Genomic DNA, 457,819 nt, shown 5'->3' with positions numbered 1-457,819 from the left:
TCAAGCGCACTCTGGCGGCGCTCGAGCCCGGCAGCACTCTCCGCGCGACCAGCATCGGTGGCGACTTCGTGCTGCCGACCGACCCCTCCGTCCCCCTGCTGCTCGTAGCGGGCGGCATCGGGATCACCCCGTTCGCCAGCCAGCTGCGCTCCCTCGCCGAGGGGCCACGGCGCGACGTGGTCGTCGTGGTCGCCGCTCCGAGCCTCGAGGACGTCGCCTACCGCGACCTGCTCGAGGAGTCCGGCGCGCGCGTCGTTCTTCGCTCGCGGGAGACGCCCTCCTCACTGCCGGATGGATGGTCGCACGTGACCGGCCGGCTGACCGCCGAGGTGCTGGCGGACGCGGTCCCGGACGCGGGCCGTCGGGTCGGCTACGTCTCCGGCTCACCGTCATTCGTCGACGCCGTCCGCGGCGCTCTGCGCGGAGCGGGTGCCAAGCGCATCCGCACCGACGCCTTCCCGGGGTACTGACACTCTCAGCAAGGCACAGCCCCTGCCAGGGTCCGGTTCAGCCATCCGATTACACTGACGCGGTGCCGTCCTCCCCTCCCCGCGCGTCCGCCCGCCCCCTCGACCGGCTGCGCGAGAACCGCGACTCGGCCGCCGTGCTCTGGGGCAGCTTCGCCCTCGTGCACGTCCTGCTCTCGCTGCTGGCGCTCTTCGCGCCGGGGCTGCCGATGGGCGATGTCAGCATCGTCTACAAGGAGTGGATGAGGACGGCCGTCGAGGGCGGCGGGATCGCCGGCATCGACACCGGCTGGGTGTACCCGATCCTGGCCTGGGCGCCGATGTCCGCTTCGTGGCTCTTCGGCGCGGGCGGCTACGACCTGATGTGGCTCGTCCTGGTGACCCTCGCCGACGCAGCAGCCTTCGCTCTGCTCCTGCGGGGGCGCTCGCGGCCGAGTCTGGCCGCTGCGCGCTGGTGGCTGCTCTTCCTTGTCCTCCTCGGCCCGATCGCGGTCGGCCGCATCGACGCCTTCACCGCACCGCCCGCCATCGCAGGCATGCTGTGGGCCGCGACCCGGCCCGGTGCCGCCGCGTTCCTGCTCACGATCGGAACGTGGATCAAGGTCTGGCCGGCCGCGATCCTCGCCGCCGCGCTGCTCGTGCTCCGCGGCCGGGTGCGGACGGTGATCGTTCCCGCGGTCACGTCCGCCGTGATCGTCGTCGCGGTGGTCCTCGTCGGAGGCGGCGACCAGGTCTTCAGCTTCGTCACCGACCAGACCGACCGCGGCCTCCAGATCGAGGCCGTCGTCAGCACGCCGTGGATGTGGCTGTCGGTCGTCCCCGGAACCGGCAGCTACGTCTACTACGCCGCCGACATCAACACCTTCGAGATGCACGGGCCGGGTACCGAGTTCGCGGCGAGCCTGATGACTCCGCTGCTCGCGCTGGCGATGCTGGGCGTGGCCCTGCTCGGCCTTCGGGCGCTCGCCCGACGGGCGGAGCCGACCAGGCTGTTCCCGCTCCTCGCGCTGACCTTCGTCGTCGTGTTCATCGATGCCAACAAGGTGCTCTCCCCGCAGTACATCGTCTGGCTCGCACCGCCCGTGATCGCGGGTCTCATCGCCTGCCTCGACGGCTCCTTCGACCGCCCGGCGAAGCTCACGCTGCTCACGGCGGCGCTGACGCAGGTCGTCTATCCCTACCTCTACCTGTTCCTGCTCTGGTCGCACTGGTGGATGGTTCTCTTACTCACCGCGCGCAACGTCGTGCTCGTCGTCCTCCTGGGCTGGCTCGTGCGCGAGCTGTGGCGGGTGGGCTCGCCCCGTGCACTCGACACGGCCGGCCTTCCTGCCGCGACCGGCAGCGGGGCGATCCGCGTGGCGGCCCAGGGGTCGTAGGCGGGCGGCCCAGGGGTCGTAGGTGACCGGTCGCGGTCCTCGTAGGCTCGGACTGCGCGGCCGAGACGCGGCGGCGCAGTCAGGGAGGCTCCCATGCTCGTCGCTTTCTCGGTCGCTCCTTCCGGGGGCGAAGCTCCCGACGCCTCGGTGCACGTCGCCGTCGCCGCCGCCGTCCGCATCGTCCGCGAGAGTGGACTGCCCCACCGCACGACCTCGATGTTCACCGAGATCGAGGGTGACTGGGACGAGGTGTTCGACGTGGTCAAGCGGGCGACCGAGGCGGTCGGCGCCTTCGGAACGCGGGTCTCACTCGTGCTGAAGGCCGATATCCGCCCCGGCTTCTCGGGCGAGCTCGACGGCAAGCTCGAGCGCCTCGATCGCGCCCTGGGGGAGTAGCGGCTCCCCGTCGTCGGGTCGATCGGAGGCGACCGCCCCCTCTCCGTGGACGCCCTCTCGAATCGATTCGACATCGATCGGATCCCGAGTAGCCTTGACCGGTGACACTCTCGCCGGCCCGCACCCGTCTCGCCCTGCTCGCCCTCGCCATGGGAGGATTCGGCATCGGCTCCACCGAGTTCGTCGCGATGGGGCTCCTGCCCCAGCTGGCGGCGGACCTCCTGCCCGGGGTCTCAGCGGAGGACCCGGAGCTGGCCGTCTCGCAGGCCGGAATGCTGATCTCGGCCTACGCCCTCGGCGTGGTCGTCGGCGCCCCGACCATTGCGGCTGCGGCGGCCCGCTGGCCGCGCAAGCGCCTCCTCCTCACGCTGCTGGTCGCCTTCACGATCGGCACGATCGGGTCGGCGCTCCTGCCGAGCTTCCCGCTCGTGCTCATCGCCCGCTTCGTCGCCGCGCTGCCGCACGGGGCTTACTTCGGTATCGCCTCCCTCGTGGCGGCCGACCTGATGGGGCCGGGCAAGCGCGGCAAGGGGGTCGCCTTCGTGCTCTCGGGACTGACGATCGCCAACGTGGTTGGCGTCCCCGCGATCACCTGGGTGGGCCAGGTGGCGGGCTGGCGCGTCGCCTACCTGGTGGTGGCCGCGCTCTTCGCGCTCACCGTGATCGCTGTCCAGGTGCTCGTGCCGCACCAGCCGGGCAACCCCGCTGCCACGATGCGCTCCGAGCTGCGGGCCTTCGGACGGCTGCAGGTCTGGATGACGCTGCTCGTCGGCGCGGTCGGCTTCGGCGGCCTGTTCGCGATGTACAGCTACATCTCACCGCTCTCGACCGAGGTGACGGGGCTGCCGCTGGGCGCGGTGCCGTGGATCCTGGTGGTGATCGGCCTGGGGATGACGGTCGGCAACCTCGTCGGAGGCTGGGCAGCGGACCGTGACGTGCGGCGTGCCCTGGTCGTGCTCTTCGTCGGAGTGGGCGTCTCGCTGGTCGGTCTGGCGCTGTCCGCGACGACGGTGGTCGGCCTGATCGTGTTCACGTTCCTCGCGGCGGGGTTCTCGGCGGCGGCCTCGCCCGCGATCCAGACCAGGCTGATGGATGTGGCGCGCGACAGTCAGACGATCGCCGCAGCACTCAACCATTCCGCGCTCAACATCGGCAATTCGCTGGGTGCGGCGCTGGGCGGTCTGGTCATTGCGGCGGGCCTGGGCTACCTCTCGCCCCTGTGGGTCGGAGTCGGTCTGACCGCCGCGGGGATCGCCCTGGCGCTGACCAGCATCGCCATCGACCGTGTGCGCGGAACCGTCTACCCGGTCCACCGCGAGCCGGCGGCTCCCGGCACCAAGGGCATCCCTGTCAACGCCCTGTAGGCGTCCGCTCCGGAGAATCGACGCCGAGTTCTGGAAGGATCGCGTCATGCGCGCAGTCAGCTACCGGTCCTTCGGCGCCGTCCCCGAGATCGTCGAGGTCCCCGATCCCGTCTGCCCCGCCGACGGGGTCGTGGTCCGTGTCGCCGCGACAGGGGTGTGCCGGAGCGATTGGCACGCATGGAAGGGGCACGACGACTCGGTCGTCCCTCCCCAGATCCCCGGGCACGAGTTCGCCGGGACAGTCGCGGAGGTCGGCGCAGAGGTGGGGCACTTCGCCGTCGGCGACCGGGTGACGGCCCCGTTCGTGTTCGCCTGCGGGGTCTGCGAACAGTGCCTCGCGGGTGCGACGCAGGTGTGCCTCCGGCAGCAACAGCCGGGGTTCACGCTCGATGGTTCGCACGCTGAGGCGCTGGTGGTGCCTCGCGCGGATCTGAACCTGGTTCCGCTCCCCGACGCTGTCGGCTTCATCGAGGCGGCAGGACTCGGCTGCCGCTTCGGGACCGCTTACCACGCGCTGCACGTGCGTGGCCGGGTCGCCGCGGGCGAGTGGGTGGCCGTGTTCGGCTGTGGCGGAGTGGGCCTGTCGGCGGTGATCGTCGCCCTGGCGGCGGGTGCTCGGGTGATCGCCGTCGATGTCTCTGTCGCGGCCCTCGAGGCCGCCGCTGCGCTCGGCGCACTCACCGTCGTCGCCGGTGAGGGTGTCGTAGCCGCGGTCCGAGAGGCGACCGGCGGTGGAGCGCACGTCGGCATCGACGCCGTCGGGAGCAGGGCAACCTCGGAGACCTCGATCGCGGTGCTGAGGCCGCGCGGGCGCCACGTGCAGGTCGGCCTGCTCCTGGGTGCGGAGGCGGCCCCGGCGGTCCCCCTCGGCCGCGTCATCGCGCAGGAGCTCGAGCTGCTCGGCAGTCACGGCATCGCCCGCGGCGGCTACACCGCGATGCTCGACGACATCGTCGCGGGCCGCCTCCGGCCCGCCGACTCGGTCGGCCAGCTCATCACTTTCGATGCCCTGCCGTCCGCACTCACCGCCATGGATCGCTCCTCCGTCACTCCCGGAATGACGGTCGCCGTCCTGGCCCCTTGACGTCCTGGCCCCCTGACGTCTCCCGCCGCCGTCCCGCCCGGGTGATGGCCAGGGGAGGGGGGCTCAGTCCGTCTCGATCAGGATCCCATCCTGGATGGCGCGCTTGCGCAGGGCGACCTTGGTTCCCACGTCGATGCCGACCACGCGGTACTTCTCGCGGATGCGCTTGAGGTACGACTTGGCGGTCTCCTCCGAGATGCCGAGCTCGAACGCGACGGACTTGACCGGCTCGCCACCGCCGTAGAGCGCCATCACTCGACGCTCCTGAGCGCTCAGCTTGGGCGCCCCGTCGGAGTCGCCCGTCGAGAGGGCCATGTCGAGCTCGTGAGAGATGTAGGAGTGGCCGTCCTTGGCCGCCCGGATCGCCTCGACGATCATGTCGGCGTCCTCCGTCTTGACCAGGTAGCCGAGCGCTCCGGAGGCCAGCGCCTCGCGCACCACGGCGGGTTCGGAGTACGTGCTCATCAGCACGGTCTTCACCCCGGTGGTCTTCAGAGTCGAGAGCTTCACCGAGATCGGGATGTTGTCCTTGAGATCGAGGTCGAGCAGGACGACATCGACGGGGAACTCGGGGTGCGTGAGCAGCTCGGGCCAGGAGGCGACGGCGGCGACGAGCTGGATGTCGGACGCGGCCCCGCGGATCCACTCCGTGAGTGCGCCGAGGAGCATCTTGTGGTCGTCGACGACCGCGAGGGTGATCTTCGAATCGGCGGTGGGGGTCATCGGTGTCCTTCTACTCGGCTGTCGTCGGGGCGTCTCTGCGGCTGCTCACCGGTCGACCGGGTTCTCGACCAGGCAGTCGATCTCGATGCGCAGCTCTCCGTCGCGGGAGTTGTCGCGGAAGACGCCGACCCGAGCGATAGCCTCCCACGTCGCCGGATCGACCCCGCGCAGGGGCGCGCCCGATGAGCGGAGGGTGATCGGCACGAGCAGACGCCGCCCCGCCGACTCGGACCCGCGGTCGCGCGCGATCCCGGTCTCGATGTGCAGGACCAGCGCGAGCCCCGTCGCGCTGTCGGCGATCAGCCAGACCGCCGAGAGCAGTCCGTCGCGCTGATGCTGGGCCAGCAGCCCTGCGGCGCCGTCGGGGTCGTCCAGATCGATGAGGGGAGCCAGCAGCTCCGACTCGACGACGGCGTGGTGCAGCCAGGTCTCGCGCCGGCCCTCGATCAGGTGGAGGCGGAGCTGCGTGGCCAGCGAGGTGGCGTGGGCGGCGCGCTGCGCGTCGAGCGGCAACGGCACGGAGCCGTCCCCGACCTGGGTGAGGAGGCGTTCGGCGGCGAGGTCGAGGCGTGCCAGCTCTTCGGAGGCGAGCATCCCCACCGCGTAGCGCGGCCCGAGCGTTGCGCTCTCGACGAGGGCGCGGTCGATCTCGATGCGCACCATCCGGCGGAAACCGCGCATCATCACGACGACGACCACAGCGGGTGCGAGAGTGACGACGAGCGCGCTGATCCGCACCGCGAGTGCCGCTGGGCCCCCGGACTCCATCGCGCAGAAGGCGATGACTTCGGCGATCGCGATGAGGCCTCCGACAGCGAGGATCTCGACTCCCCGCCGGTGCACGATCAGAGCGGAGTGCGCGACAGCTGCGGCCACCGCGGCGGTCGGCGCAGTGCGGGCGGACCCGGAGTCGGTCACCGCGATCAGGTCGAGCGCGACCGCCGTGCCGGCGCCGACCAGGAAGCAGAGGTACACCGGAGTGTGCAGACGTCGCCCGCCGATCTGGACGGCGAGCAGCGTCGAGCAGAAGGCGGCGACGACCACCACCCAGGAGATCGCCGTGAGCCGGGGCTCGGCGTAACGGCCGGCGGTGGTCAGGAAGATCAGCAGCTCGTAGGCCATGATTGCGGCGGCGATGCCGTTCAGGCCGCTGCCGAGGTAGTTCGTGCCGAGTCCCTCCTGCTGGCGTCGCGCCGACCGTGCGGCGCGAGTGGAGCGGCCCCTGCCCGTGCCGGGTCCGCCCTCTCCGAGCAGCGGTGCAGGCAGATCGGGGAGCGCGCTCACTTCGGCACCTCGAGGACCACGGTCGTGCCCGAACCGGGGGCGCTGAACAGGCGGGTGCGGCCGCCGACGTCGCTGAGGCGGGCCACGACCGACTCCGTGAAACCCAGCTTCGAGTGCGGGACCGACTCGATGTCGAAACCCGCGCCCGCATCGGTGACCATCGCTCGCACGGTGTCCTCGTCCTCGGTGATCGTGACATCGGCGGAGCTGACGCCGGAGTGCCGCCGCACGTTCTCGAGGCACTCGGCCAGCGCGAGCACGAAGGAGTCGAGCGCGACGCCCGTCAGCGCCACCGTGCCCGAGCCGTGCCAGATCACCTCGAGGCCCATCCGGCCGAATCGGTGGCGGACGGCCTCGAGGGTGTGGGCAGCGGGAGCCGTCGTGACGCTGGTCAGCTGGTAGGAGCCCGAGGCGCTGGGAGTCGGGGTCCCGCCGAGCCGCAGCTGGCGGAGGAGGCGGGCGTCCTGTGCCGCCTGCTGCCGGAGCGCCTCGACCGAGACTCCGCGACCCGAGTGCGCGAGGAGGGTGAGCGTGGCGAGCACCGTGTCGTGCAGGAGCCGCGCGCCCTGGCGACGCTGCGCCTCCATCTCGCTCGCTTGGCGCTCGACCCGGTGGGCAGTGCCGATGCTGTCGATGCGACGGATGACGAGCGGTACGGCGCTGCTGATCCAGAGGGCGAAGCAGCCCAGCGTGCCCCACGGCAGCAGGCTCTGCACCACGACCGTCGGCATCGCCGTGTCGCTGGACACGAGGGCCGAGGGGATCACGCTCACCAGGAGCACGGGCAGGAGCAGGGCGAGGCGGCGCACGCTGGTGGTCACGACCACGGCGACGCTGGCGGTGATGGCGTTCGCGGTGTTGACCAGGACGAACCCCGCGAAGTCGCTCCCCGGCGCGAGCCCGAGCGCGAGGCCGACGCCGAGGAGCAGGCCTCCGACCGCCACGGCGAGGAGGCTGCCCCGCCGACCGGAGCGCGCGAGCTCGATGTGCGCGGTGGCGAGCCCGAGGATCAGGGCGACCGCGAAGGGGACGGCCGCCGCTTCGAGGATGCCGGGGATGAGCACCATCGTCAGGGCTGCGGCCTCGGTCACCAGGCCGATCCCGCACGCGGAGTGTCGCAGCAGCCGGTCTCGCTCGCGAGCGCTGCGGATCATCGGCACGCTCTGGCCCCCTCCGGTCGTCGGCGCTGGGCTGCCCCGTGTTCACGATAGCCAGTGCCGCTGCGGCGCGGCGCGGAGCGCGCGGCGCGGGGCGTGGGGTGGTGCCCGCCGCGGTCAGCCGTTTCGGCCGTCGTCGGGATGCGCCAGCAGCCGGGCGAGGTGGGCGCCGACGGCGTCGTCCTCGATCAGGAAGCCGTCGTGACCGAAGGTCGAGGTGATCACCGCGACCTCACCCCCGTCGAGGGCGCCCGGGGCGTGCGCGGCGATGATCCGCTGTCCCTCGACGGGGAACAAGCGGTCGCTGTCGATGCCGAGCACCAGGGTGGGGCTGACGATCCGCGAGAGAGCGGCCGCCTCTCCGCCCCGGCCGCGGCCGACGTCGTGGGAGTTCATCGCCTCCACGAGCGTGATGTAGCTGTTCGCGTCGAAGCGGCGCGTGAACTTGTTGCCGTGGAAGTCGAGGTACGACTCCACCGCGAACCGCCCGCCGCCTCCGAGTGGGCTCAACCCCGACTGCCAGCTGCGCTCGAAGCGGTCGTTGAGCTCGGAGGGGCTGCGGTAGTTCAGCAGCGCCATCCTCCGGGCCAGAGCGAGACCGTGGTAGGGACCCTGTCCGTCGCCCGCGTCGTAATAGGCCCCGCCGGCGTACGCCGCGTCGTTGCGGATCGCCTCCAGCTGGACGAAGTTGAGCGCGATCTGGTCGGCGGTCGCCCGTGGCGGAGCGGCGAGGACCGCGAGCCGCGCGACGCGCTCCGAGTGCTCGATGCCCCACTCCAGCGCCTGCATCCCTCCCATCGAGCCGCCGATGACGGAGTGCCAGCGCTGGATGCCGAGGAGGTCGCTGAAACGCACCTGCGCCTGCACCTGGTCGCGGATGCTCGTGTAGGGGAACCGGGCACCCCACTCGTGCCCGTCCGGGGCGAGGGAGGCGGGGCCGGTGGAGCCCTGGCAGCCTCCGAGCATGTTCGGCGCGACGACGAACCAGCGCTCGGTATCGATGACGAGGCCGGGCCCGACCAGGCCCGACCACCAGCCGTCGGTCGCGTGACCGGGCTCGCCGCGGCCGAGCAGGTGAGAGTCGCCGGTCAGCGCGTGCAGCACTAGGACGGCGTTGTCCCGCTCGGGCGAGAGCTCGCCCCAGGTCTCGTAGGCGATCCGCGCGTGGGGGAGGTGCCCGCCTGCCTCGAAGGCGAATGGGCCGAGGTCGACGAAGCGGCGACCGCCCGGATGGTCTCCTTCGCGCCAGGCGCCGGTGGCGGGTGGCTTGCCGATCACCGAGCGGAGCTGACGCTCGGTGATGAACGCGGACGGAACGGTGTCCTCGAGTGTCTGCTGCCAGTCCATAAGCAGTGCCCATCGTGTCAGAGAGCGGAGGCGTGCCCGCGAGTATGACGTGCGGCCCCCACTCCGCTCCGGCCGTGCCGCCGCCCGCGACCTCCTCGGACGGCGGCACCGGGTCAGGCGTTGGCGCGCGACGCCTCCACGACCGCGCGTGCGGCATGGAGGGCGTGGTCGAGATCGGCGCGCAGGTCGTCGATGTTCTCGAGGCCGACCGAGAGGCGCACCAGCCCCGGGGTGACGCCTGCGGTGAGCTGCTGCTCGGGCGAGAGCTGCGAGTGCGTGGTCGAGGCGGGGTGGATGACCAGCGAGCGGACGTCGCCGATATTCGCCAGGTGCGAGAAGAGGGTGAGGGAGTCGACGAAGGCGCGTCCGGCGTCTACCCCGCCCTTGAGCTCGAAGGACAGCACGGCGCCGACGCCCCGGGGTGCGTAGTGGTTCGCCGCCGCGTACCACGGCGACGTCGGCAGGCCCGAGTAGTTCACGGTAGCGATGTCGGAGTGGTTCTCGAGGTACTCCGCGATCTCCTGCGCGTTCTGCACGTGGCGCTCGACGCGCAGCGAGAGGGTCTCGATGCCCTGGATCAGCTGCCAGGCGCTCGCCGGTGCGATGGAGGCGCCGAGGTCGCGCAGCAGCTGCACGCGGGCCTTGACGATGTACGCGAGGGAGTCACCGACCGCCGCGGTGTAGACGGCCCCGTGGTAGGACTCGTCCGGTGTGGTGAGACCCGGGAACTTCGCAGCGTTTGCGCTCCACGCGAAGGTCCCGCCGTCGACGATCGCGCCGCCGATGACGGTGCCGTGTCCACCGAGGAACTTGGTCGCCGAGTGCACGATGATGTCGGCACCGTGCTCGAACGGGCGGATCAGGTAGGGCGTCGCGATCGTGTTGTCGACGATCAGCGGCACGCCCGCCTCGTGCGCCACGTCGGCGACGGCACGGATGTCGAGGATGTTGATCTTCGGGTTCCCGACGGTCTCGGCGAAGAACAGCTTCGTGTTCGGTCGGATCGCGCGGCGCCACTCCTCCTGGTCGTCCTGGTTCTCGACGAAGGTCGTCTCGATGCCCAGCTTCGCGAGGGTGTACTTGAAGAGGTTGTAGGTCCCGCCGTAGATCGACGACGACGACACAAGGTGGTCGCCGGCCTGCGCGATGTTCAGCACCGCCGCCGTCTCCGCGGCCTGGCCGGAGGCGAGGAGCAGCGCGCCTGAACCTCCCTCGAGCGCGGCGAGGCGCTCCTCGACGACAGCCTGGGTCGGGTTCTGGATGCGCGTGTAGATGTTGCCGGGCTCTGCGAGCGCGAAGAGGTTTTGCGCGTGCGCCGCGTTGTCGAACACGTAGGAGGTGGTCTGGTAGATCGGCGTCGCGCGGGCCTTGGTCACCGGGTCCGGAGCGGCTCCCGAGTGGATCTGCTTGGTCTCGAACTGCCACTGCTCGGGCTCGGTCATGATGCATCCCATCGGGTCGTCTGAGTCGGGGGGACGGAGGCCTTTCTCCGCCGCGACGAGCGTACGCGCGGCCCGATCGGGCGGCGAGGACGCCCGACACACGGGGTAACCCCGATCAGGGCCGCTCGGGCGGTCGATCGCGTTTCGAGCCGGTCGGATCCGCGCGGCCGGCTCGCTGCGGTCGGTCGTCGGTCGTCGGAGCGAACAGCCACGCCGCCCGCGGCTCTACCAGCCGATGGAACAGCGTGCGAGTCCAGCCGAGCGAGAGCAGCACCGAGACGACGGTGCAGAACACCACCATCACCACGAGCGCGAGCGTGCTCTCTGTGCTCGAGAGCAGCCCCGACTCGCGCAGCGGGTAGAGGACGAAACTGTGCAGGAGATAGACGTACATCGTCGACTGCCCCCACGCGGTCAGCGGGGTGCGGCGGCGCGGTACCAGAACGACGAGCGCGAGGGAGAGCACGACGGCCGCCGTCATCAGCGCGAGCCGGACGAGGCCCGCCCACCACTGGGTCTCGCCGAGCGCGTCGTAGGGGCGGTCGTAGAAGAACCAGTAGCGCAGGTCCGCCGCGCGGAACGCGTCGATGTTGACCGTCATGACGACGGCGGTGACGGCGAAGAGGGCGATGGCGACGATCCGCGCGAGCAGCACCCGCGAGGGCGGAGACGCCAGCCACCGGTCGACGAGGCCGCTCGACCCCTTCGTCCAGCCGCGCAGCCGCCAGCCGAACACGAAGAAGGGCAGGATCCCGATCGCGCGGGCCAGCGAGAAGGTGGAGTCGACGTTGTCGTAGTAGCTGACGCCGACGGCCAGCACGATGCTGATCACCAGTGGGCGGCGCAGCAGAGCGAGATAGGGGAGGACCAGCCGGAAGATGCCCAGCGCGAGCAGGAACCACAGCGTCCAGCTCGGCTTCGTCGGGTTGAACTCCTGCTTGCCCTCGACGAGGAACTGCACGAGGGTCCAGACCGTCTCCATGATCAGGTACGGCAGCAGGATGTCGGTGAGCACTCTGCGCATCGCCCGCGCGTTCGGGGCGGCGCCCTTCGAGAAGTAGCCCGAGATGATCGCGAACGCCGGCATGTGGAACGCGTAGATGGTCAGGTAGACGATCAGCGAGGTGTCGGAGTGCGCTGTCAGCCGCTGGATCCCGTGCCCGATCACCACCAGGGTCACGCAGACGAACCGCGCGTTGTCCCAGAGGGGGACTCGGCGTCGGGGAGGGACGGCTGTCCCGGAGGTCGCGGGAGCCGGGTCGGCGTGCGGCACGCGGCCAGACTAGCGTTGGCTGCGACGACGGAGTCGGTGGTGTCCGAGGCTTGACGGAAAGGGGACGGGCGTGGATCGACGTGTCGTCGTGACAGGAGCGAGTTCAGGGATCGGCGCGGCGACGGTCCGCCTGTTCCGCGAGCGCGGCTGGGAGGTCGTCGCGGTCGCGCGCCGACGCGACCGGCTTGAGGCGCTCGCCGCCGAGACGGGCGCCGAGTACGTCGTCACCGACCTGACCGATGCGCGGCAGGTCGATGCGCTCCGCGACAGCCTCGCCGCCTCCGGCCCGGTGCACGCGCTCGTGAACAACGCGGGCGGGGCGCTCGGCCTGGACTCGGTCGAGGCCTCCGACCCCGAGGACTGGCGCCGGATGTTCGAGATCAACGTGCTCTCGGTCAAGCTCGTCACCAGCGCGCTGCTCCCGCTGCTGCGCGCAGGCGTCCGCGATTCCGGCTCCTCCGCCGACATCGTGACGGTCACCTCGATCGCAGGGCACGTCGCCTACGAGGGCGGAGGCGGCTACAACGCCGCCAAGTTCGCCGCCCACGCGCTGGTGGCCGTCCTGCGGCTCGAGCTCGCGGGCGAGCCGATCCGCGTGGTCGAGATCGCCCCCGGGATGGTGCACACCGAGGAGTTCTCGCTCGTGCGTTTCGGCGGCGATCGAGCCCGCGCCGACGCCGTCTACGCCGAGGTGCCCGAGCCGCTGGTCGCCGAGGACATCGCGGCCGCGATCGTCTCCTCCGTCGAGCTGCCCCCGCACGTGAACCTCGACCTCGTCACGATCAAACCGGTCGCCCAGGCCGCCCCGCACAAGGTGGCGAAAGGACCGTTGGCGCCCCGCGCCTGAACGATGTGACGCGGAGGGCCGCGACGCCCTAGCCTGTCCCTCATGGTTTCCGACGCCGACGACTCCGCCGCCCTCCTCGCCGCCACGGAGAAAGAGGTGCTCGGCTGGCTCGAGTTCGGTGACGCCGCGCGGCACCTGGCCGATGACGTGGTGGCCTCGGGCTACCGTCCGGAGCTGGTCGTCGCCATCGCGCGCGGCGGCCTCCTGCTCGCGGGAGCGGTCGCGTACGCGCTCGGGATCAAGAGCTGCGGGGCGCTGAACGTCGAGTTCTACACCGGCGTCGAGGCGCGTCTGGCCGAGCCCGTCGTGCTGCCGCCCCTGCTCGACGAGGCCTCGGTCCGCGGCAAGCGGATCCTCCTCGTCGACGACGTGTCCGACTCCGGCCACACTCTCGCGCTCTCGGTGGACCTCCTGCGCGCGATGGGCGCCGAGGTGCGTACGGTCACCCTGTACACCAAGCCGCGCACGGTCCTCGAGCCCGACTTCTTCTGGCGCCGGACCCCGCGCTGGATCGTCTTCCCCTGGTCGGCTCTGCCCCCGGTGGACGGAGCCCTCGCCGAGGACGACGAGTGAGCGTCCACCTGATCGGAGGCGGCGCCGAGCACGAGCAGCAGCTCTACTCCGCGTTCCTGGCGGAGGCACGCGACCACGCTGTCGACGCGGGCCGTATCGAGGGCCCGCGCATCGCGATCGTCGTCGTGCACGACGGCCTCGGTCCTGAGGCTTACTCCGGTTACGCGGCTCTGCTCGCCTCCGTCGGCCCGCTCGACCCGTTCGCGGTGCTGAAGCCGGAGGGCGGTCGGATCGACCCCTCGGTCTTCGACGACGTCGACGGGATCTTCGTGGGCGGCGGCCTCACCCCGGCCTACCGCGACGCCCTCGAGTCCTGCTTCCCGCGCCTGCGCGACCTCGTCTCCTCCGGCGTGCCCTATGCGGGCTTCTCGGCGGGGGCGGCCGTCGCGGCCGACCGCGCTATCGTCGGCGGGCACCGCATCGGCGGCGTCCAGGTCGCTCCGGAGGCCGCCGCCGAAGAGCTCGATGAGGTGACCGTGCTCGAGGGCATCGGACTCGTCGATGTGTCGGTCGACGTCCACGCCGCGCAGTGGGGCACTCTCGGGCGCCTCGTCGCCGCGGTCGAGGCCGGTCTGGTCGACGGCGGAGTCGCGCTGGACGAGTCGACCGTGCTCATCGTCGGCACCGGGGCGCTCCGCGTCGGCGGAGCCGGATCGGTCTGGCGGGTGAGCGGAGGCGACTCCGGAGTCGTCGTCGCCACTCTCGCGGCGAGTTGACCCCGTGGATCTGAGCGAGCTGGCGGCGGCCGGTCTGATCGACGTGGGCTGGGCCCGCGCACTCGCGCCCGTCGGCCCGGACATCGCGGCGATGGGGGAGTTCCTGCGTGCCGAGGTCGCGGCGGGCCGCCCCTACCTGCCCGCCGGACGTGACGTCCTGCGCGCGTTCGCCGCTCCGCTCGAGGACGTGCGCGTCCTGATCGTCGGCCAGGACCCGTACCCCACCCCCGGGCATCCGATCGGGCTCTCGTTCGCGGTCGAGCGCCATGTCCGCCCGCTGCCACGGAGCCTCCAGAACATCTACCGGGAGCTGCACGACGACCTCGGCGTGACCGCCCCGCAGCACGGCGACCTGAGCGGCTGGACGACGAGCGGAGTCATGTTGCTCAACCGGGTCCTGACGGTCGCTCCCGGAGCCCCCGCCTCGCACCGCGGCGCCGGCTGGGAGGTCGTCACCGAGCACGCCATCCGCACGCTCGCCGAGCGCGACCGCCCGCTGGTCGCGATCCTCTGGGGCCGCGACGCGGCATCCCTCCGGCCGATGCTGGGCGATGCCGGCGTCATCGAGAGTGCGCACCCGAGCCCCCTCTCGGCCTCGCGCGGATTCTTCGGCTCGCGGCCGTTCAGCCGGGCGAACCGGCTGCTCGTCGAGCGCGGGGCGGAGCCGGTCGACTGGAGCGCGCTCCCGTGAACGGGGCGACGGCGCTCGGGCGGCTACGCTGGCCCGGATCGCTCAGCGGGAGAGACGAAGGGGAGCCGGATGCTTGAGGAAGAGTACGAGCGGCGGCGGGTACTGCCGCCCCACCTGCGCAAGGCGCCACCGCCCGAGCCGGACTTCTCGTTCGAGATCCGTGAGGTCCGCGAGGAGGATCTCCCCGATGTCCGCGAGATCTACAACCACTACGTCCGCAACACGGTCGTCACCTTCGACGAGGACGACTCGACGCTCAAGGAGTGGCGCTCGAAGTTCGCGCGCAACCAGAAGCTCGGTCTGCCGTTCATCGTCGCGGTCTCGCCCTCCGGCCAGATCCTCGGCTACGCGATGGTCTCGCCCTGGTCGTCCAAGCGCGCCTACCGCTTCACGGTCGAGAACTCGATCTACCTCCGGGCGGCCTCCACGGGGAAGGGGCTCGGCAAGGCGCTGATGGCCGAACTCCTCGAGCGCGCGAAGGCCGTGGGCATCCGTCAGATCATGGCGGTCGTCGCCGACAAGGGCGCGGAGGCGTCGCTCACCATGCACGCGCGGTTCGGCTTCGTCGAGGTGGGCCGGATGGGGCGGGTCGGCTTCAAGTTCGAGCGCTGGCTCAGCACCGTCCTGCTGCAGAAGACGCTCAAGTAGCGGCGCGCTCTTCCTCGCTGCTGCCCGCTCTCCGGGCGAGGCGCGGGTCGTGCTGCTGCGAATGCGCCTCATCGACATCCGACGGACAGAGACCTCTCTCTACACTGGACCGCATGGAATGGCTCGTCCCGCTCATCGTCGTCGTGGTGCTCGTCGTCATCCTCGGCATCTACCTCTGGGCGACGTACAACTCGCTCGTGACCCTCAATGTCCGCGTCGACGAGGCGTGGAGCGACATCACCGTGCAGCTCAAACGCCGTGCCGATCTGATCCCGAACGTCATCGACTCGGTGAAGGGTTACGCCGCCCACGAGCGTCAGGTCTTCGAGTCCGTGACCCGGGCCCGGGCCGAGACGCTGCAGGCCAGGGGGCCGGCGGAGGCGTCGGCGGCCGAGGACCACATGCAGAAGGCGCTCACGTCGATCTTCGCGGTCGCCGAGGGCTACCCGCAGCTCCAGGCGAGTCAGAACTTCCTCCAGCTCCAGGGCGAACTGGTCGACACGGAGGACAAGATCCAGTCCGCCCGCCGGTTCTACAACGGCGGCGTGCGAGAGATGAACACGAAGGTCACGGTGTTCCCGAACACCCTGTTCTCGCGTCGGCTCGGGTTCTCGGAGCGCGAATTCTTCGAGGTGGGCGATCTCGCCGCGATCTCGGAGCCGCCCCGCGTCCAGTTCTGAGGCGGTCGGATGTACAGCGCGATCGCGCGGAACAAGCGCAACACGGTGGTGATCCTGGTGCTGTTCCTGGTGATCATCGGCGGGCTCGGCGCCCTGGCCGCTGCGGTCTACCGCAGCACGACCGTCGTCGTCGTGGTGCTGGTCGCTGCGGCGGCCTACGCCCTCTTCCAGTATTTCTTCGCCGCGAGCCAGGCGGTCGCGCTGAGCGGAGGCGTCCCGATCGGGCGAGCGGACGAGCCGCGGCTGCACCGCATCGTCGAGAACCTCTCGATCGCCACGGGTACGCCGATGCCGACGGTGTACATCATCGATGATCCGGCTCCGAACGCCTTCGCGACCGGGCGCGACCCCGAGCACGCCGTCGTCGCCGCGACGACGGGTCTGCTCGAGATCATGGACGACGCCGAGCTCGAGGGCGTGATGGCTCACGAACTCGGTCACGTCCGCAACTACGACATCCGCGTCTCGATGATCGTCTTCGGGCTCGTTGTCGCCGTCGGCTTTCTCTCGGACGCGTTCCTCAGGCTGGCGTTCGTCGGCGGTGGCCGGGGCAGCAGCAACAGTGGTGGCGGCAACCCCGCCCTCCTGGTGGTCGGCCTGGTGGCGATGGCGATCGCCCCGATCGCCGCGAGCGTCGTCCAGCTGTCCATCTCGCGACAGCGCGAGTACCTCGCGGATGCGACGAGCGCGCTCACCACTCGCCATCCGGATGCGCTCGCCCGCGCCCTGCTCAAGCTCGAGTCGGCCGGCCGCCCGATGCGCCGGCAGAACAGCTCGATGGCGCACCTCTGGATCGCGGATCCCTCGAAGCCCGGGGTCGTCGCCCGCATGTTCGCGACCCACCCGCCGATCGCCGACCGGGTCGCGCGTCTCGCCGAGATGGGCTCGCGCTTCTAGGTCCCGTTGTCAGACGTCCGGTGCGCGGCGGGAATCACCGCACCGGGTCGTCGTTCTCCGCGGGGCGGAGCCGCTGTCGAGGAGGTCCTCGTGGCCCGCACGGGAGCCGTCGTCGTCGGTCAGCTCGTCAGATCGGTCAGGGCCCGGCCTGCATCGACACCGGTCTGGGCGCCGGAGCGACGACCGCCGAGGGGCTCCGCTCCCGGGTCGATCGGATGCTCGGAGAACGGCCGTCGGTGCAGGCGCGTGCCGGCGTCGCCTCCGCCCTCCTCCCGGATCGCGACGTCGCCGGTCTGCGGGGAGGAGACCGTCGCCGCGTGGGGGTGGGACGCCCCGTCCTCCCCGCGCGGGAGTTCGGCCGATCCGGGAGTCACGACCGCGTCGACCGGGATGTTCTCCTCGAGGAGCGCGAGGGCCGTGGTCGTGCTGCCGGAGGAGTGCGCGAGGAGCGCGGGAACGACCGGGTTCTCGTGCCGGACCGCCGCGAGCCCGCGGAGGGCTCGTGCCAGAGCGCGGCCGCCGCGCTCGGCACGGTGCCCCGAGAGCACCGACCTGTCGAGGTCGGACCCGTCGGGAGGCGGAGGAGTGTCGTCCCCGATCCAGGCGACGACCGCGCTCTCGGCCGGCAGCAGATCGGCGACGCGGCGGGCCGCCGTCGTCCACGACTCCATGTCGTCCGTCGTGGTGCCTGCTCCCGCGACCGTGTAGACCACGGTCGTCGCGGTGTCCAGGTCGCCGATGCTCACCGACGCCGAGGGCGGCGAGTCGGCGGTGAGCGAGCAGAGGAGCCGAGCGGACGATCCGGGTACCGGCGTCAGGCTCCCCTGGATGCTCAGTAGCGGTCGCAGACGCTCGTTCGCCGCCGTGATCGCGAACGCGGCGGCCGCGATCTCGAGCGTGGTGGCCTCAGGTCGGTCCTCGAGCTCCTCCTCGCGGAAGAGAGCTGCATCGCGCTCAGCCGTGAGGGCGTCGATCCAGCCCGACAGCGAAACCCGGTTCGCACGGTCTCGCGCGCCGTAGGGGATCCCCTCCAGGGTCCCGAAGAACGAGGGACACGCGTCGAGGAGCACCGACTGCCGCCGGGAGAGAGCGCCGGGCTCGGCGTCGAGGCCGTGCCACCAGCGGTTCACGCCCGCGGAATCGAGGGCGAGGAGCTGCTCCTGCAACTCCGGACGCGCCGCCCAGACTGTTCCCACCTCCTGCGGGTCGAGCGTGGCGAGAGCCGTGAGCAGGACGGGATCAGAGAGCTTCAGCACGGGAGCGGACGCCAGTTCCACCGCCATCGAGGAGAGGGCCTCGCCGCCCGCGGCGTCGAAAGCCGTGGCGACGCGCTCCATCCAGTCGGCGTCCGCCCCGTTCTCGTCGAGCAACTCGCGGACGCCGTCGAAGACGGTGACCCGGCCGGTCGGAGCCCAGGAGCAGTCGACGCCGAAGCGCCGCCAGATCGCCGCCACCTCATCGAGCAGGGCGCGCACCCGCCCGTCGCTCGTCCGGGCCCGTTCCACGAAGCTCCGCAGCCGAGTGGGGTCCGCGGAGCCGCGCACGGCCGCCGGAGCGCTCGTGCGGCGACGACTCCGCGCCGAGAACGACGCCGAGAGCGGGCTCGGCGGCTCGGCCGGATGCTCCTCCTGGGCAGCGAGCCCCGCCTGCCGCTGCCGTTCGCGCTCGGCTGCGGCGCGCGTCCTGTCGACCTGCTGCGCGAGAGCCCCGAGTCGATGGGCCAGCATCGTGCGGTCGACCGCCTCCGTCTCTACCGCCTCCTCGAACAGGGAGCGGTGCATGCAGGCGAAGCCGTGCAGCGCCTCCTCGGCAGCCTCCGCCCGGGTGCTCGACTGATCCCTCAGCAGGTCGCCCAAGTCGCGGGCTCCTGCCGCGAGCCGTGCGGCCACGTCGTCGTCGAACACGATCATCCCCGAGTCCTTCCCGCCCCACCGCGACTCCTCGCGATAACGCGAGGAGTTCTCACTCTACTCGCTCGAGCAGAGTGAGGCGAGCGTGACGCGCGGAGTCAGCCGAGGGGGCGGCGAGTGGTCCGCCGTCGAGCGTCGCCAGGTACTCAGCGAACACCGGCGCCGGATCGACGCCCGTGGAGGCCGCGTCGACGAGCGCTCGGCGCACGAGCGCGAGCACCACCGTGGCCAGCACCGCCGCTCGCGGGAGGGAGGCGCGGCCCAGGTCCATACGCTCGGCGAGGAACGGCGTGAGCGCCTCCTCGCCGTCGTGCAGCGACTGTGCCCAGACGGCGCGCATCGCCGGCGTCTCGGTGAGCAGCGGGATCAATCGGAGGGTGCGATCGAGGTGACGGCCCGATGCGGAGGCGGCGAAGGCCTCCGCCAGCGCGGCGTTGAGCGGTTCGGCGAGGGGACGCTCGACGAGTGCGCGCCCCATCGCGCTGACGGCGGCGGCGAGCACAGGGCGCACGCAGTCCTCCTTGCTGCCGAGATAGCGGTGGAAGGTCCGCAGCGAGATCCCGGCGGCGTGAGCGAGCTCGCCGGTGCCGACGCCCGAGACGGTCCCTCGCTCGAGCAGCAGGGCCACGCACTTCTCGGAGAGGGCAAGCGCGAGGATCCCCCCGCCGGGCGCGGCCTCGCTCATGCGTTCACGCGACGCTCGGTGAGAGCGGCGAGCAGGGCGGGCGCGAGAGTGCCCCTGCCAACCACCTCGACGGCGTCCAGACCCTGCCAGGCCGCTGCCTCGACGAGCAGCGCCGCCACGCGCTCCGCGGTGTCGGCGGGTGCACCCGGCTCACGCCAAGCCGCCTGCACGAGGAGGACCCGGCGGCGGCGATCGCTCTTGAGGTCGACCCGCGCGGCGATGACGTCGTCGAGGAGGACCGGGAGGACGTAGTAGCCGTGCACCCGCTGCGCCGCGGGCGTGTAGATCTCGATCCGGTAGTGGAATCCGAAGAGCCGCTCGGCGCGCGGCCGGTGCCAGACGACCGGATCGAAGGGGGAGAGCAGCGCATCGATGCGGAGGGCGCGGGGGCGCCGTGCCTCGACGTGTCGCCACAGGGGGAGGGGCCGTCCGCCGCGTTCCCACCCGCGCACCTCGACCGGCTCGAGCTCACCCGCATCGACGAGCTCGTCCACGGCGAGCCGGGTCGGCGCCTGGAGGAGCCGGTGGTAGTCGGCCAGATCGTCCAGCGTGCCGATCCCGTGCGCGCGGGCCGCCCTGCGCACCAGCTCGCGCACCGCATCCGCCACCGGCACCTCGCTCTCGAGCACGTCGCGCGGCAGCAGCTGCTCGGCCAGCCCGTACGAGCGCTCGAATCGCGTGCGCCCGGCAGTCACGACCTCACCCCAGCGGAAGAGCATCTCGAGCCCGCGCTTGACGTCCGACCAGCCCCACCAGGGACCGGTGCGGACGTTGGCCTCGTGCTCGATCTCGGAGGCGCGCAGGGGGCCGTCGGCGAGCGCGGCGCGCAGCCAGTCGAGCGTCGAACGGTTCTCGGCGGCCCAGCCCTCGTGCTCGGGGAGCCGGATGCGGCGGTAGTGCTGCATCCGCCACCGGTAGAGGGGGACGTCCTCGCGCCGGACGAGCGCCGCCTCGTGCGCCCAGTACTCGAGGTACGGTCCGTCCGCCGTGAAGGCAGCCGCGTCGAGCAGCGAGCGCTCGTAGGGCCCGAGACGCGCCAGCACCGGGAGGTAGTGGCTGCGTTCGAAGACGGAGACGGAGTCGAGCTGCAGGGGACGGATGCGATCGACGACGGCGCGCACGTGGCGCGCCGTCACCCGAGCGGGCCGGGGCGCGCCGAGGCCCTGCGCCGCCAGGGCGATCCGGCGCGCGAGTGCTGGCGAGAGCTGCTCGGTCATAGTGCGACCACGGTAGCGAACAGGTCCGACATCGCCGCTTTCTCGGGCGTCACCTCCGCGCCGCGTCGCTGATGCCTGCTGCGGAATGCACCGGGGCCTAGTCTGGGCAGATGAGACTCGGCAGGTCCCGCCGCACCTCCGGCACGCGCGCTGTCGAGCGCGCAGCGCAGGCCATCGACCCCCGGCCCACGCCGGTCCCCGACTCCGCCTTCGTGAGCGACGGGATGCGGATCGCGGGCGCCTGGGCGTGGCGGGTGCTCGTGGTGGTCGCGGCGCTCGCCGTGGTCGCCCTGCTCGTCATCGAGCTGAGACTCATCGTCATCCCCCTGCTGCTGGCGATCGTCATCGCGGCGCTGCTCGTCCCCTTCTCGAGCTTCCTCCAGCGTCACCGCTGGCCCAAATGGCTGGCTGTGGTCGTCTCGGAACTCGGGATCGTCCTCGTCATCGGCGGGCTGCTCTTCCTCGTCGTCACCCAGGTGTACGCCGGGTTCGACGACCTCAGCCGCCAGACGGTCCAGTCCTACGCCGACCTCAAGGCGTGGCTCCTGGAGTCGCCGCTGCACCTCACCGAGAACGACATCAACCAGTACGCGCAGCAGGCGCTGACGGCGCTCCAGCAGGACTCGGGGGTGCTCGTCAGCGGGGCGCTGAGCGTCGGATCCACCGTCGGGCACGTGCTCACCGGCGTGCTGCTCACGCTCTTCTCGACCCTGTTCATCCTGATCGACGGCCCGAACATCTGGCGCTGGGTGGTTCGTTTGTTCCCGCGTCGCGCACGCGCATCGGTCGACGGCGCCGGGCGCGCGGGCTGGGTCACCCTCACCAACTTCGTGAAGGTGCAGATCCTCGTCGCGTTCGTCGACGCAGTGGGCATCGGCCTGGGCTCCTTCTTCCTCGGAGTGCCGCTCGCGATCCCGATCGGGGTGCTGGTCTTCCTCGGATCGTTCGTCCCCGTGATCGGAGCGGTCGTCACCGGAGCTCTCGCCGTCTTCATCGCGCTCGTCTACAACGGGCCGCTGATCGCCCTGATCCTGCTGATCGTCGTGCTCGGGGTGCAGCAGCTCGAAGGCCACATCCTGCAACCGCTGATCATGGGCTCGGCGGTCAAGGTGCACCCGCTCGCGGTCGTCCTGGCGGTCGCCGGCGGATCGATCCTCGCGGGCATCGCGGGGGCCTTCTTCGCGGTGCCGTTCGTCGCGACCCTCAACGTGATGGTCAAGTACGTCGCGAGCGGATCCTGGCGCTCGTCTGCCCGAACCCCCGAGAAAGGTGCCGCAGAGTATGCAGACTAGCCGGGTCGTCGGACCCTCGCTCCGCGAGTTCGAGGCGGCCCGCGCCGTCATCGCGCCGGTCATCGCCTCGACGCCGATGGAGACGAGCAACTTCCTCGCGCAGGTCCTCGGTGCGCCGGTGTTCCTCAAGTGCGAGAACCTGCAGCGCACCGGCTCCTACAAGATCCGCGGGGCGGTGTACCTGCTCTCGCGGCTCACTCCGGAGGAGCGGGCGCGCGGAGTCGTCGCCGCCTCCGCCGGCAACCACGCCCAGGGTGTGGCGTTCGCGGCCAGGGAGCTCGGCATCGAGGCCACGATCTTCATGCCGATCGGTGTCGCGCTGCCCAAGCTCTCGGCGACCCGCGAGTACGGCGCCGACGTCGTGCTGAGCGGCCACATCTTCAACGAGGCGCTCGCGGCGGCGGCGGAGTTCGCGGAGCGTACCGGCGCCGTGTTCGTGCCTCCGTACGACCACCCCGACGTCATCACCGGCCAGGGCACGATCGGGCTCGAGATCCTCGAGGAGGCGCCGGGCGTCGAGACGATCGTCGTGCCGATCGGGGGCGGCGGCCTCATCGCCGGTGTGGCCTCGGCGGCGAAGCAGAAGGCCGCCCAGGAGGGGCGCACGCTCCGGGTGGTCGGCGTGCAGGCGGCGAACGCGGCACCGTATCCGCTGTCGCTCGCGAGCGGAGAGCCGACGGCGATCACGATCAGCCCGACGATCGCCGACGGCATCGCGGTCGCCAAGCCGGGTCAGCTCAACTTCGCGATGATCCGCGACATCGTCGACGAGGTCGTCACGGTCGAGGACGACGACATCGCCCGGGCGCTGCTGGTGCTCCTCGAGCGGGCGAAGCTCGTGGTCGAACCCGCCGGCGCCGTCGGCATCGCGGCGATCCTCACGGGGAAGATCCGCGATACGGGACCGACGGCCGTCATCCTCTCGGGTGGCAACATCGATCCGTTGATGATGGAGCGGGTGATCAGCAGGGGGCTCGCCGCGTCCGAGCGCTACCTCAAGATGAGCATCGGCCTGCCCGACCGGCCGGGTCAGCTCGCTCGCATCGCCGAGCTCATCTCGGAGGCGAACGCCAACGTGGTCGAGGTCCTGCACACCCGCCACGGCCGCGGGTTGCAGATCAGCGAGGTCGAGATCGAGATCAGCGTCGAGACCCGCGGTCCGGAGCACGCCGACCGCGTCCTCGAGGTACTGACAGACGCCGGCTACCACCCGCGCGTGTCGACCGCTTGATCGTGCGGTTCTCGGTGTCGCGCCCGTCGACGACGCCGTGATGGTCGTGGGTGATCGGTTCTCCGCAAGGCGGAGGAGGAAGCGATACCGGTGGTATCGCGCCCGACGACAACGCCGCGGCGATGGTCGTGGGTGATCGGTTCTCCGCAAGGCGGAGGAGGAAGCGATACCGGTGGTGTCGCGCCCGACGACAACGCCGCGGCGATGGTCGTGGGTGATCGGTTCTCCGCAAGGCGGAGGAGGAAGCGATACCGGTGGTGTCGCGCCCGACGACAACGCCGCGGAGGGCCGATCACCGTATGATCAGTGGCCGTTCCAGGTCTCGACGTTCGCGACGCGGACCTCGATCTCGCGGCCGTTCGGAGCGGTGAAGCGGGTGCTGTCGCCCACCTTCAGGCCCATGATCGCCGAGCCGAGCGGGCTCTGCGGGCTGTAGACGTCGAGGTCGCTCTCGCCCGCCATCTCGCGGTTGCCGAGGAGGAAGCGGGACTCGTCGCCCGCGATCTCGGCGGTGATGATCGTGCCGGCCTCGACGACTCCGTGGCTCTCGGGCGGCGTGCCGATCTCGGCCTCGCGCAGCAGCGCGGTCAGCTGGCGGATGCGCGCCTCGATCTTGCCCTGCTCGTCCTTCGCGGCGTGGTAGCCGCCGTTCTCCTTCAGATCGCCCTCCTCGCGAGCGACCTCGATGCGCTTGGCGATCTCTTCGCGTCCGGCGGTGGACAGCTCGGTGAGCTCCGCCTGGAGGCGGTCGTACGACTCCTGGGTCATCCAGGTGACCTGTGACTGGTCGGCCATGGTGGGCTCCTCCTCTGAGGGCCGCGCTCGCGGCGTGCGACAGAGCCGAGCGGAGGGATCCGCGTCCGGCGATCGCGACGGCCGGCGTCCGGCGGCGGTGGAAACGACGAGGCCCCGACGAGTCCGTCAGGGCCTCGGGCAACCCTACGGGAGCCAGCAGGAGGAGATCAAACCTGTGTTCGCGAGCTCGGTGGTCCGCACGGTCTCGGTGAAGGAGCGGAAGCGCTCGGTCGACGCGGGGTACTCGACCACCAGCCAGCCGACGACGGCGGACTGCTCGTTGAGGGCCTGCACGGCGCAGGCCACGTCCCTCCCGACCGGCGCGGTGAGGTCGAACGAAACCTGGACTGTGCGGTCGTCGACGACCTGGTGCGCAGTGTCCTGCGCATCGACGCCCCCGCGGGCGCCGTCGAGCCCGGCCCAGACGACCCAGGCGGTGAACACGGCGAGGAAGGCGAGCGCGACACCGCCGAAGAGCCAGCGGTTGCCGCGGCGGGAGCGGCGCGTGCGCCCGTAGCGAGTCGCGAGCGGACCGACCGAGCGGACCTCGTCCGGCTCGAGCTCGGCGTCTGCGCTGCTGTCGACGCTCTCGGACGTGCGGGCGGCCACGGAACTCCCTGGGTGATACGTCTACTCTTGGTCGGGTGGCGTCCGTCTCTTCCGGAGCAGCGCGCCGACCCCATTAAACCCCGAGGAATCGAGCGATCGTGTCCCAGACCGTCGAGGTCTCCGTCGATTCGGAGGCGCGGGAGACGCCGCGCCTCCTCGCCGTGCACGCCCATCCCGACGACGAGTCGAGCAAGGGCGCAGCGACCCTCGCCGCCTACGCCGAGCGCGGCGCCGAGGTCATGGTCGTCTCCTGCACCGGAGGCGAGGCCGGATCGGTGCTGAACGAGGGCCTCGAGGCCCGCGCGCACGCCGAGCGCGACATCGGGGGCCTGCGCCGTCACGAGATGGCGGCCGCGCGCGAGGCCCTCGGCGTGGAGCACACCTGGCTGGGCTTCGTCGACTCCGGGATGCCCGAGGACCGCGCGGTCGACGCCTCCTCCTTCGCAGGCCTGCCGCTCACCACCGCTGCCGCGCCGCTGGTGCGGCTGGTGCGCCGGTTCCGACCGCACGTGATCATCGGCTATGACGAGAACGGCGGCTACCCGCACCCCGACCACATCCGCGCGCACCAGGTGGCCGTGGAGGCCTTCCGCGCCGCAGGGCTCGCAGGGGAGTACAGCGGTCTCGGCGCGCCGTGGAGCGTGTCGAAGCTCTACTACGACCGCGTGTTCAGCGGTCAGAAGCTCCGGGCGATCGCCGAGCACCTCCGCATGCGTGATCCGGAGGACCCCCGGCTCGCGGTCTTCGAGGAGATGAAGCGCTGGAACGAGGACGCCCCCTTCCTCGCGACGACACGCATCGTCATCTCGGGCTTTCACGACCGCCGCGATGCGGCGCTGCTCGCGCACGCCAGCCAGGTCGCCCCCGACAACGCGTTCTTCTTCCTCCCGCACGAGGCGATCGACGCCGCCTGGCCGACCGACGACTTCCAGCTCATCGAGAGCCGGGTGGAGGCGCCGACTCCCGAGACCGACCTCTTCGCAGGCCTCGACCTCGCGGAGCTGGCTCCCGGGCCGACGGCGGTCGTGCCGCCGATCGCCCCCGACCTGGAGCCGACCGGCCGGACCCCGGTCGCGGCGGAACCCGAGGGATCCGGAGTCGTCGTCACCGACCCGGACGACGCTCCGGCCGCCCACGAGAGCGGGGTCCGAGCGTGATCGCCACCGCCCTCGGGAGCGCCCAGAACCTGCTCGTCCTCGCCGCCTCCACTCCGATGCCGACGCCCGGGCCCGACTTTAACGAGGACACGGTCACCCCCGGGCTCTTCGGCTTCATCACGATGCTCGTGATCGCCGTCGCGGCCGTGCTGCTCGCGGTCGACATGGTCCGGCGGGTGCGGCGTACGACCTACACCGCGCAGGTGACCGAGCGGCTCGACGCCGAGGAGGCCGAGCGCGCCGAGCGCTCCACCGACCGCTGACCTCAGCCCGCGTTGTAGACGGGGTCGAGGCAGACGATCAGCGCCGCCGTCCAGTGGCAGAGGAACGCCACAGCGGTCAGCGCGTGGAAGATCTCGTGGAAGCCGAAGACTCCCGGCACCGGGTTTGGCTTCTTGACGCCGTAGATGATCGCGCCCGCGGTGTAGCAGAGCCCGCCGACGAGTACGAGCACCATCATCGCCGCGCTCGCCTCGAACAGCGGGCCGAGGTACATGACAGCGGCCCAGCCGAGCAGCAGATACAGCGGCACGTACAGCCAGCGCGGCGCCGAGATCCAGAACACGCGGAAGCCGATCCCGAGCAGCGCCCCCGACCAGACCAGGACGAGCAGCAGTGAGCCCTGCGCGGGCGGCAGCGCCAGGACGGCGAGCGGCGTGTAGGTGCCCGCGATCAGCAGGAAGATGTTGGCGTGGTCGATCCGCTTGAGGATCACCTTCGTCCGCGGTGCCCAGTCGAAGCGGTGGTAGAGCGCGGAGGTGCCGAAGAGCAGCAGGGACGTGGTCGTGAAGACCGCGGCCGCCCACGTCGCCGGAGCGCCCTCGGCGACGATGACGAGCACCACCCCGACGATGACCGCGAGGGGGAACAGGCCCGCGTGGATCCAGCCGCGCCACGTCGGCCGGGTCTCTGTGGCCGGGTCGTTCTCGATCGCGTCCTCGACCAGGGGGAGGCCGGGCAGGTCGGGGCCGGTCGCATCGTCCCGTGCTACCGCGACGTCCGCGGCACGTGACTGGCGCGCGGAGGGCTCGGGAGGGGGAGGCGTCGGCCGCTGACTCATGCGAGACAGACTACGACGCGGTGCCGGGGGCGACACTGGACCCCGATGCGCTGGGTCGACCGCTCCGCGTCGACTACCGTGTCACTGTGCCGAAGCCGAGACTGCCCGCAGGGAGAGACCTCCTCTACGGCGTCTACAAGAAGCGTCTGCGCTCGAGCCTTCCCCCCGACTCCCTGCCGAACCACGTCGCGATGATCATCGACGGCAATCGGCGCTGGGCTCGGCAGCGCGCTCTCGAGACCGCTGCGCACGGACACCGGGCCGGCGCCGCGAAGGTGCACGAGTTCCTCCAGTGGTGCGACGAACTCGGAGTGCGGCACGTCACCCTCTACCTGCTCTCGCAGGACAACCTCGTCGGGCGGGACAGCAGCGAGCTGACCGAGCTGATCGCGATCATCGCCGACCTGGCGGAGGAGGTGTCGCAGCAGCCCGATTGGCGGGTGCAGCACGTCGGCTCCGACGAGGGGCTGCCCGCAGCGCTGGTCGCCGCTCTGGACAGTGCGGAGGAGCGCACCGCCTCCCACACCGGCCTGCACGTGAACCTCGCCGTCGGCTACGGCGGTCGTCACGAGATCGCCCAGGCCGTGCGCAGCATCCTCGACGAGCACGGCAAACGCGGCTCCTCGATCGAGGACGTCGCTGGTCTGCTCACTCCCGAGCTCATCGGCGAGCACCTCTACACGAGCGGCCAGCCGGACCCGGATCTCGTGATCCGCACCTCGGGCGAGCAGCGGCTCTCGGACTTCATGCTCTGGCAGAGCGCGCACAGCGAGTTCTACTTCATGGAGGCCCTGGGGCCCGACATCCGCGAGGTCGACTTCCTCCGCGCCCTGCGCGATTACGCCGGCCGCCACCGCCGCTTCGGCAGCTGATCTCGCGTCCCGCGCCGCGCCCGACAGGGAGGCCGACATGAGCCCGTCCGAGGTGACTCCTCCCGCCGACTCCGGATCCGCGACGGACGCGTTCCTCGCGACCTTCCGCGAGGAGACCGGCTACCTCGACTTCGGACGTGTGGGCCCGGTCTCGAGCACCGTCGAGGCCGAGCAGGCCGCCGTCACCGGGATGCTCGCGCGCGCCAGGAGCGGCAGCCTCGACGAGCTGTTCCGTCAGGACGAGCGGATGCGGGAGGCCGTGGCCGCGCTGGTGCGCGTCCCCGCCGATCACGTGGTGTTCCAACCGAACACGTCGACGGGACTCCTGCACACGCTCTTCGGAGCGTCCGGGGACGTTCTGCTCTCAGCCGCCGAATTCCCGAGCCTCCCGTTCGCCGCCGTCCGCGCCGGCCAGGCGCTGGGTGCGGTCCAGCCGCGCTGGCTCCGCACCCAGCAGGGCCGGGTGACGCCGGAGGCCGTCCGGGAGCAGCTGAGCGACGAGGTGACGGCCGTCGCGGTCAGCCTGGTCGACTCCCGTACCGGCTACCTCGCCGACGTCGAGGCGATCCGCGACGTGATCGGCGACCGCCTCCTGATCCTTGACGCGATCCAGGGGTTCGGCGTCGTGGATGCTCCCTACGAGTTCGCCGACGTGGTCGTCTCCGGCGGCCAGAAGTGGCTGCGCGCCGGATGGGGCACGGGGTTCCTCGCGCTGAGCGAGCGCGCCCTGGCGCGGTTGTCGCCCGTGCTCTCGGGCTGGACCGGCTCGCAGGAGGCGGAGCCCTGGGACGCCGTCGCGCCTCCGCGTCACGACGCCCGTGCCTTCAGCGTCAGCAACCCGGACCCGATCGCTCAGGCTCGTCTCGCAGCGGCGCTCGAGGACGTCGCCTCGGTGGGTGTGCCGACGATCGCGGCCCTCGTCGCCGAGCGGGTCAGCGCGATCGTCGATCTCGCCGACGAGTTCGGCCTCGCAGTCGCCGGCTCCCGCGACGATCACGAGCGCGCCGGCATCGTGGTCCTCGAGCCCGAACCGGAGGAGCTGGCCCCGCTGGTCGCGTCCCTCACCGCGCACGGCGTGACCGCGAGGCTGCGGCCGAGCACGGTGCGCTTCAGCGCGCACGCGGGCACGACCGACGAGACGCTCGCCCTGCTCCGCGCCGCCCTGATCTCGGCGGCCACCAGCATCGAGTACTAGCCGAAATCCGCGCGTTCACGCGTTGGTTACACATTCGTAGCGACGAGAAGCACACGGATGTCATTCGCCGGGTTAGGTTCGAGTCATCAGGTACAGCGCCTGGTCGAGACGGCCCCCGACGTACGGCTCGATATCGCGCAGACACCGAAGGGACACTGCGCGGTGCACAGGATGCACCGAAGAGGCCGGCTCGAGGACATGAGCCGGGGGCCTCGGCCCCCGGAGTGTGGAGAGTCGTCGTGACAGTTCCCCAGGGCATGGATCCGCAGACCGGCACGCAGAGCGGTGTCCACCGCCGCGTGCAGCACGGGTCGGCCGACTCCACCGATCAGCTGCACCGGACCTACGTCCTCGACACTTCGGTGCTGCTGTCGGACCCCTCCTCGATGTTCCGCTTCGCCGAGCACGCGGTCGTGCTGCCGATCGTGGTGATCAGCGAGCTCGAGGGCAAGCGCAACGATCCCGAGATCGGGTATTTCGCGCGGCAGGCCCTGCGCCACCTCGACGAGCTGCGTGTGCAGCACGAGCGACTCGATCTCCCGATCTCGGTCGGTCGGGGAGGCACGCTCCGGGTCGAGCTGAATCACTCGAACATGTCGGTCCTGCCCAGCGGGCTCCAGTTGGGCGACAACGACGCCCGCATCCTCGCCGTCGCGCTCAACCTGCAGAGCGAAGGCTCGGCGGTCACGATCGTGTCGAAGGACATGCCGATGCGCGTGAAGGCCGCGTCGATCGGGCTGGCCGCCGAGGAGTACCTCGCCGAGCTCGCCCCGGAGTCGGGCTGGACCGGCATGGACGATGTCACGCTCCCGGGCGACGCGATGAGCGAGCTCTACGACCGCGAGCGGCTCTTCACCGACGTCGTCGCCGACATCCCCGTGAACACGGGGCTGGTCGTCCACTCCGACCGCGGATCCGCACTCGCTCGGGTCACCGGTAAGCGGCAGATCACGCTGGTGCGCGGTGACCGGGACGTCTTCGGGCTGCACGGGCGTTCGGCGGAGCAGCGTCTCGCGATCGACCTGTTGCTCGACCAGGAGGTGGGCATCGTCTCGCTCGGCGGGCGCGCCGGCACTGGCAAGTCGGCGCTCGCACTCTGCGCGGGGCTGGAGGCGGTGCTCGAGAAGCGTCAGCACAAGAAGATCATGGTGTTCCGCCCGCTCTACGCGGTCGGTGGGCAGGACCTCGGTTTCCTGCCCGGCGACGCCGCCGAGAAGATGAACCCGTGGGCCCAGGCGGTCTTCGACACGCTCGGCGCCCTGGTCTCGCAGAACGTGCTCGACGAGGTGATCGAGCGCGGGATGCTCGAGGTGCTGCCGCTCACTCACATCCGCGGTCGGTCGCTGCACGACGCCTTCGTGATCGTCGACGAGGCCCAGTCGCTCGAGCGCAACGTGCTGCTGACGGTGCTCTCGCGTGTCGGCCAGAACTCTCGGGTGGTGCTGACCCACGACGTGGCTCAGCGCGACAACCTGCGGGTCGGCCGGCACGACGGAGTCGCCTCCGTGATCGAGACGCTCAAGGGGCACCCGCTGTTCGCGCACGTCACACTGACGCGCTCGGAGCGCTCGGCGATCGCGGCGCTCGTCACCGAGATGCTGGAGTCGAACGAGCTGGCCTAATTCCGGCCGACTCCGGCTCGTCAGAACGCGTCCGGCTCCCGGGATCCGCCGATCTCGGCGAGCCGGGCGCGTTTCCTTGGGCCGGAGACGGTCCAGTGATCCGGACTCCCGGGGCAGGCGTAGCGTGGGCGGGGTGAGCATCCTCGATGACGCGCTCCTCGAGCGCTTCCGCACCCGCGCCGCCGACTACGACGAGCACAACGCCTTCTGCAGCGAGGACCTCGAGGAGCTGCGAGCGATCGGCTACCTCGCCCTCTTCGTCCCCGCGCACCTCGGCGGCGCCGGCCTCGGTCTGGAGGCGGTCGCGGCGGAGCAGACGCGGCTCGCGACCGCCGCCCCCGCGACCGCGCTCGCCGTCACCATGCACCTCGTCTGGACGGGGATCGCGCGCGCCCTCCTCGAGCGGGGCGACGACTCCCTCCGGCACGTCCTGACCGACGCGGTGGCGGGTCACGTCTTCGCGTTCGGCAACAGCGAGGCCGGTAACGACCTCGTGCTCTCGGACTCGCTGACGAGGGCCGAACCGCTGCCCGACGGCGGCTACCGCTTCACCGGCACGAAGGTGTTCACCTCCCTCGCCCCGGCCTGGACCCGTCTGGGTGTGTTCGGCCGCGATGACAGTTCCGCTCAGCCCCAGCTCGTGCACGGCTTCATCGACCGCGAGAGCCCGGAGTCACCGGTGCCCGGGCTCGAGGTCCGTGACGACTGGGACACGCTCGGCATGCGGGCGACGCAGAGCCGGTCGACGGTGCTCGACGGCGTCGTGGTCCCCGCCGAGCGGATGGTCCGCTCGCTGCCGGTGGGTCCCAGCGCGGACCCCTTCGTCTTCGCGGTCTTCGCGAACTTCGAGCTGCTCATCTCCGCCGTCTACCTCGGGATCGCGCAGCGGGCGCTGGAGCTCGCTGCGGCCGCCGCCCGCCACCGCACGTCGCTCCGCGCAGGCGGGCGCTCGATCGCCGAGGATCCGGAGGTCCGGCGTCGCCTCGCGGAGGCGGCGATCCTGCTCGACGGCCTCGATGCTCCGCTGCTTTCGGCGGCGGCCGACGTCGATGCGCTGGCCGACCGCGGCCAGCGGTGGTTCCCCTCCCTCGCGGGCGTGAAGATCCGCACGACGGAGGCGGCGCTGCGCATCGTCGAGAGCGCCGTGCGGGTCGCAGGCGGCTCGGCCTACGCCCGCCGCTCCGAACTCGCCCGGCTCTACCGCGACGTGCTCGCCGGCCTGTTCCACCCCTCCGACGATGCCTCGGCGCACGCCGCTTTCGCTGCCCTCCTGCTCGGACCGGTTCCGCCGCGCGACTGATCGACGTGCGTGAGCGGGCGCCAGACGCGTTCCGGCAGAGGCTCGTACCCGGTTCGGGACCGGCCCGGACCGTTCGCGGCCCGCCCGGACCGTTCGCGGCCGGCCCGGACCGTTCACAGCAGGCGCTGTGGAGAACCGTGACGGGGACGCGCTCGCGCGCTCTAATGTCGGCGGATGTCGAATCCCTCTGTTGCGGATCGGGCAGCGCTGGTGCTGGGTGCCGCGGCCCTGCTGGTGGTCGCGGCTCATCGCGGAGTGCCGGGGCTGCTGCCCGTGGCGCTCCTGACGGTGCCGCTGGTGCTGGTGGATGTCCGCGAGCGACGCCTCCCGAACGTGCTCACGCTGCCGCTGCTCGTTCTCACCGCTGTGCCGGTCCTGAGCGCGGGCGCGTTGGCGGCCGTGCTCGGGACCGGCGTCGCGCTCTGGATGCTGCACGGGTCGGGCGGGCTCGGTCTCGGTGATGTGAAGCTGGGAGCGGCGCTCGCGCCTCCGCTCGCGCAGCTCGGGGCCGATCGGGTCGTCCTCGCGCCCGCGCTCGCCTTCGTCCTGGCCGGCGTCTGGGTGCTCGTCCTGCGCCTGCGCGCTGAGCGGATGCCGTTCGGCCCCTTCCAGCTCGCCGCGTTCTGGTTGGTGGTCGCCGGATGAAGGACGGCCCGCTCCCGGCGGACGACCCGGTGAGCGGGGTGTCTCGCGGAGGAACGGGCCGTCCGATGCGGTGCGGCTCAGCCGGGGTGCGTCATCGACATGACGTCGAGAGCGGTGTCGAGCTGATCTTCGGTGACCTCGCCGCGCTCGACGAAGCCGAGGTCGACGACCGATTCGCGCACCGTGATGCCCTTGGCGACCGAGTTCTTCGCGACCCTGGCGGCAGCCTCGTAGCCGATCACCTTGTTCAGCGGGGTCACGATCGACGGCGAGGACTCGGCCAGTGCTCGCGCGTGCTCGACGTCGGCCTCGAGCCCGTCGATCGCCTTGTCGGCCAGCAGAACGGCCGAGTTCGCGAGCAGTCGGATCGACTCGAGCAGCGCCGTCCCCATCACCGGGATCGCGACGTTGAGCTCGAAGGCGCCGGAAGCGCCGGCCCAGGCGATGGTGGCGTCGTTGCCGATCACGCGGGCGCAGACCATCAGGACCGCCTCCGGGATCACCGGGTTGACCTTGCCGGGCATGATCGACGAGCCCGGCTGCAGGTCGGGGATGCGAAGCTCGCCGAGGCCCGTATTGGGTCCGGAGCCCATCCAGCGCAGGTCGTTGTTGATCTTGGTGAGGCTCACGGCGATGACGCGGAGCGCTCCGGATGCCTCGACCAGCGAGTCGCGGGCGCCCTGTGCCTCGAAGTGGTTCCGCGCCTCGGTGACGGGAAGGCCCGTCTCCTCCGCGAGGCGCGCGATGACCTTCTGCGGGAAGCCGGCGGGGGTGTTGATTCCGGTGCCGACCGCGGTGCCGCCCAGGGGGACCTCGGCGACGCGGGGGAGCGCCGACTGCACGCGCTCGATGCCCAGACGGATCTGCGCCGCGTAGCCGCCGAACTCCTGACCGAGGGTGACGGGTGTGGCGTCCATCAGGTGGGTGCGCCCGGCCTTGACCACCTCGGCCCACTGCTCCGCTTTGACCTCGAGCGACTCGGCGAGCTGCTCGAGGGAGGGGATCAGCGCCTCGATCAGTGCACCCGTCACGGCCACGTGGACGGAGGTGGGGAAGACGTCGTTCGAGGACTGTGAGGCGTTGACGTGGTCGTTCGGGTGCACGGTGCGACCGAGCGCCGTCGTGGCGAGCGAGCCGAGCACCTCGTTCATGTTCATGTTCGAGGACGTCCCGGACCCGGTCTGGTACACGTCGATCGGGAAATGGGCCTCGTAGCCCCCGCCGACCACGAGATCGGCCGCATCGGCGATCGCGCCGGCGATCTCCTGGTCGAGGACGCCCAGCTCCGCGTTCGCAAGGGCTGCGGCCTTCTTGATCCGGGCGAGGGCGGCGATCTGCGCCGGCTCGAGCCCGGCTCCCGAGATCGGGAAGTTCTCGACGGCCCGCTGCGTCTGCGCCGCGTACAGCGCGTCGCGCGGCACGCGCACCTCGCCCATCGTGTCGTGCTCGATCCGGAAGTCGCCGGAGTCGTCGGTCGGGGAGTGATCCACCACGCTGTGTTCGTCCTTGTCTGATCGGTTGCTGCTGTGCTGTCCGGAGCCGCTCATGCGGCATCCGACCCCGAGACCGCAGGGGTCGCGGGGAGGACCGAGCCGGAGCCGCGCTCCAGCTCGGAGACGTAGGGGCTGAGCTCCGGCGGGTCGATCCCGAGCACGAGGTCCGACACCACGGTCCCGTCCGAGAGTCGGTAGTTGGCGCCGACGAGGGCGAGCGAGCCGGACGCGACGGCGTCGGCGATCAGGGGGGAGCGCTGTAGCAGCTCGGCGACCGTGTCGCGCAGGTGCTCACGGCCGACCGCCAGAGCATCGGTGGCCGAGGGGTCGACGAGCACCCGCCCGTCCGGCTGCGGGCCGACGTGGCGCCGGACGGCCGGGATGATCGGCTCGATCAGGTGCTCGATGTGCGGGGGGAGGCGCTCGGCACCGGGCGCCTGCGACTGGATCGCCGCGCGGACCGCTCCGCACTCGTCGTGGCCGAGGACCAGCAGGACCTTCACGCCGAGCACCGCGACGCCGTACTCGAGCGATCCGATGATCGAATCGGCGATCACCTGGCCGGCGTTGCGCACGACGAAGAGGTCGCCCAGACCGAGGTCGAAGATGATCTCGGCCGCGAGCCGGGAGTCGCTGCAGCCGAAGAGCGCGGCGAGTGGTGCCTGAGCTGCGGCGAGCTCGGCGCGCCGTTCGACGTCCTGGCGCGGATGACGCGGCTCCCCGGCCACGAAGCGCTGGTTGCCACGCAGCATCTCCTTCCACACCCAGGCGGGCGGGCGGGACTCGCGCGGGACGTCGGTGCTCGAATCGAGGCTCATCGGGACTCCTCCAGGCCGATCTGCGGGGTGATGGCGGCCACGACCTGGCGGATCTCGTCCGTCGGGGCCGTGCCGTAGACGAGGTAGGTGCTGGACCCCTCCGTCGTCTCGAGTGCGTAGGGGGTGTTGCCGGTGTCCGCGCCGGAGTCGCGGTGGTCGAAGACGGTCCACGCGCGGCCGTCGATCCGCTCGACGCCCGTCGCCGCCCGACGGTCGAGCTGCGAGGCCACCCAGTCCTCGTCGGCGTCGAGTCCCTGACTCAGACCGATGTAGCCGGCCTTCGGGGTCAGCAGGCCGACGTACCAGTAGTCGATTCCGCCCTCGCGGCGCAACTCGGCGGCGTTCGCCTTCCAGCCCTCGGGCAGGGTCGGCACGGCCAGGGTCTGCGTCTGGCCGAGCTGGACCTGGGCGGCGACGCGCGGCACGTCGACCGACGCCAGATCGACCGTGTCGCCCCGAGGCACCAGCAGCACGATGAGGGCGACGGCGCCGACTGTGGCCAGGAGCGAGAACACGAGGTTGTTGACCGTCTTGCGCTGGCGGTAGAGGCGGGAGTTCTCGGCCTTCCGGGCAGCCGTCTCCTCGGCCGTCTCGGGTCGGCCGAGCTCGGCGACGACCCGCGGGGGTGTGCCGCGGCTCATCCGGCGCTCGCCCCGGGGGAGCGGGCCGCGTCGAGCCGGGCGCGGGCGCCGATCAGCCACTCCTCGCAGCGCGCAGCGAGCGCCTCGCCGCGCTCCCACAGGGCGAGCGAGCGCTCGAGGGTCGAGCTGCCCTGCTCGAGCTCGGCTACCACGCGCATGAGCTCGTCGCGGGCCTGCTCGTACGAGAATCCCGAGACGTCGGAGTCGCTCACCGGAGCGTCGGGGGAGTCGGTGCGGGCGTCGGCCATGAGGGTGATCCTATCGAGCGGGGCTGAGGGCGGAGTGGGTCGCGGCGTGCTCAGGAGCGGCCGGCCGGGTCGGCTGCGCGGCCCTCGGAGCGGGCACCGACGGCTCCCGCCGCCAGGGTGAGGACGAGCGCATCGCCGGAGGGCGCGTCTCCTGGAGCGCGGACGACGTGCCCGGCCGAGTTCTGCACGATCGCGTACCCGCGGTCGAGCGTGTGCTGGGGGGAGAGCGCGCGCAACTGACCGTGCAGGCGTTCGACCTCGAGATGGGCGCGCTCGATACGCCGCTCGACGAGCTCCGCCCCGCGGGCGACCCAGCGGGTCAGCTCCTCGGAGTGGCGATCGACCAGCACGCGCGGCTGCGCCAGCACCGGACGCGAGCGCAGCTGCGAGAGCCGGTCGATCTCGTGCGAGACGAGTCCGCTCACGCGGGAGGTCATCCGCAGCCGCGCCTGCTGCACGCGCAGAAGTTCGTCGGACACGTCGGGGACCACGCGCTTCGCCGCGTCGGTGGGCGTGGACGCGCGCAGATCGGCGACCTCGTCGAGCAGCGGACGGTCGGCCTCATGACCGATGGCACTGACGACGGGCGTCGAGCAGGCCGCGACGGCGCGCACGAGGGACTCATCGCTGAAGCCGAGCAGGTTCTGGAAGTCGCCGCCTCCGCGCGCGATCACGATGACGTCGATGCTCGCGTCGGCGTCGAGCGCCCGCAGAGCCGAGAGGACCTCCGGCACCGTGCGCTCGCCCTGGACCGCGGCGTGCACGATGCGGAAGCGCACGGCGGGCCAGCGCAGCTGAGCGTTGCGCAGGACGTCCTTCTCGGCGTCCGAGTCCTTGCCTGTGATGAGGCCCACACCGTGCGGGAGGAACGGCAGCGGCTTCTTGCGGGACGGCTCGAACAGCCCCTCCGAGGCGAGCTGCCGGCGCAGCCGCTCGAGCTTCTCGAGCAGATCGCCCAGTCCCACGTGGCGCATCTCGAACACCTGCATCGAGAGCGTGCCGCCCTTGAGCCAGTAGTTGGGCTTCACCAGGGCGATCACGCGGTCGCCCTGCGCCAGATCGGCCGGAAGCCGGCTGCGCACCGACGACCAGACGGTGAAGCCGACGGTCGCGTCGCCCGAGAGGTCCTTCAGCTTGCCGTAGACGTTGCCGCCCGATACCCCCCACTGGGTGATCTCGCCCTCGACCCAGGCGGTGCCGAGCCGCTCGATCCATCCCTTGATCTTGCTCGCGAGCAGGCCGACCGGCCACGGAGAGTCGGCGGTGGGTGGGGCGTCGGTCATCGCTGCCTCTGCTCGAAGGGACGGGGAGCGGGAGGGCCTTCCCGCGCCGACCACGGTACGGGATGCCTCCGACACGGGAACGGCTCCGGCACAGGATGCAGCACGTAGGATCGGGGGGTGAGTCACGTGTCGATCAGCCTGCCCATGCCGCGCATGCCCCGCGCCTCGGGGCGTCTGCGCGACGTCCCCGTCGACGGCACCAAACGCGTCCTCCTCGCCGCCCCGCGCGGATACTGCGCCGGAGTCGACCGCGCGGTCGTCGCCGTCGAGAAGGCGATCGAGCACTACGGTGCCCCCGTCTACGTCCGCAAGCAGATCGTCCACAACGTGCACGTCGTCTCGACGCTCGAGAGCCAGGGTGCGATCTTCGTCGACGAAGTCGACGAGGTGCCGGAGGGCTCGCACGTCGTCTTCAGCGCCCACGGTGTCTCGCCGGCGGTCGTTCAGGGCGCGGCCGCTCGCAACCTCCAGGCGATCGATGCGACCTGCCCGCTCGTGACCAAGGTGCACCGCGAGGCCGTGCGCTTCGCGCGCGACGACTTCGAGATCCTCCTCATCGGCCACGAGGGCCACGAGGAGGTCGAGGGCACCGCGGGTGAGGCGCCCGATCACGTCACCCTCGTCAACAGCCCCGACGACGTGCCGAACATCGTGGTCAAGGACCCGGACAAGGTCGTCTGGCTCTCGCAGACCACGCTCTCGGTCGACGAGACAATGGAGACGGTTCGCCGCCTCCGCGAGCGCTTCCCCAACCTGCAGGACCCGCCGAGCGACGACATCTGCTACGCCACGCAGAACCGCCAGGTCGCGATCAAGAAGGTCGCCGCCGGTGCCGAGCTGGTCATCGTGGTGGGCTCCGCGAACTCGTCCAACTCGGTGCGCCTCGTCGAGGTCGCACTGGAGTACGGCGCGAAGGCGGCCTACCGGGTGGACTACGCGAGCGAGATCAAGCAGGAGTGGCTCGACGGGATCCGTACTGTCGGCGTCACCAGTGGTGCCTCGGTTCCCGAGGTGCTCGTGCAGGAGGTTCTGGACGACCTCGCCGCCGCCGGCTACGGCGACGTGGAGGAGGTCAAGACCGCCGAGGAGGACCTGATGTTCTCGCTCCCCAAGGAGCTGCGCAAGGACGTCGCTGGCAAGCGCGATGCGCGCGGGGTCGGCGGGCGGATCAGCGCCGGCGCCTAGAGCGTCAGCCCCGGTTTACGCACGAGGCCGCCCTCCCTCGGGAGTGGCGGCCTCTTCCGTCAGCGGGGATTTAGACGTCCGTGGCCGCGCCACTCTGCGACGACGACAGGCGCGTGACGTAGTCCGCGAAGGTCGGATCGCCCAGGATGGCGATCGCCGCGACGATCAGCGAGAGCAGCACCGTCGCCACGATGCCGAAGATCGGCACGAGCACCGCGCGCTTGCCCGCGCGCAGGCGCCGGATCGAGATCCACACCGCGAAGGCGACGATCAGCGACTGCGCGAGCGCCACGACGATGCCGAGGATCCGCGCGAGCTCGGGTGACGCGTAGGTCCCGATGCCCTGGGTGCGATAGAGCTCCTGCAGCGTCGTCGCGAAGCTCGACGGATCGAGCAGCGTCGGCACGGCGAAGAAGACGCCGAGCGCGAGCAGCACGATCGTGAGCAAGCGGTCGACCGGATGCGCGACCACCGGCTCGGCAGGCGCGGTCGCGGGACGCGGATCGCTCTCGGAGCCGCGCGGATCGGGGACGACCACCGCGTCCTCCGGCGGCCGCCACGACCAGCCGGGCGGGGCGTACTCGCCGTACTGCGGCTCCGGACGCCCGGCGCCCGGCTGATCGTGTGCGTTCGTCACGGAGCGGTGCCCTACTTCCCGGAGTTCCCGGCCGAGCCGAGCTGGCGGGTCGCCTCGGCGACGCGCGCGGCCATCGCGGTCTCGGCGATCTTGCCCCAGGCGCGCGGGTCGTAAATCTTCTTGTTGCCGACCTCGCCGTCGACCTTGAGGAAGCCGTCGTAGTTCTTGAGCACGGTGTCGGCGATGGAACGGCTGAAGGCGTACTGCGTGTCGGTGTCGATGTTCATCTTCACCACTCCGTTGCGCACCGCCTCGGCGATCTCCTCGTCCGTCGAACCGGAGCCGCCGTGGAAGACAAGGTCGAGCGGAAGCGCATCGGTGCCGTACTTCTTCTGCAGGCCGTCCTGGATCTCGCGGAGCAACTCGGGACGCAGGCGCACGTTGCCCGGCTTGTAGACCCCGTGCACGTTGCCGAAGGTGAGGGCCGCCATGTAGCGCCCCTGCTCGCCGAAGCCGAGGGCCTCGACGGTCGCGATCGCGTCGTCGAGCGTGGTGTAGAGGTGCTCGTTGATGTCGTGCGAGACACCGTCCTCCTCGCCGCCCACGACGCCGATCTCGACCTCGAGGATGGCGTTGATGTTCTTCACGCGGGGGAGGATCTCCTTCGCGATGGCGAGGTTCTCGTCGAGCGGCACCGCGGAGCCGTCCCACATGTGCGACTGGAACAGCGGCTCGCGGCCGGCCTTGACCTCCTCCTCGGAGGCGGTGATCAGCGGGTACACGAAGCCCTCGAGCGCATTCTGCGGGCAGTGGTCGGTGTGCAGCGCGACGGTGACCGGGTAGTTCTTGGCGACCTCGGTGGCGAACTTCGCGAAGGCGATCGCGCCGGCCGCGCGGTTCTTCACGGTGTGACCGGCGAAGTAGTCGGCGCCTCCGGTCGTGACCTGGATGATGCCGTCCGAGCCCGCCTCCGTGAGGCCCTGCAGAACGGCGTTGACGGTCTGCGACGACGAGACGTTGAACGCCGGGTAGGCGAATCCGCCCGCCTTCGCCTTATCGAGCATCTCTGCGTACTGGTCCGGGGTAGCGACGGGCATGGCATCTCCTTTGACGGATGAACGGGAGGGGTCGGGCGGGGCCCGCGTCGCCGTCGAGTCTAGCGAGGCGGGCTGCGCCCTCTCCCCGGGCCCTCGGGCGCGCTGGGCTAGGCTTCGAAGGGGATGGGGATCCGCTCCGCGGGTCCTGCGACGACGTGCACGAACTCGACGACGAAGGACTCCGCTCAGTGACCGACAATGCTCCAGTGATCGACAACGACTCGCTCTACCTCCACCCCGACCGCAACCTTGGCATGGAGCTCGTCCGCGCCACCGAGGCCGCTGCGATCCGCGCCGTGCCGTTCATCGGCAAGGGCGACAAGAACGCCGCCGACGGAGCAGCCGTCGACGCGATGCGCACCTTCCTCGGCACCGTGAACTTCGACGGGGTCGTCGTGATCGGCGAGGGCGAGAAGGACAACGCGCCCATGCTCTTCAACGGCGAGCACGTCGGCAACGGCTCCGGCCCGGCCGCGGACATCGCGGTCGACCCCATCGACGGCACCTCGCTCACCGCCGCCGGACGGCAGAACGCGCTCTCGATGATCGCCGTCGCCGACCGCGGCGCGATGTTCGACCCCTCCGCCGTGTTCTACATGGAGAAGATCGTCACGGGCCCCGAGGGCGTCGGCATCATCGACATCGAGCGCCCGATCGGCGAGAACATCCGCGCCCTGGCCCGCGCCAAGCGCAAGCCCGTCGAGGAGATGCGGATCGCGGTCCTCGACCGGCCGCGCCACGCTCAGCTGATCGAGGACATCCGCGCGGCCGGCGCCGGCACCCGGCTCCTGCTCGACGGCGACGTCGCGGGCGGGATCAACGCCGCCCGGCACGACTCGCGCCTGGACATGTGCGTCGGCACCGGAGGGACGCCGGAGGGGATCATCACGGCGTGCGCCATCCGCGCGCTCGGCGGAGTGATCCAGGGGATCCTCCGCCCGAAGGACGACGACGAGCGCCAGCGCGCGATCGACGCCGGCCACGACCTCGACCGCGTCCTGCACGCCAACGACCTCGTCCGCAGCGACAACACCTACTTCGTCGCCACCGGAGTCACGAACGGCGGCCTCGTCAAGGGTGTGCGCAAGGAGGGGCACGTCATCACGACGGAGTCGATCGTCCTCCGCTCGCGCTCGGGCACCATCCGCCGCGTCACCGCTCAGCACCTCGCCGAGAAGTGGGTCTGAGTCCCGCCAGGACTCCGCCCGACGACCAGCAGGACATCGGCGACCGGACGCCGCCGCGCCCTGGCCGGTCGGGCCTCCGGCTCAGGCCGAGCGCTCGCCCTCATCGGTGTCGGCGGTGAGCAGCTCGACGGCCGTGAGGCGGCGCGGCGACGAGGAGACGCCTCCGACGGGTGCGATGACCCGGGACTCGTCGATCGAGTCGAACTGGCGCGCCGTGACGAGCACGCGGCTCTCGAGCGAGCCGGCGAACGCGTTGTAGGAGTCGACCGTCTTCTCGAGTGAGCGGCGCAGCCCCTCGGCGTGATCGGCCAGTGTGCCCAGACGTGCGTAGAGGGTCCTGCCGAGGTCGAGCAGTCGCTTCGCATCGTCCGTCAGGACGTCCTGCTGCCAGGTGTAGGCGACGGTCTTGAGCACTGACCACAGGGTCACGGGGGAGGCGAGGGCCACGCGCTTGCGGAACGCGTACTCGAGCAGGCTCGGATCGGCGTCGAGGGCGCTCGCGAGGAGCGGCTCGCTCGGGATGAACGCGATGACGAACTCGGGGCTGGCGGGCAGCCCCGTCCAGTAGGAGCGGGCGGCGAGCGCGTCGACGTGTCCGCGGAGCGCGCGGACGTGTGCGCGCAGGAGGCCTGCGCGACGCGCCTCCTCGTCACCGCTCGCGCCGGCGGGGATCGCGCTCGCCTCGAGGTAGGCGTCGAAGGGGACCTTCGCGTCGACCGCGATCGCCTTGCCGCCCGGGAGGCGGACGACCATGTCTGCGCGCCCCCGGCCGGCCTCGCCCTCGAGGCCGAACTGCACATCGAAGTCGACCCGCTGGGTCAGCCCCGCCGCTTCGACGACGTTGCGCAGCTGCGTCTCTCCCCAGGCGCCGCGGCTCGTGTTCGAGCGCAGTGCCGAGGCGAGGGTCTCGGTGGTGGAGCGCAGCTGCTCGCCGGCGGCCCGCTGGCCCTCGAGCTGTTCGGTGATGGCGCCGAACTGCGCGGCGCGCTCGCGTTCGAGCCGGCCCACCGCCTCCTGCATGCCGCGCAGGCTCTCGGCGACCGGGGACAGGGTCTGCAGGATGCGCGCGTCGTGCCGCTCGCGCTCGGCCACGACGCGCAGCTGCTCCTGCAACTCGCGGATCTGGTCGCGCGCGGAGCCGAGGTGCTCGCGGTGCTGTTCGACGACCGCCTCGTGGCGCGCCTCGAGCCCGTCGGCGCGGGCCTGCGCCGTCGCGAGCTCGAGGGCGAGAGCGGCATCGGGGGTGCGCGAGCGGGCGAGGAGCGCGGCGACGGCTCCGGCCAGGAGCGCGCCGATCACGAGGCCGAGGATGAAGCTGAGTTCCATGCCGCCGATGAGACCATGCACCTCCGACATCGTCTGACCGACGCGCCACGGCCACCGAACGAGGGACACGGGCGGTCCCCCGGGGCTAATAGGCTTCGCGACCATGGGGAATCACCGCCGACCATCGCGCCTGCTCACCGCCGCGCTCGCCCTCGCCGTCGGACTCGGCACTGCCGTCGTCCCGTTCACCGCCGCCTCCGCCGCCGAGGACGCCGTGCCGCCGTCGACCACCTCGGTCGAGACGGGCGCCGTCGACGCCTCCCTCGACCGGGCCGATCTCGGCACTCCCGATCTCTCCGTCCAGGCGTACGACGCCGACGAGACGAAGAGCTTCCGCGCCGGCTTCATCATTAGCGACGCGAACTTCTTCGACGCGGACGCGCTCAGCGCGAGCGATGTGCAGAAGCTGCTCGACGATAAGGGCAGGAGCTGCACGGGCTCGAACGCCGGCGTCCCCTGTCTCCGCGCTTTCAGCCAGGCGACACCGAGCCGACCCGCCGACGCGATGTGCGCGGCGTACTCCGGCAGAGCACTCGAGTCGGCGGCCTCGATCTTCGCCGGAGTTGGTGAGGCCTGCGGTATCAACCCGCTGGTGCTCGTCGTCCTCGTGCAGAAGGAGCGGAGCCTCGTCACCGACACCACGCCCACCGCCGCCGACTACGCGAAGGCGACCGGCTACAACTGCCCGGACACCGCCGCATGCGATCCCGGCTCCGCCGGCTTCTTCACGCAGGTCTACAGCGCCGCCCGACAGTTCAAGCGCTACGCCAACCCGCCCGGCTCCGGCGCGAACTTCACGGCCTACGCGCCAGGGACGACGCCGAACATCCAGTACCACCCGAACACGGCTTGCGGATCCTCAGCCGTGACGATCCGCAACCAGGCCACCGCCGATCTCTACTACTACACGCCCTACCAGCCCAACGACTACGCCCTCACCGGGCGCGGCGACGCGAACTGCGCGACCTACGGCAACATCAACTTCTGGTACCTCTTCAGCGATTGGAACCCCGCCGGCACCCTCGCGAACGCGGGGATCGCCCCCGTCGGCCGTGTCGACACCCCGCGGATCTCGGGCGGCACGCTGACCGCGTCCGGCTGGAGTGTCGATCCGACGACGCAGCGGGCCGCGCTGAGCACGACGGTCACCGTCACTGCTCCCGACGGCACGAAGACGGTCCGCACCCCGACCGCGAACGGCGACCGCGGCGACATCCCGCGCGACTACCCGGCCGCCGGCCGGGCGCACGGCTTCGCGGCGACCGTCCCGGTCTCGGCGGCCGGCACCTACCAGGTCTGCGTCAGCGCGGCCTCCGTCGAGTGGAACCGCTGGACCGGCACCGGCGACTCGCGCGGACCCGGCTCGAAGGACCTCGGCTGCTCGAGCGTGAGCACCACCGCCGGGATCGACGTGGCCCGACTCGCCGGGACCGACCGGCAGGGCACCGCCGTCGAGATCTCGAAGGCGGTCTTCGGCCCCCGTGTGCCGGTCGTCTACATCGCCACCGGTGGGAACTTCCCCGACGCGCTCAGCGCCGCGCCCGCCGCAGCCAAGCAGGGCGGCCCGCTCCTGCTCGTCGACCGCGACTCCATGTCGCAGCCGGTCCGCGATGAGCTCACCCGGCTCGCGCCCGCGAAGATCGTGGTCGTCGGCTCCTCGCTCAGCGTCGGCGACGGCCTGCTGAACCAGCTGAAGTCCTACTCTCTGCAGGTGCAGCGCATCGGCGGGAAGGACCGCTACGACACGTCGAAGCAGATCATCCAGTACGCCTTCTCGGGAGGCTCGTCCCGCGCCTGGCTCGCGACCGGCGAGAAGTTCCCCGACGCTCTCGGTGCGAGCGCGGCAGCGGGTGCCGTCGACGCTCCCGTGATCCTGGTGAACGGCGGCCTCGCCAGCGCCGACTCGACCACACGAGCGATCGTCTCGGGCCTCAAGGTCCAGAACCTCACCATCGCGGGCAGCGCGTTGTCGGTGAGCGACGGGATCAAGGACTCGCTTCCGGCGCCGAGCGTCACGCGGATCGGGGGCGTCGACCGCTACGACACGTCGGAGCAGCTCAACCGCGCGGCGTTCGCGAGCGCGAAGACCGTGTTCCTGGCCACGGGCGAGAACTTCCCCGACGCGCTGGCCGGAGCCACGGCCGCGGGCTACTCGAGCAGCCCGCTCTTCGCGGTGCCGCCGACCTGCGTGCCTCGGGCAGTGCTCGCCGACATCGCCACGTCCGGGGCGACGAGGGTCGTCCTGCTGGGCGGGCCGACGACCCTCTCGGACGACGTCGCACGCCTCACGCCCTGCGGCTGATCGACGACCACCGCGCCACTAGCGTGAGGGGATGACCCCGACCGCACCGCCCCCGAGCGTCCGTCGCCGCCGGGGCGGTGCGGTCGTCGTCGCGGCCCTGGTGGCGCTCCTCATCGGCGGAGGAGCCGACGGAACGCAGCGCGCACCGATGGGGGAGCTCTCGAGCGTGCGCCTGTGGACGTTCCTCGCGCCCGGTCCTGTCGCCGCCGACTTCGACCCGGGGGACATCGTCTCGGACGAGGTCTTCTTCGACGGGGACGCGTTCGGCCCGCTGACCATTCAGGCGTTCCTGAACGCCCGTGTGCCGCTCTGCGAGGGCGACGGGGTGCCCTGCCTCCGCGACTACGCCGAGGATGTCGCGCCCCTTGAGGCGGACGAGGAGTGCGCTGCGGCTCCCGGCGGCCGGCGGCTCCCGGCGGCCGAGATCATCGCGACGATCGCCTCCGCCTGCGGGGTGAACCCTGCCGTTCTGCTCACGCTGCTGCAGAAGGAGCAGTCGCTCGTCACCGATCCCGCGCCGAGCGAGCGCCAGTTCCGCAGCGCCACCGGGTACGGCTGCCCCGACACCGCCGACTGCGACAGCGGCTCCTACGGTTTCGCGGCGCAGGTGTACGGCGCCGCCTGGCAGTTCCAGCGCTATCGCGACCCGGACAGCAGCTTCGACTGGTACCCGGTCGGAGCGACGAGCCAGATCCGCTATGCACCGGACGAGACGTGCGGCACGGCTCCCGTGCGCATCGAGAACGCCGCCACGGCGGGGCTCTACTACTACACGCCGTACCAGCCGAACGCGGCTGCGCTCGAGAACCTCTACGGCGAGGGCGACACCTGCTCGGCCTACGGGAACCGCAACTTCTGGCGCATCTTCAGCACCTGGTTCGGCGACCCTCGGGCCGGTGCCGCAGGGTCCTAGACCGCGACCGGGGCCTTCGGGCGCAGACGCTTCATTGTGACACCGGCCAGCTCGCCCAGCTCGGCCAGGCCGGTCGCGCCGTGCCGCTGCGCGGCGTGCACGACGATCGCGGCGCACGCTTCGGCGTCGGCCGACGCGTCGTGGTGGCGGAAGTCCTCGAAGCCGGCGGCCATCGCCACGGCGGGCAGGCGATAGGAGTCGAGCTCGTAGGTCTTGCGGGCGAGCTGGAGCGAGCAGAAGTAGTCGTACTCGGGGTGCTCGAGCGCGGTCGCGGCGCAGGCGGCACGGATGACGCCCATGTCGAAGCCGGCGTTGTGCGCGACGAAGACGTCGTCGCCGGCGAAGGCGGCGAGGTCGGTGAACTGCTCGGCCCAGCCCGGTGCCGCATGCACGTCGGTCTTGCGGATGCCGTGGATCCGCGTGTTCCACTCGAGGAAGTCGTCGAAGCCGAGCGGCGGGCGGATGAGCCAGCCGGCGCGGTCGACGACCCGCCCGTCGCGGACCTTCACGAGCCCGACCGAGCAGGCGGAGGCTCCGTGCGAGTTGGCGGTCTCGAAGTCGATGGCGGTGAAGTCGATGGGCACGCTCCACCCTCTCACGCACCTCCGACGCCGCCCGCAGCGGCACGCGGCGGCCGCCCGGCCCGCCCGCGCCACGCCGTAGGATGGATGCCCGTGGCTCTCACTCTCGCAATCGTCGGTCTCCCCAACGTCGGCAAGTCGACGCTCTTCAACGCGCTGACCAAGAACACGGTCCTCGCGGCGAACTACCCGTTCGCGACGATCGAGCCGAACGTCGGAGTCGTGAACCTGCCCGACTCGCGCCTCGAGGTGCTCGCCGGGATCTTCGGCTCCGAGCGCATCCTCCCGGCCCCCGTCTCCTTCGTCGACATCGCCGGCATCGTGCGCGGCGCCTCCGAGGGCGAAGGCCTGGGCAACAAGTTCCTGGCGAACATCCGTGAGGCCGATGCGATCGCGCAGGTCATCCGCGGCTTCGAGGACTCGGATGTCGTGCACGTCGACGGCAAGGTCGACGCCGCGAGCGACATGGAGACGATCAACACCGAGCTGGTCCTCGCCGATCTGCAGACCCTCGAGAAGGCCGAGGCCCGCTACGAGAAGGAGCTGAAGGGGAAGAAGATCGAGCCGATCGTGGTCGAGACCGCGAAGAAGGCGCGCGAGTTCCTCGACTCCGGCAAGCCGCTCTCGGCGTCGCCGCTCGACCTCGAGCCGATCCGCGAGCTGGGCCTGCTGACGGCCAAGCCCTTCATCTACGTCTTCAACGTCGACGAGGCGGTCTTGACCGACGAGTCGCGCAAGGCCGAGCTGGCGGCGCTTGTCGCACCGGCACAGGCGATCTTCCTCGACGCGAAGATCGAGTCGGAGCTGATCGACCTCGACGAGGCGGACGCCGCCGAGATGCTCGAGTCGACGGGCCAGACGGAGTCGGGCCTGAACCAGCTCGCCCGCATCGGCTTCGACACGCTGGGCCTGCAGACGTACCTCACGGCGGGCCCGAAGGAGACGCGCGCCTGGACCATCGGGAAGGGCTGGACCGCTCCGCAGGCCGCGGGCGTCATCCACACCGACTTCCAGAAGGGCTTCATCAAGGCCGAGATCATCTCGTTCGACGACCTCGTCGAGACCGGCTCCATCGCGGAGGCGCGCGCGAAGGGCAAGGCCCGGATCGAGGGCAAGGACTACGTGATGCAGGACGGGGACGTGGTGGAGTTCCGCTTCAACGTGTGAGACGGCTCCGACTCGTCGGAATTCGGCTCGCGGGGATCGGCCGATCCGGCGAGCCGGAGCGAGAGGCCGTCCCGTCCGGCACCGACATGCGCGCGATCGTCGAGTCGGCCTTCTCGGGGGTACGGCGCGCATCGGCTCGACGCGGAGAACGAGAGCATCCGAGATGGGCCCGTCAGTAAACAAGGCCGCGGCGCTCCAGGTGGTGAGCGACGGAGCGGCTCGAGAGAGGGTCGCACCTTTCCTTCGGCACGATCGTCCTGAGTGGAGGTCCGTCGCAAGGACGAGACGGTGACGACGAGAGAACCGAAGAGTCTGAGGGCCGGCAGCCGATCAGGCGACGACCTGGATATCGCGAAGTACCGAAGAATCCTGTCAGCTAGACTCTGGTCCCTCTCACGGGTCATTCCTCGTGCATTCTTCATGCACGGCCATCCTCTCTGTGCGTTTCGGTGGTGGTGGTGGGCCTGGAGAACCCCGGGGCGTCGATGGCTCTGCGGATCCGAGCGGCAGAGCAGTTGTCACCGTGCAGAGAGTGATCTCTGCAGCTCACGCCAGCGTGACGGTCCTCCGCGCTCGCGACGCCTCAAGTACCGCTCGGCTCAGCGCAGAGAACATGTCAAAGCGCACAGCCAGTTCTGCCGTATCCGCACCTGTCCGAGAGTGTTCGCCGGGCTGACGTATCAATCCACTCAGGAACCGCGCTTTCTTGAGTTGATGGCGAGACAACTCTCAGCCGAAGCGCGGTTGCGTCGACCTCGGCCGGAATACAGTGGCGCTGGAAGACCCCGAAATTCACCATCACGAAAGAAGATGACATGAACAATGCGGGCATTTTTGCGATCGACCTCGACCGCATCGAGGTGGTCGAGGTGGTCAACGGCTTGGACGACCGTGCCCTCGGAGTTTCGGCCTCCGACACGTGGCTTTGAACGCCCTCGTTCTCGTCCACGTGCAGCTCCACCTGCTAAGAGAACACATCGACTGACTGATTCGCGGCCTGCGATCGAGTCGATGGTCGCAGGCCCCTCCCGCTCTTTTAGCGTCGGGCCGCGCATCCGCTTCGGGGCGCTGCGACGCGAAGATGATCGAGAGCTCGGTGACGACCAGCTTCACGAAGTATGCGCCGTCCTCCTGGAAGGAGATTGCAATATCGACAGATCGGGAATACCGGGATGTCACGTCGGGCGTTGCGCGACTGGCGAAGGGGATGGCGAAGTGGAGTGTCCGCCGCTGGCGCCTCTGGGAGTGCATACGCGTCCGTTTAAGAGCGAAGAGACCCAGTATGGGGGAGTGCAATGCTATCGCGCAGCCATGAGGGAGTTCAGCGGCTCTTCCGCCAGAGTGACCCTCACGCTGGACGCCCATAGGGCCATGGACGCGCGCACGAAACATCTCCTCGGCGCGTCGGCAAGAGCCAACTTCTATGGACGAGTTGCGGAGATGGCGAATCCCTGTGGAACCGCGAATGATGACAAAGAAAGACGACTGTCCACTCCTGCACTGCACAGCGCCCCGTCCGTCCGTGCCGGTCGTGACCATGATGAATCGCATCGTCGCGAACCCTGGTCCAGATGCTTTCGAGCACTGGACCCGCGTCTCCTAGGCGCAACGGTCAAGGACGTGCTGGCGACCGAGCATGTGACGATACGCGCAGCGTACCTCGGCTCGATCATTCACCCCACAGGCAACAGGCCGGGGCTCGCCCGAGAGGCGGAGAGGTCAGTGCGCCGGGCGGTCCTTGATCTCGTGGAGGGACGACGTCGAGCTTCACGCCGAGATCAGGCCGAGTGATCCGGCCGCGATCCCGCGGATCAAGGACATGGAAAGGACGAGTCAGGAACCGTATATGTACGACAGGTCGCGCTTCAGCACTCCCAAGGCGAAGATCGTGATGGGTGCCGTCAACGTCGCGGTCCCAGTCGCGCTCTACTATTTGGCCCGCGCTCTCGGCGCGAATGAGGTCGTGGGGCTGATGACGGGAGTCGCCTGGTCTCTCGTCTCCGCGGCGTACGTGTTCGCGATCACCCGGCGGATCAGTGCAAGTTCCGGGGCCGTCGGTTTCCTCCTCCTGCTCAGTGTCATCACCGCGTTGGTCACGCGGGATGCCTCGTCGGTCCTCGTCGCCTCCGGCATCGTTCCCGCTGGCATCGGTCTGCTCATGATCGTGTCTGCCTTCGTCGGACGACCTGTGATCCAGAGCCTGATCGCTCCGGCCATGGATGCTGCTGCGAGGAATGAACGAGTCACTGCCACGTGGATGTGGAACAACGAACCGACTTACCGGCGCACCATGATCGTGTCCACGGCTCTGTGGGGATTCCTGGTCCTCGCCGAGGCGATCGCCGGTATAGTCTTGGCCATGAGCCTGCCGGTCGATGAAGTGGTGGCCATCCGACCAGTGGTCGCCACTCTGATCGTCGGCGTAGCTGGTCTCTGCCAGTACCTGTACATACGCCACCTGAAGAAGTCTGTGCCCGAAGAACGACGTGAGGGGTAGGAGCGCTCAGTGAACCATCCGCGGCATGGAATGACGTGCAAGGCAAGGTGCTGAAGTTCGGAGTCTCGTTCCTGCCGGATCTCGATCCTGGTCTACGGTCACCGCTGCACTACTACCGTGACCTCAGAGCGTTATTCATAAGGTCTGATATGCGCGTGTCGTTGTAAAGACATCAACTTCTCGCGCGAGAGAATGGAGGTGCCTACACGCGCCATTTCTGAAGCGAGCAGTCGTTGCTCTATGGCTTTACCACAGGTGTCAGCTCTGGGCAGGTGACGGAGTTGGTGGGTCGGATATTCCAGATCCTGGCTCGACGTTCTTCGTTGCCGGGACGCCCGGCCCTTGTGAACCCGCGGGAGCAGATGATAACGGGAAAATCATCGCCACCGGCTACCGCGGACACCTCACCGAACTCCCCGCCATCATCCGCACCATCACGAACCTCGAGCCCTACCGACTCGGCCCGAAAACAGCCTTATGAATGCCACTCAAAGGCTACATCGAACTGGAAATGATTACCCCATCCGAAAGAATCCCGACAGCTACGTGCTTGAATGGGAACACGAATTCAACAATGACGTGAACTTGATCCGGTGCCAGATCGAACAAGCGATTGCCCACCTCAAGAACTGGCGCTTACTCCACACGGTCCGCCGGCGACCGTTCTCCACCTTCACCCGAACACTCTCCGCGGTCGTAGCACTTCATTTCTTCACACAAGCCGCGTGAATCAGCCCCCTACGGCCGACACCCGTTGAGTCGACTGGAGTTCCGTTCCACCGTGTGACGCTCGGCCCTTCGCACCGAGCTCGGCCACGCCGCGATCCACTGATCCGGGCTCGTTCCCGCAGGCCGGAGCAGGCAGGCGTCGACCGAGCCGAGGCGCCGCGAACTCGCCGGAGTGGACCGGCGGCGGCGGCGGCCGTCCCGTCACGACGGTGACCCGAGTGCCTTCGGTGAGAGAAGGCCGCTGCGTCCCCGGGAACGGGACCGGGAGGATGAGAGACTGGGCGCATGGAGCACACGGTGCCGCTGATCCTCACCACCCGTCGCCTCGACATCACACGCTTCGACAGCGGCGATCTCGACGATCGTCTCGCGTACCAATCGCGGGAGGACGTCGCCCGTTACCTCTACCGCGAGCCGCTCAGCAGGGAGGCCTGCGCGGCGGGCATCGAGCGGGCCGTCGCGACCACGACGCTCGAGGCCGAGGGAGACACCCTGATTTTCGCGATCCGGGTGCGCGGGGAGCGTCGGGTCGTCGGGGAGGTCGTCCTCACCCTGTCGGATCGTCGGGCCTCGCAGCTCGAGATCGGCTGGGTCTTCAACCCGGAGGACGCGGGCAGAGGCTACGCCACCGAAGCCGCGCGGGCGATCGCCGAGCTCGCCTTCTCGGAGTACGGCGCGCATCGGCTGTTCGCCCGGCTCGACACCGAGAACGAGCGCTCGGTGCTGCTGTGCCGACGTCTGGGATTCCGGCGCGAGGCGCACCTGGTCGAGAACGATCGACGCCTGTCGGGGGCGTGGGGGAGCGAGTTCGTCTACGCGGCGCTCGAGGAGGACCTCATCCGCGACGACGCACCGTGGCGATAACCTACGAGGCCTCCGCGACCGATGTCGCCCGAGTCCGGCTCACGCCGTCGCCGATCGGGGAGGCCGTCTTCAGCCTGCGGGCACTGACGCGGCCGGGGGCCGCGTCGCAGTTCGGCCCGTTCCTGGAGCACGCGCGTGGGCGCCTGAAGGGCGTCGACCTGCGAGTGCTCCGCTCCCTCGTGCCCAGCACCGGGTACGTGCCGGACGTCCTCACACCCAGCCCGCGGTTCGCGCCCTCGTTCCGGACACAGCTGGAGGAGGTGCGGGCCACGCCCGCGGAAGAGTTCGCAGCCCAAGTCGACTGGATGGAGCGGGATCCGGGGACCACGAGGGAGTGGAAAGCGCGGACAGCGACGGCCCGGACTTTCGCGGTGCAGCACCCCGAACAGGCGCTGCCGGTGGTCGCCGACCAGCTCGAGTCGTACTGGCGCGCCGTGCTCGAACCGATCTGGGGGCGCCTCGACCACTCCCTCAGCCACGACATCCGCGACCGGACCCTGCTCGCGGAGCGCGGCGGAACAGCAGCGATGCTCTCCTCGGTCAACGAGCGGGTGAGCTGGGACGGCACGACGCTGAGCGTGCGCAGCACCTACGACTTCTCCACCACCATGGGCGGCGCCGGGATCGCCTTCGTGCCCAGCGTCTTCTCGCAGTCGGAGGTGCTCACCATGCTGCCCCCGCTGGAGCCGATGCTGGTGTATCCGCGGACGCTCGCGAGGGACTTCTGGAGCGAGGAGCCCGAGGATCCCGACCCGCTGAGCAACCTGCTGGGGCGGGTCAGGGCGACGATCCTGCACTCTGTCCGCAGCCCTGTGACCACGGGAGCCCTCGCGTCGATCGCGGGAGTCACTCCGGGGGCCGTCAGCCAACACATCGCCGTGCTGCGCGACTGCGGCCTGGTGACGACCGACCGCCGCGGCCGCAACTCCGTGCATTCGCTGACGCGCGCAGGAGAGGACCTCCTCGGCGCCTCCGCCGCTCCCGTCTTCTCGCGGCGCATCCTTTAGCCTCCGCTCAACGGTTCGTCGATTCGCGGCCGCCGTCCCTAACCTCATCGAGGTCCCGCCCGACGGCGGCGATCGACCACGACGAGGGAGGATCTGGTGACGACACCGGCGGGCGACACGATCGTGATCGGCAACGGCGCTCTGGGCAGCGCGATCAGTCTCGAGTTGGCACGGCGCGGTCACCGCGTCACCCGGCTCGGCCGCGCGGCCCGGCCCCTGGCCGCGAGCACGGCGGCCGGCGCGATGCTGGGATGCTTCGGCGAGGTGACGACGAGTGTCCTCGCCTCCGAGCACGGCCGCGCGAAGCTCGCCATGGACATCGAGGCACGACGCTTCTGGCCGGAGTGGGACGAGCTGCTCGCGGACGCCTCCGGTGACGAGGAGTCGCTCTTCACCTCGGACGGGACGACGGTCATCCTGAACTCCGCCGGTTCCCGCGCCGTCGACAGCGGGAACTACGCGGCGATCATCTCCTCGCTCGACGAGGCGCAGGAGCCCTACGAGGACGTCGACGCCGACGCCATCGACTGGCTGGATCCGAACGACCTCGTGCGCCCTCTCCGTGCGCTGCACATCCCGGGGGAGCGCTCGGTCGACTCCCACCGGCTCCTGGTCAAGTCCGATGCTGCTCTCGCGCGCTACGGCGGAGTCGTCGACGAGCGCGAAGCGCGCCGGGTTGTCGTCACGGCGGGCCGTCTCACCGGCGTCGAACTCGTCGACGGGACGGTCCTCACGGCCGGCTCCGTGGTCATCGCCGCCGGTGCCCGCTCGCTCTCCCTCCTCGACGACGTGCCGGACATCCGCGCGAAGATCCCTCCGATGGTGAGCGGCTACGGGGTGTCCGTCCTGCTCGAGCCGGAGGAGAGGCCTCTTCCGCGCACCGTGATCCGGACTCCCAACCGGGCCTTCGCCTGCGGGCTCCACGCTGTCCCCCGGGACGACTCCACGCTGTACGTCGGCGCGACGAACATCGTCTCGCCGGAGCCCCGCGAGACCGCCGCACTCGGTGACCTGCAGTTCCTCATCGGCTGCGCGATCGACCAGCTGCACACGAACCTCGCCGAGGCCGCGCTCCTGCGCGTGCAGGTCGGCAATCGGCCGATCCCCGCCGACGGCTTCCCGTTGATCGGTCCGACCGGCATCGACGGCCTGTTCCTCGCGACCGGCACCTACCGCGACGGCCTGCACCAGTCGCCGCTGATCGCCGGCCACGTCGCAGGACTGGTCGAGGGCAGCGAGGGGCACTGGTCGTTCCTGCGCGACTTCGAGCCGGTGCGTGCGCCGCTGGCCACGGGAGACCGTGCGTCGGTCGTCGAGACGACCGTGGAGCACATGATGGCGACGGGGTGGGAGTACCGCTGGAACGTCATCTCCGAATGGCCGCCGCGCATCGAGCGCCATCTGCACCGTCACTACGCCGAGCTGGTCGACGGCCTGCACGAGACGTTCACTCCGCCGGCCGAGCTGGTCGCCGCGATGAGCGCGCCGATCCGGGCTCGACTCGAGCGCTACTACGGAGAGTGGTCGTGACGGTCGCACGCGCGACTCTCCAGCGCGAGGTGACGCGACGGCTCACTCGAGCCGGTGTCTGGGACCCGGAGGGCGACGCCCGCGCGCTCCTGGACCGCTTCCTCGGACCGGACGATGCGGCCTCGGCCCAGGCAGAGCTGGAGCGTGCCGTCGCCGAGCGCGAGGAGCGGATCCCGCTGGAGCACATCGTCGGAATGGCACTCGTGGACGGAGCGACGTACACAGTCGGCACGGGAGCGTTCATCCCGCGCGCGGAGAGCACGCGGATCATCGAGCTCGCGGCGGCGCCGGAGATCCTGAGGCGGGGCGGCGCCGTCCTCGACCTGTGCGCGGGCGTCGGGACTCTCGGGATCGGCATCGCTCTGCGCCGGCCCGATGCGCGCGTCACCCTGATCGAGCGCGACGAGGTGCCGATGCGCTACCTGCGCCGCAACATCGCCCGTCTGCTCGGTTCGGAGCGGTCCTCGGTCACCGCCGTGCAGGCCGACCTCTACGAGACGGACGCGCGGGGACTGGCTCCGGCGGACGTCGTGGTCGCGAACGCGCCGTATGTTCCGCAGGACCTGCGGCTCCTGCCGGAGTGGGCGGAGCATCAGCCGCGAGAGGCCCTCTACGGAGGCGGCGACGGCCTCGATCTGATCCGGCGCGCGGTCGAGGTCGCCCGCACGGTCCTGCCGGCGCAGGGCACGCTTCTGCTCGAGCACGATCGCGCTCAACCCGAGGCCGTGCGTGCGCTGCTGGAGGCGCAGGGTTTCGCCGAGGTCCAGACCGTCCTCGACTCCGCCGGTGAGACCCGCATCACCCGGGCGGCACGGCGATGAGGGCTGCGGAGGCATCGACGAGTTGGATGCACCGACGGCTCGAGAGCGCGTCGGACGCCCTGGATCGGGCCTTCGAGGAGGGACTGACCGGGCACGTCGTCGTCGGCCGGGACGGGAAGCGGGTCACGCTCGAGGACGGCAGCGAGACGATCGAGTTCGTCTCCTGCTCCTACCTCGGACTCGAGACGCATCCGAGGCTCGTCGAGGCGGCTCACCGCGCCCTCGACGAGTTCGGACTGCACCTCTCGTCGTCGCGCAACCGGATGCGGCCGCGGTACCTCGGCGAGCTCGAGGCGCTCCTCCGCGAGGTCTACGCGGGCGCGCCGGTCTGCGTCTTCACCTCGACCAGTAGCGTGCATCTGGGAGTGCTGCCCGTGCTCGGCGCGAACGGCCTGCCCGGCTACCCGGTCGAGGGGCGGGTCGAGTTCCTCGTGGACCGCACGGCGCACGCGTCGATGCAGGTGCTGCGCGGCATCCTCGACCAGCTGGGGCCGACCACGAGGGTCGACGTCGCCGAGACGCTCGCGGTCGAGGAGCGCCTCGCCGCTGTCCGTCGCGCGGGCGGCACGCCGATCCTCCTCGTCGACGGAGTCGGCTCGATGAGCGGGCTCGTGCCGGTCGTGGAGCTGGCGGACCGGCTCGCGGCGGCCGGGGGATACCTGTACGTCGACGACGCGCACGGCATCTCCATCGACGGACCGGCCGGAGCCGGCTGGGCGTTCACCGCGTTCGGCGGCCGGCTCCCCGACAATGTCGTCCTCGCCGGCTCCCTGTCGAAGGCGTTCGGAGGCTCCGGCGGATTCGCCGTGGTCGCGGGCGATGACGACGTCCGGGCTCTGCGCACATCGGCCAATCCGCTGGTGTTCGGCCACTCGATCATGCTCCCGATGCTGGCGGCCGACGTGGCGGCCGCCGAGATGCACCTCTCGGGCGAGGTCGTACCCCTGCAGGAGCGGCTGTGGTCGAACATCGCGCGATTCGACGACGCTCTCAGCGGGCGGGTCCTCAACGAGGGACTGCGCTCTCCTGTCCGCGGCGTCCGCTTCGCGCGCGAGGCGGAGGGGCTTGCGGCCGCGCGACGCCTCCGCGCCGAGGGGATCATCATGCTCCCCGCCTTCTACCCGACGGTGGAACAGGGCTCTGCGCTGCTGCGCTTCGCGATCTCGGCGCTGCACACTCCCGAGCAGATCGACCGCGCCGCCGCGGCGGTCGCGAGCGACGGAACGACGGCCTCATCGGGGTCGGGGGAGCGTGCGCGATGACCGCGACGGATACTCGGGTGGCGACCCTCCGCGACCGCCGGCTGGTGGTCTTCTCGGCCTCGTACTTCGTCACCTACCTCGGTGACGGCATCTTCTACGTCTGCGCCGCGCTCTTCTTCACCCAGATCCTCGACGTCTCCCCGGTGGTCTACGGCGCCGTCCTGACCGCGTCGTGGCTCGTCGCGATGGCGCTCAGTGTGCCCGCGGGTCATCTCGCGGACCGCTCCGACCCTCGGATCGTGGCGGCGGTGATGCTGCTCGCCTGCGGAGCCTCGGTCGCGGCGTTCGTCGTCGTTCCGAGCATCGTGGTCTTCGCCGTCGCCTCGGTCGTGCTCGCGGTCTGCACTCAGGGCACTCAGTCGGCACGAGCGGCGGTCATCGGACGGACCTTCCGTCCGGAGATCGTGACCCGCGTACGTGCCGTTCTGACCGCTACGAGCAACTCGGGTCTCGCGCTCGGGGCGGTCGTCGGCGGCATCGCCCTGGAGAGTGCGGACGAGGCGGTCTTCCGGGCGGTCTTCCTCATCGACGCCGTGACCTTTGTGGTGTCGGCCGGGCTGGTGCTCGCAACGAGGACGGGACCGGCGCCGGAGCGCGAGGAGGGCGGGCGCGGCGGGTCGCTGCGGAGCATGCTCGGAGTCTTCCGGGACGGCCCGTACGTGGGTCTCGGCATCGCGAACGGTGTGCTCTCGCTGCACATCACGCTGATCGACGTCGCTCTCCCCCTCTGGATCGTGCGCGACACCCAGGCGCCCACATGGTCGGTGGCGCTCGTCTTCGTGATCAACACCGCACTCGTCGTGCTGCTGCAGTACCGGGTCGCGCGCGAGGTGACCGGCGTCCTCGTCGGAGTCCGGCGGCTGCGATGGGCGGGACTGCTGCTGCTCGCCGCGATGGCGCTGTTCGGCGCAGCGAGCCTGCCGACGAGCCCGGAGCCGGCGATCGCGGTGCTCGTCGGCGCGGCCGTGGTCCTGACCTTCGGCGAGATGATCCAGACCTCGAGCATGACGGAGATCAGCTTCCGGCTGGTCCCCGATCAGCGGTACGGCCAGTACCAGGGCTTCTTCGGTATGGGCGGCACGCTCGCGGAGGCGCTCGGCCCGCTGGTGGTGACCTGGATCGTGCTGGGGCACGGGGTCCTGGGCTGGACGCTGCTGGGCCTCGCCCTGCTCCTCGCTGCGGCATCGGTCGGCCCCATCGTCACGCGCGCCCTCCGCTCGCCGATCGCCAGGGAGAACCTCACGTGAGCGCGCCAGCGGAGAGCGTGCTCGTGATCAGCGCCAGCGCGCGCACGCTCTGGAAGGTGCGCGACGCCGGCCTCGCCGTCGTGCACATCGAGGATCCGACCATGGCTGCTCCGGCGAGCGCTGCGCTCTGTGTGCGCTCCCTGCGCCACACGCTCACCGACGTCCCCGCCCTGGTGCGGCTCGCCGAGCAGCTCCATGCCGAGCACCGTTTCTCGGGGGTCGTGACGAACCACGAGCCCGCGATAGCAGCGGCCCAAGCGATCGCCGACACGCTGGGCCTGCCGAGCAGCGGTGTCGGAGCGCTGCTGCGCGACAAGGCCGCGCTGCGTCGCGCGCTCGCCGGCTCGCGCCTCGCGCTCCCGTGGGCGGTGCTGTCCTCGCGTGCCGACCTGACCTCCTTCGTGCGCGAGCACGGGCTGCCGTTGATCGTGAAGCCGACGAGCGGCTCGGCGAGTCTCGGAGTGTTCCCTGTCCGGGAGGCTCGCGAACTCGACGCCGTGTGGGCGCAGGTCCGGTCCCTGCTCGAGGAGGGGCACCGGTACAGCGCCGTCCTCCCGGTGTTCGGGTTCATGATCGAGCGGTACGTGGACGGTCCCGAGTTCAGTGTGGAGAGCGTCAGCACGGACGGGCGGCACGAGTTCCTGGCGATCGTCGAGAAGACGACCAACGAGCACCGGGTGGAAGTCGCGCACACCGTCCCCGCCCGACTCTCCGGTGAGGGGGCCCGCCGGGTCATGGACGCGGTCCGAGAGCTCCTCGATCGGATCGGCTTCCGCGCGGGCCCGGCGCACACCGAGGTGATCCTGGGTGCGGACGGAGTCGTCGTCGTCGAATCGCACGCCCGCACCGGCGGAGACGGCATCCCGGCCCTGGTCGCCGCGGTGACCGGACGCGACGCAGAGAGGGAGCTCATCGCCCTCGCGACCGGCCGGCCGGTCCCACCGTCGGAGCCGCCCACGGCCGTCGCGATCAGCAAGCGCTTCCTGGAAGCGCGGACGGGCACGGTGGTCTCCATCTCGGGAGTGGAGGCGGCCCGCGCGCTCGCCGGGGTCCGTGAGGTCATGGTCGCGGTCGAGCCGGGCGATCAGGTTCAGGACGCCGACGCCAGCTGGTGGCGGGTCGGAGAGGTCGTCGCCGCGGCAGCATCCGCCCAGGCCGCCGAGGACCTCGCTGCGCGGGCCGCCGCGATGATCCGGATCGAGGTGCGCTGAATGCGTCTCGAACCGCTGCCCACCGAGCAGTCTGCTCTGGACGCCGCGCAGGACCGGTCCTTCGCCGCCATGCGCGACGCGATCGCGGCGTCGGAGACCTGCACCGCGTACACCCGGGTGGTCGACGCCCTCCGTCCCGATCGGATCGACGAGATCGAGGTCCTCGACCGGGCCCGGCTCGCTGCCTGGGGTGCAGACGCGGTCGCGCCCAACAGCATCACGACAGGAGACGTCCGCATCGTTCTGCGCTCGAGCGGATCCTCCGGGTCGATCCGCACGGTCCGCCACTCCGCCGGCTTCAACGACCAGGTGGGCTTCCTCGGCGCCCGAGGCATCGGGATGGGCGGCCTTCCCCGCAATCCCCTGGTCGTCAACGCGCTCGCTCCCGGCGACCTCTTCGGCGGATTCGGCTTCGCCGAGGACGCCCTGGCCCGCCGAGGCGCGGCGGTGCTGCCGGCGGGAAGCGCGATGGATCCCGATGCGCTCGCCGACGTGATGGCGGGCGAGCGAGTGGACGCGATCGTGGCCGTTCCCGGCCAGATCGGACTGCTCCACGCCCGACGTCCCGAGGCTTTCGACTCGATCCGAGTCGCCTACTACCTGGGAGATCGCCCGCGGCGGGACCTTCGGAGCGCGCTGGCCGCGAGCGGCGTGGAGCTGCGCTCCTTCGCGCTGAGCACGACCGAGACCGGGCCGATCGGATTCCAGTGCGAGCACCTCAGCGGCCCGGACCACCACCTCCACGAAGACCTCGTGCACGTGCAGATCCTCGGCCCGGACGGGCGGCCGGTGCCTGAGGGAGTGCTGGGGACGGTGGCCGTGACGCCTCTGGTCGACAGCGGACTCGCGCTTGTCAGGTACCTGGTCGGGGACGAGGGCACGCAGCTCGGCCGCCGGTGCCGGTGCGGCTCGCCGTCGATGGTGCTCCGGCTCGGCTCTCGCGAAGGGACCTCGACGAACATCCGCGGCACTCTCGTGACCGAGGCCATGGTCCGCGGCGCACTCCCGGTGGCGTCCTCCGACGTGCAGCTCGTCGTGGAGGACGACGGGCAGCGGTTCGGCCTCGTGCTCTGCGGACCCGGCGCCGCCGGAGTCGAGGACTCGACGCTCGCCCCGTCCTTCCTGGCCGAGCCGACGCTCGCCAAGGTCCTCCGGACGCGGGGATTCGCCGGGATCCGGATCGACCGCGACCGCTCGCCCGCGCACGATCGGCGCGGCAAACAGCCCTTTTTCTTCCGAGGAGGAACAGACCGATGACCCAGAGTGCCAGCCAGATCCTCGCACCCGACCGCGCCCGCCTCGACGAGCTCGATCGGCAGCTCCTCGACCTCCTCGTCGAGAGGATGGGCGTGTGCCTGACCATCGCCGACCTGAAAGCGCAGCACCGGATCCCCATGATGCAGCCGGGGAGGGTCTCCCTCGTCATCGAGCGCGCCAGGGCGCGGGCGGTCGGTGAGGGGCTCGATCCGGAGTATCTCGGCGGGGTCTTCCGCCTGGTGATCGACGCGACGTGTGCGGCGGAGGACGCTCGAATGGCGTCGGGGGAGCGGGGTGAGGCATGAGCCGGGTGCTGGTGATCGACAACTTCGACTCGTTCACGAACAACATCGTCCAATACCTGCACGAGATCACGGGCGAACGTCCGATCGTCGTGGACAACCGGACGCGCTACGAGGATCTCCCCCTGGGCGAGGTCGACTCCGTCGTGATCTCGCCCGGCCCGGGCCATCCGTCCGTGCCGGAGGACTTCGGTGTCTGCCGGGAGGTGATCGAGCGTCATCCGCTTCCGATCCTGGGTGTCTGCCTCGGGCACCAGGGGATCGCCGTGGCGTTCGGCGGCAGCGTCGTCCACGCCCCCGAGCCCGTGCACGGGATGATCGAGGAGATCTCCCACAACGGAACGGGGCTCTTCACCGGGCTCCCCGCGCCGCTCCGCGTCGTCCGCTACCACTCGCTGGTCGCCACAGACCTGCCGCCGGAGATCGAGGTGACCGCTCGCTCCGCGGACGGTCTGGTGATGGCCCTCCGCCATCGCACGCTCCCGATCTGGGGCGTGCAGTTCCATCCGGAGTCGATCGACACCGACGGCGGCCGGGCCCTGCTGAGCAATTTCCTCGATCTCGCCGGGGGTCGGGCGGGCGCCGACTCTGTGACGGCTGCCTTCGAGCGGGTCGGCGGTGTCCTGCGCGGTGTCGTCCACGTCACGGAGGTCGACTGGCCCCGCGATCTCTCCGCTCATTTCCGGCAGGCCAGGGCCGCAGGCGCACGGTTCTGGCTCGACGCCGAGAACAGCGAGCACCCCGATGCCGGCTACTCACTCATGGGGATCGGCGGGCGCGACGTCACGCTCGCCTACGAGGTCTCGACGCGGCGGCTCTCGCTCCACGGACCGCTGGGCTCCGACTCCGTGACGGGCGATCTCTTCCTGCTCCTGGACCAGCTCCTCGCCGCGTCCGCGGTGCGCGAGGCCGACGGGCCGACGCCGTTCACGTCGGGCTTCGTCGGCTACCTCGGCTACGAGCTGAAGGAGCTGGTCGGCGCAGGTCCGAGCCGACGCTCCGAGGTGCCCGACGCGGGCTTCGCCTGGGCGCCGTCCTTCCTCGTCTTCGACCACCGGAGCCGCCGCGCCTGGCGTCACGACGTCGCCACGGGCGGAGCCGTCCCGCACCCGCCCGCTCCGATCGCCGCGGTGGAGGAGCCGGACGCGCAGTACACGCCCGGCCCGGTGCCGGAAGCCGCAGTGAACCTCCGCGACGGCCACCGCGCGTACGTGAGCAAGATCGAGGAGGCGAAGCGGCTCATCCGCGACGGCGAGTCCTACGAGGTCTGCCTGACCAACTCGGCGACGGCGCCGGCTCCCGCCGACCCCCTCGAGGCCTATGAGCGGATGCGCTCGGTGAGCCCGGTGCCCTACGGTGCCTTCCTCGAGCTCCCCGGCCTGGCGATCCTCAGCTCGTCTCCCGAGACCTTCCTGCGCATCGGCGCCGACGCAACGGTGGTGACGCGGCCGATCAAGGGCACCCGCCCTCGCGGCCCGGACCCGGTCGCCGACCAGCGGCTGCGCGAGGAACTCGCGTCGAGCAGGAAGGACCGGGCCGAGAACCTGATGATCGTCGATCTCGTCCGGCACGATCTGAACGCCGTCTGCGAGCCCGGATCCGTGACTGTTCCCTCGCCGTTCGAGATCCAGTCCTTCCCCTCGGTCCACCAGCTGGTGTCGACCGTCGTCGGCGTGCGGGCGGAGGGTGTGAGTTCCGTCGACGTCGTCCGCTCCTGCTTCCCGCCCGGCTCGATGACCGGCGCTCCCAAGCGGCGGACGATGGAGATCATCGACAGGCTTGAGGGCGCCGCGCGCGGGCCGTACTCCGGCGCGCTCGGGTGGTTCGACCACTCGGGGGCGATCACCCTGAGCGTAGTGATCCGCACGGTCGTGGTGACCGGCGACCGGGCGACGTTCGGCGTCGGCGGCGCGATCACCGCGCTCTCCGACCCCGAGGACGAGTTCGAGGAGACCCTCGTCAAGGCGAGCGTCCCCGCCCACGGTGTGTGCCGCTCCCCGGTGCTCCAGCGGCAGCCGGCGAGCGTCGGAGTAGGAGAATGAGCGCGGCGGTCGTGATCGGTGGCGCCGGGATCGTGGGCACGTGGCTCCGGGAGGTGCTGCAGCACGCTGGCTGGTCGGTGGTCGCGGTCGACACCGCCGGTGCTGAGCTCGACGCCGACGCTCGCGGCTCGGATCCGCGACTGCGCCGGCTCGTGGCCGAGGCCGATCTGGTGGCGCTCGCTCTGCCGGAGGACGTCGTCCTCGAGGTGGCCGACTCGATCGAGCCCCTGCTGCGCTCCGACGCTCTGCTCGTCTCCACCGCCTCCGTGCAGTCTCCGCTCTTCGACACGGCCGCCGGCCGTCGTCGTCGACGCCGACTCGTCGGCTGCAACCCGATGTTCCGGCCGACGCTCAGCACGGCGGGGCGGCGGGTCCTTCTGGTGACCACGGCGGATGCCGACGAAACGGCCGCCCTGCCCCTCCGCGACGCGCTGCAGAGCAGCGGCGCTCTCGTCGAGCTCCTCGACCCGGCCGATCACGACGCCCTGATGGCGGTCACCCAGGTGCTGCCGCACGCGGCGCTCCTCGCGGTCGCGTCGGTGCTCGCCTCCTCCTCGATCGACCCCGCCCTGGTCTGGCGTCTTGCGCCCCCACCGGCGCGGACGGTGCTGGCCTGCGCCGCCCGCATCCTGGAGGCGAACCCGCACGTGTACGCCGACATCCAACGCGCCGACGGTGCTGCCGAGATCCGTGCGCGGCTGGCCGACGGCGTGCTGGCGCTCGGCACGGACACGACGGGCGAGCTGGCCGAGAGGCTCACCGCCCTGCGCGGGTCGCTCTCGGAGATCGTCGCGCCTGCGGCCGCGCTGGCCGCCGAGCTCTTCGAGCACGACGGCCCGACGGCCCCGGCGAGCAGAGCGGAATCGGACTCGTGACCCACTTCGTCGTCTTCGGCGAGCCCTTCGACTTCGCCGAGCGCGCCCACCGGCGCTTCGCGCACAGCACCGTGACCCTGGTGGTGGAGGCGAGCCGGGTCGGGCGCACGACCGGAGTCGACACCGTCGACGCGGTGATCGAGGTCGCGGATGCCGCCCACGACCCGGACGCGCTCAGCGAGGCGGTCGCGCGACGGGGCCCGACGCCGACCCACGTCGTCGCCCTGGTCGACCACCTGGCGCTCCTCGCCGCCCGCTTCGCGGAGCGCACCGGACTCGTCTTCCACTCGGTGGCGACCATCACCGCCATCGGCGACAAAGGCGCGATGCGGCGGCGCCTCGCGGGTGACCCCGACCTCGCAGTCCGGTCCGCGATGGCCCACGACGAGGCGTCACTGCGCACGGCCGCCGCGGCGATCGGGTTCCCGCTCGTGGTGAAGCCGTCCGATTCGACGGGGTCGCAGGGGGTCAGCGTCCTCCGTTCCGAGGACGGGCTGTCGGCGGCGGGAGAGCGCGCGCTGGCGGTGTCGGCCGCCGTGCTCGTCGAGGAGTTCCTCGACGGCCCGCAGTACAGCGTGGAGGCGTTCTCGGAGGACGGGACGCACGTCGTCCTCGCCGTCACACGGAAGTACTCCGATCCGCGCACACTCGTCGAGATGGGGCACGTGCTGCCGGCGGATCTCCCCGACGCCGTGCGGACGGAGTTCGCCGAGCGCACCCGCCGGCTCCTCCGCACACTCGGGCTGCGCTACGGCCCCTCGCACACCGAGTTCGTCCTGACCGAGCGCGGCCCCGTGCCGCTGGAGACGCATGCTCGGGTCGGCGGCGACGACATCTACCTGATGGTCGCGGACGGTCGTGGCGTCGATATGGACGCGCTCCAGGTCGAGCAGATCTTCGGCGACCGAGTGCTCGACAGGCTCGTGCCGGTGCAGCGGTCGGCGCAGGCGATCTGGTTCGGCGCGGCGGAGGAGGCCTCCTCCTTCCGAATGCCCGACGATTCCGCCGAGCCCACCACGACCGCAGTCGTGTGGCTGCGCCGCGACTCTGCTCCCGCACTGCGCTCCTCGGGCGACCGTGTACTCCAGGTCAGAGCGGAGGCGTCCACCGCGGCCTCCGCGCTCGAGGCCGCGCGGTCCCACGCCGAGCAGCTCGCTCGCGCCGCAGGCCTCTCCCCGCGCCTGACCCGGCTCGACGAGCTCGTCTGACCCGCCCCGCGACGGGAGCCGACGCTCCGATCGCACCCCTCGCTTCCCCGCCCCGCCTTCACAAGACAGCATGTCCGACACCCCGACGACACTCCGCCTCTTCACCTCCGAATCGGTGACGGAGGGGCACCCCGACACGATCTGCGACCAGATCTCGGATCGGATCCTCGACGCCGTCCTCGCCCTCGATCCGCACGCGTGCGTCGCCGTGGAGACGATGATGACGACCGGTCTCGTCCACGTCGCCGGGGAGGTGACGACCTCCGGCTACGTGGAGATCCCGACCGTCGTCCGCGACGTGATCACCGGCATCGGCTACACCTCGTCGGACGTCTCGTTCGACGGACGCACCTGCGGCGTCGACGTCTCCCTCGGCGCGCAGTCTCCGGAGATCGCGCTCGGTTACCGTGAAACGGCCTCTACCGCGAAAGGGCCTGTACCGTGAAACGCGGGGGAATTGAGGAACAGACAGCACAGGGGAGCGGGATGAGCAGTATCGACGATGTGGACTACACGAACTGGGACTGGCTTCCCCGCGCGGCGGAGGAGGTCGAGAGCTATGTCCGCCGCTTGCTCGCGGAGTCGAGCATCCAGCCGCACGCCGTGTCGGCGCGAGCGAAATCGATAGCGTCCTTCCAGCGGAAGCAGCGGCTGAAGAAGTACACGGATCCCATGGCGAAGATCACGGACATCGTCGCGATCCGCATCATCACGTACTCGAATACGGACAGAGACCGCGTGGGGGAGCTGATCCGCTCCCGATTCGCCGTCCTGACCGGTGAGGATCGGAATCCCGGGGATGAGAAGCCGCCGCGCCTGCGCGGATACGACTGCCTGCACATCGTCGTCTCCGGAGAAGTCGACGGCCACGACTCCGACTGGGTCGTCTCCGGCGGAGAGCTCGAGCGCTACTTCACGACGTTCGGAGGCCTCGAGATCCAGATCCGCACAGTGGCAGGACATGCGTGGGCGGAATTCGAGCACGCGAGACGCTACAAGGGCGCGCAGTACGAGGCGGTCGGCAAGCAGGACAAGGAGACGATCGACCAGCTCTTCGGCGCGGCGTCCGACGCGCGACGCGCACTCGATGAGACGTTCGTGGCCATCGATCGGATTCTCGCGCGACCGACGATCGACAGTGAGAGGCCGCACATCCAGGTCCGAGTCGAGCCGGAGGCCGTGCACGGGGAGACCCTGTCGACTCCGCTGGACAAGGATGCACTCTCCGACTTCCTGCAGTCGCGGTTCCCCGACGACACCGACGGCAGCCAAATAGGGATCGAATTCGGAATCGAACTCGCGCGCTGCTGCGGGATCGACACGGTCGAGCTGCTCGAATCGGCGTTGGAGGACGTCGACAGCGAGCAGGTGCGAGCGCTGATGGAATCGGGTGGTCCGGTCACTCGAGTCCGGCGTCTCGACGACGAGATGCTCGCCCACTTCGGGCAGGACTACATCGAGAAGACCAAGAATGCGGGAAATGTCCAGCATCGAGGGCGTCAGCTCGAGTGGCGCTACGACCGTTTGCGGGGAAAGACGCGGTACAGGACCTATCTTCTGCTCAGCCGCACACGGCAGGCGGAGTTCGACGCGGGGCCGTACACAGCGGTCGGCGCGCTGCGGGAAGTCGCGAGGATCCTCGCGAGTGAACTCGGGAGGGAGGCCGTCGCTCTTCCGGGATTCGTCTCATCGGAGCCTGATCTGCCCGCGAGGACGAGGGCGAAGAGGGTCTCGATCGACGGCGACTCGGATATCTGGGTGATCTCGAACCTCGGCCGCGAGGCAGTGGAGGGAGTCATGGCGGAACTGCTCTCGCGGGTCCGTCCCTTCGACCTCCGTGTCGCCAGGGGCGACGTCGTGGTCGCCGACGGTCGGAGCGAACGCCTCCGTCGCGAGGCTGACGAGACCGCGTCGGACCTGCGTCGGTGACTCGATCCCGACCGATGGTGCTGACGGCTGCGCCGGGATCGGGGCGGGGAGACCCGCGCGTCTCCGCTCACCGTCCGCACCAGCACCCGCGAGTCGGGGCTCGACGGTGGCGGCCCTCGCGGCCGGATCTGTCTAGGCTCGCCCCATGACTCGACTCGACGGTGCCGTCGTCCTCGTCCTCGGAGCGTCAGGCGGCCTCGGCCGTCTCCTCGCGGACTCGCTGGAGGCGCAGGGCGCGACCGCTGTGCGCGCGGGCCGCGACGCCTCCGTTCTCGGCCCGGCGCCTCTCGTCGCCGATCTGCGCGGGGAGGACGCTCCGCGCCGCCTCGTCGCCGAGGTGCTGGAGCGGCACGGGCGGCTGGACGGCGTGGTGGTCGCCGCCGGCGTGGTCGCGTTCGGACCGTCGGCCGAGCTGGATCCGGCCGTGCTCGAGGAGCTGGTCGAGGTCAACGCGCTCGCGCCGATCCGGCTGGTGACCGCAGCCCTGCCGGCGCTCGCGGCCTCGGCGAGCGCGGGCCGGCAGCCGTTCGCGCTGACGATCAGCGGAGTCGTGGCCGAGGCGCCGACCGCGGGGCTCGCCGCGTACTCCGCGTCGAAGGCCGCGCTGCACGCCTTCGTGAAGGCCTCGGCGAAGGAGTATCGGCGCGCGGGCGTCCTGCTGCTCGACGCGCGGCCCGGCCACACCGAGACCGAGCTCTCGCGGCACCCGCTCGCCGGCGAAGCGCCGCGCTTCGGCGCGGGACTCGTGCCTCAGGCGGTCGTCGACCGGCTGCTGACGGCGATCGTGGACGCAGAGCCCGACCTGCCTCCCGCCGCCTTCATCGGCTGAGGTCTGCACAACGAAGGCTGTGCCGCTCGAGGAGCCGCCACACGGTCTCTCGGCCGCTCTCAGCCTTCGTTGTGTAGGCATGTGCACGCTGCGGCGTCACCGCTCGTTCACCGACGCGTCGCACGGGCGCACTAGCGTCCCTCTGTGCCCGACACCGCCCACGACGCCCTCCGCCCCATGCCCGAGCTGCTCCGCACGCTCACGCCCGATGACGCGCGGGAGCTCGTCGTGCTCGACGAGGACGACGACGATCCCGTGCTGCTGCGTCGCGACGGCACGCAGATCGACACCTGGCGCGAGGGCTACCCCTACGACCAGCGGATGTCGCGCGAGGAGTACGAGGCGGGCAAGCGCCTCCTGCAGATCGAGCTGCTGAAGCTGCAGAACTGGATCAAGAAGCACGGCCGCCGCTTGGTCGTCGTCTTCGAGGGTCGCGACGCGGCAGGCAAGGGCGGCACGATCAAGCGCTTCACCGAGCACCTCAATCCGCGCGGCGCCCGCGTGGTCGCGCTCGAGAAGCCCACCGAGCGCGAGTCGGGGCAGTGGTACTTCCAGCGCTACGTCTCGCACCTGCCGGCCGCCGGCGAGATCGTCCTCTTCGACCGCTCCTGGTACAACCGGGCGGGAGTGGAGCGGGTGATGGGCTTCTGCACGCCCGCTCAGTACGACGAGTTCATCCGGCAGACCCCGCTGTTCGAACGGATGCTGGTCGGCGACGGCATCGACCTGGTCAAGCTGTGGTTCTCGGTGTCGGCGGAGGAGCAGCGCACGCGCTTCACCATCCGCATGATCGACCCGGTGCGGCAGTGGAAGCTCTCACCGATGGATCTGGCGTCGCTGGACAAGTGGGACGACTACACCGCGGCGAAGGAGGCGATGATGGCGGCGACGGACACTTCGGCCGCTCCGTGGACCATCGTGAAGAGCAACGACAAGAAGCGGGCCCGACTCGAGGCCATGCGCTACGTGCTCAGCCTCTACGACTACGAGGGGCGCGACGAGGAGGTCGTCGGACCTTCGGGTCCGGATCCGCGGATCGTCGGTTCGGCCGCGGACGTGTACGAGCGCGGCGAGCACGCCGCCGCGAGCTGAGCGGAGGAGCGACGCCGTGCAGGAGCAGACGATCGGCGCCGACCTGCCGGGCGTGCACCTGCGCTGGCTGGCCCTCGATGAGCAGAGCCTGGACGCCGAGCGGCTGCTGCCGCTGCTGACGCTCGAGGAGCGTGAGCGCTACCGGAGCACGGTCGCGGCATCGGCGGCCGAGCGCTTCGTCTTCGGGCGGGTGCTGCTGCGGATGCTCGCCGCTGAGCTGACCGGCGCCCGACCCGGCGGTGTGCGGGTCGTCGCCCGGTGCGCGCGCTGCGGCGGCGCCCACGGGCGGCCCCGGCTGGAGGGCCGGGAGGCGGCGCTGGCGCTGCTGTCGGTCAGCATCGCGCACTGCGCTGGTGCTGTCGTGGTCGCCGCAAGCAGCGCGGGAGTCGTCGGAGTCGACGTCGAACCGGTCGACGGGCCGGCCGAGCGCGGCGAGCGGATCACGCGGGTGGCCGGAGCGCCGTTCGCCACCGGCGGGGCGCGTCCCGCCGATCCGGTCCTGCACTGGACCCGGGTCGAGGCCGCGCTGAAGGCCGACGGCCGCGGTCTGGAGCTGGATCCGCGGCACGTGCACGTGCACGAGTCCCGGCTCGCGGCCGAGGCGCGGATCGACGGCGTGCGGTTCCGGCTGGCCGAGCCGCACCTCGACCCGTCCCTGCGCGTGAGCGTCGCGCTCGGACCGATGGCGGGTTCCGGTGGCGGGCCCATCATCGGCTGGCGTCGCGAGCACGGCGAGGCGCTGGCCGACTCGCTGGTCTCAGCGGGCGGGCGGTAGCGGCGGCAGCTCCTCGTCGAGGAGCCAGGCGTCGAGGAGGTCGTCGACACCGTCGCCGAGCAGCTCGGCGCAGAGTTCGCGGAACTCCTCGTCGGTCACGGCGGCGGAGGCGTGCCGCGACGTCCACGCGCGCACCAGCGCGAAGAACGCCTCGTCGCCGACCGTGAGGCGCAGGGCGTGCAGGGTCAGGGCGCCGCGCTTGTACACGCGGTCGTCGAAGAGAGCGACCGGGCCGGGGTCGCCGAGCACCAGATCCTGCGGGGCCGCACGCAGCACGGCGTGGTGACGGCGGGCGCAGGCGTCCGCGGAGGCGCGGCCCGCCTCCTCCGACCACAGCCACTCGGCGTAGCAGGCGAAGCCCTCGTTGAGCCAGATGTGCCGCCAGCGCGCGATGCCGACGCTGTTGCCGAACCACTGGTGGGCGAGTTCGTGCGCGATCAGGCGCTCGGATCCTCCGCGGCCGTCGGCGTGGTTGGCGCCGAAGACGGCCATGCCCTGCGCTTCGAGCGGGATCTCGAGCTCGTCGGCGGTGACGACGACGCAGTAGCGGGCGAAGGGGTAGGGGCCGAAGAGACGCACGAACAGCGTCAGCATCGCGCCGAGCGGCGCGAAGTCGCGGTCGACCCGCTGGGCGAGCGCCGACGGGCGGGCGAGCGCCACGGCGACTCCCGCGAGCAGACGCTCCTGGATCGCGTAGCGGCCGATCTGCACCGAGGCGAGGTAGGCGGCGGTCGGCTCGCGCTGCTCGTAGAGCCAGGTGCGCCGGCCGGAGCGAGCGCTCGAGTCGAGCAGCACGCCGTTCGCGAGGACGGTGTAGCCCTCCTCCGCGCTCACCCGAAGGCGGTAGGGGGCCTTCTCGGCGACGTCGTCGTTGCACGGGAACCAGGTCGAGGATCCCGAGGGCTGCGAGGCGACCAGCGCGCCGTCCTCCAGCTCCTCCCAGCCCAGCTCGCCCCAGTGGCTCGCGCGGGGAGCGGGATGCCCGCTGTACTCGATCTCCACGCTCACCGTGGCGCCGGCCGCGAGCGGCGCGGTCGGTGTCACCCGCAGCTTGTGGGTGGTCTGCTCGTGCCGGGCGCGCTGGCCGTCGACCCGCACCCGTCCCACGCGCAGGCGCGAGAGGTCGAGCGAGAAGCGGCGCAGGGGGTGCAGCGCGACGATCCGCAGGACGGCCCGGCCGATCAGCCGATTGGATGCGACACGGTAGTCGAGGTCGAGGTCGTACGACTCGACGCGGTACCCCGTGTTGCCGATCCCCGGGACGTACGGATCGCCGGCCGTCTCGAGCCCGGTCTGCGCGGGGCTCACGCGACGGGCGCGTGGTAGTCGGCGACGCGGACCTCGCGCCAGGGACCGATCGGATTGCCGCTCCAGCGGCTGCCGGCCGGCACGAGCTCACCGCGCATGACGAGGGAGGCGGGACCGACCGTGCCGTGCGCGGCGATCCGCGCGGCCGGCAGGATCACGCTGTGCGGCCCGAGGGTCGCACCGGGGTCGAGGCTCACGAGATCCATGCTCATGATTCGATCATGGAACAGGTGGGTCTGCACGACGCAGCCCCGGTTCACCGTCGCGCCGTCGCCGAGCGCGATCAGGTCAGCCTCGGGGAGCCAGTAGCTCTCGCACCAGACACCTCTCCCGATCCGGGCGCCCAGGCTGCGCAACCACCACACCAGCGCCGGGGTTCCGGCGGCGGCGTGCGCGAACCACGGAGCCGCGACCATCTCGGTGAAGGTGTCGGCCAGTTCGCTCCTCCAGACGAAGGAGGACCACAGCGGCTGCTCGCTCGGGCGCACCCGCTGGAGGAGCAGCCACTTGGCGGCGGTCGACACGGCCGCGGCGACGGCACCGGCGGCGAGCAGCACGACACCGCCGAGCAGCGCGGCCGCGACCGCGCCTACGGCCTGGATCAGCGTGAGCAGACCGACGACGACGCCCAGCCCGATCGCCGTCGAGACGACCACGGGGACAAAGCGGGCGAGCTCCCACGCGAGGCGGGCGACGCGGAGTCGACGAGCGGGACGGAAGGTGCGCGTCGACTCCGCTTCGACCACCGTGCGCCGCAGCCGCACGGGCGGCGAGCCCAGCCACGACGATCCGGCCTTCGACTTCTTCGGAGCCGAGGAGAGCACCGCCACGAGGCCGCCGGCGGGAACCGTGTGCCCGGGAGCCGCCATCCCCGAGTTGCCGAGGAACGCGCGCTCGCCGATCTCGGCGCGCGCGAGCCGCATCCAGCCGCCGCCGAGCGCGTAGGAGGCGACGAGAGTGTCGTCGGCGAGGAAGGCGCCGTCGCGGATCGTCGTCATCGCGGGCAGCAGCAGCACGGTCGACGCCTCGACGTCCCGGCCGACCCTCGCGCCGAGCAGGCGCAGCCAGACCGGGGTGAAGAGACCGGAGTAGAGCGGGAAGAGCAGGGTCCTGGCCGCATCGAGTAGGCGCTCCGTCGACCAGACCTTCCAGCCGATCCGCCCGCGCACCGGGTGGACGCCCGGTTCGACGCCGCGGCCGAGGAGGCGCACCAGCACGATCATGAGCAGTGCGAGCACGAAGCCCGCGACGGCCACGGCGGGCACCAGCGCGGCGAGGGCCGGGCCGATCGCGGCGCCGAGGTCGGCGGAGCCGCGTGCGGCCCCGGCGATGACCGCGAGTCCGGCGGCGGCGGCGAGGACGGGCACGCCGGCGAGGCCGACGGCCGAGACCGCGTAGACCCAGACCCAGCCCGGTCGCCGCGGCGGTCGCTCCGCAGGGAAGCCCGCGTTCGCTCGGCCGAGCCGCTGGGCGGGGGAGCCTCCCCAGCGCTGCCCGGCGGGGACCCTCCCGAAGACGGCGGAGCCCGGCTCGATCTGGGCGTGCTTGCCAATCCGCGTGCCGGGCAGCAGCGTGCTGCGCGCCCCGACGGTGCTGCCTGCGCCGACTCTGACGGCCCCGACACGGAGCACGTCGCCGTCGATCCAGTAGCCCGAGAGGTCGACTTCGGGCTCGATCGCCGCTCCGCGCCCGAGCGTGAGCATTCCGGTCAGCGGCGGGAGCGAGTGCAGATCCACGTCGTCCGCGATCCTCGCGCCGAGCGCGCGGGCGTACGCGGCGACCCACGGCGCCCCCGCGAGGCTCACCGCCCGGAGTTGGAGGGCGATCTGCTCGGCCAGCCAGAGGCGTAGGTGCACGCTCCCTCCGCGGGGGTGGTCGCCGGCCCGGACGCCGCGCAGCAGCGAGCGGGCGGCGAGCACGGTCAGCCCCATCCGCCCGAACGGTGTCAGGAAGAGCGCGAAGGCCGGGATCAGGGCGACCAGGGGAACGGTCGGCAGCCAGCCGAAGCCGGGCGTGAGGTCGAGCAGTGCCGTGACGGTGAGGATCGCGGTCACCCAGCGGGCGCCGCCGAGTGCCAGGAGCGGGGCGCCCAGGAGGGTCTGCAGCACCCGCATCCGCCGCGGCACAGGGAGGATCCGATGCCCCGAGTCCTCGGCGTCGCCCGTCGCCCTGCCCGCTGTCTCGGCGGCCATCGCCGCCAGGCGCGGGTGCGCGTAGACGTCGGCGACCGTGAACTCCGGGTGGCGCTCGCGGATCCGCGCGACGAGCTGGGCCGCCGCGAGGGAGCCGCCGCCGAGGTCGAAGAAGTTCGCCCGCTCGTCCACGGGCACCCCGAGCACCTCGCGCCAGAGCCCGGCCAGCCACGCCGTCCCGGGATCGAGGTCGACCTCCTCCGCGGTGCTCTCGGCGAGCGGCCACGGCAGAGCGGCACGGTCCACCTTGCCCGAGACGCGCGTCGGGAGCTCGTCGACGACGGCCAGCAGCGGCACGAGAGCGGCGGGCAGCTCCTCGCGGAGGCGGGCGAGCGCGGCGTCGCGGTCGAGCTCGCGCCCGCCGGCCAACGCGAGGTAGCCGACCAGGACCTGGTTGCCCGCGCTCGTGCTGCGGACGGCGGCCGCCGCTCCCGAGACGCCGGGGAGCGCCTGCAGCGCCGCCTCCACTTCGCCGAGCTCGATCCGCCGGCCGCCCAGCTTCACCTGGTCGTCCGCGCGCCCCTGGAACACCAGGCCTGCGCTCTCGAAGCGCACCAGATCGCCCGAGCGGTAGGCGCGCTCCCAGCCCAGCAGCGGCGCGGCCGCGTACTTCTCGGCGTCCTTCGCCGGATCGAGGTAGCGGGCGAGGCCCACGCCGCCGATGACCAGCTCGCCGACCTCGCCCTCGCCGACGCGGTGGCCCTCCCGGTCGACGACGGCCAGCCGCCAGCCGTCCAGCGGCAGGCCGATGCGCACCGGCGCAGGGCCGCCGAGGGGAGCCGCACACGCGACGACGGTCGCCTCGGTCGGACCGTAGGTGTTCCACACCTCGCGCCCCTCGACGGCCAGTCGCTCGCCGAGCTCGGGTGGACACGCCTCGCCGCCGAAGATCAGCAGTCGGACACTCTCGAGCGACTCCGCCGGCCAGAGCGCGGCGAGGGTGGGCACCGTCGAGACCACGGTGATGCCGTGCGTGGTCAGCCATGGACCGAGGTCCATCCCGCTGCGTACGAGCGAGCGCGGCGCGGGCACGAGGCAGGCGCCGTGCCGCCAGGCGAGCCACATCTCCTCGCAGGAGGCGTCGAACGCCACGGAGAGGCCCGCCAGCACTCGGTCGCCCGGCCCGAGCGGCTCGTGCTGGAGGAACAGCCGCGCCTCCGCGTCGACGAGAGCGGCGGCCGAGCGGTGGCTGACGGCCACGCCCTTCGGAGTGCCGGTCGACCCGGACGTGAAGATGATCCAGGCGTCGTCCTCGAGCGAGGGCGGCTGGGCGAGCGGGATCGAAGCGGTGCTCGGGTGCGGAGCGGCTCCCGTGGACAGGCGCGAGGCGGGCGCCGGGGCATCGCTGCGCTCGAAGCGACCGGAGCCGGTGATCACGCCGCGGACGCAGGCCTCGCCGAACACGAGCCGCGCCCGCTCCTCGGGGTCGTCGGCGTCGACCGGGACGTAGGCCGCTCCTGCGGCGAGGACGGCGAGGATCGCGAGGTACAGCTCCCGCGAACCGCTCGGCATCCGCACACCGACCCGGTCACCGCGACGGACGCCCGCCGCGGTCAGCTCGGCCGAGAGCTGAACGATGCGGGCCAGCAGCTCCCGATAGCTCAGCGCGCCCGCAGGATCCTCGAGCGCGGAGGCCTCCGGATGCCGCTCCGCGGTCTCGCGGAGGACGTCGACGAGGGTGCGGGCAGGAGGGCTGGACGCCGCCGCGTCGAGCACGTCCTGCGGCCCGGCCGTCTCGGTCACGTGTCGTCTCCGTCCCGGCCGCGAGATCGGGGGAGCGGCGGCCGGGGCGACACGGTAGGGATCCGTGGTGACGTGGAGGTGAACAGCGGGTGCGGTCAGTGCGCCATCGGTGCCACGGCGTCGGAGTCGGCGGGCTTGCGCACCAGGAAGGCGGCGACGATCGCGATCGTGGCGATCGACGCGCCCCAGAGAAACGCGGAGTGGATGCCACCGGCCGCGGCGACGACCTGGTCGGCACCGTCGCGGGCGAGCGCCGCCGACTGGATCGACAGGACCGTGACGAACAGGGCCGTGCCCGCCGCGCCTCCGAGCTGCTGCACCGTGCCGATGATCGCGCTGCCGTGCGAGTAGAGCGCCGGCCTGACCGAGCCCAGACCGGCCGTGAACAGCGGAGTGAAGACGAACGCCAGACCGAGGCTGAGGATGACGTGCAGCGAGAGCACGAACCACGGCGACGAGCTCTCGTCGAGCAGGGTGTAGCCCCAGAGCGCACCGGCGACGACCACCGAGCCGGGGACGAGCAGCACCCTCGGGCCGAAGCGGTCGTAGCCGCGCCCGACGAACGGCGCGAGGAGGCCCATCAGCAGTCCGCCGGGCAGCAGCAGCAACCCGGTCTCGAGCGGCGTGAGCCCGAGCACGTTCTGGGTGTAGAGCGGCAGCAGGATGAGCGTGCCGAACAGCGCCGACATGCTGACCGCCATCATGACGATGACGATCGTGAAGTTGGCCGAGGTGAAGGTGCGCAGGTCGAGCAGCGCGCGATCGGTGCGCTGCAGCAGCAGCTGGCGGCCGATGAAGCCCGCGAGGCCCAGGCCGGCGACGACGAAGGGGACCCACGGGGCCACCACCGCTTCGCCGCCCTCGCCGAGGCTGCTCAGCCCGTAGACCAGGCCGCCGAAGCCGAAGACCGAGAGCACGACCGAGAGCGCGTCGATGGGGATGGACCGGGGCTCGGTCACGTTCTCGACCTTGCGCAGTCCGAGCAGTAGGGCGCCGACGGCGATCGGCAGCACGATCCAGAACATCCAGCGCCAGCTGAGGAAGTTGAGGATGACACCCGAGATGGTCGGCCCGACGGCGGGGGCGACCGAGATGACGATCGAGATGTTGCCCATCATCCGGCCGCGGATCGCCGGCGGGACCAGCGTCATCACGGTCGTCATCAGCAGCGGCATCATGATCGCCGTTCCACCGGCCTGCACCACGCGTGCGGCCAGGAGCACGGCGAAGGTGGGCGCGAGCGCCGCCGAGAGCGTGCCGATGCTGAACAGCGTCATCGCGGCGGCGAAGAGGGTGCGGGTGTGCAGCCGCTGGATCAGGTAGCCCGTGATCGGGATGACGACCGCCATGGTCAGCATGAACGCGGTCGAGAGCCACTGGCCCACGTGGGCCTCGACCCCGAAGTCGCGCATGAGGTCGGGCAGCGCGACGCTCATGATCGTTTCGTTGAGGATCACGACGAACGCCGAGACCAGCAGGAGGCTGATCACCAGGCGGCTGCGCGGCTCGAGGGTCGCTGCGGCGGCGGGCGCGGCGGGGCGCGTCGGGGAAAGGGTGCCGGGCTCGGTCACAGGTGGGTCTCCGGTCATGAGGGGGAACAGCGTCGTGAGGGCGGAACAGCGTCGTGAGGGCGGAACAGCGTCCTGGTGCGGATCAGCGGGGTCGCGGATCAGCGCTGGGTGCGGATCAGCGCTGGGTGCGGATCAGCGCTGGGTGCGGCGTCGACCCGGGTCGCGGGGCCGATACGGGTACGGACGGGAGAACAGTGCCAGGCACCCCCGACATTCCCGATCGTCGTGAATCCGATCGAGACGGATCGCAGGCGCGGCGGCTCACGGCCCGTCGAGGACGGTCGCGAACGTGCTCGCCGCGTGCTCCGCCTCCGCCGGCGTCGCACCCTCGCCGAAGCTGAAGCGCACCGCTGTCTGCGCCACCTCCGGGGCGAGGCCGAGGGCCAGCAGCGTCGGCGAGGGGTCGTCGCGCCCGGCGGCGCACGCCGAGCCGCTCGAGACGACCACACCGCGCTCCTCCAGGGCCAGCAGGGTCGACTCGCCGCTGCGGCCGGGCACCGCGAAGGCGGCGATCGAGGGGAGGCGGTGCTCCGCTGCTCCGAGCGGCACGGCCCGCGGCACGAGAGCGGCGACCCGCGCGGCGAAGGCGTCCCGCACGGCACCGACACGGCCGGCCCGGTCCGGATCGAGGTGCCGGACCGCCGCTCCGAGCGCCACGGCGAACGCGACGTTCTCGGTGCCGGAGCGCCGTCCCCGCTCCTGGCCCCCGCCGTGCACGAGCGGCTCGAACGCCAGTCGGTTGCGCAGCAGAAGCGCCCCGACCCCCTTGGGGGCACCGAGCTTGTGCCCCGAGATCGAGACCGCGTCGGCCCCCCAGCTCGCCACATCCAGCCAGCCCGCGGCCTGCACCGCGTCCACGTGCAGCGGCACGCCCTGCGAGCGGCAGACGGAGGCGATCGCGGGGACGTCCTGCACCGTGCCGATCTCGTTGCTCGCGGCGAGCACCGAGACCAGCGTCGTGTCGGGTCGCACGAGCGCCGAGAGGGCGTCGAGGTCGAGCCGCCCCTCGCCGTCGACCGGCACCACCGAGATCTCGAAGCCGTGCAGCCGTCGCAGGTGCTCGGCCGACTCCACCGTCGCCTCGTGCTCCAGCGCCGAGAGCACCAGGTGTCGGCCGCGCGCGGCGCCCAGGGCGATCCCCTTCACCGCGGCGTTGATCGACTCCGTGCCGCCCGACGTGAAGAGCGTCTCGGAGCCGCGCCCTCCGAGGAACCGGGCGACGCGGCTGCGCGCCTCCTCGAGTGCCCGCGCCGCAGTGCCGCCGAGCGCGTGCGAGCTCGAGGGATTGCCGTACTCGCTGGTTAGGAAGGGCCACATCGCCTCCAGCACCTCGCGGCGCACCGGCGAGGTCGCCGCGTGGTCGAGGTAGATCACGCGACCGCGATGTCGAGGCCGAGATCGAGCGAGCGGACACTGTGCGTCAGCGCGCCGACCGAGATCACATCCACTCCGGCCTCGGCGATCGCACGCACCGTCGAGAGGTCGACTCCGCCGCTCGCCTCCACGACCGCCCGCCCGCCGATGAGCGCGACGCCCTGGCGCAGCAGCTCCGGCGTGAAGTTGTCGAGCATGATCGTGTCCGCGCCCCCGGCGAGGGCCGGCTCGATCTGGTCCAGGCGGTCGACCTCGACCTCGATGTGCGCGGTGTGCGGCACGGAGGCGCGCGCCGCCCGCAGCGCGGACGCCAGGTCGATCCCGCGCTCAGCGAGTACCGCGAGATGGTTGTCCTTGGCGAGGATCGCGTCCGAGAGCGAGAAGCGGTGGTTGCGGCCGCCTCCGCAGCGCACGGCGTACCGCTCGAGTGCGCGCAGGCCCGGAGTGGTCTTGCGGGTGTCGACGATGCGGGCGCGGGTGCCCTCGACGGCGGCGACGTAGCGCGCGGTGAGCGTCGCGATGCCGCTCATCCGCTGCACCAGGTTGAGCGCCACGCGCTCACCGCGCAGCACACCTCCGGCCGGGCCCTCGATCCTCGCCAGCGTCGCCCCGGCCTCGAAGGCCGCGCCGTCCTTGAGCAGCACCGTGCAGCGGATGCGCGGGTCGGCGTGCCGCATGGTGCCCTCGAGCACCGCGCCCGCGCTGAAGACGCCCGGCTCCCGGGCGACGAGGGCGGCGCTCGCCGTCGCGTCGGCGGGGATCAGAGTGTCTGTGGTGAGGTCGCCCCAGGGTGCGTCCTCCTCGAGGGCGAGGGCGACGACGCGGTCGATGCTCTGGCTGGTCAGCACGGGAGGGCCGCCTCTCTCCTGGTGTCGGGTCTCCGGGCGGAGTGGGGATCGGTTCTGCCGCGCTCGGCGGCGGGCGCCGCAACGTGGTCGGGCGAATCGGTGCGGTGGTGCGCGCCGACAGATCCGGTGCGCGCGAGCGCCGCGTCGATCAGCGCGAGCGCGCAGGTCAGCAGGTTCGCGTCCTCCAGAGTCCGCACATCGAGCGGTGCCGGCACGGCGGAGCCGGCGAGCGCCGTGCGCGCGTCCGTCAGCCCGGCCGCATCGCGCGAGAGCCCGGCTCCGGACCACATCGCCTCCTGCAGCGTTTCGCGCTCGAGCCTCATCGGCACGAGCCGGTCGGCGGGTCCCGCCTCCGACTCGGGGCGGGGCGGGAGGGAGTCGAGGGCGGCCGCGACACGGCGGGCGAAGACCACGCCCTCGAGCAGGCTGTTCGAGGCGAGCCGGTTCGCACCGTGCACGCCGGTCCGGGCGACCTCGCCGACCGCGAAGAGCCCGGGGAGGCTCGTCCTGCCGTCGAGATCCGTCGCGATCCCGCCCATCCAGTAGTGGGCGGCGGGAGTGACGGGTAGCAGATCGCCGCTCAGCGAGAGCCCGTTCGCCCGGCAGACCGCCGAGATCGTGGGGAACCGCCGCGCCAGGACCGCCGGGTCGATCGCGCGGGCGTCGAGGTGCACGGGGAGCCCGCCCTGCCCGCGCATCCGCTCGGCGATGGCGCGGGCCACCACGTCGCGAGGGGCGAGCTCGGCATCGGGGTGGACGTCGAGCAGGAAGCGCGTGCCCGCGGCGTCGCGGAGGACCGCGCCCTCGCCGCGCACCGCCTCCGAGACCAGGAACCCGCCGGGCAGGGCCAGCGTGGTGGGGTGGAACTGGTAGAACTCCAGGTCGGCCGCGGCCGCTCCCGCGCGCAGCGCCGCGGCGAGCCCGTCCCCGGTCGCCACCGAGGGGTTGGTGGTGTGCCGGTAGAGCTGGCCCGCCCCGCCGGTCGCGAGCACCACGGCGTCGGCGTGCAGCCGCTCGATCGCGCCGCCCCCCAGCACCTCGACACCCGTCACCGCCGCTCCCTCCCGCAGCAGGTCGATCAGCGCCGTGTCCTCCTGCAGCTCGACGGAGGCGCCGCGCACCGCGTGCACGAGCGCCGCCTCGAGAGCGGCGCCGGTCGCATCGCCGCCGGCGTGCAGGATCCGCGGACGGGAGTGGGCACCCTCGAGCCCGCGCGCGAGCTCGCTGCCGGAGCGATCGAAGCACACCCCCCACTCCTGCAGAGCGGTGATCGCCGCGGGACCGCCGGCGCAGAGCACCTCGACCGCGTCGCGCACGGCCAGCCCTGCTCCGGCGGTCAGCGTGTCCTCGACGTGCAGCGCCACGGAGTCGGCCGAAGCGGTGACCGCGGCGATCCCGCCCTGTGCGGCCCGGGTGGACGACTCGGCGAGCGCGCCCTTGGTGACCACCAGCACCTCGTGCCGACGGGAGGCGACCAGCGCGGTGACCAGGCCGGCGATCCCGCTGCCGACCACGACGACCCGCACGTCAGGCCGCCGGACCCGCGGGCGGCACCGCGGCCAGCATCCGCTCGAGTGCGACGCGCGCCTGGACCTGCACCGACTCCTCCACCGAGATGCGGTTGAGGACGGTGCCCGAGACCAGGCCCTCGAGCACCCAGGCGAGGTAGCCGGGGTGGATGCGGTACATCGTCGAGCACGGGCAGACCACATCGTCGAGGCAGAAGATCGTGTGCTGCGGGTACTGGGAGGCCAGGCGCTGCACCAGGTTGATCTCGGTGCCGATCGCGAAGGTCGAGCCCGCCGGCGCCGCCTGGATCGCCTTCACGATGTAGTCGGTCGAGCCGTACTCGTCGGCCGCGTCGACCACGGCCATCGGACACTCCGGATGCACGATCACGCGCACGCCCGGGTGCTCGGCGCGCGCCTTCGCGATCTGCGCGACGGTGAAGCGCTTGTGCACCGAGCAGAAGCCGTGCCAGAGGATCACCTGCGCGTCGAGGAGCGTCGCGGTGTCGGACCCGCCCTGCGGCTTCCGCGGATTCCACATCGGCATGCGCTCCAGCGGCACCCCCATCGCCTTCGCGGTGTTGCGGCCGAGGTGCTGGTCGGGGAAGAAGAGCACGCGCTGTCCACGCGCGAACGCGTCCTTGAGCACCGTCGCCGCGTTCGAGGAGGTGCAGACCACGCCGCCGTTGCGCCCGCAGAACGCCTTCAGCGCGGCGGAGGAGTTCATGTACGTCACCGGGATCAATGGGACGCGCCCGTCGGCGTCCGGGTCGGTGCCGTAGAGCTCGGTGAGCTCGGCCCACGCGTCCTCGACCGAGTCGATGTCGGCCATGTCGGCCATCGAGCAGCCCGCAGCGAGGTTCGGCAGGATCACCGCCTGCTCCGGCCCCGAGAGGATGTCGGCCGTCTCGGCCATGAAGTGCACGCCGCAGAACACGATCGCCTCGGCGTCGGGGTTGCCGGTCGCCGCTTTCGCGAGCTGGAACGAGTCCCCCACGTAGTCGGCGTACTGCACCACCTCGTCGCGCTGGTAGAAGTGGCCCAGCACGAGGACGCGCCCGCCCAGCGTCTGCTTCGCGTTCAGGATGCGGTGGTGCAGCTCCTCGGCGCTCGCCGCCGTGTACTCCTCGGGCAGCCTGCCCTGCACAGGCGCGTCGAGGGGGATCGGGTCCGCCTGGGAGGCACCGGGGCCGTACGCGGGCAGGCCCAGGTCGAACGACCAGGGCGCCTCGGCCAGCTCGGGCGCGCAGGTCGCGCCGGGGGCAGACCCGCTCTCGATGAGCCGGATGGTGCTGTCGACGGATGTCACGGTGTCTCCTCGGGAGGCGGCGGAGTGTCGGGCGGTGGCGGAGGCGGGCGGAAGCGGATGGAGGGTCGGCGGGCTCAGATGGGGAGCGGGCCGTTGTCGACGAGGGCCGCCGACGCGTCGTAGCGGTACAGGCGGGGCGGCCGGTGGCGGGTGCCGGTCAGGCGCTGTCCCGTCGGCACCACGGCCCGTGAGGCCTCGATCGTCCGGCGGAAGTTCGCCGGGTCGAGCGGTCTCTGCAGGACGGCCTCGTGCACCTCCCGCAGCTGGGCGAGGGTGAAGGTGTCGCCGAGGAACGCCTGGGCGATGCGCGAGTACTCCATCTTGTTGCGCAGCCGCCACAGGGCGTACTCCACGATCACTCCGTGGTCGAAGGCCAGATCGAGGGGGAGATCGGTGCACAGCCACGTGACGTTCTCGCCGACGGTCGCCTCGTCGGCCTCGGAGGTGCGCACGAGCGCCCAGTAGACGATCGAGACCACGCGGCGCTCGCCGGGGGAGCGGTCGGTGCCGCCGACGGCGTAGAGCTGCTCGAGGTAGCGCGGGGCGAGCGCGGTGGTCTCGCGGAGGGTGCGGCGCGCGGACTCCGCCAGGTCCTCCTCCGGGTGCAGCGGCCCGCCGGGCAGTGCCCAGAGCCCCTCGAAGGGTTCGCGGATACGGCGGACGACGGGGATCCAGACGGTGCTGGCTCCGGTCTCGGGGTGGGGGCGCAGGGCGAAGATGACGGTCGAGACCGCGAGCTGAATCGCCTCCACGCCGGCTCCCGCCTGTGAGTCGCACTGACTTTAAGTGTGGGAGCAACCTTAGTGTCGTCGCGACCCGAACGCCAGCCCGAGGATGTGGCGAGAGGGACCCGACGCCGGTCCGTGCCGCCCGCTAGGCTGACCGGACAATCGAATACCGGGCCGCATACGCGACGCGGGAGAGCCGGCTCCGGTCGGCACCGAAGGAGCAAGCCTCCCCGCCAATCTCTCAGGTCTTGTACCGCGTCGAACTGGCCACTCTGGAAAGCGATCCGCTCGGATCCGCCGATGGTGAAAGCGCCGCACTCCGCGACGGCGCGAATCTCTCAGGCTCCACGACAGAGGGGGAGTTCCCACGGCACTGCTGTGCTCTGCCGCATCGGCGGCGCGAGTCCAGCACTGCGATGAATTGGAGAACTCATGTCCGAGACCCCCTCGACCGAGGTCCGCTACTCGCCCCTGCACGAGGTGCATGTCGCTGCGGGCGCGTCCTTCACCGACTTCGCCGGCTGGCAGATGCCGGTGCGCTACTCCGGCGATCTCGCCGAGCACCACGCCGTGCGCACCGCCGCCGGCCTGTTCGACCTCTCGCACATGGCCGAGATCCTCCTCGTGGGGCCCGAGGCGGTCGACGCCCTCGACTACGCCCTCGCGAGCGACCTCTCGGCGGTGGCCGTCGGCCGCGCGAAGTACACCCTGCTGCTCGAGCGCACCGGCGGCGTGATCGACGATCTGGTCGTCTATCGCACAGGCGAGGACCGCTTCATGGTGGTCGCGAACGCCGCCAACCGACGCATCGTCGTCGAGACCCTGCGCGACCGCACCGCGATGTTCGAGTGCGAGCTGTTCGACGAGAGCGACGACATCGCGCTCATCGCGATCCAGGGCCCCCGCTCGCTCGAGATCCTGCAGAACCTGCCGGGTCTCGCGGTCGAGCACGGCGAGGAGGCGGTGCTCGACACCGCCGCCGCCGCCCGCCTCCTCGCCGAGCTGCGCTACTACCGCGCGGTCCCCGCGACCTTCGAGGCGCACCCGGTCCTGATCGCGCGCACGGGCTACACGGGGGAGGACGGCTTCGAGATCTACCTGGCCCCCGAGACCGCTCCCACCCTCTGGCAGGCCCTCGCCGAGACCGGCGGGGGAGCGGGCCTCGTCCCCGCCGGTCTTGCCGCTCGCGACACTCTCCGGCTCGAGGCGGGCATGCCGCTCTACGGCCACGAGCTCTCGCGCGAGATCTTTCCGGCCCAGGCGGGCCTGGGGCGCATCGTCGCGCTGGGCAAGCCGATCGACTTCGTCGGTCGCGCCGCGACCGAGGAGGGGCCCGCAGGCGACGCGCCCGTCCTGGTGGGCCTGGTCGGCGATGGTCGACGCGCCGCCCGTGCCGACTACACCGTCCTCTCCGGCGACGACGAGGTCGGAGTCGTCACCAGCGGCGTCCTCTCGCCGACCCTCGGACTGCCGATCGCGATGGCCTACGTCGCGCCCTCCGCCGCGCAGCCGGGGACGGTGCTCGCCGTCGACATCCGCGGCACACGCCTCCCGATGACCGTCACCGAGCTCCCCTTCTACTCGAGAAAGAAGAACTGACATGGCCGTGCCCTCCCCGCTGCAGTACACCTCCGACCATGAGTGGATCCGCGTCGACGGCGATGTCGCGACCGTCGGCATCACGTCCTACGCCGCCGACAAGCTGGGCGACGTCGTCTTCGTCGAGCTGCCGGAGGCGGGCTCCCGCGTCGAGGGCGGCAGCGTCGTCGGCGAGATCGAGTCGACCAAGTCGGTCGGCGAGCTCTTCGCGCCGGTCGACGGCGAGGTCCTCGAAACCAATGCGGCCGTCGTCGACAGCCCCGAGCTGGTCAACTCCGACCCGTTCGGCGAAGGGTGGCTGATCCGGGTGCGCGTCGACGCGCTCCCCGAAGGGCTGCTCGACGCCGCCGCCTACACCGAGCTGGTGGGCGAGTAGATGGCGGCCACCAGGGCCCCCGGCGCGTTCGAGTCCCGCCACATCGGGACCGACGCCGACGCCCAGCGCACGATGCTCGCGGCCCTCGGCTACGACTGCGTCGAGGAGCTCGTCACCGCGGCCGTGCCCGAGTCCATCCGCGTGCGCGAGCTCGCTCCTGTGCTGCCCGCGCCGGCCACCGAGACGGAGGCGCTCGCCGAGCTGCGCGCGCTCGCCGCCCGCAACATGGTGCGCCGCCCGCTGATCGGCCTCGGCTACCACGGCACGCACACCCCCGCGGTGATCAAGCGGAACGTGCTCGAGAACCCCAGCTGGTACACGGCTTACACGCCCTACCAGCCCGAGATCTCTCAGGGTCGCCTGGAGGCCCTGATCACCTTCCAGACGATGGTGTCCGAGCTCACCGGCCTCGACACGGCCGGCGCCTCGATGCTCGACGAGGGCACCGCGGTCGTCGAGGCGATGCTGCTGGCGCGCCGCGCCTCGAAGGCGCGCACCGATGTCTTCGTCGCCGACTCCGATGCCCTGCCCCAGACGCTCGCGCTGCTGCGCGGCCGGGCGGAGGCGGTCGGTATCCGCATCGTCGAGCTCCCGCTCTCGCGCACCCCGGCCAAGGAGGTGCCCGAGGCGTTCGGCGCCCTCGTGCAGTACCCGGGCGCGTCCGGCCAGCTCTGGGACCCGTCGGACGTCCTCGCCGCCGTCAAGGCCCGTGGCGGTCTCGGTGTCGTCGCCGCCGACCTCCTCGCGCTCACCCTCGTCCGCTCGCCGGGCGAGCTCGGCGCGGACATCGCGGTCGGCACCTCGCAGCGCTTCGGCGTGCCGATGGGCTTCGGCGGACCGCACGCCGGCTACCTCGCGGTGCGCACGGGACTCGAGCGCCAGCTCCCCGGCCGCCTGGTCGGCGTGAGCCAGGACGCGGCGGGCCACCCGGCCTACCGCCTGTCGCTGCAGGCCCGCGAGCAGCACATCCGCCGCGAGAAGGCGACCTCCAACATCTGCACCGCGCAGGTGCTGTTGGCCGTGATGGCGGCGATGTACGCGGTCTACCACGGCCCCGACGGACTCGCCGCGATCGCCGAGCGCGTGCACGGACGTGCCGCGCTTCTGGCGCGCCTCCTGCTCGACCGCGGCCACGCCCTGCGTCACGCCGACTTCTTCGACACCGTGTCCCTCGTCGTCCCCGGTGGTGCGGAGGCGGCGGTCGCCCGCGCGCGCGACGCAGGGTTCGACGTGCGGCTCGTCGACGCCGACACGGTGGCCGTCTCGATCGACGAGACCGTCACCGACCTCGAGGTGATCGCCGTCGCGACGGCCATCGGCGACCTCGACTCGTCGTTCGGCTTCGTCGGCGGCGCGGCCCGCAGCATCCCCGTCGCGCTCGAGCGGCGCACTCCCTTCCTCGTGCACCCCGTCTTCAGCAGCCACCACAGCGAGACGTCGATGATGCGCTTCCTCAAGCGCCTCGCCGATGCCGACTACGCGCTGGACCGCGGCATGATCCCGCTCGGCTCCTGCACGATGAAGCTCAACGCCGCCGCTGAGATGGAGGCGGTCAGCTGGCCCGAGTTCGCGGACCTGCACCCGTTCGCGCCCGAGGCCGACGTGCAGGGCTCGCTCGCGCTGATCGACCAGCTGGAGGGGTGGCTGGCCCACCTCACCGGCTACGACTCGGTCTCGCTCCAGCCCAACGCCGGCTCGCAGGGGGAGCTCGCCGGGCTCCTGGCGATCCGCGGCTGGCACCGGTCCCGCGGCGACGCCGACCGCACCGTCTGCCTGATCCCCTCCAGCGCGCACGGCACCAATGCGGCGAGCGCTGTCCTCGCGGGGATGCGCGTCGTGGTCGTCGCCTGCGACGAGCTGGGCAACGTCGACCTCGACGACCTGCGCGCCAGGATCGGCGAGCACGCCGAGGCGCTCGCCGCGCTGATGATCACCTACCCGTCCACGCACGGCGTCTACGAACACGAGGTCGCCGAGATCTGCCGCCTCGTCCACGAGGCCGGCGGCCAGGTTTACGTCGACGGCGCGAACCTCAACGCCCTGCTCGGCTTCGCCCGCTTCGGCGACTTCGGTGGCGACGTCTCGCACCTCAACCTGCACAAGACGTTCTGCATCCCCCACGGCGGAGGCGGCCCCGGCGTCGGCCCGGTCGCCGCGAAGGCGCACCTCGCGCCGTTCCTGCCCGGGCATCCGCTCGCGCAGCGGCTCGAGCACGGCGTCGGGCAGCTGGGCGAGCGGATCGTGCACGGCGGTGCCCCGGTGTCGGCGGCGCCCTACGGCAGCCCTAGCATCCTGCCGATCTCGTGGGCCTACGCCCGGATGATGGGCGAGGAGGGGCTGCGTGCCGCGACCGGCGCCGCCGTCCTCTCGGCGAACTACGTGGCCGCGCGCCTCCGCGAACACTTCCCCGTGCTGTACACCGGCGAGAACGGCCTGGTCGCGCACGAGTGCATCCTCGACATCCGCCCGCTCACGGCCGCGACCGGAGTGACGGTGGACGACGTGGCCAAGCGCCTCATCGACTACGGCTTCCACGCACCGACCATGAGCTTCCCCGTCGCGGGGACCCTGATGGTCGAGCCGACCGAGAGTGAGGACCTCGCCGAGATCGACCGCTTCATCGAGGCGATGATCGGGATCAGGGCCGAGGCCGACCGGGTCGGCGCGGGGGAGTGGCCGCTGGACGACAACCCGCTGCGAGGCGCTCCGCACACGGCCGAGTGCCTGGTGGCCGAGGAGTGGACCCACCCCTACAGTCGCCAGGAGGCGGTCTACCCGGTCCGCTCGCTCGTGCGCGGCAAGTACTGGCCACCGGTCCGCCGCGTCGACCAGGCCTACGGCGATCGCAACCTGGTGTGCGCCTGCCCGCCGATCGAGGCCTTCGCCTGATCCGCCTGCAGAACGAAGGCTGAGAGCTCAGATCCGCCCTCGGGAGGCGGCTCACGAGGTCTCAGCCTTTGTTATGAGGGGGCGGCGTCGAGTCCTCCGTCGAGGAGCGGTCGCCGAGCGTTTCTCCACAGACGGCGGACGAGGCCCGCTCTCCACAGACCGCGGTCGGTTGGTGCCGACGCGGCTGCCCGCCGGTCATCGTTGCCGGATGGACCGACTACTCGCCGTGCTCGCCGAGCTGGGCGGCTTCGCCTCTGCGGCTCAGCTCGCCGCAGCCGGCTGCACGCGCCATCATCTGCTGAGCGCCGTTCGAACCGGTGCGGTGCACCGGGTCCGCCACGGGTGGTTCGCGCTGCCCGGCGCGCCGGAGGCCGAGATCGCCGCCGTGGCAGCGGGCGGTGTGCTCACCTGCGCTTCGGCACTCGTGGCGGCAGGCCTGTGGGTGCTCGCGGAGGGGCCGCTCCACGTCGCCGTGCCGCCGAACGCGACAGCGCGCCCGCGACCAGGGGTGCTGCTCCACTGGCGGCGCTGGCCGGGGTGTGGCACGGGGACGGCGTCGGTCGACGGCATCCGCTCGTCCGTCCTTCACGTTCTGACCTGCCTCCCCGCTGAGGAGGCGGTCATGGCCCTCGACTCCGCGGTGAACTCCGGCGCGATCGCCTACTCCGATCTCCTCGATCTGCGCGGCATCGCTCCGGTCGGCAAGCGCGCCCTGTTCGATCTGGTCGAACCTCTGTGCCAGTCCGGGCTGGAGACCAGGATCCGCCTCGCCGCCGTCCGGATCGGAGCCCCTGTCCGTGCGCAGGTCCACGTCCCCGGAGTCGGGCGGCTGGACAACCTGATCGGGGACCGGCTGTGCGTGGAGACCGACGGGCGCCGGTTCCACGCCGGCTCGGTGCAGCTCGAGGAGGACTACCGGCGAGGCCTCGCGCTCCACGCCAGGGGGTTCGTCGTCGTGCGGCTGTCTGCGCGCCAGGTGCTCCACGAGTGGCCCGCGACCGAGGCGGTCCTCGCGTCGATGGTCCGGCAGGGAGTGCACCGCTGGGGCACGAGGACTTGCCCACTCCGACACAACGAAGGCCAGGAGTGCTGATGAGCCCGAGAACGCCGCTCTCCGCCTTCTCAGCCTTCGTTCTGCCGGGTCGGCGGCGCGAACAGGCCCGGCCAGAGCGCGACGGCCAGCGGGTACCCGACGAACGACACGATGTCGATGATCGAGTGGGCGATCACCAGCGGCAGTGTCCGCCCGAAGCGCTGGTAGAACAGCCCGAAGACCACCCCCATGACCACGTTCCCGATGAAGGGCCCGATGCCCTGGTACAGGTGGTAGCTGCCCCGCAGGAGCGCGCTCGTCAGCAGGATCCGCCAGCGCCCCCAGCCCAGATCGCCGAGGCGGGCGAAGAGGTAGCCGATGACGATGACCTCCTCCTGCACCCCCGCCCTGATCGCCGAGAGCACCAGGACCGGCACCGTCCACCAGAGCCAGTCGTCGGGCGCGGCGCTCACGGCGACCGTGATCCCGAGCGCACGCCCCACGGCGTAGAGCGCGATGCCCGGCGCGCCGATGGCGACGGCGATGGCCGTCCCCGTGCCGAGATCACCGAGCGGGCGCCGCAAGTCCAGGCCGAGGCGCCCGAGTGGCCGGCCCGAGCTCTGCCAGAGCAGGAACGCGCAGAGCGCCACGGGGACGAGATCGAAGAACAGGGCGAGCAGCTGATAGACCAGGTCGAACACCGGCCGGTCGCTGAGCGCGCCGTTGATCGTCGCCGTCTGATCGCCGAGCGACGTGGGCCGCGTCAGCCGGTTCGTGATCGACACGATCGAGTAGACCGCGGAGGCGCCCAGCGAGAGCCCGAGGACGAGCAGGACCTCGATGCCGATCCGCCGTGAGGGCCGTCCGGACGCTGTCAGGTCGGTGGACACTCCGTGGGTCTCCTCTGGATCGATGTGTTGCGCCATGGGGCCGCGCGACGCACGTTTCATGCGGATCGACGCAAGGATTCCATCCCCTGGTTACCGCTGTGTAACGGTTTCCACCTGCTTTTGTGCAGATAGCGAGCGAATACATAGTCTCGTTCACGGCATCCGCACGACGGCCACCAGTCTCGTGCGCCGACGCCGTAGCCACGCGCACGGCACCCCACGCGTCAGGGAAACCACTTCTCGCGCGCCCCCACACCACTGGAGGAATAGTGAACATCAGACGTTACGGACTCGGGGCTCTGGCGCTCGTCGCCGCGAGCACGCTGGTCCTGGCCGGCTGCAGCAGCTCGGGCGACTCGGGCGGGGGTGCATCGGGAGGCGACGCCGCCGCGATCATCTCCACCAACGGCTCCGAGCCCCAGAACCCGCTGATCCCGACCAACACCAACGAGGTGGGCGGCGGCAAGATCCTCGACGAGATCTTCGCGGGCCTGGTCTACTACGACGCTAAGGGCGCCCCCGAGAACGATGTCGCCGAGTCGATCGAGTCGGACGACGCCCAGAACTACACCATCACGATCAAGTCGGGCCTGACCTTCACCAACGGCGACCCGGTCACGTCGAGCTCGTTCGTGGACGCCTGGAACTATGGCGCCAAGCTCTCGAACAACCAGATCAGCTCCTCGTTCTTCTCGAACATCGAGGGCTTCAGCGACACCGAGGACAGCGAGCTGACCGGTCTGAAGGTCGTCGACGACACCTCCTTCACCGTCGCACTCAAGGCGCCGCAGTCGGACTTCCCGATCAGCCTCGGCTACTCGGCGTTCTACCCGCTCCCCGCCGTGGCGTTCGACGACATGGACGCGTTCGGCCAGAACCCCATCGGCAACGGACCGTACAAGCTGGACGGCGACGACGCCTGGCAGCACGACGTCCAGATCGAGCTGGCCAAGAACGAGGACTACACCGGTCCCCGCGAGGCGAAGAACGGCGGCCTGAAGATCGTCTTCTACGCGACGCAGGACGCCTCCTACGCGGACCTGCTCGCCGGCAACGTCGACGTGGTCGACCAGATCCCGGACTCCGCGTTCAGCACCTTCCAGAGCGACCTCGGCGACCGCGCCGTGAACCAGCCCTCGGCCGTGTTCCAGTCGTTCACCATCCCGGAGCGCCTCGCGCACTTCGGCGGTGAGGAGGGCAAGCTGCGCCGTCAGGCCATCTCGATGGCCTTCGACCGCAAGGAGATCACCGACGTCATCTTCGACGGCACCCGCACCCCGGCCTCCGACTTCACCTCGCCGGTGATCGACGGCTACAGCGAGTCGCTCTCGGGCGCCGAGGTCCTCGAGTACAACGCCGACGAGGCCAAGAAGCTGTGGGCTCAGGCCGACGCGATCAGCCCCTGGGACGGGACCTTCAAGATCGCCTACAACGCTGACGGAGGCCACCAGGGCTGGGTCGACGCGGTCACCAACTCGATCAAGAACACTCTCGGGATCGACGCCGAGGGCGAGGCCTACCCGACCTTCGCCGAGGCGCGCACCAAGATCGTCGACCGTTCGATCGAGACCGCGTTCCGCACCGGATGGCAGGCCGACTACCCGAGCCTGAACAACTTCCTCGGCCCGCTGTACGTGACCGGCGGCTCCTCGAACGACGGCGACTACTCGAACCCCGAGTTCGACGCCCTCGTCCAGCAGGGCCTCTCCGACTCCGACACCGACGCTGCGAACAAGACGTTCCAGCAGGCGCAGGAGATCCTCCTCCAGGACCTCCCCTCGCTGCCCCTGTGGTACGCGAACGTGACCGGCGGCTACAGCGAGAACGTGTCCAACGTCGAGTTCGGCTGGAACTCGGTGCCGCTCTACTACGAGATCACCAAGAACTAAGCTCGAACCACTGGGGCGCTTCGCCCGTGCCGTCGACCACCCGGTCGGGGCACGGGCGGAGCGCCCTGTTTCGGTCACAATCGAATGAGGTCTCCATCCATGCGACACCGGAACCGGCAGGGCTGACATGCTCGCCTACATCGTCCGACGCATCCTGCAAGCCGTCCCCGTGCTCATCGGCACCACGTTCCTCATCTACTTCATGGTCTTCTCCATGCCGGGGAACCCGCTCCTGTCGCTCTTCGGCGACAAGACGCCGAGCCCCGCGCTCCTCGCCCGCCTCGAGGAGCAGTACCACCTGAACGAGCCCTTCTTCGTCCAGTACCTGTACTACCTGGGAGGCGTCGTCCGCGGCGACTTCGGCATCTCCTTCTCGGGCCAGTCGGTCAACGAGATCCTCGCCCGCACCTTCCCGGTCACCCTGACGCTGGCCATGATGGCGATCATCATCGAGATCGTCGTCGCCCTGACCATCGGCCTCATCAGCGGCCTGCGCAAGGGCAGCTTCTTCGATGCGAGCGCGCTCGTCGTGAGCCTCCTGCTCGTCTCGGTGCCGATCTTCGTGCTCTGCTTCATCGCGCAGTCCTTCTTCGCGATCCAGCTGGGCTGGTTCAGCCCGACGGTCGGCGCAGACGTGTCGTTCCAGCGCCTGCTGCTGCCGGCGATCGTGCTCGCTCTCTTCGTGGTCGCCTCGGCGATCCGCCTCACCCGCGGCTCGATCATCGAGACCGCCGGCTCGGACTTCGTGCGCACCGCCTACAGCAAGGGTCTTCCGCGCCGCCGCGTGATCCCCGTGCACATCCTGCGCAACTCGCTCATCCCGGTCACGACGCAGTTCGGAGCCGACTTCGGCCTCCTGATCGTCGGCGCGACCGTGACCGAGGGCATCTTCAACGTTCCCGGAGTCGGGAACACCCTGTATCAGGCGATCATCAGAGGGGAGCGGCCCACGGTCGTCTCCTTCGTCACGGTCATGGTGCTGTTCTACCTCGTGGTGAACATCCTCGTCGACCTGCTCTACGCCGTACTCGACCCGAGGATCCGCTATGCCAAATGAGTTCCCCGGCGGCGCGCAGAAGCCCCGCCGCATCGACCACTTCGTGGCCCCGCTCGAGGAGACGCCGATCGCCTCGATCGACGCCGTCAGCCTCGACGAGAAGCCCAGCAACCTCTGGAGCGACGCGTGGCGCGACCTGCGCAAGCGCCCGATGTTCTGGATCTCGGGCGTCCTGATCCTCGTGGTCATCGCGGTCGCCCTGTTCCCTGGCCTGTTCACCTCGGTGGATCCGCGGCAGTGCGCGCTCTCGTTCAGCAATCAGGGCCCGGGCGGCGACAGCCTCCTCGGATACACGAAGCAGGGCTGCGATGTCTACTCGCGGATCATCCACGGCACGTCCACGTCGCTGACCGTCGGCCTGATCGTGATCGTCATCACGACCGTCTCCGGAGTCATCGGCGGCGCGCTGGCCGGCTTCTTCGGCGGCTGGGTCGACACCGTGATCATGCGTCTGGGCGACATCTTCTTCTCGATCCCCTACATCCTGGCCGCGGTCGTCATCATGTCGGTGTTCTCGGAGCACCGGAACGTCTTCGTGATCGCTCTGGCGATCGGCGCCTTCGCCTGGCCGACCACGGCCCGGGTGCTGCGCTCCGAGGTCCTCCGCGTGAAGCAGTCCGACTTCGTCGGCGCCGCCACTGCGACGGGCCTGTCCCGCCTGGCGATCCTGTTCCGGCACGTGCTGCCGAACTCGATCGCTCCCGTCATCGTCGTCACGACCATCTCGCTCGGCGCCGCCATCACCGCGGAGGCGACGCTGTCGTTCCTCGGTGTCGGGCTGCCGGGTTCGGTGATGTCGTGGGGCAACGACATCAGCCAGGCGCAGCGCGACCTCCGCACCAATCCGCAGACGCTGATCTATCCGTCGATCGCCCTGACGGTGACGGTGCTGAGCTTCATCCTCCTGGGCGAGTCGCTCCGCGACGCGCTCGACCCGAAGGCGAGGGCCCTCCGATGACGTCCACGACACCGAATGCGCCGAAGGGGCCCCTGCTCGAGGTCACCGACCTCGAGGTGGGCTTCCAGACCGGCAGCGGCCTCGTTCCCGCCCTCCGCGGTGTGAGCCTCACGATCGAGCACGGCCAGACCGTGGCGATCGTGGGGGAGTCGGGCTCGGGCAAGTCGACGACTGCCGCGGCGATCATCGGCCTGCTGCCCGGCACCGGCACCGTCACGGGTGGCTCAGTGCTGTTCGACGGCAAGGACCTCGCCACGGCGACGAGGACCGAGCTGGAGGACATCCGCGGGCGCCGCATCGGCTACGTCCCGCAGGACCCGATGTCGAACCTCAACCCGGTGTGGTCGGTCGGTTTCCAGGTCGAGGAGACCATCAAGGCCAACGGCCTCGCGACCGGTCGCAAGGAGGTGCGCGCGAAGGCGATCGAGGTCCTCCAGAACGCGGGCCTCGCGGACGCCGAGAAGCGGCTCAAGCAGTTCCCACACCAGTTCTCGGGAGGCATGCGCCAGCGCGTGCTGATCGGCATCGGCCTGGCCGCCGCTCCGCAGCTCCTGATCGCCGACGAGCCCACCTCGGCGCTCGACGTCACGGTCCAGCGCCGCATCCTCGACCACCTCGAGACTCTGACGAAGACCGACGGCACCGCGCTGCTGTTCATCACCCACGACCTGGGCCTCGCCGCGGAGCGCGCCGAGAAGCTCATCGTGATGTACAAGGGGCGGATCGTCGAGTCCGGCGCCTCGGTGGAGGTGCTGCAGAACCCGCAGCACCCCTACACGCAGCGCCTGATCGCGGCGGCGCCGAGCCTCGCTTCGCGCCGCATCCAGTCCACGGCGGGTGCAGCGACGGAGGCGGTTCCCGGCGAGTCCGCCGCCGTCCGCGAGGTCGACCTCGTCGGCGCCCACCAGGCGGGTGCGGTCGTCGCCGGCGCCCCGATGATCGAGGTCGACGGCCTGACGAAGGTCTTCAAGATCCGCCGCGGCGGCTTGAAGGCCGAGGACTTCACCGCCGTCGACAGCGTGTCGTTCTCGATCCCGAAGGGCACCACCACGGCGCTCGTCGGCGAGTCCGGCTCGGGCAAGTCGACGATCGCGCGTCTCGTGCTCGGCCTCGAGACGGCCACCTCCGGAGCGATCTCGATCGCCGGGCGCCGCACCGAGAAGCTCAAGGGCAAGCAGATGCTGGCGCTGCGCCGTTCGATGCAGCCGGTGTTCCAGGACCCGTATGGCTCGCTCGACCCGCTGCACAACATCGGCAACACCATCTCGGAGCCGCTGCGCGTGCACAAGGTCGGCGACCGCGCGTCGCAGCGCGAGCGAGTCCTCGAGCTGCTCGACCAGGTGTCCCTGCCGCGCGTGATCGCGAGCCGGTACCCCAACGAGCTCTCGGGTGGCCAGCGCCAGCGCGTGGCGATCGCCCGCGCGCTCGCGCTCAAGCCCGAGATCGTGGTGCTCGACGAGGCGGTGTCGGCGCTGGACGTGCTCGTCCAGGCGCAGATCCTCCGCCTCCTCGCCGATCTGCAGGCCGAGCTCGGGCTGACCTACCTGTTCATCACCCACGACCTGGCGGTGGTCCGCGTGATCGCCGACGACGTCTGTGTGATGCAGAAGGGGCGGATCGTCGAGCACGCCCCGACCGACACGGTGTTCGACTCGCCGCAGCAGGAGTACACCCGTGAGCTGCTCGCCGCCATTCCCGGCGCCGGCATCGAGTTCGCGGTCTGACCGACGGATCCACGGGCCCCGGCCCCGCGCGGAGCGTTCCCTCGGGGGCGACCCGTGCGGGGATCCGGGGCTCTTCGCCGTCGTGCCGCTTCGCTGCGCTACGATGGATGGTCCCCCTTTTGCACGAGAACACGAGACGAGTCCGTTCACATGGCAAGTGCCACCCGCTCCGACCTGCGCAACGTCGCGATCGTCGCCCACGTCGACCATGGCAAGACCACGCTGGTCGACGCCATGCTCAAGCAGACGAACTCCTTCGACGCGCACGCCCACGTGGACGAGCGCGCGATGGACTCGAACGAGCTCGAGCGCGAGAAGGGCATCACTATCCTCGCGAAGAACACCGCTGTCTCGTACAGCGGCAAGCACGCGACCGACGGTCCCATCACCATCAACGTGATCGACACCCCCGGCCACGCCGACTTCGGCGGTGAGGTCGAGCGCGGCCTCTCGATGGTCGACGGCGTGTGCCTCCTGGTCGACGCGTCGGAGGGCCCCCTCCCGCAGACCCGCTTCGTTCTGCGCAAGGCGCTGGAGGCGAAGCTCCCCGTGATCCTGCTGGTCAACAAGACCGACCGGCCTGATGCGCGCATTGACGAGGTCGTCGCCGAGAGCCAGGACCTCCTGCTCGGCCTCGCCTCCGACCTCGCCGACGATGTGCCGGACCTCGACCTCGACGCGATCCTCGACGTGCCCGTCGTCTACGCCTCCGGCAAGGCTGGCCGAGCTTCCGCGAACAAGCCCGAGGACGGCTCGCTGCCCGACGCCGAGGACCTCGAGCCGCTGTTCGAGGCGATCCTCACGCACATCCCGGCCCCCACCTACGACGACGGAGCGCCCCTTCAGGCCCACGTCACCAACCTCGACGCCTCGCCGTTCCTCGGCCGTCTCGCCCTCCTGCGCGTCTTCAACGGCACGATCAAGAAGGGGCAGACCGTCGCGTGGGTCCACCACGACGGCACGCACACGAACGCCCGCATCACCGAGCTGCTGATCACGAAGGCTCTCGACCGCTACCCGGCGGAGTCGGCCGGCCCCGGCGACATCGTCGCGATCGCGGGCTTCCCCGAGATCACCATCGGTGAGACCATCGCCGACCCCGAGGACATCCGTCCGCTGCCGGCCATCACGGTCGACGACCCTGCGATCTCGATGACGATCGGCACCAACACCTCGCCGCTCGTCGGCAAGGTCAAGGGCCACAAGCTCACCGCGCGCATGGTCAAGGACCGTCTCGACCGCGAGCTCATCGGCAACGTGTCGCTCAAGATCGTCGACATCGGACGACCCGACTCGTGGGAGGTCCAGGGCCGTGGCGAGCTCGCGCTGGCCATCCTCGTCGAGCAGATGCGCCGCGAGGGCTACGAGCTCACCGTCGGAAAGCCCCAGGTGGTCACCCGCCAGGTCGACGGGAAGACGCACGAGCCCTTCGAGCACCTCACCATCGACGCTCCGGAGGAGTACCTCGGCGCGATCACGCAGCTCCTCGCCGCTCGCAAGGGCCGCATGGAGGGCATGTCGAACCACGGCACCGGCTGGGTGCGGATGGAGTTCATCGTCCCCTCGCGCGGCCTGATCGGCTTCCGGACCGAGTTCCTCACCACCACGCGCGGCACGGGCATCGCGAACGCGATCCTGCACGGCTACGAGCCGTGGGCCGGCGCCATCGTCACCCGCAACAACGGCTCCATCGTGGCCGACCGCTCGGGCGTCGTGACGCCGTTCGCCATCATCGCGCTGCAGGAGCGGATGACCTTCTTCGTGAACCCCACAGAGGAGGTCTACGAGGGCATGGTCATCGGCGAGAACTCGCGCAACGACGACATGGACGTCAACATCACCAAGGAGAAGAAGCTGACCAACATGCGTCAGTCGACCTCCGACACCTTCGAGTCGATGACGCCGTCCCGCCAGCTGACCCTCGAGGAGTGCCTCGAGTTCGCCCGTGAGGACGAGTGCGTCGAGGTGACCCCCGAGGTCGTCCGCATCCGCAAGGTCGAGCTCGATGCCAACGCCCGCGCGCGCATGACCAGCCGTCTCAAGAAGCAGGGCTGACCCCCGCCGGGCGCCGCGAGGGCCCGGGCACGTCGTCCGCGCCTGCCGAGCGGGAGGCGCGGCTGGTCAGCCGGTCGGCGTCGGTTCGGGCGACGGCGTCGCCGACTCCGCCTCGAGGGTGCTCGTGGTGAACGACACGAAGGCCGACGCGTCGTCGGGCTTCCCGGTGTACTGCTGGCCGTTCACGAGCACTGTCGGAGTCGATTCCAGCTTCGCGAGCGACGAGTTCGCGAGCGGTTCGGTCGTCGCACGCTTCGTCGCCGCTGCGACCCACGGCCGGAATTCCCCGCTGGTGATGCAGGCCAGCACGTCGTCGTCGGTCACTCCCGCACCCGTCACGAGGGAGCGCAGCGCGTCGTCGTCGAGGCCCGTGGTCCCCTCCGCCGGCTGCTGGGCGAAGAGCGCGGCAGTGACGGCCAGGAAGCGGTCCGGGTCCTCGTCGGCCACGCAGGCCGCGGCGTTCGCGGCGCGACTCGAGTACTGCGATCCGGCGGAGGAGGAGTCGAGGATGGCGATCGGGTGGATCTCGAGGGTGATGGCGCCCTGCGTCAGCCAGCTCTGGAGCTGTTCGGCGTTGGTCGTCTCGAACTGGCCGCAGTAGGGGCAGAGGTAGTCGACGTAGAGGTCGACGGCCACGATTCCCCGGCCGCGGGTGGCGCTCTCGTCGGTGGCGACCGGGAGCGCCTCGGGAGCGAGAGCGGGTGTGGTCTGCACGGTCACGGCAGAACCGTCTCCGGCCAGCACGATCCCGTCGCTGATCATGTTCGCGGGGCCGGCGCTCGCGATCTTCTGCTGCGACCACATGTTCCAGCACACCAGCGCGACCACCGTGAGCAGCCCGATCACCGCCCCGCCCTGGCCGAGGAGCCTGTTCCGGCGACGCCGGCGGCGCTCCGCCTCCCACCGCTCCCGCGCCTCGGCGCGGGCGCGTTCTTGGCGTTCGCGTTTCGTCGGACCGTTCCTCGTGCTGTTCCCGGACATCGCCCCGAGGGTAGGAGCGGCGGCTCGGCGCGTTCCCGGAGGACGCTCGCCGGAGCCTGGGACGGCATGCGGATCTCCTCAGGCGCCGATCTCCTCAGGTGCCGATCTCCTCGGGCGCGGATCTCCTCGGGTGCCGATCTCCTCGGGTCCCCGGCCGATCCGGGCCCCGGTTCAGGCGAAGAGCGCGGAGCCGAGGTAGTCGTTCTCGTCGCGGGCGCCGGGGGGCACGGCGAACACCGCCGATCCGACGTGCTTCACGTACTCGTTCAGCGCATCGGTCGCGAGGCTCTTCTGCACGGTGATGAACTGCTGCGGCGACCGCTGGAAGGAGAGGAAGAACAGGCCCGCGTTCAGGCGCCCCAGCTCGTCGTTGCCGTCGACGAAGTTGTAGCCGCGGCGCAGCAGCCGCACCCCGTCGTTCACGCTCGGATGCGCGAGGCGCACGTGCGAGTCCTTGTCGATCAGCGGCGCACCGGTGGCCCCTGTCGCGGTGAAGTCCGGCTCGGCGAACTCGGCTCCGCCTGAGAGCGGGGCGCCCGAGCCCTTGCTGCGGCCGATCACGCGCTCCTGCTCGCCGAGCTGGCTGCGGTCCCAGGTCTCGATGATCATGCGGATCTTGCGGGCGACCAGGTAGCTGCCGCCGACGAGCCAGTCTGGGCCGTCCGCCGCCGACACCCAGACGTGCTCGTGAACGGCGTCGGGCTCCTCGGACTTCACATTGGCCGTGCCGTCCTTGAAGCCGAAGAGGTTGCGCGGGGTCGCCTGAGCCGTCGAGGTGGAGGAGGTGCGCCCGAAGCCGAGCTGCGACCAGCGCAGCGAGGCGCGCCCGAACGCGATCCTGCTGAGGTTCCGGATCGCGTGCACGGCGACCTGCGGGTCGTCCGCGCAGGCCTGCACGCAGAGATCGCCGCCTCCCGCCGCGGGTACCAGGGCGTCACCGCGGAACCGGGGCAGCGTCTGGAGCTCCGGGGGGCGACGCGCCGCAAGGCCGAACCGGTCCGAACCGTTCTCATCGGTGAACAGGCTCGGGCCGAAGCCGACGGTGATCGTCAGCGAGGCGGCGTCCAGCCCCAGCGCTTCACCGGTGTCCTCGGGAGGTGCCGTGTCCGCTCCGCCGACCGCGCCCTCCTCGGTCACCTCGAGGCCCTGCGTGAGCCGGGAGGCGGCGAGGGTCCAGTCTTTCAGCAGCTCGATCAGGTCCTCGCGGCTGGTTCCGGCGGCGAGATCGAAGGCGGCGAAGTGCAGGCGGTCCTGTGCGGCGGTGGTGATCCCGGCCTGGTTCGCCCCGAAGAAGGGGACGGTGCGCGCCGAGGAGGAAGCGGTCGCGCTCGTGGCGGAGGTGACGGCCACGGTGCCACCGATTCCCGCGGCGAGCCCGGCGGTGCCGGCCGAGACGAGGCCCAGCAGCCCCCGCCGCGAGAGTCGGCGGGGGTGAACGACCTCGTCGGTGGACTCCGGCTGCTCCGGCTCCGTGCGCTCCTCGGCGTCCACTACGCTGCCGGCTCCTCGACACCGAGCACCGTGTGGGTGAGCTGCGAGAGGGGCTCCGAGAGGGCGTTGACCTGGTCCGACAGCTCCTTCTTCTGTTCAGCGGTCAGCGTCGAATAGGCGACGAAGCCCGAGTCGATCGAGCCGTACTGCGCGAGCAGTGCATCCAGCTCCGAGAAGCGCTGCGTGATCTGGGTGGTGAGATCTGCCCCGTCGTCACCGGTCGCGGTCGCGATGGGTTCGACGTTGCCGAAGGCCACCTCCGCACCCTGCACGTTCGCGGCGAAGTCGGTGAGGTCGGTGCTCGACCACCAGTCCTCCTCGCCGGTGATCTTGCCCGCCGCTACCTCGTCGAGCAGGCCGATGGCCCCGTTCGAGATGTCGCCCACCGAGACGGTGAAGTCGGAGGTGTTCACGAGGTCGGAGAGGCTCTGCACATCGGCGACGAGGCCCTGACCGAACTGTGCGCGCTGCTCGGTGGTCGACGGTGCCCAGTCGAGGAAAGCGCTGGTGCCGTCGGAGTTGAGCGCCCCCTCGGCCGGAACCCACAGATCCTTCTCGATGCGGTGGAAGCCGGTCCAGTCCAGGCCCTCGGCGACCGCGTCGACCTCGCGGTAGTCGATCCTTGGGTCGAGGTCGCCGAACGCCTCGGCCGTGGGCTCGATGCGCTCGTAGAAGACGCGCGTCGAGGCGAAGAGGCTGCGCGCCTTCTCGTCGTCGCCCGACTCGTAGGCCTGGGCGAACTCCGTCACGGCCGGCAGCAGCTCGCCGACCTGCGACTTCACGTAGGAGACGTAGTTGGTGACCGCTGCCTCCGTCGCCGCCTTCTGATCGGCCGACTGCGCGGTCGCCTCGCCCGTGACCGTGAATTCGCTCAGCCCCACGGGAGCGCCGACCTGCTGGAACTTACAGGCGGTGTAGTAGGTGCCCGGCTCGAGCTGAGCCACATAGGACACGCTCTGACCCGGAGTGACGTTCTCCTTCTCTCCCACGATGCGCAGCTTGTCGTCGGCGAGGATCTCGAACTCGTTGACGTCGGAGCCGCCGTTGGTGAGCGAGAACGTGACGGGTCCGGCCTCGGCCGTGGTTGCCGAGACATCGCACGCGTCGTCGCTGATCGCCACGTCGAGTGCGGCGCTCGAGGACGACGCCGGAGTATTGGGCACGCACCCCGTGAGCAGCAGGGCGAGCGCGCCGGTGCCGGCGAGGCCGAGAGCGACGCGGGGGAGCGGACGGCGGGTGGGACGAGCGCGCGAGGACATGGTTCTCCTGGGATCGAGGGGGAGTGCTCCGGGATGGCGGCGCAGGGTCAGACGGATGTGGGGGCGGGGGAGGCGACCGGGGCCGCGCTGCCCCGACGCGGGCCGCGCAGGCGGACCTGGCGGACGAAGAGCAGCCCGACGACGACGAGGTAGAGCAGCCAGACCACGAACTGCAGCGCGGTTGGCTCCGGCGTGTAGTTGAAGAGACCGCCGAGCACCGCCGTGACGGGCGGCGGGAGGATCGGGCCGAGGGAGAACAGCGGCGCACCCCAGCCGGGCAGCACCGACGCCTCCTGGAGGTCGCCCACGCCGTACGAGAGCACGCCGGCGGCGACCAGGATGAGGAAGCCGCCCGTCCAGGTGAAGAAGCGGCCGAGGTCGATGCGCACGAAGCCGCGGAAGATCAGGTACGAGACCAGCACAGCGCTGATGATCCCGAGCAGCGCGCTGATCGTTCCCGTCCAGGCGTCCGTCCCGGAGCCGGCGCTGCTCGAGGACACGCTCGCCCAGACGAAGAGGGCGGTCTCGATCCCCTCGCGGCCGACGCTGATGAAGCCGAGCACCACGATTCCCAGGCCGGAGCCGGAGATCGCGCCGTCGAGCTTGGACTCGAGCTCACCCTTCAGACTGCGGGCGTTCGCCCCCATCCAGAAGATCATCCAGGTCACCAGGCCGACCGCCAGGATCGAGAGGCCCCCGCCGATGATCTCCTGCGCCTGGAACGAGAGCGTGGACGGTCCCCAGGTGAGGATCGCGCCGGTCGTCAGAGAGATGACGATGGCTGCGGCGATGCCGGTCCACAGCCGCGGCAGGACGTCGCGTCGGCCCAGCTTGGTCAGGTACGCGACGAGGATGCCGACCACGAGGCCGGCTTCGAGGCCTTCACGGAGGCCGATGAGGTAGTTTGCGGGCACGCGTGTTCTCTTGGTCGATGGTGGACGAGGAGGGGGCTGCTCCCACCCCGAGCCGGCTTGTTCGGTAAGCCTTGCCTTATCCCGGGGTCGACTGTAGTGCGCCTCCCGACCCCTGTCCAGGAGCGTCGCGCGCCGGGCATCGGGCAGGACGAGAGGCGGAGAGTGGACGCGGGCCGAGACGCAGCAGCCGAACGGGTGGTCGCCGTGCACGCCCACCCCGACGACGAGACGATCACCATGGGCGGCACGCTGGCGCGACTCGTGGCGCAGGGGGCCGCGGTCACGGTGGTCACGGCCACCCGCGGCGAGTGCGGCGAGGTGATCCCCGACGACCTCGCTCCGCTCAAGGGCTCGGACGAACTCGCCGCGCACCGCACCGCCGAGCTGGTCGTCGCGCTCACGGCGCTCGGAGTGGGCGACCACCGCTTCCTCGGCGACACCGGGGCCCGTGCTCCCGGCCTCGCTCCCCGCGTCTACCGCGATTCGGGCATGCAGTGGGGCCCTGGCCGCGTTCCCGTCCCGCTCGAGCCGGTCCAACCCGACTCCCTCATCGCCGCGACCGAGGAGGAGGAGATCGCCGACCTCGTCGCTGTCCTCCGGCAGGTCGACGCCGGAGTGGTCCTCTCCTACGACGCGGGCGGAGGCTACGGTCACCCCGACCACGTGCGCACCGCGCGGATCGCCGAGCGCGCCGCCGAGCTCCTGGGGCTGCGCCTGCTCGCCGTCCTCCCCGAGGCCGCGCCTCCGGAGCCCGGCGACGTCGTGATCGAGCTCTCTCCCGAGGACTACGCCCGCAAGCGCGCCGCGTTCCAGGCGCACGCGACCCAGCTCGTGGTCGAGGGGGACGAGGCGCGGCTCTCGAGCGGCCCGGCGTTCGCGATCGGCCGCGTCGAGCGCTTCCGCCCCTCGACGCACGCCTCCGCCACCGAGATCGCCACCGTCGAGCGGCCGACACTCGGCTCGCGGCTTCTCTCGGGCGTGGTCGGAGTGCTGGTCGGTGCGGTCGCCGGAGCGATCACGACCGTCGCTCACCAGAGCACCGTTTCGATCGGCTCGGTCGTGCTGCCGCTCGGACTCCTCGCCTCGCTCGCCGGGGTGCTCCTGCTCCTGCTCGGGCTCCGGCTGGTCCTGGTCGACCGCTTCGTCGCCTTCTGCACGGCGATGGGCCTGCTCACCATGGTGGGGCTGCTCGCCCTGCGCAGCGCCGGCGGATCCGTCCTGGTGCCGGCCAACGGCCTCGGCGTCGCCTGGACCTTCCTCCCGGCGCTGATCGCACTGGTCGTGATCGCCTGGCCGCGGCTGCGCACGCCGGCGCCCGTCGAGCCGCTCACCGGCATCGACGCCCCGTCGGCCCCCGTACGATAGAGACACTGTTCGAAGGGACCTGGACGACCGTGACCTACGTGATCGCACTTCCGTGCGTCGATGTCAAAGACCGCGCCTGCATCGACGAGTGCCCGGTCGACTGCATCTACGAAGGCGAGCGCTCGCTCTACATCCATCCCGACGAATGCGTCGACTGCGGCGCCTGCGAGCCGGTCTGCCCCGTCGAGGCGATCTACTACGAGGACGACCTGCCCGAGGAGTGGTCCGACTACTACAAGGCCAACGTCGAGTTCTTCGACGAGATCGGCTCGCCCGGCGGAGCCGCCAAGGTCGGCGTGATCGCGAAGGACCACCCGGTCATCGCCGTCCTCCCTCCGCAGAAGCACTGAGCGGGAGCGGTCATGGCGCTTCGCGAACTCCCCGACTACCCCTGGGACCAGATGGCCCCCTTCGCCCGGCTGGCCGCCGCGCATCCCGGCGGTGCTGTCGACCTCTCAATCGGCTCTCCCGTCGATCCCACCCCCGCGCCGATCCGCGAGGCGCTCGCCCGCGCGACGGATGCCCACTCCTATCCGACCACGATCGGCACGCCGGCCCTGCGCGCGGCCGTGACGGCCTGGTATGCGCGTCGCCGCGGCGTGCCCGGGCTGGGAACCGACGAGGTGCTCCCGACCATCGGTTCGAAGGAGTTGGTCGCGTGGCTGCCCTTCCTGCTCGGCCTCGGCGAGGGTGACGTCGTGGTGCATCCGCGCGCCGCGTACCCCACCTATGCGATGGGTGCGGCCATCGCCGGCGCCGAGGCGCTCGCCTCCGACGACCCGGACGAGTGGCCGGAGCGCACCGGGCTGGTCTGGCTGAACTCGCCCGGCAATCCGGACGGAGCTGTGCTCGACGTGCCCGTCCTCCGGCGCGCCGTGGCGCGCGCCCGCGAGCTGGGCGCCGTGATCGCGGGCGACGAGTGCTACGCCGAGCTGGGCTGGGACGGCCGCTGGGCCGACGAGCCGATCCCGAGCATCCTCGACCCGCGGGTCGTGGGGGAGGACCGCCGCGGCGTCCTCGGTGTCTACTCGCTGAGCAAGCAGTCGAACCTCGCCGGCTACCGCGCGGCCTTCGTCGCCGGGGACGCGGCGCTGATCCGCCGCCTCCTCACCGTGCGCAAGCACGCCGGCATGATCGTTCCCGCGCCGCTTCAGGAGGCGATGGTGGTCGCCCTCTCCGACGACGAGCACGTCACGGAGCAGAAGGAGCGCTACCGCTCGCGCCGCGATCGCCTGCGCCCCGCCCTCGAGTCCGCGGGCTTCCGCATCGACCGCAGTGAGGCCGGCCTCTACCTGTGGGCGACCGAGGGCCGCCCGGCCTGGGAGTCGATCGAGCGGCTCGCGCAGAGGGGGATCCTCGCGGGCCCCGGCGTCTTCTACGGTGATGGGTCGCCCGAGCACGTCCGGCTGTCGCTGACCGCCTCCGACGAGCGGATCGACGCCGCCGTCGCGCGCCTGACCGGCGCTTCCTGAGTCGGTCACCAGGCTTCCTGGCCCCCTCCGACAAAGACCTGGACCCAGCGCTGGGCGATGTCACAGTGCCCGGGCTTTGCCCATAGGCTGTATGCGGTTCGGTCGACGGCGCCTCACGAGGGCCCGGCTGCACCACGATCCAGACCCGGCGCCGCCCGCTCCGTGCGAGCGCTTCCGGGGTGCGACCGCGACGACCTGGGAGGCGTTGTGACCGAATCCGGCACGCAGAGCGAAGGAACCGCGACGGTGGGTTCCCCCGAGCCCGCCACCGAGAGCGCAGAGCCGCAGCCCTCGTCGCCGGTGGAGCAGGAGTTCCCCGAGAAGGTCACGCTCACCTTCGGCGATCGGACCGCGGACTTCCCGGTCCTGCGCAGCGTGGACGGCTCGTCGAGCATCGACTTCTCGACCCTGTCGAAGCAGACCGGGTTCATGTCGCTCGACTACGGCTTCGTGAACACCGCGGCGACGAAGTCGCAGATCACGTACATCGACGGTGATCAGGGGATCCTCCGCTACCGCGGCTACCCGATCGAGGAGGTCGCCACCAGCGCGACGTACCTCGAGGTGGCGTGGCTGTTGATCTACGGCGAGCTGCCGACCGCCGACGAGCTCGCCGGCTTCGACGAGAGCATCCGCCGGCACACTCTCCTGCACGAGGACCTCAAGCGCTTCTTCGACGCTCTTCCGCACAGCGCGCACCCGATGTCGGTCCTCTCGGCCGGGGTCTCGGCTCTCTCGACCTACTACGAGGACAGCTCCAACCCGAAGGATCCGGAGGCGGTCGAGCTGACCACCATCCGTCTCCTCGCGAAGCTGCCGGTGATGGCCGCGTACGCGCACAAGAAGAGCATCGGCCAGGCGTTCCTCTACCCGGACAACTCGCTGAGCTTCGTCGACAACTTCCTGCGGCTGAACTTCGGCACCCTGGCCGAGAAGTACGAGGTCGATCCGGTCCTCTCGAAAGCGCTCGACCGCCTGCTGATCCTGCACGAGGACCACGAGCAGAACGCGTCGACCTCGACCGTCCGCCTCGTCGGCTCCACCGAGGCGAACCTCTACGCCTCCGTGTCTGCCGGCATCAACGCTCTCTTCGGCCCGCTGCACGGCGGGGCCAACGAGGCCGTGCTCACGATGCTCGGCCGCATCCGCGAGTCGGGCGAGAGCGTGTCGACCTTCGTCGAGCGGGTGAAGAACAAGGAGGAGGGCGTGCGTCTGATGGGCTTCGGCCACCGGGTCTACAAGAACTACGACCCGCGCGCCAAGCTGGTCAAGGAGAGCGCCTCCGAGGTGCTGCAGGCGCTCGGCGTCAAGGATCCGCTTCTCGACATCGCGATGGAGCTCGAGGCCCTGGCGCTCGAGGACGACTACTTCAAGGAGCGTCGCCTCTATCCCAACGTCGACTTCTACACCGGAGTGATCTACAAGGCGATGGGCTTCCCGCCCCGGATGTTCACCGTGCTCTTCGCGATCGGCCGCCTCCCGGGTTGGATCGCCCACTGGCGCGAGATGAACACCGACAAGCAGACCAAGATCGGCCGACCCCAGCAGCTCTACATCGGCTCGCCCGAGCGCCACTGGCCTTCCGGCCGCTGACCGTATCGCTCGAGGGAATCCCGACCTGCGAGGGAGCGAGCAGCCGCCGGTTCCCTCGCCGGTCCGCGGCCCTTCGAGCGCGAGGGCCGGCCGGTCAGGCGTGCAGCGCCGCGTTGAGTTCGGCGCCCGCGCCCGTGCGGGGGAGCACCTCGACGGCGCCGGTGAGGGAGTTGCGGCGGAACAGCATGTTCGGCACGCCCGAGAGCTGTGCGGCCTTCGCGGTCCGCGGTCGGCCGTCGGGCAGCGGTGCCGAGCCGATCAGCACGACCTTGGTGCCCGCGGTGATGTAGAGGCCGGCCTCGACGACCGTGTCGTCCCCGATCGAGATGCCGATGCCGGAGTTGGCGCCGAGCAGCGCCCGAGCGCCGACCGAGATTCGCTGGACGCCTCCGCCGGAGAGGGTGCCCATGATCGAGGCCCCGCCCCCGACGTCCGACCCGTCGCCGACGACGACGCCCTGTGAGATCCGCCCCTCGACCATCGAGCTGCCGAGCGTGCCCGCGTTGAAGTTGACGAAGCCCTCGTGCATGACCGTGGTGCCAGGGGCGAGGTGCGCGCCGAGCCGCACGCGCGACGTGTCGGCGATGCGCACCTTCTCGGGGGTCACGTAGTCGGTGAGTCGGGGGAACTTGTCGATGCCGGTCGCCTGGATCCCGTGGCGACGGAGCGAAGGACGTAGGCGGGTGAACGACTCGGGCGAGACGGGGCCCGCATTGGTCCAGACCACGGTGGGCAGGTGCGCGAAGACGCCGTCAAGGTTCACGTCGTTCGGTCGCACGAGCAGGTGCGAGAGCAGGTGCAGGCGCAGGTAGGCGTCGGAGGTGGAGGCGGGCGGCGCCTGGATGTCGATCTGGAGCGTCACGACATCGATGCGGACCTCGCGCCGGGGGTCCTCGCCGGCCTGCTCCTCGAACTCGGCGGGCACGATCCACGGGTCGCGTCCGGCTGGGATCGCACCGAGCCGCGGCTCCGGGAACCAGGTGTCGAGGACGGTGTCGTCGGCGGCGATCGTGGCGAGCCCGTAGCCCCAGGCGGAGGCGGGCGAGGCGGAGTCTGCGGAGTGCTCGGGCGTCATGCGACCCAGGGTAGCGCGGAGGGTGCTGCCGCTACCCTGGTGCCCATGGCCGACCAGACCACCGCCCCTCCGCTCGATCTGCGCACCGATCCGGTCGCCCTCACCCGGGTGCTCTGCGACATCCCGTCCGTCTCGGGGGACGAGCTCGAGATCGCCGACGCCGTACAGCGGGCGCTTGAGCAGTACGGCCACCTCGAGGTCATCCGCGATGGGCACACCGTCGTCGCGAGGACGAACGTCGGGCGAGCACAGCGGGTCGTGATCGCCGGCCACCTCGACACGGTGCCGATCAACGACAACCTCCCTGTCGTCGCCCGGGCGATTGACGGTGTCGACCACCTCGTCGGCCGCGGCACCGTCGACATGAAGGCCGGAGTCGCCGTGCAGCTCGTGCTCGCGGCGGAGCTCGTCGAGCCCGCCGTCGACATCACCTGGATGTGGTATGACAACGAGGAGGTCGCCTCCGATCTGAACGGCCTCGGCCGTCTCTCGCGTCGCCGGCCGGACCTCTTCACCGCCGACTTCGCTCTGCTCGGCGAGCCGACCGGCGGCACCGTGGAGGGCGGCTGCAACGGGACCCTGCGGGTCGAGGTGTTCACCCGGGGCGTGCGCGCCCACTCCGCCCGCAGCTGGGTCGGCGAGAACGCCGTCCACGCGGCAGCGCCGGTGCTCGCGCGGCTCGCCGCCTACGAACCGCGCTCGGTCGAGGTCGAGGGCCTGGTCTACCGAGAGGGGGTGAACGCCGTGAGCATCGTCGGCGGAGTCGCGGGCAACGTCATCCCCGATCTCTGCACCGTGCAGGTGAACTACCGCTTCGCGCCCGACCGCACCGGAGAGGAGGCGATCGCCCACCTCCGCGAGCTCTTCGAGGGCTTCGAGGTCGAGGTCGCCGATCTCGCCGAGGGCGCTCGGCCCGGTCTCGACGCCCCGCTCGCGCAGGCGTTCCTGGCCGCCGTCGAGGCGGAGGCACGACCCAAGTACGGCTGGACGGACGTCGCGCGCTTCTCGGCGATGGGCATCCCCGCCGTCAACTACGGACCGGGAGACCCCCTCCGCGCCCACGCTGACGACGAACGGGTGGCGGTGCGCGAGATCACGGCCTGCGCAGAAGGCCTGCGCCGATGGCTGACGGCGGCCCCGTGAGCACGATGATCACGCCCGCGCCGGTCCGGTCCCGCCTGCGCTCGGTGCCGTGGTGGGCCGGGGTGCTCGCCGTGTACCTCGCGACCCGGGTCGTCACGACCGTCATCCTCCTCCGTTTCGCGTCGATGCAGGAGGCGAACCCGTGGACCGGCCCGTCGCCCTCCTACTCCGCCTTCGCGTCGATGTGGGACGCGCGCTGGTACGAGATCATCGCGGCGAGCGGCTATCCCTCCGTACTCCCGATCACCGAGACGGGCCACGTCGGAGAGAACGCCTGGGCGTTCATGCCGCTCTACCCGGCCGTCGTGAAGGCCGTCATGGCTCTCACCGGCCTCGCCTGGGCGCCGGCCGCTGTCACCGTCTCGGTGATCTGCGGAGCGGTCGCCTGCCTCGTGCTCTACCGCCTCCTCCGGCACTCGCTCAGCGAGTCGCAGTCGCTCGCCGCCGTACTGCTCTTCTGCGTGGCGCCGACCTCTCCTCTGCTCCAGCTCGCGTACGCCGAGTCGATGGCGATGATGCTGACCACGATCATGCTGCTGCTCCTGGTGCGTCGCCGCTGGGTCGCGGTGGTGCCGGTCGTGCTTCTGCTGGGGCTGACGCGGCCGAGCGGACTCGCCGTCGCCGCCGCCTCCGGTCTGTACGTCGTCTACCGGATCGTGCGCCGTGCGAAGGAGCCGTTCCCCCGGGCGCAGTGGCTGCCCGCGGTCGGCCTCACGCTGTGGGGCCTGGTCGTCGGGTTCCTCTGGCCCGCGATCGCCTGGGTCGTGACGGGATCGGTGACCGCGTACACCGACACGGAGCTGGCCTGGCGCTCGGTCTACATCGGCTACCAGGAGCTCCTGCCGTTGACTCCGTGGTTCCAGGGCGGATCGTGGTGGGGCTCCTGGTGGTTCCAGGCGCCTGCGGTCGGCATCCTGCTGGTGGTCCTGCTGGTCGTGGTCTTCGTGGCCGCGCTCGCGGCGCCGTGGACGCGGAGGCTCGACGTCTTCAGCCGTGCCTGGATCGCCGGCTACGGGCTGTACCTGTTCGCGTTCTTCTTCCCGCAGTCGAGCACGTTCCGACTGCTCGGGCCGATGTTCCCGCTCGTCGGGGCACTCGCGGTCCCGCGGTCGCCCGTGTTCCGCGTGCTGCTGGTGCTGCTCGGCATCGGCGGTCAGATCGCCTGGATCTCGCTCTGCTGGTCCGTGACCAGCGGCGACTGGACTCCGCCGTGATCCCGGCCCGGCTCTCGATGGGCGCGACGGTTCGGAACACCCGCGCGGATGCACGATAATAGAGGGATTCGTCACGAAAGGGGAACTCTATGGCGGCCATGAAGCCGAGGACCGGAGACGGACCGATGGAGGCTGTTAAGGAGGGCCGACTCATCGTCGTGCGCGTTCCGCTCGAAGGAGGCGGACGCCTCGTCGTCTCGGTCAACGATGCAGAGGCGAAAGAGCTGCACGACGCGCTCGCGTCGGTGGTGTCTCCCGCCTGATCCGCACCGTCGAGAACGCCCGTCGCACACCGTGCGGCGGGCGTTCCCTCGTCGACGGGTGCAGCGAGCCGGTCTCCGGTCGCTCAGGCGCGGCGCTTGTTGGCCTGGAGCAGACCGTCGCCGATTGGCGACAGCACGCTGACCACGGCGGGGGATCCGCAGATCTCGGCCACGAGCGTGCGGAAGGCGGTCGCGATCTCGTCGCGCTGCGCCGGGTTGGCCACGCGCCCACGCCACAGCGCGTGCGGGACGAGCACGGTGCCGCCCGGCCGGACGAGGCGCAGGGCGTGCTCGACGTTCTCGATCACTTGCAGCGGGTCGCCGTCGACGAACACGATGTCGTACGAGTTCTCGTTCATCCGAGGCAGCACCTCGAGGGCGCGCCCCGGGATGAGGCGGAGGCGGTTGGGGGAGACGCCGGCCTCGTGGAACTGGGTGCGCGCGTGCTGCTGATGCACCGCCTCCGAATCGATGGAGGTGAGCATCGCCTCGGGAGCGCCGTCCAGAAGCCAGAGGCCGCTGACGCCGGTGCCGGTGCCGATCTCGATGATGGAGGTGGCGCGCGCGGCCGCCGCGACCAGTGCGGACTGCGCGCCGATCGAGGGGGAGACCGCGTCGATGCCCAGCTCGACCGAGAGCCGGCGGGCCGAGGCGATGCCCTCGGACTCGACGATCGCGTCCTCGGCGTACTTCCAGTTGGCATCCTTGTCGGACACGGGTGGGCTCCTCTGATCGGTGCGCCGGACGGGTCGCGCCCGGGCACCGTCAGGCTACGGTGGCGCGCGCGCTCCGCGGGGGAGGCGCGGCGGGTTAGTGTTGTCCTCGTGTTCGGTTTGACGTTCGACAAGCTCCTCATCATCGGAGTGATCGCGGTCTTCGTGCTGGGTCCGGATCGTCTTCCGTACTACGCCTCGCAGCTCGGCCAGCTGGTGCGCAAGATGCGCGGGTTCGCCACCCAGGCGCGCGAGCGCGTCAAGGACGAAATGGGCGAGGAGTTCAACGAGGTCGACTGGCGCAAGCTCGACCCGCGGCAGTACGACCCTCGTCGGATCATCCGCGACGCCCTCCTCGACGACGACGATCCGACTCCGACCGTGAAGCCGCCGACCGCCGTCGCTGCACCGGTGGTCGCGGGAGGCACCGGCTCCGCCCAGGACAGCTACTACACGACGATGCAGCGCTCCGTCGGCACGGGGACCCTCTCGAGTGTCGCGCCGCCGCCGATCGACTCCGAGGCCACCTGAGCGGCAGCACGTCCCCGCGCGTGGACGCGCGTCTCAGTCGACCGCGATCGGCAGCCGTCGGCCGGTGAGGCCCCGGGGGCGTGCCGCCAGCGTGTGCGCCAGCGCGTCGATCGCCTTGGCGGCGGGATCCTCCGGGTCGCCGACGACGACCGGAACGCCCGCGTCGCCTCCCTCCCTCAGCGCGACGCTGATCGGCAGAGATCCCAGGAGAGGGACCGCGTCGCCGGAGGCGCTCAGACGACGGGCGACCTCTGCGCCACCACCGCTGCCGAAGAGCTCGAGCACCGAGCCGTCCGGCTGCGGAAGGCCGGACATGTTCTCGACGACTCCGATGATGCGCTGACCCGACTGCCGGGCGAGGGCGCCGCTGCGCTCGGCCACGTCGGCGGCGGCCGGCTGCGGAGTGGTCACGATCAGCACCTCCGCATGGGGGAGGAGCTGACCGATCGAGATCGCCACGTCTCCCGTTCCCGGTGGCAGATCGAGCAGGAGCACATCGAGGTCGCCGAAGTAGACGTCGGTGAGGAACTGCGAGATGGTGCGGTGCAGCATCGGTCCGCGCCAGGACACGGCGGCTCCGCGGGTGTCGCCCTCCAGGAACATCCCGATCGAGATCACCTTCACGCCGTGGGCGACCGGGGGGAGCATCAGCTCGCCGACCCGGGTCGGTCCGGCCACGTGTCCCTCGTGCATCAGGCCGAGCAGCCCGGGTATGGAGAAGCCGTGCACGTCGGCGTCGACCAGGCCGACCGCGAGGCCGCGGCGCGCGAGGGCCACCGCAAGGTTGGCCGTCACCGTCGACTTCCCCACGCCGCCCTTGCCGCTGGTCACAGCGTAGACACGGGTGAGCGAGTCCGGACCGAACGGTATGCTGCGCCGGGCGCCTCTGAGGCGCTCCGTCAGAGCCGTACGCTGCGCAGGTGTCATGACGCCGACCGCGACATCGACGGCCGTGACTCCGGCCACCGCAGCGCTCGCCTCGCGGACGTCGCGCTCGATGGCGGAGGCCGCGGGGCAGCCCGTGATCGTGAGTCGGATCGCGACCCGCACCGCGCCGTCCGCGGTCGCCGCCACCGACTCGACCATGTCGAGTTCGGTGATCGGCCGGCGGATCTCGGGGTCGGCGACGCCTCCGAGGGCCGTCAGGACCGCGTGCTCGAGAGCAGTCGGCTCAGGCATCGCTGCGCTCGGACGTCGCGGTCCGGTCCTTCTCGAGCTCTTCGAGCAGGCCGCGCAGCTCCGAGCGGATGAAGTCCTTGCTGGCCATGTCGCGGATCGCGAGGCGGAGCGCCACGACCTCGCGTGCCAGATACTCGGTATCGGCCAGGTTGCGCTCGGCGCGCTGGCGGTCCTGCTCGATCTGCACGCGGTCGCGGTCGTCCTGGCGGTTCTGCGCGAGCAGGAGCAGCGGAGCCGCGTAGGACGCCTGCAGCGACAGGATCAGGGTCAGCACCGTGAAGCCGAGGGCCTGCGAATCGAAGCGCGCGTCCTCGGGGCCGTAGGTGTTGAACATCAGCCAGAAGACGCAGAAGATCGTCATTCCGACCAGGAACCACGGGGTGCCCATGCCGCGCGCGAACGACTCCGTCAGACGGCCGAAGCGATCGCTGCTCGGCCGGCCGCGCCGCGAGAGCACCCGGGTGCGCAACCCCTTCGGGGCGTCGAGCCGCCGATCCTGCTTGCTGTCCCTAGCCACGTGCACCCCTCCGTCCTCGTCGTGTCCTGCTCGTCGCCGGCGCGGGCGGCACGAGCGGGATTCCCTGCGTCGCCGTGGTGACCGGCTTCCGCGGTTCGTCGTCGTCGCCGTGGCTGCGCCAGTCGTCGGGGAGGAGATAGTCGAGCACGTCGTCGATCGTGACGACCCCCACGAGGCGGTGGGAGGCGTCCACCACGGGCACCGAGACGAGGTTGTAGCTCGCCAGGATCCGGGCGACTTCGGCCGCGGACGTCTCCGGAGTGATCGGGTCCATGCTCTGATCCAGCAGCGTGCCGAGCCGCTCGTGCGGGGGATAGCGGAGCATCCGCTGGAAGTGGACCATGCCGAGGAAGCGTCCGGTCGGCGGCTCGTAGGGCGGTAGCGTGACGCAGACCGCCGCGCCCAGGGCGGGGGCGAGCTCGTGGCGCCGGATGAGGGCGAGGCCCTCGGCGACCGTCGCCTCGGAGGAGACGATGATCGGCTCGGTCGTCATCAGGCCGCCCGCGGACTCAGGGGCGTAGCTGAGGAGCATGCGGACGTCGTCCGCCTCCTCCGGCTCCATCAGTTCGAGAAGCGCCTCGCCGCGCTCCTCGGAGAGCTGCGCGATGAGGTCGGCGGCGTCGTCGGGCTGCATCTGGTCGAGGACGTCGGCCGCACGGTCGTCGTCCAGCTGTCCGAGAATCTCGACCTGTTCGCTCTCGGGCATCTCCTCGAGGACGTCCGCGAGGCGGTCGTCGGAGAGTTCGCCGGCCACCTCGAGCATCCGCTGCTGCGGGAGATCGAGGAGCGTGCTGGCGAGGTCGGCGGGCTTGAGCTCGGAGAGGCTCGCGACGTACTGCTCCGCCGACTGCGCCTCAGTCGAGACGCTCTCGCGCACCTCGCGCCAACCGGCGAACGCGGTGGCGCCCTTGGCGAAGGGGGAGGGACTCGTCTTGGGTCGGCGGACGAAGAGCTGCGCGAGCTCCCATTCACCGGGTGCCGCCTCCTCGATCGCGACGTCCTCGACAGTGGCGTCGCCCGAGCCGTCGACGAAGCTGACCCGGCGGCCGAGCAGCTCCGCGATCACCCGGACTTCGCCACCGCGCTGTTCGAAGCGGCGCACGTTGATCAGCCCGGTGGTGATGATCTGGCCGCTGCCGATGCTGGTGACGCGGCCGATCGACACGAACACCCGCCTCCGCCCGGGGATCTCGACGACGAGTCCTACGACGCGGGGCGCGTCGTTCTGCCGGTAGACCAGGAGCACGTCGCGGACCTTGCCGACACGATCGCCGGCGGGGTCGAAGACACTGCATCCGGCCAAGCGCGCGACGAAGACTCTGGCGGAACTCACGGCTACAAACCTAGACCCGCACGACCGGGTGGACGCCGAGCCTTCTCGGTTCGTCCTCGGCCTGCTCCCCAGATCCGTCCAGAATCCTTCAAGTCTGCTGTGCCACCCTGAACGGGTGACTCAGCAGACGCCGTTCAACGGCCGAGGTCCGGCCTTCCCGACCATCCCCCGCGGGGAGATCCTCGCGACGTTCGAGACCTACCAGGAGGCCCAGGCCGCCGTCGACGTCCTCGCCCGCGCGGACTTCCCGGTGAGGCAGTTGGCGATCATCGGGAACGAGCTCAAAAGCGTCGAGCGCGTGACCGGCAAGCTCACCTGGGGCCGTGTTGCGCTCGCGGGAGCTGCCTCCGGTGCGTGGCTCGGAGTGTTCCTCGGCCTGCTGCTCATCATCTTCTCCCCGACGACCGAGTTCTCGTTCCTTGTCGCTGCCGTGCTCCTCGGAGCGGGCTTCGGGATGCTCTTCGGTCTCGCCTCCTATGCCGTGAACCGCCGCCGTCGCGACTTCACCTCGACCATGCAGGTGATCGCGACGAGCTACTCCGTGCTCGTCGACCCCGAGGTCGTGAACCGGGCCCGCACGCTGCTCGACGGCCGCGGAGCAGCGGCGGAGGCTCCTCAGGCGCTGTGGTCGCCGCCGCCGGCGACGGGCGAGCCGCAGCCCGTCCGCCCCGAGGACGACCAGCGCTGACGCCGTCACCCAGGCCCCCGGTCCGCCGGGGGCCTTCGTCGTTCCCCGACCTGGCCCGCGCCTCAGGCCGAGCCGACCGGCGGAAGGACGATGTCCACCGCCAGACCGCGGGGAGAGCGGTTCGCGAGGGTGACGGTGCCGCCCGCCGAGACGACCGTGGTGTGCACCAGGGCCAGACCCAGCCCGCTGCCGCCGGAGGCGAGGGCCCGGGAGTCGTCCGGGCGCGAGAAGCGGTCGAAGGCGACCGGGATGAACGCGGCGGGCATGCCCGGTCCGTCGTCCGAGACGCTCAGCAGGAGTCGCCCGTCCTGCTGGCTCAGCGCGGCCACGATCATCCCTCCACCCCGCAGGGCCTGGATCGCGTTGCGGACGAGGTTGTCGATGACACGGCCGAAGTCCTGAGCGGCCACCGCGTACAGGCGCGCCGGCTCCCGCTCGTCGATCTCGTAGTCGATCTCGACCCCCGATTCGGAGGCGAGCAGGCGGGTGCGGTCGACGGCGCCGACCAGCTCGTCCACCAGCTCCGAGAAAGGGGCGGTCGGCCGCACTGTGCGGCTCTCGATGCGCGAGATGTCCAGTAGCGCGGAGGCGAGCCGGACGAGCCGGTCGACGCTCTTCTGCGCGTCCAGGATCACGCGGTCCACCGCGGCGGAGTCGTCGACCCGGTGGTGCGCGATCTCGAGTTGCGCCGAGAGTGCGGCGAGCGGCGTCCGCAGCTCGTGGCTGGCGTCCGACACCATCTGCTTCTCGCGAGCGAGCGACGCGGTCTGCTTGGTCAGGAACGCGTTGAGCGTCACCGCCAGCTCGTCGATCTCGTCACGGGTCCCGACGACGGGGAGCTGATCACCCTGCCCGGGATCGGCGGCAATCTGGTCCGCGCGGGCGCGCATCCGCCGCACGGGGGCGAGGGCCGCGCCGGTCAGGATCCACGAGGCCAGGCCGAAGGTGACGACGAGGAAGATCGCGGCGTAGACCAGGACATGCGCGAAGTCGTCAAGCACGAGCTGCGACGCGGCCTGATCGCGCGCGGAGGCGACCTGCCAGACCCCCTGGGCGCTCTCGACCGCACTGATCCGCACGAGGTAGCGGGTGTCCGGTGTCGTCACCTCGATGAATCGCACGGACGCACCCGCCGGCTCCTCCGTCAGGGCAGTGCGCACCCTGTCGGCCAGCCGCGAGGGCATGGTCGATGTGCTGACTGCGCCGTCAGGCGCCAGCGCGAGGAACAGCTGGCCGGTCGAGGGCCCCCGGTTCTGCGGCACGTTGCCCACCGAGATGTCGCGGCGGACCTCGTCCTCAATCGACATCAGGATGGTGCGCTCGCTGCGGTCGACGATCCCGGAGACGACCTGGTGGAAGAGGACCGCGGAGAGCGCGAAGAGCACGGTGGCCACCGCGACGGTTCCGACGGTGATCCTCGCGCGGATCGACAGCGCGCCGGAGCGACGGCGTGCGGTACTCGCCTCCGTCACGGGCTACTCGACCGGGCGGAGGAAGTAGCCCTTGCCGCGCACGGTCACGATGCTGACGCCGGTGTCCTCCGTCGGCAGCTTCTTGCGGAGGTAGCTGACGTACTGGTCGACGATGTTGTTGTCGACGATCTCGCCTCCGCCCCAGATCTCGGCGAGGATCCGCTGGCGCGTGACGACGGAACCGACGGGGGAGATCAGCAGCTTGAGGAGCTCGAGCTCTTTGGGGCTGACGTGGATGCGCGAGCCGTCGGCGGTGCGGCGGATGCTCGAGCCGTCGACGGTGATCCTCCCGACATCGATCGATGTCGACATCAGGGAGGGGCTGCGGCGCAGTAGGGCGCGGAGGCGGGCGTTGAGCTCGGTGAACGCGAACGGCTTGGTGAGGTAGTCGTCGGCACCGGCGTCGAGTCCGAACACGCGGTCCTCGATCGCGTCGCGCGCGGTGAGCAGCATGATCGGCGTGGGTCGCCCCAGTTCACGGATCCGTCGGCAGATCTCGAAGCCGGACATGGCGGGGAGCATCACGTCGACGATGGCCGCCGAGAACTCGGCGTTGGTGAACGCGACGAGCGCGTCGATGCCGTTCGTGGTCAGCACGGCCTCGTAGCCGGCGTCTTCGAGTCCGTCGACGAGGGCCTCGCCCATGGCTGGATCGTCTTCGACGACAAGGATTTTCACGCGCTCACCCTACGGCTCGGTTCTCAGGATCACAGACGTGGACGCCGCGTGTCCGGTGCGATGGTTCACAGGAGACCGGCGCCGGCGGTAGGCGCGGAGCGGATCCGCGGGCCCGACCCCTCCGATCGTGGGTCGGCGCCGAAGAGAAGAGGAAGTGGCCGAGCGGTGGCGGGACCTGCGCTAACCGTGGCGCTCTTCTTCTCTCCTTCTCCTCGGAAGCCCGACGACACTGTTCGCGCTGTTCACTTCACCGTCACCCGGGGGCGGCACACCACATGTTCTCGTTCCTCTCGATCTGGGTGCGTCTCGCCCTCTCGGTCGTCCTGTGGATCGTCCTGCTCCCCGTCATGCTTCTGCTGCTCCCGTTCCGCACCGACCGGTGTCGTCCGCGCTCGGTGCCGCGGAGCGAGCGGATGAGACCCGGCGTGGCCGCGATCGATCCTCTGCCGCACCCCAGCGCGTCCTGACCCAGCTCGATCCCGTCGGGTGCGCTCGTGCGGAGCGCCACCTGTGGCGCCGTCGCTCACCGGGCCGGCCGCGCACACGGTTCGCCCATGCCGAATCCTCGGCATCCGTGAGCGCTCGCGCGTCAACCCCGTCGTGATCTCTCAGGCTGCTGGCCTAGCGTTCCTCCGTATGGTTACCCGACCGGAAGAACAGCGGATACAGCCCTCCACAATCGTCGCCGACCCGATCCACCTCGACGCAAGCAGCGGAGCGGCGGCGACCATCCGCGTCACGCCAACCGTCGTCGTGTCCTCTGTGGTCGCACCGCCTCCACGGGGGGTCCTCTCGCGGATCCTGGGTCGTGGTCGCTGCGAGGCCTGCGGGACAGCGACCGCCCGACGGCGCGACACCTTCTGCTCGGCGGCCTGCGCGAGCACCTTCCACCTGTACGAGTGAGAGCGGGCCGGCGCCGACCAGCGCGACGGCATCGCTGAGCGACGACGGCCCGGGAACCCTGATCCCGGGCCGTCGTCGTGTCCGCGCCGACCGACGGGAGCATGGGCACCGCTGCACCGTGCGTCACGGCGCAGGATGCCTCACTCTGAGGAGGGCCTCCGGCTCGGGCGACCGGCCGCGAGGAGTGGTGCCCCCAGTAGGATTCGAACCTACGCCCCTGCCTCCGGAGGGCAGTGCTCTATCCCCTGAGCTATGGGGGCCAGGAGTGCCTGACCACATTAGCACCCGGTCGGGCGGGCCCCGACCCCGAGGAGCGCGCCCCGCGCGTGCCACGATGGAGGCATGCTGCGCACTGTCTCCGCCTCGCTGGACCTGCGTCTGGACGGTCCGACGGACCTCGTCCTGCTGATCGCGGCGACGCCGACCGGCGACTCCTTCGACGACTCCCTCGCGGTGCGCCTCAACGGCGAGCCGCTGCCCGTGCGCGAGTTCCCCGGGCGGCACGGAGCCCGGATCCACCGCGCGGCAGGCGCCCAGGGAGCGCTACGGGTCGAGTACACGGCGCGCGTCGCCGGACACGGAGCTCCCGACGAGCCGAGCGAGCTGGAGCTGGTCGAGTACCTGCGTCCCAGCCGGTACGCGGAGGCGGACCTGCTCGGCGGGATCGCTCGCCGCGAGTTCGGGCGGGCGAAGGGCTTCGAGGCGCTGACCGCGGTCGAGGAGTGGGTGCACGGCCGCCTCTCCTATGTCTACGGCTCGACGGTGGGCACCGGCGGGGCGGTGCAGGTGATCGAGAGCGGCGAGGGAGTCTGCCGCGACTTCGCGCACACCGCCACCGCGCTCCTGCGCGCGCTCGACATCCCCGCGCGGGTGAGCGCTGTCTACGCGCCCGCGCTCCGGCCGCGCGACTTCCACGCGGTGACGGAGGCGTGGGTGGGCGGGGCCTGGCACGTCATCGACGCGACGCGGCTCGCTCCGCGCGGGTCGATGCTCCGCATCGCGTCGGGGCGGGACACCGCCGACACGGCGTTCCTCAGCAGCTACCTCACCGACCTGTCGCTCACCGCGATGCGCGTCGAGGCCGAGTGCGACGAAGCGCTCGAGGACGACCACGTCTCACCGGTGCGCCTGGGCTGACGCCGGAGCTCAGCCGCCGAGAGCGGCGAGTGCCGCTCGCACCAGAGGCTCGGGGTCGCCGGGCTCGACGAAGGAGGCACTGGACGCCTCGACCCAGTACTCGCCGACGAACGCATCGGCGACTCCCCGACCGTCGGCCACCTGGTAATAGCCCTCGATCTGCGGCGGTCTGCCGTAGGTGGGCACGGCCTTGCTGGTGGTGAAGAACTCGTTCTTGAGGGCCTCGATGACGTCCGGATCCAGGTGCGCGACGGCGAGCTGGAGCTCGGCTCCCGATCCGTCGGACCAGCCGCAGAGCAGGCCGTCGTACTGGGCGATCTCGCGCGAGACATCGGTCGGCTCGACGTCGTCGGCGGGGGAGAAGCCGTTCCACAGGCCTTCGAGTGCGGAGGCGGGCACCAGCTGCTCGCACGAGAGCGGGATCGGCGTGCCGGTCACGGCACCGCTCGCGCTCGGCTCCGGCGCGGCGGACGGGGCGCAGCCGGCGAGGAGCACCGCCGTGAGGCTGACGACGAGGAGGACGGCGGGACGGCGCATGCGAGGCACCCTAGCGGCTCCCTCCGGACCGGCCGCGCAGCGCCACGGGCAGGGGAGCGCGCAGCGCCACGACAGGGGAGAGGGGCGGACAGCGGCCGGTACAATCACTCCCCGTGACTCCTGAGCAACTCGCCGCCTCCCTGCACGCCCTCGTCCTCGACGCCGTGCAGCGACGAGGCGGTGACGCGGGGGTCGACCTCTCGGACGTCGTGCTGGAGCGGCCGAAGAACCGCGACCACGGCGACTGGGCCTCGAACATCGCGATGAAGCTCGCGAAGAAGGTCGGCGCGAACCCGCGCGAGCTCGCGGCCGAACTGGCCGAAGGGCTGGGCGCGGTCGAGGGGGTCGCCACGGTCGAGGTGGCCGGGCCGGGGTTCCTCAACGTCCGGCTCGAGGCCGCGGCGGCGGGCGCCCTCGCCGGCGTCATCGTCTCGGCGGGCGAGTCCTACGGGACGGGCAGCGCGTACTCCGGCGTGCGGATGAACCTCGAGTTCGTCTCGGCGAACCCCACCGGACCGATCCACATCGGCGGCACCCGCTGGGCGGCGGTCGGCGACAGCCTCGCGCGGATGCTCATCTCGCAGGGCGCCGAGGTGACCCGCGAGTACTACTTCAACGACCACGGCGCGCAGATCGACCGCTACACGCGGAGCCTGCTCGCGGCGTACCGGGGCCAGCCCACGCCCGAGGACGGCTACGGCGGCGCCTACATCGCCGAGATCGCCGAGCGGGTGGTCGCCGCCTACCCGGGTGACCTCTCCGTGCTCCCCGATGCGGAGCTCGCCGAGACCTTCCGCTCGATCGGCGTCGAGCTGATGTTCGGCGAGATCAAGCAGAGCCTGCACGAGTTCGGCGTGGACTTCGACGTGTACTTCCACGAGAACTCGCTGCACGAGTCTCGTGCGGTGGAGCGTGCGATCGAGCGCCTGCGCGAGCTCGGTCACCTCTTCGAGGCGGACGGCGCGACGTGGTTGCGCACCACCTCCTTCGGCGACGACCGCGACCGGGTGGTCATCAAGAGCGACGGCGAGGCGGCGTACATCGCCGGCGACCTCGCCTACTACCTCGACAAGCGCGAGCGCGGCTTCGACCGGGCGATCATCATGCTGGGAGCCGACCACCACGGCTACATCGGCCGGATGATGGCGATGTGCGCCGCGTTCGGCGACACCCCGGGGGTGAACCTCGAGATCCTGATCGGTCAGCTGGTGAACCTCATCCGCGACGGCGAAGCGGTCCGGATGTCCAAGCGCGCCGGCACCGTGGTGACCATGGAGGACCTGGTCGAGGCCGTCGGAGTCGACGCGGCCCGCTACTCGCTGGTGCGCTCCTCCGCCGATTCCACCCTCGACATCGACCTCGACCTGCTGACCAAGCGCAGCAACGACAATCCCGTCTACTACGTGCAGTACGCCCACGCCCGCACCCGTCAGGTCGCGGCCAAAGCGGCGGCTTCGGGAGTACCGGCCGAGCCGTTCGCGCCCGAGACGCTCGTGCACCCGACGGAGTCGGCGCTGCTGGGCGGGCTCCAGGAGTTCCCGCGGATCGTGGCGCACGCCGCCGAGCTCCGCGAGCCGCATCGCGTCGCGCGCTACCTCGAGGAGATCGCGGGCCTCTACCACCGCTGGTACGACACCTGCCGCGTGGTGCCGCAGGGCGAGGACCCGGTCGAGGCCGTGCACTCGACCCGCCTCCGCCTCAACGAGGCGACCGGTCAGGTGCTGCGCAACGGTCTCTCGCTGCTCGGCGTCACCGCCCCGGACCGGATGTGAGCGAGGCCGTCGGGCCGCGGCGGCGGCGCAGGGGTGCCCGCGCCGCGCTCGTCGTCGCGATCGTCCTGGTGCTGGTGGTGATCGCCGCGGTCGTCGGCGACTCGGTCGCGCGCCGCGCGGTCGCCGATCGGGCCGCCGCGAGCCTCAGGGAGGCGCTCGCGCTGCCCGCCGATCACGCGGTCGACGTCGACGTGGCGGGCTGGGCGGTGCTGCCGCAGCTGCTGAGAGGCCGGCTGGACCGCCTCGACCTGCGCAGCTCCGACGTCTCGTTCGGCGAACTCGACGGCGATGTGGCGGCGACCCTCGTCGGAGTGCCCGTGAGCGGCGACGGAACCGTCGACTCCGGCACCGCGACGGTCGACATCGACGCCGCCTCCGTCTCGACGCTGGTGACGGAGCGCAGCACGGTGCCGGTGGATGACGTGACCCTCGACCCTCCGCTCGTGCGCGTGACGGCGTCGGTCGATGTGCTCGGCCTCAGCCTCGGGGCGGGAATCGGCCTCGGACTCGCGGCCGTCGACGGGGCGATCGAGCTGACGCCGCAGGAGGTCTCGGCGGCGGGGGCCACCTTCTCGGCGACGCAGTTCCGCGAGCGCTTCGGCGCTGTCTCGGGCGATCTGCTCGCACCGTCGACGGTCTGCATCGCCGACTCGGTGCCCCGCGGGCTGACGCTGACCGGCGTCGAGGTCGCCCGTGACTCCATGGACGCGACCTTCGCCCTCTCGCCGAGCTTCCTCAGCGATCCGGCCGAGCAGGAGACCGGCTCCTGCTCCTGATCGGGCGCGGCGGCCGCCGCGTCGCCCGGTAGGATCGGAGCCCTGTGCCCGCGTCGTCCGCGGGTCGAACACTGACATCGCTGGCTTCAGGGGTCAATCCGGACCCGCTCGCCCCGCAGTGACGCTCCCACTCTCTCCTGTGAGGTCTCACCCGTGGTCATCGACGCCGCCCGCGCTCCCCAGCATCCGCTCGCGCCCGACTGGCTGCGCACCCCCGACGATGCGAACGAGCTCGTCGAGGGGATCTGGTCGGACGGCGCCCGTCGTGACGCGGACGGTGTGCTCTGGGTCGCCGGAGTCGCCGCCACGGAGCTCGTGCGCCGGTACGGCACTCCTCTCTATGTGGTCGACGAGGCGGATGCCCGGCGCCGGGCCGTCGAGCTCCGCGACGTGTTCGCCCGCGAGCTCGCCCGCATCGGCACGGGCGTCACCGTCTACTACGCAGGAAAGGCGTTCCTGTCGACCGAGGTCGCCCGCTGGATGCGCGGCGAGGGCCTCAACCTCGACCTCTCCAGCGGCGGGGAGATGGCCGTCGCGCTCGCTGCGGGAATCGAGCCCGAACGCTTCGGCCTGCACGGCAACAACAAGTCGCTCGCCGAGATCGATCGTGCCGTCGAGGTCGGCGCGGGCACGATCGTGCTCGACAGTCTCCTCGAGATCGAGCGCGTCGCGGCCGCAGCCGAGCGGCACGGGCGGGTGCAGGCCGTCCGCCTCCGCGTGAACAGCGGCGTGCACGCGCACACCCACGAGTTCCTCGCCACCGCGCACGAGGACCAGAAGTTCGGCCTCGCGCTCGCCGACTGCCCGGCCGCCGTGGCGCGCATCCGCTCGTTCCCGTCGCTGCGCTTCCTCGGCCTGCACTGCCACATCGGCTCCCAGATCTTCGGGGCGGGCGGATTCGCGGAGTCCGCGTCGCGCCTGCTCGACGTGCACGCAGCCCTGCTCGCGGACGGCCCGGTGCCCGAGCTCAACCTCGGCGGCGGCTTCGGCATCGCGTACACGAGCGCCGACGATCCCACGCCGATCGCTGAGATCGCGGCGGCCGTCGCGGACGCGGTCGCTGAGCAGTGCGCGGTGCGCGGGATTCCGGTGCCGCACATCGCGATCGAGCCGGGGCGCTCGCTGATCGGGCCCGCCGGCCTGACCCTCTACGAGGTCGGCACCGTCAAGGATGTGGTGGTTGGCCCGGAGGGAGCGACGGCCGTGCGCCGCTACGTCAGCGTCGACGGCGGGATGAGCGACAACGCCCGCCCTGCGCTCTACGGAGCCGACTACACGGCGCTCCTCGCGAACCGCTCCTCCTCGGCCGAACCCGCGCTGGTGCGGGTCGCCGGCAAGCACTGCGAATCGGGCGACATCGTCGTGCACGACGACTTCCTGCCCGCCGACGTCGGGCCGGGCGATCTGCTCGCCGTCGCGGCGACCGGCGCCTACTGCTGGTCTCTCGCCAGCAACTACAACTACCTCGGCCGTCCCCCGGTCGTCGCCGTGCGCGACGGGCGCTCCCGCGTCCTCGTGCACGGCGAGACCGAGGAGGACCTCCTCCGCCGCGACGCCGGCATCGAACGAAAGGCGACCTCCCGATGATCGAGTACCGCAGCCTCCGCGTCGCCCTCCTGGGTGCCGGGTCCGTCGGTGCCCAGGTGGCCCGCCTCCTGCTCGACCACGGCGACGAGCTCGCGCAGCGCGTGGGGGCGCCGCTGGAGCTCGTCGGCGTGGCCGTGCGGAATCCGGACGCCCCGCGCACCGCCGACATCCCGAGGCACCTGCTGACCACCGACGCGGAGTCGCTGATCCTCGGCGCCGACATCGTGGTCGAGCTGATGGGCGGTCTGGAGCCGGCCCGGAGCCACATCCTCGCGGCGATCTCGTCGGGCGCCGACGTGATCACCGCGAACAAGGCGCTCCTGGCCGCGCACGGGAACGAGCTCTTCGAGGCGGCGGACCAGGTCGGCGCGCAGCTCAACTACGAAGCGGCCGTCGCGGGCGCCATCCCGATCATCCGTCCGCTGCGCGACAGCCTCGCGGGCGATCGCGTCCACCGGATCCTCGGCATCGTGAACGGCACGACCAACTACATCCTCGACCGGATGGACACCGAGCACTCGAGCCTCGAGGAGGCGCTCGCCCGCGCCACCGAGCTCGGCTACGCCGAGGCGGACCCGACGGCGGACATCGAGGGCTACGACGCCGCGCAGAAGGCCGCGATCCTGGCGCGCCTGGCGTTCCACACCGACGTGCCGGTCACCCTCGTGCACCGCGAGGGGATCACCGGCATCACCACGGCTCAGGTCGACCAGGCCCGCGACTCCGGCTACGTGATCAAGCTGCTGGCGATCTGCGAGCGGCTGACCGACGCCAAGACGGGGGAGGAGGGCGTCTCGGCACGGGTCTACCCGGCGCTCGTGCACCGCTCGCACCCGCTCGCCGCCGTCCACGGCGCCAACAACGCGGTCTTCGTCGAGGCCGAGGCGGCCGGCGATCTGATGTTCTACGGAGCCGGTGCCGGCGGCGTCGAGACCGCCTCGGCGGTGCTGGGCGACGTGGTATCGGCCGCCAGGCGCCACGTCGTCGGTGGTCCCGGCCTGGTCACCAGCGCGAACTCCGGCCTGTCGGTCCTGCCGATCGGGCATGTCACGACCCGATACCAGGTCACCCTCGAGGTGCTCGATCGGCCGGGCGTGCTCGCGCAGATCGCGGGGGTGTTCGCCGACCACGGGGTCTCGGTCGAGACCCTGGTGCAGACTCCGCCGGACGCCGACCCGCTGGAGGAGACGACCGGTGCGGCGCGGCGCGAGCCGACCGCTACCCTGGTCCTCGGCACGCACGCCGCGGCGGAATCCGATCTGGCGGCCACCGTCACCGCCCTCCACTCCCATGGTTTCGTGGGCGCCGTGACGTCTGTTCTACGAGTTGAAGGAGCCTGAGATGGCCAAGCAGTGGCGCGGAGTCCTGCACGAGTACGCGGACCGCCTCGATGTGACGGAGGCGACCCCGGTCATCACGCTGGGCGAGGGCGGCACCCCGCTCATCCCCGCCGCGGCCCTCTCTGCGCGGACGGGCGCGAAGGTGTGGGTCAAGTACGAGGGCATGAACCCGACGGGATCCTTCAAGGACCGTGGCATGACCATGGCGATCTCGAAGGCCGTCGAGCACGGTGCGAAGGCTGTCATCTGCGCCTCGACCGGCAACACCTCGGCCTCGGCCGCCGCGTACGCGACCCACGCCGGCATCACCGCCGCCGTGTTGGTGCCCGAGGGCAAAATCGCTCTGGGCAAGCTCAGCCAGGCCATCGCGCACAACGCGCAGCTCCTGCAGGTGCAGGGCAATTTCGACGACTGCCTCGACATCGCCCGCGACCTCGCGAACAACTACCCGGTGCACCTGGTCAACTCGGTGAACCCCGACCGCATCGCCGGCCAGAAGACGGCGGCCTTCGAGGTCGTCGAGGTCCTGGGCGACGCGCCGGACCTCCACATCGTCCCGGTGGGCAACGCGGGGAACTACACCGCCTACTTCCGCGGCTACTCGGAGGAGCTGGAGCGCGGCGCCACGACGCGCCTCCCGCGCATGTTCGGCTTCCAGGCCGAGGGCTCCGCTCCGATCGTCCACGGCGCCCCGGTCCGCCACCCCGAGACGATCGCCAGCGCGATCCGGATCGGCAACCCCGCCTCATGGGAGCTCGCTCTGAACGCACGCAGCGCCAGCGACGGCTACTTCGGCGCGATCAGCGACGAGAAGATCCTCGAGGCCTACCGCATCCTCGCCGGCGAGGTCGGCGTCTTCGTCGAGCCGGCGTCGGCGATCAGCGTCGCCGGGCTGCTCGAGCGTGCCGAGGCCGGGGCGATCCCGAAGGACGCCACAGTCGTGCTCACGGTCACCGGTCACGGCCTCAAGGACCCGCAGTGGGCGCTCCGTACCGCCGACGGCGCCGACATCACGCCGACCGTCGTGCCTGTCGACACGGCAGCGGTCGCGGACGTGCTGGGGCTGGCCGGCGCATGACCTCAGCGGTTCCCGTCGGCCGCACCGTCCACGTCAAGGTCCCCGCCACCTCGGCGAACCTGGGCCCCGGCTTCGACACGCTGGGCCTGGCGCTCTCGTTCTACGACGAGCTCGACGTGACCGCCGTCGCGGCGACGGGTGCCCGTGTGACGGTGCACGGCGTGGGCGAGGGCGAGGTGGCGACCGACGAGACGAACCTCGTCGTGCAGGCCGTCGCGTACACCTTCGCGGATCAGAGCCAGGAGATGCCCGGGATCGAGGTGATCGCGCGCAACATCATCCCGCACGGCCGCGGGATGGGCTCCTCCGGGGCGGCGATCGTCTCGGGGATCATGGCGGCGAAGGGGCTGCTCGAGGGGATCGTGGAACTCGACGCCGACGACCTGCTCCGCATCGCGACCGAGATGGAGGGGCACCCCGACAACGTGGCGCCCGCGCTCTTCGGCGGGCTGACCATCGCGTGGGTGGAGCCCCACGCCGATGCGGCCGCCGGCTCCCCGCTGCGCCCCCGCTCCAAGAAGCTGATGGTGCACCGCGGAGTCTCGCCGGTCGTCTTCGTCCCCGAGCACACCATGTCGACGCGCCTGGCGCGCTCGTTGCAGCCGCAGAGCGTGCCGCACGAGGACGCGGTCTTCAACGTCTCGCGCTCGTCGCTGCTGATCGCGGCGCTGATCCAGAGCCCGGAGCTGCTCTTCGCGGCGACAGAGGACAAGCTGCACCAGAACTACCGCGCGGCCGCGATGCCGCAGACCTCCGAACTCATCGCCCTCCTGCGCTCGCACGGCTACGCGGCCGTCGTCTCGGGCGCCGGGCCGAGCGTCCTGGTGCTGTGCAGCGACCCCGCGCAGCGGCTCGCGGCGGCCGACCTCGTCGCGACCGAGGCGCCCACGCCGTGGCGCGCGCACATGCTGGCCGTCGACTTCAAGGGTGCTACAGTGGGGACCGCATCCCTAGGAACCGCGTAACGAGCGGACTCTGTCCGACGGATCGTCCCGACAACCACGGCCATCCCATCGTGTGAAGGGCGCCCCTGCTTCTCCTGCAGACCGGCGCCTGGTCTCCGGGCCCTCGCTGCGCTCTCTGGCAGGAGGCGCCGGTGACCGAGAGCATCGCGTGGATCAGAACACGCGATGGCACCGCGCGGTCGATGAGCTCTCCCGGTGAGCAGTCGTTCCCGGGGGGAAGGAACCCTCTCCAGTGACAGATGTCAACACCCACGGCTCGACCGTGGATCTCACCGCCGATCTCTCGGCGCTCCGCGTCGCGGAGCTCCAGGCGCTCGCGACGCGCCTCGGCCTCGGCGGAGCCTCCAAGCTCCGCAAGGGCGAGCTCGTCCAGGCGATCTCGGACCTCCGCGCCGGCGCTGCGGCCGACGCCGAGTCGATCGCTCCGGCGACCGCCGAGGACGTCGCCCCCGTCGTCGACGCCACCGTCGTCGAAGCGGAGCCGGCGGACGTGGCCGAGCAGGCGGCGCCCGCCCCCGAGGCGGCGGCCGAGCTGCCGACCGCCCTCGAGAGCACGGAGGCCGACACGGCCGACGTCCTCGAGCAGGCCGCACCGACCGCTCCCGAGGCGGCGGCCTCCGTCGCCGAGTCGGCACCGGTCGAGCTCGAGCTCCCCGCGGCCGCCGAGCCGGCCGCCGAGCCGGCCGAGCGCACCCCGCGTCGCCGCAACTCCCGCCGCGCCTCCAGCGGCACGGTCGCTGCAGGCGAGCACCTCAACGTCCCCGGCGGGTCCGGAGTCGACTCGCTGATCCCCGACCTCCCGGTGCTCGAGCAGGATCGCGACGCCGAGCCGGCCACGAAACCCGTGATCGACATCGAGCTGCCGAACGGCCCCGAGTCCGACGACTCCTCCCGCGAGAACGGCCAGCGTGAGCGCCGCGGCCGCCGCCGCAGTCGCGGAGGCAGCGCCGAGCAGAACGAGCAGGCCGAGTCCGCGCCCGCCGACAACGACGCGTCCTCCGACTCCGGCGACCAGCAGGAGCAGCAGAACGGCGACCAGCAGCAGAACGGCGACCAGCAGGGCACCGGCCGCGGACGCAATCGGCGCAACCGCAACCGCAACCGGGGGGACGACCGCCAGAACGACGCTCCTCAGAACGGTGCCGCGCAGAGCCAGCCGCAGAACGGTCAGGGCTCGCGCGCCGCGCAGAGCGAGGGCCAGCAGGTCCCGCAGCAGCAGGGCGGCACCGGCCCGCAGCAGAACGGCCAGCAGGCCGAGGGCGAGGACGGGCGCCGCAGCCGCTACCGCGACCGCAAGCGCCGCGGCGGAGCAGTGGGCGACGACATCGAGCCCGAGATCGGCGAGGACGACGTCCTCATCCCGGTCGCCGGCATCCTCGACGTCCTCGACAACTACGCGTTCGTGCGGACCACGGGCTACCTGCCCGGCGTGAGCGACGTGTACGTCTCGCTCGGCCAGGTCAAGAAGTACAACCTGCGCAAGGGCGACGCCGTCGTCGGCGCCATCCGCCAGCCCCGCGAGGGCGAGGGTGGCGGACGCCAGAAGTACAACGCGATCGTCCGGGTCGACTCGATCAACGGCCAGACCGTCGAGGAGGCCGCCGCACGCGTCGAGTTCCAGAAGCTCACGCCGCTCTACCCGACCGAGCGCCTGCGCCTCGAGACCGAGCCCGGCAAGCTGACCCAGAGGATCATCGACCTCGTCGCCCCGATCGGCAAGGGCCAGCGCGGCCTCATCGTCGCGCCGCCCAAGGCGGGCAAGACGATCGTCCTGCAGCAGATCGCCAATGCGATCGTGCAGAACAACCCCGAGGTCCACCTCATGGTCGTCCTCGTCGACGAGCGTCCGGAGGAGGTCACCGACATGCAGCGCACCGTGCGTGGCGAGGTCGTCGCCTCCACCTTCGACCGCCCGGCCGAGGACCACACCACGGTGGCCGAACTCGCGATCGAGCGCGCGAAGCGCCTGGTCGAACTGGGACACGACGTCGTCGTGCTGCTCGACTCGATCACCCGCCTCGGCCGCGCCTACAACGTGACGGCGCCCGCCTCGGGTCGCGTGCTCTCGGGCGGGGTCGACGCGTCGGCCCTCTACCCGCCGAAGAAGTTCTTCGGAGCGGCGCGCAACATCGAGAACGGCGGTTCGCTCACCATCCTCGCGACGGCACTCATCGAGACCGGCTCGAAGATGGACGAGGTGATCTTCGAGGAGTTCAAGGGCACCGGCAACATGGAGCTCCGCCTCTCCCGCCACCTTGCCGACAAGCGGATCTTCCCCGCGGTCGATGTGAACGCCTCCGGTACCCGCCGCGAGGAGATGCTGCTCAGCACCGACGAGGTCAAGATCACCTGGAAGCTTCGCCGCGCCCTCGCCGGGCTCGACCAGCAGCAGGCGCTCGAGATCATCCTGTCGCGCCTAAAGGAGACCTCCTCGAACGTCGAGTTCCTGATGCAGGTCTCGAAGTCGGCGGTCGGCCCGGCCGCCGCCGGCCACGGCAACGGCCACCACTAGCGCCCCGACGTCCGCGGTCGCCCCTCGAGCAGGGGCGGCCGCGGACGTTTTCGCGTCCCCGGGTGCCGCCGCTGCGTCCCCACCCCACTACTCCGGAAGCCAGGCCCCTCATGTTCGAATCCGTCAGCGTCCTCCTCGCCGAGCACGAGGACCTGCAGACGCAGCTCTCCGACCCGGCTCTGCACGCCGATGCCGCCCGGGCGAAAAAGGTCAACCGGCGCTATGCGGAGCTGAGCCAGATCAGGGCGGCGCACTCCGCGTGGCTCCAGGCCGGCGAGGACCTCGAGGCGGCACGCGAGCTCGCCCGGGAGGACGAGGCGTTCGCTGAGGAGGTCCCCGAGCTGGAGGAGTCGCTGCGCGTGGCGCAGGAGAGGCTGCGACGCCTCCTCATCCCGCGCGACCCGGACGACGGGCGCGACGTGATCATGGAGATCAAGGGCGGCGAGGGGGGAGCCGAGAGCGCGCTCTTCGCCGCCGACCTGCTCCGGATGTACCTGCACTACGCGGAGGCGAAGGGCTGGAAGACCGAGATCCTCGACCGCGACGAGTCCGACCTCGGCGGCTACAAGAACGTGCAGGTCGCGATCAAGAGCAACGCCTCCGATCCGTCGCAGGGCGTCTGGGCTCACCTGAAGTACGAGGGAGGCGTGCACCGCGTGCAGCGCGTCCCCGTCACGGAGTCGCAGGGCCGCATCCACACATCGACGACCGGCGTGCTGGTGTTCCCCGAGGTCGACGCGCCCGAGGAGGTCGCGATCAACCAGAACGACCTCAAGATCGACGTCTACCGCTCCTCGGGGCCCGGCGGTCAGTCGGTGAACACCACCGACTCCGCGGTGCGCATCACCCACCTTCCCACCGGCATCGTCGTCTCGATGCAGAACGAGAAGAGCCAGCTGCAGAACCGCGAGGCGGGCATGCGTGTGCTGCGCGCCCGCATCCTGGCGCGCCAGCAGGAGGAGATCGCCGCGGCGGCCTCGGACGCGCGCAAGACGCAGATCCGGACGATGGACCGCTCGGAGCGCATCCGCACCTACAACTTCCCCGAGAACCGGATCGCCGACCACCGCACGGGCTACAAGGCGTACAACCTCGACGGGGTGATGAACGGAGCGCTCGACCCGGTGGTCGAGAGCGCGATCCAGGCCGACGAAGAGGCGCGTCTGGCCGACATCGGCTCCGAGGGGGCATGAGCCTCGTGACCGCCGGCGTCGACGCCCGGGCTCTGCTCGCGGAGGCGGTCGGTCGTCTCGCCGCCGCGCACGTGCCGACCCCCGATGTGGACGCGGAGCTGCTGCTCGGCCACGTGCTCGGACTCGGCCGCGGGCAGCTCCAGGCACGCCTGATCACAGGGCTGGCCCTCGACGAGCGCGCGCAGGCGGCGCTCGAGAGCGCGATCGAGCGCCGGGCCGCCAGGGAGCCGCTCCAGCACATCACCGGCGTCGCACCGTTCCGCTCCCTTGAGCTGGCGGTGGGCCCCGGAGTGTTCGTGCCCCGCCCCGAGACCGAGGGCGTCGCGCAGATCGCGATCGACGCCCTGCGTGCCGTCGTCGATCCATCGCCCCTCGCCGTCGATCTGGGCACGGGGAGCGGAGCGCTCGCGCTGGCCCTGGCGCACGAGGTTCCGCACGCCCGGGTGATCGGCGTCGAGAACGCCCCGGAGGCGTTCATCTGGGCGCGCGGCAACCGCGAGCGTCTCGGGCTCGAGAACGCGCGCATTATCTTCGACGATCTGGCCCGGGCGCTGCCCGAGCTCGACGGCACCGTGTCGGTCGTCGTCTCCAACCCGCCGTACATCCCGGCGGCCGCGATCCCGCGCGATCCGGAGGTGCGCCTGTTCGACCCGCCGTCGGCGCTCTACGGCGGCGAGGATGGGCTCGACGTGGTCCGCTCGCTCTCGGTCACCGCGCTGCGCCTGCTCCGGCCAGGGGGAGTGCTCGTGATCGAGCACGGCGAGCTGCAGGGTGCCGCGATCCGCGCGCTGCTGACGGCTGACGGCTGGCGCGGCTCGACCACGCAGCGCGACCTCACCGGACGTGATCGGGCGACGGTAGCGGTGCGCTGAGGCGGCGGGTCCACGCGCGCTGCTCGCGTCGGCCGTGGTCCGGCAGCCGCGCTGGGCGGGGATGCTCGGAAGGCGAGCAGCGCCTCCGCAGGCGTGCTCGTCGGCTCCCTGCGGAGGTGCCCGAATCCACTGACGCGCACGGCCCGCGGAGTGACTCCGGGAGCCGCTCCGCGCTGACGAGCGCGAAGCCTGTCGCTCAGTCCTCAGCCGCGTACTTCGCCTCCGTGGACGCCTTCGCCGGTCGCCACCACGCCTCGTTCGCCCGGTACCAGTCGATCGTGGCCGCGAGACCTGCCTCGAAGTCGGTGTAGACCGGGCGCCAGCCGAGCTCGGTCCGCAGCCGCGAGGAGTCGATGGCGTAGCGGAGGTCGTGCCCCGGCCGGTCGGTGACGTGGTCGAAGTCGTCCTCGGCGCGGCCGAACGCGACGAGGATCCGCTGCACAACCTCGAGGTTGCTCCTCTCACCGTCGGCGCCGATCAGGTAGGTCTCGCCGATCTCGCCGCGGTCGATGATCGCCCAGACGCCGCTGTTGTGGTCGTCGACGTGGATCCAGTCGCGCACGTTCGCGCCCGCTCCGTAGAGCTGGGGCCGGATCCCGTCGATGGCCTGGGTGATCTGGCGCGGGATGAACTTCTCGACGTGCTGGTAGGGCCCGTAATTGTTCGAGCAGTTCGAGATCGTCGCGCGGATCCCGAACGAGCGCACCCAGGCGCGCACGAGCAGATCGCTGGCCGCCTTCGTCGACGAGTAGGGGCTCGACGGGTTGTAGGGGGTGCGCTCCGTGAACCGCGCCGGGTCCTCGAGCGCGAGGTCGCCATACACCTCGTCTGTCGAGATGTGGTGGTAGCGGACGTCGTGCGTGCGCACCGCCTGCAGCAGCGCGAAGGTGCCGACGATGTTCGTCTCGAGGAACGGCGTCGGGTCGTGCAGCGAGTTGTCGTTGTGCGACTCCGCCGCGAAGTGCACGACGAGGTCGGAGTCGGCCACGAGCCGGTCGACCAGCTCGGCATCGGCGACATCGCCCTCGACGAGCCGCACCCGGTCGGCCACGGGGGCGAGGGACTCGCGGTTGCCCGCGTAGGTGAGCTTGTCGAGAACAGTGATCCGCACGTCGGGACGCTCACGGAGGGTCAGGTGGACGAAGTTGCTGCCGATGAAGCCGGCACCGCCGGTGACGAGGATTCGCACGAGGGCTCCTGCGGGGGTCGGGGAGAAAGGGGTTCAGCGGCCGGCGGTCGCGCCCTCGAGGCGCAGCAGCCGCTGGAGGTAGGCGCCGTAGCCGCTCTTGACCAGCGGAGCTGCGAGCTCAGCCAGACGGGCGTCGTCGATCCAGGAGTTGCGCCAGGCGATCTCCTCGATGCAGCCGATCTTGAAGCCCTGGCGCTGCTCGATGACGCGTACGAACTCGGTCGCCTCGATCATCGAGTCGAACGTGCCCGTGTCGAGCCAGGCGGTGCCGCGGTCGAGGACCTGGACCTTGAGACGCCCGGCATCGAGGTAGCGTTCGTTGATCGTCGAGATCTCGAGCTCGCCGCGGGCCGAGGGGCGGATCGTCTTCGCGATGCCCACGACGTCGTTGTCGTAGAAGTAGAGTCCGGGCACGGCGTAGGTGCTCTTGGGGTGCTCCGGCTTCTCCTCGATCGAGACCGCCCGGAACCGCTCGTCGAACTCGACGACACCGTAGGCGCGGGGATCCGCGACCTGGTAGGCGAAGATTACGGCGCCCTCGATCGAGGTGTTCGTCGCGAGCGCCGTCCCGAGTGCCGTCCCGTGGAAGATGTTGTCGCCGAGCACCAGCGCGACGGACTCGTCGCCGATGAACTCCTCGCCGATGAGGAAGGCCTGGGCGAGGCCGTCGGGGGAGGGCTGGACGGCGTAGTCGATCCGCATTCCGAGGCTCGAGCCGTCGCCGAGCAGCGCGCGGAACTGATCGTTGTACTCCGGGGTGGTGATCACGAGGACCTCGTCGATCCCGGCCATCATCAGCGTGGACAGCGGGTAGTAGACCATCGGCTTGTCGTAGATCGGCATCAGCTGCTTCGAGATGCCCTTGGTGATGGGCCACAGTCGCGAACCGGAGCCGCCGGCGAGGACGATGCCCCTCATCGCGCGGCTCCCGACCGGACGGGGGCCGGGATCGTCTCCCGGCGAGCCGCGGAGCAGGAGGTCGGAGACTGCGCGGAGGGGATCACGGTCACGACTCTATCGGCCGGTCGCGGGCGGCTCCGCCGGGCCGGAAGCGCCCGCGGGGATGTGGCGGGGACTGACGCGTCGGCTCACTCCGGCATCGGCTCGGGCACTCGGGACGCCGAGTCGACGCCGCTCGCGGTCCCCGCCGAGGGCCCCTCGCGAGCGTTCGACGGCGCATCCACCATCGGGTGGTCGGCACGCGCCCAGTACGCCGTGGCCGACTCTGTTTCGCGCCTCCCACTCGGGGGTGGCGAACGGCCGGGATAGCTTCTCGGACGTCTGCGGCTCCGCCTGTCGCAACGGAGAGAGGTACCGTCCTGTGCACGACGTCATCGACCGCCGGCATCCGGCGTTCCGTCCGCACTGCGGCATGGGGGCCGCGGTTCGCGCCGAACGTCCGCGCGCGCGGCGTCCCGTCGCAGGGGCGTCGTCGTCGGCGTGCCCGCTGACCGGGGGAGGACTCCCGTGCTGACCATCGCGATCGTCGCGCTCGAGGCGTGGCACGCAGCACCCCTCGAGCGGGCTTGGCGCGAGCAGGGCCACCGCGTCGTCGTGGTCACGTCCGATCCGGACGGCTTCCCCGGAGCTGACGTGCGCCGCACCCTCCTCGGGCGAGTCGTCGCGCCCGCGGGCCGTCTCGGTGCCGCGTCCGTCGCACTCCCCGCCTTCACCCGCCGTGCGCGCCGGCTCCTCGAGCCCGAGCGCCCCGACATCGTCGTCACGTTCCCCGGCACGGCGCTCGAGCTGATCGGGCTCGCCCCGACGACGCTCCTCCTCGCCGACGGGGGGCGCAGCGAGGCGGTCGCCGAGCACCCCGACGCTCAGGCACGCCGTCGCGCCCCCTTCGCGTCGCGTTGCGACCAGGAGCTCCGCGGCACGGTCGTCGTGGTGCCGACCGCCCACCTCGCCTCGCCCTCCGCGTGGCACCTCACCGCGCCAGCGGTCATCGTCCCCGGCCTCCCCGAGCCCACCGCCGTCGCACCGACCGCGCCCGACGGCCCGCTGCGGCTGATGACGGTCGGTGCACCCGGATGGGACCAGGGCACCGACCGCCTCGACGTCGTCGCCCGCCTCGCGGGCACCGAGTACATCACGGTGGTGGACACGGGAGGAGAGGTCGACGACGACCTGGCGCCCGGTCTCCGCTTCGTCGGGGAGCAGGACCGGGACGGTCGGGCGGAAGTGCTGCGGCACTCCCACGCCTACGTCCACCTCGCGCGCACGACGAGCGGAGCCGCGGCGGGCCTCGAAGCGCTGGCCGGCGGCGTCCCCGTCCTCGCGACGGAGTCCAGCGTCCTCGCCGACTTCTGCGCCGCGGGCGCCGGCGCCGTCGTCCCGGACTTCGCTTCCCGGGAGGACTACGAGGACGCTCTCGGTCGTATCCGCCGCGAGTGGAACTCGATGTCGGCCCGTGCCCGCGAGCTCGCCCGTGAGCGGCCCTGGTCGGTCGTGGCGGACGAGGTCCTCGCCCTGGCGAAGGGCGGCGCGCGTGTCGCCTGAGCCCCGATCCACCGAGGACGCTCTGCCGGAGGATTCCGCGCCGGCGGGATCCCCGACCATCGCCCTGCCCAGCGCCGTCGCACTGCGTCTCGCCGCAGTGCTGGTGCAGTACACCCTGCGCGACCGCGGCATCCGCAGTCTCGTGATCAAGGGCGAGGGCCTGCACCGCCAGGGCATCCGCCCCCCGATGACCTCCGCCGATGTCGACCTCTGGGTCGACCCCGGCCACTTCGACGAGGCTCTCGTCGTGCTCGGATCGATGGGCTGGCGCCGCCGCGCCGAAGCCCTGAGCTGGACGCTGTTCGTCGACCACTCGATCACCCTGGTGCACCCCTCCTGGCCGTGCGATGTCGACGTGCACCGTTCGTTCCCCGGCGCCTTCGAGGAGGAGCGGCTGGTGTTCGAGCACCTCTGGGCGGCGCGGGTCGATCTGCCGCTCAGCGACGAGACCCTCGAGATCCCCGGTCCGGCCCACCACCTCGTCCTCCACGCTCTGCACCAGCTGCGCAGCGCTCGTTCGGCGTCCTCGGCGGGCATCCTCGCGGCACTGCGCGAGCACGGTGCGAGCCTGTCGCTCGAGGAGCGGGCGGCGATCCGCGACGCGGCCGTCGAGCTCGGCGCGCAGACACCGATGAACGAGCTGCTCGAGTCGTGGGGCGTCGCCGCCCCCGCCGAGGAGCGATACCGGCACGCCCAGGTCCTCTGGGATGTCCGGCGCCGCTCCGACCGACACACCTTCAACTGGCTGCACGCCGTCGCCTCCGCTCCGTGGCGGCTCAAGGGCGTCCTGCTGCTGCGGGCGGCGTTCCCCACCCGCGCCGATCTGGAGGCGAGCCATCCCGGCGCGAAGACGCGCGGCCGACGCCTCCGTCTCCGCCTCGAGAGGACGGTGCGCGCCGTGCGCGGGCTGCCCTCGGCGCTCTCGGGATTCCTCCGTGTCGCCCGGGTGGGCGGGCACGACGAGCCTGCTCCGGCGTCGTCGATCGACGTGGTCGTCGAGGCCACCGCTCCGCTGCGGCCGTCCGACGAGCCGACGGTCGTCCCCGAGCACGCCGAGTCGGTCGAGGAGCCGACGGTCGAGCAGGAGACGCCCCGTCCGGCCGTGCGCTTCGCCGTGGAGCGCACCGACGAGCAGGCGTACGTCCTCGACCTCTCGCGGCCCTGGTCGACTCCCGTCGCCCTCTCCCTCAGCGCCGACGCCGTGTTCCAGGCGGCGATCCTCGAGGGCCGTCCGCGCGACGAGGTCGTGACGCTCCTCGCGACGCGCTTCGAGGCCGATCCGGATCTGCTGCGCCACGACGTCGACCTCGTCCTCGACTCCCTCGAGCAGTACTTCACCGACGCCGAGCCGCTCGGGAGCGACGCGTGAACGCCGGGCACGCGAGCGGCGTGCGCGTTCTGCACGTCCTCGACACCTTCGAGGACGGCGGTGCCCAGCGCGTCGCCCTCTCGCTCGGAGCGTGGAGCCGTGAGCACGGCTGCACCGTCGCCTACTGGGGCCGGCCCGGTCCGCTCAGCGCGAGCGTCCCCGCGGGCTCGACGACCTTCGTCGTCCGCCGCCCCGAACAGGGTTTCGCCGCCGATCTGTTCAACCTCGCCCGAGCGGTCCGGCGCTTCCGCCCCGACGTCCTGCACGCGCACCAGCGTCGGGAGGCGCTGCTCGCGCTTCTGGTGGGAGCGGCTCTCGGCGTCCCGGTGGTCGAGCACGCGCACACGGAGCTCCCCTCGATCGACCGCCGAGCCCTGTCCTTCCGTTCCCGCCGCATCTTCGCCGTCTCGGCGTCGGTGGGGCGCATGGTCGTCGACGATTACGGGCGCTCGCCCGAGCGCGTCGTGGTGACGGGAAACGCCCCCGCCAACGTCTCCGGCACTCCCGCGAGCGAGTCCGCGCTCACCGAAGCGCCGGTCCGCATCCTCGGGATCGGCCGGCTCGCCGAGCAGAAGGACCCCGAGCGCTTCCTCGCCGCGGTCGAGTCGCTCGCCCGCTCGCGCGAGGTCACCGCGACCTGGCTCGGCGACGGTCCGATGCTGCCCGCGCTCCGGCAGCGGGCGCTCGAGGCTGGGGTCGCGGAGTTCAGCGGCCCGTCCGCCGACGTGACCTCCGCTCTCGATGCGGCGCACCTGCTCCTCTCCACATCCCGCTGGGAGGGAACGCCGCTGGTGATGCTTGAGGCGATGGCCCGTCGGCGTCCGGTCGTCGCGACCGATGTCGGCGGCGTCGGTGAATTGCTCGGCGGAGGCAAGGGCCTCCTCGTGCCCGCCGGCGCCACCGGCGACGAGATCGCGGCTGCCCTCGAGGCGGCCCTGGCCGAGCCGGACCGTCTGCTGGAGCACGCGGAGCGGGCGAAGACCTGGGTCGACGCGGTCGCCTCGCCCGACGCCGTCTTCGGCGCGGTCCTGCTCGCCTACCGCGAGCTCGGGGTACGGCGGTGACCGCGGACAGGCTCTCGGTGACCGTCATCGCACCGTGCTACAACGCGCTCGCGCAGCTCGACGCCTTCCTGGCCCGACTCGAGAGGACCCTCGTCCCCGGGGTCGACGTCGTCCTCATCGACGATGCCTCCGCCGACGGCACGGCCGATGTCCTCGAACGCTGGGCCGCCTCGCGCGACGATGCCCGCCTCCTGCGGGTGAGGGAGAACGGGGGAGTCGCGGCCGCCCGCAACCGCGCGCTGGCCGAGATCGACTCCGAGTTCGTCTGGTTCGTGGACGTCGACGACGAGTGGGACCCGCGGATCGTCTCCACACTCGCGACCGAGGCCGAGCGGTCAGCGGCCGACATCGTCGTCTGCCGGGCGCTCTACCGGACGCGCCAGGCCACCTCCGGGCGTGTGATCGACGGTCTCGACCGCCGCGAGCTCGTCTCGTCCGAGCGGGCGCTCGAGCGGATGGCCGCGGGGGAGCTGCACGGCTTCCTCTGGAACAAGCTCTTCCGTCGCCGGATCCTGCAGAACGAGCTGTTCCCGCGGCTCACCTCGCAGTCCGACTTCGTCGGGGTGCTGCGCGCGGTGCAGGAGGCGGAGCGGGTCCTGTTCATCCCGGACATCCTCTACTCCTACGTCTACACCGCCTCCTCCATCACCCGGCGGCGCGATCCGAATCTGGGCAACCTCCTGGTGTGCGCCGAGGCGATGCGCGCGGCGCTCGAGCGGACGTTCGACGAGGTACCGGTCGCTCTCTCCGACTGGTTCACCACCTGGTTCTACGCCGTGCCGGTCGCCCTCACGCCGATCCGGCAGAACGCCGATCCCGCCCTGGTCCGCACCGGTATCGGCTTGGGCTCGGCCGCGCTGAAGGACGTGCACGTGCTGCGCTCGGCGCGGCGCCCGCGCATGCTGGTACTCGCGCTCGTGCTCAAGCACGTCCCGGCCGCGTTCGCGCTGATCAGCCGCGTCCTCTACTCCGTGCACGACACCCACCGCCGCCTCTCCGACCGAAGGAGCACCCCCCGATGAACGGCGTGACCGTCTGCATCACCGCCCGGAACGCGGAGGGCACGATCGCCGGCTCCGTCCGGAGCGCACTCCGCGCTCTCCCGCCGTCGGGACGCGTGCTCGTCCGCGACGACGGGAGCACCGACGGAACAGCGGCCGCGGTGGCGCGCATCGGCGACCGCCGGCTGCGGATCCTCGACGACGCGTCACCGCAGGGCATCCCCGCGTCGCGCAACGCCCTGCTGGAGCAGGTCGAGACGCCGTTCGTGGCGATCCTCGACGGTGACGACCGGGCGTTCCCGTGGCGCTTCAGCCGCCAGGCGAGGCTTCTCGCAGGAGGCGCCGATCTGGCCTTCTCGACGGTCATCGTGCGCAAGCCCCCGATCCCGCTCCTCAAGCCGCAGCTGCTCCCGTTCCTCTCGAGCGAGGGCATCGCGCTCGCGCTCCTGCTCGAGAATCCGCTGATGCACCCGACTCTGACGGGCCGCACGAGCGTGATGAGGGCTCTCGACGGCTACCGCTCGGTGGCGGCGGAGGACTTCGACCTCTACCTCCGCGCGAGCCTCGAGGGACACCGGCTGGTGCGCGACACCGTGCCGACCGTCCTCTACCTGCGCCATGCGCACCAGACGACGATCGATCCCGACTGGATCCGCTCCAAGACCGCCAGCACGCTCGTCGAGGAGGCGTTTGACGACCTCGGCCGTCGGCTCCTCGGCTTCGCGCCCGGCTGGTTCTCGTGGCGTCGCGCCGGCTTCCCCCGCGGCGGTGCTCCGGAGGGCCTCGAGACCGAGCTGCGAGCTCTGCTCGACGCGGCCGCCGGACTCCGCCCGAGCGAGCAGCGGCACCTCGCCGGCCTCGTCTCGTTCTTCCGGGGGAAGGCGGCGGCATGACCTCCTACATCACCGGCCGCATCGAGCGGATGCCCGCCAGCATCACCTCGCTCGAGGAGGCCACGCAGGCCGTCCTCGATCTCGCCACGAGCGGGCGGGACGAGCTCGTGGTCACCCCCAACACCGATCACTTCGTGCGCTGGAAGCAGTCCGGCGAGTTCCGCCGCTACTACGGACGCGCCTCCCTCGTCGTGCTCGACGGCACCCCCCTGGTCTGGATCGCGCGCTGGTACGGCCACCGCACGGCGAGCCGCGTGACGGGAATCGACCTGTTCACCGAGGTCTGCCGACGCGCCGCCCTCGAGGATCTTCCCGTGGCGATCGTCGGCGGTCGGCCCGGTGTCGCCGATCGCGCCGCCGCCGAGTTGATGCGCCGCTTCCCCGGACTCCGGGTGCCGATCTCGGTCGCACCCGAACCCGCGGACCTCGCCGACGACCAGTACCTCGCCTCGCTCTCGTCGACGCTGCGCGAGGCCGATGTCCGGATCGTCGCGCTCTGCCTGGGATCGCCCAAGCAGGAAGAGGTGCGCGAGCGCCTCCTCACGGTCGGCGGCACAGGCGCCGTCTGCCTGGGCGTCGGCGCCGCCGTCGACTTCCTCGCCGGCGAGGTGTCGCGAGCGCCCCTGTTCCTCCAGCGCCTCGGACTCGAGTGGGTCCACCGCCTCACCCGCGAGCCCGGGCGCCTCTGGCGCCGCTACCTCGTGGATGCCGTCCATGTCCTGCCGAGTGTCGTCGCGGCACTGCGGCACCGGGTGCGCCATGCCTCCCGCTGAGTCGCCCGGGGCTTCCGAGCGCCCGCTCGTGCTCGTGTGGAAGCGTGCCTGGCTCCAAGACTCCGAGACCTTCGTCCGTAACCAGATGCGCGGACTGCACCGCTGGCGCGCTCTCGGGGCGGGCCTCGAGCACACCGGCTCCGGGGTCCTGCGCGAGGAGAGCGACCGAGTGCTCTACGACCCGATCTCGTCCTGGCAGCGCCGGGCCCTGCTGCTGCGCTGGTTCGGAGTCTCGCGCGGCCTCGACGCCCTGATCGCCGAGCAGCGGCCCGAGCTGATCCACGCGCACTTCCTCACCGATGCCGCCTACATCGCCCGCTACGCGCGGCGGCGGCGCATCCCGCTGGTGGTCACCGGCCACGGCTACGACGTGACCAGCTGGCCGCGTGCGACCGGTGCTCCGCGGTCGCTGCGCCCCCTCGCGCGCCTGCAGCGTGCGCTCACGGCGCGCGCCGTCTTCCGTCACGCTTATGCGGTCGTCGGAGTCTCGCGCTTCATCGCCGACGGTCTCGTCCGGCTCGGCGCCGACCCCAATCGCACCGAGGTCCGCTACATCGGCATCCCGACAGTGGCGGACGCGCCCTCCCAAGACGCTTCCCGCGAAGGCGTCGTCTTCGTCGGGCGGCTCTCGGACAAGAAGGGGGTCGCCGATCTGCTCGACGCGATGGCCGCGCTACCGCTGCCGCTGCGCGACGTCCCGCTGACGATCGTCGGCGACGGCCATCTCCGTGCGGCTCTCGGCGAGCAGGCGGCGCGGCTGGGCCTTACCCGAGCGACGTTCGTCGGCTCCCGCCCGCCCGCCGAGGTGGCCGAGATCCTCCGGACCGCCGCGGTGTTCTGCGCCCCGTCGCTGACCGCGTCGAACGGGGACGCAGAGGGCTTCGGGATGGTGTTCCTCGAGGCGGCACTCGCCGGTGCTCCGGTAGTCTCCTATGCTCACGGCGGCGTCCCGGAGGCGGTCGAGGACGGAGTCACCGGAATGCTCGTTCCCGAGGCCGACGTCACCGCCCTCTCGACGGCTCTCGCCGCACTGCTGGGCGACCCGGCCCGTGCGGAGACCATGGGACGGGCGGGCCGGGAGCGGGTCCTCGCCTCCTTCGACCTCTCCGATCGCATCCGCGATCTGGAGGACCTCTACGACCGCGCAGCCGGTCGCGCACGATCGACGACGACGAACGGAGAGCGACGATGAACGGCGCGAGGCACACGATGGAGCACCGTCAGCGTCCCGGTGCGGGGCGCACGACGACCACGGCTCAGCGCGGCCGCCCGGTGTCGTCCGGACAGGCGCTCGGCGGGCGTCTCGGGCGCCTGGCGACCGGCCCGGACGCGGTCTCGGCCGCCGTGCTCGAGAAGCGCGACGACAAGCGGCGCCGGATCCACTTCGCGATCGTTCTGCTGGTCACCTTCATCATGACCTCGGGGGGCAAGATCGTCGACCTCTTCCTGGCAGGTCGCGCCGCCTCCGACGGCTACTCCACCGGCGCCGTGAACCCGAGCAACCTCGGCGCGACGGTCGACGCGGTGGCTCCGGCTCTGTTCCTCGTGGGCGTCGCCGTCATCTTCTTCCTCAACCTCGGCCGCAAGCGCGCAAACCTGATCGGGCTCGCGGGTGCAGCCGTCTACCTCGTCACCGCCCAGGTGACCAACACGCTGGCCGTGGGCGGCGTGAATCCGACGCCGAAGTACTGGGTGATCATCGCCCTCGTCCTCGCGCTGTGGTCGATCGCCCCGCGCTGGGACGACCTGCGGGTCATCGGCATCGCGATCGTCCTGATCGGTCTTGCGAGCCTCCTGACCGGTCTGACGGACCAGGGCTGGATGCGTGAGGACGCTCTCCTCGCGGGGGAGACGAAGGCCCTCATCGGGACGCGCCTGCTCGCCGGGATCTTCCCGCAGATGAATGTCCTCGGGATGACGATGGCCCTGGGCCTGCCGTTCGTCCTGCTCCTGCGCCGACGGGCCGCCCGGTACGCCGGTCTGGCGATCGTCCTGGCCAACCTTGTGCTGAGCGCCTCGCGCACCTCGCTGATCGCGGCCGGCATCACGATCCTCGTCGCGGTGGTCCTGCGCCTCATCCGTCACGAGCGCACTCGCCGTGCGGTGGCGATCAGCGCGGTGACGCTCACGGCGACGGCGATGGTGCTCCTGCCCATCCTCGTGAACGACCGCTCGGCCCTCACCAGCCGCGGCGCGATCTGGATGTCCTCGATGAGCGTGATCCCCGATCACTTCCTCGTCGGCCTCTCGACCAACGCCTTCACCAAGGAGGGCATCATGCCCCGGCTGATCGGGCACACGCCCTGGCACGGGCACAACCTCTTCGTCTCGACGATGGTGTGGGGCGGGATCATCCTCATCGCCGCTCTGCTGGTGTTCCTCGTCAGTGTCCTCGTCCGCTCGCTGACCTACTTCGACCGCTCCATGGTCAGCTATCTGTTCGTGCTGACGCTGCTGGCCTGCTCGCTCGCCGAGATGCCGCTGCGCATCGACGACTTCGACGGAGTGTCGTGGCTGACCTGGGTCGCCGTGCTCGCGGTGATGATGGTGCCCGGCCCGCCCGCACCCGCGGAGCAGGTCTGGCGCCGCCGCCCCGTGCTCACCGAGGATGCCTCCTCCACGAGCGGACCGCGCGCGTTCAGCGCTCGGGGAGCCCGGTGAGCCTGCGCCGGACCACCGTTGATGCGACGACCTGGACGGCGATCTCCTTCGCCGTCGCGCTCGCGGTGCAGCTCGGGCAGTTCGCGCTGCTCGCGCGGCTGCTCGATGCGTCGCAGATGGGCCTCATCGCGATCGTCGGCCTGCTCAACGCGTTCGTCGACATCTTCCTCGGCATGGGAGTCGCGCAGGCGATCATCCAGCGGCGTCGGGCGACCAGCTTCGAGCTCTCGTCGGTCTTCTGGCTGAACCTGAGCGTCGGCGTCCTCGTCACGGCGGTCGTCTTCCTCGCGGCGGGACCGATCGCCGTGCTGCTCGGTTCCGCTGCCGCCGCTCCCGTCCTCGCCGTGGCCTCGCTGGTCTTCGTGGGCAGCGCCGCCGGCCAGGTGCCGCGGGCCGTGCTCGAGAAGGGCATCCGCTTCCGCGCGGTCGCCATCTCCGAGACCGTCTCGATCGCCGGCGGCTTCGCCGTGACCGTCGCTCTCGCCTTCGCGGGAGCGGGAGCCGTCTCGTACGCCTGGGGCCTCGTCGCGACCGCGCTGCTGCGCTCCGCGCTCGCCTTCGTGCAGGCACGTCGGTGGTTCCGTCTCCGCTGGCGCTTCCGGCCGCGTGAGACAGGGCGCTTCCTCTCGTTCGGCGTCTTCCAGACCCTCGATGGAGTCGTGAACTATCTGGGTTCCAACGCGAGCTCCCTCGCCATCGGCCGTCTGCTCGGCCCGGCCCAGCTCGGCGGCTACACGCTCGCCTACAATCTGGCCGTCAACCTCCCCGCCCGCGTCAACCCGATCGTGACCCGGGTGATGTTCCCGGTCTTCTCGTCCATCCAGCACGACCGGGACCGGGTCGCCAAGAACTACCTCAGCGTCACGGCGGTGCTCGGTATGGCGAGCATCCCGCCCCTCGTCTTCGTCGCCCTGCGCTCCGAGGAGGTCGTCCGCGTGTTCTACGGGCCGGACTGGGGCTGGATCGCCGGGATGACCACGGCGCTGACCTTCGTCGGCGCGGTGCGCGCCATCGGCAATCCCGTCGGCTTCGTGCTGATGGCGATGAACCGTGTCCGCTTCGGCCTGGTCGTGAACGTCCTCAAGACGGCCGTCACCATCCCGATGATCGTCGGCGGCGGCGTGCTCTTCGGGCTCGACGGCCTCATCGGCGGTCTGCTGCTCTCCAGCGTCCTGGGATTCGTGGTCACCTACGTCGTCCTCCGGGTCATCCTCGGCATCCGCATCTCGGCCTTCCTGCGCGCCTGCAGCGGTGGACCACTCCTCGCGCTGCCCATGGCGGTCCTCCTGATGGCGCTGTCGGCCTTGCCCGAGGGCTCCTTCCTCCGGCTGTTCCCGGTCGAGATCGTGCTCGCCGGTCTCGTGCTGGGGGCGACCGCGCTCCTGGCTCCGGGCCGCGATCTCGCTGAGGCCCGCTCGCTCGTGCTGTCGCGGCTCCCGCAGCGCTTCCGTCCGGGCCGGGCGACGCCGCCCGAGGTGGCTGTCGTCCTCGCCGCGGAGGAGCGCTTCGACGGCACCGGGGGAGCAGTCGCGACATGGGTGCGCGAGACCGTCTCGCGCTCGCAGCTGCGGATCACTGTGCACGCCCCCTGGTCGGCTCCGGCCGAGGGCGTTGACGTCCGCCACCACCGCGTGTACGGCGCGGTCTACTCCGTCCAGCGCAGGGTCGCCCTCGTGCTCGCCCGGCGCCGCGATGGCGACCCGGCGGCCGAGCTGCGCCGCCTTTCGCTCGGTGGACGGCCGTGGCTGCTCTGTCTGGCGCCGTCGCTGCGTCGGGTGCCGACCGTCTGGATCCACAACCGGCCGCGCTACGCCGCCAGGTTGCGCCAGCTGGGCTATCGGGGTCGCATCGTCGCCCACATGCACAACGACCTGCTCGACCATCTCCCTCATGCTCTCGAGGAGGCGCGTCCCTACCTCGACGCCGTCGACGAGTGGTTCTTCTGCAGCGAGTTCCTGCGTCGTCGGGCGGTCGATCTGTACCGCCTCGAGGCGACGGCGGTCCTGTACAACGGAGTCGTCCCGGCCCCGCAGAGCGAGCGGTCCCCGCTCGCCGTTCCTGTCGAGGCCGTCTTCGCCGGCCGCCTCGTGCCCGAGAAGGGCGCTCGCGAGGCGGTGGAGATCGTCCAGCGAGTGCAGGCCGAGCAGGGCGTCGATCTCCGACTGGTGATCGCGGGAGCGGCCGGCCTCGGTGCCGACGCGACGCCGACCCCCTACGTCCGCGCCCTCGACGAGGCGATCGCAGCGCAGCCGGCGGCGGCCCGGCGCCTGCCGTTCCTCCCGCACGAGAGACTGCTGGACCTGTTCGCGTCCTCCGCCTTCCTCCTGTACCCGTGCCGGTGGGACGAGCCGTTCGGAATGGTCGTGGTGGAGGCGCTCTCGCGCGGGCTGCCCGTCGTCACCGTCGAGCGGGGCGGGCTCCCCGAGATCCTGCGCACCGGCGACGGTGTCGTGGACGGCTCGATCCTCGTGCGGGCCGGGTCCGAGGAGGAGGTCGCGGCGGCGATGGTCGCCGCTGTGCCGGCCCTCCTGGAGTCCCTCCGCGATCCGGAGCGCCGGGCGCAGATCGCCGAGGCCTCCCGTCGGCGGTCGGCGGAGTTCGGCTGGCCGGGCATCGCCCGTCGCGCCGACCAGCTGCTCGGCGGCGCGCAGCCTCAGCACTGACCAGGAGCGTCAGCCCGCACGCGCCTGACCAGGAGCGTCAGCCCGCACGCGCCGCTCGCCGCACGGACGCGTGTCGTGACGAGTACTCGATGGCTCCCAGTCGGAACTGACGGGGTGCTCAGCGGCGCTCGGCATGCCCTGAGGGGCTCCGCCGGGCCGCTCGGCTGCGTCCTCCGTATCGCGCCACCACGCCGTCTCTCGGCGACTCCACCGCAGTTGTCGAGTTATGCTCGCGCCTCGTGTCACTTACCCGACTTTTCTTCATTGACTACGCCCCCCGTCCGAGCGCCCTGACGCTTCGGACCTCGCTCGATCGGATCCGGTCCGGCGACCCCTCGCTTCCCGCCCGTGCGCGCGCGCACGCACGGCAGGCGCCGCTCGCCGGACACCCGGACACGGCGGCCGGAAATGCCTCTGCGACGAGCGTCGCCGCATATCTGCCCTCCCCGGCAGTGGTGGGTGCACCGTCCAGATCCTCGCGACGTTTCGCGACACTCTCTCGACTCCCTGTCCCCGGGTCGCGGGGCGCCACCCGCCTCTCCGAGGGGGTGCGGTGATGGGTCGGCACGCTGAGGCACTCACCACCCCTGTCCGCACCGCGAGTCCCGCTCCGGCTCGGACAACCCCGACGACCCGCTCGGGAGGACAAGCCTCCTCCCGGCCGATCGCCACAGCCCCCCGGCAGCGCCCTGGCGGCCGGCCCGGACGCGGGAGGGCCGGCCGGCCCGGTCGCACCGAGGTCGTCGACGAGGCGCAGAAGCGGCACGAGCGGACCCTGCTGCTGTTCCTCACGGTGCTGCTGGCGCTGAGTGTCGTGCAGTTCTACACGGTCGGTCCGGTCACGGCGCCCGTCGGCTGGAGCCTCCTGTTCCTCCCGTACCTCGTGACGCGGATGCGCGGCACCCACGTCGACCGCTTCGTCGTCCTGGCCCTGCTCATCTTCGGCGCCACCCTCTTCGCCGTCTCCTACTCCCGCACGCCCTCGGTGGGACTGCGCGAGCTCGTCTCGACCATCTCGTTCCTCTCGCCCTATCTGGCCGTCCGGCAGCTCGGTCCGAGCGCCTGGAGGGTCGTCGGCAGGGCGCTTGTCTGGTCCGCTCCGGTCTTCCTCCTCCAGGTCGTCCTGACGATCGTCTTCCAGGTGGACCCCGTGCAGGAGGCGGCCTATCTCCGCTGGCCGAACGCCGTCCTGTTCTCGGACATCTACGTGCGCGACATCTTCACCACGTCGTTCAACAACGTGCTCCAGGAGAAGTCGGGCGGATTCTTCCTCAACGGCAACATCGCGTCGATGTACATGGCGACCACGGCGGCGCTCTACTTCGCCGCCTGGCGGAAGCAGCGCGGCAAGGTGCTCTTCCTCACGGCCGTCGCCGGACTCGCCGGATCCCTCTTCACCCTGTCCAAGACAGCGATCGTCCTGGCGATCGTGCTGCCCGTCGTGGTCGCGGCCATCCGGGGCCTCAAGGGCAGAAGCCTGGGTCCTGTGGCCTGGATGATCGCCATCCCCTCGAGCATCGCGGCCATCTACAGCGTGGCGGTCTTCTTCCCCCAGCTCGCGAACGCGGGTCTGCTGACCCTCGGCGCGCGTGGCGACTTCATGCGCCTCGCGGCCAGCGCCTTCCCGGAGCACTGGCTCCTCGGTCTCGGCTACGGCGGCTGGGAGGACCTGTGGCTGGCGCGGGCGTCCGAGTTCACACAGCACAGCGAGCCCCGACCACCCCACAACCTGCTGATCAGTGCGTGGTCGAACGGTGGTCTCCTGATCGCTCTGCCCGTCCTGGCGTTCCTCCTCGCCGCGACCGTCGGAGTCCTGCGCCTGCTGCTGCGGGTCGCCAAGACCGAGGCCGTCCTGGTCGGGGCGCTGGCGGTGGGGATCCTCTGGACCTTCCTACACGGCATGGCGGACAACACCAACTGGTTCGGCGACCAGCACTCCCTCGCCGCGCTCGCGATCACCGTCGCTCTCGTGTCGGGGATGCTGGCGGAGCAGAGGGACGTGCCGGTGGCACGGGTCGTCACGCCGCCGCGCGACCTCCGCGGGGCGTCGCGCCCGGGCGGTCGCGGGAGGCCTGCGACACCGCGCGCACGGCGCTGAGACGCCGGGGCGCGCCGTCGGCGGTCCGACACCGACGGCGCGCCGGTATCATCGGCTTGTTATGGCACGCATCTACGACTGCTCCGTCGACACGGACCTCCTGACCGGCACCCGTCTCGCGCGGACGGCCATCGGCCGCGGCGAGCTCGTCGTGATCCCCACCGACACCGTCTACGGCGTCGCGGCCAACGCGTTCGACGCCTCCGCGGTGCAGCGCCTGCTCGACGCGAAGGGACGGACGCGGCAGTCGCCGCCGCCCGTTCTCATCGGCGACGTGGCGGCGCTCGACGCTCTGGCCGAGAACGTGCCCGACGCCGTGCGGGATCTTGCACGCGCGTTCTGGCCGGGCGGGCTGACCATCGTCCTGCACGCACAGCCCTCGCTCGTCTGGGACCTGGGCGAGACCCGCGGCACCGTCGCCCTGCGGATGCCCGACAATCCGGTGACCATCGAGCTCCTCGCCGAGACCGGTCCGCTCGCCGTCTCCTCGGCCAACCGCACGGGGCAGCCCTCGGCCGCCACCGCGCAGGAGGCTTTCGAGCAGCTCGGCGAATCCGTCGACGTGTATCTCGACGGCGGGTCCGCCGGTTCGCGCTACAGCGAGCGGCCGGCGGGTGCGAGCGAGTCCTCGACGATCGTCGATGCGACCGCGCTCAGCTTCGAGGGCGGCGTCCTGCGCATCCTGCGCCAGGGTGTCGTCTCGCCCCAGCAGATCCGCGAGGTCGTCGGAGACCTGCTCCCCGACGCGGACGCCGTCCCGTCCGCGCCGGTGGAGGACGCGGTCCCGTCCGGGTCCGACGAGGAGGCGCCGACTCCCGAGCAGCCCGTCGGCGCCCGCCCCGACTGGGCGTCCGGCGCCCGTCTGGAGGACGACGAGTCGCCCGACGGCACCACGCGCACCGACCCTGCTCCGGGTGAGTAGCGCGTGATCACCTTCGCCCTCGTCTCGCTCGCCGTCGCGATCGTGACCGGCGCGCTCTCGTGGGTCATCTGGAAGCTGAGCCTGAAGTATCGGCTCTACCCCCAAATCCGGGTGCGCGACATGCACACCCGGCCGACGCCCCGCCTCGGCGGGATCGCGATGTTCCTCGGGATCCTGGTCGGGTTCGGCATCGCCTCGCAGCTGCCCTACTTCCGCCTGGTCTTCGCGAATCCGGAGCCGATCCTCGCGATCCTCGGGGCGAGCCTCCTGATCGTGCTCATCGGGGTGGCCGACGACATCTGGGACCTCGACTGGACGACGAAGCTCGCCGGCCAGATGATCGCTGCCGGTCTGATCGCCTGGAAGGGCGTCCAGATCGTCTCGCTCCCCATCAGCGGGCTCACCGTCGGCTCGCCCTGGATGTCGTTGATCATCACCGTCCTGGCGATCGTCCTCGTCACCAACGCGCTGAACTTCATCGACGGGTTGGACGGACTCGTGGCCGGCGTCGCACTGATCGCCAACGGCGTCTTCTTCCTCTACAGCTACCTGCTCGTGCAGCAGACTTCGCCCACCGACTACTTCAACCTCGCCTCGCTGATCGCCGTCGTGCTGGTCGGAGCCTGCGCGGGCTTCCTTCCGATCAACTGGCGCCCGGCCAAGATGTTCATGGGCGACGGGGGAGCGCTCCTCGTCGGCATGCTGATGGCGACCTCGGCGATCGCGGTCACCGGCCAGATCGACCCGGCTCAGCTTGCGGCCAAGGAGCTGCTACCCGCGTTCATCCCGATCATCCTCCCCTTCGCGATCCTCGTCGTGCCCCTGATGGACTTCGGACTCGCGGTGATCCGCCGTCTGCGGGCAGGCAAGTCGCCCTTCAGCGCCGACCGCAAGCACCTGCACCACCGCCTACTCGACATGGGCCACTCGCACCTGCACGCGGTGCTGATCTTCTACGCCTGGACCGCGGTCGTCGCGTTCAGCTGCCTCCTGATGTTCGTCGTCGACGTGCTGTGGGTGCCGCTCGTCTTCCTCGGCGTCGGACTCCTGGTCTGCACCGTCGTCACGCTCGCGCCCCTCAGCCGCCGGAAGCGGCTCGAGGCGGCCGCGCAGTCGGCCGAGGCCTCGCCCGTACTCGACCCCCTCGACCGCGCGTCCTCGACGGAGCCGCTCCGTCCGCCGGCCGGACTCCCGGCCGATCGGGACACGACAGCGTCACCCGTGGCGCGGAAGGAAGCATCATGACCGAAGCCTCCCCGGCCTCCCCTCGCCCGCAGCCCGCCTCGGTCCCCGTGCTGCGCCGGACGATCGCCGTGGGTGGGTTCTTCGTGCTCGCCCTCGCGATCCTCGGCACGGTGGTCGGCGGCATCACCGCCGGGGGAGAGGGCGCGATCGGCGCTCTGCTCGGCGCGATCGTCGGCGGGGTGATGGTGCTGCTCACCGCGGCCAGCATCCTCGTCGCGAACCGGCTCGACATCGGCGGCTTCTTCGCCGTCGTGCTCGGCACCTGGCTCGCGAAGTTCGTCCTGTTCGTCATCGCGGCGCTGGTGCTGCGCGACCAGCCGTGGCTGAACAGCACGGCGATGTTCGTCACGATCATCGTCGCCGTGCTCGGCTCGCTGGTGATCGACGTCCTCGTCGTCTCGCGCTCGCGCGTGGCGAACGTGAGCGACATCGCCCGGTGAGGATGCGCCGAACGGTTCCTGAGAGGACCACGATTCGGCTCCCAGGCCGTTCTGTTGCTACAGTAGGAGCGAATCCCGCAGGCGAACGTGTCCTCAGATCGTCTCACCGTTGATGTCGATCGTCGAGCACGAGCGCCGTTCGAGCGGAAATAACCCCACCTTTCGTCGTCGCGAGAGCGTTGTGTCCGAATGATTCGATTCGGTCGGCTGCAACGTGCCACGCCCCGAATTCCAGGAGCTAGCGCTGTTTGCTAACGCTGTGAACCTGTTGGTCTCGACCTCGACCGGTGAGAGTGACTTCCACACCCCGTCGATCTCCGAGTTCTTCCCGCCCGGTTTCCTCTTCGAGGGAACCCCTTTCGAGATCAACCGCGTCATGCTGGTCCGCTTCATCGCGGTCATCGCACTGATGCTGTTCTTCTGGCTCGGGACGCGCAAGCTGCGCCTCGTGCCCGGACGCTTCCAGAGCGTCGTCGAGATGGCCTTCGACTTCGTGCGCGTCACGATCGCCAAGGACATCCTCGGCGAGAAGGACGCCCGCCGGTTCCTGCCGATCCTCGTGACGATCTTCTTCGCGATCATCTCGATGAACCTGACCGGCATCGTCCCGTTCCTGAACATCGCGGGCACCTCGGTCGTCGGCATGCCGCTCTTCCTCGGTCTCGTCGCCTACGTGACGTTCATCTACGCCGGCATCAAGGACCGCGGGATGGGCTTCTTCAAGAACGCGCTGTTCCCGCCCGGGGCACCGTTCCTCATCTACTTCATCCTCACGCCGATCGAGCTCCTGCAGACGTTCATCATCCGTCCGCTCTCGCTCGCCCTGCGGCTCGTGATGAACATGATCGTCGGGCACCTCCTCCTGGTGCTCTGCTTCTCGGCCACGCAGTTCTTCCTCTTCAGCTCCCAGGTCGACCCGGGCTTCAAGCTCTTCGGCGTCGTGACCTTCGCCTTCGGAGGCGCGTTCACGCTCTTCGAGCTCCTCGTCGCCGTCCTCCAGGCGTACATCTTCACCCTCCTCGCTGCGGTCTACATCCAGTTGGCCGTCGCCGAGGAGCACTGACCCCACTACTCACGGGCTCCCGCCCGTTCTCACGATCACCCCACTGAAAGGACCCACTCGTGGACTCAGTCACCGTTCTCGCCGAACTCACCGGCAACATCGCGACGGTCGGTTACGGCCTCGCAGCGATCGGCCCCGGCATCGGTGTCGGCATCGTCGCGGGCAAGACCGTCGAGGCCATGGCGCGCCAGCCCGAGATGGCAGGCCGCCTCCAGACCACGATGTTCCTCGGCATCGCGTTCACCGAGGTGCTCGCGCTCATCGGTCTCGCCACCTACTTCATCTTCGCGGCGTAGTCGTGTTCAGCACCGCTGTGAACATCGCTGCGGGAGAAGGTGACGTCCCCGAGGTCATTCTGATCCCGGAGTTCTACGACTTCTTCTGGTCGGGGGTGATCTTCCTCGTCCTGCTCTTCTTCTTCTGGAAGCTGGTCCTGCCTCGCCTGCAGAAGCTGCTCGATGCGCGGGCGGCGGCGATCGAAGGGAACATCGCCAAGGCCGACGAGGCCCAGCGTCAGGCTGAAGCCGCTCTCGAGAAGTACACCGCTCAGCTTGCCGAGGCCCGCGCCGAGGCGGGAGTGATCCGCGAGAAGGCGAACGCCGACGGTAACGCGATCGTGGCGGCGAAGAAGGAGCAGGCGCAGGCCGAGGCCGAGCGCATCCTGCACAACGCGCATGCCCAGATCGAGGCGGACCGTCAGGCCGCTGTGGTCTCGCTCCGCTCCGAAGTCGGAACCCTCGCCATCGACCTCGCCTCCGGCGTGATCGGCGAGAGCCTCAACGACGACGCGAAGGCGGCCGCGATCGTGGACCGCTTCCTCGCCGACCTCGAGGCCTCGGAGAAGGCGAGCAGCTGATGGGCAGCGCGTCCAGGCAGGCACTCGTATCGGCGAAGGCGGAACTCTCCGCCCTCGGTGGTCAGGGGTCCCTCGACACCGCCCAGCAGCTCTTCGAAGCGGCTCGGGTCATCGACGGCCAGGCGCAGCTGCGCTCCGCCCTCGCCGATCCGAGCGCCGATTCGAGCAGCAAGCAGGCTCTCGTCGCGCGCGTGTTCGGTCCTTTCGGCGAGCCGGCCAAGCGCCTGCTCACCGTGATCGTCGGCCACCGCTGGTCGAGCTCGAGCGACCTGGTCGCCGGCGTCGAGGAGGTCGGGGTCCGCGCGATCGCGGCATCCGCTCCTGCGGGTGCGTCGATCGAGACCGAGCTCCACGCGTTCGGCGCGGTCGTCGCCTCCGACGCCCAACTCGAGCTCGCGCTCGGCAGCAAGCTCGCCGCGGCCGAGTCGAAGGTCGCGCTCGTGCAGCGCCTCCTCGAGGGCAAGGCCTCGGCTGAGACGCTGGCGATCCTCCGGCAGCTGATCGCGCACCCGCGCGGTCGCCGCATCCCGGAACTCGTCCGCTTCGCCGCCGGAGTGGTCGCCGACCAGGGCGGATTCACCCTCGCCACGGTCTCGGTCGCCGCGCCGATCGCCCCCGAACAGCTCGATCGGCTCCGCTCGGCGCTCACGCGCCAGCACGGCCGCCCGGTCTCCGTCAACGTCGTGGTCGACCCCGCCCTCCTGGGCGGAATGCGCCTGCACGTCGGCGACGAGGTCATCGACGGCACCGTCTCCGCACGGCTGTCCGACCTGAAGCTCCAGCTCGCGTCCTGACGGGCGCACGTATCCTCAGAGGGCACCGCTCTCGACCCCCGCACCATCCAGGTCAGGCCCCGACGACCTCTTCGGCTCGCACGGACCCAACGAATAGGAATTCCCATGGCAGATATCACCATCAGCCCGGATGAGATCCGCGACGCGCTGAAGGACTTCGTCTCGTCGTACGAGCCGGGCAAGGCCTCCACCACCGAGGTCGGCTACGTCATCGACGCCGCCGACGGCATCGCCCACGTCGAGGGACTCCCCGGCGTCATGGCCAACGAGCTCATCCGCTTCTCGAACGGCGTCCTGGGCCTCGCCCAGAACCTCGACGAGAACGAGATCGGCGTCGTGGTGCTCGGCGAGTTCTCCGGCATCGAGGAGGGCATGGAGGTGACCCGCACGGGCGAGGTCCTCTCCGTCCCCGTCGGCGACGGCTACCTCGGTCGTGTCGTCGACCCGCTCGGCAACCCGATCGACGGTCTGGGCGACATCGCCTCCGAGGGCCGTCGTGCTCTCGAGCTCCAGGCGCCCGGCGTCATGTCGCGCAAGTCGGTCCACGAGCCGCTGCAGACCGGCATCAAGGCCATCGACGCGATGATCCCGGTCGGCCGCGGCCAGCGCCAGCTCATCATCGGCGACCGCCAGACCGGCAAAACCGCCATCGCGATCGACACGATCATCAACCAGAAGGCCAACTGGGAGTCGGGCGACACGAACAAGCAGGTCCGCTGCATCTACGTCGCCATCGGCCAGAAGGGCTCGACCATCGCCTCGGTGAAGGGCGCGCTCGAGGACGCCGGAGCGATGGAGTACACGACGATCGTCGCGTCCCCCGCCTCCGACCCCGCCGGCTTCAAGTACCTCGCGCCCTACACCGGCTCGGCCATCGGCCAGCACTGGATGTACGGCGGCAAGCACGTCCTCATCATCTTCGACGACCTGTCGAAGCAGGCCGAGGCCTATCGTGCGGTCTCGCTCCTCCTGCGTCGTCCGCCGGGGCGCGAGGCCTACCCGGGCGACGTCTTCTACCTGCACTCCCGTCTGCTGGAGCGTTGCGCCAAGCTGTCCGACGAGCTGGGCGCCGGATCGATGACGGGTCTCCCGATCATCGAGACCAAGGCGAACGACGTCTCGGCCTACATCCCGACCAACGTGATTTCGATCACCGACGGCCAGATCTTCCTCCAGTCGGATCTCTTCAACGCCAACCAGCGTCCTGCGGTCGACGTGGGCATCTCGGTCTCCCGAGTCGGCGGTGACGCGCAGGTCAAGTCGATCAAGAAGGTCTCCGGCACGCTCAAGCTCGAGCTGGCGCAGTACCGCTCGCTCGAGGCGTTCGCGATGTTCGCCTCCGACCTCGACGCCGCCTCGCGTCGTCAGCTGGCCCGTGGCGCGCGCCTCACCGAGCTGCTCAAGCAGCCGCAGTACTCGCCGTACCCCGTCGAGGAGCAGGTCGTCTCGATCTGGGCCGGCACGAACGGCAAGCTCGACGAGGTCCCCGTGCCCGACGTGCTGCGCTTCGAGCGTGAGCTCCTCGACTACCTGGGCCGTAACACCCAGGTCCTCAGCACGCTCCGCGAGACCAACGTCCTCTCCGACGACACCGTCGCTGAGCTCACCCGCGCCGTCGACGGCTTCAAGCTCGAGTTCCAGACGGGCGAGGGCAAGCCGCTCGCCTCCGCCGGGCGCGAGGAGCACCAGGCGATCGCGGCTGACGAGGTCGGCCAGGAGAAGATCGTGAAGGGCCGTCGCTGACCAGCGGCACCCGACGATTCGCCACTTTTAGGACAACAGGAGACACATGGGAGCGCAACTCCGGGTCTACCGGTCGAAGATCCGTTCGGCCCAGACGACCAAGAAGATCACTCGGGCCATGGAGCTGATCTCGGCCTCGCGCATCCAGAAGGCGCAGAACCGCGTCGCAGCCGCGGCGCCGTACTCGAACGCGATCACGCGGGCCGTGTCCGCCGTCGCGACCTACTCGAACGTCGAGCACCCGCTCACGACCGAGCGCGAGAAGCTGGACACAGTCGCGATCGTCATCTTCACCTCCGACCGCGGCCTCGCCGGCGCGTTCTCGTCGAGCGTGCTCAAAGAGGCCGAGGAGCTGGCTGCGCTGCTGCGCAGCGAGGGCAAGGAGGTCCTCTTCTACCTGGTCGGCCGCAAGGCCAACGCCTACTTCTCCTTCCGCAAGCGTCCGAGTGTGCGCGTCTGGACGGGCGGTACCGATCAGCCCGTCTTCGAGACCGCGAAGGAGATCGCCGATGCGGTCGTCGAGTCCTACAACCTCGATGACGAGGAGGGCGGCGTGGACGAGATCCACCTCGTCTACAACCGTTTCGTCAGCATGGTGACTCAGCAGCCGACCGTGGTGCGCCTCCTGCCGCTCGAGGTCGTCGAGGGCGCCGATGAGCAGAACAGCGAGCTCTACCCGCTGTACGAGTTCGAGCCCGATCCCGAGACGGTCCTCGACCGCCTCCTGCCCGTGTACGTCGAGAGCCGCATCTTCAACGCGATGCTGCAGTCGGCGGCCTCGGAGCATGCGGCGCGCCAGAAGGCGATGAAGTCGGCGAGCGACAACGCGGACACGCTGATCAAGACCTACACGCGTCTGGCCAACAACGCGCGCCAGACCGAGATCACGCAGCAGATCGCCGAGATCGTCGGCGGCGCCGACGCCCTGTCGTCCTCCAAGTAGAGGGCCCAGCTCCCCACACAGTTTCGACTCCGCCCTCCCGGTGCGGTGAGACCACAGAAGGAAGAAGCAATGACACTGACCGCACCTGAGGCGGCGACCGGAACGTCGGGCGGGGCCATCGGCCGCATCGCTCGCGTCACCGGCCCCGTCGTTGACATCGAGTTCCCCCACGACGCGATCCCCGAGGTCTACAACGCGCTCTACACGCACGTCGAGGTCGAGGGCGTCTCGAGCAAGCTGACCTTCGAGGTCGCGCAGCACCTGGGCGACGACCTCGTCCGCGCCATCTCGCTGAACCCCACCGATGGTCTCGTCCGCGGCCAGGAGGTCCACGACACGGGCCTGCCCATCTCGGTGCCCGTCGGCGATGTGACCAAGGGCAAGGTCTTCAACGTGATCGGCGAGGTGCTCAACGCCGACGCCGACGGGAAGATCAACGGCGAGTCGTTCGAGATCACCGAGCGCTGGCCCATCCACCGCAAGCCGCCGCAGTTCGACCAGCTCGAGTCCAAGACCGAGCTGTTCGAGACCGGCATCAAGGTCATCGACCTCCTCACGCCGTACGTGCAGGGCGGCAAGATCGGCCTGTTCGGCGGCGCGGGCGTCGGCAAGACCGTCCTGATCCAGGAGATGATCCAGCGAGTCGCGCAGGACCACGGTGGAGTGTCGGTGTTCGCCGGAGTCGGCGAGCGTACCCGTGAGGGCAACGACCTCATCGCCGAGATGGAGGAGGCGGGCGTCTTCGACAAGACCGCCCTCGTCTTCGGCCAGATGGACGAGCCGCCGGGAACGCGTCTCCGCGTTGCCCTGTCGGCACTGACCATGGCGGAGTACTTCCGCGATGTGCAGAAGCAGGACGTGCTGCTCTTCATCGACAACATCTTCCGCTTCACCCAGGCCGGTTCGGAGGTGTCGACCCTTCTGGGCCGCATGCCCTCTGCGGTCGGCTACCAGCCGAACCTCGCCGACGAGATGGGCGTGCTCCAGGAGCGCATCACCTCGACGCGAGGACACTCGATCACCTCGCTGCAGGCGATCTACGTCCCCGCCGACGACTACACCGACCCGGCTCCGGCGACCACCTTCGCGCACCTCGACGCGACGACCGAGCTCTCGCGCGAGATCGCGTCGAAGGGCCTCTACCCGGCCGTCGACCCGCTGACGTCGACGTCGCGCATCCTCGACCCCCGCTACCTGGGCGCCGACCACTACCGCGTGGCGACGAACGTGAAGCAGATCCTGCAGAAGAACAAGGAGCTGCAGGAGATCATCGCGATCCTCGGTGTCGACGAGCTCTCCGAGGAGGACAAGATCACGGTGTCGCGTGCGCGCCGGATCCAGCAGTTCCTCTCGCAGAACACCTACATGGCCAAGAAGTTCACCGGCGTCGAGGGCTCCACGGTTCCGCTCAAGGAGACGATCGAGTCGTTCGATGCGATCACCAAGGGTGAGTTCGATCACGTGGCCGAGCAGGCGTTCTTCAACGTCGGCGCGATCACCGACGTCGAGGAGAAGTGGGCCCAGATCCAGAAGGAGAACGGCTGATCATGGCCGGGACCCTGAAGGTCAGCGTCGTCTCCGCCAACGCCGAGGTATGGTCGGGAGAGGCGAAGCAGCTCACGGCCCGCACCGTCGAGGGCGAGATCGGCATCCTGGCCGGCCACGAGCCGATGCTCGCGATCCTCGCCACGGGCGAGGTACGGGTCACGGCCCTCGACGGCACGCGGCTCACCGCTCAGGCCGATGACGGTTTCCTCTCGGTCGAGAACGACGTCGTGACGGTCGTCGCCCGCGAGGCGGCGCTCATCTGACGCACCGCCGCTGAGAGCGGCACCGGGAGGGGCCGGGTGATCATCGCGATCGCCCGGCCCCTCCGTCGTGCCCTGCCCGAACCGTCGATCAGCTCGAAGGAGACCCGTGCACATCCTGCTTCCACCGTCGGAGACCAAGCGCGAGGGCGGCAACCTGCCGTTCGTTCTCGAGGCGCTCGCGTTCCCGGAGCTCCTCGAGAAGCGCCGTGCGCTGAGGGATGCCCTGATCGAGCTGTCCGCCGACCGTGAGTCGTCAGCACGGGCGCTGAAGCTGGGCCCGCGACAGCTCGACGAAATCGACCGGAACGCTGCTCTCGCGTCGGCACCGGCTCTGCCGGCCGTGGACCGCTTCGACGGTGTCCTCTTCGACGCGCTCGACGCGGCGAGCCTGCCGCCGGCCGCTCGAGAGGTGCTGGGCCGGAGCGTGATCGTCCAGTCCGCCCTGTGGGGGCCGGTCGGCGCGCTCGATGCCATCCCCGCCTATCGGCTCTCGCACGACTCCCGCGTGCCCGGGATGCCGCTGAAGCGGTGGTGGGCTGCGGAGGCAGGCCGGTCGTTGGCCTCGCTCGAGGGACTCGTTCTCGATCTGCGCAGCGAGGCCTACGCTGCTCTCGCCCCTCTGGGCGACGCGAACGAACGCTACTTCGTCCGTGTGCGCTCCAGGCACGCCGATGGCGGGCTGCGGTCCCTCAATCACCATAACAAGCAGGGCAAGGGGCGCTTCGTCCGAGCGCTGGCCGAGGACGGTGTCTCGACGGATTCGCTCGACGAGCTCGCGGCCTGGGCGGAGCAGCGGGGGTTCTCCCTGGCTCGGAACTCCGAGACGGGCGAACTCGATCTGGTCACTCCGGAGGGCTGAGTGTTCAGCTGCGGCGAGCGCACCCCGTGAGATGGTCGTCGACCAGTCCGGCGGACTGCATCAGCGCGTAGGCGGTCGTCGGGCCCACGAAGCGGAAACCCTCCTTCTTGAGCGCCCTGGCGAGCGAGGCGGAGGCCGGGGTGCTGGAGGGGATGTCGCCGGGGCGGACGAGGCGCTCCGGCTCCGTCGCCTCGTGGAACGACCAGACGAGACGGTCGAGCGCTCCGACGCCCTCCCGCTCGACGAGAGCCACGGTCGCTCGGGCGTTGTCACGCGCGGCGATGATCTTCGCGCGGTTGCGGATGATGCCGGTGTCCTCCATCAGACGATCGACGTCCTCTTCGCCCGACGCGGCGAGGCGCACGGGATCGAAACCCGCGAAGACGTCCCGGAAGCGCGGGCGCTTGCGCAGGATCGTCAGCCACGACAGACCCGACTGGAAGCCCTCGAGGCAGATCTTCTCGAGGAGCGGGCGATCGCCGTGCAGGGGAACGCCCCACTCCTCGTCGTGGTACCGGCGGTACTCGGGGTCGTCGCCGCTCCATGCGCAGCGGAGGACACCGTCCTCGCCCAGGAGGAGGCCGTCGTCGGTGGTCATCGGTGCGCGATACCCTCGTGCTCGAGCAGCCACGCCTTGGTCTCGATACCTTCACCGGCGCTGAAGCCGGTGATGCGGCCGTCGCTCGCCAGAACCCGGTGGCAGCCGACGATGATCGGCACCGGATTCGCCCCGACCGCGCCTCCGATGGGCCGGCCGGAGCGCAGCCTCCCCGTGGCGGTGCCGAGCGCCCCGTAGGACGTGATCTCGCCGAAACCGATCCCTTGGAGCTGCTGCCAGATCTCGAGCTGGAAGGGAGTGCCGCGCAGCGCCACCGGGAGGTCGAACGAGCGGCGGTCCCCGGCGAAGTACTCGCGCAGCTGCTCGACGGCGCGGTGCAGCACCGAGAGATCGGAGTCGGGGAGGTGCTCGTGCGGGAGCCGACCGCCCCGTTCGATGGCGAGCGAGACGATGGACTCGCCATCGCTGCCCACCTCGATGCGGCCGAGAGGGCTGGTCGTGCGTCGCACGTGCAGGGGAGTCGTTCTCATGCCTCGAGGGTATCGGCGCTGATGTGCCCGGACCGGCGGGAATCGGACACCGGTGCACAGGCTGCAGAGAGGACCGCCTGTGGAGGGAGCTGCGGCGGACCACGGCGACGGCGGTGCCGAGCGCAGTCGTGGAGAGGACCCCGTGCACGGTCGTCGCCGCGGCGTGCCCGGGGTGCCGGACGAACGCGGGCGGAGCCAGGATCATCGGGAAGCTGAGGGTGAGGGAGATTCCGACGGACCGCCCGATCACAGGGGCGTCGCCGACGTGCGCGCCCCGTGCGCATCGGCCGTGCTCAGAGCTCCCTCCACAGGAGGAAGTCTGCGCGATCCCTCCGACGAACGCGCGGTCCGCGGCCCACACCGGAGGTGAGCATCGGCAGGATCGGCGCATGACCTCACCACTTCCCGCTCACCCGTCCACCCTCGGTCCGCGCCGGCTCCCCGCCGCGCTCTCCGCCGTCGAGCTGCAGAGGCTCCTCTCCGCGGTTCCCTGTCCCGTCGAGCGCAGCCCGCGGGGGAGTCTCGTGCTCGTCCCGTTTCGGGCCGGTGAGCCCTCCGGCTCGCTCCGCTTCGCCGTCCCCGAGGCGGATCCGGGCCTCGTCGCCCGAGCCTGCCTCGGTGCGCTCGGGAGGTTCGGCCGCGTCGAGCAGGCCGTCGCGGTGGTGAGCCCCGGCGAAGCGGCACCGGATGCATGCGCGCGGCTGGTCGCCGCTCTCGAGGCGCGCGGTCGAGCTCTCCCGGGGCTGAGCCTGCAGGTCGCGGTGCTCGACGAGCGCGAGGCGGATCCCGCCGGGCAGGCCGTTGCGCTCCTGCCCGTGATCGACAGGGCCGAGTGCCTCGAGGTCGCCACCGTCGTCGATCGGCTCCTCGACCGGCATCCCGGCGCAGAGCTCCCGCGAGCGCTCCGCGCCAGCGTCGACGAGCTCGTGCGCCGATCAGCGGACGGCCCGCCCGGTGCCATCCGCCCCGCCTCCCTCGCTGCCCTCATCGTTTCGGTGCAGCGGGCGGAGGGCGCGGACCGCGTGCTTCTCCTCGGTCGCGCCGCCTGCACCCGGGCGCCTCTGACCGCGTTGCTCGCCAGGGCGTGCGCCTCCGCCCCCGGTACCGAGCGAGCAGCAGTGCTCGTGGTGCTCGCGCGTCTCCTGGCCGGCGAAGGGCGAGCCGAAGAGGCGAGGGAGCTCGCCGGCGAGGCGGTGCGTCTCGATCCGCACCACGTCGGCGCGCGACGCCTGTCTGCCGCGCTCCTCGAGGAGCGGCCGGGATGCGCCGCGTGACGGAGCGACCCGCTCTACAGCCTCGACCAGGCTTCGGTCAGCACTCCGCGGAGGATCTGCTCAATCTCGTCGAACTCCGAGGGGCCGATGGTCAGCGGAGGCGCGAGCTGCACCACCGGGTCCCCGCGGTCGTCAGCGCGACAGTAGAGCCCGGCATCGAAGAGCGCCTTGGAGAGGAAGCCGCGCAGGAGCCGCTCCGACTCGTCCTCGTCGAACGTCTCCTTCGTCGCCTTGTCCTTGACCAGCTCGATCCCGAAGAAGTAGCCGGCTCCCCGAACGTCGCCGACGATGGGCAGATCGAGCAGTTTCTCGAGCGTCGATCGGAAGAGGGGCGAGTTCTCGCGGACCCGTTCGTTCAGGCCCTCTTCCTCGAAGATGTCGAGGTTCTCGAGGGCGACCGCCGCCGAGACGGGGTGCCCGCCGAAGGTGTACCCGTGAGGGAACACCACCTGGCCGTGGCGGAAGGGCTCGTAGATCCGGTCGCTGACGATGGTCGCCCCGATGGGGGAGTAGCCGCTGGTCATGCCCTTCGCGCAGGTGATCATGTCCGGCACGTAGCCGTACTCGTCGCAGGCGAACATGTGGCCGATACGGCCGAAGGCGCAGATCACCTCGTCCGAGACGAGCAGGACGTCGTGCCTGTCGCAGATCTCGCGCACTCTTCGGAAGTACCCGGGCGGGGGCGGGAAGCAGCCCCCGGAGTTCTGCACCGGCTCCAGGAACACCGCGGCGACGGTGTCGGGGCCCTCGAACTCGATCATCTCCTCGATGCGATCGGCCGCCCAGAGCCCGAACGCCTCCAGATCGTCACCGTGCTGGGGCGCACGGTAGAAGTTGGTGTTCGGCACGCGGAAGCCGCCGGGCACCAGCGGCTCGAACATCGACTTCATGCCGGGGATTCCGGTGATCGCGAGCGCGCCGTGCGGGGTGCCGTGATAGGCGACGGACCGCGAGATCACCTTGTGCTTGCCTGGTTTCCCCTGCAGCTTCCAGTAGTGCTTCGCGAGCTTGAAGGCCGTCTCGACGGCTTCGCCGCCGCCGGTCGAGAAGAACACGCGGTTCAGGTCGCCAGGAGCGTGATCGGCGAGACGGTCGGCCAGCTCGATGGCCGAGGGAGTGGCGTACGACCACAGTGGGAAGAAGGAGAGCTCGGAGGCCTGCTTGGCGGCGGCTTCCGCAAGCCGACGGCGACCGTGGCCGGCATTCACGACGAAGAGGCCGGAGAGGCCGTCGAAGTACTTCCGTCCCGTGCTGTCCCAAATGTGGTGGCCCTCGCCGCGGGTGATGATCGGGACTCCCGCGCCCGAGTCCATCGTGGACTGGCGGGTGAAGTGCATCCACAGATGGTCCTTCGCCTTCTTCTGCAGGGCACTGTCGTCGATCCCTCCCGGTGCGTCGGCTCCGCGCACGGAGTCGCCCGACTCGAGGCCGGACGTCGAGAATGCTGTCTGAGTGGTCATCGGTTACCGCGTTCCCCAGTTGTAGAACTGCTTGTGGAGCTTGAGATAGACGAAGGTCTCGGTCGAGAGCACGCCCGCGAGCGAGCGGATCTCCTCGTTGAGCAGGGCGATCAGGTCGTCGTCGTTCTCGCAGACGACCTCGGCGAGGATGTCGAAGGAGCCGGCCGTCAACACGACGTAGTCGACCGCGGGGATCGAGGCGAGCCGGTCAGCGACCTCGCGGGTGTCTCCCGTGACGCGCACGCCGATCATCGCTTGGCGGTAGAAGCCGAGCTGCATCGGATCGGTGACTGCGACGATCTGCATGACGCCGGACTCCGTCAGCTTCTGCACCCGCTGCCGCACCGCGGCCTCACTCAGGCCGACCGCTTTACCTATCTCGGCGTACGAGCGCCGGCCATCGGCCTGCAGCTGCTCGATGATCGCCTTCGAGACCTCGTCGAGCTGGATCGGGCGCTGGGACGGAGGTCGGGGAGGGCTCATGCGGTGATTGTGGCAGTCAGCGAGTAGCCGGGCAAGTGAATCCGCAGGCCAGCCCCCACCGGACGGCGGAATCGGTGGTCTGGCCGTCTCGAGGCGCGGGCGGTGGCGCCCCGCTCCGTCGGTGCCCAGGCGACTCGCCGGCAGCGGATAGCATCGTGACAGCAGCGTTCGAGGCGGGCGCAGAAGCACCGAGGAGACGCGATGACGCAGATCGGCCGCAGCCGTGCCTCCGTCACCGTTCCGGTCTCGGCCTGGACCTCGGACACCCCTTCGGCGGAGGTGACCATCGGGTGGGCCGCTCGCACCGAGACCGGGCTCGTCCGTAGCACGAACGAGGACAGCTACCTCGCGAAGAGCCCTCTCTTCGCTGTCGCGGACGGGATGGGCGGTCATGCCGCCGGCGAGGTCGCGAGCGACGCGGTCGTCGCGCGTCTGTCGACGGCGGCCCTGGGGGCGACGGTCGGCGCGGAGGAGATCGACCGGGCTCTGCGGGAGGCGGTCGAGGACATCGCTCGCCAGCCGCACACGGCCGACGGTGGCACGGGCACTACGGTCACGGGAGTGGCGTTGACCGCGGTCGGCGGCGAGCCCTACTGGTCCGTCTTCAACATCGGCGACTCCCGCGTCTACCTCAGCTTCTCGGGAACTCTCGTGCAGCTCACGATCGACCACTCCATCGTCCAGGAGCTTGTCGACGCCGGAATGATCACGCGCGATGAGGCGGACGTGCACCCGCACAGCAACGTGATCACCCGCGCAGTCGGGTTCCACGAGGCGCCCATCCCCGACTACCGCCTCGTCCCCGTCCTCGCGGGGACGAGGCTCCTCGTCTGCTCCGACGGACTCACGAGGGAGCTCACCGACACGGGGCTCGGTCACCTCCTCGCTGAGAGCCGGTCGGCTCAGGAGACCGTGGACGCGCTCGTGGAGGCAGCCCTGGACAACGGCGCGCACGACAACGTGACCGTGATCGTGGTCGATGTGCTCGCCGTCACCGGTGACGACGGTCGCGGGTTCCCCGTCTGACCTGCTGCACCACTCGCGCCCGCCCCGCCTGGCCGCAGCGACGCGAGAGCAGCAGCCGCCTGCCTCCGACTGCCGGTTCGCGTCGGGATCCGCTCGCTAGAGGACCGAGCACCCGGCGCTGGGTACGATGGAGAGAGAAAGGGCGTTCTCGGTGATCTGCAGCACGTGTGGCTCCACGCTCGCTCCCGGGGCGATCCTGTGCGGCGAGTGTGGTTCATCGGTGACTGCGCACGCTGCATCGGGTGCGAGCCGTCCCGCCTCGTCCGGTGACACCACCGTGCTCGACCCCTCGCGTCGCGCCTGGCTGCCGGGTCTCGCTCCCGGCAGACACCGGCGCCCGGCGGCCGGAGCTCCGATGGCGCCGCCCGCGCAGGGCCTCGTGCGTCTCACCTTCGCAACCGGCCAGCACGCCGTGGTCACGGGCAACGGCCTGATCGGCCGCCAGCCGCTGCCCGACCCCAACGAGACCTTCCGCCACATCCTGGCGATCCCCGATCCGTCGCGCTCGCTCTCGAAGACGCACCTCGAGTTCGGCTTCGACGACGGTGGTCTCTGGGTGCGCGACCGCTGGTCGGCGAACGGCTCCGTCCTGGTCGCTCCGACGCAGGCTCCACTTCCGCTGGAAGCCGGGCGGCGGTACCGGGCGAAGCTCGGCAGCCGTCTGCTGCTCTCCTCCGTCGAGATGGCGGTCGAGCGAGTAGAGGGTTCGGCAGGGGCGACGGCGCGCCCGCCCGCCGGCCGCTGACGACCGAGCCTGCCAGGCGACTCCGACGAACCGAATCGGCGGTCGGATCGGATTCTCGACACTGATTTCGTGACGATCATGTTTCCAGATCGCCGTTCTCCTCCGTCTGCCGTGACAGGCGCACGAGCGCTGTGCCAGTATTTCCCCACGTTCACCCCGGTGGGCTCGAGCATCGACGCAGTCAGGAGTCTCCGCCATGACCCGTCCCCTCCCGAGGGATCCCGTCCTCCGCGACGCCATCGCCGTCGCCCGCTCGCACGAGCGCGAGCGTCGGGCGGTCCTCTCGCGCCGGGCGGTCCTCAGCGGCCTCGGACTGGGGGCAGGCGCCCTCGCTCTGGCGGCCTGCGCACCGCAGACACGCGCGGCTCCGACCGCCGCAGCCGACCGCTCGGCGAGCGACCCCCGGCTGGTCTGGGACAACTGGCCCGCCTACATGGACGAGGACGACGACGGGAACTACCCCTCACTGACCGGCTTCGAGGACAGCACCGGGATCGCCGTCACCTACAACGTCGCGGTCGACGACAACAACTCGTACTACGGCAAGGTCAAGGACCAGCTCGCCCTCGGCCAGTACATCGGAGCCGATACGGTCTGCCTCACGGAGTGGATGGTGTCGCGGCTGGTCCGCCGCGGCTACGTGCAGGAGCTCGACCACGCCAACATCCCCAACATCGTGAATCTCACGCCCTCGCTCGCGAACCCCGACTTCGATCCGGGCCGCAAGCACTCCCTCCCGTACCAGGCCGGGTTCTCGGGCATCTGCTGGAACAGGGAGAAGCTCCCCAACGGTCTCTCCAGCATCGAGGAGCTCTGGGACCCGTCGCTGCGCGGCCGGGTGGGCGTGCTGAGCGAGATGCGCGACACGATCGGTCTGATCATGCTGGCCCAGGGGACGGACATCGCCGGGCCGTGGGGCGATGACGAGTACATGAACGCGATCGACGTCTTCCGGAAGCAGGTCGACGTCGGCCAGATCCGGAACATCAAGGGGAACGCCTACCTCAACGACTTGCAGAACGAGGACACCCTCGCTGCCATCTGCTGGTCGGGCGACATCACCCTGATCAACACCGAAGCGGGCGACAAGTGGGAGTTCGCCTTCCCCGACTCCGGTGGTGCGCTCTGGAACGACACCTTCGTCGTACCGATGGGCTCGCAGCGGAAGGCCAACGCCGAGACCCTGATGAACTACTACTACGAACCCGAGGTCGCCGCTGAAGTGGCCGCCTGGGTGAACTACATCACCCCCGTCGACGGAGCGAAGGACGTCATGGAGAGCATCGACCCGGAGCTGGCCGAGAACCAGTTGATCTTCCCCGACGAGGACACGCTCGCGCAGGCGCATGTGTTCCGCACCTTGACGGCCTCGGAGGAGAAGGAGTACCAGGCCGAGTTCCAGAAGGTGCTCTTGGGCATCTGATGGCGACCGGGACCTTCGCCGAGAGCGGCGCCGACCTCCAGCTGGTCGGGATCAGCAAGCAGTACCCCGGCTTCACCGCCATCGACTCGCTCGACCTCACCATCCCCGCCGGGTCGTTCTTCGCCCTGCTGGGCCCGTCCGGCTGCGGAAAGACGACCACGCTCCGCCTCGTCGCGGGTCTGGAGGATCCCTCGGCCGGGCGGATCCTGATCGGCGGGAGGGACGTCACGGCGACCAAGACCTATCAGCGTCCTGTCAACACGGTGTTCCAGTCGTACGCGCTGTTCCCGCACATGTCGATCCTCGAGAACGTCGCCTTCGGGCTCAAACGCCGCAGGATCGCCGATCCGGTGGGCAAGGCGCACGAGGCGCTGCGGCTGGTCGAGCTCGACCACCTCGCCCAGCGCCGCCCGGCGCAGCTCTCGGGCGGGCAGCAGCAGCGCGTGGCCCTCGCCCGCGCGCTGGTCAACCGACCGGCTCTGCTCCTGCTCGATGAGCCGCTCGGTGCGCTCGACCTCAAGCTGCGCCGTCAGATGCAGCTCGAGCTCACGTCGATCCAGAGGGAGGTGGGGCTCACCTTCCTCCACGTCACTCACGATCAGGAGGAAGCCATGACGATGGCCGACACGGTCGCCGTGATGAACAGAGGCCGGATCGAGCAGATGGGCGCCCCGGAGGAGCTCTACGAGCTGCCACGCACCGCCTTCGTCGCGAACTTCCTCGGCCAGTCGAACCTGTTCACGGGAGAGGTGGTCGGCTCGACCGACCGCGCTCTGACCGTCGACGCGGGCGGGCACCGCATCGTGGTGCCCACCGCGCGCTGCGCTCGGACGAGCGGCGAGATCACCATCGGGGTCCGCCCCGAGAAGCTGCTGCTGCTGACCGAGGAGCCGCCGCAGGCTCCGGGCCGCAACATCCTCGGCCCCGGCAGGGTGAGCGACGTCTCGTTCAGCGGGGTCAGCACGCAGTACACGATCCAGATGCCGGGAGTCGGGCCGGTCATCGTCTTCGCGCAGAACATGGTCTTCGGCCCGGTGGTCGGCGAGGGTGCGGAGGTGTGGGTGGGCTTCAGCGCAGAGCACGGCTTCGGTCTCGCCGACGAGCCCGGCTCCGTCCCGCGCTTCGACGCAGACGACTCCACCCACGCGATCGCCGTCCAGCGTCGGGGTCTGCTCTCCGGCCGAGCGGGAGGCGCGTAGGCATGGCCTTCGCCGCTTTCGCCTCGGGTCCGGCCACCTCGGCGCCGCCGCCGGTCCGCGCGCGCTCGACCGTCGCGCTGGTCCTGATGCTTCCGGGCATCGCCTACATGCTGCTGTTCTTCCTCGCGCCGCTGATCTCCCTCGTGCTCACGTCCTTCCAGGCTGAGGTGCCGGATGGCGACATCGGCGAGTACGCGCCGGGCTTCGCCTGGCAGAACTACCTGGTCGTGATGAGCGACTACTGGCCGCATGCCGTACGCTCCTTCGGCTACGCGCTGATCGCGACGGTGCTCGCGCTCGTGATCAGCTACCCGCTCGCGTACGTCATCGGCGTGAAGGCGCGCTCGTGGCCGCTCCTCCAGAACCTGCTGCTCACGCTGGTCATCGCCCCGTTCTTCATCAGCTTCCTGCTGCGGACGCTCGCGTGGAAGCAGATCCTCGCAGACGAGAGCCCGCTCGTGCAGGCGCTGAAGGCGATGGCCGTCCTCCCCGGGGACGGCCATCTGACCGGTACGCCGTTCGCCGTGATCTTCGGCATCACCTACAACTTCATCCCGTTCATGACCCTCCCGCTCTACACGACGCTCGAGCGGCTCGACGTGCGCTTCCTCGAGGCGGGATCGGACCTCTACGCGCATCCAGCCTCGGTGTTCTGGCGGGTGACTGTCCCGCTGTCGATGCCGGGCATCGTCTCGGGCACGCTGCTCACCTTCATCCCGGCAGCAGGCGACTACATCAACGCCAGCCGCGACTTCCTCGGTTCGTCGCAGACATCGATGGTCGGCAACGCGATCGAGGCCAACTTCCTCACGCTCGAGAACTACCCGGCTGCCGCCGCGCTCTCGATCGTGCTGATGGCCGTGATCCTGTTCATCGTCGGCTTCTATGTGAAGCGCAGTGGAACGGAGGAGCTCCTGTGACCGCCACCGCCGACCGTCCGATCGCCAGCGGCCAGGAGGCTCTCGGCGCGCCCGCTCCGGCTCCGGCGGCGCGCCCGCGGCGCTTCCGGGGCCTCGGCCTCGGTGTCTACACGGCGCTTGCGCTGATCTTCTTGCTGATCCCCATCGGCTACACCTTCGTTTTCTCGTTCAACGACTCCGGCAAGAGCAACCTCGCCTGGCGCGGCTTCACCCTCGACAAGTGGGTATCGGCGTGGAGCAGCGACGAGGTGATGACGGCCTTCGGCAACAGTCTGCTCGTCGGAGTCGTCGCGACAGCGCTGGCGACGGCGCTGGGCACCATGATCGCAATCGCGCTGGTGCGTTTCCGGTTTCGGTTCCGCTCGGCGATCAGCCTCCTGCTGTTCCTCCCTATGGCGACCCCGGAGGTCGTGCTCGGAGCGGGACTGGCGGCGCAGTTCCTCAGCGTCGGTGCCGAGAAGGGGCTGGTGACGATCGTCCTCGCGCACACGATGTTCTGCATCAGCTTCGTCGTGGTGACGGTGAAGGCGCGGGTCGCGAGTCTGGATCCGGCGTTGGAGGAGGCGGGCCGCGACCTCTACGCCTCACCGAACCAGGTGTTCTGGAGGATCACCTTCCCGCTGCTGCTCCCGGGGATCCTCGCGGCGGCCCTGCTGTCGTTCGCGCTGAGCTTCGACGACTTCATCATCACGAACTTCACGTCGGGATCCGTGACCACGTTCCCGAAGTACATCTACATCGCGGCGGCGCGGGGAATCCCTGCCGAGGCGAACGTGATCGCCTCGGCGGTGTTCGTGCTGGCGATCGTGGTGGTCGTGATCACGCAGGTGTCGTCGGCGGCGCGGGCGAAGCGCCTCGCCCGCACGCCGTAGCGCGGAGTCGGACGGAGGGGGCGGAGCGACGGGGTCAGACGTAGGAGGCTCGGATCGCGCCGACCGTGCGCCCGCCGCCCGAGACGACCGGGTTCAGCCGCACGAGCACCTCGTTCGCCGCTCCCCGGTCGACGACGCCGGCCTCGACCAGGAGCTTCAGCGCGACGACCGTGGCCGCCCGCAGGCTGCCGTCGAGCATCTTCAGCGCGACCGTCGTGCCGTCCGGCGACGCCATCACGAGCACCCCCTCGGCGCCGAGCTTCGCGACGAGCCCGAGGCGTTCGATCACGACGGTGTTGTCTCGGCCGGGGCCGTCGATGGCCCATGCGTTCTCGAGGATCGCGGCGGTCAGCACGCCCGCCTGGCGGTAGAGACCGAAGGGGGAGGCGGGGGAGGAGGAGACGATCCGCGAGATCCCCTTGGCGAGGGCCGTTAAAGCAAGAGCGTGCACCGGGGTGCCGCAGCCGTCGATGCCGGAGGCGACGACGCGCTCGCCGGTCAGCCGCTCGATGGTGTCGACGATGTGCTGCTGGAGCGGGTGCGAGCGCTCGAGGTAGTCCTCGGTGCTCCAGCCGTTCTGCACGCAGGCCAGGAGCATCGCCGCGTGCTTGCCCGAGCAGTTCATGAAGAGGGAATCCGCGACGCCGCCGGCCCGCAGCAGCTGAGCGCGGGCTGCGGAGTCGCCGGGCCAGTCGGCGGGGCACTGCAGAGCGTTGTGATCGAGGCCGGCTCGGAAGAGCAGGTTCTGCACCAGGGCGACGTGCTGCGGGATGCCGGCGTGGCTCGCGGTGGCGATCACCGCCTCCGGCCCGCTCAGCTCGACTCCCGCGGTCATCACCGCGAGGGCCTGGAAGGGCTTGAGGCACGATCGAGGGAAGACGGGTGCTGTCGGCGCGCCGAGGCTGCGCACGACGCGGCCGTCGGGGTCGAGCAGCACGGCCGAGCCGGCGTGACGGGACTCGATGAATCCCGAGCGCTCGACGACCGCCAGCTCGACGGACTCGGCGACGGTGAAGGTTCCTGCTGGCATCCCCCCATCTTGCCCGACCGCACCGCGCCCCCGAGCGTTCCGCCTTCCTCCCCGCGGGAGGACGCCGATGACGCGGCGCGACGGTGTGGCGCCGGGGTCGGTGGCAGCCCGCAGGCGTCTGCGACTAGAGGGAGGCGAGGGCGTCGGCGATCACCGAGACGGCGTCGTCGAGCAGCTCGTCGGTCAGGGCGAGGCTCGGCAGGAAGCGGACCACGTTCCCGTAGGTACCGGCGCTCAGCACGAGTACGCCGTGCTGAGCGGCGTAGTCGATGACCGATTGGACAGCGGCGGGGTTCGGCTCCTTCGTTGTTCCTGCGGTGCCGGGCATCACGAGCTCGATCGCCATCATCGCGCCGATACCGCGGACGTCGCCGATGATCTCGTGCTGCTCCTGCAGCACGCGGAGCGCAGCGCCGAGGCGGGTGCCGATCCGGTCCGCCTCGGCCAGGAGGCCCTCACGCTCGATGCGCTCGAAGACGGCGACTGCTGCGGCGGCGGCAACCGGGTTGCCGCCGAAGGTGCCACCGAGCCCGCCGGCTTGAGCGGAGTCCATGATCTCGGCGCGACCGGTGACGCCTGCGAGCGGCAGCCCGCCCGCGATCCCCTTGGCGGAGAGGACCAGGTCCGGCACCAGGCCGAGATGCTCGCTGGCGAACCAGGCGCCGGTGCGGGCCATGCCCGACTGGATCTCGTCGGCGACGAAGACGATGCCGTTGGTGGTGCACCACTCCTGCAACGCCGGGAGGAAGCCCTGCGCGGGGACCATGAAGCCGCCCTCGCCCTGGATGGGCTCGACCACCAGGCAGGCCAGAGCGGAGGCGCCGACCGTCTTCTCGAGGTACGAGATGGTCCGCTCGGCGGCCTCGGCCCCCGAGAGTCCGTCGTGGTACGGGTAGGAGCTCGGCGCGCGGTGCACGTCGCTCGCGAACGGCCCGAAGCCCAGACCGTACGGAAGCGCCTTGAAGTTCATCGCCATCGTGAGGTTGGTGCGGCCGTGGTAGGCGTGGTCGAGCACCGCCACACCTGCCCGACCGGTGTGCTTGCGGGCGATCTTGACGGCGTTCTCGACCGCCTCGGCGCCGGAGTTGACCAGCACGGTCTTCTTGGCGAAGTCCCCGGGGGTGTGCTCGGCGAGCAGCTCCGCGACCCGGATGTAGGGCTCGTAGGGCGTGACCGTGAAGAGCGTGTGCGTGAGACGGCCGAGCTGAGCAGTGGCCGCCGCGACGACGGAGTCGTCGGTGTGACCGATGGTCGTCACGCCGATGCCGGCGCCGAGATCGATGAAGGCGTTGCCGTCGACGTCGACCAGGATCGCTCCGTGCGCGCGGTCGATGTAGACGGGGAGCGCGGTGCCGACTCCGGTGGGGACGACGGCGAGACGACGCTCGTGCAGGGCCCGGGATCGGGGGCCGGGGATCTCGGTCTCGACGCGCCGCTGCTGAGGGATCGCGGACGTGGGAAGCTGGGGCGCGAGCGTGTCTGTCATGGTCCTGCGAGTCTAGCCGCGGGGGTTCCGCCTCCAGAGGTCCAGACCAGCGGGACCGGCCTGATCCACCACGCGGAGGAGGAGAACCGATGACGTCGGAGCACGAGTACGCACTGTCCGTCGTCTGGGAGGGGAACCGGGGCACCGGCACGAGCGGCTACCGCGAGTACGGGCGCCAGCTGGTCGTCTCGGCCCAGGGACCGGAGCCGATCCTCGGTTCCGCCGACACGCCCTTCCGCGGGGACGCCGACCGCTGGAACCCCGAGCAGCTGCTTCTCGCCGCGCTCGCGCAGTGCCACCTGCTCTCGTACCTGCACGTGGCCGTCAAGAACGGAGTCGTCGTGACCGAGTACACCGACGACGCGATCGGCCGGATGCAGCAGGAGGGAGAGGGCGGCCAGTTCACCTCGGTCACCCTGCGGCCGCGCGTGACAGTGGCCGAGGCCTCCACGGTCGACCTCGCGCAGTCGCTGCACGCCGAGGCGTCGCGGCTCTGCTTCATCGCCCGCTCGGTCAACTTCCCTGTGGCGCACGAGCCGGTGACGCTGGCGCGTTGAGTCAGCGGCGCTCGTGCGGCAGCGCCCTGCGGATCCGTTCCACCGCCGTGGTCGGCGGCGACTCGTTGTACACGCCCGCCGATTCCTGCCCGGACAGAGCGTGGATCGCGGCCATCACCTCGTCGGTGGCGTGCCGCCTCGCTCGTCCGGAGTCTGCCGAGCCGTGTCGGGAGAGATCGAGCGGCGCTCCGAAGCGGACGGTGATCCGGTGCAGATGGGGGACGCTCGTGCCGACCGGCTGCAGCTCCTGCGTCCCGATCAGCCCGACCGGCACGACGGGAGCGCTCGTCGTCAGCGCGAGCCAGGCGACTCCGGTGCGCCCGCGGTAGAGGCGCCCGTCGCGCGAGCGCGTGCCCTCGGGATACACGGCGAAGGCCTCGTCCCGTTCGAGGATCGCCCGGCCGAGATCGAGCGCCTCCTGCGCCGCCTGCCCCGCTCCGCGCTCGACCGGCACCGCACCGACGGAGGTGAAGAAGGAGCGTGAGACTGCACCGCGTACCCCGGTGCCGGTGAAGTAGTCGGACTTCGCCAGGAACTGCACGGGCCGGGGAGCGAGCAGAGTCAGCACGGGGGAGTCGATGAACGACAGATGATTGCTGGCGAGGATCACCCGCCCGGTGGTCGGGACGTTCTCGCGCCCCTCGACGATCGGCCGGTAGACGAGGCGGCCGACGCCGCTCATGGTCAGTCGCGCCAGACGCGCGGAGAGGCCGATCCCCGGTGGGGTCGGCCTCTCGAGATCGCCATCGGTCCGCATCCGGTCGAAGATACCGGCGTGTCCATGCCGCTCCGATCATGCGCTTCCCGGATCAGCCCAGCTGCGCGAGCGCCTCCTCGATCACCGTCGCGGCGTCGTCGATCAGCTCCTCGCTGATGACCACGCTCGGCATGATGCGCAGGACACTGTCCCAGCTGCCGGCATCGAGGACGATGACGCCGTTCGTGGTGGCGTGCTTCAGGATTGCGGTGAGCGCCTCCGGGTTCTGCCGCTTCGTGCCGGGGTGCACGAGCTCGACGCCCCACATCGCACCCTTTCCGCGCACCTCGCCGACCACCGCGAAGCGCTCGGCCCAGTCGCCGATGCGCGCCTGGAGCGCGCGCTCGACGCGCTGCGCCTCCTCGAGCAGCCCCTCCGACTCGATTGCCTCGAAGGTGGCCAGGGCCGCGGCGGTCGAGACGGGGTTGCCGCCGAACGTGCCCCCGATGCCCCCGGGCTGCACGGCGTCCATGATCTCGGCGCGACCGGTGACAGCGGCCAGCGGGAAGCCGCCGGCGATGCCCTTGGCGGTGGTGATCAGGTCGGGGACGACCCCGTGGTGCTCGATCGAGTACCACCTGCCGGTGCGGGCGATGCCGGCCTGGATCTCGTCGGCGACGAAGACGATGCCGTTCTCGGTGCAGAACTCGGAGAGTCGGCGGAAGTAGCCCGGTGCAGGGATGATGATGCCGCCATCGCCCTGGATCGGCTCGACGAAGAGGGCGGCCAGCTCCTGGGCGCCGATGTGGGTCGTGATGTAGTCGATCGTGCGCTCCGCCGCCGCCTCGCCCGTCATGCCCTCGGGATCGCGGAAGGGGTAGCTGATCGGGAGGCTGTAGATCTCCCCGGGGAAGGGGCCCATGCCGGCGCGCTCCGGCCAGGGGCGGTACGTCATCGCCATAGTCAGGTTCGTGCGGCCGTGGAAGGCGTGGTCGAGCGTCGCGATCGCGCGCCGGCCGGTGAATTTCCGGGCGATCTTGACCGCGTTCTCGACGGCCTCGGCGCCGGAGTTGACCAGGATCGAGTGCTTCTCGAAGTCCCCGGGGGTGATCTCGGCGAGCTTCTCGGCGACCTTCACGTAGTTCTCGTAGGGAGTGACGGTGAAGAGGGTGTGCGTCAGCTTCTCGGCCTGCGCGGCTGCCGCGGCGGCGACCGCCGGGTGGGCGTGGCCGATGGTGGTCACGCCGATGCCGCAGCCCAGGTCGATCAGGCGGTTGCCGTCGACGTCGACCAGGACCGCGCCCGAGGCATGGTCCATGTAGATGTTGGCGAGCGTCCCGGCGCCGCGGGAGACGCTGGCGACGCGGCGCTCCTGCAGGGCGACGGAGCGCGGGCCGGGGAGCTCGGTGACGAGCTCTCGGGACTGGGGGACCGAGAATTCACGCATATCCCCGATGCTAGGCGAGCCTTCACCGTACTGACTGGAGCCGACGCGCCCGGCTCGGCGTCCAGGACCTCCCGAGGCGTGTCCCCCAGGATGGACGGCGACCCCCGAACGTCCCCGGTAGCAGCCGGTCAGGAAAGGTGCCTCCGTGCGCAGAACCCTCGCGATCCTCGCCGTCCTCGGCGCCTCCCTGAGCCTGGCGGCGTGCACTCCGGGAGCGCCCGACGCGGCGCCGTCCGCCTCCGCGACTCCGCTGGGCTGCGCGAGCGAGGGGGAGGCGACCGCCGCGGTGCAGACGAGCGGCGATTTCGCGACCAAGCCCGTCACCGTCTTTCCGAGCCCGATGACCGTCGACACCACCGAGCGCTCGGTCGCCGTCGAGGGCACCGGCGCCGAGGTCGCCGAGGGCGACATCGTGCTTGTGGACTACACCCTCTACAACGGCACGAGCGGCGCGGAGTTCTCGGCCAGCAGCTACGCTCCTGGCGGTCGCGCCGCGTTCACGGTCGACGCCGACCAGTACCTCGCCGGACTGGTGAAGGCGGTGAACTGCGCGACCGTCGGCTCGCGCGTGGTCGCGGTCGTGCCCCCGGCCGATGCATTCGGCGATGCCGGGCAGAGTGATTTCGGCATCACCGCAGCCGATTCGATCGTGATGGTCATCGACGTCGAGCAGATCGTGCCGACCGCGGCCGACGGCGAGCCGCAGGCCCCAGTGGACGGGTTGCCGACCGTGGCGCTCGCCGACGACGGCGCGCCGACGGTCTCCATCCCCTCGACCGACCCGCCCGCCGACCTCCAGCTCGCTGTGCTGAAGAAGGGCTCCGGAGCGACCGTCGCCGACGGCGACCAGCTGATCGTGCAGTACCAGGGCGTCATCTGGGGCAGCGGAGAGGTCTTCGACCAGAGCTGGGGGAAGCCCGCCCCGGCGTCCCTCGGCACCGGCGCGGTGATCGAGGGCTTCAAGGAGGCGCTGGTCGGCCAGACCGTCGGCTCGCAGGTGATCGTGACCATCCCGCCCGCCAAGGGCTACGGCGACGCCGGCAACCAGCAGGCCGGGATCAGTGGGACAGACACCCTCGTGTTCGTGATCGACATCCTCGCCATCACCTGACCGGATCCCGCTCACCCGGTTCCGCTCCGCCCGTCGTGCCAGGATGGGCGGATGCGCAGGGTCATCATCCTCGGCTCCACCGGCTCCATCGGCACGCAGGCCCTCGACGTGATCGGTGCGAACCTCGACCGGTTCGAGGTCGTGGGGCTCGCGGCCGGGTCGAACCGGCCGGTCGTCGCCGAGCAAGCCGCTGCGTTCGGCGTCGAGCACACGGCTTTCGGGGCCGACGAGGCGGAGCAGCTGATCCGCTCGGTCGAGGCGGACGTGGTGCTCAACGGCATCACGGGCTCGGTCGGCCTCGGCCCGACGCTCGCGGCGCTCGAGGAGGGGCGCACGCTCGCCCTGGCCAACAAGGAGTCGCTGATCGTCGGCGGCGAGCTGGTCACCTCGCTGGCGGCGCCGGGACAGATCGTGCCCGTCGACTCCGAGCACTCGGCGATCGCGCAGGCCCTGCTCGCCGGAGCCCACCGCGAGGTGCGGCGCCTGGTGCTGACAGCCTCGGGGGGACCGTTCCGCGGACGCGACCGCGGGTCCCTCCGCGACGTCACTCCGGCCGAGGCTCTCGCGCACCCCACCTGGGACATGGGCCTGGTCGTCACCACCAACTCCTCGACCCTGGTCAACAAGGGCCTCGAAGTGATCGAGGCGCACCTGCTCTTCGACGTGCCCTATCACCGGATCGACGTCACCGTGCATCCGCAGTCGGTGATCCACTCGATGGTCGAGTACGTGGACGGCTCGACGATCGCGCAGGCGTCGCCGCCGGACATGCGCCTCCCGATCTCGCTCGGCCTCGACTGGCCGCACCGCGTGGCCGGTGTCGGTGCACCACTCGACTGGACCCGCTCGCACAGCTGGACGTTCGAGCCACTCGACGAGGAGGCGTTCCCCGCGGTCCGCCTCGCCAAGCGCGTCGGCGAGGCCGGCGCCTCCTACCCGGCCGTCTTCAATGCGGCGAACGAGCAGGCCGTGCAGGCCTTCCACGCCGGCCGGATCGGCTACCTCGACATCCTCGCGACGGTGGAGGCCGTGGTCGACGCGCACGCCGTCGACGGCGCGCTGACCCGCCAGTCGTTGGCCGCTGCCGAAGAATGGGCACGGCGCGCGGCGGACGCGCGGATCGCTGGAACCTGACCGGCGGGCTCATCGGGTTCGTGCAGGCGCGCCCCAGCGGGCGCGGGCGGCTCCGGCCTACAGTGTGTCGGTGGAATCCGTGCTGCTCTTCGTCCTCGGCGTCGTCATCATCGCCATCGGTGTCGCCCTCTCGATCGCGCTGCATGAGGTCGGGCATCTCGTGCCCGCGAAGCTGTTCGGCGTCAAGGTCACCCAGTACATGATCGGATTCGGGCCCACGATCTTCTCGCGCCGCCGTGGCGAGACGGAGTACGGCGTGAAAGCGCTTCCGTTGGGGGGCTACATCGCCATGATCGGCATGTACCCGCCGAAGCATGCGGGCGATCCGATCACGGAGTCGCCGGTTGGGCTGTTCCAGGGCGTCGGCTACCAGTCGTCCGAGAAGCGCACCGCAGGCCGTCCGACGCTGATCGACGAAGCCCGCGCCGCGAGCGCGGAGACGATCGGTGAGGGGGAGGAGCACCGCGCCTTCTACCTGCTCCCCGTCTGGAAGCGCGTCATCGTCATGGCGGGGGGTCCCTTCATGAACCTCCTGATCGCGACGGTCCTCTTCACGGTCCTGCTCTGCGGCATCGGAGTTGCGCAGAGCACCAGCACGCTCGCGTCGGTCTCGCAGTGCGTGGTCCCCGAGTCGCAGCGCGCCACCGCGACCTGCACTGCCGACGACCCGCTCGCCCCCGGCGCCGCGGCAGGGCTCCTGCCCGGGGACACGATCACGGCGATCGACGGCACGCCGGTCGGCACCTGGAACGACCTCACCCCGATCATCCAGCGCTCGGCGGGCGTGCCGCTGAGCGTCGCCGTCGAGCGAGACGGTGCGTCGCTGACCCTCTCGATCACCCCGGCCGAGAACGAGGTCGCGGTGACCGACTCCGCCGGAAACCCCGTCACCGACGCTTCCGGAGCCGTCGAGACGCAGACTGTCGGCTTCATCGGGATCTCACCCACCTCGGAGCTCGCCCGGCAGCCCATCACCGCGGTGCCCGGAACGGTGTGGCAGAACATCACCAGCGTCGCCCACGTGATCCTCAACCTTCCGCAGCGCCTGATCGACGTCGCTCAGGCCGCCTTCGGCACGGAGGCGCGCGATGCCAACGGTCCGATCAGCGTCGTCGGAGTCGGCCGGATCGCGGGCGAGATCGCCGCCTCCGACCAGCTGCCGATCGTCTCGAAGGTGCAGACGATGGTCGGTGTCCTCGCCTCGCTCAACGTCGCGCTGCTGGTGTTCAACCTGGTGCCTCTGCTGCCGATGGACGGCGGCCATATCGCCGGCGCCCTCTGGGAGGGGCTCCGCCGTCGCATCGCTAAACTCTTCGGCCGCCGCGACCCCGGGCCTGTCGACATCGCACGCCTGCTCCCGCTGACCTACATCGTCGTGCTCGTGCTCGGCGGCATGAGCGCCCTCCTCATCTACGCCGACATCGTCAAGCCGATCACGCTGTTCTAGTCCGCACGACAATCCCTGCACGACGTCCGGCGGTCGGCATCCGGAGGCGCTGTGTCCTGTCGAGCGGGTCGCGTTCGACTCGGCGGATCGCGAGACGTGATTCGACCGTTCGCCGCGGCCGGGGTGTCCCGGGCTCGTCGGCTGGAGTGAGGCCCACCCGCCCGCTGTGGTGCGGACCGGCTCCCGCCGGGGCCAGGGGTTCCCTCGGCACGGGCCGCGGCTGGGAAGACCCGGCGAGCGGTCGGAGGGTCGCTCCGCGCGCGTACGATGGGGCGCGTGCCAGCAGTGAATCTGGGTCTTCCCAAGGTCCCCATGACCCTCGCCCCCCGCCGCAAGTCCCGCCAGATCAAGGTGGGCAAGGTGCTCGTGGGCGGTGACGCGCAGGTCAGCGTCCAGTCGATGTGCACCACGCCGACGACGAACATCAACGCGACCCTCCAGCAGATCGCCGAGCTGACCGCGTCCGGCTGCGACATCGTCCGCGTGGCGGTGCCGAGCCGCGACGACGCGGAGGCGCTGCCGATCATCGCGAAGAAGAGCCAGATCCCGGTCATCGCCGACATCCACTTCCAGCCGAACTACGTCTACGCCGCGATCGACGCCGGCTGTGCCGCGGTCCGGGTCAATCCCGGCAACATCCGCAAGTTCGACGACCAGGTCGGCAAGATCGCCGCGGCCGCGAAAGCCGCAGGCGTCTCGATCCGCATCGGCGTCAACGCCGGCTCGCTCGAGCCGAGCATCCTGCAGAAGTACGGTAAGCCCACCCCCGAGGCCCTCGTCGAGAGCGCCGTGTGGGAGGCGAGCCTGTTCGAGGAGCACGACTTCCACGATTTCAAGATCTCGGTCAAGCACAACGACCCGGTCGTCATGGTGAAGGCCTACCGCCAGCTCGCCGAGCGCGGCGACTGGCCGCTGCACCTCGGCGTCACGGAGGCCGGCCCCGAGTTCCAGGGCACCATCAAGTCGGCCACCGCGTTCGGCATCCTGCTCGGCGAGGGCATCGGCGACACCATCCGCGTGTCCCTCTCGGCCCCGCCTGCCCAGGAGGTGAAGGTCGGCCTGCAGATCCTGCAGTCGCTCAACCTCCGCGAGCGCAAGCTCGAGATCGTCTCGTGCCCGAGCTGCGGCCGCGCGCAGGTCGATGTGTACACGCTCGCCAACGACGTCACCGCCGGCCTCGAGGGCATGAGCGTTCCGCTGCGCGTCGCCGTCATGGGCTGCGTCGTCAACGGCCCGGGCGAGGCCCGCGAGGCCGATCTGGGCGTCGCCTCCGGCAACGGCAAGGGCCAGATCTTCGTCAAGGGAGAGGTCATCAAGACCGTGCCGGAGGCCGAGATCGTGCAGACCCTCATCGAGGAGGCGAACCGTCTCGCGGCCGAGATGCCCGCCGATGACACGTCGACCGGCGCCCCGGTCGTCACCGTCGGCGCCAACTGAGTCGGTGCGGGGCGGATCGGCGTGGTCAGGCCCGCTCTGCTCCTCGCGTTCGGCGTCGTTGCCGTGACGCTGGTCGCCTCCGGAGTCGCGGCGCTGCGCAGCACGCCGGCACCGCTGAGCGACGACTGCGTCGACCTCCGCACCGCTCAGGATCCGTTCGGCTGTGACGGTTGGGTGCTGACCGCCGCCGAGGGCGAGACTCCCTACTCGGCCTGGGTGGAGGATGCCCGGGTGCGGCTGCGATCGGAGCGGGTGGCTGGTGAGCCGACCCTCGTCGTGGGGACCGACTGCCTCGTGCTGAGAGCCTCGTACCGGATCGAAGGGACCGTGCTCGTGCCCTCCGACGAGGTGACCGGCTCGGACACCTGCTCGGACACGCCGAGTCCGGCAGGCATCCGCCTTCGCGCGCTGCTCTCCGCTCCGATCACCCTCGGCGGCACGCCCGACGACGTCGTGCTCGACGGCACGCGTGGCGCGGTCGTCTTCTCGCGCATCCCCGGCTGAGGCGTCCCCGGCCGAGCGGCCTCCCGACTCGCGGGCCGGGGGAGGACTGCGGATAGGATCGTCCCTCGTGGTCACCCGTCTCTCGCATCTGTTCGTCCGAACCCTCCGGGAGGACCCGGCCGACGCCGAGGTCGCGGGCCACCGCCTCCTCGTACGCGCGGGCTACATCAGGCGCCAGGCGCCCGGCGTCTTCGCCTGGCTGCCGCTGGGCCTGCGGGTGAAGCGGCGCATCGAGCGGATCCTCCACGAGGAGATGGAGGCGGCCGGCGCTCAGGAGGTCCACTTCCCCGCACTCCTGCCCCGCGAGCCCTACGAGCTCACGGGACGCTGGACCGAGTACGGCGACGGCGTCTTCCGTCTGAAGGACCGCAAGGACGCCGACTACATGCTGGCGCCGACCCATGAGGAGTTCTTCACGCTACTCGTGAAGGACCTCTACTCCTCGTACAAGGATTTGCCCCTGTCGATCTACCAGATCCAGGACAAGTACCGCGATGAGGCGCGGCCCCGCGCCGGCCTCCTGCGCGGCCGCGAGTTCACGATGAAGGACGCCTACTCCTTCGACTACACCGACGCGGGACTCGACGCGAGCTACCAGCGCCAGCGCGACGCCTACGAGCGGATCTTCGCGCGCCTGGGCCTGGAGTACGTGATCGTGCAGGCCGATGCGGGGGCGATGGGCGGTTCGCGCAGCGAGGAGTTCCTGCACCCCACCCCCGTCGGCGAGGACACCTTCGTGCGGTCGGCCGGCGGCTACGCGGCGAACGTCGAGGCCTATCGCACCCCTGTGCCCGAGGCGAGCCCCGTCGAGGGCCGGCCGGAGGCGCGCGTCTTCGACTCTCCCGACACCCCGACGATCCAGACCCTGGTCGACCTCGCGAACGCGACTCAGCCCCGCACCGATGGCCGTGCCTGGACTGCCGGCGACACGCTCAAGAACGTCGTCCTGGCGCTCACCGCCCTCGACGGCACCCGCGAGCTCGTCATCGTGGGCCTTCCCGGCGACCGCGACGTCGACCTCAAGCGTGCCGAGGTCGCCTTCGCTCCCGCCGAGGTCGAGGCCGCCACGGCCGAGGACTTCGCGAAGCACCCCGGCCTGGTCAAGGGCTACATCGGACCCTGGTCGTCCGAGGGCGCGGTCCTGGGTGAGGAATCGGCCACCGGTGTCCGCTACCTGCTCGACCCGCGTGTGGTCGACGGCACCGCCTGGATCACCGGGGCCAACGTCTCCGGTCAGCACGTCCTCGACCTGCTGGCGGGACGTGACTTCCACGCGGACGGCACCGTCGAGGTCGCGGAGGTGCGCACCGGCGATGAGGCACCCGACGGCTCCGGCCCGATCGAGACCGCCCGCGGCATGGAGATCGGCCACGTCTTCCAGCTCGGCCGCAAGTACGCCGAGGTCCTGGGCCTGAAGGTGCTCGACGAGAACGGCAAGCTCGTCACCGTCACGATGGGCTCCTACGGCATCGGCGTGACGCGCATCCTCGCGATCATCGCCGAGAGCACCCACGACGAGCGCGGACTGCTCTGGCCTGCGAACGTCGCGCCCTTCGACGTGCACGTGATCGCGACCGGCAAGGACGCGGCGGCGCTCGAGCTGGCGGAGTCGGTGGGCGCCTCCCTGGAGGCGGCCGGCCGCGACGTGCTGATCGACGACCGCCCGAAGGTGTCCCCGGGCGTCAAGTTCGGCGACGCCGAGCTGATCGGCGTGCCGGTGATCGTCATCGCCGGGCGCGGTGCCGCCGACGGGATCGTCGAGCTCTGGGACCGCCGCTCCGGCGAGCGCGAGCAGCTCCCGGTCGCCGAGGCGCTGGCCCGCCTGGGCGCGTAACACCCTGCGAGAGCCTTCGCCGCCGCCCTACCGGGCGCGCGGCGGGGGCTCTCCTGCCGTTCCGCTTTCGTCTCCCGAGCCGCTGCCCGCACAGGCGGTCCCTCTTGATCCGCGCCGTGCCGCGGCGCGGCTCGTCGTCGTTCCGGTGTCTCGCGAACGATGGGCGCCACGAAGCCGGGGCCGTCAGGGCTTCTGGATTCTGAACGGCACAGATGACGCTTCCACTCACGTCGGAGGAACTCTTCGCGCCTTTTCGTCACGCCGCTCGAGGCCTGTTCGAGCCAGGTGAGCGGCGGGGCAGCGTTGACCATGCCGCTTCTGCATGTGTAGACCAGACCACGAAGCGACCGTTGCCCACCGCGAACGACCAGGGGCGGGTGAGGGTCATGTCGACCTTTTTCGGAATGCGAGTGGCTGAATGAATGCTTCACACGATCAGGTGAAGAAGACCCTCCAGATCGGCGCGGCGGTGAGCGCAGTGAGCCTCCTCGCCGGCGCCGTCTTCGTACCTCTTCTGATACTCGCGGTCGTAGCGGTGATCGCGAGCGCGATCGTCGCCGCTGCGATCAGCTGTCGCGCCACGCACCGGTGGGCGTGGACCTGGGTGGCCGGTGTCGCGTCAGTGGTGTGGGTGTCCAGCGCGATCTACGCCTTCGATGTCTGAGGGCAGGCATTCGATCTCAGCGACGCCAGCCGCTCCGTGCCCGACTCTCTCAGCATCGCGCTGACTGCGGCCTTCGCTCTCAGCGTCGCCGGTTTCGTCACCGTGGTGGCCAGCGCGGTCGTTTCGCTGCGTCGGGCGCGGCGGCAGGACCCGACCACCCGTGTCCGCTCCACCACTGCTCTCGCTGGAGCGTGACACCAGGGCCTCACGCGCGTCAGCTCTTCTCGGTCACCGATGCGACCGACGTCACGCCTACAGATACAACCTCGATCTGCCTGTCGGCTCGACCTTGCACGCCAATGGCAGCGGCGCAGGCAGCGTGCTCGACGTCGCCGGCCTCTGGAGCGGATGAAGGCCGCTGGGCCCGCGACGCGAACGGAACGAGTATTCCTACCCATTACGACGTCACTGGCACGACACTCACTCAGATCGTCGACCTTTCTCAACCCGATATCGCCTTCCCTGTGGTCGCGGACCCGTGGTTCGGTCGAAACCTCATCGATCACGTCACGTGGGTACCAGGCGACCCGCAATGGGGACCCACCGCGCAGGTGTATCCCACGGACTACGGACGCGACCAGATTGCCGTAGGCCCCGAAGCCAACGAGGCCGCCTGGGGAGAAGCCCTGGAGAAAGGCGATCGGTCTCGACTGGATCACAACAACCTCCACGACCACTTCAGCTGTCACTTCCTCGGCCGTAGCTCCACCGTGGGCAAGGAGAGCTGGAACCTCGACAACAACCGACCCGACGTCGGACTCGCTGCGACGATCGCCGCCTCCTGCAATCCACAAGGTGGAGAAGACTAGCCCTTATAGGGAACGTGGGGGGTCAGGAGCGATTCCTGACCCCCGACGTTTTCTCTGAGGCCACACCAGGCGCATCCTGTCGGATCTTTCATGACGTCGCTTGTCCCTCCTCCCGTTCCGCCGTGCGCATCCGAGACGCGGGTGGACCGTGCGTCCGCGTCGGGTACCCTTGAGGGCTGATCCGGGTGCGAGCACCCCACCGACGCACGACCGCGGTCACCACCGCGGCAGCCAAGTGAATAGAGAGAAAGGCCCGCCCGTGGACATCGACCTGAGCGTTCTGCGACTCATGGAGCGCGAGCGCGAGATCCCCTTCGAGGAACTCGTGCAGATCATCGAGCAGGCGATCCTCACCGCCTACCTCAAGCACATCGGCCAGGCGGACGACGCCGACAAGTCGACAGCCGTCTCCGCACGCGTGCACCTCGACCGCAAGACCGGCCACGTCTCGGTCTTCGTGCCCGAGTACGACGACGAGGGCGCCGTCGTGGGCGAGGCCGAGGACTCGCCGCGCGACTTCGGCCGCATCGCCGCCTTCGCCGCGAAGCAGGTCATCAACCAGCGCCTGCGCGACATTGCCGACGAGCACGTGCTCGGCGAGTTCAAGGGTCGCGAGGGCGACATCGTCGCCGGCGTCATCCAGCAGGGCCCGAACCCGCGGATGATCCACGTCGACCTCGGCTCCATCGAGGCGATCCTCTCGCCCGAAGAACAGGTTCCCGGCGAGGATTACAGCCACGGGCGTCGTATCCGCGTCTACGTGACGAGCGTCGGCCGCGGGGCGAAGGGACCCTCGGTCCAGGTCTCGCGCACCCACCCATCGCTGGTGCGCAAGCTGTTCGCCCTGGAGGTGCCCGAGATCGCTTCCGGCGTGGTCGAGATCGTCTCGCTCGCCCGCGAGGCTGGACACCGCACCAAGATCGCCGTGCGCGCGACCGAGCCCGGCGTCAACGCCAAGGGCGCCTGCATCGGCGAACTCGGCCAGCGCGTGCGCGCGGTGACCGCCGAGCTCAACAACGAGAAGATCGACATCGTCGACTACTCCTCCGACCTGCCGACCTTCGTCGCCAGCGCCCTCTCGCCCGCCAAGGTGACCAGCGCCTTCGTGATCGATCAGGGCCTCAAGGCCGTGCGCGCGCTGGTCCCGGACTACCAGCTCTCGCTCGCCATCGGCAAGGAGGGGCAGAACGCTCGACTCGCCGCGAAGCTCACCGGTGCCAAGATCGACATCCAGCCCGATTCGGTGATGGACGGGGAGTGATCCCCGGCCAACGGCCACGCGGGGAAGCGCTCGTCCGGACGAGGGAGTAGAGTGAGTCCCGTCAGAACGTGCGTCGGCTGCCGTCTGCGCGCCCCCCGGGCCTCTCTTCTGAGGCTCGTCCTCCACTCGAACGTCCTCGCGGTAGACCCGCGTGCCGTTCGTCCTGGTCGGGGAGCGTGGCTCCACGACTCAGCCGACTGCTACGGGCTCGCGGTCAAGCGCCGCGCGTTCGGCAGGGCGTTCCGGACGCGCGAGAGCGTGGACGCGAGCGAGCTGGAGCAGTACGTCATGCGCGTTCGGACCGGCTCGGTTCCTCATCCGGAGGGGCCGGAGCAGCGCACGATCACACCATAGAGAACAGGCAGAACGGCCCGTGAACTGATCATGAGCGAAGACTGATGAGCGGCTCGACATGAGACCCGTCCGTTCGTGACGCCTGCCCCCGTCTTGGGTGCAGGCCCAAGACAGGAGAGAAGTGGCAAAACCACGCGTACACGAGATCGCATCCGAGCTCGGTGTCGATAGCAAGGTCGCACTTGCGAAGTTGAAGGAGCTCGGCGAGTTCGTCAAGGGACCGTCCTCGAGCATCGAACCCCCCGTCGCCCGCAAGCTCCGCGAGGCCCTCCAGGGCCAGGGCGGATCCGGCGCGGGGGCGTCGTCGACCCCGACGACCCCCTCCACCCCCGCCCGCCCGGGGGCTCCGCGCCCTTCGGGCTCGCGTCCCTCCGCGCCGACGCCCGGCCCGGCCAAGCCGCCCGCCCCGGCGCCGGCTCCGCCGATGTCGGTCGCCGAACGTCAGGCTCAGGCTCAGGCCGCTCAGGAGGCCGCGGCCGCCCAGCGCGCCCAGGCCGCCAAGGACGCTCCTGAGGCACCCGCGGCTCCGGCTCCGGCCGAGGCCCCGGCGGCCGAGGCCGCCGCCGACAAAAAGGCAGCGGGCCCGACCCCCGGTGGGCCCAAGCCTGTGACCCCGCGTCCGGCTCCCGCCGCCAACCCCCCGCGCCCCGGTGGCGCGTCCGGAGGCTCCAACCGCCCCGGCGGCACCCCCCGCCCCGGGAACAACCCCTTCGCCAGCAACCAGGGCATGGGTCAGCGTCCGGCCGCCCCGCGCCCCGGCAACAACCCCTTCGCCAGCTCGCAGGGCATGGGATCACGTCCGACCCCGGGCAACATCCCCCGCCCCGCTGCTCCGCGCCCCGGCGCGCCCCGACCCGGCGGGCCCGGCATGGGCCAGCGCCCCGCCGGCTTCGGCCAGCGTCCCGGCGGTCCCGGTGGCGGTGCCGGCCGTCCCGGCGGTGCCGGTCGTCCGGGTGGCGGCGGCTTCCAGCGTCCCGGCGGCGCTCCCGGTGCCGGCGGCGGCTTCGCCCCGCGTCCGGGTGGCGGCGGCGGTCGCGGTCGTGGCCCCGGCGGCGGAACCGCGGGTGCCTTCGGCCGCGGTGGCGGCAAGAGCAAGGCCCGGAAGTCCAAGCGCACGAAGCGTCAGGAGTTCGAGCTCAGGGAGGCTCCGTCGCTCGGCGGCGTCAGCGTTCCCCGCGGTGACGGCAAGACGATCATCCGTCTGCGCCGCGGCGCGTCGATCTCGGACTTCGCCGACAAGATCGAGGCCATGACCGGCGTGCCGGTGCCCCCCGGCAACCTGGTCACCGTCCTCTTCGCCCTCGGCGAGATGGCGACGGCGACCGAGTCGCTCGACGAGGCGACCTTCGAGGTGCTCGGCTCCGAGCTGGGCTTCAAGATCCAGGTCGTCTCGCCCGAGGACGAGGACAAGGAGCTCCTCGAGGGCTTCGGTCTCGACCTCGAGCAGGAGCTCGACGACGAGACGGACGAGGACCTCGAGATCCGTCCCCCCGTCGTCACCGTCATGGGTCACGTCGACCACGGAAAGACACGGCTGCTCGACGCGATCCGCAACGCCAACGTCGTCGCAGGCGAGGCGGGCGGCATCACGCAGCACATCGGTGCGTACCAGGTCGTCGCCGAGCACGAGGGCATCGAGCGCCCCATCACCTTCATCGACACCCCGGGTCACGAGGCGTTCACCGCCATGCGAGCCCGCGGTGCCCAGGTGACGGACATCGCGATCCTCGTGGTCGCGGCGGACGACGGCATCATGCCGCAGACGATCGAGGCGCTGAACCATGCCCAGGCGGCCAACGTCCCGATCGTGGTCGCGGTCAACAAGGTGGACAAGCCCGACGCCAACCCTGCGAAGGTGCGCCAGCAGCTCACCGAGTTCGGTCTGGTCGCCGAGGAGTACGGCGGAGACGTCATGTTCGTCGACGTGTCGGCGCGGGCGAACACCGGCATCCAGGACCTCCTGGACGCCGTGCTGCTCACCGCCGACGCGGGGCTCGACCTGCGCGCCAACCCGAACAAGGAGGCACGCGGGGTCGCGATCGAGGCGAAGCTCGACAAGGGACGCGGTGCGGTCGCGACCGTCCTCATCCAGTCGGGAACGCTGCGCGTCGGCGATGCGATCGTCGCGGGAACGGCCTACGGTCGGGTCCGTGCTATGGCCGACGAGAACGGCAACGCCGTCCTCGAGGCCGTGCCGTCGCGACCGGTGCAGGTGCAGGGACTCTCGTCCGTGCCTCGCGCCGGCGACACCTTCCTCGTCACCGAGGAGGACCGCACGGCACGCCAGATCGCCGAGAAGCGCGAAGCCGCTCAGCGCAACGCCCTGCTGGCCAAGGCCCGCAAGCGCATCTCGCTGGAGGACTTCACCCGCGCCCTCGAGGAAGGCAAGGTCGAGTCGCTCAACCTCATCATCAAGGGCGACGTGTCCGGTGCCGTCGAGGCGCTGGAGGAGTCGCTCGTCAAGATCGAGGTCGACGACTCGGTGCAGCTGCGCATCATCCACCGCGGTGTCGGTGCGATCACGGAGTCGGACGTCAACCTCGCGACGATCGACAACGCGATCATCGTGGGCTTCAACGTCCGCCCCGACCCGAAGGCCCGCGAGCGCGCAGCTCGAGAGGGAGTGGACATCCGCTTCTACTCGGTCATCTACAACGCGATCGAAGAGGTCGAGAACTCGCTCACGGGCATGCTCAAGCCCGAGTTCGAGGAGGTCCAGTCCGGTGTCGCCGAGATCCGCGAGGTGTTCCGCTCCTCGAAGTTCGGCAACATCGCGGGTGTCATCGTCCGCTCCGGCACGATCACCCGCAACTCGAAGGCGCGCGTCATCCGCGATGGCGTCGTCGTCGGCGACAACCTCGCCATCGAGTCGCTGCGTCGCTTCAAGGACGACGTCACGGAGGTCCGCACGGACTACGAGGCCGGTATCGGTCTCGGCAAGTACAACGACATCCAGATCGGCGACGAGATCGAGACGATCGAGATGAAGGAGAAGCCGCGAGGCTGATCCTGCTCCACTGGAAGGCCCGGGTCCGCCCGGGCCTTCCGCCTTTCCCCGGGTTCCCGGCCGGTGCAGGGGAGGGCCGGGAGGGGGCTGCGACGCGGCACCCCTCCCGCCCGCCCCCTCCCGCCATCGCGCCCGGCAGGCCGGGTGGACCACGTGATTAGATGACGAGCCCAACGGTTCGTCGAGAGAGATGTGAGGACCAGCCATGGCAGATCCGGCACGGGCGAGGAAGCTCGCCGAACGTATCCAGGTGATCGTCGCCAAGCGGCTCGAGCGCGGACTCCGCGATCCGCGGCTCGGCTTCGTCACCATCACCGATGTCCAGGTGACCGGTGACCTGCAGCACGCCTCCGTGTTCTACACGGTGTACGGCACCGACGAGGAGCGCGCCGACTCGGCTGCGGCCCTCAAGGCCGCCACCGGCATGCTGCGCACCGAGGTCGGCAAGAACATCACCGCGCGGCTGACACCGTCGCTCGAGTTCATCCTTGATGCGCTCCCCGAGAACGCCCAGCACATCGAGGAGCTCCTCGCCGCCGCACGCAGCCAGGACTCGCAGGTGCAGTCGCTCGCTGCCCAGGCGGACTACGCAGGCGAGGCCGACCCGTACGTGAAGCCGCGCGAGGACGAGGACTAGGCGCTGAGCCCGAACACCGCGGAGCCCGTGGCGACGTCGACCGACTCCAGGACGACGACGACGCGGGCTCCCGGCAGGAGCGGGGCCTGCACGTCGACCGTGATCTCGGGCTCGAGCAGCTGCACGGCCGAGCGGTTCCGGCCCGACGAGACGACGACTCCGGTGAAGGAGGCGCCCTCGCGGCCGCGGAGGATGGCGGCCTCGACGATCGCCGTGGCTGCTCGCGAGGCGGCACCGGCGCGCCGGTCGCTCGCCGCGAGGAGCGGGGGCAGCCCGGGGAGCGCGGCGCGCAGCCCGTCGGGCACCGCGTCTCCGTTGGAGACCGCGAGGCAGACGGCGAGGCCGAAACGGTCGACCAGGCGCCGCAGCGGCGCCGTGACGTGAGCGTAGGGCGCGGCGAGCGCGGACTGCGCGGGGTGTTCGGGAGGTGTCCCGTCGAACGCGGTGTAGCCGGCTCCGCGGAACAGGGTCGCGGCGGCGTGCATCACCGCCAGCTGCGCCGGGTCGCCCGTGTCGAGACGGCGCAGGTAGGCGCCGTAGGGTTCCTCCGTCGGCCAGGGGGTACCGAGGGCGGCGGCCCTGGCGCGGAACGCGGCGACGGTCTCGGGATCCGCGGCGGGCATCGTGCGCAGGATTCCGACTCCCGCGCCGAGCATCATCCTCGCGGCGACCATCCCGGTCAGGAGCGAGACCTGGGCGTTCCAGGCCTCGACCGCCAGCGGCGCTCGGCGCTCCACTCGGTAGCCGCCGCCGACCGCGACGATCTCCTCCTCGGGGAGGGTCAGGCTCGCGCCTCCGCGCTCTGCTTCGCGGGCGAGGCGCTCGCGCCCGAACCAGGCGAGCAAGGCGATCGAGGGATGCGGCTCGCCTGCCTCGACGCTGCGCTGCACTGCTCCGTAGTCGAGGCGTGCGACGCTGCGGACGAGCGAGCGCTCGAGGCGCACGGAACGCGGCTCGGCGCGCTCATCGAGTGTCAGCGTCCAGACCAGGGCACGTCGCCGGACGTCGGGCAGGAGCGAGGCGGTGCCCTCGGAGAGCACGGCGGGATGCAGCGGGATCCGCCCGTCGGGGAGGTAGACGGTCTGACCACGGCGTCGGGCCTCGGCGTCGAGCGCACCGCCCGAGTGGACGACCGCCGGGACGTCGGCGATCGCGTAGCGGAGGACGACGCCGTCCGTGGTGCGCTCGAGATGCAGCGCCTGGTCGAGGTCGAGGGAGCCCGGCGGGTCGATCGTGACGAACGGCAGATCCGTGCGATCGCTGCGGCCGCCGTCCTCCGCGTTCGCGTCGGCGTGCTCCGCCTCGGCCAGCGCCTCGGCCGGGAACGCACCGGGCAGGTCGATCGCGACCCGCACGGCCGCGAGGGCGCGGTCGACGTCGTCGTCGGGGCGGGGGAGGCGGAGGCGGCGACCGGTCACGGCGCCGACCCTACCCGGCGGCTCCGACAGTCGCAGCGCTCAGGCGCCGGGGAGGAGGTATCCGTCGACCGGGTCGCCGGTCGCGAGCCCGTCGGCCAGCAGGCCTGCGAGGGCGCGGCGGCGCTGCTGCGCATCGGGCCAGAGCGACTCCACCTCCGCGGCGGTCACGGGGGCGTGCGCGGCGCGGAGCTCCGCGAGGATGAGGCCGCGCACTTGGCGGTCGGAGCCCTCAAACCGCTTCTGCGGCGCCTTCACCGGACCGGTGTGCTCCGGGTAGCCGTCGGCGCGCCATCGGCAGAGGTGGCGGATCGGGCACTCGTCGCAGCGCGGAGCGCGAGCCGTGCAGACGACCGCGCCGAGCTCCATCATCCCGGCGTTGAATGCCGCCGCCTCGGGTAGAGGCTCGGGAAGGAGTGCGGCCATCGCCGCCAGGTCGGCCTTCGCGCGGGGAGGGCCGGGCTCGGCTGCTCCGTCGACCGCGCGGGCGATCACGCGGCGGACGTTGGTGTCGACGACCGGGTGCCGGCGGCCGTAGGCGAAGACGGCGATAGCGCGAGCCGTGTAGTCGCCGATTCCTGGCAGGGCGAGGAGGGTGTCGACGTCGTCGGGGACCACGTCGCCGTGCTCCTGGGCGATCGCCACGGCACAGGCGTGCAGGCGGAGGGCACGGCGCGGATAGCCGAGCGACTGCCAGGCGCGCACCGCCTCGCCGGGCGGAACCGCGGCCAGGGCGGAGGGCGTCGGCCAGCGCTCCAGCCAGTCGGCGAGGCGCGGGACGACCCGGACGACCGGGGTCTGCTGGAGCATGAACTCGCTGACCAGCGTTCCCCAGGCGGGGAAGCCGTCGCGGCGCCAGGGCAGATCGCGTGCGCTCGTGCGGAACCAGTCGACGATCACGTCGGCGAGGGCGGCGGAGGGCATCAGACCACACTAGGCGCTGGCGCGTATCGTGGGCGGATGACCAGGTGGGCTCCGCAGAAGGCCGATGTGCTCGACGCTCTTGCAGCGGAGGTGCTGCACAACTACGGGCGTGGCCGGGTCGCGGTCGGCGTCGACGGCGATGACCCCGCGGTGAGCGGGGTGTTCGCCCTCGAGCTGGCGGAGGCGTTGCGGCGCGCCGGCCACGACGCGATCGTCGCGCACCTCGCCGACTTCCATCGGCCGCGTCTGGAGCGGGACGATCCGTCGGTGCCCGAGGAGCAGCGCGCCTACAGCGGCCGCTACGACTACGAGCTGCTTCGTCGAGTGCTTCTCGACCCGTTCAGGCTGGGCGGCAGCACCGGCTTCGTGTTGGCGGGCTTCGACTCGGTGCGCGACGAGGCGCGGCAGGCCTGCTGGCGCACGGCCGGCCAGGATGCGGTGCTCCTGGTGGACGGCGAGTTCGCGCTGCGGCCCGAGCTGCGCGGCGCGTGGAGCACGAGCATCCGGCTCGACACGCAAGAGCCGCCGGTCGACGCGGCCTACCGGGCGAGCACGGATCCCCGCCGGCTGGCCACGATCTTGGTCGACATCCGCGACCCCGAGCAGCCGCGCAGGCTCTTCGCCGACTCCTGCTGAGGTCAGGCGTGCGCGACCGAGCGTGATCCGGCCGCGAAGGAGCGCTTCGGTGCGTCTCGACCTCGGCGCGCTCACGGCTCAGACCAGTGCGGCCCGCCGCACGACATCGGCGGGAGGAAGGAAGACGCCCGTGCGCTCGACCTCGTGGACGAGCTCGACCAGCAGCTGATTGACCCGGGCCTCCCGCCCGCCGCGCTCCGCGGTGCGGACGACAGCTCCGGCCAGGTGGTCGATCTCGCTCGGCACACCGCGGCGGATGCTCTGCAGGGTCGATCCCGGATTCGGCACCTCGCCCATGCCTGCGGCCATCCGGCGGGGGAGTAGCTCCACGACGGGGAGCGGCGCGGCGGCCAGCGCGCGGATGGAGCCGTGAGAGAGCCCCTGCAGCGTGCCGAAGCGCACGCCGGCCGCGATCCCGGTGCGCGCCGCCTCCCGCAGTGCCCGGGCGAGGACGCGGCGGAGCCCCGGGTCGGCCACCGTCTCCTGGACCGAGAGCCCGGTGATGGCGGGGAGTGCGTTGACCTCGTTGATCAGGAGCTTGGTCCACTGAGCGCCGACGAAGTCGTCGGTCGTCTCGGTCGGGATCGCCTCGCCCAGCACGACCGCCGCGCGGCGCACGTCGTCGTCGGCCGGCCGACCGGGGACGCCGAGAGTCGTGAGGGCCGCGGCGGTCACGCTGACCCGGCCGGGTTCGAGGTGGCTCGCGGCGAAGAGCGCCAGCGCGCCGACGAGCCGTGCGTCGCGGACCTGCCGTGCCGCGGCCTGGAGGCCGTCGAGGCCGTTCTGCACGACGACCACGAGCGTGCCGTCGACGGTCCGGCGGTTCGCCCGCAGCGCGTCCTCCGCGTCCTGGGCCTTGGTGCAGACGACGGCGAGCTCGGGAGCGAGATCGAGGGTCTCACCGCAGCGCACCCAGGCGGTGTGCTCGCCCCAGGCGCCGTCGAGGCGGAGGCCGGAGCGGCGGATCGCCGCGAGGTGCTCCCCGCGGGCGGTGACCTCGACGTCGTGTCCTGCGCGGTCGAGAAGAGCGGCGACGGTACCGCCGACGGCGCCCGCTCCGAGTACTGCGATCCTCATCCGGACAGCCTAGAGCGGCCCGCGTCCACCCCCTCGGCCGCGCGACGGGACTCCCGATCCGCCGGTGTATCGTCGCACCCGTGCTCGAGACCCCCAGCCCGGCTCCGACGGCCCCGGCCGCCGTTGCAGCGACGGCTCCCGCCGCGTCGTCGGCTCCGAATGGCATCCTCCTCCTGGACAAGCCGGGGGGGATCACCAGTCACGACCTGGTCTCGCGGACGCGTCGCCGAGCCGGCACCCGTAAGGTCGGCCACGCGGGGACGCTCGATCCGATGGCGACCGGCCTGATGATCCTGGGGCTCGGCCCCTCGACCCGGCTGCTCACCTACCTCGTCGGCCTCGACAAGCAGTATGAGGCGACGATCCGCCTCGGCGCCTCCACGACGACCGACGACCGCGAGGGCGAGCTGCTCGGCTCCGCAGAGCCCGCCCTCGTCGCCGCGCTCGCCCCGGAGGCGGTCGTCGACGCGGTCGCCGCCCTCACCGGCGAGATCGCGCAGATCCCCAGCACCGTGAGCGCGATCAAGGTCGACGGACGCCGTGCCTACGCCCGAGTCCGGGACGGCGAGGAGGTCGTGCTCGAGGCACGTCCCGTGACGGTCTCGTCGTTCGATGTGCTGGCGCGGCGCGAGGTCGACGGCTTCCTCGACCTCGACGTGCGCGTCACCTGCTCCTCCGGCACCTACATCCGCGCGCTCGCCCGCGATCTCGGAGCGGCGCTCGGCGTCGGCGGCCACCTGACGGTGCTGCGCCGGACCGCTGTCGGCCCCTTCACCGTCGTTCGGGCGGGTGCGCTCGACGAGCTCGACGTCCCGGCCGCCCTGCTTCCGCCCGCCGCGGCCGCCGGTGAGCTCTTCCCGCTGCTGCGCCTGGAGTCCCGCGAGGCCGTCGACCTCGCCAACGGCAAGCGCATCCCGGCCCCCGAGGAGGTCGCACGGGTGAAGGGCCTGCTGGCCGCCGTCGGGCCGGGGGAGAGGCTGATCGGGCTCGCCGAGCGCCGCGGCACCCAGCTCAAAAGCGTCGTCAACTTCCCAACCGAGGAGCTGCGGACGGCCGCCTCGTGATCGAGTGGTTCACGATCCTCCAGGTCGGGATCGCCGTCGCCGCCGGCCTGCTCTGCCTCGTGCTCGGCCTCGTCGGACGCCGCCCGTCGGACGTGTCGGTCGGTGCGACCGCGATCGTCGAGCTGCTGCTCATCGTGCAGCTCGCAGTGGCGATCGTCTCGCCGCTGGTCGGCAACCGGCCCTCCGGAAGCCTGCCGGAGTACTACGTCTACCTCATCTCTGCGCTCCTGCTCCCGCTGGCCGCGGGCTTCTGGGCGCTGATCGAGCGGAGTCGGTGGAGCACACTGATCCTCGGCGTCGCCTGCCTGTCGATCGCCGTGATGGTCTACCGGATGCATCAGATCTGGTTCGTCCAGAGCGCCTGATCCGCGCCGCCACCGGGCCCTGCCGCTCGACCGCCTACCATGGACCTGCGATGTCGAAACCAGCCAGCGAAGCGTCCGGACGGGCCGCCCACGACCCCCGACTCCCTTCCGCACCCGCGAGTGCCGACCCGAGCCGCTCTGCCCGCTCCCGCGGGATCGGCAGCCTGCTCGTCGTGGTCTACGGGATCCTGGCGCTCGCCGCGACGGGTCGCTCCCTCTTCCAGATCATCGACCGGTTCGACGAGGCGCCCCTCGCCTTCTCGCTCTCGGCTCTCTCGGCGGTCGTCTACATCGTCGCGACGGTCGCGCTCATCGTGCCGGGACGCGCCTGGCAGCGCGTGGCCTGGGTGACGATCACGTTCGAGCTCGTCGGCGTCCTCGTCGTCGGCGCCGTGAGCGTGCTGGAACCGCAGCTGCTCGGCCTGACCAGCGCTGACCCCTTCGGACGGCAGTCGACCGTCTGGGCGGCCTTCGGAGCCGGCTACCTGCTCATCCCGCTGGTTCTGCCGGTGCTGGGCCTGTGGTGGCTCCGTGTGCAGGGGCGACGCGGCCCGCGAGCGGCGTCCTGATGCGCGTCGAGACGCGGCCGGGCGACCTCGCCGGCATCGGTCCCTCGGCCGTGAGCATCGGCAAGTTCGACGGCGTGCACGCGGGACACCGCGCGGTCATCGGCACTCTGCACGACCGGGCGCGTGAGCGCGGTCTCGCGGCCGTGGTGGTCACCTTCGACCGTAACCCGCTCAGCGTGATCGCGCCGGAGAAGTGCCCGCCGGCGCTGGTGGGCAACGAGCAGAAGCTCGAGCTGCTCGCGGGGACCGGGGTCGACGCGACGCTGCTCCTCACGTTCGACGAGGAGTTCCGCGCGCTCTCGCCCGAGGAGTTCGTGCAGCACGTGCTCGTCGACGCGCTCGAGGCGCGGGTGGTGCTCGTCGGCTCCGACTTCCGCTTCGGCGCACGGGGGGCGGGCGACATCGGGATGCTGCGCCGGCTGAGCGAGCAGCACGGCTTCGAGGTGGAGCTGATCGACGACGTCCGGCCGGAGGACGGCCGCCGCGTCTCCTCCACCTGGATCCGCGAGCTGCTCGCCGAGGGTGACGTCGAGCACGCCACGCGCCTGCTCGGGCACGAGCCCGTGGTTCGCGGAGTCGTCGTGCACGGCGCGAAGCGCGGGCGAGAGCTGGGCTTCCCGACCGCCAACCTCTCGCCGCAGTCGCAGGGCCTGATCCCGGCCGACGGCGTGTACGCGGGGAGGCTCACGACGGACGGCGTCACGCATCCGGCCGCGATCTCGGTCGGCAGCAACCCCACCTTCGCCGGAGTACCGCCGAAGCAGGTCGAGGCGTACGTGCTCGATCAGACCCTCGAGACCCTGGACCTCTACGACCGCGTCGTCGAGGTCGCCTTCGTCGGCCGCATTCGGGGACAGGTCGCCTACGAGGGCGTCGAGCCGCTGATCCGCCAGATGAACGACGATGTGCTGCGCGTGCGCGAGGTGCTCGGCATCGCGTGAGCCCGCTCGGTGGCTGGGGCACCTAGCAGGGGCCGGGGGCCCGCACCAGCGGGAGAGGTCGCGGGGCCATCGGCGTAGCGTGGCCGCATGAGCCAATCCCCCTCCGACTCGACGCGCCCCCTCGCGCTCGTCACCGGCGCGACCGGCTACATTGGCGGTCGGCTGACGCCGCGCCTCCTGGAGGCGGGGTTCCGCGTGCGAGTGCTCGTGCGCGATCCGCGCAAGCTCTCCGACGTGCCGTGGGCGGAGGAGGTCGAGGTCGCCCAGGGCGATCTCGGCGATCCGGAGTCGCTCACCGCCGCAGTCGACGGTGTGGACGTCCTCTACTACCTCGTCCACTCGATGGGCTCGGGCAACGACCACGCCCACTTTGAGGAGGTCGAGAGCCGCGCCGCGCAGAACGTCGCCTCGGCGGCGATGGCGGGCGGCGTCGGCCGCATCGTCTACCTCGGTGGCCTGCACCCTGACGGCCAGGAGCTCTCGAAGCACCTCCGCTCGCGCGCGGAGGTGGGCCGGATCCTGATGGAGTCGGGCGTGCCGACGATCGCGCTGCAGGCCGGCGTGATCATCGGCTCCGGATCGACCTCGTTCGAGATGGTCCGCCACCTCACCGACGTGCTGCCCTACATGCCCGCGCCGCAGTGGGTGCGGAACTTCATCCAGCCGATCGCCGTGCGCGACGTGCTGCACTACCTGATCGGCGCCGCCTCCCTCGAGGACCGCCGGCTCAACCGCACCTTCGACATCGGTGGGCCCGATGTGCTGCGCTACGGCCAGATGATGAACGGCTACGCGGTGGAGGCGGGCCTGCGGCAACGACCGATCGCGTCGCTGCCGGTGTTCACCCCGTGGCTGGCCTCGCAGTGGGTCAACCTCGTGACGCCGATCCCGCGCTCGCTCGCGGTGCCGATCATCGCCTCGCTGCAGTACGACTGCGTGGTGCACGAGCAGGACATCCGCTCGCTCATCCCCGACCCGGAGGGCGGACTCACCTCGTACCGCCGGGCGGTCAGGCTCGCGCTGGGCAGGATGCAGGCGGGCGAGATCGAGACGAGCTGGCAGAACGCGGAGGTCGTCGGCGCGCCGAGCGATCCGCTGCCGAGCGACCCGGAGTGGGCCGGCCACACCGTCTACGTCGACCTGAAGGTGCGGCGCACCCAGGCCGACCCGGCCAAGCTCTGGCGGGTGATCGAGGGCATCGGCGGCACGAATGGCTGGTACTCCTTCCCGCTCGCCTGGGTGATTCGCGGCTGGATGGACCGCCTCGTCGGGGGAGTGGGCCTGCAGCGCGGACGCCGCGACTCCGCCCGGCTGCACGCCGGCGACGCGCTCGACTTCTGGCGGGTCGAGGCGATCGAGCGGCCGACCCTCTTGCGTCTGCGCGCCGAGATGAAGGTGCCGGGAGGCGCATGGCTCGAGATGCGCGCCGAACCCTCGGACGGCGGCGGCTCGGTCTACACGCAGCGCGCGGTCTTCTTCCCGCAGGGGCTCGCGGGCCGACTCTACTGGTTCGCGATCCTGCCCTTCCACGGCGTCATCTTCAACGGCATGGCCAACCGCATCACAGCCACCGCGGCCGACCTGCCGGACTCCGGCGACGAGCGCTCCCCTGGCGGGCGCCGGGCGCAGCGGTGACAATGGAGGGGTCCGACGGCGGCGAGACCGCCCGGGACGCCGACGAGAGGAGCACGATGAGCGAACTGTCGAGTACGGACGCGGGGCGCGATCTCGAGCTGGGGAAGGTCCTCTTCATCGGGGACAGCATCATCCAGGCGGGGGCCTGGGGTGAGTGGCTGACGCACTCGACGGTCGTTGACGAGGGAGTCGGAGGGGCGACCACCGCGGATGTCGTCGCGCGTCTCCCCGAGCTCGTCGCGCAGGAGCCGGATACCGTGGTGCTCCTGATCGGCACCAACGACCTGGCGTGGCACCGCACAACGGAGCACATCGTCCGCAACATCGAGACCGTCGTCGCGACGTTCCGCCGCGACCTGCCCGACGTGCGCCTCCTGGTCACGTCGGTCCTGCCCCGCGGACACGAGTTCGCCCCGCAGATCCGCGGTATCAACCGCCACCTCTGGCAGTTCGCGCCCACCGCGCACGCGGGCTACCTCGATCTCTGGCCGGTGCTCGCGGGCGAGGACGGCGGCCTGCTCGAGCAGTACTCGCCGGACGGGCTGCACCTCAACGAGGAGGGCTACCGCGTCTGGCGGGAGGCGCTGGGCCCGGCACTCGAGGCGGTGCTGCGGATGCCTCCGCGGACTCGACCGATCACGCTGCCGTACGACGAGTTCGCGCGGCCGAAGACGGCCTAGACAGGCGTGACGGGGAGTCGGCCGCTGGGTCGTTTCCCTCTCCCGTGATCGGGTGAGGAGGGCACGCGCGTGCGGCCAGAGGTCAGGCGTCCCGTCCGAGAGGCTGCTCGCACGGGGGCGTCGACACGCTTCACGGACATCCGGATCGTCGGCGCGGTGCTGCGCTGTCGTGCTCGCCAGTACTGACGCCCGGACCGAGGTCAGCCCGGTCCCGTGCGCTCGAGCAGGCGGGCGAGTGCGGCGATCGCGGCGGGGCCGACACGGCAGCAGCCTCCGATCACGTCGGCTCCGGCGTCGAGCCAGGACGCGACCAGGGCGGAGTCGAAGGCCGGGTCGCCCGTCCACCGGCGTGTGGGCGCATCCCAGACCTCGCCGCTGTTCGGGTACACGACGACCAGCTTGCCCGTAGCCCGGCGAGCGAGACGGGCCGCTGCCGCGACGTCCGCAGGCGAGCAGCAGTTGACCCCGACGCCGATCACGTCGTCCGAGGCGGCTGCCACGGCGAACGCCTCGGCGAGTCGTTCGCCCGCGGCCGTACTGTTCCCTCGGGCGCTCACGGTGATCCAGGCGGGTATAGGGGAGCCGCGGAGGGCGGCGACGACGGCGTGCACCTCCCGCACGGAGGGCAGCGTCTCGACCGCGATCACGTCGGGGCCCGCGGAGGCGAGCGCCCGCAGGCGGGGGCGGTGCCACCGGGTCAGCTCCTCCACCGTGAGGCCGTCGTCGCCTCGGTACTCGGAGCCGTCGGCGAGTGCCGCGCCGTAGGGGCCGACGGAGGCGGCGACCCAGCCGCTCTGCGCCTCCCTCGCCAGGTATACACTCGCGCGGAGGGCGCGCTCGGCGAGCTCTGCGGGGAGGCCGACGGCTGCGAATCCGCTCGTCGAGACCTGGTAGCTCGCGGTCACGGCTACGCGGGCGCCGGCGTCGGCGAAGACGCGATGCGCGTCGCGCACACGCTGCGGCTCGTCGACGAGGACCCGGGCGCTCCAGAGGGCGGAGTCGACGGCCGCGCCCCGCGCCTCCAACTCGGTGCCGAGCCCGCCGTCGAGCAGCAGCGGGCGCTCACGCGCCGCGGCGACCAGGGCGGCGGCGCTCACGAGCGGTTGTTGGAGAGCTCGAAGATCTTCACGAGCTCGGCGATCGCCGCCTCGCGGGCCTCGCCGCCCTCCTCGAACATCGCGGTGATGTGCGTGCGGAGGTGGTTCTCGACGATCAGCTTGTTCAGCGAGCCGAGCGACTTCTGGATGGCGAGGGACTGCGTGACGATGTCCACGCAGTAGTCCTCGTTCTCGATCATCTTCTCGAGCCCGCGCATCTGGCCGCCCAGGATGCGGGCACGGTGCAGGGAGCGCTTCTTCAGGTCCTCGATCACTCCGCCAGCCTACGCGCCGGAGCAGGTACCCGGGCGGGGTATCCGCCCCCGTACGATCGACGGGTGAGCACCCGCAAGCCGTCCCGCACCGCCGCCGCCCGCTACCCCTCCCGGGACCAGGCGCGGATGGCGCTCGCACCCGGGATCCTCGCCGCGATCGTGCTGCTGGCCGGACTCGCCCTCGTCGGCTCCGACGCGTACGACGTCATCCGGTACCCGGTCGCGATCCTCGCGGCGGTGATCGGCTGGTTCGCGATCCAGGCGCGCTCCCTTCTCTGGCTGATCGGGCTCGTGCCGGTGCTCGTGCTGTGGAACCCGGTGCTGCCGTTCGCGTTCCCGGACGCGGTCTGGTCGTCCCTGAGCCTCGCTGCGGTCGGCGTGTTCGTCGCCGCCGGACTGATCATCCGCGTCCCGACCCCGGAGTGACGACGGGCACGCCCGTTCCTGCGGCGGAGGACCGCCGACAGTGTGCCGATCCTGCGGCGGAGGACCGCCGACGGTGTGCCGAGGAGTAGGCTGACGATGCACCTGCACGCCGGGGATGCTGCGACCGGGTCTCAGACCCGTTGCTCGGAGTTCTTGACGGCTACGGGATGCACCGACGCCCGTCGCCTCCGCGGAGGCGATCCGGCGGATGCAAGGCGACGGCAGAGCGCGGGAACCCCTCCTCCGCCCCCGTCCCACGTCGAGGAGGAGCATGGCTCGCAGCGGCCAGCGTCAGTCCGGTCAGACGCGTCGAGCGTCGAACGCCGCCGGCAGCCGACCCCGACCGCGCTCGCGCGGTGTCGACGACGCCGGGATCATCCCGATCCTCGCGCGCCGTGTGCGCGAGGTGGAGGCCAAGGCCCAGACCGGCAAGGTCGGGCCGACCAACCGGACGAAGTTCCTGGTCATCGCGCTGCTGATGCGCGAGGAGCGCAAACGCGTCAAGGTCGACTCCGCGCTCAGCGAGGCTCAGCGCGCCGAGGAGATGAAGCGCCTCGACGGGATCGCGACGATCCTCGCCAAGACGGCCGCGCGAGACACCAGCCTGATCGCGCTGCTCGAGTCCGAGGCCGGCATCACGCCCGCCGCGCAGAAGCTGCGGCGCGACTGGCTGCTTGAAGCGGGCGCCGAGCTCAGCCCCGACGAGCTGCTGATCGTCACCGAGCCGGAGCCCAAGCCCGAGGTCCCGGAGAACCAGGTCGTGCCGCCCTCGGTGCGCGCCCGTCAGCTGGCCAACCCCTTCCTCCCGCCCGACTTCTCGGTCGCGCAGGCCGCCACTCCGGCTCCGCGCCGCCGCCTGGACGACTGGGAGCTGCTCGGGCCGCTGTTCAAGGCCTTCGAGTACGGCGCCGGCGGACGCGCCGCGAGCATGGAGCTCCCCGAGCCGCCGAAGCTCGACCGCGTCTCACCGCGCGGACGTGAGCTGATGCCGCATCAGGCGCGCTTCATCGAGAGTGCGCGCGAGGGGCACCGCAGCTTCGTGCTCGCCGACGAGCCCGGCCTGGGCAAGACCGCGCAGAGCCTGCTCGCCGCCTCCGTCTCGGGTGCCTACCCGCTGCTCGCGGTGGTTCCGAACGTGGTCAAGATGAACTGGGCACGCGAGGTCGAGCACTGGACCCCGCAGCGGCGCGCCACGGTGATCCACGGTGACGGCGGAACGCTCGACGCCTTCGCCGACGTCGTGATCGTCAACTACGACATCCTGGACCGGCACATCGGCTGGCTGGGGAGCCTCGGATTCCGCGGGATGGTCGTCGACGAGGCGCACTTCATCAAGAACCTCCGCTCGCAGCGCTCGCAGAGCGTGCTCGCGCTCGCGTCGAAGATCCGCGAGACGACTCCCGGCCACGACCCGCTGATGATCGCGCTCACGGGTACTCCGCTGATCAACGACGTCGACGACTTCCGTGCCATCTGGCGTTTCCTCGGCTGGATCGACGAGACCAAGCCCGGGCCGGAGCTGATGGGCAGGCTGGAGGAGACGGGTCTCACTCCCGCCGACACCGGCTTCTACCCGGAGGCGCGCGAGGCCGTCATCGACCTCGGCATCGTCCGCCGCAAGAAGATCGACGTGGCCGCCGATCTGCCCTCGAAGCGGATCGTCGACCTGCCCGTCGAGCTCGACGACGACCTCGGCCGCTCGATCCAGAAGGCCGAGCGCGAGCTCGGAGCCCGGATGCTGCAGCGCTACCGGGCCGTCACCGCGTCGATCACGCACGAGCTCGACGACGACGAGCGCGACCGGTTCATCCGCATCGTCGCCCAGAGCGAGCTCGAGGAGTCGAAGGCGGCGAAGACCGGCGAGAACGTCTTCACGATGGTGCGCCGGATCGGGCAGGCGAAGGCGGCGCTGGCTGCCGACTACGCCTCGCAGCTGGCCCGCTCGGTGGGCAAGGTGGTCTTCTTCGCGAAGCACATCGACGTGATGGATCAGGCCGAGGAGACGTTCGAGAAGCGCGAGCTCGCCTCCGTCTCGATCCGCGGGGATCAGACGGCGACCTTCCGGCAGGCGCAGATCGACGCGTTCAACAGCGATCCGGACGTCTCGGTCGCCGTCTGCTCGCTCACCGCGGCGGGCGTCGGGGTGAATCTGCAGGCGTCGTCGAACGTGGTGCTCGCCGAGCTGTCCTGGACCTCCGCGGAGCAGACTCAGGCGATCGACCGCGTTCACCGCATCGGCCAGGAGGAGCCCGTCACCGCCTGGCGCATCATCGCGGCGCACACGATCGACGCGAAGATCGCCGAGCTCATCGACGCGAAGGCCGGCCTCGCCGCCCGCGCGCTCGACGGAGCGGACGCCGAGACCGCCTCGGCCGACACGGTTCAGCTCGACGCGCTCATGCACGTCCTTCGGGAGGCGATCGGCTGAGCGGCGCCGCTCGACGTCGCCAAAACGCAGCAGCGCGTCGCGCACGGCAGAGCGCTCCGTCGCTCCCGCCCGCGCCGATGGCGTCTCGGCGAGAGCGACGGCCCGTCCGGTCGCGCGGGCGATGCCGGGACCGGCGTCGGTCGCGAGCCGGTCGGCGTAGCGGATGCGTGGGGTCGGCCTCGATCCTCGCGCCGCCGGTCGGGTCGCTGTCGCGATGCTCGCGAGCGTCCGAGGACAAGCCGATGACCGCCTCGGGCCCAGCAGCTCGCGTGCGGCGTCGACGGGAGGTCGTGCCGACCGAGGTGGGCGCCGCGCGACCGGGTGACACCCGAGGTGAGCCTCAGCCGGTGCGGAGCGTGCTGTCACCCCGATCGCCGACGACGACGCGGAGCCCGATCGGCAGCCGCTCGCGCATCGCGTCGACATGGCTGATCAGGCCGATCGTGCGGCCTCCGGTGCGGAGAGCGTCGAGCGTGCCCAGTGCGGTCTCGAGCGTCTCGGCATCGAGCGAGCCGAACCCCTCGTCGATGAACATCGTCTCGAGCGTGATACCGCCCGACTGCATGCTGACGACGTCGGCGAGGCCGAGGGCGAGGGCGAGGGAGGCGAGGAACGTCTCGCCGCCCGAGAGCGAGGCGGGCTGGCGGCGCACGCCGGTGAAGGCGTCGAGCACGTCGATGCCGAGACCGGAGGAGGCCCTGCGGTAGGCGAGCGAGTCGTCGTGGAGCAGGGTGTACCGGCCACTCGTCATCGTCTCGAGGCGGAGGTTCGCGGCGCCGACGATCTCCTCCAGGCGGCCCGCGAGGGCGAACGACTCGAGGTCCATGCGTCGGGTGTTCTGCCCGCGCCCGTCGACCGTCTCGGCGAGGGCGCGTAGCTCCTCGTAGCGGCGGAGGCGCCCCTCGAGCGAGCGCAGCCGGCGCGCGGCGACCGCCGCCAGCTCGGCCAGCCGGGCGGCGCGGTGCTCGAGCACCGAGAGCCGCGACCGCGCCTCGTCGCGCCGGGTGGAAGCCAGGCGTGCCGACTCCTCGAGTTCGGCGAGGTCGACGGGAGTGGCGGGCAGCTCCCGCAGCTCGGGCTCGGCGAGTACCGCGTCGACGGCGCTCCTGCGCCGCTCGTGCTCGGCGACGACGGCCTCGGCGCGGTCCCGCTCGCCGGCGGTGAGGGCGGCGTTCTCGGCAGCGGCGGAGTCGGCGAAGCCGCGCTCGGCCAGGACGGACGCGAGGTGCTCGCGTGCCTCGTCGGCCGCTGCCGTACGGGCGAGCAGGAGGGCCTCGGCCGCGACCAGAGCGTCGGCGACGCTGCGGCGCTCGGTCAGCTCGGCCACTCGAGCGGCGATGCTCGCCACTCCGTCGCGCTGGCTGTCGATCCTCTCGCGGAGGATCCGCAGCGCCTCCACGGCGATGGTCGCCTCTCGGGCCAGTCGGTCGTGCTCGGCGCGGGCTCTTTCGCGGAGCGCGGTCAGCTCGTCGGCGCGGCGGCGCAGGGCGCTGCGCTCGCTCCGGAGGAGCTCGCATCGGGAGGCCGCTGCGCGGGCCGCGGCGAGACGCCCGGTGGCCTCCTCGCGCGCCAGCGCGAGGGACTGCGACGTCTCGCCTCCGCTGCGCTCCTCGAGCGCCGCGACGACGAGGGCCGCGCTGCTCTCAGCGGCGCGAGCCCGGTCCATCGCGCCGGCCGCCCTGTCGACCGCGGCACGCGCCCGGTCGAGGTCGTCCGTGCTCACGGGGGCTGCCTCGCCGTGTTCCGCGGGGCGCGGGTGCTCGTGCGCACCGCAGACGGGACACGGTTCGCCCGGGACGAGCGAGCCCGCGAGTTCGCCCGCGAAGCCGACGAATCGGCGGGCGACGAGCCCGGCGTGCTCGGCGGCGAGCTCGCGGTGCCGACGGACGGCGTCGGCGTAGGAGGCGCGGAGCGCGGTGAGCGACGCGGCGGCGGACTCCCTCTCGGCAGCCGCCTCGATCCGGCCCTCGAGGGCGACGAGCTCCACCTCGCGGGAGGGGACGGTCGCGGCCACGGGGCTCAGCGACTCCTCCTCGGCGCCGATCGCCTCGAGTCGCTCGGGCAGCACCCGCAGCTCGCCGTCGAGCAGCTCCACAGCGGCCAGCGCCTCGCTGCGCGCCTGCTCCGCGTGCTCGGCCGCCTTCTCGGCCCCGGGGATCCGCCGCTCCTCGACGAGCGCCTCGGCCAGGGCCCCCAGCCGGCCGCCGAGAGCCTCCGACTCCCGGGTGGCCGAGTCGCCGTCGGCGCTCCCGCCGATGACCGAGCGGAACCGCTCTGCGGCTCGCTCCCGCGCCGCGCTCGCCGCGTCGGCGGCGTCTCGTGCGGAGGCGGACGCCCGCAGCACGGGCAGGACGCCCTCTGCCCTGCGGGCCTGCTCGAGGCGTTCGCGCTGCGTGACGACGACGACCTCGGCGACCGCGAGCTCCTCGCTCTCGCGGAGGGCGCGCGATCGCCGCTCCTGGGCCCGGCGGACGAGCACGGCGGCCTCGAGGGCGGCACGCGACCCGTCGTGCAGCGTATCGGCACGCTCGACCTCGGCCCGGGTCTCGGCCAGCCGTGGCTCGAGGGCCGCGACGAGGCTCGCGAACCAGGCGGCGTCGGGAGTCGCTGCCTCTTCTTCGACCTCGCCGAGACGGCGCGCTTCGTCGGCGAGGGCGGCGACCGCGGCCCGTTCCTCCTCGAGCCCGGCGGCGCTCTCGTGCAGCTGGTCGAGGAGGCGCCGACGCAGCAGCTCGTACCGCTCGGTCGCGAAGAGGGTGCGCAGCAGCCGCTGCCGATCGTCGTTCTTGGCGAGCAGGAATTCGTGGAAGCGGTTCTGCGCGAGCAGGATGACCTGGAGGAACTGGTCCTTCGTCAGGCCGACGATGCGGCCGATCTCGACGCCCGTCTCCTTCGCGCTCGACGAGATTCCGCTCCAGGCGCCGTCGACCCGCTCGAGGAGCGACACCTTCGCCGCCTGGCGCGTCGTGCCTCCGCCGCGCTTGGCGGGCCGCTCGTACTCGGGCGAGCGCCTGACCCGGTACAGCCGTCCAGCGACCTCGAAGTCGAGCTCGGCGAAGGTCTCGTCCTCGGGCGCACTGTGATCACTGCGGAGCCTCGCGGACGTGCCGTCGAAGCGGGGCACCGACCCGTAGAGGGCGAAGCCGATCGCGTCGAGGATCGTCGACTTGCCCGCTCCGGTGCGGCCCGCGATCAGGTAGATGCCGACGTCCTCCAGCCGGTCGAAGTCGATCTCCTGCCGGTCGCGGAACGGTCCGAGCCCGGCGAAGGAGAGGCGCCGGATCCTCACCGCAGAGCCTCGGCGTCGAGAGCGGCGAGAGCCTCGAGCACGATCTCGCGCTCGGCCTCGGAGGCGCCGCTGCCGCGCACATGGGAGAGGAAGTCGTCGACGATCTCGACGTCGCTGCGCCCGCGGATCCGCTCGGCGTAGGCGCTCGACGCGGCGGCCGGCGCACCCGGCGGCCGGTGCTCGAGGGCGACGCAGCCGGGGAACCGCGACTGGAGGAGCGCCATCGCGTCGAGCGGGCGGACCTCGTCGGTCAGCACGGCCGACACCCAGTCGTGCTCGATCGTGGCGAGCCCGGGGTCGGCCAGCAGCTCGTCGAGCCGCCCCTCGATCACGCTGAGCCGGCGGGGGACCGGCAGCGGTGACCAGCGCACCTCCTCGAGCCCGTCGGCCCCGAGCTCGACGAGCCAGCAGCCGCGGGGCTTCCCCGCCTCCCCGAACGAGTAGTGCAGCGGCGCCCCGGAGTATCGGACCCCCGGCCGCAGCTCGGCCCGCCCGTGCAGGTGGCCGAGCGCGGCGTAGTCGGCGTCGGCGAAGTGCTCGACCGAGACGTAGTCGAGGCCGCCGGCGGTGATGTCCCGCTCGAGCACCGCCGCCGGCGCGCCGACAGCGAAGCAGTGCGCGAGCACCACCCAGGGCCGGCCTGCGGCCTCGGCGGAGGCGCGCACTCGCCGCATCGCGAACGCGAGAACGTCCTCGTGGCGGCGCAACGGCTCCTCCGGGTGCCGGTGGCGGTAGAGAGCAGGCTCGAGGAAGGGGATGCCGTGGACGCCGACCTCGAGACCCGCTCGGTCGCGCAGGACGACCGGCTCGGCGTACGCCTCCGGGTCGGTCAGCACGTGCACCCCGGCCGAGCGCAGCAGACCGGCCTGGAAGCCCAACCTCGCGGGGGAGTCGTGGTTGCCGCTCGTCAGCACCACCTCGGCGCCGGCGGCGCGGATCGCCTCCAGCACGCGGGTCAGCAGCGTGTAATGCTCGGCCGCGGGCACGGCGGAGTCGAAGACGTCGCCCGCGACGAGCACCGCGTCGACGCGCTCGGAGCGCACCGTCTCGACCAGGGCCTCGAGCACCTCGCCGAGCGCGGCGACCGTCGAATGCCCGTGGAAGGTGCGGCCGATGTGCCAGTCGGAGGTGTGCAGCAGTCTCACGCTCGTCCTTCCTCTGGTCGGTCATGGGGATGCCTCCAGGCTAGTGAGCACCCCCGACACGCATCGACGCTCGGCGTGGCGCCCGGACACCTCCCGTTCACCGGCGGGTGCACAATAGGCGTCGGTCGAACAGAGGAGATGGTCGTGAAGCTGCCCCGCGTCCCCGCGACGATCCTCGGCCTCGGCTCGCGAACCCGAGCGGCCGCCGAGGACACGGCGCCGATCCAGCGGATCCTCCCCGAGGAGGAGCCCGCCCGCACCAGCACGGTCGACAACGCGATCTACCAGGACGGCCGCCGCGTCGTCTCGCCGGGCAGCATCCCGGAGGCGCTCGCCGCGCTGCAGGAGCTGCCCGACGCCATGGCCTGGATCGGCCTCTACCGACCGACCGCGGCCGAGCTCGCCGCACTCGAGGACGAGTTCTCGATGCACCCGCTCGCCCTCGAGGACGCGATCAGCGCGCATCAGCGGCCCAAGCTCGAGCGCTACGGCAGCGACATGTTCGTCGTGCTGCGCGCCGCCAGCTACTCCGACCAGCGCGAGGAGGTCGACTTCGGCGAGCTGCACCTGTTCGTCGGCCCCAACTTCGTCGTCACGGTCCGACACTCCGAGAAGCCCGACCTCTCGCTGGTTCGCCGGCGGATGGAGGCCGACCCGGACCTGCTGCGCATCGGCCCGGTCGCCGTGCTCTACGCGATCCTCGATGCCGTCGTCGATCAGTACTCGCCCGTGGTCGCGGGCCTCGAGAATGACATCGACGAGATCGAGGCGCAGGTCTTCGAGGGTGACCCCGCGGTGTCGCGCCGCATCTACGAGCTGAGCCAGGAGGTGCTCGACTTCCAGCGCGCGGTCGCCCCGCTGACCGGGATGCTGGGACGCCTCGTCACCGACTTCGAAGTGTTCCAGTCTGACGTGGAGCTGCGCCGCTACATCCGCGACGTCGCCGACCATGTCGCGGTCGTCACCGAGCGCGTCGACGGCTTCCGGACCACGCTGCGCGAGATCCTCGCCGTGAACGCCACCCTCGTCGCCCAGCGGCAGAACGAGGACATGAAGAAGCTGGCGGAGGTGGGCAACCAGCAGAACGACGAGGTCAAGCGGATCTCGGCGTGGGCGGCCATCTTTTTCGCGCCGACCATGATCTCGAGCATCTACGGCATGAACTTCGATGTGATGCCCGAGCTGCATGTGCCGTGGGGCTATCCGGCGGCGCTCGCCGCGATGGTCGCGTCCAGCGTGGTGCTGCACCGCCTGTTCCAGCGCTGGGGCTGGCTCTGAGACTCCGCGGTTGAGACGGCGCTCATGACCTGAGCGCTCGGCGCCCGAGCGCTCAGGTCGTGCGGGAGCCGTCCGAGTCCTCGTCCGGCTCGGCGACCTCCTCGCCGTCTGCGCCCGAGGCGTCTCCTGTCACGTGCAGGTCGGTGTCGCCCGGGATGCTGAAGTCCTCCAGCGGGTCGAGGGGCTTCTTGTCGTCGCTCATGCCAGCCACCCTAGGAGCGTCCGGCGAGCCGCTGCACCGCTGCGACGGGGATCGACAGCCACTCGGGGCGGTTGCGCGCCTCGTAGATCGCCTCGTAGATCGCTTTGTCGAGCTCGAACGCATCGAGGACGGCGCGGTGAGCGGTGACCGCGTCGCCGGCGCGCTCGGTGTACCCCTCGAGGAACGCGGTCCTGCTCGCGGCCGCCCAGTCCGCCCGGGAGGCGCCGGGAGCCGCCTGCTCGTGCGCCCCCGCAGCGTAGTCGAACGAGCGGAGCATGCCTGCGACGTCGCGCAGGGCGACGTCCGGCAGCCGCCGCTCGTGCATGGGCCGCAGCGGCTCGCCCTCGAAGTCGAGGAGCACCCAGCCGCGGTCCGGCACCGAGAGCACCTGGCCGAGGTGGTAGTCGCCGTGGATCCGCTGCAGCCTCGGCCACGGCGCGCTCTCAGCGGCGCGGAACACCGCGTCGATCGCCTCCGCGTCCTGGGCGACGACGGGCACCTCCGCGGAGGCGATCCGCAGCCTGCGCCGCATGGTCGCGATCATCCGTTCGACGACCTCGGGCGTGGTGTCTTCGGTGGGCATGACGTCGGCGAGGGTGGCGTGAACCTCGGCGGTGGCGCGGCCGAGAGCCCGTGCGGGGCCGGTGAAGTCGGAGTCGGCGGCGACGGCCTCCAGGGCGACGCGCCAGGCGTCCTGCACGTCGGGGAGGAACTCCTGGGCGAAGGCGAGGTGCCCGAATGCTCGTCCGCTCGGTTCGCCCCGGTCATCCCACTCGCCGGTGACGTTCCCGATCACGGGCGGCACGAGCGCGCTGCCGGCCGCGTTCAGGGCCGACTGGACGGTCACGTCCGGGTTGTCGCCGTGGTGCAGCGCGCGGAACACCTTGACGATGACGGGGGTGCCGGCCGACCCGTCCTCCGCGAGGGTCTGCACGATCACGGAGGTGTTCGACTGTTCGCCGCTGAGCACCCGCGAGGAGGCGAAGGCACCGATGACGGCTCCGGCCTGCCGGTAGCCCTCGGCTCGCGCGCCGCCCTCTGCGCCGTCGGCGTCGGAGCGGCCGGAGTCGGCGATCATCCCGAGCAGGGCCCGGGCGAAGAAGGGGTCGCGCGGGGCGTCGTACACCCAGCGCTCGCCGTCGGAGTAGACCAGCGCGTCCTCGAGTCCGGCGACCGGCCCGGGGTGCACGGTCACCGGCACCTGGTAGAGCACCGGACTCGTGCCCGCGCGGTCGATGATGAGATGGTCCACCACCTCGCCGCCCTCCGGCCGCAGCGACCAGGCGCCGCGGACCTCCAGCTCGGGGCGCCGCCCCTTGCTCGCGTACCACCTCTGGTCAGCCACCCATGCGGCGATCCGGTCGATCGACAGGCCTGCGCTCATGCTCTTCCCTCCGTCGGCACCCCGAACCCTACGCGCCGCGGACGACCCGCGAGGGGGCTTGCGGTCCACCGCAGCCGGCGCGTCCCGCTGGAGTGCGAGCGCGAGTGGGCGTCGAACGGGGCCTGCCGACATTGGGGAGCCCGTTCCGCGTCGATTCGCGGGCCGGCCCACGTGAGAGACCCGCGCTCAGGCCAGCCCGAGCACGTCCAGCGTCCAGGCGTACTCGAACGCGACCTCCCGCCAGCGCTCGTAGCGCCCGCTGACTCCGCCGTGTCCGGCCGACATCTCGGTGCGCAGCAGCGCCGGAGCGCCGACCTCGCGCAGCCGTGCCACCCACTTGGCCGGCTCGACGTAGAGAACGCGCGTGTCGTTGAGGCTGGTCGTCGCGAGGATCCGCGGGTAGCGCACCCCCTCCCGCACGTTCTCGTAGGGCGAGTACGACTTCATGTAGGCGTACACCTCGGCGTCGTGCAGCGGGTCGCCCCACTCGTCCCACTCGATGACGGTCAGCGGCAGCGACGGGTCGAGGATCGACGTCAGTGCGTCCACGAACGGCACCTGCGCGAGGATCCCGGCGAACGACTCCGGGGCGAGGTTCGCGACCGCGCCCATCAGCAGGCCGCCGGCCGAGCCGCCCTGCGCGACCAGCCGCTCCGGAGTGGTGAAGCCCGCGTCGACGAGGTGCTGGGCGGCGTCGACGAAGTCGGTGAAGGTGGTGCGCTTGTGCAGGGTCCTGCCGCTCTCGTACCACGAGCGGCCCATCTCGCCGCCGCCGCGCACGTGCGCGATGGCGAAGACGACTCCGCGGTCGAGCAGCGAGAGGCGGGGGATCGAGAAGCCCGGATCGATGCTCGCCTCGTACGAGCCGTAGCCGTAGAGCAGGACGGGAGCCGGGGCCGAGTCGGGATCGGCGGCGTCGCGGCGCCAGACCAGCGACAGCGGGATCCGCGTGCCGTCCTGCGCGGTCGCCCACTCCCTCCGCTGCACGTAGCGCTCCGGGTCGTAATCGCCCAGTACCGGCTGCTGCTTGAGCACGGTCCGCTCGCCTGACGCGACGTCGAGCGCGAGCACCGTCGACGGGGTGACGAACGAGGTGTAGGCCAGGCGGAGCGACGTCTGCTCCCACTCGGGGTTGCCGGCGAGACCGGCGTCGTAGAGGGGCTCGTCGAAGAGGATCTCGTCGAGGCGCGACTGCGCGCCTCCCTCGCGGAGGAGCCCGAGGCGCGTCGCTCCCTCCCAGCGGTACGAGACCACGACGTGCCCGGCGAAGGCGTCGACCCCCTCGATGCGACGGCCCTCTCGGTGGGGGACGACCACGCGCCGCTCGCGGGCCCGCTCGGTGGCGTCGAGGGAGAGGTCGGCCGGCTCCTCGACGATCTCGAAGTCGAGTGCTCCGTCGTTGTGCACGATGAGGAGGCGGTCGCGCCCGTCGAGAACGGCGTGCTCGACCTCGTACTCGACGCCCTCCCGCCGCGGCCAGACGGAGCGGAAGTCGCCGGTCGGATCCGACGCGTCCAGCAGCAGGCACTCGCTGGTGATCTTGCTGCCGATCTCGATGACGAGGAAGCGCCGGCTTCGGGTGAGCCCGATCCCGATCCAGTAGCGCTCGTCCGGCTCCGCGAAGACGACCTCGTCGGCGGTGGAGTCGGTGCCGACCGCGTGCCGCCAGACGGTGTCGGGTCGCCACGACTCGTCGACCGTGGGATAGAAGACGTAGCGCTCGTCGGCGCCGAAGGTGGCGCCGCCCCCCGTGCCCTCGATCACGTCCGGCAGATCCTCGCCGGTCGACAGATCGCGGATGCGCAGGGTGTAGCGCTCGTCGCCCTCGACGTCGGTGCCGTAGAGCAGGTAGCGGCCGTCCGCCGAGAGGTCGAAGCTGCCGAGCGAGAAGAAGTCGTGCCCGTCCGCCTCCGCATTGCCGTCGAGGACGACCTGCTCGCCGTCGAGCACGGCGCCGTCGGCGATCGAGGGTGGCGTCCAGTCGTCCGGTCCGCTGATCGGGGCCCGGCAGTGTACCGCGTACTGGCGGCCCTCGTAGGAGCGCGAGAAGTACCACCACGCGCCCTCGCGGACGGGGACCGACAGGTCGGTCTCCTTCGTCCGCGACCGGATCTCCTCGAACAGGGTCTCGCGTAGCGGCGCGAGCGGGGCGAGCACCGCCTCGGTGTAGGCGTTCTCGGCCTCGAGGTGTGCGATCACCTCGGGACTCTCCTTCTGCCGCAGCCACTCGTACTGGTCGACGACCAGGTCGCCGTGGTGGCGGCGCTCGAGGGGGACGCGGCGGGCGACAGGGGCAACGGGCGCAGTCATCCCGCCAGCCTAGAGCGAGCCGCCCGGCCCCGCCCCGGGTCCCCGCGACGCACCGGTCGTGTCCACAATGGAGCATGGTCAGCGGTGTGCAGAACGAGTCGGCGGCGTCTTCGACGGGCGGTGCGCGGCGTGTGCAGACCGAGGTCGAGCGCACCTACGACGTGGACGCCGAGACGCGGCTCCCCGACCTGCTCGGCGCCGGCCCCGTCGCCTCCGTCCTGCCAGAAGAGCCGGTGACCCTCCGTGCCGACTACTTCGACACTGCCGAGCGCGCCCTCTCGCGTGGTCGCATCACCCTCCGCCGCCGCGAGGGCGGCGCCGACCAGGGCTGGCACGTGAAGCTCCCCGGGTCCTCGGGGCGCACCGAGATCCATGCTCCGCTGACCGAGACGCGGACGGTGCCCGCCGGTGTCCGCGAGCCCGTCCTCGGCTACGTCGGGCGCGCACCGCTCGAACCGCTGGCGCTGCTCGAGACGGTCCGCTCGATCACCCGCGTGCGCGATGCCGAGGGGCGGGAGCTCGCCGAGATCGCCGACGACCTCGTGATCGCCCGCGACCAGCGCACCGGCCGCGAGCGGCGCTGGCGCGAGTGGGAGGTCGAGCTGGTCGATGCCGCGGGGGAGGAGGGCGAGGCCCTTCTGGACGCGATCGAGCAGTACCTGTTCGCGGCCGGTGCCCGCCCCGCCGTGACTGCGTCGAAGCTGGCCAGGGCTACCGGTGGCCCGATCGACGAGACGGCACCGGAGCCGCGCACCGGCGGCCAAGCGGCGCTCGCCGCGATCCGCGGCCTCCTGCGCGAGTTGCGCGCGGTCGACCCCCGGGTGCGCCTCGAGGCCGACGACGCCCTGCACCGGATGCGGGTGCTCACCCGCCGGCTCCGCAGCGTGCTCGCCGCGTCGCGCTCCGTCCTCGACCGGGCCGCGACGGATCCAGTGCGGAGCGAGCTGCGCTGGCTGGCCGGCGTGCTCGGTGCCGCCCGCGATCAGGAGGTGCTCGGCGCCCGGCTGCGTGCAGCGGTCGCCGCGGTCGAGGGTGCCCCGAGCGCCCCCTCTGCTCTGCACCACGAGATCGAGCGGAGGCATGCGGCGGCGCTGCGTCGCGTCGCGCGCACCCTCCGCGGCGGCCGCTACCTGGCGCTCCTCGCCTCGCTCGACTCCCTGCTCGCCGATCCTCCGCTCACCGCAGCGGCGCCGTCCGGCCCTCGGGCGCTCGTCCGCCGCTCGGTCGCGAAGGAGCTCTCGCGCATCGCGCGGGCGCGGGCCGCGGTCGACGGCGGTTCCGTCGAGGCGCGGCACGACCTCCGCAGGGCGGCCAAGCGACTCCGCTACACCGTCGAGGCCTGGCGGATCGTCGTGCCCGCCGCGGTCGGGCCGCGCCGTCGCTCGCTCGCCCAGGCGGCCGAGGACCTCGCCGATGCGCTGGGGGAGGAGCGCGATGCCCGGGCGCTGCGCGAGCTGCTCCTGGGCGACGTCGACCGCAGCGGCGAAGGCGCCTTCGCGCTCGGCGTCGTCTCGGCCGAGCAGAGGCACCGCGCCCGCCGGGCCGCAGCGTCGGCGACGAAGGCACTAGCGCGTCTGGAGTCGCTGTCAAGCTGACCGACCGGTCTCACACACTGAATCCACGGCGGATAATGTGAATCATGCCTTCTGTCCGTGCTCTTCCGTCATCGCTCTTGCGCCCGCGGCACTTCGACCGCGACGACGTCGTGGTGCACGCCGGCCTGTTCTCGCTGGTGAACTCGAGCACGACACCGCGCGCGGCCTGGACCGAGGACCTGATCGCCATCGGCGACGTGCTCGACACAGCCGAGTTCCCCTATCGCCTCATCCGCGGCAGTGACGGTTCGCCGTTCCTCGCCGTCGACCGCGTCCTCGGCGCCGAACTCGCGACTCTGCTCGCGCGCGCCTTCGCGACCGAGCCCTTCTACGCCAAGACGGTCGACAAGCGGGGCACTCCGCCGCAGCTGCTGGCCGAGGGCGTGCTGGCGCCCTACCCCCGCGCCTCCGTGTTCAAGCTCTTCCGCCCGCGGGTGTCCTCGTCAGGATCCCTCCGCTACGGCGCGCGCAGCGGCGTGCGGCTGGAGCTGTGGAAGGTGGGCGAGGACGAGATCTTCACTCCGGCCGAGAACGCGCTGATGCGCAACAGCCTCCCCGTGACCGAGGCGATCGACGCCCACGTCGAGGCGTACGGACGGACCTGGCCGACCTTCGAGGGGATGTTCGAGCCGCTGGTCAGCGACATCCGCTTCGACGTCGACATCGTGTTCTCGTGGGTCGACGGCACCGATCTCGAGTTCCAGCGGGCCCGGGCCGCGCGGATGGCGAGCTACGTCGTCGGCGAAGGCGACGACGCCCCGGCACGGTTCCGCCAGATCGACGAGCTCAAGTACGCCCTGCGCAGCGTGTACATGTACGCGCCCTGGATCCGCCACATCTACATCGTCACCGACTCCCCGCGGCCGCGCTGGCTCGACGAGCACCCCGACGTGACTCTGGTGCGCAGCGAGGACCACTTCCGCGACCTCTCCGTGCTGCCGACCCACAACTCGCACGCCGTCGAGAGCCAGCTGCACCGGATCCCGGGTCTCGCCGAGCACTTCCTCTACTCCAACGACGACATGTTCTTCGGCCGCCCGGTCGACCCGTCGATCTTCTTCTCGCCCGGAGGCATCACCAAGTTCATCGAGGCGACCACGCGGATCGGCATGGGCGACTCCAACGCGACGCGCAGCGGCTTCGAGAACGCGGCCCGCGTCAACCGGCGCCTGCTCCGCGAGCGGTTCGGCGCGATGACGACCCGCCACCTCGAGCACGCCGCCACCCCGCTGCGCAAGAGCGTGATGGCCGAGCTCGAGGCCGAGTTCGAGCCCGAGTTCACCGCGACCGCGGCGAGCCGCTTCCGCTCGGCGGGCGATGTCTCGGTCACCAACTCGCTCTACCACTACTACGCGCTGATGACCGGGCGCGCGGTCGTGCAGGAGAACGCGGCCGTCAAGTACGTCGACACGACGATGCACCAGGGACTGAAGGACATGCGCAAGCTCCTGAAGAACCGCGGAGTCGACTTCTTCTGCCTCAACGACGGCAGCTTCCCCGAGATCTCGGCGGAGGCGCGCACGAGGGCCGTCATCGGTTTCCTTGAGGAGTACTACCCGATCCCGGCCCCCTGGGAGCGCGAAGACTGAGCAGCGGCCGGGCGATCGGGGGAGCCGTTCTCGGGCTGCTGCTCGGCCCGGCCGGCTCCCTCGTGTTCGTCGGAGTCGGAACGGCCGTCGCTCTCGCGGCGGCCCCGGGCTTCGCGGGTTTCCTGTTTTCGCGCGATCGGGACGGCCGCCGCTGACGCCGGCCGTCTGACCTGCTCCGTCTCGGTGCTGTGCGGGGCCCGATCGATGTGCAGGATCGGCTGGACGCCCCTGAGCGCCGAGTCTCGTGCGCGCTGACGTCCCTAAGCGCTGACGTCCCTAAGCGCTGACGCCCCTAAGCGCTGACGCCCACCGGCTCCACGACCGGCGGGTACAGCGCCTCATCGCGCTCGAGCGGAGCCGTCGGCGCCGGAGCGATCTCGACGCCGTGATCCGCGAGGATCCGCTGCGTCTCGTTCGCCGAGACGTACGACACCTCGGAGGAGGCGCCGACCGGCACCACCGAATGCAGCACTGTGCCCTCGTAGACGTGGATCAGGTTGAAGGCCTGCGCTCCGTTCCTGGCGCGGGTGCCGCCGACCGGCACGTTCAGGTCCTGCGTGTAGCAGGTGGCCGACGCGACCGAGACGGGGATGCCCGCGAACATGGCGGTCGAGGAGTAGTGCAGGTGCCCCGCGATGATGCTGCGGACGTCCGATCCCTCGAGTACCTCGGCCAGAGCCGACTGGTCGCGCAGCTCGACGAGCACCGAGAGGTCGAGCACGCTGGGGACCGGCGGATGGTGCATCGCCAGGATCGTGCCGTGCGGGGCCGGGCTCGCCAGCTCCTCCGCCAGCCAGTCGAGCTGAGCGCCCGAGATCTCCCCGTAGTGCGCGCCGGGGACGGTCGAGTCGAGCGCGATGACGCGCAGGCCGTTGACGTCGTGCACACGGTCCACCGGCTGCGTGGTGGGCAGCTGATCGAGGAGCCCGGCGCGGAACGCCCCGCGGTCGTCGTGGTTGCCCATCACCCAGATCACCTCGGCGCCGAGGCGGGCGGCGGCCGGCTCGACGACTGCGCGGAGCTTCGCGTACGCCTCCGGCTCGCCCTTGTCGGCCAGGTCTCCCGTGATGACGATCGCCTCCGGTCGGCCGCCCGATTCCTCGAGCTCGTCGAACAGCAGACGCAGTTGCGCCTCGCTGTCGACGTCGGAGCCGTAGAGACCGCCGTCGCCGGCGATGAAGTGGGTGTCGCTGAGGTGCAGGACGAAGTGGTGGGGCCGGGGGTACTCGGCCTGACGGAGGGACATGATCCTCGGGTTCCGCGATCGGTGGGGCCGGGTGGGGACCCGGCGTCGGCATGTGCGCACTGTCTCAGCGGAGGCGGCCCCGCTGCGAATCAGTCCATCATTGCGGGGTGAACGCACGGCCAACACAGACTGGCGCGTGATCGAACGGTTCTCCCAGCTTGCTCGGCGCTGCTCTCAGAGTCGGACGAGCAGCCGGGCGTAGAAGTCGATGGCCCGCTCGAACTGGTCGACCTCGATCGACTCGTCCGCCCCGTGGATCCCGAGCTGCTGCCGCGGGCTGATCTCGAAGGGGATGAAGCGGTAGACGCCATCGCTGATCGCATGGAAGTGGCGGGCGTCGCTTCCGCCCGTCTGCACGTACGGCGCGACGATCGCGTCGGGGAACGACTCCTGGACGACCTGGCGCAGGACGTCGTACGGCCCGCCGTCCCCTGGCTCGCCGGTGGGCGAGACGGGCGAGGGCTCGTGCGCCACCCTGACCGCGACCTCGACCTCGGGATCGTCGATGACGGCCCGGACGCGCTCGACCACTCCCGCGACGGTGCCGCCGGGGTTGATCCGCACGTTGGCGGTGGCGCTCGCACTGGAGGCGAGGACGTTCGCGCCGGTGCTGCCGCGCAGCTCGGTGATCGCGACGGTGGTGCGCAGCATCGCCGCCGAACGGTTGGAGTGGGCGGCGAGGGCGCCGATGACGGCGTCCGGGTGCTCGTGGGGGTGGGCGTACCAGACGGCGTGGGCCGCGTCCGCGTGGTCCGCGGCGGCCCGAACGAGCTCGGCGATGGGCTCGGGGAGGGTCGAGGGGAACGGGTTCTCGGTGAGCCGGTGGATCGCGCGGGCGAGGCGCTGGGTGGCCAGGAGCCCGGGAGGCGGCGGCGGTGCGGACGCGTGGCCCCCGACGTCGCGGCAGGTCAGCTCGAGGTTCATGATGCCGCGCTCGGTCACGCCGATCACCGCGAGGGGGGTCGTGACCCCCGGCAGGATCCCGCGCCGGACGTTCCCGCCCTCGTCGAGCACGAACCGCGGTCGGACGCCCCGGGCCGCCAGGAGGGCGACCACCGAGGGTGCGCCGTCGCCGGCGGTCTCCTCGTTGTGGGTCGAGAGGAGGTAGACGTCGTGCCGGGGCCGCTCACCGCGCAGCACCGCGGCCTCGACGGCCTCGAGCAGCGCGACCAGGGAACCCTTGTCGTCCAGCGTTCCGCGGCCGACCACGGACGTGCGGCCGTCCGCGCCGACCACAGTGGCGGCCGCGAACGGCTCGCTCGACCACTCCGACGGCGTGACGCTGACCACGTCGTAGTGCGCCATCAGCACGGCGGGCTCTCCCGGCTCCTCGCCGCGCCAGTGCCAGAGCAGCGAGTGCCCGGCGACGCTCTCGAACTCCAGAGCCTCGTGCAGCGCCGGGTAGAGCTCGGCGACGAGCCGGCGGAACTCGTCGAAGCGGCGCCACTCGGTGACCGTCTCGTCGGAGTGGGAGACGGTGTCGACGCGCAGCAGGGCCTGGAAGCGCTCGAGCGCGGTCGTCGTCACCGGGCTAGCCTACGACGGCGGTGCCGGCCCCCGGTCCGCGGGAGCGGAGGTGCGCGATGGGACTGCCCGAGGTGTGCGTCGTCTACGTCCTCCGCGAGGGTCCGCGGGGCACGGAGGTGCTGCTCGGCCGGAAGCGCCGCGGCCTCGGCGAGGGCCGCGTGGTCGCCCCCGGCGGCAAGCTCGAGCCGGGGGAGTCGCCGGTCGACGCTGCCGTCCGCGAGCTGCACGAGGAGTCAGGGCTCGTCGCCCGCGCGGCCGACCTGGAGCCGCGCGGCGTGCTCGACTACTCCTTCCCCCACCGGCCGGCGTGGAGTCAGCGCTCGCACGTCTTCCTCTGCCGCCGCTTCGACGGCCGGGTGACGGAGTCGAGCGAGCTCGCGGCCGACTTCATCGCCGTCGAACAGGTGCCGTTCGAGCGGATGTGGGACGACGCCCGCCTCTGGCTGCCTGACGTGCTGCGAGGCGGGGGGCCGGTGCGCCTCCGGGTCGAGTTCGGCGCCGACCTCGCGAGCGTGGCCTCCTGGAGCCCGGCGACCGCTCAGACGAACGTGCCTGCGACGAGCAGCGCCAGGAGCGAGATCACCGAGGCGATCGAGAGCGTCAGCGAGTAGGCCGTGAGCGTTCCGCGGACGGTGAGCCCGAGCACGGACTTGAACAGCCAGAACGCGTTGGCGTTGACCATGCCGAGGAAGAGCGCGCCGGAACCGGCGGCCAGCGCGATCAGCGCCGGGTTGACGTCGAGCACAGGGATGAGCGGGGCGACGATGCCCACTGCGGTGATCGCGGCCGTCGAGACGGAGCCGATCGCCGCATGCAGCACGGCGGCGACGACCCAGGTGAGCAGGATCGGCGAGAGGGCGCGCCCGTCGAACGCCCCGGCGAGCGCATCGCCGACCCCGGTGCCTCCGACCACCGCGGCGAGGCTGCCGCTCACTCCGGTCAGGACGACGATCGGACCGCTGCGCGTCAGCGCTGCGCCGAGCGCCGTCGCCACGGCGCCCTTCGGGAGCGCCACGAGCGCTGTCGCGTAGGCCAGCACCAGGCCTGCCAGCAGTGCGATGTGGGCGTCGCCGAGGAACCGCAGGAGCGGGACGTCGAGCTCGGCCAGCTGGGTGAGCGAGTTCGCGGCGATCAGCACGATGGTGAGGGCGATCGGAGCGACGGCCAGCGCGAGCGGGACCCGCCGCGTCGCGACCGCCGCGCCTCCGGAGACCACGCGCGTCCCGTCCGCCTCGTGCTCGGGAGACGGCCCTGAGACGGCCCCGCCCTCGAGATCGCGCTCGTCCCGCCAGCCGCCGCGCTTCACCAGGGCGCTGTACACCAGCACGGTCAGCACGATGGTGACGATGCCCAGCGGCGCGCCGACGGCGACCATCGACGGCAGGGGAGCGCCCGCGATGCCCGCCGTGGCCAGCGCCGCGGCACCGGGGACGACGAACACCACGCCCACGATCATCCCGACGATGGAGGAGCCGGCCAGCAGGCCGTACCCTCCGGCGCCGAGCCCCCGCGAGGCCAGGCGGGTCAGCGGTGCGCTCATCACGACGAGCACGTCGGAGTAGATCGAGGGGAAGGCGACACCGAGGGTCAGCGCGTACGCGAGAGGGAGCGCGCGGCGGCCGAAGCGCGCCACGAGCCAGCGGGCGAGCAGCGGAGCGACGCCCAGCGCCTCCAGGAGCGACCCGAGCAGCAGGCCGAGCGCGATCAGCAGGCCGATGTCGCCGAGGACCGCGCCGAAGCCGGACGTCATCGCCGTCACCGTCCCCTCGCCGCCCTGCCCCGAGACGAGGCCGAGCCCGAGAGCCGAGACGAGCAGGGCGATCACCGGCTCGACCTTCAGGACGACGACCAGGACCACGACGGCCACGATCGTGAGCAGGATGAGGAGCACGGGCCAGTAGTCGATCATGGGCTGTCCTTCTGTCGAGGAGCGGGAGGGCGCGGCAGGAGAATCGCCGCCAGCCGTCCGGCGTCGGCCGTGGTGCGCCGTCGAGAGGACGATCGGGCTGATCCGCGGCTCCTGGAGAACGTCGCGGAGATGCGGCGCGTCAGCGGAACATACCGATCTCCGGCACCGCGCTCGGGTCCCGACGTCTTGTTTCGTCATCCCCCGTCGCGAACCCTCGGGCGGGATGCGCGCCGTGCTACTTTCGCCGGGCAGACGTCCTCGGGGGGAGGACGCAGCCGCTCCTCTCCTCCGTCGTCGTCGGCGTCCGGATGGCCTTCGCGCCCTCCGCTCCGCCAGGCGTCCTCCGTGGGACGCCGCCGTCAGCGGACCACCCCGACAGCGACGCGATCCGGCCCCGCCCGGACGCGCCCGAGCGCAGCAGGAGCACCACCCATGACGGCACAGATCATCGACGCGACCGATCTCGACGAGCTCCGGCGCATCGGGCAGGAGCTCCGCGAGGGCGCGACCGTCATCGCGCAGACCGACACCAACTACGGCGTGTTCGCCAGCCCCTTCTCGCGCAGCGCCTGCTCCCGCCTCTACGACATGAAGAAGCGCGACGGCGCGAAGCCGCTCACCCTCTTCGTGTCCGCGCCCCGCGACTGGGCGACCTGGGCCTTCGCCCCGGAGACGGCCGACATGGATGCTGTGGTCGCGGCCTTCTGGCCGGGGCCGCTCAATGTGATCCTGCGCAGGAAGCCCGTCGTCCCGGACTGGGTCACCTCGGGCCAGGACACGGTGTCGGTCGTGCACAACCTCAGCGCCCCGATCAACCTCCTCTCGATCTTCTCGGGGCTGCCCCTCGCCGCGACGTCGGCCAACATCAGCGGTACGGTGTCGACCGGCCTCGTCGACTTCGACCTCGCCGCGGAGCATCTCGGCGGCGACAGCGACTACCTCATCCGCAGCGCCACCGCGCCCGATTCGACGATGAGCAGCACGATCCTCTCCCTCGTCGGCGGGGCGTCGATCGTGCGCCAGGGCGATCTCGGCGCCGAGGCGCTCCGTGTCGTCGTGCCCTCCCTTGTCTGAGGGCGGGCGCGCGGACGTCGTGCGCGAAGGGAGTGCCGCGGCTCTGATCACGGTCTACCGGATCGTTTCGCGTGCCTACTTCCACCTGCCCGTGGTCGCGGTGTTCCTGCTGGCGCGCGGCTACCCGATCCTGGCCGTGGCACTGCTGCTCGCGCTCTACGGGGTCGTGGCGGCGCTCGCCGACGGCCCGCTCTCGCCGCTCACGCGCCGCCTGTCCTCGGCGGGCGCGCTCGTCGTCGGTGAGGGAGTGAAGGCGCTGGGCCTCGTGGTGATCGTGCTGGACGCCGATCCGGTGGCCGTCGTGATCAGCCAGCTGCTCGCCGGCGGCGGCTTCGCGCTGACGGCGGGGCGCGACGCAGCGCTGGCCTCCTCGCTGCGCGCGGGGGCCGATGCCCGCCGCCAGGAGACGGCGGTGCAGAGCGGGATGTTCCTCGCCTCCTTCGGGGCCGGAGTGATCGGAGCGGCCTCGCTCGCGCTGTGGGACCGGCTGCCGTTCCTCCTCAGCGCGCTGGTGTCGTGCGCCGCGCTGGCCGTGGTGCTCCTCGCACGCCTGCCGCTCGGTGCTGGAGCCTCCACGGGAACGCGGGCGCGCGCCGTGCGACCGGCCGTCCTGCCCGCGGCGGTGCGCTTCTGGTCCCTGTACTACTCCGTGAACCGCGCCGTCCTGCTCGCCGCCTACACCTTCGTGGTGCCGCTGCTGCTCTTCCAGGAGCTGCGGCTGTCGCTCCCCGCGTTCGGCCTGGTGCTGGGCCTCTACACGCTCGCCGGCCTCGCCGCCGCCCGGCTCTCACCGATCATCGCCGGCACGCCCCTGGTGTTCCAGCTGACGGCGCTCACTCAGGTGCTGGGCCTCGCCCTGACCACCCTCGGCGTCCTCGGGGCTGCGATCGCCGGCCTCGCCCTGCTCGGGATCGCGGGCGGCTTCGTGCGGCCCGCGACGATGATCGCCCTGGCGCCCGCGATGAACGGGCTGGAGGACGGCGCCCGGGTCGCGGTGATGCGCGGGCTGGAGCGCAACCAGGGGATCCTCCAGGCTGTCCTGCTCGTCGGCGCCGGGATCCTCGTCCCTCTCACGGGAGGGACCGCGCCGACCCTCGTCGTCCTCGTCGTCCTCGCGATCCTCGCGCAGACGATCGGGGCCGTCTCGATGCGACGACAGGAAAGGAGGGCCGTCCCCGCGGAAGCGGAGTGACCGAGGAAGACCGGGACGAGCCCGCCGGCGGCGTCCCTCATCCACGTGCAAGGAGTGAAGCAATGCAGCCCATCTACACGTTCTCCGATTCCGACAGGTCGACCCTCCAGCAGTCGCTGCTGGCGATCGCCATCGACCCCTACAAGGACTACAACCCCTTCCGCGACGCGATCGCCGCGCTGATCGACAGCGGTGACGTCCCGCAGGGCTTCGTCGACGCGCTCGCTCGCGTCCGGCGCGAGCGCGACGAGAAGATCAGCTACGCGCACCTGATCTCGAACAACCCGGTCGACGACGAGATCCCCTGGCTCGACCAGGACGATGCGCTCGAGGACAAGTACCGCAAGAAGCTGACCTTCGTCGGCGAGGGCCTGCTCGAGCTGCAGTCGCAGTACCTCGGCTCGCCGCTGCTGGCCTACGCCACCCGCAACAACGGCGACTTCTTCCAGGACGTCTACGCCGACAACCGCTTCTCGAACACGCAGACGCAGAAGACCGACGGCGAGCTCTACTGGCACAACGAGCGGACGGCGCACCCGGTGCGCGCCGACTTCATCTCGCTCCTGGGCCTGCGCACGCCCGAGACCGACCTCGTCTACACGAAGTACGTCGACGGCCGCGAGATCCTGCGCTTCATCTCGACCGAGAACCAGGCGCTCCTGCGCGAAGCGGTCTACATCACCCCGTTCGACGAGCTCTCGCGGGCGCAGAACAAGAACCAGATCGTGTCGGACCAGCACGCTCTGCTCGAGAACGAGCACAGCTTCCGCTACTACGACACCCGGACGGTGCCGGCCGATCCGGACGACCTGCCGCACCTGTGGGCGCTGTGGCAGTTCCGCGACGCGCTCTCGAAGGTCAGCGAGCAGTACCACCGCATCCGCGACGCGGACCTGCTGATCATCGCGAACCAGGACGGCCTGCACAGCCGCCAGCTCGTCGACGTCCAGGACCGCGAGAAGACCCGTTTCCGCTGGCTGCTGAAGACGTACTCGTTCCGCGACGCGGCGACGTCCGACCGGCACTCCGACTACTGGCTCGACGGCGTCCGCGGCCGAGTCACGGACTGAGACAAGAAAAGAGGAGAACGACATGACCGATCTGACGAGGAACACCCCTCCGCACCCGCTCGACTTCCTGCCCGCCGTGGCGCCGCTGGAGGTGTCCAGCGACGAGGTGGCCGACGGCGAGCGGCTCGCCGAGGCCCAGGGCAGCGGCGACACCAGTCCGTCCCTGCGCTGGAGCGCCGGCCCCGAAGGGACGCAGTCGTACGCCGTCACCGTCTTCGACCCCGATGCGCCGACCCTCGGCGGCATCCACCACTGGGTCCTGGTCGACATCCCGAAGGAGGTCACCGAGCTGTCCGCCGGCTCGACGGACGTGGGACGCCCGGCGCTCAACGACCTCGGGTCGCTCGCCTACGCCGGTGCGGCGCCGCCGCCCGGTGACCGCCCGCACCGGTACCTCTTCACGGTGCACGCGCTCGGAGTGCCGACGCTGCCGGTCGACGAGTCGACGCCGGCCTCGCTGGTCGGCTTCCACCTGACTGTCAACACGCTCGCGCGCGGCTCGCTCACGGCGCTCGCCTGAGTCTTCCCGTCGACGCACGAGAGGCGGGCGGGCGCGCACCGGGCCCCGGAGTCGATCCGGGAGCCCGGCGCGCGCCCGTCCGCGGCGTCGCACCCGGAGGGGAGGGGAGGCCATCCGCTAGGCTTCCGCTCGGCCGGGGCCCCCGCCCATGGCGTCTCTGGACACCACGAAAGGGAAAGAATGACCAGCACGACGGTGATCGAATGGCGCGAGCAGGCTCCTGAGGAGGCGGTGGACGCGCTGTCCGCTCCCGGTGGGCTGGTCGTCTGCGCGACCAAGGTCGGCTACATCCTGATGACGACCGACGGAGCGGGCCTCGAGCGCAAGTTCTCGGCCAAGCAGCGCAACCGCAACAAGCCCGGCGTCGTGCTCTGTTCCAGCATCGAGCAGCTGACCGAGCTCGCCGAGCTGAACGACGAGATCCTCGCCTTCTACCAGAAGCACTGGGACGAGGACATCCTCCTCGGCTGCATCCTCCCGTGGAAGGAGTCCGCGGTCGACATGATCGACGAGGACGCCCGTGAGCTGGTCCGCGACAAGCGCGGCACGAGCTGCTTCGTCATCCGCTTCGGCCGCCCCGCCGAGCAGCTGGTCACCCTGCTCTGGGAGCGCGACCGGACCCTCAGCTTCGCCAGCTCCGCCAACCCTTCGGGAGTGGGCAACCGTGGTCGGGTCGCCAACATCGGCGAGCGGATCGAGAACGAGGCCGACGTGATCGTCGCCGCCGACGGCTACGTGGCCTCCATCCAGCCCGGCAAGGACGAGGACTCGCGCCACGAGCAGGGCGTGATGGTGTCGCTCGTCGACGCCTCCGGAACCCTCATCCCCGAGCAGCGCGGCGAGCGCTCGATCACCCCGGGCCCCGTGCTCATCCGCCGCGGCCTCGACTACGAGCGCATCATGCTGAACCTGGCCGAGCACTTCAACTCCTGGGACTACCGCCAGGGCGAGTACTACTGATCGATCGTCGACCGGAATCCGGTTGTCATCGGGAACGGTGCGTACGCGGCCGTGGCGCCCGCTCATCGGTAGAAGTTCGCCGACGAGCCGACAACCCGTCGAGGATTCCGTGATCGAACCATCCGAGAACGCGGAGCCCCAGGTGCTGCGCGTTCTCGGGTGGGCCGCGGCCGTGTCCCTCCTCCCCGTCGGCGTGACGTCGGCGCTGGCGGGAGTCGGCGCGCTCGTGGCCCCCGACTTCGCCTCGCTCTTCCTCTTCTTCGCGGCGGTCGGGCTCATTCCTGGAGCGCTCGTCTTCGTCCTCCCGAGTGCGGCGCTGGGGCTTCGGCGATCGACGTCGACGCAGCCGCTCGCTCCGGCCCTCCTCCTGCTTCCGGCCTGGCTGGCGACTCTCCTCGTGGTGTCGCCTTCGATGGCGCTCGTGGTCGGTCTGTTCGATGGGCGGCTGAGCGCGAGCAGTGTCCTGCAGGCGGTCGCCCCGGGCCCGGCGGTCCTCGTCGCCGTCCTGCCGACGGTCTTCGATCTGGGCCTGTCGGTGCTGCTTCTCGCGCTCGGGCGACGGCGGCTCCACCGATCCGGTGAGCGCTGGCACGAAGAGCGGGCGCCCGGGTGGGACGAGTGATCCTGGGCGAGTCCCGCCGTCAGAGCTCCAGCACGTCTCCCGGCTCGAGGGCGTGGTACTCGCCGCCGCCTTCGCGGACGGCCCAGGCCAGCCGGTCGTGGCTGAGCGAGCGCCCGGCCTCCGAGAGCACCTGCTCGTGGGTCGCGAAGGCGTGGCGCGGAGCGAGCTCGAGCACGTAATCCATCACCTCGGCGATCTTCATCCACGGTGCACCCGCGGGCGCCGCGAGGACCTCGATGTCGACGCCCTCCGGCACCGTGAACGAGTCGCCGGCGTAGTAGACGCGGCCGTTCACCAGGACGCCCACGTTGTCGATCACGGGGATGCTGCGGTGGATCACCGCGTGACGGGAGCCGAAGAAGCGCAGCTCGAACGGGCCGACCGTCACGACGTCGCCGTCGGCGACCGTCTCGACGTCGAAGCGCTCGGCCGCGGCGGCGACCCCGGCCGGGCCGAGGATCCGGAGCGACGGAGCCGCGTCGCGCAGGCGCCGCAGCTGCTCCGGAGTCCAGTGGTCGGCGTGCTCGTGCGTGATCACCACGGCGACGGTCCCGGCCGTCCCCTCGACGGGTCGCGTGAAGGAGCCGGGGTCGACGACGAGCCGGGCGCCGCCCTCCTCGATCAGGACGGTCGCGTGCTCGAGTTTCGTCAGTCTCATGGAACGAGCCAAGCGCGTCGACGGGCATGGAGCAAGGGCCGTGGGTCGCGGGGACCCCGATGCGGCCCCGCTCGATTTGCACCGACGCGGAGGCATATGCCACACTCTTCGAGTTGCAAAAACGCGGCCCCATCGTTTAGCGGCCTAGGACGTCGCCCTCTCACGGCGGTAACGCGGGTTCAAATCCCGCTGGGGTCACCACGGCAACACGAGAAGAACCCCCGGTCATACCCGGGGGTTCTTCTCGTTTAACGCTGCGGCCGGGCGGCGTCGCTCGGAGTCGGTCCTCCCGCGTGCACGCTCCGCCGCGCCTCGTGTCGGCGATAGGATCGCATCCGCGCACGGAGGTACCGCGCGGTCCCGCCGGTGCATCGGCGCCGGGAGTCGCGAGCCGGCCCGGGTGCCTGCCGTGACTCGAGAGCCGATCCCCGGAACGGTCCGCCGGCTCCCTCCCGCATCCTCGAAAGGCTCCCATGCTCGATCTGCCCGTCTGGTTCGTGATCGGCTCGTTCGTCGTGCTGAGCCTGGTCCTCGCCGCCGACCTGCTCCTGGTCTACAAGCGCCCGCACGTGCCGAGTCTGAAGGAGTCGGGCCTCTGGGTCGGCTTCTACGTCGCGCTGGCACTGGTGTTCGCCCTGCTGATGCTGATCCTGGGCGGCGGGGAGCTCGCGGGCCAGTTCGTCGCGGGCTGGCTGACCGAGTACAGCCTCTCGGTCGACAACCTGTTCGTGTTCGTCATCATCATGGGCCGCTTCGCGGTGCCGGCGAAGCTGCAGCAGGAGGTGCTGATGGTGGGCATCATCATCGCGCTGATCTTCCGCGGTGTGTTCATCCTGCTAGGTGCTCAGCTCATCGAGAGCTTCAGCTGGATCTTCTACCTCTTCGGCGCGTTCCTGGTCTACACGGCCTGGAACCAGGCGTTCGGCAAGGAGGACGAGGACGGCGGCACCGACAACCTGCTGATCCGCCTCCTGCGCCGCCGAGTCAGGATCGCGGACTCGTTCGACGGCTCGAAGATCCGCACGACGATCGACGGCACCCGCTACTTCACGCCGATGCTCATCGTGTTCCTGGCCATCGGCTCCACCGACCTGCTCTTCGCGCTCGACTCGATCCCGGCCATCTTCGGCATCACCGAGAGCCCGTTCATCGTCTTCACCGCGAACATCTTCGCCCTGATGGGGCTGCGCCAGCTCTACTTCCTCCTCGGCGGTCTGATCGACAAGCTGGAGTACCTCAAGTACGGCATCGCGTTCATCCTCGCGTTCATCGGGGTGAAGCTCGTGCTGCACGCCCTGCATGAGAACGACCTGCCGTTCCTCAACGGCGGTGAGCCGGTCCCGGTCTGGGACATCGACACGATCACCTCGCTGGTCGTCATCGTCCTCAGCATGACTGTCGCGACCCTGGCGAGCCTCGCGAAGATGCGGCGCGAGCACCGGCACATCGAGCTGCACGACGGGCACCCGGAGGTCGTCTCCGACGACGCGCGGGCCGCCTCCGAGGAGAAGTGAGCCGCCGATGAGTACGACCGTCCTCGATCTGCCCCAGGGTGTGCTGCGCCTCTCCGTGAGCAGCAGCACCGATGTCGGATCCGTCCGCCGCGTCAACGAGGACGCCCTGCTCGCGGAGGACGTCCTCCTCGCCGTCGCCGACGGCATGGGTGGGCACGCCCGGGGCGACCTGGCCAGCGCCGCCGCCGTCGACGCTCTGCGCGCCCACCGCTCCGCAGGCATCGGCCCGGTCGACGCCGTGTTCGAGCTCGTCGAATCCGCGAACTCGGCGGTCCGTGGACTCGATGTCGGCGGCGCGCTCTGCGGAACCACCCTCACCGGGTTGACGCTGGTCCGCCCCGATCCGCGCGGACCGGTGCGCTGGGCACTGTTCAACGTGGGCGACTCCCGAGTCTACCGCTGGGACGGGGCTGGGCTGGAGCAGCTCACCGTCGACCACTCCGCCGTCCAGGAGCTGGTCTCGGCGGGACTCCTCAGCAGGGAGTCCGCGGAGTCGCATCCCGACCGCAACATCGTGACCCGTGCCCTCGGCGCCGACGACGAGGTCGAGACCGACGTGTGGACGCTGCCCGTCGTTCCGCGCGCCAGCTACCTGCTCTGCTCCGACGGTCTCACCAAGGAGCTCTCGGACGAGCGGATCGCCGGGTTCTTCGCGCGCCGCGACGCCGGAGAGGTCGAGGCGGCCGATCTGGCATCTGTGCTCGTGCGCGCCGCGGTCGACGCGGGAGGACGCGACAACGTGAGTGTCGTCATCGCCGACGCGGTCCTCGAGCCGCGCGCCTGACGCGGGCGACTCCGCGCCGCCCCGCCCGTGGTCGGGCGGTGACGCGGTGCTATTCTCGGTCCATGCTGAGCGGGCTGAACCTCCTTCCGTGCCGCGACGAGACCTCGATCTGACCGGCCTCTCTCGTCGCGGTGCCTCGCCTGGCCGAGCAGCGACTCCCGAGGAGGAGAAGGAACCGTCATGACCGACAGCTCGAACGGCGCCGCCGAGACCGATCCGGGCTCCGGCGCCCCCGCGCAGCGACCTCGCACTCTGGCCGAGAAGGTCTGGGACGACCATGTCGTGGTCAAGGGCGAGGGTGGGGCACCCGATCTGATCTACATCGACCTGCACCTCCTGCACGAGGTGACGAGCCCCCAGCCGTTCGACGGGCTGCGCGCCGCGGGTCGTCCGCTCCGCCGCCCCGATCTCACGATCGCCACGGAGGACCACAACACCCCGACGCTCGAGATCGGCCGCCCGATCCAGGACCCCATCAGTCGCACGCAGATCGAGGCCCTGCGCCGCAACGCCGCCGAATTCGGTGTGCGCCTGCACTCGCTCGGCGACGTCGAGCAGGGCATCGTCCACGTCGTCGGACCGCAGCTGGGCCTGACGATGCCCGGAGTCACGGTGGTCTGCGGCGACTCGCACACCTCGACGCACGGAGCGTTCGGCGCGATCGCCTTCGGCATCGGCACCAGCGAGGTCGAGCACGTGATGGCGACGCAGACCCTCCCGTTGAAGCCCTTCAAGACGATGGCGATCACGGTCGAGGGAACGCTGAAGGAGGGCGTCACGGCGAAGGACATCATCCTCGCCGTCATCGCCCGGATCGGCACCGGGGGCGGGCAGGGCTACATCCTCGAGTACCGCGGCTCGGCGATCCGCGCGCTCTCAATGGAGGGTCGGATGACGATCTGCAACATGTCCATCGAGGCCGGTGCCCGCGCCGGCATGGTCGCTCCCGACGAGACCACCTTCTCCTACCTCAAGGGCCGTCCGCACGCTCCGGCCGGCGACGACTGGGACGCGGCCCTCCAGTACTGGCGGACGCTGCCGACCGATGAGGGCGCCGTCTTCGACGCCGAGGTCGTCATCGACGCCGACGATCTCGAGCCCTTCGTCACGTGGGGGACCAACCCCGGCCAGGGCGTCTCGCTCTCGCAGGCCGTCCCGGATCCCGGCTCGCTGCTCGACCCCAACGAGCGCGCGAGCGCGCTCCGAGCCCTGGAGTACATGGACCTCTCGCCGGGCACGCCGATGAAGGAGATCCCGGTCGACGTGGTCTTCATGGGTTCGTGCACCAACTCCCGGATCGAGGATCTACGGGCCTTCGCGGCGATCATCGAGGGGCGCACCAAGGCACCCGGTGTCCGCGTGATGGTCGTCCCCGGATCTGCGCGCGTGCGGCTCGAGGCCGAGGCAGAGGGTCTCGACAGGATCGTCACCGCGTTCGGCGCGGAGTGGCGCTTCGCCGGCTGCTCGATGTGCCTGGGGATGAACACCGACCAGCTCGTCGAGGGCGAGCGCGTCGCGTCGACGTCGAACCGCAACTTCGAGGGCAGGCAGGGCAAGGGCGCGAAGACCCACCTCGTCTCGCCGCTGGTCGCCGCGGCGACGGCCGTGCGCGGCACCCTCTCCAGCCCCTCCGATCTGGAGCCCTCCCGCGAACCGGTGGGGGTCTGACCGTGCAGAAGTTCGAGACCGTCACCGCGCTCGCGGCACCGCTGAAGCGCAGCAACGTCGACACCGACCAGATCCTCCCCGGCGTCTACCTCCGCCGCATCACGAAGACCGGCTTCGAGGACGCCCTCTTCCACGGCTGGCGCCAGGAGGAGGACTTCGTCCTCAACCAGGAGCGCTATCGCGGTGCGGGGATCCTCGTGGCCGGCGCGGACTTCGGCATCGGCTCAAGCCGCGAGCACGCGGTCTGGGCACTGCGCGACTTCGGGTTCCGCGTCGTGATCTCGCCGCGCTTCGGCGACATCTTCCGCGGCAACGCCGGGAAGCAGGGTCTGCTCGCCGCCGTTGTCGCAGAGGCCGACGTGGAGCGCCTGTGGGAGATCATCGAGCGCACCCCGGGAATAGAACCGACGGTGGATCTGGTTGCGCGTACGGTCACAGCCGGTGGCGAGACCTTCCCCTTCGAGATCGACGACTACACTCGATGGCGCCTGATCGAAGGCCTGGACGACATCGGCCTGACACTGCGCGATGAAGCGCGCATATCCGAATTCGAGACCCGTCGCGAGAGCTGGCGGCCCAAGACATTGCCGGTGACATAGCGTGAACACACTTCTTCAGGACGCCAAGGCGGCAGGAGCCCGCATGGGGATGACCACCGAGCGGATCACGATCAACGGCGGCCGTCCGCTGAAGGGTCGGATCGAGCTCAAGGGGGCGAAGAACCTCGTCACCAAGGCGATGGTCGCGGCGCTCCTGGGTGAGGGCGCCTCCACCCTGCGCGATGTCCCCGACATTAGCGACGTCCGCGTCGTGAAGGGGCTCCTCGAGGTCCACGGCGTCAAGGTGAAGCAGGGCGCCGAGGTGGGCGAGCTGATCCTCGACCCCTCCAACGTGGAGTCGGCGCACTTCGCGGACATCGACGCGCACGCCGGCTCGAGCCGCATCCCGATCCTGTTCTGCGGCCCTCTGCTGCACCGCCTGGGTGAGGCGTTCATCCCGGATCTCGGCGGCTGCCGGATCGGTGACCGTCCGATCGACTACCACCTCGAGGTCCTGCGCAACTTCGGCGCCGTCGTCGAGAAGCTCCCCTCCGGCATCCGGATGTCGGCCCCCGAGGGGCTGCACGGAGCCAAGGTGTCGCTGCCGTACCCGAGCGTCGGAGCGACCGAGCAGGTCCTGCTCACCGCGGTCCGCGCCTCCGGCATCACCGAGCTCTCGGGAGCGGCGATCGAGCCCGAGATCATGGATCTCATCAACATCCTGCAGAAGATGGGCGCCATCATCTCGGTCGACACCGACCGGGTCATCCGGATCGAGGGAGTGGATCGTCTCACCGGCTACACCCACCGCGCTCTCTTCGACCGCAACGAGGCCGCTTCCTGGGCCGCAGCGGCGCTGGCCACCGACGGCGACATCTTCGTGGGCGGCGCCCGCCAGCAGGAGATGACGACGTTCCTCAACGTCTTCCGCAAGGTCGGCGGTGCGTTCGAGATCGCCGAGGACGGCATCCGCTTCTACCACCCCGGCGGCGAACTCAAGCCGGTCATCATCGAGACCGACGTCCACCCCGGCTTCATGACCGACTGGCAGCAGCCGCTCGTCGTCGCCCTCACCCGCGCGAAGGGCGTCTCGATCGTGCACGAGACCGTGTACGAGCAGCGCTTCGGATTCGTCGATGCGCTCGTCGAGATGGGCGCCACCATCCAGATCCACCGCGAGTGCCTCGGCGGGCAGGCCTGCCGCTTCGGTCAGCGCAACTTCATGCACTCGGCCGTCATCTCAGGGCCGTCGAAGCTGCACGGGGCCGACATCGTCGTGCCCGACCTCCGCGGCGGCTTCTCGCACCTGATCGCGGCGCTCTCCGCGGAGGGCACGTCCACGGTCTCCAACGTCGGCATCATCAGCCGCGGCTACGAGGACTTCCTCACGAAGCTGGAGCTGCTCGGCGCTGACTTCTCGCTCGACGCCTGAGCGAGGGGTCCCTCGCCGGCCCCGGGCGTGGGGGACGGGCGACGCGACCGGGGGTGCGAGGATGGGCGGGTGTCTGAACGAAGCCGTCCGTCCATCTTCTGGTTCCTCGCGGCGGTGGTGATCCCCGTGATGACCGCCTCGGTCGACCTCCGCATCCGCGACGGTCACAAGGTGCCGAGCACCGGCGCGTTCGTGTTCGCGCCCAACCACTACAGCGAGATCGATCCGATCATCACCGGCTGGACGCTCTGGCGCTCTGGCCGGGCGCCGCGGTTCCTCGCCAAAGCCTCGCTGTTCCGGGTCCCCGTCCTGGGAGCGATCCTGCGCGGATCCGGCCAGATCCCCGTCGAGCGCTCCGGCTCCGTCCGCGGCAGCGAGCCGCTGAAATCGGCGAAGGAGCTGGTCGACCAGGGCGGCTCGGTCATCATCTACCCCGAAGGCACCCTCACCCGTGATCCCGAGCTGTGGCCCATGCGCGGCAAGACCGGTGCCGTCCGGATGGCGCTGCAGTACGGACTCCCGGTCGTCCCTGTGGCGCACTGGGGCACGCAGCAGCTCATGGGGCGCTACTCCAAGCGGATCACGCTGTTCCGCCGCAAGCGCGTCGACGTACTGGTCGGCGACCCCGTCGATCTCTCCGCCTTCCGCGGGCGCAGCCTCGACTCCGCGACCCTCAACGAGGCCTCTGCGGTCGTGATGGCGGCCATCACCGGTCTACTCGAGGAATTGCGTGGCGAGAGAGCGCCCGAGAAGCGCTGGAATCCGGCCGACCACGACCAGAAGGGCACGGGACGCTTTGAGCAGTAGAAGCCAGAGGACGCCGATCCCGGTCCCTCGCCGCGTCGCCGTCCTAGGAGCGGGGAGCTGGGGGACGACGTTCGCCAAGATCCTCGCCGACGGCGGCTCCGAGGTGGTGATGTGGGCCCGCCGGGCCGAGCTCGCGCGCGAGATCACCGAGGCCAAGCGCAACAGCGACTACCTCCCCGGCATCAACCTGCCGCGCAGCATCCGAGCGACCCCCCGCATCGAGGAGGCGCTCGAGGGCGCGGACCACGTCTACCTGTCGATCCCGTCGCAGTCGCTCCGCGGCAACCTCGAGGCGATCACGCCATTCCTCACCGAGCGGACCGTGCTGGTGAGCCTGATGAAGGGCGTCGAGAAGGGCACCGGGCAGCGGATGAGCGAGGTGATCGCGCAGATGCTGCCGATCTCGCCCGATCGCATCGCCGTCGCCTCCGGACCCAACCTCGCCCTCGAGATCGCGAAGGAGCAGCCGACCGCGGCGGTCATCGCCTCCGAGAGCCTCGTCACGGCGCAGGAGGTGGCCCTCGCCGCCACCAACCGCTACTTCCGCTCGTACGTGAACACCGATGTGATCGGCACCGAGTTCGGCGGAGTGCTGAAGAACCTGATCGCGGTCGCGATCGGCATCGTCGACGGCGTGGGCTACGGCGAGAACACGAAGGCCTCGATCATCACGCGAGGCCTCGCCGAGATGACCGACTTCGCGGTCGCGTACGGCGGACGGCCCGAGACGATGGCCGGGCTCGCCGGGCTCGGCGACCTGATCGCCACGTCCAGCTCCTCGCTCTCGCGCAACAACACGGCGGGGCGCCTGCTCGGCCAGGGCTACAGCTTCAGCGACGTGGTCGCGTCGATGCAGCAGACGGCCGAGGGGCTCGCCTCGGTCGCGCCCGTCCTCGAGCTGGCACGCGCCCGGAGCGTCGACATGCCCATCGTCGAGCAGGTGTCGCAGGTGCTCGCCGGTACGCTCGATCCGAAGGACATCGCGCCGCACCTGACCACGGATTCGGACGAGCCACAGGGTGAGAGGAACCTCGATGACCAGCAAGCTCGCAGTGGCCGTTCTGTTCGGGGGGCGCTCCAGCGAGCACTCGATCAGCTGCGCAACCGCGGCGGGGGTACTGCGCGCGATCGACCGTGACCGCTTCGAGGTGATCCCCATCGGGATCACCCCCGACGGCGCGTTCGTGCTCGAGGAGGACCGCCCGGAGAAGTTCGCTCTCGATGCGGCGGCGCTTCCCCGCATCGACGACAACGGCACCCGGGTGCACTGGCCGGAGTCGGCGCTCTCGCGCGAGCTGACAGTGACGGCGTCCGGCGGCTCGACGCGCTCGCTCGGCGAGGTGGACGTCGTGCTGCCTATCCTGCACGGACCGTGGGGCGAGGACGGCACGGTGCAGGGGATGCTCGAGCTCGTCGGTCTGCCCTACGTCGGCTCCGGGGTCCTCGCCTCGGCGCTCGGGATGGACAAGCACTTCACCAAGACCGTGCTGCAGGCTGCCGGCCTCGCGGTCGCTCCCTGGTACACGGTCACCGAGGCCGAATGGCGCGCCGACCCGGGCGACGCCTCCGCCGCGCTCGACGAGCTCGGGCTCCCGGCGTTCGTGAAGCCCGCCCGAGCCGGGTCGAGCGTGGGCGTCAGCCGCATCGACGAGCGCGCGCAGCTCGAGGCCGCGCTGGAGGAGGCGTTCGCGCACGACTCGCGCGTGCTCATCGAATCGGGGATCGTCGGCCGCGAGGTCGAGATCGGGGTGCTCGGCGGACGCGGCGGCGGCCCGGCGCGCGCCTCCGTCGCGGGCGAGGTCGTCGTGTCGGGCCGCGGCTTCTACGACTTCGAGGCCAAGTACCTCGGCGCCGCAGGGATCGAGCTCGTCTGCCCCGCCGACCTCGCCGACGACGAGCTCGCCGAGATGCGCGCGCTCGCCGTGCGCGCGTTCGACGCCATCGGCGCCGAGGGACTCGCGCGCGTCGACTTCTTCCTGACGGCCGGCGGCTTCGTCGTCAACGAGATCAACACCATGCCCGGTTTCACACCGATCTCGATGTTCCCGCGGATGTGGGCCGCGAGCGGCGTCGGTTACCCCGACCTGATCGGCGAGCTGATCGATCTCGCTCTCGAGCGCGTCCCGGTCGCCGTTCGATGACGGGGGCGCTCGCGCTGCGGATCGTCAGCGGCGGCGCCGCGCCGTTCGAGCAGATCCGCGAGCAGATCACCGCTCGGATCGCTGCGGGGGAGCTGCCCGTGGGCACACGTCTGCCGACGGTGCGCTCGCTGGCCGGGACGCTCGGACTCGCTCCGGGGACCGTCGCCCGTGCCTACCGCGAGCTGGAAGCGGCGGGAGTCGTGGAGACGCGCGGTCGCGCGGGCACCGTGGTCGCCGGGGGCGTCGACGCCCTGGAGCGCGAACTCCAGCTGGCGGCGGCCGCCTACGTCGCGCGAGCCCGCTCGCTCGGGGCGACCGACGGGCATGCGCGGACCGTCGTCGTCGCAGCTCTCGACGGGTGACGATGCAGGAGGGTCAGCCGGAGGGAGTCCCTGAAGGGTCGAGAGTGTCGGAATCCGACACGTTCGTGCACTTCCGTGTCTGCGGGAGGGACGAGACGGCGCTCGCGAGGTCGAGCACGGCGGATGAGCCGGACGCGCGGCTCTGATCGACGGTGATCTGCACGGCGGGATCACGCCCGTAGGTGGTCAAGGTGTAGATGTCCTCGTCCTTCCGTGTCTCGTCGATGATCCAGTCGACTCCGCTGACGGAGACGCACAGGTCTGTCGTCGGCGCCGGCACCTCGACTCCGCAGTGCAGGATCACCGCCGCGGGTGTGCCCCAGGCGGCGGTGCCCTGCGCGTTCGTCTCGCGCTCGGGCTGTTCGGCCACCACGTCGGGCAGCCTGGCCGAGACCGCAGCGCAGCCTGTGCTCGTGGCGTCGGCCGCGGGCTCGAGGGCGACCGTCGCTGCGCAGCCGGAGAGCAGAAGGAGTGCGGAGGCGGCGACGAGGGGGGTGCGGAGGCGGCGGGGGAGCATCGCGGTCAACGCTAGCGTGTGAACCATGGCAGCGGATCGGAGTCCCACCCTCGCCGAGCTGAGCGAGAGCGAGGTGCTCACGCGTGTCCTGGCGCGGCTCGACGGCGGGGGAGCGGGCGGCGTCGAGACCCTGGTCGGTCCAGGCGACGACAGTGCGGTGCTGCGTGCTCCGGACGGCCGCTTCGTCGTCACGACCGACATGATGGTGCACGGCCCCGACTTCCGGCTCGCCTGGTCGAGCCCCTCGGATCTCGGCTGGAAGGCAGCCGCCTCCAATCTCGCCGACGTCGCCGCGATGGGCGCCAGGCCGACCGGCCTCGTCGTCGCGCTGGCCGCACCGCAGTCGCTCGGTGTCGAGGTGCTGGAGGGGATCGCCTCCGGTCTCGCCGCGGGCTGCGCCGCCATGGCGCCGGGCTGCGGGGTCGTCGGGGGCGACCTCTCCGCCTCCGCGACGTTGACGCTCTCGATCACGGCGTTCGGCTCGCTCGACGGGCGTGAGCCAGTGCTGCGCAGCGGTGCGCGCCCGGGCGACGTGCTGGCCACGGCGGGGCCGCTCGGCCGGGCCGGGCTCGGGTTGCGGTTGCTGTTCGAGCGGGCGCGGGAGGAGGGTGAGCCGTCGGCCGCCCTCGCCGTGCGCCTCCGCGAGCGGCACCCGTCACTGCTCGACGCGCAGCTGCGGCCGACGCCTCCGATCCTCGCGGGGACCGCTGCGGGCGGCCTGGCCACCGCGATGATGGACGTGTCGGACGGGGTCGTGCTCGACTCCCGCCGACTGGCCCGGGCGAGCGGCGTCGTCGTCGACCTGGATGCGGAGGCCGTCGATCGGCATGCCCGCGAGCTGCTGGGGGTCGAGGGCGTCGATCTCGCTCTCGCGCGGGCGATGGTCCTCGGCGGGGGAGAGGACCACGCGATGCTGGCCTGCTTCGCCCCCAGCGCCCCGCTGCCCGCCGGATTCACGGCTCTCGGGGTCGTGCGCGAGGGTGCGCCGGACGTGCGGCTGGGCGGTGCGCCGTTGACGGAGGACGGTGGATGGGACCCCTACCGGGGCTGGGACGGCTCGGCGGGTTGACGCCGTGACGGAGCCTGCGGGAGGCCGCCCGACGAGGCGTTTTCTCTCGCTGACCGAGAGGACGTTCCGGCCGTCGGCGCTCTCAGGAGTCGGAGACGGCCGCTGCGGGCGACGCCCACCAGATCGAGGTCTCGCCGTAGTCCTTGCGTCGCTCGCGCTCGAGGCCCGCCGGCCATCGCGGCTCCGGGCTGCGCGCGCTGCGCTCGACCACGACGACCGCGTCCTCGCGCAGCAGCGGGAGGACTCCGGCGAGATCGGCGGCCAGCTCGTCCTCGCCGAGGTCGTAGGGCGGGTCGAGGAACACCGCGTCGGCGTTCAGCGCGGGCGAGGAGCCGAGGAAGGACCGCACGGAGGCGGTGACCACCTCGATCCGCGGAGCGGGCGCCCCGTTCTTGGCCGCCGCAGTGAGGATCGCGCGGACGTTCTCGCCCGCGGTCCTGGCGGCCTTCGGATCACGCTCGACGAGGATCACCGAGCTCGCCCCGCGACTGGCCGACTCGAGGCCGAGCGCGCCGGACCCGGCGTACAGGTCGACGACGGTCGCCTCCTCGAGGGCAGCGCGCGCCTCGAGGGCTGAGAAGACGGCCTCGCGGACCCGGTCGCTGGTCGGACGGGTGCCCGCGTGCGGAACCCGGAGGGTGAGCGAGCCGGCGAAACCGGCGATGATCCTGGTCACCGGACCGAGCATAGGCTGACCGCTGAGCGAGCCGCGGGTCGGCCCCCCTGACGGGATGCCGCGTGAACTCGAGAACCCTGGGTCCTTTTCCGGCTGGGACTGCGAGAATCCGTAGCTATGACGTCGCTCGAAGACACCCGCTCCGCTGTCGGCCGACGAGCGGTGCCCGGGACACCCCTCACGCGCGAGGAGTTCACCGCCCACTCCGGCGCCGTCCTCGGCAACCTCACCCGCGTGATCGACGGCAAGTCGGCCGAGGTCTCGATGGCGGTGACGGTGTTCCTGGCCGGTGGCCACCTCCTGATGGAGGACGTCCCCGGCACGGGGAAGACGGTGCTGGCGAAGTCGCTGGCCGCGTCCGTGGGCGGCAGCGTGGCGCGCATCCAGTTCACCCCCGACCTGCTGCCCTCCGACGTGACCGGCGTCTCGGTCTACAACCAGGCCACCCGCGACTTCGAGTTCAAGCCGGGGCCGGTGTTCGCCAACATCCTGATCGGCGACGAGATCAACCGCGCCTCGCCCAAGACGCAGTCGGCGCTGCTGGAGTGCATGGAGGAGCGCCAGGTCTCGGTCGACGGCGTCACCCACCTCCTCCCGCAGCCCTTCGCCGTGATCGCAACGCAGAACCCTGTCGAGATGGAGGGCACCTACAGCCTCCCCGAGGCGCAGCGCGATCGTTTCATGGCGCGTCTCTCGCTCGGATACCCCGACGAGAGGGCCGAGCTCGAGATGATCCGCACCCGCGACGCGGCCAGCCCGCTCGAGGAGCTGCGCCCCGTCGTGGGCCTGGTCGAGCTCGAGCGGATGATGGCGTTCGTGCGCTCCGTGTACGTCGCACCGGCCGTGCAGGAGTACGTGGTCGCGATCATGCAGGCCACTCGGATCGATCCGGAGCTGCGTCTGGGCGGCAGCCCGCGCGCGACCCTCCAGTTGATCGCTGCGGCCAAGGCCCTCGCGGCGATCAACGACCGCGACTTCGTCGTCCCGGACGACGTGGACGCGCTCGCCGTCCCGGTCCTCGGGCACCGCCTCCTGCCCGCCACGCGCCTGCCCGGCCGTGCGGGCGCCGGAGCGTCGCACTCGGTGACCGAGATCGTCCAGCGGATCGTCGCGTCCACTCCCATCCCCTTCAGCGGCCGTGGCGACTGAGCGCCGCGCCGCTGAGGCTCCCTCGGCTCGGCTCGGCGGACTGCCCGCGCTCGCCGGCCTCGCTCTGACCCTGCGCGGCTGGGTGCTGGTGCTCCTCGGTGTCGCGGCCGTCGTGATCGCGCCCGTCGCAGAGTTCAGAGAGCTGCTGTTCCTCGGTCTCGTGCTGCTCGGGCTGCCGCTGGGCGCCCTCGTCTCCCTCGTCGTGGCGACCCCGTCCGTGCGGGTGCAGCGGCGCTTCGCTCCGCAGAACGTGGCCGCAGGAGACGTCGTCGAGGTCGACGTGCTGCTCGAGAACCGCGGTCGAGCTCTGCGTGGCGGTGCCAGAGCCCAGGACCGCCTCGAGCGTGTCGAGCGCGGAGCCGTCGTCGGCCGTCCGGTCGCCGAGGGAGCCTTCGCGCTCCCCGCGGTGCCGGCCCACGGCCGGGTGAGCGCGCGCTACCGCCTGCCGGCCGACCGTCGTGGCATCCACCGCATCGGTCCGCTCCGTCTCGTCCGCGGCGATGGCCTCGGGCTGGCCCTGCGCGAGAGCGTCGTGGGCGCCGCTCAGCCGTTCGTCGTCACTCCCCGGGCCGTGCCGTTGCAGAGCGACGTGCTCGACGCGCACGGTGCCGGTGGGTCGAGCCCGGTCGCCCACGCGACGGCCGGAGCCGGAACCGACGACGTGATTCCGCGCGACTATCGCCCGGGCGACGCGATGCGGCGGGTGCACTGGCGCGCCAGCGCACGCTCTGGCGAGCTCAAGGTCCGCCAGGACGAGCAGAGCACCGATCCGCACGCCTGGGTCCTGCTCGAAACGCGTGCCGAGCGGATGGTCGGGCGCCGCGACGAGGAGCGGCTCGAGTGGGCCGTGTCGATGACCGCCTCGCTCGCCGTGCACCTGCTCGAGCGCGGCTTCGAGACCCACCTCGTCGAGACGGGCGCGAGCGACGAGCAGGAGCACTCCGAGGACGAGCGCGAGGTGGCGCACGACGTCCTGCTGCGCCTCGCCGAGCTCGCGCCCTCGCAGGAGTCGGTGGAGGCAGTGCCGCGGATCGCGGCCGAGATGCGCGACACAGGAGGAGCGCGACCCGTCTTCGCTGTGCTCTCGCGCCTGCACGAGGACGATCTCGACGCGCTCGCCTCGCTCGCCGCCCACGCCCGGCCGGCGATCGCGTTCGTGGTCGGCGGAACGGCGGAGGAGGAGTCGGCTCTGGCATCGCTCGGCTGGTACCCCGTCGCTGTGGCGGTCACCTCCTCCGTCGAGGAGGCGTGGGCCCAGGCACTCGCCCTGCGGGTCGTCGCGTGAGCCGGCGCAGCGAGCGCGATCCCCGCTCCGGAGCCCTCCTGCTCAGTGCGATGCTGGGTCTCGCGATCGTGGCCGCCGCCGCAGGCACAGGCCGCCTGCTCGTCGGAGTCGGCTGGCTGGTGCAGCTCGCCGTCGCCGTCTCGGTCGTGCTCGTCGTCCCGGCCATCGCGCGGGCGTTCCGGGTGCATCCTGTCCTCCCGCCGGTCCTCGGCACACTGGCTGCTGGGGGAGTGCTGACGGCGATGTTCGCGCCGACGCAGGCACTGCTGTTCGTCGTGCCGACCCCCGCGGCTGTGGCGCAGGCGAGGGCGCTCGCCGAGGGCGGCTTCACCTCGATCGCCCAGCAGGGCCTGCCGGCCGTCGCCGACGAGGGCATCTCGTTCCTCCTGATCGGCGGCGTCGTGGTGGTGACCTGGGCGGCCGACCTCTTTGCGTTCTCGGTGCGCCTTCCCGCGCTCGCCGGACTCTTCCCTGCTGCGCTGCTCGCGGTCCCGGCGATCATCGACCCGTCCGACGTCTCGTGGCCGAGCCTGATCGTCACCGCACTCGCGTACGCCGGCGTCCTCGCGGTCAGCGCGGCACCGTCGGCACGGGCCGGGAGGCGGGCCTGGGCCGCCACGGCGCTGCCCTCGCTCGCGACCGTCACGGTCGTCGTGGTCGGCGCAGGACTGCTCGCGGGCTCGGCGACCGGCTACACCCGCACGACCGCGGCCTCCGGGGTCTCGGGCGCGCTGTTCAACGGCTCGATCGACCCGGTCGTGGCCCTGGGCAACGATCTGCGGAGGCCCAATCCGGTGACGGTGCTGCGCTACTCGACCGACTCCGAGCTGCCGGTCTACCTGCGGGTGCTCACGGTCTCGGACTTCGACGGCGACGACTGGGCGCCGAGCGAGACCGAGGAGACGGCCGCCATCGACACGCCGATCGCGCCGGAGGGCCTCTCTGCGGGCGTTCCGAGGGACGCGGAGGAGGTGGAGGTCTCGATCGAGACCCTGCGGAGCCAGTGGCTCCCCGTCCCCTACCCCGTCGCCTCGCTCAGCGGAGTCGGCGACGGATGGCTGCAGGACGTGCAGGACGGCTCGATCCGCGGCGATGCGACCACCCGCGCCGGCGACGACTACGAGGTGGAGGCACTGCGCCTCGCTCCCGATCCCCGGCAGCTGCTCGACGCCCCCGCCCCGCAGGGCCAGGACCGCTACCTCGCGCTGCCGGACGATGTGCCCGAGGTCGTCCGCTCGACGGCACTCGAGGTGACCGCCGAGGCGACCACCGGGTACGACCGTGCCCGGGCGCTGCAGACGTACTTCCGCTCGTCCGCCTTCCGCTATTCGGAGCAGACGCCCGCAGAGGAGGGCTACGACGGCGACGGTGTCGGCGTGCTCGCGGCGTTCCTCGAGACCCGCGAGGGCTACTGCGTGCACTTCGCTTCGGCGATGGCGGTGATGGCGCGCGAGCTGGGCATCCCGTCGAGGCTGGCCATCGGTTACCAGCCTGGCTCGGTGGTGCCCTCCGCGGGCAGCGAACTCACCGCCTACCGCGTGCTCTCCTCCGATCTGCACGCGTGGCCCGAGCTCTATTTCGAGGGCGTCGGTTGGCTGCCCTTCGAGCCCACGCCGAGCCGGGGAGCTCCCGCGTCGTACACGCTGCCGAGCGCGACCGCGTCGACGGGGCCGAACGTCCCCGGCTCGGCGGCGGGCTCGGCTCCCGACGCATCGAGCGCCCCCGAGGCCGCCCCGACTCCGACCGCTGCCTCACCGACTCCGACGGCCGGCGCCGTTGGCGCGACGGGGAGCGCCACCGCCTCGCCCGCGACGCTGTGGCTGCTCCTGCTCCTTCTGCTCCTCGTGCCGTGGCTTCTGCGTGTGGTCAGGCTCCGCCTGCGCCGGAGTGCTGCTCGGCGCGGTTCGATCGAAGCGGCCTGGGCCGAGCTCACGGCCAGCGCCCGCGACCTCGGCATCCCCGTGGAGACGGGCGAGTCGCCGCGCGCGCAGGAGGCGCGAATCGGTGCCGGACTCGACGCCCCGGCGCGCGCGAGCCTCCGCGGTCTGCGGGAGCAGCTCGAGCGGCGCCGGTACGCGCCGGTCTCGGCCGATGCCCAGGCGTGGGCGGAGGTCGTGGTCGTGGTAGCCGCCCTCCGCGCCTCGGTCGGGCCGGGGCGCCGGCTGCTCGCCACTGTGGCTCCGCGGTCGGCGCTGGACCCCGGAGCCCGGCTCGCGCGTCCGAGGTCCGACCTATGATCGCTAGGTGATCACGGACCCCCTCGACGCCTCCCTCGCGCCGCTGATCGGGCCGCGCACGGCGGGCGTGGTCGAGAAGGCCTTCGGCTACCGCACGGTCGGCGAACTGCTCGGGCACTACCCGCGCCGGTATGCGAAGCGGGGCGAGCTGACGGCCCTCTCGAGGCTCCCCGTCGGCGAGAGCGTCACGATCGTCGCGGAGGTGCGCGAGGTGCGCGAGCGCCCGATGCGCAACCGCCGGGGAACCCTGCTCGAGGTCGTCATCTCCGACGGCTCCGGCACGCTCTCGCTGACCTTCTTCGGGCAGCCGTGGCGCGCGGCCAAACTGCACCGCGGTGTGCGCGGCATCTTCGCGGGAACCGTGTCGATGTTCCGGGACACTCCGCAGCTCACCCATCCCGACTACCGGCTCTTCGACGACGAGGAGGCCGCCGCGACCGAGGCCGGCGGCGGCGAGCTCGCGAAGGACTGGGCCGAGCGGCCCATCCCGATCTACCCGGCGACCAGCGCGATCTCGAGCTGGCAGCTCCAGGCCGCGATCGGCGTGCTGCTCGACGGCCTGCGCGACGTGTCCGATCCGATGCCCGAGGCGGTGCGCGCCGGTCGCTCGCTGCTGCCGCTGGGCGACGCGCTCGAGCTGATCCACCGGCCACAGCGCGACGGCGAGGAGGCGCAGGCGCGCGAGACGCTGCGCTTCCACGAGGCCTTCCTCCTGCAGCTGGCCCTGCTCGAGCGGCGCGCGTCGGCACGGTCCACGCCCGCCACGGCCCGGGTGCCCTCGCCCGGCGGCCTGCTCGAGCGCTTCGACTCCGGTCTGCCCTTCGAGCTGACCGGCGACCAGCGGGCGGTCGGCGGAGAGATCGAGGCCGACCTCTCGAACGAGAGCCCGATGACCCGCCTGGTGCAGGGCGAGGTCGGCTCCGGCAAGACACTCGTTGCGCTCCGGGCGATGCTGACGGCCGCCGAGAGCGGCGGCCAGGCGGCCCTGCTCGCGCCGACGGAGGTGCTCGCCGGGCAGCACCTGCGCTCCATCGTGCGCACGCTGGGTCCCGAGCTCGCCACCGAGCTGGTGCCGACGCTCCTGACCGGCGGGCTGGGAGCGGCGGAGCGCCGCTCCGCGCTGCTGCGGATCGTGACGGGAACGGCGAAGATCGTCGTCGGCACGCACGCGCTGCTGAGCGACGCCGTCTCGTTCGACGACCTCGCCCTCGTCGTGATCGACGAGCAGCACCGCTTCGGCGTCGATCAGCGCGACGCGCTGCGCCGCAAGGGCGCGAAGCCTCCGCACGTGCTCGTGCTCACGGCCACGCCCATCCCTCGCACCGTCGCGATGACGGTCTTCGGCGACCTCGACACCTCGACGATCCGTGAGCTCCCCGCCGGTCGCCCCGGCATCACGAGCCACGTCGTGCCTCTCGCCGACCACCCCGCCTGGATCGCGCGGGCGTGGGAGCGGGCGGAGGAGGAGATCCGCGCCGGCCATCAGGTCTACCTGGTCTGCCCGGCGATCGAGCCGGGCGAGCCGACCGAGGGCGCGCAGGCGGCCGAGGAGGACGCCCCCGTGGCGGCCCCGCTCTCGACGGTCGCGGGGACGCTCGAGGGCGTCCGCGCGCATCCTCTGCTCGGAGCCCGGCGCTCGGCCGCCCTGCACGGGAGGATGACGACGGAGGAGAAGGACGCGGTCATGCGGGCCTTCGCGGCCGGCGAGATCGACGTGCTCGTGTCGACCACGGTCATCGAGGTGGGCGTCGACGTGCCGAACGCGTCGATGATGGTGGTGCTCGACGCCGAGCGGTTCGGAGTCTCGCAGCTGCACCAGCTCCGCGGGCGGATCGGACGCGGCGGCGTCGCCGGCGTCTGCCTGTTCGTCACAGCGGCGGAGGCGGGCACGATCGCGCGCGAGCGGGTCGAGGCCGTCGCGGCGACGCTCGACGGCTTCGAGCTCGCCGAGGTCGATCTGGAGCTGCGCCGCGAAGGCGACGTCCTGGGGGACTCTCAGTCGGGAGGCCGTTCCTCGCTGCGCCTGCTCCGCGTGGTGCAGGACTCGCACCTCATCGTCGAGGCGCGCGCCCTGGCCGAGCGCCTCCTCGAGGAGGATCCGGCCCTCGCCGCGCACGACCGCCTCCGCGCCGCCCTGGAGCGCCGTGTGCAGGACCGCGACCGCGAGTTCCTGGCCAAGAGCTAGAGCGTCGGAGGCGGCCGCTACGCTGGCGGCATGGCCCGCATCGCCGTCGTCCCCGGTTCCTTCGACCCCGTGACCCTCGGGCATCTCGACGTGATCGAGCGGGCCGCGCGCCTGGTCGACGAGCTGCACGTGGTGGTCGTGCACAACCCCGCCAAGACGGCGCTGCTGCCGATCGCGCAGCGGGTCGCCCTGATCGAGCAGTCGATCGTCGAGGCGGGCATCGAGGGGAGCATCGTGGTCGCCTCCTGGAGCATGGGGCTGCTCGTCGACTACTGCACCGATGTGGGGGCGAGCATCCTGGTGAAGGGCATCCGCTCCCAGGTCGACGTCGCCTACGAGACGCCGATGGCGATCGTCAACCGCAACCTCGCCCATGTCGAGACCGTGTTCCTCCTGCCCGACCCCGCACACGCTCACGTGTCGAGCTCGCTCGTGCGCCAGGTGTCGTCCCTGGGCGGGGATGTCGCGCCCTACGTTCCACCCGCCGTCGCCGCCTACCTCCGCTCGGCCTGACCGCTCGGGTCGACCGCCTCCCCCGGAGGTCTCGGGCCGAGGCCCGGCTCCCTGCCCGCACCGGAGAGAATGGACGGGTGACCGAAACGCGCGTGCAGGCCTGGGCCCTCGACGGCATCCCGGAGGTGACCCCCGGCGACGACCTGCTCGAGCTGCTCCTCGCCGCCGTCGCCTCCGCCGAGCCCGCGGATCGACCGCGCGACGGCGACATCCTCGTCGTGACCAGCAAGATCGTCTCCAAGGCCGAAGGGCGGATCGTCGCCGCGGTCGACCGCGAGGAGGCGATCACCGCCGAGACCGTCCGCGTCGTCGCAACGCGAGCGCATGCCTCCGGAGTCACGCGCATCGTCGAGAACCGCCTCGGCATCGTTCAGGCGGCGGCCGGCGTCGATTCCAGCAACGTCGCCGCCGGCACCGTGCTGCTGCTGCCGCTGGATCCGGACGCGTCGGCCCGTCTGCTGTGCGCCGGGCTCCGCGAGCGCCTCGGCGCACGGATCGGAGTGCTGATCAGCGACACCCTCGGTCGCGCCTGGCGGGTCGGCCAGACCGATGCCGCGATCGGAGCCGCGGGAGTGCTCGTCGTCGACGATCTGCGCGGTGCGGTCGACTCCCTCGGCCGCACGCTCGCGGTGACGCTGCCCGCGGTGGCCGACGAGATCGCGGCCCTCGGCGATCTGGTGAAGGGCAAGGCGAGCGGCCGGCCCGTGGCCGTCGTGCGCGGGCTCGCCCGGCTGGTGGTCGGGCTCGACGCGCCGGGGGCCCGTGCTCTCACGCGCACCGGCCCGGAGGACATGTTCCGGTTGGGCGCGGACGAGGCCTTCGCCGCGGGCTACGCGGCGGGAGTCGCTGCCCCGTCGCGGGAGGATCGCGCGTGATGCCGGGCTGGAGCGCGGTCGTCGTGTTCAGGGGGCGCGGCGGCTCGAAGACGCGTCTCGACCTCGACTCCCGCGCCGAGCTCGCGGAGGCGTTCCTGCTCGACACGCTCGCGGCGGCCGGAGGAGCCGAAGTGCTGCTCCTCGTGACATCGGACTCGGGTGCCGTCGAGCGCGCGCGTGCGGAGCATCCCGGACTGGTCGTCGTCGCCGACCCGGGCAGTCTCGACGCCGCCGTGGTGAGCGGCGCCGCTGAGGCCCTGCACCGGCGACCCGGGACTCCGGTGATCGTGCTGACCGGCGACCTGCCCGCCCTGCGGACGGTCGATCTCGATCGCGCACTCGCGGCCGCCTCCTCGCTGCCTGCCGCTGTGGCGGATCGGGAGGGGAGCGGGACGACTGCGCTCCTGCTCGCCGCGGAGGCCCTCGTCGCGCCGTCGTTCGGTCCGGGCTCGCTGGAGCGGCACCGCGCCGCCGGCTGCGCGGTCCTCGAACTGCCGAGCACGTCGACCCTCCGGCTCGATGTCGACACCGTCGCCGATCTGCGCGACGCCGAGGAGGCAGGGGTCGGCCCGCACACCGCCCGCGTCCTCGCAGCGGCGGTCTGAGCCGCGCGCTCTGTTCCGCACCGCGCCGAATCCACCGCACGGGGCGACGACCGGGCGGCCTCGGCGCTCAGCCGGCGAGCAGGCCCGCCTCGAACGCGGCGGTCAGGGCGTGGTCGAGCCGCAGCGGCGCTGTGTCGACCGAGCGGATCGGCACCGCGCGCCGCGTGCTCGAGACGAGCCAGGCCGCATCGGCTGCCACCAGGGCCGCGACCGGCAGCTCCCGTCGCGCCGCGTCCAGCCCGAGCCCGCGACCGAGTGCCAGGATCCTCTCCACCGTCGTCCCCGCGAGTACCCCGCTCGAGACCGGCGTCGCGAGCACCCCCGCGGTCAGCAGCACCAGGCTCGAGGTCGCCCCCTCGAGCAGCAGCCCGTCGCTCGTGCGCCAGACCACGTCATCGGCGCCGCGCGCCGCCGCCTCCCGCAGCGCCGCCCGGGTGACGGCACCCGAGGTGGTCTTCACTCCGCCGAGGAGCCACGGAGCCGCCTCCTGCGCGCCGCGCGCGTAGCCGCGGTCGAGCACCACCACGGCAGCGCCGCGCTCGCGGAGCCGGCTCGCATCGGGAGTGGGCGCCGCGCGGACGGTGCAGCGCGCCAGGTCGCCCGGGCCGAAGGCGGCGACGAAGCGCACGGTCAGATCCTCGACGCGGTCGTGCTCCGAGACGGCCAGCTCGAGCGCGTGCGACCACAGCGCCGCCTCCGGGACGGCAAGCCCGACGGCGCGCGCCGACTGCGCGAGGCGGTCGAGGTGCTCGGTCACCGCACGCGGTCGTCCGCGGAGGACCGCAACGGTCTCGAAGACGCCGTCGCCACGGAGGTAGCCGGCCTCGTCGACGTGCACGAGCGGAGCCCTCGGGTCTCGCAGCCGAGCGGAGCCGGACGCGATCTCGACGAGGACGGGGGAGCTCATGCCCCCATCCTGCCCCGGTCGAGGGATTAGCGGGGGCGGAGGCCGCTCGCGACGTCGTCGGCGCTCGCGAGCTCCCGCCACGGCTCCGCCCGGGCCCCCGGAGCACCGAACACATCGGCCTCGGCGAGTGCCGAGACGTCGAGCCCGGTGAGAGTGCCGATCTCGGCGACCGGCAGCTGGAAGGTGCGGAAGCCGCCGAGCGGCACGAGCCCCTCGCGGACGGGCTCGATGAGCTCGGACTGGTCGAGCAGGTAGGCGCTGGTGGCGAGGGAGGCGCCGTCGGGGCTCCAGGCCGCGATCTTCCAGAAGCGTCGGGGGATGCCCACACCGCGGTAGACGGGATCGTCGCCGGCGAGCACCGGCCCGGTGAAGACGCTGAGCCGGGTGCGCCACGTCTGCGCGTACTCGAGCACCAGTGTCTCCAGGCCCAGCCACAGCTCCTGCGACTGGTTGAAGCCGCTCGCCTGCGGAGCGGCGTTCGTGTAGCAGAAGCTGTCGCGGTTGGCCGCGCGCGCCTCGGCGGCCTCACCCCAGACCGGGTCGCGGCGGCGCACGAGGTGACCGCGGTCGAGGTCGTTGCGGGCGTAGACCTCGGAGCCGGTCTGCTCGGAGGCGGGGACGCGGTCGTCGAGGTGCCAGTCGTCTCCGCGGTCGAGCTCCACCAGCCGGGCGCCGTCGATGTTCACCGCGGTCGAGAGCGCGAGGCGCCGCTCGGGATCGAGGAGGACCTCGAAGTGCGTGTACGGCAGCAGCCGCACAGCACGCTCAGCAGAGGGCCGCGGCGCGGCGGCGTCGACGCCGAGGAATCCGGCGTCGAAGCTCACTCCGCGGCCCCGACCGGAGGCGTCGCGACCGGTTCTGCGGGCAGCGGCGAGTCGGGGTCCTCCGTGCCGGGCTCGGCGGTCCCGGTCGTCTCCGGAGCAGGAGCCTGCGGCGCGGGAGCCTGCGAGCCGTTGCTGATCAGCAGCGTGATGTCCGAGTACCGGGCGACGGTGGTGCCCGCTCCGGGGTCGGTGCCCGCCACAGTGCCGGCGGGAGCGGCCGAGTCCACAGTGGCGCCCTCGTCGACGTCGAAGCCGAGGTCGTCGAGCGTCTCGGTCGCATCGTCGATCGAGCGTCCGGAGACGTCCGGCACCACGATCTGGCGGCCGTTCAGCAGCGCGCTGCTCGGCTCGGCGAAGTCGTCGCCTCCGTACTTCTGGTCGGCCCGGGTCATCACCGAGTTCCAGATGTAGTGCCGGATGTTCGAGGCGTACGGACGGCTGTCGAGCTCCGTGTTCGGGAACCGCACCTCCCGCATCGAGGTGTGGCCGTCGATGTTGCCCACCCAGACCACGGTGGCGACGCGCGAGCTCGCGCCGTCCATCCAGGTGGACTCGGCGTTGTCCGTCGTACCCGTCTTGCCGATGTGCTCGATCCCGTCGTCGGGGTCGGACTGCGCCGCCGTGCCGGAGGTGACGACCCGCTGGAGCGCGTAGTTCGCCACTGCGGTCAGCTCGGGGCTCAGTGCCTGGTTGCAGGTCGAGACCGGAGGCTGCACGGCGGCACCGGTCGCGTCGGTGATCGAGTCGATCGCGATCGCGGAGCATGCGCTGCCGTTGTTGGCGAAGCCGGCGAAGGCCGTGACCATGGACAGGGGCGAGATGTTGGAGTCGGAGCCGAGGATCGAGGCGGGCTTGATGCCGAGGTCGCCACCGTCGGCCGCCTTCACCCCGAAGGCCGCGGCCTGGTCGCGGATCGAGCAGAGGTCCAACTGCTGCGCCATGGCCAGGTAGACCGTGTTGATCGACCTCATCGTGCCGTTGAGAACACTGAAGGTGCCGTCCTCGTCGTCGTCGTTGCCGACCTTGTAGGGCCTGTCGTCCTCGCCGCCGGGCAGGCACTTCGCGGGGAACCCCTCGAAGGTGCGTACCCGTCCGTTCACGGTTTCGTTAAGCGTCCGCCCGCTCGCGAGCCACTGCGCCAGCGTGAACACCTTGTACGTCGAGCCGACCTGGAATCCGGTCGAGCCTCCGTAGGCCGTGTCGGTGTTGAAGTTCAGCGCCGAGAAGTTCTCGCCGTTCACGGAGCCGGCCGCGTCGTAGTCCTTGTTCTGCACCATGGCCAGGATCCGGCCGGTGCCCACCTCCATCGACACCGTCGAGCTGCCGATGTTGGTGTCGTTCGTCGGGACCTTCGGCACCGCGTTGTTCGTCGCGTTGGCCGCCGTGTCCTGGAGGTCGCGGTCGAGGGTCGTGTAGATCTTGTAGCCACCACGCTGGAAGTTGGCGAGGCGGGTGTCCGCGTCGTCGCCGAAAGCCGGATCGTTCTGCACCACGCGGGTGATGTAGTCGCAGAAGAACGCGGCGTTCCCCGCGGTCTGGCAGCCGGTCGGGGTCTGCGTGATGGCCGGCACGACCTCCTCGGCGGTCGCCGCGTCGTGCTGCTCCTGCGAGATCTTGCCCTCGCGGAGCATCTGACCGAGGACGTAGTCGCGGCGGATCTTGTTGTCCGGAATGTTCTCGGGGTCGTCGATGCGCAGGCTGTTCGGATTGTTGACCGTCGCGATCAGGCTGGCGGCCTGCGCGAGGCTGAGGTCGGCGGCGTTCGTCGAGAAGTAGTACTCGGCGGCGGCCTGGATGCCGTAGACCTGTCCGCCGAATCCGGCGATGTTGAGGTAGCCCAGCAGGATCTGGTCCTTGCTGTACTTCTTCTCGAGGTCGACGGCGAGCTTCATCTCCTTGAGCTTGCGCCCGGGAGTGGTGGCCGTCGCCTCCTCGTAGGCGGCCTGGGAGGCGGCCTCGTCGGTCTCGCTCAGCGACTCCGCCTTCTGCACCAGCACGTTCTTCACGTACTGCTGGGTGATCGACGAGCCGCCCTGGAGGTCGTCGCCCACCAGGTTGCTGAGCACCGCGCGGATCGTGCCCTGCAGGTCCACTCCGCCGTGGACGTAGAAGCGGGGGTCCTCGGTGGCGATCGCCGCGTCCTTGGCGAACTGGCTCACCTGGTCGAAGGCGACCTCCTCGCGGTTCTGCGCGTAGAAGGAGGCGAGCAGCTCGTTCGAGCCGTCCGTCCGCTTCGCGTAGATCTCGGTCTTCTGGGCGAGCTGGCCCAGCTCGAGGTACTCGGGCACGGTCTCGAACAGGCCGATCGGGTTGTTCTCGGCGAGCCCGGTGACGGCGAGGGCGGGAGTGACTCCCACGGTGATCAGCAGACCCCCGGCGACACTGGCTCCGACGATCCCGAGGACCCGGGCGAGCATGCCGCCGCGGGCGGTTTCTTGCGCAGACATGGCTACGAGAGTAGGCGACGCGCCTGAGTCCGGCGTGCCGCCCGCGCCAGAGTGCCTCCCGAGTACGGTGAGCGGGTGATCCGAGTCCGCGCATGACCGCCGCTGCCGACTCCTCCGCGGCGCGCCGCAGGGCGGTTCTCGTCGTGGCGGTCCTCGCCTCCTTCGTCGCCTTCCTCGACGGCACGGTCGTCACCGTGGCGCTGCCCGCGATCACGCGGGAGCTCGGCGGCGGGCTCGCCGTTCAGCAGTGGGTGGTGGACGGCTACCTCATCACGCTCGGCGCGCTCATCCTGGTGGCGGGCTCGCTCGCCGATCGGATCGGGCGGGCACGCAGCATGGCGATCGGCCTCGTCGGCTTCGGTGTCACCTCGCTGTTCTGCGCCCTCGCGCCCACGGCGGAGGTGCTGATCGTGGCGCGGATGCTCCAGGGCGCGGCGGGCGCGATCCTGGTCCCCAGCTCCCTCGCGCTCATCATCGCGACCGTGCACGGCGCCGCTCAGGGGCGCACCATCGGCGCGTGGACCGCCTGGACAGGGACGGCGACGATCGCGGGTCCGGTCATCGGCGGTCTGCTCGTCGATGCGGGCTCGTGGCGCTACGTCTTCGCTCTGAACGTCCTGCCGATCGTTGTGACGCTCGTGCTGCTGCGCCGGCTCGGCCCCGTCGACTCGGGGAGCCGCGTGCCGATCGACGGCGTGGGCGCGGTCCTCGGCGTGATCGGCCTCGGCGGTCCGGTGTTCGCGCTCATCGAGCAGGAGCGGCTGGGCCTCGCGCATCCGCTCGTGCTGGCCGCGCTGATCGGGGGAGTCGCCGCGCTGGTCGCCTTCGTGCTCTGGGAGCGCCGCACACCGCATCCGATGCTGCCCCTGTCGCTCTTCTCCTCCCGCACCTTCACCGTTGGCAACATCTCGACCGCCTTCGTCTACGGCGCTCTCTCGTTCGGCTTCTTCGCCCTGGGCCTCTTCCTCCAGCAGACGCTCGGGTACTCGGCGACGCTCGCGGGGCTGGCGACCCTGCCGCCGACCGTCCTGCTGCTCCTGCTCTCGCAGGTGTCCGGTTCGCTCTCGGCGCGGGTCGGGCCCCGCCTGTTCATGGGGGTCGGACCGCTGGTGGCTGGTGCAGGCTTCCTCCTCCTCTCCTTCGCGGGGGAGTCGGCCGACTACGTCACGCAGCTCCTGCCGGGCATCCTGCTGTTCGGGCTGGGGTTGGCCGTGACGGTCGCCCCGCTGACCTCCACGATCCTCGGCGCGGTGACGGACGGGCACAGCGGAGTCGGCTCCGCCGTCAACAACGCGGTCTCGCGCATCGCCGGTCTGGTCGCCATCGCCGCCACATCGCTGGTCGTCGGCGACTCCCTCGATGCCGAGGGCTTCTCCCGGGCGGCGGTGACGACGGCGGTGCTGCTCGTCGCCGGCGGGGTCGTCTCCCTCGTCGGCATCCGCAATCCGGAGCGGCTCGATCCCGCCCCGGCCGACTCGGCGCGCCGCGGCCGCTGATCCAGTACCACTTCCGGGGGTGCGGTACCCGATGTTCACCGGCCGGTGCCGAACCTTCGAGGACTCGAGGGTGAAATAGTTGTCGCTACATGGAATACTGGGCCGCGACGATGCACTTGCATACATCCGACGGGGACGCTCTCCCCGCGACGACCATCACTCTCGAGGAGAAACCATGACCGACACCATCACCATCCCCGGCTACAAGGCCGGCACCTGGGTCATCGACCCCACCCACAGCGAGGTCGCGTTCAGCGTCCGCCACCTGATGATCAGCAAGGTCAAGGGCACGTTCGAGCGCTTCACCGCCACCTTCACCACCGGCGAGAACCCCCTCGACTCCACCGTCGAGGCCACCGCCGAGGTCGCCTCCGTCAACACCAACGAGCCCAACCGCGACGGACACCTCCGCACCGGCGACTTCTTCGAGGCCGACCAGTACCCCGAGATCCGCTTCGTGTCGACCGCGGTCCGCCCCCACGGCAGCGACTTCCTCGTCGACGGCGACCTCACCATCAAGGGGGTCACCAAGCCCGTCACCTTCGAGGTGGAGTTCGGCGGCTTCGGCACCGACCCCTACGGCAACTACAAGGCCGGCCTCACCGCCAAGGCCACCATCGACCGCACCGACTTCGGCCTCACCTACAACGCGGCCCTCGAGACCGGCGGCGTGCTCATCGGCGAGAAGGTCACGATCACCCTCGACCTCCAGGCCGCCCACCAGGCGTAGTCCGCAGCGGTCGACCGGAGCCGTCCCTCCCCTCGGGGAGCGGACGGCTCCGTCGTGCCGGGGACGGCCCCGTCTCGGGCAGGAGGCCTGCAGCGAGCTCGGTGCACGGTGAGCTCGGGGTGCGGAGCCACCGTCGGGCCTCAGAGGACGCCGAGCTCCGTCAGCTGCTCCGAGATGCCGGCGCCGTCGGGTGCGTAGACCCACGGCGTGCCGCTCGTCTCTGAGCGGTCCTGCGCCTTCGAGCGCCCGCCGGCCAGCACGGCCTCACCGGTCGAGAGCTGCCGGATCGCGATGGCCGCCACCCGGTCCGGGTGCTCGTTCGCGAAGTCGGCGTAGATCTCCTCGTCGTGCTGGCCGTCGTCGCCGACCAGCAGCCAGCGCACATCGGGGAACTCGTCGGCCAGACGGCGGAGGTTGACCTCCTTGTGCTGCTTGCCGCTGCGGAACCAGCGGTCGTGCGTCGGCCCCCAGTCCGTCAGGAGGAGGGCGCCGGCCGGGTAGAGGTGCCGCGAGAGGAAGCGGGTGAGTGCCGGTGCGACGTTCCACGCTCCCGTCGAGAGGTAGATGACGGGCGAGCCCTCGTGCTGGCGGGCGAAGCGGTCGAGGAAGACCGCCATCCCGGGGGTGGGCATCCGTGCGTGCTCGTCGAGCACGAAGGTGTTCCAGGCCGCGATGAAGGGGCGGGGGAGCGCCGTCACCATGACGGTGTCGTCGACGTCAGAGACGATCCCGAGGCGTGCCTCCGGCCGCACGATGAACACCGGCGCCGCGACGGGCTTCGACCCGGCCGTGGAGAAGGTGATGGTGTGCCAGCCGGGGGAGAGCGTGATCGGCAGATCGGCGTCGACCACACCGCCGCGATCGGCGGTCACCCGGTGCTGCTGCCCGTCGACCTCGACCGAGACGACCGCCCCGCTGACGAACACGCTCGTGAAGCTGCGCCAGCCGCGCACGCCCTCGACGGGGCGCACCTCCTCGACGCCCGGAGGCGTCGGAGGCGTGTAGAGAACGCGGGCGAGAACCCGCAGCTGCTCGGTCGTGCCGTAGCCGGTGTAGGGGATCACCCGCGGGACATGCCCCTTCCGCCGCACGCGACGCATCCGGAAGGCGTGGAGTCGGTCCTCGAGGCGGGCGGCGCGGTGCATGACCTCGGCCTTGCCCGGGCTCAGGGGCTTGCTCTCGGGCGTCAGCGGCATCCGTCCAGTCTGTCAGATGCCCGCACCCCCGCGGATCGCGCTCTCACGAGTGCCGCGGCCGGGTTCGCGCCCTCTCGGCTCAGGCCGGCTGGATGAGCTGCGGCCCGTTCGCCGAGACGGAGCCGACCGCGGCTCCGACGGTGCGCACGTCCAACTCCTCGGCGAGCTCGGCGGCACCCTCGGCCGCGGCTCGGAGCAGGTCGCCGTCGCCCGTCGAGCCTGGATCGAGCCAGTCCTCGATCAGCTCGGGCTGGAGCAGCACAGGCATCCGCTCGTGCACGTCGGCGACCGCACCGGAGGAGGGCCGCGTCAGGATCGTCGCCGAGAGGAGCCAGGGCGCGCCCGGCTGCGAGGAGCGCCACCACTCGTAGAGTCCGGCGAAGAGGACGAGCGACCCTTCACCGGGCGACACGTACACCGGCGATCTCGCGCCGTCCGCGGCGATCCGCCACTCGTACCATCCGGAGGCCGGGACGATGGCCCGTCGAGCGCTGTACGACTCGCGGAAGGACGGCTTCTCGGCGACCGATTCGATCCGCGCGTTGATCAGCGGCGCCCCGGCCGAGGGGTCGGCGGCGGAGCGGGGCACGAGCCCCCAGCGGGCGCCGGCCAGCCTGCGGCGCGGCGGGCTGCCCTCCTCCACGCCCTTCATCGATTCGGCGACCACGGCGATCCGCTGGGTCGGCGCGATGTTCCAGGAGGGCTCCGGCAGGTCGGCGCCCGGCTCGTCGATGTCGAAGAGGGCCACCAGGTCGGCGGCGGACTGCGAGAGGACGAACCGTCCGCACATGGGTACTCCTGAGGTGCTGTGCTCGGTCTCCGCCGATTCCGAGCGATGAAAACGAGGGACTTTCGATGAAATGACGCCGATAGTCGATCAGCGTGCGTACGATTGTAGGAACCCCGATCGAAGGAGCCCGCCGTGCCTCTTGGAAATCTCGTCGACCGCCCTTTCGGCGAATCGCCCCAGGTTCGCAACGAACCCGTACAGGTGCGCAGCGCCGCCAGGCTCGCTTCCCTCCTCGATGCGGCGGCCGCCGTCGTCGATGAGGTCGGCTTCGACCGCCTCACCACCGCGATGGTGGCCGAGCGGGCGGGAGCCGCCATCGGCACCGTCTACCGCTACTTCCCCGACCGCATCGCCGTCCTCCAGGCCCTGCGCGAGCGGGCCCTCGAGCGCTTCCGGCGGAGGGTCATCACCGGGATCCGCGACACCCAGCCGAACAACTGGTGGGGGGCGGTCGACTGCGCGATCGACGCCTTCTGCGAGATGCACCGTCATGAGCCCGGCTTCCGCTCGATCCGCTTCGTGGACACGATCCACGCTCCCGAGGTCGCGGGCGAGGCTTTCGAGGCCGGCTTCTTCGCCCGCCGCTTCGCCGAGATCCTCGCCTCCGAATACGGTCTGCCGGGCGGCGCCCAGCTCTCGTTCCGGCTCGAGGTGACCATAGAGGTCGCCGATGCGCTGCTCACCCGCGCCTTCCTGATCGATCCGAACGGCGACCAGCGGTTCATCGACGAGAGTCGCGCGCTGCTCCGCAACTACATGACCGCCTACTACGGCGACGTCGACGAGGGCTAGCGTCCGCTCGGCTTAGCTCTTTCCGCGGCGTCCCGCAACACTCCGCCGTCCAGGTTGGCAGGCGGCTCCAATTGGTGTTTTGCTGGCCACCGGGTTCCGATCGGCGCCCGACGGGTCGAGGCGGTGCCGACGGGCACGGCCCGGCGCAGGAGCGACGCAGTCGCACCGGAGGGCGCGGACGCTGAGGCGGGAGCGGGCTCCGGAGCGGGGCGCGCGCAGGAGCGAGGGCAGCACGGTCGTGATCGAATTCCGCGGAGTCAGCAAGCAGTACCCGGACGGCACGCGTGCCGTCGACGACTTCTCGCTCGTCCTCCCGTCTCGGCAGACCACGGTGTTCGTCGGGTCGTCGGGTTGCGGCAAGACGACGATCCTGCGGATGATCAACCGCATGATCGAGCCGACGTCGGGCACGATCGAGATCGACGGCGAGGACATCTCGTCGCTCCCCGCGGTCGCCCTGCGCCGGCGGATCGGCTACGTGATGCAGAACTCGGGTCTCCTGCCGCACCGGCGGGTCGTCGACAATATCGCCACCGTGCCGCGCCTCACCGGCGTGGCCAAGAAGACGGCCCGGGCCCGCGCCCTCGAGCTGATGGACACGGTCGGTCTCGACCGTTCGCTCGCCACTCGATATCCGAGCCAGCTCTCGGGCGGCCAGCAGCAGCGCGTCGGAGTCGCGCGCGGCCTGGCCGTCGACCCCAACATCCTGCTGATGGACGAGCCGTTCGGGGCCGTGGACCCGCTCGTGCGCGCCGACCTCCAGCGCGAGACGCTCCGCCTCCAGGACGAGCTCGACAAGACCGTCGTCTTCGTGACCCACGACATCGATGAGGCGTTCCTGCTCGGCGATCAGGTCGTCATCCTCGAGAAGGGCGGCCGGATCGCGCAGAAGGGCACGCCCGCCGAGATCCTCGCCCGACCGGCGAGCGAGTTCGTCGCCGGCTTCGTCGGCGCCGATCGCGGCAAGCGCTCGCTGCGGATCGAGGAGCACGACGGCGTGCGCGTCGTCGTCGACGGCGATGGACGTCCGACGGGGGTGCTGCGAGCGCAGGACGGTCCCGCCGAGTGAACTGGGTCGTCAACAACACGGACGCGATCGTCGCGAACCTGCTGGCGCACCTGGCCCTGTCGGTGCCGCCGATCGTCCTCAGCTTCCTCGTCTCCCTCCCGTTCGGCTGGTTCGCGAACCGCTACCGCTGGAGCCGTGGCGCCCTCCTGACCGGCATGGGGGTGCTGTACGCCATCCCGTCGCTCGCGATGTTCATCCTGCTGCCGGTGCTGCTGGGGATCCCGCTGCGTTCGACCGCCAACGTGATCACCGGGCTCACGCTCTACGGGGTGGCCCTGATGGTGCGGACGACCTCGGACGCACTCGGAGCCGTCTCGGAGGACGTGCGTCAGTCGGCGACCGCGATGGGCTACTCCGCGTGGGCGCGCTTCTGGCGGGTGGAGTTCCCGCTGGCGGGACCGGTGCTGCTCTCGGGCTTGCGCGTGGTGACGGTCAGCACCGTCAGCCTCGTCACCGTGGGCGCCGTGCTGGGCATCCAGAGCCTCGGACTGCTGTTCACCGACGGGTTCCAGCGCGGGATCACCGGTGAGATCGTCACCGGCATCGTGCTCACGATCGCGCTGGCGCTGGTGCTGGACGCGCTGCTGGTCGTGCTGGGGCGCCTCCTGATGCCCTGGACCGCGGTCGACCGGGTGCGCCGTGCGCGGCGACCGGTCGTTGTCGAGACGGCGGTGACGACGTGAACCTCCTCGCCGACGCGCTCGCCTGGATCGCCGATCCGGCGCACTGGACCGGGGTCTACGCGATCCCGACCCGCGTGGCTCAGCATGTAGGCATCAGCCTCCTGGTGCTGGTGATCGCGGCGGCGATCGCTATCCCGATCGGCTACCTCATCGGGCACACCGGGCGGGGCAAGGGCCTCGCCGTCCCGCTGGCCGGCGGCCTGCGCGCGCTGCCCACGCTCGGCGTGCTCGTGCTCGCCGCGATGAGCCTGGGCCTCGGGCTGGGTGCTCCGGTGATCGCCCTGGTCGTGCTCGCGATCCCGTCGGTGCTCGCCGGCGCCTACTCCGGTCTGGAGGCTGTCGACCGGCGCACGGTCGATGCCGCCCGCGCACTGGGCATGACGGAGTGGCAGATCCTCGCGCGGGTCGAGATCCCGCTCGGGCTGCCGCTCCTGATCGGCGGGCTCCGCTCGGCGACGCTGCAGATCATCGCGACGGCCACCCTCGCCGACTACATCGGGGCGGGCGGGCTCGGCCAGTACATCTTCCGCGGAGTGAAGTCGGGCGACTACCCGCAGATGCTCGCGGGCTCGATCCTCGTGATCGTGCTGACGCTGCTCAGCGAGGTGCTGTTCGCCGTGCTCCAGCGGCTCGCCGTGCCCCGCGGAGTCGTGCTCGGACTGGCCGGCACCGCCGGCCGTACAGGTTCCCGCGCCTCGTCGCCCCGACGACGCGCGGTGATGGGAATCCCCATCGAAGAAGGGAAATAGCAATGTTCACAGCACATTTCACGAAGGGCCGTGTCGCGCTCAGCGCACTCGCGGTCGGTGCCGTGGTGGCACTGGCAGGGTGTTCCTCGAGCGATCCGCTCGATGAGGGATCGGGTGCGACTGCGGGCTCCGAGACCATCGTGGTCGGCTCGCAGGACTACTACTCGAACGAGATCCTCGCCGAGATCTATGCCCAGGCACTCGAGAACGACGGCTTCACCGTCGATCGTCAGCTGCGCATCGGCCAGCGCGAGATCTACCTGCCCGAGATCGAGAGCGGATCCATCGACGTCTTCCCGGAGTACGACGGCAGCCTCCTCCAGGCGCTCCAGCCCGATGCGACGGCCACCACCGCCGACGACGTGTACACCGCGCTGGGTGAGGCCCTGCCCGACGGCCTGCGCGCCCTCGACGCGGCCGACGCGAGCGACCAGAACTCGTACACCGTCACCCAGGCCTTCGCCGATCAGTGGAAGCTCACCGACATCGCGTCGCTGAAGAACGTCACCGATCCGATCGTCCTGGGTGGCAACTCCGAGCTGCAGACCCGCCCCTACGGACCCGAGGCTTTGCAGTCGAAGTACGGCATCGCGACGACCTTCCAGGCGATTGAGGACAGCGGCGGATCGACCACCGTCGACGCGCTCACCAGCAATCAGATCCAGCTGGCGAACATCTACACCGCCGACCCGAACATCCAGAAGAACGACCTGGTCGCGCTCCAGGACCCGGACGGCCTGTTCGTCGCGGACAACGTCGTGCCGATCGTGTCGAGCAAGATCACCGACGACGCTGCCGAGGTGCTGAACGCGGTCAGCGCGAAGCTCACGGCGGAGGACCTGGTCTCGCTCAACTCCGAGAGCGTCAACGAGCAGAAGTCCGCGTCGGCCATCGCCGGCGAGTGGCTCAGCTCGGCCGGTCTCGTCGGCTGAGCGTCGCCGCTCCCGGGTGGAGGCGCGTCACTCGTCGAGGTGACGCGCCTCCGCTCTGCTGAGGAGCTTCTTGCCCAGCAGCACGAGCAGGGCGAACACGACGATCACGGCGACGAACACGTAGCCGGCGCCGTGCAGGCTGTCGGAGAGCTCGCGATAGCTGCCCGCGGCGGCCGCGCCCACTCCGACGTAGGCGCACGACCAGAGCACGCAGGCCGGGATCGTCCAGGCCATGAAGGTCCGATAGCGCATGCCGCTCATCCCCACGGTCAGCGGGATCAGTGAGTGCAGCACGGGTAGGAAGCGCGAGAGGAACACGGCGATCCCGCCGCGCCGGGCGAGGTAGCGCTCGGCCCGCAGCCAGTTCTTCTCGCCGAGGCGGCGGCCGAGGCGCGATGCGCGGATCCGGGGTCCGAACAGGCGGCCGAGTGCGAAGCCGACGGACTCGCCGCAGAGAGCGCCGACCACCACGGTGATCGCGAGGGCGAGGAACTGCAGCGGGCTGGTCACGCCGGTCGCACTGACGATCACGACGGTGTCGCCCGGAACGATCAGCCCGGCCAGGATCGTGGTCTCGAAGAAGATGGCGAGTCCGGCGAGCAGCGTCCGCCACACGGGCGGGACGCTGACGACGGCGTCGAGGATGCCGGTCAGCGCGTCGTTCACGAGCTGACCTCTGGGCACGTTCGGCCACCGACGGCACGGCTCGGGATGCTCGGCATGGCTCGATCGTACGGGCGCGCGGCTGGGCGGGGGCAGGGCTGCGCCCGGGAGGCCGGTGGGTGGCGCGGCGGCCGGATCGCGGGCTGCTACTCGAGGCCGGGCAGAACCACGGCGCGCACCGCCTCCGAGAAGCGCGCATAGCCCGCGTCGTCGAAGTGCAGGCCGTCGTCGACGAAGAGGGAGCCGTCGACGGCGCCCTCGGGCGTGAGCAGGGCACCGGCGGTGGGCACGAAGGTCACGCGGTCGTCGGTCTCGGCCCACGCTCTGATCGCGCTGTTCGCGGCACGCACCTCGTCGCGGACTGCGGCGCGGGCGGGGGTCTCGGCGATCTCGATGTAGTAGAGCGCGGCGTCCGGAGCGACCTCCTCCAGCCGCTGGAGGTACTCGACGACCGCTTCGGCCGTATCGGCGCCACTGCGGGAGTCGGCCTCTCCGCTGATGTCATTGGCCCCCACGTAGGCGATCACCGCGCGGGGGTCGAAGGGGGCGACCATCTGGTCGAGCCAGGCGAGGTGATCGGCGACCGTCGTGCCGCCGATGCCGATGTTGTACGTCTCGAGTGGGCGCAGGTCTTCCTTCGAGGTGGTCCAGCGGCCGATCGTCGAGCTGCCGGTGAGGACGACGCTGTCCTGCGGGTACCCGGCCGCGAAGCGCTTCTCGAGTCCGGCGATCCGCTCGGCCATGTCGACGGAGGAAGGGGCGGGGGAGGAGGGGCCGGCGTCTCGTCCTGTGTCACGGGAGCCGAGAGCGAGCGCGGTCGCCACGACCGCGAGGAGCACCGCAGCGGCGGTCAGCCCCACCACGAGGGGGCGGCGGCGCGACTCACGAGGGCGGCCGGTGGTCGTCTCTGGGCTCATCCGTCGATCATCGGGCATCGGGGCGGTCGCGGGCAGCCCCTGCGGACGCGCGGGTCGTACATCCGCCGCCCGAACATTCACTCGAGACTTCACAGGAGATGCACAGGCGTGCAACACTGGCCCATCGCCTCCGCCACTGTCGTCGCCGGCCGACTCATGACGGACGACTACGGACGAGGTTTCATGGCACGCGCACGCATCACCTGGGTGGACACCGCCAAGGGCATCGCGATCGTCCTGGTCGCCCTCGCCCACTCGGTGCAGTGGACCACGACAGCGGGTCTCGCGCCGGACGCGTGGAACGACATCAACCTGCTGCTCATCACGTTCCGGATGCCGCTGTTCTTCCTCGCGTCCGGCCTCTTCGCCGGATCGGTGCTCAGCCGCACCTGGCCCGAGCTCTGGCGGTCGCGCCTGAGCCTGCTGGTGTGGACGTTCCTGCTCTGGTCGGTGGTGCGCTTCGTGTTCTTCCTGGTCGTGCCCAATCCGGGCGGGACGGACGAGTCCGACCCGGTGGCGCTCCTCCTCCAGCCCGTGATGCCGCACAATGGCCTCTGGTTCCTCTACGCGCTGACGATCTTCTTCGTGCTGGCCAAGCTGGCCAGAGGCCGGGTCGATTGGCGGGTGCAGATCGGTCTCGCGACCGCGATAGCCGTGGTCTGGTACGCGGTCCGCTCCACCACCTCGGAGGGGACGGGCAACATCGCCTGGGACGGCATGGCCCGCTACCTGATGTTCTTCCTCCTCGGCCTGCACCTGCGGTCGGCCGTGATCGCCTTCGTCGAGCGCCGCGGGATCGTCAGCGGACTCGGCTTCGGCGTGCTCTTCCTCGTGCTCGCCGGCGGCATACTCGCTGTTCGCGGGCGCTTCCCTCTGCTCACGGTGGGCCTGGTCGTGGTCAGTGTGCTGGCGGTGCTCGCCGGGCTGATCGTCGCGCGGTTCCTCTCGGATCGGCGCGGCGCCCGCTGGATCACGTTCATCGGCCGCAACACGCTGCCGGTGTACGTGGTGCACGTGCTGTTCGTGTCGCTCGCCACGAGCGCTCTGCTGCTCTTCGAGGGTCAGCGCTGGCTCGATGCAATCGCCCCTGCCGTGCCGCTCGTGGTCTGCGCGGTCGGCGTCGCGGCCGCCCTGGGCTACTGGCGCCTCACCCGCGACCTCCCCGTGCTCGCCTACGGCTTCCGCGCTCCGCGCTGGTTCGCCGGCACCACCTCCCGCCTCGGCGCGCGCTGATCCGCGCCGTCGTGAACGGATTCCCACGCTAGGTTCCACGGATGTGCGGCTGGGAATCGACTGGGGACCAGTGAGACGATCCCTCAGTGCGGCGGGGCTACCGGGATCGCTCGGCGTCGAGAGGCCGGTGGACAAGGGGACGACGGAGGCGAGGGCCGCTCGGCCGCGACGACGGGGGCGAGTCGCTCGACGTCGAGAGGGTCTGTCTCGACGTCGAGCGATCGCTCGGAAGAGAGTCGCGCCGGTGGCGGAGGACACACCCCGTCAAGGGGGACTCCGGCGGGTCGCCGAGGCCCGCACATCCGCCCCAGTGCTGCGATCGGCGGTCATCGCGCGCGGCTCAGAGACCTACTCTCGGTGCTGTGAACGAACTCCTGGACCCGCTTCTGCTGTCGAGATGGCAGTTCGGTCTGACGACGATCTACCACTTCCTCTTCGTTCCGCTCACGATCGGCATGGCGCTCACCGTCGCCATCTTCCAGACCTGCTGGGTGCGCACGGGGAAGGTGCACTACCTCCAGCTGACGAAGTTCTTCGGCAAGCTCTTCCTGATCAACTTCGCGATGGGAGTGGTGACCGGCATCGTCCAGGAGTTCCAGTTCGGGATGAACTGGAGCGACTACTCGCGCTTCGTCGGAGACGTCTTCGGCGCTCCGCTCGCCTTCGAAGGGCTGCTCGCCTTCTTCCTCGAGGCCACCTTCATCGGCCTGTGGATCTTCGGCTGGGACAAGCTCCCCGAGAAGGTGCACCTCGCGACCATCTGGCTGACCACGCTCGGTACGACGCTCTCGGCCTACTTCATCATCGCGGCGAACGCCTTCATGCAGAACCCGGTCGGGTTCCGGATCAACGAGACGAAAGGCCGCGCGGAGCTCACCGACATCTGGGCACTGCTGACGAACAAAGTCGCGCTGGCCGCCTTCCCGCACACGATCTTCGCCTGCTTCATGGTCTCGGCCGCGGTGATCATCAGCGTCGCCGCCTACCACCTCTCGCGGAACCAGCACCTCGAGACCATGCGACCCGCACTGAGGTTCGGCGCCTGGATGATGCTGATCAGCGGCGGGCTGACCCTTGTGACGGGCGATTCGCTCGGCCTCGCGATGGTCGACACGCAGCCGATGAAGATGGCGTCCGCGGAGGCGCTGTACACGACTTCGACGGGGGTCGACGCCTCCTTCTCGGTCTTCACCTGGGGCACACCCGACGGGTCGAGCGAGCTCTTCTCGATCCGCATCCCGTATCTACTCTCGTTCCTCTCGACGCACACCTTTACCGGCACCGTCGAGGGCATCAACGACCTCCAGGCCCAGTACACCGAGGTCTACGGTCCGGGTGACTACACGCCGATCATCTGGGTCACCTACTGGTCGTTCCGCTGGATGATGGCGCTCGGAGTCCTCGCGATCGGCGTGGCCGCGGCCGGCCTCTGGTTCACCAGGAAGGGCCGCGAGCCGAAGCGGTGGATGTGGAAGATCGCGATCTGGGCGGCTCCGCTCCCGCTGCTGGCGATGATCGTCGGCTGGGTCTTCACCGAGATGGGCCGCCAGCCGTGGCTCGTGTTCGGGCTGCTCAAGACCGCCGACGGCGTCTCGCCCGGAGTGAGCGGGCTCGAGGTCCTGATCTCGCTGGTCGCTTTCACCGCGATCTACGGGACGCTCGCCGTGGTCGAGTTCCGCCTGATCAAGCGCGCCGCGCAGGCCGGCCCCGATGATGCTCCCGAGATCGACGAGGAGAGCGGTCGTCCGCAGCTCGTCGGCACGGTCTACTAGGAGGCAGCTGCCATGGACTCGGTCTTCTCCTTCGATCTGGCCACGCTCTGGTTCTGGATCGTCGCCTTCTTCTTCATCGGCTACTTCGTCCTCGACGGCTTCGACTTCGGGGTCGGCATGTCGCTGCCGTTCCTCGGCCGCGACGACACCGATCGCCGAGTGCTGATCAACACGATCGGGCCGGTCTGGGACCTCAACGAGACCTGGGTCATCGTCGCCGGCGCCGCCCTCTTCGCGGCGTTCCCGGAGTGGTACGCAACGCTGTTCAGCGGCTTCTACCTCCCCCTGCTGCTCATCCTGCTCGCGCTGATCGCGCGCGGCGTCTCGTTCGAGTACCGGCACCAGCGGCCGGAGACGGCGTGGAAGACCCGGTTCGACACGATGATCGTCGTCGGGTCCGCGGTGCCGGCCTTCCTCTGGGGCGTGGCGTTCGCGAACATCGTGCGGGGCGTTCCGATGGATGCCGACCACAACTACATCGGCACGGTCGTCGATCTGCTGAACCCGTACGCGCTGCTCGGCGGCGCGACGACCCTTCTGCTGTTCTTCGTGCACGGCGTGGTGTTCGTCTCCCTGAAGACAGAGGGCGAGATCCGCGAGCGGGCACGCCGACTGGCGACCAGGGCCGGTCTGCTGGCCATCGCGGTGGCCGTGGCGTTCCTCGGCTGGACGAACCTCGAGCAGGGGAGCACCGCCTCGTGGGCCCTCTCGATCGCCGCCGCGGTGACCCTCGTCGGCGGCTGGCTGGCGAACATACGCGGGCGAGAGGGACGGGCGTTCGCCCTGCTCGCCGCCACCATCGCGTTCGCCGTGCTCGCGCTGTTCACCACACTCTTCCCGGCGGTGATGCCCGCCTCGAACGTGCCCGCCTACGGGCTGACGATCGAGAACGCCTCGAGCACGCCCTATACGCTGACGGTCATGAGTTGGACCGCCCTGGTGTTCGTGCCGCTCATCGTCGGCTATCAGGCCTGGACCTACTGGATCTTTCGCAAGCGCATCAGCCGGGCGCACATCCCGGCCGACGCGCACTGAGGTGAAGCCGCTCGATCCGCGCCTGCTCCGCTACACCCGCGCGGCCCGTGTCTTCCTGCTGCTCGGCGGAGCCCTCGCGCTCGCTCGCACCCTGGCGATCGTCGCCTTCGCGTGGCTCGTGGCGCAGTTGGTCGCGGGAGCCGTCGACGGGCGCAGCGCCTCGGACCTGGCGCCGCTGCTGGCTGCACTGCTCGCCGTGGTGGCGGTGCGGGCCGGGCTCGCGTGGGCGACCGAGGTGAACGCCGTGCGCGGCGGGGTGGGCGCGAAGGCCCAGCTGCGCCGTGCGGTGCTCGCCGCGATGACAGAGCTTGGGCCGTCAGGGCGGCCGGAGGGCGGCTCGGGAGGCGCGGTCGCGCTGCTCGGCGGCGGACTCGACGCGCTCGACGGCTACTTCGCGCGCTACCTGCCGCAGTTGATCGCGACCGCGGTGGCGACTCCGCTGCTGACCCTCGTTGTGTTCCTCGCGGATCCGCTCAGCGCGCTCTTCCTGGTGGTGACCCTGCCGCTGATCCCCGTGTTCATGGTGCTGATCGGCTGGGCCACGCAGGCGGTGCAGAATCGGCAGTGGGAGCGGTTGCAGGCGCTCGCCTCCGGGTTCGTGGACACGGTCGGCGGGCTGGCGACGCTGAAGATCTTCGGCAGGGCGGAACGGCAGGCGACGCGGATCCGGGCGCTGACCGAGGACTACCGCGTGCACACGATGAAGGTGCTGCGGATCACCTTCGTCAGCGGGTTCGTGCTCGAGCTGGCCGGCTCGCTCTCGGTCGCGCTGGTCGCCGTCTCGATCGGGCTGCGGCTCGTCGACGGCTCGCTCGGCCTGGCAGTGGGGCTCTTCGTGCTCGTGCTCGCACCCGATGTGTTCCTTCCCGTGCGCCAGGTCGGAGCCGAGTTCCACGCGGCGGCGGACGGCGTGCAGGCGGCAGACCGCGCCTTCGCGGTGATCGAGCGCGCGGCGGCGCTCCCCGCAGAGGCGGCGGCGGACGCGGTGAGCGGCGACCTCGAGCTGCGAGGCCTCGCGGTCGACGACGGGCGAGGGCGGCTGCTCGCGCCGCTCGACGCGGTGCTGTCCGTCGGTTCGATCACGGCGCTGACCGGGCCGAGCGGATCCGGGAAGTCGACGCTTCTGGCCGCGCTGGCGGGCTTCGTGCCGTTCGAGGGCTCTCTGCTGTCCGGCGGGGAACCGGTGACCGGCTCCGCTCTGCGCGAGTGTCTCGCCTGGGCGGGTCAGCGACCGGACCTGCTGCCCGGCACCGTCGGCTCGAACGTCGAGCTGGGCACGCGCGCGCCCGATGCCGAGCGGGTGCGCCGAGCGCTCCGGATCGCGGGTGCCGACGTGGAGCCCGAGCGACGCCTCGACGTCGAGGGCAGCGGGCTCTCCGGCGGCCAGAGCGCTCGTGTGGCGGTCGCCCGGGCGGTGCACCGGCTGCTGGAGCGCGACTGCCGCGTGCTCGCGCTGGACGAGCCGACGGCGGCGCTCGACGAGGAGTCGGAGCGCGCGCTGCTCACCGGGCTCCGGATGCTCGCGGACCGCGGCGTGATCGTCGTGGTCGCCACCCACCGGCCGGCGACCATCGCGGCGGCCGACTCCGTGCTCGCCCTGTCCGCCGAGGCGGTCGTCCGATGAAGCGCACCGAGGTCCTCCGCGCGGCGATGCCGGGCCCGCGCCGCTTTCTCCCGGGGCTCTCCTTCGGGCTGCTGTCCGCCGCCTCCGTCGTGGCGCTGCTGGCCTGCTCGGCCTGGTTGATCGTGCGAGCGGCCGAGCAGCCGCCGATCCTCTTCCTCTCGATGGCCGTCGTCGGGGTGCGCGGGTTCGCTCTCGCGCGCGCCTTCTTCCGCTATGTGGAGCGGCTGACGGGGCACGACGCGGCCTTCCGCGCCCTCGGGGAGCTGCGGGCGGGCGTCTACGAGCGTCTGGTCCCCGTCGCTCCCGACGGTCTCGGCCGCGTGCGCCGCGGTGACCTGGTCTCGCGGGTGGTGGCCGACGTGGACGCGCAGCAGGACGTGCCGCTGCGGATCGTGCAGCCGCTGCTGGTCTCGGCCGTCGTCGCGGCGCTCTCGGTGACCGGTGTCTGGCTGCTCCTGCCGGCAATGGGTGCGGTGCTGCTGGTGCTGGTCGTCCTCGCATTCGTGGGCGGTGCCGTGGGCAGTGGGCTGCTCTCGGCGCGCGCCGACCGTGAGCTCGCCCCCCTGCGCGGCGAGCTGGCGGAACGGCTGAACCTCCTGGTCACGAGGCTCGACGTGCTGATCGCCTTCGACGCGGCCGGGGAGGCGATGGCCGATGTCGCCCGGGTGGAGGAGGCGCTCGCGCGCGCCGCCCGCCGTCGGGCAGCCTCAGCGGGTGCCGCGGCCGCTGCGCTCGCGCTCTGCTCGGGCCTCGCGGTCGGGGCGGGGCTCGCGCTGGGCGTGCCGGCGGTCGGCGACCTCGGCGGCCCGGGGCTCGGCGTGATCGCGCTGGTGCCTCTGGCCGTGTTCGAGGTGCTGGCGGCCGCTCCGCTCGCGGTGCAGTCGGCCAGGACCGCCCTCTCGAGTGCGCAGCGGCTCGCCGATCTCGACAGCGAGGCGGCGTCGCCCGCGCTCGCGACCGACGCGGACGTGGATCCGCTGGCCGCCCTGCCCACGGCGCGCGACATCGTGCTGCGCGACGTGGCCGTGCGCTGGCCGGGAGCGGCGACCCCCGCCCTCAGCGGCGTCTCGCTCCAGCTGCCGGCCGGAGCGCGGGTGCTCGTCACCGGTGGCAGCGGGTCGGGCAAGACCACGCTGGCGCACGCTCTGGTGCGCTTCCTCGACCACTCCGGCTCCTACCTCCTCGGCGGGGTGGAGGCGCGGACCCTGCCCCAGGCCGCGGTGCGCCGCGTCGTCGGGTTGGCCGAGCAGCAGCCCTACCTGTTCGACGACACGATCCGGCAGAACCTGCTGTTCGCCCGGCCGGAGGCGGACGCGGCGGTCCTCGAGGATGTCCTGGAACGGGTGGGGCTCGCCTCCTGGGTCGCCGCCCGCGGCGGGCTGGATGCGCGGGTCGGCGAGCGGGGCTCGCTCGTCTCGGGCGGCCAGGCCCAGCGGATCGCCCTGGCACGGGCGCTGCTGGCCGACTTCGACGTGCTGGTGCTGGATGAGCCGACAGCCTCGGTCGACGCGCCGGTGGCGGATGCTCTGCTGGCCGATCTGCTGCGCGCCGCGGAGGGGCGAACGGTGGTGCTGATCGCGCACCGCGTGGATCCGCGGCTCGCCTTCGACCGGCGTCTCCGCGTCGGCGGGGGGACGGTGGTCGAGGTCGACAGCGGTGAGCCGCACCGCGAGGGCTGAACGGGGCTCAGCCCCGGCTCCGCGGGCGGTCTGTGCGAGCGAGCTTCGCGACCCGGGCCAGCCGCCCTCCCTCCGACAGCCAGCGGTCGAGCACCGCGTCGGCCCGGCTCCGCGCTGTGCCCTCGAGGGCCGCGAGCAGCGGAGAGACGACGTCGAGCGCCAGAGGGTCGCTCAGCTCATCCACGCGCGAGTCGCGCACGAAGCCCTCGAGGCGGGTGAGGTCCCCGGCGCGCAGCTCGCTCACCCGCGCCTGCAGCAGCACCACCGCGGCCAGCCGCAGCTCGAAGACCGGCGCCACCCAGAGCTCGGACGAGAGCGCCGTCACCTCGTCGTGCCCGAGGCCGCGGAACTTCCTCAGCGCGTCCCGGGCGGTGCCTCGCACGGCACCGACCGAGGCGCCGGTGGAGTCGAGCCCGGCGCCCAGACGCTCGCGCACGCCCTGAGCGCGCCAGACATCGCCCTCGTACTCGAGGGCTGCGCGGAGGAAGTCGCCGGGATCGCTCACTCCTCCATCATGCGGCGCGCGTCAGGAGCGACTCGCCCAGCCGGTCGCTCAGACGGCGCGGCCCTGGGAGTCGTCGGTCATCGCGTTGCCGTCGCTCGGCATCCGGAACGAGTAGCCGTCGCGCGTCGACACGATCCTCTGCCCGGGCGCCAGGTCCTCGCCGCCGACGGGGGCGTTCGAGTAGGTGCCCGCGGCGGGCGCGGTCTGCTGCACCCCGTCGCTGCGCGCGGCGAACTCGCCGGGCACCTGCCGGGAGGAGGAGAGCGGCGCCTGCGGGTTCTCGTCCGCGAGGGCCGCAGTCGCGCCGATCAGCAGCCCTCCTGCGGCGACGAGCGCGAGGAGTCCGGAGGTGACCGAGCGGAGGGGAGAGGACGGCGTCATCGCAGGGCTTTCTCGAGCGGCCGGCCCGGGCCGGGAAGAGCGGTACTCGAATCCTGCCCGCGCGACGCTTCAGCGGGACCGGCGAGCGCGCCCTCCGTCAGGGGGACAGCCGAGCGCTGAGGTCCTCCGCCGGTGGCGTCAGACTCGGGGCAGCGGCCGGCGCAGGGCGTCGAGCCGGCGTCGCCAGGCCTCGAGCCGACCGGGCTCCGCGGCGAGCGCGGGGCCCTCGACCCAGCCGGTGACCAGCCGGAGCCCGTGCAGCGCGTTCGCGACCCAGACCTCGCGCCCCTCGAGCGCGTCCGGCTCGGCCGGCGCCTCGATCACGTCGACCCCCAGGGCGCCGGCGAGCACCGAGAGCGTCCGCGCGGTGACACTGCGCACCCGCGGGCTCTGCGGGGGCGGGACCACGAGGGCGTCGCCGAGCCACCAGAGGATCGCGCTGCTCGCGCCGTCCGCGACCGCTCCGTCCGCGTCGAGCAGGACCGCCTCGTCCGCTCCCGCCGCCAGCGCCCGTGTGCGCAGCAGCGCCAGCCGGGCGATGTCGGGCCCCTTGCGCTCGGGGGTCCGCCGCGGATCGACCGGGCTCGTCCACAGCACTGCCGCACTGCCGCGCGGCGGGGCCTGCCGCAGCCTCAGCCGCAGGACTCCGCCCGCGAGCTCGACGCGAGGGAAGACGGCTCCGGTGCGGGGCAGCGCGGCGACGGCGGCGCCGAGGAACGCGTCGGCGTCGGAAGGGCCGCCCGCGGCCGCGACGGCGGCGAGGAAGCGCTCACGGTGCAGATCGAGCCCGCGCACCCGGCCTTCGTCGACCAGCCACGAATCGGCCGCGGCGAGCGCAGTCGTCGGCGCCTCCACGGCGGGGCCGAGGCCGCGCCCGTCCCACTCCCGCACCTGCTCGCCGTCCACGACGGCCTACGCTAGCCCAGTGGTCTCGGAGGATCGGTACGTCCGCTCGATCGAGCTGCCGTGGGTGGATCCGGAACGCGCCTACCTGGCGCTCCTCGCCTCGGCCGAGGCCTCGTTCTGGCTCGATTCGGGGCCGGCCGCCGTGACCGGACGCTCGTACCTCGGCTCCTGCGCGCCCGAAGACGTTCTCGTTGTCGAGGCGGGCGGCGACGTGGCGGCGGCGCTCGCCGCGGTCGAGGCGGAGCCGGCCCTGGGGGAGCCGGCGCTCGGCCGCTACGGCTGGCTGTCCTTCGAGGCAGGAGCCGCCTCCGTGGCGCCGGCGCCCACACGGGTCGCCGCCGGGGATCCGCCCGCGCTGGCGCTGCTGCGCGGGGATCCCGTGCTCGAGTTCGATCACGCTCACCACCGCCTCCGCGTGGTCGGCACGACCGATGTGGAGGAGACGGCCCGAGCGGTGAGGGCGCTCGCGACTGGTCCAGCGGCCGTGCCGGGGCCGGCCGCGCCCGAGCCGGCGGGCGCGGTGCGCTGGCGACACACGCCCGGCGCCTACACCGCGCTGATCGAGCGCTGCCAGGACGCGATCCGCGCTGGCGACGCTTACCAGCTGTGCCTGACGAACGAGATCGTGGTGACGGGGCGCTTCGACCCGGTCGAGTGCTATCGGCGGCTGCGCCGCTCCAGTCCGAGCCATCACGGCGGGCTGATCCGGTTCGGCGGGCGCTCGCTGGTCAGCGCCTCGCCCGAGCGCTTCCTCACCGGCACCGCCGAGGGTCGCGTGGCGACGCATCCGATCAAGGGCACCCGCCGGCGGGGGAGGGACGCCGCGGAGGACCGGGCGCTGCGCGAGGAGCTCGTCGGGAGCGTCAAGGAGCGTGCCGAGAACGTGATGATCGTCGACCTCGTGCGCAGCGACCTGGCGCGCGTGGCGGTCACCGGGTCGGTCGCTGTCGACCGCCTTCTCGAGGTCGAGAGCTACCCGCAGGTGCACCAGCTGGTCAGCGAGGTCTCGGCGCAGCGCGCGCCCGGGGTCGGAGTCGCTGCGCTGATCGCCGCGCTGTTCCCCGCGGGCTCGATGACGGGCGCGCCCAAGCGGCGGGCCGTCGAATTGCTGCGCGAGTGGGAGGCGGGGCCGCGGGGCGTCTACTCCGGCACCTTCGGGCGGCTCGGCTCCGACGGCTCCCTCGACCTCGCGATGACGATCCGCACGCTCGTGCTCGACGACGAGTGCGCACGACTGGGCACCGGCGGCGGGATCACGGCGCTCTCGGTCGCCGCGGAGGAGGTCGAGGAGACCCGGCTCAAGGCGCGGGCGCTGCTGGCCGTGCTGGGCGTCGGCCAGGAGTGAGCGGGCGCCCGCTTCGTCTGCCGTGTTCGCCGGGCCAGTAGGGTTGAGGGTCGAACGCGGCCGCCCCCGCGCTCGCGTTCTCCCCCCTTTTTTTCAGAAGTGAGAAGCACCTGTGGCAGAAGAGACCTCCCGGCAGACCGGCGCGAACGACGAGGAGCGCTACGACTTCCGCGCGCTCCAGGAGAAGTGGCTCCCGATCTGGGAGGAGACTCGCCCGTTCGCGACCGATGCGGAGGGCGACAAGCGCCCCCGCAAGTACGTGCTCGACATGTTCCCCTACCCCTCGGGCGACCTGCACATGGGCCACGCCGAGGCCTACGCGCTGGGCGATGTGATCGCGCGCTACTGGCGGCAGCAGGGCTTCACCGTGCTGCACCCGATCGGCTGGGACAGCTTCGGCCTGCCCGCCGAGAACGCGGCGATCAAGCGCGGGCTGAACCCGGTCACCTGGACCTACGACAACATCGAGCAGCAGAAGCGCTCGATGAAGCGCTACGCCGCGTCCTTCGACTGGGACCGCGTGCTGCACACCTCCGACCCCGAGTACTACAAGTGGAACCAGTGGCTGTTCCTCAAGATGTACGAAAAGGGCCTCGCCTACCGCAAGGACAGCTGGGTCAACTGGGACCCGGTGGACCAGACCGTCCTCGCCAACGAGCAGGTCCTCGCCGACGGCACCTCCGAGCGATCGGGCGCGGTCGTGGTCAAGAAGAAGCTCACGCAGTGGTACTTCAAGATCACCGACTACGCGGACCGGCTGCTCGACGACCTGAACCAGCTCGAGGGCTCCTGGCCGTCGAAGGTCATCGCCATGCAGCGCAACTGGATCGGCCGCTCCATCGGCGCCGATGTCGAGTTCGAGATCGAGGGCCGCGAGGAGCGCGTGACCGTGTTCACGACGCGCCCCGACACCCTCTACGGTGCGACCTTCATGGTGGTCGCCCCGGACTCCGACCTCGCCTCCGAGCTGGTCGAGGGCGGAGACCCCGCGGTGCGGGATCCTTTCCGCGCCTACCTCGACACGGTGCAGAAGTCGAGCGAGATCGAGCGGCTGACGGCCGACCGGCCCAAGACGGGCGTGTTCCTCGGCCGCTACGCCGTGAATCCGGTGAACGGCGAGCGGCTGCCGATCTGGGCCGCTGACTACGTGCTCTCGGACTACGGCCACGGCGCCGTGATGGCGGTGCCCGCGCACGACCAGCGCGACCTCGACTTCGCCCGCGCGTTCGACCTGCCGGTGCGCGTGGTCGTCGACACGAACGCCTCCGTCACGGGCGCGATCCCGGTGATCCCGGAGGACCCGGACGAGCTGGCCGCGCTCGAGAAGGAGTACTCGCTCGACCCCGCGACGACGGGTGAGGCGCTCACCGGCGACGGGCGCCTGATCAACTCCGGGCCGCTCGACGGCCTCTCGAAGCGCACGGCGATCGAGCGGGTCATCAAGCTGCTGGAGGAGCGCGGCCGTGGACGCGCCGCCAAGAACTACCGCCTGCGCGACTGGCTCATCTCGCGTCAGCGCTACTGGGGCACGCCCATCCCGATCATCCATGGGGCCGACGGCGAGCTCGTGCCGGTCCCGGAGGATCAGCTGCCCGTCGTCCTGCCCTCGACCGACGGCCTCGACCTCCAGCCCAAGGGCTCGTCGCCGCTCGGAGCAGCGGAGGACTGGGTGAACGTGCCGCACCCCGTCGACGGCTCGCCGGCGCGCCGCGACCCGGACACGATGGACACCTTCGTCGACTCCTCGTGGTACTTCCTCCGCTTCCTCTCGCCGAAGGACGACACCCAGGCGTTCGATCCGAGGCTCGCCGAGAAGTGGGCGCCGGTCGACCAGTACGTCGGAGGCGTGACGCACGCGATCCTGCACCTGCTGTACGCCCGTTTCATCACCAAGGTGCTGTTCGACCTGGGCTATGTGTCGTTCACCGAGCCGTTCACCGCCCTGCTCAACCAGGGCATGGTGCAGATGGACGGCGCCGCGATGTCGAAGTCGAAGGGCAACATCGTCCGCCTCTCGGACCAGCTCGACGAGTTCGGCGTCGACGCCGTGCGCCTGACGATGGCGTTCGCCGGCCCGCCGGAGGACGACATCGACTGGGCCGACGTCTCGCCCGGCGGCAGCGGCAAGTTCCTCGCCCGGGCCTGGCGCCTGGCGAAGGACGTCACGTCGAAGCCCGATGTCGAGTGGAAGAACGGCGACGCGGCGCTGCGCAGGCAGACCCACCGCTTCCTCGCGGAGTCCCCGTCCCTGATCGAGGCCTTCAAGTTCAACGTCGTGGTCGCGCGCCTGATGGAGCTCGTCAACGCGACCCGCAAGGTGGTCGACTCGGGCGCCGGAGCCGGTGATCCTGCGGTCCGCGAGGCCACGGAGGTGGTCGCGATGGCCCTCAACCTGTTCGCGCCGTACACGGCAGAGGACATGTGGCACCGCCTCGGCTACGAGGGCACGGTCGCGCACGCACTCTGGCGCAAGGCGGACCCGACGCTGCTGGTCGACGAAACCGTGACCGCGATCCTCCAGGTCGACGGCAAGGTCCGCGACCGCCTGGAGGTGTCGCCGAAGATCTCGTCGGACGAGCTCGAGGAGCGTGCGCGGGCGACCGCCGGCGTGGCGCGGGCGCTGGTCGAGCGTGAGGTCGTGAAGGCCGTCGTGCGGGCGCCGCGGCTCGTGAACCTGGTGACGAAGGCGGTGTAGCCGCCTCGGTCCGGTGACGGGGCTCCTCCTGGCGTGGGAGGGGCCCCGGTGTGCGTGCTGCGGCGTTTGCCCGGTGTCGATGCTCCTCCACAGCGGGTGGATCGTCGGGCTCTCCCCGGATCGGCGTCGACGGCCGTCAGAGGTGCTGACCGGCCTCCTACCGTCGTCGGATGCGGGAGACCAGTGGGACGGACGAGGAGCAGCTGACGGAGCTGCTGCGGCCCCGGCGGGCCCGGCCGCGCTGGCGGGTGGGGGCCGGAGCGGCCGTGGTGCTGGTGGTCGTGGCTGCAGTGGTCGCGGTGCTGCTGGCGGGGGTCCGGGCGGGCGGCCACGAGCGGGTGCTGGCGCCCGTCGCGGCCACGAGTGCGCCCGCCGCGGTGGTCGAGTCGTTGTACGTGCACGTCGCCGGCGAGGTCGCCGCGCCGGGGCTGTACCTCCTCTCGCCCGGCGCGCGGGTGGCGGATGCGGTGGCGGCGGCGGGCGGGTTCCGCGAGTCGGCGGAGCGGGCAGCGGTGAATCTGGCGCGCAAACTCGTCGACGGCGAGCAGATCGTGGTGCCGGCTGCCGGGGCCCCGCCGGCCGCCTCCGGTGGGGCGGCGTCGGGTGACTCCGCGGCGGGCTCGGTCCTGAGTCTGAGCACAGCCACGGCGGCCCAGCTGGAGGAGCTGCCCGAGGTCGGTCCCTCGACGGCGGCGAAGATCGTCGCCTACCGGGAGGAGAACGGGCCGTTCACCTCTGTCGACCAGCTGCTCGAGGTGCCAGGGATCGGCGAGAAGACGCTCGAGGCCTTCCGTGACCAGGTGGCGCCGTGAGCGCTGTGCGGGCGGCGGATCTGCGACTGCTGCCGCTCGCGGTGGCGAGCTGGGCGGCGGCGTGGTCGGCGGGCCTGCTGCCGGTGACGGCGGTGCTCGATCGGGGAACTGCCGCGTGCGCCGTGGCGTGGTCGCTCGTCGGCGCGGCGGCCGGCCTGCTCCTGCTGAGGAGTGACCGAGTGCGCGCGCTGTCGGGAGTCGTCCTGGTCGCTGCGGCCGGGGCCGCGCTCGCCCTGACCTCCGTCGTCGTGTCCGCGCCCGGAGACCACCCGCAGGCGCTCCGCTCGGCCGCCGAGGACCGCGCCGAGACGGTCGTCACGGTCCGCGTCGACACGGGAGCACGACCGCTTCGCACCGGCGGGGTCTGGTTCGAGGCGACGGCGCTGCGGATCGGAGACGAGGCGGTGGCGGCTCCGGTCCGCGTCCTGCTGGCCGAGCCGGGCGGGCGCCTCCCGGTCGCCTCCGAGCTCGTGCTCGAGGCGCGCGCGGGGCCGGGAGAGGGGGCCGTCGGCGAGGCGACCCTGCTCACCGCCTCGAGGATCGTGGAGCGGCGCGGACCGGAGGGTGCGGCCGCGGTGGCGGAGCTTCTCCGCTCGAGCTTCCTTGAGCGGGCGGCTCGGGTCGGCGGCGATGTCGCGGGACTGCTGCCGGGACTCGCCACCGGCGACACGTCCGCGCTCGACGCGGGGCTCGAGGAGGACATGCGCACCGCCTCCCTCACCCACCTCACCGCGGTCTCGGGGGCGAACTGCGCGGTCGTCGTGCTGGCCGGATGGATGGTCGCGGCGCTCCTCGGCGCAGGCCGGCGCCTCCGGACCGTTGCGGCGCTCGCGGTGCTCGGCGCTTTCGTCGTGCTCGTGACACCGGAGCCGAGTGTGGTGCGGGCGGCGGTGATGGCGACCGTCGTGCTCCTCGCTCGGCTCGGCCGGCGTTCGGGAGCGGCAGTGCCGGCCCTGCTGGCGACGGTCGTCCTGCTCGTGGTCGCCGATCCGCCGATCGCGGGGCGACTCGGCTTCGTGCTCTCGGTCCTCGCGACCGCCGGGCTCCTGCTGCTGGCCGAGCCGATCGCCGCCGCGCTCGGCCGGGTGCTACCGCGACCGCTCGCGCTCGTGCTGGCCGTGCCGACGGCCGCGCAGCTGGCGTGCCAGCCGGTGGTGCTGCTCGTGGATCCGTCGCTGCCCGTCTACGGCGTGCTCGCCAACCTGCTCGCCGAGCCGGCCGCTCCGGCGGCGACGGGACTCGGGCTGATCGGCTGCCTTCTCGCGCCCTGGTGGCCCTCCGGAGCTGACATCGCGATCCGGCTCGCCGCTGTGCCCGCCTGGTGGATCGCGTCGATCGCGCGGGCGGTCGCCTCGTGGCCACAGCCCCGTTTCGCGTGGTGGCCCGGCCTCGTCGGCGCGCTCGCCTTGACCGCGCTGACGCTCCTGGCCCTGGTGCTGGTCACCCGCTCTCCGCGCCTCGCGCGGCTCAGGAGGACGGCGGCGGTCGGTCTCGCTTGCGCGCTGGCGGCGATGGGCGGGACGACGGCCGCGACGCCGCTGCTGCGCACGGCGGCGGTCCCCGCCGACTGGCGGGTGGCGATGTGCGACGTCGGACAGGGAGACGCCCTGCTCCTGCGCGGCGACGCCGGTGTCCTGCTCGTCGACACCGGGCCGGAACCCGATCGGCTGGACGCCTGCCTCCGCATGATGGGGGTGGACCGCGTGGCGCTGCTGGTGCTCACGCACTACGACCTCGACCACGTGGGCGGGCTCACGGCTGCGCTCGGCCGCACCGACTCCGCTCTGGTCGGCCCGGTGGCAGCCCGCGACGACGAGCGCGATCGGGCGGCGCTGACCGGCTCGGGAGCGGCGGTGCAGGAGGCCGCGCGCGGCGACTCCGGCTCGCTCGGGTCACTCCGCTGGCGCGTGGAGTGGCCGGAGCGGGGGAGCGCGCTCCGCGGGAACGAGGCGAGCGTGACCCTCCGCGTCGACATCGGGCCGGATGCGCGAGGCGGACCGCTCTCGGTTGCTCTGCTTGGCGATCTCGGCGCAGAGGAGCAGGGGCGCGTCGCGCGGCTTCCCGTCGGCCGGGTCGACGTGGTGAAGGTCGCGCACCACGGCTCGGCCGACCAGGCCCCTGCGCTCTACGACGTGCTCGGTGCGCGGATCGGTCTGATCTCGGTCGGGGCGGGGAACGACTACGGGCACCCGACCCCTTCGCTCCTGGCGCTGCTGGCCGCGCGCGGCGTCGAGACGCTGAGATCGGATGTCGAGGGTACGGTCGTGCTCGCGTCCCGCAGCGAAGGGGTCGTGGTCTGGACGAGTGGCGCGAGCGCCGTCCCTCCGTGATGACGGCCGTCCGAAGGCTGAGCGCCTCCCCCCTTCTCCCGAGAGGATCGGCGTGCCGCTCATCGGTCCGGCCCCCCCGATGCTCTCTCGGCTCCAGGCGGATGCGTCCAGGATCGACTCCCAGCCGCAGCGCCTCATCGCGGCGCGGTCGTGGAACGCGCCGGGCAGAGGGCTGGAGATGCAGGGCAGGTGGCCGTGCAGATCGGATCCGATCTGCACGTGCAGGCCCTGCCGGTATCTTTTCCTTGAGCCGTTCTCCCCGGTGTGCCACCCAGGGCACGGTAATTCTGCAGAGCGCGACCCACGGTGAGACCTCGGAATGCGACAGCGTCGGTGACGTTGCCTTTCTCCGCTTCATGGGCGCCGATGAGCAGGGTCGTGGGTGTGAGGACATCCAGCTGTACGCCGCTGATCGGTCGGAATACCGAGATGGTGACGGAAGCGAGAGTCGATGGCATCGTGATGCTGCTTCGGTGCGTTTCAAGAATGTGCTTCGTCGAATGAGTGGATGGCGGTGAAGGGTGGTCGCTCAGGAAAGCTCGAGTGGACGTACGCCGCGCCGCTCGACATGTCGGCGCGAGATCGACGGTGTACCTCGCCCACTGTGGCCGGATTCCGCGCGCTGGCACGACTCACCTCGCTGATCGTCGGATCGCCTCCCGACGGCGGCTCAGTGTCGGAGGCGGGACGTAGGGTGGAGGGCGCTCGAACGGCGCGGCACGAAGGGACGACGGATGGCAGGTAGGGCCCCGGCGCGCGCGAAAGCGGCGCCCGCGAAGGCGGCGATCCCGCAGCTCGCCTGGAACCAGACGCGGCCCGCGCCGATCGTGCTGATCACCGGTCCGGAGCAGTTCCTCGCGGACCGCGCGCTGCGCTTCCTCCGCGAGTTCCTCCGCGCGGAGGACCCGAGCCTGGAGGTCAGTGACATCGACGCCGGCGGCTACGCGCCGGGCGAGCTGCTGACGCTCGCGAGCCCGTCCCTCTTCGACGAGCCGCGGCTCATCCGGGTCTCGAACGTCGAGAAGTGCACCGACGCGTTCCTCCTCGAGACGCTCGACTACCTCGCGGCGCCCGCCGATGGAGCGACCGTGGTGCTCCGCCACGGCGGCGGCAACCGCGGCAAGAAGCTGCTCGACGCGATCCGCTCGGGCACGGGGGGCGGGATCGAGATCGTCTGCGCAGAGCTCAAGCGCGAGAGCGACAAGGTCGACTTCGCGATCGCCGAGTTCCGCACCGCCGGGCGCACGGCGACGACCGGTGCCGTCCGCGCTCTCGTCTCGGCCTTCTCGGACGACCTGGACGAACTCGCCTCCGCCTGCCAGCAGCTGCTCTCGGACGTGACCGGCGAGATCACCGAGGCGACTGTCGCGAAGTACTACGGCGGCCGGGTCGAGACGACCGCGTTCACCGTCGCGGACTCCGCCATCGCGGGACGGCACGGGGAGGCGCTGCTCGGGCTCCGCCACGCCCTTGCGTCCGGCGCGGACCCCGTCCCGATCGTGGCCGCCTTCGCGAGCAAGCTGCGCACGATGGCGAAGGTCGCCGGCACCCGCGAGGGCTCCGGCCAGGTCGCCTCCCGCCTCGGGCTCGCCCCGTGGCAGGTGGACCGCGCCCGCCGCGACCTGCAGGGCTGGACCGGCGAGGGACTGGGCACGGCGATCCTCACGGTCGCCGACACCGATGCCAACGTCAAGGGCGCCACTCGCGACCCGGTCTACGCGCTCGAGCGCATGGTCTCCGTCGTCTCCGCCCGAGGCCTCTAGGCGTGGTTCCTCGGATCGTCCTACCCGGTACGTCCCCCCGCTCCTGCCGGCGTGACCATCGCGCGAGGCCGACCGCGCGACGAGCAGCGACGAGGCACACGAGCGACGAGGCGCACGAGGAGCCTGTCGACGGCGGAGCTGCAACGACGACGGGGCCCGGCCATCGGCCGGACCCCGTCGTCGTTGCAGCGAAGCGCAGAGTTACAGCGCCGCGACCCGCTTCGCGATGGCCGACTTGCGGTTCGCGGCCTGGTTCTTGTGGATGACGCCCTTGCTGGCGGCCTTGTCGAGCTTCTTCGCGGCGAACGCGAGGGCCGTCGAGGCCGTGGTGGCGTCGCCGGCGGCGATGGCGGTGTGGACCGAGCGGATGGCGGTCTTCAGCTCGCTCTTCACGGCCTTGTTGCGCTCGTTCGCCTTCTTGTTGGTGAGGTTGCGCTTGATCTGCGACTTGATGTTTGCCACGTGGATTACCTTCTTCTCGGATGTGCGTGTGTGCAGCCGGCTACTCGACGGAGTGCCCCTTCCGCGGGTGTCTGAACGCCCTGCGGTGCGACTGGAGGTCGCCGGCTTCTGATCACTCCACGCCTGCCGGGTGTCCGGAGGGGGAGCGCAAGCCAACAAGGAACTTTAGCGCACCCGCCGTCGCCCTTCAACCGCGCCGCACCCGCCTCCTGCTCGCCCCTCAAGATGCCTCTTCGGTACGCGACACGCCGGGGAAGGCGTACCGAAGAGGCATCTCGCGGGGGAGGCGCGCCGGTAGCGTGACGACCGTGCCCCGTCTCGCCGACCACGTCTCCACGGAGCCGCCCGCGGGCGTCGGCCGACCGGTCGAGAGCGCGCTGCGGGTCGACGGAGCGCCGCTCGCGAGGACCGAGCCCGACGCGTCAGCACTGCGCCGCGCGATCACGGTCGTGCGCGCATGAGCCCCGGCGACGTCCTGGTCCGCCGGGTCTGGGCGGAGGAGTACGACGAGGTCTCACGCCTGCGCCTCGCCGCATACGCCCACGACTACGAGCTGGGGGAGGAGTATGCGGCCGACATCGCCGCAGTCGCCCGGCACGACCGTGAGGGCGAGGTGTGGGTCGCTGTGGACGTCGACGGCCGCATGCTCGCCACCGTGACCACTGCGCGCCAGGGAGCCAACCTCTACGAGCTCGGCCGGCCGGGGGAGCTGGACTGGCGGCTGCTCGCGGTCCATCCGGAGGCGCGCGGGCGCGGCCTCGGGCGCCTCCTGACCGAGTTCGTCGTGATGCTCGCCGTTGAGCGAGGTCTCGACCGGGTCGTGATGAACAGCGGCAGCCTGATGACCGCGGCGCACGCCCTCTACGAGAGCATGGGCTTCGTCCGGCTCGGCGATCGCGAGAACCCGCCCGGCGTGGAACCGACCCGCACCTATGGGCTCGAGCTGTAGCCCGGCCCCCGCCGCCGGGCATGGGACACTGGTCCCACGATGTCTCCACGTGCACACACCGGCCTCGAGCCCGCCGCGACCGATCCGGCGTCCCTCCGCAACTTCTGCATCATCGCCCACATCGATCACGGCAAGTCCACTCTCGCCGACCGCATGCTCGGCATCACGGGGGTCGTGGAGGACCGGGCGATGCGCGCGCAGTACCTCGACCGGATGGACATCGAGCGCGAGCGCGGCATCACGATCAAGTCGCAGGCCGTGCGGATGCCGTGGGAGCGCGACGGCCGCACCTTCGCCCTCAACATGATCGACACCCCGGGCCACGTCGACTTCTCCTACGAGGTCAGCCGCTCGCTCGCCGCCTGCGAGGGCGCGATCCTCCTGGTCGACGCCGCGCAGGGCATCGAGGCGCAGACCCTCGCCAACCTCTACCTCGCGCTCGAGAACGACCTCACGATCATTCCGGTCCTCAACAAGATCGACCTCCCCGCTGCCGATCCCGACAAATACGCGAAGGAGCTCGCGAGCCTGATCGGCGGCGACCCCGACGACGTGCTCCGCGTCTCCGGCAAGACCGGCGTGGGCGTCGAGGCGCTCCTCGACCGCGTCACCGAGCTCATCCCGCCGCCTGTCGGCGACGCCGACGCCCCCGCACGCGCGATGATCTTCGACTCCGTGTACGACGCCTACCGCGGAGTCGTCACCTACGTCCGGATGATCGACGGCAAGCTCTCGCCGCGCGAGAAGATCCAGATGATGTCGACCCGTGCGACGCACGAGATCCTCGAGATCGGCGTCTCGAGCCCCGAGCCGGTCGCCACCAAGGGGCTCGCGGTCGGCGAGGTCGGCTACCTGATCACCGGAGTGAAGGACGTCCGCCAGTCGAAGGTCGGCGACACCGTCACCACGGCATCCAAGCCCGCGACCGAGGCGCTCCCCGGCTACACCGAGCCGCTGCCGATGGTCTTCTCCGGCCTGTACCCGATCGACGGCAGCGACTACCCGGATCTGCGCGAGGCTCTCGACAAGCTGAAGCTCTCGGACGCCGCGCTCGTGTACGAGCCAGAGACCTCCGTCGCGCTCGGCTTTGGCTTCCGCTGCGGATTCCTGGGGCTCCTGCACCTCGAGATCATCACCGAGCGCCTCCAGCGCGAATTCGGCCTCGACCTGATCACGACGGCGCCCTCGGTCATCTACGAGGTCTCGACGGAGGACAAGAAGACCGTCACCGTCACCAACCCGAGCGAGTTCCCGGTCGGCAAGATCGCGGCTGTGACCGAGCCGATCGTTAAGGCCGCGATCCTCGCGCCCAAGGACTACGTCGGCACGATCATGGAGCTCTGTCAGAGCCGCCGCGGCACGCTGATCGGCATGGAGTACCTGGGCGAGGACCGCGTCGAGATCCGCTACCACATGCCCCTCGGCGAGATCGTCTTCGACTTCTTCGACAACCTCAAGTCGAAGACCGCCGGCTACGCCTCGCTCGACTACGAGCCCGCCGGCTCGCAGGAGGCCGACCTGGTGAAGGTCGACATCCTGCTCCAGGGCGAGCAAGTCGACGCCTTCAGCGCGATCGTGCACCGCGAGAAGGCCTACGCGTACGGCGTGCTGATGACAGGGCGGCTGCGCAAACTCATCCCGCGGCAGCAGTTCGAGGTCCCGATCCAGGCCGCCATCGGCGCCCGGATCATCGCGCGGGAGTCGATCAGCGCGATGCGCAAGGACGTCCTGGCCAAATGCTACGGCGGCGACATCACCCGCAAGCGTAAGCTCCTCGAGAAGCAGAAGGAGGGCAAGAAGCGGATGAAGATGGTCGGCCGCGTCGAGGTCCCCCAGGAGGCGTTCATCGCCGCGCTCTCGGGCGACGTCGAGACGAAGGACAAGAAGTAGGGGCACCCGCCCCCGCGTCGCCTCCCCGTCACGTCGGATAGTCTGGGTCGGATGGACAGCACGGCCCGGCGGGCGAAGCCGACGCACGCCGTGCGCGACGTGTCCGGGAAGAAGGTCGGGACGTGAGCATCCGCCGCTCCAACTTCGAGGGCCAGCCGCAGGTCACCTACGCGGCCGTCGGCGGCACGTTGGCGCCCGATCTGCTCGAGTACCCGCCGGACGGCTTCACCGCCGAGCGCTTCGAGGCGCGCCTCGGCTCCGGCGACGAGCGGTTCGCCATCACCTCCGCCTCACTGATGACGTGGGGCGTTCAGCGCGGCAGCGGCATCGAGGTCACCGACATCTCCACCGGCAGCGGCGTGCAGTACACCGGCGTGAACTTCGACTCCGCAGGCACGCCGATCGATCTGGTCAGCCGACCGACCGAGGAGCACTTCGCGCCGGACGGCACCCCCTACATCACGGCGGGTGTCACCGCGGTGCTCAAGGTCGTCCTCCTCGGCCGCACCTTCGACGCTCCCGTGCGGGTCGTCTACGTCGTCGACGAGCCCGACCAGATCGGCTTCGCCTACGGCACCCTCGAGGGCCACCCCGAGAGCGGCGAGGAGTCGTTCGTCGTCGAGCGGCGCGCCGACGACTCGGTCTGGCTCGTCATCCGTGTCTTCTCCCGCCCTTCCACCCGCCTGTACCGCCTGGGCGCGCCGGTGCTGCGTGCCGTGCAGAAGCGCCAGGTCAAGAAGTACCTGCGCGCTCTGCTGCCGGCGCGCGTCAGCTGACGTGGGCAGCGCCCTCCCGCTCGCCGATCCGGCCCCCCTCGACGGACTCCTGCCCGGCTCGGTCGCCGAGGGGGCCGAGAACCGCGACCTCGGACTGTACGTGCACGTCCCGTTCTGCCGGGTGCGCTGCGGGTATTGCGACTTCAACACCTACACCGCCACCGAACTGCGCGGAGCACGCCAGCAGGACTACGCCGACGAGGCGATCGCCGAGATGGCGCTCGGCGCCGGTGTCCTTGAGCGCGCGGGCCTGCCGCGGCGCCCGGCAGCGACGGTGTTCTTCGGAGGCGGCACCCCCACGCTCCTGCCCGCGGGCGATCTCGTGCGGATGCTCGACGGGCTGCGCGGGCACTTCGGCGTCGCACCCGGCGCCGAGATCACGACCGAGGCGAACCCCGACTCCGTCGACGCCGCCTACCTGCGGGCGCTGGCCGACGCCGGATTCACCCGGGTCAGCTTCGGGATGCAGTCGGCCGTTCCCCACGTGCTCGCAACCCTCGAACGCACCCACGATCCGGAGCGCGTGCCGTTTGTGGTCGAGTGGGCGCGCGAGGCGGGGCTGCAGGTCAGTCTCGACCTGATCTACGGGACGCCGGGGGAGTCGCTCGCCGACTGGGAGCTCTCGCTCGACTCCGCTCTCGCGAACCACCCCGACCACCTGTCGGCCTACGCGCTGATCGTCGAGGACGGCACGAAACTCGCCCGGCAGATCCGCCGCGGCGAGTTCGCGACTCCGGACGACGACCTCACCGCCGACATGTACGAGCTCGCCGATGCCCGGCTCGCCGCTGCCGGCTACTCCTGGTACGAGGTGAGCAACTGGTCGCGCGACGACGCGTACCGCTCACGGCACAACCTCTCCTACTGGCTCGGCCACGACTGGTGGGGCGTCGGCCCCGGTGCGCACAGTCACGTGGGCGGCGTGCGCTGGTGGAACGTGAAGCACCCGGCGGCCTACGCCGACCGGCTGAGCGCCGGATCCTCACCGGCGGCCGGTCGCGAGACGCTCGACGCGGTCACCCGGCGCGTCGAGGATGTGCTGCTGCGCTCACGGCTGGCGGACGGACTGCCGATCGACGCGGTCGCCCCGGATCGTCGGCGCGAGGTCGCCGGTCTCATCGCCGACGGGCTGGTCGATGGACGGGCGGCGCTGCGGGGCCGCGTCGTGCTGACGCTGCGGGGGCGCCTGCTGGCGGACGCGGTGGTCCGGCGGCTCACCGACGGCTGAGGCGCTGCCCGTCCGCTACCGGGACCGGCCGCCTCGCGTCCCGCGGCTGCCCGATCAGCAGGATCCCTGGGAGCGCCAGGATTGGCGGCTCGTTGCGGCGAGGCCGGCTCCGACCTACTTGAAGAACGGGATGCTGAGCGGATACGAGTAGTACTCGCCCGCGCTCGCTCGGACCGACGCGATGATCGCGAAGATCAGCACCAGGATCGGTACCGCGAACAGGACGAGGAACCCCACGAACACCGCGGTCAGGATCGTCCCCGCGATGTAGCAGATCAGCATGGTCAGCTGGAAGTTCAGCGCCGACTTTGCGTGCGCCTCCAAGAACGGACCGCGCCCCTTGAAAACCAGGTAGACGATCAGCGACGGCAGGAAGCTGAAGAAGATGCCGACGAGGTGGGTGACGATCGCCCAGGTCTTCTCGTCGGCGGGGTTCAGCGGCGGGGCGGGCGTCCCGTAGGCGGGAGGCGGGGGAGGGGTGGCCGACATGATGGTCTCCGTTCCGGCGTCGGCGCCGGGCATCCCCCGTGCGCTCGGCGTCCATCGTGGCATGCGGCGGCGGCGCACGCAGTCGTCCGTGCGGAGGAGATCGGAGGTGACGGCGAGGCTCCTCCCCAGGCCGCGCCGGGCGGGGGGTGTGGCCGATCCCCGCACATCCCCGCTCGCCGGGCTCGGTCGCGGTTATGATTGGCACTCAGAGTTGCGGAGTGCCAGGCTCCGCGCGGCGGCAGCGCCGCACAGGAGCGTGCCCGTGGGCACCCGGAGTCCGGCGGGAGGTCGGTCGTATGGTGACGGAGCGCGGTCTCCAGGTCCTGCGTGTGATCGTGCAGGACTACGTGGCGAGCCGGGAGCCGGTGGGCTCGAAGTCGATCGTCGAGCGGCACGCCTTCGGCGTGTCTGCAGCCACCATCCGCAACGAGATGGCCCAGCTCGAAGAAGAAGACCTGATCGCCGCCCCGCACACCTCCTCGGGCCGTGTGCCCACCGACAAGGGCTACCGCCTCTTCGTCGACCAGCTCGCCGACCTGCGTCCGCTCACCTCCGCGCAACGGCAGGCGATCGAGACCTTCCTCGGTCAGAGCCCGGATCTCGACGAGGTGCTGGTCAAGACGGTGCGGCTGCTCTCGCAGCTCACCAACAGCGTCGCCCTGGTGCAGTACCCCTCCTTCGGAGCCGCGCGGCTGCGCCATGTGGAGCTGGTCGCCCTCGCGCCGCGCCGGCTGCTCTCTGTGCTCATCACCGACACCGGGCGCGTCGACCAGCGCGTCCTTGAGACTCCGGAGGACGTCGACGACGCGCTCCTCGGCGAGATCCGGGCCAAGCTCAACACCGCTGTGCTCGGCCTCGGCCTCCAGCAGGCGGCCGAGATCCTCGGCTCCGTCGCCGAGCGGTTCAGCCCCGAGCGGCACCGCGTGCTGACCCCGATCGTGCAGACCCTGCTCGAGCAGGTCGGCGCCAACCGCCAGGACCGGCTCGTGATGGCCGGAGCAGCGAACCTCGTGCGCACCGAGGAGGACTTCTCGGGCAGCATCTACCCGGTGCTCGAGGCGATCGAGGAGCAAGTGGAGCTGCTGCGCCTCTTCGCCGAGATGACTCCCGATCCGCGGGGCATCTCGGTGCGGATCGGCCGCGAGAACGCGCCCTTCGGCCTCCAGGAGACCTCGGTGCTCACCAGCGGCTACAACACCGGGGGCGGCCAGGTCTCGCGCCTGGGCGTTCTCGGGCCGATCCGAATGGACTACTCCGGCAACATCGCAGCGGTGCGCGCCGTCGCCCGCTACCTCTCCCGTCTCCTCGGCGAGGAATAGCCCCCAGACCCCACCGGTCCCCGCCGGTTCCCCGGGTGCGCCGCGCCCGGCCCACCGACCCACGAACGAAGGACGAAGCCACCTGTGGCCGATCACTACGAAGTGCTGGGCGTCGATCGCGACGCCTCCGCCGACGAGATCAAGAAGGCGTACCGCCGCCTCGCGCGCGAGCTGCACCCGGACGTCAATCCGAGCGCCGACGCCTCCGAGCGCTTCAAGCTCGTCACCCACGCCTACGACGTCCTGAGCGATGCCCAGCAGCGTGCGCAGTACGACCGCGGCCCCCAGGAGGGCTTCGGCGGAGGCGGGCAGGGCTTCGGCGGCTTCGGCGACATCTTCGAGACCTTCTTCGGCCAGGGCGCGCAGGGCTCGTCACGCGGTCCCCGCTCGCGCCGCGAGCGCGGCCAGGACGCCCTGCTGCGCGTCGAGGTCTCGCTCGACGAGGTCATCTTCGGGGCGCACCGCGACCTCGAGGTCGACACCGCCGTGCTCTGCGAGACCTGCCAGGGCTCCTGCTGCCAGCCCGGCACCTCGCCGATCACGTGCGACATCTGCCACGGCTCCGGTCAGATCCAGCGCACGGTCCGCTCGCTGCTGGGCAATGTGATGACCGCGAGCCCGTGCGGCACTTGCCGCGGCTACGGCACCGTCATCGCCACCCCCTGCTCCACCTGCCAGGGCCAGGGCCGCGTCCGCGCGCGCCGCACCGTCCCCGTCGATGTGCCGGCCGGCGTCGACACCGGTCTGCGCCTTCAGATGCCCGGCAGCGGCGAGGTCGGCCCCGCCGGCGGCCCCAACGGCGATCTCTACCTCGAGATCAAGGTCAAGCACCATGACGTCTTCAGTCGTAACGGCGACGACCTGCTCTGCACTCTCGAGGTCCAGATGACCGACGCGATCCTCGGCTCCACCGCCACCCTCGCGGCGCTCGACGGTGACATCGACATCGACATCAGACCCGGCACGCAGAGCACCGAGATCGTGACGATCAAGGGCCGCGGAGTGACGCGGCTGCGCGGCAGTGGACGCGGCGACCTCCGCATCGGCATCCAGGTGGTCACCCCGACCAAGCTCGGCCACCGCGAGCGCGAGCTGATGCAGGAGTTCGCGAAGCACTACAAGCCGCAGAAGCCCGCGCTGACGCACTTCCAGCAGGGCCTGTTCTCCAAACTCCGCGACCGGTTCCTCGGCTGATCCCGTGGCGCACCACTACATCGACGAGACGCTCGACTCCGCCGGCTTCGCGCCCGGGTCGCGGCTCGCGCTGACGGGCGCGGAGGCACGGCACGCCGCCACCGTGAGCCGGATCCGCGTGGGCGAGAGCGTCCGGGTGGGCGACGGGCGCGGGCGCGTCGCCACGGCGGCGGTCGAGAGCGCCGAGGCGGCGCGGGTGGTGCTCGTGGTCGAGTCGGTGCAGGAATCGCCGGTGCCTTCGCCGCGCCTGGTCCTCGTGCAGGCGCTGGCCAAGGGGGATCGCGACGAGCTCGCTGTCCAGGCCGCGACCGAGCTGGGTGTGGACGAAGTGGTCCCCTGGCAGGCGACCCGGTCGGTGTCTCGCTGGTCGGGCGTGAAGGAGGAGAGGGGCCGCGAGCGGTGGCGCAGCATCGTCCGCGAGGCGAGCAAGCAGTCGCTCCGCGCCCGACTGCCCGAGGTCGCACCGCTCGCGCGGACGAGCGACGTCGTCGGCCGCGCCGCCGCGGCGCGGGTCCTGGTTCTCGAGCCGGGAGCCGCCGCCCGGCTCTCGGCGCTCGTGCCCGACGAGCGCGACCTGGTGCTCGTCGTCGGCCCCGAGGGCGGCATCGCCCCGGAGGAGCTGGGGCAGTTCGCGGCCGCCGGGGCCGAGGCGGTCGCGCTCGGCGACTCCGTGCTGCGCACCTCGACCGCCGGACCGGCCGCCATCGCCGTGCTCTCGGCGCGGCTGGGCCGCTGGTGAGCCTCCTCCACAGCCCTGCGCGGCCGCGCGCGTCGCGCGCCGTGGGCGAACGGAGCGCCAGGCGCGGCCGAGGCCCGTTTAAGATGGCTGTATGAGCGAACCCACCGTCTTCACGCGCATCGCCCGTGGCGAGATCCCCGCCGACGTGGTGTTCGAGAACGAGCGCATCCTCGCGATCACCGACATCGCCCCCCAGGCCCCGGTGCACCTGCTCGTGTTCCCCAAGACCCAGGAGCATCCGACGGTCGCCGCTCTCGCTGCGGCCGATCCGGCTCTGCTCGCCGAGATGGTGCAGGTCGCCCAGTCGCTCGCCGACGCCCACAGCGACGGTCAGTTCCGCCTCGTCTTCAACTCCGGAGCAGAGGCGGGCCAGACCGTGTTCCACGTCCACGCCCACGTCCTGGGCGGTCACCACACGGAAGGCTCCCTTGCCACCGGTTGAGAACACGGGCGCGAGCCCCGATGAGCGCCCCGCCGCAGGCCCGGATGCTCCCGAGACGACGCGCCGCGTCGTCGCCGTCGACGGGGTCGCCATGGTGCGACTCCTCGGCCCTCAGGACCGCCTCATCCGGGCGGTCGAAGGACGATTCCCCGATGTCCGAGTGCACGTACGCGGTAACGAGGTGACGCTCGAGGGTGAGCGCGAGCCCGTCGTCGCCGCGACGCGCCTGGTGGAAGAACTGGTGCGCATGACCGCGAGCGGGCACGACCTCGATCCGGAGGGCGTGCGCGAGTCCGCCCGCATCTTGCAGAACGGCGGGCCGGTGAGTCCGGCCGAGGCCTTCGGCCAGGCGATCCTCACCGCGCGGGGCCGGAGTGTCCGCCCCAAGACCCTCGGCCAGCGCGAGTACGTCGACGCGGTCGATCAGAACACCATCGTCTTCGGGATCGGCCCGGCCGGCACCGGTAAGACCTACCTGGCGATGGCGAAGGCCGTGCAGGCGCTGCAGCGCAAGGAGGTCGAGCGGATCATCCTCACCCGCCCGGCGGTCGAGGCGGGGGAGCGGCTGGGCTACCTGCCCGGCTCGCTCACCGACAAGATCGACCCGTACCTGCGGCCGCTCTACGACGCGCTCAACGAGATGATGGACCCCGAGATCGTCCCGAAGCTGCTCGCGGCCGGCACGATCGAGGTCGCGCCCCTCGCCTACATGCGCGGCCGCACCCTCAACAACTCGTTCGTCGTGCTCGACGAGGCGCAGAACACCACACCCGAGCAGATGAAGATGTTCCTCACCCGCCTCGGCTTCGGCTCGAAGATGGTGGTCACCGGCGACATCACCCAGGTCGACCTGCCGACCGGCGCCAGCGGCCTGCGCCTCGTGACACGGGTGCTCGACGACATCGACGACATCCACTTCTCGCGCCTGACCAGCGAGGATGTGGTGCGCCACAGCCTCGTCGGCCGCATCGTCGATGCGTACACCGAGTACGACCAGCAGAAGCAGGCCCAGCACTTCGAGCGCGAGCAGGCGCGCGAGTTCGCCAACCGGGCCGAGCGCCGCGGAGGCGCGGCCCGCGCGTCCGGCGATCGCCAGCCCCCGCGCGGCTGAGCCCGCCCGCCACGACCCGACCGAAGGAACCCCGCATCCCGTGAGCATCGAGATCAACAACGAGTCGAGCGTCCCCGTCGACGAGGCGGCGCTGCTGCGCCTGGCCGGCTACGCGCTCGACTCGTTGCACGTGCACCCCGACGCAGAGCTCGCGATCGTGCTCGTCGACGAGGGCGCCATGGAGCAGCTGCACGTGCAGTGGATGGACGAGCCGGGGCCGACCGACGTGCTCAGCTTCCCGATGGACGAGCTGCGGCCCGGCACCGAGGACGAGCAGACGCCGGCCGGGCTCCTGGGCGACATCGTGCTCTGCCCTCAGGTCGCGCAGACGCAGGCCGAGGCCGCGGGCCACTCGGTGCTCGACGAGCTGCAGCTACTGACCGCCCACGGGCTGCTGCACCTCCTGGGCTTCGACCACGCCGAGGCTGAGGAGGAGCGCGAGATGTTCGGCATCCAGCGCGACATCCTTGTCGGCTTCCACATCAGCGAGCGACGCCGCTAGAGCGCGCCGTGCCCACTCTCCAGCTCCTCATCGCCGCACTCGCGCTCGTCGCCGTCGGCGGATGGTTCGCCGCGACCGACGCCGCGCTCGGCGTCCTCTCGCGCAGCGACCTGCTCGACATGGCCCAGCACTCCCGCAGTGCGCGCGCCCTCCGGGCGATCGCGGGCGACATGAGCGCCCACGTCAACGTCGTCAACTTCTCGCGGATCGCGGCCGAGACCACGGCCGCCGTCTTCGTCACCACGGTGCTCGTGGTCGAGGTCGCTCAGCTCTGGCTGGCTCTGCTGCTCGCGGTCCTGATCATGGCCGCGGTCTCATTCGTGCTCGTCGGCTCCAGCCCCCGCAGCGTCGGTCGAGCGCACGCGCGCGCCGTGCTGGGCACGAGCGCCTCTCTCGTGCACGTGCTCCGGGTGGCGCTCGGCCCCGTCGCGCACGGCCTCGTCGCCCTGGGCAACCGTGTCACGCCGGGCACCGGCCGATCGGCCGGGTTCTCCTCCGAGGAGCAGCTGCTGAGCATGGTCGACGAGGCCACCGAGCAGGATGTGCTCGAGCAGGACGACCGCGAGCTGATCCACTCCATCTTCGAGTTCAACGACACCTTCGTCCGCGAGGTGATGGTGCCGCGCACCGACATGGTGACGATCGAGGCGACCTCCTCGGTGGGCGCCGGCATGGGCCTCCTGCTCAGCCGCGGGATCTCGCGGCTCCCGGTGATCGGCGAGGGCGTCGACGACGTTCTCGGGGTGCTCTACCTCCGTGACGTCGCCCGGCACACGTACGAGCGGCCGGATGACTCCGACACGGTCGCGGAGCTAGCCCGGCCGGCGCTGTTCGTGCCCGAGTCGAAGAAGGCCGACGAGCTGCTGCGACAGATGCAGCTCGAGTCCAACCACCTGGCCATGGTCGTCGACGAGTACGGCGGCATCGCCGGTCTCGTCACGCTCGAGGACCTGATCGAGGAGCTCGTCGGCGACATCTCGGACGAGTACGACCGCGAGGTCGACCTGTTCGAGGAGACGTCGCCCGGGGTCTACCGTGTCTCGGCGCGCCTGCCCGTCGACGAGCTGGGCGAGCTGTTCGAGCTCGACCTCGAGGACGACGACGTCGACTCCGTCGGCGGCCTGCTCACCAAGGCCTACGGGCGCCTGCCCGAGCGTGGCGCGACCGCCCGCATCGGCGGCGTGATCCTCGAGGCCGAGCAGGCGGATCCGCGTCGTGGCACCATCTCTACGGTGATCGTCCGCCGCGATCCCGATCTGGACACCGTCGGCGAGCCCGGCACCGGCCCCGTCGCGATCATCGCCGACGGCGGCACCACCACCCCCAGCCCGAGCACGGCTCCCACCCGCGGAGCCGCGAGCGCGGGCGATCGGAACGAGGACGCACGATGACAGACCACACTCCCAGCACCGCACCGCACCGGGCGGGCTTCGTGTCGTTCGTCGGCCGCCCGAACGTGGGCAAGTCGACGCTGACCAACGCCCTGGTCGGCGAGAAGATCGCGATCACCAGCTCCAAGCCGCAGACGACGAGGCGCGCGATCCGCGGAGTCGTGCACCGCCCGGACGGGCAGCTCATCGTCGTCGACACCCCCGGCGTCCACCGGCCGCGCACCCTCCTTGGCGAGCGGCTGAACTCGCTGGTCACCTCGACGCTCGGCGACGTCGACGTGATCGGGATGCTCTTCCCCGCCGACGAACCGATCGGCCCTGGCGACCGCTTCATCAACGAGCAGCTCGACGCTTTCCCCCGGGCGCGCAAGGTCGCCGTCGTCTCGAAGGTCGACCTGTCGTCGAAGAAGTCCGTCGCCAAGCAGCTCCTGGCCGTCTCGGAGCTGCGGGAGTGGGACACCATCGTGCCGATCTCGGCCGTGACGGACGAGCAGCTCGACCTGCTCGCCGCGGAGCTGCTGCGTCTGATGCCGGTCTCACCCGCGCTGTACCCGGAGGAGGCGGTGACCGACGAGGACCTGTTCTCCCGGGTCGCCGAGTTCATCCGCGAGGCGGCGCTCGAGGGTGTCTCGGACGAGCTGCCGCACTCGCTCGCCGTCACGCTCGACGACATGGTCGAGCGCGAGGACGGCTCGCTGATCGACATCTACGCCAATGTCTTCGTCGAGCGCGACAGCCAGAAGGGCATCATCATCGGCAAGGGCGGACAGCGTCTGCGCGAGGTGGGTGCGGTCTCGCGGGAGCAGATCGAGCGTCTCCTCGGGCGCCGCGTGTTCCTGTCGATCCGGGTGAAGGTCGCGAAGGAGTGGCAGCGCGATCCAAAGCTGCTGGGGCGACTGGGCTTCTGACCGTGCGGAGCCGGTATCGGGCCCCGACCCGCCGCCGCGCGCCCGCCGTCTCCCGGAGGACGCCGATCACCCTGCCGGACGACTCCGCGCGGTGCGCGGACCCGTAGCGTGGACTCCATGCGTGCCTTCTCCGACCGACCGGCGACACTGCCGATCGCCGGAGTGGTCCTCGCCGGCCTCCACCTCGCACTCGCGCTCATCGGGTTGCTCCCGCCGGAGCGGCTCCCCGGCTCCCTGCTGGTGGCCCTCGCGCTCGCGGTCGCCGCGCTGCTCCCGGCCCTCGCCCCGTCCCTCGTCGCGGTCGGAGTGCTCACCGCTGGGGGGATCCAGATCGGCGGCATCCCTGTCGACGGCGTGCTCGTCGGTCTACTCGTGCTGTGGCAGACCACGCGGCGACTGGGGCCGTGGACCCGGGCGCTCGCCCTCGTGGGCGGTCTCGTCCTCGCCGGCGCCGGCGGGATCGTCGTCGCGTTCGAGCTCTCCGGCACCGCGGGCCTGTCCGCTCTTCCCACCCACGTCGAGTTCCTCGTCCTCGCGGTCGTGGCGCTGCTCGTCGCCTCGTTCCTGAGCGGCGCCCAAGTCCTCGTGTTCGTCCTGGCTCTGCGTGCGCCGATCGGTCCCGACGACCGGGTCGAGGCCCTCGTCACCCGGGTCGCGGGTCCCCAGGATCCGTTCTCGGTGGGGATCGCGGGCGGGCAGGGCCTCGTGCTCCTGTTCATCGCTGCGGTCCCGTTCACCGAGACGGGCGAGGCGATGCAGATCCTGCTCTCGGGTGTCTTCGCCGTCGCACTCGTGCTGCACCGCCGCTCGCCCCCGCTCGCTCTCGCCGTCGCGTGGTTCGGTGCGGCGCTGCAGATGAGCCTGCAGCTCTCGCCGAGCCCGGCCGACGTCGCGATCCTGGTGGTGCTCTTCGGCACCGGAGCGTCGACGTCGCGCCGCGTGCGGACCGCCGGCGCGGTCTCCGCCGTCCTCGGCTCCGTCGTCGCCGTGGCCTACCTGATCGTCGTCTACGACCTGCTCTCGGGCACCGCCGACGCTCCCTTCACGGTGACGGCGACCGCAGGCGGGATCCTCGCCACCTTCGGCCTCTCGTGGACCGTCGGCCTCCTCTCGCGTGCCGTCGGCCGCGCCCGCGAGGGGCAGACCCTCCGCGCTCAGGCCGAACAGGAGCGCTCACGGGCCCAGCGCGAGCTCGACGCCGTGGAGGAGCGCAACCGCATCGCCCGCGACATGCACGACGTGGTCGCCCACTCCCTGGCGGTCGTGATCGCCCAGGCCGACGGCGCCCGCTATCTCGGCGCGTCGAGCCCGGAGCAGACGGACGCGGCTCTCTTGACCATCTCGACGGTCGCCCGAGATGCGCTCGGCGATGTCCGAGTGCTGCTCGCTCAGCTCCGCCACTCCCAGACCGACGGTCCCCAGCCCGGCGCCCGCGACCTGCCCGCGCTCCTCGAGAGCGTCGGCAGCGCCGGCGCCCCGGTCCGCGCCGACCTCGAGCTCGACCTCGACGAGGTGCCCCGCGCCGTCGGGCTCGCTCTCTACCGCATCGTGCAGGAGGCGACCACCAACGCGCTCCGGCACGGCCGCCCCGGCTCGCCGATCGAGATCGCGCTCCGGCGCGAGGAGGACGAGCTCACGCTGAGGGTGAGCAACGCGCGCCGCTCCGGAGTCGAGAGTGAGCCCGGCTCCGGCGGCGGACACGGTCTGGTCGGTATGCGCGAGCGCGCCGTTCTCGTCGGCGGCGCCCTGGCCGCCCGCTCCGTGGGGGAGGACTTCGTCGTGGACGCTCGCCTCCCCTCCGCCGCGTCGCCCGCCCGCGACGTCGGCACTGCTCCGCCCATCGCCACTGGAGGCCGAACCGCATGACCGAGTCCATCCGCATCGTTCTGGTCGACGACCAGGCGCTCTTCCGCGCAGGCATCCGCATGCTGCTCGGGTCGCAGCCCGACCTCGAGGTCGTGGGCGAGGCCTCCGACGGAGCCGAGGGTGCGGTTCTCGTGGCGCGGCTCGCTCCAGACGTGGTGCTGATGGACATCCGCATGCCGGGTGTCGACGGCATCGAGGCGACCCGGCGGATCCTCGCCGACGCCGCGGACCGGGGCGTCGAGGCTCCGCGCATCCTGGTGCTGACCACTTTCGACCTCGACGAGGCGGCGGCCCGGGCGATCCGGGCCGGGGCGAGCGGCTTCCTGCTCAAGGACACCGAGCCCGGGTTCCTGCTCGCTGCGGTGCGCACGGTGCACTCGGGCACGGCCGTCGTCGCCGCTTCCGCCACCCGCGAGCTGTTCGAGCACTTCGGTGCGGCCGGCAGCGGCCGTGAGACTCCGGCCGAGTTCGCGACCCTCACCGATCGCGAGCGCGAGATCTTCCATCACGCGGCCCGGGGTCTGAGCAACACCGAGATCGCCCGCGCCGAGTTCCTCAGCGAGGCGACCGTCAAGACGCACATCAGCCGCACCCTCGGCAAGCTCGGCCTGCGCGATCGCGTGCAGCTCGTCGTCTACGCCTACGAGAACGGGCTGGTCGCGTAGCCGCGCCCGGGGTGTGTCGCCTCGCGGGGCGGTGCTAGCCTGGCCGCGTGCGCGTCGGTCTGCTCCTTCTTAGCTGCCGCGACGAGATCTGATCCTCAGGCCCCCCTCGTCGCGGAGTTCGCCGTCGGCTGACCACACCCTCGCCAGCGAGTCCGTCCGCACGCGGATCCCGCCCGGACGCACGCGAGCCGGACCGGGCTCGGAACCGCATCGGACTCGAGCCCGCATCGTTCGAGCGGGCACACCGTTCGAGCGGGCACAGACCCGAGCGAGACCAGACACGAGCGCGTCCCCGCGCCAGGAGAGCACACCATGCAGAACACCCAGAAGCCCTCGCCCATGCCGATCCACAAGTACCGGCCCTACCACGAGCAGATCACCGTCGACCTGCCCGATCGCACCTGGCCGACCCAGCGGATCACGACCGCGCCGCGCTGGTGCGCGGTCGACCTGCGCGACGGCAACCAGGCGCTGATCGACCCGATGAGCCCCGAGCGCAAGCGGATCATGTTCGATCTCTTGGTCCGCATGGGCTACAAGGAGATCGAGGTCGGCTTCCCGAGCGCGAGTCAGACCGACTTCGACTTCGTGCGCAGTCTGATCGAGGAGGGCGCGATCCCGGAGGACGTCACGATCCAGGTGCTGACGCAGGCGCGCGACCATCTGATCGAGCGCACCTACGAGTCTATCCGCGGCGCCCGTCAGGCGATCGTGCACCTCTACAACTCCACCAGCGTGCTGCAACGCGAGGTCGTGTTCCGCAAGGATCGCCAGGGCATCATCGACATCGCTCTGGCCGGCGCGCGCATGTGCCGCGAGATGGAGTCGACCGTCCCCGGCACGACGGTCTACTACGAGTACTCGCCCGAGAGCTACACCGGCACCGAGCTCGATTTCGCGCGCGAGATCTGTGACCGTGTCGTCGAGGTCTTCGAGCCCACTCCCGAGCGCAAGGTGATCCTCAACCTGCCGGCCACCGTCGAGATGGCCACCCCCAACGTCTACGCCGATTCGATCGAATGGATGAGCCGCAACCTGGCTCAGCGCGAGAACATCATCCTGTCGCTGCACCCCCACAACGACCGCGGGACGGCCGTCGCCGCCGCCGAGCTGGGCTACCTGGCCGGCGCCGACCGGATCGAGGGTTGCCTCTTCGGCAACGGTGAGCGCACCGGCAACGTCGACCTGGTCGCGCTGGGCGTGAACCTGTTCACCCAGGGCATCGACCCGCAGATCGACTTCGGCGACATGGACGGCATCAAGCGCACCGCCGAGTACTGCAACCAGCTGGCGGTGCCCGAGCGGAGCCCGTGGGCCGGCGATCTCGTCTTCACCGCGTTCAGCGGCTCCCACCAGGACGCGATCAAGAAGGGCTTCGAGGCGATGCAGGCCGAGGCCGAGCGCACGGGCCGCAGCGTCGACGAGCTCACCTGGGCCGTGCCGTACCTGCCGGTCGACCCGAAGGACCTGGGCCGCTCCTACGAGGCGGTCATCCGCGTCAACTCGCAGTCGGGCAAGGGAGGCGTCGCCTACCTGCTGAAGACCGACCACGCGCTCGATCTGCCGCGCCGCCTGCAGATCGAGTTCTCGGGAGTGGTCCAAGCCAAGACCGACGCCGGGGGCGGCGAGGTCACCAGCGAGCAGATCTGGGCGATCTTCCAGGACGAGTACCTGCCGGCGCCCGTCGAGCGCTCCGACGAGAAGTGGGGGCGCTTCGAGCTGATGCACACCAGCACTTCGAGCGACCTGGGCGGCAGCATCGCCCTCGAGGCCGTCCTGCGGGTCGGAGACGAGAGCATCGCGGCGAGCTCGCGCGGCAACGGACCCATCAACGCTTTCGAGGCCGTGCTGGAACAGCAGGGGATCGACGTGCACGTGCTGGACTACGTCGAGCACGCGCTGAGCGCCGGTGGCGACGCGCTCGCCGCCTCCTATGTGGAGTGCACCGTGAACGGCCGCACCCTGTGGGGCGTGGGCGTCGACGCCGACATCTCGACCGCCTCCCTGAAGGCGATCGTGTCGGCCGTCAACCGTGCCTTGCGCGAGACCACTCCGGCGATCGAGCTGGCGACCGCCTCCGTCTGACGCGCCCTTTCCCGAGGGAACCCGGGACCGTCGAGGGAGCCTCCGCCCCGAGGCTCCCTCGACGGTGGCGCGCTCCCTGACGGCGTGCCGGCGTCAGGCGCGGCCGCGCCAGCGCAGGCGCGGCACCCGGCTGAGCGCCCGCTGCTCCGGCAGGCTCCAGCCGTAGCGCACCGCCAGGAGGCGGATCACGGTGGTGACGGCGACGGCCAGCGGTGCCGCGTAGTCGATCACCATCCCGAAGCGCAGCGCCGTCACCAGCACCACGGTGCCGGCCGTCGCGGCGATCGCGTACAGCGAGCCGACGTGCATCAGCGCGATCGGTCGGTTGAGCAGGATGTCGCGCACGACCGAGCCGCCGACCGCCGACACGGTCCCGACGAACACCGCGGGCACCTCCGGGACGCCGAGCGCCAGCGCCTTGGTCGTGCCGATCGCGCCGAACAGGCCGAGGGTGAGCGCGTCGAGGGCGGTGATCGTCCCGTCGACGCGGTTCAGCACGTGCTGCAGCAGCATCCCGAGCAGGGAGGCGGCGACCGCGACCAGGAGGTACGCGTTCGTGTGCAGTGCCGCCAGCGGGGTCTGCAGCAGCAGGTCGCGCAGCACGCCGCCGCCGAGACCGGTCGCCGTGCCGATGATCGTCACTCCGAGCAGGTCGATGCGGCGGTCTCGGAACTCTCCCGCGAACATCGCGCCCTGCAGGCAGCCGATGGCGATTGCGAGCAGATCGGCCCAGGCCGGGATCACGAAGAGAGTCGCTGCCACGACGCCCATCGTTCCACGCCCGGCCCCGCGTGCAGGCCGGTGTCGGTGGTGGGGAGGATAATCGCGTCCATGCCCACCTATCGTGACGAAGCCGTGGTGCTCCGCACGCACAAGCTGGGCGAGGCCGACCGCATCGTGACCCTGCTCTCGCGCGGCCACGGCAAGATCCGCGCCGTCGCCAAGGGGGTGCGCAAGACCGGCTCGAAGTTCGGCTCGCGGCTTGAGCCGTTCATGGTCGCCGACCTCCAGCTCTACGAGGGCCGGAGCCTCGACATCGTCACGCAGGCCGAGTCCCTCGGCGCCTACGGGGCGCTGATCGCCGCCGACTACGACAGCTACACGGCCGCGAGCGCGATGGTCGAGACGGCCGATCGGCTGACCGACGCCGATGCGTCGCTGCAGCAGTACCTCCTCCTGGTCGGTGCCCTGCGTTCGCTCTCTCGCCATGAGCACGAAGCGGTGCTCACCCTCGACTCCTACCTCCTGCGTGCCCTCTCGATCGCGGGCTGGGCCCCGAGCTTCGAGGACTGCGCGCGCTGCGGAGCCCCAGGCCCGCACGGCGCGGTCGTGATCCAGCTCGGAGGCGTCGTCTGCGCCGACTGCACGCCGCCCGGCGCCCCGCGCGTCGCCCCCGAGGTCGTGGTCCTGCTCGGTGCCCTGCTGACAGGAGACTGGGCCCACGCCGAGACGACCGAGCCGACCACGCGGTCCCGAGCGAGCGGAGTCGTCGCCGCCTACACGCAGTTCCACCTCGAACGCGGACTGAGATCCCTGGAGCACGTCACCCGATGAAGCCGTTCACACACAAGGACGCCGAGCCGTACCGCCCCCTCGACTGGACCGGGATCCAGCCGCCGGCGATCCCGCGCAGGGCGGTGCCCGCCCACGTCGCGATCGTGATGGACGGCAACGGCCGGTGGGCCAACTCCCGCGGCCTCACGAGGATCGAGGGCCACAAGCGCGGCGAGGCGGCGCTGCTGGACGTGGTGGCCGGCGCGATCCAGGTCGGCGTCAAGCACCTCAGCGTCTACGCGTTCTCGACCGAGAACTGGAAGCGCTCGCCCGAGGAGGTGCGCTTCCTGATGGGCTTCAACCGCGATGTGCTGCACCGACGCCGCGACCAGCTGAACGAGTGGGGCGTGCGCATCCGCTGGGCCGGTCGGAGGCCCCGGCTCTGGGCCTCCGTGATCAACGAGCTCCAGTTCGCCGAGCGGCTGACCGCCGGCAACGACGTGCTCACCCTCACCATGTGCGTCAACTACGGAGGCCGAACCGAGATCGCCGACGCGGTCCAGCGGCTCGCCGCAGAGGTCGCTGCGGGGCGACTCACGCCGTCCGGCATCTCAGAGAAGACAATCGCGCGGGCGCTCTACGTGCCCGAGCTGCCCGACGTCGATCTGTTCGTGCGCTCCTCGGGCGAGCAGCGCACCAGCAACTTCCTGCTCTGGCAGAGCGCCTACGCCGAGATGGTGTTCCTCGACCGGCTCTGGCCGGACTTCAGCCGCACCGATCTGTGGGAGGCGATCGAGCGCTACTCCGGTCGGTCGCGGCGCTTCGGCGGCGCGGTGGACGTGCCGGGAGCCTCCGCGTGATCCGGGTCGGCATCGTCGGCTTCGGGCTCGCCGGCAGCGTCTTCCACGGTCCGTTCCTCGCGGCCGACCCGGCTTTCGAGGTGGTCGCCGTCGCCACCCGAGACCCGGATCGCGCCGCCTCCGCCGCCTCAGCCCATTCTGCGGCGCAGATCGTTCCCGACCTCGAGGCGGTGCTCGCCGAGCAGCCCGATCTCGTCGTGCTCGCCACTCCGCCGTCTGTGCACCGCGAGCAGGCCGAGGCCGCCCTGGCCGCGGGAGCGGCGGTGGTGATCGACAAGCCCTTCGCGCCGAGCACGGCCGACGCGGACGCGATCATCGCCGCCTCCGAGGCGAGCGGCGCGCCCGTGTTCGTGTTCCAGAACCGGCGCTGGGACTCCGACCTGCTCACCCTGCGCCGTCTGCTGGCCGAGGGTGCGCTCGGCGAGGTGTTCCGCTTCGAGTCGACCTTCGAGCGCTGGAGCACGCCGAAGACGGGGCGCTGGCAGAACCGGATCGGCACGCACGAGGGTGGCGGGATCCTCTTCGATCTCGGCAGTCACCTCGTCGACCAGGCCCTGATGCTGTTCGGTCCTGCGAGCGTGACGGCCGCCGAGACGCGCGTCGTCCATCCGGGAGGAGCGAGCGAGGACGACGCGTTCGTCTCGCTCCTGCACGGGGGCGGTGTGCGCTCGCACCTCACGATGAGCCGCGTCGCCCGTGCAACGGGCCCGCGCCTACGCGTGCTCGGCAGCAGGGGCGCCTTCTCGATCGACGGCCTCGATCCCCAGGAGGCCGCACTGCGCTCCGGCCGGTCCCGGCCGGAGGAGCCGGGCTTCGGCGAGGTTCCAGCCGGGGCCTGGGGCGTGCTCACCGACGACTCGGGGTCGCGGCGGGTGCCGAGCGAGCGCGGACGCTACGCCGCCTTCCTCGAGCAGGTCGCGCAGACCCTTCGCACGGGAGCGCCGGCGCCGGTCGACGTGCGGGAGGCGCGCGAGGTCGTCGCCGTGATCGAGCGGGCCCACGCTCTCGCGGCCCGCTGAGCCGCGACTCCTGCGACGCGCCCGACGCCCGACGCGTCTTGGCGTTCCGTCGCTGGGGCGACATCCTCGAGGGGTGAGTACCGCCCTTCCGAACCAGGCCGACCTGCGAGCGCGCTTCTCCGGTGCTCGCGGATACCACAACGCCTGCACGCTCGGCCTGCCGCCGCGCGAAACGGTGGCGGCTCTGCGCGCCGACCTCGACGGCTGGTCGTCGGGAGGGAACACGGCAGTCGGCTACGGAGCCGTCGCGGAGCGGGCCCGGGACGCATTCGCGGACATCGTCGGCGTTCCCGCCGGGCGCGTCGCGATCGGCTCGCAGACCTCGGCGATGGCGGCGGTCCTGGCGGCCTCGCTGCCGGACGGCGCCCGGGTGCTCTGCATCGACGGCGACTTCTCGTCGATCGTCTTCCCCTTCCTCGCACAGGCCCACCGCGGCGTGGTCGTGCGGTCCGTCGCGCTGGAGGCGCTGGCCGACTCCGTCGAGGAGGCGGACGACCTGGTGGTGTTCTCGGCCGTCCAGTCGAGCAGCGGAGCGCTCGCCGACCTCGACTCCGTGATCGAAGCCGCCGCCCGCTGCGGTGTGCGCACCGCATGCGATCTCACCCAGGCCGCGGGAATCCTCCCGGTCGACGCCTCCCGCTTCGACGCCACGCTCACCCACGCCTACAAGTGGCTCTGCTCGCCCCGCGGAGTCGCGTTCCTGACCGTGTCTCCCGAGTACGCCGCCGAGCTCGTCCCGGTGCAGGCCGGCTGGTACTCGGGAGAGGACGTCTGGTCCTCGTGCTACGGGCCTGCCATGCACCTCGCCGAGAACGCGCGCCGCTTCGACGTGTCACCCGCCTGGCAGGCGTTCGCGGGAGCAGAGGCCTCGCTCGAGCTGTTCCGCTCGCTCGACCTCGCCGCGGTCTGGGCGCACGCCTCCGGGCTCGGCGACGCGCTCTGCGAGCGCCTCGACCGCGAGCCGCAGCACCGGGCGATCGTGTCGTGGCCGGATGCGGAGGGGGCGGATCTCGCCCGCCTCCAGGCGGCGGGCCTGCGCGTCTCGGGCCGTGGCGGGCGTCTGCGCGTGGCCTTCCACCTCTGGAACGACGAGTCCGATGTGGACGAGCTCGTCCGGGTGCTCCAGGACGTCCGGGCGCTCCGGGAATAGGAGCCCGGCGCGGCGGTTGTCCTGGTGGTGAGCACAGTGCAGAATCCTCTCTCCGTCGACATCTGGTCGGACATCGCGTGCCCGTGGTGCTACATCGGGAAGCGCAGGTTCGAGCGTGGGCTCGAGGCGTTCCGTGCCGCGCATCCAGAGGCGCCCGAGGTGGCGATCGAGTACCGGAGCTTCGAGCTCTCGCCGGACACCCCGGAGGACTATCGCGGGGGAGAGGCAGCGTTCCTCGCCGAGCACAAGGGCATCCCCGAGGCGCAGGCGCAGCAGATGCTCGACTCCGTCACAGGGATCGCGGCGAGCGTCGGGCTCGACTACCACTTCGAGACGGTGCAGCACGTCAAGACAGTCACCGCCCACCAGGCTCTCCACCACGCGAAGGCCCAGGGGCTCCAGCTCGAGCTCGTGGAGCGGCTGTTGAGCGCCTACTTCGTGGAGGGGCTCGACCTCGCCGACCCCGAGGTGCTCGCGGGGCTCGCCGCCGAGGTCGGGCTCGACGCCGCAGAGACTCGGCGGGCGCTCGACGACGAGCGGTACCTCGCCGCAGTGCAGTCCGATCTGGCGCAGGCCCGCGAGTACGGCATCTCGGGGGTGCCGTTCTTCGTGTTCGACGGTCGCTTCGGCGTCTCGGGCGCGCAGGAGCCCGCAGCGTTCACCGAGGTGCTCGAGCACGTCCTCGAGCAGCGGGCGGTCGTTGCGTGAGCGGGCCGTTCGAGATGCTCGGCGCCTCCGGCGTGCCCGTGTGCGAGGGCGGCGTCTGCGCCGTGCCGCCCGTCGACGTGGCTTCGCCGATCAGCGCGGAGGCTCCTCGACCGTGATGTCGGCCACGGTCGCACCGTAGGCGGCGACCAGCGCGTCGGCGTCGACGAAGGCGCTGCGGCCGCCGGCGCCCGCGCCCATCGCGATACGGCGGCCGAGGATCCGCTCGTCGGCGTAGACGGGCCATGCGGTGGTGGAGCCGATCGGAGTGATGGTGCCGCGGCGGTAGCCCGTGGCCTCGAGCGCGGCGGTCTCGTCCGGGAGGCGCAGCTTGTTCACGCCGACGACCGCCCGCAGCTTCGGCCAGGCGATCTGGCGCCCACCCGGCACGAGTGCGAACAGGTAGCCGCCGTCGTGGCGCTTGACGACGAGAGACTTCACGATCCCTCCGGGGTCGATGCCCAGCAGCTCCGCCGCCTCGGCAAGGCTCCCGGCGTCGGGCCGGTCGACGATCTCGATGGCCAGGCCGCGGGCCTCAGCGTCCGCCGCGAACCGCCGCCGGCCCTCCTCCACCTGTTCGTTGTCGCTCATCTCTCCACCTCTCCGCTCGTCGTTCCGACGTCCCCAACACAGGATCTGGGACAATCGATACCGATGACCTCCACTCTCACGGCGGCCCCGCCCACGCGCACCGCGCCGGCGCTGCGGATCGGCCCCCTCGAACTCGACGCGCCCGTGGTGCTCGCCCCCATGGCGGGCATCACCAACACAGCCTTCCGCCGACTCTGCCGAGAGTTCGGCGACGGCCTCGGTGCCGGCGGGACGGCCGGTGCCGCCGGAATGCTCTTCGTCAGCGAGATGATCACGTCGCGCGCGCTCGTCGAGCGCACTCCGGAGTCGATGCGCCTGATCCGCCACCACCCGAGCGAGTCGGTGCGCTCGATCCAGCTCTACGGAGTCGACCCGAAAACGGTCGCCGAGGCCGTTGCGATGCTCGTCGCCGAGGACAGGGCCGACCACATCGACCTCAACTTCGGCTGCCCGGTGCCCAAGGTCACCCGGAAGGGCGGGGGAGCGGCGCTGCCGTGGAAGCTTCCGCTGTTCCGCCAGATCGTCGAGGGCGCGGTGAAGGCCGCGGGCGAGATCCCGCTCACCGTCAAGATGCGCAAGGGCATCGACTCCGATCACCTCACCTACCTCGAGGCCGCACGGGCGGCCGAGGGGGCCGGAGTCGCGTCGATCGCGCTGCACGCGCGCACCGCCTCCGAGTTCTACAGCGGCCACGCCGACTGGTCGGCCGTCGCCACCCTCAAGGAGGCGGTCACAAGCGTCCCCGTGCTCGGCAACGGAGACATCTGGTCGGCCGAGGACGCGCTGCGGATGATGGCCGAGACCGGCTGCGACGGCGTCGTCGTCGGCCGCGGCTGCCTCGGTCGGCCCTGGCTTTTCGGCGATCTCGCGGCGGCGTTCGCCGGCTCCGACGAGCGCTTCCGGCCCTCGCTCGGGCAGGTCGCGGAGGCGTTCCGTCGTCACGCCGAGCTGCTGGTCGACTTCTTCGAGAGCGAGGAGCGGGGCTGCCGCGACATCCGCAAGCACGTCGCGTGGTACTTCAAGGGCTACGCCGTCGGCGGCGACCTCCGCGCCCGTCTCGCGACGGTCGAGTCCCTCGCGCAGCTCGACGAGCTGCTGGGAACGCTCGACTGGTCGCAGCCGTACCCCGGCGAGGCCGCGGAGGGGCAGCGGGGGCGTGCAGGATCCCCGAAGACCCCGTCCCTGCCCGACCGCTGGCTCGACTCCCGCGAGCTCGACTCCGTGCAGCGCGACGCGGTCTCGGCAGCCGAGATCCACAACAGCGGTGGATGACCGTGCGCTCTGGGGGTACTCGCTCGTCGACACCGAGCGCTTCCTCCCGGAGGACCACTCGACCCGTCGCTCCGACTTCGCCCGCGACCGGGCCCGGCTCTTCCACTCCAGTGCTCTGCGCCGCCTGGCGGCGAAGACACAGGTGCTCAGCCCGACCGCAGGCGTCGACTTCGCGCGCAACCGCCTGACGCACTCGCTCGAGGTCGCGCAGATCGGCCGTGAGCTCGCCACCAGCCTCGACCTCGATCCGGACGTCGTCGACACCGCCTGCCTCGCCCACGACATCGGTCATCCGCCGTTCGGCCACAACGGCGAGCGCGCGCTGAACGCGTGGGCCGAGGGCATCGGCGGTTTCGAGGGCAACGCGCAGACCTTCCGCCTGCTCACCCGGCTCGAGCCCAAAGTCTTCGGCGACGACGAGCGGCCCTACGGCCTCAACCTGACCCGCGCCAGTCTTGACGCGAGCTGCAAGTACCCCTGGCCGGACACCCGCTCGGTCGCCGACCCGTCGGGGCGCGCCAAGTTCGGCTTCTACGCCGACGATGCTCCCGCCTTCGCCTGGATGCGGGAGGGAGCACCGGAGGGTGTGCGCTGCATCGAGGCCGAGGTGATGGACCTCTCCGACGACATCGCCTACTCGGTGCACGACTTCGAGGATGCGGTCGTCTCCGGCTACATCGACGTCGGGGCGCTCGGCTCCCGCGCCGACCACGACGAGCTCGTGACGTCGATGCATTCCTGGGTCGGCGGCGAGGTCGACCACGAGGAGCTCGTCGCCGCGTTCGACCGCCTCGACTCCCTCGACGTCTGGGTCTCCTCCTGGGACGGCTCGCGCCGCGACCAGGCCCGGCTGAAGAACCTGACCAGCCAGCTCATCGGCCGCTTCGCCGCCGCCGCCACCGAGTCGACGAGGGAGGCGTACCAGCACCCCGATCTCGTCCGCTTCGGCGGCCACGTGGTCGTCCCCCGGGAGCAGCAGGCCGAGATCGCCGTGCTGAAGGGCATCGTCGCCGCCTTCGTGATGTCGCGCAACACCCGTCAGCCGATCTACGCGCAGCAGCGCGAAGTGCTCACCCGACTCGCCGACACCCTGTTCGAGCGGGGCCCCGGCACGCTCGAGCCGGGGTTCGCCGAGGACTGGCGCGCCGCCCCGCACGACGAGGCCCGCCGCAGAGTGGTCGTCGACCAGGTGGCGAACCTCACCGATCAGAGCGCGCTGGCCTGGTTCGAACGGCTGTGCTGACGCGGGCCACCGCACCCGGTTGCGTGGCCCTCTCCGCCCGGACGGAACGCCTCCGGCAGGTCGGATCGCGCCGACCGGGCGAGCCGGAGCGCATCCCGCCTGCCCGAGTCCGCGCAGCCCGCCGAGGGGGAGGCCCGGGCGGATACGATGGAGCCCATGCCTCGGATCCGACAGTCAGATGTCGAAGAGGTCAAGGCGCGCACCAACATCGGTGACGTGATCGGCGAGTACGTCACCCTCAAATCGGCCGGAGTCGGCTCGCTCAAGGGCCTCTGCCCCTTCCACGACGAGCGGAGCCCCAGCTTCCACGTGCGACCGCAGGCGGGCTTCTACCACTGCTTCGGCTGCCAGGAGTCTGGTGACGTCTACAGCTTCATCATGAAGATGGACCACACCTCGTTCAGCGAGACGGTCGAGCGGCTGGCCGGCCGCATCGGCTTCCCGCTGCACTACGAGGACGACGGCGGTCGTGCTCCCGAGACAGGCGGGCGCGCTCGGCTACTCGCGGCGAACGACGCGGCCGAGGAGTTCTTCCGTGGGCAGCTCGCGACTCCCGGAGCCGATGTGGGCCGCCGTTTCCTCGGCGAGCGCGGTTTCGACCGTGCAGCGGCCGACCGGTTCGGAGTGGGCTTCGCCCCCGACGGGTGGGACGGTCTGACGACCGCGCTCACGCGCCGCGGCTTCTCTGAGGAGGAGCTGACGGCGGCGGGACTGGTCAGCAGCAGCAACCGGGGCGGCGTCTACGACCGCTTCCGTGGCCGCCTGGTCTGGCCGATCCGAGACGTCACCGGGCAGACCGTGGGGTTCGGCGCCCGTCGTCTGCTCGAGGAGGACAAGGGGCCCAAGTACCTGAACACTCCCGAGACGCCCGTGTACCACAAGTCGCAGGTGCTCTACGGGCTCGACCTCGCGAAGCGGGCGATCGCACGCGGCCACCAGGTGGTCGTGGTCGAGGGCTACACCGACGTGATGGCCTGCCACCTGGCCGGCGTCGTGACCGCCGTCGCCACCTGCGGCACCTCCTTCGGCGTCGACCACATCAAGGTGCTGCGCCGGGTCCTCGGCGATGACAGCGGAGTGGGCGAGGTGGTCTTCACCTTCGATCCAGACGCGGCAGGGCAGAAGGCGGCGATGCGCGCGTTCCAGGAGGAGCACCGCTTCGCCGCCCAGACCTTCGTCGCCGTCGCGCCCGAGGGCCTCGACCCCTGCGACCTACGCCTGAACCGGGGTGACGACGCCGTGCGCAGGCTGATCGACGACAAGAAGCCGATGTTCGAATTCGTCATCCGTCAGCTGCTCGACCGCTACGACCTCGAGACGGTCGAGGGGCGGATCGCGGCGCTACGCGCGGCCGCTCCCGTGGTGGCTGAGATCCGTGATCCGGCCCTCCGGCCCGGCTACTCGCGCGAGCTCGCCCGCATGCTGGGCCTCGACATGGCCGAGGTGAACTCCGCGGTGCGGTCCGCCGGCTCGCGCTCGCGCTCCTCCGGTGGCCAGAACCGCGATCAGCAGAACCGCGATCGGCAGAACCGCGTGCCGCCGGACGGCGAGCCGCGCAACGGCGAGGGCGCTGCCGTCGAGCCTCCGCTCGGCGCCCGCCTTGCCGACCTTCCGGTCGACGTCGTCACGCGGATCGAGCGCGAGGCGCTCATGGCGATGCTCCAGCTGCCCCAGGCGATGGGCTCGGAGCTGCTCACGCGCGCCGCGCACGCGGCCGTCACCAACGAGACCCTGCGCGTCGTGCGCGACTCCGTGGTCGCGAACCTCGAGCGGGCGGAGGACCGCGACTGGGTCGAGCACGTCGCCGCCGACGTCCCCGGTCCGTTCGCCTCCCTGGTGCGCCAGCTCGCCGTCGCGCCGATCCCCGCCGCCGATGAGGCCGGCCTGACCCGCTACGCCCGCGATGTGGCGATCTCGCTGATCGAGCGCGACCTGCTTCGCGAGATCGCGGAGCTGCGCGGGGCGCTGCAGCGAGCCTCCGCCGACCCCGTGATGTCGCGGGCGGTGCAAGTGCGGCTGGTCGAGCTCGAGCGCCAGAAGCGTGCGCTGCGCACAGAGTGAGGCGCTCCCGATGAGCGTGTTGCGGTCGTGTGAAGAAATCCGCGGCACCCCCGCTGGGGTTCGGAGTCGGTTCTCAACTGTGTTACGACTGAGGAACAGCAATGCGGGCGTCCAGCGTCGTGACGCCACTGCCCACAGGTGACCTGTGTGCCGAGAGTCCGTGCGCCCTGTGCGCGCCCGCATACCATCCCTGACAGGAAGAGGCAGACGGAGATGACATCCGCATCCACCCGCGGTACCCGCGCACTCGCCGCTGCGGCAGGTTTCGCCGCGGTCGCGCTCGTGCTGGCGGGCTGCTCCGCCGGCGGGAACGACTCGTCCGGCGGCAGCGCCGGAGGGGCCCTGACCATCGGCACCACCGACAAGATCACCAGCCTCGACCCCGCCGGCTCGTACGACAACGGCTCGTTCGCCGTGATGAACCAGGTGTTCCCGTTCCTGATGAACACTCCCTACGGCAGCCCGGACGTCGAGCCGGACATCGCCGAGTCGGCCGAGTTCACCTCGCCCACCGAGTACACCGTGACGCTGAAGGAGGGACTGAAGTGGGCCAACGGCCACGACCTCACCTCCTCCGACGTGAAGTTCTCCTTCGACCGCCAGGTCGGCATCGCGGCGGAGAACGGCCCGTCGTCGCTGCTCGCGAACCTTGACAGCGTCGCGGCTCCCGACGACACGACCGTGGTGTTTACGCTCAAGTCCGAGAACGATCAGACCTTCCCGCAGATCCTTTCGAGCCCCGCCGGCCCGATCGTGGACGAAGAGGTGTTCTCGGCCGACGAGCTCACGCCCGACACCGACATCGTCTCGGGGAACGCGTTCGCCGGCCAGTACACGATCGCGAACTACGACGTGAACAATCTCATCCAGTACAAGGTGTACCCCGACTACCAGGGCGTGCTCGGCGAGGCCAGGACCGGCACCGTGAACGTCAAGTACTACGCCGACTCCTCCAACCTCAAACTGGACATCCAGGAGGGCAACATCGACGTGGCCCTGCGCAGCCTCTCGGCGACCGACGTCGAGGATCTGCGCGGCAACGACCGGGTGAAGGTCGTCGACGGTCCCGGCGGCGAGATCCGCTACATCGTCTTCAACTTCGACACCCAGCCCTTCGGCGCGACGACGGCAGAGGCCGACAGCACGAAGGCGCTGGCCGTGCGCCAGGCCGTGGCCGATCTGATCGACCGCGACGAGATCGCCGACCAGGTCTATAAGGGCACCTACACCCCGCTGTACTCCTACGTCCCGGCCGGCCTGACCGGCGCGGTCGAGCCGTTGAAGTCGCTCTACGGCGACGGCAACGGAGCGCCCGACGCTGAGAAGGCCAAGGCGACCCTCGCGGCCGCCGGCGTCACCGGCCCGGTCACGCTCAACCTGCAGTACTCGAACGACCACTATGGTCCGTCCTCTGGCGACGAGTACGCGCTGATCAAGGACCAGCTCGAGTCGACGGGGCTCTTCACGGTGAACCTGCAGACCACCGAGTGGGTGCAGTACTCGAAGGACCGCTCGAGCGACGTCTACCCGGCGTACCAGCTCGGCTGGTTCCCCGACTACTCCGACGCCGACAACTACCTGTCACCGTTCTTCATCAAGGAGAACTTCCTCGCGAACCACTACGACGACGCGGAGGTGCAGAGTCTGATCGCCCAGCAGGTCTCGACCACCGACCCCGCTGAGCGCACCGCGCTGATCGAGCAGATCCAGGAGAAGGTCGCGGCGCAGTTGTCGACCGTCCCCTACCTGCAGGGCTCGCAGGTCGCGGTCGTCGGCAGAACCGTCAGCGGGGCCGAGGACACGCTCGACGCGTCGTTCAAGGTCCGCTACGCCGCGTTCAGCAAGGGCTGATCCACCCCTCACGGCCGGCGCCTCCCCGACAGGAGGCGCCGGCCGTTCTCCACGAAAGGCATCACGTGACGACAGCCACGACGGCTGCGGCGACGGCGCCCACCCGGCGACCGCGCGGCTCCGGAGGCGGACTCGGGCGCTATCTGCTCGTCCGCTTCCTGCTCATCATCCCGACCGTCTTCATCCTCGTGACGATGGTGTTCCTGCTCATGCGCTCGACCGGCGATCCGATCACCGCGGCGCTCGGCGGACGCCTGACCGCCGATCAGCTCGCCGAGCGCGTCGCCGCGGCGGGCTACGACCGGCCGCTGATCGTGCAGTACCTCGAGTACCTCGGCAAGCTGCTCACCGGCGACTTCGGTACCACCCTCAGCGACGGCCGCCCGGTCACCGAGGTGCTGGTCACCTACGGTGCGGCGACGGTCGAGCTCGCCTTCTACGCCCTGATCGTGGCGTTCCTCGTCGGCATCCCGCTCGGGATGCTCGCCGCCTACCACCGCGACCGCACCCCTGACGCGGTGCTGCGCATCTTCGCGATCCTCTGCTACGCCACGCCCGTCTTCTTCGCGGGCCTGCTGCTCAAGCTGGTCTTCTCGGTCTGGCTCAAGTGGTTCCCCGTCGCGGGGAGGGCCTCCACGAGCACCGAGCTCTCGCTCCAGTTCCTCGAGAACAAGACCGGCATCTACCTCATCGACGCGATCCAGACCGGGGATCCGGCGGCGATCAGCGACGTACTCTCGCACGCGGTGCTGCCTGCTGTCGCGCTGGGCCTGCTCACGGCGGGCATCTTCCTCCGCCTGGTGCGCACGAACGTGATCGGCACGTTGGGCACCGACTACGTCGACGCCGCCCGTTCCCGCGGAGTGAGCGAGTTCCGCCTGGTCCGCACGCACGCCTACCGGCCCGCGCTCATCCCGATCATCACCGTGATCGGCCTGCAGATCGCGCTGCTGCTCGGCGGGGCCGTCCTCACCGAGACCACCTTCGAGTGGAAGGGCCTCGGCTTCCAGCTCGCGGAGTACCTCCAGGCGCGCGACTTCGTCGCCGTGCAGGGCATCGTCGCCCTGCTCGCGGTGATCGTCGCGCTGACCAACTTCATCGTCGACGTCATCGCGGCGCTCATCGACCCGCGAGTGAGGTACTGAGCATGAGCACCACCGCCCCGGCGCGTCCGCGCCGCCGCCTCGTCGACCGCCTGCCGGTCCTCCGCCAGCTCCGTCAGAGCGTCGGCCTCCAGCGGGGGATGCTCATCACCGGCCTCGTGATCACGGGCGCCTTCCTCCTGGTCGCGCTCCTCGCCCCGCTGATCGCGCCCTACGGGTACTCGCAGCTGCGCAACGGAGACGGCTCGTTCGGTGCGCAGGAGCCGCCGAGCGCCGAGCACCTGCTCGGCACGACCGTCGGCGGCTACGACGTGCTCTCCCGGGTGATCTGGGGCGCGCAGACCGCGTTCCTGGTGATCGTGGTCGCCGTGGTGCTCTCGATCTTCCTCGGCGTCTTCCTCGGCCTCGTCTCCGGCTACCTCGGCGGCTGGCTCGACCGGGTGCTCGTGGTGATCTGCGACGCGATCTACGCGTTCCCGACCCTGCTGCTGGCGATCGTCATGTCCATCGTCATCTCGGGCGGCCAGTCCAATCTCTGGGCCGGCATCCTCGCAGCGGCGGTCTCGATCACCGTCGTCTACATCCCGCAGTACTTCCGTGTGATCCGGGCTGAGACGGTCCGGATCAAGGGCGACGCTTTCGTCGAGTCGGCGAAGGTCATCGGAGCGTCGACGCCGCGGATCATGTTCCGTCACGTCCTGCGCAACGCCACCCGGACCCTGCCCCTGATCTTCACGCTCAACTCGTCCGAGGCGATCCTGACCCTCGCGGGCCTGGGGTTCCTCGGCTTCGGCATCGAGCCGACCTCGGCCGCCGAGTGGGGCTACGACCTCAACAAGGCGCTCTCCGACGTCACGAGCGGCATCTGGTGGACCTCGGTGTTCCCCGGCCTGGCCATCGTGCTGGTGGTGCTGGGCATCACCCTCGTCGGCGAGAGCCTCAACGACTTGGCCGACCCGCGCCTGCGTGGTCGGCGCGCGGTGGCCGCCGGCTCCGGAGACGTGGCCGCGACATCCGTCGTGCCGGGCGGCGTGCTCGCCGCCGACGGCGTGGAGACGCCGGGGCACGATCCCGTCGCCGGAGTGGAGGGGACGCGATGAGCGACCAGCGCACCGATCGTGGCCACGGCCGCCCGATCGTCGACATCACCGATCTCGAGGTCGCCTTCGCGAGTGACCGCGGAGCCGTCCGCGCCGTCGCCGGGGTCAGCCTCCGTGTCGAGCGCGGCGAGGTGCTCGCGATCGTCGGCGAGTCCGGCAGCGGCAAGACCGTAACGGCGAAGACGATCCTGGGTCTGCTCCCCGAGACGGCCACCGCCTCCGGCGTCGTGCTGCTCTCGAAGAAGGACGGCAGCTCGGCCACCGATGTCGTGTCTGTCCCGAAGGCGCGCCTGCGCGAACTGCGCGGCACCGACGTGGCGATGGTGTTCCAGGAGCCGGGGACGGCGCTCAACCCCGTCTTCACGGTGGGCTGGCAGATCGCCGAGGGGCTGCGCGCCCACGGCTCCGTCTCGAAGAAGGAGGCGCGGCAGCGCGCGATCGAGGTCCTGCGCACCGTCGGCATCCCCGAGCCGGAGAAGCGGGTGGACTACTACCCGCACCAGTTCTCCGGCGGGCAGAAGCAGCGTGTCGTGATCGCGATGGCTCTCGTGCTCGACCCGGGCCTGATCGTGGCCGACGAACCGACCACCGCGCTCGATGTGACGGTGCAGGCCGAGATCCTCGATCTGCTCCGCCGCTGCCGCGACGAGTTCGGCACGTCGATCGTGCTGATCACCCACAACATGGGCGTCGTCGCCGACCTGGCCGACCGTGTCGCCGTGATGTACCAGGGCGAGCTCGTCGAGGAGGCGACGGTCGCCGAGCTGTTCTCGGTCCCGAAGGCCGAGTACACCAGGAAGCTCCTGGCCGCCGTGCCGCACGTGGGCCAGGGCGTCGAGCGCGCCCGCGCCCGCGCCGTCGAGCGCGCCCAGGCGCCCGAGGCCGAGACCGTGGTCCAGGCCGACGGCCTGCGGATCCAGTACCCGGGCCGGCTCGGCCGACCCGGCTTCGTCGCGGTCGACGGCGTCTCCTTCCGCATCCGTGCGGGCGAGGTGCTCGGCCTCGTCGGAGAGAGCGGCTCGGGCAAGACCACCATCGGCCGGGCGATCGCCGGCCTCACGCCGGTGACCGGCGGATCGCTGCGGGTCCTCGGCAAGGAGATGCGCGGCATCCGCGAGCGGGCCTTCCGTCCGGTGCGTGGCGATATCGGCTTCGTGTTCCAGGATCCGGCGTCGAGCTTCAATCCGCTGCTCACGATCGCGGAGTGCGTGGCCGAGCCCCTGATCGTGCACGGCCGGGCCGGCGATGCCTCCGCTGCGCGGGCGCGCGTCGACGAGCTGCTCGAGGCCGTGCAGTTGCCCCGATCGTACGGCGACCGGTACCCGCACGAGCTCTCCGGCGGCCAGCGCCAGCGCGCCAGCCTCGCGCGGGCGCTCGCGCTCGAGCCGACGCTGCTGATCGCCGACGAGCCGACCTCGGCGCTGGACGTGTCGGTGCAGGCCCGGGTGCTTGAGCTCTTCGCCGAACTCCAGCGCGAGTTCGGCTTCGCCTCGCTGTTCATCAGCCACGACCTGGCCGTCGTCGATCTGCTCGCCGACCGGATCGCGGTGCTCTACCGCGGCGAGCTGGTCGAGGAGGGCACGGGAGCCGAGGTGCTCGCCGCGCCGAAGCACCCCTACACGCAGCGTCTGCTCGCCTCCCTGCCCGTGCCGGACCCGGCGGAGCAGGCCGAGCGCCGTGAGCTGCTGCGCAGCATCACCGAGGCGGAGCGCCGAGCGTGAGCCGCCCGGTCGAGGATCCGGCGCCGATCGTCGTCGACGACCTCAGCGTCGAGTACCCGCCGCGCGGCATCAGCAGCCGGTGGACGGCGCTGCGGGGCGTCAGCCTGCGGGTCGAGCCGGGGGAGGTGCTCGGGGTCCTCGGCGGGAGCGGTTCGGGCAAGTCGACGCTCGCGCGCGTGCTCGGCGGGGACGGTCTCGGCACCGCCGGCGGCCGCACACGCCCCGTGATCGTCGGCGGGGACGCGACCGTCGCCGGGCACCGCCTCCGCTCGCTGCCTGCGCGCGAGCTCAAGCGCTTCACCGTCGACGTGGCGCACCTGGCGCAGGACGCCGGCGCGGCGCTCCGCCCCGAGCTGACCGTCTCGGAGCTGATCGCCGAGCCGATCTTCCTCCGCGACCGGCACTACGACCCGCGCGCGGCCGGCGTGCGGGTGGCGACGCTGCTCGATTCGGTGCACCTGCCACTGTTCCTGCTCGACCGCTACCCCTACGAGCTGTCGAGCGGCCAGCGACAGCGGGTCGCCATCGCCCGTGCGCTCGTGCTGGGCCCGACGGTCCTCATCGCCGACGAGCCGACCTCGGGCATCGACGCGACGGTCCGGGAGTCGATCGTCGATCTGCTCACCGATCTGCGCCGACAGGAGGGGTTCGCGGCCGTGGTCGTCAGCCACGACATCGACGTGCTGAGCCGCGCGACCGATCGGATCGCGGTGCTGGTCGGAGGCGAGGTCGTCGCTTACGGCCCGCTGCTCGATGTGCTGATCGAGGCGCGCCACCCGTACGTGCGCGAACTCGGAGCCGCGTTCGCCGAGTACGAGCGCTTCGACGCCTCGCGGGCGCAGCGCGTCGAGGCGGTGGAAGGATGACGGTGCCACGGATCGCGGTGCTCCCGCGGCCCAAGCCGGTGTTCGCCGAGGCGATCGAGGCCGGCGGCGGAGTCGTGGTCGGCCTCGATGACGATCCCGACGCACTGCTCTGGCTCTCGTACGGGCGACTCGACGAGCTGGCGGCCGCGCTGGAGGAGCACCCGTCGATCCGGTGGGTGCAGCTGCCGTGGGCGGGAGTCGACGTCTTCGTGCCGCTCCTCGCCTCCGCCCGCGCGGACCTCGTCTGGACCAGCGCCAAGGGCGCCTACGCCGAGCCGGTGGCCGAGCACGCCCTCGCGCTGGTGCTCGCTCTGCTGCGCTCGCTGCCCGAGCGGGCGCGCGCCGACTCGTGGGGCGCGAAGCGCGCGGTCACGCTGCACCGCGCCTCCGTCGTGATCGTGGGAGCCGGGGGCATCGCCCGCGAGCTGTTGCGGCTGCTCGGCGTGTTCGACTGCCGCGTGAGCGTGGTGCGCCGCGGCGAGGAGCCGGTGGAGGGGGCGGCCCGCACAGTTTCGAGCGACCGGCTGGCGGAGGTGGTCGCCGATGCCGACGTGCTCGTGCTGGCGGCTGCGGCCACGCCCGGGACCGAGCGGATGGTCGACGCGGGCCTCCTCGCGCGGCTGCCCGAGCACGCGGTGCTGGTGAACGTGGCGCGGGGGACCCTGGTCGACACCGACGCTCTCGTCGCCGCGCTGGCCGAGGGGCGCCTCGCCGGTGCGGCTCTCGACGTCACCGACCCCGAGCCGCTCCCGGATGGGCATCCGCTCTGGAGCGAGCCGCGCTGTCTGATCACCCCGCACAGTGCCGACACCCCCGAGATGACCTCGCCGCTCCTGGCGGAGCGCGTCCGCGCCAATGTCGCCGCTGTGGCCGCCGGCTCGCCACTGCTCGGCCGCGTCGATCCTCGCGCCGGCTACTAGCGCGTGCCCCGGGAGGCGGGCCGATTTTGCGTTCACGGAGAGTTTGCTAAAGTAGTAGCGCGCTGATCGCCCCCGGGTGGTCGGATGATCCTCGATAGCTCAATTGGCAGAGCAATCGGCTGTTAACCGGTAGGTTCTTGGTTCGAGTCCAAGTCGGGGAGCGAAGGGCCTGAGACTCCACTCTCGGGCCCTTTTTCATGCCCGGGGGCGCTCGCCCGCCCGTGTGCATCCGTGTGCGCGTGCCGGTCCCTGTGCACCCGCCAATTCTGGCGTCGACGATCGGAGGCGCAATGCGCGAGGACGTGCTGGCACTGCTCCGCCGTCGCCCCGACGTCGAGGCCCCCGCGCTGGTCGCCGTGGACGCGAGCGATCGCCTCCTGCTCGATCTCGCCGCCGATCGCGGCCGCGTCGCCGTGATCGGCGACGCCTACGGAGCGCTGAGCCTCGCGCTCGCGGCCGACGGAGCCTCCGTCCGCGTCGTGCAGGACTCGATCACCGCCGAGCGCGCGCTGGCCCTCAACGCGGAAGCGGTGCGCGCGGCGGGAATCGTGCTCGCGCCGATCGACACGGTCGACTCCGTCGCCGAGGCGGTGCGCGGCGCGGAGACGGTCCTGCTGCGTCTCCCGCGCTCCCTCGACGCCCTCGCGGCGATCACGGCCGACGTCGCTCTCGCCGCTCCCGGAGCGGCACTGACCGGCGCGGGGCGGATCAAGCACATGACGCACGCGATGAACGGCGTGCTCGCCGAGCGCTACGAGCGGGTCGACGTCAGCCTCGCCCGGCAGAAGTCCCGCGCGCTGATCGCGAGCGGCGCCCGCTCCGAGCAGCCCGCGGCTCCGGCTCCCGAGAGACGCCGCCTCGACGAGTTCGGGTTCGACGTCGTCGCGCTGCCGGGCGTCTTCGCCGGCGCCCGGCTCGACCTCGGCACTCGGGCCCTTCTCGCCGCCCTCGACCCGGTGGCGCTCCCCGGCGGCACCGCGCTCGACCTCGGCTGCGGCACCGGGATCCTCGCTACTGTTCTGGCCCGGGCCCGCCCCGATCTCGCGATCACGGCGACCGACACCTCTCGCCTCGCCGTCGACTCCGCGCGGGCGACCGCCGCGGGCGCCGGAGTGACCGTGCGAGTGCTCCGCGACGACAACGCCTCCACCCTCGCCCCCGCCTCCGTCGACGTCGTCCTCTGCAACCCGCCGTTCCACTCGGACGGCGCCGTCACCGATCTCGTGGCCCGCCGGATGCTCCGGGCGGCCGGCCGCGTGCTGCGGCCCGGTGGCGAGCTCTGGACCGTCTTCAACTCGCATCTCGCGCATCCCGCCGAGCTGCGCCGTGCGATCGGCCCGACGAAGGTCGTGGCCCGCGATCGGCGATTCACCGTGACGCGCTCGGTCCGCGCCGACGCCTGATCCACGGCCGCCACTTCCGCGATGACCTCAGCCGCGACGACCCGGTCGCGAGTACCATCTCACTCCGGCGTCACCTGCGCCGATCCCACCCCACCGCTCCGGAGGCCGTCGTGCTCGAAGTCGTCCTCGTCATCGTCCTGCTCGCCCTGATCGGATCCGTCGTGCTCTGGCGCCGTGCCGACGGCGCCGCGCGTCGAGCCGCCGCGGGCCGAGCGGAGGAGGCAGCGCGCGTCGTGCGCCTCGAACTGGCCGTTCGCGAGCAGGAGGCGCGGCTGCGCATCGTCGGCGAGCTCGAGCAGCTCGCCGTGCGCAGCGCCTCGCATGTCGTCGAGGAGGCTGAGAGCGTCCGGCTCACCATCGATCGGGATCCCGCCGCTGCCGCGCGTTCGGCCCGGCGTGCGGTGCACGCCGCCGAGGCCTCGCTCGCCCAGTTGCGCCGCATCGCGACGGTCGCCGCTGTCGACCCCGGCGATCTGCCGCGGTCCGGAGGCGCTGCCCCGCTGATCGAGGATGCTCGCGAGCGCGGTCTCGCTGTGAGCGAAGAGACCTTCGGCGAGCCGTTCGTCCTGCAGGACGGGGCCGAGGTCGCCGTGCAGCGTGTGCTCGAGTACGCCTTCGACTCCGCTCTGGCCACCGGTGGTGCCGGCACCGAGGTGCGGATCAGCTCGCGCTGGACGCCGACGGGCCTGCGCGTCGAGGTGGACGACGACCGGGAGCGTCACGGTGCGGCGGAGGAGGACGCGAGCGATCTCGCGGCGGATCTGCGCTCGCTCACCGAGCGCATCGACAGCCCAGAGCTGTCGGAGCTCCGCGAGCGGGCGGCGCTCTTCGGCGGCGACGTCACTGAGAAGCGCACGCCCGGGGTCGGCCGCAGCGTCACCGCCTCCTTCCCCGCGGTCCGCCACCACAACGGCGTGCACGGGGTCGACCTGGCCTGAGTCAGTCCTCGAGGTGCTCGACGCCGGGCAGCCAGGAGACGCCGGGCTCGCCCCAGCCGCGCTTGCGGGTGATCTTCGCGACGGGCTTGCGGTACTCGTGCTCGAGGCGGTCGGTGTAGAGCACACCGTCGAGGTGGTCGAACTCGTGCTGGAAGACGCGCGCGAACCAGCCGTCCGCGACGATCTCGAACGGCTCCTGATCAAGGTCGACCGCGCGGAGGATCGCCCGCTCTGAGCGGCGCAGTGGAAACCGCTCGCCCGGGAACGAGAGACAGCCCTCCGACTCGGTGTCCTCGTCGGCCTCGCCGAGCGGAGTCGGCGTGACGTAGAGCTCAGGATTGATCGCGACTCCGCGACGGGGCGTGCCGTCGTCGTCGGCGTAGTCGTACACGAAGAGCCGCAGCGGCACTCCGACCTGAGGGCCGGCGAGGCCGACTCCGGGCGCCGCGTCCATCGTCTCGAACATGTCGGCGACGAGCGTGCGGAGGGCGTCGTCGAAGGCGATGACGGGAGCGGCGGGGGAGTGCAGGACGGGGTCGCCGGCGATGCGGATGGGGAGGACGGCCATGCGCTCAGGGTATCGCGGGGCCCGTGCGGCTCCCGGCGGGATCATCCGCCAGGCTTGTCCGCTCACCCGTGCGTCGGAGGACTCGGCGATCGGATCTGGGTAGGGTCGACCCCATGCCCGCCGATCTCGCCGAACTCGTCAACGACCCGGCGAAGTTCATCGGCATCCCGATCGCCCTGGTGGGCGCGGTGTTCCTCTCGCTCGGTGCCCAGTTCCAGCATCGCGGAGTCGCCAAGGTCGAGCGGTTCTCCAAGCGCTCCGGCTCGTCGGGTCTGAGCGGTGGTCAGCTGTTCGCGCTGCTCTCACGGCCCTCGTGGGTGATCGGCACGCTGCTGCTCGCTCTCGCGATCGTTTTCCAGCTCACCAGCCTGGGCTTCTCCCCGCTGATCGTCGTTCAGCCGCTGGGCGCGGTCGCGCTGGTCATCACGGCGGTCGTCAACGCGCGGGTCAGCCGCGTGCGCCTGAACCGCGCCTCCGTGCGGGCGATCGTGCTCTGTGTCGGCGGGGTGGGCACCTTCGTGCTCGTCGCCGCCTTCAACTCGGTCGACAAGTCGATCCAGACGCCGGAGCTCATCACGATCCTGGTGATCCTCGCGGTCGTGCTCACCGTCTTCGTGATCGCGTTCCGCGTCTTCCGGCGCGGGGCGAAGGCGATCTTCTACATCGTCGGAGCGGGCGTGGTCTACGGCTTCGTCGCGACCCTCGCGAAGGTCGTGCTCAACCGCATCAAGTACGGCGAGTTCGATCCGTTGACGGTGGTCTGCATCGTGGCCCTCCTGGCCGCGACCGCGCTCGGAGGCTATTTCGTGCAGAACGCGTACTCGTCCGGGCCACCGGACCTCGTCGTCGCGGGCCTCACCGTGATCGATCCGCTGGTCGCCGTCGCGATCGGCATCGTCGTGCTCGGGGAGGCGGAGTACGCCGCGCCCTGGGCGATCCCGCTCTTCATCGTCGCCGGAGTCGTCGCCATCTACGGAGTCTTCCTGCTCGCGAAGCACCACCCGCAGGCTCGCTGAGCCGCGCGGCGCGGGCTCCCGGGTGGTGAGGACTCCTCTGCCTACAATGGGACCCGCCGAGAGCCCTGAAACCGACCGACCTCCGCCGATCGCTCCTTCCTCTCCACGAGCGGCACGACACCGATAGGACCCACCCCGTGTCAGAATCCCGCGATGCGTCTCGACCGGAGTCGCCCGACGCCCGACCGCTGACGGTCGTGATCGGCTGCGACACCTTCGCACCGAACGTGAACGGTGCCGCCAAGTTCGCCGAGCGTCTCGCTGCCGGCCTCGCTCAGCGCGGCCACGAGGTCCATGTCGTCGCTCCCTCGGCCGACGGCTGGAGCGGCACCCGGGTCGAGACCCACGAGGGCCAGCGGATGATCGTGCATCGGCTCTACAGCTGGCGCTGGTTTCCGCACGACTGGCTGCGCTTTGCGATGCCGTGGCGGATCCGCCAGAACAGCGCGCGCATCCTCGACGAGGTCAAACCCGACGTCGTGCACTTCCAGTCGCACATCATCGTCGGTCGCGGCCTGGGCATCGAGGCCGCCAAGCGCGGTATCCGCATCATCGGAACGAACCACTTCATGCCCGAGAACATGCTCGAGTTCACCCTGCTACCCAAGGCGGTGCAGGCCAAGGCCGTGCAAATGGCGTGGCGGGCCGCGCGGCGCACCTTCGGCCGGGCGGAGTCGGTGACCACGCCGACCCGCAAAGCCGCGCAGTTCCTCGAGACCGCCACCGGCCTCCGGGGCGTGCACGCCATCTCCTGCGGTATCGACGCCGACAACTACACCCCTGACTTCACGCCGCGCACCGGCAACTCGATCCTCTTCGTCGGCCGCGTGACGGGCGAGAAGCACATCGACGTCCTGCTGCGCGCCGTGGCCCTGCTTGACTCCTCGCTCGACGCGAAGCTCGAGATCGTCGGCGGCGGCGACCAGATGCGCAACCTGCAGCAGCTCGCGGCCACGCTCGGCATCGCCGACCGAGTCCGCTTCACCGGCTACGTCTCCGACGCCGAGCTGAAGGAGGCGTACACCCGCGCCACCGTGTTCGCCATGCCGTCGATCGCCGAGCTGCAGAGCATCGCGACCATGGAGGCGATGGCCTCGGCCCTCCCGGTCGTCGCCGCCGACGCGATGGCCCTGCCGCACCTCGTGCACGACGGTGAGAACGGCTTCCTCTTCGAGCCGGGCAGCGCCGAGGCCCTGGCCGATCGCCTGACGACGGTCCTCACGGCCGACGCGGAGACCGTCGAGGCCATGAAGCGCGCCTCCCTCCGCATCGTCGCGGCGCACGACATCAACCGCACGATCAGCACCTTCGAGAGCCTGTATCGTGGTGAGCCGGTGGCTGATCCGGCCGCCGACGCAGCGTCCGCTCCCGCCGCCTTCTGACGGCCGTGCGCGCGGTCGCCGCGGGGCGTTAGCTCAGCTGGTCAGAGCAGCGGACTCATAATCCGTCGGTCACGGGTTCAAGTCCCGTACGCCCTACTGAGTGAACACTGGGGAGTAGCGCCGTCGAGGCGGACGCTGCAGGAGCAGAACCCCTCCGGCGTCCGTAGTGTTCGGATTCCCAAGGCAAGCGGGGTCCTGTAGCGTCACGAGCTTGCCGCGGAAGTCGCCATAGTTGCGTCCTGGTCGGCGCGCCGTTGCGGGTGCGCGCCGATGGCGAGCGGCTCCTGGCGCTGGCGCGCGCAGTCACCGTTCACAGGCTCACTTTTGCGCTACTGAGAAATCTGCTGTTTCAGTAAGGAAACGCCAAGAGACTGTGGAGAAAACCTGCATGGGCTCTAAGAGAGCGCTTCCATCTTTCGTGATCTTCTCATCTCGGTTGACGATCGCTCACCTGTCGGAGTAGACACTGTCATGTGATGAGAGGAGACGCACGTCCGCTCCGAGTGTCGGCGGCTGGTTCTCCCCTCCGATCTGGTGAGCGCGGTGCTCCAGGGAAGGAACTTCGATGTCGGAAACTGATCCAGTAGAGATCTACATGGATGATGTGGCACTCGGTATTTATGATGAGTCGGTGCGGCTCCGGCGGGGCGTGCTCTCGAGCGTGCTGTACTACGCAGCCGCTGTCGCGCCAGTGACGATCTTCTTCGGACTGTTTCTCTGGATCCGATGGTTACAACGCGATCTTCCGGCCGCCGAGCAAATGCCAGACATTGTGATCCATCCGGCGAATAGCTCGTTGCTGACAGGAGGGTTCACCGCGTTGCTCGCTGTGATTGTGGCGGTCTGGTTCACGCCGGTCACCTTCCGCGTCGGCGCATCGGAAACCCCTTCAACGATTGCACGAGAACTCGCCAGCAAGCGGATCGTGGCTGTGATCGCCCGATTGTGCGGACTCCTGTCCCTCAGTCTCGCAGGGTGGGCCTTTCTCTCCTCCGTCACCACCGGGCCTGGGCGCATCGACGTTCTCCGGATGGTGATGCCGGTCGTGCTCGGGGTCGGGCTCGCTCTCTGGGCGGCGGCGGCGGAGATGCGCATCGGTGAGGTTCAGGTCGACAAGCTGCTCTGGGCGGAGTATCGTCGCAAGGCCGAGCGGCTGCGCTTGGTGGCCGCCGGCGAAGATGATCATGCTCTCTCCTCGAGAGCGCGCCTTCTTCAGCAGTCGGTGGCATTCGTTGCGATACCTCTCGCTCTCTGGATGGTAGGTCTTGTGATCGCGCCGCCTCCGAACGGATCCGCAACTATCGCTCGATTCGCGGCGGAGTTCGTGGTCACCGCCGTCGCCTATGTCGCTCTCGGCGAAATCACCTACCGTCTCGTTGGGGGACAAGTATGGCGGGCGGTCTTCGGGTACATCGCCCTGATGTTCGTGGGGGCTTTCTTCTGGCTGTCGCTGGTCGGCGCAATCGTCACCTCCGATGTGAGCGACGGCGCCCTGCCACTCGGCCCGGTAGCGCGCTCGATGCTGCTGTTCACCGTGGTCGTCCTGTCGGGTCCCTTCGTCGCGCTGTCTGTGTTCACGATGCGCGGTCCCTTCGGCCGGTGGCGCGGGGTGATCTTCGACTCGGTGATGAGGCGCTATTACAAGGACCTGGGCAAGGTCGAGCGTCAGCTCTCGCGTGCCTCGGGTGAGCAGACGAGCGTGCAGGCTGTCCCGCTCGGGGCCCCTACGGCCTTTGCCTGGGCGGGGCTGGTCGCACTGGTGCCGGTTGTGCCGTTCAACCTCCTGTTCGCGGGCCTCGCGCTTCGCCTCGCGAGAGATCGCACGATGCGCGGCCGTACCATCGCGATCGCCGCGATCGTGGTCGGCGTCGTCGTGACGGTGCTGAGTATCGGGTTCCTCGTCCACATTGCGCTTTCTGATCCCACACTCATCGCGTGCGAGGCCGACCCGATGTCGCCTTGCTTCCGATGACGTCGTCGGCGAGACGACGTCCTCGTTCTGGTCCTCCGTCGTGCCGGGGAATCATGGCGAGAGTCTCCACTCCCGCGCGTCGGTCCAGTAGAGGAGAAACGAGCAGGTCGCTTGTCGACCGGGATCGTCCCGGGATGCACCGGTGAGCGTCACATAAAGCGTCCTCGGCGACTCACCGTGGTCTTCATCCATTCGGCGCGACGCTTCCGAGATCGTGCTGCAGGTTCTGAAGATGGATTCCACCTCGTCGGCGTTCTGAGAGGGGAACAGTGCGACGATGTGTGCTGCGTCTCCGGAGTCGATGGCCGCTATGACCTTCTTCCGCTCCTCCATCGCCGCAGGGGGCGGAGGAGTCGTCGTCGCCGCCGGATCTGAGGCGCACCCCGCGAGGACTACGGTCGAAAGCACGAATCCTATAGCGGATCGAATGCAGATCCTTTCCCGTGAGTAGGGCGCGGTCATCAGGGAGCCCAATTTGAATATACGGCACCGGGGTTCTCGGATAGAATTGCGGTTAGTGACTTGTTCACATGGTCGTTGGTGTGCTCAGTGAAGTAGGGCTGGCCGTCGGAGTCAACGTAGGTCACTACCGTGCTGTGGTCGAAACTGTAGCTTCCCGACCAAACCCAGAAAGTGATGTCGCCCGGCGTGAAAGAAGTGACGTACTTAAAGTTTCCCGCGGTATGGAATCCCCAGTCGAACATCGGTTGCGCGGTGGACCAAGTCCGAGACTCGAACACGTTGTTCCCGAACCATGCTCGTTCGTCGTCTTGTGCGCCATACACCTGTTTCCAACCCCCGGCGACCAGAGCTTGCGACACGAAATTTGTGCAATCATCGTCCATGGTCTTATAGTTTGGGTTTCTTTGCATTGCGTACTTGAGTGCGTAGTCGACGATTGCGTCTCGGTGGGCGCCGTTCTCTTGATAAGAACTTGAGAGGTCATTCTGAAGAGAGGGCGGCCTTCCTTCTCTCCAGGTGCTCGTCTGGACGAACGGGCCGGGGGACGCGCTTCTCGCGGCCGACGACGCGAGAGTATCGCGGAGGAGGAGGGGGAGCTTCATCAAAGATTCGCTCTGTGAAGCGAAGTGTCCGATGTCGCGGAGATGCTGAAGTGCGGCGGCGGTAGTCCCGTTCCTCTGTGACTCAGTTATTTCGGAAGGAGGTGCGATCGTTTCGGGCAGATCTGCGGGAGTCAGTGTCGGGTTGTGTGTGATGGTGTCTATCAGCCACGTTCCGTGCTCATCAACGAAATCTATGGTCTGTGGGAATGAATAGGAGTAGTCGGGCCTCGGCGTACCGTTCTCATCAGCGGTGCGTGACATCGTGGTGGTTTCTGTCGCCTCGATGCGCGCATATCCGTTCGCGAACGTTGCGGAATCGAGAGCGATGGTAGTGGTGAAGTGAGTGAAGTCTTCGCCGAATGAGACGAAGAGGTCGCGTTGCACTCGGCGTGCATCGTCATCTAGCGCAATCGCTTCTGACCGGGTGCGCGTGGAGGTGGAGCCGGGGGCTGTGAAGGCCGAGGCTTGAGCCGCTCCGTCGACAAGCAGTTGGGCGTTCCTGTGCTCGATGTCTGACAGGATCGCCGTCACCATCACTTGCGATGGTGCGGCAAGGGGGGACGCCATTACGGTAGCTGGCGTGAAGAGGATCCCGCCGATTCCCGCCAGGGTCAGACCGAGCGTCAGAAGCCGGTATGGCTGCATCGAGAGCTCCCTCGTGTCGTGGGGACACGTCGGTCGTGTCCGCTCGTGAAAGTGACGATAGACAGGCTGGAGGCGCCCGTGTCCTCCGAATGCCCGACACATCGGGGGACAAAAACCTTCTCCATGTGTGGAGTCTCAGGAAGGTCAGGGATCCGTGCGGCCACTGAGACGGCGCGTCTGAGTGAATCACCAGCCGCGTGCGGAGAACAGGACTCGAGGAGACCGTGGAATGCTTCGGCTCGAACATTCGAGTGCACCATGTCGGAGCGCCGCACGGATCATCCGGCGGATGGTGAGAACGGGAGAGCCTTTCCGGCCGTCCTATGCCAGGACGTCCGCCTCCTCTCTTCCTCACCCGTTGGTGGGCCCTACGACGGTCTCAGGGAGGACCGCGGAGAGCGGCGATGCCTGTAGGTGAGGGGATCGACCGAGCGCCTGCCGACTGCAGGCAGAGTCACCCGTCGGCGATCGCCCCGAACGTGCGCTAGCACGTCGCGCCCCGCCGCGCCCGTACTGGCCGCTCTCCGCTCGACGTGGTTCGCTGATCCCGTGCCTGATCTCCCGATGTTCCCGCTCGGCTCCGTGCTCCTGCCGCACATGCCGCTCCCGCTCCGGCTGTTCGAGCCGCGGTACCTGCGGATGCTCGGCGACGTCCTCGAGGACGAGACCCTCGCGTTCGGTGTCGTGCTGATCGAGCGCGGCCAGGAGGTGGGCGGGGGCGACCAGCGGTTCGCGGTCGGCACGCGGGCGCGCATCCTGAACATCGACGGCGCGGAATCGTTCGTCACCCTCGACTCCGTGGGCGAAGAGCGCTTCGAAGTCGTGCGCTGGTACGAGGACGACCCCTACCCGAGCGCCGAGGTGCGGCCCCTGGCCGACCTGGAGTGGGACGAGCGGCACGCGTCCGCGCTGGACGCCGCAGAGTCGGCCGTCCGCACCGCGCTGGCCGTGGCCAGCGAGTTCGTCGAGCAGCGCTACGGAGCCGTCGTCGAGCTGGCGGAGGACCCGGCCGCCCACGCGTGGCAGCTCGCGGGCGTCGCGCCGGTCACCGAGCTCGACCGCCTCGCCTTCCTCCGAAGCACCTCGATGGAGGAGCTCCTCGACTCGGTGCGCGAGCGCTCCGCCGAGGCGACGGAGTCCTTCCGCGCCGGATGGGCCTGATCGGGCCGCCCCTCAGTCCCCGAGCGCTCTGCCGCGCTCCTCCGCCAGCTTCGCCAGGTCGTCGACCACGACGAGCGCCATCCGCACGGAGCGGTCGCGGCGGTACTCCTCGGTGTCCGGATCGAGCCGCGTGGCGCGGTCCAGGGTCTCCTCGATCGACTGCGCGAGTTCCCGCCAGGCATCCTGCCGTGCGTCATCGACGAGCGATGCGAGGTACTCCTCGTCGTGCGCCCGCCGGCGGAGCGAGTCGGCGACCAGGAGGGAGAGCTGCTCGCGGTGGTCGAGGTTGTCCACATCGGCCGAGCGGTAGTCGTGCACGTGGTCGGAGCGGCCGCCGACCGAGGTCACGTCGGCCGCGATCCCGCGCAGGCGCTCGGCTGCCACCTCCGACTCGCGGGCGAGCTTCTCGAGCTCGCTCGCTGCGACGGCGGAGTAGCGGGCGACGTCGAACGGGACGTCGTCGCCGAGCCCGTCCATCAGCACTCGGTTCTTGACGGCCATGCGGCTCGCGTACTGGGCGAGCATCAGGCCCTCCTCCGCGGCCTCCTCGACCGAGACCGGCTCGCGCGACGGATTCTCGTCGGGGTCGTAGGGCTGCATCTTCAGCCTGCGTCGACGCCGGAACCACACGCGCGTCACCTACATCCCACCCTCGGCGCTCCGACCGCCGGAACGCCTCTTCGAGAGTACCGGGCGGGCGGGCGTCGTGGACGGGCTCAGGCATCCCACCAGTCGTCCTGGCGGAGGTGCGAGTCGGCCAGCGGGCCTGTCAGCCGCATCCCGCCTCCGCCCGCGTTGGCGACGAACACGTCGAGCCCGCCGAGCCGGTCGGCCACGTCGTCGATCACGTCGCCCGCCGGTCGAGCTCTGTGGTGTCCAGGCGCGATCTCGCCGTGGCACCCGTGCGAGCGCACCTCCTCGGCGGTGTCCTCTTCCCCCTCCTCGTCGCTGTGCCAGGTGATGCCGACGTCCATCCCCGCGTCGACGAGGGCCACGGTGGTGGCCCGGCCGATGCCGGAGTCCGAAGCGGCCACGATGGTGCGGGTGGTCTGGCCGTCGCGAGGTCCGCGGGGCAGGTCGTCTCCTGTTCCTTTCGGGGCCGCTGAACCTCCCGCTGCGGGTGCGATCGAGGATCCGTTCCGATCCCAGTAGCTGTCCCGCCGCCGTAGGAGCCTCACGACAGGGCCGGGCCTTGGCCGAGACGTGTGGCGGTGCGCCCGCTCGCGCCTCCGATCGCGTTGACTGGACGGATGGATCACCGGCGCATCTCGGTCGTCGTCCCCGTCAAGGACGACGCCCGCCATCTCGAGCGACTGCTCGACCTTCTGAGCGAGCAGACCCTCGCCCCGTTCGAGGTCGTCGTCGTGGACGACGGCAGCGTCGACGACAGCGTCGCTGTCGCTCGGGCTGCGGGGGCGCGGGTGGTGCAGCACGAGGGCTCCGGGATCCCGGCCAGCACCGCCCACGGGTTCGACGAGGCCCGCGGTGACGTCCTGGCACGGCTCGACGCCGACTCCCGGCCGGGACCGGACTGGCTCGCGCGCCTCGCCGGCCATTTCGCCGACCCGGAGGTGGGCGCCGTCACCGGGCCGGGCCGCTTCGACGAGCTCGGGCCGGCCGCCCGGATCCTCGCCCGCCTCGCCTACATGGAGGCGTACTTCGTCCTGATGGGTTCGGCACTCGCGAACTGGCCGCTGTTCGGCTCCAACTGCGCGGTCCGGCGCTCGGCGTGGGAGGAGATCCGCGACGAGGTGCACCGCCACGACGCCTACGTGCACGACGACGTCGAGATCAGCGTGCATCTGGGTCTCCGGTACCGGATCGTGCTCGACCGCGACCTCGAGGTCGGCATCTCTGCCCGGCCGTTCAGCGCGGTGACCGGCCTGCTGCGGCGTATCGACCGTGCACTGCACACGCTGGGCCGGCACCCGGGGATGGGCTCGCCGACGCAGCGCTGGACCCACCGCGTCCGCCGCCTGCGCCGCGACCGCCTGCGCCGGATCGCGGCCGCCCGCCGCGCCTAGACCGCGTCGGCGTCCGGTCGCTTTTCCCTCGGCATTGCCCACACCGCCGCGAGCATCCCCACGGCTAGCACTGTCAGCGCGATGCAGACGGAGCGGGTGCCGTCGGCGAGCTCCGTCGGTGCGGGCACGCCGCCTCCGGCCTTCGCATTGACGATCGCGCCGAACACGGCGACCGCCACCGCGCTGCCGAGATTGCGGGCGAAGAAGTTGGTCGACGAGACGACTCCCCGCTCGGTCCACCCGACGCTCGACTGCGCGCGGATCAGGGTTGGAGTCGCCACCAGCCCCATGCCTGCTCCGATCAGCACGCAGAAGCCCGCGATCTCCCACAGAGACGAGGAGGCGCCCAGCAGGATCGTCAGGGCCGTGCCGATCACGACCAGACCGGCCCCGAGCAGCCCGGTGCTGCGGAACCCGATCCGCAGGTAGAGCTTCCCCGACAGGCTCGCCGCGACCGGCCAGCCCAGGGTCATGGCCGCGACCGCGAAGCCCGCGCCGAGCGCGGAGCTGCCCAGCACCTCCTGGGCGAAGGTCGGGAAGTACGAGGTGACCCCGAGTGTGATCGCGCCGACCGTCACCGAGACGAGGCTGGTCGAGATCAGCACCCGCCGCGTCAGCACCCAGAGCGGGAGAACCGGAGCGGCTGCCCTGCGCTCGATGAGGACGAACGACGCGAACGCCAGCGCAGCGACGACGAAGACGCCGACTCCCGCGGGGGAGAGCCAGGGCCAGGCGCTGCCGCCCTCGAGCAGCCCGAGGATCAGCAGCGCGGTGCCCACCGCCAGGACCCCGGCGCCCGCCAGGTCGATCGGCTGCCGCTCGCCGCGCGCCGTCTCGCGGAAGTTGCGGATCAGAAGGAACGCCGCGAGCAGGCACAGTGGGATGTTGACGAGGAAGATCCCGCGCCAGGCCCCGAGATCCGAGAGCATGCCGCCGAGCGTCGGCCCCACGACCGAGGAGATGCCCCAGACGCTCGCGAGGTAGCCCTGGGTCTTCGCGCGCTCGGCGACCGTGTAGATGTCGCCTGCGATGGTGATGCCCATCGGCTGGATCGCTCCGGCGCCGAGGCCCTGCACGGCGCGGAACGCGATCAGCGCGGGCATGCTCCAGGCCAGACCGCACAGGAGCGAGCCGAGCAGGAAGAGGGCGATGCCGATCAGCATGATCGGCTTGCGTCCCACGACATCGGAGAGCTTGCCGTAGAGCGGGATCGAGACGGCCTGGGCCAGGAGGTAGATTGAGAACAGCCAGGGGAACTGCTCGAAGCCGCCCAGATCGGCGACGATCGAGGGCACGGCCGTCGAGAGGATCGTGGCGTCGAGGGCGACCAGGGCGGTCGAGATCATCAGGGACAGCAGGATCGGGCCGCGCTCCGAGCGCAGCCCGACACTCGCCCGGGTAGGGGGGTCGGTCATCCCGTCCACGCTATTGCAGAGCCGGGGAGTCGAGAACCGGGCGGCGGAGGAGGAGCGCGGAGCTCGGTAGACTCGTCCCATGGAACTCGTGCTCTGGCTCGTCGTGGCCGCTATCGCCGGTGTCGGTATCGTCTCCGGCACCGCCGCCCTCATCGCGATGACGAAGGCTCCCTGGTCCGCCGACAAGTAGCCGTCCGCCGGGTGCGCCCCGGTACTACTCGTAGACGCGTACGACGCTCCAGCACGATCCGCTCGAGGCGACGACATCGAAGACGAACGCTCCGCCCGTCGCCAGATCGGTCGCCTGGAAGCGCCAGCCGCCGATGCTGACCGGTGTGCCCCCGAACGCCGGCGGGAAGCCCGCCAGGGGAGCCCACCACCCGCTGGTGCACGTCCACACGGTCGGGCGGTCGCTGACCCGGTAGCTGCTGCCCCGCCATTCGAGCGCGACGGGCACTCCTTCGCCGTCGGTCGAGACCAGCGCCCTCTCGTCGATCACCACCATCGTCGTGCTCCTGTTCTCTCGCCGGATCCGGCTGGTCATTCGAACATGTGTTCGATAGTCTGCGAGTGTACGTCGCGGCGCCTGTGCTCGCCACCGCGTCGGAGCGAAGGGCGGGAGGCGCGATGATCGAGTGGAGTCCGCTCCAGATGCTGCGCAGCAGCGGTCAAGACGAGTGGGTGATGGTCGATGCGATGCGCACCGGCCGGATCGGACTGGTGCGCCGGATCGAGACCGGCCCCTATCGCGAGACGTGGTTCCGAGCGGTCACCTGGGCCTCCGATCCGAGTCGGCGCGTTCTGGTCGGCTACGCCCACTCGATGGAGGCGATCGCTGCGGCGCTCTGGGAGCATCAGCCGCTGACCGCCCAAGACAAGCCGTTCCCGGGCTACCCGTCCTCGCAGCCGCAGCCGCAGCCGCAGCCGCAGCCGCAGCCGTGAGCGTCCGCAGCACGGCCGCGGAGGAGAATGGCCGAATGCTCCTCGCGCTCCTCGGCGGTCCCACTGGTGCGTGGCGAGCCGTCGATGTGAGCACCGGCGGCGAAGCCGGCAGCGGCCACGGTCCCGCCGAGCTCGCCGCGTTCGTCGGCGCGCGAGAGCCGGAGCGGCCGCGCTGGGTCTGGGACGACACCGCCCGCTGGTATCCCGCCCTCCTCGACTCCGGCGTCGTGGTCGCCCGCTGCCACGACCTGCGGCTGGCCCGCGCGATCCTCCGCCGCTCGGTCGCTGCCGCGGGGTCAGCCCTGGCCCGGGCGCCGCTCGACGCCTGGGACGCGGGAGCCGCGGCGCCCGCCGCCCTCGACACCTTGCTGGGCTTCGAGGAGGCCGCCGACGGCTCCGACGAGTTCGACCCCCTGGCCGAGCTCTCGCGGCAGGAGGAGGCGCTCGCGGGGGCGGCCGAGGCGGGCCGCCTCCGACTACTGCTCGCCGCCGAGTCGGTCGGCGCCCTCATCGCCCGCGAGATCGCTGCGGCCGGTCTGCCGTGGCGCGCCGACGTCCACGATCGTGTTCTGACCGGGATGCTCGGACCTCGGCCGCTCTTCGGTGGCAGACCGGCGCGGCTCGAGGCGCTGGCCGTCCGCCTCCGCGAGGAGCTCGGCGCGCCCGAGCTCAACCCCGATTCACCCGCCGACCTCCTCCGGGCGCTGCGCCGCGCCGGCCTGCCGGTCGAGTCGACGCGCTCGCGCGAGCTGCAGTCGATCGAGCACCCGGCCGTGCCTCCGCTGCTCGAGTACAAGAAGCTCTCGCGCCTGCTGACCGCCAACGGCTGGGCGTGGCTCGACGCCTGGGTGCACGACGGCAGGTTCCGCCCCGAGTACGTGGTCGGCGGCGTCGTCACCGGCCGCTGGGCGACATCCGGCGGAGGCGCGTTGCAGCTTCCCCGGCAGATCCGCGCCGCAGTCACCGCCGACCCGGGCTGGAGCCTCGTCGTCGCTGACGCGGCGCAGCTGGAGCCGCGCATCCTGGCCGCACTCTCCGGCGACTCCGCGATGGCCGCCGCTGGACGGGGCCGCGACCTCTACCAGGGCATCGTCGACGCCGGCGTGGTGCCCGACCGTCCCCGGGCGAAGGTCGCGATGCTCGGTGCGATGTACGGGGCGACCAGCGGCGAGGCCGGGCGGCTGCTCCCTGCGCTCGCCCGCGCCTACCCGCGCTCCGTCGCGCACGTCGAGGCGGCAGCGCGAGCCGGAGAGAGGGGCGAGCCGGTGTCGACGTGGCTCGGCCGCAGCTCGCCGCCCGGTGCCGAAGGTCTCGCAGCCGACGGTCCTCGGGCGCGGGAATGGGGTCGCTTCACCCGCAACTTCGTGGTGCAGGGCACAGCTGCCGAGTGGGCGCTGTGCTGGATGGGGGAGCTGCGGGCGAGACTGCGTGGCGAGGGCGGCGCGGTCGGGCGCGCACACCTCGTCTACTTCCTGCACGACGAGGTGATCGTGCACGCGCCCGCGGAGGCGGCGGAGCGCGTCGCCCGGATCGTCCGTGAGGCTGCGGCTCGGGCCGGGCGCTCCCTGTTCGGTGAGGCGGAGGTCGATTTCCCCGTCACCGTGGCGGTCGTCGACTCCTACGATCAGGCGAAGTGAACGGAGTGACCGCCCGGTGCGATTAGTACCAGTGCGGTGAGCGGTCGTTCCAGCTCGCCCATGCGGCGCAGGGGGAGCCGTAGGAGCTCTTGATGTAGGTGAGACCCCAGTCGATCTGCGTCGTCGCGTTGGTCTGGTAGTCGCCCCCCGAGTTCGCCATCTTGCTCGCGGGCAACGCCTGCGGGATCCCGTAGGCGCCGGACGAGCGGTTCAGCGCGTTCCAGCGCCAGCCCGACTCGCCGTTCCACAGCGGGACGAGGCAGCGGTCGACCTGGTCCTGGCCCCAGCCGAAGCTGCCGACGACGGAGCGGGCGTAGTCCTGGGCCTCGGCGGGGGACAGGCCGCCGGTTCTCCCCGTGTAGGTGCCGAGGGCTCCGATGGTCTTGTCCGAGCTGTTGCGTGCGCCGGTCGGGTCGTCGTTGCCGAGCTCGACCGGGCCGCCTCCGCCGTCGGACGGCGCTGCGGGAGCCGTGACCTGTACGGGCGCTCTGGCCGCGCGCTGCCGGGCGGCCTCGGCCTCGGCGGCGAGCTGCGCAAGCCGCTGCTGCTCCTCGAAGGCCGCCTTCGCGTCCTGGCCGTCGGCGTACTCCTTCTCGACCTCGGCAGTGGTGTTCTTGAGGGAGGCGAGCTGCGTGTAGAGCTGCTGACTGTACTTCTCCTGCTCGGCGACCTTGGCATCTGCGTCGGCCTGGGCGGATCGGGCCGCGGCGAGGGCGTCGGTGGCGGCGGTGGCGAGCGAGACGCGCTCACCGCGGGCCTGCTCGGCCTGTGCGGCGAGGGAGGCGGCCTGGTTCTCGGTCGACTGCGCCTCCTCCTGCAGCCGGCTGGTCTGCTGGGTGAGCTGCGTCATCGTGCCCAGGCGGTAGAGCAGCTCGCTCGACTCCTGGCCGCCGATGAGGAGGTTGAGGGTCGCATCGGTCCCGCCGTTGCGGTACAGCTGCGCGGCGAGGCGGCCTGCCTGCTCCTTGGCGGCGTCGGCGTCGGAGCGGGCTCCGGCAGCGCGCTCGTCGAGAGCGGTGAGGCGCTGGGTCGCCTCGTCGAGAGCGCTCTGCGCGGCGTCGGCCTCGGCGGCCCGGCTGATGGCAGCGTCGGTGAGCGCGGCGGCCTGGTCGCGCAGATCCGCGAGGAACGCGGTGATGCGGTCGACCTCGGCGGCGGTGGCGTTCTCGCTCGACTTGGCGGCTTCCACATCCGACCACGAGGGGTAGTCGGACGGGTCGTAGGCGGCGGAGGCGGGCAGCGGTGCGGCGAGGGCCGCGCAGAGGACGAGGACCGTTCCCGCTCCGGCCGCGACGAGGCGCCGACGCGCCCGGGAGTGTACACGGAGACCGAGGGGGGTGCGGGGCATGGGGTCCAGCCTAAGCGACGGCTCCCGTGCCTGTCTCGTCCCGCGCCGCAGCCCGGCGGCCACGGCGCGGTCGCTCGAGAGCGAAGCCACGCACTCCGCGGCTGGGCCCGCTGGCGGAGAGCTCGTCGCGGGCAGCGTCCAGGAGGCGTCGAAGAGCCTCCTCGCGGACCTGCGCGGCGACCGCGGCGAGGCGCCGCTGCGGGTGCTCGTCGGCCGACTCCTCCGCCGGCTCGGTGCGCGTCGACCGCTCGTACGCATCGAGTACCGCCGTCGGATCGGCCTCGGACAGGCTCGATGCCAGCAGGATGCGGTCGAGCACGTCGTCCCAGTCCTCTTCGGGGGAGGCGCCTTCGCCGCTGAGCCAGGCGAGCGCCTCGGCACGGCCCTCGTCGGTCAGCGCGTGCAGGGGCAGACCGTCGTCGTTCGCGCCGGCCGCGACGACCAGGCCCCGCTCGCGCAGTCGCTCGAGAGTGGAGTAGATCTGCCCCACGTTCACCCGGCGGCGGTGGGCCGCGCGATCGAGGAGCTCCGCATGCAGTTGCAGACCGTAGGCGGGGCCGAGCGTGAGCAGGGCGAGCAGGCCGTCGCGGACGGACACGGAGCTCCTCCCGGCGGGCGTCTGACGGATGGTAGGGATCCGCTCGTGCTGCTCTCGGATCGGCAGGGGCGCGGACGACCCGAGTATAGGCAGGGACGCTCGAGCCTGAACCGCCGGGGCGCGGCGAGCCGGAGTCGCGGCGCGCGGCGAGGCGGCTTGTCGGCCGCCGGTGCCTCCTGCATAATCTGACCTGGTGGCTCGTCCACCGTCTAATCGAAGAATGCACCGCAGGGTGTTCCGTGGTCCGGGTCGTTGGGGAAGACGCACCGGGACGAACGGAGGACACCATGGTGGCGCAGCAGACTCGGGGTGTGCTCTTCGTGCACTCCGCTCCCCGCGCGCTCTGCCCTCACCTCGAGTGGGGGACAGGTCGCGCTCTTGGTCGTGCCGTGAACTTCGACTGGATCGAGCAGCCGGTCCTCCGCGGCACCCAGCGCGCCGAATTCGTGTGGGAGGGGCCCGTCGGAACCGGCGCCGTCATCGCCTCCGCTCTGCGCGGCTGGGCCGACGTGCGCTACGAGGTGACGGAGGAGGCGTCGGCCGGCACCGACGGCGGCCGCTGGATGCACACCCCCGCGCTCGGTATCTTCTTCGCGCAGACCGACAGCGCAGGCAACACCGTCGTCCCCGAGGACCGCATCCGCTCAGCGATGGAGCTGGCCGGCGCCGACCCCATCGAGCTGCACCGCGAACTGCGTCTGGCCCTCGGTCAGGCCTGGGAGGACGAGCTCGAGCCGTTCCGCTACGCGAGCGACTTCGCGCCGGTCGTGTGGATGCACGGAGTCGGCTGAGGCTCCTGTCCTCCGGTCCGGGCAGTCCGGAGGATGTGCGTCTGAAGGATGAGGGGGTCTCCGCTCCTGGACCGATGGGCTCGGCTCAGCGGAAGGACGCGACGGGATCCGCTTCTGCGGTGTGATGGGAGTCGCCCGCCGCACGGCGGCACTCCCTCGAATCGATCGGTCGACATGACAGTCCTCGGTGCCCCGCCGTCGCTCCCCTCCTCGCTTGCCCCGTCGAGGCGGAGCACACCCCTCGAGCGGTTGCGCCGCTTCGGGCGTGCGCCCCGAGTGATGGGCGTCGATGTTGCTCGCGGGATCGCGGTGATCGGGATGATCGGAGCGCATGTCGGAGTGACCCAGACGTTCGACTGGGCACGCATCGAGACGTGGACGGACGTCGTCAACGGACGCTCAGCCCTCCTGTTCGCTCTTCTGGCCGGGGTCTCGGTCGCGCTGATGAGCGGCGGAGCGACCATACCCTCGCGCGATCGCCTCCCGCGGCTCCGACTCCAGCTGGTGGGCCGCGGCGCCGCCGTCTTCGCGATCGGCCTCGTCCTCGAGCTCCTCAACACGGGAGTCGCGGTGATCCTCTCGGTCTACGGCGTCCTGTTCGTCGCGGTGATCCCGTTCCTCGCGCTGCGCAGGAGGACTCTCTGGATCCTCGCGGCCGCGCTGGCCGTCGCCGGCCCGCCTCTCCTGGAAGCGGCGCGGCTGCTGTCGCTCGGTGCCTCCGGGCCCGGCCTGGATCTCGCGCTGCTCGGCACCTACCCGGTGACCGTCTGGCTTGCGCTGATGCTCGCGGGTCTTGCGGTCGGCCGTTCGGATCTCCTGGCGGTGCGCACCGCGGTGGTGCTGCTGATCGGGGGCGTGCTCCTCGCGGCGGCCGGCTACGGCACGGCGACGCTGCTGGCGCCTCAGGATGCGATCATCGGTGGGTCCAGCTCGAGTTCGTCCTCGGCAGGCTCGGGCGGGTCCGGGCCGGGTGCTGCCGGGTCCACGACAGCCGCCTCCGTACCGATCTCGGAGATCGCTGGAAGCCGGCTGCTCTGCCACGTCGAGGCGGAGGGATATGCGGTCTGCTATCCGGAGGGCGTGCCTGATCCGCTTGCTGCGGGCGGGCCGACCGATACGGGTGCGCCGTACCTCGAGCAGGTGCTCGAGGCCGACGTTCCCGCCTCCGCCGTCGCCACGCTGACGGACGTGGAGCCACATTCGGGCGGCACGCTCGAGATCATCGGCTCGGCAGGCCTCGGCGCCGCAGTGCTGGGGCTCTGCCTCCTGGTGTCCCGCCCGGTGCGCTGGCTGCTGCTTCCCGTCGCGGCGCTGGGCAGCATGCCGTTGACGTCGTATTCGGCGCACGTCGTGGCGATCCTTGTGGCGGGCGGACTCGACACCTGGCTCGTGGAGGGCAACGCCTTCTGGCTGGTCCTCTCGGCCGCCCTGCTGGCCGCGACGACCCTCTGGGCCGTCTTCCTCGGCGCCGGCCCTCTGGAGCGCCTGACCCGCCGCGCCGCCGACTCCATGGCCCTCGTCCGCCGCCCCTCCACCCGCACCCCCTGAACGACCGTCCGCGCACCCCACCACGCAAGCCCCGCGTTGCCCCTCCACCCGGTCGCGGCGAACCCCGCGCTGTCCCTCCCGGTCGCGGCGAAACTCGCGCGGCCCGTGCCGGTCGCGGCGAAGCTCGCGCCGCCACCCTTTACGAGGCGTCGCCGTCGATCCGCGTCCCAGCGGATCGCCGTCGCCGCCCCGCACCGGCCCTCCACACCGCAACCCTCCCGACGAGCGGACGCGCCTGCGCCGCGCGATGAGCGGCGCAGCCCGCGTTCCGGACGGTCTAGCGGGGCTATGCCCCGCTACACCGTCCGGAACGCGGCAACAGCATTGTGCCCCCCGAACCCGAACGAGTTGGAGAGGGCGACCAGCTCGCCGTCGCCGAGTGCGCGCGGGCTGGTGACCACGTCGAGGACGATCTGCGGGTCCTGCTCGGTGAGGTTGATAGTGGGGGGCGCCGTGCGCTCGTGGAGCGCGAGGACGGTGAAGATCGCCTCGAGCGCGCCGGTGCCTCCGAGGAGGTGGCCGGTGGCCGCCTTCGTGGCGGACACCGCGATGCGGGGGAGGTGGTCTCCGAAGACTCGGGCCAGGGCGCGGTACTCGGCGATGTCGCCGACCGGCGTGCTGGTCGCGTGGGCGTTGATGTGGGTGACGTCGGTGCGTGCTGCGCCGGCCTGCTCCAGAGCGTCGATCATCGCGCGCGCGGCGGCGGAGCCCTCGGGGTCCGGTGCGGTGATGTGGTAGGAGTCGCTGGTGACGGCGCCTCCTGCGAGCTCGGCGTAGATGCGGGCGCCGCGGGCGAGCGCGTGCTCCTCGGTCTCGAGGATGAGGGTGCCGGCGCCTTCGCCGAGGACGAACCCGTCGCGGGAGACGTCGTAGGGACGGGAGGCGGCGGCCGGCTCGTCGTTGCGACGTGAGAGGGCCTGCATCGAGGCGAAGGCGGCGATCGGCAGCGGGTGGACCACGGCCTCCGTGCCGCCGGCGATGACGACGTCGGCGAGGCCGAGCTGGAGGTGGTCGTAGGCGTTCGTGATGGCCTCGGTGCTCGAGGCGCAGGCCGACACGTCGGTGCGGGCGAACGCCCGCGAGGGGATGGCCATGCTGATCGCGGCGGCGGCGGCGTTCGGCATGAGCATCGGGATGGTCATGGGGAGCACGCGGCGGGGGCCGCGCTCCCGCAGTGTGTCCCAGGCGTCGAGGAGGGTCCAGAGTCCGCCGATGCCGGTGGAGTAGTCGACGCCCACGCGCAGCGGGTCGACCTCGGTGAGACCCGCGTCGGCCCAGGCCTCGCGTGCCGAGATCAGGGCGAACTGGCTGGAGGGGTCGAGGCGCTTCGCCTCGGGGCGGGCGAGGACATCCTCCGGGCGCACCCTGGCCTGGCCGGCGAAGGTGACGGGGAGGTCGTACTGGGCGACCCAGTCGTGTTCGAGGGAGCGGATGCCCGACTCGCCGGCGAGGAGGGCGTCCCAGGATTCCCGAGCGGTTCCGCCGAGGGGGCTGCTGGCACCGATTCCGGTGACGACGATCTTCTTGGACATGACGAGCTTCTCTGTTCCGTGACGGGTGGGGGACGGTCACACCCCGGCCGACGAGCGTCGGCCGGGGTGTCCGCCTCGAGGACGGGGGCGCTGGTGCCGACTAGGCGGACGCGTTGACGATGAAGGTGACCGCGTCGCCGACCGTCTTGAGGTTCTTGACCTCGTCGTCGGGGATCTTCACGTCGAACTTCTCCTCGGCGTTGACGACGATGGTCATCATCGAGATGGAGTCGATGTCGAGGTCGTCGGTGAACGACTTGTCCATCTCGACGGAGTCGGTCGCGATGCCCGTCTCGTCGTTGACAAGCTCGGCCAGGCCGGCGAGGACTTCTTCGGTGGACAGTGCCATGGTTCTCTCCTTGAGGGGTTTCTACTGGTGTTCGTCAGTGACCGTAGGTCAGTTTAGGGGTGGCTCCGCGAGCGTCAGGGGAGCACCACGACCTGCGCGCCGAACACGAGCCCGGCGCCGAAGCCGATCTGCAGGGCGAGTCCGCCGTGCAGTTCGGGGTGCTCGTCGAGCAGGCGGTGGGTGGCGAGGGGGATCGACGCCGCCGACGTGTTGCCGGTCGTCTCGATGTCGCGGCCGATCGCCACCGTCTCGGGCAGCTTGAGCTGCTTCGCGAGCTCGTCGATGATGCGCATGTTCGCCTGATGCGGGATGAACGCGGCGAGGTCCTCGGGACGGACCCCCGCCTCCGCCAGCGCCTTCGAGGCGACCTTGGCCATCTCCCAGACCGCCCAGCGGAAGACCGAGGGGCCGTCCTGGCGGAGCGTCGGCCACTCGGCGGTGCCGTCGCGGTAGGCCGCGAGCGGGTTGTCCATGCCGACGGTGTCCCACTTGGAGCCATCAGAGCCCCAGACAGTCTTGGAGATGCCGACGGTGTCGCTCGGGCCGACGACCGCTGCTCCCGCGCCGTCGCCCAGGAGGAAGGAGATGCTCCGATCGCTCGCCTTGACGAGGTCCGACAGCTTCTCGGCGCCGACGACGAGCACGTACTCGGCCAGGCCGGAGCGGATGAACGAGTCGGCCTGGGCGATGCCGTAGGTGTAGCCGGCGCAGGCGGCCGAGATGTCGTAGGCGGGCGCCGGGTTGGCTCCGATCCGGTCGGCGAGGAGCGCGGCCAGCGAGGGGGTCTGCACGGTGTTGCTGATGGTCGAGACCAGCACGACGCCGATCTGGTCGGGCCGGATACCGGCCTTCTCGATCGCTTCGAGCGAGGCCGTGGTCGCCAGGTCGACAGCGTGGATGTCTCCCGACGCTCGGCGGCGTTCGATGATGCCGGTGCGCTGGCGGATCCACTCGTCGGAGGAGTCGATCGGCCCGATCAGGTCGTCGTTCGGGACGACGAGGTCGCCGCGGGCGGCGCCGATGCCGAGGATCCTGGTGTAGGCGCTGCCGCTGGACTGGGTGAGGGTGGGGGATGTCATGGGGTCTCCTGCTAAGCGGCGTGCTCGTCGATGAAGGCGCGGGCGGCGTCGAGGTCGTCGGGGGTCTTGACGGCCAGGCTTGGCACGCCCTTGAGGCCCCGCTTGGCGAGGCCGACCAGAGCGCCGGCCGGCGCCAGTTCGAGCACGCCGGTGACGCCCGCCTCGGCGAACGCGGCCATGCAGAGGTCCCAGCGCACGGGGGAGGCGACCTGTCCGACGAGCAGCTTGAGGAACCCCGCGCCGGAGTCGATGACCGAGCCGTCCCGGTTCGTCCAGAGCCGCAGTGTCGGGTCGGCGGGGGACAGCTCGGCGGCGACGGCGGCGAGGGAGTCGCGCGCCGGCGCCATGTAGCGGGTGTGGAACGCGCCGGCCACCTGCAGGGGCACGACGCGCGTGCCGCGGACCGGCTCCTCCTTGAGCGCGTCGAGCGCCTCGACGTCGCCGGCGACCACGATCTGCCCGCCGCCGTTGTAGTTCGCGGGCTCGAGGCCGAGCTCGTCGAGCCGGGCGAGGAGCGCCTCCTCGTCGCCGCCGAGAACGGCGCTCATCCCGGTCGGAGTCGCGGCGGCGGCGGCTGCCATCGCCCGCGCCCGCTCGCGGACGAACACGAGCGCGTCGGCCTCCGACAGGACGCCGGCGCCCGCTGCCGCCGTGATCTCGCCGACGGAATGCCCGGCGATTCCGGCGACCCGCTCGCGGCGTCCGCCGTCGAGCACGGCCGCGAGGCTCACGAGGCCGGCCGAGACGATCAACGGCTGGGCGACGGCCGTGTCGCGGATGGTGTCCGCGTCCGACTCGGTGCCGTGCACGGCGAGGTCGATGCCGACCGCTTCCGAGTGCGCGGCGACCTGCTCGGCGACAGAAGGGACCTCGAGCCAGGGCGTGAGGAATCCGGGGGTCTGGGAGCCCTGACCTGGGGCGACGACGACGATCACGGTATCCAGTCTTCCGATCTGCGCTCGCGGGTGCGGCGCGTGGAGCCACTGACAAAGAACAAAGAGCTTGTCGCGGGTCTACAAGTGCGGGTCGTCACGGGTCAGCTGCGGGCGGGCCTGCGCCGAACGGCGCCGTCCGGGTCGCTCATCGAGCCGAGGATGAGAGCCGACTGGAGGATGAGCGCCTCACGGGCGCCCGTCGCGTCCCAGCCGATGACCTCGGCGACCCGCTTGAGCCGGTAGCGCACCGTGTTCGGGTGCACGAAGAGCTCGCGCGCCGTCGCCTCGAGCGAGCGGCCGTTGTCGAGGTAGGCCCACAGTGTGGTCAGCAGCTCGGTCGAATGCTTCTGCAGGGGGCGGTAGATCTGGGTGATGAGGCTCTGCCGCGCGAGCGGATCGCCGGCGAGGGCCCGCTCCGGGAGCAGATCGTCGGCACTCACCGGCCGCGGGGCGTTTCGCCAGGAGCGGGCGACCGCGAAGCCGGCGAGGGCCGCGCGGGCGCTGCGCGACGCCTCCACCAGGGTCGGCACCTCGTGGCCGAGCACGAGGTGACCCGTGCCGAATCCCGGCTCGAGCGCCTCCGCGATCTCGAGGAAGGCGACCGGCGGGCCGGTCTCCTCCGTCGCGTTCTCGCTCGGCTCGGCGCGACCGATCACCAGGACGAGCCGGCTGCCCTGCACGCCGATGAGCACGTCGGCGTCCATGTGCCGCGCTGTCCGGCGGAGCTGGTCGACATCGAGCATCTTGGGTGCTGTGCCGACGAGGACGGCGACCTCGCCGTGTCCGTGCCAGCCCAGCGCGGCGATCCGGCTGGGCAGCTCGTCGTCGGCCTCGCCGGTCAGGATGGAGTCGACGACCAGGGCCTCGAGGCGCGCGTCCCAGAGGCCGCGGGCCTCTGCCGCACGTGCGTAGACGTCGGCGGCGGCGAAGGCGATCTCGCGCGAGTAGAGCAGGATCGCCTCGCGGAGGTCCTCTCCGCCGTTCTTGATGCGGTCCTCGACCACCTCGACGGTGACCTTGATCAGTTGCAGCGTCTGCGTCAGCGACACCGAGCGCAGCAGCTCGCGCGGGGCCGCCCCGAAGACGTCGGCCGCGATCCACGGCGTCGCCGACGGGTCGTCGAACCACGAGATGAACGACGTGATGCCCGCCTGCGCGACCATGCCGACGGCCGAGCGACGGCCGGGAGGCATGCTCCCGTACCAGGGCAGCGTGTCTTCCAAGCGCTTGATGGTCTGGGTCGACAGTTCACCCGCCAGGGTGCGCAGCCACGCGAGGGTCTGCTCCTTCGTCCGAGGAGCGCCCGGCCTGGTGGCCGGACGCTCCTCGGCGGGAGCAGGACCCCGCGCATTCGACGACGCGGACTCCTGCGAGAGCGCGGATTTCTGCGAGAGCACAGACTCGTCCGTCAGCTTTCGCCGCCCGCGTTGCCGGTGGTGCCGGCGTTCACATCGTGCAGGCGGTACTTCTCGATCGCCTGGACGGAGAGCGAGGGGTCGACCTCGCCGCGCTTGGCGAGCAGCTGCAGCGTGCGCACGACGACCGACGGGCCGTCGATCTGGAAGTAGCGCCGGGCGGCCGCGCGGGTGTCCGAGAAGCCGAAGTCGTCCGCCCCGAGAGTCGCGAAGTCGCCGGGGATGAACTGCCGCAGCTGGTCGGGGACCTGGTGCGAGAAGTCGGACACGGCGACGAAGGGGCCCTTCGCGTCGGCCAGCTTCTGCGTCACGTACGGCACCTGCTCGGCGTCCTCGGGGTGGAGGAAGTTGTGCTGCTCCGCCGTGATGCCGTCGCGGCGCAACTCGTTCCACGAGGTGACCGACCAGACGTCGGCCGAGACCCCCCAGTCCTCCGCGAGGAGCTTCTGCGCCTCGATCGCCCACGGCACCGCGACTCCGGAGGCGAGGAGCTGCGCCTTCGGCCCGTCCCACTGGCCCCAGGAGATGCGGTGGATGCCGCGGACGATGCCCTCGACGTCGACGTCCTCCGGCTCCTTCGGCTGCACGATCGGCTCGTTGTAGACGGTGATGTAGTACATGACGTTCGGGTCGGAGTGCTTCCCGCCGTACATGCGCTCGAGTCCGGACTGGACGATGTGCGCGATCTCGTAGCCGTAGGCGGGGTCGTAGCTCACGACGGCCGGGTTGGTCGCCGCGAGGATCGGGGAGTGCCCGTCCGCGTGCTGCAGACCCTCGCCCGTGAGTGTGGTGCGTCCTGCGGTCGCGCCGATCATGAAGCCGCGCGACATCATGTCGCCCGCCGCCCAGATCGCGTCGCCCGTGCGCTGGAACCCGAACATCGAGTAGAAGACGTAGACCGGGATGAGCGGCTCGCCCTGCGTCGAGTACGAGGTGCCGATCGCCGTGAACGCCGCGAGTGCGCCCGCCTCGTTGATGCCGACGTGCAGGATCTGGCCCTGCGGGCTCTCCTTGTAGGCCAGCAGCAGCTCGCGGTCGACCGACGTGTAGTGCTGGCCGCGCGGGTTGTAGATCTTCGCGTTCGGGAAGAACGCGTCCATCCCGAAGGTGCGGGCCTCGTCGGGGATGATCGGGACGACGCGGTTGCCGAAGTCCTTCGAGCGCAGGATGTCCTTGAGGATGCGGACGAACGCCATCGTCGTGGCGATCTCCTGCGTGCCGGAACCCTTCTTGCCGACCGCGTACGCCGAGTCCTCCGGCAGGTTCAGCTGCGTGTACTTCGAGCGTCGCTCGGGGAGGTAGCCGCCCAGCGCACGACGGCGCTCCTGGAGGTACTCGATCGCCTCGTCGTTCTGACCGGGGTGGTAGTACGGCGGGAGGTAGGGGTTCTCCTCGAGCTGCGCATCCGTGATCGGGATGCGCATGGTGTCGCGGAAGCCCTTGAGGTTCTCCAGCGTCATCTTCTTCATCTGGTGGGTCGCGTTGCGGCCCTCGAAGCTGCGGCCGAGACCGTAGCCCTTGATGGTGTGGGCGAGGATGACGGTCGGCTGGCCCTTGTGCTCCGTCGCGGCCTTCATCGCCGCGTAGATCTTGCGGTAGTCGTGGCCGCCTCGGCGCAGACCCCAGACCTGCTCGTCGGTCATGTCCTCGACGAGCTTCTTCGCGCGCGGGTCGCGGCCGAAGAAGTTCTCGCGGACGTACGCGCCGTCCTCCGTCTTGTAGGTCTGGAAGTCGCCGTCGGGCGTCCTGTTCATCAGGTCGAGGAGCGCACCCTCGGTGTCGCGGGCGAGCAGGTCGTCCCACTCGCGGCCCCAGATGAGCTTGATGACGTTCCAGCCGGCACCGCGGAAGTACGACTCGAGCTCCTGCACGATCTTGCCGTTGCCGCGGACCGGTCCGTCCAGGCGCTGCAGATTGCAGTTGACGATGAAGTTGAGGTTGTCGAGTCCGTCGTTCGCGGCGACCTGGAGCTGACCGCGCGACTCGACCTCGTCCATCTCGCCGTCGCCGAGGAACGCCCAGACCTGCTGGTCGGAGGCGTCCTTGATGCCGCGGTTGGTGAGGTACTTGTTCGCCTGCGCCTGGTAGATCGCGTTGATCGGGCCGAGGCCCATCGACACGGTCGGGAACTGCCAGAACTCCGGCATGAGGCGCGGGTGCGGGTAGCTCGAGAGTCCGCCGCCGGCATGCGACTTCTCCTGGCGGAAGCCGTCGAGCTGGTGCTCGCTCAGGCGGCCCTCGAGGAACGCGCGTGCGTAGGGGCCGGGGGAGGCGTGGCCCTGGATGAAGACCTGGTCGCCGCCGCCCGGGTGGTCCTGGCCGCGGAAGAAGTGGTTGAAGCCGACCTCATAGAGCGAGGCGCTCGACGCGTAGGTCGAGATGTGGCCGCCGACTCCGATGCCGGGGCGCTGCGCGCGGTGCACCAGGATGGCTGCGTTCCAGCGGATCCACGCGCGGTAGCGGCGCTCGACGTCCTCGTCGCCCGGGAAATCGGGCTCGTTCTCGGGCGCGATGGTGTTGATGTAGTCCGTGGTGGGCACCATCGGAACGCCGAGGTGGAGCTCCTTGGAGCGCTTGAGAAGGCTGAGCATGACGTCGCGCCCGCGACCCCGGCCCCGCTCCTCGACGAGCGCATCGAGCGACTCGTTCCACTCCGACGTTTCCTCGGGGTCCGAGTCCACGTGACCGACGGAATACGGGTCCTGATCGTTAACAGTCACCCTCGACCTCTCTCTGGGGGCAGATCGTGCCCGAGACATCACTCTCATGAAGCGGTGCGGATCCGCGGAGACGAGGCTCGGATGACGAGCCGCGCGCGGGCACCCCCGTCAGCCTACCGATTCCCGCAGCCCGCGGACGGCATCGGACTGTGGTGATCCACGAGAGAACCACCGGAGCGTCTGTAGAAGACGTCCAGCGCGATCGCGCCGGGCGTCCCTCCATCGGGGGCTGCGGCCCGGCCCTTGGAGAACGGCGGGTGCGGGTCTAGCATTGCCCCTCGTGCTCGCGCGATTCTCGTGCGCACGGAAGGACATCGGACCGATGGCTCTCGAGAAGCTGACGCTGGCTCCCGACTTCGAACTCGCGAACCAGTACGGCGAGCGCATCCAGCTGGGCGACTTCTACGGGCGGCGCAACGTCGCCCTGGTGTTCTTCCCCCTCGCCTTCTCCGGCACCTGCACCGGCGAGTTCTGCGCGCTGCGTGAGAACCTCGCGCTGTTCGAGCACGCCGAGGTCGAGCTGATCGGGGTCTCGGTCGACTCCAAGCACACTCTGCGCGCGTGGGGCGAGAAGCAGGGGTACGACTTCACCCTGCTTTCCGACTTCTGGCCGCACGGCGACGTCGCGAAGCAGTACGGCGTGTTCATGGAGGAGAAGGGCTACGCGACCCGCGCGACCTTCCTCATCGACAAGGCCGGCGTGATCCGCGACACCTTCATGACCGCTCCGGGGGAGGCCCGTTCGATCGAGGCCTACCGCGCGGCGATCGACGCACTCGCTCCCGCGCACGTCTGAGGCCCGGCGGCTCGTCAGCTCAGGATGTTGACGGCCCGCGAGATGACGAGGGCGAGCAGGACGAAACCGGTGAACGCCTGCGCGATCATCAGCAGCTTCATCCGGCTCGACAGCGGCATGGTGTCGGTCGGGCTGAACGCCATGGTGTTCGTGGTCGAGACGGACAGGTAGTCGACGAAGCCGGGGCGCCAGTCGGCGCGCTCGGAGGAGGTCACCGCGACCTCGGCGACGGTGTCCCGGTAGGTGTCCTGCGGGAAGGCGAAGTCGGCGGCCGGCAGCTCGGTGCGGGGGAGCGTCCCGCGCGCGACCGGTCCGCCGCGGTCGAGCTCCCAGAAGAGCAGTGCGTAGGCGACCACGTTGGTCACCCAGACCTGGAGCGCCGTCAGCAGCAACGGCGGTCCGTCGGTGGCGCCGTCGACGAGATCGATCACCACCGCGACGACGTTGATCTGGTTCGCGACGGCGAGGACGACCGCCAGGGTGATCGAGACGCCTCGCGACCAGCGCGTCTCGGAGTCGAGCCGGTGCGGATTCACGACGAAGAGCGGGACCAGCAGCGCCAGGGTGATGCCGGCGGCGACAAGGCGCACGACCGAGGTCTCGGCACTGTGGCCGACCACGTTCAGTCCGACGGCCACGAGGATCGCGGCGGAGGCGGGCCAGCGGCTCTCGGAGCGCCGTCTCGCCCGGGAGTCGCTGCCGTCGGTCATGCGCTGAGGCTAGCGGTCCGCGTACCCGGCCCCGTGTGCTGTGGTTCGACGGTGGCCCGCCGAGACCTCGGCGGTGGGGCCTCTCGGCCGTCCGGCATCGGTTCGCGAGCGGCGGGCGCTGCCGTAGGATCGACGTGATCGTCCGCGGCTCGACCGCGCGACGGGGGCCTTTAGCTCAGTTGGTAGAGCGCCACGTTTACACCGTGGATGTCATCGGTTCGAGCCCGGTAGGGCCCACCCTGCTCGTGCTCACCCCTGCATGTCATCGAGGTGCGCTTGTGCTCAGCGCGATTGGCGGCGTTTGTACGGCTTCGGCTGGCCCTTGACTATCGGAGCGCGTCCGGTTCCCTTCGAGGCCTTGGCCTTGCCGCCCGACTTCGGGGCGGCCTCCGACTCGTCGCCCAGCGCTGCGAGCTCCTCGCGGGCGGAGGCGAGGCGCTGGCGGCCCGCGGCGGTGAGCGTCGTGGCGGCGGCGCCGGGTTCGAAGAGGGGCTTGCCGAGGTCGAGTTCGACGGCGGCGACGGAGGAGTCGAGCTTGCGCCGTGAGATGCCGAGTTTCTCGGCGGCGCGCACGAAGTGCAGCTCCTCGGCGACCGCCACGAAGTGGCGTAGCTGGCTGATCTTCATCCCGAACCCTTCACGGCCGCTCCGTGCGGCACGACCACGGTACGCGGTCCGAGCGGAGGCAGGGACGGTGCTCTCCCTCCGTTCGGGTCAGAACCAGAGGTCGATCGTGAAGTCGAACTCGTCGCCGGCCTGCTGCTGGAGCTCTTTGAGGAGGCGGAAGCCCTCTCGTTGGAACCAGCGCCGTTTCTCTTCCGAGCCGAAGAGACTGGTGTCGAGATCGGCGTTCTCCTGGAAGAACCTCGCCCAGTCGCGCAGGCGCTTCTTCAGCTCCGGGGTGATCTTCGAGTCCCAGTCGACGATCGGTCCTGGTCCGATGTAGTCGTTGAGCGGCCACTTCTGCCCCCAGTCGACCGAGAGCCGCAGCGTCCGCTTGGCCGGGGTCCTGCGCTCAGTCATTGAAGCCCGCGCAGTCAGGAACGGTGGTCGGGTAGGACGTGATCACCTTGTGGTTGTTGGCAGAGACGATGATCGTCGGGTTATAGACGCCAGCGAGGGTCCCGTCGCTTCGATGGAGCTCCACCGAGGTCGAGTAGCAGAGCTTGTCGTCGCCTTCCGACTCGGGATCATCGGCGGTGATCGACCGGTCGGTCATGAACATCATCAGGTCGTCCCAGTTTCCGCCGCCGCCGACGCTGTCGACCAGTGCCTGCCAATCGGCCTGGTGGCGGTCTCGGATGTGGTTGTAGCCGCTGACCCAGAAATCGTCGTCGTCCTTGTCACCGCAGAACATGTCGATGTGTCCGGCGCTGACGTCCCAGGATTGGACGCTCACGTCGCCAAGGCCCCCGTTGCAGAGGCCAATGGTGACTGGGTCGAGCTGTGAGGCCGTCAGCGGATCGGTGTGGACGGGGTCGGCATTCGACGCCGGCGCCGCCGCGAGGGCGCCGATCAGGACGGCGGCCGCCGCGATCACGCGGGCGGCGGTGAACTGCGAGATGACCATGTCGTGTTCCTCCTCGAATCATGGGACAGGCGCCCCGGATCGAGCGTGGCGCATCGACGACTGCCGTTCCAGAGCCGTCCGCTCGGCGTCCTCTGAGAGAGGAGTCAGCCGTTTCGCGCCAGGCGCAGGCGCGCCCGTTGCCGGGCGGGGACGGTGGCCCTACCCTCGCGCCCGTGGCTGGACCCGAAGCCGGCCGCGGAGAGAGGCCGATGTGGGCATGCTCATCTACAGCGGAATCGCATCGCTGGACGGCTGCGTGAACGACGACTCCGGCGGATTCGCGTGGGCGGAGCCGCGGCCGGAGGTTCACCGCTTCATCACCGAGCGCGAGGCGCGGGTGCGAACGTACCTCTACGGGCGGCGCATGTACGAGACGATGCGCGCCTGGGAGCAGACGTGGGCCCTCGCCGAGGAGTTTGCGTTCATCCGCGACTTCCAGGAGATGTGGCGGGTCGCGGACAAGGTCGTCTACTCCACCACCCTTAAGGCGGTGGGCACCCGGCGCACCCGGCTGGAGGCGGAGTTCGATCCGGTGGTGGTCGCAGCGACGGTCCGGGCTGCAGAGCATGACGTGTCGATTGGTGGGCCGACCCTTGCCCGGCACGCGCTGCTCGCCGGGATCGTGGATGAGGTGCAGGTGTACACGGTCCCGGTCGCCGTGGGCGGAGGGACGCCCTTCCTTCCGCGCGGGTTACACGCGCGGCTCGACCTGCGCGAAGAGCACCGCTTCTCGGACGGCACCGTGTACACGCGCTACGGCGTGCGCCGCTGAGCCTCTACTCGGCGCCGACCAGCGCGGCGATCCGCGAGGCCAGGCGGGCACCCTGCGCGCGTCCGGCGCGAGCGGACGCGGCACGGACGGCGGGGTCCAGCGAGTTCGGTCCGAACGCGGTGACCGACTCCTCGTCGGCGTAGAGGACCTCGACGCGGGAGTCGGCGAGGGCGTCGAGCTCGGCGGTGGGGATCAGGCCCACGCCGGGTTCGCCGACGCCGGGGAGCGGCGTGACGATCAGGATCCAATCGGCTCCCGCGGCGAGGTCGGCGTTGCTGCCGGAGCGCACGCCGCCGTCCATGTAGCGGACACCGTCGATGCTGACGGGGGGCCACACTCCAGGGACAGCGCAACTCGCCGAGATCGCGTCGACCAGGTCGACGCCGCTCGCGCGGTCGAAGACGCGCAGCTCGCCGGTGGCCGTGTCGACGGCGGTGATCAGGAGGCGCTGCTCGGGCCAGTCGGCGTCGCCGACGCGCGCAGAGATCACCGCGCGGCGGGTCTCCTCGGGGAGGGTCGCCGCCTCGAGGGCGAGGGTGCCGATGCGCCGACGGGCGTCCTGGGGCGAGGTGGCGCCCTCCACGGCGGCGGCGAAGAGGGCCTGGAGCCGCTCACCGTCGACATCGGCGCCGATCTCGGCCGACTCCTCTTGGAGCTGCGCCTCGTACGCCTCGTCGAGCCCAGCGCCGGTGCTCAGCTGCGCGGCGACCGCCGATCCGGCCGAGGTGCCGACGAAGGTGGTCGACGGGTCGAGCAGGAGGCGGGCCGTCGCGGGGGAGGCGTCGGCGAGCCCGCGGAGAACGCCGAGCTCCCAGGCGATTCCGGCGAGGCCGCCGCCGGCGAGGACGAGTGCACCAGGCATCAAGGAGGTCCTTTCGATCAGGATCAGGAGGGCCGGGCGCTGCTAAGCGCCGCAGTGTCCACGCTGACACAGCGTCGTGAACGTCGTCTGCGAGAGCGTGCAGACACTCGAAGGAGCGGCGTCGTCAACGCTCCGGACGAACTCGCCGAGGACGAGCCGCCCGGGCCCGTGGAGAAGCTTCTGCTCAGCCCCGCGCAGCCGCCAGGGCGTCCGCGGCGAGCCGCACCGACGCATCGCGTTCGTTCAGCCAGAGCGGGACCGAGCGGGCACGCAGGCCGGCCGCGGCCAGGGCGGGCACCGCCTCCGCGTCCTCTTCGCCGACCAGCCAGGCGTCGAGCAGCCCGTCCTCGCTCCGGGTGCCGTAGTGCCTGCCGACTGCCTCGGCGGAGGTCTCGACGCCGATCGCGGCGAGGCATGCGTCGGCCATGCCGCGCACCACGGCACCGCCGATCACGGGGGACACTCCGACGACGGGAGCGGCCGTGCTGCGCACCGCGTCCGCGATGCCGGGGACGCCGAGGATTGTGCCGATCGAGACGACCGGGTTGGAGGGGGCGATCAGCACGGCATCGGTGTCGGTGATCGCCTCCAGCACGCCGGGAGCGGGCCGGGCGCTCTCGACGCCCTTCTGCACGAAGCGGCGAGCGGGAGCGGAGGCGCGCAGGCGCACCCACCACTCCTCGAAGTGCAGCAGCCGGACGCCCTCGCCGGGGAACTCGACCTCGACGTGCGTCTCGACGTCCTGATCCGACATCGGGATGAGGCGGACGCCGAGCGGCCAGCGGGCGGTGATGCGCACGGTCGCCTCCGAGAGGGTCAGGCCGTCCCGGAGCATCGAGCTGCGCGCGATGTGGGTGGCGAGGTCGAGGTCGCCGAGAGTGAACCACGGCCAGCCGACCCCGAACGCGGTGAGCTCCGCCGAGACCCGTTCGCTCTCGCCGGCCCTGCCCCAGCCGCGCTCCGCGTCATTCACTCCGCCGAGCGCATAGGTGAGGGAATCGAGGTCCGGGCACACCTTGAGGCCGCTGAGCCACATGTCGTCGCCGGTGTTGACGACGACCGTGATCTCGCTTGCCTCGCCTCCAGCGGCCTCGAGATCGCGGAGGTGCTCGCGGACGGCGGAGGTGAAGCGGGCGCCGCCGACGCCCCCGGCCAGGATGGTGATGCGCATCCGCTCACGCTAGCGGGGCGGGTCAGTCGTTGGAGAGGGCGGCTCCCTCGTCCAGGGGGAGGACGGAGCGATCAGCCTCTGCCGCGCAGGATCCGCGGGGCTCGGAGGCCTTAATCCTGCGGATCCACGCTGGAAACACCCGGGAAACGTCGAAGGTCGACGATGAGGGCCTGTCCGCGGAGTCGGCCGGGCCGTCGTTGCCTTCGGGCTCGGCGGGGACCACAGTGGGTCCACGCCCCCCGGCTCCGCCGCCCCGCGGAGCACGACCTGAGCCGGACGGGGACGCCCGAGCATGGAGGTACCGATGACCATCGTCCGCGCAGCGATCACCCAGACCACCTGGACCGGCGACAAGGAGTCGATGCTCGACAAGCACGAGGGGTTCGCACGGGAGGCCGCCGCCCAGGGCGCGCAGATCGTCTGCTTCCAGGAGCTCTTCTACGGTCCGTACTTCGGGATCACCGAGGACAAGAAGTACTACCGCTACGCCGAACCGGCCGACGGCCCGATCGTGCAGCGCTTCGCCGCCCTGGCGAAGGAGCTCGACCTGGTGATGATCCTCCCGATCTACGAGGAGGACATCACAGGCGTGTACTACAACACCGCCGTCGTGGTGGACGCGGACGGAACGATCCTCGGCAAGTACCGCAAGCACCACATCCCGCACCTCGACCGTTTCTGGGAGAAGTTCTACTTCCGCCCCGGGAACCTCGGCTACCCGGTCTTCGACACAGCGGTGGGCAAGGTCGGCGTCTACATCTGCTACGACCGGCACTTCCCCGAGGGCTGGCGAGAGCTCGGCCTGAACGGCGCCCATCTCGTCTTCAATCCCAACGCCACCAAGCCGGGCCTGTCGAACCGGCTGTGGGAGGTGGAGGGCCCGGCCGCCGCGGTGGCGAACGGCTACTTCGTGCTCCAGCCCAACCGGGTCGGCCTCGAGGACAACGAGTACGGCGAGCTCGCCGTCGACTTCTACGGCACGAGCCAGGTGATCGATCCGCGCGGGAACTTCGTCGGCGAGCGCGGCTCGGGCGAGAGCGAAGAGGTCCTGATCCGCGACCTCGACCTGGACATGGTGCAGCAGATGCGCGACGACTGGCAGTTCTACCGCGACCGCCGCCCGGAGTCGTACACCAGCATCCCGAAGCCGTGACTGCAGGACGAGACGAGGAGCACCGATGAAGACCCTCATCACCGGCGGAACGGTCGTCAACGCGACCGGCACCGGATCCGCCGACGTCCTGATCGACGGAGAGACGATCGCCGCGGTCCTCGCGCCCGGCTCGACCCTCCTGGGCTTCGATCTCGCGGCGAACGTCGACCGCGTGATCGACGCGACCGGGAAGTACGTGATCCCGGGCGGTATCGACGCCCACACGCACATGGAGATGCCGTTCGGCGGTACCTTCGCCTCGGACACCTTCGAGACCGGCACCCGGGCTGCGGCCTGGGGAGGCACCACCTCGATCGTCGACTTCGTGGTGCAGTACCCGGGTGAGAGCGTCCTCGACCGCTATCAGGCCTGGCAGGAGAAGGCGGCGGGGAACTGCGCGATCGACTACGGCTTCCACCAGATCCTGTCCGACGTGCAGGACTCGTCGCTCGTCGCGATGGACGAGCTGATGCGCGAAGGGGTGACCAGCTTCAAGCTGTTCATGGCCTACAAGGGCGTGTTCCTCTCGGACGACGGGCAGATCCTGCGGGCGTTCCAGAAGGGCGCCGAGAACGGCGCGATGATGATGATGCACGCGGAGAACGGCGCCCTCATCGACGAGCTGGTGAAGCAGACCCTCGCCGCGGGGAACACCTCTCCCTTCTTCCACGGCACCTCGCGACCGTGGCAGGCGGAGGAGGAGGCGACGCACCGCGCGATCATGATCGCCGACCTCACCGGCGCGCCGCTGTACGTGGTGCACGTCTCGGCGAAGCAAGCGGTGGAGCAGATCGCACAGGCCCGTGATCGCGGGATGAACGTGTTCGGCGAGACCTGCCCGCAGTACCTCTACCTCTCGCTCGAAGAGCAGCTCGGCGCCTCCAGCGAGGAGTGGGGCGGCTTCGAGGGCGCGAAGTGGGTGTGCTCCACTCCGCTGCGGTCGAAGGCGGAGGGGCACCAGCACCACATGTGGCAGTCGCTGCGCACGAACGACATCCAGATGGTCTCGACGGATCACTGCCCCTTCTGCATGAAGGACCAGAAGGACATGGGCCTCGGCGACTTCTCGAAGATCCCGAACGGGATCGGCTCCGTCGAGCACCGGATGGACCTGATGTACCAGGGCGTCGTGTCGGGGCAGATCAGCCTGCCGCGCTGGGTCGAGCTCACCTCGACCACGCCCGCGCGCATGTTCGGGATGTACGGGAAGAAGGGCGTGATCCAGCCCGGCGCCGATGGCGACATCGTCGTGTACGACCCGCACGGACACACCTCGATCGGCCTCGGCGAGGGGCGGACGCACCACATGAACATGGATTACTCGGCGTGGGAGGGGTTCGAGATCGACGGGCACGTCGACACCGTGATCTCGCGCGGGAAGGTCGTCGTCGAGGACGGCCACTACGTCGGAACCACGGGCGACGGGAAGTACATCACGCGCGGCTTGTCTCAATACTTGATCTGAGTTCGGAGCATCGCTCCGAGCTCCGATCAAGAAAGGCGGCAGCCCCGACGACCTCCGTCGTCGGAACCACGGAAGACCACTCAGTGTGACAGCGACCCTCAATGGGTCGCATCGACCTCACTGAGCACTCGCACCATCGCTCGATCAGAAGGAACCCCATGGACTTCGGAGTCGTCCTCCAGACCAACCCGCCCGCCTCGCGCACGGTCGCCCTCGCCGTCCTGGCCGAGACCTACGGCTTCGACTACGCGTGGACCTTCGACTCGCACCTGCTGTGGCAGGAGCCGTACGTCATCTACTCGCAGATCCTCGAGAAGACCCACCGGATCACCGTCGGGCCGATGGTGACGAACCCGGCCACCCGGGACTGGACGGTCATCGCCTCGCTGCACGCGACGCTCAACGAGATGTACGGCAACCGCACCGTGTGCGGGATCGGTCGTGGCGACTCCGCCGTGCGCGTGACGGGCGGTGCCCCGACCACGCTCACGACCCTGCGGGAGTCGATCCACGTCATCCGCGAGCTCGCGAACAGCCGCTCGGTCGAGTACAACGGCTCGACCCTGCAGTTTCCGTGGAGCCGCGGCTCGTCGCTCGAGATGTGGGTGGCGGCGTACGGTCCGCTCGCGCTGAAGCTGGCCGGCGAGGTCGGTGACGGCTTCATCCTCCAGCTGGCCGATCTCGACATTGCGCGCTGGATGATCGACACGGTCAAGCAGGCGGCGGCGAACGTCGGCCGCGATCCGGAGTCGCTGCAGTTCTGCGTCGCGGCGCCGATGTACATCGGCACCGATCGCGAGCACATGATCGACCAGTGCCGCTGGTTCGGTGGGATGGTCGGCAACCACGTCGCCGACATCGTCGGCCGCTACGGCACCTCCGGCGCGGTCCCGCAGGCCCTGACCGACTACATCGCCGGCCGCGAGGGCTACGACTACAACGAGCACGGCCGGGCGGGCAACAGCCACACGGCCTTCGTGCCCGACGAGATCGTCGAGCGCTTCTGCGTGCTCGGCACGGCCGACGAGCATGTCGAGAAGCTGAAGGCGCTCGCCGAGATCGGTGTGACGCAGTTCGCCGGCTACCTCCAGCACGACAACAAGGAGGAGACGCTCCGGGTGTACGGCGAGGCCGTCATCCCGGCGCTGAGCCAGCACATCGTGGCGAAGGCATGACCTCGCGGGTCGCGACGCGCAGCGTGCTCCTCGGCGCGGCCGGTCTCCTCCTGCTCGCGCTGCTCTGGGAGGTGTACAAGATGCTCGGCCCCGAGACCGGGGTGGTCGTCGGCGGAGTCACGGTGCTGCCGCGCACGAGCGCCATCGCGATGCCGCACCTGTGGGAGATCGCGGGGCGGCTCGTCGAGCCGGTCACCGGCGCCCGCGGGGCTCCCGCGCTCTGGCTCGCCGTGGTGCAGGCGAGCGCCTTCTCGCTGGGCATCGCGGCAGTCGGTTGGGTCGTCGGAGTGGTGGTCGGCCTGCTGCTGGCGCTCCTGATGCAGCGGTTCCGGACGGCGGAGTCGGCGGTCCTCCCGTGGATCGTGCTCAGCCAGACAGTGCCACTGATCGCCATCGCCCCGCTCGTGCGCCGCTGGGGCTCGCAGCTCGAGCTCGGAGCGTTCAGCTGGGAGAACTGGATGTCGGTGGCGCTGATCGCCTCGTACCTCGCGTTCTTCCCGGTCTCGATCGGGGCCCTGCGCGGTCTCGGATCGCCGTCGGCGAGCCAGATCGAGCTGATGCGGGTCTACGGCGTCGGCTGGTGGAAGACGCTGCTGCGCCTGCGGCTGCCGGCCAGTGTGCCGTACCTGATCCCGGCGCTGCGGCTCGGTGCGGTCAGCGCCGTCGTCGGCACGGTCGTCGCCGAGGTCTCGATCGGCCTGCGCGGCGGCATCGGCCGCATGATCATCGAGTTCGCCTCCGCTGCAGGCGGCGATCCCGCGAAGCCCTGGGCTCCGATCCTCGGCGCAGTGCTGGTGGGCCTCGCCGCCGCCGGAGCTGTCGCCCTGATCGGCACCGTCCTCCGTCCGTTCCGTCGAGGGGAGCAGCCCGCATGAGCGCGGACGCCCGTATGAGCAGCACAGCACCCGCGAGCACCACAGCACCCGCAGCCGCAAGGGAGGCGGCGGTCGTCGTCGACACCGTCACCAAGACGTTCGCCACGAAGAAGGCCGTCGGCGTCACCGCCCTGCAGGACGTGTCGCTCGAGATCGCATCGGGCGAGTTCGTTTCGCTGATCGGCCCGTCCGGCTGCGGCAAGTCCACGCTCCTGCGCCTGATCGCCGACCTCGACGAGCCGAGCTCCGGAGCCATCACGGTGTTCGGCACGACCGCCCGGCAGGCACGGCTCAACCAGGAGTACGGGATCGCGTTCCAGCAGGCGGGTCTGCTGCCCTGGCGCACCATCCGGGCGAACATCGCGCTGCCGCTCGAGCTGCACGGAGTCGCCACGGCGGCCCGACGCGCCCGCGTCGACGAGCTGCTCACGCTGGTCGGGCTCGGCGACTTCGCCGACTCGTACCCCGATCAGCTGTCGGGCGGGATGCAGCAGCGCGTCGCCATCGCGCGGGCGCTCGCCGAGAGCCCGCGCCTGCTGCTGATGGACGAGCCCTTCGGGGCACTGGACGAGATGACGCGCGAGCGGATGCAGACCGAGCTGCTGCGCATCCGCCGCGAGACCGGCGCCGCCGTCGTGTTCGTGACGCACTCGATCCCGGAGGCGGTGTTCCTCTCTGACCGCGTCGTCGTGATGTCGCCGCGACCGGGCCGGATCAGGGACGTGCTCGACATCGCCCTGCCTGACTCCTCGGAGCGCGACGCCGACGTCCGCGAGGACACCGCGTTCTTCCGCGACGTCGGAGCCGTGCGCGAGCTGCTGCACGGCGACGCGGCCGCCGTGCCGCGCGGGGTGGAGAACAGGTGAGCACCCCGGCGCTCGCGCGGACCATCCTCGCGCCGCTCCTGCTCGGGCTCGCGGCGGTCCTGCTCTGGCAGGTCGGCGTCACCGCGCTCGACGTGAAGCCGTTCGTGCTGCCGTCTCCGGTCGCGATCGGGACCGAGTTCGGCGCGAACCTCGCCTCCGTCGCGTCGGGGAGTGTCGTGACGGGGCGGAACGCGCTCGTCGGCCTCGTCGCGGGCGCGGTGCTCGCGGTGCTCGTCGCGGGACTCTCGGCGCTGGTCCGCGTCTTCGACGGGCTGGTCGCTCCGATCGTGGCGGCCGCGGCCGTCGTGCCGATCGTGGCGCTGGCTCCGGTGCTCTACACGATGTTCGGCGCGAACGTCGAGACGGCCCGCCAGCTCGTGGCCGCTCTCGCGGTCTTCGTGCCGGTCTACCTCAACACGCTGCGCGGCCTGCGCCAGGCCCTCCCGGTGCACCGCGATCTGATGCGCGCCTACGCGGCCTCGCCGTGGCAGACCGCGCGGACGATCACGCTGCCCGGCGCGGTGCCGTTCTTCTTCACGGGGCTCCGCATCGCCTCCTCCCTCGCCGTGATCTCGGCTCTCGTCGCCGAGTACTTCGGCGGGCCGGTGGGCGGGCTGGGCAAGTCGATCACCACGGCGGCCTCGGGCAGCGACTACGCGCTCGCCTACGCCTACGTGCTCGGCGCCGTGCTCGTCGGCCTCCTCTTCTACTGCGTCACCGCGGCCCTCGAGGCACTCGCGCTCCGACGCAGTCGCGCGCGCTGATCCGTCGGCTGCGACTCCCTCTCTTCTCCCCGCACCGCCGCTCCACTGCACCACCCGCTCCACTGCACCGCCGCTCCACAGCGCCGCCCGTTCCCGGGCACGTCCTGCACCACACCGCACCAGGAGGAACAGTGAACAGACGCACACGCATCGCGATGACCACGACGGCAGGCTTCGCCGTCGTCGGCCTCGCCCTCACCGGCTGCAGTGCATCCGGCGATTCCGAGGGCTCCGGCTCTTCGGGAGACCTCACCCCCGTGACCCTGCAGCTGCAATGGGTCGCCCAGGCCCAGTTCGCCGGCTACTACGCCGCCGTCGACCAGGGCTACTACGAGGACGAGGGCCTCGACGTGACCATCGCCGAGGGAGGCGGCGACATCGTGCCGCAGGACGTCCTCGCCTCCGGAGACGCGGACTACGCCATCTCGTGGGTGCCCAAGGTGCTCGGCTCGATCGAGCAGGGCGCGAACATCACCGACGTCGCCCAGATCTTCGAGCGCAGCGCGACCACGCAGATCTCGTTCAAGGACAAGGGCATCACGTCTCCCACTGACTTGTCCGGCAAGACGGTCGGCAGCTGGGGCTACGGCAACGAGTGGGAGCTGTTCGCCGGCATGCAGAAAGACGGAGTCGCGCTCGACGACATCTCGCTCGTCCAGCAGCAGTTCGACATGAACGGCTTCCTCGCGGGCGACATCGATGCAGCGCAGGCGATGACCTACAACGAGTACGCGCAGGTGCTCGAGACGGTGGACCCGGACACGGGGGAGCTGTACCAGCCCGACGACCTGAACGTCATCAACTGGAACGACGTCGGAACCGCGATGCTCCAGGACGCGATCTGGGCCGACGCCGACAAGCTCGAGAGCGACGACGCCTACGCAGACCAGACCGTCGCCTTCATCACGGCGTCGATCAAGGGCTGGATCTACGCCAAGGACAACCCGGAGGAGGCGGCCGACATCGTGACGGCGGCCGGGTCGACCCTCGGCACCAGCCACCAGCTCTGGATGACCAACGAGGTCAACAAGCTGATCTGGCCCTCGACGGGCGGCGTCGGCATGATCGACGAGGCTGCCTGGCAGCAGACGGTCGACATCGCCAAGGAGACCACGAACGAGACCGGCGCGACCATCATCAGCGAGGATCCGCCCGCCACGGCCTACTCGAACGAGTATGTCGAGAAGGCGCTCGCGGAGCTGGCCGACGAGGGCGTGGACACGAGCGGAGCGGACTATGTGCCGATCGACGTGACCCTGCAGGAGGGTGGCGCCTGAGTCACCTCCGCTCCCCGGCCCTCCCGCCGCAGGGCGGGCCGGGGGAGTAGGCTGGACCCTTGTGACTACTTTCAAGAAGACGCCGTTCACCGTGAACGTGCGCGACCTCCTGGGCCGCCCGGGCGAGATGCGCGAGCACCGTCTCGACCTCGACGCGCCGGAGCAGTTCGGCGAGGGGATCGTCGCGGTGCGCAAGGCCGCGGCACTCGACCTCGACATCCGTCTGGAGTCGGTCCACGAGGGCATCCTCGCCTCGGTCGGGATCTCGGCCGAGGCCGTCGGCGAGTGCAGCCGCTGCCTGACCGACATCTCCCTGCCTGTCGATGTCGAGTTCCAGGAACTTTTCGCGTACTCTTCTGACGAAGCTTTCGACTATGAGGTTCACGACGACCACGTGGATCTTGAACCTCTGGTCAGGGATGCGGTGGTTCTGTCGCTGCCGTTCCAGCCGGTCTGCCGGCCGGATTGTCCGGGTCTCGACCCCGTCACGGGGGAGCGGCTGGCCGAATCCTCCGTGCCCAAGCCCGAGGCGCCGCGCGACCCCCGGTGGGCCGCGCTCGCAGGGCTGGGCGACGCGGGGACCGGTGGGGCCGCAGCGCCCGGAGCTTCCGCAGACAGCGAGTCGTAGACACCACGTCGACAGACAGCGGCGCGGGCGAGAGTGCCCGCACCGAATCCAACCAGAGGTAGAGAAGAGAGAATCATGGCTGTTCCCAAGAGGAAGAAGTCCCGCGCGAACACCCACGCCCGCCGCTCGCAGTGGAAGGCCACGGCTCCCGCCCTGGTCAAGACCATCGAGCCCAACGGCAAGGTCGTCTACAGCCTCCCCCACCGCGCCAAGGTCGTCGAGGACGCCGCGGGCACCGCGCTGTTCCTCGAGTACAAGGGCCGCAAGGTCGCCGACGTCTGATTCGGCGTCGCACCGCTCGTCGGTGCGTGTCGTGCGGTCCATGGTGAACCAGATCTCCGCAACACCCTCCAGCGACGGCCGGTCGCGTCTGGAGGCCACGCTCGGCGTGAGCCTCGACGGCGAGCTCTTCGAGCTCGCCCTGACGCACCGGTCGTTCGCTTTCGAGAACGGCGGACTCCCGCACAACGAGCGCCTCGAGTTCCTCGGCGACTCGATCCTCGGGCAGGCCGTCACGGTGATGCTCTACACCGAGTACCCGGCGCTCTCCGAGGGCGACCTGGCGAAGCGGCGCGCGAGCCTCGTCTCGACGGTGGCCCTCGCCGAGATCGCCCGCGGCATCGGGCTCGGCGAGCACGTGCGACTCGGTCGCGGCGAAGAGCTGACGGGCGGGCGTGACAAGGCGTCCATCCTCGCCGACACCGTCGAGGCCATCATCGGAGCCGTGTACCTCGGCACGGGGCCCGACGAGGCCCGCGACCTCGTGCTGCGCCTGATCGCGCCGCTGCGGGCAGATCCGCTGCGCTTCGGCGTCTCGATGGACCCGAAGACGAGCCTGCAGGAGGCGGCGGCCGAGCGTGGCGCGCCGGCTCCGCGCTACGAGATCGCGGCCACGGGGCCCGACCACAACAAGGTGTTCGTCGCCACCGTCATCGTCGGCGGGCTCGTCACCGCCCGCGGCGAGGGCACCAGCAAGAAGGCGGCCGAGATGGCCGCTGCGCTCGATGCGTGGACGCGCCTCGCCGAGACCGCGCCCGGCGAGCCCGTCCGCGCCTCCGCTGAGGGCTAAGAGTGCCCGAGCTCCCCGAGGTCGAGGTCGTCCGCGCGGGCCTCGCCCCGGCCGTCACCGGGTCGATCGTGACCGGCGTCGATATCGTCGACGAGCGCTCGCTGAAGCGGCATGTGCATCCGCACCCGTTCGAGCGCCTCCTGGTCGGGCGGCGTCTGCGGGGCGCGGTGCGGCGCGGCAAGTTCCTCTGGCTGCCCGCGGGCGATGACGAGGCTCTGCTCGTGCACCTCGGGATGAGCGGGCAGGTGCTGCTCCGCGCGGCCGATGCGCCGCTCGGCCGGCTGACGCGCATCCGGATCGCGATCGAGAACCCGGATCACGGCGAGCTCGCCCTGCACTTCGTCGACCAGCGCATCTTCGGCTCGATGGCGGTCGACGCGCTCCTGCCCACGAGCGACGGCGCGCCCGGTGGATTCGCGGGTGACGACGCCTCCGCTGGCGAGTGGCTGCGCACGGTGCCGTCGCAGGTCGCGCACATCGCCCGCGATCCGCTGGACCCGTTCTTCGATCTCTCGGCCGTGGTCGCGGTGCTGGGGAGGCGGAACAGCGGCATCAAGCGCGCACTGCTCGACCAGACGCTGGTCAGCGGCATCGGCAACATCTACGCCGACGAGTCGCTGTGGGCCGCCGAGCTGCACCCGGAGCGGCCGAGCTCGTCGCTCGGGGAGGCGCGGATCCGCCGCCTGTTCGCCGAGGTGCGTTCGGTACTCGAGCGAGCGCTGGCCGAGGGCGGGACGAGCTTCGACGCGCAGTACGTCAACGTGAACGGGGCGTCGGGGTACTTCTCGCACAGCCTGAACGCGTACGGGCAGGCCGGGAGGCCGTGTCCGCGGTGCGGTGAGGTGATCGTGCGGGTGCCGTTCATGAACCGGTCGTCGCACTTCTGCCCTCGGTGCCAGCGGGTGCGGTAGCGGGCGACCACCCGTATTCTTGGCACACTCCCGCGCGGCGTCTACCTGCGTTCGTGGGTCGTCCACGGATCGATGATCGCGACGTGCAGTGGATCGAAATCCTTGACGTTCCGGGTGACGACGGTCAGACCGTGTACGGAAGCCGTGGCAGCGATCATCGCGTCACGCTCCGGACGAGGATCGGGAACATGCAGCTGTGCTGCCCGCCGAGCCACGGCGAGATCGAGGGGGAGGATGCGCCCCGCGAACACCGTGAGCACGACGTCGTTCAGCCAGGCCCGGAGGCGAGCTGCCTGAAGAGAGTCGCGACGGCCGAGTCGGCCTATCCCGATCTCGATCTCCATGATCGTCAGGACTGAGAGGTGAAGGTCCGACGGCGCTCGGGACGCGATCCATGCGCGCACTCCGGGATCAGCGCGATGCTCCGGCTTGCGAAGCTCGCTCACCACGTTCGTATCGAGCAGATAGCTCACAGCTCAGGGATTCTCAGACCTGGCTCGATCAGCTCGAAGTCGATGTCGATGTCATCGGCCATGCTCAGGCGTCCGACGAGATCCGCTCCGTTCTCGCCCAGCCGTCGGTAGTCCTTGATCGACAAGAGGACGAAGGCGGGTTCGCCGCGATCGGTGATCACTACCGGCCCATGGTCGGCCTCGCGCTTGGCCGCACTCACATCGCGATTGAACTCGCGTGCACTGATGGTCGTCATGACGAACTCCTCTCGTAGGTACGTACCTACCTTAGCTCGCGCTGCAGCCTGACGATGGAAACGGTTTCCACTGGGCGGTGAGAGGGCAGTGGCTCGACGAGAACTGATTCGTGCGGTGGCACAGGGAACCGACTGTGCCGCTCACGCGGCGGAGGCTTCTTCGGACTGGGCGTGCCTGGTGTGCGCCACGAGGTGGCCGAAGAGGGACGCGATCAGGGTGAGCGCGGCGGCGATCGCGAGGCCGAGCCAGAGGCCGACGGTCAAGGCGAGGGCGCCGACTCCGGCCCCGGCTCCGATGAGGATGACCGCGGTGAGGCGGCGGAACCACGGCTGGCCCTTGCCGCCGCCGAGGCGAGAATCGGCGGCGAGGCCGGTGATGGTCGAGGTGACGACCACGGTGGTGACGTCCTTGACCGCGATGTGGCGGGCTGTCGCGGCCTGAAGTCCCATCGCGAGCCCGAGGACGCCGGTCACCGTGAGGGCGAGCGGCTCGGGGTGCTCGGGGACGACGCCCAGCACGATCGCGAGGACGGACATGACGAGGCCGACGACGGTGAAGAGCCAGGTGGAGCGGGTCGTCCAGCCGGCCTTGATCGGGCGCAGGACGCGGCCGCCGATCGCGGCTCCCAGCATGAAGCCGGCGAGGGCGATGACCGGGCCGACGACGGGCAGGTCGTCCGCCCCCGCGAGCGCCATGCCCAGGATGACGACGTTGCCGGTCATGTTGCCCGTGAAGACGCGGTCGAGCCCGAGGTAGCCGACGGCGTCGATGATGCCGGTCGAGAAGGTCAGGGCGAGCATGAGCCCGAGGTGGACGTTGTCGGGGCGCGAGCGCAGTCGTGTGAACACGGCAGTCCTGTCGTCGGAGGGGGGACATACGCGAGATGCCACTTCGGTACGCGTGCGTCGGCGTGTCGCGTACTCACGTGGCATCTCGCGGAAGGCGGCAGCGGGGGTGCGCCGCCGATCCTGCCATGGATGCGCCACGGGGCCGAAACACGGCGCCGCTAGCCTCGAAGCGATCGCGGGGCGGACCCGCGCGGGAAGGCGGCGGCGGATGCGGCAGGCGGAGTGGGCGGTTCAGCCCGGGGAATCGGTGCCCGACGGAGTCGAGTACCTCGCGGCGAGACCGGGGTCGGTGCTGTGGGGGCGTCTGCCCTGTGCGGCCGATTCGCCGGTGCTGACGATCGACTCCGGCACCGAGGTCGTCATCGACACGCTGAGCCACGAGGGCGTCCTGGAGGATCAGGGGCGCGACCCGCTCGCCTACTTCGGCGGGCACGGCGTCCCTCCCGAGGGCGTGCTGCGCGATGCGATCGAGCTCGCCGCCTCCGGGCCCTTCCGCGACCCCGCGCTCGACGGCCCGCACATCGTCACCGGGCCCATCGCGGTGCGCGGTGCGCAGCCCGGCGATCTGCTGCGGATGACTCTGCTCGAGGCAGAGCAGCGCGTGCCCTACGGAGTGATCTCGAACCGGCACGGGCGCGGCGCGCTGCCGGGGGAGTACCCCCTCCAGCCCGGCCCGTTCAGCGCGTTCGCGCGGGTCGAGGACGGAGCCGACGGCGTGCGGCGCGGGGTCCTGCCCCTGGTTCGCGGGGGCGAGCGCTCGGCGCGGTTCGAGCTGCACCCGTTCCTCGGGATCATGGGCGTCGCGGTCGCGGGAGATGTGCGGCCGCACTCCGTGCCTCCGGGTGCGCACGGCGGGAACATCGACATCTCGCTGCTGACGGCCGGGACGAGCCTCTACCTGCCGGTGCAGGTGGAGGGTGCGCTCGCGTACGTCGGCGACCCGCACTTCGCGCAGGGCGACGGTGAGGTCGCGCTGACGGCGATGGAGGCGAGCCTGCGCGTCCGGGTGCGCTTGGAGGTCGTGCCGCAGGCGGAGGCGCTGGCGGAGTTCGGCACACTCGTCGGACCGCTCGGTGAGACGAGCGAGTTCCTGGTGCCGACCGGCATGGACGAGGACCTCGACGTGGCGGTGCAAAACTGCGTGCGCGCCGCGATCGCTCTGCTGCAGGCGCGCTACGGGATGGACGCAAGCCTCGCCTACGCCTACCTCAGCGCCGCGACCGACTTCAACATCTCGCAGGTCGTCGACCTGGTGAAGGGCGTGCACGCCTGCGTGCGGACGGCGGACTTCGATGACTGACCCGCGGGTGACCTCGCTCGAGGGCGAGCTGCCGGAGGGGCTCGTCGACGCGGTTGAGGCCTATGAGGCGGCCCTCGCGGCCGACGACGTCCCCGCCCTCGCGGACGCGTTCGTCCGCGCACCGACGACGCTGCGGGGCGACGCCTCCGGACTGCTCGTGGGGCACGAGGCTATCGCCGGCTTCCGCGGGCGGCGGGGCGGGACGCCGCCGCGCGCCCTGGCCGAGCTGCACGTGCGGGCGGTCAACGCGGACACGGCGCTGGTCGTCACGGTGAACGCGCCGGCGGGGGGCGGACGCGGCCTCGTCACGCAGTTGTGGGCCCGCGACTCCGGGGTCTGGCGCGTACGCGCGGCCCAGGTGCACGCGCCTGCCCCCGCGCTCGATCCGCGGGTGTGGCGGGCAGTGGGGGCACCGCTCGTGCCGGCCGCCTCCTCCGGAGCAGTCGACGGCCTGGACGTCGCGGTGAAGGACCTCTTCGCGATCGAGGGACAGCGGATCGGCGCGGGCGTCCCGCGGCGACTCGCGGAGGCGCCGCTCGAGACGTCGACGGCACCGGCGGTGGCGATGCTGCTCGACGCCGGGGCGTCGGTGCGCGGGATCGCGCAGACCGACGAGTTCGCCTACAGCATCGCGGGGCGCAACTCCGGCTACGGCACCCCGCCGAACCCGGCGGTGCCGGGAGCGATCCCCGGCGGCTCCTCCAGCGGGCCGGCGACTGCGGTCTCGCTCGGGCAGGCGGCGATCGGGCTCGCGACGGACACGGCGGGGTCGATCCGGGTGCCGGCGTCGTACCAGGGCCTGTGGGGGCTGCGCACGACGCACGGCGCGGTGCCTGCGGCGGGACTGCTGCCGCTGGCGCCGAGCTTCGACACAGTCGGCTGGCTGACCCGCGACCTCGCGACGCTGCGCCGGGTCGCGGCCGTCGGTCTGGCGGGGGCTGCTCAGGAGACGGCGGGGGGATTCGTGATCGCGGAAGCGCTGCTCGAGCGGGTGGACGCCTCGGTGCGCGCCGCCTTCGGCGCGGCGGTGGCCGACCTCGGCGCGGCGCGCGTCGCTCTGCCGCCGGTGGCCGAGATGGTCGAGGCGTTCCGGCTGGTCCAGGCCGCGGAGGCGTGGGCCGCCAATGGCGAGTGGGTGGCCGCGCATCCCGGCGTGCTGGCGCCGGACGTGCAGGCCCGGTTCGATGCGGCGTCGAGGGTGGACGCGGCGACCGAGGTGGGCGCGCGAGAGCGACTCGCGGAGTTCCGCGCGGCGCTCGACCAGGAGCTCGACGGGCGGGTTCTGCTGCTGCCGTCCGCCTCGTCGGTCGCTCCGGCGCTCGACGCCTCGGCTGAGGTGATCGACGAGGCGAGGACGGCGACGCTCGGGCTGACCTGTCTGGCGGGCATCGGAGGCTATCCGGCACTGTCGGTGCCGCGGCTGCTCGTCGAGGGGAAGCCGGTCGGGCTGTGCCTCGTGGGGCCCCGAGGCGCCGACCTGGCACTGCTGGAGGAGGCGGCACGGGTCGTGGGGTAGCTCGCTCTCGTGGTGCGGGGGCCTTGATGCGCCCGCTGCGCGGGTATCGTGGCCGCCCGATGGGGCCGAATCCTGCTCGTCGAGGAAGAGTGCAGCGCCGTCTCGAGACCCGCCTCGCCGTGCAGGATCCCGAAACACCGGAGAAACGTCTGTTGCGTAGGATGCACACCTGAAACTTCTTTTTCTCTGTCCGTCCGTCCTGTGAAGAGGTGGTCCCCATCATGTCCGCGCCCGCGCCGTTCCTCCCCGTCGATCCGCCGCCGCGCCTGCTGATGGGTCCGGGACCGATCAACGCCGATCCGCGGGTGCTCCGCGCGATGTCGGCCCAGCTGGTCGGGCAGTACGACCCCTTCATGACCGCGACGATGACCGAGACCCAGGAGCTCTACCGGCAGGTGTTCCGCACCCGCAACGAGAAGACGATGCTCATCGACGGCACGAGCCGCGCGGGCATCGAGGCGGCGCTGGTCTCGATGCTGGAGCCGGGCGACCGCGTGCTGGTGCCGGTCTTCGGGCGCTTCGGGCACCTTCTCCGCGAGATCGCCGAGCGGTGCGGGGCCGAGGTGCACGTCATCGAGGCGGAGTGGGGGCAGGTCTTCCCCGTCTCCGCGATCGCCGAGGCTCTGGCGCGGGTGAAGCCGAAGGTGCTCGCCGTGGTCCACGGCGACACCTCGACCACGATGGCGCAGCCGCTGGAGGAGCTCGGCGCGCTCTGCGAGAAGCACGGCGCCCTCTTCTACACCGACGTCACCGCCTCCCTCGCGGGCAACGCCTTCGCGACCGACGAGCTCGGGCTCGACGCGGTCTCGGCGGGTCTGCAGAAGTGCCTAGGCGGCCCGTCCGGATCGGCGCCGGTCACCTTCTCGGAGAAGGCCGTCGCGGTGATCGAGTCGCGCAAGAGCATCGAGGCCGGGATCCGCGACGAGGACGACGCGGTCAGCGCGCAGCGGGTCCGCTCCAACTACTTCGACCTCGGCATGGTCTTCGACTACTGGGGACCGCGCCGCCTCAACCACCACACCGAGGCGACCACGATGCTCTACGGCGCCCGCGAGTGCGCCCGCATCATCGTCGAGGAGGGCCTGGACCAGACGGTCGCCCGGCACACGCTGCACGGCTCGGCGATGCTCGCGGGCGTCCGCGGACTCGACCTTGAGGTGTTCGGCGACGTCGCCCACAAGATGAGCAACGTCGTCGCGGTGCACATCCCGCAGGGCGTGGACGGCGACGCGGTGCGTGGCGCGATGCTGACCGACTTCGGCATCGAGATCGGCACCTCCTTCGGCCCGTTGCACGGGAAGGTCTGGCGCATCGGCACGATGGGCTACAACGCCCGCACCGACGCGGTGCTGACCACCCTGGCGGCGCTGGAGGCGGTGCTGCGCCGCGCGGGCGCCTCCGTGCCGGTCGGCGGGGGAGTCGCCGGAGCGTACGAGGTCTACGGGGCGGCGCGGGCATGATCGACGCCGCCGCGATCATGGCCCGCTGCGACGAGCTCGCCGCGGTCTCGAGCAGCCGCAGCGGGATCGAGCGCGTGTACCTCTCGCCCGAGCACGCCCGCGTGAACGCGATGGCGGCGCGCTGGATGACGGAGGCCGGCCTGCGCACGTGGCAGGACGCCGCGGGCAACCAGTGCGGCCGCTACGAAGGCTCCACCCCGGGACTCCCGGCGCTCCTGCTCGGCTCGCACCTCGACACCGTGCCCGATGCGGGGCGCTACGACGGGATCCTCGGCGTCATGCTCGCGATCGCGGTCGTCTCGCGGCTGCACGCGGCGGGACGCCGTCTGCCGTTCGCGGTCGAGGTCGTCGCATTCGGCGACGAGGAGGGCACCCGCTTCGGCACGGCGCTGCTCGGCTCGCGCGCGCTGGCCGGCACCTGGGACGAGCACTGGTGGGAGTTGCAGGACGCCGAAGGCACGACGCTCGTCGACGCCTTCCACGCGTTCGGGCTCGACCCGTCGCGCATCGGAGCCGCCGCGCGCGACTCCGGCGACATCGCGGCCTATCTGGAGGCGCACATCGAGCAGGGCCCGTACCTCGAGGAGGCCGACCGCGCGCTGGCCGTCGTCTCGTCGATCGCGGGCGCGCGCCGCTTCGGGCTCACCCTCACCGGCAAGGCCGGCCACGCGGGCGGCGTCCCCCTCGACCGGCGCAGGGACGCGCTGACCGGAGCGGCGGAGGCCGTCCTCGCCGTCGAGCGGATCGCGCGCGAGCAGGGCGTGATCGCGACGGTCGGCCGGCTCGAGACCTTCCCGGGAGCCGTCAACGTGATCCCCGGGCGCGTGGAGTTCAGCCTCGACCTGCGAGCCGAGACGGACGAGCTCCGCGATGCGGCGTGGGACGCGATCGAGCACGCGATGTCGGAGTCGGCCTCGCGTCGGCGGCTCGCGCTGACGATCGAGGAGACCCATTCGGCGCCGGCCGTCAGGGCCTCCGCGCGACTCCAGGAGGTGGTGCGGGCGGGCATCCGGGCGACCGGCGACGCGGAGCCGATGGTGCTGTTCTCGAAGGCCGGGCACGATGCGATGGCGGTCGCCGAGCTCACCGAGTACGCGATGCTCTTCCTCCGCTGCGAGGGAGGGGTCAGCCACCACCCCGACGAGAACGTGACGGAGGCCGATGTCGCGACGGCGCTCGACGCCTTCGAGGCCGCGGTGCTCGCGCTGGCGGACGCCTCCGCCGGGGTGCAGCCGGCGTGAGCGCCGCACCCGTTCCCGCCTCGACGTCGAGCATCGGGCACCGCATCGACGCGGGCTACGCCACGCTCTCGCGGCAGGAGCAGCGGGCCGCCGACTTCATCCTCGACCACCTCGGCGATCTGGCCGTGTACACGGCCACCGAGCTCGCCCAGCACAGCGGGGTGTCGAAGGCCACGGTCTCGCGCCTGTTCCGCAGACTCGGCTTCTCAAACTCGCAGGAGGTCCGCGAGCACGCCCGCGCGCTGCGCAGCTCCGGAGTGCCGGTGGGTCCCGCGCAGGGCGAGGGCGACGCGCTCACGGCGCACCTCGAGAGCGAGCGGGCGAACCTGGCCCGGCTCGCGGCTGCGCTCGGCGACGGGCGGCTGGAGGAGGCGGTGAGGCTGATCGCCGAGGCGCGCGAGGTCGTCGTGATCGGGCTGCGCAACAGCTACCCGGTGGCACTGCACCTCCGTCAGCAGCTCGCGCAGGCGCGCGGCCGCGTGCGAGTGGCACCGCAGCCGGGGCAGTCGCTCGGCGAGGAGCTCGTCGGGCTCGGCGCGGAGGACGCGGTGGTGCTGGTCGGCTTCCGCCGCCGGCCCGCCTCCTTCGCGGCCCTGATCGAGGCACTGGCCGCGCGCGAGGTGCCGGTGGTGCTGCTGGCGGATCCGCCCGCCCGCCGCTACGCCGAGCACGCGGCGGTCTGGCTCGAGTGCCCCCTCGACAGCGACGCGGCGTTCGACAGCTACGCCGCGGCGATGAGCGCGGCGGCGCTGCTCGCCTCCGGGGTGCTGGGGGCCGCCCCGCGGGAGTCGCGCGAGCGCATCGCGGGGATCAGCACCGCCTACACCGAGCTCGCCGAGCTGGAGGAGCGGCGGTGACCGAGGCGGCGGAGCTGATCCGTGCGCACGCGCAGCACCCCGTCGGCTGCCGCGAGCAGCCGGAGCCGCGCGGACGGGCGGAGCTGATCACCCCCACCTGCGGCGACCGCCTCGAGCTGCGCGTCGGCGGCGACGCGGGCCGGATCGTGCTCTCGTGGGGCGGACGCGGCTGCGAGGTCTCGCGGGCGTCGGCGTCGATCCTGGTCGACGAGCTGGACGCCCTGCCGGTCGCCGTGGTGCGCGAGCGCCTCGTGCTGTTCCTCGCGGCGATGGCGCGCGGCTCCGGCTCGCTCGCGGGGGACGAGGAGGCGCTGCTCGTCGTCGCGGGCAACCCCGTCCGCTCGGTGTGCGCGACGCTCGCCTGGCGCGCGCTCGCCGGCGCCCTCGACGACGCGGGGCTCACGTGACCGGCTCAGCCCGGTCCGTCACGGTCGAGGCCGGACCAGAGGTCGCCGCATTCGATGCGACGGACGTCTGCACCGCTCAGCAGGTCGCGGGCGCCGGAGTCGCCGTGGACGCGGGCGATCAGCTCCGCCCAGTGATCGCGACCGAGCAGCACCGGATGGCCGGGCCTGCCCTCGAAGACGGCCCGGGCCAGCACCTCCCGAGTCGGCGGGGCGCCGTCCAGGAGGCGCGCGCCGACGCCGACGGGCTCGTCCGGCAGGTCGACCAGCGACACCAGGGCCGCCGCGTCCTCCGCCGCGCCGTCCGCCGCACGGAGGCCGGCGCGGAGCGACGCCGAGAGACCGCGCTCCCAGTCGTCCGCCACGACCACCGAGGCCCCCGACGGCACCAGGAGGCGCGCCCGCGCGGCCTCCGCGCCCAGGACGACGAGAACCCGACCGCACCCCGCTGCCTCCGAACGGCGCACCGCGCGCTCGATCCACGAGACACCGGACTCGTCTCGCCGCAGCGCCTTGGGACCGCCCGCGCGACGGCCGGCCCCCGCCGCGAGCACCACTCCGACCACCGCATCCACTCGACCATCGTGCCCCAGACGGAGCCCGCGGCCCCGCACCGTCCGACGAAGGAGACCGCATGACCGGCCCCACTGTTCCTCCCGAGACCGCGAGAGAGGTGCTGCTCGCGTGCCTCGCCGTGCCGCGCTGGGCCGACGAGGTCGCTGCCGGTGCTCCCTACGCCTCCGTCGAGGCCCTCGCCGCGGCGGCCGACGGGGTCGCTCGGACTCTCAGCGCCGGCGAAGTGGAGGCCGCGCTGGCCGACCACCCGCGGATCGGGGAGCGGCACGCGGGCTCGGGTCGCTCCTCCACATTCTCGGCCGCGGAGCAGGCGACGAGCCTGTCCGAGGACGAGGCGCTGGCCGCCCGCCTGCTCGCGGGCAACCGGGCCTACGAGGAGCGCTTCGGACGCGTCTTCCTCATCCGCGCAGCCGGTCGCGACCGCGCCGAGATCGTGGCCGAGCTCGAGCGTCGCCTCGCGCTCGACGAGCGGACGGAGGCCCGGATCGTCGCGGAGCAGCTGCGCGAGATCGCCGTGCTGCGCGTGCGCGGCCTCGCCTCCGACCTGCTCGTCTCGACGGAGCCGGCGCGATGAGCGCGCACGCCAGCCACGTGACCACGCATGTGCTCGACGCCGTGCGCGGTCTGCCCGCGCAGAAGGTGCCGGTCGCGCTTGAGGCAGGCAGCAGCTCCGGCTGGCAGCGTCTGGTCGAGGCGCGCACCGACGCCGACGGTCGGGTGAGCGCCTTCGGGCCTGAACGGCTTCCCGCGGGCGTCTACCGCGTCGTCTTCGACACTGCCACCTGGTTCGCGGCGTCGGGCACGGAGTCGTTCTACCCCGAGGTGGTCGTGGCGTTCCGCCTCGACGAGGGGACCGAGCACGTGCACATCCCGCTGCTGCTCAGCCCCTTCGCCTACTCGACCTACCGGGGGAGCTGATGCAGCTGCACGACGTCCTCGACGCGCCGCAGCTGCGGCTGCGCGTCCTGGTCGCCGGCGACGGCGCCCTCGCCCGGTCGGTCGACGGGATCTTCACCACAGACCTCCTCGACCCGCGCCGCTACCTCGCCCGTGACCAGCTGGTGCTGACGGGGATGGTCTGGCGGCGCGACGCGCACGACAGCGGCGCGTTCGTCGCGGCGGTGGCCGAGGCGGGGGCCAGCGCCCTGCTCGCCGGCGAGGGACTCTACGGGTTCGTGCCTGACGATCTCGTCGTGGCCTGCCGTGAGCACGACCTGCCGTTGATCGCCGTGCCGGCCGATGTCTCGTTCGGAGCGATCACCGCGCACCTCTCGACAGCGCTGGCGGGGGACCGCGTCGCTCGGCTGACCGCCGCGCTCGCCCGCCAGCGGGAGCTGCTGACGGAGGTCTACCGCGGGCAGCAGCTCGATGAGCTCGTGGCCCGGACCTCGGGCGAGCTGGGGCTCCCGGTGACCGTGCTGACCGCGACCGGACGGACGGCCGCCTCCGCTGCCGGGCTCGGACCCGGCGACGTCGAGCGGGTGGTGCGCGCGGCTCTCACAGCCCGCAGCAGTCCGGTCGTCGTCCCGGACGCCCGCGGAGGTGCGCTCTCGGTCCTGACCGTCGTCGGGACGGGAGAGCACCGGGCGACCGCCTGGTTGGTGGTGGTGGGCGGCGACTGGACCGGTTGGCCGCCCGCCGTGCTCGATGCGGTGACCGAGCTGGCCGGAGTGGTGGGCGTGTACCGGCTGCAGCGCGAGGCCACGCTCCTGGCCGACTCCGCACTCGCCGACCGCCTCCTCGAGCTGGTGGAGGAGGACAGCGAGCAGCCGGAGGCCGGCGTCTACCTGCGGCAGGTGGGGCTCGGTGGTGTGGAGCACTGCGCGGTGGTCGCGGCCGAGTTCGAGAGCGACGCGCCACCGGACCTGGCGCGGCGGGTGCTGACCGACGCGGCCGCCCACCTGGGCCGGGCGGTCGTCGGCCGTGACGCGCAGGGCGTCGCAGTGGCGGTGCTGCCGGCGGAGGCGAGCGACGAGGTCCCGGCGGGTGCGGATCCGCTCGCCGTCGTCACCTCCGCGCTGCGGCGCGCGGGAGCGGCCTGGCCGGGCCTGGTGCTGCGGGTGGGGACGAGTGCTGCGACGACGCTGCCGGCCCTCGGCGGGGCGCTGCGCTCGGCGCGCTCCGCGATGCTGCTGCCCGGCGCGCCCGGCGACGATGCTCCGGTGCGCGTCAACGACTCGGGCGACGTGACCTCGGCGGTGCAGCTGCTGAGTGCGGTGCCCGACCACCTCCGCTCGGTGTTCGTTGACCTTGTGCTCGGCCGGCTGATCGAGCACGACGCGCGCTACAACTCCCAGCTCGTCGCGACGCTCACCGCGTTCCTCGACTGCGGAGGCTCCTGGGTGCGCACGGCGGAGCAGACCCACCTGCACCTCAACACGGTGCGCTATCGCATCGCGCGGGTGGAGGAGCTGACCCTGCGCGACCTCTCGGACACGGCCGACCGGGCCGACCTGTTCCTGGCGCTGCGGCTGCGCTGACACCCGGCGATCGGCAGGAGCCGGTGCGATCTGCAGCCGATGACGCGCTCAGCCGAGCCGTACTAGCCCGGAGCAGCGACCCGCCGCCCCTGCACGTGCACCGCCGCTATCGCGGGCTCGCGCAGAGTCATCAGCACCGCGAAGAGCAGCTGCGCAGCCGCCTCTTCCTCGTCATCGGCGCGGATGCCGTGCGCGAGCACGTCGGCGAGCGGCTCCCAGAGGCGCGGCTCGATGCGCACGAAGTCCGCGTCCTTGCCGAGATCGAAGTTGCCGAACCGCGCCTCCTGGTTGAGCGCCCGCGCCCCGGCGAGCGTCGCCGTGAACAGCAGCTCGGCCGGGTGCAGCGCGATCGCCGCATCGCCCGGCTCCGACAGATGCACCTTGAACGCGTCGTTGGCGACGCGCGGGAGCAGCCACTCGTCACCGGCGCCGATGTCGCTGCCGAGCGCGATGGTCACCCCGGAGGCGGCCGTCCGCCGCCAGGGCATCGTGCCGGAGCCGAGGAACTGCTGCGACGTGGGGCAGTGCGCGATCGAGGTGCCGGTCTCGGCCATCCGGTGCAGCTCCGCGTCCTGGCAGTGCACCGCGTGGGCGAGGATCGTGCGCGGGCCGAGCAGAGAGGACCCGCCGCGCGCGGATCCGGGCAGGAAGAGCCCGTCGTAGGTGTCGAGGTAGCTGCGGGTGCCGTAGGAGCCGAGCACGGCCGCGATCTCGCCGTCTCCTGGGCGGTCGTTCTCGTTCAGATGGCTGTGCACGTACACACCGCTCGCGCGCACATCGTCGTAGAGGTCGCCGAGTGCGGCGAGCAGCGAGGGCGTCACCGAGAGCGAGAAGCGCGGAACGATCGCGACCTGGAGCAGAGACGTCGTCGCCTCGCCGGTGTCGACCGTGTGCCAGCGCGTGATCTCGTCACTGACCAGCGCGAGCGCGTCTTCCTCCGAGGTGAGCAGTCCCCGGGCGGAGGCGGGCCCGACGGTCTGGATCCCCCGTCCCGAGACGATCCGCAGGCCCGCTTCACGGGTCCGCTCGAAGAGGGCGTCCTGCGCGGCGGGGAACGCCGACCCGAAGACCATCGCGGCGGTGGTGCCCGCCCGCACGCGCCGACGGGTGAAGGCGCGGGCGACGACGTCCGCGAAGTCCGGATCCGCGAGGCGCGTCTCCGCAGGGAACACGGTGCGGTCGAGCCACTCGAGCAGCTGACCGCCTCCGAAGCCGTCCGACGAGAACGTCTGCGGGAAGTGCACGTGGGTGTCCACGAAGCCGGGCAGGAGGATCGCCGACGCGTCGCCCGTGACCGGCCACGAGGCGTACTCGCCCGGCAGGTCGCGGTGCGCGCCGACCCAGGCCACGGTGCCGGCGTCGTCGACGACGAGCGCCGCGTCCGGAATCGACACCAGCGACTCCGCGGCGGTCGCGAGCGTGGCCCGCCCGGCGATGTGCAGGACGTGGCCGCGGTGGACGCTCCGGCGCGGACTCACACCAGCCCCGTGTAGGCGGTCCAGGCCGGCCCTGCGGGAGGGGCGTCGTCGCGCGTGACGCTCGCCTGGATCAGCCCGTACGGGCGGTCGGCGGCGTGGAAGACCTCGTTGTCGTTCTCGACGCCGAATGGTGAGAGGTCGTAGACGAAGTGGTGCTTGTTGGGGGCGGAGAGGCGGATCTCGACGATCTGCGGGTACTCCTCCAGCACCGCCTTCCCCATCTCGAAGAGCGTCTGCTGCAGGGCGAGCGAGTGCACGGTCGCGAAACGGCTCACCATCAGCGCCTTCACGCCCGCGTAGAGCGCCTCCCAGTCCATCGCCGCGATCTCCTCCTCCGACAGCGCGAAGCGCCACGTGGCGACGAGGGAGGTGGCCATCACCCGGTCGTTCGTGGGCTGGAGAACGGTGTACGGGTCGGTCAGGAAGCCGTGGAACTCGGAGCCGGTGGACTTGAGGATCGTGAGGTCCTTGAAGCCGCCGGTGATCCAGACCTGCCGCTGGTCTCCCGTGCCCTCGACGGTGACCGAGGCGGTCCGGGTCTCCTGACCCTTCCTGACCCAGGTGTGATCGTGCTCGCGGCCGTCCACGAGCACACGCTCCCAGGCGAACTCCTCGATCTCGATCCGTGCGCCGTGCACCGGCGAGTAGCCGTCGACGAAGTGGCGGGCGAGCTCGAGGCCGTACGGCTCGATCGAGCGCAGACCCTTCTCCTTGGCGAAGGAGTAGGCGGTCTGCTTCTGCGTGTCGGTGGGCAGGACCGCCGACTGGTCGCCCTCGCGGTGCGCGGCCTCGAAGTCGCCGCGGAGAGCGGTGGAGACGTTGACGTCGTGGATCTCGTGCCGTGGGGTCTCGCGGTAGATCCGCACGACCCGGTTCTCGGCCTTCCCGTACTGGTGGTCTCCGAGGATGATCGACATGTCCGCTCCTGTCCGTTGGTGAGTGCCGCGTGGCGCCCGGTCGTGGATCGGGGCCCGCGAGCCCGTCTGCCAGCCTCCCGCTCCTCGGTGCGGGACCGCCTCGGCGGAGCCGCCAGAATCTCGGCCGACGCCCCGTCGAGTCTTGTGCGATCGGTCCGCCGTGCGCTCACGACCCGCCCCCGTTCACACACCCGAAACCTGCCGGGAACACCCCGCGCGCCACCGCCTGCGGCGACTCCCACGGCCGTGTGCTCGTCGCCCGAGGCGTCCTGCGGGAGGAGGCGGCGTCAGGGCCGGGTGAGGAGGCGGCCGGTGGGCGGCGCTGTCTCGGGGGCGACCCGTCGGCCACCGACCCAGGTGGCGGCGACGGCGCCGCGGAGGACGCGTCCGTCGTAGGCCGAGACGGGGTTCTTGTGCGCGAGCACGTCGACGTCGACCCGCCACTGCGCCTCCGGATCGAAGGCGACGAGATCGGCGTCGGACCCTGCGTGCAGCAGGCCCTTCTGCCCCAGGCCGACGAAGGCGGCTGTGCCCGTCGACATCCACGCGACGACCTGTTCGAGCGGGATCCCCCGCTCGTGCGCCCCGGTCCAGACGGCGCGGAGGCTCAGCTCGAGCCCCGAGATGCCGCCCCAGGCGATGCCGAAGTCGCCGCCCGCGGCGAACTTGAGCTCGGCGGTCGCGGGCGAGTGGTCCGAAGCGATGATGTCGATCGTCCCGTCGAGCAGGCCTTTCCAGAGCAGCTCGCGGTTGCGCTCGTCGCGGATCGGCGGGCAGCACTTGTACTGCGTCCCTCCGTCGGGGATCGAGCCGGCGTCGAAGGTGAGGTAGTGCGGGCAGGTCTCGGCGGTGATCGGCAGCCCCTCGGCCTTCGCCTCGCGCACCAGCGGTAGGGCCTCGGCGGAGGAGAGGTGCAGGATGTGCGCCCGGCACCCGGTCGCGCGGACCGACTCGATCACGTGCGCGATGGCGCTGCTCTCGGAGGCGGGCGGCCGCGAGTCGACGAAGGCGCCGTAGGAGGTGCCCGGCTCGTTCGCGCTCGCCTCCAGCTCGGCCGGGTCCTCCGCGTGCACGATCAGCAGTCCGTCGAAGGAGGCGATCTCGCGCATCGCCTCGGTGAGCTGGTCCCGGCTCAGGTGCGGAAACTCGTCGACTCCGCTCGGCGAGAGGAAGCACTTGAAGCCGAAGACGCCCGCGTCGTGCAGCTCGCGGAGGGTGCCGAGGTTCGACGGGATCGCTCCACCCCAGAAGCCGACGTCGATCTGCGCCTGCGGGCCGGCGGCGGCGCGCTTGGCCTCGAGACCGGCGACGGTGGTGGTCGGCGGGATCGAGTTCAGCGGCATGTCGATGAGGGTGGTCACGCCTCCTGCGGCGGCGGCGCGGGTCGCGGAGGCGAACCCCTCCCACTCGGTCCGGCCCGGCTCGTTCACGTGCACGTGCGTGTCCACGATGCCCGGCATCAGCACCTGGCCCTCGGGCAGGACGACCTCCTCGGAGGTCCGCCACGGTGCGTCGACCTCGCCGACCGCGACGATCAGTCCCTCGGCGATGGCCACGCTGGCGGGTCGCCGGCCGTTCTCGGTGAGCACGTCGGAGGCGCGGATCACGAGGTCGAGGAAAGGAGCGTCGTCAGGCATGGATCGACCCTATACTCGGCATGTTTCCTGCGTGTGAGCCTCCGCCCGCGGCTGCGCAGGCCGGTCCCGGCAGACCCGCCGCCGCCGCCGTGCGACCGAGAAGAGGAGGCCGCCGTGCTCGAACTCGCCCACGCTGTGCTCGAGCGCGTCGAGGCCGGCGGCAGAGTTGCGGTCGTCACCGTCACCCACGTCTTCGGCTCCGCCCCTCGTGCGCTCGGCTCGTCGATGGCGGTCGATCCCGAGGGGCGGGCGATCGGCTCCATCTCGGGCGGCTGCGTCGAAGCCCAGGCGTACGCGCTGGCTCAGGAGGTACTCGGCACGTCGGTCGCTTCCGGCGAGCACTTCGGCTTCGACGACGAGGCGGCGTTCGCCGCTGGGCTCTCCTGCGGGGGCCAGCTGCGCGTCTTCGGCCAGATCGTCGACTCCGGATCGACCGCGGTGCTCGCCGAGCTGCGTGCCGCCCGGGCCGGCCGCTCGGCCGCGCTGGCGATCGTCGTCGGCGGGCCCTCGGCGCTCGTCGGTCTGGTGCTCACGGGAGCGACCCGGGCGCAGGATGTGCTGGGCCCGCAGCTCGACGAGGACACGGTGCGGCGGATCCTGGCAGAGCGCCAGGCGCGTCTGGTCTCCGGCCGCTCGGCGACGGTCGAGATCGACTGTCAGGGAGTGGAGCTCGAGGTCTCGTTCGTCGTGCACGCGGAGAAGCCGCGGCTGCTGATCTTCGGTGCGGTCGACTTCTCGGCCGCTCTCTGCTCGGCGGGGGCGCTACTGGGCTACCGGGTGAGTGTCTGCGATGCACGCCCGGTGTTCGCGACGTCGGAACGCTTCCCGGGCGCCGACGAGATCGTCGTCGGCTGGCCCTCGGACTACCTCGTGTCGACTCCGGTCGATGCGCGCACGGTGATCGCGGTGCTCACCCACGACGAGAAGTTCGACATCCCGCTGCTCGAGACCGCGCTGACCCTCCCGGTCGCCTACGTCGGCGCGATGGGGTCGCGGCGCACGCACGAGCGCCGGCTGCGGCTGCTGCGCGAGGCGGGGGTGGCGGAGGACGCGCTCGCCCGCCTGCACTCGCCGATCGGGCTGGACATCGGCGCCTCGACGCCGGAGGAGACGGCGGTGTCGATCCTGGCGGAGGTGCTCGCCGCGCGGACGGGAGCCTCGGGGGAGCCGCTCGCGGGCCGCTCGGGTCCGATCCACGCGGCGCACTGACTGCACGGAGAACGGGTGAGGGGGTAACGGCCGCGAAACACCCCGCTGCCATGCTCGACACATGCAGCGCCACGTCATCACCGGAGCCCACGTCGCCACGGTCGACGCAGCGGGCACCGAGCATCCCTCCGGCCATGTCGTCGTCGACGACTCCCGCATCGTCGCGGTCGGCGCCGGGGCCCCGCCGGCCTGGGCGCTCGACGGCCGTGCCCCCACCGGCCTGCCCGCGCAGGAGCCCGTCTCGCTCGCCAGAGTCGACGGCCGCGGCCACCTGCTCACCCCGGGTCTGGTCAACACGCACCACCACCTCTACCAGTGGCTCACCCGCGGCTGGGCGCAGGACTCCATCCTCTTCGACTGGCTCGTCGCCCTCTATCCCGCGTGGTCGCGGATCGACGCCGACCTGACCCGCACCGCCGCGCTCGGCGCGATCGGGGTGCTGGCCCGCTCCGGCTGCACGACGGTGGCCGACCACCACTACGTCTTCCCGCGCGGCTCGGGCGACATCGTCGGCGGGATCGTCGACGCAGCCGGCACCGTGGGGCTCCGGCTGCACGCGACCCGCGGCTCGATGGACCTCGGGGCGTCCCGGGGCGGCCTGCCGCCCGACTTCGCCGTCGAGACGACAGCGGCGGCTCTGGAGGCGAGCGCCGCGGCCGTCGAGCGATACCACGATCCGTCACCGGGGTCGATGGTGCAGGTCGCGATCGCACCGTGCTCGCCGTTCTCGGTGACCGCCGATCTCCTGCGGGAGTCGGCCGTGCTCGCCCGACAGCTCGGGGTGCGCCTGCACACCCACGGCTCCGAGACGCTCGAGGAGGACGCCTACACGCGCGAGGCGTTCGGCCTCTCGCCCACCGACTACCTCGACTCGCTCGGTTGGCTCGGCGACGACGTCTGGATGGCGCACTGCGTGCACCTCGACGCGGCCGCGATCGCGCGGTTCGCTGCCACGGGCACCGGAGTCGCGCACTGCCCGTCCTCGAACGGCCGCCTCGCCGCCGGGATCGCGCCGATCCCTCAGCTGCTGGCCGCAGGGGCTCCCGTGGGCCTCGGCGTCGACGGCGCCGCGTCGAACGAATCCGGGCAGCTCGGCTCCGAGATCCGCGCCGCTGTGCTGATGAACCGCCTCCGCGCCGGCGCCGACCGGATGAGCGCGCGCCAGGCCCTCTCCGTCGCGACGATCGGAGGCGCCCGTGTGCTCGGGAGGCAGGACGAGATCGGCTCGATCGAGACGGGGAAGCTGGCCGATCTCGCGCTCTGGCGGATCGACGGCATCGAGCACGCGGGCATCGCCGATCCGGTCGCCGCGCTGGCGCTCGGCGCGCAGCCCCCGCTGACCCTGCTGCTCGTGCACGGTCGGCCGGCGGTGGTGGAGGGCCGGCTGGTCACCGCAGACGAGGATGCGATCGCCAGAGACGTCGCCCTGGCCAGCGCGGAGCTCGCCTCCCGCGCCTGACGACGACCCTGCCGTCAGCCCTGAGGAGCCTCGGCCTCGACGGTCGCGACGGGTGCGGCCTCCGGGTGCAGGAGCCGCCAGATGCGGTCGCGAGACAGCGGCAGCTCGGTGGGCCGCACGCCGATCGCATCGCGGACGGCGTTCGCGAGCGCGGGCGCAACGGGGTTGTAGGGCGCCTCGCTCATCGACTTCGCGCCGAATGGGCCGAGTTCGTCGGCAGTGTCGGCGAAGTACACCTCGGTCTCGGGCACGTCCGCCATCTGCGGGAGGTGGTAATTCCGGAGGATCGCCGTGGTGACCGTGCCCTCGCCGTCGAGGAGCACCTCCTCGTAGAGCGCCGAGCCGATGGCCTGCGCGACTCCGCCCTCGACCTGCCCGCGGCACTGCGCCGGATTGATCACGAAGCCGGCGTCGGCCGACTGCACCGACTGGAGGATCCGCACCTCGCCCGTCGGCTCGTGAACGGCGACGCGGAAGCCCTGCACGTTGAAGGCGAGTGAGCGTCGGGCGCCGTCCTCGCTCCCGGTCGCGGTGACGGGCCCGCCGGCCGCTCGCACCAGGTCGGCGAACTCGACCCGGGTGCCGTCGGCCGCGAGCAGTCCCTCGTCGTCGGGCTCGAAGGTCTCGTCGTGGCCGGTCAGGCGCTTCGCCAGAGCGCGCAACTCGGCGAGGAGGCGGGTCGCGGCCGAGTACACGGCCTTGCCCGCCACGACCGTGCCCGCGCTGCCGAACGCCCCGGTGTCGTAGCGCGCGGCGGCCGTGTCCGACTGCTGGATCCGCACCCGCTCGGCGGAGGCTCCGAACGCGCTCGCGACCAGCTGCGTGTGCACCGTGGTGGTGCCGTTGCCGAACTCCGCGGTGCCGACTCCGACGGTGAGGAGCCCGTCGGCATCGACCGTGACCGTCGCCTCCGAGAAATGGCCGCGCGGGGGGATCGTCGCGATCATCGCGACAGCCATTCCCCGCCCCGTGCTCCAGCCGGGTCCGCTCGGAGCGGCGGCGCCGGTGCCGCGGGCGAGCGCCGCCTCGGTGAGGTCGAGGCACTGGTCCAGCCCGTAGGAGCCGAAGCCGATGTCGTCACCCTCGACGTGGGTGACGACGAGCGGCTCACCGGGCCGGACCGCATTGATCCGTCGCAGCTCGAACGGGTCGATGCGGAGCTCCCGGGCGAGGTCGTCCATCGCGGACTCGATCCCGAAGATCACCTGCCCGAGCCCGTAGCCGCGGAACGCTCCCGAGGGCAGGTTGTTGGTGTAGACCGCCTGCGCGTCGACGCGTTTGTTCGGTGCGCTGTACACGGCGACCGACTCCGAGGTGCCGTGGAACATCACCCCGGGGCCGTGATTGCCGTAGGCCCCGGTGTCCGAAAGCACGTCGACAGCGAGCGCGGTGAGCCTGCCGTCGCGCCGCGCGCCCAGGGTCACATCGACTCGCATCGGGTGGCGGCAGGGCGCCATCGTGAACTCGTCGCTCCGGGTGAACTCGAACTGCACGGGACGCCCGGTCGCGAGGACGGCGAGCGCGACCACGTCCTCGGTCAGGATCTCCTGCTTGCCGCCGAAGCCGCCGCCGACCCGGGCGGTGAAGACACGGACACTCGCGGGGTCGCGGTCGAACAGCCGCGCGATCTCGTCACGCACCAGGAAGGGGACCTGGGTCGAGGTCCGCAGCACCAACTCGTCGCCCTCGAGCCAGCCGATCGTCCCGTGGGTCTCGAGTGCCGCGTGCGCGACCCGGGAGGTCGAGTAGCGGCCCTCGACGACCACGTCGGCCTCCGCGAGCGCGGCGGTCACGTCTCCGTACTCGCCGTGCAGCTCGGCGACCACGTTCGCCTCCGGCCGCGCGATCCGCGACGCGATCGCGTCCTTGTCGGCGTGCAGGAGGGGAGCGCCGGGCGAGCGCGCCTCCTCCGGATCGAGGACCGCAGGCAGCACCTCGTAGTCGATGTCGATCGCGCGGCACGCGGCCTCGGCCTGCGCCACCGACTCGGCGACCACGACGGCGACCCGCTGCCCGCGGAACCGCACCACGGTGTCGAGGATCCGCGTGTCGTCGGGGTCGTCCAGCCGCGACTCGTGCCGGGCCGTCGAGAACAGGACGTCGGGGACGTCGGCGGCGGTCAGCACCGCGACGACCCCGGGGAGGGCGCGGGCCGCGGACGTGTCGATCGTGCGCAGGCGCGCGTGGGCGTGCGGACTCTGCAGCACCCTGAGGTGCAGGAGCCCGGGCACTGCGACGTCGAGGGTGAACGGCTCGCGACCCTGCACGATCCGGCGGCCGGCCGGAGCGCCGAGCGAGCGGCCGACCCTCGACTCGTCGGCTGTGGGGCGCCCGGTGCGGCGGACGGCGGTGAGCCCGGAGACGGGTGCCGTCTGCGCGGCCGTCGAGCACGAGCGGCCCACCGCCTCCCGGATCGGCCGGTACCCGGTACACCGGCAGAGGTTGCCCTTCATCAGCCGGGGGACGTCCTCGGCCCGCACCCCCTCGAGGGCCGTGGCCGTCACCACCATGCCCGCCGTGCAGAACCCGCACTGGAACGCGCCCGACTCCACGAACGCCTCCTGCACTGCGCTGAGCTCGTCGGTGGTACCCAGACCGGCGGCCGTGGTCACCTCGCGGCCCTCGAGGCGGTGGGCGGGGTAGAGGCACGAGTGGAACGGCGTTCCGTCGACCAGGACCGAGCAGGCCCCGCAGTCGCCTGCGTCGCAGCCCTTCTTGACCTCGAAGTGCTCGTGGTCGCGCAGAAGCGTGCGCAGCACCTGGCCGGGGCGGGGGGAGGCGTCGACCGGCTCCCCGTTGACGGTGAATCTCACGGCGTTCCTCTCGAGAGCTCGGTGCGGATCTCCTCGGCCAGCACGCGCACGACGGCGTGCCGCCAGTCGGCGGCGCCGTGCGGGTCGGTGAACCAGCTCGCGATGCCGTCGATCGCCTCGCCGAGCTCGTCCTCGGTGGGGACGGAATCGAAGCGGAGCAGCTCCGGTCGCACCGTCGCGGCCGTCACCGTCAGCACGAACGCGCCGTCGGCGTCCAGGCGCCCGATCACCACCGCGCCGGAGCGGCCGAGCGGCGAGAGCGCCGTCTTGCGGAACGCCGTGCGGGCGTCGAGCGCCGCGCGGGGGAACTCGATCGAGCGGATCACGTCGCCGTGCGCGAGGGTCGTGCTCATGTTCCCGGTGACCAGCTCGGCCACCGGCACGAGCAGGTCGGAGCCGTCGGCCCGCCAGACGAGCGCGGAGGCGTCGAGCGCGGCGGCCAGGCTGATCATCGGTCCCGCGGGGAGGGCGTTGGCGATGTTGCCGCCGACCGTCGCGACGTTCCAGATCTTGAACGAGCCGAGCAGGGCCGTGCAGCACTGGAAGAACAGCGGATGCGCGGACTCGCCCGCGTCCGGCATCGCGGCCAGCTCGCTCAGGGTGCAGGTCGCGGCGAGGGAGAGCCCGTCCGCCGTTCGCACGACCGGCTCCCAGCCGAACCCCTGCAGATCGAGCAGCTCGTCGAGGTGGTCGTGCGGGAGCGAGAAGACCCAGGACCCGCCGCCGATGACCGCCGTGCGCGGCCCCATCGCCGCAAGCTCGGCCCGCTCGCGCACGACGCGGACGCGCTGGATCGTGTTCAGGTCCATGCCGCGCCTCTCCTTGCGCACCCGTCGCACGCCTCCCCAGTGAACCCCACACATGTGACACGCGTGTTTCCCACCGCCGTACCGCGCACTCGCCGCACCGCACCGCAGCAGGATCACCGCCCGCTCGACCCGGGCGCCGGCTCCGCGTTCCAGCGGATCCGTCCGGGCGCCGGCTCCCCGCCCTGCGAGAAGCGCCGCCTCGACAGGCCGACCGCGTCGAGCCCGACAGAAGCGGGTCCAGGAGCCGCGCCGAACCCGCTCACCCCAGCGCCGCCACCCACTCCGAGCTGCCGTCCACGAACGACTGCTCCTTCCAGATCGGCACAGAGGCCTTGATGTCGTCGACCAGCGCGGCGCACGCCTCGAACGCCGCCGCCCGGTGCGCCGACGCGACCGCGCACGCCAGCGCCAGGTCGCCCACGACCAGGTCGCCCACCCGGTGCACCGCGGCGATGCGCACCTCGGGCCAGCGCTCGCAGACGCGGCGGGCGGAGGCGAGCAGAGCGGCCGGCGCGTCCGGATGCGCCTCGTACGAGAGCCGCAGCACCCCGCGGCCCTCGTCGTGGTCGCGGACCACGCCCGCGAAGGTCACGATCGCGCCGTGCCCGGGGGAGTCGACGGCGTGCTCGCACTCGTCGACCGTGATCGCCTCGGCGGAGAGGCGCGCGAGGGCGACCGGATCAGCGGGCATGGTCGCCGCCTCCGAGCTGGTCGAGCAGATGCCCGATCACCGGGTCGAGCACGACGATCCCGTCGCGCACACCGCCCGGCGACCCGGGCAGGTTCACCACGACGCTGCGTCCGCTGACGCCCGCCAGCCCGCGGCTGAGCACAGCGGTCGGCACGTGAGCCGCTCCCCGGGCGCGCACCGCGTCGGCGAGGCCGGGGAGGGGCCGCTCCAGGAGGGGCGCCGTCTGCTCCGGAGTGACGTCGCTCGGCGCGACGCCCGTCCCGCCCGTGGTGATCACCACGTCGATCCCGCTGCCGATCGCATCGGCGACGGCCTCGCCCACCGCGTCCCCGTCGGCGACGACGACCACCCGCGACTCCCAGCCGCGGCTCTCGAACCAGGCGCGCAGGACGGGCCCGGTGCGGTCCTCGTAGACGCCCGAGGCGGCCCGCGTGGAGGCGACGACCGCCACGGCGCGCCGTGCGTCGCCGCTCATTCGCTCGTCCACGACCCGCTCCTCCCGCCCGCCTTCGCGAGCACCCGGACACCCGTGATCACCGCGGCCCGGTCGACCGCCTTGATCATGTCGTAGACGGTGAGCGCCGCGACGCTGACCGCGGTGAGCGCCTCCATCTCGACCCCGGTGCGTCCGCTGGTGCGCACGCGCGCCTCGATGCGCACCCGGTCCTCCTGCGGCTCCAGGTCGATGTCGACCCCATCGAGCGCGAGCGGGTGGCAGAGCGGGATGAGCGTCGACGTGGCCTTGGCGCCGAGGATCCCGGCGATCCGCGCGACTCCCAGCGCCTCGCCCTTGGGCAGCTCGCCCTGGGCGAGCAGCCGCACCACCTCTGCGCGAGCCTCGACGTACCCCTCGGCGACGGCCGTGCGCGCGGTCACCTCCTTCGCGCTGACGTCCACCATGTGCACCGCGCCATCGCCGCGCACGTGCGTGAGCTCACTGCCCTCAGTCATCGATCCTCCAGATCTCGACCGTGTCGCCGGCCGCTGCGTGGTCCGTCCCGACGGGGACGTGGATGAGCACCGTCGAACGCGCGTACGACGCCAGCAGGTGCGAGCTCGGGCCGCCGACCGGGTGCACGAGACCTTCGTCGTCGAGGACACCGCGCCTGATCTGGTGCAGGTGGGCGGGCGAGTCGAGCGCCGCGGCCAGCCGTGCGCGCAGCCGCGGGCGCTCGGCGGGAACCCGGCCCGCCAGCGAGCGCAGCACCGGTCGGAGGAACACCTCGAACGAGACCAGCGCGCTCACGGGGTTGCCCGGGAGCGAGACGACCGGCAGGTGCAGTCCCTCCGCCGCGCGCACCACGCCGAGGCCCTGCGGTCCGCCCGGCTGCATCTCGACGTGGCCGAACTCCGACCCGGCCGGGCCGAGCGCGTCGCGGACGACCTCGTAGGCGCCTGCGCTGACTCCGCCGACCGTGATCACCAGGTCGGCCCCGGCCGCGTGCTCCTCGAGGAGGGCGAGCAGGTCCTGCGGCTGGTCGCTCGTGCACGCGGCGACGATCGGCAGCGCTCCGGCCTCGCGCAGCGCCTCGGCCAGCAGTGCGCCGTTGGCGTCGTGGATCTGCGCCTCCTCGAGCAGCGCCCCCGCCGGCCGGATCTCGTTGCCGGTCGGCACGACGAGCACTCTCAGGCGGGGCAGCACCTCGACCTCGGTCAGTCCGAGTGACGCGAGCAGGCCGTAGTGCGCCGAGCGGAGGACCGTCCCGGCCGGGAGGGCGAGCTCGCCCGCGCGGGCGTCGCTGCCGCGGGTGCGCACGAACGTCGAGGCCGCCACCGGCTGCGTGAACGCGACGCGATCCTCTGCCGGGAACCGCGGCGGATCGACGCGCTCGACCGGCACGACCGCGTCTGCTCCGGCGGGCAGCGGCGAGCCGGTCATGATCGGAGTCGCGGTGCCGGGCTCATGCCGCGGCGCGCGGGCGCCCGCGGGGATCGGCGCGGCGACGGGCAGCGAGACGGGCTGCTCGGCCGAGGCCGCGTCGAGGTCCGTCGAGCGCACCGCGAAACCGTCCATCTGCGAGTTGTCGAAGCGCGGCAGATCGAGCGCAGACGCGACCGAGTCGGCCAGCACCCGCCGGTCGTAGGCGCCGGGATCGGTGGTGACGGCGGCGGGATCGAGCATCAGCGTCTCGCGGGCACGCCGCGTCGCCAGCGGCGTGAGCAGAGCACGCACCCGGGCGGCGTGCACATCGATCGAGGTCATCGGGTCCTCTCTCGGGCGGCCGGTGCCCGACCGGCGACGGGACAGAGTCCATCTTGCCGCGTCCTGTCCGGTTCCGCGGCGTAGTGTGAGCGGATGAGCACAGCACTGGGGATCCCGGCCGTCCGGCCCCGACAGAGCACCGCGGTCCTCCCGGCCGACCGGCCGGCCACTGCGCTCCTCCTCGACACCTACGGCCGGATCGCCGACGATCTGCGGATCTCGCTGACCGACAAGTGCAATCTGCGCTGCACGTACTGCATGCCCGCCGAGGGCCTGCCGTTCCAGCCTCCCGCGTCACTGCTCAGCCGCGGTGAGATCCTGCGTCTGGCGCGGATCGCTGTGGAGCAGTTCGGTGTCCGCCAGATCCGCTTCACCGGCGGCGAGCCGCTGCTGCGGAAGGACCTCGTCGACATCATCCGCGACGTCGCCTCCCTCGAGCCCCGTCCCGAGATCTCGCTGACGACGAATGCCATCGGCCTCTCCGGTCGTGCGGCGGCGCTCGCCGAGGCGGGCTTGGACCGCGTCAACGTCTCCCTCGACTCCATCTGCGCCGAGACCTTCGCCACGGTCACCCGGCGCCCGTTCCTCGACCGGGTGCTCGCGGGAATCGACGCTCTCGGCCCCGCGGGTCTCCGACAGACCAAGATCAACGCGGTGCTGCTGCCAGGGATCAACGACCGCGAGGCACCGGAGCTGCTCGCGTGGGCGCTCGCCGGCGGTCACCAGCTGCGCTTTATCGAGCAGATGGCGCTCGACGCCGACCACGGCTGGGACCGCGCGACGATGATCACGGCGGCCGACATCCGCGCCCTGCTCTCGCAGCGCTTCACGCTGAGCCCGCACTCCGCTCCGCGTGACGGAGCACCCGCCGAGCTGTTCGACGTCCGCGACACCGACGGCACCGAGGTGCTCGGTCAGGTGGGGATCATCGCCTCCGTCACCGAGAACTTCTGCGGCGACTGCCGCCGCACGCGCCTCACGGCCGAGGGAGGCGTACGCAGCTGCCTTTTCTCGAACGAGGAGACCGATCTGCTGGGCCCGATGCGCGCGGGTGCCGACGATCACGAGGTCGCCCAGCTCTGGCGGGGAGCGATGTGGGCCAAGCCCGCGGGGCACGAGATGAACCGGGTCGGATTCGTGCAGCCCGAGCGCACGATGAGCGCGATCGGCGGCTGAGCGTGCAGGTCCGCTACTTCGCCGCGGCGAAGGCCGCCCTCGGTCGCGCCTCCGACGTGTTCGACGACATCGGCGACCTGGCCGGTCTGGAGGCGCGGCTGGTCGCCTCCGCGCCCGAGGCGGCGCCGGTGCTCGCGCGCTGCACGTTCCTCGTCGACGGAGTCTCGACGACGGATCGCACGCAGCCCCTGACATCGGCGGCGGCGGTCGACGTCCTGCCGCCGTTTGCGGGAGGCTGACGGGAGGCGCGCCGCCGCCCTCTGCGGATCGCTCCGTCTCCCGCGGACCCGCCGCCGCTCTAGCGTCTCCAGCCCGCCATGCCTCCGGTCAGCGATTCCGCCGCGACCCCCGCGGCTGCGGCGCGCTCCGCAGCCAGCCGTGAGCGGGTGCCCGAGGCGCAGTGCAGCACGAGCGGGCCGTCGGGCAGTGCCCGAGGGTCGAAGCGCGACATCGGCATCCGCACAGCCCCCGGCACGGCGACCGAACGGTCCTCGTCGTCCTCGCGCAGGTCCACCACCGTCGGAGGCGTCGGCCCGGCCAGCCGCTCCCGCAGCTCCGCCGCACTCACCGCACCTGCCGCCACCGCGCCCGGCGGCGCCACCCCGATCGGAGGCACTCGCCGCGCCAACGGCAGCTCGCCCCACGAGCCGTCCAGCGCGTCGTGCACCAGCACCCGGCCGAACAGCGGACTCCCCACTCCGGTCACCAGCTTCACGACTTCGGCCGCCATCGCCGAGCCGATGGTCGCGCAGAGCGCCCCGAGCACGCCGACGGTCGCGCAGCTGTCCGCCGCGTCCTCGGCCTCGGGGTGCAGCGCCCGCAGCGTGACGCCTCCGCCCGGCGCCTGCGACCAGAACGTCGAGAGCTGTCCGTCGAACCCGAGCGCCGATCCCCAGACGTGCGGCACCCCTGCGCGGGTGGTCGCGTCCGAGGCGAGGTAGCGCGCTCCGAAGGTGTCGAAGCCGTCGACCACGATGTCCCACCCGGCGATCAGGTCGTCGGCGGTCGCCCGGGTCAGTGAGACGGGGAACGCGCGGACGTCGATCCCGGGCGAGAGGCGCCGCGCGGTCGCCGCCGCCGACTCCGCCTTCGAGAGCCCGACCCACGAGTCGTCGTGCGCCGTCTGCCGCGCCAGGTTCGAGACCTCGACGACGTCCGCGTCGACGATCCCGAGGCGTCCGACGCCGGCTGCGGCGAGCGCGGTGATCACCGGCGAGCCGATGCCACCGGCGCCCAGGACGAGCACCCGCGCGTTCCGCAGCCGCCGCTGCCCGAGCTCGCCGATCGGTCCCAGTCGGATCTGTCGGGCGTAGCGCTCGCGCTCGGCCGCGGTCAGGGGCGGTCCCGGCTCGATCGGCAGCGGCATGCGACATCCTCCGTTCCCCTGCCGCGGGCGGCCGGGTCCTCCCAGTCTGCCTGTACCGGGTGCCAGCGCCCGCACTCGAGGTCCCGACCTCGGGAGCGTCGCGACGACGGCCGATCTCCGCCGACCGACCTCGGCTCCGCGGTCCGCGACGCGGCCGTTCCTCCGCCTCCGAGGCCCTGCTCCGCCCATCGACTACCGTGGGAGCGTTGTGGACGGGAGCGAGGCGGCCGGGTGTACCTGAAGAGCCTGACCCTCAAGGGGTTCAAGTCCTTCGCTCAGCCGACCACGTTCGCCTTCGAGCCGGGCGTCACCTGCGTCGTCGGGCCCAACGGCTCTGGCAAGAGCAACGTCGTCGACGCGCTGGCCTGGGTGATGGGGGAGCAGGGCGCCAAGACGCTCCGCGGCGGCAAGATGGAGGATGTCATCTTCGCGGGCACCTCCACCCGCGGTCCGCTCGGCCGGGCGGAGGTCGCCCTCACGATCGACAACTCCGACGGGGCCCTCCCGATCGAGTACACCGAGGTGACGATCACCCGCACGCTGTTCCGCAACGGAGGCAGTGAGTACGCGATCAACGGTCGCGGCTGCCGGTTGCTCGACGTTCAGGAGCTCCTGAGCGACTCCGGTCTCGGTCGCGAGATGCACGTGATCGTCGGGCAGGGGCAGCTCGATGCGGTGCTGCGCGCGACCCCGGAGGAGCGGCGCGGCTTCATCGAGGAGGCGGCGGGCATCCTCAAGCACCGCCGCCGCAAAGAGAAGACCCTCCGCAAGCTCGAGGCGATGCAGGCCAACCTCACCCGCCTCTCCGATCTCGCCGGCGAGATCCGGCGCCAGCTCAAGCCGCTCGGGCGCCAGGCCGAGGTCGCCCGCCAGGCCCAGACGATCGCGGCCGTGGTCCGCGACGCCCGTGCTCGCCTCCTGGCCGACGACGTGGTGGCTCTGCGCGCGGCGCTCGACGGATTCGCGCGCTCCGAGAGCGAGCGGCACAGCGAGCGCGTCCTGCTCCAGGAGCGGCTCGAGCAGGTCACCCTGCGCCTCGCGCGGCTCGAGGCGGAGGCGGTCGGTGACGCCGTCGACGACGCGCGGCGCACCGCCTTCGAGCTGGAATCGGTGCAGGAGCGGCTGCGCAACCTCTCGGCGCTCGCGGGGCAGCGCCTCGCAATGCTCGAGATCGAGGCTGACCAGCCGCAGATCCAGCCGCGGGTCACCCCGCAGCAGATCGAGGAGGCGGGAGTCGAGCTGGAGCGGCTGCGGCAGGCCGTCCTCGACGCCGAGGCCGGCTGGGTCGATGCTCAGCGCGCGACCGTCGCCGCCCGAACCGCCCTCGACGCCACGGACGACGAGATCGCCGCCCAGTCGGCACGGGTCTCGCGCTACGACCTCGAGCTCTCGAGCTTCGGCGGGCAGGCGGACACGGCGGCATCGCGACTCGCGTCGGTCCGCGGCGAGGTCCTCCGTGCGCAGAACACCCTGGACTCCGCCGGGCAGCGCCGGGACGCCGCCCGACAGGCACTGGACGCTCTCGAGGACGAGATCGGCGAGGCCGGGCGCGGAGCGGACGGCACGCTCGACGAGGGCTACGAGCTCGCTCAGTCGGCCGTCGTCCAGGCCGAGGCCGAGATCGGGAGACTGCGCGAGGAGCTGCATGCGCTGGAGCGCGACCGTGAGGCTCTGGCGGCGAGGAGCGGTGCCCTCTCGCTCGCCCTCGATGTCTCTGACGGCTCCGCCGAGCTCGTCGCCGCGCGGCTCGACGGCGTGCTGGGCAGGGTCGCCGAGCGGATCCAGGTGCGACCGGGCTTCGAGGCCGCGGTGGCGGCGGCGCTCGGCGCGATCGCCGACGCGGTCGCGGTCGAGTCGTTCGCGCAGGCCGAGGCGGCGCTCGGCGAGGCCGTCGACCGCGAGCTCGGCCGGGTCGAGCTGCTGGTCGCCGGCGCGCGGCGGCCGCCGGTCGATCTCCCGGTCCCGGAGGGTGCCCTGCGTGCGGTCGAGCTGGTCACGGCGCCTCCCGGCGTCCTGGCCCTCCTCGAGACGGTCGTCGTCGTGGAGGACCTGGCCACCGCCCGCCGTCTCCTCCCCGGACTGACCGGGGGAGCCGTCCCCGTCACCGTCGTCACCCGCGACGGCGCCACGGTCTCGGACATCCTCCTCAGCGCCGGCTCGGGCGGGCAGCGCAGCCGGATCGAGCTCGTCTCCGAGCGCGACTCTGCCGCGACCCGTCTGGAGGAGGTCGAGCGCCTCCTCGACCGCCTCCGCTTCGAGGTCGCCGAGCAGAACGGGGCGCTGCGAGCGGCGAAGGAGCAGTCGACGCTCGCTCTCTCGGCCCTCCGCGAGCACGACGCAGCCCGGGCGGCGCACACCGAGCGCCTGGGCCGGGTGCGTGCTCAGCTCGAAGCCGCGACCGCCGAGCACGGACGCGGCGAGAAGGCGTTGGCCATCGCCTCCGAGCGGGTCGGCGACGCCGAGCGCGCCTCCCAGCGGGCGAGGGAGGCTCTCGACGAAGCCCGAGCCCGCCCGCGGCCCGTCCTCGACGTCAGCGCTCGCGACGGACTCCAGCGCGGGGTCGACGCCGCTCGCGAGCGCGAGATCGAGGCCCGTCTCGGCGTCGAGACCGCGAAGGAGCGGGTGCAGGCCGAGCAGTCTCGGGGCGAGTCGCTGGCCCGCCGGCTGGCGGACGAGCGGGCAGCCGCCGAGGAGGCGGCGCGCCGGGCCGTCGTCCGCCGCCGCCAGCGCGAGGCCGCCGCAGAGGTGAGTGCCGCTCTCCCGGCCGTGCTCGCCTCCGTCGAGCGGTCGGTGCAGGAGGCGCGCGACGAGCTGGTCACGGCCGAGGCGGCCCGCTCGCAGCAGAACGAGGAGCTCCGGACGCTGCGCCGCGAGGAGGCGACCCTGCGCGAGCGGCTGCAGTCCGTCACCGAGAGCGTGCACGGCCTCGAACTGCAGATCTCCGAGAAGCGGCTCCAGCTGACCGGTCTTCTCGAGCGCGCCGGCTCCGAGCTCGGGCTCACCGAGGACGTGCTCGTCGAGGAGTACGGTCCGGAGGTCGGCGTCCCGGACGAGACCGACGAGCAGCAGGAGCCGCGCCGTTACGTCCGCGAGGAGCAGCGGCGCCGTCTCGAGAAGGCCGAGAGGCAGCTCGGTCAGCTCGGCCGGGTGAATCCGCTGGCTCTGGAGGAGTTCGCCGCCCTGGAGCAGCGGCACGTCTTCCTCACCGAGCAGCTCGCCGATCTCACCAGCACCCGCCGCGACCTGCTCACCATCATCGAGGAGCTCGATGAGACCATGCAGTCGGTCTTCGCCTCCGCCTTCGAGGACACGCAGGCCGCCTTCGCCGATGTGTTCCCCGTGCTCTTCCCCGGGGGCACCGGCAGCATCAGCCTGACCGACCCGGAGAACCTGCTCACCACCGGGATCGAGGTCGCCGTGAGACCGGCCGGCAAGAAGATCGAGCGTCTCTCCCTGCTCTCGGGAGGCGAGCGCTCGCTCGCGGCGGTGGCGTTCATGGTCGCGATCTTCACGTCGCGGCCGAGCCCGTTCTACATCATGGACGAGGTGGAGGCGGCGCTCGACGACGCGAACCTCGGCCGGCTGCTGAGCATCTTCGAGGACCTCCGGACCTCGAGCCAGCTCATCGTGATCACCCACCAGAAGCGCACGATGGAGATCGCGGACGCGCTCTACGGCGTATCGATGCGCCAGGACGGCGTGTCGGCCGTGGTCGGTCAGCGGGTGCAGGCACCGCCCGCCTGAGGCCCTCCGCACGACCCGCAGGACCTGCGCCCGCTGCGCGAGCGGGCACCGGAGAGGGCGTCCACCTGCTCGAGCCCGAGGCGCGCGCCAGCGCGGATCGCCCGTCCGATCCTCCCGCTCCGCCCGCCGGTAGCCTGGACCCATGGCTGAACGCACCTCCTGGTCGCTCGGTCGCGCTCTGCGCGGCCTGTTCGAGAAGCGCACGATCGACGAGCAGACGTGGGACGACCTCGAGACCGCCCTGATCACCGCCGACTTCGGTCCGGACATCACTGAGGAGATGGTCGCCGACCTCCGCGCCAAGGTCGAGCGCTACAGCACGACCGACCCGCGAGACCTGCAGCGCATGCTCCGCGAGTCGCTTGAGGAGCGCCTCTCGAAGTACGACACGACCCTCACGCTCAGCGAGCGCCCCGCCGTGATCCTCGTGGTGGGCGTGAACGGCGTCGGCAAGACGACGACCATCGGCAAGTTCGCGAAGTTCCTCCGCAACTACGGCCGCAGCGTCGTCGTGGGCGCGGCCGACACCTTCCGCGCCGCCGCCGTCGATCAGCTCGCCACCTGGGCGCAGCGCGCCGACGCGCAGATCGTCCGCCCGCAGCAGGACAGGCAGGATCCCGCCTCCGTCGCCTTCCAGACCGTGCAGTTCGCGAAAGAGAACGGCGTCGAGATGGTCATCATCGACACGGCAGGTCGGCTGCACACCAAGGGCGGTCTCATGGACGAGCTGACCAAGATCAAGCGCGTCATCGAGAAGCAGGCCCCGATCTCCGAGGTCCTGCTCGTGCTCGATGCGACCACCGGCCAGAACGGTCTCAACCAGGCGGAGGCGTTCATCGAGCACGCGGGCGTCACCGGCCTGGTCATCACCAAGCTCGACGGCTCCGCCAAGGGAGGCTTCGTCCTCGCCGTGCAGGAGCGCACCGGCATCCCGATCAAGCTCATTGGCCAGGGCGAGGGCATCGGCGACCTCACCGGTTTCACCCCCCACGTCTTCGCCCAGCAGCTCGTCAGCTGATCCGGCGTCGCCCGGGATCCGTTTCTCCGCGACGGCGCGGACGGTCAGACCGCCTGCGAGAACCCCAGCGCCGCGTCGGCCAGGTGGCGCAGGTGCTCCGGCACCGGCAGCCCTTTCGACTCCATCGAGCGCGCCCAGAGCCGCCCCGCCCGGTAGGAGGAGCGCACCAGCGGTCCGGCGAGGACGCCGAGGAAGCCGATGTCCTCCGCCTCCTCCTTGATCGCCACGAACTCCTCCGGGTGCACCCAGCGGTCCACCGGCAGGTGCCGCGGAGTGGGGCGGAGGTACTGCGTGATCGTCACGATGTCGGTGCCCGCGTCGTACAGGTCTTGCAGCGCCTGCGAGATCTCCTCGCGCTCCTCGCCCATGCCCAGGATGAGGTTCGACTTCGTGATCAGCCCCGCGTCCCGCCCCTGGGTCAGGACGTCGAGCGAGCGCTCGTAGCGGAAGGCCGGCCGGATGCGCTTGAAGATCCGCGGCACCGTCTCGACATTGTGCGCGAAGACCTCGGGCCGCGCGTCGAAGACCCTCTGCAGATGCTCGGCGCGCCCCGTGAAGTCGGGCACGAGGATCTCCACGCCCGTGCCCGGCGCCTGGGCGTGGATCTGCCGGATGGTCTCGGCGTAGAGCCAGGAGCCCTCGTCCGGCAGATCGTCGCGCGCGACTCCGGTGACGGTCGCGTAGCGGAGGTTCATCCGCGCCACCGACTCGCCGACGCGCCGGGGCTCGTCCGCGTCGTAGTCCGCGGGCTTCCCGGTGTCGATCTGGCAGAAGTCGCAGCGCCGCGTGCACTGGGCGCCCCCGATGAGGAACGTCGCCTCGCGGTCCTCCCAGCACTCGAAGATGTTGGGGCAGCCCGCCTCCTGGCAGACCGTGTGCAGCTCCTCGCTCTTCACGAGCGCCTGCAGCTGGCGGTACTCGGGCCCCATCGAGGCCTTGGTGCGGATCCACTCGGGCTTGCGCTCGATCGGCGTCTCGGCATTGCGGATCTCGAGCCTCAGCAGCTTGCGCCCGCCCGCCTCGGCGCTCACGCGGCGACTCCGGAGGCGTCAGTGCGCGCAGCGAAGGAGGGCGCGGCCGCGGCGAACCGCGCCATCACGCGGGCACGCACCATCGGCATCGACGGAGAGTCGCCGCGTTCGCGCTCCAGTGTCGTCGCTCCGGCGTCGCTGATGCCGCACGCGACGATCCGGGAGTAGGGCTCGAGGCTGTTCGAAACATTCAGCGCGAAGCCGTGCATCGTCACTCCGGAGGCGACCCGGATCCCGATCGCCGCGATCTTGTCGGCGCCACCCGGCCGCTCCATCCACACCCCCGACCGCCCGTCGACGCGGGTCCCGTGCACCCCCAGGTCCTCGAGCACGTCGATCAGCACCCCCTCAAGCGCGCGGACGTACGCGACCACGTCGACCGGTTCGCGCAGCCGCACGATCGGATAGCCGACGAGTTGGCCCGGGCCGTGCCAGGTGATGCGGCCGCCGCGGTCGACGTCGACCACCGGAGAGCCGTCGGCGGGACGGTCGTGCGGCTCGGTGCGCTTGCCGGCCGTGTACACGGCGGCGTGCTCGCAGAGCACCAGGGTGTCGGGCCGCTCGCCGGCCACGACCTCGGCGTGGAGGCGGCGCTGCAGCTCCCAGCCGTCGCGGTAGTCCAGGGGATGCGCGGAGTCGCCCGCGACGAAAGTCTCGATCACCGGGCCACCCTAACCCCGTTCCTGTACCCGGACCAGTTAATCCGCGCGCCGGGTCGACGCCCCCGCGCGCACTGCCAGCGAGAGCCGCCCCGACCTCGCCCGCGGCTCCGGTAGAATTCCCGGCATCATGGCTACTTTCGGCACCCTCTCCGATCGACTCGTCGAGACCTTCAAGAACCTCCGCACGAAGGGCAAGCTCTCGGCCTCGGACGTCGACGGCACCGTCCGCGAGATCCGACGCGCTCTCCTCGATGCCGATGTCGCCCTCGAGGTCGTGAAGGAGTTCACCGGCAAGGTGCGCGAGCGCGCTCTCGGCGACGAGGTCAACAAGGCGCTCAACCCGGCCCAACAGGTCGTCCAGATCGTGAACGAGGAGCTCGTCGCGATCCTCGGCGGACAGACGCGTCGCCTCGAGTTCGCCAAGCGCCCACCGACCGTCATCATGCTCGCGGGCCTCCAGGGCGCAGGCAAGACGACCCTCGCCGGCAAGCTCGGCAAGTACCTCGGCAAAGAGGGGCACACGCCCCTCCTCGTCGCGGCCGACCTCCAGCGCCCCAACGCGGTGCAGCAGCTCCAGGTCGTGGGCGAGCAGGCCGGAGTCGCTGTCTACGCCCCGCAGCCCGGCAACGGGGTGGGCAACCCGGTGAAGGTCGCGCAGGACGCGGTACGCTACGCCGCCGACAAGCAGTACGACACCGTCATCATCGACACCGCAGGTCGCCTGGGTGTCGACACCGACATGATGAAGCAGGCGTCGGACATCCGCCGGGTCACGAACCCGGACGAGGTCCTCTTCGTCATCGACGCGATGATCGGCCAGGACGCGGTCGCCACCGCGAAGGCCTTCCAGGAGGGCGTCGACTTCACCGGCGTCGTCCTCTCGAAGCTCGACAGCGACACCCGCGGAGGCGCGGCCCTCTCGGTCGCCTCGCTCACGGGCCGCCCGATCCTCTTCGCCTCCACCGGTGAGGACCTCGACGACTTCGAGCAGTTCCACCCGGACCGCATGGCGAGCCGGATCCTCGACCTCGGCGACGTGCTCACCCTGATCGAGCAGGCGCAGGCCGCGTTCGACGAGGACGAGGCGCGCAAGGTCGCCGAGAAGATCATGAGCGACTCGTTTACGCTCGACGACTTCCTCGGCCAGATGCAGCAGCTGCGCAACATGGGCTCGATCAAGAAGATGATCGGCATGTTGCCGGGTGCGAAGGGCATGCGCGAGCAGCTCGACCAGTTCGACGAGCGCGAGATCGTGCGCACCGAGGCGATCATCCAGTCGATGACGAAGGCCGAGCGGCAGAACCCCAAGCTCCTCAACGGCTCCCGCCGCTTGCGCATCGCGCGCGGCTCCGGCATGACGGTGACCGACGTCAACCAGCTCGTCCAGCGCTTCGACCAGGCCGCCAAGATGATGAAGACCGTGGCTAAGGGCGGTATGCCCTCCGTGCCCGGGATGGGTCCGGTCCCCGGCGCCGGCTACACCGGCCGCCCGAAGCCGCAGAAGAAGAAGAGCTCGAAGTCGGGGAACCCGGCCAAGCGCGCGGCCGAGAACGCCGCCCTGACCGCACCCCGCTCCTCCGATGCCGGCGGTTCGGGTTTCGGCCTCGGCGGCGGGGCCGCGAAGGGCGCGCAGCCCACCCCCGAGGAGCTGGAACAGCTGCAGAAGATGCTCGGACGATGAGCCCGCTCCGCCGGGTCGGTGTGCTGCTCGCCGCCACGGCCGTCCTCGGACTCACCGGGTGCGCGGGCGGTTCCGGCGTCGAGGCGGTGTCGGCGCCCGCTCCCGACGATCTCGTCGGCCGCTGGGTGACGGGAGTCTCGTACGAGTCGCCCGAGGTGCCATTCCTCCTGATCGCCGGCGACGGCACCTGGACCGGGTCGGACGGCTGCAACGGTGCGCAGGGCGAGTGGTCGGTCGACGCGAAGGGTGCCCTCTCGGTCTCGGCGGGCCCCGGCACGCTCATCGCCTGCGACGGGGTCGCCCTGCCGCGGATCTTCTCGGAGGCGGCGATGGCCTCGATCGACGGCGGGCGCCTCCGTCTGTTCGACGGCGAGGGCGCCACCGTGGTCAAGCTCGCCCGGGCGACCAGCGACCAGGCGCCCACGGCATCGCCGGACCCGGCGGGGGAGTAGCCCCGCCGCGAAGCCGTGGCCCCGAGCACAGCTGCGGTCGATAGCGTGAGGGCATGACAACCCCACTCGCGCGCCCCGTCCGCATCGGCGTCCAGATCGCTCCCCAGCACGTCTCCTACGGAGTCATCCGCGACACCCTCACCGAGATCGAGGACCTCGGCGTCGACATCGCGTTCAACTGGGACCATTTCTTCCCCCTCTCCGGGGAGCCCGACGGCCTGCACTTCGAGGGCTGGAGCATGCTCGCCGCGTGGGCCGAGCAGACGAGCCGGATCGAGTTCGGCCCGCTCGTCACCTGCAACAGCTACCGGAACCCCGATCTGCTCGCCGACATGGCTCGCACGGTCGACCACATCAGCGCGAAGGGGGCCGAGGGCAGACTCGTCTTCGGCATCGGCTCGGGTTGGTTCGAGCGCGACTACGACGAGTACGGCTACGAGTTCGGCACTGCCGGCTCGCGCCTGGACGAGCTCTCCGCGGCCATGCCGCGCATCCGGAGCCGCTGGTCGATGCTCACCCCCGCGCCCACGCGGGACATCCCGGTGATGATCGGCGGAGGCGGCGAGAAGAAGACCCTGCGGATCGTCGCCGAACACGCCGACATCTGGCACAGCTTCTCAGACGTCCCGACCCTCGAGCGCAAGCTCGGAGTCCTCACCGAGTGGTGCGGACGTGTCGATCGCGACCCGGAGGCCATCGAGGTCTCGACCGGCGCGAGCGTCCGCAGCGGAGTCGGCGACGCCTCCTTCGACGTGCTCGACCAGCAGTACGACCTCGGAGCTCGCCTGTTCACGCTCGGCGTCTCCGGGCCCGAGATCGACCTCGCTCCTGTGCACGATCTGCTCGCCTGGCGCGACGGCAAGAACGGCACCACCCGCTGACCGCCGCCCCGCGGCGTTTCGACCCGGACCGCGGGGTCGCGGCAGCGACACCGGGGTCGCGCGCGGGCTCAGGTCGCGGGAGCGTCCGTCGCGCGCTGGTCGCGAGGCACGGCCCTGGCGAGCCCGGCCTTCTCTGCGGCAACGACGAAGGCGTCGGCGAGGGCGAGGTGGCCCTCCACGGTCGGATGCACGCCGTCCTCGCCGAGGAGGCCGTCCGAGCGCAGCGGGTCGGGGTACTCCAGTGCGCCGCCGCCGTCGGCCGTCACCGCGGCGATCAGCGCGGCGTCGTAGCCGTCGAGGTCGGTCGGGCGCGGGTCCGGGCCCCACACCGAGTCCAGGGCGATGAGCCGCGCCGAGGGCGAGGCGGCCGCGATCGCGTCGACCGCGGGCGGGATCGCGGCGGCCACATCCTCCGGGGCCCAGCCCAGGTCGTTGCTGCTCGCGACCAGGATGATCGCGTCGGGCCGAGTGTCGGCGATCTCCTCCGCGCGTTCGCCGATCGCGAGGCCGCAGTCGCCCGGCTCGATGAAGCCGGCCCCGTCGCAGCCGAGATTGGTGACCGACCAGCCCAGGTCGTCGCCGACCAGCTCGGGCCACGCCTCCCCGGGCTCGACGCCGAGGCCGCGGACGATGCTGTCGCCCACCACCGTGACGCGCGAGCCGGCGGGGAGCGAGCCGCCGATCGAGAGGGGCAGCGGATCGGCCGTGACCGCGGGCAGGGGGGTGGGCGTCGTCGTGCCGGCCTCGGAGACGGTCGCCGAACTCGAGCAGCCGGCGAGTGCGAGGGCGGCGAGCAGGGCCGCGCCGGCGAGGAGACGGCGGGTCATGCGCGGGCCTCCCGGAGTCCGTCGCGCAGCTCGACCGCGAGCGCCCGGACGACGGCCGTGAGGTCGCCGTCGTTCGCGGCCGCGGTGCGCAGCTGGCGCTCATAGCTCGCGCCGGCGACCAGGATCAGCTCGACGTCGGCCAGCTCCTGCGTGCAGCCGAGCCTCTCGGCGACCGGAGCGAGGGTGACCAGCAGATCCCGGATGTCGTCCGTGACGAGCCGTTCCGCTCCCGCCGCATCGAGGATGATCTCGGCATCGAGGCCGTAGCGCGCCGCCCGCCACTTGTTCTCCCTGACATACCAGGGCTGCATGGTCGGGAGATCCTCGCCCGCGTCCAGCCGGGACGAGAGGTGCTCCACGAGGCACTGGATGAGCGCGGCGACCGCGCCGATCTCCTCGGCGGAGGAGAGACCGTCGCACGCGCGCATCTCGAGCGTCCCCCACTGCGGCGAGGGACGGATGTCCCAGCGGACCTCCGTGTGATCGTCGATGACTCCGGTGCGCGTCATGTCGTCGACGTACTCCTCGTAGTTCGCCCAGGCGCCGAACTGGGGCGGCAGTCCCGCGGTCGGCAGCTGCTGGAACATCAGTGCGCGGTTCGAGGCGTAGCCCGTGTCGACTCCGCCCCAGAACGGGCTGGAGGCGGAGAGGGCCTGGAGGTGCGGGTAGTAGTCGAGCAGCGAGTTGAGGATCGGCAGGACCTTGTCGCGGTTCTCGATGCCGACGTGCACGTGGATGCCCCAGATCATCATGTTCCGGCCCCACCACTGGGTCCGGTCGATGAGGCGGTGGTAGCGCTCCTTGTCGGTGATGGCCTGGTCGAACCACTGCGCGAACGGATGTGTGCCCGAGCAGATGAGGTCGAGCCCCATCGGGTCGGTGATCTCGCGCACCTGTCGCAGCTGGTCCTGCAGGTCGGCGACCGCGTCGCGCACGGACGTGTGCACGCCCGAGACCAGTTCGACCGTGTTGCGGAGCAGTTCGCCGGTGATCTGCGGGTGCGGGGCTCCATCGTCGCCACGGAGCGCCTCCAGCACCACATCGGCGACATTGGCGAGGTCGCCCGTCTGCCGGTCGACGATCGCGACCTCCCACTCGATCCCGAGGGTGGAGCGGTCGGATGAAGCGAAGCTGATCTCCATGGCGTGGTCCTCATCGGATCCGGGGCGCCCGCCTGATCGGGACGCACCCCGCCATCTTCCCACCTGGCGACGGGGTCGACCTCCGGGCTCAGCTGGGCCTCTCTCAGGCTCGGTCGGGCCGGTCGGAGGCGGCCCTCGGCCACTGGCGGCGTGCCGGGCCCGCGGCGTCGGGGTTTTTCTGGCAGAATGATCCGTCGGGTCCGAGGCGGTCGACCCTCTACTCACCGCCGACGAAACCCCCTCGAGCTTTCGGCCGGGTGTGCCCCCACGCTCACGGCTCAGTTCATCCATCATCGACCGGATACCGGTCAACGACCACACAGGAGAATTGTGGCTGTCAAGATTCGTCTGAAGCGCCTCGGCAAGATCCGGGCGCCCTACTACCGCATCGTCGTCGCCGACTCGCGCACCAAGCGCGACGGCCGCGTGATCGAGGAGATCGGTAAGTACCACCCCACCGAGCAGCCCTCGTTCATCCAGGTCGACTCGGAGCGCGCGCAGTACTGGCTCGGAGTCGGCGCGCAGCCGACCGAGCAGGTCGCCGCCATCCTCAAGCTGACCGGAGACTGGGGCCGCTTCCAGGGCGACGCCGACGCCGTCAGCACCGTCCAGGTGAAGGAGCCCAAGGCTCCGTTCGTCATCGACGCCAAGAAGAAGCCCGTCCTCAAGCCGAAGGCCGAGGCTCCCGCCAAGGCACCGGCGCCTGAGGCCGCCGCCGACGAGACCTCCACCGAGGCGTAGTTCGTGCTCGCTCCCGCCGTCGAACACCTCGTGAAGGGGATCGTCGAGAACCCCGACGAGGTCAGTGTCGTGGCCACGAGCTCTCCGCGCGGAGAGGTCCTCGAGGTGCGTGTGCACCCCGAGGACCTCGGCCGCGTGATCGGACGCTCCGGCCGCACCGCCAAGGCCGTCCGCACCCTGGTCGCGGCCCTCGCAGACGGGCGTCGCGTGCGGGTCGACGTCGTCGACACCGACAAGTAGAGGTGTCGGTCACCGGACCGGGTACGACGCAGCTCCGCGTCGCCCGACTCACCAAGGCCCACGGGCTCAAGGGCGCGATCAAGCTCGAGCTGTACACCGACGAGCCCGACAAGCGCTTCACCCCCGGATCCACGTTCACCCTGCAGGTGCCCCGCACCTCCGAGTGGCACGGCAAGAAGCTCGAGCTCGCCGAGCTGCGCTGGTACAACAGCCACCCGGTCGCGTTCTTCGCGGGGGTCACCGACCGTGACACCGCCGAGACCCTTCTCAAGGCGATCCTCTGGATCGACGAGGAGGTGCAGACGCAGTCGGGCGAAGACGACTCCTGGTACGACTACCAGCTCGTCGGCATGAAGGTCGTTCGCGAGGGTGTCGAGGTCGGCACCGTCCGCCGCGTCGACCATTTCCCGGCGCAGGACCTGCTCATCGTCGCCACTCCCGCGGGCGAGGTGATGGTGCCCTTCGTCACGGCGATCGTCCCGTCGGTCGACCCCGTCGCGGGGATCGTCACCGTCACGCCTCCGATGGGCCTCTTCGAGGAGGCTCCCGAGGAGGAGCCCGCAGAGGTCGACCTCAGCGGAGTCGATCTGACCGACCCGGCGCTGAGCGCTCCCGCCGTCGACGCCCCTGAGCCCGACGCTCCGCCCGTCGACGCGGAGGAGCGGCAGGACCCCGCCTCCGACGGCGCTGGCGGCCCCGAGGAGGACCCCCGGTCGTGAGGATCGACATCGTCACGATCTTCCCGGAGTTCTTCGGCGTGCTTGACATCAGCCTGCTCGGCCGCGCGCGCCAGAGCGGGCTGATCGAGCTCGGCGTGCACGATCTGCGCGACTTCACCCACGACCGTCACCGCACGGTCGACGACACCCCCTACGGGGGTGGCGCGGGCATGGTGATGCGGCCGGAGCCGTGGGGCGAGGCGCTCGACGCGATCCTCCAGCCCGCCGCGGATCCGCTCGTCGTCTTCCCGTCACCTGCGGGCGAGGTGTTCACCCAGGCCACGGCCCGGGAGCTCGCCGAGGAGTCGTCGCTCGTCTTCGGCTGCGGTCGGTACGAGGGCATCGACCAGCGTGTCGTCGACCACACCGCAGAGCGCGCGAGGGTGCGGATGATCAGCCTCGGCGACTACGTACTCAACGGGGGAGAGGTCGCCGTGATGGCGATGATCGAGGCCGTCGGACGTCTCGTCCCCGGCGTCGTCGGGAATCCGGCGAGCCTCGTCGAGGAGAGCCATTCCGACGGACTGCTCGAGTACCCCAGCTACACCAAGCCCGCTTCCTGGCGCGGACACGAGGTCCCTCCGGTCCTTCTCAGCGGCAACCACGGAGCTATCGCGGCCTGGCGCCACGAGCAGAGCGTCGAGCGCACTCGCCGCGTCCGTCCCGAGCTGCTGCCCTGACGGTCCCCGCGCCGCGGAAGAGGTGCCTCCCGCCCGATACAGGCGGCGCCTCCCGTCGGCGCGCCCGTCGTCGCGGGGCGTCTCTCGGAGGCGGTCAGCGGTCGGTCAGCGCGAGGTGCCTCTCGCGCAGTGCGAGGAAGAGCGGGAACGCAAACGCCAGGGCGACCAGCGGAGCGAGCAGAACCAGGATCCAGACGCGACGCATCCCGACGCGCCGCCCCTCGACCACCATGAAGCCCACGGCGCTGATCGCCACGATGAGCAGATCGGTCGTGATCGACGACACCCACGGACCGCCGGCAGCCAGGCCCCCGACGAACTCCGCGCCCTCGAGCACCGCGCGCGCGTTCCAGCTCCACGTCCCCAGCAGCCCGGCGATGGCGAGCACGAGGTACACCACTCCCAGCGGGGTCCACCCCCGGCCGCGAGTGCCGGTCGTCCTGTCCTCGCTCACGCCCGCCTCCGACGGCTCAGTCGCGTGCCGAGAGGACGATGTTCCCCGTCCCGGTGATCGCGATGGTGTGTTCCATGTGCGCCCCGCGCGATCCGTCACGGCTGCGGAGGGTCCAGCCGTCCTTGTCGGTGTAGATCTCATCCGTCGTCTGCAGGAACCACGGCTCGATCGCGATCACCAGACCCGGGCGGAGGGGATAGCCCCGCCCCGCACGCCCGTCGTTGGCGATGTGCGGGTCGCCGTGCATCGTCCGACCGACGCCGTGTCCGCCGAAGTCGGTGTTGATGCTCAGTCCGTCGGCGCGGGCGACCGCGGCGATGGCCGCCGAGATGTCGCCGATCCGCTTGCCGGGCTGCGCAGCGGCGATGCCCGCCTCAAGGGCGCGCGTCGTGGTGTCGATCAGGGCGAGGTCCCCGGGGCGGGGGGTGCCCACCACCACGCTGATCGCCGAGTCCGCGACCCAGCCGTTGACGGAGGCGGCGAAGTCGAGGGTCAGCAGGTCGCCGTCCCGCAGACGGTAGTCGAAGGGCAGGCCGTGGAGCACCGCGTCGTTGACGGAGGTGCACAGCACCTTGCCGAACGGGCTGGCGCCGAAGGAGGGGTGGTAGTCGATGTAGCACGACTCGGCTCCGGCCGAGCGGATCATGTCGTGCGCGAGGCGGTCGAGCTCGAGGAGGTTCACGCCGACCGCGGCCGCAGCGCTCGTCGCCTTCAGCACCTCGCCCACGAAGCGTCCGGCCGGGCGCATCTCTTCGATCTCGGCGGGCGTGCGTAGCTCGATCATCCTGATCCTCTCGGGGTCCGCTGAGCCGTTGCTCAGCGGTGGTGGGTACGGTCGTGTGCATGCGCACGCGACGGGCATTCGGTTCCTGGCAGTATCCGGCAGCGATCGTGCTGCCCCTCTGGATCCTCCTGGGATACGGACTCTTCGGGGGATCGAGCGGATAGACCGTCCTCGGTCTCGTGATCGCCCTCCCCATTCTGGCGGTCGCGCTGGCCGTCGTGGCGAGCATCGTGGCATTCCGGGTCACTGTGCGGCCGACGCGCACCCCGGCGTGGGCGGATGTGGCCGTCGTGGGCGCCTGGCATCTGTCGTTGATCGCGCTCGGCTTCTTCCCGCCGGGGGCCTGGGTGATCGGGCTGCTGTCTGTCGTGCTCGGAGTCGCCGCCTTCTGGCACTCGACGTGGCGCTTCCTCGGCGATGCCAGGGCCACCCTGCTCGCCTTCGCCGAGACGTCCACCACGCCGCCCCGGCCCCATCCCGTCTCCGGCGAGGGCTTCGATCCCGAGCGTCCGCAGGACGGCCAGACGCTCGTCCTCTGAAGCGTCCCTCCGAGCCTCGACCGGGACCGAGGGAACCCTGAACCGTCGGGGAGCCGCGGACATCGGGTTCCCTCGAGTATCGGGGGCTCCCTCGTGAAGCCGTGGTCGCTTTGACGCGCGTCGACGCGGCATGGCAGAATGAGCGCTTGTGCCTCGCGCAGGCTCTGCCACAGGGGAGCCGCGACGACGTGGGCACGCGACCGACTCCCATCAACGAAACGGTGTTCGACCTGTGGCGGGCACGGAGAGCGATACAGCATGCACATCCTCGATTCCGTCGATGCGGCGTCCCTCCGCAGCGATGTCCCGGAGTTCCGCGCCGGCGACACCGTCAAGGTCCACGTGAACATCGTCGAGGGAAACCGCTCCCGCATCCAGGTCTTCCAGGGCGTCGTCATCGGCCGCTCCGGCGAGGGCGTCCGCGAGACCTTCACCGTCCGCAAGGTGAGCTTCCAGGTCGGCGTCGAGCGCACGTTCCCTGTGCACTCGCCGGTCATCGACCACATCGAGCTCGTCACCCGCGGCGACGTGCGTCGCGCGAAGCTCTACTACCTCCGCAACCTGCGCGGTAAGAAGGCCAAGATCAAGGAGAAGCGCGACGCCTGAGCGGCGTCCGCACGGCTTCCCGGGAACCCCGGTCCACCTATGATGGATCGGGGTTCCGCCTTTTCCGCGAGGGGCCCGACCGGGGAGTCCATCCGGTGATGCACAGTAGGGGCGACGGCGAGCGATGACAGACAGCACGGCCCCGGTCCGCCTCCCGGGAGACGACGATCACGCCCGCCACTCGACGGAACCCTCCGGCGGTCGCCGGCCGCGCCGACGACGAGGCGTCCTGCTCTTCCTCCGCGACGTGCTGATCATCTTCGTCGTGGCGGTGCTGGTCTCCTTCCTCGTGAAGACCTTCCTCATCCGCTCGTTCTACATCCCGTCCTCGTCGATGGAGCAGACCCTGGTCGAGAACGACCGCATCCTCGTCAACGAGCTCGTACCCGGAGTCGTTCCCCTCTCGCGTGGCGACGTCGTCGTCTTCCGCGATCCGGGCGGCTGGCTCTCGCCAAGCACCGAGCCGGAGGTCCCGCCCTTCCAAGCCGCGGTCGACTCGGCGCTGGCGCTCGTGGGCCTGACCGCTCCCGACAGCAACGACCACCTGATCAAGCGCGTCATCGGCCTCCCCGGTGACCATGTCACGTGCTGCTCCCCGCTCGGCCAGGTCGAGATCAACGGCAACCCGATCGACGAGCCCTACGTGAAGCTCCCTGACGGAGTGCAGGCGGTCTCGGCGACTCCGTTCGACGTCGTGGTGCCCGAGGGGTCGCTCTGGGTGATGGGCGACAACCGCTACAACTCCGCCGACTCCCGCTACAACACGGACAAGCCCGGCGGCGGCTTCGTCCCGATCGACAATGTCGTCGGTCGCGCGGTGCTCGTCACCTGGCCGGTGCAGCAGTGGGCCTGGCTCGACGACTACCCATCGGTGTTCCGCGGGGTCGAGACCGAGGCCGCCGAGGAGGACACGGGCGGCGCACAGACGGGGCAGGGCTAGGTGGTCGTCGCCGAGCCGACGCTGACCCAGGAGCGTCGCCTGTTCCGTCAGGGCTACGACACGATCATCGGCTGTGACGAGGTCGGCCGCGGTGCGATCGCCGGCCCGGTCTCGGTCGGCGTCGTCTCGATCGGGAGCCGCTGCGGGCGCTTCCCGGAGGGGCTGCGCGATTCGAAGATGCTCTCGCCCGCTCGCCGCGAGGCTCTGGTGCCCGGTGTCGCCTCCTGGGTGTCCGGCTGGGCGATCGGCGAATCCTCCGCCGACGAGATCGACGAGGCCGGGATCATCGCCGGCCTCGGCCGTGCCGCCTCCCGCGGGATCGAGCGACTCGTCGACGAGGGCGTCGACCTCGCCGCGTCGGTGGTCCTGCTCGATGGCGCCCACGACTGGTTGACACCGGCACTCGGAGCGCGGGCGGCCGAGCTGACCGTCGTCACCCGGGTGAAGGCCGACCGCGACTGCGCCTCGGTGTCGGCCGCCTCCGTGCTGGCGAAGGTCGGCCGGGACGGGCAGATGGTGCGCCATCACGACGAATTCGTCGACTACGCGTGGAACAGCAACAAGGGCTACGGCAGCGCGGCGCACTGGGCGGGCATCCGCCGAGTCGGGCCCTCGCCGCTGCACCGGGTCAGCTGGCTGTCGAGGTCGCGCGAGACCGTGGAGGCGTGAGACCTCGGGTGCCGGCGTGCTGCGCTCGTCCACCGGCGTAGGATTGTCCAACGATGGATGAGGACGAATTCGAGGACTACGACCGTGAGGTCGAGCTGGCACTGTACCGGGAGTACCGCGACGTCGTCTCGCAGTTCTCGTACGTCGTCGAGACCGAGCGGCGCTTCTACCTCGCCAACGAGGTCGAGCTGGTCCGCCGTGACACCGAGCACGACTTCTACTTCGAGTTGACCATGCGCGACGTGTGGGTCTGGGACGTCTACCGCTCGGACCGCTTCGTGAAGTCGGTGCGCGTGCTGACCTTCAAGGACGTCAACGTCGAGGAGCTCTCGCGCAAGGAGTTCGAACTGCCCAAGGAGCTGGCGCTCGACGAGTAGGCGCGACCAGGGTCGTTGCGGAGGGGCAGCTCGTGCCTGCCGTCTCGGTCGTGGGCGGCCTCCGTGCAGCCCGGTGAGGGCCACGTTTTCGAGCGCGATGTCGACGAGCCGTTCGCGGCTGACGAATCGCGTCGAGCACGGGTCGGGACACCGGGAGGTCGGTGGTGCTCGGCGTCCTTCTGATGCTCGTCGGCGGCGCCCTCTTCATCGCGGCGCCCTCTGAGCAGATGTCGGTCGCGGTGTGTGGCGGACGGCAGGACGCCTCCGATTTCTCCCTCCTCGGCCTCGCGACACGGGTCACCCCCCCGCGACCGCCGAGCTGGTCGTCGTCCTGACAGTCGTGGCGCTCGGGCGTCGCTCGGCGATCGGGCGGCTCCGCGGCTGTGTCGCGGCGCTCGGACGGCGGCCACCGCCGTCGCCTTCCTGATCTCCTCGGGCCCCATCTCTTTCGTGCTCCGGGACGCGCTGCCGTAGCCCCAGGTCCGCTCGCCTCCCGGCGGTGTCGCCGGAGGCTCCTCCCCAGCTGCTGATCCACGGAATCGTCCACCGATCGCGCTCGCGGGCCTCGCGGGGGTCGTCTCCTGCGGGAGGGTTCCGGCAGGAGGACGCATGGACAAGGACGAACTGGGGCGGCGCGGCGAGGAGATCGCGGCGGCGCATCTGAGAGCACATGGATTCGAGATCCTCGACCGCAACTGGCGGGTGCGCGATGGCGAACTCGACATCGTCGCCCGCGAGGGAGCCTCACTGGTGGTGGTCGAGGTCAAGACCCGCTCGTCGACGCGTTTCGGGCTCCCGGTCGAGGCGATCACGCGGGCCAAGGCGCAGCGGCTCCGGCGGCTCGCGTACGCCTGGGCGCACGAGCACGGCGAGCGCTCACGGCACTTGCGGATCGACGCGGTCGGGATCATCGCACCCGGGGGAGTCCCCACGCAGGTCCGCCACCTCAGGGCGGTGGCGTGATGGGCCTGGGCAGAACCACCGCGGTGGGCCTCGTCGGCTTCGCCGGCGCCGTCGTCGGAGTCGAGGCGCACTCGGCCGACGGGACTCCGGGCATGGTCATCATCGGCCTCCCGGATGCCGCTCTGTCGCAGGCGAAAGAGCGCGTGCGGTCGGCGGCGATCAACTCGGGCAGCCTGATCGCCGAGTACAAGATCACGGTGAACCTCTCGCCCGCCGCTATGCCCAAGCACGGCTCCGCCTTCGACCTCGCGATCGGCCTCGCCGCTCTCGCCGCTCTGCACGAGGTGAACGCCGAGTCCGTGGCCTCCGTCGTGCACATCGGCGAACTCGGCCTCGACGGCCGCCTGCGCTCGGTTCCGGGCGTGCTGCCCGCGGTGCTGGCAGCCGCTCGCGAGGGCAGCCGGCGGGTGATGGTGCCGCTCGAGGATCGGCTCGAGGTGATCGCCGTCTCGTCGCTCGCGGCAGCCGCGGTCTGGCACGGCGCGGAGTGGGAGGTTCCGCTGCTGCCGGAACATACGCCTCCTCCGGCCGTCGGCCTCAAGGCGGAGCCGCGAGTGGACCTCTCCGACGTCGTCGGGAACGAGGAGGCCGCCGAGGCGATGGTCATCGCGGCGGCGGGAGGCCACCACGTCTTCCTCCTCGGCCCGCCCGGCGCGGGCAAGACGATGCTCGCATCCCGTCTGCCGGGCATCTTGCCGGATCTCGACGACGAGGCCGCGCTCGAGGCGACCTGCATGCAATCGCTCGTCGGCGCCTCCACCGGTGGAGCGCTGGTGCGACGGCCGCCCTTCGAGAGTCCGCACCATTCCGCATCGCCTGCCGCCATCGTCGGCGGCGGCAGCGGACGCATCCGTCCAGGGGCCGTCGCGCGTGCGACACGTGGGGTGCTCTTCCTCGACGAGGCCCCCGAGTTCTCGGCGGTCGCGCTCGATGCGCTGCGTCAGCCTCTCGAATCCGGCGTGATCCGCATCCATCGCGCGAACGCGGTCGCGGAGTTCCCGGCGAGGGTGCAGCTCGTGCTGGCGGCGAACCCGTGCCCGTGCGGCAGGTTCGGCATCCCGGGCGAGACCTGCACGTGCGCGCCCGCGCTCCGCCGGCGCTACCTCGCGCGCCTCAGCGGACCTCTGCTCGACAGAGTCGACATCCGCCTGACCGTCCGCCGAGTCGGGGCGGCGCAACTCGCCTCCCGGCGAGAATCATCCGGCCTGTCGAGTGCGCAGGCCCGGGCCCGGGTCGTCGCCGCGCGGCGGAGAGCCGCCTTGCGGCTCGCGGACACGCCATGGACCCTGAACGGCGAGGTCGCGGGCGCCTGGCTCCGCTCCGACGCGCACCGGCCGACCGTCACCGAGTCGCGCTCGCTCGACCGGGCCCTCGAGCGCGGCCTCGTCACCATGCGCGGCTACGACCGGGTGCTGAGACTCGGCTGGACGCTCGCGGATCTCGACGGAGCGGACCGCCCGACCGCTGCGCACCTCGCCCGTGCCCTCGTCCTCCGCGGAGGTGCCGCGTGATCGCCGTCTCGCGGCTCTTCGACCGGGTCGAGCTCTCCGCCGTCCGCCGACTCCTTCCCCCGGCCGACGAGCATGCGTCGGTCGAGGCGATCGCGCGCACCGCGTGGAGCTCGCTGACCGAGCCCGGCGACTCCGTCGCCGCCCTGCTGATCGAGCGCCTCGGCGCGGCGGAGGCGTTCGCCCTGGTCGTCTCGTCCTCGACCGCTGCCGAGATCCTCGCGGCGGCTTCGGCGCAGACGGATTCCGCTGAGCGTGCGGAATTCCCGGAGCCGCGGGTCCGTGCTCTCGACGCCGACATCGCCGCTCTGGCGTCCGGACTCGCCCGATGGCGTCCGCGTCTCGACCGAGCTCTGCTCGCCCGTCGCCTCTCGATCGCGCAGCGCCTCGATGTCCGCCTGCTCCTCCCGGGAGCTCCGGGCTGGCCGGACTCGCTGGACGACCTCGGAGCGCACGCCCCGCTACTGCTTTGGCTCCGCGGTGACGCCACCGCCTTCGACGCGCAGCACCGCCTCGCGTTGGTCGGTGCTCGCGCCGCGACCGGCTACGGCGAGCACGTCGCTGCCGATCTCTCAGCAGGCGCGGCCGAACGCGGAGTCGTCATCGTGTCGGGTGGAGCCTTCGGGATCGACGCCGTCGCCCATCGGGCCGCGTTGGGCTCCGGGGGGCGCACCGTCGCCTTCCTCGCCGGGGGCGCTGACCGTCTTTACCCGACCGCCCACTCCGACCTGCTCCAGCGCATCATCGCCACCCCGGGCTGCGCCGTCGCCACGGAGGTGCCGCCGGGCACGACCCCCACTCGCTGGCGGTTCCTCCAGCGCAACAGACTCATCGCCGCCTCGACCGCCGCGACGGTCGTCGTCGAGGCGGGCGCCCGCTCCGGCTCCCTGAACACGGCCGGTCATGCCGCTGCTCTGGGCAGACCCCTCGGCACGATTCCCGGCCCGGTGACGAGCGCCTCCTCGGCCGGCTGCCACCGCCTCCTCCGCGAGTACGCGGCGACGTGCGTGACCTCGGCGTCGGACGTGCTCGAGCTGCTGGGGATCGGCGCGTCCGCCGGCGCCGCAGCGCCTCCGATCGGCTCAACGGCCTCCACCGGCGCGTCTGTGCGGGTCGCTGATGCCGTGCGGGGGCGCGGGAGCCACGAGACGGCGGACATCGCGCGAGCCGCCGGGTTGTCCCTCAGCGAGGTGCTCGCGACGCTCGGCGAACTCCTCGCGGAGGGCTCCGTCATCCGCTCCGCCGAGGGCACCTGGTCGGCGCCCCCTCGGCAAAGGCGGCGCGCTTCCGCGTCGCCGCAGGACTCCGCATGACATCCGGTGTCGGCGGTCAGCCCTACGCTGAAGAGGCATCGGCGAGGGGAGCAGCATGGACGGCACGGCAGGAGCAGGCGGCGCAGAAGTCGACGGCACGCGGCGCCCGCAGCTCGGGCACTTCCGGGCGGCGGAACGGGTGGTCGCCCACCTCAGCGACACCCATCTCCTGGCCGACGGCGCTCCGCTGTACGAGACGGTCGACACGTCGGCGCGGCTCGCGCAGGCGGTGGAGCGGCTCATCGAGCACGGTGGGCGGCTCGACGCGATCGTCGTCACCGGCGACGTCGCCGACCGCGGCGAGGAGGACGCCTATCTCCGGGTGCGCGCTCAGCTCGATCCGCTGGGGGAGCGGTTCGGCTGCCCGATCGTGTGGGTGATGGGCAACCACGACGAGCGCCGTGCATTCCGCCGGGTGCTGCTCGATCCGAGCGGTGCGGACGCGGCGTCGCCCGGCGGGAGGCGTGCCGTCGACGTCAGCGGCGCGGAGAGCGCTCCGGTCGACCAGGTCGTCGACCTCGGCGGCCTTCGGCTGATCGCACTCGACAGCGCGGTTCCAGGCTTCCACCACGGGGCCCTCGCCGACGCTCAGCTGAAATGGCTGGCCGACGAGCTCGCGACGCCCGCGCCGCTCGGAACGCTCCTCGCCCTGCACCACCCGCCCCTGCCGACTCCGCTGGGAGCGATGACCGTACTCGAGCTGCGGGGGATGGACCGGTTCGAGGAGGTGGTTCGCGGCACGGACGTCCGCGCGATCCTCGGCGGGCACCTGCACTATCCGACGGCGGCCATGTTCGCCGGAGTCCCCGTCTTCGTCGCAGGCGCCATCAGCTACACCATGGATCTCGGGGCGCCCGAGCACGAGCTTTCCGGGATCGACGGTGCCCAGAGCGTCTCGCTGGTCCACGTGCATCCCGAGACGGTCGCTACCTCGTTCGTACCGACCCGCCGGGCACCGATCGCGACGCGGTTCGGTTCCGACCTGCTCGAGAGCCTCGAAGCGCTTGACGAGCAGGGCCGCATCGACCTCTGGTCGCGGATGCCGGAGGACTCATGACCGAGGAGACTCTCGCGACCTCCATCGAGCACTTCCTGCGCTACGTGCTCGACGAGCGCTCGCTCTCACCCGCTACCGCGAAGGGCTACCGCTCGGACCTCGCTCGCCTCGTCGCCCACGCCGAGGACCGCGACCGCACCCGGACGGCCGAGCTCGACCTCGAGTTGCTGCGCGACTGGCTGTGGCGCGAGTCGGAGTCGGGTATCGCCCGGGCGACGCTCGCGCGGCGCACGGCCGCCGTCCGCTCCTTCTCCTCGTGGGCGCAAAGGACGGAGCGCCTGTCGATCGACGTCGCCGCCCGCCTCAAGACGCCCAGGGCCGGACGCACGCTCCCGCGGGTGCTCACCCGACCGCAGACCGAGCAGCTGCTCGAGAGCGTCGCCGTGCGTGGCGCGACTGACGATCCGGTGGCGGTACGCGACCTCGCGATCGTCGAACTGCTCTACGCCTCCGGGATCCGCGTCTCGGAGCTCGTCGCCGTCGACCTGGGCGACGTCGACCTGAGCCGCCTCACCGTCCTCGTCACCGGCAAGGGAGCGAAGCAGCGGGTCGTCCCGTTCGGCGTTCCTGCGAAGGAAGCGCTCGTCGCCTATCTTGAGACCGCCCGCCCTCTGCTCGCCACCGGAGACGGCTGCCGCGCCCTCCTGCTCGGCCGACGCGGTGCGAGACTGACTCCGAGGACGGTGTACAGCATCGTCGCCCGCCTCCTCGACGGTGGGCAGGGCTCCGGACCCTCGGGGCCGCACACACTGCGCCACACGGCGGCCACCCACCTGCTCGATGGAGGAGCGGATCTGCGCGCGGTGCAGGAGCTGCTCGGGCACGCGAGTCTCGGCACCACCCAGATCTACACGCACGTGTCGACCGAGCGGATCCGCGACGCGTACCGGCTCGCGCACCCGAGGGCCTGATCGATCCACCGAGGTGATCCCCTCCATCGGCAGCAGCACGGCCCGGGGGATCCCGCCGAAGAAGCGCATCGGCGACACGTACTCGCCCCGCTCGCGCACGCCGAGGTGCACGCAGCGACCATCGCAGTGCCCGCCCCCGCCCACGACTCCGATGGGCGCACCCGCCGCGACGATCTGACCCTCCGTCACCGACGCGTCGACGGGCTCGAGCGTCGACACGAGTCCGTCCGTATGGCGGATGCTCACCACCGATCGGTCGACCACCCGCCCGGCGAACGACACGGTGCCGGCGGCGACGGCGACCACCGGCTGCCCGGGGGTCGCCGCGAGGTCGATCCCGCGGTGGCCCGCGGCGTAGCGATGGGCCGGGGCCGCCCATGGAGCGACGACGGAGAAGCCCTGGACGGGTGCGACCCAGGGCGCCGGAGCGAGCAGGGCGAGCAGGAGGAACACGCCCGGGCGGGCGAGGAGGGAGCGGATCATGAGGCCACCCTCGCGGGTCTGCGGGCAGAGTGGGCGGCCGACGCCGTGATCGGGGGAGAAGCGGCGGATGCCCCGCCTGGGGAGGAGCGGCCACCCAATCCGACCGAGCGCAACCCGTCACGGCACCGCGGCAGGCAGGAGTAACGTGCCGGTGATCCGGCTCGGGAGCGGCACCAGCGCACCCGCCGGCGGCGAGAATCGGAGACGACCATGACCAGCGGACGATCTGACACCACCAACGGGAAAGCGGAGATCCCCAACCCCTCGGCGGCGACACTCAAGAGGAAGGTGATCGGCCTCGCCATCGCGGCGGCGGTCGGGGGCTTCCTCTTCGGCTTCGACTCCTCGGTGGTCAACGGCGCCGTCGAGGCGGTGCAGGGCGAGTTCGACCTCTCGGCCGCTCTGATCGGCTTCGCCGTCGCCTCCGCTCTGCTCGGTTGCGCGCTCGGTGCCTATCTCGCCGGGCGTCTGGCCGACCGCTGGGGCCGGATCCGGGTGATGCTGCTCGGGGCGGGTCTGTTCTTCATCTCCTCGATCGGTGCCGGGTCCGCTTTCGCCGTCTGGGACCTCGTGCTCTGGCGCGTCGTCGGCGGCCTGGGCATCGGCATCGCCTCGGTGATCGCGCCGACCTACATCTCGGAGATCGCGCCCAAGGCGATCCGCGGCGCGCTCGCCTCTCTGCAGCAGCTCGCGATCACACTCGGCATCTTCGCGGCTCTGCTCTCGGACACCCTGATCGCGAACGGCGCGAGCGGTGCCTCCGAGCCTTTCTGGTTCGGCGTCGCGGCGTGGCGCTGGATGTTCATCGCCTGCGCCGTGCCTGCCGTGGTCTACGGTCTGCTCGCGCTGACGCTCCCGGAGTCACCGCGTTACCTCGCTACCCGCGGCCGGTCGGCAGAGGCCCGGAAGGTCCTCGCGACCGTCACTCCGCGCGACGAGGTCGACGAGGCCCTGGCGGACATCCAGAAGAAGATCGATGAGGACGCCGAGAACGCCAAGCGCTCCAGCCTCCGCGGTCCGGCGCTCGGCCTGCTCCCGGTGGTCTGGGTCGGCATCCTGCTCTCGGTGTTCCAGCAGTTCGTGGGCATCAACGTGATCTTCTACTACTCCACCTCGCTCTGGAGCGCGGTCGGCTTCGACGAGTCGAACTCGTTCGCGATCTCGGTCTTCACCTCGGTCGTGAACGTGGTCGTCACCTTCGTGGCGATCTTCCTGGTCGACAAGGTCGGCCGGAAGCCGCTGCTGCTCGTCGGCTCCGCGGGCATGGCGATCTCGCTCGCGCTGATGGCCATCGCCTTCAGCCAGTCGACCATCAGCGGCGACGACGTCTCGCTGCCCGGTGCGTGGGGTCCGATCGCTCTGGTCTCGGCCAATGCCTTCGTCGTCTTCTTCGGCGCCACCTGGGGCCCGCTGGTGTGGGTCCTCCTCGGCGAGATCTTCCCGAACCGGATCCGCGCCGCGGCGCTGGGCCTCGCCGCCTCGGCGCAGTGGATCGCGAACTTCGTCATCACCGTGACCTTCCCGATCCTCTCTCAGGACGTCTCGCTGACCCTCGCCTACGGCCTGTACGCGGCGTTCGCCGCGATGTCGTTCGTCTTCGTCTTCATGTTCGTGCCCGAGACGAAGGGCCGCTCGCTCGAAGAGATGGACACCCTCCACATCCGCACCGTGATGAAGTCGGCGCGCAAGTAGCGCCGCCCTCCCGAGCCCCGACGGCCGCCCTCCCGCAGCAGCGGGGGAGGCGGCCGTCCTGGTGCTAGACTCCACGGAGCACCTCGCTCGTCGGGGTGACTACGCGCGCCCATTCGGCCTCCGCTCCCCACGGTCCCCACGTACCTCCTCAGTGCAGCGCCTCGCGGCAGAGCATGGAGAGAGTGCCGGGGCGGGAGTGCGCCGGGCGCCAGGGCGACGAGCCGACCGGCCGTCGCAGACAACCGAACGGGAGTCCGGCGCCGCGGTGCGCCCACGCCCCGAGACAAGGAGAACGACTCATGGCAGTCGTCACCATGCGCCAACTGCTCGACAGCGGCGTCCATTTCGGCCACCAGACCCGTCGCTGGAACCCGAAGATGAAGCGCTTCATCCTGACCGAGCGCTCGGGCAGTTACATCATCGACCTCCAGCAGTCGCTGGCCTACATCGACAAGACCTACGACTTCGTCAAGGAGACGGTGGCCCACGGCGGCACCATCCTCTTCGTCGGCACCAAGAAGCAGGCACAGAACGCGATCTCGGAGCAGGCCACCCGCGTCGGCCAGCCCTACGTGAACCAGCGCTGGCTCGGCGGCCTCCTGACCAACTTCCAGACGGTCTCGAAGCGCCTGGCCCGCATGAAGGAGCTGGAGGAGCTCGACTTCGACGACACGTCGAAGAGCGGCTTCACCAAGAAGGAGCTCCTCATCAAGAAGCGCGAGCTCGACAAGCTGCACAAGTCGCTCGGCGGGATCCGCAACCTTTCGAAGACGCCGTCGGCCCTGTGGGTCGTCGACACCAAGAAGGAGCACCTGGCGATCGACGAGGCCAAGAAGCTGGGCATTCCGGTCATCGGTATCCTCGACACCAACTGCGACCCGGACGAGGTCCAGTACCCGATCCCGGGCAACGACGACGCGATCCGCTCGGTGAGCCTGCTCACCCGCATCGTCGCCGACGCCGCGGCCGAGGGCCTCATCCAGCGCCACCAGAAGCCCGAGGCCGAGGGCAACGTCTCGGCCGTCGAGCCCCTGGCCGAGTGGGAGCAGGAGCTGCTCGCCACGGGCGCACCCGCCGCCGATGTCCAGGAGTCGAACGAGCAGGCCGGCGCTGAGACCGAGAAGGTCGCCGACGCCGAGGCTGCGACCGCCGATGAGGCCGTCGCCACCGCTGAGGCCGCCGATGAGACTCCCGTCGAGGCTCCCGAGGCCGAGGTCGTCGAGACCTCGACAGACGAGACCGCCACCGCCTGATTCCCCGTTCCATGACGGGGGTCGGACGCGCCGCGCCTGCGGTCGTCCGGCCCCCGTCACGGTGGGCGCCACGTCAACCACGAGTAAGAACCGCCGACACCTGGGCGCGCTGGGCTTCCTCCCGGAGGCCCCGCCGCGCCGGGTGTCGGAACCGCAGAGTTTCAGAACCAAGAGGAGTTCGCAGAACCATGGCAAATTTCAGCCTCGCTGACGTCAAGACGCTGCGCGAGCAGCTCGGTACCGGCATGGTCGACACGAAGAACGCGCTCGTCGAGGCCGACGGCGACCTGGACAAGGCGGTCGAGATCCTCCGCCTCAAGGGCGCCAAGGGTAACGCGAAGCGTGCCGACCGCTCCACGAGCGAGGGCCTCGTCGCCGCCGCTGAGAACGGTGGTGTCGCCACCCTGATCGAGCTCGCGTGCGAGACCGACTTCGTCGCCAAGGGCACGAAGTTCATCGCCCTCGCCGACGCTGTGCTCTCCGCGGTCGTCGCCGCCGGCTCGACCTCCGTCGAGGAGGCCCTCACGGCCTCCGCAGGCGACAAGACCGTCGCCGACCTCATCAACGACGAGGCCGCGATCCTCGGCGAGAAGGTCGAGCTGCGTCGCGTCGCCGCCGTCTCGGGCGAGCACTTCGCGATCTACCTCCACAAGACCAACAAGGACCTGCCTCCGCAGGTCGGCGTGGTCGTGGGCTACGCGGGGGACGACGCCGAGACGGCGCGCTCCATCGCGCAGCACATCTCGTTCGCCAACCCGTCCTACCTCGCGCGCGACGACGTCCCGCAGGCCGAGGTCGACAACGAGCGCCGCATCGTCGAGGAGATCTCGCGCGGCGAGGGCAAGCCCGAGGCCGCCCTGCCGAAGATCATCGAGGGACGCGTCAACGCGTACTTCAAGCAGGTCGCCCTGCTCGATCAGGACTACGCGAAGGACAACAAGCTGTCCATCAGCACGGTCCTGAGCGACGCGGGCCTGACCGTGTCGGGCTTCGCCCGCTTCAAGGTCGGCGCCTAGCAGCACACAGGAGGGAGTCCGGGTCGCGAGGTCGACCCGGGCTCCCTTCGCTCTGCCCGGGGCGGCCCGGTCATGGTCGCGGGGTCTGCTCCGCGCGGGATAGGTTTGTACGGGTCTACGGGAGGAACGTCGATGACGGAATCGGATGCGATGACGACAGGCAAGCGCCGCAGGGTGCTTCTGAAGCTGTCGGGGGAGGCATTCGGGGCCGGGACTCTCGGCGTCAATCCCGACGTGATCAGCGCTCTGGCGCGCGAGATCGCCGACGCCGCGACCGAGGTGGAGATCTCGGTGGTGGTGGGAGGCGGCAACTTCTTCCGCGGCGCAGAGCTCTCGCAGCGCGGGATGGATCGCGGCCGCGCCGACTACATGGGCATGCTGGGCACGGTGATGAACGCTCTCGCCCTCCAGGACTTCCTTGAGCAGGCCGGCGCGGAGACGCGGGTGCAGTCGGCGATCGCGATGACGCAGGTCGCCGAGCCGTACATCCCCCGTCGAGCGATCCGGCACATGGAGAAGGGCCGCGTCGTGATCTTCGGCGCCGGTGCCGGGCTGCCCTTCTTCTCGACCGACACCGTCGCCGCCCAGCGCGCGCTCGAGACGCACGCCGACGTGGTGCTGGTGGCCAAGAACGGAGTCGACGGCGTCTACGATGCAGACCCGCGGACGAATCCCGACGCCACGAAGCTCGACACGCTCACCTACCAGGAGGCTCTGCAGCGCGGCCTCAAGGTCGTCGACTCGACCGCCTTCAGCCTCTGCATGGACAACGGAATGCCCATGCAGGTGTTCGGGATGGAGCCGGCCGGCAACGTCGCCAAGGCCATCCGCGGCGCCGAGCTCGGCACCCTCGTCTCGAACTAGACTGACCACTTCCCTCTTTTAAGGAGCCCCCTGTGATCTCGGATGTACTGGCCGATGCGAAGACCAAGATGGGCAAGGCCGTCGAGGTCGCCAAGGAGGACTTCTCCACGGTCCGCACGGGGCGCGCGAATCCCGGCATGTTCCAGAAGGTGCTGGTGAGTTACTACGGCACTCCGACGCCCCTGTCTCAGCTCGCCTCACTGCAGAACCAGGAGGCGCGGACCCTTCTCATCACCCCGTACGACAAGGGCTCGCTTCGCGACATCGAGCAGGCGATCCGGGACATGCCGAACCTCGGCGCCAATCCGACGAACGATGGCACTCTGATCCGCGTGACACTGCCGGAGCTCACCGCCGAGCGCCGCAAGGAGTTCGTGAAGATCGTGCGCACGAAGGCGGAGGATGCGAAGATCGCCGTCCGCAACATCCGCCGCAAGGGCAAGGACGACCTGGACGCGCTGAAGGGCGACATCGGCGACGACGAGCTCGCTCGTGGCGAGAAGGAGCTCGAAGCTGTGACCAAGCAGCATGTGGACGCGATCGACGAGGCGCTCAAGCGCAAGGAATCCGAACTCCTCGAGGTGTAGACCGTGGCCGAGATCCCCGAAGGACCGGACGGCGGTGCGAAGAGACCGTCGCCGCACGTCCCGGGCGCCCGGGGTTCGCGGATGGCGACCCGCGATGCGCTGCGCGCGCGGGCGCAGCAGGGCCGGGCCGATGTCGAGCGGCAGCTCGAAGCCACCCGCGCCCAGCTCGAGGCGACCAACGACCGCCTGACGGCCCGGTCCGGGCGCAACCTCGTCTCGGCGACGGCGATCGGCCTGATCGGCGCAGGCGCGATGGTCGTCAGCCTGCTGCTCATCAAAGAGCTGTTCATGGTGCTGGCGGGAGCGGTGGTGCTGCTGGCGGCGCTGGAGCTCTCGAACGCACTCCGGCACGCCGGCCGCGACATACCGAGGATACCGACCGGGATCGTCGCGGTCGTGGCGGTGCCCGCCGCTTATTACGGCGGGCTCGGAGCAGCGTGGGCGGCTGTGCTCGGCGGCTCCGTCTTCGTCGGGCTCTGGCGCCTCGGCGAGCAGCTGTTCCGGAGGACGTCCTCGAGCCCGCGGGATCTCCTGCTCGACATCGGGCTGGGTGCCTTCGTGCAGGGGTACGTGACGTTCCTCGGAGCCTTCGCGATCCGGCTCGTCGCGGAGCCGGGCGGCCAGCTCTGGGCGTTCGCGTTCCTCGTGCTGGTGATCGTCGTCGACACCGGGGCCTACGCGAGCGGACTGACCTGGGGCAAGCACCCGATGGCTCCGCGGATCAGTCCGAAGAAGACGTGGGAGGGCTTCGCCGGTGCCGCGATCGCGGGAGTGCTCGTCGGCATCCTGCTGGCGGTGCTGATGCTCGGCGAAGTTTGGTGGGTGGGCGCGGTCTTCGGTGCCGTCGTGCTGCTCACCGCCACGCTCGGGGATCTGGCGGAGTCGCTGATCAAGCGCGACATCGGCATCAAGGACATGAGTTCGTGGCTGCCCGGGCACGGGGGGGTGCTGGATCGGCTGGACTCGATCCTGCCCTCGGCTGCCGCGGCCTACGTGCTGTACTTCGTCTTCGCCCGATGAGCACCTCCGTCCGGCCCTCCTTCGCTCTGCGGCCTTCCTCGACCGACGCCCGCGAGCCTCTGCGCCAGAGGCCGCGCCACCGATCGCGCGGACGCGCGGAACGCTCCGATGCCGTGATCGGCGGCCGGTCTTGGCAGAATGACCGCATGACCGCTCCCTTCCCCCGCGCTCGCGAGTCGCGTCCCGGTTACGACACGGGCGAGGTGGACTCGTTCCTCGCCGCTGCCCGCGAGGCCTACGCCGAGCTCTCGGGAGGATCCGCCTCTCTGCGCTCGGTCGACCTGCGGCACACCGCCTTCACCCTCCGCAAGGGCGGATACTCGGCTCCCCACGTCGATGCTGCGCTCGAGCGCCTCGAGGACGCGTTCGCCCTGCGGGAGCGCCAGTTCGCCATCGCCGCCCAGGGCGAGGAGGCGTGGCTCGCCGATGCCCGAGCGACCGCGCAGGAGATCGTGAACCGGCTGGCGCGCGAGCCCCGCGAGCGCTTCACCAGGGCGGGCATGGTGACGACGGGGTACAACATCCGCCAGGTCGACGCGTTCGCCGACCGCATCTCCGGGTACTTCCGCGACGGCTCGGTGCTGACTGTCGACGATGTCCGTACCGTCTCCTTCGCCCCCCAGCGCGGCGGTTACTCGGAACCGCAGGTCGACCTGCTGCTCGACACCGTCGTCGACGTGATGCTGGCGGTCCGCTGACCGGGCTCGGATCTGCTGGCCGATCAGGCGATCGTCCGTTATGCTCTCGTTATCGTGCCACAGCATTCTCAGACCTCCGTCGCCCTCTCGCCCGCCTCCCGGACCTCCGGTGAGCGCCCGGCGGTTCCGCGCCAGACCCCGGTGCGACGATCGTGGGCTCGGATTCCGGTGACGGTGCTCGCGTTCGTCGCCTCCTTCGCCTTCGTGATGGTGAATGTCGTCGACCCGTCCAGCGGTGCCGTCGCCTCGCCGTACTACCAGGCGCCCGCCCGATTCAACGGCGATTCGGCGCAACGCCTCGTGGTCGCCGATGCCGCCGCACGGACGGTGCAGCGCGACTCCTTCGCCGCCGAGGCCAAGCCCACGCCGACTCCCACCCCTACCCCGACGCCGACCCCCACCCCCGAGGCGACGCAGGACCCAGCGGAGGAGCCCGAGACGCCGACCCCGGAGCCGGCCCCCGTCCCGCGGTCCGCTGCTCCCGACCCCGGGTCGGCCAAGGCGATCGCCTACGACATGATCGTCCAGCGCGGCTGGGCCGATAGCGAGTACGACTGCCTGGTGCTGCTGTGGAATCGCGAGTCCGGCTGGAACGTCTACGCCGAGAACAAGTCCAGTGGTGCCTACGGGATCCCGCAGTCCCTGCCGGGCAGCAAGATGGCCGTCGCAGGCAGCGACTGGGCGACCAGCGCGAGCACGCAGATCACCTGGGGCCTCGGCTACATCTCGGGTCGCTACGGATCCCCGTGCGGTGCCTGGGCGCACTCCGAGTCGGTCGGCTGGTACTGATCCGCGGGAGGCGGGGCAGCACGGCGTGAGCGCCTCGCTACCCTGGAGCCGTGGATTACGCGTTGCTCGGGGTCGTCGGGATCATCACCGTCGTCACGGTGGCGCGCTTCTCCAGCCGTCTCGGTATCGCGGCTCCGCTCACCCTCGTCCTCGTCGGGATCGGCGCGTCCTACCTTCCGGGCGTCCCTGGGATCGAGGTCGAACCCGAGCTGATCCTCGCGGGGGTTCTGCCGCCTCTGCTGTACTCGGCCGCGATCCAGGTCCCGCTGACCGACTTCCGGCGCAATCTGCGCTCGATCTTCGGGCTGTCCGTACTGCTCGTCGTGGTGACCGCCCTCGTGGTCGGCGGGTTCCTCTACCTGGTCTTCCCTGATCTGAGCCTGCCCGCTGCGATCGCGCTGGGAGCAGTCGTGAGCCCGACCGACGCGGTCGCCGCGACGTCCATCGGCAAGAAGCTCGGTCTGCCGCCCCGCCTGGTGACCGTGCTCGAGGGCGAGAGCCTCGTCAACGACGCGTCGGCCCTGGTACTGCTGCGCGCGGCGACGACCGCGGCCGCCGTGGTCGGCTCCTCCGTCAGCTCCGACGCCCTCGACGTCGGGGAGGTGGGTGTCCTCTTCGTCTACTCGGTCGTGATGGCGATCGTGCTCGGCATGGTGACGGGCGTCCTCACCGTCTTCGTCCGCTCGAAGCTGCGCGATCCGGTCCTCGACACCGCTGTCTCGTTCGCCGTGCCGTTCCTGGCCTACATCCCGGCGGAGGAGCTGGGCGCCTCCGGCGTCCTCGCCGTGGTCGTGACCGGCATCTACACCGGGCACAACAGCGCGCGCTTCCTCAGCCCGCAGTCGCGCATCAGCGAGCGGGTGAACTGGCGCACGGTGCAGTTCCTGCTCGAGAACGGCGTGTTCCTGCTGATGGGCGCGGAGATCAAGGCGATCGTCGGCGAGGTCGAGCCGGGGGAGTTCGGGGCGGGCACGGCTGTGCTGCTCGGGCTGGCCACGGTCGTCATCCTGATCGTCCTGCGCACGCTGTTCGTCTGGCCGTTGCTGCTGTGGCTGCGCAATTCCGGCCGGCGCGCCGTGCGGACCAACAGGCGGCTCGCGGTCGGGTTGATGCGGCTGCGCAACAGTGCCACGGGCGATGAGCGCTTCCGTCGGCGACAGGCGCGCGCCGAGCGCCTGTACCAGCGTCGCGAGACCGATCTTGCTGCCACGACGAGCGAGGCGTTCGGCTGGCGGGGAGGCGTGATCCTCTCCTGGTCCGGGATGCGGGGGGTGGTCACCCTCGCGGCGGCGCAGTCGCTCCCGGAGGAGACGCCCTACCGTTCGCAGCTGATCCTGATCGCCTTCACGGTGGCCGTGGTCACGCTCCTGCTCCAGGGGGCGACCCTTCCCGCGCTCATCCGCCTCACGGGGATCCAGGGGTCGGACGGCGACGCCGATCGCCGTGAACTGGCTGCGCTACTCGACGAGGTCGCGTCCAGCGGCATCCGCGCTCTCCCGGACGCGGTGACCGAGCTGCCCGACGGCGAGGCAGGCGAGCGTGTTCTCGAGCGGGTGCGCCGTGACACGCTGACCCGCTCGCAAGCGGCGTGGGAGCAGGTGGAGCGAAACGAGGACGCGCCACTCGGTCCTCACGCCCAGTACCTGCGGCTGCGCCGCGCGGTGATCCTCGCCGAGCGCGAGACGCTGCTCGAGGCGCGCGCACGCGGGGTCTACTCGTCGCGCACACTCCGCCGGGCGCAGCTGATGCTCGACGCCGAAGAGGCTCGGCTCGAGATGGACGGCAGCTCGCACTGACCCGGCGGGGAGGAGCTGCCTCCTAGACTGGAGGAATGCCGCGCAGCAACCGACCCCGCGGGAGCCGTCGCGACGACGACGAGCCGCTGGATCTCTCGCAGATGCTCGCAGGCCGGCGACGCACCGAGAGCCACGCGGGTCGTGAGTGGAACGTCCAGCCGGTCTCCTCCGCCCGCGCCGTCAAGAACTATCTCTGCCCGGGGTGCGGCCTCACGATCGACATCGGCCAAGAGCACCTGGTCACCTGGCGCGCGGACGGGGCGCTCGGCGACGCCGCCGATCTGGCGGGCCGTCGCCACTGGCATACGCACTGCTGGAGAATCCGAGGAGCACGATGACCCACGAGATCCGCGGAGGAGTCGTCCTTCCCGCCCGCCGCGAGAACGTCGAGCTGCGCACCTCCGACGGGTTGACTCTGGTCGGCGAACTCGCACTGCCGCTCGAGCGCGAGCCCGTGGCGACGCTGGTCACGCTGCATCCGCTGCCGACCCACGGCGGCTTCATGGACTCGCACATCCTGCGCAAGGCAGCGGCACGCCTCCCGGCCCTCGCCGACGTCGCGGTGCTGCGCTTCAACACCCGCGGCACGACTTCGCCCCGCGGCACGAGCGAGGGTGCCTTCGGCGACGGGAACGACGAGCGCGCCGATGTCGCCGCCGCGATGTCGCTCGTCGCCGAGCGGCGACTCCCGCACCCGTGGCTCGTCGGCTGGTCGTTCGGCACCGAGCTCGCTCTGAAATGGGGGAGGGAGCACCCCGTCGACGGCGCGATCCTTCTCTCGCCTCCGCTGCACCGCACGAGTGCCGAGGAGGTGGCTGCGTGGGGCGTGGACCGCCGTCCGCTGGTGGCTCTCGTCCCCGAGTTCGACGACTATCTGCGGCCTGCCGCGGCGGCCGAGCGCTTCGCGAGCGTCCCCCAGCTCGATCTGATCGCGGTGGAGGGAGGCAAGCACCTCTGGGTCGGCGAGGCGCAGACGCGGCGGGTCCTCGAGGAGATCGTGCGCGTCGTCGCACCTGCCGCGTCACCGTTGCCGACGGAGTGGGCGGGCGAGCTCGGCTGAGCCCGCCCGCGATCGGGGTCTAGCGCTCGTCGGTCGCCGCCGGCTGGTCGCCCTTCGCCTGCGAGCCCTTCTTCGCGGGCCCGTTCTTCGTCGGAGCCTTCTTCGCCGGGGCCCTCGTCTCGTCGGAATCCTCGACGTCGTCGGAGTCCCCCGTGGATCCGTTCGTCGCCTCGTCGTCGAACCCCTCGATCTGCCCCATCAGGCCGCGCAGACCGGAGACGTAGCCGGCGATCGCGTCGCGCTCCGTGCGGATCTCGTCGAGCCGGCGTTCCGCGGTGTCGACGAGCTCGCGGCTACGGCGCTCGGCGTCGGCGATCAACTCCTGCGCCCGGTCGCGGGCACCGTCGAGCAGAGCGTCCGAGTCGTCCTGGGCCTTCCTGCGCAGCCGCGTCGTCTCATCGAGCGCGTCGCTGCGGAGCGTGTCGGCCTCGAGACGCTTGTCGTTCGCCCGCCGGATGGCGTCGGCGAGCTGGAGATTCGACTCGTCGAGGTAGCGCTGCGTCTGCGCCACCGCCTCCTGGTGCCGCAGCAGGTCCTCGCGGTCCGCCTCCTCACGGCGGGCGGCCAGCTCGACAACGAGGTCGATCCGGGCCTGCTCGACGTCCCGAGCGAGCGCAGCGGCTTCGTCGGCGGAGGCCGCGCGCAGGCCGGCGAGTTCGGCGTCGAGCACGGCGACCGCCTCTGCTCGCTCCTGCGCGAGCCGAGTCCGCTGGTCGGCGATTTCGCGGGCGCCCTCGGCGCGGAGGCCGGCGATCTCGGCGTCCAGAGCGGCGCGGGTCGAGAGCACCTCGGCCTCGACCGCGGCCCTCGCCTGCGCGACCTCGGCCTCGACGGCGGCGCGGAGCCGGTCGGTCTCAGAGGCGACCTCGGCCCGCAGCAGCTCGTTCGCCTGGGCGAGACGAGCGGCCTCGGTGCGCGCGACCTCGATCTCGCGAGCGGCGACGGCACGCATCTCGGCGGCCTCGTGCTCGGCCTCCGAACGGACGGCGGCGGCCTCGCGCTTGGCCGTGGCACGCGTCTCGGCGGCCTCGGTGGCGACGGCGCCGCGGATGGCGGCGGCCTCGCGCACGGCGTCCTGGGTCATCACGTCGCGGTCGTCGGCGGCCTTCCCGAGCGTCGCGGCCGCCTGCGCCTCCGACTCGTCGCGGGTGCGGTCTGCGCGGCGACGCGCCTGCGTGACGAGGCGCTCCGCCTCGTCGCGCGCCTCCTGGAGAACGCGGTCGCCCTCGTCGCGGGTGGAGCGACGCAGCGCCGAGGCGTCGTTCTCGGCCTGGGCGATGATCCGCTCCGACTGCTCCTCCGCCACGCGCAGTGTGTGCTCGAGTTTCGCGCCCAGCCCTGCGTAGGTGGGTGCGCCGACCTGCTGCAGCTCCTTCTCGAGGCTCTCGATGCGCGCGGAGAGGCGCTTCACCTCTCGGCTGCTCTCGGCCGCCTGGGTGTTCGACTGGATGAGCTCGCGGCGCATGCCCTGGATGGCCTTGTCGACCTCGTCCCGGTCGTAGCCACGGAACACCTGGGTGAATTCGGCCTCGTCGTTCGCCACGTCGTCTCCTTCAGAGCAGGGCCGCGGAGGGGCTCACGGCACTCGGAAAGTGTATTCAGCGCGCGGGCATCGGCCGGGGCGACACCCGCACCGCGCGCCGCACGGAGGCACTCTCGGCCGTTCCCGGGCATCGGAGGGAGGGCATCGGCTATCGTGGACTGTCTTTGTCTGTTGCCGTCGCGCCCCGGTCCGGCTGCGTCCCCGAGCCGGTCCCGGCCGTCACCCCGATCCGGCAACGCAGGAGGAGTTCTTTCGTGCGGTTCGTCTTCGCCATCATCGCCACCGTCATCGCCGCCGCGATGATCGCGCTCGGCATCGGTCAGCGGACGGTCTGGGCTCCTCCGGAGTCCTTGACCGCCGAGACCTCGCTCGACTCGTCCGCGCCCTACGCGGTGATCGACGGGAGCACGCTCGGCGCGAATCCCGGTCGCCAGACGATCACGGTCGAGGGTGGCGGTGACCTCGTGCTCGCCTACGCCCGGACCTCCGACGTGCTCGGCTGGGTCGGTGGCTCGCCCTACGATGCCGTCGGCTACAGTACGGCGAACGACGCACTGACCGCCGAGCAGGAGACCGGCGAGGGCGTGGAGCTCTCGGCCGACGTCGCGACTGCCGACGCCGCGGTCGTCGATCCGCGCGGATCCGACCTGTGGCTCGAGCAGTTCGAGGGCACGGGCAGCATCTCCGTCGCGCTCGACGTCCCCGATGACGTGTCGATCCTGATCGCGAGCGACGGCACCGCTCCCGCGGCCGACTCGGTGCGGGTGAGCTGGCCCGTCGACACGGCGACCCCGCTCGCGGGTCCGCTGCTGCTGGGCGGTGCGATCTTCCTCCTGATCGGTCTCGGCCTCTACGTCTGGGCGTTCGTCCACCTGCGCCGTCAGCACGGGCCCCGTCGCAAGGGACCTCAGGGCCGCATCCCGCGGGGAGCGCGTCGACCACGTCCTCGAGCGGGGATCCAGGCGTCCGTGGCCTCCACACCGCTGCGGCGCCGCCGTGGCGCTCTCGTGCTGCCCGTCGTGCTGGGCACCACGGTGCTGCTCTCCGGGTGCAGCTCGGACTACTGGCCCGACCTGGCCGCGGGCGCGAGTGCCGCGCCGACCGCCTCCGTGACCGCGACGCCCGGCGCCGAGCCGGTCGCGGCCGACCCGACCCCTGTCGTCACGACGCAGCAGGCGGAGGCGATCGTCGCCGAGGTCTCGGACGTTGCGTCGCGCGCCGACGCAGCACGGGACGCCGGGATCTTGGCCGAGCGCTTCCAGGGAGAGTCGCTAACGGAGCGCACCACGAACTACGAGGTGATCGCCAAGGGCGGCACCATCGACCCGCCGCAGGCGATCCCCGGCTCGCCCGTCAGCCTCGTGCTGCCCCAGGACACCGAGACCTGGCCTCGCCTCGTCACGGCCGTCGTCCAGAACTCGGCTGACACCACCCAGGCGCCGATCGCCCTGATGATGAGCCAGGCGAGTCCTCGGACCGACTACAAGGTCGATTACGCGATCTCCCTCGAGGCCAACGCTCGGATCCCCGACGTCGCACCGGTGACCGTGGGGACCTCGATCGTCGCTCCCGACTCGCGGCTGATGAAGCTGGCGCCCCAGACTGTCGGCTCGGCCTACGCAGACATCCTGGCCAACGGCGATTCCAGCCAGTACGCGGGGCTCTTCTCGCCTGACGGCGACACGCTCCGCGGCCAGGTCGGGGTCGACAAGAAGAACGCCGACCGTGAGGCTCTTCCGGACACCGCCTCGATCGAGTTCTCGAACAAGCCCGGCACCTCACCGACGATCGCCCTTGCGACGAACGACTCGGGCGCGCTCGTCGCGGCGAGCATCGCCGAGACCTCGACCGTGCGGCCCACCGCCGAGGGTTCGACGGTCTCGACCTCCGGTGCCTCGCAGTCGCTGCTCGGCACCGACAAGTCGACCACGGGGATCGAGACCACCTACGGTTACCAGTTGTTGTTCTATGTACCGCCCGTCGGATCGGAGGAGAAGATCGTGATGCTCGGATGGAGCCAGGGACTCGTCTCGGTGGTGCAGCTGCCGTGAGCGCCGTCCCACCCCTGCCGGGGAACCTCCGCGGCGCCATCGACCTGTCGTCGCTGGTGAACCGCCGTACCCCTTCCGCCCCCAGCGCGACGCAGGCCGACCCTGCGGTTCCGGGCGCGGCGCCCGCCGGCTCGCAGGCCGCGAATCCGCTCCTGCTCACGGCCGGCGACGCCGAGTTCGACCAGGTGGTGCAGCTCTCGTCGCGCGTGCCGGTGATCGTCGATCTGCGGGGCTCGTGGGCCGAGCAGAGCACGAGCATGACCGCCCTGCTCGAGAAGGTCGTCGTCTCGTACGCCGGTGCCGTCGTGCTGGTCGGAGTCGACGTCGAGTCGAGCCCGCAGCTCGCTCAGGCGTTCCAGGTGCAGTCGGTGCCGACCGTCGCCGCGATCATCGGCGGACGGCCGGTGCCGCTGTTCAGCGGTCTGATCGCCGAGGAGCAGCTGCGCGACCTCCTCGAGCAGGTCCTCCAGCTGGCCGCGCAGAACGGCGTCACGGGCACCGTCCCGGTCGGCGCCGAGGCGCCCGCCGAGGGAGCGGAGCCCGAACCGGAGCCGCTGCCGCCGCACCACCAGGAGGCGTACGACGCGATCGACCGGGGCGACTATGCCGCGGCGATCAGCGAGTACGAGACGGCCATCGCGCAGAACCCGCGCGACGCCCTGGCCGTCGCCGGCCTCGCGCAGGTCCGCCTGCTGGCCCGGCTCCAGGGCCGCACGCTCGACGACATCCGCTCGACGGCCGCTGCCGAGCCGTCGAACCTCGACGCGCAGCTCGCCGTGGCCGACCTGGACGTCTCGGGCGGGCACGTCGAGGATGCGTTCGATCGCCTCCTGGCGCTGTTCCCGCGCCTCGACGCGGACGGCAAGGCGGCGACGCGGGCTCGGCTGCTCGAGTTCTTCGAGATCGTCGGACAGACCGACCCGCGGGTGAACAAAGCGCGCGCGCGCCTCACCGGCCTGCTGTACTGACCGCTCCGGCGCGCTGAGCGATCGGGGCGTCCGAGTGCCGGATCGCGGCTGAGACGACCGAGCCCCGCCCGGACCCCGCAGCTGCGGCGGTCCTCCGGCGGGGCTCGGTGTCCGCAGGCCGTCAGCCGGCCGGCCGGAGGTAGAGCACCGCCAGCGGGGGCAGGATGATCTCGGCCGATGCGGGGCGGCCGGCCCACGGCTCCTGCCGTGCCTCGACGGCGCCGAAATTGCCGACCCCGCTACCGCCGTAGATCTCGGCGTCGGTGTTGACGAGCTCCTCCCAGCGCCCCGCGATCGGCAGGCTCACCCGGTAGTCGTGCACCGGCGCACCGGAGAAGTTCGCGATGACGGCCACGGGACGCCCCTCGCCGTCCTTCCGCAGGAACGAGATGACGTTCGGCACGGCCGCGCCGCCGTCGATCCACTCGAAGCCGGCCTGGTCGCTGTCCAGCTCCCAGAGCGACGGTGAGTCGCGGTAGACATGGTTGAGCTGCCCGACGAGGCTCCACAGACCACGATGGCTGGGCTGGTCGAGGATCCACCAGTCGAGCCCGCGCTCCTCGCTCCACTCGGAGTACTGCCCGAACTCCTGCCCCATGAACAGCAGCTGCTTGCCCGGGTGCGCCCACATGAAGGCGAGGTAGGCGCGGACGTTCGCCAGTTGCTGCCAGTGGTCGCCCGGCATCTTCTGGATCAGCGAGCCCTTGCCGTGCACGACCTCGTCGTGACTGATCGGGAGGACGAAGTTCTCGCTGAAGGCGTAGACGAAGGAGAAGGTGATCTCACCGAGGTGGTACTGGCGCCAGAGCGGGTCGTTCGCCATGTAGCTCAGCGAGTCGTGCATCCAGCCCATGTTCCACTTGAGCCCGAAGCCGAGGCCGCCGGAGGTCGTCGGCTGGGTGACACCCGGCCAGCTGGTCGACTCCTCGGCGATCATCATGATGCCGGGGTGCAGCTTGTAGGCGGTGGCGTTGACCTCCTGGAGGAGGCTGATGGCCTCAAGATGCTCGCGTCCGCCGTGCTCGTTCGGCAGCCACTCGCCCTCCTTGCGGGAGTAGTCGAGGTAGAGCATCGAGGCGACCGCGTCCACGCGGAGGGCGTCGACGTGGAACTCCTCGAGCCAGAACAGCGCGTTCGCGACCAGGAAGTTGCGCACCTGGGTGTGGCCGAAGTCGAAGACGTAGGTGCCCCAGTCCATCTGCTCGCCGCGGCGCCAGTCCGGGTGCTCGTAGAGCGGCTCCCCGTCGAAGCGCGCGAGAGCGAAGTCGTCCTTCGGGAAGTGCCCGGGCACCCAGTCGACGATGACGCCGATGCTCGCCTGGTGCAGGCGATCGATCAGGTACTTGAGGTCGTCGGCCGTGCCGAAACGGCTGGAGGCGGCGTAGTAGCCGGTCACCTGATACCCCCACGAGCCTCCGAACGGGTGCTCGGCGAGCGGCATGAACTCCACGTGCGTGAACCCGAGCTCGGTGATGTACTCGATCAGCGGATCCGCGAGGTCCCGGTAGCCCAGGCCCGGCCGCCACGATCCCAGGTGCATCTCGTAGACGCTCAACGGCTGCGCGTGGGGATCGACCGAGGCGCGCTTCTGCATCCACGCGGAGTCGTCCCACCGGTGGTGCGAGACCGCGACCTTCGAGGCGGTCGCCGGCGGGACCTCGGTGGCGCGCGCCATCGGGTCGGCCTTGCGCACCCAGCGTCCGTCACGGGACAGCAGGTCGAACTTGTAGGAGGCACCGGGCTCGATGCCGGGGACGAAGATCTCCCAGACGCCGGTGACGCCGAGGTTGCGGAGGGCGTGTCCCTCGCCGCTCCAGTCGTTGAAGTCGCCCACGACCCGGACGGCCTGCGCGTGCGGTGCCCAGACCGCGAAGGAGGTACCCCAGACTCCTTCGTGCTCGCGATGACGGGCGCCCAGTGCCTCCCAGAGCCGTTCGTGCCGACCCTCGCCGATGAGGTAGAGGTCGAGGTCGCCCACCGTCTTCGAGAAGCGGTACGGGTCCTCCGCGGTCCACTCGCCGCCGCCGCCGTAGCGCGCCTCGACCGTGTACGGCTGCGGCCCGAGGACGTGGAAACCCTGCCAGATGCCGTCGCTGAGGTGCCCGAGCTCGACGCGCGCGCCGGAGGAGAGGACGACAGCGACCTTCTCGGCGAGGGGCCGGCGGACGCGCACGACGGTGACGGGGTCCGCGACGCCGGGGGCCGCGACGAGGTGCTGCCCCAGGACATCGTGCGGCAGCGCGTTGCTGCCGGTGGCCAGCTGCTGCAGCACCCAGTCGGGGAGGTCGGGGAGGGTGATCGCGGAGGTCCCGTCGATCGGTGCTCCGGCGACGACGGGCTCCGGGGTAGCGCGCTCGTCGCCGAGCGGTCGAGGCACCTCCGAGGCCGACTCGACCGCGGAGGTGGGCGAGCCTTCGCGGGAGGCGGCGGGGTACTGCTGCGAGTCCGGGGCGGGACCGGCGTGGGCGCCGTGGCCCGTGGTCGTCGCCGAGCTCGTGCCCGTGGTCGGAACTGTCTCGGCGTGCGGTTCGAGACCGGCGGTCTCCGCGGGGCTCCCGCTCTCGGGGGGTGTTCCGCTCATCGTTCGTCCGCCTTCACGCTCAGGATGTGCACAGGCTCGACGAAGGAGTCGAGCCGTACGTAGTTGTCGCTTCCCCAGGTCCAGACGGAGCCGGTGATCAGGTCCTCGACCTCGAACGTCGCGCCCCACTCGAGGCCGATCGCGGGCAGGTCGAGGTGCACCGTGGTCTCGCGGGCGGAGTGCGGATCGGTGTTCACGACGACGAGAACCGTGTCGGCCGTCCTGGTGCGCGTGAAGTGGCGATCGAGGTGCTTGGAGTAGACGAGGATCGCGTCGTCATCGCTACCGTGCACGTGGAGGTTACGCAGCTGGCCCAGGGCGGGGTGCGCTCGGCGGATCTCGTTGAGACGCGTGAGATACGGCGCGAGTGAGCGGCCGGACTCCTCGGCCCCCGACCAGTCGCGGGTCTTGTACTCGTACTTCTCGTTGTCGATGTTCTCCTCGGCGCCGGGGCGCGCGACGTTCTCGACCAGCTCGTAGCCGGCGTACACCCCCCAGAGCGGAGAAGCGGTCGCGGCGAGGGCGGCGCGCACCTTGTAGGCCGAGCGTCCGCCGTACTGGAGGTACTCGGTGAGGATGTCCGGTGTGTTCACGAACAGGTTCGGCCGCATGTAGTCGGCGGTCTCGTGCGAGATGCTCGTGAAGAACTCGGCGAGCTCCTCCTTGGTGTTGCGCCAGGTGAAGTACGAGTACGACTGCTGGAAGCCGACCTTGCCGAGGGCCCGCATGATCGCCGGCCGGGTGAAGGCCTCGGCGAGGAACACCACCTCGGGGTGCTCGGCGTTCACCTCGTGGATGATCCACTCCCAGAAGTCGAGCGGCTTGGTGTGCGGGTTGTCGACGCGGAAGATCCGCACGCCCAGGTCGATCCAGTGCCGCAGGACGCGCAACGCCTCCCGGCGGATGCCCTCGGGGTCGTTGTCGAAGTTGATCGGGTAGATGTCCTGGTACTTCTTCGGCGGGTTCTCTGCGTAGGCGATGCTCCCGTCCGGGAGGGTCGTGAACCACTCGGGGTGGCTGGTGACCCAGGGGTGGTCGGGCGAGGCCTGCAGGGCGAAGTCGAGGGCGAGCTCCAGGCCCGCCGCGGTGACGGCGGCGTGGAACGCACGGAAGTCGTCGACCGTGCCGAGATCGGGGTGGATGGCGTCGTGGCCGCCCTCGGCCGAGCCGATCGCCCACGGCGAGCCCGGGTCGCTCTCCGCGGCGTCGAGCGTGTTGTTCGGGCCCTTGCGGAACGAGCGCCCGATCGGGTGGATGGGCGGCAGGTAGAGCACGTCGAAGCCCATCGCGGCGACGGCGGGGACGCGCTCGGAGGCGGTGCGGAACGTGCCGCTGGTCACCGTGCCGTCCTCGTGGCGCACGGCGCCCTCGGACCGCGGGAAGAACTCGTACCAGGCGCCGACGCCGGCACGGGTGCGCTCGACGTGCACGGTGCGGGGTGCGGAGACGCTCGCGATGCTGCGCACCGGACGGGCTTCGAGCGCGCCGTGCACGGCGGGATCGGTCGCGGCGACGAGGCGTGCCTCTGCGGCGAGCGCGGTGTCGGCCACTCGGGAAGCAGTCGCAGCGAGGAGGGTCCGCTCGGCCTCCGGACGGGACTGATCGTCGGCGCCGGCGCGCAGCAGGCCGGCGCCGATGGCGAAGGTGACGTCGATGTCGAGCCCGGCGGGGATCTTAACGTCGGCGGTGTGCAGCCAGGTCGCCCAGTCGTCGGCGAAGGCGCGGATGCGGTAGGTCCAGTCGCCCTCCGCATCGAGGAGGACGAGGCGACCGTAGCGGTCGGTACCCGTCGCGAGCAGGGACATCCGGTGCTCCGACTCCGCCCCCGAGGGCGAGGTCAGCAGCAGGTCGACTCCGATGAGGTCATGTCCCTCGCGGAACGCCGTCGCCGCGAAGGGGACGACCTCGCCGACGAAGGCCTTGGCCGCCCAGCGGTCGTCCTCGAGCCGGGGCTGCGGGTCGAGGATCGGGATGCGCTCGGCGCGCACGCGGTACCCACTGCCGCTCGCCGCCGGGGGAGCGTCCGGCGTGACGGGAGAAACCGGGGCCTCGTCGGCCGCCGGCTCGGCCGGCACCTCCTCGGGAGGCGCCCACGCCTCCTGGGGTGCGCGTCCGCGACCCGCTCGTCGTGCGTCCTTGCCGTGCGGAGCCTTGCCGAAAGGTATCTGAGCCACGTCACGACAGTAGCGACCGGCGCGCGCTCGCACACGACGCTTGCGCGCGCCTGCGGCGCTGTGCAAACGGTCCGCGCCGGGCCCGTTCGTGCGCCGCGGGGCTCCGCTAGGGTGACCGAGCGCGACCGCCCCGGTGCTCCGCGACCGGGGTTCCCGGGTCCGCAGAGAGTCGAGGGGTGCCGTGAAGGCGATCCGCCGCTTCATCGTCCGCTCCGTCCTCCCGCCCGAGCTCTCGGCGCTCGGTGAGCTCGCGGGTAACCTGCGCTGGGCCTGGCACGAGCCCACCCGGCGGCTGTTCGAGCGGGTCGATCCCGAGCTCTGGCGGCGCGGGGGAGCGGACCCCACCGCGCTCCTGGGCGCTGTCAGCCCCGAGCGGCTCGCCGAGCTCGCCGGTGACGGCGCCTTCGTCGAGGAGGCGCAGCGGTTGCGCGAGGACCTCGAGCGCTACCGCACCGAGCCTCGGTGGTACCAGTCGCTCCCGGAGACGGCACCGCGCTCGATCGCGTACTTCTCACCCGAGTTCGGCATCGCCGCTGCGCTGCCGCAGTACTCCGGTGGTCTGGGGATCCTCGCGGGCGATCACCTCAAGGCTTCCTCCGACCTGGGCGTCCCGGTCACGGGCGTCGGCCTCTTCTACCGCTCCGGCTACTTCTCCCAGGGACTCTCGGCCGACGGCTGGCAGCTCGAGTCCTACCCCTCGCTCGACCCCGACGGTCTCCCGCTGCGCGTCGTCCGCCTCGCCGACGGCTCCCCGGCCCGGATCGTGCTCGCGCTCCCTGACGGCCGCGCCCTCTACGCGCGTGTCTGGCGGGCCGAGGTCGGCCGGGTGACACTTCTGCTCCTCGACACCGACATCCCCGAGAACGAGGACGCCCTGCGCTCGGTCACCGACCGTCTCTACGGCGGGGGCGGCGAGCACCGCCTGCAGCAGGAGCTGCTACTCGGGATCGGTGGCGTGCGCGCGCTCGACCTGTGGGCGGAGGTCTCGGGCACGGCGCTCCCTGAGGTGTTCCACACCAACGAGGGGCACGCCGGCTTCCAGGGGCTCGAGCGTATCTCGGGTCTGATCGGCGCCGGGCTCGACTTCGACCAGGCGCTCCAGGTGGTGCGCGCAAGCACGGTCTTCACCACGCACACGCCGGTGCCCGCCGGAATCGACCGCTTCGACCGCGACCTGATCGCCGCCTACTTCTCGACCGAGCTGCTGCCGGGCGTCCAGGTCGAGGACGTGCTCGCCCTGGGTGTCGAGCCGGGCGGCTCCGGCACCGCGTTCAATATGGCCTACATGGGTCTGCGCCTGGCCCAGCGCTCCAACGGCGTCTCGATCCTGCACGGCGAGGTGAGCCGGTCGATGTTCGCCAGCCTCTGGCCGGGCTTCGATGCGGAGGAGGTGCCGATCGGCTCCATCACGAACGGCGTGCACGCGGCGACCTGGACGGATCCGGTCCTCCGCGACCTCGCCCGAGACCGACTCGGCATCGACGACACGACGCGCGCCGACTGGGCGTCCGACGCGCTCAGCGACGACCAGCTCTGGCGGGCCCGCCGCGCGATGCGGGAGCAGCTCGTCGACGACGCCCGACGTCGAGCAGCGCGCTCGTGGCGCGAGCAGAATCCGGGCGGGCTCCCTCCGGCCTGGCTCGACGAGGTGCTCGATCCGGACGTGCTGACCATCGGCTTCGCGCGCCGGGTGCCGACCTACAAGCGGCTGACCCTGATGCTGCACGACCCCGAGCGTCTGCGTGCGCTGCTGACCCATCCGCAGCACCCGATCCAGATCGTGATCGCCGGCAAGTCGCACCCGGCCGATGAGGAGGGGAAACGGCTGATCCAGAAGCTGGTCCGCTTCGCGCAGGAGCCCGACGTCCGCCGACGCATCGTCTTCCTCCCCGACTACGACATCGCGATGGCCCAGCTGCTCTACCCGGGCACCGACGTCTGGCTCAACAATCCGCTGCGTCCGCTGGAGGCGTGCGGGACGTCCGGGATGAAGGCAGCGCTCAACGGCTCGCTCAACCTGTCGATCCTGGACGGCTGGTGGAACGAGTACTTCGACGGCGAGAACGGCTGGGCGATCCCCTCCTCCGACCGCGCCCTCGACCCGGAGGCGCGCGACACGCTCGAGGCCGACGCGCTCTACGAGCTGCTCGAGACGGAGGTCGTGCCGCGCTACTACGAGCGCGACGCGGACGGAGTCCCGCGCCGCTGGGTGCGCTCGATCCGCCACACGCTGGCGACGCTCTCGCCCGAGCTCTCGGCCGAGAGGATGGTGCGCCAGTACGTCGAGGCGCTCTACCAGCCGGCGGCCGAGTCGCAACGGGCGGTCACCGCCGACCACTTCGAGCCGGCGAAGGAGCTCGCCGGCTGGAAGCGCCGGGTGCTCGCAGGATGGTCCGGCGTGGCGGTCGCGTCCGTCGAGTCGGGAGGCATCGATGCGGTGCCGCAGCGTGGCGACCGGCTCGCGGTGCGCGCCGGTGTCCGTCTGGGCGGGCTCTCGCCCGAGGACGTGACGGTCGAGGTCGTCTACGGAACGCCGTCGGCCGACGGCTCACTGACGGGGGTACGACACCACGAGCTCGAGGTGGTCGAGGAGGTGGGCGCCGTGGTACCGGCGGACGCGGTCGGGCGCGTCCCCTACGCCGGCGTGGTCACGCTCGACCGTAGCGGCTCCTTCGGCTACACAGTCCGCGTGGTGCCGCGCCACCGCCTCCTGCCCCGCTCGGCCGAGCTCGGGCTGACTGCCGCCGCAGGCTGACCGGCGCCCGGCCGGCACTCGAGGTCCCGCTCGTGAGGAGTCTCCGGCGAGGACGGCCCTCGGCCGGTCGTCCTCGCGCGGCCCCATGCGGGGAGGAACGGAGGGATCAGCGGGCGATGTCGGCGAGGACGGCGCCGGTGGCGGCGACGAGATCGGCGGGGGCGAGCTCGATCTCGAAGCCGCGGCGACCGCCCGAGACGAGGACGGTGTCGTAGAGCTCGGCGGTCTCGTCGAGCACCGTGCGGTGCCGCAGACGCTGTCCGAGCGGCGAGATGCCCCCCAGCACGTAGCCGGTGCGCCTCTGCGCCAGCGCGGCATCGGCCATCGCCGCGCGCTTGCCGCCGACCGCCGACGCCAGCTCCTTCACGCCCAGCGAGCCCGTGACCGGGACGATGCCCACCACGAGCTCCCCATCGACGTCGACCACGAGCGTCTTGAAGACGCGCTCGGGCTCCACCCCGAGCGCCTCGGCCGCCTCGACACCGTAGCTCGTGGTCGACGGATCGTGCCGGTACTCGTGAGGAACGAAGGCGATGCCCGCCGTGGCCAGAGCGACCGTGGCCGGGGTGCCCGGCCCGTTCCGCGCCATCACCGACCCGCCTCCGCCTCCGCCGTGCCGGTCGGCTCGCCGTGCGCTGCGAAGAGCTGCATCGAGGTGCCGGTCACGCGGATGACCTGCCCGGGCTCGAAGGACTCGCCGTGCTCCAGCGGCTCCGGCTCCTCGCTGTTCCACAGCCTCGTGTACCCGGTGACGCCCTCGGCCTCGGCGAGCACCACCGTCGTGTCCTCCTCCACGCCGTGCACGACGAGGAGGACTCGATCCGGCCGGCCCTCCTCCGGGGTCGACGCCGCGAGGTACTGCAGGGTACGGTTCGCCGCCGAGGTCCAGTCCTGGTCGGACATGCCGTGGCCGTGCGCGTCGAACCAGTGCATGCTCGTCGACCCCGGCGTGACCTCGCCGCCCCGACCGTAGCGCGAGGGGCGCAGGGCGGGGTGTTCTCGCCGCAGGCGGATCAGCGTGCGGGTGTGCGCCCGCTGGGCGAGCTGCCAGGCCGCCAGGCCCTCCCAACGCAGCCAGGTGAGATCCGAGTCCTGGCAGTAGGCGTTGTTGTTGCCGCGCTGGCTGCGTCCGGTCTCGTCGCCGGCGGTGATCATCGGCACGCCCGCGGAGAGCAGGAGAGTGCCGAGCAGGTTGCGCATGGCCTTGCGACGGGCGAGCGTGATCTGCTCGTCGGTCGTCAGGCCCTCGAAGCCGTGATTGAAGGAGCGGTTCGTGTCGGCTCCGTCGCGATTCGATTCGCCGTTGCCGATGTTGTGCTTCACGTTGTACGAGACCAGATCGGCCAGCGTGAATCCGTCGTGCGCGGTGACGAAGTTCACGGAGGCGAGCGGTCCCCGCTCGGCGGAGAACGTGTTCGACGAGCCGGAGAGCCGGGTGGCGAAGCCGCCGATGCCCACGGGGGCCGTGCCCGCGCGCCGGGCGTAGTCGATGTCCGAGAGCCAGAAGTTGCGGGTGCGGTCGCGGTAACGGTCGTTCCACTCCGACCAGCCGACGGGGAAGTTGCCGGTCTGCCATCCACCCGTGCCCACGTCCCAGGGCTCGGCGATCATCTTCACGTCGGTCAGCGCCGGGTCCTCGACCGCCGCACGGAGCAGCGGGTGGTCGCTCCGGAAGTGCGCGATCTCGTCACGACCGAGTGTCGCGGCGAGGTCGAGCCGGAAGCCGTCGATCCCGACCTCCTCGGCCCAGTAGCGCATCGAGTCGAGGGCCAGCCGCTGAGCCGCGGGCCGGCCGAAGTCGAGCGTGTTGCCGCAGCCGGTCACGTCCACGTAGTGACCCTCTGCCGTCTGCCGGTACCAGCCCGCGTCGTCGATCCCGCGCAGGCTCGACATCGGGCCGCCCGGCCCCTCCTCGGCCGTGTGGTTGTAGACGACGTCGAGGATCACCTCGAGGCCCGCCTCGTGCAGCAGCTTCACCATCCCCTTGAACTCGCGCAGCACTGCGGTCGGGCCGCCCCGCTGCGCCGCGGGGGAGGCGTAGGCCGCGTGCGGACTGAAGAAGTTCAGCGTGTTGTAGCCCCAGTAGTTGGTGAGGCCCTGACGCAAGAGGCGCTGCTCCGAGACGAAGGCGTGCACCGGAAGCAGCTCGACGGCGGTGATGCCGAGATCGAGCAGGGCGGCGACGGTCGACTCGTGCGCCAGCCCGGCGTAGGTGCCGCGCAGCTCGACCGGGAGCGCCGGATTCAGCCGGGTGAGGCCCTTCACGTGCGCCTCGTAGATCACGGTGCTCTCGAGCGGGGTGCGCGGTCGGGAGGAGCCGCCCCAGTCGAAGGCGTCGTCGACCACGACCGAGCGCCACTCGTTCTCGGCCACCCGGTGCAGCCCGCGCGAGTACGGCTCGAGCAGCGCGCGCCGCGGGTCGAAGCGGTGGCGCGGACCGGTCGGGCCGTCGACGCGCAGGGCGTAGCGGCGACCGGGCGCGAGCAGGTCCGAACGCGCCGACCAGACCGCGTGGTCGTCGCGCTGGAGGGGCACGGTGCGGGTGACCCACGCCGGGTCCTTCTCGTCGTAGAGCAGGAGATCGACGGCGCTCGCGTTCTCGGACCACACCCGCAGCTCACCGCCCTGCTCGTCCGCGCTCACGCCGAGCCGGGCCAGGGGATCGTGAGAGGTCATGCGACATACAGTAGTGACGGCCACCGGCCTCCTCCGTGGCCCTGACGCGGGATGAAGGACTGCTGTGATCTACCTCGACCACGCGGCGACCACGCCGCTGCGCGCCTGCGCCCTCGCTGCGTTCGCGGAGGCCTCCGCGCACGCCGGCAACCCCTCCTCCGTGCACGGCTCGGGCCAGGAGGCGCGCCGCCGGCTCGAGGACGCCCGCTCGGCGCTCGCCGGAGTGCTCGACTGCGAGCCGATCGAGGTCGTCCTCACGGCCGGGGGGACCGAGGCGGTCAACCTCGGCATCAAGGGCCTGTTCTGGCAGCGCCGTGCCGAGGACACCGCCCGCACGCGCGTGCTCGTCGCTGAGGGCGAGCACCACGCCACCCTCGACAGCGTCGCCTGGCTCGCCGAACACGAGGGTGCGCAGATCGAGTGGCTGCCGCTCGACGAGGAGGGCACGCTGCAGCCGCAGGCGCTCGCCGCGGCCGTGCAGCGCGACCCCGGCTCGGTCGCGCTGGTCACCGCGCTCTGGGTCAACAACGAGATCGGCACGATCAACCCGGTCGAGGAGCTGGCCGGCGTCTGTGCGCGCGCCGAGGTCCCGCTGCACCTCGACGCGGTCGCGGCCCTCGGCCACGTTCCGTTGCAGATCGCGGAGGTGCGCCGGGCGTCGGGCTCGCGGCGCGGAGTGGGCCTGGTGGCCGTGAGCGTGTCCGGACACAAGGTCGGCGGACCGATCGCGACCGGCGCGCTCGTCCTCGCCCGTGACGCCCGGGTCGTGCCGGTGCTGCACGGAGGCGGTCAGCAGCGCGGAGTCCGGTCCGGAACCCAGGACGTCCCGGGTGCCGCCGCGTTCGCGGCCGCAGCGGTCGAGGCCGCGGCGGAGTGTCCGGCCGAGGCCCGGCGGCTCGCCCTCCTCCGCGACCGGCTGGTGGCGGGAGCCCTCGCCGCCGTTCCCGGTGCGACGCTGACCGGACCGCCCCTCGGCTCCGGACGCCGCGTCGCGAACAACGCTCACCTCGCCTTCCCGGGCGCGCAGGGCGACTCTCTCCTCTTCCTCCTCGACACGGCCGGGATCTCGGTGTCGACGGGCTCGGCCTGCACGGCCGGCATCCCCGAGCCCTCGCACGTCGTGCTCGCTCTCGGCCGCTCAGAGGACGAGGCTCGCGGTGTGCTGCGGATGACGCTCGGTCACACGTCCGCCGCTGCCGATGTCGACGCAGTGCTCGCTGCACTGCCGGAGGCGTACGCGCGGGCTGCGCGGGCCGGGCTCTCGAACCGCGCGGTGCTCCCCGCCGGCTGATCCGGGCGCTCGTGCCGGCGGAGCGCGAAACGTAGACTCGCACGGTGAAGGTTCTTGCGGCGATGAGTGGTGGAGTGGACTCGGCGGTGGCCGCGGCACGCGCGGTGGAGGCGGGGCACGACGTGGTCGGCGTCCACCTCGCGCTGAGCAGGATGCCCGGCACCCTGCGCACGGGCAGTCGCGGCTGCTGCACCGTCGAGGACTCGATGGACGCGCAGCGCGCGGCGAACGTCCTCGGCATCCCGTACTACGTGTGGGACTTCTCCGAGCGCTTCGCAGCGGACGTGGTCGACGACTTCGTTGCCGAGTACTCGGCCGGGCGCACCCCCAACCCCTGCATGCGCTGCAACGAGCGGATCAAGTTCGCCGCGCTGCTCGAGAAGGCGCTCGACCTCGGCTTCGACGCCGTCTGCACCGGCCACTATGCGTCGCTCCGCACCGGTGCCGACGGCGCGCTCGAGCTGCACCGCGCGAGCGATGAGGCGAAGGACCAGTCTTACGTCCTCGGCGTGCTCACCGCGCAGCAGCTTCGGCACTCGATGTTCCCGCTCGGCTCGACCCCCTCGAAGGCGATCGTCCGGGCGGAGGCGGCGCGCCGCGGCCTCAGCGTCGCGAGCAAGCCGGACAGCTACGACATCTGTTTCATCCCGGACGGCGACACCCGCGGCTGGCTGGCCGAGCGGGTCGCGCCGGAGACGGGCGCGATCGTCGACCGTGAGGGGGCAGTCGTGGGCTCACACGAGGGTGCCCACGGCTACACGGTGGGGCAGCGGCGCGGGCTGCGTCTGGGAGTCCCCGCGCCGGACGGCCGACCGCGCTTCGTGCTCGAGGTCCGCCCCGTCACCAACGAGGTCGTGGTGGGTCCGCGCGAGGCGCTGCGGATCGGCGAGATCGCCGGCTCCCGGTACAGCTGGGCAGGCGCGCCGCCCGAGGACGCGTCGGCCCCGTTCCGCTGCGAGGTGCAGATCCGAGCGCACGCCGATCCCGTTCCGGCCGTCGCCCGGGTGTCGGAGGTCGATGGCAGGGTGGAACTCGTGATCGCTCCCGACTCCCCTCTCGACGGTGTCGCGCCCGGCCAGACCGCCGTCGTCTACCTCGGCACGCGGGTGCTGGGTCAGTGCACGATCGACCGCACGTCCGCCGCCGAGGCGGTCGTCCGATGAGCGCCGGGGCGGGGCCGGTCGAGGGCGTCGCTCCCGTCGATGCGGCCGCCCGCGTCGAGGAGCTGCGGGCGAGCATCCGCGCGGCGAGCGACGCCTACTACGCGGCCGACTCCTCCCCGCTCGCCGACGCCGCGTACGACGCGCTCGTGCGCCGGCTCGCGGAACTCGAGGCCGAGCACCCCGAGCTCGCCGCCGAGGACTCGCCGACGCAGACCGTGGGCGGGATCGTGGGCGCCGGGCTGGCCCCGATCGACCACGCCGAGCGGATGCTGTCTCTCGACAACGTGTTCTCGGCCGAGGAGCTGCGCGAGTGGTGCGAGAAGACGGTGGCCTCGGCCGATCGCCCGATCGCCTGGCTGACGGAGCTCAAAATCGACGGTCTTGCGATCTCCCTGCGCTACGAGCACGGGCGCCTCACCACGGCGGCCACGCGCGGCGACGGGCGCACGGGGGAGGACGTGACGGTCAACGCCGTCCAGGTCGAGCGCATACCCGAGCGCCTGGCCGGCGAGGGGCACCCGGCGCTCGTCGAGGTCCGCGGCGAGGTGTTCATCCCGGTGGCCGCGTTCGCCGAGCTCAACGCGCTGCAGGAGCGGCTGCGCGACGAGGCCGTCGAGGAGGCGCGAGCGCGCTGGTCGGCCCGGCCGGCCTCCACCCGGGGCGACTTCGAGGAGCAGAAGGCGCGCGCGAGCGCCCTTCGCCGTTTCCCGACCTTCGCCAACCCGCGCAACGCCGCGAGCGGCGGACTCCGCCAGCAGCTCGACAAGAAGGCCGGCCTCGATCTGCGTGCGGGCGAGGCCCGGGTGGCGTCGCTCGCACTCTTCGTGCACGGGATCGGCGCCTGGCCCGATCCGCCCGTGGCCACGCAGTCCGAGGTCTACGGCCTGCTCTCCACCTGGGGCCTGCCCGTCAGCCGGTACAACCAGGTCTCCGCGTCGCTCGAGGAGGTGCTCGCGTTCGTCGAGCGCTACGGTCGCGACCGGCACTCGGTCGAGCACGAGATCGACGGTGTCGTCGTCAAGGTCGACGAGCTCGACCTGCACGACGAGCTCGGTGCGACGAGCAGAGCCCCGCGCTGGGCGATCGCGTACAAGTACCCGCCCGAGGAGGTCCACACGAGGCTCCTCGACATCGTCGTGAGCGTCGGCCGCACGGGCCGGGCGACTCCGTTCGCGCAGATGACGAAGGTGAAGGTCGCCGGGTCCGAGGTCCGCCAGGCCACGCTGCACAACGCCGACGTCGTGAAGGCCAAGGGCGTGCTGATCGGCGACACCGTCGTGCTGCGCAAGGCGGGCGATGTGATCCCCGAGGTACTCGGCCCCGTGGTCGAGCTGCGCGACGGCAGCGAGCGCGAGTTCGTGATGCCGACGCAGTGCCCCGAGTGCGGGACGACGCTGGCCCCCGCCAAGGAGGGCGACGTCGACCTCCGCTGCCCCAACGCCGAGTCGTGCCCCGCACAGGTACGCGGCCGCGTGGAGCACATCGGTAGCCGTGGGGCTCTCGACATCGAAGCGCTCGGCGAGGTGAGCGCCGCCGCGCTCACCCAGCCGCTCGTGCCGGCTCGGCCGCCGCTGCGCACCGAGGCGGGGCTCTTCGAGCTCACGGTGGCCGACATCTTCCCGATCGAGGTCGTCGTGCGCGACTCCGAGACGGGTCTGCAGAAGCTCGACGCCTCCGGCGCGCCGAAGGTCGTCACTCCGTTCAAGCGCAAGCGGCAGCCGGCGAAGGACGGGCCGTTCGAGCCGGGCGCGGGGCCGTTCGCCGGTGACCCCTCCTCGGTGCCCTCGACCAATGCCCTGCGCCTGATCGAGAACATCGAGCGCGCGAAGACGAAGGAGCTGTGGCGGCTGCTCGTCTCGCTCAGCATCCGGCACGTCGGACCGGTCGCGGCGCGCGCGCTGGCCGGCTACTTCGGCTCGCTCGATGCGATCCGGTCGGCGAGCCGCGACGAGCTCGCGGCCGTCGACGGGGTCGGCGGGATCATCGCCGACGCCCTGCTCGCCTGGTTCGAGGTCGGCTGGCACGTCGAGATCGTCGAGCGCTGGGCAGCAGCGGGTGTGCGCTTCTCCACTCCGGGCCATCCCGGCCCCGGGGCGGCCGATGCGGCGGGCGGCGTGCTCGCCGGCGTCACCGTGGTCGCGACCGGCAGCCTCGAGGGCTACTCCCGCGAGGGCGCTCAGGAGGCGATCCTCGCGGCCGGCGGCAAGGCGGGCTCGAGCGTCTCGAAGAAGACCGACTACGTGGCCGCTGGTCCGGGAGCGGGCAGCAAGCTCGGCAAGGCCGAGGCTCTGGGGCTGCGGATCATCACCGCGGCCGAGTTCCACCTCCTGGTGACCGAGGGCCCTGCGGCCATCGCGCCGCCCCCGGAGGAGCCGGACGGCGAGTCACGCGACGAGGGGCACGCGGGCGCTTCGCTCGCGGAGGGCTCTGCGGGCGAGGAGCCCGCGGTACCGGCAGCGGGGAGCGGCGCGCCCGCGACGACGGCGGGGGAGCCGACCGAGCCTCATGACTGAGCGTACCGGCGGGGAGCGCCGCGCCTTCCTGCGCCGCTCCCTCGCCGACGCCGCCACGCTCGCTCTCGAGGCGGCTGCCCGCTCCGCGCCCCTCGAGCCCGGCGAGCGTGCGGCCACCGAGATGCTCGAGGATCTCGACCACCTCGTCGTCCTCTCGTTCGCCGCCCGGAGCCGCGCCGAGGTGTTCGGAGTCCTCGACGGCGAGTCCGGCCCGGTCCATTCCGGCGACACTGACGACGTGATGACCGCACCCGGTGCGGGGGATCCTCCCGGCTCCCGCTTCGCACCCGGGATGCTCCCCGTGCACACCCTGCTCGCCACGGCTTTCGCGCGCGCCGACCACGGCTGGGCCGACGGCCGTGATCCCCTCCTCCTGACCCTCGAGGCCGCGCGCCGCACCGCGACCCCGTGGGCGCTGTGCGTCGACGAGCGGCAGGGCGTCTCGACGACTCTGCTCGCCGATCCGGAATGGCCTCTCAGCGATCCCGGTGCCGCACGCGACGCCGGCGGCCGCCTCGTGCCGCTCGCAACGCTGGGCACGGCCCTGGCCTCCGGCTCCCTCCCGCCCGTCGTGCTCGTCGAGCCCCGCTCGCTCGTCGATCCCGCCGACTTCGCCCCGGCCGCGGTCGTCGGTACCGCGCGCTCCGCCGACGCGCGCGTCGCCGAGCAGCTGCTGCACACCGTCGTCGATGCCGTCCGCGGAGCCGAGCGGGCTGGGCGGCGGATCCTGTTCCTCGTCCTCGCTCGCGGAAGCTCCGCGGCCTCGGAGGAGGTGCCGGTGCTCGTCGTCGCGTCGAGGGTCCGCCCGGGAGCGCGGATCGACACACCGCTCGGGCCCGACACTCCCGCGCTCCTGGTGCGCGCACGGGCCGGGAGCCGCCGCGCGCTGGCCGATCCGCAGGTGCTCGCGCTGGGTCGCGCTCTCGGTGGCGGCGCGAGGCCGCTCTCGCACTGGCCGCGCACTGCCTCCGCCTTCGCTCCCGCAGCTCCGGCCGGCACCAGGCTCGATGCTGCCCTGCGCACCGTGGGACTCGCTCCGGCCCCCGCGGAGACGACGGAGCGGGCTCTTGCTCGGCTCCGCGCCGCCGCGTCGGGGGCGTCGTTACACTCCGATCAGGCGCCGCCCTGACCGGCGCAGGACGGGCGGAGAACATGAGCACCGATCACGGAGCCGCCGATCACGACGCCGCGTCGACGCCGGACGCGCCGCGCTCCCGCTCCCGCCGCCGCTTCCTCGCTGGAACCGCCGCGGCCGGAATCGGGGCCGGTGCCCTCGCGGGTGGCGCGATCGGTGCCGCCGTCGCCTCCGGCTCGCGTCGCGAGGAGGAGCCGCGACTTCCCGCGCGCGACGCCCCCGGCTTCGACCACGTCGTCGTGATCATGTTCGAGAACCGCTCGTTCGACAACGTGCTCGGGCGGCTCTACGCGCCCGACGATCTGCCGGCCGGCGAGACCTTCGAAGGGTTGCTTCCCGACGAGCGATCCAACACCAGCGCGGCCGGCGAGACGATCGGCACCCATGTCTACGCGGGAGCGACCGACACGGTGATGCGCCAGCCCAACCCGGATCCCGGGGAGGAGTACCCGCACGTGAACACCCAGCTCTTCGGCACGATCGATCCGCCGGCCAACGCCGGCCGTCCGGTCGGCGAGATGGCAGCCCCCTACAACGCTCCCGCCGACGCCTCCGCTCCGACAATGGGCGGCTTCCTCGAGGACTACCTGCAGCATCTGCGCGAGAGGAAGAAGGGCCAGGAGCCGACTCGCGAGGAGGTACGCACCATCATGGGCGGCTTCTCGCCCGAGATGCTCCCTGTCTTCTCGACCCTGGCCCGCGAGTTCGCCGTCTTCGACCACTGGTTCTGCGCCGTCCCGTCGCAGACCTTCTGCAACCGCTCCTTCCTCCACGCCTCCACCTCGCACGGCTTCGTGACCAACAAGCACGCCGGCGGCTACGAGAAGTGGCTGGCCGACGACCTCGCCGACGCGCCCACGGTCTTCAACCGGCTCGAGGAGGCGGGGAAGACCTGGCGGGTCTACTTCGACGCACTGCAGGTCGTCTCGTACACCGGCTTCCTGCACGCACCGGTGCTCGAGAAGTACTGGACGACGAACTTCTCGACGATGGACCGCTTCTTCTCGGACGTCGAGAACGGCGAGCTGCCGGACTACGCCTTCATCGAGCCCAGGCTCGTCTTCGACCACAACGACATGCACCCGCCGACCGGCGTCCTGCACGAGCACCGCGTCGACGGAACGACCGTCTACGACAGCGCGCTCTCGGACGTGCGGGCCGGGGAGCTGCTGCTGCACGAGGTCTATTCGGCGATCCGCGAGAGCAGGAGCCCCACCGGCTCCAACGCCGTCAACACCCTCCTGCTGGCGACCTTCGACGAGCACGGCGGCCTCTACGACCACGTGCCCCCTCCGGCGGCCGTGCCCCCGGGCGACGGGCGGGATGGCGAGATGGGCTTCGCGTTCGACCGGCTCGGTTGCCGGGTGCCGGCGATCGCGGTCTCCGCTTACACGCGCGCGGGGACGATCGTGCACGACGACATGCACCACGGGGCGGTGATCCGCACGCTGAGCGAGCTGCACGGGCTCGCGCCGCTGACCGCTCGCGACGCCTCCGCGGCAGATCTCTTCGGCGTGCTGACACTCGACGAGCCGCGCCAGATCGACGACTGGCCGACGACACTGCCGCAGTACCTTCCGCCCAATCCGGAGGCGACGCCTCCCCACCCCGCGCATACACACCGCGACAAGCCGCTCAGTCCTCCGGCCGTGGGCCTGATGGGCCTGTTGCTCGCCCGCTACGGCGAGCCGGGCGCCGAGCTGCCGACCACCTACGAGGGCGCGTACGAGGCGCTCGTCGAGCACGGGGCGAGCCTCTTCGGCGGCTCGTGACCGGGCGGCGCTCCGGGCGGAGTCGGCGTCGGCGCGCCGAGTAGACTGACGGCCGGAAATCCCCCCGAACACCAGACGGAGACGCATGTCCGAGATCACGGCCGACACGGTCGCCCATCTGGCCCAGCTGGCCAGGATCGACCTCACTTCCGACGAGATCCAGAACCTCACGAGGGAGCTCGACCAGATCGTCGACTCCGTGCGCGCGGTCCAGGCCGTCGCCACGCCCGAGGTGCCGGCGACCAGCCACCCGATCCCGCTCGAGAACGTGTTCCGCCCCGATGTGATCGGCGAGACGCTGACCCTCGAGCAGGCCCTGTCCGGCGCGCCCGAGCACGACGGCAGCCGCTTCCAGGTCTCCGCGATCCTGGGGGAGGAGCAGTGAGCGTCCACGGCGACGAGATCGTCCGGCTGAGCGCGTCGGCGCTCTCCGAGAAGCTCGCCGACGGCTCCGTCTCGTCCGTGGAGGCCGTCCGAGCCCACCTCGACCGGATCGGCGCCGTCGACGGCTCGGTCCACGCGTTCCTGCACGTCGCCCACGAGAGTGCCCTCGCCTCCGCCGAGGCGGTCGACCGCCGCCGCGCCGACGGCGAGTCGCTGCACCCCCTCGCCGGAGTGCCGCTCGCGGTCAAGGACGTCATCGTCACGAACGACATGCCGACCACCAGCGGGTCCCGGATCCTGGAGGGCTGGCGCCCCCCGTACGATGCGACCGTCATGCGCAAGGTCCGCGAGGCGGGGCTGGTGCCGATCGGCAAGACCAACATGGACGAGTTCGCGATGGGCTCGACCACCGAGCGCTCCGCCTACGGTCCCACTCACAACCCGTGGGACCTGGACCGGATCCCCGGCGGCTCCGGCGGCGGCTCCGCCGCGGCCGTCGCGAGCTACGAGGCGCCGCTGGCCCTCGGCTCCGACACCGGAGGCTCGATCCGTCAGCCCGCTCACGTGACCGGCACCGTCGGGGTGAAGCCGACCTACGGCGGCGTGTCGCGCTACGGCGCGATCGCCCTGGCGTCGAGCCTCGATCAGATCGGACCGGTGTCGCGCACCGTCCTCGACTCCGCCCTGTTGCACGATGTGATCGCCGGGCACGACCCGCGCGACTCGACCTCGCTGCGCGACTCCTGGCCCTCCTTCGCCGAGGCGGTCCGCCGCGCCGACGTCGCGGGCCTGCGGATCGGCGTGGTGAAGGAGCTCGACGGCGGCGAGGGGTTCCAGCCCGGCGTGCTGGCCCGCTTCCACGAGGCGCTCGAGATCCTCCAGGGTGCCGGAGCCGAGATCGTCGAGGTGAGCCTCCCGAGCGTCGAGCACGCGGTCGCCGCGTACTACCTGATCCTCCCGGCGGAGGCGTCGAGCAACCTGGCGAAGTTCGATTCGGTGCGCTTCGGCCTCCGCGTGACTCCCGAGGGCGGCGGCACGGTTGAGCAGGTGATGGCCGCGACCCGCGAGCAGGGCTTCGGCCCCGAGGTCAAGCGGCGGATCATCCTGGGCACCTACGCGCTCTCGGCCGGCTACTACGACGCCTACTACGGCAGCGCACAGAAGGTCCGCACGCTCGTCCAGCGCGACTTCGACGCGGCCTTCGCGAGCGTCGACGTCATCGCCTCGCCGACCGCTCCGACCACCGCCTACCGCCTCGGCGAGAAGCTCGACGACCCGCTGGCCATGTACCGCGGCGACGTCGCGACGATCCCGGCGAACCTGGCCGGGATCCCCGGCATCTCCGTCCCCGCCGGTCTCGCCGACGAGGACGGACTGCCCGTCGGCGTCCAGTTCCTGGCGCCCGCGCGCGAGGACGTGCGCCTCTACACGGTCGGCGCGGCCCTCGAGGAACTCCTCGAGCAGAAGTGGGGTCACCCGCTGCTCGCTCAGGCCCCCGATCTGACCCGTTCCGTGCTCTCCGCGACCGAGGAAGGTGCCGTCTGATGGCCACCGCGCACACGTCCGCCCCCGAGCTCATGGACTACGACGAGGTCTTCGAGCGCTTCGAGCCGGTGCTCGGCTTCGAGGTGCACGTCGAGCTCAACACGAAGACCAAGATGTTCTCGGACGCGCCGAACGAGTTCGGCTCGGAGCCCAATACGAACGTGACCCCGGTCGACCTCGGTCTCCCGGGCTCGCTGCCGGTCGTCAACGAGCAGGCCGTCCGGTACTCGATCAGCCTCGGCCTCGCGCTCGGCTGCTCGATCGCGCCGTCCAGCCGGTTCGCTCGCAAGAACTACTTCTACCCGGACCTCGCCAAGAACTACCAGATCTCGCAGTTCGACGAACCGATCGCCTTCGAGGGCACGGTCGAGATCGAGCTGAGTGACGGCTCGCTCGTGCAGATCCCGATCGAGCGCGCCCACATGGAGGAGGACGCGGGCAAGCTCACCCATGTCGGCGGCTCCACCGGCCGCATCCAGGGTGCCGAATACTCTCTCGTCGACTACAACCGCGCGGGTGTCCCGCTCGTCGAGATCGTCACCAAGCCGATCTACGGGGCGGGCACGAGCGCCCCGGAGTACGCGAAGGCCTACGTCGCGACCATCCGGGACATCGTGCTCGCGCTGGGCATCTCCGACGCCAAGATGGAGCGCGGCAATCTCCGCTGCGACGCCAACGTCTCGCTGCGGCCGATCGGCCAGGAGAAGCTCGGCACCCGCACCGAGACCAAGAACGTCAACTCGCTGCGCTCCGTCGAGCGTGCCGTGCGCTACGAGATCCAGCGCCAGGCGGCGATCCTCGCCGCCGGCGGCACGATCAGGCAGGAGACCCGGCACTGGCACGAGGACACCGGCCGCACCTCCGCGGGCCGGCCCAAGAGTGACGCCGATGACTACCGCTACTTCCCGGAGCCCGATCTGCTCCCGGTGGTACCGAGCCCCGAGCTGATCGAGGAGCTTCGCGCCGCGCTCCCCGAGAAGCCGGCCGATCGCCGACGCCGTCTGAAGACCGAGTGGGGCTTCACCGATCTCGAGTTCCAGGACGTCGCCAACAGCGGACTGCTGGTCGAGATCACCGAGACCGTCGCTGCCGGAGCGAGCCCGCAGGCCGCGCGCAAGTGGTGGACCGGCGAGATCGCACGCCTCGCGAACGCCGCGGGTGAGGAGCCGGCTGTTCTGGTCAGTCCGGCTCAGGTCGCCGAGCTCGCCCGGCTGATCGAGCGCGGCACGCTCACCGACCGCCTCGCCCGCGAGGTGCTCCAGGGCGTCATCGCCGGCGAGGGCACCCCGCAGGAGGTCGTCGACGCCCGCGGACTCGCCGTCGTCTCGGACGACGGCGCACTCATCGAGGCGATCGACGCGGCCCTGGCGTCGCAGCCCGATGTGCTCGCCAAGATCCGCGACGGCAAGGTGCAGGCCGCCGGTGCCGTGATCGGTGCCGTGATGAAGGCGATGAAGGGCCAGGCCGACGCGGCGCGCGTCCGCGAGCTCGTCCTGGAGCGCGCGGCCGGCTGAGCCGGTGCGGGGAGGTGCGGCCATGAGCGGTGGAACCGGCGAAGCGCCCCTCCCCGCGCGGCTGGAGCTGCGGACGGGTGCCCTCCTGCGCCCGCTGGTCTCGAGTGACGCGGACCTGCTGCACGAGGCGATCGGCGATCAGCGCCCCTGGCTGGCGGCGCCGCTGCAGGGCGACGATCCGGCCGTCCTCCCGTCGGCGTCCCTCGGTGACGACATGCGCGGGCTCCTCCGGCTCGAGGAGGAGGCGCGCGCCGGCCGGGCGCACACGTTCCTCCTCGTCGGTCCAGACCGCACCGAGGCGCTCGGCGCCCTGAGCGTCCGCCCCGGCGGCGACTCCGCCGAGGCCTCCTGGTGGGTCGTCCCCACTGTCCGCGGGTCCCGGCTCGAGGAGGAACTCGACGCCTACGCGCGACGCTGGCTCCAGCAGCACTGGCCGTTCGAGACGGTGACCACGCCCGACAACCGCCCCGACGACCCCGTCGCCCTGGCCGGTGCCACCATCGTCGCTCGTGTGCCCGCGATTCCAGAGCGCACGGAACCGCCTGAGCCGGATGTGGCCTCCGCAGCGCGCCTCTGGGCCGAGTACCGCTGCACGCACCCGGCCGCAGCGGAGGAGCTCCCACCCGTCCAGTCGTTCGGCGACAGCATCGCGATGGCGAACGAGCTGCTGGGCCTCGTGCGGCGCGGAGTGAAGACGGCCACCGCTTCGCTCGCCGAGGAAGGTGCGCCCGCCGCAGGCGACCACTGGATCGTGTGCGACGGCGAGGGCGCGGCACGCGCGGTGCTGCTGACGGAGGACGTGCGGACCGGCCCGCTCGACTCGGTCGACGACGTGTTCGCCTGGGCCGAGGGCGAGGGCGATCGCACGCGCGAGTCCTGGCTCGACGGGCACCGCCGCTACTTCTCCCGCGTCTCGCCGGGCGGCATCGGGGATGTCGTCTTCGAGCGCTTCCGCCTGGTCTGGCCCGAGGCGGAGGCCGAGCGCGCTGCGGCCTTCGCCCGCTCCGTCGGAGCATCCCGGCCGGAGGAGCTCGACGGCACTCCCGCGCAGGACTAGGGGGTTCCCCGGATGCCGCGCTCAGGCTGCCTGCGACAGAGTGGACCCATGGCTACTCTCGTGCGCCCCGCCAGGGGCAAGATCATCGCCGGCGTCTGCGCCGGTCTCGCCCGTCGCTTCGGCTGGAGCCCGTTCGTGGTGCGCCTGTTGTTCGTGCTCTCGTGCCTCCTGCCCGGGCCGCAGATCATCGCCTACCTCGTGATGTGGCTGGTGATCCCGAAGCAGAAGTGAGGCGGAGGGGCGCGCCGGCCCCTGCGAGCGCGCCCGTCCACCTCTGGCTCTGAGACCCCGTTCGGCTCGTCGGAACGTGCGATCCTGGCGAGCCGGATCGCCGTCGACGCTCCGGAACCCGGTGGCCGCCACTCGGAGACTGCTCTGAGAGAACAGTCAGCGTCGAAGCCGGCGGCGGGCCTACGGTGGCGACGTGCGTCCGTCGGGCGCCGAGGAGGAGATCATGGGATTCCTGGACCGACTGCTGGGCCGCGAAGAGCAGCCAGAGAGCACGCGTCGAGCGACATATGCACCGCCCGAAGCCGGCAACCGCCGGCCGGAGTACGGCACTCCGCCCGCGACCTCCCCGCGGAACGACGACGCGCGGGCGATCGAGCGTTACCGCTATCTTCTGCGCACGGCTCCGCCCGAGGCGATCGAGCAGGTGCACCGCGAGGCCTTCGAGCAGCTCACCCCCGAGCAGCGTCAGCAGGTCTTCCGCGAGCTCAGCGAGGGAGCACCGGTCGGCGATGCGCCGAAGGACGACGACCCGCGCACCCTGGCCCAGTCCGCCACTCGCAGCGAGCTCCGGCAGCCCGGCTTCATGGAGCGTCGCTTCTCCGGCGGAGGCGGCATGGGCTTCGGCGGAGTGCTCGCCTCCTCGATGCTCGGCACCATCGCCGGCTTCGCCATCGGCTCGGCGATCGCGGGCGCGTTCCTGCCTGACGCGGGCGGCGACTACGCCTCCGGAGAGGCCGGTGACGCCTCCGCGGACGGAGCCGGTGACGGGGGAGCAGACGGCGGAGCGGACGCCGGGGACGGCGGCGGCTGGGGCGACTCCGGGGGAGGCTGGGGCGACTCGGGCGGCGGCGACTTCGGTGGCGGCGGCGACTTCGGTGGTGACTTCGGGTTCTAGCTCTCGAGCAGAATCTCGACCGGGGAGGGCCCCCGACCACACGGCGTCGTCGGGGGCCCTCCGCGGTTTCCGCTCATTCGCCGTCGGTGAGCAGTGCCTTCACCTGCCTGCGCTGCACCTTGCCGATCATGCTCCGTGGCAGCTCGTCGACCACCGTGATCCGCTTGGGCACCTTGTAGGGCGTGAGCGCCTCCCTGACGGCGCGACGCGCGGCCTCGGCGTCGAACTCGGCTCCCGGCTCCAGCACGACGGCGGCTGCGACCGATTCGCCGCTGCGGGCGTCCGGCAACCCGACCACGGCGACCTCGCGGACCGCGGGGAGGCGCAGCAGCACCTCCTCCACCTCGGAGGGCGACACATTGAAGCCGCCCGTGATGATGAGCTCCTTGATCCGGTCGACGACGCGGACGAAGCCGTCCTCGTCGATCGTCGCGATGTCGCCCGTCCGGAACCAGCCGTCACCGGTGAACGCGGCGGCCGTCTCCTCGGCCTTGCGGTGGTAGCCGCGGAACACCTGCGGTCCGCGGACGACCAGCTCGCCCTGCTCGCCCGTCGCGACCGCCGTCTCCGGGTGCTCAGGATCCACGATCCGCACGTCGGTGCCCGGTAGCGGCAGACCGACGGTGCCCGCCCGGCGAGAGGGGCCGACGGGATTCGCCATCAGCACGGGCGACGTCTCCGAGAGCCCGTAGCCCTCCACGAGAGTGCCGCCCGTCAGCGCCTCGAACGATTCGACCAGCGCCGGCTCGAGCGGCATCGCTCCCGAGATGGCGATCTCGATGCCCTGAAGCGAGACGCCGCGCTCCTCCGCCCGGCGCGCGAGGCGCTCGGCGATCGGTGGTACCGCGGGCAGGAACGTCGCGGGATGCTTCCGCACCACCTTGAGCACGAGGTCCGGATCGAACTTCGGGAACAGGACGAGGCGCGCTCCCATGCTCATGGCGAAGGTCAGGCAGAGCGTGAGCCCGTAGGCGTGGAACATCGGCAGGACGGCGTACACGACGCAGTCGCCGCGACGCACCTGGGGCACCCAGGCCCGCGACTGCGCGGCGTTCGCCGTCAGGTTCGCGTGGGTCAGCTCGGCGCCCTTGGGCGTGCCGGTTGTGCCGCTCGTGTACTGGATGACGGCGAGGTCGGTGGCGGTGGGGCGCGGATGCGCCGGGTCGATCCGACGGTCGAGAAGCGACTCCCAGTCGACAGCGCCGCGCACCGGACCGGTCAGTGCGGCGCGCGACTCCCGTGCCGTTCTGAGCGGAAGGCGCAGCGCGGCGCGCATCGGCGCGGGCATGGCCCGGGTGAGGTCGACCGTGATCACGGTCCCGACCCCGAGATCCGCCGGGAGGTCCTGGACGAGCGGGACGACGCGGCTCCACGCGATCACGACGCGGGCGCCGTGATCCTCGAACTGGTGGCGCAGCTCCCGCGGCGTGTAGAGCGGGTTGTGCTCGACCACCACAGCGCCCAGCCGGAGCACCGCATAGAAGGCGACGACGTGCTGCGGGCAGTTGGGCAGAACCAGCGCGACCGGATCCCCGGCCCGGACACCGAGGTGACGCAGGCCCTCCGCCGCCCGCTCCACCTCGTCGGCGAGCTGCGAGTAGCTGGTCGACCGGCCGAAGAACTCGAGTGCAACGTGGTGCGGATACCGCTGCGCCGACTCGGTGACGATGTCGACGAGCGAGCCGGAGGGCAGTTCCAGCTCCGTCGGCACGCCGGGTGCGTAGCTGCGGATCCAGGGGCGGGGCGGGTGGGTGCTCACCCGCCCCACTCTAGGAGGCGCGCGCTGCTCAGGCCCCCTGCGCGACAGCGTCGTCGATGGGCGTGCTCCCCGAGACGAGTTCCCAGGACTTCCCGATCGAGGTGGGCTGTGCGAGCACCGCGAGGACAGTGGCCGCGACGTCCGCGCGCGGGATGCTGCCCTTCTCGACGGCGGTTCCCAGAGTGATCCTGCCGATGCCCTCGTCGTTGGTCAGGCCGCCCGGGCGGAGGATCGTGTAGGCCAGTCCGGAGTCGCGCAGCGCCGCGTCCGCGTCCCGCTTCGCTTCGACGTACGCCTTCCAACCCGCTTCGGTGTCATCCGGAAGCGGCTCGTCGACGCCGATCGCACTGATCTGCACGAAGTGCTGCACACCGGAGAGCGCGGCGGCCCTCTGGCTGAGAACCGACGCCCCCAGGTCGACGGTCCTCTTGCGGTCCGGGCCCGAATCCGGACCGGCGCCCGCCGTGAAGACCATGCCGTCGACGTGGCCGAGGGCCTCCGCGAACGCCTCGGGAGTCGTGTCCTCCAGGTCGTGCACCAGCGGTTCGCTGCCCAGGCGGACGATGTCTTCCGCGTGCTCGGGGTTGCGGATCACTCCGACCGACTCGTGGCCGGCGTCGTACAGCAGGTGCAGGATCTGCTGGCCGACCTTGCCGTGGGCTCCGATGACGGCGATGCGTGTCATGGATGTTCCTCTCCTCGTCGGGGCGGGTCGCCCCTGGTCAGTGGTCCTCCCATCCTGCCTCGGCCACCTGAGCGGCCCAGGCCTTGACAGCGTTCAGGCGGCCAGCCGGTCGTCGCGCCCCGTGATCGCGAGCAGGCGGCTCTGGAGGGGGGCGGTCTCGTCCACCGGGACCGGAGCGGCGTAGAGTCCGCTGGCGCGCAGTGTGTCCTCCTGCGGGGCGAACAGTTCCCACACGGCGGCGACGAGGTCGTCGTCGAGGCGCTCATCGCTTCCGGTGGCGCGGGCGAGGTCCCACGCGTGCACGGTCACATCAGCCACCTGCTCCTGCAGCAGCTCCAGAGCGCTCACGGTGTCGCGGCCGAGGCGGACCGCGGACGCGGGATCGACGGCGCGCGCGGTCGAACTCAGACGGTCTGTGACGCGTCGCCATTCGCCGCGCAGATCAGCGGCGACCGGCTCGAGCCGGATCGGCGACTCGTCGCCCCCCGACAGGAGGGTGTGCGCCCGCTGTTGCTCGCGGACGACGTGCAGTACGAGGGCGCGCACGTCCCACTCGGTGTCCGGCGTGGGGGCGGTCCAGTCCTCGACAGCGACGAGCCGGAGCTCGAAGGCGCTGTGGGCGCGGTCCTGCAGGGCGAGCCAGCGGCTCATCTCGGTGGCGGTGGGGGAGTCGGGCTGCTCGTGCGTCATGTGTCTCTCCGGAGCGTCGTGGATGCTCGGGTCAACCGCGACCAGGCGGCGGCCATTCCCCACGGCACCGATGTCTGAGGTGCGTGCGAGCATGGGAACCGGATGGACGGCACGGCGTGAGCGAGCAGGACGGCACAGCGTGAGCAAGCAGGACGGGACAGGGCGGCGGATCACCGCCGAAGCGCTCGACGACCCCCGCGCCAGCATCCTGCACATCGACATGGATGCGTTCTTCGCCTCCGTCGAGCTGCTCGAGCGGCCGGATCTGCGGGGACGGCCGGTCATCGTCGGCCACGTCGGGGCCCGCTCGGTCGTCACCGCGGCCACGTACGAGGCCCGGCGGTACGGGGTCAACTCGGCGATGCCGATGGCGGTCGCTCTGCGGCGCTGTCCGCAGGCGGTGGTGCTCGAGCCGCACATGGAGCGATACCGTGACGCCTCGCGCCGGGTCATGGCGATCTTCGACTCCTTCACGCCGCTGGTCGAGCGGCTCAGCATCGACGAGGCGTTCCTCGACGTCGCCGGAGCACGGCGCCTCTCGGGCTCGCCGTTCGCGATCGGCACCGAGATCAGGCGTCGGGTGCACGCCGAGCTGGGTCTGACCTGCTCCGTCGGCATAGCGAGCACCAAGTTCGTCGCGAAGCTCGCCTCTAGCCGATCCAAGCCCGACGGGCTGCTCGTCGTCCCCTCGGACGGCGTGCGCGACTTCCTCGATCCGTTGCCCGTGAGCGCTCTGTGGGGCGTCGGAGCGAGCACTGAGGAGGCCCTGATGCGCCGCGGGCTTCGGACAGTGGGCGACGTGTCGACGACTCCGTTGGCGTCCCTCGTTGCGGCGCTCGGCGAGGCGACGGGCCGCCGCCTCCACGCCCTCGCCAACGGAGTGGACCCGAGGCCGGTCGACACCCGCCAGATCGAGAAGAGCGCCGGCCACGAGATCACCTTTGCCGACGATGTCGCCGATGACGAGCTCGTCCGCCGCGAAATGCTCCGCCTCTGCGACAAGGTCGCCGTGCGGATGCGCCGGTCGGGCGTGCGTTGCCGGACGGTCGCCGTGAAGGTCCGCTTCGGAGACTTCAGCACCGTGACGCGCTCGCGCACGTTGACCGAAGCGACCGACGTCGCCCGCGTGCTCTACGAGGCGTCCTCCGCGCTCCTCGAGGCAGCGAATCCGCTCCGTCGACCGGTCCGCCTCATCGGCGTGCGCGGCGAGCAGCTGGTCGAGGGCGACGATGTCGCGTTCTCGCTCTGGAGCGACTCCGACGACTGGCGTGATGCGGAGCTCGCCGTTGACGGCGTCTCCGCCCGTTTCGGCTCCGGAGCCGTGCGGCCCGCTTCCCTTCTCTCGCGCTCGGCGCCCGAGTCGGCCAAGGGGATCGACCTCAGCGACACGCTCGCTACGCGGAGCCGATCGTCAGACTGACGGGCCGGTGGTCTGAGCCGTTCGGCGGCAGGACCTTGAGGGTCGCGGCGGGCACGCCGTCGGCCAGCGCATGGTCGAGCGAGACGACGGGCAGGAGCGCCGGCCAGGTCGCCGGAAAGCCGAACCCGCCGGTGCGCACGAGCCCGGCCTCCGCGAGAACCGGCGCCAGCAGATGATCGTCGGTCGGCGTGTTGAAGTCGCCGATCACGAGGGTGCGCGCGGACTCGTCCTCGCGCAGCGCCGAAGCGAGGTTCGTGAGCATCGTGTCCCGCTCCTGGTGGTCGCCGGGGCGGAAAGACGCGAGGTGGACGACGAACAGACGGGTCCTGCCGATCGGGGTCCCCACATCGACGGCGAGTGCGCGCTCCCAGCCGAGCCCGAGGTCGAGCGGCTCCTCGTCGGCGAGCTCGGTGCGACTCCAGACGCCGACCGTGCTCGAGACGAACGAGTACGGATACTCCTCGGCGAGCTCGGCGTCCACGGCGCGCTCGGCCGGGCTGTCCAGCTCCTGCAGTGCGATCACGTCCGGCCGCCCAGCCGCGAGTGCAGCGGCGACACCCCCCGCGTCCTCGCTAGTCTCGACGTTCTGGCTGACCACGGTGAAGGAGCCGGAGCGGACAGCGGGCGCCGGCAGAGCGACCGGCAGCACCAGGACCCCGTAGACCATCGCGAGCACCGTGACCGCGGCCGCCGCCCTCCGCGAACGGAGCGGGACCACGGCCGCGATCAGCGCGAGGACGATCAGCCCCGTCCACGGGATCCCGACCTCGAGCACCGACAGCCAGCCGATCGGGTCGGGCAGGACCCGGTGGAACGCCAGGAATGCAGCGAAGATGAGGCTCGCGACCGCCACGACGGCCGACCGCGCGGGGCGGCGGCGGGAGGAGGGCATCCGACGATTATGACTGCCCGATGCCGGGAGGACATGCGCGAGTCCTGTGCGCCCCGGCCTGCCGCTTGTCGCCGCGGAGACCCGCGGAGTACGGTCGCAGCATGCCCAACATCGCAGTCTCCCTGGCCGACACCGTCACCACCGCGGGTACCGCGGCGATCTACGGTGAGCCGGTCACCGTCGACGGAGTCTCTCTCGTCCCGGTGGCCCTGCGCTGGTTCGGGTTCGGTGGCGGCAGCGGTTCCGAGGACGGCCAGGAGGGTGGCGGCGGTGGCGGCGGCGCTACGGTCATCCCCATCGGCGCCTACATCAAGGACGATCTCGGCCTGCGCTTCCAGCCGAACGTCATCTCCGTCCTCGCTGTCGGCATCCCTCTCGTGTGGGTGAGCGGGAAGGCTCTCGCGCGCGTGATCCGCGCCCTCAAGAAGTAGGCATTCCCGTTCGGCGTGGTCCGCGGCACGACCGAGTCGGAAGGCAGCCCTCAGCTGGCGCGCTGCTGGCGCGCGACGAACCACTTCTTCTTCGTCCGGCCGAAGCCGACGATCAGCCGCTCGGCGTCGTTCGGGCGCCGCGGGTCGTAGATGACGGAGGCGGGCTCGCCGGCCATCCACGCGTCACCCCGGCGTTGCGGCACCTTCAGCGCTCGCTTCTCCTCGCCCTCGGTCGTGCGGTAGACGACCAGGAGGCGGCCCAGGTCCTGTGCGGCAGCGCGGTCACCGCGCGTGGGGTCGTGCCCGACGACGCGGGCCGGCACCCGGGTGCCGTAGGTCAGCAACTCTCGGCGGATCCGCCACCGGCGCTGCCAGAGAAGGACCTGCAGCAGCACGAGGAGCAGCACGACCAGGACGACGACCACCGACCACGACATGACGTCTATGATTGCCGACGAACACGGGAGTCCGGTGCACCGGACTGAGAGGAAGGCAGCAGCCTTCGACCGTCGAACCTGATCTGGGTCATGCCAGCGAAGGAACGTTTCGATCTCCTCTTTCCAACCCGTGCCCTCCATTCGCTTCCACGAAAGGGCACGTCAGTGCAGAACAACACACAGGGGCAGAACACCACGCAGGGGCAGAACCCGCGGGCGCAGAGTCCATCCGCGCCGACCTCCTCCACTCCGGCCCGCCGCGATCTGCGCTGGCGCGTCGTCGACATCGTGGTGGCGAGCGTCGTCGCTGTCGCGAGCGGCATCGTCTTCTGGGCGTGGGGCCTGGCGACCAACGTGCTCGGCCTCGCCTTCGAGTTCCTTCCGGGGCTCGGCGGACTTCTCGGCGGCGGCTGGCTCTTCGCCGGCGTCCTCGGCGGCCTCATCATCCGCAAGCCTGGAGCGGCCGTCTACACCGAGCTGGTCGCTGCGGCCGTGTCGGCGCTGATCGGCACCCAGTGGGGCTTCCTGGTCCTGCTCTCCGGCCTCGTTCAGGGGCTCGGGGCCGAGATCGTGCTCGCGCTCTTCCTCTATCGCAGCGGCCGACCCCTGGTCGCGATCCTCGCCGGAGGCGGTGCCGGGCTCGCCCTCGCAATCAACGACCTGCTGTTCTACTACCCCGCGAACGACGATCTGTTCCGCACGGTCTACGTGCTGTCGTCGATCGTGTCCGGAGCGGTCCTGGCGGGTCTGCTCCCGTGGCTGGCGGTGCGAGGGCTGGCCGCCTCCGGGGCGCTCGACCGCTTCGCGTCGGGCCGAGAGGGCCGGGTGATCGAGGGAGCGGGCCCGGGCGTCCGATGAGCGGCGCCACGGTCAGGGCACGGGGCTGGAGCTGGCGGCACTCCGGTCGCGCCCGTGCGGCCGTCTCGGGGCTCGACCTGGACCTCCAGCCGGGTGAGCGGGTTCTCCTGCTCGGTCCGTCCGGGGCGGGTAAGAGCACCCTGCTGCACGCCCTCGCCGGTGTGCTCGGCAGTGTGGAGGACGGCGCTGCCGCGGGCGAGCTCGAGCTCGACGGCGGCGCGCCGCTCACCCGCCGCGGAGTCGCCGGCCTCGTCCTCCAGGACCCCGACACGCAGGCCGTCCTCGCGCGTGTCGGCGACGACGTCGCCTTCGCCTGCGAGAACTTCGGCGTCGCTCCCGGCGAGATCCCGGCGCGCGTTCGGAACGCGCTCGAGGACGTCGGACTCGATGTGCCGCTCGGGCGGTCGACCTCTGCTCTCTCCGGCGGCCAGAAGCAACGGCTCGCGCTCGCCGGCGTGCTCGCGATGCGCCCCCGTCTGCTGTTGCTCGACGAGCCCACGGCCAATCTCGATCCGGTCGGTGTGCAGGAGGTGCGCGCCGCCGTCGAGCGCACCACCGAGCGCACCGGCTCGACGCTGATCGTCGTGGAGCACCGGGTCGACGTCTGGGTCGATCTCGTCGATCGGATCGTCGTGCTCGGGCGGGACGGCGCGGTCGTCGCCGACGGCGATCCTGCTGTCGTGCTCGAGGACGCCCGCTCCGTACTGCGAACGGCGGGCGTCTGGCTGCCGGGGGAGGCTCCACAGCGTCCCTCCTCGAGCACTCTGCCCTCGCCCGCGGCGCTGAGCACTCGGGATCTCGCGATCGCCAGGCCGGTCTTCGGGCGCGTGCGACCGACGCCCCTCGCCTCCGGGCTCGAGATGGACCTCGACTCAGCCCGCGTGACCGCGGTGCTGGGGCCCAACGGCGCCGGCAAGTCGACTCTCGCACTGACCCTCGCCGGCCTGCTCGCTCCGGCAGCGGGGGAGGTCGTCGCCTCCGCCTCGGTGCGCTCCGGTGCCGGCGCGCATCCGCACCGGTGGAGCTCCCGACAGCTCGCCGAGCGTGTGGCGATGGTGTTCCAGGAGCCGGAGCACCAATTCCTCACCGCGAGGGTCCGGGCCGAGCTCGCGCTGGGGGCACGCGACGCAGCGGAGCGGCGACGGGCGGAGGACCTGCTCGAGCGCCTGGGCCTCGCCCACCTGGCCGACGCGAATCCGTTCACTCTCTCCGGCGGCGAGAAGCGTCGCCTCGCGGTCGCCTCTGCCCTGACCCGCAGGCCGCCGGTGGTGATCCTCGACGAGCCCACATTCGGGCAGGACCGACTGACCTGGGAGGTCGTCGTCGACCTCCTCGCCGAGCTGCGCGCGGACGGGCAGGCTGTGCTGGCAGTCACGCACGACGAGGCGCTGGTCACCGCGCTCGCCGACGCTGTCGTGTCCCTCGGTGCGCGGGAAGCGGTACCGGGATGACGCTGCTCGACTCCGTGCCCGCACGCGGGCGCATCGCCCGTGCGAACCCGGTGGCGAAGCTCCTCGCGAGCCTCGTCATCGCACTCGTCCTCGTCCTGACAGTCGACGCCGTCTCGGCGGCGACAGCGCTGCTTCTGGAACTTCTGGTGCTGCCCTTCGCTGGGCTGCGCGCGAGAGAGCTTCTCCGGAGGACCGCGCCGGTCTGGATCGCCGCGCCGCTGGCGGGCGTGTCCACCGTTCTCTACGGCCGCGACAGCGGGGGGCTGTACGGCGAGTTCCTGTTCGTCTCCGTCACCGAGGGCTCCGTCGCGCTCGGAACGGCGATCGCCCTGAGGGTCCTCGCGATCGGGCTGCCGAGCGTCGTCCTGATCGCCACCACCGACCCGACCGACCTGGCCGACGGTCTCGCGCAGATCTTGCGCCTCCCGGCCCGCTTCGTCCTCGGGGCGCTCGCGGGGATGCGGCTCGTAGGTCTTCTCGTCGACGACTGGCGGGCTCTCTCGATGGCCCGTCGTGCGCGGGGCGTCGCCGACGGCCGGGGCCCGGTGCGGGCGCTGCGGAGTCTCGGTTCTCGCACCTTCTCGCTCCTCGTGCTGGCGATCCGCCGCGGGAGCCGTCTGGCGACGGCGATGGAGGCGAAGGGCTTCGGGTCCGGTCTGCCGAGGACGTGGGCGCGCCGGTCCCGACTCTCCGCCGGTGATGTGCTGCTCATCGGCGGTGGCGTCGGGATCGCTGCGGCGTCGGTCGCTGCGGCCGTCATCACCGGGTCGTGGAGCTTCGTCCTGCATGGTTGATCGTGCAGAGCGGCCGCGCGGACAGCAGAAGGTGTCGCTGCCTGTGGTGCGCGGGCTCGCCCGGCTGATCGTGGCGCGCAAGATGCGCACGGTGCTCATCGACGGACCGAGCGGATCCGGTAAATCGACCGTCGCTCGGAGCCTCATGGCTGAGCTGCGCGCACGGCCACGGGTGCCGAGCGTCCACCTCGTGCAGATGGACGACCTCTACCCTGGGTGGACCGGCCTCGACGCCGCGGTGCAGGCGTCCGCCGCTGATCTGATCCGCCCGCACGCTCTTCGACTCCCGACTCACTGGCGACCC

418 protein-coding genes, 5 tRNA genes, 2 pseudogenes and 3 riboswitches (2 of these 428 cut by a window edge) are annotated in these 457,819 nt (G+C 71.2%); of the genes and pseudogenes, 290 read left to right on the top strand and 135 right to left on the bottom strand.

From position 1 onward, the window contains the following. The 5 genes from GSU10_RS10170 to GSU10_RS10150 form a co-directional block, all read left to right on the top strand. A protein-coding gene (locus tag GSU10_RS10170) for an FAD-dependent oxidoreductase (protein ID WP_068207284.1) crosses the window boundary here: on the top strand, positions 1-470 show its 3' portion. 1,066 nt of this gene lie to the left of the window's left edge; only the last 470 of its 1,536 coding nucleotides appear in the window; its start codon lies beyond the left edge, outside the window; the stop codon is at positions 468-470. Positions 471-532: 62 nt separating this feature from the next. Continuing rightward, positions 533-1,843, top strand: a complete 1,311-nt coding sequence (locus GSU10_RS10165) for a glycosyltransferase 87 family protein (protein WP_158286057.1) — start codon at positions 533-535, stop codon at positions 1,841-1,843. A gap of 93 nt (positions 1,844-1,936) precedes the next feature. Further along, entirely contained in the window at positions 1,937-2,239 is a 303-nt protein-coding gene (locus GSU10_RS10160) for a thiamine-binding protein (RefSeq protein WP_068207281.1), read from the top strand. Positions 2,240-2,388: 149 nt separating this feature from the next. Next, positions 2,389-3,603 carry an MFS transporter gene (locus tag GSU10_RS10155; protein ID WP_068207323.1) on the top strand — a complete coding sequence of 405 codons (1,215 nt, stop codon included), beginning with the start codon at positions 2,389-2,391 and terminating at the stop codon, positions 3,601-3,603. A 46-nt stretch (positions 3,604-3,649) separates the two neighbouring features. Continuing rightward, on the top strand, positions 3,650-4,687 hold the full coding sequence (locus tag GSU10_RS10150; RefSeq protein WP_068207278.1) for an alcohol dehydrogenase catalytic domain-containing protein: 1,038 nt from the start codon (positions 3,650-3,652) through the stop codon (positions 4,685-4,687). Between the two features lie 63 nt (positions 4,688-4,750). On the opposite strand, the gene GSU10_RS10145 is transcribed toward GSU10_RS10150, so the two are convergent. From GSU10_RS10145 to GSU10_RS10120, 6 genes are all read right to left on the bottom strand, one after another. Next, positions 4,751-5,410, bottom strand: coding sequence for a response regulator transcription factor (locus GSU10_RS10145; RefSeq protein ID WP_068207276.1), 660 nt, complete (start codon positions 5,408-5,410; stop codon positions 4,751-4,753). 45 nt (positions 5,411-5,455) lie between these two features. Further along, positions 5,456-6,694: a hypothetical protein gene (locus GSU10_RS10140; RefSeq protein WP_068207273.1), complete on the bottom strand. Its 1,239-nt coding sequence runs from the start codon at positions 6,692-6,694 to the stop codon at positions 5,456-5,458. Continuing rightward, positions 6,691-7,848, bottom strand: a complete 1,158-nt coding sequence (locus tag GSU10_RS10135; RefSeq protein WP_132504053.1) for a sensor histidine kinase — start codon at positions 7,846-7,848, stop codon at positions 6,691-6,693. The genes GSU10_RS10140 and GSU10_RS10135 overlap by 4 nt, the downstream gene beginning before the upstream one ends. A 120-nt stretch (positions 7,849-7,968) precedes the next feature. Then, the gene (gene metX / locus GSU10_RS10130) at positions 7,969-9,198 is read right to left on the bottom strand and encodes a homoserine O-acetyltransferase MetX (RefSeq protein WP_068207270.1); all 1,230 of its coding nucleotides are present in this window, start codon (positions 9,196-9,198) and stop codon (positions 7,969-7,971) included. A 113-nt stretch (positions 9,199-9,311) separates the two neighbouring features. Beyond that, on the bottom strand, positions 9,312-10,640 hold the full coding sequence (locus tag GSU10_RS10125) for a bifunctional o-acetylhomoserine/o-acetylserine sulfhydrylase (protein ID WP_068207320.1): 1,329 nt from the start codon (positions 10,638-10,640) through the stop codon (positions 9,312-9,314). A 115-nt stretch (positions 10,641-10,755) separates the two neighbouring features. Further along, positions 10,756-11,913 (bottom strand): acyltransferase family protein, encoded by a 1,158-nt coding sequence (locus GSU10_RS10120; protein ID WP_068207267.1) that lies wholly within the window; start codon positions 11,911-11,913, stop codon positions 10,756-10,758. Positions 11,914-11,983: 70 nt separating this feature from the next. Here GSU10_RS10120 and GSU10_RS10115 point away from each other — a divergent pair, with 70 nt between their 5' ends. The 7 genes from GSU10_RS10115 to GSU10_RS10085 all read left to right on the top strand — a co-directional run bounded on the left by GSU10_RS10115 (position 11,984) and on the right by GSU10_RS10085 (position 16,965). After that, on the top strand, positions 11,984-12,760 hold the full coding sequence (locus GSU10_RS10115; protein ID WP_068207264.1) for an SDR family NAD(P)-dependent oxidoreductase: 777 nt from the start codon (positions 11,984-11,986) through the stop codon (positions 12,758-12,760). Between the two features lie 42 nt (positions 12,761-12,802). Further along, positions 12,803-13,333 carry a phosphoribosyltransferase gene (locus GSU10_RS10110; RefSeq protein ID WP_068207261.1) on the top strand — a complete coding sequence of 177 codons (531 nt, stop codon included), beginning with the start codon at positions 12,803-12,805 and terminating at the stop codon, positions 13,331-13,333. Then, entirely contained in the window at positions 13,330-14,049 is a 720-nt protein-coding gene (locus GSU10_RS10105) for a Type 1 glutamine amidotransferase-like domain-containing protein (RefSeq protein WP_068207257.1), read from the top strand. Before GSU10_RS10110 ends, GSU10_RS10105 begins: the two co-directional genes overlap by 4 nt. A 4-nt stretch (positions 14,050-14,053) precedes the next feature. Next, positions 14,054-14,740 (top strand): uracil-DNA glycosylase, encoded by a 687-nt coding sequence (locus GSU10_RS10100; RefSeq protein ID WP_068207254.1) that lies wholly within the window; start codon positions 14,054-14,056, stop codon positions 14,738-14,740. Between the two features lie 69 nt (positions 14,741-14,809). Continuing rightward, positions 14,810-15,388 carry a GNAT family N-acetyltransferase gene (locus GSU10_RS10095; protein ID WP_068207251.1) on the top strand — a complete coding sequence of 193 codons (579 nt, stop codon included), beginning with the start codon at positions 14,810-14,812 and terminating at the stop codon, positions 15,386-15,388. A 113-nt stretch (positions 15,389-15,501) separates the two neighbouring features. After that, positions 15,502-16,068, top strand: coding sequence for a LemA family protein (locus tag GSU10_RS10090; RefSeq protein WP_068207249.1), 567 nt, complete (start codon positions 15,502-15,504; stop codon positions 16,066-16,068). A gap of 9 nt (positions 16,069-16,077) precedes the next feature. Next, entirely contained in the window at positions 16,078-16,965 is an 888-nt protein-coding gene (locus tag GSU10_RS10085; protein ID WP_068207245.1) for a M48 family metallopeptidase, read from the top strand. 119 nt (positions 16,966-17,084) lie between these two features. On the opposite strand, the gene GSU10_RS10080 is transcribed toward GSU10_RS10085, so the two are convergent. The 3 genes from GSU10_RS10080 to GSU10_RS10070 are packed head-to-tail and all read right to left on the bottom strand — an operon-like array spanning position 17,085 to position 20,777. After that, positions 17,085-18,875, bottom strand: a complete 1,791-nt coding sequence (locus tag GSU10_RS10080) for an alpha/beta hydrolase (RefSeq protein WP_068207242.1) — start codon at positions 18,873-18,875, stop codon at positions 17,085-17,087. A 52-nt stretch (positions 18,876-18,927) separates the two neighbouring features. Then, positions 18,928-19,560: a TetR/AcrR family transcriptional regulator gene (locus tag GSU10_RS10075; RefSeq protein WP_132504055.1), complete on the bottom strand. Its 633-nt coding sequence runs from the start codon at positions 19,558-19,560 to the stop codon at positions 18,928-18,930. Then, positions 19,557-20,777 carry a winged helix-turn-helix domain-containing protein gene (locus GSU10_RS10070; protein WP_132504057.1) on the bottom strand — a complete coding sequence of 407 codons (1,221 nt, stop codon included), beginning with the start codon at positions 20,775-20,777 and terminating at the stop codon, positions 19,557-19,559. Before GSU10_RS10070 ends, GSU10_RS10075 begins: the two co-directional genes overlap by 4 nt. Before the next feature lie 110 nt (positions 20,778-20,887). Here GSU10_RS10070 and GSU10_RS10065 point away from each other — a divergent pair, with 110 nt between their 5' ends. Both GSU10_RS10065 and ilvA read left to right on the top strand, forming a co-directional pair. Then, a complete protein-coding gene (locus tag GSU10_RS10065; RefSeq protein ID WP_068207236.1) occupies positions 20,888-22,069 on the top strand; it encodes an AI-2E family transporter in 1,182 nt (393 codons plus the stop codon). Beyond that, positions 22,059-23,300 (top strand): threonine ammonia-lyase, encoded by a 1,242-nt coding sequence (gene ilvA, locus GSU10_RS10060; protein ID WP_068207233.1) that lies wholly within the window; start codon positions 22,059-22,061, stop codon positions 23,298-23,300. Before GSU10_RS10065 ends, ilvA begins: the two co-directional genes overlap by 11 nt. A gap of 303 nt (positions 23,301-23,603) precedes the next feature. Here ilvA and greA read toward each other — a convergent pair whose 3' ends face one another. Next, positions 23,604-24,095, bottom strand: coding sequence for a transcription elongation factor GreA (gene greA, locus GSU10_RS10055; RefSeq protein ID WP_068207230.1), 492 nt, complete (start codon positions 24,093-24,095; stop codon positions 23,604-23,606). A 144-nt stretch (positions 24,096-24,239) separates the two neighbouring features. Beyond that, a complete protein-coding gene (locus GSU10_RS10050) occupies positions 24,240-24,704 on the bottom strand; it encodes a DUF4307 domain-containing protein (protein ID WP_082844901.1) in 465 nt (154 codons plus the stop codon). Positions 24,705-24,802: 98 nt separating this feature from the next. On the opposite strand from GSU10_RS10050, the gene mca reads away from it, so the two are divergent. Both mca and GSU10_RS10040 read left to right on the top strand, forming a co-directional pair. Further along, entirely contained in the window at positions 24,803-25,861 is a 1,059-nt protein-coding gene (mca, locus tag GSU10_RS10045; RefSeq protein WP_068207226.1) for a mycothiol conjugate amidase Mca, read from the top strand. Continuing rightward, positions 25,858-26,124, top strand: a complete 267-nt coding sequence (locus tag GSU10_RS10040) for a hypothetical protein (RefSeq protein ID WP_068207223.1) — start codon at positions 25,858-25,860, stop codon at positions 26,122-26,124. The genes mca and GSU10_RS10040 overlap by 4 nt, the downstream gene beginning before the upstream one ends. A gap of 2 nt (positions 26,125-26,126) precedes the next feature. Here GSU10_RS10040 and trhA read toward each other — a convergent pair whose 3' ends face one another. After that, entirely contained in the window at positions 26,127-26,921 is a 795-nt protein-coding gene (gene trhA, locus GSU10_RS10035) for a PAQR family membrane homeostasis protein TrhA (protein ID WP_082844900.1), read from the bottom strand. A gap of 86 nt (positions 26,922-27,007) precedes the next feature. Between trhA and GSU10_RS10030 the strand changes: the two genes are divergently transcribed. From GSU10_RS10030 to GSU10_RS10010, 5 genes are all read left to right on the top strand, one after another. Then, a complete protein-coding gene (locus GSU10_RS10030; protein WP_132504059.1) occupies positions 27,008-27,793 on the top strand; it encodes an isoprenyl transferase in 786 nt (261 codons plus the stop codon). A 37-nt stretch (positions 27,794-27,830) separates the two neighbouring features. Beyond that, entirely contained in the window at positions 27,831-28,988 is a 1,158-nt protein-coding gene (locus GSU10_RS10025) for an aminotransferase class V-fold PLP-dependent enzyme (RefSeq protein WP_082844899.1), read from the top strand. Between the two features lie 239 nt (positions 28,989-29,227). After that, on the top strand, positions 29,228-30,610 hold the full coding sequence (gene phoH2, locus GSU10_RS10020) for an RNA 5'-3' helicase PhoH2 (RefSeq protein ID WP_236713472.1): 1,383 nt from the start codon (positions 29,228-29,230) through the stop codon (positions 30,608-30,610). Positions 30,611-30,734: 124 nt separating this feature from the next. After that, a complete protein-coding gene (locus GSU10_RS10015) occupies positions 30,735-31,910 on the top strand; it encodes an acyl-CoA dehydrogenase family protein (protein WP_132504061.1) in 1,176 nt (391 codons plus the stop codon). 174 nt (positions 31,911-32,084) lie between these two features. Further along, complete coding sequence (locus tag GSU10_RS10010; RefSeq protein ID WP_132504063.1) at positions 32,085-32,555, top strand: prepilin peptidase; 471 nt, start codon at positions 32,085-32,087, stop codon at positions 32,553-32,555. A gap of 77 nt (positions 32,556-32,632) precedes the next feature. On the opposite strand, the gene GSU10_RS10005 is transcribed toward GSU10_RS10010, so the two are convergent. From GSU10_RS10005 to xseA, 5 genes are all read right to left on the bottom strand, one after another. Then, on the bottom strand, positions 32,633-33,991 hold the full coding sequence (locus GSU10_RS10005) for a class II fumarate hydratase (RefSeq protein WP_068207298.1): 1,359 nt from the start codon (positions 33,989-33,991) through the stop codon (positions 32,633-32,635). Positions 33,992-34,098: 107 nt separating this feature from the next. Further along, complete coding sequence (locus GSU10_RS10000) at positions 34,099-34,866, bottom strand: carbonic anhydrase (protein WP_068207219.1); 768 nt, start codon at positions 34,864-34,866, stop codon at positions 34,099-34,101. Continuing rightward, positions 34,863-35,507 carry a DUF4245 domain-containing protein gene (locus tag GSU10_RS09995; RefSeq protein ID WP_068207215.1) on the bottom strand — a complete coding sequence of 215 codons (645 nt, stop codon included), beginning with the start codon at positions 35,505-35,507 and terminating at the stop codon, positions 34,863-34,865. Before GSU10_RS09995 ends, GSU10_RS10000 begins: the two co-directional genes overlap by 4 nt. After that, positions 35,504-35,755: an exodeoxyribonuclease VII small subunit gene (locus GSU10_RS09990; protein WP_132504065.1), complete on the bottom strand. Its 252-nt coding sequence runs from the start codon at positions 35,753-35,755 to the stop codon at positions 35,504-35,506. The genes GSU10_RS09995 and GSU10_RS09990 overlap by 4 nt, the downstream gene beginning before the upstream one ends. Before the next feature lie 50 nt (positions 35,756-35,805). Continuing rightward, the gene (gene xseA, locus GSU10_RS09985) at positions 35,806-37,038 is read right to left on the bottom strand and encodes an exodeoxyribonuclease VII large subunit (protein ID WP_132504067.1); all 1,233 of its coding nucleotides are present in this window, start codon (positions 37,036-37,038) and stop codon (positions 35,806-35,808) included. Positions 37,039-37,182: 144 nt separating this feature from the next. On the opposite strand from xseA, the gene GSU10_RS09980 reads away from it, so the two are divergent. Then, the gene (locus GSU10_RS09980; RefSeq protein ID WP_068207295.1) at positions 37,183-38,223 is read left to right on the top strand and encodes a 4-hydroxy-3-methylbut-2-enyl diphosphate reductase; all 1,041 of its coding nucleotides are present in this window, start codon (positions 37,183-37,185) and stop codon (positions 38,221-38,223) included. Between the two features lie 70 nt (positions 38,224-38,293). Here GSU10_RS09980 and GSU10_RS09975 read toward each other — a convergent pair whose 3' ends face one another. Both GSU10_RS09975 and fbaA read right to left on the bottom strand, forming a co-directional pair. Then, positions 38,294-38,860, bottom strand: a complete 567-nt coding sequence (locus tag GSU10_RS09975; protein ID WP_068207208.1) for a DUF6264 family protein — start codon at positions 38,858-38,860, stop codon at positions 38,294-38,296. 11 nt (positions 38,861-38,871) lie between these two features. Further along, on the bottom strand, positions 38,872-39,897 hold the full coding sequence (fbaA, locus tag GSU10_RS09970) for a class II fructose-bisphosphate aldolase (RefSeq protein WP_068207206.1): 1,026 nt from the start codon (positions 39,895-39,897) through the stop codon (positions 38,872-38,874). A gap of 254 nt (positions 39,898-40,151) precedes the next feature. On the opposite strand from fbaA, the gene glpX reads away from it, so the two are divergent. Then, complete coding sequence (gene glpX / locus GSU10_RS09965; protein WP_132504395.1) at positions 40,152-41,084, top strand: class II fructose-bisphosphatase; 933 nt, start codon at positions 40,152-40,154, stop codon at positions 41,082-41,084. An 81-nt stretch (positions 41,085-41,165) separates the two neighbouring features. On the opposite strand, the gene GSU10_RS09960 is transcribed toward glpX, so the two are convergent. After that, complete coding sequence (locus GSU10_RS09960; RefSeq protein ID WP_199220806.1) at positions 41,166-42,410, bottom strand: DNA recombination protein RmuC; 1,245 nt, start codon at positions 42,408-42,410, stop codon at positions 41,166-41,168. 103 nt (positions 42,411-42,513) lie between these two features. Here GSU10_RS09960 and GSU10_RS09955 point away from each other — a divergent pair, with 103 nt between their 5' ends. Both GSU10_RS09955 and GSU10_RS09950 read left to right on the top strand, forming a co-directional pair. Continuing rightward, positions 42,514-44,712: a cell wall-binding repeat-containing protein gene (locus tag GSU10_RS09955; RefSeq protein ID WP_068207204.1), complete on the top strand. Its 2,199-nt coding sequence runs from the start codon at positions 42,514-42,516 to the stop codon at positions 44,710-44,712. A 31-nt stretch (positions 44,713-44,743) separates the two neighbouring features. Further along, positions 44,744-45,625: a hypothetical protein gene (locus GSU10_RS09950; protein ID WP_068207200.1), complete on the top strand. Its 882-nt coding sequence runs from the start codon at positions 44,744-44,746 to the stop codon at positions 45,623-45,625. Here GSU10_RS09950 and GSU10_RS09945 read toward each other — a convergent pair. Beyond that, positions 45,622-46,209 carry a 3'-5' exonuclease gene (locus tag GSU10_RS09945; protein WP_068207198.1) on the bottom strand — a complete coding sequence of 196 codons (588 nt, stop codon included), beginning with the start codon at positions 46,207-46,209 and terminating at the stop codon, positions 45,622-45,624. The two genes, GSU10_RS09950 and GSU10_RS09945, sit on opposite strands and share 4 nt — an antisense overlap. Positions 46,210-46,299: 90 nt before the next feature. On the opposite strand from GSU10_RS09945, the gene ychF reads away from it, so the two are divergent. From ychF to GSU10_RS09850, 19 genes and pseudogenes are all read left to right on the top strand, one after another. Next, the gene (gene ychF / locus GSU10_RS09940; RefSeq protein WP_068207292.1) at positions 46,300-47,373 is read left to right on the top strand and encodes a redox-regulated ATPase YchF; all 1,074 of its coding nucleotides are present in this window, start codon (positions 46,300-46,302) and stop codon (positions 47,371-47,373) included. Between the two features lie 1,846 nt (positions 47,374-49,219). Next, positions 49,220-49,870: a VC0807 family protein gene (locus tag GSU10_RS09935; RefSeq protein WP_132504071.1), complete on the top strand. Its 651-nt coding sequence runs from the start codon at positions 49,220-49,222 to the stop codon at positions 49,868-49,870. Positions 49,871-50,884: 1,014 nt separating this feature from the next. Beyond that, a complete protein-coding gene (locus tag GSU10_RS09930) occupies positions 50,885-51,463 on the top strand; it encodes a GNAT family N-acetyltransferase (RefSeq protein WP_068207192.1) in 579 nt (192 codons plus the stop codon). Next, complete coding sequence (locus tag GSU10_RS09925; RefSeq protein ID WP_082844895.1) at positions 51,454-52,470, top strand: ArsR/SmtB family transcription factor; 1,017 nt, start codon at positions 51,454-51,456, stop codon at positions 52,468-52,470. The genes GSU10_RS09930 and GSU10_RS09925 overlap by 10 nt, the downstream gene beginning before the upstream one ends. A 96-nt stretch (positions 52,471-52,566) precedes the next feature. Further along, positions 52,567-54,000 (top strand): NAD(P)/FAD-dependent oxidoreductase, encoded by a 1,434-nt coding sequence (locus GSU10_RS09920; RefSeq protein WP_082844894.1) that lies wholly within the window; start codon positions 52,567-52,569, stop codon positions 53,998-54,000. After that, complete coding sequence (locus GSU10_RS09915) at positions 53,997-54,821, top strand: N5-glutamine methyltransferase family protein (protein WP_132504073.1); 825 nt, start codon at positions 53,997-53,999, stop codon at positions 54,819-54,821. Before GSU10_RS09920 ends, GSU10_RS09915 begins: the two co-directional genes overlap by 4 nt. A 26-nt stretch (positions 54,822-54,847) precedes the next feature. Continuing rightward, the gene (locus GSU10_RS09910; protein WP_199220807.1) at positions 54,848-56,083 is read left to right on the top strand and encodes an aminotransferase class I/II-fold pyridoxal phosphate-dependent enzyme; all 1,236 of its coding nucleotides are present in this window, start codon (positions 54,848-54,850) and stop codon (positions 56,081-56,083) included. Beyond that, positions 56,080-57,330: an MFS transporter gene (locus GSU10_RS09905; RefSeq protein WP_068207180.1), complete on the top strand. Its 1,251-nt coding sequence runs from the start codon at positions 56,080-56,082 to the stop codon at positions 57,328-57,330. Before GSU10_RS09910 ends, GSU10_RS09905 begins: the two co-directional genes overlap by 4 nt. Next, positions 57,327-58,541, top strand: coding sequence for an ATP-grasp domain-containing protein (locus GSU10_RS09900; protein ID WP_132504075.1), 1,215 nt, complete (start codon positions 57,327-57,329; stop codon positions 58,539-58,541). The genes GSU10_RS09905 and GSU10_RS09900 overlap by 4 nt, the downstream gene beginning before the upstream one ends. Further along, on the top strand, positions 58,542-59,798 hold the full coding sequence (locus GSU10_RS09895) for a phenylacetate--CoA ligase family protein (RefSeq protein WP_068207175.1): 1,257 nt from the start codon (positions 58,542-58,544) through the stop codon (positions 59,796-59,798). It begins immediately after the preceding gene. After that, entirely contained in the window at positions 59,795-60,103 is a 309-nt protein-coding gene (locus tag GSU10_RS09890; protein ID WP_068207172.1) for a chorismate mutase, read from the top strand. The genes GSU10_RS09895 and GSU10_RS09890 overlap by 4 nt, the downstream gene beginning before the upstream one ends. After that, positions 60,100-62,142 carry an aminodeoxychorismate synthase component I gene (gene pabB, locus GSU10_RS09885; protein WP_068207170.1) on the top strand — a complete coding sequence of 681 codons (2,043 nt, stop codon included), beginning with the start codon at positions 60,100-60,102 and terminating at the stop codon, positions 62,140-62,142. Before GSU10_RS09890 ends, pabB begins: the two co-directional genes overlap by 4 nt. Continuing rightward, complete coding sequence (locus GSU10_RS09880; protein ID WP_132504077.1) at positions 62,139-63,017, top strand: prephenate dehydrogenase/arogenate dehydrogenase family protein; 879 nt, start codon at positions 62,139-62,141, stop codon at positions 63,015-63,017. The genes pabB and GSU10_RS09880 overlap by 4 nt, the downstream gene beginning before the upstream one ends. Beyond that, positions 63,014-64,225: an ATP-grasp domain-containing protein gene (locus GSU10_RS09875; protein ID WP_068207162.1), complete on the top strand. Its 1,212-nt coding sequence runs from the start codon at positions 63,014-63,016 to the stop codon at positions 64,223-64,225. Before GSU10_RS09880 ends, GSU10_RS09875 begins: the two co-directional genes overlap by 4 nt. 70 nt (positions 64,226-64,295) lie before the next feature. Continuing rightward, positions 64,296-64,658, top strand: a pseudogene (locus tag GSU10_RS09870) (S-adenosylmethionine synthetase N-terminal domain-containing protein); the annotation flags it as partial. A 53-nt stretch (positions 64,659-64,711) separates the two neighbouring features. Next, entirely contained in the window at positions 64,712-66,154 is a 1,443-nt protein-coding gene (locus tag GSU10_RS09865) for a GTP pyrophosphokinase (protein ID WP_068207156.1), read from the top strand. A gap of 145 nt (positions 66,155-66,299) precedes the next feature. After that, positions 66,300-66,983 (top strand): SDR family NAD(P)-dependent oxidoreductase, encoded by a 684-nt coding sequence (locus tag GSU10_RS09860; protein WP_132504079.1) that lies wholly within the window; start codon positions 66,300-66,302, stop codon positions 66,981-66,983. Positions 66,984-67,160: 177 nt separating this feature from the next. Beyond that, on the top strand, positions 67,161-68,075 hold the full coding sequence (ppk2, locus tag GSU10_RS09855; protein WP_068213659.1) for a polyphosphate kinase 2: 915 nt from the start codon (positions 67,161-67,163) through the stop codon (positions 68,073-68,075). A gap of 16 nt (positions 68,076-68,091) precedes the next feature. After that, positions 68,092-68,850, top strand: a complete 759-nt coding sequence (locus GSU10_RS09850) for a 4'-phosphopantetheinyl transferase family protein (RefSeq protein ID WP_132504081.1) — start codon at positions 68,092-68,094, stop codon at positions 68,848-68,850. Here GSU10_RS09850 and GSU10_RS09845 read toward each other — a convergent pair. The 8 genes from GSU10_RS09845 to GSU10_RS09810 all read right to left on the bottom strand — a co-directional run bounded on the left by GSU10_RS09845 (position 68,833) and on the right by GSU10_RS09810 (position 81,455). Next, positions 68,833-70,158, bottom strand: coding sequence for a M1 family metallopeptidase (locus tag GSU10_RS09845; protein WP_132504083.1), 1,326 nt, complete (start codon positions 70,156-70,158; stop codon positions 68,833-68,835). The two genes, GSU10_RS09850 and GSU10_RS09845, sit on opposite strands and share 18 nt — an antisense overlap. Further along, entirely contained in the window at positions 70,155-74,093 is a 3,939-nt protein-coding gene (locus GSU10_RS09840; RefSeq protein WP_241972873.1) for a Pls/PosA family non-ribosomal peptide synthetase, read from the bottom strand. Before GSU10_RS09840 ends, GSU10_RS09845 begins: the two co-directional genes overlap by 4 nt. Before the next feature lie 95 nt (positions 74,094-74,188). After that, on the bottom strand, positions 74,189-75,682 hold the full coding sequence (locus GSU10_RS09835; RefSeq protein WP_068213400.1) for a DHA2 family efflux MFS transporter permease subunit: 1,494 nt from the start codon (positions 75,680-75,682) through the stop codon (positions 74,189-74,191). 243 nt (positions 75,683-75,925) lie between these two features. After that, the gene (locus tag GSU10_RS09830) at positions 75,926-77,038 is read right to left on the bottom strand and encodes a cysteine desulfurase family protein (RefSeq protein ID WP_132504085.1); all 1,113 of its coding nucleotides are present in this window, start codon (positions 77,036-77,038) and stop codon (positions 75,926-75,928) included. Beyond that, positions 77,035-77,886 (bottom strand): carboxylating nicotinate-nucleotide diphosphorylase, encoded by an 852-nt coding sequence (gene nadC, locus GSU10_RS09825; protein WP_068212417.1) that lies wholly within the window; start codon positions 77,884-77,886, stop codon positions 77,035-77,037. The genes GSU10_RS09830 and nadC overlap by 4 nt, the downstream gene beginning before the upstream one ends. Beyond that, positions 77,880-79,412, bottom strand: a complete 1,533-nt coding sequence (nadB, locus tag GSU10_RS09820) for an L-aspartate oxidase (RefSeq protein WP_132504087.1) — start codon at positions 79,410-79,412, stop codon at positions 77,880-77,882. Before nadB ends, nadC begins: the two co-directional genes overlap by 7 nt. Position 79,413: 1 nt before the next feature. Beyond that, the gene (gene nadA / locus GSU10_RS09815) at positions 79,414-80,703 is read right to left on the bottom strand and encodes a quinolinate synthase NadA (protein WP_068212423.1); all 1,290 of its coding nucleotides are present in this window, start codon (positions 80,701-80,703) and stop codon (positions 79,414-79,416) included. Positions 80,704-80,777: 74 nt separating this feature from the next. Next, on the bottom strand, positions 80,778-81,455 hold the full coding sequence (locus tag GSU10_RS09810; RefSeq protein WP_132504089.1) for an NUDIX hydrolase: 678 nt from the start codon (positions 81,453-81,455) through the stop codon (positions 80,778-80,780). 154 nt (positions 81,456-81,609) lie between these two features. Beyond that, positions 81,610-81,697: riboswitch (glycine riboswitch) on the top strand. A gap of 1 nt (position 81,698) precedes the next feature. Then, positions 81,699-81,792: riboswitch (glycine riboswitch) on the top strand. A gap of 71 nt (positions 81,793-81,863) precedes the next feature. Here GSU10_RS09810 and gcvT point away from each other — a divergent pair. The 4 genes from gcvT (at position 81,864) to GSU10_RS09790 (ending at position 87,388) form a co-directional block, all read left to right on the top strand. After that, the gene (gene gcvT / locus GSU10_RS09805) at positions 81,864-83,030 is read left to right on the top strand and encodes a glycine cleavage system aminomethyltransferase GcvT (RefSeq protein ID WP_068212425.1); all 1,167 of its coding nucleotides are present in this window, start codon (positions 81,864-81,866) and stop codon (positions 83,028-83,030) included. 1 nt (position 83,031) lies between these two features. Next, positions 83,032-83,406 carry a glycine cleavage system protein GcvH gene (gcvH, locus tag GSU10_RS09800; RefSeq protein WP_068212427.1) on the top strand — a complete coding sequence of 125 codons (375 nt, stop codon included), beginning with the start codon at positions 83,032-83,034 and terminating at the stop codon, positions 83,404-83,406. Further along, the gene (gcvP, locus tag GSU10_RS09795) at positions 83,407-86,295 is read left to right on the top strand and encodes an aminomethyl-transferring glycine dehydrogenase (RefSeq protein WP_132504091.1); all 2,889 of its coding nucleotides are present in this window, start codon (positions 83,407-83,409) and stop codon (positions 86,293-86,295) included. A gap of 208 nt (positions 86,296-86,503) precedes the next feature. Next, positions 86,504-87,388: a type IV toxin-antitoxin system AbiEi family antitoxin domain-containing protein gene (locus GSU10_RS09790; protein WP_132504093.1), complete on the top strand. Its 885-nt coding sequence runs from the start codon at positions 86,504-86,506 to the stop codon at positions 87,386-87,388. 29 nt (positions 87,389-87,417) lie between these two features. Here the strand turns inward: GSU10_RS09790 and GSU10_RS09785 are convergent, their stop codons facing one another. Further along, positions 87,418-88,218, bottom strand: a complete 801-nt coding sequence (locus tag GSU10_RS09785) for a CPBP family intramembrane glutamic endopeptidase (RefSeq protein WP_241972874.1) — start codon at positions 88,216-88,218, stop codon at positions 87,418-87,420. Positions 88,219-88,487: 269 nt separating this feature from the next. On the opposite strand from GSU10_RS09785, the gene GSU10_RS09780 reads away from it, so the two are divergent. The 5 genes from GSU10_RS09780 (at position 88,488) to typA (ending at position 95,901) form a co-directional block, all read left to right on the top strand. Further along, a complete protein-coding gene (locus GSU10_RS09780) occupies positions 88,488-90,107 on the top strand; it encodes a peptide ABC transporter substrate-binding protein (RefSeq protein ID WP_068208336.1) in 1,620 nt (539 codons plus the stop codon). A gap of 127 nt (positions 90,108-90,234) precedes the next feature. Continuing rightward, positions 90,235-91,164 carry an ABC transporter permease gene (locus tag GSU10_RS09775; RefSeq protein ID WP_068208333.1) on the top strand — a complete coding sequence of 310 codons (930 nt, stop codon included), beginning with the start codon at positions 90,235-90,237 and terminating at the stop codon, positions 91,162-91,164. Beyond that, positions 91,154-92,122 (top strand): ABC transporter permease, encoded by a 969-nt coding sequence (locus GSU10_RS09770; protein ID WP_068208330.1) that lies wholly within the window; start codon positions 91,154-91,156, stop codon positions 92,120-92,122. Before GSU10_RS09775 ends, GSU10_RS09770 begins: the two co-directional genes overlap by 11 nt. Further along, complete coding sequence (locus tag GSU10_RS09765) at positions 92,119-93,846, top strand: dipeptide ABC transporter ATP-binding protein (protein WP_068208327.1); 1,728 nt, start codon at positions 92,119-92,121, stop codon at positions 93,844-93,846. The genes GSU10_RS09770 and GSU10_RS09765 overlap by 4 nt, the downstream gene beginning before the upstream one ends. A gap of 150 nt (positions 93,847-93,996) precedes the next feature. Then, positions 93,997-95,901: a translational GTPase TypA gene (gene typA, locus GSU10_RS09760; RefSeq protein WP_068208325.1), complete on the top strand. Its 1,905-nt coding sequence runs from the start codon at positions 93,997-93,999 to the stop codon at positions 95,899-95,901. 66 nt (positions 95,902-95,967) lie between these two features. Here typA and GSU10_RS09755 read toward each other — a convergent pair whose 3' ends face one another. The 4 genes from GSU10_RS09755 to efeU all read right to left on the bottom strand — a co-directional run bounded on the left by GSU10_RS09755 (position 95,968) and on the right by efeU (position 100,546). Further along, entirely contained in the window at positions 95,968-96,882 is a 915-nt protein-coding gene (locus GSU10_RS09755; protein ID WP_132504095.1) for a DsbA family protein, read from the bottom strand. Between the two features lie 171 nt (positions 96,883-97,053). After that, entirely contained in the window at positions 97,054-98,373 is a 1,320-nt protein-coding gene (gene efeB / locus GSU10_RS09750) for an iron uptake transporter deferrochelatase/peroxidase subunit (RefSeq protein ID WP_068208322.1), read from the bottom strand. After that, positions 98,373-99,632, bottom strand: coding sequence for an iron uptake system protein EfeO (gene efeO / locus GSU10_RS09745; protein WP_068208320.1), 1,260 nt, complete (start codon positions 99,630-99,632; stop codon positions 98,373-98,375). The genes efeB and efeO overlap by 1 nt, the downstream gene beginning before the upstream one ends. Positions 99,633-99,679: 47 nt before the next feature. Further along, positions 99,680-100,546 (bottom strand): iron uptake transporter permease EfeU, encoded by an 867-nt coding sequence (gene efeU, locus GSU10_RS09740; RefSeq protein ID WP_068208315.1) that lies wholly within the window; start codon positions 100,544-100,546, stop codon positions 99,680-99,682. Positions 100,547-100,708: 162 nt separating this feature from the next. On the opposite strand from efeU, the gene GSU10_RS09735 reads away from it, so the two are divergent. From GSU10_RS09735 to GSU10_RS09720, 4 genes are all read left to right on the top strand, one after another. Beyond that, positions 100,709-101,911, top strand: coding sequence for a PIG-L family deacetylase (locus GSU10_RS09735; RefSeq protein WP_068208312.1), 1,203 nt, complete (start codon positions 100,709-100,711; stop codon positions 101,909-101,911). Positions 101,912-101,940: 29 nt separating this feature from the next. Continuing rightward, the gene (gene fdxA / locus GSU10_RS09730) at positions 101,941-102,261 is read left to right on the top strand and encodes a ferredoxin (RefSeq protein ID WP_068208310.1); all 321 of its coding nucleotides are present in this window, start codon (positions 101,941-101,943) and stop codon (positions 102,259-102,261) included. Positions 102,262-102,273: 12 nt separating this feature from the next. After that, positions 102,274-103,383 (top strand): succinyldiaminopimelate transaminase, encoded by a 1,110-nt coding sequence (dapC, locus tag GSU10_RS09725; protein ID WP_068208308.1) that lies wholly within the window; start codon positions 102,274-102,276, stop codon positions 103,381-103,383. A gap of 300 nt (positions 103,384-103,683) precedes the next feature. After that, complete coding sequence (locus GSU10_RS09720; RefSeq protein ID WP_068208353.1) at positions 103,684-104,976, top strand: citrate synthase; 1,293 nt, start codon at positions 103,684-103,686, stop codon at positions 104,974-104,976. 94 nt (positions 104,977-105,070) lie between these two features. Here the strand turns inward: GSU10_RS09720 and dapD are convergent, their stop codons facing one another. Next, positions 105,071-106,051, bottom strand: coding sequence for a 2,3,4,5-tetrahydropyridine-2,6-dicarboxylate N-succinyltransferase (gene dapD, locus GSU10_RS09715; RefSeq protein ID WP_132504097.1), 981 nt, complete (start codon positions 106,049-106,051; stop codon positions 105,071-105,073). 45 nt (positions 106,052-106,096) lie between these two features. On the opposite strand from dapD, the gene dapE reads away from it, so the two are divergent. From dapE to GSU10_RS09700, 3 genes are all read left to right on the top strand, one after another. Continuing rightward, complete coding sequence (dapE, locus tag GSU10_RS09710) at positions 106,097-107,194, top strand: succinyl-diaminopimelate desuccinylase (RefSeq protein ID WP_068208305.1); 1,098 nt, start codon at positions 106,097-106,099, stop codon at positions 107,192-107,194. Then, positions 107,173-108,408 carry a hypothetical protein gene (locus GSU10_RS09705; protein WP_068208302.1) on the top strand — a complete coding sequence of 412 codons (1,236 nt, stop codon included), beginning with the start codon at positions 107,173-107,175 and terminating at the stop codon, positions 108,406-108,408. Before dapE ends, GSU10_RS09705 begins: the two co-directional genes overlap by 22 nt. 89 nt (positions 108,409-108,497) lie before the next feature. After that, a complete protein-coding gene (locus GSU10_RS09700) occupies positions 108,498-108,671 on the top strand; it encodes a DUF3117 domain-containing protein (RefSeq protein WP_068208299.1) in 174 nt (57 codons plus the stop codon). An 83-nt stretch (positions 108,672-108,754) separates the two neighbouring features. Here the strand turns inward: GSU10_RS09700 and GSU10_RS09695 are convergent, their stop codons facing one another. Beyond that, entirely contained in the window at positions 108,755-109,387 is a 633-nt protein-coding gene (locus GSU10_RS09695; RefSeq protein ID WP_068208296.1) for an O-methyltransferase, read from the bottom strand. 108 nt (positions 109,388-109,495) lie between these two features. On the opposite strand from GSU10_RS09695, the gene GSU10_RS09690 reads away from it, so the two are divergent. Beyond that, entirely contained in the window at positions 109,496-109,915 is a 420-nt protein-coding gene (locus tag GSU10_RS09690; protein ID WP_068208293.1) for a twin-arginine translocase TatA/TatE family subunit, read from the top strand. Positions 109,916-109,948: 33 nt separating this feature from the next. Here GSU10_RS09690 and GSU10_RS09685 read toward each other — a convergent pair whose 3' ends face one another. Genes GSU10_RS09685 through GSU10_RS09675 form a run of 3 tightly spaced genes read right to left on the bottom strand, consistent with a single transcriptional unit; the run spans position 109,949 to position 112,944 of the window. Beyond that, the gene (locus tag GSU10_RS09685) at positions 109,949-111,094 is read right to left on the bottom strand and encodes an Mrp/NBP35 family ATP-binding protein (protein ID WP_132504099.1); all 1,146 of its coding nucleotides are present in this window, start codon (positions 111,092-111,094) and stop codon (positions 109,949-109,951) included. Further along, entirely contained in the window at positions 111,087-111,611 is a 525-nt protein-coding gene (locus GSU10_RS09680; protein ID WP_068208350.1) for a DUF1003 domain-containing protein, read from the bottom strand. Before GSU10_RS09680 ends, GSU10_RS09685 begins: the two co-directional genes overlap by 8 nt. Beyond that, complete coding sequence (locus tag GSU10_RS09675) at positions 111,604-112,944, bottom strand: magnesium transporter MgtE N-terminal domain-containing protein (protein ID WP_068208292.1); 1,341 nt, start codon at positions 112,942-112,944, stop codon at positions 111,604-111,606. Before GSU10_RS09675 ends, GSU10_RS09680 begins: the two co-directional genes overlap by 8 nt. A 115-nt stretch (positions 112,945-113,059) precedes the next feature. Between GSU10_RS09675 and GSU10_RS09670 the strand changes: the two genes are divergently transcribed. Continuing rightward, a complete protein-coding gene (locus tag GSU10_RS09670; RefSeq protein ID WP_082844957.1) occupies positions 113,060-113,632 on the top strand; it encodes a YflT domain-containing protein in 573 nt (190 codons plus the stop codon). A gap of 62 nt (positions 113,633-113,694) precedes the next feature. Here the strand turns inward: GSU10_RS09670 and GSU10_RS09665 are convergent, their stop codons facing one another. Beyond that, positions 113,695-115,104: a sensor histidine kinase gene (locus tag GSU10_RS09665; protein ID WP_082844956.1), complete on the bottom strand. Its 1,410-nt coding sequence runs from the start codon at positions 115,102-115,104 to the stop codon at positions 113,695-113,697. A 3-nt stretch (positions 115,105-115,107) separates the two neighbouring features. Next, entirely contained in the window at positions 115,108-115,749 is a 642-nt protein-coding gene (locus tag GSU10_RS09660; protein WP_132504101.1) for a response regulator transcription factor, read from the bottom strand. 308 nt (positions 115,750-116,057) lie between these two features. Between GSU10_RS09660 and GSU10_RS09655 the strand changes: the two genes are divergently transcribed. Continuing rightward, entirely contained in the window at positions 116,058-116,249 is a 192-nt protein-coding gene (locus GSU10_RS09655) for a hypothetical protein (RefSeq protein WP_068208287.1), read from the top strand. A gap of 621 nt (positions 116,250-116,870) precedes the next feature. Here GSU10_RS09655 and GSU10_RS09650 read toward each other — a convergent pair. Continuing rightward, positions 116,871-116,945, bottom strand: a tRNA-Arg gene (locus GSU10_RS09650). Positions 116,946-117,027: 82 nt separating this feature from the next. Here GSU10_RS09650 and GSU10_RS09645 point away from each other — a divergent pair. Next, complete coding sequence (locus tag GSU10_RS09645; RefSeq protein ID WP_068208284.1) at positions 117,028-117,822, top strand: transglutaminase-like domain-containing protein; 795 nt, start codon at positions 117,028-117,030, stop codon at positions 117,820-117,822. Between the two features lie 9 nt (positions 117,823-117,831). On the opposite strand, the gene GSU10_RS09640 is transcribed toward GSU10_RS09645, so the two are convergent. Beyond that, on the bottom strand, positions 117,832-118,359 hold the full coding sequence (locus GSU10_RS09640) for a hypothetical protein (RefSeq protein ID WP_068208280.1): 528 nt from the start codon (positions 118,357-118,359) through the stop codon (positions 117,832-117,834). Between the two features lie 113 nt (positions 118,360-118,472). Between GSU10_RS09640 and argS the strand changes: the two genes are divergently transcribed. The 9 genes from argS (at position 118,473) to prmC (ending at position 130,454) form a co-directional block, all read left to right on the top strand. Beyond that, a complete protein-coding gene (argS, locus tag GSU10_RS09635; protein ID WP_132504103.1) occupies positions 118,473-120,131 on the top strand; it encodes an arginine--tRNA ligase in 1,659 nt (552 codons plus the stop codon). Beyond that, positions 120,128-120,907: an LmeA family phospholipid-binding protein gene (locus tag GSU10_RS09630; protein WP_132504105.1), complete on the top strand. Its 780-nt coding sequence runs from the start codon at positions 120,128-120,130 to the stop codon at positions 120,905-120,907. Before argS ends, GSU10_RS09630 begins: the two co-directional genes overlap by 4 nt. Before the next feature lie 153 nt (positions 120,908-121,060). Beyond that, positions 121,061-122,494: a diaminopimelate decarboxylase gene (gene lysA, locus GSU10_RS09625; RefSeq protein ID WP_236713513.1), complete on the top strand. Its 1,434-nt coding sequence runs from the start codon at positions 121,061-121,063 to the stop codon at positions 122,492-122,494. Further along, positions 122,491-123,834 carry a homoserine dehydrogenase gene (locus GSU10_RS09620; RefSeq protein WP_132504107.1) on the top strand — a complete coding sequence of 448 codons (1,344 nt, stop codon included), beginning with the start codon at positions 122,491-122,493 and terminating at the stop codon, positions 123,832-123,834. The genes lysA and GSU10_RS09620 overlap by 4 nt, the downstream gene beginning before the upstream one ends. Before the next feature lies 1 nt (position 123,835). Further along, entirely contained in the window at positions 123,836-124,912 is a 1,077-nt protein-coding gene (gene thrC, locus GSU10_RS09615) for a threonine synthase (RefSeq protein WP_132504109.1), read from the top strand. Continuing rightward, the gene (gene thrB / locus GSU10_RS09610) at positions 124,909-125,877 is read left to right on the top strand and encodes a homoserine kinase (RefSeq protein WP_068208271.1); all 969 of its coding nucleotides are present in this window, start codon (positions 124,909-124,911) and stop codon (positions 125,875-125,877) included. Before thrC ends, thrB begins: the two co-directional genes overlap by 4 nt. Positions 125,878-126,109: 232 nt before the next feature. Next, positions 126,110-128,389 carry a transcription termination factor Rho gene (gene rho, locus GSU10_RS09605; RefSeq protein WP_132504111.1) on the top strand — a complete coding sequence of 760 codons (2,280 nt, stop codon included), beginning with the start codon at positions 126,110-126,112 and terminating at the stop codon, positions 128,387-128,389. Positions 128,390-128,499: 110 nt separating this feature from the next. Continuing rightward, positions 128,500-129,582 (top strand): peptide chain release factor 1, encoded by a 1,083-nt coding sequence (gene prfA, locus GSU10_RS09600; protein WP_068210900.1) that lies wholly within the window; start codon positions 128,500-128,502, stop codon positions 129,580-129,582. Next, positions 129,579-130,454, top strand: coding sequence for a peptide chain release factor N(5)-glutamine methyltransferase (gene prmC / locus GSU10_RS09595; protein WP_068210887.1), 876 nt, complete (start codon positions 129,579-129,581; stop codon positions 130,452-130,454). The genes prfA and prmC overlap by 4 nt, the downstream gene beginning before the upstream one ends. Positions 130,455-130,650: 196 nt before the next feature. Here prmC and rfbB read toward each other — a convergent pair whose 3' ends face one another. Together rfbB and rfbA are read right to left on the bottom strand one after the other, a co-directional pair. After that, positions 130,651-131,643 carry a dTDP-glucose 4,6-dehydratase gene (gene rfbB / locus GSU10_RS09590; protein ID WP_068210884.1) on the bottom strand — a complete coding sequence of 331 codons (993 nt, stop codon included), beginning with the start codon at positions 131,641-131,643 and terminating at the stop codon, positions 130,651-130,653. A 33-nt stretch (positions 131,644-131,676) separates the two neighbouring features. Then, positions 131,677-132,561, bottom strand: a complete 885-nt coding sequence (gene rfbA, locus GSU10_RS09585) for a glucose-1-phosphate thymidylyltransferase RfbA (protein WP_068210881.1) — start codon at positions 132,559-132,561, stop codon at positions 131,677-131,679. Positions 132,562-133,110: 549 nt separating this feature from the next. Between rfbA and GSU10_RS09580 the strand changes: the two genes are divergently transcribed. From GSU10_RS09580 to GSU10_RS09475, 22 genes are all read left to right on the top strand, one after another. Then, on the top strand, positions 133,111-134,145 hold the full coding sequence (locus tag GSU10_RS09580) for a glycosyltransferase (RefSeq protein ID WP_068210878.1): 1,035 nt from the start codon (positions 133,111-133,113) through the stop codon (positions 134,143-134,145). Further along, positions 134,135-135,514, top strand: a complete 1,380-nt coding sequence (locus tag GSU10_RS09575) for a nucleotidyltransferase family protein (RefSeq protein WP_068210875.1) — start codon at positions 134,135-134,137, stop codon at positions 135,512-135,514. The genes GSU10_RS09580 and GSU10_RS09575 overlap by 11 nt, the downstream gene beginning before the upstream one ends. Further along, complete coding sequence (locus GSU10_RS09570) at positions 135,511-136,578, top strand: glycosyltransferase (RefSeq protein ID WP_068210872.1); 1,068 nt, start codon at positions 135,511-135,513, stop codon at positions 136,576-136,578. The genes GSU10_RS09575 and GSU10_RS09570 overlap by 4 nt, the downstream gene beginning before the upstream one ends. Beyond that, complete coding sequence (locus GSU10_RS09565; protein ID WP_068210869.1) at positions 136,575-137,600, top strand: glycosyltransferase family 2 protein; 1,026 nt, start codon at positions 136,575-136,577, stop codon at positions 137,598-137,600. The genes GSU10_RS09570 and GSU10_RS09565 overlap by 4 nt, the downstream gene beginning before the upstream one ends. Next, complete coding sequence (locus GSU10_RS09560) at positions 137,597-138,472, top strand: glycosyltransferase family 2 protein (protein WP_068210866.1); 876 nt, start codon at positions 137,597-137,599, stop codon at positions 138,470-138,472. The genes GSU10_RS09565 and GSU10_RS09560 overlap by 4 nt, the downstream gene beginning before the upstream one ends. Then, on the top strand, positions 138,469-139,245 hold the full coding sequence (locus GSU10_RS09555) for a WecB/TagA/CpsF family glycosyltransferase (RefSeq protein WP_132504113.1): 777 nt from the start codon (positions 138,469-138,471) through the stop codon (positions 139,243-139,245). The genes GSU10_RS09560 and GSU10_RS09555 overlap by 4 nt, the downstream gene beginning before the upstream one ends. Further along, positions 139,232-140,437, top strand: a complete 1,206-nt coding sequence (locus GSU10_RS09550) for a glycosyltransferase (RefSeq protein WP_068210860.1) — start codon at positions 139,232-139,234, stop codon at positions 140,435-140,437. Before GSU10_RS09555 ends, GSU10_RS09550 begins: the two co-directional genes overlap by 14 nt. After that, a complete protein-coding gene (locus GSU10_RS09545) occupies positions 140,434-141,906 on the top strand; it encodes an O-antigen ligase family protein (protein ID WP_068210857.1) in 1,473 nt (490 codons plus the stop codon). The genes GSU10_RS09550 and GSU10_RS09545 overlap by 4 nt, the downstream gene beginning before the upstream one ends. Next, positions 141,903-144,569: an MOP flippase family protein gene (locus GSU10_RS09540; RefSeq protein ID WP_068210853.1), complete on the top strand. Its 2,667-nt coding sequence runs from the start codon at positions 141,903-141,905 to the stop codon at positions 144,567-144,569. The genes GSU10_RS09545 and GSU10_RS09540 overlap by 4 nt, the downstream gene beginning before the upstream one ends. A 553-nt stretch (positions 144,570-145,122) precedes the next feature. Then, positions 145,123-146,667: an O-antigen ligase family protein gene (locus GSU10_RS09535; RefSeq protein ID WP_132504115.1), complete on the top strand. Its 1,545-nt coding sequence runs from the start codon at positions 145,123-145,125 to the stop codon at positions 146,665-146,667. 61 nt (positions 146,668-146,728) lie between these two features. Continuing rightward, entirely contained in the window at positions 146,729-147,589 is an 861-nt protein-coding gene (locus GSU10_RS09530) for an L-threonylcarbamoyladenylate synthase (protein ID WP_082844964.1), read from the top strand. A 3-nt stretch (positions 147,590-147,592) separates the two neighbouring features. Next, positions 147,593-148,834: an MraY family glycosyltransferase gene (locus GSU10_RS09525; protein ID WP_068208431.1), complete on the top strand. Its 1,242-nt coding sequence runs from the start codon at positions 147,593-147,595 to the stop codon at positions 148,832-148,834. After that, positions 148,831-149,274: a Cg1360 family ATP-synthase-associated protein gene (locus tag GSU10_RS09520; RefSeq protein ID WP_068208428.1), complete on the top strand. Its 444-nt coding sequence runs from the start codon at positions 148,831-148,833 to the stop codon at positions 149,272-149,274. Before GSU10_RS09525 ends, GSU10_RS09520 begins: the two co-directional genes overlap by 4 nt. A gap of 259 nt (positions 149,275-149,533) precedes the next feature. Continuing rightward, the gene (gene atpB, locus GSU10_RS09515) at positions 149,534-150,337 is read left to right on the top strand and encodes a F0F1 ATP synthase subunit A (protein ID WP_068208426.1); all 804 of its coding nucleotides are present in this window, start codon (positions 149,534-149,536) and stop codon (positions 150,335-150,337) included. A 59-nt stretch (positions 150,338-150,396) separates the two neighbouring features. Beyond that, a complete protein-coding gene (locus GSU10_RS09510) occupies positions 150,397-150,633 on the top strand; it encodes an ATP synthase F0 subunit C (RefSeq protein WP_055794702.1) in 237 nt (78 codons plus the stop codon). 2 nt (positions 150,634-150,635) lie between these two features. Next, on the top strand, positions 150,636-151,193 hold the full coding sequence (locus GSU10_RS09505) for a F0F1 ATP synthase subunit B (RefSeq protein ID WP_068208423.1): 558 nt from the start codon (positions 150,636-150,638) through the stop codon (positions 151,191-151,193). After that, positions 151,193-151,987, top strand: a complete 795-nt coding sequence (locus GSU10_RS09500; protein ID WP_068208420.1) for a F0F1 ATP synthase subunit delta — start codon at positions 151,193-151,195, stop codon at positions 151,985-151,987. The genes GSU10_RS09505 and GSU10_RS09500 overlap by 1 nt, the downstream gene beginning before the upstream one ends. A 105-nt stretch (positions 151,988-152,092) precedes the next feature. Then, positions 152,093-153,730: a F0F1 ATP synthase subunit alpha gene (gene atpA, locus GSU10_RS09495; RefSeq protein WP_068208417.1), complete on the top strand. Its 1,638-nt coding sequence runs from the start codon at positions 152,093-152,095 to the stop codon at positions 153,728-153,730. A gap of 46 nt (positions 153,731-153,776) precedes the next feature. Next, complete coding sequence (locus tag GSU10_RS09490) at positions 153,777-154,673, top strand: F0F1 ATP synthase subunit gamma (protein WP_068208415.1); 897 nt, start codon at positions 153,777-153,779, stop codon at positions 154,671-154,673. A gap of 69 nt (positions 154,674-154,742) precedes the next feature. Continuing rightward, positions 154,743-156,218, top strand: a complete 1,476-nt coding sequence (gene atpD, locus GSU10_RS09485) for a F0F1 ATP synthase subunit beta (RefSeq protein WP_068208411.1) — start codon at positions 154,743-154,745, stop codon at positions 156,216-156,218. Between the two features lie 2 nt (positions 156,219-156,220). After that, positions 156,221-156,484 carry a F0F1 ATP synthase subunit epsilon gene (locus GSU10_RS09480; protein WP_068208409.1) on the top strand — a complete coding sequence of 88 codons (264 nt, stop codon included), beginning with the start codon at positions 156,221-156,223 and terminating at the stop codon, positions 156,482-156,484. 106 nt (positions 156,485-156,590) lie between these two features. Continuing rightward, complete coding sequence (locus GSU10_RS09475) at positions 156,591-157,343, top strand: YaaA family protein (RefSeq protein WP_068208406.1); 753 nt, start codon at positions 156,591-156,593, stop codon at positions 157,341-157,343. Between the two features lie 4 nt (positions 157,344-157,347). Here GSU10_RS09475 and GSU10_RS09470 read toward each other — a convergent pair whose 3' ends face one another. Both GSU10_RS09470 and GSU10_RS09465 read right to left on the bottom strand, forming a co-directional pair. Beyond that, positions 157,348-157,941, bottom strand: a complete 594-nt coding sequence (locus GSU10_RS09470; protein ID WP_068208403.1) for a DNA-3-methyladenine glycosylase I — start codon at positions 157,939-157,941, stop codon at positions 157,348-157,350. Continuing rightward, entirely contained in the window at positions 157,938-158,432 is a 495-nt protein-coding gene (locus GSU10_RS09465; protein WP_068208400.1) for a methylated-DNA--[protein]-cysteine S-methyltransferase, read from the bottom strand. The genes GSU10_RS09470 and GSU10_RS09465 overlap by 4 nt, the downstream gene beginning before the upstream one ends. Positions 158,433-158,821: 389 nt before the next feature. Here GSU10_RS09465 and GSU10_RS09460 point away from each other — a divergent pair, with 389 nt between their 5' ends. After that, positions 158,822-159,706 carry a hypothetical protein gene (locus tag GSU10_RS09460; protein WP_068208397.1) on the top strand — a complete coding sequence of 295 codons (885 nt, stop codon included), beginning with the start codon at positions 158,822-158,824 and terminating at the stop codon, positions 159,704-159,706. A 14-nt stretch (positions 159,707-159,720) separates the two neighbouring features. Here GSU10_RS09460 and GSU10_RS09455 read toward each other — a convergent pair whose 3' ends face one another. Both GSU10_RS09455 and GSU10_RS09450 read right to left on the bottom strand, forming a co-directional pair. Continuing rightward, positions 159,721-161,043 carry an aspartate aminotransferase family protein gene (locus tag GSU10_RS09455; RefSeq protein ID WP_236713517.1) on the bottom strand — a complete coding sequence of 441 codons (1,323 nt, stop codon included), beginning with the start codon at positions 161,041-161,043 and terminating at the stop codon, positions 159,721-159,723. A gap of 126 nt (positions 161,044-161,169) precedes the next feature. Then, positions 161,170-161,649 carry an Lrp/AsnC family transcriptional regulator gene (locus GSU10_RS09450; protein ID WP_068208394.1) on the bottom strand — a complete coding sequence of 160 codons (480 nt, stop codon included), beginning with the start codon at positions 161,647-161,649 and terminating at the stop codon, positions 161,170-161,172. Between the two features lie 201 nt (positions 161,650-161,850). Between GSU10_RS09450 and GSU10_RS09445 the strand changes: the two genes are divergently transcribed. From GSU10_RS09445 to GSU10_RS09420, 6 genes are all read left to right on the top strand, one after another. Next, positions 161,851-162,675: a PP2C family protein-serine/threonine phosphatase gene (locus tag GSU10_RS09445; protein ID WP_068208391.1), complete on the top strand. Its 825-nt coding sequence runs from the start codon at positions 161,851-161,853 to the stop codon at positions 162,673-162,675. A gap of 355 nt (positions 162,676-163,030) precedes the next feature. Beyond that, positions 163,031-163,420: an FHA domain-containing protein gene (locus GSU10_RS09440; protein WP_068208388.1), complete on the top strand. Its 390-nt coding sequence runs from the start codon at positions 163,031-163,033 to the stop codon at positions 163,418-163,420. 196 nt (positions 163,421-163,616) lie between these two features. Next, positions 163,617-164,843, top strand: a complete 1,227-nt coding sequence (locus tag GSU10_RS09435; protein WP_082844962.1) for an ABC transporter substrate-binding protein — start codon at positions 163,617-163,619, stop codon at positions 164,841-164,843. Then, positions 164,843-166,042, top strand: a complete 1,200-nt coding sequence (locus tag GSU10_RS09430; RefSeq protein ID WP_068208386.1) for an ABC transporter ATP-binding protein — start codon at positions 164,843-164,845, stop codon at positions 166,040-166,042. Before GSU10_RS09435 ends, GSU10_RS09430 begins: the two co-directional genes overlap by 1 nt. A 2-nt stretch (positions 166,043-166,044) precedes the next feature. Continuing rightward, positions 166,045-166,962, top strand: coding sequence for an ABC transporter permease (locus tag GSU10_RS09425; RefSeq protein ID WP_068208384.1), 918 nt, complete (start codon positions 166,045-166,047; stop codon positions 166,960-166,962). 134 nt (positions 166,963-167,096) lie between these two features. Next, the gene (locus tag GSU10_RS09420; RefSeq protein ID WP_132504403.1) at positions 167,097-167,834 is read left to right on the top strand and encodes an ABC transporter permease; all 738 of its coding nucleotides are present in this window, start codon (positions 167,097-167,099) and stop codon (positions 167,832-167,834) included. 34 nt (positions 167,835-167,868) lie between these two features. On the opposite strand, the gene GSU10_RS09415 is transcribed toward GSU10_RS09420, so the two are convergent. After that, positions 167,869-168,864: an asparaginase gene (locus tag GSU10_RS09415; RefSeq protein WP_068208381.1), complete on the bottom strand. Its 996-nt coding sequence runs from the start codon at positions 168,862-168,864 to the stop codon at positions 167,869-167,871. Between the two features lie 124 nt (positions 168,865-168,988). Further along, positions 168,989-170,350 (bottom strand): 4-aminobutyrate--2-oxoglutarate transaminase, encoded by a 1,362-nt coding sequence (gabT, locus tag GSU10_RS09410; RefSeq protein ID WP_068208378.1) that lies wholly within the window; start codon positions 170,348-170,350, stop codon positions 168,989-168,991. Between the two features lie 89 nt (positions 170,351-170,439). On the opposite strand from gabT, the gene GSU10_RS09405 reads away from it, so the two are divergent. Continuing rightward, entirely contained in the window at positions 170,440-170,907 is a 468-nt protein-coding gene (locus tag GSU10_RS09405; RefSeq protein ID WP_068208376.1) for an OsmC family protein, read from the top strand. A gap of 1 nt (position 170,908) precedes the next feature. Here the strand turns inward: GSU10_RS09405 and GSU10_RS09400 are convergent, their stop codons facing one another. Then, positions 170,909-171,664: a lysophospholipid acyltransferase family protein gene (locus tag GSU10_RS09400; RefSeq protein ID WP_068208374.1), complete on the bottom strand. Its 756-nt coding sequence runs from the start codon at positions 171,662-171,664 to the stop codon at positions 170,909-170,911. Between the two features lie 52 nt (positions 171,665-171,716). Next, positions 171,717-173,060, bottom strand: a complete 1,344-nt coding sequence (locus tag GSU10_RS09395; RefSeq protein WP_132504405.1) for an aminotransferase class III-fold pyridoxal phosphate-dependent enzyme — start codon at positions 173,058-173,060, stop codon at positions 171,717-171,719. A gap of 136 nt (positions 173,061-173,196) precedes the next feature. Here GSU10_RS09395 and GSU10_RS09390 point away from each other — a divergent pair, with 136 nt between their 5' ends. The 13 genes from GSU10_RS09390 to rbfA all read left to right on the top strand — a co-directional run bounded on the left by GSU10_RS09390 (position 173,197) and on the right by rbfA (position 187,250). After that, a complete protein-coding gene (locus tag GSU10_RS09390) occupies positions 173,197-174,162 on the top strand; it encodes an FKBP-type peptidyl-prolyl cis-trans isomerase (protein WP_068208371.1) in 966 nt (321 codons plus the stop codon). A gap of 51 nt (positions 174,163-174,213) precedes the next feature. Beyond that, the gene (locus GSU10_RS09385; protein ID WP_068208368.1) at positions 174,214-175,296 is read left to right on the top strand and encodes a 1-deoxy-D-xylulose-5-phosphate reductoisomerase; all 1,083 of its coding nucleotides are present in this window, start codon (positions 174,214-174,216) and stop codon (positions 175,294-175,296) included. A 70-nt stretch (positions 175,297-175,366) separates the two neighbouring features. Beyond that, on the top strand, positions 175,367-176,743 hold the full coding sequence (locus GSU10_RS09380) for a M50 family metallopeptidase (RefSeq protein ID WP_241972875.1): 1,377 nt from the start codon (positions 175,367-175,369) through the stop codon (positions 176,741-176,743). 276 nt (positions 176,744-177,019) lie between these two features. Continuing rightward, entirely contained in the window at positions 177,020-178,180 is a 1,161-nt protein-coding gene (gene ispG / locus GSU10_RS09375; RefSeq protein WP_173244694.1) for a flavodoxin-dependent (E)-4-hydroxy-3-methylbut-2-enyl-diphosphate synthase, read from the top strand. Positions 178,181-178,201: 21 nt separating this feature from the next. Then, positions 178,202-178,684, top strand: a complete 483-nt coding sequence (locus GSU10_RS09370) for a hypothetical protein (protein ID WP_068208362.1) — start codon at positions 178,202-178,204, stop codon at positions 178,682-178,684. 67 nt (positions 178,685-178,751) lie between these two features. Then, complete coding sequence (locus GSU10_RS09365; protein ID WP_132504119.1) at positions 178,752-180,518, top strand: proline--tRNA ligase; 1,767 nt, start codon at positions 178,752-178,754, stop codon at positions 180,516-180,518. A 418-nt stretch (positions 180,519-180,936) separates the two neighbouring features. Next, positions 180,937-181,182 (top strand): hypothetical protein, encoded by a 246-nt coding sequence (locus GSU10_RS09360; RefSeq protein WP_132504121.1) that lies wholly within the window; start codon positions 180,937-180,939, stop codon positions 181,180-181,182. Between the two features lie 36 nt (positions 181,183-181,218). Beyond that, on the top strand, positions 181,219-181,377 hold the full coding sequence (locus GSU10_RS09355) for a hypothetical protein (RefSeq protein ID WP_158286059.1): 159 nt from the start codon (positions 181,219-181,221) through the stop codon (positions 181,375-181,377). A gap of 104 nt (positions 181,378-181,481) precedes the next feature. Then, complete coding sequence (locus GSU10_RS09350) at positions 181,482-181,991, top strand: DUF2599 domain-containing protein (protein ID WP_082844960.1); 510 nt, start codon at positions 181,482-181,484, stop codon at positions 181,989-181,991. 259 nt (positions 181,992-182,250) lie between these two features. Beyond that, positions 182,251-183,252 carry a transcription termination factor NusA gene (nusA, locus tag GSU10_RS09345; protein WP_068208356.1) on the top strand — a complete coding sequence of 334 codons (1,002 nt, stop codon included), beginning with the start codon at positions 182,251-182,253 and terminating at the stop codon, positions 183,250-183,252. 51 nt (positions 183,253-183,303) lie between these two features. Continuing rightward, positions 183,304-183,606 carry a YlxR family protein gene (locus GSU10_RS09340; protein ID WP_082844959.1) on the top strand — a complete coding sequence of 101 codons (303 nt, stop codon included), beginning with the start codon at positions 183,304-183,306 and terminating at the stop codon, positions 183,604-183,606. 121 nt (positions 183,607-183,727) lie between these two features. Continuing rightward, the gene (infB, locus tag GSU10_RS09335) at positions 183,728-186,613 is read left to right on the top strand and encodes a translation initiation factor IF-2 (protein WP_132504123.1); all 2,886 of its coding nucleotides are present in this window, start codon (positions 183,728-183,730) and stop codon (positions 186,611-186,613) included. A 205-nt stretch (positions 186,614-186,818) separates the two neighbouring features. Beyond that, on the top strand, positions 186,819-187,250 hold the full coding sequence (rbfA, locus tag GSU10_RS09330; protein WP_068213513.1) for a 30S ribosome-binding factor RbfA: 432 nt from the start codon (positions 186,819-186,821) through the stop codon (positions 187,248-187,250). Here the strand turns inward: rbfA and GSU10_RS09325 are convergent. Together GSU10_RS09325 and GSU10_RS09320 are read right to left on the bottom strand one after the other, a co-directional pair. Further along, the gene (locus tag GSU10_RS09325; RefSeq protein ID WP_132504125.1) at positions 187,247-188,668 is read right to left on the bottom strand and encodes a ribonuclease catalytic domain-containing protein; all 1,422 of its coding nucleotides are present in this window, start codon (positions 188,666-188,668) and stop codon (positions 187,247-187,249) included. The two genes, rbfA and GSU10_RS09325, sit on opposite strands and share 4 nt — an antisense overlap. Positions 188,669-188,707: 39 nt before the next feature. Beyond that, complete coding sequence (locus GSU10_RS09320) at positions 188,708-189,589, bottom strand: HhH-GPD family protein (protein WP_068212040.1); 882 nt, start codon at positions 189,587-189,589, stop codon at positions 188,708-188,710. 36 nt (positions 189,590-189,625) lie between these two features. Between GSU10_RS09320 and GSU10_RS09315 the strand changes: the two genes are divergently transcribed. Continuing rightward, positions 189,626-190,225 (top strand): nucleoside/nucleotide kinase family protein, encoded by a 600-nt coding sequence (locus GSU10_RS09315; protein WP_132504128.1) that lies wholly within the window; start codon positions 189,626-189,628, stop codon positions 190,223-190,225. Positions 190,226-190,303: 78 nt separating this feature from the next. Here GSU10_RS09315 and GSU10_RS09310 read toward each other — a convergent pair whose 3' ends face one another. After that, complete coding sequence (locus GSU10_RS09310) at positions 190,304-191,302, bottom strand: ketopantoate reductase family protein (RefSeq protein ID WP_068212045.1); 999 nt, start codon at positions 191,300-191,302, stop codon at positions 190,304-190,306. 80 nt (positions 191,303-191,382) lie between these two features. On the opposite strand from GSU10_RS09310, the gene truB reads away from it, so the two are divergent. The 6 genes from truB to GSU10_RS09280 all read left to right on the top strand — a co-directional run bounded on the left by truB (position 191,383) and on the right by GSU10_RS09280 (position 196,556). Then, positions 191,383-192,366, top strand: a complete 984-nt coding sequence (gene truB, locus GSU10_RS09305; protein WP_082845206.1) for a tRNA pseudouridine(55) synthase TruB — start codon at positions 191,383-191,385, stop codon at positions 192,364-192,366. Further along, positions 192,363-192,731, top strand: coding sequence for a hypothetical protein (locus GSU10_RS09300; RefSeq protein WP_068212047.1), 369 nt, complete (start codon positions 192,363-192,365; stop codon positions 192,729-192,731). The genes truB and GSU10_RS09300 overlap by 4 nt, the downstream gene beginning before the upstream one ends. 50 nt (positions 192,732-192,781) lie before the next feature. After that, positions 192,782-193,300 (top strand): hypothetical protein, encoded by a 519-nt coding sequence (locus tag GSU10_RS09295; protein ID WP_068212049.1) that lies wholly within the window; start codon positions 192,782-192,784, stop codon positions 193,298-193,300. Then, positions 193,300-194,241, top strand: a complete 942-nt coding sequence (locus GSU10_RS09290) for a bifunctional riboflavin kinase/FAD synthetase (protein WP_068212051.1) — start codon at positions 193,300-193,302, stop codon at positions 194,239-194,241. Before GSU10_RS09295 ends, GSU10_RS09290 begins: the two co-directional genes overlap by 1 nt. A gap of 87 nt (positions 194,242-194,328) precedes the next feature. Beyond that, the gene (locus GSU10_RS09285; RefSeq protein WP_068212053.1) at positions 194,329-195,876 is read left to right on the top strand and encodes an SDR family oxidoreductase; all 1,548 of its coding nucleotides are present in this window, start codon (positions 194,329-194,331) and stop codon (positions 195,874-195,876) included. Between the two features lie 56 nt (positions 195,877-195,932). Further along, positions 195,933-196,556 (top strand): GDSL-type esterase/lipase family protein, encoded by a 624-nt coding sequence (locus tag GSU10_RS09280; protein WP_068212055.1) that lies wholly within the window; start codon positions 195,933-195,935, stop codon positions 196,554-196,556. 200 nt (positions 196,557-196,756) lie between these two features. Here the strand turns inward: GSU10_RS09280 and mmuM are convergent, their stop codons facing one another. Continuing rightward, positions 196,757-197,653: a homocysteine S-methyltransferase gene (mmuM, locus tag GSU10_RS09275; RefSeq protein WP_241972876.1), complete on the bottom strand. Its 897-nt coding sequence runs from the start codon at positions 197,651-197,653 to the stop codon at positions 196,757-196,759. Further along, positions 197,650-197,928, bottom strand: a complete 279-nt coding sequence (locus GSU10_RS09270; RefSeq protein WP_068212057.1) for a metal-sensitive transcriptional regulator — start codon at positions 197,926-197,928, stop codon at positions 197,650-197,652. Before GSU10_RS09270 ends, mmuM begins: the two co-directional genes overlap by 4 nt. 63 nt (positions 197,929-197,991) lie before the next feature. On the opposite strand from GSU10_RS09270, the gene GSU10_RS09265 reads away from it, so the two are divergent. Continuing rightward, positions 197,992-198,354, top strand: a complete 363-nt coding sequence (locus tag GSU10_RS09265; protein ID WP_236713646.1) for a DUF6804 family protein — start codon at positions 197,992-197,994, stop codon at positions 198,352-198,354. A 271-nt stretch (positions 198,355-198,625) separates the two neighbouring features. Continuing rightward, complete coding sequence (locus GSU10_RS09260; protein ID WP_068212059.1) at positions 198,626-200,782, top strand: DEAD/DEAH box helicase; 2,157 nt, start codon at positions 198,626-198,628, stop codon at positions 200,780-200,782. A 340-nt stretch (positions 200,783-201,122) separates the two neighbouring features. Here the strand turns inward: GSU10_RS09260 and GSU10_RS09255 are convergent, their stop codons facing one another. After that, on the bottom strand, positions 201,123-204,071 hold the full coding sequence (locus GSU10_RS09255; protein ID WP_132504130.1) for an AAA family ATPase: 2,949 nt from the start codon (positions 204,069-204,071) through the stop codon (positions 201,123-201,125). Next, a complete protein-coding gene (locus tag GSU10_RS09250; protein WP_132504132.1) occupies positions 204,068-205,216 on the bottom strand; it encodes an exonuclease SbcCD subunit D in 1,149 nt (382 codons plus the stop codon). Before GSU10_RS09250 ends, GSU10_RS09255 begins: the two co-directional genes overlap by 4 nt. Before the next feature lie 138 nt (positions 205,217-205,354). On the opposite strand from GSU10_RS09250, the gene GSU10_RS09245 reads away from it, so the two are divergent. Continuing rightward, positions 205,355-206,494: a magnesium and cobalt transport protein CorA gene (locus GSU10_RS09245; protein ID WP_082845247.1), complete on the top strand. Its 1,140-nt coding sequence runs from the start codon at positions 205,355-205,357 to the stop codon at positions 206,492-206,494. Positions 206,495-206,546: 52 nt separating this feature from the next. Here the strand turns inward: GSU10_RS09245 and GSU10_RS09240 are convergent, their stop codons facing one another. The 3 genes from GSU10_RS09240 to GSU10_RS09230 form a co-directional block, all read right to left on the bottom strand. Beyond that, on the bottom strand, positions 206,547-206,696 hold the full coding sequence (locus GSU10_RS09240) for a hypothetical protein (protein WP_158286060.1): 150 nt from the start codon (positions 206,694-206,696) through the stop codon (positions 206,547-206,549). 10 nt (positions 206,697-206,706) lie between these two features. Continuing rightward, a complete protein-coding gene (locus tag GSU10_RS09235; protein ID WP_132504134.1) occupies positions 206,707-208,080 on the bottom strand; it encodes a maltokinase N-terminal cap-like domain-containing protein in 1,374 nt (457 codons plus the stop codon). A 186-nt stretch (positions 208,081-208,266) separates the two neighbouring features. Next, a complete protein-coding gene (locus GSU10_RS09230; protein WP_068212530.1) occupies positions 208,267-210,390 on the bottom strand; it encodes a S9 family peptidase in 2,124 nt (707 codons plus the stop codon). A gap of 74 nt (positions 210,391-210,464) precedes the next feature. Here GSU10_RS09230 and GSU10_RS09225 point away from each other — a divergent pair, with 74 nt between their 5' ends. Together GSU10_RS09225 and GSU10_RS09220 are read left to right on the top strand one after the other, a co-directional pair. After that, positions 210,465-211,985, top strand: a complete 1,521-nt coding sequence (locus tag GSU10_RS09225; protein WP_132504136.1) for a CYTH and CHAD domain-containing protein — start codon at positions 210,465-210,467, stop codon at positions 211,983-211,985. 44 nt (positions 211,986-212,029) lie between these two features. Further along, positions 212,030-213,574, top strand: coding sequence for a stealth family protein (locus tag GSU10_RS09220; RefSeq protein ID WP_068210025.1), 1,545 nt, complete (start codon positions 212,030-212,032; stop codon positions 213,572-213,574). A 292-nt stretch (positions 213,575-213,866) separates the two neighbouring features. Here GSU10_RS09220 and GSU10_RS09215 read toward each other — a convergent pair whose 3' ends face one another. Next, a complete protein-coding gene (locus GSU10_RS09215) occupies positions 213,867-214,820 on the bottom strand; it encodes a phosphodiesterase (RefSeq protein WP_068210029.1) in 954 nt (317 codons plus the stop codon). Positions 214,821-214,994: 174 nt separating this feature from the next. Continuing rightward, the gene (locus GSU10_RS09210; RefSeq protein ID WP_068210032.1) at positions 214,995-216,347 is read right to left on the bottom strand and encodes a M20/M25/M40 family metallo-hydrolase; all 1,353 of its coding nucleotides are present in this window, start codon (positions 216,345-216,347) and stop codon (positions 214,995-214,997) included. A 56-nt stretch (positions 216,348-216,403) separates the two neighbouring features. Between GSU10_RS09210 and GSU10_RS09205 the strand changes: the two genes are divergently transcribed. Next, positions 216,404-216,958: an 8-oxo-dGTP diphosphatase gene (locus GSU10_RS09205; RefSeq protein WP_068210035.1), complete on the top strand. Its 555-nt coding sequence runs from the start codon at positions 216,404-216,406 to the stop codon at positions 216,956-216,958. On the opposite strand, the gene GSU10_RS09200 is transcribed toward GSU10_RS09205, so the two are convergent. Next, positions 216,886-218,256 carry a GntP family permease gene (locus tag GSU10_RS09200; protein WP_068210038.1) on the bottom strand — a complete coding sequence of 457 codons (1,371 nt, stop codon included), beginning with the start codon at positions 218,254-218,256 and terminating at the stop codon, positions 216,886-216,888. The genes GSU10_RS09205 and GSU10_RS09200 overlap by 73 nt on opposite strands. A gap of 432 nt (positions 218,257-218,688) precedes the next feature. On the opposite strand from GSU10_RS09200, the gene GSU10_RS09195 reads away from it, so the two are divergent. The 6 genes from GSU10_RS09195 to GSU10_RS09170 all read left to right on the top strand — a co-directional run bounded on the left by GSU10_RS09195 (position 218,689) and on the right by GSU10_RS09170 (position 223,694). Continuing rightward, positions 218,689-219,330, top strand: a complete 642-nt coding sequence (locus GSU10_RS09195; RefSeq protein WP_068210041.1) for an L-threonylcarbamoyladenylate synthase — start codon at positions 218,689-218,691, stop codon at positions 219,328-219,330. A gap of 19 nt (positions 219,331-219,349) precedes the next feature. Then, a complete protein-coding gene (locus GSU10_RS09190) occupies positions 219,350-220,522 on the top strand; it encodes an MFS transporter (RefSeq protein ID WP_068210042.1) in 1,173 nt (390 codons plus the stop codon). Positions 220,523-220,584: 62 nt separating this feature from the next. After that, positions 220,585-221,592 (top strand): Fe(II)-2OG oxygenase family protein, encoded by a 1,008-nt coding sequence (locus GSU10_RS09185; protein WP_068210045.1) that lies wholly within the window; start codon positions 220,585-220,587, stop codon positions 221,590-221,592. A 22-nt stretch (positions 221,593-221,614) separates the two neighbouring features. Then, positions 221,615-222,112: a YbhB/YbcL family Raf kinase inhibitor-like protein gene (locus GSU10_RS09180; RefSeq protein WP_068210049.1), complete on the top strand. Its 498-nt coding sequence runs from the start codon at positions 221,615-221,617 to the stop codon at positions 222,110-222,112. Positions 222,113-222,292: 180 nt separating this feature from the next. Continuing rightward, on the top strand, positions 222,293-223,072 hold the full coding sequence (locus GSU10_RS09175) for an L-threonylcarbamoyladenylate synthase (protein WP_068210051.1): 780 nt from the start codon (positions 222,293-222,295) through the stop codon (positions 223,070-223,072). A 109-nt stretch (positions 223,073-223,181) separates the two neighbouring features. After that, a complete protein-coding gene (locus tag GSU10_RS09170) occupies positions 223,182-223,694 on the top strand; it encodes a hypothetical protein (RefSeq protein ID WP_068210054.1) in 513 nt (170 codons plus the stop codon). Positions 223,695-223,713: 19 nt separating this feature from the next. Here GSU10_RS09170 and GSU10_RS09165 read toward each other — a convergent pair whose 3' ends face one another. Continuing rightward, positions 223,714-224,352: an MBL fold metallo-hydrolase gene (locus tag GSU10_RS09165; RefSeq protein ID WP_068210059.1), complete on the bottom strand. Its 639-nt coding sequence runs from the start codon at positions 224,350-224,352 to the stop codon at positions 223,714-223,716. A 125-nt stretch (positions 224,353-224,477) separates the two neighbouring features. Between GSU10_RS09165 and GSU10_RS09160 the strand changes: the two genes are divergently transcribed. The 10 genes from GSU10_RS09160 (at position 224,478) to GSU10_RS09115 (ending at position 233,599) form a co-directional block, all read left to right on the top strand. After that, positions 224,478-224,553: transfer RNA gene (locus GSU10_RS09160), tRNA-Glu, on the top strand. A 272-nt stretch (positions 224,554-224,825) separates the two neighbouring features. Next, positions 224,826-225,866 carry a TerC family protein gene (locus GSU10_RS09155; protein ID WP_132504138.1) on the top strand — a complete coding sequence of 347 codons (1,041 nt, stop codon included), beginning with the start codon at positions 224,826-224,828 and terminating at the stop codon, positions 225,864-225,866. 7 nt (positions 225,867-225,873) lie between these two features. Next, positions 225,874-226,650, top strand: a complete 777-nt coding sequence (locus GSU10_RS09150; protein WP_068210062.1) for a PP2C family protein-serine/threonine phosphatase — start codon at positions 225,874-225,876, stop codon at positions 226,648-226,650. Between the two features lie 180 nt (positions 226,651-226,830). Then, positions 226,831-228,318, top strand: coding sequence for a 3-isopropylmalate dehydratase large subunit (gene leuC, locus GSU10_RS09145; protein WP_132504140.1), 1,488 nt, complete (start codon positions 226,831-226,833; stop codon positions 228,316-228,318). 2 nt (positions 228,319-228,320) lie between these two features. Next, the gene (gene leuD / locus GSU10_RS09140; protein ID WP_068210064.1) at positions 228,321-228,917 is read left to right on the top strand and encodes a 3-isopropylmalate dehydratase small subunit; all 597 of its coding nucleotides are present in this window, start codon (positions 228,321-228,323) and stop codon (positions 228,915-228,917) included. A gap of 43 nt (positions 228,918-228,960) precedes the next feature. After that, entirely contained in the window at positions 228,961-230,289 is a 1,329-nt protein-coding gene (gene murA / locus GSU10_RS09135) for a UDP-N-acetylglucosamine 1-carboxyvinyltransferase (protein ID WP_068210067.1), read from the top strand. A 69-nt stretch (positions 230,290-230,358) separates the two neighbouring features. Further along, positions 230,359-231,096, top strand: coding sequence for a lysophospholipid acyltransferase family protein (locus tag GSU10_RS09130; protein ID WP_236713579.1), 738 nt, complete (start codon positions 230,359-230,361; stop codon positions 231,094-231,096). Continuing rightward, a complete protein-coding gene (locus GSU10_RS09125) occupies positions 231,086-232,234 on the top strand; it encodes an NAD(P)H-dependent glycerol-3-phosphate dehydrogenase (RefSeq protein ID WP_068210074.1) in 1,149 nt (382 codons plus the stop codon). The genes GSU10_RS09130 and GSU10_RS09125 overlap by 11 nt, the downstream gene beginning before the upstream one ends. Beyond that, complete coding sequence (locus GSU10_RS09120) at positions 232,131-233,237, top strand: D-alanine--D-alanine ligase family protein (RefSeq protein ID WP_068210077.1); 1,107 nt, start codon at positions 232,131-232,133, stop codon at positions 233,235-233,237. The genes GSU10_RS09125 and GSU10_RS09120 overlap by 104 nt, the downstream gene beginning before the upstream one ends. Further along, positions 233,234-233,599: a GntR family transcriptional regulator gene (locus tag GSU10_RS09115; RefSeq protein WP_068210080.1), complete on the top strand. Its 366-nt coding sequence runs from the start codon at positions 233,234-233,236 to the stop codon at positions 233,597-233,599. Before GSU10_RS09120 ends, GSU10_RS09115 begins: the two co-directional genes overlap by 4 nt. Positions 233,600-233,612: 13 nt before the next feature. Here GSU10_RS09115 and GSU10_RS09110 read toward each other — a convergent pair whose 3' ends face one another. Next, the gene (locus tag GSU10_RS09110) at positions 233,613-234,143 is read right to left on the bottom strand and encodes a DUF3515 domain-containing protein (protein WP_236713580.1); all 531 of its coding nucleotides are present in this window, start codon (positions 234,141-234,143) and stop codon (positions 233,613-233,615) included. On the opposite strand from GSU10_RS09110, the gene thiL reads away from it, so the two are divergent. Next, a complete protein-coding gene (thiL, locus tag GSU10_RS09105; RefSeq protein ID WP_132504142.1) occupies positions 234,142-235,185 on the top strand; it encodes a thiamine-phosphate kinase in 1,044 nt (347 codons plus the stop codon). The two genes, GSU10_RS09110 and thiL, sit on opposite strands and share 2 nt — an antisense overlap. 82 nt (positions 235,186-235,267) lie before the next feature. Here thiL and GSU10_RS09100 read toward each other — a convergent pair whose 3' ends face one another. Further along, the gene (locus GSU10_RS09100; protein WP_068212284.1) at positions 235,268-235,861 is read right to left on the bottom strand and encodes an RsmD family RNA methyltransferase; all 594 of its coding nucleotides are present in this window, start codon (positions 235,859-235,861) and stop codon (positions 235,268-235,270) included. Between the two features lie 117 nt (positions 235,862-235,978). Here GSU10_RS09100 and GSU10_RS09095 point away from each other — a divergent pair, with 117 nt between their 5' ends. The 7 genes from GSU10_RS09095 (at position 235,979) to cofC (ending at position 244,710) form a co-directional block, all read left to right on the top strand. Continuing rightward, positions 235,979-237,010 carry an AAA family ATPase gene (locus tag GSU10_RS09095; RefSeq protein WP_082845228.1) on the top strand — a complete coding sequence of 344 codons (1,032 nt, stop codon included), beginning with the start codon at positions 235,979-235,981 and terminating at the stop codon, positions 237,008-237,010. Continuing rightward, entirely contained in the window at positions 237,000-238,295 is a 1,296-nt protein-coding gene (locus GSU10_RS09090) for a DUF58 domain-containing protein (RefSeq protein WP_068212275.1), read from the top strand. Before GSU10_RS09095 ends, GSU10_RS09090 begins: the two co-directional genes overlap by 11 nt. Beyond that, positions 238,292-240,532 carry a transglutaminase TgpA family protein gene (locus GSU10_RS09085; protein ID WP_132504144.1) on the top strand — a complete coding sequence of 747 codons (2,241 nt, stop codon included), beginning with the start codon at positions 238,292-238,294 and terminating at the stop codon, positions 240,530-240,532. The genes GSU10_RS09090 and GSU10_RS09085 overlap by 4 nt, the downstream gene beginning before the upstream one ends. 7 nt (positions 240,533-240,539) lie before the next feature. Next, positions 240,540-242,717 (top strand): ATP-dependent DNA helicase RecG, encoded by a 2,178-nt coding sequence (locus tag GSU10_RS09080; protein ID WP_068212272.1) that lies wholly within the window; start codon positions 240,540-240,542, stop codon positions 242,715-242,717. Between the two features lie 30 nt (positions 242,718-242,747). After that, positions 242,748-243,230, top strand: a complete 483-nt coding sequence (gene coaD / locus GSU10_RS09075; protein ID WP_068212271.1) for a pantetheine-phosphate adenylyltransferase — start codon at positions 242,748-242,750, stop codon at positions 243,228-243,230. Between the two features lie 77 nt (positions 243,231-243,307). After that, on the top strand, positions 243,308-244,105 hold the full coding sequence (cofE, locus tag GSU10_RS09070; RefSeq protein WP_241972877.1) for a coenzyme F420-0:L-glutamate ligase: 798 nt from the start codon (positions 243,308-243,310) through the stop codon (positions 244,103-244,105). Next, entirely contained in the window at positions 244,105-244,710 is a 606-nt protein-coding gene (cofC, locus tag GSU10_RS09065; protein WP_068212270.1) for a 2-phospho-L-lactate guanylyltransferase, read from the top strand. Before cofE ends, cofC begins: the two co-directional genes overlap by 1 nt. Positions 244,711-244,777: 67 nt before the next feature. Here cofC and GSU10_RS09060 read toward each other — a convergent pair whose 3' ends face one another. Genes GSU10_RS09060 through GSU10_RS09050 form a run of 3 tightly spaced genes read right to left on the bottom strand, consistent with a single transcriptional unit; the run spans position 244,778 to position 248,888 of the window. Continuing rightward, on the bottom strand, positions 244,778-245,617 hold the full coding sequence (locus tag GSU10_RS09060) for an aminotransferase class IV (protein ID WP_132504146.1): 840 nt from the start codon (positions 245,615-245,617) through the stop codon (positions 244,778-244,780). A gap of 26 nt (positions 245,618-245,643) precedes the next feature. Beyond that, positions 245,644-246,441, bottom strand: a complete 798-nt coding sequence (locus GSU10_RS09055; protein ID WP_132504147.1) for a DNA/RNA non-specific endonuclease — start codon at positions 246,439-246,441, stop codon at positions 245,644-245,646. Next, positions 246,438-248,888, bottom strand: a complete 2,451-nt coding sequence (locus GSU10_RS09050) for a transglycosylase domain-containing protein (protein ID WP_082845258.1) — start codon at positions 248,886-248,888, stop codon at positions 246,438-246,440. The genes GSU10_RS09055 and GSU10_RS09050 overlap by 4 nt, the downstream gene beginning before the upstream one ends. A 92-nt stretch (positions 248,889-248,980) precedes the next feature. Here GSU10_RS09050 and GSU10_RS09045 point away from each other — a divergent pair, with 92 nt between their 5' ends. After that, positions 248,981-250,384, top strand: a complete 1,404-nt coding sequence (locus tag GSU10_RS09045; RefSeq protein ID WP_132504149.1) for an MFS transporter — start codon at positions 248,981-248,983, stop codon at positions 250,382-250,384. A gap of 175 nt (positions 250,385-250,559) precedes the next feature. Then, on the top strand, positions 250,560-251,114 hold the full coding sequence (locus GSU10_RS09040) for a YceI family protein (protein ID WP_068212692.1): 555 nt from the start codon (positions 250,560-250,562) through the stop codon (positions 251,112-251,114). Positions 251,115-251,254: 140 nt separating this feature from the next. Here GSU10_RS09040 and GSU10_RS09035 read toward each other — a convergent pair whose 3' ends face one another. Both GSU10_RS09035 and GSU10_RS09030 read right to left on the bottom strand, forming a co-directional pair. Then, positions 251,255-252,310 carry an App1 family protein gene (locus GSU10_RS09035; protein WP_241972878.1) on the bottom strand — a complete coding sequence of 352 codons (1,056 nt, stop codon included), beginning with the start codon at positions 252,308-252,310 and terminating at the stop codon, positions 251,255-251,257. A gap of 79 nt (positions 252,311-252,389) precedes the next feature. Continuing rightward, on the bottom strand, positions 252,390-253,100 hold the full coding sequence (locus GSU10_RS09030) for an SOS response-associated peptidase (protein ID WP_132504151.1): 711 nt from the start codon (positions 253,098-253,100) through the stop codon (positions 252,390-252,392). A 132-nt stretch (positions 253,101-253,232) separates the two neighbouring features. On the opposite strand from GSU10_RS09030, the gene GSU10_RS09025 reads away from it, so the two are divergent. From GSU10_RS09025 to GSU10_RS09005, 5 genes are all read left to right on the top strand, one after another. Next, positions 253,233-253,892 (top strand): TetR/AcrR family transcriptional regulator, encoded by a 660-nt coding sequence (locus GSU10_RS09025; protein ID WP_068212221.1) that lies wholly within the window; start codon positions 253,233-253,235, stop codon positions 253,890-253,892. Positions 253,893-254,130: 238 nt separating this feature from the next. Beyond that, positions 254,131-254,961, top strand: coding sequence for an ABC transporter ATP-binding protein (locus GSU10_RS09020; protein ID WP_068212217.1), 831 nt, complete (start codon positions 254,131-254,133; stop codon positions 254,959-254,961). Next, positions 254,958-255,644 carry an ABC transporter permease gene (locus GSU10_RS09015; RefSeq protein WP_068212216.1) on the top strand — a complete coding sequence of 229 codons (687 nt, stop codon included), beginning with the start codon at positions 254,958-254,960 and terminating at the stop codon, positions 255,642-255,644. Before GSU10_RS09020 ends, GSU10_RS09015 begins: the two co-directional genes overlap by 4 nt. Beyond that, entirely contained in the window at positions 255,641-256,393 is a 753-nt protein-coding gene (locus GSU10_RS09010; protein ID WP_068212215.1) for an ABC transporter permease, read from the top strand. Before GSU10_RS09015 ends, GSU10_RS09010 begins: the two co-directional genes overlap by 4 nt. 2 nt (positions 256,394-256,395) lie before the next feature. After that, the gene (locus GSU10_RS09005; RefSeq protein ID WP_068212214.1) at positions 256,396-257,325 is read left to right on the top strand and encodes a glycine betaine ABC transporter substrate-binding protein; all 930 of its coding nucleotides are present in this window, start codon (positions 256,396-256,398) and stop codon (positions 257,323-257,325) included. Between the two features lie 27 nt (positions 257,326-257,352). On the opposite strand, the gene GSU10_RS09000 is transcribed toward GSU10_RS09005, so the two are convergent. Both GSU10_RS09000 and GSU10_RS08995 read right to left on the bottom strand, forming a co-directional pair. Beyond that, positions 257,353-257,991: a DedA family protein gene (locus tag GSU10_RS09000; protein WP_068212212.1), complete on the bottom strand. Its 639-nt coding sequence runs from the start codon at positions 257,989-257,991 to the stop codon at positions 257,353-257,355. A 143-nt stretch (positions 257,992-258,134) separates the two neighbouring features. After that, positions 258,135-258,905 carry a GDSL-type esterase/lipase family protein gene (locus tag GSU10_RS08995; protein ID WP_068212210.1) on the bottom strand — a complete coding sequence of 257 codons (771 nt, stop codon included), beginning with the start codon at positions 258,903-258,905 and terminating at the stop codon, positions 258,135-258,137. Between the two features lie 108 nt (positions 258,906-259,013). Between GSU10_RS08995 and GSU10_RS08990 the strand changes: the two genes are divergently transcribed. The 5 genes from GSU10_RS08990 to cydC all read left to right on the top strand — a co-directional run bounded on the left by GSU10_RS08990 (position 259,014) and on the right by cydC (position 266,248). After that, positions 259,014-260,138 (top strand): acyltransferase family protein, encoded by a 1,125-nt coding sequence (locus GSU10_RS08990; RefSeq protein WP_068212208.1) that lies wholly within the window; start codon positions 259,014-259,016, stop codon positions 260,136-260,138. Positions 260,139-260,500: 362 nt separating this feature from the next. Further along, positions 260,501-261,910, top strand: a complete 1,410-nt coding sequence (locus tag GSU10_RS08985; RefSeq protein ID WP_068212206.1) for a cytochrome ubiquinol oxidase subunit I — start codon at positions 260,501-260,503, stop codon at positions 261,908-261,910. A gap of 12 nt (positions 261,911-261,922) precedes the next feature. After that, the gene (cydB, locus tag GSU10_RS08980; protein ID WP_068212205.1) at positions 261,923-262,945 is read left to right on the top strand and encodes a cytochrome d ubiquinol oxidase subunit II; all 1,023 of its coding nucleotides are present in this window, start codon (positions 261,923-261,925) and stop codon (positions 262,943-262,945) included. 1 nt (position 262,946) lies between these two features. Then, positions 262,947-264,569 carry a thiol reductant ABC exporter subunit CydD gene (gene cydD, locus GSU10_RS08975; RefSeq protein ID WP_241972879.1) on the top strand — a complete coding sequence of 541 codons (1,623 nt, stop codon included), beginning with the start codon at positions 262,947-262,949 and terminating at the stop codon, positions 264,567-264,569. Beyond that, entirely contained in the window at positions 264,566-266,248 is a 1,683-nt protein-coding gene (gene cydC / locus GSU10_RS08970) for a thiol reductant ABC exporter subunit CydC (protein ID WP_132504155.1), read from the top strand. Before cydD ends, cydC begins: the two co-directional genes overlap by 4 nt. Positions 266,249-266,255: 7 nt before the next feature. Here the strand turns inward: cydC and GSU10_RS08965 are convergent, their stop codons facing one another. The 3 genes from GSU10_RS08965 to GSU10_RS08955 all read right to left on the bottom strand — a co-directional run bounded on the left by GSU10_RS08965 (position 266,256) and on the right by GSU10_RS08955 (position 268,040). Further along, entirely contained in the window at positions 266,256-266,753 is a 498-nt protein-coding gene (locus tag GSU10_RS08965; RefSeq protein ID WP_068213698.1) for a DNA alkylation repair protein, read from the bottom strand. A gap of 48 nt (positions 266,754-266,801) precedes the next feature. Next, the gene (locus GSU10_RS08960; RefSeq protein WP_068213684.1) at positions 266,802-267,134 is read right to left on the bottom strand and encodes a hypothetical protein; all 333 of its coding nucleotides are present in this window, start codon (positions 267,132-267,134) and stop codon (positions 266,802-266,804) included. A gap of 138 nt (positions 267,135-267,272) precedes the next feature. Continuing rightward, entirely contained in the window at positions 267,273-268,040 is a 768-nt protein-coding gene (locus tag GSU10_RS08955) for an aminotransferase class IV (RefSeq protein ID WP_241972880.1), read from the bottom strand. Positions 268,041-268,059: 19 nt separating this feature from the next. Here GSU10_RS08955 and GSU10_RS08950 point away from each other — a divergent pair, with 19 nt between their 5' ends. The 5 genes from GSU10_RS08950 (at position 268,060) to holA (ending at position 276,985) form a co-directional block, all read left to right on the top strand. Beyond that, positions 268,060-269,385, top strand: a complete 1,326-nt coding sequence (locus tag GSU10_RS08950; RefSeq protein WP_132504157.1) for an anthranilate synthase component I family protein — start codon at positions 268,060-268,062, stop codon at positions 269,383-269,385. A 112-nt stretch (positions 269,386-269,497) separates the two neighbouring features. Further along, positions 269,498-272,080 carry a leucine--tRNA ligase gene (gene leuS, locus GSU10_RS08945; protein ID WP_068213288.1) on the top strand — a complete coding sequence of 861 codons (2,583 nt, stop codon included), beginning with the start codon at positions 269,498-269,500 and terminating at the stop codon, positions 272,078-272,080. Between the two features lie 170 nt (positions 272,081-272,250). Further along, on the top strand, positions 272,251-272,892 hold the full coding sequence (locus GSU10_RS08940) for a ComEA family DNA-binding protein (RefSeq protein ID WP_132504159.1): 642 nt from the start codon (positions 272,251-272,253) through the stop codon (positions 272,890-272,892). Continuing rightward, on the top strand, positions 272,889-275,222 hold the full coding sequence (locus GSU10_RS08935; protein ID WP_132504183.1) for a ComEC/Rec2 family competence protein: 2,334 nt from the start codon (positions 272,889-272,891) through the stop codon (positions 275,220-275,222). Before GSU10_RS08940 ends, GSU10_RS08935 begins: the two co-directional genes overlap by 4 nt. 734 nt (positions 275,223-275,956) lie before the next feature. Beyond that, positions 275,957-276,985 carry a DNA polymerase III subunit delta gene (gene holA, locus GSU10_RS08930; RefSeq protein WP_068212482.1) on the top strand — a complete coding sequence of 343 codons (1,029 nt, stop codon included), beginning with the start codon at positions 275,957-275,959 and terminating at the stop codon, positions 276,983-276,985. 201 nt (positions 276,986-277,186) lie between these two features. On the opposite strand, the gene rpsT is transcribed toward holA, so the two are convergent. Then, the gene (gene rpsT, locus GSU10_RS08925; RefSeq protein WP_068212483.1) at positions 277,187-277,447 is read right to left on the bottom strand and encodes a 30S ribosomal protein S20; all 261 of its coding nucleotides are present in this window, start codon (positions 277,445-277,447) and stop codon (positions 277,187-277,189) included. 308 nt (positions 277,448-277,755) lie between these two features. Here rpsT and GSU10_RS08920 point away from each other — a divergent pair, with 308 nt between their 5' ends. The 5 genes from GSU10_RS08920 to hemW all read left to right on the top strand — a co-directional run bounded on the left by GSU10_RS08920 (position 277,756) and on the right by hemW (position 282,290). After that, on the top strand, positions 277,756-277,908 hold the full coding sequence (locus GSU10_RS08920) for a hypothetical protein (RefSeq protein WP_158286061.1): 153 nt from the start codon (positions 277,756-277,758) through the stop codon (positions 277,906-277,908). Further along, positions 277,905-278,396, top strand: coding sequence for a GNAT family N-acetyltransferase (locus GSU10_RS08915; protein WP_068212484.1), 492 nt, complete (start codon positions 277,905-277,907; stop codon positions 278,394-278,396). Before GSU10_RS08920 ends, GSU10_RS08915 begins: the two co-directional genes overlap by 4 nt. 39 nt (positions 278,397-278,435) lie before the next feature. Beyond that, entirely contained in the window at positions 278,436-280,286 is a 1,851-nt protein-coding gene (gene lepA / locus GSU10_RS08910; RefSeq protein ID WP_068212485.1) for a translation elongation factor 4, read from the top strand. Positions 280,287-280,408: 122 nt separating this feature from the next. Then, positions 280,409-281,062, top strand: coding sequence for a DUF1990 family protein (locus GSU10_RS08905; RefSeq protein ID WP_236713674.1), 654 nt, complete (start codon positions 280,409-280,411; stop codon positions 281,060-281,062). 1 nt (position 281,063) lies between these two features. Beyond that, positions 281,064-282,290 carry a radical SAM family heme chaperone HemW gene (gene hemW / locus GSU10_RS08900; RefSeq protein WP_068212486.1) on the top strand — a complete coding sequence of 409 codons (1,227 nt, stop codon included), beginning with the start codon at positions 281,064-281,066 and terminating at the stop codon, positions 282,288-282,290. 114 nt (positions 282,291-282,404) lie between these two features. Here hemW and GSU10_RS08895 read toward each other — a convergent pair whose 3' ends face one another. After that, the gene (locus GSU10_RS08895) at positions 282,405-282,779 is read right to left on the bottom strand and encodes a DUF4870 domain-containing protein (protein ID WP_132504185.1); all 375 of its coding nucleotides are present in this window, start codon (positions 282,777-282,779) and stop codon (positions 282,405-282,407) included. Positions 282,780-283,075: 296 nt separating this feature from the next. Here GSU10_RS08895 and hrcA point away from each other — a divergent pair, with 296 nt between their 5' ends. The 11 genes from hrcA to leuA all read left to right on the top strand — a co-directional run bounded on the left by hrcA (position 283,076) and on the right by leuA (position 295,001). Next, positions 283,076-284,098 (top strand): heat-inducible transcriptional repressor HrcA, encoded by a 1,023-nt coding sequence (hrcA, locus tag GSU10_RS08890; RefSeq protein ID WP_068213478.1) that lies wholly within the window; start codon positions 283,076-283,078, stop codon positions 284,096-284,098. Positions 284,099-284,182: 84 nt separating this feature from the next. Next, positions 284,183-285,292, top strand: a complete 1,110-nt coding sequence (dnaJ, locus tag GSU10_RS08885; RefSeq protein ID WP_068213481.1) for a molecular chaperone DnaJ — start codon at positions 284,183-284,185, stop codon at positions 285,290-285,292. Between the two features lie 4 nt (positions 285,293-285,296). After that, entirely contained in the window at positions 285,297-286,031 is a 735-nt protein-coding gene (locus GSU10_RS08880; RefSeq protein ID WP_132504187.1) for a 16S rRNA (uracil(1498)-N(3))-methyltransferase, read from the top strand. 91 nt (positions 286,032-286,122) lie between these two features. Next, positions 286,123-286,473, top strand: a complete 351-nt coding sequence (locus GSU10_RS08875; protein ID WP_068209776.1) for an HIT domain-containing protein — start codon at positions 286,123-286,125, stop codon at positions 286,471-286,473. Between the two features lie 91 nt (positions 286,474-286,564). After that, positions 286,565-287,584, top strand: a complete 1,020-nt coding sequence (locus GSU10_RS08870) for a PhoH family protein (protein WP_132504419.1) — start codon at positions 286,565-286,567, stop codon at positions 287,582-287,584. 40 nt (positions 287,585-287,624) lie between these two features. Continuing rightward, positions 287,625-288,086, top strand: a complete 462-nt coding sequence (ybeY, locus tag GSU10_RS08865) for an rRNA maturation RNase YbeY (protein WP_056044301.1) — start codon at positions 287,625-287,627, stop codon at positions 288,084-288,086. Between the two features lie 8 nt (positions 288,087-288,094). Then, positions 288,095-289,477 (top strand): hemolysin family protein, encoded by a 1,383-nt coding sequence (locus GSU10_RS08860; protein ID WP_068209773.1) that lies wholly within the window; start codon positions 288,095-288,097, stop codon positions 289,475-289,477. Beyond that, positions 289,474-290,385, top strand: a complete 912-nt coding sequence (gene era / locus GSU10_RS08855; RefSeq protein WP_068209771.1) for a GTPase Era — start codon at positions 289,474-289,476, stop codon at positions 290,383-290,385. The genes GSU10_RS08860 and era overlap by 4 nt, the downstream gene beginning before the upstream one ends. Before the next feature lie 117 nt (positions 290,386-290,502). After that, a complete protein-coding gene (locus GSU10_RS08850; RefSeq protein WP_082845055.1) occupies positions 290,503-292,251 on the top strand; it encodes a sensor histidine kinase in 1,749 nt (582 codons plus the stop codon). Beyond that, entirely contained in the window at positions 292,248-292,916 is a 669-nt protein-coding gene (locus GSU10_RS08845) for a response regulator (protein WP_132504189.1), read from the top strand. The genes GSU10_RS08850 and GSU10_RS08845 overlap by 4 nt, the downstream gene beginning before the upstream one ends. A 312-nt stretch (positions 292,917-293,228) precedes the next feature. Beyond that, positions 293,229-295,001, top strand: coding sequence for a 2-isopropylmalate synthase (gene leuA, locus GSU10_RS08840; RefSeq protein WP_068209768.1), 1,773 nt, complete (start codon positions 293,229-293,231; stop codon positions 294,999-295,001). Positions 295,002-295,094: 93 nt separating this feature from the next. On the opposite strand, the gene GSU10_RS08835 is transcribed toward leuA, so the two are convergent. Beyond that, a complete protein-coding gene (locus GSU10_RS08835; RefSeq protein WP_236713566.1) occupies positions 295,095-295,763 on the bottom strand; it encodes a trimeric intracellular cation channel family protein in 669 nt (222 codons plus the stop codon). Between the two features lie 69 nt (positions 295,764-295,832). Between GSU10_RS08835 and recO the strand changes: the two genes are divergently transcribed. From recO to GSU10_RS08810, 5 genes are all read left to right on the top strand, one after another. Beyond that, entirely contained in the window at positions 295,833-296,555 is a 723-nt protein-coding gene (gene recO, locus GSU10_RS08830) for a DNA repair protein RecO (protein ID WP_068209762.1), read from the top strand. Then, positions 296,552-297,355: an isoprenyl transferase gene (locus tag GSU10_RS08825; protein ID WP_068209759.1), complete on the top strand. Its 804-nt coding sequence runs from the start codon at positions 296,552-296,554 to the stop codon at positions 297,353-297,355. Before recO ends, GSU10_RS08825 begins: the two co-directional genes overlap by 4 nt. Then, complete coding sequence (locus tag GSU10_RS08820; protein ID WP_132504191.1) at positions 297,352-298,374, top strand: Gfo/Idh/MocA family protein; 1,023 nt, start codon at positions 297,352-297,354, stop codon at positions 298,372-298,374. The genes GSU10_RS08825 and GSU10_RS08820 overlap by 4 nt, the downstream gene beginning before the upstream one ends. Positions 298,375-298,447: 73 nt before the next feature. Continuing rightward, the gene (locus tag GSU10_RS08815; protein ID WP_068209756.1) at positions 298,448-299,524 is read left to right on the top strand and encodes an aminotransferase class V-fold PLP-dependent enzyme; all 1,077 of its coding nucleotides are present in this window, start codon (positions 298,448-298,450) and stop codon (positions 299,522-299,524) included. 36 nt (positions 299,525-299,560) lie between these two features. Next, positions 299,561-300,232, top strand: a complete 672-nt coding sequence (locus GSU10_RS08810; protein ID WP_068209779.1) for a DsbA family oxidoreductase — start codon at positions 299,561-299,563, stop codon at positions 300,230-300,232. A gap of 90 nt (positions 300,233-300,322) precedes the next feature. Here the strand turns inward: GSU10_RS08810 and GSU10_RS08805 are convergent, their stop codons facing one another. Beyond that, a complete protein-coding gene (locus tag GSU10_RS08805) occupies positions 300,323-300,820 on the bottom strand; it encodes an aminoacyl-tRNA deacylase (protein ID WP_068209753.1) in 498 nt (165 codons plus the stop codon). A 63-nt stretch (positions 300,821-300,883) separates the two neighbouring features. Between GSU10_RS08805 and dusB the strand changes: the two genes are divergently transcribed. The 12 genes from dusB to GSU10_RS08745 all read left to right on the top strand — a co-directional run bounded on the left by dusB (position 300,884) and on the right by GSU10_RS08745 (position 315,298). After that, positions 300,884-302,092 (top strand): tRNA dihydrouridine synthase DusB, encoded by a 1,209-nt coding sequence (gene dusB, locus GSU10_RS08800; protein WP_132504193.1) that lies wholly within the window; start codon positions 300,884-300,886, stop codon positions 302,090-302,092. Further along, entirely contained in the window at positions 302,085-303,335 is a 1,251-nt protein-coding gene (locus GSU10_RS08795) for a deoxyguanosinetriphosphate triphosphohydrolase (RefSeq protein WP_132504195.1), read from the top strand. Before dusB ends, GSU10_RS08795 begins: the two co-directional genes overlap by 8 nt. 156 nt (positions 303,336-303,491) lie before the next feature. After that, entirely contained in the window at positions 303,492-305,396 is a 1,905-nt protein-coding gene (gene dnaG, locus GSU10_RS08790; RefSeq protein WP_068209750.1) for a DNA primase, read from the top strand. A gap of 213 nt (positions 305,397-305,609) precedes the next feature. Then, complete coding sequence (locus tag GSU10_RS08785) at positions 305,610-307,247, top strand: ABC transporter substrate-binding protein (protein ID WP_068209747.1); 1,638 nt, start codon at positions 305,610-305,612, stop codon at positions 307,245-307,247. A 65-nt stretch (positions 307,248-307,312) separates the two neighbouring features. Further along, positions 307,313-308,392 carry an ABC transporter permease gene (locus GSU10_RS08780; RefSeq protein WP_068209744.1) on the top strand — a complete coding sequence of 360 codons (1,080 nt, stop codon included), beginning with the start codon at positions 307,313-307,315 and terminating at the stop codon, positions 308,390-308,392. A gap of 2 nt (positions 308,393-308,394) precedes the next feature. Continuing rightward, entirely contained in the window at positions 308,395-309,450 is a 1,056-nt protein-coding gene (locus tag GSU10_RS08775; protein ID WP_068209742.1) for an ABC transporter permease, read from the top strand. Next, positions 309,447-311,171 (top strand): ABC transporter ATP-binding protein, encoded by a 1,725-nt coding sequence (locus GSU10_RS08770; RefSeq protein WP_132504197.1) that lies wholly within the window; start codon positions 309,447-309,449, stop codon positions 311,169-311,171. Before GSU10_RS08775 ends, GSU10_RS08770 begins: the two co-directional genes overlap by 4 nt. Then, on the top strand, positions 311,168-312,037 hold the full coding sequence (locus GSU10_RS08765; protein WP_068213391.1) for an ABC transporter ATP-binding protein: 870 nt from the start codon (positions 311,168-311,170) through the stop codon (positions 312,035-312,037). Before GSU10_RS08770 ends, GSU10_RS08765 begins: the two co-directional genes overlap by 4 nt. Further along, positions 312,034-312,957 (top strand): D-isomer specific 2-hydroxyacid dehydrogenase family protein, encoded by a 924-nt coding sequence (locus tag GSU10_RS08760; protein ID WP_132504199.1) that lies wholly within the window; start codon positions 312,034-312,036, stop codon positions 312,955-312,957. The genes GSU10_RS08765 and GSU10_RS08760 overlap by 4 nt, the downstream gene beginning before the upstream one ends. 88 nt (positions 312,958-313,045) lie before the next feature. Next, positions 313,046-313,118, top strand: a tRNA-Asn gene (locus tag GSU10_RS08755). A gap of 129 nt (positions 313,119-313,247) precedes the next feature. Continuing rightward, positions 313,248-314,360 (top strand): class I SAM-dependent methyltransferase, encoded by a 1,113-nt coding sequence (locus tag GSU10_RS08750; RefSeq protein ID WP_132504201.1) that lies wholly within the window; start codon positions 313,248-313,250, stop codon positions 314,358-314,360. Between the two features lie 110 nt (positions 314,361-314,470). Continuing rightward, on the top strand, positions 314,471-315,298 hold the full coding sequence (locus tag GSU10_RS08745) for a sensor histidine kinase (RefSeq protein ID WP_068211006.1): 828 nt from the start codon (positions 314,471-314,473) through the stop codon (positions 315,296-315,298). Between the two features lies 1 nt (position 315,299). Here the strand turns inward: GSU10_RS08745 and def are convergent, their stop codons facing one another. Further along, positions 315,300-315,866 (bottom strand): peptide deformylase, encoded by a 567-nt coding sequence (gene def / locus GSU10_RS08740; protein ID WP_068211004.1) that lies wholly within the window; start codon positions 315,864-315,866, stop codon positions 315,300-315,302. A 113-nt stretch (positions 315,867-315,979) separates the two neighbouring features. On the opposite strand from def, the gene GSU10_RS08735 reads away from it, so the two are divergent. The 4 genes from GSU10_RS08735 to GSU10_RS08720 all read left to right on the top strand — a co-directional run bounded on the left by GSU10_RS08735 (position 315,980) and on the right by GSU10_RS08720 (position 320,236). After that, entirely contained in the window at positions 315,980-316,882 is a 903-nt protein-coding gene (locus GSU10_RS08735) for a DMT family transporter (protein ID WP_068211001.1), read from the top strand. Positions 316,883-317,019: 137 nt separating this feature from the next. Further along, on the top strand, positions 317,020-318,264 hold the full coding sequence (locus tag GSU10_RS08730; protein ID WP_068210999.1) for a glycosyltransferase: 1,245 nt from the start codon (positions 317,020-317,022) through the stop codon (positions 318,262-318,264). A 22-nt stretch (positions 318,265-318,286) separates the two neighbouring features. After that, positions 318,287-318,360 (top strand) — tRNA-Ile (locus GSU10_RS08725). Between the two features lie 469 nt (positions 318,361-318,829). Next, on the top strand, positions 318,830-320,236 hold the full coding sequence (locus tag GSU10_RS08720) for a hypothetical protein (protein WP_068210996.1): 1,407 nt from the start codon (positions 318,830-318,832) through the stop codon (positions 320,234-320,236). Between the two features lie 51 nt (positions 320,237-320,287). On the opposite strand, the gene GSU10_RS08715 is transcribed toward GSU10_RS08720, so the two are convergent. Together GSU10_RS08715 and GSU10_RS08710 are read right to left on the bottom strand one after the other, a co-directional pair. Then, a complete protein-coding gene (locus GSU10_RS08715; RefSeq protein WP_208859917.1) occupies positions 320,288-320,644 on the bottom strand; it encodes a hypothetical protein in 357 nt (118 codons plus the stop codon). A gap of 53 nt (positions 320,645-320,697) precedes the next feature. Continuing rightward, on the bottom strand, positions 320,698-321,945 hold the full coding sequence (locus GSU10_RS08710) for an amidase domain-containing protein (protein WP_158286062.1): 1,248 nt from the start codon (positions 321,943-321,945) through the stop codon (positions 320,698-320,700). A 549-nt stretch (positions 321,946-322,494) separates the two neighbouring features. On the opposite strand from GSU10_RS08710, the gene GSU10_RS08705 reads away from it, so the two are divergent. Next, positions 322,495-323,106 (top strand): LON peptidase substrate-binding domain-containing protein, encoded by a 612-nt coding sequence (locus GSU10_RS08705; protein ID WP_236713606.1) that lies wholly within the window; start codon positions 322,495-322,497, stop codon positions 323,104-323,106. Between the two features lie 12 nt (positions 323,107-323,118). Here GSU10_RS08705 and GSU10_RS08700 read toward each other — a convergent pair whose 3' ends face one another. Further along, on the bottom strand, positions 323,119-323,745 hold the full coding sequence (locus GSU10_RS08700) for an asparagine synthase (RefSeq protein WP_153038823.1): 627 nt from the start codon (positions 323,743-323,745) through the stop codon (positions 323,119-323,121). Between the two features lie 77 nt (positions 323,746-323,822). Then, complete coding sequence (locus GSU10_RS15510; protein WP_068210983.1) at positions 323,823-324,140, bottom strand: SDR family oxidoreductase; 318 nt, start codon at positions 324,138-324,140, stop codon at positions 323,823-323,825. A 216-nt stretch (positions 324,141-324,356) separates the two neighbouring features. Here GSU10_RS15510 and GSU10_RS08690 point away from each other — a divergent pair, with 216 nt between their 5' ends. Further along, positions 324,357-325,130, top strand: a complete 774-nt coding sequence (locus GSU10_RS08690) for a glycosyltransferase family 2 protein (RefSeq protein WP_132504204.1) — start codon at positions 324,357-324,359, stop codon at positions 325,128-325,130. Here the strand turns inward: GSU10_RS08690 and GSU10_RS08685 are convergent. After that, positions 325,127-326,545, bottom strand: coding sequence for an MFS transporter (locus GSU10_RS08685; RefSeq protein ID WP_068210980.1), 1,419 nt, complete (start codon positions 326,543-326,545; stop codon positions 325,127-325,129). The genes GSU10_RS08690 and GSU10_RS08685 overlap by 4 nt on opposite strands. A 214-nt stretch (positions 326,546-326,759) precedes the next feature. Next, positions 326,760-327,089 (bottom strand): hypothetical protein, encoded by a 330-nt coding sequence (locus GSU10_RS08680; protein ID WP_068210977.1) that lies wholly within the window; start codon positions 327,087-327,089, stop codon positions 326,760-326,762. An 83-nt stretch (positions 327,090-327,172) separates the two neighbouring features. Here GSU10_RS08680 and GSU10_RS08675 point away from each other — a divergent pair, with 83 nt between their 5' ends. Beyond that, positions 327,173-327,487: a hypothetical protein gene (locus GSU10_RS08675; RefSeq protein ID WP_132504207.1), complete on the top strand. Its 315-nt coding sequence runs from the start codon at positions 327,173-327,175 to the stop codon at positions 327,485-327,487. Between the two features lie 35 nt (positions 327,488-327,522). Beyond that, positions 327,523-329,124 (top strand): bifunctional 3'-5' exonuclease/DNA polymerase, encoded by a 1,602-nt coding sequence (locus tag GSU10_RS08670; protein WP_132504209.1) that lies wholly within the window; start codon positions 327,523-327,525, stop codon positions 329,122-329,124. A 22-nt stretch (positions 329,125-329,146) separates the two neighbouring features. Here GSU10_RS08670 and GSU10_RS08665 read toward each other — a convergent pair whose 3' ends face one another. Both GSU10_RS08665 and GSU10_RS08660 read right to left on the bottom strand, forming a co-directional pair. Further along, positions 329,147-330,472 carry a coiled-coil domain-containing protein gene (locus GSU10_RS08665; RefSeq protein WP_132504211.1) on the bottom strand — a complete coding sequence of 442 codons (1,326 nt, stop codon included), beginning with the start codon at positions 330,470-330,472 and terminating at the stop codon, positions 329,147-329,149. Between the two features lie 10 nt (positions 330,473-330,482). Next, positions 330,483-331,070, bottom strand: a complete 588-nt coding sequence (locus tag GSU10_RS08660) for a PadR family transcriptional regulator (protein ID WP_068210964.1) — start codon at positions 331,068-331,070, stop codon at positions 330,483-330,485. A 287-nt stretch (positions 331,071-331,357) separates the two neighbouring features. Here GSU10_RS08660 and GSU10_RS08655 point away from each other — a divergent pair, with 287 nt between their 5' ends. Together GSU10_RS08655 and GSU10_RS08650 are read left to right on the top strand one after the other, a co-directional pair. Beyond that, positions 331,358-331,861, top strand: a complete 504-nt coding sequence (locus tag GSU10_RS08655) for a DUF3145 domain-containing protein (RefSeq protein WP_068210960.1) — start codon at positions 331,358-331,360, stop codon at positions 331,859-331,861. A gap of 174 nt (positions 331,862-332,035) precedes the next feature. Then, complete coding sequence (locus tag GSU10_RS08650) at positions 332,036-333,409, top strand: heparan-alpha-glucosaminide N-acetyltransferase domain-containing protein (RefSeq protein WP_082845132.1); 1,374 nt, start codon at positions 332,036-332,038, stop codon at positions 333,407-333,409. Positions 333,410-333,705: 296 nt separating this feature from the next. On the opposite strand, the gene GSU10_RS08645 is transcribed toward GSU10_RS08650, so the two are convergent. The 6 genes from GSU10_RS08645 to aceE all read right to left on the bottom strand — a co-directional run bounded on the left by GSU10_RS08645 (position 333,706) and on the right by aceE (position 341,439). Beyond that, a complete protein-coding gene (locus tag GSU10_RS08645; RefSeq protein ID WP_068213433.1) occupies positions 333,706-334,941 on the bottom strand; it encodes a beta-ketoacyl-[acyl-carrier-protein] synthase family protein in 1,236 nt (411 codons plus the stop codon). A 100-nt stretch (positions 334,942-335,041) separates the two neighbouring features. Next, positions 335,042-335,290 carry an acyl carrier protein gene (locus tag GSU10_RS08640; RefSeq protein ID WP_068213431.1) on the bottom strand — a complete coding sequence of 83 codons (249 nt, stop codon included), beginning with the start codon at positions 335,288-335,290 and terminating at the stop codon, positions 335,042-335,044. A gap of 74 nt (positions 335,291-335,364) precedes the next feature. Continuing rightward, a complete protein-coding gene (locus GSU10_RS08635) occupies positions 335,365-336,369 on the bottom strand; it encodes a beta-ketoacyl-ACP synthase III (protein ID WP_068213428.1) in 1,005 nt (334 codons plus the stop codon). A gap of 11 nt (positions 336,370-336,380) precedes the next feature. After that, positions 336,381-337,304: an ACP S-malonyltransferase gene (locus GSU10_RS08630; RefSeq protein ID WP_132504213.1), complete on the bottom strand. Its 924-nt coding sequence runs from the start codon at positions 337,302-337,304 to the stop codon at positions 336,381-336,383. Between the two features lie 101 nt (positions 337,305-337,405). Further along, a complete protein-coding gene (locus GSU10_RS08625) occupies positions 337,406-338,572 on the bottom strand; it encodes a PucR family transcriptional regulator (RefSeq protein ID WP_068210022.1) in 1,167 nt (388 codons plus the stop codon). A 140-nt stretch (positions 338,573-338,712) separates the two neighbouring features. Beyond that, a complete protein-coding gene (gene aceE, locus GSU10_RS08620) occupies positions 338,713-341,439 on the bottom strand; it encodes a pyruvate dehydrogenase (acetyl-transferring), homodimeric type (protein ID WP_068210009.1) in 2,727 nt (908 codons plus the stop codon). A gap of 322 nt (positions 341,440-341,761) precedes the next feature. Here aceE and GSU10_RS08615 point away from each other — a divergent pair, with 322 nt between their 5' ends. After that, positions 341,762-342,235 (top strand): peroxiredoxin, encoded by a 474-nt coding sequence (locus GSU10_RS08615; protein ID WP_068210019.1) that lies wholly within the window; start codon positions 341,762-341,764, stop codon positions 342,233-342,235. A gap of 14 nt (positions 342,236-342,249) precedes the next feature. Here GSU10_RS08615 and GSU10_RS08610 read toward each other — a convergent pair whose 3' ends face one another. Further along, positions 342,250-342,945: a hypothetical protein gene (locus GSU10_RS08610; protein WP_132504215.1), complete on the bottom strand. Its 696-nt coding sequence runs from the start codon at positions 342,943-342,945 to the stop codon at positions 342,250-342,252. Positions 342,946-343,109: 164 nt separating this feature from the next. Between GSU10_RS08610 and GSU10_RS08605 the strand changes: the two genes are divergently transcribed. After that, a tRNA-Val gene (locus GSU10_RS08605) sits at positions 343,110-343,182 on the top strand. A 45-nt stretch (positions 343,183-343,227) separates the two neighbouring features. On the opposite strand, the gene GSU10_RS08600 is transcribed toward GSU10_RS08605, so the two are convergent. From GSU10_RS08600 to GSU10_RS08590, 3 genes are all read right to left on the bottom strand, one after another. Then, complete coding sequence (locus GSU10_RS08600) at positions 343,228-343,572, bottom strand: LysR family transcriptional regulator (protein WP_068210006.1); 345 nt, start codon at positions 343,570-343,572, stop codon at positions 343,228-343,230. A gap of 87 nt (positions 343,573-343,659) precedes the next feature. Next, on the bottom strand, positions 343,660-343,968 hold the full coding sequence (locus tag GSU10_RS08595) for a hypothetical protein (RefSeq protein WP_068210003.1): 309 nt from the start codon (positions 343,966-343,968) through the stop codon (positions 343,660-343,662). Further along, entirely contained in the window at positions 343,961-344,515 is a 555-nt protein-coding gene (locus GSU10_RS08590; protein WP_068210000.1) for a hypothetical protein, read from the bottom strand. Before GSU10_RS08590 ends, GSU10_RS08595 begins: the two co-directional genes overlap by 8 nt. A 217-nt stretch (positions 344,516-344,732) precedes the next feature. Here GSU10_RS08590 and GSU10_RS08585 point away from each other — a divergent pair, with 217 nt between their 5' ends. Further along, positions 344,733-345,287: a dihydrofolate reductase family protein gene (locus tag GSU10_RS08585; protein WP_330220136.1), complete on the top strand. Its 555-nt coding sequence runs from the start codon at positions 344,733-344,735 to the stop codon at positions 345,285-345,287. Positions 345,288-345,291: 4 nt separating this feature from the next. On the opposite strand, the gene GSU10_RS08580 is transcribed toward GSU10_RS08585, so the two are convergent. Then, positions 345,292-346,149, bottom strand: coding sequence for a patatin-like phospholipase family protein (locus GSU10_RS08580; protein WP_068209995.1), 858 nt, complete (start codon positions 346,147-346,149; stop codon positions 345,292-345,294). 184 nt (positions 346,150-346,333) lie between these two features. Further along, positions 346,334-347,320 (bottom strand): 2-phospho-L-lactate transferase, encoded by a 987-nt coding sequence (gene cofD, locus GSU10_RS08575; protein ID WP_068209992.1) that lies wholly within the window; start codon positions 347,318-347,320, stop codon positions 346,334-346,336. Positions 347,321-347,624: 304 nt separating this feature from the next. Between cofD and GSU10_RS08570 the strand changes: the two genes are divergently transcribed. From GSU10_RS08570 to mutM, 11 genes are all read left to right on the top strand, one after another. Then, the gene (locus GSU10_RS08570) at positions 347,625-348,473 is read left to right on the top strand and encodes a nitrilase-related carbon-nitrogen hydrolase (protein ID WP_132504217.1); all 849 of its coding nucleotides are present in this window, start codon (positions 347,625-347,627) and stop codon (positions 348,471-348,473) included. Positions 348,474-348,498: 25 nt separating this feature from the next. Further along, the gene (gene hydA / locus GSU10_RS08565; RefSeq protein ID WP_132504219.1) at positions 348,499-349,938 is read left to right on the top strand and encodes a dihydropyrimidinase; all 1,440 of its coding nucleotides are present in this window, start codon (positions 348,499-348,501) and stop codon (positions 349,936-349,938) included. A gap of 158 nt (positions 349,939-350,096) precedes the next feature. Continuing rightward, a complete protein-coding gene (locus tag GSU10_RS08560; RefSeq protein ID WP_068209989.1) occupies positions 350,097-351,113 on the top strand; it encodes a TIGR03842 family LLM class F420-dependent oxidoreductase in 1,017 nt (338 codons plus the stop codon). Continuing rightward, the gene (locus tag GSU10_RS08555; protein ID WP_068209986.1) at positions 351,110-351,988 is read left to right on the top strand and encodes an ABC transporter permease; all 879 of its coding nucleotides are present in this window, start codon (positions 351,110-351,112) and stop codon (positions 351,986-351,988) included. The genes GSU10_RS08560 and GSU10_RS08555 overlap by 4 nt, the downstream gene beginning before the upstream one ends. 14 nt (positions 351,989-352,002) lie before the next feature. Further along, positions 352,003-352,854 carry an ABC transporter ATP-binding protein gene (locus GSU10_RS08550; protein WP_082845068.1) on the top strand — a complete coding sequence of 284 codons (852 nt, stop codon included), beginning with the start codon at positions 352,003-352,005 and terminating at the stop codon, positions 352,852-352,854. Then, positions 352,851-353,618 carry an ABC transporter permease gene (locus tag GSU10_RS08545; RefSeq protein ID WP_068209981.1) on the top strand — a complete coding sequence of 256 codons (768 nt, stop codon included), beginning with the start codon at positions 352,851-352,853 and terminating at the stop codon, positions 353,616-353,618. The genes GSU10_RS08550 and GSU10_RS08545 overlap by 4 nt, the downstream gene beginning before the upstream one ends. A gap of 131 nt (positions 353,619-353,749) precedes the next feature. Continuing rightward, on the top strand, positions 353,750-354,895 hold the full coding sequence (locus GSU10_RS08540) for an ABC transporter substrate-binding protein (protein ID WP_422395418.1): 1,146 nt from the start codon (positions 353,750-353,752) through the stop codon (positions 354,893-354,895). Between the two features lie 127 nt (positions 354,896-355,022). Then, positions 355,023-355,523 carry a YceD family protein gene (locus GSU10_RS08535; RefSeq protein ID WP_068210016.1) on the top strand — a complete coding sequence of 167 codons (501 nt, stop codon included), beginning with the start codon at positions 355,023-355,025 and terminating at the stop codon, positions 355,521-355,523. A gap of 75 nt (positions 355,524-355,598) precedes the next feature. Continuing rightward, entirely contained in the window at positions 355,599-355,805 is a 207-nt protein-coding gene (gene rpmF / locus GSU10_RS08530; RefSeq protein ID WP_068209979.1) for a 50S ribosomal protein L32, read from the top strand. A gap of 40 nt (positions 355,806-355,845) precedes the next feature. Beyond that, complete coding sequence (rnc, locus tag GSU10_RS08525) at positions 355,846-356,592, top strand: ribonuclease III (RefSeq protein WP_068210013.1); 747 nt, start codon at positions 355,846-355,848, stop codon at positions 356,590-356,592. Between the two features lie 2 nt (positions 356,593-356,594). Beyond that, the gene (gene mutM, locus GSU10_RS08520; protein ID WP_068209977.1) at positions 356,595-357,503 is read left to right on the top strand and encodes a bifunctional DNA-formamidopyrimidine glycosylase/DNA-(apurinic or apyrimidinic site) lyase; all 909 of its coding nucleotides are present in this window, start codon (positions 356,595-356,597) and stop codon (positions 357,501-357,503) included. A gap of 41 nt (positions 357,504-357,544) precedes the next feature. Here the strand turns inward: mutM and GSU10_RS08515 are convergent, their stop codons facing one another. The 3 genes from GSU10_RS08515 to GSU10_RS08505 form a co-directional block, all read right to left on the bottom strand. Then, on the bottom strand, positions 357,545-357,949 hold the full coding sequence (locus tag GSU10_RS08515) for a type II toxin-antitoxin system VapC family toxin (protein ID WP_236713578.1): 405 nt from the start codon (positions 357,947-357,949) through the stop codon (positions 357,545-357,547). Positions 357,950-357,972: 23 nt separating this feature from the next. Beyond that, complete coding sequence (locus tag GSU10_RS08510; RefSeq protein WP_068209971.1) at positions 357,973-358,212, bottom strand: type II toxin-antitoxin system Phd/YefM family antitoxin; 240 nt, start codon at positions 358,210-358,212, stop codon at positions 357,973-357,975. A 141-nt stretch (positions 358,213-358,353) separates the two neighbouring features. Then, on the bottom strand, positions 358,354-359,061 hold the full coding sequence (locus tag GSU10_RS08505) for a YoaK family protein (protein WP_236713575.1): 708 nt from the start codon (positions 359,059-359,061) through the stop codon (positions 358,354-358,356). A 208-nt stretch (positions 359,062-359,269) separates the two neighbouring features. Between GSU10_RS08505 and GSU10_RS08500 the strand changes: the two genes are divergently transcribed. The 6 genes from GSU10_RS08500 to GSU10_RS08475 all read left to right on the top strand — a co-directional run bounded on the left by GSU10_RS08500 (position 359,270) and on the right by GSU10_RS08475 (position 365,842). Further along, positions 359,270-360,361 carry an acetamidase/formamidase family protein gene (locus GSU10_RS08500; protein ID WP_068209968.1) on the top strand — a complete coding sequence of 364 codons (1,092 nt, stop codon included), beginning with the start codon at positions 359,270-359,272 and terminating at the stop codon, positions 360,359-360,361. Next, complete coding sequence (locus GSU10_RS08495; protein ID WP_132504221.1) at positions 360,354-361,877, top strand: AtzH-like domain-containing protein; 1,524 nt, start codon at positions 360,354-360,356, stop codon at positions 361,875-361,877. Before GSU10_RS08500 ends, GSU10_RS08495 begins: the two co-directional genes overlap by 8 nt. A gap of 221 nt (positions 361,878-362,098) precedes the next feature. After that, on the top strand, positions 362,099-363,337 hold the full coding sequence (locus GSU10_RS08490; protein WP_068213238.1) for a pyridoxal-phosphate-dependent aminotransferase family protein: 1,239 nt from the start codon (positions 362,099-362,101) through the stop codon (positions 363,335-363,337). Further along, positions 363,334-364,578: an allantoate amidohydrolase gene (locus GSU10_RS08485; RefSeq protein WP_068213235.1), complete on the top strand. Its 1,245-nt coding sequence runs from the start codon at positions 363,334-363,336 to the stop codon at positions 364,576-364,578. The genes GSU10_RS08490 and GSU10_RS08485 overlap by 4 nt, the downstream gene beginning before the upstream one ends. Further along, positions 364,575-365,435: a MurR/RpiR family transcriptional regulator gene (locus GSU10_RS08480; RefSeq protein WP_241972881.1), complete on the top strand. Its 861-nt coding sequence runs from the start codon at positions 364,575-364,577 to the stop codon at positions 365,433-365,435. Before GSU10_RS08485 ends, GSU10_RS08480 begins: the two co-directional genes overlap by 4 nt. Continuing rightward, entirely contained in the window at positions 365,432-365,842 is a 411-nt protein-coding gene (locus GSU10_RS08475) for an iron-sulfur cluster assembly scaffold protein (RefSeq protein WP_132504223.1), read from the top strand. The genes GSU10_RS08480 and GSU10_RS08475 overlap by 4 nt, the downstream gene beginning before the upstream one ends. A gap of 5 nt (positions 365,843-365,847) precedes the next feature. Here GSU10_RS08475 and GSU10_RS08470 read toward each other — a convergent pair whose 3' ends face one another. Further along, positions 365,848-366,414 (bottom strand): nucleotidyltransferase family protein, encoded by a 567-nt coding sequence (locus tag GSU10_RS08470; RefSeq protein WP_132504225.1) that lies wholly within the window; start codon positions 366,412-366,414, stop codon positions 365,848-365,850. Positions 366,415-366,473: 59 nt separating this feature from the next. Here GSU10_RS08470 and uraD point away from each other — a divergent pair, with 59 nt between their 5' ends. From uraD to GSU10_RS08455, 3 genes are read left to right on the top strand one after another with little or no spacing between them, the layout of a single operon-like run. Next, on the top strand, positions 366,474-366,989 hold the full coding sequence (uraD, locus tag GSU10_RS08465) for a 2-oxo-4-hydroxy-4-carboxy-5-ureidoimidazoline decarboxylase (protein WP_068213641.1): 516 nt from the start codon (positions 366,474-366,476) through the stop codon (positions 366,987-366,989). Next, entirely contained in the window at positions 366,986-367,333 is a 348-nt protein-coding gene (uraH, locus tag GSU10_RS08460) for a hydroxyisourate hydrolase (protein WP_068213638.1), read from the top strand. Before uraD ends, uraH begins: the two co-directional genes overlap by 4 nt. Further along, on the top strand, positions 367,333-368,895 hold the full coding sequence (locus GSU10_RS08455; protein ID WP_132504227.1) for a helix-turn-helix domain-containing protein: 1,563 nt from the start codon (positions 367,333-367,335) through the stop codon (positions 368,893-368,895). Before uraH ends, GSU10_RS08455 begins: the two co-directional genes overlap by 1 nt. A 62-nt stretch (positions 368,896-368,957) precedes the next feature. Here GSU10_RS08455 and GSU10_RS08450 read toward each other — a convergent pair whose 3' ends face one another. From GSU10_RS08450 to allB, 3 genes are all read right to left on the bottom strand, one after another. After that, entirely contained in the window at positions 368,958-370,373 is a 1,416-nt protein-coding gene (locus tag GSU10_RS08450; RefSeq protein WP_068212013.1) for an amidohydrolase family protein, read from the bottom strand. Beyond that, a complete protein-coding gene (gene pucL, locus GSU10_RS08445) occupies positions 370,370-371,290 on the bottom strand; it encodes a factor-independent urate hydroxylase (RefSeq protein ID WP_068212011.1) in 921 nt (306 codons plus the stop codon). Before pucL ends, GSU10_RS08450 begins: the two co-directional genes overlap by 4 nt. 287 nt (positions 371,291-371,577) lie before the next feature. After that, a complete protein-coding gene (gene allB / locus GSU10_RS08440) occupies positions 371,578-372,927 on the bottom strand; it encodes an allantoinase AllB (protein ID WP_068212009.1) in 1,350 nt (449 codons plus the stop codon). A 114-nt stretch (positions 372,928-373,041) separates the two neighbouring features. On the opposite strand from allB, the gene GSU10_RS08435 reads away from it, so the two are divergent. Both GSU10_RS08435 and GSU10_RS08430 read left to right on the top strand, forming a co-directional pair. After that, complete coding sequence (locus GSU10_RS08435; protein ID WP_068212007.1) at positions 373,042-374,136, top strand: XdhC family protein; 1,095 nt, start codon at positions 373,042-373,044, stop codon at positions 374,134-374,136. Positions 374,137-374,197: 61 nt separating this feature from the next. Continuing rightward, on the top strand, positions 374,198-375,595 hold the full coding sequence (locus GSU10_RS08430; protein ID WP_068212005.1) for an 8-oxoguanine deaminase: 1,398 nt from the start codon (positions 374,198-374,200) through the stop codon (positions 375,593-375,595). A gap of 14 nt (positions 375,596-375,609) precedes the next feature. Here GSU10_RS08430 and GSU10_RS08425 read toward each other — a convergent pair whose 3' ends face one another. From GSU10_RS08425 to GSU10_RS08400, 6 genes are all read right to left on the bottom strand, one after another. Next, positions 375,610-378,408, bottom strand: a complete 2,799-nt coding sequence (locus GSU10_RS08425; protein WP_068212001.1) for a molybdopterin-dependent oxidoreductase — start codon at positions 378,406-378,408, stop codon at positions 375,610-375,612. Further along, complete coding sequence (locus GSU10_RS08420) at positions 378,405-379,217, bottom strand: FAD binding domain-containing protein (protein WP_068212000.1); 813 nt, start codon at positions 379,215-379,217, stop codon at positions 378,405-378,407. The genes GSU10_RS08425 and GSU10_RS08420 overlap by 4 nt, the downstream gene beginning before the upstream one ends. 259 nt (positions 379,218-379,476) lie before the next feature. Then, the gene (locus GSU10_RS08415) at positions 379,477-379,908 is read right to left on the bottom strand and encodes a molybdenum cofactor biosynthesis protein MoaE (protein ID WP_132504229.1); all 432 of its coding nucleotides are present in this window, start codon (positions 379,906-379,908) and stop codon (positions 379,477-379,479) included. Beyond that, positions 379,898-380,395 (bottom strand): MogA/MoaB family molybdenum cofactor biosynthesis protein, encoded by a 498-nt coding sequence (locus tag GSU10_RS08410; RefSeq protein ID WP_338419323.1) that lies wholly within the window; start codon positions 380,393-380,395, stop codon positions 379,898-379,900. The genes GSU10_RS08415 and GSU10_RS08410 overlap by 11 nt, the downstream gene beginning before the upstream one ends. Continuing rightward, on the bottom strand, positions 380,380-380,859 hold the full coding sequence (gene moaC, locus GSU10_RS08405; protein WP_068211998.1) for a cyclic pyranopterin monophosphate synthase MoaC: 480 nt from the start codon (positions 380,857-380,859) through the stop codon (positions 380,380-380,382). The genes GSU10_RS08410 and moaC overlap by 16 nt, the downstream gene beginning before the upstream one ends. Next, positions 380,852-382,111, bottom strand: a complete 1,260-nt coding sequence (locus tag GSU10_RS08400; protein WP_132504231.1) for a molybdopterin molybdotransferase MoeA — start codon at positions 382,109-382,111, stop codon at positions 380,852-380,854. The genes moaC and GSU10_RS08400 overlap by 8 nt, the downstream gene beginning before the upstream one ends. Before the next feature lie 93 nt (positions 382,112-382,204). Between GSU10_RS08400 and moaA the strand changes: the two genes are divergently transcribed. Then, complete coding sequence (gene moaA / locus GSU10_RS08395; RefSeq protein WP_068213133.1) at positions 382,205-383,287, top strand: GTP 3',8-cyclase MoaA; 1,083 nt, start codon at positions 382,205-382,207, stop codon at positions 383,285-383,287. A 2-nt stretch (positions 383,288-383,289) separates the two neighbouring features. After that, positions 383,290-383,526: a MoaD/ThiS family protein gene (locus GSU10_RS08390; protein ID WP_199220808.1), complete on the top strand. Its 237-nt coding sequence runs from the start codon at positions 383,290-383,292 to the stop codon at positions 383,524-383,526. 59 nt (positions 383,527-383,585) lie between these two features. On the opposite strand, the gene GSU10_RS08385 is transcribed toward GSU10_RS08390, so the two are convergent. After that, complete coding sequence (locus GSU10_RS08385; protein ID WP_068213127.1) at positions 383,586-384,653, bottom strand: HesA/MoeB/ThiF family protein; 1,068 nt, start codon at positions 384,651-384,653, stop codon at positions 383,586-383,588. Positions 384,654-384,884: 231 nt separating this feature from the next. On the opposite strand from GSU10_RS08385, the gene smc reads away from it, so the two are divergent. Together smc and ftsY are read left to right on the top strand one after the other, a co-directional pair. Beyond that, entirely contained in the window at positions 384,885-388,397 is a 3,513-nt protein-coding gene (smc, locus tag GSU10_RS08380; RefSeq protein ID WP_132504233.1) for a chromosome segregation protein SMC, read from the top strand. Positions 388,398-388,539: 142 nt separating this feature from the next. Then, positions 388,540-389,415, top strand: a complete 876-nt coding sequence (gene ftsY, locus GSU10_RS08375) for a signal recognition particle-docking protein FtsY (RefSeq protein WP_068212853.1) — start codon at positions 388,540-388,542, stop codon at positions 389,413-389,415. A gap of 44 nt (positions 389,416-389,459) precedes the next feature. Here ftsY and lipA read toward each other — a convergent pair whose 3' ends face one another. Both lipA and lipB read right to left on the bottom strand, forming a co-directional pair. Beyond that, entirely contained in the window at positions 389,460-390,446 is a 987-nt protein-coding gene (gene lipA, locus GSU10_RS08370; RefSeq protein ID WP_068212851.1) for a lipoyl synthase, read from the bottom strand. Then, complete coding sequence (gene lipB / locus GSU10_RS08365; protein ID WP_068212848.1) at positions 390,443-391,108, bottom strand: lipoyl(octanoyl) transferase LipB; 666 nt, start codon at positions 391,106-391,108, stop codon at positions 390,443-390,445. The genes lipA and lipB overlap by 4 nt, the downstream gene beginning before the upstream one ends. 127 nt (positions 391,109-391,235) lie before the next feature. Here lipB and ffh point away from each other — a divergent pair, with 127 nt between their 5' ends. Genes ffh through GSU10_RS08350 form a run of 3 tightly spaced genes read left to right on the top strand, consistent with a single transcriptional unit; the run spans position 391,236 to position 394,122 of the window. Then, the gene (gene ffh, locus GSU10_RS08360; RefSeq protein WP_068212846.1) at positions 391,236-392,789 is read left to right on the top strand and encodes a signal recognition particle protein; all 1,554 of its coding nucleotides are present in this window, start codon (positions 391,236-391,238) and stop codon (positions 392,787-392,789) included. Then, the gene (locus GSU10_RS08355) at positions 392,786-393,241 is read left to right on the top strand and encodes an META domain-containing protein (protein ID WP_068212843.1); all 456 of its coding nucleotides are present in this window, start codon (positions 392,786-392,788) and stop codon (positions 393,239-393,241) included. The genes ffh and GSU10_RS08355 overlap by 4 nt, the downstream gene beginning before the upstream one ends. A gap of 53 nt (positions 393,242-393,294) precedes the next feature. Continuing rightward, entirely contained in the window at positions 393,295-394,122 is an 828-nt protein-coding gene (locus GSU10_RS08350) for an LLM class F420-dependent oxidoreductase (protein WP_068212840.1), read from the top strand. A 68-nt stretch (positions 394,123-394,190) separates the two neighbouring features. On the opposite strand, the gene GSU10_RS08345 is transcribed toward GSU10_RS08350, so the two are convergent. Together GSU10_RS08345 and GSU10_RS08340 are read right to left on the bottom strand one after the other, a co-directional pair. Beyond that, positions 394,191-394,949 carry an SGNH/GDSL hydrolase family protein gene (locus tag GSU10_RS08345; protein WP_132504235.1) on the bottom strand — a complete coding sequence of 253 codons (759 nt, stop codon included), beginning with the start codon at positions 394,947-394,949 and terminating at the stop codon, positions 394,191-394,193. Further along, positions 394,946-396,091, bottom strand: a complete 1,146-nt coding sequence (locus GSU10_RS08340) for a glutamate--cysteine ligase (RefSeq protein ID WP_068210676.1) — start codon at positions 396,089-396,091, stop codon at positions 394,946-394,948. The genes GSU10_RS08345 and GSU10_RS08340 overlap by 4 nt, the downstream gene beginning before the upstream one ends. A 330-nt stretch (positions 396,092-396,421) precedes the next feature. Here GSU10_RS08340 and rpsP point away from each other — a divergent pair, with 330 nt between their 5' ends. From rpsP to trmD, 4 genes are read left to right on the top strand one after another with little or no spacing between them, the layout of a single operon-like run. Then, a complete protein-coding gene (gene rpsP / locus GSU10_RS08335) occupies positions 396,422-396,832 on the top strand; it encodes a 30S ribosomal protein S16 (RefSeq protein ID WP_132504237.1) in 411 nt (136 codons plus the stop codon). 3 nt (positions 396,833-396,835) lie between these two features. Then, complete coding sequence (locus GSU10_RS08330) at positions 396,836-397,072, top strand: RNA-binding protein (RefSeq protein ID WP_068210678.1); 237 nt, start codon at positions 396,836-396,838, stop codon at positions 397,070-397,072. 2 nt (positions 397,073-397,074) lie between these two features. Beyond that, positions 397,075-397,791, top strand: a complete 717-nt coding sequence (gene rimM, locus GSU10_RS08325) for a ribosome maturation factor RimM (RefSeq protein ID WP_082845106.1) — start codon at positions 397,075-397,077, stop codon at positions 397,789-397,791. Next, complete coding sequence (trmD, locus tag GSU10_RS08320; RefSeq protein WP_068210681.1) at positions 397,788-398,471, top strand: tRNA (guanosine(37)-N1)-methyltransferase TrmD; 684 nt, start codon at positions 397,788-397,790, stop codon at positions 398,469-398,471. The genes rimM and trmD overlap by 4 nt, the downstream gene beginning before the upstream one ends. A gap of 94 nt (positions 398,472-398,565) precedes the next feature. Here the strand turns inward: trmD and GSU10_RS08315 are convergent, their stop codons facing one another. After that, a complete protein-coding gene (locus GSU10_RS08315) occupies positions 398,566-398,925 on the bottom strand; it encodes a DUF2834 domain-containing protein (protein ID WP_068210685.1) in 360 nt (119 codons plus the stop codon). Between the two features lie 16 nt (positions 398,926-398,941). After that, a complete protein-coding gene (map, locus tag GSU10_RS08310) occupies positions 398,942-399,709 on the bottom strand; it encodes a type I methionyl aminopeptidase (RefSeq protein WP_068210688.1) in 768 nt (255 codons plus the stop codon). A 179-nt stretch (positions 399,710-399,888) separates the two neighbouring features. Between map and GSU10_RS08305 the strand changes: the two genes are divergently transcribed. From GSU10_RS08305 to GSU10_RS08260, 10 genes are all read left to right on the top strand, one after another. Next, positions 399,889-400,248: a hypothetical protein gene (locus tag GSU10_RS08305; protein ID WP_068210690.1), complete on the top strand. Its 360-nt coding sequence runs from the start codon at positions 399,889-399,891 to the stop codon at positions 400,246-400,248. A gap of 258 nt (positions 400,249-400,506) precedes the next feature. Further along, a complete protein-coding gene (rplS, locus tag GSU10_RS08300; protein WP_068210700.1) occupies positions 400,507-400,854 on the top strand; it encodes a 50S ribosomal protein L19 in 348 nt (115 codons plus the stop codon). Positions 400,855-400,978: 124 nt separating this feature from the next. Continuing rightward, the gene (lepB, locus tag GSU10_RS08295; protein WP_068210702.1) at positions 400,979-401,794 is read left to right on the top strand and encodes a signal peptidase I; all 816 of its coding nucleotides are present in this window, start codon (positions 400,979-400,981) and stop codon (positions 401,792-401,794) included. Beyond that, positions 401,795-402,463: a ribonuclease HII gene (locus GSU10_RS08290; protein ID WP_068210704.1), complete on the top strand. Its 669-nt coding sequence runs from the start codon at positions 401,795-401,797 to the stop codon at positions 402,461-402,463. It begins immediately after the preceding gene. A gap of 53 nt (positions 402,464-402,516) precedes the next feature. After that, complete coding sequence (locus GSU10_RS08285; protein ID WP_056044100.1) at positions 402,517-402,840, top strand: DUF2469 family protein; 324 nt, start codon at positions 402,517-402,519, stop codon at positions 402,838-402,840. A 609-nt stretch (positions 402,841-403,449) separates the two neighbouring features. Continuing rightward, positions 403,450-403,803, top strand: coding sequence for a YraN family protein (locus GSU10_RS08280; protein WP_068210707.1), 354 nt, complete (start codon positions 403,450-403,452; stop codon positions 403,801-403,803). Next, on the top strand, positions 403,803-405,314 hold the full coding sequence (locus tag GSU10_RS08275; protein WP_132504239.1) for a YifB family Mg chelatase-like AAA ATPase: 1,512 nt from the start codon (positions 403,803-403,805) through the stop codon (positions 405,312-405,314). Before GSU10_RS08280 ends, GSU10_RS08275 begins: the two co-directional genes overlap by 1 nt. Further along, positions 405,311-406,624, top strand: coding sequence for a DNA-processing protein DprA (gene dprA, locus GSU10_RS08270; protein ID WP_236713600.1), 1,314 nt, complete (start codon positions 405,311-405,313; stop codon positions 406,622-406,624). Before GSU10_RS08275 ends, dprA begins: the two co-directional genes overlap by 4 nt. Positions 406,625-406,679: 55 nt before the next feature. Beyond that, positions 406,680-407,681, top strand: coding sequence for a phosphodiesterase (locus tag GSU10_RS08265; RefSeq protein ID WP_082845107.1), 1,002 nt, complete (start codon positions 406,680-406,682; stop codon positions 407,679-407,681). Further along, complete coding sequence (locus GSU10_RS08260) at positions 407,678-408,592, top strand: tyrosine recombinase XerC (RefSeq protein ID WP_068210710.1); 915 nt, start codon at positions 407,678-407,680, stop codon at positions 408,590-408,592. Before GSU10_RS08265 ends, GSU10_RS08260 begins: the two co-directional genes overlap by 4 nt. Positions 408,593-408,721: 129 nt before the next feature. Here GSU10_RS08260 and GSU10_RS15725 read toward each other — a convergent pair. Next, positions 408,722-409,075: pseudogene (locus GSU10_RS15725) on the bottom strand (murein hydrolase activator EnvC family protein); the annotation flags it as partial. A 210-nt stretch (positions 409,076-409,285) separates the two neighbouring features. Here GSU10_RS15725 and GSU10_RS08250 point away from each other — a divergent pair. The 11 genes from GSU10_RS08250 (at position 409,286) to GSU10_RS08200 (ending at position 419,850) form a co-directional block, all read left to right on the top strand. Next, complete coding sequence (locus GSU10_RS08250; protein WP_082845108.1) at positions 409,286-410,767, top strand: sugar porter family MFS transporter; 1,482 nt, start codon at positions 409,286-409,288, stop codon at positions 410,765-410,767. 299 nt (positions 410,768-411,066) lie between these two features. Continuing rightward, on the top strand, positions 411,067-412,020 hold the full coding sequence (gene rpsB / locus GSU10_RS08245) for a 30S ribosomal protein S2 (protein WP_132504241.1): 954 nt from the start codon (positions 411,067-411,069) through the stop codon (positions 412,018-412,020). A gap of 188 nt (positions 412,021-412,208) precedes the next feature. After that, the gene (gene tsf, locus GSU10_RS08240; protein WP_068210715.1) at positions 412,209-413,036 is read left to right on the top strand and encodes a translation elongation factor Ts; all 828 of its coding nucleotides are present in this window, start codon (positions 412,209-412,211) and stop codon (positions 413,034-413,036) included. Between the two features lie 150 nt (positions 413,037-413,186). Beyond that, on the top strand, positions 413,187-413,900 hold the full coding sequence (gene pyrH, locus GSU10_RS08235) for a UMP kinase (protein ID WP_132504431.1): 714 nt from the start codon (positions 413,187-413,189) through the stop codon (positions 413,898-413,900). Positions 413,901-413,932: 32 nt separating this feature from the next. Further along, entirely contained in the window at positions 413,933-414,487 is a 555-nt protein-coding gene (gene frr / locus GSU10_RS08230) for a ribosome recycling factor (protein WP_068210718.1), read from the top strand. Positions 414,488-414,490: 3 nt separating this feature from the next. Then, positions 414,491-415,507, top strand: coding sequence for a phosphatidate cytidylyltransferase (locus tag GSU10_RS08225; RefSeq protein ID WP_241972883.1), 1,017 nt, complete (start codon positions 414,491-414,493; stop codon positions 415,505-415,507). A 146-nt stretch (positions 415,508-415,653) separates the two neighbouring features. Beyond that, positions 415,654-416,205 carry a DivIVA domain-containing protein gene (locus tag GSU10_RS08220; RefSeq protein ID WP_068213764.1) on the top strand — a complete coding sequence of 184 codons (552 nt, stop codon included), beginning with the start codon at positions 415,654-415,656 and terminating at the stop codon, positions 416,203-416,205. 54 nt (positions 416,206-416,259) lie between these two features. Beyond that, complete coding sequence (locus tag GSU10_RS15505; protein ID WP_241972884.1) at positions 416,260-416,994, top strand: aggregation-promoting factor C-terminal-like domain-containing protein; 735 nt, start codon at positions 416,260-416,262, stop codon at positions 416,992-416,994. Positions 416,995-417,044: 50 nt separating this feature from the next. Continuing rightward, entirely contained in the window at positions 417,045-418,790 is a 1,746-nt protein-coding gene (locus tag GSU10_RS08210) for a cation:proton antiporter (protein WP_068213302.1), read from the top strand. A 35-nt stretch (positions 418,791-418,825) separates the two neighbouring features. Further along, a complete protein-coding gene (locus tag GSU10_RS08205; protein WP_068213299.1) occupies positions 418,826-419,128 on the top strand; it encodes a hypothetical protein in 303 nt (100 codons plus the stop codon). Further along, complete coding sequence (locus GSU10_RS08200; RefSeq protein ID WP_068213296.1) at positions 419,125-419,850, top strand: alpha/beta hydrolase; 726 nt, start codon at positions 419,125-419,127, stop codon at positions 419,848-419,850. Before GSU10_RS08205 ends, GSU10_RS08200 begins: the two co-directional genes overlap by 4 nt. 19 nt (positions 419,851-419,869) lie before the next feature. Here GSU10_RS08200 and GSU10_RS08195 read toward each other — a convergent pair whose 3' ends face one another. Next, the gene (locus GSU10_RS08195) at positions 419,870-421,393 is read right to left on the bottom strand and encodes a DivIVA domain-containing protein (RefSeq protein ID WP_132504243.1); all 1,524 of its coding nucleotides are present in this window, start codon (positions 421,391-421,393) and stop codon (positions 419,870-419,872) included. A 254-nt stretch (positions 421,394-421,647) separates the two neighbouring features. On the opposite strand from GSU10_RS08195, the gene GSU10_RS08190 reads away from it, so the two are divergent. Both GSU10_RS08190 and GSU10_RS08185 read left to right on the top strand, forming a co-directional pair. Further along, the gene (locus GSU10_RS08190) at positions 421,648-423,444 is read left to right on the top strand and encodes a DUF8094 domain-containing protein (protein ID WP_132504245.1); all 1,797 of its coding nucleotides are present in this window, start codon (positions 421,648-421,650) and stop codon (positions 423,442-423,444) included. Beyond that, complete coding sequence (locus GSU10_RS08185; protein ID WP_068211808.1) at positions 423,441-424,412, top strand: tetratricopeptide repeat protein; 972 nt, start codon at positions 423,441-423,443, stop codon at positions 424,410-424,412. Before GSU10_RS08190 ends, GSU10_RS08185 begins: the two co-directional genes overlap by 4 nt. Positions 424,413-424,533: 121 nt before the next feature. Here the strand turns inward: GSU10_RS08185 and glgB are convergent, their stop codons facing one another. Then, the gene (gene glgB / locus GSU10_RS08180; RefSeq protein WP_082845193.1) at positions 424,534-426,993 is read right to left on the bottom strand and encodes a 1,4-alpha-glucan branching protein GlgB; all 2,460 of its coding nucleotides are present in this window, start codon (positions 426,991-426,993) and stop codon (positions 424,534-424,536) included. Further along, positions 426,990-429,068 carry an alpha-1,4-glucan--maltose-1-phosphate maltosyltransferase gene (locus GSU10_RS08175; RefSeq protein WP_482822439.1) on the bottom strand — a complete coding sequence of 693 codons (2,079 nt, stop codon included), beginning with the start codon at positions 429,066-429,068 and terminating at the stop codon, positions 426,990-426,992. Before GSU10_RS08175 ends, glgB begins: the two co-directional genes overlap by 4 nt. 280 nt (positions 429,069-429,348) lie before the next feature. On the opposite strand from GSU10_RS08175, the gene glgP reads away from it, so the two are divergent. Beyond that, on the top strand, positions 429,349-431,922 hold the full coding sequence (gene glgP / locus GSU10_RS08170; RefSeq protein WP_068211810.1) for an alpha-glucan family phosphorylase: 2,574 nt from the start codon (positions 429,349-429,351) through the stop codon (positions 431,920-431,922). A gap of 106 nt (positions 431,923-432,028) precedes the next feature. Here the strand turns inward: glgP and ybaK are convergent, their stop codons facing one another. Together ybaK and glgX are read right to left on the bottom strand one after the other, a co-directional pair. Beyond that, positions 432,029-432,511, bottom strand: coding sequence for a Cys-tRNA(Pro) deacylase (gene ybaK, locus GSU10_RS08165; RefSeq protein WP_068211812.1), 483 nt, complete (start codon positions 432,509-432,511; stop codon positions 432,029-432,031). Next, the gene (gene glgX, locus GSU10_RS08160; RefSeq protein WP_068211814.1) at positions 432,511-434,598 is read right to left on the bottom strand and encodes a glycogen debranching protein GlgX; all 2,088 of its coding nucleotides are present in this window, start codon (positions 434,596-434,598) and stop codon (positions 432,511-432,513) included. Before glgX ends, ybaK begins: the two co-directional genes overlap by 1 nt. 64 nt (positions 434,599-434,662) lie before the next feature. Here glgX and GSU10_RS08155 point away from each other — a divergent pair, with 64 nt between their 5' ends. The 11 genes from GSU10_RS08155 to GSU10_RS08105 all read left to right on the top strand — a co-directional run bounded on the left by GSU10_RS08155 (position 434,663) and on the right by GSU10_RS08105 (position 448,098). Next, positions 434,663-435,889, top strand: coding sequence for a cysteine desulfurase family protein (locus GSU10_RS08155; protein WP_132504247.1), 1,227 nt, complete (start codon positions 434,663-434,665; stop codon positions 435,887-435,889). A gap of 44 nt (positions 435,890-435,933) precedes the next feature. Further along, entirely contained in the window at positions 435,934-437,052 is a 1,119-nt protein-coding gene (mnmA, locus tag GSU10_RS08150) for a tRNA 2-thiouridine(34) synthase MnmA (protein WP_199220809.1), read from the top strand. Then, positions 437,049-439,565: an NAD-dependent DNA ligase LigA gene (gene ligA, locus GSU10_RS08145; RefSeq protein ID WP_132504249.1), complete on the top strand. Its 2,517-nt coding sequence runs from the start codon at positions 437,049-437,051 to the stop codon at positions 439,563-439,565. The genes mnmA and ligA overlap by 4 nt, the downstream gene beginning before the upstream one ends. Next, complete coding sequence (locus GSU10_RS08140) at positions 439,558-440,694, top strand: hypothetical protein (protein WP_132504251.1); 1,137 nt, start codon at positions 439,558-439,560, stop codon at positions 440,692-440,694. The genes ligA and GSU10_RS08140 overlap by 8 nt, the downstream gene beginning before the upstream one ends. Positions 440,695-440,717: 23 nt before the next feature. After that, positions 440,718-442,472, top strand: a complete 1,755-nt coding sequence (locus GSU10_RS08135; RefSeq protein WP_068207434.1) for an alkaline phosphatase family protein — start codon at positions 440,718-440,720, stop codon at positions 442,470-442,472. Positions 442,473-442,557: 85 nt separating this feature from the next. Next, positions 442,558-442,857 (top strand): Asp-tRNA(Asn)/Glu-tRNA(Gln) amidotransferase subunit GatC, encoded by a 300-nt coding sequence (gatC, locus tag GSU10_RS08130; RefSeq protein ID WP_068207431.1) that lies wholly within the window; start codon positions 442,558-442,560, stop codon positions 442,855-442,857. After that, a complete protein-coding gene (gene gatA, locus GSU10_RS08125; RefSeq protein ID WP_132504253.1) occupies positions 442,854-444,401 on the top strand; it encodes an Asp-tRNA(Asn)/Glu-tRNA(Gln) amidotransferase subunit GatA in 1,548 nt (515 codons plus the stop codon). Before gatC ends, gatA begins: the two co-directional genes overlap by 4 nt. After that, complete coding sequence (gene gatB / locus GSU10_RS08120) at positions 444,401-445,915, top strand: Asp-tRNA(Asn)/Glu-tRNA(Gln) amidotransferase subunit GatB (RefSeq protein WP_068207429.1); 1,515 nt, start codon at positions 444,401-444,403, stop codon at positions 445,913-445,915. Before gatA ends, gatB begins: the two co-directional genes overlap by 1 nt. A gap of 22 nt (positions 445,916-445,937) precedes the next feature. Continuing rightward, a complete protein-coding gene (locus GSU10_RS08115) occupies positions 445,938-446,972 on the top strand; it encodes an ASCH domain-containing protein (RefSeq protein WP_241972885.1) in 1,035 nt (344 codons plus the stop codon). Between the two features lie 48 nt (positions 446,973-447,020). Continuing rightward, positions 447,021-447,203, top strand: coding sequence for a PspC domain-containing protein (locus tag GSU10_RS08110; RefSeq protein ID WP_068207423.1), 183 nt, complete (start codon positions 447,021-447,023; stop codon positions 447,201-447,203). 223 nt (positions 447,204-447,426) lie between these two features. Beyond that, positions 447,427-448,098 (top strand): hypothetical protein, encoded by a 672-nt coding sequence (locus tag GSU10_RS08105; protein WP_132504255.1) that lies wholly within the window; start codon positions 447,427-447,429, stop codon positions 448,096-448,098. Between the two features lie 73 nt (positions 448,099-448,171). On the opposite strand, the gene GSU10_RS08100 is transcribed toward GSU10_RS08105, so the two are convergent. From GSU10_RS08100 to GSU10_RS08090, 3 genes are all read right to left on the bottom strand, one after another. Continuing rightward, entirely contained in the window at positions 448,172-449,857 is a 1,686-nt protein-coding gene (locus tag GSU10_RS08100) for a long-chain-fatty-acid--CoA ligase (RefSeq protein ID WP_068207418.1), read from the bottom strand. Between the two features lie 28 nt (positions 449,858-449,885). After that, a complete protein-coding gene (locus GSU10_RS08095) occupies positions 449,886-450,542 on the bottom strand; it encodes an SDR family oxidoreductase (RefSeq protein ID WP_068207415.1) in 657 nt (218 codons plus the stop codon). 93 nt (positions 450,543-450,635) lie between these two features. Then, on the bottom strand, positions 450,636-451,232 hold the full coding sequence (locus GSU10_RS08090; RefSeq protein ID WP_236713478.1) for a TIGR03086 family metal-binding protein: 597 nt from the start codon (positions 451,230-451,232) through the stop codon (positions 450,636-450,638). 139 nt (positions 451,233-451,371) lie between these two features. On the opposite strand from GSU10_RS08090, the gene dinB reads away from it, so the two are divergent. Next, positions 451,372-452,652: a DNA polymerase IV gene (gene dinB, locus GSU10_RS08085; protein WP_082844907.1), complete on the top strand. Its 1,281-nt coding sequence runs from the start codon at positions 451,372-451,374 to the stop codon at positions 452,650-452,652. On the opposite strand, the gene GSU10_RS08080 is transcribed toward dinB, so the two are convergent. Continuing rightward, positions 452,627-453,544: an endonuclease/exonuclease/phosphatase family protein gene (locus tag GSU10_RS08080; protein ID WP_068207412.1), complete on the bottom strand. Its 918-nt coding sequence runs from the start codon at positions 453,542-453,544 to the stop codon at positions 452,627-452,629. The genes dinB and GSU10_RS08080 overlap by 26 nt on opposite strands. Before the next feature lie 101 nt (positions 453,545-453,645). Between GSU10_RS08080 and GSU10_RS08075 the strand changes: the two genes are divergently transcribed. Next, positions 453,646-453,975, top strand: coding sequence for a hypothetical protein (locus tag GSU10_RS08075; protein ID WP_068207409.1), 330 nt, complete (start codon positions 453,646-453,648; stop codon positions 453,973-453,975). A 50-nt stretch (positions 453,976-454,025) separates the two neighbouring features. On the opposite strand, the gene GSU10_RS08070 is transcribed toward GSU10_RS08075, so the two are convergent. Beyond that, positions 454,026-454,412, bottom strand: coding sequence for a DUF3592 domain-containing protein (locus GSU10_RS08070; protein WP_068207406.1), 387 nt, complete (start codon positions 454,410-454,412; stop codon positions 454,026-454,028). 14 nt (positions 454,413-454,426) lie between these two features. Next, a riboswitch (TPP riboswitch) is annotated at positions 454,427-454,534 on the top strand. Between the two features lie 43 nt (positions 454,535-454,577). Between GSU10_RS08070 and GSU10_RS08065 the strand changes: the two genes are divergently transcribed. The 4 genes in view from GSU10_RS08065 to GSU10_RS08050 are tightly spaced (each overlapping or abutting the next) and all read left to right on the top strand, a layout consistent with a single transcriptional unit that may run on beyond the window. After that, complete coding sequence (locus tag GSU10_RS08065) at positions 454,578-455,270, top strand: ECF transporter S component (RefSeq protein WP_422395419.1); 693 nt, start codon at positions 454,578-454,580, stop codon at positions 455,268-455,270. After that, positions 455,267-456,721, top strand: coding sequence for an ABC transporter ATP-binding protein (locus tag GSU10_RS08060; protein ID WP_068207403.1), 1,455 nt, complete (start codon positions 455,267-455,269; stop codon positions 456,719-456,721). Before GSU10_RS08065 ends, GSU10_RS08060 begins: the two co-directional genes overlap by 4 nt. Continuing rightward, positions 456,718-457,515 carry an energy-coupling factor transporter transmembrane component T family protein gene (locus tag GSU10_RS08055; protein ID WP_132504257.1) on the top strand — a complete coding sequence of 266 codons (798 nt, stop codon included), beginning with the start codon at positions 456,718-456,720 and terminating at the stop codon, positions 457,513-457,515. Before GSU10_RS08060 ends, GSU10_RS08055 begins: the two co-directional genes overlap by 4 nt. Continuing rightward, positions 457,508-457,819 carry the beginning of a nucleoside/nucleotide kinase family protein gene (locus GSU10_RS08050; protein ID WP_153038767.1) on the top strand. It continues 336 nt past the right edge of the window, so 312 of the gene's 648 nt are visible here — the first part of the coding sequence; it begins with the start codon at positions 457,508-457,510; its stop codon lies beyond the right edge, outside the window. The genes GSU10_RS08055 and GSU10_RS08050 overlap by 8 nt, the downstream gene beginning before the upstream one ends.

Source organism: Rathayibacter tanaceti (assembly GCF_009834165.1).
Taxonomy (GTDB): domain Bacteria; phylum Actinomycetota; class Actinomycetes; order Actinomycetales; family Microbacteriaceae; genus Rathayibacter; species Rathayibacter tanaceti.
The sequence above is the reverse complement of the archived record's forward strand: the minus strand, read 5'-3'. Positions and strand labels throughout refer to the sequence as shown.

What these genes read in the sequence shown, in the direction of transcription:
- GSU10_RS10160 (WP_068207281.1), top strand. Translation starts at nt 1,937, where the DNA reads ATGCTCGTCGCTTTCTCGGTCGCTCCTTCCGGGGGCGAAGCTCCCGAC.
- GSU10_RS10155 (WP_068207323.1), top strand. Translation starts at nt 2,389, where the DNA reads ATGGGAGGATTCGGCATCGGCTCCACCGAGTTCGTCGCGATGGGGCTC.
- GSU10_RS10150 (WP_068207278.1), top strand. Translation starts at nt 3,650, where the DNA reads ATGCGCGCAGTCAGCTACCGGTCCTTCGGCGCCGTCCCCGAGATCGTC.
- GSU10_RS10145 (WP_068207276.1), bottom strand. Translation starts at nt 5,410, where the DNA reads ATGACCCCCACCGCCGATTCGAAGATCACCCTCGCGGTCGTCGACGAC.
- GSU10_RS10135 (WP_132504053.1), bottom strand. Translation starts at nt 7,848, where the DNA reads ATGATCCGCAGCGCTCGCGAGCGAGACCGGCTGCTGCGACACTCCGCG.
- metX (WP_068207270.1), bottom strand. Translation starts at nt 9,198, where the DNA reads ATGGACTGGCAGCAGACACTCGAGGACACCGTTCCGTCCGCGTTCATC.
- GSU10_RS10125 (WP_068207320.1), bottom strand. Translation starts at nt 10,640, where the DNA reads ATGACCGAGCCCGAGCAGTGGCAGTTCGAGACCAAGCAGATCCACTCG.
- GSU10_RS10110 (WP_068207261.1), top strand. Translation starts at nt 12,803, where the DNA reads ATGGTTTCCGACGCCGACGACTCCGCCGCCCTCCTCGCCGCCACGGAG.
- GSU10_RS10095 (WP_068207251.1), top strand. Translation starts at nt 14,810, where the DNA reads ATGCTTGAGGAAGAGTACGAGCGGCGGCGGGTACTGCCGCCCCACCTG.
- GSU10_RS10090 (WP_068207249.1), top strand. Translation starts at nt 15,502, where the DNA reads ATGGAATGGCTCGTCCCGCTCATCGTCGTCGTGGTGCTCGTCGTCATC.
- GSU10_RS10085 (WP_068207245.1), top strand. Translation starts at nt 16,078, where the DNA reads ATGTACAGCGCGATCGCGCGGAACAAGCGCAACACGGTGGTGATCCTG.
- GSU10_RS10080 (WP_068207242.1), bottom strand. Translation starts at nt 18,875, where the DNA reads ATGATCGTGTTCGACGACGACGTGGCCGCACGGCTCGCGGCAGGAGCC.
- GSU10_RS10075 (WP_132504055.1), bottom strand. Translation starts at nt 19,560, where the DNA reads ATGAGCGAGGCCGCGCCCGGCGGGGGGATCCTCGCGCTTGCCCTCTCC.
- GSU10_RS10070 (WP_132504057.1), bottom strand. Translation starts at nt 20,777, where the DNA reads ATGACCGAGCAGCTCTCGCCAGCACTCGCGCGCCGGATCGCCCTGGCG.
- GSU10_RS10065 (WP_068207236.1), top strand. Translation starts at nt 20,888, where the DNA reads ATGAGACTCGGCAGGTCCCGCCGCACCTCCGGCACGCGCGCTGTCGAG.
- ilvA (WP_068207233.1), top strand. Translation starts at nt 22,059, where the DNA reads ATGCAGACTAGCCGGGTCGTCGGACCCTCGCTCCGCGAGTTCGAGGCG.
- greA (WP_068207230.1), bottom strand. Translation starts at nt 24,095, where the DNA reads ATGGCCGACCAGTCACAGGTCACCTGGATGACCCAGGAGTCGTACGAC.
- trhA (WP_082844900.1), bottom strand. Translation starts at nt 26,921, where the DNA reads ATGAGTCAGCGGCCGACGCCTCCCCCTCCCGAGCCCTCCGCGCGCCAG.
- GSU10_RS10025 (WP_082844899.1), top strand. Translation starts at nt 27,831, where the DNA reads ATGAGCCCGTCCGAGGTGACTCCTCCCGCCGACTCCGGATCCGCGACG.
- GSU10_RS10010 (WP_132504063.1), top strand. Translation starts at nt 32,085, where the DNA reads ATGTCGAATCCCTCTGTTGCGGATCGGGCAGCGCTGGTGCTGGGTGCC.
- GSU10_RS10005 (WP_068207298.1), bottom strand. Translation starts at nt 33,991, where the DNA reads ATGGGCGAGGTGCGCGTGCCGCGCGACGCGCTGTACGCGGCGCAGACG.
- GSU10_RS10000 (WP_068207219.1), bottom strand. Translation starts at nt 34,866, where the DNA reads ATGAGCCTCGATTCGAGCACCGACGTCCCGCGCGAGTCCCGCCCGCCC.
- GSU10_RS09995 (WP_068207215.1), bottom strand. Translation starts at nt 35,507, where the DNA reads ATGAGCCGCGGCACACCCCCGCGGGTCGTCGCCGAGCTCGGCCGACCC.
- GSU10_RS09990 (WP_132504065.1), bottom strand. Translation starts at nt 35,755, where the DNA reads ATGGCCGACGCCCGCACCGACTCCCCCGACGCTCCGGTGAGCGACTCC.
- xseA (WP_132504067.1), bottom strand. Translation starts at nt 37,038, where the DNA reads ATGACCGACGCCCCACCCACCGCCGACTCTCCGTGGCCGGTCGGCCTG.
- GSU10_RS09980 (WP_068207295.1), top strand. Translation starts at nt 37,183, where the DNA reads ATGCCGCGCATGCCCCGCGCCTCGGGGCGTCTGCGCGACGTCCCCGTC.
- fbaA (WP_068207206.1), bottom strand. Translation starts at nt 39,897, where the DNA reads ATGCCCGTCGCTACCCCGGACCAGTACGCAGAGATGCTCGATAAGGCG.
- glpX (WP_132504395.1), top strand. Translation starts at nt 40,152, where the DNA reads ATGGAGCTCGTCCGCGCCACCGAGGCCGCTGCGATCCGCGCCGTGCCG.
- GSU10_RS09960 (WP_199220806.1), bottom strand. Translation starts at nt 42,410, where the DNA reads ATGGAACTCAGCTTCATCCTCGGCCTCGTGATCGGCGCGCTCCTGGCC.
- GSU10_RS09955 (WP_068207204.1), top strand. Translation starts at nt 42,514, where the DNA reads ATGGGGAATCACCGCCGACCATCGCGCCTGCTCACCGCCGCGCTCGCC.
- GSU10_RS09950 (WP_068207200.1), top strand. Translation starts at nt 44,744, where the DNA reads ATGACCCCGACCGCACCGCCCCCGAGCGTCCGTCGCCGCCGGGGCGGT.
- GSU10_RS09935 (WP_132504071.1), top strand. Translation starts at nt 49,220, where the DNA reads ATGTACGACAGGTCGCGCTTCAGCACTCCCAAGGCGAAGATCGTGATG.
- GSU10_RS09930 (WP_068207192.1), top strand. Translation starts at nt 50,885, where the DNA reads ATGGAGCACACGGTGCCGCTGATCCTCACCACCCGTCGCCTCGACATC.
- GSU10_RS09910 (WP_199220807.1), top strand. Translation starts at nt 54,848, where the DNA reads ATGCACCGACGGCTCGAGAGCGCGTCGGACGCCCTGGATCGGGCCTTC.
- GSU10_RS09905 (WP_068207180.1), top strand. Translation starts at nt 56,080, where the DNA reads ATGACCGCGACGGATACTCGGGTGGCGACCCTCCGCGACCGCCGGCTG.
- GSU10_RS09895 (WP_068207175.1), top strand. Translation starts at nt 58,542, where the DNA reads ATGCGTCTCGAACCGCTGCCCACCGAGCAGTCTGCTCTGGACGCCGCG.
- GSU10_RS09890 (WP_068207172.1), top strand. Translation starts at nt 59,795, where the DNA reads ATGACCCAGAGTGCCAGCCAGATCCTCGCACCCGACCGCGCCCGCCTC.
- pabB (WP_068207170.1), top strand. Translation starts at nt 60,100, where the DNA reads ATGAGCCGGGTGCTGGTGATCGACAACTTCGACTCGTTCACGAACAAC.
- GSU10_RS09880 (WP_132504077.1), top strand. Translation starts at nt 62,139, where the DNA reads ATGAGCGCGGCGGTCGTGATCGGTGGCGCCGGGATCGTGGGCACGTGG.
- GSU10_RS09865 (WP_068207156.1), top strand. Translation starts at nt 64,712, where the DNA reads ATGAGCAGTATCGACGATGTGGACTACACGAACTGGGACTGGCTTCCC.
- GSU10_RS09860 (WP_132504079.1), top strand. Translation starts at nt 66,300, where the DNA reads ATGACTCGACTCGACGGTGCCGTCGTCCTCGTCCTCGGAGCGTCAGGC.
- ppk2 (WP_068213659.1), top strand. Translation starts at nt 67,161, where the DNA reads ATGCCCGAGCTGCTCCGCACGCTCACGCCCGATGACGCGCGGGAGCTC.
- GSU10_RS09835 (WP_068213400.1), bottom strand. Translation starts at nt 75,682, where the DNA reads ATGACCGGAGACCCACCTGTGACCGAGCCCGGCACCCTTTCCCCGACG.
- gcvT (WP_068212425.1), top strand. Translation starts at nt 81,864, where the DNA reads ATGTCCGAGACCCCCTCGACCGAGGTCCGCTACTCGCCCCTGCACGAG.
- gcvH (WP_068212427.1), top strand. Translation starts at nt 83,032, where the DNA reads ATGGCCGTGCCCTCCCCGCTGCAGTACACCTCCGACCATGAGTGGATC.
- gcvP (WP_132504091.1), top strand. Translation starts at nt 83,407, where the DNA reads ATGGCGGCCACCAGGGCCCCCGGCGCGTTCGAGTCCCGCCACATCGGG.
- GSU10_RS09790 (WP_132504093.1), top strand. Translation starts at nt 86,504, where the DNA reads ATGGACCGACTACTCGCCGTGCTCGCCGAGCTGGGCGGCTTCGCCTCT.
- GSU10_RS09775 (WP_068208333.1), top strand. Translation starts at nt 90,235, where the DNA reads ATGCTCGCCTACATCGTCCGACGCATCCTGCAAGCCGTCCCCGTGCTC.
- GSU10_RS09770 (WP_068208330.1), top strand. Translation starts at nt 91,154, where the DNA reads ATGCCAAATGAGTTCCCCGGCGGCGCGCAGAAGCCCCGCCGCATCGAC.
- GSU10_RS09765 (WP_068208327.1), top strand. Translation starts at nt 92,119, where the DNA reads ATGACGTCCACGACACCGAATGCGCCGAAGGGGCCCCTGCTCGAGGTC.
- typA (WP_068208325.1), top strand. Translation starts at nt 93,997, where the DNA reads ATGGCAAGTGCCACCCGCTCCGACCTGCGCAACGTCGCGATCGTCGCC.
- GSU10_RS09755 (WP_132504095.1), bottom strand. Translation starts at nt 96,882, where the DNA reads ATGTCCGGGAACAGCACGAGGAACGGTCCGACGAAACGCGAACGCCAA.
- efeO (WP_068208320.1), bottom strand. Translation starts at nt 99,632, where the DNA reads ATGTCCTCGCGCGCTCGTCCCACCCGCCGTCCGCTCCCCCGCGTCGCT.
- dapC (WP_068208308.1), top strand. Translation starts at nt 102,274, where the DNA reads ATGGCGCTTCGCGAACTCCCCGACTACCCCTGGGACCAGATGGCCCCC.
- dapD (WP_132504097.1), bottom strand. Translation starts at nt 106,051, where the DNA reads ATGACGCCCGAGCACTCCGCAGACTCCGCCTCGCCCGCCTCCGCCTGG.
- dapE (WP_068208305.1), top strand. Translation starts at nt 106,097, where the DNA reads ATGGCCGACCAGACCACCGCCCCTCCGCTCGATCTGCGCACCGATCCG.
- GSU10_RS09705 (WP_068208302.1), top strand. Translation starts at nt 107,173, where the DNA reads ATGGCTGACGGCGGCCCCGTGAGCACGATGATCACGCCCGCGCCGGTC.
- GSU10_RS09700 (WP_068208299.1), top strand. Translation starts at nt 108,498, where the DNA reads ATGGCGGCCATGAAGCCGAGGACCGGAGACGGACCGATGGAGGCTGTT.
- GSU10_RS09685 (WP_132504099.1), bottom strand. Translation starts at nt 111,094, where the DNA reads ATGCCTGAGCCGACTGCTCTCGAGCACGCGGTCCTGACGGCCCTCGGA.
- GSU10_RS09660 (WP_132504101.1), bottom strand. Translation starts at nt 115,749, where the DNA reads ATGGGCGAGGCCCTCGTCGACGGACTCGAAGACGCCGGCTACGAGGCC.
- GSU10_RS09655 (WP_068208287.1), top strand. Translation starts at nt 116,058, where the DNA reads ATGTTCTCGTTCCTCTCGATCTGGGTGCGTCTCGCCCTCTCGGTCGTC.
- GSU10_RS09645 (WP_068208284.1), top strand. Translation starts at nt 117,028, where the DNA reads ATGCTGCGCACTGTCTCCGCCTCGCTGGACCTGCGTCTGGACGGTCCG.
- GSU10_RS09640 (WP_068208280.1), bottom strand. Translation starts at nt 118,359, where the DNA reads ATGCGCCGTCCCGCCGTCCTCCTCGTCGTCAGCCTCACGGCGGTGCTC.
- GSU10_RS09620 (WP_132504107.1), top strand. Translation starts at nt 122,491, where the DNA reads ATGATCGAGTACCGCAGCCTCCGCGTCGCCCTCCTGGGTGCCGGGTCC.
- thrC (WP_132504109.1), top strand. Translation starts at nt 123,836, where the DNA reads ATGGCCAAGCAGTGGCGCGGAGTCCTGCACGAGTACGCGGACCGCCTC.
- thrB (WP_068208271.1), top strand. Translation starts at nt 124,909, where the DNA reads ATGACCTCAGCGGTTCCCGTCGGCCGCACCGTCCACGTCAAGGTCCCC.
- prfA (WP_068210900.1), top strand. Translation starts at nt 128,500, where the DNA reads ATGTTCGAATCCGTCAGCGTCCTCCTCGCCGAGCACGAGGACCTGCAG.
- prmC (WP_068210887.1), top strand. Translation starts at nt 129,579, where the DNA reads ATGAGCCTCGTGACCGCCGGCGTCGACGCCCGGGCTCTGCTCGCGGAG.
- rfbA (WP_068210881.1), bottom strand. Translation starts at nt 132,561, where the DNA reads ATGAGGGGCATCGTCCTCGCCGGCGGCTCCGGTTCGCGACTGTGGCCC.
- GSU10_RS09560 (WP_068210866.1), top strand. Translation starts at nt 137,597, where the DNA reads ATGAACGGCGTGACCGTCTGCATCACCGCCCGGAACGCGGAGGGCACG.
- GSU10_RS09555 (WP_132504113.1), top strand. Translation starts at nt 138,469, where the DNA reads ATGACCTCCTACATCACCGGCCGCATCGAGCGGATGCCCGCCAGCATC.
- GSU10_RS09550 (WP_068210860.1), top strand. Translation starts at nt 139,232, where the DNA reads ATGCCTCCCGCTGAGTCGCCCGGGGCTTCCGAGCGCCCGCTCGTGCTC.
- GSU10_RS09545 (WP_068210857.1), top strand. Translation starts at nt 140,434, where the DNA reads ATGAACGGCGCGAGGCACACGATGGAGCACCGTCAGCGTCCCGGTGCG.
- GSU10_RS09530 (WP_082844964.1), top strand. Translation starts at nt 146,729, where the DNA reads ATGGCACGCATCTACGACTGCTCCGTCGACACGGACCTCCTGACCGGC.
- GSU10_RS09520 (WP_068208428.1), top strand. Translation starts at nt 148,831, where the DNA reads ATGACCGAAGCCTCCCCGGCCTCCCCTCGCCCGCAGCCCGCCTCGGTC.
- GSU10_RS09500 (WP_068208420.1), top strand. Translation starts at nt 151,193, where the DNA reads ATGGGCAGCGCGTCCAGGCAGGCACTCGTATCGGCGAAGGCGGAACTC.
- atpA (WP_068208417.1), top strand. Translation starts at nt 152,093, where the DNA reads ATGGCAGATATCACCATCAGCCCGGATGAGATCCGCGACGCGCTGAAG.
- GSU10_RS09490 (WP_068208415.1), top strand. Translation starts at nt 153,777, where the DNA reads ATGGGAGCGCAACTCCGGGTCTACCGGTCGAAGATCCGTTCGGCCCAG.
- atpD (WP_068208411.1), top strand. Translation starts at nt 154,743, where the DNA reads ATGACACTGACCGCACCTGAGGCGGCGACCGGAACGTCGGGCGGGGCC.
- GSU10_RS09480 (WP_068208409.1), top strand. Translation starts at nt 156,221, where the DNA reads ATGGCCGGGACCCTGAAGGTCAGCGTCGTCTCCGCCAACGCCGAGGTA.
- GSU10_RS09470 (WP_068208403.1), bottom strand. Translation starts at nt 157,941, where the DNA reads ATGACCACCGACGACGGCCTCCTCCTGGGCGAGGACGGTGTCCTCCGC.
- GSU10_RS09465 (WP_068208400.1), bottom strand. Translation starts at nt 158,432, where the DNA reads ATGAGAACGACTCCCCTGCACGTGCGACGCACGACCAGCCCTCTCGGC.
- GSU10_RS09460 (WP_068208397.1), top strand. Translation starts at nt 158,822, where the DNA reads ATGACCTCACCACTTCCCGCTCACCCGTCCACCCTCGGTCCGCGCCGG.
- GSU10_RS09455 (WP_236713517.1), bottom strand. Translation starts at nt 161,043, where the DNA reads ATGCACTTCACCCGCCAGTCCACGATGGACTCGGGCGCGGGAGTCCCG.
- GSU10_RS09450 (WP_068208394.1), bottom strand. Translation starts at nt 161,649, where the DNA reads ATGAGCCCTCCCCGACCTCCGTCCCAGCGCCCGATCCAGCTCGACGAG.
- GSU10_RS09445 (WP_068208391.1), top strand. Translation starts at nt 161,851, where the DNA reads ATGACGCAGATCGGCCGCAGCCGTGCCTCCGTCACCGTTCCGGTCTCG.
- GSU10_RS09440 (WP_068208388.1), top strand. Translation starts at nt 163,031, where the DNA reads ATGGCGCCGCCCGCGCAGGGCCTCGTGCGTCTCACCTTCGCAACCGGC.
- GSU10_RS09435 (WP_082844962.1), top strand. Translation starts at nt 163,617, where the DNA reads ATGACCCGTCCCCTCCCGAGGGATCCCGTCCTCCGCGACGCCATCGCC.
- GSU10_RS09430 (WP_068208386.1), top strand. Translation starts at nt 164,843, where the DNA reads ATGGCGACCGGGACCTTCGCCGAGAGCGGCGCCGACCTCCAGCTGGTC.
- GSU10_RS09425 (WP_068208384.1), top strand. Translation starts at nt 166,045, where the DNA reads ATGGCCTTCGCCGCTTTCGCCTCGGGTCCGGCCACCTCGGCGCCGCCG.
- GSU10_RS09415 (WP_068208381.1), bottom strand. Translation starts at nt 168,864, where the DNA reads ATGCCAGCAGGAACCTTCACCGTCGCCGAGTCCGTCGAGCTGGCGGTC.
- gabT (WP_068208378.1), bottom strand. Translation starts at nt 170,350, where the DNA reads ATGACAGACACGCTCGCGCCCCAGCTTCCCACGTCCGCGATCCCTCAG.
- GSU10_RS09405 (WP_068208376.1), top strand. Translation starts at nt 170,440, where the DNA reads ATGACGTCGGAGCACGAGTACGCACTGTCCGTCGTCTGGGAGGGGAAC.
- GSU10_RS09400 (WP_068208374.1), bottom strand. Translation starts at nt 171,664, where the DNA reads ATGCGGACCGATGGCGATCTCGAGAGGCCGACCCCACCGGGGATCGGC.
- GSU10_RS09385 (WP_068208368.1), top strand. Translation starts at nt 174,214, where the DNA reads ATGCGCAGGGTCATCATCCTCGGCTCCACCGGCTCCATCGGCACGCAG.
- GSU10_RS09360 (WP_132504121.1), top strand. Translation starts at nt 180,937, where the DNA reads ATGAATGCTTCACACGATCAGGTGAAGAAGACCCTCCAGATCGGCGCG.
- GSU10_RS09350 (WP_082844960.1), top strand. Translation starts at nt 181,482, where the DNA reads ATGGCAGCGGCGCAGGCAGCGTGCTCGACGTCGCCGGCCTCTGGAGCG.
- rbfA (WP_068213513.1), top strand. Translation starts at nt 186,819, where the DNA reads ATGGCAGATCCGGCACGGGCGAGGAAGCTCGCCGAACGTATCCAGGTG.
- GSU10_RS09320 (WP_068212040.1), bottom strand. Translation starts at nt 189,589, where the DNA reads ATGCCCTCCGCCGCCCTCGCCGACGTGATCGTCGACTGGTTCCGCACG.
- GSU10_RS09315 (WP_132504128.1), top strand. Translation starts at nt 189,626, where the DNA reads ATGACCAGGTGGGCTCCGCAGAAGGCCGATGTGCTCGACGCTCTTGCA.
- GSU10_RS09310 (WP_068212045.1), bottom strand. Translation starts at nt 191,302, where the DNA reads ATGAGGATCGCAGTACTCGGAGCGGGCGCCGTCGGCGGTACCGTCGCC.
- GSU10_RS09295 (WP_068212049.1), top strand. Translation starts at nt 192,782, where the DNA reads ATGTCGAAACCAGCCAGCGAAGCGTCCGGACGGGCCGCCCACGACCCC.
- GSU10_RS09290 (WP_068212051.1), top strand. Translation starts at nt 193,300, where the DNA reads ATGCGCGTCGAGACGCGGCCGGGCGACCTCGCCGGCATCGGTCCCTCG.
- GSU10_RS09285 (WP_068212053.1), top strand. Translation starts at nt 194,329, where the DNA reads ATGAGCCAATCCCCCTCCGACTCGACGCGCCCCCTCGCGCTCGTCACC.
- GSU10_RS09280 (WP_068212055.1), top strand. Translation starts at nt 195,933, where the DNA reads ATGAGCGAACTGTCGAGTACGGACGCGGGGCGCGATCTCGAGCTGGGG.
- GSU10_RS09260 (WP_068212059.1), top strand. Translation starts at nt 198,626, where the DNA reads ATGGCTCGCAGCGGCCAGCGTCAGTCCGGTCAGACGCGTCGAGCGTCG.
- GSU10_RS09245 (WP_082845247.1), top strand. Translation starts at nt 205,355, where the DNA reads ATGGTCGTGAAGCTGCCCCGCGTCCCCGCGACGATCCTCGGCCTCGGC.
- GSU10_RS09240 (WP_158286060.1), bottom strand. Translation starts at nt 206,696, where the DNA reads ATGAGCGACGACAAGAAGCCCCTCGACCCGCTGGAGGACTTCAGCATC.
- GSU10_RS09235 (WP_132504134.1), bottom strand. Translation starts at nt 208,080, where the DNA reads ATGAGCGCAGGCCTGTCGATCGACCGGATCGCCGCATGGGTGGCTGAC.
- GSU10_RS09230 (WP_068212530.1), bottom strand. Translation starts at nt 210,390, where the DNA reads ATGACTGCGCCCGTTGCCCCTGTCGCCCGCCGCGTCCCCCTCGAGCGC.
- GSU10_RS09225 (WP_132504136.1), top strand. Translation starts at nt 210,465, where the DNA reads ATGGTCAGCGGTGTGCAGAACGAGTCGGCGGCGTCTTCGACGGGCGGT.
- GSU10_RS09220 (WP_068210025.1), top strand. Translation starts at nt 212,030, where the DNA reads ATGCCTTCTGTCCGTGCTCTTCCGTCATCGCTCTTGCGCCCGCGGCAC.
- GSU10_RS09215 (WP_068210029.1), bottom strand. Translation starts at nt 214,820, where the DNA reads ATGTCCCTCCGTCAGGCCGAGTACCCCCGGCCCCACCACTTCGTCCTG.
- GSU10_RS09205 (WP_068210035.1), top strand. Translation starts at nt 216,404, where the DNA reads ATGGGACTGCCCGAGGTGTGCGTCGTCTACGTCCTCCGCGAGGGTCCG.
- GSU10_RS09200 (WP_068210038.1), bottom strand. Translation starts at nt 218,256, where the DNA reads ATGATCGACTACTGGCCCGTGCTCCTCATCCTGCTCACGATCGTGGCC.
- GSU10_RS09195 (WP_068210041.1), top strand. Translation starts at nt 218,689, where the DNA reads ATGACGGCACAGATCATCGACGCGACCGATCTCGACGAGCTCCGGCGC.
- GSU10_RS09185 (WP_068210045.1), top strand. Translation starts at nt 220,585, where the DNA reads ATGCAGCCCATCTACACGTTCTCCGATTCCGACAGGTCGACCCTCCAG.
- GSU10_RS09180 (WP_068210049.1), top strand. Translation starts at nt 221,615, where the DNA reads ATGACCGATCTGACGAGGAACACCCCTCCGCACCCGCTCGACTTCCTG.
- GSU10_RS09175 (WP_068210051.1), top strand. Translation starts at nt 222,293, where the DNA reads ATGACCAGCACGACGGTGATCGAATGGCGCGAGCAGGCTCCTGAGGAG.
- GSU10_RS09165 (WP_068210059.1), bottom strand. Translation starts at nt 224,352, where the DNA reads ATGAGACTGACGAAACTCGAGCACGCGACCGTCCTGATCGAGGAGGGC.
- GSU10_RS09155 (WP_132504138.1), top strand. Translation starts at nt 224,826, where the DNA reads ATGCTCGATCTGCCCGTCTGGTTCGTGATCGGCTCGTTCGTCGTGCTG.
- GSU10_RS09150 (WP_068210062.1), top strand. Translation starts at nt 225,874, where the DNA reads ATGAGTACGACCGTCCTCGATCTGCCCCAGGGTGTGCTGCGCCTCTCC.
- leuC (WP_132504140.1), top strand. Translation starts at nt 226,831, where the DNA reads ATGACCGACAGCTCGAACGGCGCCGCCGAGACCGATCCGGGCTCCGGC.
- murA (WP_068210067.1), top strand. Translation starts at nt 228,961, where the DNA reads ATGGGGATGACCACCGAGCGGATCACGATCAACGGCGGCCGTCCGCTG.
- GSU10_RS09120 (WP_068210077.1), top strand. Translation starts at nt 232,131, where the DNA reads ATGACCAGCAAGCTCGCAGTGGCCGTTCTGTTCGGGGGGCGCTCCAGC.
- GSU10_RS09115 (WP_068210080.1), top strand. Translation starts at nt 233,234, where the DNA reads ATGACGGGGGCGCTCGCGCTGCGGATCGTCAGCGGCGGCGCCGCGCCG.
- thiL (WP_132504142.1), top strand. Translation starts at nt 234,142, where the DNA reads ATGGCAGCGGATCGGAGTCCCACCCTCGCCGAGCTGAGCGAGAGCGAG.
- GSU10_RS09110 (WP_236713580.1), bottom strand. Translation starts at nt 234,143, where the DNA reads ATGGTTCACACGCTAGCGTTGACCGCGATGCTCCCCCGCCGCCTCCGC.
- GSU10_RS09095 (WP_082845228.1), top strand. Translation starts at nt 235,979, where the DNA reads ATGACGTCGCTCGAAGACACCCGCTCCGCTGTCGGCCGACGAGCGGTG.
- coaD (WP_068212271.1), top strand. Translation starts at nt 242,748, where the DNA reads ATGGCCCGCATCGCCGTCGTCCCCGGTTCCTTCGACCCCGTGACCCTC.
- cofC (WP_068212270.1), top strand. Translation starts at nt 244,105, where the DNA reads ATGCCGGGCTGGAGCGCGGTCGTCGTGTTCAGGGGGCGCGGCGGCTCG.
- GSU10_RS09060 (WP_132504146.1), bottom strand. Translation starts at nt 245,617, where the DNA reads ATGAGCTCCCCCGTCCTCGTCGAGATCGCGTCCGGCTCCGCTCGGCTG.
- GSU10_RS09050 (WP_082845258.1), bottom strand. Translation starts at nt 248,888, where the DNA reads ATGTCTGCGCAAGAAACCGCCCGCGGCGGCATGCTCGCCCGGGTCCTC.
- GSU10_RS09045 (WP_132504149.1), top strand. Translation starts at nt 248,981, where the DNA reads ATGACCGCCGCTGCCGACTCCTCCGCGGCGCGCCGCAGGGCGGTTCTC.
- GSU10_RS09040 (WP_068212692.1), top strand. Translation starts at nt 250,560, where the DNA reads ATGACCGACACCATCACCATCCCCGGCTACAAGGCCGGCACCTGGGTC.
- GSU10_RS09035 (WP_241972878.1), bottom strand. Translation starts at nt 252,310, where the DNA reads ATGCCGCTGACGCCCGAGAGCAAGCCCCTGAGCCCGGGCAAGGCCGAG.
- GSU10_RS09030 (WP_132504151.1), bottom strand. Translation starts at nt 253,100, where the DNA reads ATGTGCGGACGGTTCGTCCTCTCGCAGTCCGCCGCCGACCTGGTGGCC.
- GSU10_RS09005 (WP_068212214.1), top strand. Translation starts at nt 256,396, where the DNA reads ATGTTCACAGCACATTTCACGAAGGGCCGTGTCGCGCTCAGCGCACTC.
- GSU10_RS08995 (WP_068212210.1), bottom strand. Translation starts at nt 258,905, where the DNA reads ATGAGCCCAGAGACGACCACCGGCCGCCCTCGTGAGTCGCGCCGCCGC.
- cydB (WP_068212205.1), top strand. Translation starts at nt 261,923, where the DNA reads ATGGACTCGGTCTTCTCCTTCGATCTGGCCACGCTCTGGTTCTGGATC.
- cydC (WP_132504155.1), top strand. Translation starts at nt 264,566, where the DNA reads ATGAAGCGCACCGAGGTCCTCCGCGCGGCGATGCCGGGCCCGCGCCGC.
- GSU10_RS08960 (WP_068213684.1), bottom strand. Translation starts at nt 267,134, where the DNA reads ATGACGCCGTCCTCTCCCCTCCGCTCGGTCACCTCCGGACTCCTCGCG.
- GSU10_RS08940 (WP_132504159.1), top strand. Translation starts at nt 272,251, where the DNA reads ATGCGGGAGACCAGTGGGACGGACGAGGAGCAGCTGACGGAGCTGCTG.
- holA (WP_068212482.1), top strand. Translation starts at nt 275,957, where the DNA reads ATGGCAGGTAGGGCCCCGGCGCGCGCGAAAGCGGCGCCCGCGAAGGCG.
- GSU10_RS08915 (WP_068212484.1), top strand. Translation starts at nt 277,905, where the DNA reads ATGAGCCCCGGCGACGTCCTGGTCCGCCGGGTCTGGGCGGAGGAGTAC.
- lepA (WP_068212485.1), top strand. Translation starts at nt 278,436, where the DNA reads ATGTCTCCACGTGCACACACCGGCCTCGAGCCCGCCGCGACCGATCCG.
- GSU10_RS08895 (WP_132504185.1), bottom strand. Translation starts at nt 282,779, where the DNA reads ATGTCGGCCACCCCTCCCCCGCCTCCCGCCTACGGGACGCCCGCCCCG.
- hrcA (WP_068213478.1), top strand. Translation starts at nt 283,076, where the DNA reads ATGGTGACGGAGCGCGGTCTCCAGGTCCTGCGTGTGATCGTGCAGGAC.
- GSU10_RS08875 (WP_068209776.1), top strand. Translation starts at nt 286,123, where the DNA reads ATGAGCGAACCCACCGTCTTCACGCGCATCGCCCGTGGCGAGATCCCC.
- GSU10_RS08870 (WP_132504419.1), top strand. Translation starts at nt 286,565, where the DNA reads ATGGTGCGACTCCTCGGCCCTCAGGACCGCCTCATCCGGGCGGTCGAA.
- era (WP_068209771.1), top strand. Translation starts at nt 289,474, where the DNA reads ATGACAGACCACACTCCCAGCACCGCACCGCACCGGGCGGGCTTCGTG.
- GSU10_RS08850 (WP_082845055.1), top strand. Translation starts at nt 290,503, where the DNA reads ATGCGTGCCTTCTCCGACCGACCGGCGACACTGCCGATCGCCGGAGTG.
- GSU10_RS08845 (WP_132504189.1), top strand. Translation starts at nt 292,248, where the DNA reads ATGACCGAGTCCATCCGCATCGTTCTGGTCGACGACCAGGCGCTCTTC.
- leuA (WP_068209768.1), top strand. Translation starts at nt 293,229, where the DNA reads ATGCAGAACACCCAGAAGCCCTCGCCCATGCCGATCCACAAGTACCGG.
- recO (WP_068209762.1), top strand. Translation starts at nt 295,833, where the DNA reads ATGCCCACCTATCGTGACGAAGCCGTGGTGCTCCGCACGCACAAGCTG.
- GSU10_RS08825 (WP_068209759.1), top strand. Translation starts at nt 296,552, where the DNA reads ATGAAGCCGTTCACACACAAGGACGCCGAGCCGTACCGCCCCCTCGAC.
- GSU10_RS08805 (WP_068209753.1), bottom strand. Translation starts at nt 300,820, where the DNA reads ATGAGCGACAACGAACAGGTGGAGGAGGGCCGGCGGCGGTTCGCGGCG.
- dusB (WP_132504193.1), top strand. Translation starts at nt 300,884, where the DNA reads ATGACCTCCACTCTCACGGCGGCCCCGCCCACGCGCACCGCGCCGGCG.
- dnaG (WP_068209750.1), top strand. Translation starts at nt 303,492, where the DNA reads ATGCCTCGGATCCGACAGTCAGATGTCGAAGAGGTCAAGGCGCGCACC.
- GSU10_RS08785 (WP_068209747.1), top strand. Translation starts at nt 305,610, where the DNA reads ATGACATCCGCATCCACCCGCGGTACCCGCGCACTCGCCGCTGCGGCA.
- GSU10_RS08775 (WP_068209742.1), top strand. Translation starts at nt 308,395, where the DNA reads ATGAGCACCACCGCCCCGGCGCGTCCGCGCCGCCGCCTCGTCGACCGC.
- GSU10_RS08770 (WP_132504197.1), top strand. Translation starts at nt 309,447, where the DNA reads ATGAGCGACCAGCGCACCGATCGTGGCCACGGCCGCCCGATCGTCGAC.
- GSU10_RS08760 (WP_132504199.1), top strand. Translation starts at nt 312,034, where the DNA reads ATGACGGTGCCACGGATCGCGGTGCTCCCGCGGCCCAAGCCGGTGTTC.
- GSU10_RS08750 (WP_132504201.1), top strand. Translation starts at nt 313,248, where the DNA reads ATGCGCGAGGACGTGCTGGCACTGCTCCGCCGTCGCCCCGACGTCGAG.
- def (WP_068211004.1), bottom strand. Translation starts at nt 315,866, where the DNA reads ATGGCCGTCCTCCCCATCCGCATCGCCGGCGACCCCGTCCTGCACTCC.
- GSU10_RS08735 (WP_068211001.1), top strand. Translation starts at nt 315,980, where the DNA reads ATGCCCGCCGATCTCGCCGAACTCGTCAACGACCCGGCGAAGTTCATC.
- GSU10_RS08720 (WP_068210996.1), top strand. Translation starts at nt 318,830, where the DNA reads ATGTCGGAAACTGATCCAGTAGAGATCTACATGGATGATGTGGCACTC.
- GSU10_RS08710 (WP_158286062.1), bottom strand. Translation starts at nt 321,945, where the DNA reads ATGCAGCCATACCGGCTTCTGACGCTCGGTCTGACCCTGGCGGGAATC.
- GSU10_RS08690 (WP_132504204.1), top strand. Translation starts at nt 324,357, where the DNA reads ATGGATCACCGGCGCATCTCGGTCGTCGTCCCCGTCAAGGACGACGCC.
- GSU10_RS08685 (WP_068210980.1), bottom strand. Translation starts at nt 326,545, where the DNA reads ATGACCGACCCCCCTACCCGGGCGAGTGTCGGGCTGCGCTCGGAGCGC.
- GSU10_RS08680 (WP_068210977.1), bottom strand. Translation starts at nt 327,089, where the DNA reads ATGACCAGCCGGATCCGGCGAGAGAACAGGAGCACGACGATGGTGGTG.
- GSU10_RS08675 (WP_132504207.1), top strand. Translation starts at nt 327,173, where the DNA reads ATGATCGAGTGGAGTCCGCTCCAGATGCTGCGCAGCAGCGGTCAAGAC.
- GSU10_RS08670 (WP_132504209.1), top strand. Translation starts at nt 327,523, where the DNA reads ATGCTCCTCGCGCTCCTCGGCGGTCCCACTGGTGCGTGGCGAGCCGTC.
- GSU10_RS08665 (WP_132504211.1), bottom strand. Translation starts at nt 330,472, where the DNA reads ATGCCCCGCACCCCCCTCGGTCTCCGTGTACACTCCCGGGCGCGTCGG.
- GSU10_RS08655 (WP_068210960.1), top strand. Translation starts at nt 331,358, where the DNA reads ATGGTGGCGCAGCAGACTCGGGGTGTGCTCTTCGTGCACTCCGCTCCC.
- GSU10_RS08650 (WP_082845132.1), top strand. Translation starts at nt 332,036, where the DNA reads ATGACAGTCCTCGGTGCCCCGCCGTCGCTCCCCTCCTCGCTTGCCCCG.
- GSU10_RS08645 (WP_068213433.1), bottom strand. Translation starts at nt 334,941, where the DNA reads ATGTCCAAGAAGATCGTCGTCACCGGAATCGGTGCCAGCAGCCCCCTC.
- GSU10_RS08640 (WP_068213431.1), bottom strand. Translation starts at nt 335,290, where the DNA reads ATGGCACTGTCCACCGAAGAAGTCCTCGCCGGCCTGGCCGAGCTTGTC.
- GSU10_RS08635 (WP_068213428.1), bottom strand. Translation starts at nt 336,369, where the DNA reads ATGACATCCCCCACCCTCACCCAGTCCAGCGGCAGCGCCTACACCAGG.
- GSU10_RS08615 (WP_068210019.1), top strand. Translation starts at nt 341,762, where the DNA reads ATGGCTCTCGAGAAGCTGACGCTGGCTCCCGACTTCGAACTCGCGAAC.
- GSU10_RS08610 (WP_132504215.1), bottom strand. Translation starts at nt 342,945, where the DNA reads ATGACCGACGGCAGCGACTCCCGGGCGAGACGGCGCTCCGAGAGCCGC.
- GSU10_RS08600 (WP_068210006.1), bottom strand. Translation starts at nt 343,572, where the DNA reads ATGAAGATCAGCCAGCTACGCCACTTCGTGGCGGTCGCCGAGGAGCTG.
- GSU10_RS08595 (WP_068210003.1), bottom strand. Translation starts at nt 343,968, where the DNA reads ATGACTGAGCGCAGGACCCCGGCCAAGCGGACGCTGCGGCTCTCGGTC.
- GSU10_RS08590 (WP_068210000.1), bottom strand. Translation starts at nt 344,515, where the DNA reads ATGGTCATCTCGCAGTTCACCGCCGCCCGCGTGATCGCGGCGGCCGCC.
- GSU10_RS08585 (WP_330220136.1), top strand. Translation starts at nt 344,733, where the DNA reads ATGCTCATCTACAGCGGAATCGCATCGCTGGACGGCTGCGTGAACGAC.
- GSU10_RS08580 (WP_068209995.1), bottom strand. Translation starts at nt 346,149, where the DNA reads ATGCCTGGTGCACTCGTCCTCGCCGGCGGCGGCCTCGCCGGAATCGCC.
- cofD (WP_068209992.1), bottom strand. Translation starts at nt 347,320, where the DNA reads ATGCGCATCACCATCCTGGCCGGGGGCGTCGGCGGCGCCCGCTTCACC.
- GSU10_RS08570 (WP_132504217.1), top strand. Translation starts at nt 347,625, where the DNA reads ATGACCATCGTCCGCGCAGCGATCACCCAGACCACCTGGACCGGCGAC.
- hydA (WP_132504219.1), top strand. Translation starts at nt 348,499, where the DNA reads ATGAAGACCCTCATCACCGGCGGAACGGTCGTCAACGCGACCGGCACC.
- GSU10_RS08560 (WP_068209989.1), top strand. Translation starts at nt 350,097, where the DNA reads ATGGACTTCGGAGTCGTCCTCCAGACCAACCCGCCCGCCTCGCGCACG.
- GSU10_RS08555 (WP_068209986.1), top strand. Translation starts at nt 351,110, where the DNA reads ATGACCTCGCGGGTCGCGACGCGCAGCGTGCTCCTCGGCGCGGCCGGT.
- GSU10_RS08550 (WP_082845068.1), top strand. Translation starts at nt 352,003, where the DNA reads ATGAGCAGCACAGCACCCGCGAGCACCACAGCACCCGCAGCCGCAAGG.
- GSU10_RS08535 (WP_068210016.1), top strand. Translation starts at nt 355,023, where the DNA reads ATGCGCGAGCACCGTCTCGACCTCGACGCGCCGGAGCAGTTCGGCGAG.
- rpmF (WP_068209979.1), top strand. Translation starts at nt 355,599, where the DNA reads ATGGCTGTTCCCAAGAGGAAGAAGTCCCGCGCGAACACCCACGCCCGC.
- rnc (WP_068210013.1), top strand. Translation starts at nt 355,846, where the DNA reads ATGGTGAACCAGATCTCCGCAACACCCTCCAGCGACGGCCGGTCGCGT.
- GSU10_RS08510 (WP_068209971.1), bottom strand. Translation starts at nt 358,212, where the DNA reads ATGACGACCATCAGTGCACGCGAGTTCAATCGCGATGTGAGTGCGGCC.
- GSU10_RS08500 (WP_068209968.1), top strand. Translation starts at nt 359,270, where the DNA reads ATGCGGCAGGCGGAGTGGGCGGTTCAGCCCGGGGAATCGGTGCCCGAC.
- GSU10_RS08495 (WP_132504221.1), top strand. Translation starts at nt 360,354, where the DNA reads ATGACTGACCCGCGGGTGACCTCGCTCGAGGGCGAGCTGCCGGAGGGG.
- GSU10_RS08490 (WP_068213238.1), top strand. Translation starts at nt 362,099, where the DNA reads ATGTCCGCGCCCGCGCCGTTCCTCCCCGTCGATCCGCCGCCGCGCCTG.
- GSU10_RS08485 (WP_068213235.1), top strand. Translation starts at nt 363,334, where the DNA reads ATGATCGACGCCGCCGCGATCATGGCCCGCTGCGACGAGCTCGCCGCG.
- uraD (WP_068213641.1), top strand. Translation starts at nt 366,474, where the DNA reads ATGACCGGCCCCACTGTTCCTCCCGAGACCGCGAGAGAGGTGCTGCTC.
- uraH (WP_068213638.1), top strand. Translation starts at nt 366,986, where the DNA reads ATGAGCGCGCACGCCAGCCACGTGACCACGCATGTGCTCGACGCCGTG.
- GSU10_RS08455 (WP_132504227.1), top strand. Translation starts at nt 367,333, where the DNA reads ATGCAGCTGCACGACGTCCTCGACGCGCCGCAGCTGCGGCTGCGCGTC.
- pucL (WP_068212011.1), bottom strand. Translation starts at nt 371,290, where the DNA reads ATGTCGATCATCCTCGGAGACCACCAGTACGGGAAGGCCGAGAACCGG.
- allB (WP_068212009.1), bottom strand. Translation starts at nt 372,927, where the DNA reads ATGCCTGACGACGCTCCTTTCCTCGACCTCGTGATCCGCGCCTCCGAC.
- GSU10_RS08430 (WP_068212005.1), top strand. Translation starts at nt 374,198, where the DNA reads ATGCAGCGCCACGTCATCACCGGAGCCCACGTCGCCACGGTCGACGCA.
- GSU10_RS08420 (WP_068212000.1), bottom strand. Translation starts at nt 379,217, where the DNA reads ATGGACCTGAACACGATCCAGCGCGTCCGCGTCGTGCGCGAGCGGGCC.
- GSU10_RS08415 (WP_132504229.1), bottom strand. Translation starts at nt 379,908, where the DNA reads ATGCCCGCTGATCCGGTCGCCCTCGCGCGCCTCTCCGCCGAGGCGATC.
- moaC (WP_068211998.1), bottom strand. Translation starts at nt 380,859, where the DNA reads ATGACTGAGGGCAGTGAGCTCACGCACGTGCGCGGCGATGGCGCGGTG.
- GSU10_RS08400 (WP_132504231.1), bottom strand. Translation starts at nt 382,111, where the DNA reads ATGACCTCGATCGATGTGCACGCCGCCCGGGTGCGTGCTCTGCTCACG.
- moaA (WP_068213133.1), top strand. Translation starts at nt 382,205, where the DNA reads ATGAGCACAGCACTGGGGATCCCGGCCGTCCGGCCCCGACAGAGCACC.
- GSU10_RS08385 (WP_068213127.1), bottom strand. Translation starts at nt 384,653, where the DNA reads ATGCCGCTGCCGATCGAGCCGGGACCGCCCCTGACCGCGGCCGAGCGC.
- ftsY (WP_068212853.1), top strand. Translation starts at nt 388,540, where the DNA reads ATGGCTGAACGCACCTCCTGGTCGCTCGGTCGCGCTCTGCGCGGCCTG.
- ffh (WP_068212846.1), top strand. Translation starts at nt 391,236, where the DNA reads ATGGCTACTTTCGGCACCCTCTCCGATCGACTCGTCGAGACCTTCAAG.
- GSU10_RS08355 (WP_068212843.1), top strand. Translation starts at nt 392,786, where the DNA reads ATGAGCCCGCTCCGCCGGGTCGGTGTGCTGCTCGCCGCCACGGCCGTC.
- GSU10_RS08350 (WP_068212840.1), top strand. Translation starts at nt 393,295, where the DNA reads ATGACAACCCCACTCGCGCGCCCCGTCCGCATCGGCGTCCAGATCGCT.
- GSU10_RS08345 (WP_132504235.1), bottom strand. Translation starts at nt 394,949, where the DNA reads ATGACCCGCCGTCTCCTCGCCGGCGCGGCCCTGCTCGCCGCCCTCGCA.
- GSU10_RS08340 (WP_068210676.1), bottom strand. Translation starts at nt 396,091, where the DNA reads ATGGAGATCAGCTTCGCTTCATCCGACCGCTCCACCCTCGGGATCGAG.
- map (WP_068210688.1), bottom strand. Translation starts at nt 399,709, where the DNA reads ATGATCGAGCTACGCACGCCCGCCGAGATCGAAGAGATGCGCCCGGCC.
- rplS (WP_068210700.1), top strand. Translation starts at nt 400,507, where the DNA reads ATGCACATCCTCGATTCCGTCGATGCGGCGTCCCTCCGCAGCGATGTC.
- lepB (WP_068210702.1), top strand. Translation starts at nt 400,979, where the DNA reads ATGACAGACAGCACGGCCCCGGTCCGCCTCCCGGGAGACGACGATCAC.
- GSU10_RS08285 (WP_056044100.1), top strand. Translation starts at nt 402,517, where the DNA reads ATGGATGAGGACGAATTCGAGGACTACGACCGTGAGGTCGAGCTGGCA.
- GSU10_RS08280 (WP_068210707.1), top strand. Translation starts at nt 403,450, where the DNA reads ATGGACAAGGACGAACTGGGGCGGCGCGGCGAGGAGATCGCGGCGGCG.
- GSU10_RS08275 (WP_132504239.1), top strand. Translation starts at nt 403,803, where the DNA reads ATGGGCCTGGGCAGAACCACCGCGGTGGGCCTCGTCGGCTTCGCCGGC.
- GSU10_RS08265 (WP_082845107.1), top strand. Translation starts at nt 406,680, where the DNA reads ATGGACGGCACGGCAGGAGCAGGCGGCGCAGAAGTCGACGGCACGCGG.
- GSU10_RS08260 (WP_068210710.1), top strand. Translation starts at nt 407,678, where the DNA reads ATGACCGAGGAGACTCTCGCGACCTCCATCGAGCACTTCCTGCGCTAC.
- GSU10_RS08250 (WP_082845108.1), top strand. Translation starts at nt 409,286, where the DNA reads ATGACCAGCGGACGATCTGACACCACCAACGGGAAAGCGGAGATCCCC.
- rpsB (WP_132504241.1), top strand. Translation starts at nt 411,067, where the DNA reads ATGGCAGTCGTCACCATGCGCCAACTGCTCGACAGCGGCGTCCATTTC.
- tsf (WP_068210715.1), top strand. Translation starts at nt 412,209, where the DNA reads ATGGCAAATTTCAGCCTCGCTGACGTCAAGACGCTGCGCGAGCAGCTC.
- pyrH (WP_132504431.1), top strand. Translation starts at nt 413,187, where the DNA reads ATGACGACAGGCAAGCGCCGCAGGGTGCTTCTGAAGCTGTCGGGGGAG.
- GSU10_RS08220 (WP_068213764.1), top strand. Translation starts at nt 415,654, where the DNA reads ATGACCGCTCCCTTCCCCCGCGCTCGCGAGTCGCGTCCCGGTTACGAC.
- GSU10_RS08205 (WP_068213299.1), top strand. Translation starts at nt 418,826, where the DNA reads ATGCCGCGCAGCAACCGACCCCGCGGGAGCCGTCGCGACGACGACGAG.
- GSU10_RS08200 (WP_068213296.1), top strand. Translation starts at nt 419,125, where the DNA reads ATGACCCACGAGATCCGCGGAGGAGTCGTCCTTCCCGCCCGCCGCGAG.
- glgB (WP_082845193.1), bottom strand. Translation starts at nt 426,993, where the DNA reads ATGAGCGGAACACCCCCCGAGAGCGGGAGCCCCGCGGAGACCGCCGGT.
- ybaK (WP_068211812.1), bottom strand. Translation starts at nt 432,511, where the DNA reads ATGGCGCGGAACGGGCCGGGCACCCCGGCCACGGTCGCTCTGGCCACG.
- glgX (WP_068211814.1), bottom strand. Translation starts at nt 434,598, where the DNA reads ATGACCTCTCACGATCCCCTGGCCCGGCTCGGCGTGAGCGCGGACGAG.
- ligA (WP_132504249.1), top strand. Translation starts at nt 437,049, where the DNA reads ATGAGCGCCGGGGCGGGGCCGGTCGAGGGCGTCGCTCCCGTCGATGCG.
- GSU10_RS08140 (WP_132504251.1), top strand. Translation starts at nt 439,558, where the DNA reads ATGACTGAGCGTACCGGCGGGGAGCGCCGCGCCTTCCTGCGCCGCTCC.
- GSU10_RS08135 (WP_068207434.1), top strand. Translation starts at nt 440,718, where the DNA reads ATGAGCACCGATCACGGAGCCGCCGATCACGACGCCGCGTCGACGCCG.
- gatC (WP_068207431.1), top strand. Translation starts at nt 442,558, where the DNA reads ATGTCCGAGATCACGGCCGACACGGTCGCCCATCTGGCCCAGCTGGCC.
- gatB (WP_068207429.1), top strand. Translation starts at nt 444,401, where the DNA reads ATGGCCACCGCGCACACGTCCGCCCCCGAGCTCATGGACTACGACGAG.
- GSU10_RS08115 (WP_241972885.1), top strand. Translation starts at nt 445,938, where the DNA reads ATGAGCGGTGGAACCGGCGAAGCGCCCCTCCCCGCGCGGCTGGAGCTG.
- GSU10_RS08110 (WP_068207423.1), top strand. Translation starts at nt 447,021, where the DNA reads ATGGCTACTCTCGTGCGCCCCGCCAGGGGCAAGATCATCGCCGGCGTC.
- GSU10_RS08105 (WP_132504255.1), top strand. Translation starts at nt 447,427, where the DNA reads ATGGGATTCCTGGACCGACTGCTGGGCCGCGAAGAGCAGCCAGAGAGC.
- GSU10_RS08095 (WP_068207415.1), bottom strand. Translation starts at nt 450,542, where the DNA reads ATGACACGCATCGCCGTCATCGGAGCCCACGGCAAGGTCGGCCAGCAG.
- GSU10_RS08090 (WP_236713478.1), bottom strand. Translation starts at nt 451,232, where the DNA reads ATGACGCACGAGCAGCCCGACTCCCCCACCGCCACCGAGATGAGCCGC.
- GSU10_RS08080 (WP_068207412.1), bottom strand. Translation starts at nt 453,544, where the DNA reads ATGCCCTCCTCCCGCCGCCGCCCCGCGCGGTCGGCCGTCGTGGCGGTC.
- GSU10_RS08075 (WP_068207409.1), top strand. Translation starts at nt 453,646, where the DNA reads ATGCCCAACATCGCAGTCTCCCTGGCCGACACCGTCACCACCGCGGGT.
- GSU10_RS08070 (WP_068207406.1), bottom strand. Translation starts at nt 454,412, where the DNA reads ATGTCGTGGTCGGTGGTCGTCGTCCTGGTCGTGCTGCTCCTCGTGCTG.
- GSU10_RS08060 (WP_068207403.1), top strand. Translation starts at nt 455,267, where the DNA reads ATGAGCGGCGCCACGGTCAGGGCACGGGGCTGGAGCTGGCGGCACTCC.
- GSU10_RS08055 (WP_132504257.1), top strand. Translation starts at nt 456,718, where the DNA reads ATGACGCTGCTCGACTCCGTGCCCGCACGCGGGCGCATCGCCCGTGCG.